We start from the raw sequence: 459,764 nt of genomic DNA, 5'->3' as shown, positions 1-459,764 counted from the left end.
TCGCGCCGAATCAGGGTGGCGCGAAGCTGGAGGTGCTGTGGATCAACCTGTCCAACGGGCGTAGCGGGACCGAGGTGCTCTACGACCATCAGGACGTCCCGGTCGACACCACGATCAGGTCTCGTCCCCTCGACACCGGCGGCGGCATGATCGTGGCCGCGGTGTACGGCAGCCTGTGGCACCGCTGGTCGGTGCCGGTGAGCGATGCCAATCCGGATGGGTTCCAGTACCAGCTCGGCACGATCTCGGTGCCGTCGTTCGGAGCCGTCTACAACTGATCGAGTCGACACTTCGGCCCCCGTGACGCTCGTCGCGGGGGCCGACGTGTCACCGGACCTCCCTCGATTGCCCTCTTGTCCGGAATTACGTAGTTCCGTAGCTTTTGGGGCGTGAGTCTGGAAGAGCGGGTTGCGCAACTCGAACGGCGGCTCAACGACATGGCCGACAGCGAGAACGAGAAAGAGGCGGCGGCCGCCGATGACCGATGGGCGGCGGTCCGTCTGCACGAGGAGTTCGTCGCGGACGACGAGCCGAACGGCGGCGTGCTGTTCGCCGGTTCGGTACGGCTACCGACCGACGAGCACTACGGGTGGCAGGCGACGTTCACCACCGGCGACCTGATCGAGGACGACTGGGCTGAGACCGCGGAATGTCTTGCCGCACTTGGTAACCCGGTGCGACTACGACTCTTGCGGGAGATCATGGGCGGCCGAAGGACCGCGGCCGAACTCGTCGGGCTCGAGGGTGTCGGCACGTCCGGGCAGGTCTATCACCACCTACGGCAGCTGGCGGCGGTCGGCTGGCTGCACACCGCCGGCCGCGGGCGTTTCGAGGTGCCCGCGGGCCGGGTGGTGCCACTACTCATCGCATTGGCCAGCGCACGACGCTGACCAGCTGACAACTCAGCAGCAGTTATCGCCGCCACAGCTGCACTGGCCGCCTGACTGGCACCCGCACTGGCAGGCCGGACCGCAGTGGCAGTCCGCCGGTACCGAAGTCGATCGAACAAGCTTGACGATCATCGTTGATTCAGCTCCATTCTCTGTTCGACTACCCCCTACCGGTATCGAACGCCCTCCGCGAGGCGCTGTCAAATAACCGTCGTCATGTGACCCCCGACACGCCGCTGCTACGGTAGTTATCTCAGTTACGCCGTTCGATATCGCTTAGGTCGAGTACCGACGCGAGTTTGCTGGTGGAGGTGTTCGACATGAAGGTGGCGCACGCGCTGGAGGCTGTCAAAGCGCTCGGAGTGCTCCGGTCCCGTGGGGTTTCCGATCCGCGCAAGCCGCTGGAAACGATTCGGACACTGAATGAATCGCAGATATTCGGCCCGCAGGCCACCTTGATCCGGCATGCCGCGCGCATCGCGCCCGAGTCCATCGGACTGGCCGACGAGCGCGGCGAACTGACCTACGGGCAGCTCGACAAGCAGTCGACCGCGATCGCGCGGGGTTTGCAGGCGGCGGGGATCACCGAGGGCACGGTCATCGGCGTGCTCGCCCGCGATCACCGCGGTCTGATCCTGTCGATGGTGGCCGCGAGCAAGCTCGGCGTGCGGGTCGCGCTGATGAACACCGGGTTCGCCAAGCCGCAGTTCGCCGAGGTCTGCCAGCGCGAGAAGGTCAAGGCGATGCTGCACGACAGCGAGTTCCTCGGCCTGCTCGACGCGCTGCCCGCCGACCTGCCGCGCTTCCTGACCTGGGTGGACGAGGGTACCGAATTGCCTTCGGGCGCACAGACTCTCGACGATCTGGTGCAGAACAACGCCAGTGCCGACCTGCCAAACCCGAGCAAGCCGGGCGGCTTCATCATCCTCACCAGCGGCACCACCGGCCTGCCGAAGGGCGCGACAAGGGTCAAGGTGTCGCCACTGGCCACCGCGCAGTTCCTCGACCGAATTCCCTTCCCGGACAAGGGTGCTCAGGTGATCGTGTCGCCGATCTTCCACAGCACCGGGTTCGGCACCTGGCTCGTCGGCATGGCCATGGGCAATAAGGTGGTGGTGCGCAGGCGATTCGACGCCGAGGCAACGCTGCGGCTGGTGGCTGAGCACAAGGCGGAGATGCTGGTCGCGGTGCCGACCATGCTGCACCGGATGACGGAACTGGATCCGGCCATCCGCGCCAAGTACGACATCTCCTCGCTGAAGTGCATCCTGCTCGCGGGCTCCGCGCTGTCGCCGGAGCTCACCATCAAGGCCACCCAGGTGTTCGGGCCCGTGCTGTACAACCTGTACGGCTCCACCGAATGCTCGGTCGCCACCGTCGCCAATCCGGAGGAACTCGCGCTGGCCCCCGGCACCGTCGGACGCGCGCCGATCACCTGCGAAGTGCGGCTCTACAACGACAACGACAAGCAGGTCAGCACGATCAATACGACCGCGCGCATCTTCATCCGCAGCGGCACACCGTTCGAGGGCTACACCGACGGCCGCAGCAAACAGATCATCGACGGCTTCATGTCCAGCGGTGATGTCGGCCACATCGACGAGCACGGACTCCTGATGGTGGACGGCCGCGACGACGACATGATCGTCTCCGGCGGCGAGAACGTCTTCCCGCAGGAGGTGGAGAACCTGCTGCTCGAGCGTCAGGACATCTTCGACGCGGCGGTCGTCGGGGTGGACGACGCCGAATTCGGCAAGCGGTTGCGCGCGTTCGTCGTTCCCGAGCCGGGCCACACCCCCGACAGCGAAGAGATCAAAGCCTTCGTCAAGAACAATCTGGCCCGCTACAAGGTGCCGCGCGAGGTGGTCTTCCTCGATGATCTGCCGCGCAACCCGACCGGCAAGCTGCTGCGCCGGGTGCTGGTGGAGTACGAGGTTCCCGCCTGATCGGGGCGGCGCGACCCCAACTGGTTACCCATCGGTAGCTAGTGTTGAGATACGTGACACACCGGGTTACAGATGGTTGCTATTGTTAGCGATAGCACTGGATCCCGAAGCTGCGGTCCGCACCACCCACCGGCTCGCACCGGGTGGGACCGCCGGAAGGTTGTTGTCGAATGGTTGTCTCCTTCCCCGCGTTGAGTGGCACTGCGCGCAAGGCCGGCGTTCTCGCCCTCGGCGTGAATGTCATGGTCAAGCGGCGGCTGTTCAATCCGCTCCGCCCTGATCACGCCGCGCGGTCCGCGTTCAACGTGCTCAAGTTCGGCCCGTTCGCCGGTGTGGTCATGCACGCCGCACAGACCAGACCCGGCGCGGGCGCCATCGTCGACGAGGGCGGTGAGCTGACCTTCGGCCAGCTGAACGAGCAGTCGAACGCGCTGGCCCGCGGCCTCGCGGCACAGGGTCTACAACCCGGTGACGTGGTGGCGGTCCTGGCCCGCGACCACCGAGGCATGGTGCTGAGCCTGCTCGCGACCGGCAAGCTCGGGGTGCGCACGGTGCTGATGAACACCGGATTCGCCAAGCCGCAGTTCGCCGACGTCGCCGCGCGCGAGCAGGTGAAGGCGGTGCTGCACGACAGCGAGTTCGTCGACCTGATGAGCGCCATCCCCGCCGAGATTCCGCGGGTGCTCACCTGGGTCGACGCGAAGGACAATGTCGATCCGTCGACCGCGACCATCGAGTCGCTGTCCGCGGGCCGGTCCACCGATCCGCTGCCAGCACCCGCGAAGCCGGGCGGCATGGTGATCCTGACCAGCGGCACCACCGGAACCCCGAAGGGCGCGCCGCGCGACCGGGTGAGCCCGTTCGCCTCCGCCCAGTTCGTCGACCGGGTGCCGCTGCCGCACAACGGCACCATGATCATGGCGGCGCCGATCTTCCACGGCACCGGGCTTTCCCAGTTCACCATCGGCCTCGCCCTCGGCAACCGGGTCGTCTTCCAGCAGCGCCGCTTCGACCCGGAGCAGACGCTGGCAAACATCGTGAAGCACCGGGCCGATTCGCTGGTGGTCGTGCCGACCATGCTGCAGCGCATCCTCGACCTCGACGACGAGGTGCTCGCCAAGTACGACCCGAGCACCATCAAGGTGATCTTCGCGGCGGGCTCGGCCATCGCGCCCGACGTGGTCACCCGCACGCTCGACTACTTCGGCGACAGCCTCTACAACCTGTACGGCTCCACCGAATGCGCCGTGATGACGGTCGCCACCCCCGAGGACCTGCGCAAAGCGCCGACCACCGCGGGCAAGGCTCCGGTCGGGATCAAGATCGTGTTGCTCGACGAGAACCGCAAGCCGATCACCCGGCCGAACGTCACCGGCACCATCTTCGTCGACAACGGCTTCGCGTTCACCGGCTACACCGACGGCCGCACCAAGGAGGTCGTCGACGGCATGATGTCAAGCGGCGACGTCGGGCACTTCGATGCCGACGGCCTGCTCTACATCGACGGCCGCGACGACGACATGATCGTCTCCGGCGGCGAGAACGTCTTCCCGCTCGAGGTGGAGAACCTGATCGCCGGGCGCGAGGACATCTTCGAGGCCGCCGTGGTCGGTGTCGACGATCGCGAGTTCGGAAAGCGGTTGCGCGCGTTCGTCGTTCCCGGCCCCGACTCCAAGCGCGACCCGCTGGAGATCAAGGACTTCGTCAAGGCGAACCTGGCCCGCTACAAGGTGCCGCGCGAGGTGATCTTCCTCGACGAGCTCCCCCGCAACGCCACCGGCAAGCTGCTCCGCAAGCCGCTCATCGAGATGGAAGTCGACGCGAGCTGACCGCTCCGGGCGCCCTGAGTCGGGCAGCTCCGATCGTCTCCGCCATAGCCGCACGCCTTCTGATTTGCCGCACCGAGAACCGCACATGCGATTTCCGGTGCGGAAGATCAAACGGCGTGCGGCTGTGATTCGCATGTGATCGCCGCGGATTCGGTTTCCGGGTGTTTTTCGGGCGTTTGCCGACAGGGTGGATGCGCGCAATTCGTCGGCTACTATCAGCGCGTGAGTATCGAGTTCGGCCGGTCCGCCGCGGGGCACCGCGGCGCCGTCGCGCGGGTGCGCGGTGGTTCGGCCGGTGCGATCTCGGGGACCATTTCCGTTGCGGCACACGGTTGGGCGTCGGGCGGCATGTCGCCGGACGGTACGACGCTGGCCCTGTTGGTCGCGGCCGCAGCGGTGATCGGCGCCTCCGTGGCCGGTCTCGCGCCACTGCGTGACACCTCCGTCGGATTGATCACCGCGCTCATCGCCGGGCAGCTGCTCGGCCATCTGACCATGGGGTTCAGTTCAGGTCACCTGCATCACGGCGATGCGCAGCTGACACCGGCGATGCTCACCGCGCATCTGCTAGCGGCCGTGGCCGCCGCCATCGTGATCCGCGGCGCGGAAGCCGCCTACCGGACGGGCACCTCGGTGCTCTTCCAGGTATTGCGGTCCCAGACGCCCGCGCCTGTCCTCGCCGACGCAGCTCCGCTGCGCATCAGCCATCGCGACCGCGTCATCCTGCGCGTCTTCACCACCGAATCACTGCGGACCCGCGGGCCACCAATCGCTGTCAGTAGCTGATCTCGCTGCGGCGCTAGAGGCACGAAATGCGTGTTCCGGCACGCACCTTGGACGTGCTCGCGAACATTGGGCAAGCCATCGCATATCGCGCAGTCGATCCACCGGCGCATCGCAGCACGAGACCGCACCGCCGACATAGGCGCAACAGTCACTGCGGCTGTCATCGCTGAAAACGTTGACGTCGCCGATCCGTTGATGTCGCTCATACGTTGCCAATCCGTTGACGTCGGAGTCTCGTTGACATCGCCGCCCCGGTCGGCCTCGTCATCCCTGTTGGCATCTCCGCCGCCGCACCGGCATCGATGCTGCCGAAGCCTTTCCCAGACGCAGCCGAACCCGCGTGTGCAAGGCCCCGAATCACGGCGATCCGACGCAGCACCCTCGACATATGTTGTGGCTCAACGCATGCCGCAGACACGTGCCGTACTTCCCCTGAGCCACAGAGTCCCGACCGCACATCGGAGACAACGCCCGCCCCCACCGGGTTCCCGAACCGCAGAAACGAAATGACCGTGAGCACAACAGAAACCATTACCCCCGACGCCGAATTACCCCCTCCCGCACCCGAGCACACCCCCGCGCGCCCGAGCACACCTGCGGCTCGAAATGGGCTGTACGCGTTGGCCATGCGCCTGCATTTCTACGCGGGCGTATTCGTCGCCCCGTTCATTCTCGTCGCCGCCGTCACCGGCGCCCTCTACGCGATCTCGCCGACCCTCGAGTCGATCGTCTCGCACGACCTGCTGACCGCCGAGGCGACCGGTACCCCGAAGCCGCTGTCCGAGCAGATCAGCGCCGCCGTCGCGACCCAGCCGAACCTCGCGTTGGCCGCGGTCGCACCCGCCCCTGGCGCGCAGGACACCACCCGCGTGCTCTTCAATGACCCGTCGCTCGGCGAGTCCGAGCGACGCGCCGTCTTCGTCAACCCGTACACGGCGCAGCCGGTGGGCGACTCCGTCGTCTACGGCAGCTCCGGCGCACTTCCGTTGCGCACCTGGATCGATCGGCTGCATCGCGATCTGCACCTCGGCGAGCCCGGCCGCCTCTACAGCGAGCTGGCCGCGTCCTGGTTGTGGGTCATCGCGCTGGCCGGTCTGGTGGTGTGGTGGCGCCGGGTGCGCACCCGGCGCAACCGGAACTCGGCGGGCTGGCTGTTCGCGCCGGACCGTTCGCAGAACAGCCGAGGCCGGACGGTGAACTGGCACGGGTCCGTCGGCATGTGGGTGCTTCCGATCATCCTGCTGCTGTCCGCGACCGGCATGACCTGGTCGACCTACGCGGGCGCGAACATCACCGAACTGCGTCAGCAGCTGAGCTGGACCACACCCACGATCACCACGGCATTGCCGGGAACCACTGCACCCGTTCATGATTCGAGCGGCGATCAGCACGGCGGCCACGAAGCAACGCCCGCTGCGGCCAACCCGAACGACCGGATCGCCCAGGTCGATCAGGTCTATGCGACCGCACGCGCCAACGGCGTGACCCAGGGCGCCGAGATCACCATCCCGGCCAAGCCGGGTCAGGCGTTCGCGGTGAAGGAACGGCGGATGCCGGGCACCTACACCGTCGACGCGGTCGCGGTCGACGGCGCCACCGGCGCGGTTACCGATCGCCTCGCGTACGCCGACTGGCCGCTGATGGCCAAGCTCACCAACTGGGGCATCCAATTCCACATGGGCCTGATGTTCGGGCTGCTCAATCAGTTGTTACTGCTCGCCGTCATGATCGGACTGATCACGGTGCTGGTGCGCGGCTACCTCATGTGGTGGCGCAGGCGGCCGACCAAGCGGGCGGGACGGCCCGCGCTCGGCCGGGCGCCGCGACGGGGCGCGTTGCGCAGGACCTCGCCGTGGTACGCGGTGCCGGTGATCGCCGCTGCGCTGCTGGTCGGCTGGTTCGTCCCGCTGGTCGGGCTGAGCCTGCTCGTGTTCCTCGCCGTCGACGTGCTGGTGGGGCTCAGGGCGAGAATGCGTGCGGCGTAAGGCGGTTCCTCTCCGGATGAGGCGGTCTGGCTACTGGCGGCCAGGCCGTCTCGACCGGAGAGGAACCCCGTGCACCCCGAGTGTGCTTGCGCTGTCGCGGAACTCGGGGTGCGGGTTCGGCGGGCCGAATGTCAAGTGTCGGCGCATGGCATCTACCTCCATTTCGAATACGCGGACTTGGTCAGCTAGCGGCTAGCTGTAGAGCCTGGCGATGAACGCCCGCACATTGGCGAGCATCCGCTCGACCTTCTCCTCGGGGTTCAGATTCTCCCGGTACCGATTGCCGAGCGCCGGGGTCTTCTTGCCGCGCGCGTACAGCGGGCAGGCGAGATCGGTGCACATGTAGGTGCCGATCGTGTTGCCTTTGCGTCCGGACGGACCCGCCTTGGCCGCCGTCAGCAGGGAGACGCCGCTGCCGGTGTGCGTGGTCAGGCAGATCGAGCACATCTGGGCTCGACCCGACCCGCCGGTTTCGTAGCGCAGCGCGACCCCGACCAGCTCGTCGTCGTCGTTCGGCATGACCAGATAGCACCGGCCCGGCAGCGACGGATCGCTCCAGCCGAGGAAGTCGAGGTCGTCCCAGGGACGATCGTCGAGATTCTGTGGCACCGGCAGCTTTTTGGCCTCGGTCTTGGAACAGTTGATGAACGACGACCTGATGTCGCGCTCAGTCACTGGTTTCATGGCGTTTCACTCCATTCCTGATTCGTTAGCTGAACAAACCGAACTAACGGTACGGTGCGCCACTTCCCTCGAACAAACGCATTTCGCTCAGGAATACCCGCTGGTCAGCTACTTGTGAACAGCATCACCGGACCGATCGGTCTGCGCTGCGCGATACGCAACGCACAACGAAGGCCCCGCCCGTGGATTGGGCAGGGCCTTCGCACGCGTTCGCTAGGGAGTGGTCGACGGCTCCTCGTCGATCTCCGCGGCAGGCGATTTCTCCGGCACGGCGATCGGACGCAGGACGACCCAGGCGATGAAGAGCAGGCCGACTATGGCCATCCCCAATCCCGCCCAGAGGTTGACGTTGATGTTGCCGGTTTTGGCTTGGTCGGCGGCGGTATTGCTGACCAACCCGGTGATGACCAGGATGACGCCGTAGCTGCCGAGCAGGGTGCCGACGATGGTGCGGATGTCGAAAAGCATTGCGGCTCCTTATCCGACGATGATGTTGAGGGCGATGACGAGCACCAGGGCGATGCCAGCGAGCAGCACCGGGCGCTGATACCAGGGCAGTGAACCCTGCTCCGGATCGGTGCGTGCTTCCTTCGGGGTTTCCGAATAGACCAGGCCGACGAGTTCGGCCACGGGTTTGGGCTTGGTCACCTGGGTGACGAGCACGCTCACCACGATGTCGACCACGAACGCGACACCAGCGGCCAAGAAGCTCGAACCCTGGCCGGACAGGTGGAACACCTTGGTCTGGTGCAGGATGAAAACCACCACGGCGGAACCGGTTCCGAAGACCAGACCCATCCAGCCCGCGGTCGGCGTCATCCGTTTCCAGAACATGCCGAGGATGAACGTCGCGAACAGCGGTGCGTTGAAGAAGCTGAACAGGGTCTGCAGATAGTCCATCATGTTGCTGAAGCTCGACGCGATGAACGCGGTGAAGATCGCCACCACGGTCGCGCCGACGGTGGCCAACCGGCCGACGGTCAGGTAGTATCCGTCCCGGCGGTCCTTGCGCACGTACTGCTGCCACAGGTCATAGCTGAACACCGTGTTGAACGCCGAGATGTTGGCCGCCATACCCGCCATGAACGCCGCGAGCAGACCGGCGATGCCGACGCCGAGCAGGCCGTTCGGCAGCACCTCCTTCATCAGATACAACAGCGCCTGGTTGTAGGTGGTGTCGCTGGTGAAGTCCGGATTCGCGACCTTCGCCGCCTTGTACTCGCTCATCTGCGGCACGAGCACCGCGCTGATCATGCCGGGAATCACCACGATCAGCGGGATGAACATCTTCGGATAGGCACCGAGGATCGGGGTGCGCCGCGCCGCCGAGATGGAGTGCGTCGCCAACGCGCGCTGCACCTCGACGAAGTTGGTTGTCCAGTAGCCGAACGAGAGCACGAACCCGAGCCCGAACACGATGCCGATCACCGAGAGGATGTTGTTGCTGAACCCGCTGAGCTCGTTACCAGGCCAGGAATCCAGTTGCGCACCGCCGCCCGGTGACGCGGTCACCTTGTCCCGCAGGCCATCCCAGCCGCCGACCTTGTGCAGGCCGACCAGGGTGAGCGGCAGCAGCGCCGCCACGATGACGAAGAACTGCAGCACCTCGTTGTAGATCGCGGCCGACAATCCGCCGAGGGTGATGTAGGAGAGCACGATCACCGCCGCGATGACCACCGACAACCACAGCGGCCAGCCGAGCAGCACGTTCAGGATGCTGCCGAGCAGATACAGGTTGACGCCAGCGATCAGTACCTGGGCGATCGCGAAGCTGAGCGCGTTCACCAAGTGCGCGCCGGTGCCGAAGCGCCTGCGCATGAACTCGGGCACACTGCGCACCTTCGAGCCGTAGTAGAACGGCATCATCACCACGCCGAGGAACAGCATGGCGGGCACCGCGCCGATCCAGAAGTAGTGGAAGGTGGGGAAGCCGTACTGGGCGCCGTTGGCCGACATGCCCATGATCTCGACGGCACCGAGATTCGCGGAGATGAACGCGAGCCCGGTCACCCAGGCGGGCAGCGACCGCCCGGACAGGAAGAAGTCGATACTGGACGAGACGCGCTGTCTGGCGAGCAGGCCGATGCCGAGTACGAACACGAAATACAAGGCGACCAGGGCGAAGTCGACGGGAGACGCGTCAAGTCGCAGAGTTGATGAAGCATCTAAATAGGTCGATGCCGTCGACCGCGGTTCGGCGGCGAGCAGCGCGGACGTCAGAACAGGTGAATCGGCAAGCGGCACAGCGTCCCTCCTGGCGGTGAAACCGGGCGTCGAGCGAGATTCTCGTGGTGCGAGAACGTGCGTCTACGGGTACTGCGTGGCGCGCGCGACTCACTCGTCGCCGACCGAATGGTGTCGGCCGACACCTACTCTGCGTGATTGTGCCTCACTCGCGGGCCACAATGGGACACAAAAACCTGGGCGCTCGATCAGTCGGCGCGGTGCGCACCGGCCGCCGGGCCGACGACGAAGGTGCGCGGCTCGGCAAAGCCCGCGTCGGCGAACCGATTCCGCACGGCGGCGACCACGGCGTCGGTGTGCTCTCGATCGACGAGCGCGATGACACTGCCGCCGAATCCACCGCCGACCATCCGCGCGCCGTGTGCTCCCGCCGCGACCGCCGCGTCGGCCGCCGCGTCCAGCGCGGGCGTCGACACCTCGAAATCGTCACGCAGCGAGGCATGTCCCTCGGTGAGGATCGGCCCGATCGCGCGTGGATCCGCACCGGACCGCAATCTTTTGGCAACTGACAACACTCTCGCGTTCTCGGTCACCACGTGGCGAGCCCGGCGACGCAACACGTCGTCGGAGATCCGGTCGAGCGCGGCCACCGAATCGACATCGCGCAGCGCGGGTACGCCGAGTTGTGCGGCGGCAGCTTCACATTGGGCGCGGCGCTCGGCGTAGCCGCCGTCGACATGTTCGTGCGGCTGGCCGGTGTCGATCACCAACAGCTCCAGCCCGAATCGCGCGAGGTCGAACGGAATCTGTTCGTGCGCAACAGCATTCGCATCGTCGCTGGCGGCGAAGCGTCGCACGTCGAGGAACAGCGCGTGCCCTGCCGTGCACATGATCGAAGCCGACTGATCCAGCAAACCGGTCGGCGCGCCGACATAGTCGTTCTCCGCGGCACGGGCGACCTCGATCAGTTCGCGGTCGGTGACGGTGGGCGCGAACAGATCCCGCAGCGCGATCGCCACCGCACAGGACAGCGCCGCGGACGACGACAGCCCGGCACCGATCGGCACCGCACCATCCAGCGCGAGGTCGACCCCACCGATCGCGTGGCCGCGCCGCACGAATTCGGCGACAACGCCGAGCGGATACCGCGACCACCCCGGCACCCGATCCCGCTGCGCCGCCAGCTCGCCCACCCCGACGAGCACCGTCTCGTCCGGCCGCTGCCGCGAGACCACCCGCACGTTCCCGTCCGCACGCACGCTCGCCGCGCACTCCACCACCAGCGGCAACGCGATCGGCAGCACATAGCCGTCGTTGTAGTCGGTGTGCTCACCAATGATGTTGACCCGCCCCGGCGCAACCCACGTCCGCACTTGCCCTCCGTTTTTGTCGTGTCCGCTTGCCCCGCCCCACGTTACGAGACACGCCGCAGGAGCATTGCTTTCGGCCGTCGAAGGTGCGCGATTCGCGTTTGTGGGGCACAGTCGAATTTGTTGCAATACCGGCCTGCAAATTGGGGTCGGGTTTTCTGGAAGAGCACTATGATTCACACCATCCCGCGCAGCGGTCTAGTAGGGCCGCATGGTCACCTCCCGCCGCGCACCTCCTTGGAACACACCGGCCGAGTGCGCGAGCCGATCCTGTGGGGTAACCACCTCTACCGCGGGTACGCCACCCGGCATGCCAATGAACCCAGCGAGACAGCGGGCATCGGCTGGGTGCAGCGCGACGATGACTTCCGGCGCAGGCCTTTTCGTCGAGCACGAGGCCGAAACCGAAGCCGTCGAAACGGTGAGGACGCTGATCCAGTCAAGCGTGGATGACATGACACGCAACCGGCCGGAAAACTTCGGCCCGGTCCCCCTGCGCACGACCGAAACTCGCTTCGCCGGCCGCGCCGACCTGCGCATCGGGGCTTGCCGCATACCATACGATCCACTGGAGTTGGCGCCAATGAACAACCTGCACCTCACCATCGAAACCAAGATCCCGGACGAGCAGATAGCCGTATTCCACCGCCTGTACGAGGAGTCGTTCGGCCCGCTACGCACCAAAACGCTTGTCAAGCAGGTGCTGGATCCCGACGAATTCCGGGCGGAAATGGTCGATCCCAGGGTGGACAAACACGTGGTATGGAATGATGCCGGAGAACCGATCGGGCTGACCACACTGACCAAACACCTCGACACGATCTCGTGGATCAGTCCGGAATATCTCACCGCTCGATTCCCGGAACACGCGACGCGCGACGCGATCTATTACGTCGGCATCACCCTTGTTGCGCCAAGTGCACGACAAGGACCCGCATTTCGTGCCATGATCGAATCAGTTGTCCAGGTTCTGGTTGCCGACCGTGCCGCGGTCGGTTGGGACATCTGCTCGTACAACAACACTCGGTCCTGGTTCACCGAACGCGTGTTGACGATGCTCGGCACAGCGAACCTCGAGGTCTCGGTGGAGGATTCACTAACCTTCTACGGGGCCTGGTTCACCGGGGATGGAGCGACCTAGGGGGGCTGATGGCAGTCGCAGAGCGACAGTCGGAGCGGCGATACCTGCTCCGAACACGATGGTACGCACTGCTTCTCGGGGGCAGCGCGGTCATCATCGGGCTCCATCTGACGGCCGGTTCCTCGCTGCTGTCGTATCTCACGATGACGGCCATCGTTGCGGGCACGCTGGCCATGATCGGCTTCGGCCTGTGGGCACACCGGCCCGCCCATCCGCTGCCGTGGTATCTGCTGTCGTGTTCGGCCGTGCTGTCCGCGACGGGGGCCGCGTTGCGCGATGCCGACAACGGCCTGAACGACGCGTTCACATTGCTCGGATACCTGACGGTCGGCCTCGCCGCCCTGATCTGGCTGCGACCGCGTCAGGTGCGCGGCAACTATGACCTGCTGCTGGACTCTGGGCTGATCGGGCTCGGCGCGCTCCTCGCGTCGTGGACTTTCCTCATCTCACCGATCCTCCAGACGCACGACACCGTGCTGCATACGATGGTGGCGGCCAGTTATCCGGTGCTCGACGCGCTGTTGCTGACGCTCGTCGCGCATTCGGTGGCCACCTCGACCCGCTCGGAAACCTCACTAGAACTGGTACATCTCGGGCTGGGCGCGGCACTGCTCGGCGATCTCGCCGACAACCTGACAGCGGCGGGCACCGTGACGATCAACCGCGACATGCAGGTAGGGCCACTACTCGCGGCGTACGCGATCGTCGGCGTCGCGGCGCTGCACCCGACGATGACGAGTCTGGGGATGCCACGGCGGATCCATCCGCATCACTCGCGTCAGCGTGCCAGCTTCATCGCGGTCGCGTTGATCGTGGCGTCGCTGGTGCCGATTGTCGGCTCCTCGCTGGACCCGTTGAATCGGGCGGTGGTGTCGTCGCTGTTCGCACTGCTGCTTATCGGGGTGCTTGTCCGCAGCGAGCGCGCCATCGTGCGCAGCTCCCGCAGCGAGCGGCGCGCGCAGTATCAGGCCGACCACGACGTGCTCACCGGGCTGTTGAACAGATCGGCGTTACTACGCGCACTGCACCGCAACACCGAGCGCTGGGCGGAGCAGCCGTTGTGTCTGCTGTTCATCGATCTCGACGGCTTCAAGATGGTCAATGACAGTTATGGGCATGCGGTGGGGGATGAGCTGATCGCTAACGCGGCCTCGCGAATTCGGCGGGTGGTGCAGCGCGATGATGTGGTCGCGCGGTATGGCGGTGACGAGTTCGTGGTGCTTTCGCCATTGGATCGGCAGGAAGCCGCGACCCTGGCCGAGCGGCTGCTCGGCGCGTTCGTCCGCCCTTTCGAGTTGAGCGCCGGCGAGATCCCGATCACCGCCAGCATCGGGATCGCCTGCGGGTGTCCGCGCAGCACCGAGTCGACCGTCTACGACCTCATCCGGGACGCGGATTCGGCCATGTACCACGCGAAGGAATACTCGCTCGGCTACGCGTTCCACGACGACGCGCGGCACGCGCCCGACTCCGTGCGGCACATGGCCAACGACCCGGCGCGGCACGCCCCGAACGAGTCGGGGCGGCGGATCTGGCGCGCGAGCACCAGATCCACCAGCACCGCGGTCTGAACTAGTCGACGAGCTCGTCGAGCAGCCGCCTTGCGGCCTCCAGCTCGGCCTGCAGCTGCTGCACCTTGGCCTCCTGCGCCTCCCGTGCCGCGTCGAGAATGCCCGCCACCACTTCGGCCACCTCGGGATGCAGAATCTTGGCGGCCTGCGCCACCGCCGAACTCGGCACCGCGAGACCACGTACGGCGCGCTTCTTGCCGCTGACCACGTCGACGGACCATTCGCCGTCGGCGGTTCCGGTGAGCGTGACGGTGACCTCTGGCGTCTTCGCCTTCGGCCGGGCCGGCGCCTTGGCGGCCTTGGTCGCGGTACCCGCCGTGGCGGGCTTGGCGGCGGGCTTGCTCGCGCCGCTGTCTTGTTCGTCCGATTCCGGGGTGCTCGCAACGGGTTTCGGGACGACCGGTGGCGGCGTGACAGAACTGGTAGTGGTTGGTGTCGCAGTGCTCGTCAAGGTCGACGGCTGGGTCACGGGTGATTCCTTCCTGGTTGTCGACTTCGGCTGGGCAGTGGAAACGGTCGCCGCCCCTCGTGGCGGCTTGGTCAACGTCACTTCTGTCGGAGAAAAGGACAGTACATCCTTCGATCCGGTGGGCCGGACCTGCAGGAAGTCTCCATCGGCCGGGTCGCCGAGGGAGATCACCTTTCCCGACCGTCCTTCCGGCACGCCCACCGCGGCGGCGGTGAACCACACCATGGGCGGGCGGCCGCCGGCGATATCCGTGGCGATCCGCTGAATCTCGCTGTCCGACAATGGCTTGGGCTTGGTTTTAGGCGACGGCATGGTGACTCCGAGCAATATTCGTGGATGGCTGCGTGCACAGATGATGCCGCACCGCACCGACAGATTTACACTCTGCTTCGAAATCGAGTCCCAGAACACGATTCCCACGCGGCCAGCGAATATCGAGCTACGCGCGAACCAGGCCCACAAATCGCCCTGTCACTCAGCCCTGTTCGACCGGCGCCCGCAGCGCGGGGAACCAAATATCGGTGAGCACCTCGGCGGCTCGCTCGGCGGAGACATGGATGGTGCCCTGGACCGCCCAGCGGGTGAAAAAGCGCTCGAGTTGGGCGACAAGCAGTTCCACGCGCAGCCGCGCCTCATCGGCGCGATCGGCGGGCCAGCGGTCGAGATAGGACGTCATCGCATTGGGCAGGGCGAGAATCCCGTTGCGGGCGATCTCGCGGAACTCCGGCTCCAGCGCGGTGGCCTCGTCCCAGGCGGGCAGCAGGTCCCGATATTCATGGAACCACTCGATGGCACGGGACACCCAGGCGACGAACTCGGCGCGAGAGCCGGTGTCGAGCACCCGATCCAGGTCCTCGTAGAAGTGCAGTGCGCTGGGGGCTGTGCTCTGTTCGGCGATCGCGCGCAGCACCTCGAGCTTGCTGGTGAAGTGCAGGTAGAAGGTGGCGCGGCTGCAGCCGACGGCGGCGGCGATGTCGTCGACCCGCACCGCCGCGTAGCCGCTGGTGCTGAACAGCTCCTTGGCACCGGCCATCAGCCGCGCCCTGGTCTGCTGCTTCTGCTCGTCCCGCAGAGTGCTGCCCGTCGGATTCGGGTTCGTACGCAACGGCTACCCCTTGTCGGTCGAAAGTTGTGCTGACGTGCGACTTTCGCTGAGCAAGTCTACTGACGCCGACGGCATCCACCGCCTTCACTAGACAATATGTCATTCACTAGACACCATGTCTAGTGAGTGCTACCTTGTTGCCTACGTCACTCCGGAAGCCGCACGGCTACGGACGGTTTCGGCGCCGCAGGCAGGTGACCGCCCCCTCCCAGCACGAGGACAAGTGAATTGACTCAACCCACTCTGCCCATGGTCTGCGTCATCGGCGCAGGCCCCTCCGGCATCACCACCGCGAAACGGCTGCGGGACTTCGGCATTCCGTTCGATCTGTTCGAGGCGTCCGACGAGGTCGGTGGCAACTGGTACTTCAAGAATCCGAACGGTATGTCGGCGTGCTACCAGTCGCTGCACATCGATACCAGCAAGTTCCGACTGGCATTCGAGGACTATCCGGCGCCCGAGGACTGGCCGGATTTCCCGCACCATTCGCAGTTGTTCCAGTACTTCAAGGATTACGTCGATCATTTCGGCTTCCGGGACAAGATCCTGTTCGACACCAAAGTCACCGCGGCCGAACGACAGACCGACGGCCGCTGGCTTGTCACCGCGAGCGACGGCCGCACCCGCGACTACGACGTGCTGATCGTCTGCAATGGTCACCACTGGGATCCGCGCACCCCCGATTACCCCGGCGAATTCGACGGCGTGCTGCTGCACAGCCACGCCTACAACGATCCGTTCGACCCGGTCGATATGCGCGGCAAGCGGGTCGTCGTGGTCGGCATGGGCAATTCCGGGCTCGACATCGCCTCGGAACTGTCGCAGCGCTTCGTCGCGGCAAAGCTCACCGTTTCCGCCCGGCGCGGCGTCTGGGTACTGCCGAAGTACGTGAACGGCAAGGTCGGTGACAAGCAGAGCGTGCCGTCCTGGATTCCGCGCAAGGTCAGCCTGAAACTCAAGCAGCGCTTCGTCCGTAAGTTCCGCGGCGACATGGAGTTCTACGGGCTGCCCAAGCCCGATCACCTGCCGTTCGAGGCGCATCCGTCGGCCAGCGAGGAGTTCCTGCACCGCGCAGGCTGCGGCGATATCGCGTTCAAGCCCGCCATCACGGCGCTGGAGGGTCCGCGGGTTCGCTTCGCCGACGGCAGCACCGAGGAGGTGGACGTGATCGTCTGTGCCACCGGCTATCACATCAGCTTCCCGTTCTTCTCGGATCCGAACCTGGTGCCGGACGAGCAGAATCGCATCCCGCTGTTCAAGCAGATGATGAAGCCGGGCGTGGACAACCTGTTCTACCTGGGCCTGGCGCAACCGCTGCCGACCCTGGTGAATTTCGCTGAGCAGCAGAGCAAGCTGGTCGCCGCCTACCTCACCGGCAAGTACCTGCCGCCTTCGGAACCGGAGATGCACGAGGCGATCCGCGCGGCGGAGCAGCGCAGGAGCGGGCGCTACTACAACTCGCCTCGACACACCATCCAGCTCGAGTTCGAGCCGTACGTGCGCGATATGAACAAGGAAATGGCAAGGGGCGCAAAGCGTGCCGCCGCGAACGGTTACGCACTACCGGTGCCAGCCAGGGCGCTCGAGAGCGCATGACCGATGACAATTTCCGGCTTCTGTACCGACCAATTCGCCGGTGTCCGAGAGGAATTGGCGAATCAGCTCGCCTCGGGCGAGGAGCTCGGCGCGGCCATCTGTGTGACGGTCGACGGCGAGCCCGTCGTCGACCTCTGGGGCGGGTACCGCGATAGCGAGCGCACCGTGCCGTGGACCGAGGACACCCTGGTCAACGTCTTCTCGATCAGCAAGACGATGACCGCGCTGTCCGCGCTGCTGCTTGTCGATCGCGGCGAGCTGGACGTACGGCAGCGGGTCGCGCACTATTGGCCGGAGTTCGCGGCGAACGGCAAGGGCGACATCGAGATTCGGCACATCCTCGGACATACCTCCGGCGTCTCCGGCTGGGCACGACCGATCGAGCTTGCCGATATCTACGACACCGAGGCGGCCAGCGCTCGGCTCGCCGCCCAACCGCCGTGGTGGGCACCGGGTACCGCGTCGGGCTATCACGCACTGAACTACGGGCACCTGGTCGGCGAGGTGATCCGCCGCATCACCGGCCGCGGCCTCGGGCAGTTCTTCGCCGAGGAACTCGCCGATCCGCTTGGCGCTGACTTCCATATCGGCACCGGTCCCGAACTCCACCACCGCATCGCGGCGCTGATCCCGCCGCCGCGGCTGGAGTTCGACATGGCTTCGCTCGATCAGACGAGCATTCTGGTCAAGACCCTCACCAGTCCACTGCTCGAGCTCGAGGAAGCCAACAGCGCCGCGTGGCGGCGGGCCGAGATCGGCGCGGTGAACGGCCACGGCAATGCCCGTTCGGTGGCCAGGATTCAGTCACTGGTTTCCGGTGGCGGTGTGCTCGACGGCCGAAGGCTGTTGTCGGAGAAAACAATCGAGCTGATCTTCGAGCAACAGTCGGACGGAACCGATTTGGCGCTGCTGGTGCCGCTTCGCTTCGGCATCGGCTACGGCCTCCCCCAGCCACAGACCGCGCCGCAGGTCCCCGACGGCCGCGTCTGCTGGTGGGCCGGACTCGGCGGCGCCATCGTCGTCAACGATCTGGATCACCGAATCACCTTCGCCTACACCATGAACAAGATGGCGCCCGGACTAATCGGCTCCGCCCGCGCCGACGCCTACTTACACTCGGTGTTCACCGCGGTAAGGGCCAACGACGAGGAAGTGCGGTAGATGACAAAGCCTTTCGACCTACAGGCCTTGGCCGCCGCGGCGGCGGCCCGACTCACCGGACCCGGTGGGCGATTCGAGATGGTGGTCGAGGATGTGCTCGGCACACCGCTTCCGGTGTTGCGGCACCGTGGCAAGTCGCTCGGCGACGTGCTTGCGGCGTCGATCACGTGGGGGGAGCGCGACTATCTCGTCACCGAGGACCGCCGGGTGTCGTTCACCGAGCATGCGGCGGCGGTCGGGGCGCTGGCCAGGGCGCTGCGCGACCGATACGGCATCGGAAAGGGTGATCGGGTCGGCATTCTGGCCGCGAACACCCCCGAATGGGTCATGACGTTCTGGGCGGCGCAATGCCTGGGCGCGATCGCGGTGGGCTACAACGCGTGGTGGACGCCGCGCGAGATCGCCTACGGCGTCGAGCACACCGGGCCCGCCGTGCTCGTCGTCGACGCGAAACGCGCGGCGCTGGTGGCGGAGTTGGATATTCGCGTGCCGGTGCTCACCATGGAGCACGACCTGCCCGCGCTGATCGCCGAATTCGGCAGCGGCGCACTCCCACTCGCGGAAGTGGCCGAGGACGACCCGGCGGCCATCCTGTACACCAGCGGTACCAGCGGACGGCCGAAGGGCGCGGTGCATTCGCATCGAAATGTGCTTGCGGTCATCGGTTATCACCTGTTCAACGACACACTGGCCGCCGAGCTCAAAGGCGCGACCGAACCGCCGAGCGGCCGCAGGTTCCTGCTGACCTCCCCGCTGTTCCACATCGCGAGCCTGCACAACCTGGTGGCGCCTCGACTGGTAACCGGCGATACGTCCGTGCTGTACCAGGGCTCGTTCGACGCGGACCGGGTGCTGCGCCTGATCGAACGCGAACGCATCACCAATTGGGGCGCCATGCCGACCATGGCCACCCGTTTGTTGGAACAAGACCTGTCCCGGTACGACCTGTCCTCGCTCGCCTCACTCTCGCTGAACTCGGCGCCGTCCTCGGCGGCACTGCAACACCAACTGCGCGAACAACTTCCGGTGGCGCGCACCGCGCTGGTCACCAGCTACGGGCTCACCGAGTGCAGTACCGCGGCAACTATCACCAGCCCCGCCGAACTCGCCGCGTTCCCGGATACGGTGGGCCGCCCCATCATCGGATCCACCGTGCAGATCCGCGACAGCGCGGGCAACCCCGTTCCCGACGGCACCGAAGGCGAGATCTGCGTGCGCAGTGTGTACGTGATGCTCGGCTACTGGAACAACGAGGCGGCGACCGCGGCCGCGATCACCGAGGACCGCTGGCTGCGCACCGGCGATATCGGCGTGCTGGCCGAGGGCAGGCTGCGATTGTCCGGTCGGCGTTCGGATCTCATCCTGCGCGGCGGCGAGAACGTGTATCCCATCGAGATCGAACAGTGCCTGGAAGAGCACCCCGCGGTCCGCGAATGCGCCGTCATCGGTGTGCCGCACCCCGACCTCGGCCAACAGGTCGCCGCACTCGTCGTCGTCGAAAACTCTTCGGCCACAACCGAAGAAGAGCTGCGCGCTTTCACTGCGGAACGGATCGCCTACTACAAGGTGCCCGCGCGCTGGCGGCTGACCACGACGGCACTACCGCGCAATGCCACGGGCAAGGTAGTGCGCACCGGCATCGAGGTGTGAGCAACAGGCCCGACAGGAACCGCCGAAGTCCCAGCTCACCACTTGACAACATCGTAAAATTGGGGCGGATCGGGTGACGTGTGCACCCGGCCGCTCGCAAGGAGTCAATGTGGACATTTTCGAGCATCGGGGCAGGGCTGTGGCCTTCGAGCGTGCCGGTAGCGGCGCGCCGGTGGTGTTCCTGCACAACGCGGGCACCCAACGCCATATCTGGGACGACCAGGTGGCAACGCTGCGCCGCGACCACGAGGTATTCGCCCTCGACCTGCCCGGTTACGGTGAATCCGACCAGCCTGCGGACGGCTACCGCCTCGCCGACTATGTGCACATGCTCGGCGCTTTTCTCGACACCCACCGTCTCACCGATGTGGTCCTGGTAGGCAACTGCCTCGGCAGCGCCACTTCGCTGAGCTACGCCATGGGCCATCCGGACCGGGTGCGGGCTCTCGTCCTGATCAACCCGCTGACCTTGGACACCGTCAGCTCCGGCCAGTCCGCCGCGCTGGCCTGGGCCGATGCGCGGCTGCCGCTGGGACCGCTGGCCCGCAGGCTCGCGCTGCCCGGCCGCGCCGTCTCGCTGATCATCGCCAACCAGCTCGGTTCCCGAGGTAAGCGGCAAAAGCTGCAGGACTCTCCCCGCCTGCGCGCCCACTGGTCCGATCGCGGCCGCCTGCTCGCCCTGCACGGCCTCGTCCAGGACTTCCCCGCCTACGCCGCCTTCGACCGGTTCGACCCGCCCGCCGACTTCCCGCCGATCTGCACCGTCTGGGGCAAGCAGAACCGCATCCTGTCAGCCCGCGCGGGCGCCCGCCTCAATCGCAAGCTGCACGTCCACACGGCGGTGGAGCTGCCAGACTGCGGCCACCTGCCGATGGTGGAGGACCCGGACAGGGTCACCTCGGTCATCACCGATTTCCTGGCGACGACGAGCAACGCGACGATCCCCAAGGCCGTCGGCGGTTCCTGAGTCACACAGCGACGCCATCGGGTACCGCCCCCGTCACGCTGTCCGAACGCACACCGCAACCGGCGCTTCTGAATCTGTTGTCCAGAGACAACAGATCTCGTTTGCACATGGGTAACTCATCGGGCACGAGCTCAATCCGCACGGACATAACCGCCGGTCGCCAACACCCACTTTCACCGCACCCTGAGTCTGGCCTGAATACACGGAGAGGCGGATAAGCTACGCCCGTTCTCTCCGCCCACCGGGTTTGATGCGACACCTTCCGGGAACCCGGTCGAATAGAGCCGTCGAGGAAAGGGATCCGTCATGTTGTTACGCCGACTTGCCCGCCCGCTTTTGGCCACTGTCTTTGTCGTGGAGGGTGTCGATACGTTGCGGCACCCGGAATCACGCGTGAAGGCGGCGACCGAGCTGGTGCAGCGAGGCCAGCGTCAGCTGCCCGAGGAATACGCGGCGAAGCTGCCGAACGATCCGGGAACTGCCGTACGGATCAATGCGGGCGCCCAGGTAGCCGGTGGTGTGCTGCTGGCGTTGGGCAAGGCGCCACGCCTGGCCGCGTTTGTCCTGGCCGCGACCGTCATCCCGGCCACGGTGACCGAACAGGACTTCTGGAACGAACCGGACCCGGCGCAGAAGGCGACCAAGCGGAACGCGTTCCTCAAGGATCTCGGGCTGCTCGGCGGGCTGATGATCGCCGCCGCCGATACCGAGGGCAAGCCTTCGCTTGGCTGGCGCGGCAAGCGGGCCGCCCGCGACGCCGCGGCAACGGTCACCGCCGCGCTGCCGTTCACCGGATCTTCCGATGGGGCGACCGGCGAGGTGCTGAAGCGTCGTGCACACGAAGTCGCCTCGGCGGCAGGCAGTTTCGGCAGTGCGGCGGCCAGCAAGGGTTCCGAGCTCGCCGATACCGTGCAGCAGCACGGCCCCGAATGGGCCGCTGCCGCAAAGGAACACGCCGCCCCGCTGGCCGAGGTGGCCAAGGAGCGCGGCGCAGAACTGGCCGATGTGGCCAAGCACCGCGGCGCGGAATGGGCCGAACTCGCGCGGGAGCGCGGACCGAAGTGGGCCGAGCTGGCCAGGGAACGCGGCGCCGAGCTGGCGGAGCTGGCCAGGGAGCGTGGCGCGGAGTTGGCCGATGTGGCCAAGCACCGCGGCGCCGAATGGGCCGAACTCGCCAAGGAACGCGGTGTCGAGTTCGCTGAGGTCGCCAAGGAACGTAGCGCCGAGCTGGCCGATACCGCACGCGAGCGCGGTCCCGAACTCGCCGACACCGCACGCAAGCGCGGCAGCCGGTACGCCGACACCGCTCGGCATCGTGTCGAAAAACGGCTGAACTGAGCCGAAAACTAAGCCGTCTCTTCGTATCCGACAGCGCCGTCGGCCAGCGCGGCGCCCAGCGACCTCACCCGATGGAAGCTGGGCGCCAAACCGGTCACCTCGAGCGCGCGATCGACACAGCGCGCCTCGGTGATCAATACCATTCGGCGCCTGGTCTTTTCGGCTTGCGTCTGCGCGTCGACCAATACCCGAAGCCCGGCGGCGCCCATGAAGGTGACCGGTGAAAGATCCAGCACGATCATGACGGATCCGGCACCGAACACCCGGCAGAGCTGATCGCGGAAGCTCGGCGCGGTACACAGATCGATCTCGCCGTCCACCAACATCATCGCGATATCTCGGCGCGGACGGCACACCGAAAAACGAAGAATGTCAGTGACTTCCACTGCCGAGCGATCCAGGGGCGGTGCGGCGAACCGCTCGTCGTCATTGAGGGACATATGCCGACTCCTCGGTCTGCCACCACACGGACAGGCCTGTCTTTCAAGAATGGCACGGCAGCTCAGGTCTGTACAGCACGCCAGCCCCCAGGGGCTCAGCTCGTCGCTTGTTTGCCCAACGCGCCCGCGAACAGCAGTCCGCCGATGACCGCGGCGGGGACACCGAGTGCGATGGTGCCGATAATCGCGCCGATCGGTGCTGCGGCGGCACCGGTTACCAGGCAGCCACCGAGGAAGCCGGGAACCGCGAGGACACCGATGGTCGGGACGGCCGCCGCCGCGCCGACCAGCGCGCCGCCCGCGACGCAGCCGATGCCGGCGCCGATGGCCGTGCCGATCAGTGTGCCTAGTGCGACGCCGAGCCCGGCGACGGTGGCGAAGTTCATCACGGCGGTGTTGAAGTCGGCGGATTGCGGGTCGATGGCGATATCGCGGAGTTCGGGCGGGGCGGGCTCGGCGGCGTCCGGGTCGGTGCTCGGCGTCAGGGTGGCCGTGTTGCCGTCGATCTTGGCTGTGATAGGCCACACTTTGCTGTCGCGTTGATAGCTGAGCGGCATCGAGACGAGCAGGCGGCCCGCGTTGTCGTTGATCAGAAACTGCCCGTCGCGTGCGGTCAGCGAGCCCGCGTCCATGGTCAGCACCACCGACTTGTCGACCATGCCTGCGGTGTAGTGGATTTCAGGCGCGGCGGCATGTGACGTGCCCGCCGAACCGACCAGCGCGGCAACCATGCACGCCGCCACCGTCACGAATGTTGTTCTACCCATGGGAATCCCTCATCTGCTCGCCGCGGCACAGTCCGGGCACGCGGTCTCAACGCGCATACTGCGCCCTGTTGAATACGAAAGTTGTTGCGAAGAAGCACTATTGGCGAGTCAGCCGAGACTGGTCGGGTCGCCTTGCGGAGCGGCACTCGGTGCCGCGGATGGACGCTAGCCCCAGACGGGCTTGCCGTGCAACAAGTCTTCGCCGACTGTCGGCTAGCTCACAGCGATCGCAATAGGCCAGACAAAACGGGCGAAATTGCCGGGAACTACCGGACGTAGTTGTCCGACTAAGTGGTCATGCAGCGAACAGCCATGCGGATCAGCCCGCAGGGAGATTTCGGTGTGGTGGTCGAGGACTTCGACCCCACATCGCACGATGACATCCGTGCGGTCAAGCGTGCCGTGTACCGCGAGCGGATCGCGGTGATCAAGGGCATCGAGCTCGATCCGCACCAATTCGTCGCGCTGGCAAGCGGTTTCGGCGACCCGGTTCGGTACTACGAGCCGATCTATCACCACCCGGAGGTGCCGGAGGTGTTCGTGTCGTCCAATGTCGACACCGGTGAGCAGCGGGTCGGTGTGCCCAAGACCGGGAAGTTCTGGCATTCGGACTACCAGTTCATGGCGCGCCCGTTCGACCTGACCTTCACCCACACCCAGGTGGTGCCGACGCACAGCCGGGGCACCTATTTCATCGACCTCGCCCGCGCCTACCAGCAGCTCAGCCCCGAGCTGCGGCGATCGGTCGCCGATACGGTGGCGACGCACAGCGTCCGCCGCTACTTCAAGATCCGGCCGAGCGACGTGTACCGACCCATTTCGGAGCTGCTGGCCGAGATCGACGGCAAGACGCCGCCGGTGACGCTGCCGACGGTCCACCCGCACCCGCACACCGGCGAGCCCGTTGTGTACGTCAGCGAGGGCCTCACCGAGTCCATCACCGCGGCGGACGGCACCGACCGCCCCGACTTGCTGCACGAATTGCTTTCCGCCACCGGACAACTCGACGACACCTTCGAGCATCCGGCGATCCGGCTGCAGACCTTCGAACGCGGCGATCTGCTCATCTGGGACAACCGCAGCCTGGTGCACCGGGCGCTGCACAACGCCACCTGCGAGCCGGCGGTGTCGCATCGGGTCACCGTGTACGACGACGAGGGCATCCCGGCATGACCGGCGAGGTGTTCCCGAACGATCCGTGGCTGCTGTCGGAGGTGCTGCGCTGCTACAAGCCGCATTGCCGCTATCTGCGCGAGCTGACGGTCCAGCCGAGGGGCGAACAGGCCACTGCCACCGCGACATTCGAGATTCCCGAGTCCTGCTACATCGATGCGACGGGACACCTGAATTCGGTCGAGGTGAACATCTGCTACAACCAGATGCTGTATCAGACCATCGCGGTGCTGGTGCGGCATCGAGCCAGCCCGCTGTTCGGCGACTGGACCATGGACGACTACTGGCGACGCCAGCTGCCCGACATCCTGATCACCCGGCTCGACAGCGAGTACCGGCGACCGATCGATCCGCGGCGGTTCTACGGCGAGTTCACCCTCGACGGCAGTCAGGAACGAATCAGCACGGCCGACGGCACCCCGTTCACCTCGCTGGACACGTCGTTCCGGTGTTGGGATGACGAGGGCGGGCAGTGCTCGGGCAACGTCCGTTTGGCCATCGTGTCCGCGGCGCGACCGCTGGGAGCGGTGCGATGAGCGAGCCCACTGTCACGTCGATCCTGGCCAAGCACGCGCGGAATCGGCCGGACACCCTCGCCATCGCCTGCGCCGGAGTGGGACTCGACTACGCGCGGCTGCGCGCGGACAGCATCCGGCTCGCCCGCGCCCTGCGTGCCGCTGGCATCGCCAAGGGCGCTCGGGTGGCGTACCTGGGCAAGGAGTCCGTCGACTACTACAGCCTGTTCTTCGCCTGCGCGCGGCTCGGCGCGGTGCTGGTGCCGATCAACTTCCGGCTGACCGCGCCTGAGGTCGAACACATCATTCGCGATTCGGGCAGCGCGCTCGTGCTCGTCGACGCCGATACCGTCGATATCGCCCGGTCCGCCGCGCCGGACGTGCGGGCGGTCGGGCTGGACGGCGACGAGTTCGCCGGATGGCTCGGTGGTGTCGCCGACCCTGATCCCGACGAACGGCCGTCCGGCCGCGACGACGCGGTGATCCAGCTCTACACCAGCGGGACCACCGGGCTGCCCAAAGGTGTTGTGCTGGCACAGCGCAGCTTCTTCGCCATCGCGGACGAACTGGCGGAGGCCGGGCTTGACTGGCTCGAATTCCGCGACGGCGACCGCAACCTCATCGGCATACCCGGCTTCCACGTCGGTGGAATCTGGTGGGCCATGCAGGGTTTCGCGGCGGGGATCACCAATGTGGCGATGCCGCGGTTCGACAGCACCACCGCGGTGGCGATCATCGAGGAGGCTCGGATCACCACGATGTGTGTCGTCCCGTCCATGCTGCGGCTCATTCTCGGCGAGCCGAGGGTGACGCCGGAGGCGGTCGGCTCGGTGCGCAAGGTCGTCTATGGCGGGTCACCGATTTCGGAGACGCTGCTGCGCGAAGCATTGGAGCTCTTCGGTGCCGAGTTCGCGCAGATCTATGGCCTGACCGAGACAGGAAACACCGCGATCTGCTTGCCGCCGAAGGAGCACGTGGCTGGCAATCCGCGCTTGGCCGCGGCGGGGCGTCCGTATCCCGGTGTGTCCGTACGGATCATCGATGCTGCGGGCACGCCGCGCGAACCCGGCGAGGTCGGCGAGATCTGCCTGCACACACCGGCCGCCATGCTCGGCTACTGGAATCTGCCGGAAGCCACGGCCGAAACACTCATCGACGGCTGGATTCACACCGGGGACGCGGGCTACGTCGATGCCGACGGCTATCTGTATATCCGAGACCGGTTGAAGGACATGATCATTGTCGGCGGCGAGAACATCTATCCCGCCGAGATCGAGAACGCCCTCGCCCGGCATCCGGCCGTGGCGGATTCGGCGGTGATCGGCGTGCCGGACGACGCCCTCGGCGAATCGGTGCACGCGTTCGTCGCGTGCCGCCCCGGCGAGCAGGTCCGGGTGCGCGAGCTGATGACGTTCTGCCGGGAACACCTGGCGTGGTTCAAGATTCCGGTGCGATTCGAGTTCGTCGAACGCATTCCGCGCAATCCGAGCGGCAAGATCCTGCGCTGGCAACTGCGCGACCGGTTCTGGGCCGACCGGGACAGACAGGTCAACTGATGGAACCACTCACCTACGACAGCGTGCGGGCCGATATCGCCGACCTGCTCTACCTGGAGCCGCACGAACTGGCCGACACCGACGATCTGTTCGCCGCCGGACTGGATTCGGTGCGGCTGATCGGCCTGATCGAGCGGTGGAAGGCACGCGGCGCCACACCGGCTTTCGTTGACCTGGCCGAGAATCCCACCGTCGCCGCGTGGTGGCCGTTGCTCGCGCCGCGGCCTGCGCCGTGAGCGTCGCGCGGCCGTTGACCGCCGCGCAGCTCGGTGTCTGGCTCGGTCAGCAGCTAGATCCGACCGCTGCGGTCTTCAATATCGCCGAGTACGTCGAGATTTCGGGGCCGGTGGCGGTGGATCTGCTGGTGGCTGCCATTCGGGTGGCGGTCGATGAGGCTGCGGCGCTGCATATTCGGTTCATCGAGGACGGTCCGCGGCAGATCGCGGAGTCACCGGACTGGGACGTCGAGGTGGTGGATGTCTCCGGCGAGCCGGATCCGCTGGGCGCCGCGCTGGCTCTGATGGATCGGGACGTCGCGCAGCCGCTCGACCTGACCGGCGACATCCTATTCGCGCACATCGTGTTCCGGCTCGATGCGCGGCGCACGCTCTGGTACCACCGGGTGCATCACATCCTACTGGATGGCTATGGCATGGCGCTGATCGCGCGTCGCGTTGCCGAGCTGTACACAGCGGCCGCGGCCGGAATCGCCGCGCCGCCTTATGCGTTCGGGTCTTGGGATGCCGTCCTGGATACGGATATCGCGTACACCGAATCCGCGGATCTCGATCGCGACCGCGAGTTCTGGCTCGACTACCTCCGCGATCGCCCCGCACCGGTGACCCTGTCCGGTGCGGCGCCGCGCTCGACATCTGTTGCGAGCCGGACACTTCGGGAGTTCACCACGCTGGACTCCGAAACTGTCGCGCTGCTACGTAGCGTCGCGGAAGCCGCCCGCGCCAATTGGACCGACGTGCTCACCGCCGCGGTCGCCGCCTACGTGCACCGGATGACCGGGGCCACCGAGGTGTGTCTCGCGCTTCCGATCATGCTGCGCACCGGCACGCCCGCGCTGCGCGTGCCGTGCATGACGCTCAATGGTGTCGCGCTGTGGACCGATTTCGCGGACGATCCGACGCTGACCGACCTCACCGGTCGGGTCGCCCGGCATCTGGTCCGCAGCCGACGCCATCAGCGCTATCGCAGCGAGCAGGTGCGCCGTGACCTGGGCCTGGTCGGCAGCGACCGCAGCATGTACGGCCCGTCGGTCAACATCATGCTGTTCGATTACGACCTGCGGTTCGGCGAACGCACCAGCGCGGTGCGCAACGTGACCGCGGGCATGATCGACGACCTGGTCTTCAACCTCTACGACCGGATGGACGGCACCGGACCCACGCTGTATCTCGACGGTCATCCGAGCGCGTACACCTCGGCTGAGCTGGCCACTCATTTGCGCCGCTTCACGACGTTCCTCCGTCGAACACTGGACCAGCCGAGTCAGCCGCTCGCCGCGGCTGACCTGTTCCTGCCCGGGGAACAAGAGTGGTTACGCGCCAACAGCCGTGGTCCTGAACGCCGTCGGCCCGACAGCACCGTGCACGACTTGCTTGCCGCCCAGGTTGCCCGCACCACGACGGCTACCGCGCTCGTCACCACCGACGGCACGAAGCGTGCTCTCACTTACGGCGAACTAGCCACGCGGACACGAGCATTGAGCGCCAGGCTGACAGCAGCGGGTACTCGCCGCGGTGACGCGGTGGCGGTGTTGCTTCCGCGCACAGGTGATGCGATCGTCTCGCTGTTCGCCGTACTCGCCTGCGGTGCAACCTATGTCCCGCTCGATCCGGGGCAGCCTGCGCCACGAGTTGCGCTACTCCTTGACGGTCTCGATGGCCACTCCGACGGGTCAGCGCTCACCGCGATCATCACCACGACCGCGTTAGCCGCACTGGTCCCCATACCGCTACGTGACCGCACCATCCTTCTCGATGAATTCGCCACTACTGCACCACAATCAACCGAAGGCACCTACCTTCCGGCCCGGCTGCACCCGGAACATCCGGCCTGGGTGATTCACACTTCGGGCACCACCGGAACACCCAAGGCCGTGGTGATTTCGCACCGATCCGTGGTGAACCTGTATCACCATCATCGCGAGCACCTCATCGAGCCCGCAGCGGCGGCGCAGGGTGGGCGGCGGATGCGGGCGGCGCTCACCGCGTCGATGACGTTCGATACCGCGTGGGAAGGGTTGCTCTGGCTGCTCGCGGGCCATGAGCTGCATCTCATCGATGACGATCTACGGCGCGATCCCGACCGTCTGGTGCGCTACATCCGAGAGCAGCGCATCGACTTCCTCGATGTCACACCGACTTTCGCGCGTGAGCTGTTGTCTGCGGGGCTGCTTGCGGGGGACCACCGTCCGTCGGTAATCGCACTCGGCGGTGAAGCGACCGATCCAGCGCTGTGGACTGCGTTGCGTGCCGAGCCGGGTGTCTCGGTCTATAACCTGTACGGCCCAACGGAATGCACGGTCGATGCCACGTGGACCACCGTGGCCGCGCATACCACGCCGTCCATCGGGGTCCCCGTCACCAATGGCCGCTGTCACGTACTGGATCAAGCCTTACGGCCGGTTCCCCCGGGGGTCGTCGGCGAGCTGTACGTCGGCGGAATGCCGGTCGGGCAGCGCTACCTCGGCCAGTCGGCGGCGACTGCCACACGATTCGTGGCCGACCCGTTCGACGCGAACGGCGGTCGCCTCTACCGCACCGGAGACGTGGCGCGGTGGCAGGCGGACGGCCACCTCGAGTATCTTGGCCGCGGCGACAGCCAGATGTCGTTGCGCGGCTATCGGATCGAGGTCGGCGAGGTTGAGGCCGCGCTCACCGCACATCCGCAGGTCGGCGCGGCCGCGGTGGGTATCCACGCGGAAGTCCTTGTCGCCTATGTGGTGCCGAGCACGGGTGAGCCCGACGCACGAGCCTTGCGCAGCCACCTGGCCGGGCGGCTGCCCGACTACATGGTTCCGTCGGTGTACGTCGTGCTGGATCGCCTGCCGCACACCAGGAACGGAAAGCTGGACCGAGCGGCGCTGCCCCCTCCCCCGGACGCCGAGTGCACCGAGCGGCCCGCGCGTACGCCCACCGAACGCGCACTGGTCCGGTTGTTCGCCGAGGCGCTCGAGCTCGAGTCGGTCGGTATCGATGACGACTTCTTCGCTCGCGGCGGCCATTCGCTACGCGCGGCGCGGGTGCTGAACGGGGTCAGGGCGGCCTTCGGGGTGCGGTGGGATCTGCGCGCCATGTTCGACACACCCACCGTCGCCGGGCTCGCCGAACGTCTCGATTCGGGTCGCGACGTCGATGAGTTGTCCTGGACGGCAGCCGATCTCGAAGCGGATATCCACCTCGATGACGCGATCCGTGCGACGGCCAAGCCGCCGGCCGCGGTGCGCGCGGTGCTGCTGACCGGTGCCACCGGATTCCTCGGTGCGTTCCTGCTCGCGGCTCTACTGGAACGCACCGACTTTCAGGTGTACTGCCTGGTCCGAGCGGACAGTGATCGCGCGGCGCTGCATCACATCCGATCCGCCTTCACCCGTTACGGTCTCGACAACGTGCTGGCCGATCACCGGGTTACCGCAGTCGCGGGCGACCTCGCCCTCCCCCAGCTCGGCCTGTCGCCTACCCGGTATCGGGAACTGGCCGACGCCATCGATGCCATCGTGCACAACGGTGCCCGAGTCCATCACTTCGAGCCGTACTCCCGGCTGCGCCCGGCGAATGTCGAAGGCACCGAACGCATTCTGCGGCTCGCGACGACCGGCACAGTCAAACCGGTGCACTTCGTGTCCTCCGTCGACACCGCGTTCGCCGTGGACGGCAATCCGCCGATCCTCACCGAAGACCGGCGAGTGGCCGCGAACTCGTTGCCGCACAACGGATATGTCGCGAGCAAGTGGGTCGCGGAGGGTCTGGTGTACGCCGCCGCCGACCGCGGCGTACCGGTCACGGTGTCGCGCCCCGGTCGTATCGGCGGACACTCGCGGACCGGGGCCTCCGGCCCGGATGACGCGTTCTGGAGCCTGATTCGCGCGATGGTCGTGCTCGAGGCCGTCCCGGACGAGATCTACGGCGCGGCCACCATCGACATGGTGCCCGTGGATTGGGTCGCCGCCGCCATCACCCACCTGGTCGCCCAACAGCCTGCAGCCCGCACCTTCCACCTGACCAGCCAACGCCCGCTGCGGTTCGCCACCATCGTCGACGCGCTACGCGAACGCGGCTACCCGGTCGCGGCCATCCCCTCCTCGACCTGGCACGCCCGGTTGACCGCCATGGCGGACCGCGCTTCCGCACAGGACGATCACGCACTGACCATTGCCCGCGCGCACACCGCACACCTGGCACCCTCTGGCGACACCATCACCTACGGACGCGACAACACCCGCGCCGCACTCATCGATTCGGCGCTCCCGCAACCGGATTCCGCCGCCGCGCTCACCGCCGGGATCGACTACCTGATCGAGACCCGATTCCTCCCGCCGCCACCAGCCGTCCCGGCCATGGCGCAACGATCGAGAAGGCAACCATGCTGACAAAACGCGCGCTGCTACTGGCACTCGCGGCGAGCACCCTCGCCGTCACCGGCTGCACGACCTCGGTGACCGACACGACGGACAACAGGCCGTCCGCGACGACCGAGGGTGTCACCAAATACCCGGTGTCCCTGGAGAATTGCGGCAAGACCTACACGTTCACCGAGGCGCCGAAGCGCGTCGTCGTGATGAACGGTGGTTCCGTCGGCGAGGTGTCCTCGCTCATCGCGCTCGGCGTCGCCGACCGCGTGGTGGCCAACGCGCAGTCCTACGGCGCCTCCGACATACCGGACCGTGCCGCCGCGATCGACGCGCTGCCGACCGGCAAGTTCACGCCGAACAGCCTGCAAGATATCCCACGTGAGGCGATGCTGAACCAGCATCCCGACCTGGTGATCTCCACCACCGGTGGTGGTTTCGCCGCCGACCAGGGTTTCGCGACCCGCGAGGAGCTGGCTGCCACCGGCGCCAATACCTATGTGCCCCGGTCGAACTGCGCCGTGACCGGAGCCGTCACCGGCACCCCGACCATCGAGGACAGCTACGCGCTGCTACGCGACCTCGGCACCATCTTCGATGTGCCGGGCCGGGCCGACCGTCTCATCGCCGACTCGCAGCGCGCGATCGCCGAAACGACGGCACTGGTCGCCGATCAACCGAAGCAGAACGTGCTGCTCGTCTTCCCCGGCATGGGCATGGGTGACTCCTCGGACTTCTCCGCGATCGCGGCGGGCGGCATCTGGAACGACGTCATCGGCAAGGCGGGCGGGGTGAACCCGTTCAACCGGGACGACGGCACCACCTTCGTGACGATCAGCAAGGAACAGCTCGCGGTGACACCGATCGACGGGCTCATCGTGGTCAACTACCGCAGCCCCGACATCGACGCCGCCGCCAAGCGGATCCTCGAGCAGTTCCCGCAGTGGAGCGCCACGAAGACCAATAACTATGCGGTGCTGTCGGATTCGATCTACCTCGGCCCGAGCAATGACGTCGCCGTGCAGCGCATCGCGAAACTGGTGCACCCCGAGCAGTTCCGATGACCCGTGGGAGCGGCGCCTGCGGAGCGACCCATCGCGGCGGCACCACCCGTGCGCCATTGGCGGCGACGCCGCTGCCGATCGCGCTCGCCGCGTCGGCGGTGGTGCTGCTCGCGGTGATGCTGCTGTCGATCGCGGCGGGCTCGGTCACCGTGTCCGTCGTCGACACCGGCCGGGTGATCCTTGCCCATTTGTCCGGCAAGACACCGGATGTCGGCTTCACCGTCGATCAGATCGTCTGGAACTACCGGCTGCCCCGGGTGATCCTGGCCGCGCTGTGCGGCTGCGGGCTCGCGGTGGCCGGCGTGATTCTGCAAGCGCTGGTGAACAATCCCCTGGCTGACCCGTACGTGCTCGGGCTGTCCTCCGGTGCGTCGCTCGGCGCGGTGATCGTGGTCGTCACCGCGGGCGGCGTGCTCGGCGGCGTCGGGGTGTCCGCCGCGGCGTTCTGCGGCGCGATCGCGACCATCGCGGTGGTGTTCCTGCTCGGGCAGCAACGCGGCACCCTTGTGCCGACCCGCTTGGTGCTGGCGGGTGTCGCGGTGGGCTATCTACTCCTCGCGGCGACGAACTACCTGCAGATGCGTGCGACGCCGAATGAGCTACGGGCGGTGATGTTCTGGACGATGGGCAGCGTCTCCGGGGCCAGTTGGAGTCGGCTCGGCCCGGTCACGGTGGTGGTGCTGGTGACCGTCGCCGTGGTGCTCGCCTTCGGTCGTCGGCTGAATGTGCTCGGCACCGGCGATGAGCAGGCCACCGCGCTCGGCGTCGACGTGCGCGCGCTCCGGATCATCCTGCTGGTGCTCGCCTCGCTGCTGACCGGTGTGCTGATCGCGGTCGCGGGCGGAATCGGCTTCGTCGGCTTGATGATTCCGCATCTGGTCCGCCTCGCGTTCGGCATGGACCACCGGCGGGTACTGCCGCTGTCCGCACTGATCGGCGCCGCGTATCTGGTTGCGGTCGACCTGCTTTCGCGCACCATCGACGCACCCAACGAGTTGCCGCTCGGCATCTTCACCGCCGCGTTCGGTGCCCCGTTCTTCCTCTGGCTGCTGCGCCGAAACGGTGGACTCACATGAGCGCCTCGGCCGAATTGTCGGTTGCCGGAGTGAGTGTCACGTTCGGCGATGCCCCCATCCTCGACAAGGTGACACTGCAGGCACCGCCGGGCACGGTCGTCGGCATCGTCGGCCCCAACGGCAGCGGCAAGACCACACTGCTGCGCACCATCTATCGATCACTGCAACCCACCGCGGGCATCGTCGCGATCGATGGCGCCGACATCGCCGCGATGTCGATCCGCAGCACGGCGCGCACCACCGCGGCCGTGCTCCAGAATGGTTCGGGCTCACCGGAACTCACGGTCGCCGAGGTGGTCGGGCTCGGCCGCAATCCGCATCACGCGCTGTTCAGCCGGGATACCGCGGCCGACCTCCAGGCCATCGACCTCGCGATGGCACGGACCGGCGTCACCGCCTACGCCGACCGCACCGTCGGCTCGCTGTCCGGCGGCGAACGCCAGCGCGTTCTGCTCGCCAGGGCACTCGCGCAACACCCGCGCCTGCTCGTGCTCGACGAACTCACCAACCACCTCGACGTCCGGGCCCGTTTCGAACTGCTCGACCTGATCCGCTCGACCGGCATCACCACCCTCGCGGTACTGCACGAACTCGATCTCGCCGTCCGCTGCTGCGACCGCCTGGTCGTCCTCGATCACGGCAGCGTCGTCGCGGCGGGCGAGGTGCTAGAGGTGATGACACCCGAGCTACTCCGAAAGGTATTCGGCGTACACGCCACCGCGACCCGCCACGACGACGGAGTCATCCGATTGCACTACGCCGCAACCCCTTTGGCTGAGTGACCCGGTTCAGGCGCGCAGTCCGCCGTCGACCCGAAGGACGGTGCCCGTCACATAGGAGGCGCGGTCGCTGAGCAACCATGCGGCGGCCTGGGCGATCTCGTCGGGGTCGGCGACGCGGCCCAGCGGGGTGAGCGCGTTGAGTCGCTCGATGACGCCGGGCGAGTCCGCTTCCCAGTCGCGGATCATCTCGGTCAGCGTGCTGCCGGGGGCGATCGCATTGACGCGGATACCTTCCGGACCGTAAGTGACAGCGGCCGATTCGGTGAGGCTGTTGACCGCCCGTTTCATCGCACCGTAGGTGGGCAGTTCCGGATTGCCCATCAAACTGCCGACGCTGGAGGTGTTGACGATGGCGCCGGTGCCCGCGGTCGCCCGGATAGCGGCGACCTCGGCGACCATGGACAGCCACGGGCCCTTGAGGTTCACGGCGTAGATGTAGTCGAGATCGGCCTCCGGCACCTGGTCCATCGGGCCGGACGGCCCCAATGCCGCCCCATTGTTGAAGGCGACGTCGAGCCGCCCGTACAGGTCGACGGCGCGGTCGACGGCGGCGCGCACGCTGGCCGGATCGCCCAGATCGCACACCACGTAGTCCGCAGTGCCGCCCGCGGCCCTGACCTCCTCGGTCACCGTCTTCAGCTGCGCCTCGGTCCGGGCCGCGAGCAACACTCGGGCACCCTCCCTGGCGAACAGCCGCGCCGCGGCGGCGCCGATGCCGCGTCCCGCACCGGTGATGAAGGCGACCTTGTCTGCCAGCAGGCCCGCCGCGGCATGAGTAGTCAGTGTGTTGTCCATGGCGTCGAGCCTCGACTCGAACGCGGAGCCGATCCAGGTACCGGCTGTACCTGGATCGGCTCCGCGACTGCCGAGCACACTGAAGGTGTGGACAGACGAGAACTAGCGGACTTCCTACGCAGCAGGCGTGCGCGGATCACCCCCGCCGACGTTGGTCTGCCCGCCGGAACACGCCGTCGTACCCCGGGGCTGCGCCGCGAGGAGGTGGCACAGCTGGCTTTCATCTCGACCGAGTACTACACGCGGCTGGAACAGGCCCGTGGCCCGCGGCCGTCGCGCGAGGTGCTGGCCGGTTTGGCTCGCGCACTGCGCCTTTCGGACGCCGAACGCGCCCACCTGCACCACCTCGCCGGTGCACCGCCAGGTCCACCGGCCGGGCCGTCGCGCGAGGTGCGGCAGAGCATCCTCGACCTGCTGCGGCGGCTGCCGCAGGCCGCCGCGATCGTGACGTCGGCGACCTGGGAGGTGATCGCCTGGAACGAGCTGGCGGCCGCGTTGATGGAGGACTTCTCCGCCTTGTCGCGACGCGACCGAAACCTGCTGCGGCGGAACTTCCTCGGGCCGCGCCTGCACGGGCGGCGGTTGTACGGGGTGTCGGACGCGGACACGTTCGCCCGTAGCGCGGCCCATGACCTGCGCGCCGCCGCCGCCCGCTACCCCGACGATCCGGAGGTGACCGAGCTGGTTGCCGAGCTGCTCGCCGGCAGCCCGGAGTTCGCCCGACTGTGGGCATCCCACGATGTGTGTGCCGAGCCCACCTTGTGCAAGACCTTCGAGCATCCGCTGGTCGGCCCGATCGCGGTCAATTGCGATGTCCTCGACATCACCGACCGGGACCAGCGAGTCGTGATCTACACCGCGACCCCTGGCTCACCGACCGAGCAAGCACTCCAGCTGCTGTCGGTCATCGGCACTCAGCGCATGGACGCCGCGCCCTGAACACTCGACTGACCTCTGGGCTGTTCGTAAGCCGGTCAGCCGTTGGCGCTGCGCCGAACGCCGAAACGCGTTGCGGCGACTAGATCTTCGCGTCCGCGAGCCACCCGGGAGCGGACGGTGCCCACCGGGCAGCCGCACACTGCGGCGGCTTCGGCGTAGGACAGACCGAGCACCTGGGTGAGTACCAGCGCCTCGCGTCGCTCCGGCGCGAGATCGTCAAGCAGCAGGTTCAGTTCGACGATCTCGGTCAGCCCGTCCCGGCGCGGCACCTGCCGGTCGGCCGCCGCCATCCAGTCGACGCCGTGCGCGATCTTCGGCCGAGCCACCGCCATGCGCACCTGATCGACGACAACCCGGCGCGCGATGGACAGCAGCCAGGTGCGCGCGCTGGCGCGGCCCTCGAAACGCTTGATGCTGCCGAGTGCCCGCAGGTAGGTCTCCTGGGTCAGGTCGTCGGCACGGCCGACCTCGGTCAGATGGGCGAGCAACCGCCACACATCCTTCTGGGTGGCCCGGATGAAACCTTCCAGTGCCCGCCGGTCGCCACGCGCCGCCGCCAGTGCCAGGCGGGTGGTCTCGTCATCCTCGGCGGGCGTCGGCATGGTGTCGACAATAACCGGCGGCCACGGCGTCAGCGGACCGGCCCGCACGAGGTAACCCACGTCACCACGGCGAGCAGTGAACGCCGCCACCAATAACAACCGCCGGGAACTTCGGCGTCCGGATAGACGACAATCTGGACGTGGAGTGCAAAGTGTGCCGGACGGCGCTGTCGGCCCGGATCGACGGCGAGCGTGAGACCGTTCCCGCCGCCAGGGTCGACGAGCACCTCGAGCAGTGCGCCGAGTGCTGCTCCTGGTACGTCGCCGCGGTGGAGACCTCGAAGCTGTTGCGCGGCGCCTCGTCATACGCGCCGGACCTGACCGACGCCATCTTCGCTGCCGCCGAATTGGAGCGGCCGCGGCCGTCGCGGCTGACCAGGCTGCTCGGCGCCGTGCCCACCGCACGCACCGCGTTGACCCGCGTCCTGCTCGGCTTGCTCGGCGTCCTGCAGTGCGTATTGGCCGTGGCCCAGCTGGCCGGGCTGGACTTCGGCATGAGTCATCAGCACGGTGCCGAGATGACCAGGCACCTGCTCAACGAGAGCACCGCGTGGAGCCTGGCGATCGGCGTCGGGTTCATCTACTGCGCGCTGCGGCCGCACGCCGCCGCGGGGGTGCTTCCGGTGCTCGGTGTGCTGGTCGCCGCGTTGAGCGCGTTCGTCGTGGCCGATCTGTACTCCGGTGTGGTGCCGCTGTCCCGGGTCCTCTCGCACGGCCTGCTGGTCGTCGCCCTGGTGCTGGTCGTGGTCGTGCATCGGACGCGACGCCCGGAAACCTCGCCGCCGACCAGCGACCGCGTCCCGGTCGACCTGGTCCTGCCGCCGGGCGCACAGCTCGGCAGGCGCACCCGCCACCTCCGCTCGACCCAAGATCCCGCCGCGTGATGAACGGACTTTCATGACCATCGAGCTCGACCCGATCGTTCGCACCGACTCGACCGCCGAAGCGAACCGCATCTCCCTCGCCGTCACCGGCATGAGCTGCGCGGCGTGCTCCACCCGGGTGGAACGCAAGCTCAACAAGATCGACGGGATCACCGCGTCGGTGAACTACGCGACCGGGATCGCGACGATCGACGCGGTCGGCGACATCAGCGCCGAGCAGTTGTGCGCCGAAGTCGACGCGACCGGCTTCGGCGCCTCGCCGATCACCGACCGCACCGAGCCGATCAGCTCCGCACCCGAGGACGCGGCGGTCAACGACCTGCTGCGCAGGTTGGTCGTCGCGCTGATGGCGTTCTTCCCGCTGGCCGACCTGTCGGTGATGTTCGCCACCATCCCCGCCACCAGGTTCACCGGCTGGCAGCTGATCCTCACCGCGCTCGCGCTGCCCGTCGTGGTCTGGTCGGCGGCGCCGTTCCACCGCAAGGCCTTTGCCAATGCCAAGGCCGGTGCGGCGAGCATGGACACGCTGGTCTCGGTCGGCGTGCTCACCGCGACACTGTGGTCGCTGGACACCATGTTCTTGCACCCCAACCGTTCCGGGCCCGCGCCCGACGGGGTCTGGGCGGCGATCTGGGCCAGCGACGCAATCTACCTCGAGGTGGCCGCAGGCGTCACCGCGTTCGTGTTGGCCGGGCGGTATTTCGAGGCGAAGGCCAAGCGTTCGGCGGGCAGCGCGTTGCGCGCGCTCGCCGCGCTCGGTGCCCGCGAGGTCACCGTGCTGACCAGGGACGACCGCGAAATGCGGGTTCCCATCGGCGAACTCGTCGAGGGGCAGCGCTTCGTGGTGCGGCCCGGCGAGACCATCGCCACCGATGGACTTGTGGTGTCCGGCGAATCGAGCGTCGACGCCAGCGCGATGACCGGCGAGTCCATCCCGGTCGACGTGACGACCGGCATGGCGGTGATCGGCGGCACCACCGCGCTCACCGGGCGGCTGATCGTGGAAGCCGCTGCGGTAGGGGCGGATACGAAGCTGTCGGGCATGATCCGATTGGTCGAACAGGCGCAGACCGGTAAGGCGCGGATGCAGCGGATCGCCGATCGGGTGTCCGCGGTGTTCGTTCCGTTCGTGTTCTTGGTGACGGCCGTGACGTTCGTGATCTGGTTGGCCACCGGCGCCGGTGCGGACCGTGCGGCAGCGGCCGCGCTCGCAGTGCTGGTCGTGGCGTGCCCGTGCGCGCTGGGGCTGGCCATTCCGACCGCGCTGATGGTGGCCTCGGGACGTGGTGCGCAGCTCGGCATTTTCATCAAGGGCCATCAGGCGTTGGAAGCCACCCGCGACGTCGACACCGTGGTGTTGGACAAGACCGGGACCGTCACCAACGGGGCGATGAGTGTTGTCGCGGTGACCGAGCACGAGTCGTTCGACACGACCGAGGTTCTTCGTCTCGCTGGTGCGGTGGAGGCGGCGTCCGAACACGCGGTGGCCGCCGCGATCACCCGGCATGCGCGCGACGTTGTCGAGGAACTGCCCTCGGTCGAATCCTTCGAAGCGCTACCGGGATTGGGTGCGCGCGGCATAGTGGACGGCCGTCGGGTCCTGGTCGGCCGGGCGCGACTGTTCGACGATCAGGGCATCGATATCCCGCAGGACATGAATCGTGCTGTGCGACAGCAGGAACGGTCCGGCCGCACCGTCGTGCTCATCGCCGTGGATGGTGCGGTCGTCGCGGTGATCGCGGTGGCCGACACCGTCAAGGAGACCGCGTCCGCCGCGATCGCCCGGCTGCACCGGCTCGGCCTTCGGGTCATGATGTTCACCGGCGACAACGCCTACGCCGCGCAGTCGGTGGCCGACGAGATCGGCATCGATGAGGTTGTCGCCGAACTACTTCCGGAGGGCAAGGTCGAGCTGATCGCCCGCATGCAGGAGCAGGGGCGTCGCGTCGTGATGGTCGGCGACGGCATCAACGACGGCGCCGCGCTGGCCACCGCCGACCTCGGCATGGCCATCGGCGCAGGCACCGATGTCGCGATCGCAGCCGCCGACGTCATCCTGGTGCGCGAGGATCTCGGCGCGGTCGCCGACGCCATCGAGCTGGCGCATGCCACGCTGCGCACCATCAAGGGAAACCTGGTGTGGGCGTTCGGCTACAACGTGATCGCCATTCCGGTGGCCGCACTCGGCTTCCTGAATCCACTGATCGCCGGTGCGGCCATGGCGTTCTCGTCGTTCTTCGTCGTCTCGAACAGCCTGCGGCTGCGGCGAGTTCGCTTCAACCGCTGAGGTCAGCGCCGCGTCTGCGCCAGCTGCTCCAGCATGGCGTTGTACGCGGCGAGGTCGGAGTCGCCGTAGTCGTCGTCCTTGCGGTCGGTGCGCACCGCGGTGCGCCGGTCCTGCGCCACCCACTGGGTGAGTAGCGCACCGACCACGAGCAGGATCGGGATTTCGCCGGAGACCCAGGCGATTCCGCCGCCGACGCGCTGATCGGCGAGCAGGTCGATATTCCACGGCAGCTGCAGGTTGGTGTAGAAACGCGAACCGATGACGGTATTCATCGACATCACCGCGACACCGAAGAAGGCGTGAAAAGGCATGACCGCGAACAGAACTCCCAGCCTGCCCAGATGCGGCAGCCGCCGAGGGCCAGGATCGATGCCGATGATGCCCCAGTAGTACAGGTAGCCGACGATCAGGAAGTGCACGTTCATCAGCACGTGCCCCCAGTGGTATCGGATCAGGTTCTCGAACAGCGGCGTGAAATACAGTCCGTAGAGCGAGACCACGAACAACGACAGCGCCGTCGCGGGGTGCGCGATCACCGCGGTCGGTCGCGAATGCAGCAGCGCGAGAACCCATTCGCGCACACCGTGCACCTGCCCGCGCTTGGCCGCCGGAACGGCGCGCAGCAGCAGGGTGACCGGTGCGCCGAGGACCAGCAGCACCGGCACGAACATGTTCAAGGCCATGTGCGTGATCATGTGCATGCTGAACATCGCGAACCCGTAGGTGCCGATGCCCGACGACGTCGCGATCAGCAGCGCGAGGCAGCCGCCGATCCACGAGAGGGTGCGCCAGCGCGACCACTCGTCCCCGCGCCGCCACAGCCGCAGCACGCCGAGCGCGTACAGCACGATCGCGGCGATCGCGGCGGTGCCGAGCACAATGTCGAAGCGCCACACCGTGATCAGCCGCAGCAGGTTCGGCCGATCGAACAGGTCGAACCCGAGGAACACCTCCTGCGCGGTGAACGATCGGTCGGCGAAGGCAGGGGCAGGCTGTACCGCCATGGCCACGGTCGCGGCGAGCGCCACCGCGGCAAGCGCTCCGCTGCAGGCGATCAGGAAGGCGGTGCGGGCGCCGGGGTCACGCTGCTTCAGTACCGCGCGCATCGTCAGCCCGAGATCGGCGCCGACGGCGACAACCACCAGCGCAAGCCGCCCGTACCCGGTGGTGAACACCTCCGACCACGGCAGCAGGATCACCAAGAGCACGAGCCCGCTGAGGGTGGCCGCGGCCAGGCACAGCAGGGCGATCGTCGCGCCGCGACGGGCCGCGGTGCGCGCGTGTGACCCGTTGCGGCGCAGGTGTTCCGCGACGCACCACAGCAGCCCGGGCAGCACCGACACCGCGAGCTGGAAGATGATCATCGCGCCGGTGCCGTAGTCGTGATTCGGCCCCTCCCCCGCATTGCCGACCATCGCGGGCGGCAGCACGCCGATGGCGGCAACCATTAACAACACCGCTGCCCCGTTCCAGGACAACAGCATTCGGGCGCCAAGCGTCACCACGGCGGCAAGCACGGCGACCACGATCCACGCCTTCGGCTTCTCGCTGGCGTCGATCAGCGCACCGAGCGCGCCGATCCGGAAGAGCCCGGAGACGGTAAGCCCACCCACATTCGCCGCGGTCACCGGGATCAGCGCCAGCGCCGACACCAGCCACACCAGGCCGGCGCGCTCGGCGAGCCGAAGACCGGAGTAGCCGTCGACGTCGAGGCGGCCTCGGCCGGTGACCGCGGTACAGCACACCGCGTAGACGAGCGCGCCGAGCGCGGTCGCGCCCGCAAGCGCGGCGGCGACACGCAGCAGCACGTAGCCGAGGACGTCGGCGAACCCCGGATAGGCGGTACCGGCGGCCCGGTAGGGCGCGTCGCCCGCTTCGACCACCGAGCCGACGACAAGGGCAAGCAGAACCGCCGCCGCGACCAGCCAGACAAGATGGACTGTCGAGCGTTTCACCTGCACGTTGACGGCCACCATCCTCGAGAACGAAAGTTTGCACCTGAACCAGGTCTCGCTGATCGGTCGGATCCGGTGCCGGGAAAGTTCCGGCACCGCGACGACTGCGACGCAGGTCACATTTTGCGGTGGTCGGGCTCGAAGTCAGACGGGGTCGGCGCTGATCCCGCCGGTTATCGTTCGGCCGGGCTGATCGGTCCACGCTGGCGTGATGTGAAGTTGCCGTTTACGTTCGTATTGTCCATAGCTACACACGAAACGTTCCGGGTCGGCGCAGCGACGAAGTGGGTGCGGTGTGCGTCGCAGCATCAGGCAGTACTCGCAGGCTGCACATCGCACAGACGCGCGGACCAGCGCGCCCACAATGGTCCCAGGGGGCCAGATGACCGATTGTGAGTACTTCGCCGTGGATCTCGACCAGCTCGTCCGACCTTTCGACACCACACCGACCGACTACGACGCGACCGTGGCCAGCTCGATCGACAGCCCTCGGCTGCGCAGGCTGGTGCATACCGCGGTCGGCCTCTCGCACGATTCCATCGATCTGCTGTCCACCATGAGCGATCGGCTGCGTGCCGTGGAGGGCATGCTCATTCGCGACCCGCTCGATTTCTGACCGGGATCAGGCGGTCCGACTAGCCGCAGGCAGTCCCGGCGCGGCCGGTATCCGTTGATAGCCACGGAGATTGACGAGCCTGCGGCGCTCGGGGGTGTCGGTGAGCCGCAGCTGGGGGAAGCGCTCATACAGCGCGGACAGCGCGACCACACCCTCCATCCTGGCCAGGCTGGCGCCGAGGCAGACGTGCACGCCGTTGCTGAACGACAGGTGCTCGCGCGCGTTGGTCCTGCTGACGTCGAAGGCGCCGGGGTCGGCGAAGACGGCGGGGTCGTGGTTGGCCGCACCGAGCAGCAGCGCCACCGTCTCGCCGCGCGCGATCGTCTGGTCGGCTATCTCCGTGTCGCACAACGCGGTTCGGAAGGTCATCTGCACGGGGCTGTCGAATCGCAGGATCTCCTCGATGGCGTTGGGCCATCGGTCCGGTTCGGCCCGCAGCAGGTCGAGTTGGTCCGGGTGCTCGTGCAGCGCCACCATGCCGTTGCCGAGCAGGTTGACGGTGGTCTCGAAACCGGCACCGGCCACCAGCGCCGCGGTCGCCTTCAGCTCGGGCATGGTCAGACTGCCGTTGACGGCCAGTTCGCTCAGGATGTTGTCGCCGGGATCGACGCGCAGCCGCGCGATATGTCCTTCGATGAACTCCTCGCTCGCCCGTAGCGCGGCGACGGCGCCGCGGAAGGTGCGCCAGGGGATTCCGACGTCGAGCAGCGGCGCGCCCGCGTGCCCGAGCTCGAGCATGAAGTCCTGCTTTTCCCTTGGCACACCAAGGATTTCGCAGATGATCGCCACCGGAAGCCGGAGGGCGAAATGCTCGATCAGGTCGGCGTTCGGTCGGGCGGCCAGGTCGGCGAGCAGTTCCCCGGTCACCTCGCCGATGCGATCGCGCAGGCGGCCGACCGCGCGCGGGGTGAATTCCTGTGCGACGAGTTTGCGGTATCGCGTGTGCTCCGGCGGATCGACCACCAGCATCGACGGGGGTTCGACCGGGCTGGCCAGTTTCAGGTCGGTGGCCCGCACCAGCCGCCGCATCGGGCCAGGCATGTTGATTCCGTCCGGCGGTGTCACGCCGAAGTTTTTGTCGCGCAGAATCTTTCGGCAGACCTCATGGTCTGCGGAGACCAGGGTGAACGGGGTACGGACCAGTCGGCCCTGCTCGCGAATGCGCGCACCCGGCGGGTAGGGGCTGCGGCCGGTGCGCGAGCTCGTCAGGATCTCGGACAACGGATCGCCATGGCGGGCCCGCGTTCTCAGATACCTGCCCGGTCCGCCGTGCAGCGCTACCCAACGAATCCAACTCTTCATTTCGGCCCCCGCCTGTCGGGTGAAGTGCCCTCACCGTACGCATCCGAGTATCGGCGCGCATCGGTCCACGGTCTCATATACCCCTGATACCCAGGGCGTATGAGTTCGGACCGACTTCGATGAGCTTACCCAGTCACAGAAGCCCAGTTGGCGGACCCTATTCGAGCTGATATGGCTAACCTTTGGCAAAGTCGATCAAGGGCTGGCGTGAGACAGTGATCACATGGTTTGGTTGATGTAGGCCGGTCGCGCCGGCCCCCCGTTGGACGGCGGTTCGGAAGGTGGCGGCGGCCGTGAGTGTGACGCAGACCGAACAACTTCAGGCGGTTCGACCGTATCCACGACGGTTGGGGCCGAAGGGTTCCTACCTCTGGAAGATGATCACGACCACCGATCCCAAGGTGCTCGGGGTCATGTACCTGGTCACGGCGATGTCGTTCTTCTTCATCGGCGGGCTGATGGCCCTGCTGATGCGCGGCGAACTAGCGCGGCCTGGGTTGCAGTTCCTGTCGACCGAACAGTTCAATCAGCTGTTCACCATGCACGGCACGATCATGCTGCTGTTCTACGCGACCCCGATCGTGTTCGGCTTCGCTAATGCGGTGCTGCCCTTGCAGATCGGGGCGCCGGACGTCGCGTTCCCGCGCCTGAACGCGTTCAGCTATTGGCTGTACCTGTTCGGCGCCACCATCGCGACCGCTGGCTTCGTCACCCCCGGCGGTGCCGCCGACTTCGGCTGGACCGGTTACACGCCGCTGAGCACCTTCGAGCACTCCCCGGGCACGGGCGCCGATATGTGGATCATGGGGCTGATCCTGTCCGGCCTCGGCACCATCCTCGGCGGTGTCAACATGATCACCACGATCATCTGCTTGCGCGCGCCAGGCATGATCATGTTCCGGATGCCGATCTTCACCTGGAACATCCTGGTCACCAGTATCCTTGTGCTGCTTGCCTTCCCGATCCTCACCGCGGCGTTGTTCGCGTTGGCGATAGACCGGCATCTCGGCGCGCACATCTACGACACGGCCAACGGCGGCGTGCTGCTATGGCAACACCTGTTCTGGTTCTTCGGGCATCCCGAGGTGTACATCGTCGCGCTGCCGTTCTTCGGCATCGTCACCGAGATCTTCCCGGTGTTCAGCCGCAAGCCGCTGTTCGGCTACAACACGCTGGTGTACGCGACGATCTCGATCGGTGCGCTGTCGGTGGCGGTGTGGGCGCATCACATGTATGCGACGGGATCGGTTCTGCTGCCGTTCTTTTCGCTGATGACGTTCCTGATCGCGGTGCCGACCGGGGTGAAGTTCTTCAACTGGATCTTCACCATGTGGCGCGGGCAGCTGACCTTCGAGACGCCGATGCTGTTCTCCCTCGGCTTCCTGACCACCTTCCTGTTCGGTGGGCTGTCCGGTGTCATCCTGGCCAGCCCGCCGCTGGACTTCCACGTCACCGACTCGTATTTCGTTGTGGCGCACTTCCATTACGTGTTGTTCGGGACCATCGTGTTCGCGACATTCGCGGGTATCTACTTCTGGTTCCCGAAGATGACCGGGCGGATGATGGACGAGCGGCTCGGTAAGTGGCACTTCTGGACCACGTTCATCGGCTTCCACACCACGTTCCTGGTGCAGCACTGGTTGGGGGCCGAAGGGATGCCGCGGCGGTACGCGGACTACCTGCCAAGCGACGGTTTCACGACGTTGAACACCATCTCGACCATCGGTGCGTTCATCCTCGGGGCCTCGATGTTGCCATTCATCTGGAACGTCTTCAAGAGTTTCCGATACGGGGAAGTGGTCACCGTGGATGACCCGTGGGGCTACGGCAACTCGCTCGAATGGGCGACGACGTGCCCGCCGCCGCGGCACAACTTCTACGAGCTGCCGCGGATCCGGTCCGAGCGTCCGGCGTTCGAGCTGCACTATCCGCACATGGTCGAGCGGATGCGGGCCGAAGCGCACGTCGGCTGGGGATCCGGGCATCGGACCGCCCTGCTCGTCGAGGATCATGCGGTCGACCAGGAGACGCCCGAATAGCTGTTGCTGAACTAGCAAAGAAGTTTGCCGGTTCAGCCTGGTCCGTGGATTGTGGTGTCCATGACCGAGACACACACCCACGACGGCGCCAGCGATACGGTGGCGTACTGGGAGAACTTCTACCAGGAGCGGGAACGCATCTGGTCCGGCTCACCCAACTTCCTGCTCGTCCGCGAATTCGATGCGGCCCCAGCCGGTTCCGCCCTCGACCTCGGCTGCGCCGAGGGCGCCGACGCGATCTGGCTTGCCCAACACGGCTGGCGGGTCACCGCGGTAGACGTCTCGGAGACCGCACTCGGCCGCGCCCGCGCCCGCGCCGCCGAACAGGGCATCACCGACATCGACTGGCAGCGCCACGATCTCGCGAACTCCTTCCCCGACGGTCGGTTCGACCTGGTCACCGCCCAGTACCTACACTCCCCCGTCGCCCAGGCCGACGAACGCGAAACGATCCTCCGCCGCGCCGCGGCCGCCGTAGCCCCCGGCGGCCAACTCCTCATCGTCGGCCACGCCGAATGGCCGAGCTGGGTCCAAGAACCACCCCGCGACATCCACTTCCCCACCACCGCCGAGGTCAACTCCGCCCTGCACCTCGCCCCCACCGAATGGACCGTCGAAGTCGACGACCTCATCGAACGCGAACAAGCAAGCCCCGAAGGACAACCCGGCACCCGCAAGGACAACATCCTCCGCATCCGCCGCCACTGAGCGGACGGTGCCCGTTCTGGACGAATGATCACGGGGAACTGGCGGCGGCATATCGCGAGAGGCCACCGCCATCAGTTCCCCCTCAGCGCGGTGACTCGAGCTTATCGATGTTGACGAGAACCTTTTCGTGCCAGTCGATTTCGGATTGGATGCGCATTCTGGCGTGGTCGACGACGAGGTCGTCGATCGTGTTCTGGTCCGGCCAGCGGCGGTCGAGTTGGTGTTCGATGCGGGAGCTTCGGGCGCGGAGCGCGGCGATGCGGTCCTCGAGGTAGCCGCGCAGGAGCTCACGGTCGAGGTCGGCACTGACGGCGAGCGCGAGATCGACTACGTCGGGCCGGATTTCGACGTCGGTGAAGGCCTCTTCGCGCAGCACGCGCAGTTCGCGGCGCCCTTCATCGGTGATCTCGTAGACGGTTCTGGCCGGTAGTCCGCCCTGCTGCTCGGTCCGCAGTGGCCGGATCAGGTTCTCGTCCTCCATCCGATGCAGGGCACCGTACAGCGAACCGGGTTTGACCCGAGACCACAGTTCGGCACGATCCAGCCGCGCGTCGCGGCGCAACTGATGACCGTGCATCGGGCCCCGCTTGGCGAGGGCGGCAAGCACGAACAACCGTGTCTCGTTCACACCTCTAGTCTGTCACGACTACTCGTATTTGAGTACTCTGTTTTGCATGACTGTTCGACCAATAGTGATCGCGGGCGACCCTCGGTTGACCTCCCCGGCAACCCCGGTCACCACCTTCGATAACGAACTCGTAGCATTCGTCGACGACCTCTTCGACACCAATACCGCCGCCAACGGGGCGGGCTTGGCCGCGAATCAAATCGGCGATGCCCGAGCGGTTTTCGTCTATGACCTGGTGGACGGCTCGGTTCGCCATCGCGGCTATGTCGTCAACCCGATCCTGGAGACCTCCGAGATTCCGGAAACCATGCCCGATCCCGACGACGACCTCGAGGGCTGCCTGTCGGTGCCTGGCGAGTGGTATCCCACGGGGCGCGCGCAATGGTCGCGGGTCACCGGTGTGGATGTGAGCGGGCGTCCGGTCGTAGTCGAAGCCACCGGATATCTGGCACGCTGCCTGCAGCACGAGGCCGACCATCTCGCGGGGCGTCTCTATCTCGAGCGGTTGATCGGGCGGAATCAGCGGGCGGCGCGCCGAATGATCAAGGCTCGGGAATGGATTCGGCCCGGACGGACATGGTTGCCGGATCGATCGGCGTCCTCCTGACGAAGCCGGTCAGGTCCTGCGGACCTTGCTGATCGGTGCGGATGCTGGGTTACGTGGCTGCACGTCGGGCACAGAACTCATACCTCGTCCAGGCGGAAGACCCGTTGGGCATTCCCTGCGAGGAACAGGTCGCGAACTTCCTTGTCCAGCTCCAGATCATCGAGTCCGGCCAGGGCGTGGTCGGGCATGATCATCGGAAAGTTGGTGCCGAACAACACTTTTCCACGGCCGTGGCCTCTCAGGTAGGTCACCAACTCGGGCGGGTAGCGGCGCACGGTGTAAGCCGAGGTGTCGATGTAGACGTTGGGGTATTTGGTGGCGACCGCGATCATTTCGGTGGTCCACGGGTAGCCGATGTGGCCGCCGACGATGGTCAGTTCCGGGAAGTCGAGGGCGACATCGTCGAGGTAAGGGATCGGGCGGCCGGTCTCCGAGGTGCGCAGTGGGCCGGTGTGGCCGACCTGGGTGCAGAACGGGATACCGAGTTCGACGCATTCGGCGTAGAGCGGGTAATAGCGGCGGTCGTTCGGGGGCAGGCCCCACAACCACGGCACTATGCGCAGCGCCTTCATCTCCAATTCGGTTACCGCGCGGCGTAATTCGTGGACCGCGGCGACCGGCTTGCGCAGATCCACCGAGGCGACGCCGACCAGCCTGCCGTCGGATTCCGCGACGAACGAGGCGACCTCGTCATTGGAGATCAGCACGCCCTCCGGCCCGTACCAGGCACTGATCAACGCGAGGTCGACACCGCCCGCGTCCATGGCCGCCACGGTGGCCGCGACCGGCGGCTGCTCGGTCGGCAGCGGCGCACCCCACCGCCGCAGCGAATCGAACATGTCGTGCTCCACCATCCGCGGCGTCGGATGCTGTGCCCACGCATCGATGATCGCCATCGCCACTCCCCACGCAGATCGGATCGGTCAACGCCGCCAACGGTAGCCAAGGCCTCGGCGCGGCCCGATGAGATTCAGCGAATTCACGCGCGCGATCGAACTCGCCGCTCACCGGGCGATCCGAACATCGTGGGGGTGATGAGCCCGCCGAATGGGTACTAGGTCTTTACGCCGTATCACCGCTGATCGGCACAAGCCAACCGGCCCGGGTGTCCGCAGCGCAACGGCGCGGTGCGGACACCCCTGGTCCGTTGCTCACAGGAGATACCCAGCTCGCTCGCAGCTCCGACAGCGGTAGCGGCGCGATCATGTGCTCATGATCGGGACACATCTCGCGCGGATCGGTGCCGGCGCGCTCGGGGTTGGTCACCTGCCGCGCGAACCACAGTCGAGCCGGGCATGAACGCGCGCGCACGACTGTCGCGCCGAGTGGCGTCCGTCCCGTTACGGATCGGGCTGGTGATCGCGCTGCTGTTGCTCACGGCGACGGCGCTCATCGCCTCGGGCGCGGCGGTGACCTCGGCGTTGAGCCAGTCGCTGACCCAGCGCACCGACGAGCAGCTCTTCGACGCGGCACGGGGCTGGGCCCAGCCGCGGCAGATGAAGCAGGTCCGCACGAACGACGGTGCCGTGCAATGGGTTCCCGCCGACGCCCCCGGTCTGCCGCCGACGCCCCGATCGGCGGCCGAACAACCGCGCCGGTTCTTCGAGCTGCACAAGAGCGCGGGCGGTCAGGTGCTCTTCGAGGTGCCCGGTGGCGGAAACGCCTCAGGTATACCGGATCTCGACGGCCAAACCGGTAGCTCCCCGGCAACGGTCAGATCCGCCGACGACTCGTCGGTGCACTGGCGCGTACTGACCACCTCGAACCAGTACGGCTCGACCACCATCGGATTGCCGCTCACCGACAATCAAGAGACGGTCTCCCGGTTGATCTTCTTCGAGATCGCCACCGGCACAATGGCATTGGTCGCACTCGGCATTGTCGGCTATCTGGTGATCCAGCGCAGCCTGCGTCCGCTGCGCGAGGTGGAGGACACCGCGGCCGCCATCGCGGGCGGCGACCTGCACCGGCGGGTCCCGGTACGCGGCGTTGACACCGAGGTCGATCATCTGGCCCGCTCGTTGAACGAGATGCTCGCCCAGATCCAGTACGGCGTAGCGGCGACCGAGGCTTCGGAGGAGGCGGCCCGGCGCTCGGAGGCCAAGATGCGCCGGTTCGTCGCCGACGCCAGCCACGAGCTGCGGACTCCGCTGACCACCATCCGCGGTTTCGCCGAGTTGTATCGGCAGGGCGCGAGCACCGACGCCACCATGGTGGTCGGCCGCATCGAGTCCGAGGCCGAGCGCATGGGGCTGCTCGTCGAGGATCTACTGCTGCTGGCGCGGCTGGACGAAAAGCGCCCCCTAGAACGCAAACCGGTGGATCTGCTTGCGTTGGCCGGCGATGCCGTGCACAACGCCCAAGCCGTGGCCGCGCGCCAAAAGCCAACGCCCACTTCGCCCGAGCGACGCATCGGCGTGGTTGTCGACGACGGGGAGGGCACGATGGACGTGATCGGCGACGAACCGCGGCTGCGACAGGTACTCGCCAACCTGCTCGGCAACGCCCTCGCGCATACCCCGCCCGAGGCCGCTGTCATGGTGCGGCTCACCCCATTTCGCGACGAGGTGCGCCTCGACGTGATCGATTCCGGGCCCGGCTTGTCGGCCGACGCCGCCGCCCGCGTCTTCGAGCGCTTCTACCGCACCGACACCTCGCGGACCCGGGCCAGCGGCGGCTCCGGACTCGGCCTCTCGATCGTGCACGCGCTGGTGGCGGCGCACGGCGGGCGCGTCACGGTGCAGAGTGAACCGGGCGAAGGCGCCGTCTTCACGGTCTCGCTGCCGCGCGGGCAAGCTGTCGACGCGACAGCGTGATCCGTATTCAGCCGCCGAGGACGAGCAGCGACAGCGCCTTTTGCAATGTGTCCAGTACGCGACCGATGGTGATCATGATATCGACGGTGCCCATCATCACAGGCCCCTTTCCTCGAGGAAGGCAAAGCCTTGATGTATCGATTCAAGACCTGGCGCCCTGGATTAGGAAGGGCATAACGCCATCTTGGCCAATATCGGTGCGCTACATGCCGACGCATTCGATGATCGGCGCCGGATAAGCGGCGGGATCGACGTTTTCGCGCCACGGCGTGTGCACCGCGGCACCGGCGATATGCGCCAGTTCGGGCAGCCAGCGGCGCACGTAGGCGCCGTCCGGGTCGTAGCGCTTGGCTTGGCGCAGCGGGTTGAGCACCCGATTGGGCCTGGTATCGGTGCCGGTGCCGGCCACCCACTGCCAGTTGAGTTGGTTGTTCGCCAGGTCCGCGTCGACGAGCCAGCGCAGGAAATGTTCGGCGCCGACGCGCCAGTCGACGCGCAGTGATTTGGCGAGGAAGCTGGCGGCAATCAGCCTGGCGCGCCCCGGCATCCAGCCTTCGGCACGTAATTGCCGCATGGCCGCGTCGATGACCGGATATCCGGTGCGGCCGTCCCGCCAGGCCGCGACGGCTTGCGGATCATCGCGCCAGGCGATCGATCGCGGCCGATAGTCCGACCACGCGGCATCCGGTCTGGCGGCGAGCAATTGGTGATGGAAGTCGCGCCAGGCCAGTTGTCTGGCGAAGGCATGGCCGCCCGGCGTCGACATGTCGACCCGGTGCACCAGCTCGACCGGGGAGACGCAACCGAAGTGCAGATACGGCGACAGGTGCGAGGTGGCGTCGGCGGCCAGGTCGTCGTTGTTGTCCTCGTAGCCGTCGATCGGCCCGGACAGCCAGTCCCGCAGCACCTTTCGCCCCGTCGTCTCGCCACCGACGGCAAGCTGTGGTGAGGTCGGGCCCGCGCAGAGTTGGTCGGCTTCCGGCAATGGATCGCTCGTCACCGATGGCATGGTGAGCTCGCGCGGCTTCCCCAACGGCTTGCGCTGATGCGCCTCGGCCCACCGCCGGAAGTACGGGGTGAAGACGGCGAAATGGTCCCGCCCGGTGGACGGGACGAGCTCGGCGGGGTCGGCGGCGGTGATCGAGGCGACGTGGCTGTACAGCAGACAACCGTGCTGCTCGAGCCGTTCCCGCAGCGCCACTTCGCGCCTGCGGCTGTAACCGCTCACGTCGGCGGCGATGTGCACGCTGTCGGCCCGCACCTGCGCCGCCACCCTGGCCACTTCCTCGACGACATCACCGCGGCGCACCACCAGCCGACCACCGATCCCCCGCAACTCCGCGTCCAACTCGCTCAGCGCGGCGGCCAGGAAGCGCGCCCGATTCGGCGAGGCGAAACGCCCCGCCGCGATGGCGTCGTCGACGACGAAAAGCGGTACCACCGCGGCACCTTCGCGATGGGCGGCGGTGAGCACCGGGTTGTCGCGCACCCGCAGGTCGCGGGTGAACAGGGCGACGGTGACGGTCATCTGCTCCTCTTCGAAGGGTGAAGTGAAACTCCTCCGGCGCCCACGAGGGTGGCGCCACGGTGTCGCGGGCGGCTCAGCCCGATACCGTCGACGCGACCCTCGCGGGCGCCGGAGGGCGAGCTCAGATCGTGCAGAGCGGGACGATGTCCGCTAGGCCACCGGTGCTCGGTGAGGTCAGGTACAGGCACGGATCTTGGCCTGCGGCAACGATTTCCGCGCGCACCCGCTGCCACTCGGCCGCGTCAAGCATCGGTGCGCGGGCGAGGACGAAGCCGGAGACGCGGCCCGGATCGGTGACGACCGCCCAGGAGTAGTCCGGGCCGAGTGCGGTCACGATGTAGTTGGTCGGCCCGTCGATCCGCTCCTGAGTGGGCACTCCTGGGAAGCTGACGTGCAACTGTGCGCCCGTCGTCCGGTCGTTGACCGTTGCGGTGCCTGCGATTTCGTTGTTCATGTTCGACCAGGTGGTGCAGGTATTGCGCACCGAGACGTTGCCCTGCGGGTCGAGCGCGTAGTTCGCCTGTGTGTCGCGAGCGCAGACGAGGTTGAAGTATTGCGGCACCGCCGCGAGCTGATTCCAGGTGCCGAGATACCGGTTCAGGTCGAGTGACGGCACAGGTGCCGGTGCGGCGACGGACATTGGGGCTGCCTGCGCACTACCCATGGCCAGTATCGAGACGGCCAGTCCGGCCATGGCTACCAGCAGGCGAACGGGATACCGCAGCATTCGAGATGTCACGCGAACTCCTCGGAAATCGACGACTTCCACCATACTAACCGATAACGATGCACAATCGATTCAAGTTGACGATTTCAAGAAGGACCCGGTGAACTTTCCCTGGCTGCCAAGGCTCGCAGGCGCGCTCACCGCGGGATATGGCGTCGCGGTCGCGGCGCGGCCCTCGGTCATGCTCGGACCGTGCGGCTGGTCGGATGACGATCCCGCCCTGCGTGCCGTGGCCAGGATGACCGCGCTGCGCGATGTCGCCTCCGGGCTCGCCATGCTGGCCGCGCCGACGCGCAACGCACTTCGGTTGGCCATCGCCGCCAGGGTCATGGCCGATATGTCCGATGCCACGATCCTCGGGATCGCGTTGCGCGGCCGACCGCAGCGCGGCAAGGCGATCGCGGTCGCGGCTGGTTGGGGCCTGCTGTGCGGCGCCACCGCGGCCAGCACCGTGCGGAGCTGATCGCCATGCCACGGGCGCCGGGCACCCCGCGCGACGCGCAACCGTCCTGGCATGGCGAATCGGGCGAACCGGAACAGGCAGAATAGGGCGATGTCCGCCGGTTCCGCTCCTACTTCCGACGCGGCCGGATACACCGTCCGCGCGGTTGCCGAGCGTCTCGGCATCCCGACGGCGACCCTGCGGAGCTGGAACCGCCGCTACAACATCGGGCCGCCACAGCATCGCCCAGGCAAGCACCGCCTCTACACCGAGGCCGACATCGCACTGCTCGCGCGGATGCTGACGCTGATTCAGGAGGGCGCGAGCCCGGCGGGCGCGGCGGCGGCGGTGCGCGGACCGGCGCCCCGGCTCGGCGACCGATTCCCGTTACTCGCCGCGGCTTTCACGCTCGAGACTCGCGCGGTGTCGAATTACCTGGAGGCGCATTTCCGCGCCTACGGCGTGGTGCAGACGTGGGATCGGTTGTGCCGCCCCGCATTCGCCGACATCGTCGCGCGTCAGGGTGCGGGCGAGCGCTGCATCGATGTGGAGCACCTGCTGTCGTGGTGCATCACCTCGGTGCTGCATCGCACCAATCCGCCACCCGACGCGCCAGCGCCGCAGCCGGTGGTGCTGGCATGCACCAGCGGCGAGACGCATGCGCTTCCGCTCGAAGTACTGCGCGCGGCGCTCGCCGAGCGGGAGGTCAGCGCGCACATGCTCGGCGCGGATGTGCCGACGGGCGCGTTGACCGACAGTCTCGCGCGGCACGATCGGTCCGCCTCGGTGGTGCTGTGGTCGCAGCAGGAATCGACCGCGCTGAGCTCGGCGGTGCGCGCGTGCCTCGACGCGGGGTCGCGGGTGTTCGTCGGCGGGCCAGGCTGGGATTCGGTGATCCTGCCCGAGGCGGCGGGGCATGTCGCCAGCCTGACCGAGGCCATCGATCACCTGAGCTGACCGAGCTGCCAGACCATATCCGCGGACGGGTCTAGGCCGATCATGGCTTGCGGCGGTCCCCGGGGCAGGCCCGCGCCGGATCCGATTTCTCAATTCCGCGAGCAATCCGCCGACAGCACCCAGGCGAAGTCCCTGCGAAGTTCGACCGCACCCGACGGGACCCACCGTGCGCTCCACGGCCGCGTAGCGATACTCGGATCTTGCCCAGCCAACGAAACGATGCATAATCGAGGCAACGGCACGGCATGGCGGACACCGTCGGCGACCCGCTCACCTGACTGCGGTGGCAACCGGTCGGCCACCCACCGCGGGCGACCGCCAAGGAGGAACGCATGGACCAGCACATCGAGCCGAGGCCGGACGGTGTCCGTCGAGTCGCCGTCGTCGGCAGCGGAGTGGCCGGACTGACTGCGGCCTGGGTGTTGTCGAGGTCCGCGGCGGTGACCCTCTACGAAGCCGACCACCGGCTCGGCGGTCACGCCGACACCCATCAGGTCGCCGCGCGCGATGGCGCGCCGGTCGGCGTTGACACCGGGTTCATCGTGCACAACGACCGCACCTACCCGACGCTGCTGCGACTGTTCGGCGAGCTCGGCATCGCGACCAAGGAATCGGATATGAGCATGTCGGTGCGCTGCGACGGCTGCGGCCTCGAATACGCGGGCGCCCGAGGTGCCGGTGGACTGTTCGCCGCGCCGCGGTCGCTGACTCGTGGACGCTATCTTCGCCTACTCGCCGAGGTACCACGGTGGCATCGGCTGGCCCGCGCCGAATTGGCCAATGATGACGAAAAGGTCTGCACGCTAGCGGAATTCGTGGTCGCGAACGGCTTCTCCGAGTACTTTGTCACGCACTTTCTCACACCGCTCGTCGCGGCGGTGTGGTCCTGCGATCCGGCCACCGCGCTGCGATATCCGGCCCGATATCTGTTCACCTTCCTCGACCATCACGGCATGTTGACGGTGTTCGACTCCCCTACCTGGCGCACCGTCGCCGGCGGCTCGGCCACCTACGTCCGCGCCGTCGCCGCGCGACTGGACACCGTGCTGGTCGGCACGCCGGTGCGGGCCGTGCACCGGTTGCCCGACGGCGTCGCGGTGCGTGACGACGCGGACGAGGTCAGGGTTTTCGACGCCGCGGTCATCGCCACCCATCCGGATCAGGCACTGCGAATGCTCGCCGAGCCGACCGCCGCTGAGTCCGAAATCCTTTCCGCCATGCCGTATTCGGTGAATCACACGGTGCTGCACACCGATGCGTCGGTGCTGCCGAGGGCACCGCGCGCACGGGCGTCCTGGAACTATCGGTTGCCGTCCTGCACGGCACAGCCGGATCGAGTGCTGGTGAGCTACGACCTGACCCGGCTGCAGCGGCTCGACGACGAGCCACGATTCCTGGTCACCCTCGGCGACGGAGACCGAGTGGATCCGGATCTGATCATCGATCGGATGGTCTATCAACATCCGCGCTACACCCCGGGTTCGGTGGCGGCACAGCGCCGACTCGGCGAGATCGGTTGCGCGCGGGTGGCATTCGCGGGCGCCTATCACGGCTGGGGATTCCACGAGGACGGTGCACTGTCCGGGCTACGCGCCGCCGAGCGACTCGGCGCCAGGTGGACAGCCAATCCCGTTGCAGCAGCGCATATCTCATGAAAGCGCAGATCGTCCGAACCCGGATCCACCATGTCCGCCGCACCCCGCTGCGCCACGAGTTCAGCTACCGCAGCTACAGCTGGCTGGTCGATCTCGACGACATGCCGAGGCTGCCGCGCTGGCTGCGCCCGCTCGCCGGGTTCCGCGCCGCCGACCATCTCGGCGACCCGAACCGCACCCTGCGCGCGAACGTCGACGGCTTCCTCGCCGAGCACGGCATCGACCTGCGCGGCGGGCGGGTGCTGATGCTCGCCAACGCGCGCGTGTTCGGCTATGTGTTCAACCCGCTGTCGCTGTTCTGGTGCCGCGACAGCGCGGGCGACCTGGTCTGTGTCATCGCGGAGGTGCACAACACCTACGGCGAGCGGCACTGCTACCTGGTACGCACCGACGACCACGGCGTCGCTACCACCGAGAAGCGCTTCTACGTCTCCCCGTTCAACGAGGTACGCGGCGAATACCGGATGCGGCTTCCCGAACCCACCGATCGCCTGCGGGTATCCATCACCCTCACCGAGCACCAGCCGATTTTCGCCGCCTCGATGACCGGACGTTGCCAATCGGCCACCGTCCGTACCATCCTGCGCGCGACAGTGGCGGTACCCCTTGCCCCACTTGTGGTCTCGGCGCTCATTCGCAGGCACGGCGTGCATCTGTGGGCGCGCGGACTGCCTCTCGTTCCCCGCCCGGCCAAGCACTCAGAGGAGTATTCGCAGTGACCATCCAATCGCACGTCACAGCATTGCCCTCGGCTTACTGGCCCGATGTCGAGCGGGTGCCGACCGGTACCCGTGCCGCGATCGCCGCGGCGGTGGCGGACCGGCTGTTCCGGCGCGCGGTGCGCAGGCTGCCGATCCGGGTCGAGTACCCGGACGGGACGGTCCTCGGCCGTGGCGCGGCGGACGCGCCGCGACTGATCCTGCACTGTCCCGCCGATTTCACCGCACGGCTCGGCGTCGGCGGGCTGATCGGCTTCGGCGAGTCCTATATGGCGGGCGACTGGTCGGCGCCCGATCCGGCTGCGACGCTCGCGGTGTTCGCCGCCAACATCGACACCCTCGTTCCCGCGCCGCTGCGCGCGCTGCGCCGACTATATGTCTCGAAACACCCCGCCGCCGAGCGCAACAGCGAGGCGAACAGCCGGGGCAATATCGCCAGGCATTACGACCTGTCGAACAATCTCTTCGAGCTGTTCCTCGACGAGACGCTGACCTATTCCAGCGCGCTGTTCCCGGCGACCGCGCCGCCGCCGCGGTGGGCCGATCTCGCCGCCGCCCAGCAGGCAAAGATCGATCGGATACTCGACCGCGCCGGTGTCGGACCAGGCACCCGGCTGCTCGAAATCGGCACCGGCTGGGGCGAATTGGCGCTGCGCGCGGCCGCCCGTGGCGCGTCGGTGCGTTCGGTGACGCTGTCGACGGAGCAGCGCGCGCTCGCGCTCGACCGCATCGCCGCCGCGGGTCTTGCCGAGCGCGTCACCATCGATCTGCTCGACTATCGCCGGGTGAGCGGCGAATTCGACGCGGTGGTCTCGGTGGAGATGATCGAGGCCGTCGGCTACGAATACCTGGACACGTTCTTCGAGACCATCGACCGGGTGCTCGCCCCGGGCGGCCGCGCGGTGATCCAGGCCATCACCATGCCGCACCACCGCATGGTCGCCACCCGCAACACCTACACCTGGGTGCAGAAATACATCTTCCCCGGCGGCTTCCTTCCGTCAACCAGGCTGCTCGCCGATGTGGCCGGACGGCGCACCGAACTCGTTGTCCGCGAACAACTGTCGATGGGCGAGCACTACGCGCACACGCTGCGGCTGTGGCAGCAGCGGTTCAACGCGCGCACCGACCGGGTCGCCGAATTGGGCTTCGATCCGATCTTCCGGCGGATGTGGCGGTTGTATCTTGCGCACGCCGAGGCCGGGTTCCGTTGCGGCTACCTCGATGTGCACCAGATTCTGCTCACCCGCTGAACTCGTGGCTCAGTGCCGGGCGCGACCGAGCAGATGACGCAGCGTCGAAGCCAGATCCGGTGTGCGGAACCGATGTCCGGCCTTGTCGAGCACGGCGGGCACGACCCGCTGACTCGCGACGGCGAGTTCGCGGGCGCCCTGCTCACCGAGCAGCAGTGCCGGGCCGAACTCGGGCACCGGGACCAGCGCGGGCCTGCGCAGCACGCCGGCCAGGATGTTGGTGTATTCGCTGTTGCGAACGGGTTGTGGGGCAACGGCATTCACCGGACCGGACAGGTCGTTGTCCCACAGCGCGCGATAGTAGATGTCAACCATGTCGTCGATGCCGATCCAGGACAGCCAGTGCTCGCCGTTACCGACCCGACCGCCGAGTCCGGTCGCGAACAGCGGCCGCAGCAGTCGCAGGGCGCCGCCGTGCGGCGACTGCACGATGCCGGTGCGCACCTTGACGACTCGGACCCCGCCGTCGGCGGCCGTATCGGCGGCACTCTCCCATGCGTCGACCACGTCGGCGAGGAAACCGTCACCGCGCGAGGCGTCTTCGAGCAACCGCTGGTCGCCGCGGTCGTAGCCGTAGTAGCCGATGGCGGACGCGCAGACGAAGGTCGGCACACCGGCGCGGGCCGCCAGCGCGGCGAGCCGCTCGGTCGGTCCGATTCTGCTGTCGAGCACGGCCTGCTTGTGCTCGTCGGTGAACCGGCTCGCGATCGAAGCGCCCGCCAGGTGCACCACCGCGTCGACCCCGTCGAGCAGGTCGGGTGCGGGATCGTCCGGGTTCCATTGCCTTTCACCGATTTTCGGCGCATGACGGACCAGGCGGAGCACGGTGTGGCCGCCGGTGGTCAGGAACGCGGTCAGTGCGGAGCCGACCAGTCCCGACGCGCCCGTCACCGCGATTGTCTTGGCCGCGAAGCCCGCTCGCGCCGCGTCGGCGTGCGCGGCCAGGTCGTCGGCCAGCTGCCGGTAGCGATAGTCGAACATCGGGCGCAGGGCGAACGCGGGCACCGGCGACTCGACCCGATCCAGCACCCTGGTGTGCGCGTCGTCGACGACCTCGAAGTCATGCGTGTGCCGCCAGCGCAGCAGCAGACCCGCCGGCAGCGAGCCGAGACCGTCGACGGCGATCCGATCGACGAACCGCTGCGGCGGATCGAAGGCGGCGGGGTCGTGCCGTGCCACCCACCGCAGCCCGCCCGGCAGGGCGAGCACCGCCTTGCCGTCGGCCAGCGAATCGGCCTCGGCGAGCACCGACACCGGCTGCCACGGCGGCGCGAGCCGCGCGAACGCGCCTGGTCGGGCATGCCACGCGAAGACCTCGGACCGGGGTGCCGCGACGACGCTCGAACACTCGATGCCCATGCCTCGACTCTAGCGAGGCGGCAGCGCAATGCAACGTTCATGCATCGCTATTGCCGGACTCTTCCGCCACACCGGAGAATTGCTCCATGACCGATGCGTCCGGCAACCCCAGCTTCTTCGACACGCTGCTCGACCGGACGATCGTGCCCGGCTACAGCCGCCTCGGCAGTCGACTCCGCCGCCGCGACTGGCCAGCGGACGACCCGCATCGCGACGCCATGCGCGGTCGAACGGCACTGGTGACCGGTTCGAATTCCGGTATCGGCAAGGCGATCGCGGCCGGACTCGCCGGGCTCGGCGGCTCGGTACTGCTCGCCGTGCGCGACCGCGAGCGCGGTGAGCAGGCGTGTCGGGAGATCCGGGCGGCCGACCCGACGGCCGATGTCGCCGTGACGGTGTGCGATGTGTCCGACCCGAATTCGGTGTCGGCTTGCGCGAACGAACTCATCGATCGACTACCGAGACTGGACGTGTTGATCCACAACGCTGGCCTGCTGCCGCCCAGCCGCACCGAGACCGCCGGCGGGCACGAGACCACGCTGGCCACACATGTGCTCGGCCCGCTGCTGCTCACCGATAGGCTCGTGCCGCTGCTCGACGCGGCCGACGAGGCCCGGGTGATCCTGGTGTCCTCGGGCGGGATGTACGCCCAGCGGCTCGCCGTCGACGACCCCGAATACCGGCACGGTCGATATTCCGGCACCACGGCGTACGCCCGCACCAAACGGATGCAGGTCGCGCTGACTCCGCTACTGGCCGAACACTATGCACCCCAGCGTATTTCGGTGCACAGCATGCATCCGGGCTGGGCCGACACGCCCGGTGTCACCACCTCGCTACCCGCCTTCCACCGACTCATGCGACCGCTGCTGCGCACTCCCGCAGAGGGTGCCGACACCGCGATCTGGCTCGCCGCCACCTCGGCCACGCTGCCGTCCGGCCGGTTCTGGCACGACCGCCGGATACGCCAGGAGCACTATCTGCGCCGCACGCACTACACCCCCGACGACCTCTGGCGACTGTGGCTGTTCTGCCGGGAAGCCGCTGGTCTCGCCGTCGGATAGGCGGATAGGGCGGCACGAATCGGATACTGCAATTGGAACTTGTTCTACCATGTGTCGAGTCATCGTCGACATCGGAGGATTTGTCATGCCGCTGGAACCCTCGGCCGCGGAACTGTTGACGGCCGTCCAGGCGTCACCGCGTGCGGTCGCCGCGCACGACAAGTCCGCGTGGGTCGATCTCTTCACCACCGACGCCGAGGTGAACGACCCGGTCGGCGCCCGCCCGCACGTCGGCCGGGCCGCCATCGAGCGCTTCTACGACACCTTCATCGGCCCCAACGACATCGCCTTCCGCGTCGAGCGCGACATCGTGCACCCGCCAACGGTGGTGCGCGATCTGACCATCGAGACCACCATGTCGACCGGAGCCAGGGTGTCGGTCCCGATGCACCTGCGCTATCAGCTCATCGAGGAAAGCGGCGACTGGAAGATCGCGCACCTGGCCGCGCACTGGGAGCTCGGCCCGATGATCCTGCAGCTGCTGCGCACCGGGCCGAGCGGGTTCGGTGCCGCGCTGCGGCTCGGACCGCAGCTGATCAGCAATCAGGGCGTCGACGGCGCGCTCGGCATGATGCGCGCGCTCGGCGGGATCGGCCGGACGGGTAAGCGCGCGGCATCGCGGCTGTTCGCGGCGGCGGGCAGCACGGATATCGTCCGAGTCCGCGGTCTGCTCGGCCACTACGCCGTGGTCGAATTACCAGCGGGCACACCGGTTTCGGTGGAGGAGTTCACCAATCGCGCGCGAAGTATGCGGTGGGGCAAGCTGATCGCCGCGGGCCGCACGGTGACGGCGTCGGTGCGTTTCGGCGATACCCGCGGCGTCGCGTTCCTCGAATTCGCCGAGGGCGCACCGACTATCGCCAGCCTCCGCTTCTTCCTCGACAACGCCTGAGATCGACTGTCGGATAGGCGAATCCGGGCGATGCGACGCACCGCCCGGCCTCCCTCAGGTGAGCTGGACCGCCTTGGTCTGCTGCTCCGGCACGACCTGCTCGGCCCAACCGGGCGGACCGAAGACGTAGCCGAGGCGGCCGCGCCAGGTGGTGGCGCCGCGCACGTCGCGGACGAGTCCGGCCAGTTCGTGGTAGTTGACCTTCAGCGGGTTGTCGGTGCCGATGTTCTTGGTGAGCCCGTAGCGAATGGGCTCGGATTCGGCGGCGAAACTGCCGAACACGCGGTCCCAGATGATGAGGATGCCGCCGTAGTTCCGGTCGATGTAGGGCTGATTCGAGCCGTGGTGGATGCGGTGGTGTGCGGGAGTGTTGAACAGGAACTCGATCGGACGGCCCAGGGTGCCGACGCGCTGGGTGTGGATCGGGAACTGGTAGAGCAGGCCGATGCTCTGCAGCAGGAAGATCATCCACACCGGGAAGCCGAGCAAAGCCGCTGGCACCCAAGCCATTCCGCGCAGGACATTGGCCACCGGATGCACCCAGGGCAGGCGGATCGCGGTGGACAGGTTGAAGTGCTCGCTGGAGTGATGCACGCTGTGCGAGGTCCACAGCAGGCGCACCCGATGGTCGGCGCGGTGCGCCCAGTAGTAGCAGAAATCGGTGACCACCAGGCCGAGCACCCAGACCCACCACACCTTCGCCGACAGGTGCAGCGGGGTGATCGCGGCGGCCGCCACCACCGCGGAGAACGGAATCAGGTACTGCGTCAGCGGTTTGGCGAGCCGACCGAGGGCGAAGGTCGCCACGTTGGACGCCGTGTCGCGCCCAGACCCGCCGTTCTTCGGGCGATCCGGATCGCGGCGATACCCGATCCACTCCACGAGCATGAACAACGCGAAGGCGGGGAGGGCATAGGTCAACAGCTCGACTCGGTCCACGTGATCTCCTTGATCGTCCGTCGTCGATTCTCGACGCTACGGGCGATGGCCTGCGCGAACATCGCGCCGCCGAGGGATTCGGCGTCCCCCGCGCGGGGGACGCGACGGCACCGGCGCACGGGCAGAGTGAGCGGGCAGGGCGGCCGATCTCGCTAGGATCGCCCGCGACGGCTCCGACGACCCGAAGGCGGTGGCGAACTGTTGGACGTGAGCAGGTCGCTGGCCCGCCAGTCGCTGGTGGTCGCGGCGGTGGCGGCGGTGATCGATGCCGTAGTACTCGGGCTGAGCGGGGTGTTCGCCGTCGCCCCATGGCAGACCGTCGCCGTGATCGCGGGCGTGGTCGTCGGTGACCTCGCGCTGGCCGCGCCGCCACGCACGGCGGGTGTGGTCGCGGTGACCCAGGTCGTGGTCCGGCTGCTTGCCGCCTTGCTGCTGCACCGGCACGGTTTCGACGGCCAATTCTCCGGGGTGGGTCTGCTGGTCGCCGGGTACCGCACCGGGGCGTGGCTCGCTGGACCGAAATCGGTGCTGACCATGCTCCTGCTGTGCGGGGGCGTCGCCTCCTCGCATCTGCTGTCTCGCGACACCTCCGGGCACGACTGGCGGCTGCTTGTCACCTCGACCGTGGCCGCGGGCTGCGTGCCGTGGCTGGTCGGCCGCTACACCGCGGCGCGCGGCGCCTACATCGCCGACCTGGAACAGCGGGAGCGGCTGCGGCGACAGGAACATCAGGTCGCGCTGGAACGCGCGGTCACCGAAGAGCGCGCGGCGATCGCGCGGGATCTGCACGATGTGATCTCCCATCACGTCAGCGCCATCGGCATCCACGCCGGCGCGGCTCGAATGGCCTTGGCGGACACCACGAATGGCGCGGCCACCCGTTCGCTGGCGGCGGTGGAGTCGAGCAGCAGAGCGGCGATGGTCGATCTGCGGCGTCAGCTCGATCTACTGCACGGCCGCGACGACGACGGACAGCGCCAGCCGGGGCTCGTCGATATCGACGGCCTGGTCGAGCATGTACGTGCCGCGGGATTGAATGTCGAAGTCGCCGTGCGTGGTTCGGTGGTGGAGCTGCCGGAGTCGTTGGATGTCACGGTGTATCGGATCGTGCAGGAGCTGCTGACCAACGCGCTGCGCCACGGCGACGGCGAGCATGCGCGGCTCGTGGTGGAGTATCGGCCGAAGCGGGTGATCATTCGGGCTACCAATCCGATTCCGCCGACCCCGGCGACCGCCGATACCGCGGTGCCGCGTGGTCTCGGCGGGATTCGCCGCCGCACCGAGCTTTTCGACGGCGAACTCGACTACGGGCCCGAGGCCGACGGAACCTCTTGGCACACCACGGTTTCCGTCCCGATCGGCGGATCATGAACGCACCGATCCTGGTCCTGATCGCCGACGACCACAGCATGTTCCGCTCCGGTCTGCGCGCGGTCGTCGACAGCCAGCCCGACTTCGACTGCGTCGCCGAGGTCAGCGACGGTCGCGCCGCCATCGCCGAAACCGCGAGGCTGCGACCGGATGTCGCGATTCTCGACGTGCGCATGCCCAAACTGGACGGGCTCGCCGCCACCGAGGCGATCGTCGCGGCGGGCGGCACCCGCGTCCTGGTGCTCACCACCTACGACAGCGACGCCAATCTCTACCGCGCGCTGCAGGCCGGGGCGAGCGGCTTCCTGTTGAAGAGCCTGCCGCCGGAGGAGCTCGTCGCCGCCATCCGCATCGCCGCCCGCGGCGACGCGCTGATCGATCCGTCGATGACCCGCCGGTTGGCCGCCCGCTTCGCCGCCACCCTCGCGCCACCGCACACGCCGCCCGAGGTCGAACACCTCACCGCCCGCGAACTGGAGGTACTGCTGCTGCTCGCCGATGCGCGCAGCAACGCCGAGATCGCCGTGCTACTCGGGGTCGGCGAGGAAACCGTGAAGACCCACGTCTCCCGCGTGCTCGCCAAACTCGGGGTACGCGATCGCATCCACGCGGTCGTCTATGCCCATCAGCACGGTCTTGTCGCCCGTACCCCGCCCGGATATCGCTGACCGCAGGGCGGCGACCAGCACGAACGCGACACGGCGCGCCCGGTCGAGATCTTCACGAATCAGACTAAATGGACGTACGGTGAATCAGACTGACTGGTCCACTTCGAGGGATGGAGCGCTATGCGTAGGGATCGCCCCCGAGTCGTCGTCATGGTCGTCGCGTGCTCGGCGCTGGTGCTGTCCGGCGTCGGTGTGGCTGGCGCTCGCGACACCGGCGGCGCGGTGCCCGGCGCCCATTCGGTCGAGAAGACCACGCAAAAAGCGCTGATCCAACAGGCGCGGCAGCGGGCGGCGAGTGCGCGTGATCGCGCCGAATCCGCGCGCGGTGCCGACACCTCCGGCACGAAAACCGATCGCAAGATGAAGACCGGCACCGGCCAGCGCGACACCATCCACACCGGGATCGACAGCGCGACGAAGGCCGCCGAGGCCGCCTCGACGGCCGCCACCGCCGCGCAAGCCGCCGCCGACGCGGCCCATGCCGCCTTGACGGCCGTGCTCGCCACCGAAGCGGCCACCAACAGTTTCCTCGGCGCTTTCGAAGCGGATCGCGCCGTTCGCGCGGCAGACCAGGCCGCGGCCGCTCCCGACAATGTCGAGCTGGCCAATGCCGCGGCGGCGGCGGAGAACCGGGCCGTCAAGATGACGACCCGGCGCACCGATGCCGCCATCGCGCCGATCAAAAAGCCGTAGCGGCCGGGTTCGGACAGACGAAGGGTCAGCGCCGAAACGCTGGCCCTTGCTTTGTCTTCCGCGGGGACTACGGCGTCGCGGGGACGATGACGCCGAACGCCTCGCCTTGCGGGCCCTGTAGCACCGCCATCCGGCCGAACGGGCTGTCGTTCGCCGCCATCAGAACCGACGCGCCCAGCTCGGCTGCTTTGGCGACCGACGCGTCGGTGTTGTCGACCTGGAACCAGGTCAGCCAGAACGACGGTGCGTCGCCTGGCGTCTTACTGGCGTCGTTGACGCCGCCGACCGGGTCGCCGTCCTGGGTGAGGGCGAAGGTGGCGTAGACGAAGTTCTCGCCGTCCCCGATTTCGGTGTAGTGCCAACCGAATACGGCCGCGTAGAACTCCTGGGACTGCTTGTACTGACCGGTGTGCAGTTCGTTCCAGCAGTAGGCGCCGTCCTCGTTGTGGATTCCGGCACCGCTGTGCGCCTTGGCTTCCCACACGCCGAAGACCGCGCCGACCGGGTCAGCGGCCACGAACATGCGGCCGACATCGAGCACGTCGAACGGCGGCATCAGCACCGAACCGCCTGCCGCCGTGATCTTTTCGGCGATCGCGTCGGCGCTGTCGGCGGCGAAGTAGGTGGTCCACGCCGACGGCATCGGCATACCGTCGGGCTTGGGTCCGATCCCCGCGGCGGGCCTGCCGTGGCGTAGCGCCATCAGATAGCCGCCCGCGTCCGGCTGACTATCCATGATTTCCCAGCCGAACAGTTCCCCGTAGAACTCGCGGGCCCGCGCGGTGTCGTCGACCTGACTGTCGATCCAGCAGGGTGTCCCCTGCGACCAGTTTCCGTCGTGTGTTGGCATATCCGTGGCCTCCAGACCTCGGTGTACTGACGTGCGGCCGGACGCGACCGGCACGCGGCCAGTCAACCACCGCGCCACTGCGCGAACAGGCGAAATAGCACTTCCGGGCGGGCGAGGGCGGCGAAGCTTCGCGAACCGGACACACCGTGGCTATCTGTTGCCGGAACAGGGCAAGATCAGGAGTATGGCGGGATGAGCACAACATCCGACGTCGGGCGGGAACGTCTGCGGCTGGACGAACTTCCGGTTCGTCCCATTCATCGCAAGCTCGTCGTTCTGGTCGGTGCCGGACTGTTCTTCGATCTGTACGAACTGTTCCTCGCCGGGACCATCACCGGTGTGCTGAAGCAACAGATGCACCTGTCCACGTTTCAGCTCAGCGGGATCCTGGCGTCGGCGTTCGCCGGGCAGTTCCTCGGCGCGCTGGTGATCGGCCGGTTGTCGGATGTGTTCGGTCGGCGCCGCATGTTCATGGTCAACATCGCGCTGTATTCCGGCTTCACCCTGCTCGGTGCGTTCAGCCCGAACATCGTCTTCCTGATGGCGACGCGATTCCTGGCCGGGCTCGGGATCGGCGCCGAGATGACCGTGTCCGATACCTACCTGTCGGAAGTTGTTCCGCCGCAGGTCCGTGGCCGCATGATCGCCTGGGCGTACACGATCGGTTTCTGCGCGGTGCCTGCCGTCGGATTCCTCGCCAAATGGCTGGTTCCGTTGCAGCCCTTCGGTATCGAGGGCTGGCGGTGGCTGTTCGTGATCGGCGGCCTCGGCGCCGCGGTGGTTGTCGTCGCGCGGCGGGACATGCCGGAGTCGCCGCACTGGATTGCCAGGCAGCAGAACAAGACCGCCGCCCTTCCGTTCAGCGCGATTGTCCGGCAACCATATCGGGCAAGGACCTCGTTATTCTCCGCCGTGATGATCCTGCAGGTCTTCGGCTACTACGGGTTCGGCACCCTGGCCGTACTCGTATTGGACCGCAAGGGATTCGAGGTGGTGACCTCGTTGAGCTACTTGGCCATCACCTATCTCGGCTATCCGCTGGGTTCGCTGCTGGCGATCCCGCTGATGGAGCGGATAGAACGCAAGTATCTCGTCATGGGGACCGCGACGCTGATGGCGCTGTTCGGCCTGACCTTCGGCTTCGCCACCAGCGTGCCGCTGATCCTGTTGTCGGGCGGGCTGTTCACCGTGGCAAGCAACGTCTTCTCCGACGCGATCCACGCCTACCTGCCGGAGTCGTTCCCCACCGCGGTGCGCGGCACCGCGTCCGGGGCGACCTATTCGCTGTCGAAGGTCAGCACCGCGCTCCTGCCGTTCCTGCTGCTTCCGCTGCTCGATCGCCCGAACGGGCCGGGTCTGGTGTTCTCGGTGATCACCGTCGCGCTGCTGGCAATGGTTGCCCTGGTTGGTGTTTGGGGTCCGATAACCGGCAGGCGCGCACTGGACGAGGTCTGACGACCTAGTGGGCGAGCGTCGGCGCGGCGTGTGACCAGTGGTGGTCGTCGAGTTCGCCGACGATGAAGCGGGCCAGGTTGACTACGGGCACTTTCCAACCGCCGCTTGGGGTTTCGCCGTCCTGAACTCGGCAGGCCGTCGGCGGGTCGTCGGTCAGGCGGGCGGGGCGAACAAAGGTCCAGTCCAGCGCGGACGCGCTGATGGTGGATTCCATCAGGCGCATGTCGCCGTAGAGCTCGTTCATCAGGGTTCGAGCCAGGAGTCGGTACCACAGTGCGTGATTCGGGTCGTCTCGGCGGACGCCGCTGGAGGTGATGGCGATCAGGCGGTCGACTCCGGTGGCCTGCATCGCCGCGACCATGGCGCGGGCGCCGTCGGAATACAGGCCGTCGGCGACGCGGCCGGCGGGGCCGATCGCGCTGATCACCGCGTCGTGGCCCGCGACGGCGGCGCGCACGCTGTCGGGGTCGCGTACGTCGGCACGCACCACCGTGCACCTTTCCTGATCGACCGTTGACAGCTTCGCCGGCGTGCGTACCGCGGCGGTGACATCGTGACCCGCGCTCAGCGCCTCCGTCACGATGACTCGACCCGCGCGCCCGGCTGCGCCGAAGACGATCACCTTCATGGCATCTCCTACATCTGATTGCGTACCGTTGTCACGATCAGTGATCGTAACGATCACTGATCGTTTAGAACGATGGTCGCTCCGAGCACTGTTTGTCAAGATAGGATTCGGCACATGCCAGGCAGCCCCCGCCCCAATCCCCGCACCAGCCCCGCGAAGGCTCCGTTGAGCCTCGACGCGATCGTGGCGGCGTCCCTCGGTCTGGTCGACGAGCTGGGCTGTGCGGCGGTGAGCATGCGTCGAGTGGCGCAGGCGCTCGACACGGGGTCGGCCTCCTTATATGTCTATGTGCACGACCGGCGAGAGCTGATGCTGCTGACGCACGACCTCGCCGTTGCCGCCGTCGAGCTGCCGACCGACGGCGACTGGCGCGCCCGCCTGGAACTACTCGTCGAACGCACCGTCGCCGCGCTCGCCACGCACCGCGACCTCGCCTCCGTCGGATTCACCGAGGCACCGACGGGTCCGCATATCCTGCGCCTCGTCGAGGAGATGCTTCGACTGCTCCGTCTCGGCGGCATCTCGGACGCCGCCAGCGCCTGGGCGGTCGATCTGCTCGCCCAGTACATCGCCTCGGCCGCCTTGGAGGACGCGGCACGGACCGGCACCGAAACCCTAAGTGCCACAACGGCTCGGCTCGACGCGGTCTACGAAGCACTGCCCGCCGAGGAATTCCCCACGATCCGCGAACTGGCCCCACTGCTCACCGGTGGCAGCCGGGCGACATGGAAACTGCGCGTCATCATCGACGGACTACTCGCCCAGCCCTGAGGGTGGCCTGTTGGAGTTGCGGCCAAGTGGCTCTCCACTCGGGTGTGCCGACCCCGCTAACGTCGCTTGTTGTGACCAAGATTCGTGAAATCAGCGCAGATCAAACGAAGTTGGGGGCGGCGACGCTGCTCGAGCTGCGACCCCGCTGGGGCACGACCGACGCGCTCGTCGAATTCGTCGACACCGACCTGCGGCCGCGCGGCTACCGACTGGCCGGGGTGTTCATCGATGGCAACGACTCGGCGGTCGCGGTGATGGGATTCCGCGAGGCATGGCACACCGCGTGGGGCCACCACCTGTATGTCGATGACCTGGTCACCGCCGCCACCGCCCGTGGCAACGGCTACGGCGATCTGCTCATGACCTGGGCGAAACACGAAGCACGGCGACTGAACTGCGAAGCCGTCCAACTCGATTCCGGCGTCGGCCCCGATCGCGCCGCAGCCCATCGTCTCTACATGCGCCACCACCTGGCGATCACCGCCCACCACTTCACGGTGCCTACCGCAAGCCACTGACGCGCCGCAATCGCACACGGTCGCAGCACCGTTGCGATAGCGGACTCGTCCAGTTGTGCACGTGGACAACCTTTCTGGCGAAATCACCGATACCCGATATAGAGAGCGCTCGCTCCCTATCGTTGAGGGTCAGGGTGGTAGCACCGCGGTGGCTCGATCGTCACGAAGGTCTGTCCAATGATGTGTAGCAATCGTCGATCTGGTATCCGACGATATGCCGTGGTCAGCGCGGTATCCGCAGCTCTCGCAATGGCATTGGGGATGGCGAGTGCCGCGGCCGCGCCGCCGCCGGTGCCGTTTCACGTGCCATGGGGTCCGGTCGACAACGTGGCCGGGATACTCCCGCACGTCGTCGATTTTCAGGGCACACCACCGGGTGCGAACGACTGGAATTGCGTGCCGAGCGCCGCGCATCCCGAGCCCGTTGTGCTGCTGTCGGGGACGAGCGCGGGCCCGGCACAGAACTATCGCTGGCTTTCGCCGTTGCTGGCCAACAACGGATATTGCGTGTTCACCCTCACCTACGGGATCGATCCGGGCACCGTGAGCGGACTGCTCGGCGGGCTGTCCCTGCCTGGCAACGCCGACGAGGCCGTCGTCGCGCGGCAACAGCTCGCGCCGTTCGTCGATCGCGTTCTCGCCGCGACCGGTGCGGCGAAGGTCGACTTCGTCGGCCACTCCCAGGGCACGGTGATGCCACGCTGGTACATCAAATTCCTCGGCGGTGACCAGAAGGTCGCGAAGTCGATCAACCTCGCCCCGCTGTGGAACGGCACCACCCTGTACGGCCTGACCTATCTCTACCAAGCCCTACAGGGAATCGGGGTGGCCCCGGCGGTGGACGCGGTCGCCGGGCTGTTCAGTCATTCGGCCCTGCAGTTCCGCCAGGGATCCGATTTTCTGAACATCCTCAACCAGGGCGAGGCGTTCGCGCCCACCGTGGACTACACCAACATCATCACCCGGTATGACGAAGCGGTGGTCCCCTACACCAGCGGTATCGCACCACCGGGGCCGAACATCACCAACATCGTGCTGCAGGACCTGTGCCCCAACGATTTCAGTGAGCATCTGTTCGTCGCCGCCGACCCGATCGTCGGCCAGCACGTCCTCAACGCGCTCGACCCCGGCGATGCCACGCCCATCGACTGCTACGGGACCCCGCGCAACAGCGGCTGAACCCGCTGCCACCACCGCCAGGTCCCCGATATGCACTGGCTGGACTACGCGGCGCCCGCGGTATCCGGTCGGCGCACGTATCCGACCTCGGTCAGCTCAGGTGAGTGCCGCGCGCAACGCGTCGGACCAGGGCAGCCAGCGCGGGTCTGGGCCGCCGGTGTCGTCGCCGATCATGTTGGTGCAGGTGTAGCCGAGGGCGACACCGGTTTCGGGGTGGGCGATGCCGATTCGGCCGCCGGCGCCGACCTGTCCGAAGGCTCCGTCGCCGAGTAGCTGGGCGGGGCGGGTGAGTTCGTAGCCGTTGGCGAAGTAGTTGCCCCTCGGCATCAGGTCAAGTGGCGCCGGGTGGCCGAGCCCCTCGGTTTGTGGTTGGCGGGCCCTGTCGACGGCTTCCGGGGTGAGCAGCCGGATGCCGTCGATCTCACCGATCGTCGCGGCGAACATCCGCGCCAGCGAGCGCGCGTTTCCGATCCCGTTGCCGGACGGCACCTCCGCCGCGTGTCCTTCGCGGGTATTGAGCAGCGCGATGCCCTCGTCCCTGGTCGCTACCGTCGCGAGCGTCGCTCGAACCAGCCGCGCGCTGACGTCGATCCCCATCCGGCTCAGCATCGCCTCGACTTCGGCGGCGCCTGGCATGTGCCGACGGGTGAACTGCGGAACGACACGATCTTCCTGGCTTTCCGGCAGGCCGATCCACAGGCTCAGTCCGAGCGGCTCGGCGATCTCGGCGGCGAGGAACTCGCCGACACTCTTGCCGCTGACCCGGCGGATCAGTTCGCCCGCCAGGTAACCCCAGGTGAGGGAGTGGTAGTAGAACGCGGTTCCCGGTTGCCACAGCGGGGTCATCGACCCAAGGGCCGACACGCACCGCGACCAGTCCGTCAGCTCCTGCGGCCCGATACCGGCTTCGGCATCGAAGCTGGACAGGCCGCCTCGGTGCGCGAGCAGGTCGGTGACCGCGACATCGGCCTTGCCGCCCGCCGCGAACTCCGGCCAGTAGTCCCGTACCGGGGCGTCGAGGTCGAGCAGACCTCGATCGGCAAGGATGTGCACGCAGGTCGCGGTCATCCCCTTCGACACCGACATGAGCACGGTCAGCGAGTCGACGTCCCAGGTCTTCCCGGATTCAGGGTCCTGTCCCGTCCACAGGTCCACCACGACGCTCCCGTGGCGGTAGACACACAGCTGCGCGGCGCCTTCGTCCTCCTCGTGGGCACGGGCGAAGCCATCTCGGACTTCTTCGAACCCGACCTCGACAAATCCTGCTACCAACGCCTCGAGCCTCCTCGACCAGACCAGCGGGTACACCTGGCGGCGAAACCCCTTCGCCCTCAAGACAATATTCGACCCGCGGCCGGTCAACGCCACCATGAAGGGGAATTCGGCGGAAACGAAGAACGGCCCCGGAACCAGTGGCTCCGGGGCCGTTCTTCTTTGTAGCGGGGACAGGATTTGAACCTGCGACCTCTGGGTTATGAGCCCAGCGAGCTACCGAGCTGCTCCACCCCGCGTCGGTAAACACAACATTACACACGGGTTCACGCTGACGCCAAATCGCCTGTTCAGAGGCACATTCACGACGTCTCGACACAGGTTACGGCGAGGGTTCCAGCGGACGGAAACCGGGGGCGGAGAGCAGGGTCACATGCCGTCGGGAGCGGCGAACCGTGCCGACGGGCACCCGATTGCGCGATACGGATGGGCCTATCACTGGCTTCGGCAACCGCTTAAACGTGACTTGGGTCACCATTTCGTAGTGATCTCGAACACATAACGTTGCTATAACAGACCGATCGGAATGCGTGTCGATGCTATTTCCGACCTGCACAAAGGGTCATATTCGGGTTATTCGCTTCATGCAATTCGAGTGTTATCAAGACGTGATCTGCCGAGATTTCTTCGTTACCGTGCGTTCACGGCCCGGATCATCCGTGAAGGGCTCGAACTCGAACCGTTCGAATACCGGCGACCCTGCCCCACGGTTCGAGGATCCCCGACAACCTGGGGGCAGGGACGCGGCAGCTGGATCGCCGAGTCGGTAGGCGCAGGGAGGGAAATGCACTTATGACTGAGAACCGGAAGTTCAACGCCCGCGCCCTCGGCTTTGCCGCTGTTACCGGCGCCCTTGTTGCCGTCCCGTTCGCACTCTCCACCGCGACCGCATCGGCCGCGCCTGCCCACAACTGGGACGGCGTCGCGCAGTGCGAGAGCGGCGGTAACTGGGGCATCGCCACCGGCAACGGCTTCTACGGCGGTCTGCAGTTCTCGCAGAGCACCTGGGCCGCCAACGGTGGCCACGGCTCCGCCAACAACGCAAGCAAGGACGAGCAGATCCGCGTCGCGGAGAACGTGCTCGCCTCGCAGGGGCAAGGCGCCTGGCCGGTGTGCGGCCAGTACCTGCGCCCCGGCACCTCGGAGCCGGAGCCCCAGGCCGTCCAGGAGCCGGAGCAGGCCGCCCCGGCGCCCGCCGCACCCGCCCTCCCTGTCCCCGGCAGCCCCAAGGCCCTGCTCGAGCAGGCCAAGGCCGTCGGCGGCGACCTGGCCAAGCAGAACGGTCTGGAATCCCAATACCAGCAGATCCTTGACCAGAACGGCTCGCTGATCGAATCGATCGCCAACCGCTAAAGCGTTACCGCACAACGAAAGTGGCGCTGCTACCCCTGGGGATAGCAGCGCCACTTCGTGTTTCGGCTCGAACCTAGCTCAGCGTCCGGCGTCCTGGTACGCCTTCGCCGCCGCGTCCAGGTCGTCCAGGGCCTTGCCGAAGTCCTGGAAGTTACCGGTGCGCATGGCATTTCGCACGGCATCGATCTTCTGGTTCAGTGCGGCCGCGGCAGCGTCCTTCGCGGCGGACGAGCCAGGCGGCGGGGTGACGGTGCCCGGTGGCGGCGTCACCGTGCCGCCCGTGTTCGGCGGCGGGGTGCTGCCCTCCACCGGCGGTGGGGCGGTGCCCGGTTTCGGCCTGATCGCCGGATCGCCACCGAACGGCGTCGCCAGCGAACCCGATCCGGGCAGCACCTGATTCAGCGCGTCCGCCAAGGTCGACGCATAGCCGACCTTCACGCTGCCCGCCGAGTCGCGATAACTCACCAGCACGCGCAACAATTGCGGGAAGGTAGAGGTATTCGGCCCCGTATTGCGTTCGTTATAGAACGGCTCCACATACAAGATGCCGCCGTCGGCAATAGGCAGCGTCAGCAGATTGCCGTACTTGATCTTGTTCGAGTTGGACAGCAATGTCCGCTCGCGCGAAACCTCCGGCGCGGTCGTCATTGTGTTCTGCGTTTGCTGCGGACCCTGCGTTTGGGTATCGGTAGGCAATCGTCGAATGGTGAACTTGCCGTAGCCATCCGGGTCCGACCGCACGGTGATATAGGCGGACAGGAATTGCCGGTTGTAGCCGACCATGGCACTGGTCAGGTTGAACATCGGCTTGTTCGTCTGCGGATCGCCGAGCAGCGCGTAGTACGGCGGCTGGTTGAACGTGCCGCCCTCGATCGTCGGATCGCTCGGCACCGACCAGAACGCGTTGTTGGTGAAGAACTCTCGCGGATCGTCCACGTGGTACTTGGTCAGCATCTCGCGCTGCACCTTGAAGAAATCCTCGGGGTAGCGGAAGTGGGCCCGCAGCTCCGGCGAGATCGCGCTCTCCGGCTTCACCGCGCCGGGGAACACGCCGCGCCACGCCTTGAGCACCGGATCGGTCGGGTCCGTCTCGTACAGGGTCACCGTGCCGTCGTAGGCGTCGACGGTGGCCTTCACCGAGTTACGGATGTAGCTGACCTCCTTGCGCGGAAGCAGCCTGCCGGTCTTCTTGTCGATGCTGTCCTCGACCGTGCTGTCCAGCGATGTCTTCTGGGCGTACGGGTAGTTGTCGAGGGTGGTGTACGCGTCGACGATCCACTGGATCCGTCCGTTGACGACCGCCGGGTAGGCGTTGCCGTCGGTGGTCAGCCACGGCGCCACCTTCTGCACCCGCTCGCGCGGCGCGCGGTTGAAGATGATCTTGGAGTCGTTGCCGATGGCCGAGGAGAACAGGATGTTGCGCTCGGCGTACTTGGCGGCGAAGGCGAGCCGGTTGAACCAGTTGCCGATCGGCACGCCGCCCTTGCCGTCGTAGGTGAATTGCGCGGTGTCGGAATCGTATTCGCGGGGGCGCTGGTTGTCCTTCGCGCCGACGATCGCGTAGTCCGGGCTGGACTGGGAGATCACCTCGCCGTAGTAGATGCGCGGCTGGTCGACCCTGATCCGCTGCTTGTCCGGCGCCGTGAACAGGTCGCTGGTTATGAAGATCGGGTAGCCGCTGTCGCTGCTGCCGCCGGTCGCGTTCGGGTCGTCGGTCTGCGGCTTGTTGACCCGGTTCGCTGGCGCGGCGACGAAACCGTTGCCGTGGGTGTAGACGGTGTGCTGGTTGATCCAGTCCTTCTGGTTACCGCTCAACGCCGCCGGGGACAACTCGCGGGCCGCGACGATGTAGTCCTGCACATCGCCGTCGAGGTTGTAGCGGTCGATATCGAGCGACTCGGGGAAGCCGTAGAAGTTCTTCAGCTGGCGCAGCTGAGTAAAGGTGGGCGACAAGATGTTCGGATCGAGCAGCCGGGCGTTGCCGATGGTCGCGGCATCGACCGGAACCTGCTGTGGGCTCTTGTCGCTCTCTCCCTTGTAGTCCTGATAGGTGATCTTGTCGTCCGTGATGCCATACGCCTGCCTGGTCGCGGCGATATTGCGTTGGATGTACTCGCTTTCCTTGTCCGCCGCGTTCGGGCGCACCGAGAACTGCTCGACCACCAGCGGCCACACCGCGCCGACCAGGATCGAGGACAGCACGAGCAACGCGGCCGCCATGGCGGGCAGCCGCAGATCGCGCAGCACGATGCCGGCGAAGAAGGCGAGCGCGCAGATCACCGCGATGGACAGCAGGATCAGTTTCGCGGGAAGCACGGCGTTGATGTCGGTGAAGGAACCACCGGTGAAGGTCGGCTCCTTACGACTGCTCATCAACAGCTCGTAGCGATCGAACCAGTACGCGATCGCCTTGAGCAGCACGAAAAGTCCCGCGAGCACGGCCAACTGGATGCGCGCGGCGCGGGTCAGCGTGCCCTCGCGACCGCTCAGCCGCAGACCGCCGAAGACATAGTGCGTCACCAGGCTGGCGAAGAACGCGATGACCACCGCGACGAACAACCAGTTCAGGATCATCCGATAGAACGGCAGCTCGAAGGCGTAGAAGCTGACATCGAGATGGAACTGCGGGTCCTGCTGATTGAACGGGCTGCTGTTCAGGAACAGCTGCACGGTGACCCAATTCGATTGCGCCACCAGGCCCGACAGCAGGCCGAGCAGCACCGGGATGCCGACACCGAACAGCCGAAGCCTGCTCATCACGGTGGTGCGGTAGCGCGCGATCGGATCGTTCGGCCCGGCCACCGGCACGAACACCGGCCTTGATCGATAGGCGAGCAGCAACGCCAGCCAGACGACCAGGCCGACGAACAGCGCGACGGCGACGAACAACAGGATCCGCGTCCGCAGCACGGTGAGATACACGTTGCGGAAACCGACTTCGCCGAACCACAACCAATTGGTATAAATGTCGGTCAGTCGTGGACCGAGCAGCAGCAGCGCCGCGAGGGCGATGGCCGCCAGCAGCAGTACGCGGCTGCGTCGGGAAAGCGAAGGTAAGCCGGTGGGGGGCCGCATGCCCACGATGCCACTCTCCAGGGTCCGGCGGCACTCGCGCCTATACGTCCGGCCGAGACGCCGCAGTCCGATGTTGCGGGTGGTCCTGTCGGACCGTCCCGGCCCACTCTACGGAATCGGACAGTTTTATTTGCCGCGCGGGCACGGCCGTTGGGCGTGTAGCTCGGGTTTGTGGAATACCCGCGTGGTCCATTTGATTGGATGTCCCCCGTGACCCCCGCAGATCTGCACGCCGAACTCGTCCTCGCCCGCTCCGTCCGCGAGGTCGCCGAATTCGTCGACGCCGAAGGATGGGGCAGACCGCCACAGATGTTCGCGCTGGTGCCGACGGCGGACCTGGTGGCGGCCCAGCCCGAGCTTGTCGATGAAGTCGACGAGGCGGCCGAGCTCACGCCCGTCGCCCAGGACCTGTTCCCGGACGACATCACCGGCGGCTCGGTGGCGCTCGACGAGTTCCTCGCGACCACCAGCTGGCCGCCCGCCGTCCAGGGCTGCGTGCTGGTGCAGGAGATCGTGGTACTGCCACCTGATGCCGAATCCACCCTGGATGAGGCGCTGGTGCCGCTGCTCGCCGATCACGAGGCGGCCGACGCCGCCGCGCGCGCCGCGGCCGAGGCACATCCGGACCGGCGCGAGGCCCGCCTGTTCGCCGCGGTGCTGCGCGAGGGCGCGTCGCTGTGCCTGCTGCAGGTGCGTCCCGAGGACGACGCCGACGAATTCGCCGACATGGACCTGCGCACCTACCCGAACCTGGCGCCCAATCTCATCGACGCGCTGCACGCCACGCTGGAGTGGGCCGGGATCGACTGACCGAGGTCGCGCCTCAGCCGCAGCTGACGGTGTCCTTGCCCGCGTTGATGTCGTTGAGCGATTGCACGGCGCCGGTGAGGTTTTCGACCTTGACCAGGCGCAGCCCGTCCGGGGTTCGCTGCTTGGCCTCGTTGCAGTTCGCGGCGGGGACCATGAAGGTCTGCGCGCCGGCGTCGCGCGCGGCCATCATCTTGTACTGGATGCCGCCGATCGGTCCGACCTTGCCGTCCTGATCGATGGTTCCGGTGCCCGCGACGAACTTCCCACCGTCCAGCTCGCCGGGGGTGAGCTTGTCGATCAGCGCGAGGCTGAACATGAGTCCGGCCGACGGGCCGCCGATATCGGCGAGGTTGAAGTCGACCTGCAGCGGCGGTCGCGCGCCCTCCCCCGGTGTCACGCCGAGGTAGCCCTTGTTCTTGTCGTCGGGTCGGGCGCCGAGAGTCACCGGCACGGTCTGCTCGGCATTGTCGCGGCGCACCTGCACGGTCAGCTTGGCGCCCGGCGGCTGCGTCGACACGGCCGTCACCACGTCCTTCGGCGCGGCGACCGGCGTGCCGTTTATGCTGATGATCTCGTCGCCCGCCTTGAGCGCGTCCTTGGCCGGGCCGTCGTCGGCCACCTTGCGCAACAGCACGACGGTCGGCATGTTCAGGTAGTGCAGCGCCGCGACCTCGGCATTGTCCTCGGAATCCTTGAAGTCCTGCTGGTTGGACTTGTCGATCTCGTCACGCGACACCCCGGGCGGGTAGACCTCCGAGCGCGGCACCAGGCCGTGCTGGTTGCTCACCCAGAAGCCGAACGCCTCGAAGATACTCAACCCGTCGCGCACCGACACGGTGGTCATATTGAGGTGGCCGGCGGTCTGGTCCAGTTCGGCGCCTCGGACGTCGACCACCTCTTTGCCGTCGACCGTGCCGAGCGTGTTGAAGGTGGGGCCGGGGCCGAGTGCGACGAACGGCACAGTGAGCACGGTGCCGAGCGCGCCGAGCACTAGCACCGGGATCAGAGCGGCCACCAGGGTGAGGATCCGACGATTCACCTGGACCACAGTAGTGATGGCCGCCGTCGAAGGACGCTAGAGGCGGACATTCGGCGTTCCCGCGCGTCCCCGGTTTCGCGCCGCGCGAACATCAACTGCCTGCACTACACGCGTAACGTGAACCATATGAGTGACGTCCCCTTCGGATTTTCGAACCGCGACGACGACGACCGCAAGCGCGGCGACGAGCCGGGCGGTCCCGATTCGAACAACCCGTTCGGAGTGGGTGGCGGCGGTTTCGATCCGTCCCAACTCGGGCAGATGTTGACCTCGCTCGGCCAGATGCTCAGCGGCATGGGTCAGCCCGGTTCGGCGCAGTCCGGCCCGGTGAACTACGACGTCGCCAAGCGACTGGCCCGCCAGCAGCTCGGTGCGAGCGTGACCCCGGTGTCGGCGAGCACCGCGAGTGCCGTCGCCGATGCCGCGCACCTTGCCGAGCTGTGGCTCGACGGCGCGACCAACCTGCCTGCGGGTGCGACCAAGACCGTCGCGTGGACCGCCAACGACTGGATCGAGGAGACGCTGTCCACCTGGCAGCGGCTGTGCGACCCGGTGGCCCAGCAGATCTCGGGCATGTGGACCGCGTCGCTGCCGGAGGAAGCCAAGGAGTTCGCGGCGCCGATGGTCGGCATGCTCGGCCAGATGGGCGGCCTCGCCTTCGGCTCGCAGCTCGGTCAGGCGCTCGGCCAGCTCGCCAAGGAGGTGCTGACCTCCACCGATATCGGTCTGCCGCTCGGCCCGAGCGGTACCGCCGCCCTGCTGCCCGCAGCGATCGCGGACTTCAGCGCGGGCCTCGAGCAGCCGGAGAGCGAGATCATGGTGTTCCTCGCCGCCCGCGAGGCCGCCCATCAGCGGCTCTTCGGTCACGTGCCGTGGCTGCGCCAGCAGGTGCTTGCCGCGGTCGAGGACTACGCGCGCGGCATCCGGATGGACTTCTCCGCGCTGGAGGAAGCCGCGCAGGGCATCGACCCGACGGCGCTGACCGATCCCGCGAAGCTCGAGGAGATCCTGTCGCAGGGCGCGTTCGAGCCGCAGACGACGCCGGAGCAGAAGCAGGCGCTCGAGCGGCTGGAAACGCTGCTCGCGTTGATCGAGGGCTGGGTGGAGGTCGTGGTCACCGATGCCGTCGGTGATCGGCTGCCCGGCGCTGGCGCGCTGGCCGAGACCCTGCGTCGGCGCCGTGCCACCGGCGGTCCCGCCGAGCAGACGTTCGCGACCCTGGTCGGGCTGGAACTGCGGCCGCGCAAGCTGCGCGAGGCCGCGGCGCTGTGGCGCAGGCTCACCAGTGACGCCGGCGTGGAAAAGCGCGACGGCGTCTGGGCGCACCCTGACCTGCTGCCCGATTCCAACGACCTCGACTCCCCCGCCGGATTCATCGACTCGGTGATCGGCGGCGGCACCACCGCTTTCGACGATCCGCTTGCTCAGCTGGCGGAGACCGAGGCGCGCGAAAAGGCCGAGCGAGACAAGTCCGACGAAGCCGCCGATCGCGGCGTGGACGGCGGCGAGTCCGGTCCTGACCTCGGCAAGGACAGCGGCTCGTCCGCTTAGTTGTCCTGTTGGTAGTGCCGAATCCCTTGTGGATAACTACGGGATTCGGCCCTGACCAAATCCGGCGCGGTCGGCATACTGCCCGGCATGACATCACTGTGTCGTGGTCCGCTGCTGCCCCCGCAGGTCACCGTGCTGGTGCGTCCGTCCGGCGTCGTGCAACTCGGTTGGCATCCCGAGACCGCGTTGCTCTTAGACGCCGCCGGGCTCGACGCCGACACCGTGCTCGCCTTCCTACGCCTATTGGACGGGACGCAGACGCGACCCCAGATCGTCTGGCGCGCCGGGGAATGCGGCATCGCGCCGGATAGCGCGATGGCGCTGCTCGACGTGCTGGACGAGGCGGGGCTGCTCGAACATCCCGAAGACCGCGGCGGGCGAATCAGGTCGGTGCGGGTGCACGGACTCGGCCCGATGTCGGACGCAATCACCGCGGGGCTGCGCAAACTCGGTGTGCGGCCGAGCCGTTCGCGCGACTACCGTCCGCACGCGGCGCCGGTGTCGAGCTGGCGGGCCGACCTGGTGGTGCTTGCCGACGTGATGGTCGCCGAGCCACGGCTCATCGACGATCTCGTGCGGCACCGGATCGCCCACCTGCCGGTGCGGATCCGCGACGGCCGCGGCATGATCGGCCCGCTCGTGCTGCCCGGCGCGACCAGCTGCCTGCGTTGCGCCGATCTGCTGCGCGCCGACAACGACGCGGATTGGCCGCATTTGGCCGCGCAGTTACTCGGCCGGGTCGGGCACGCGTCCCCGGCCAAGATCGCGGCCACCGCCGCCCTCGCGGTCAGCGAAGTGGAGGACATTCTCGCGCTGTCGACCCGCCGCAGGCTGGCAACGCTCGATGCGACACTCGAATTGGACCCGCACACCCATGTGCTCGATCGGCGGCGCTGGCCGCGCCACGCGGACTGCGGATGCCAGCGAATTCCCGCTGGGCTCACCGCATGTCGATCTCGCCAGCGCACACCGGCACGATCGAAGATCGAGTGATCGGGGTCACTACCGTCGGCGGCGCCGATTCAAGATTGCCATGGCTAAGTTGCGGTTCCTTCCGCCATGATGGGTACGTGTCTGAGATTGTGCGCCGTCGCTCGTCCCGTAACGCCAAGTTGGCCAAGATTCCGCTCGGCATCGCCGGGCGGGCCGCCGTTGGGTTCGGGAAGAAGCTGGCCGGGGGCGACCGCTCCGAGATCAACGCGCAACTGAACCAGAAGGCCGCTGAGCAGCTGTTCACCGTGCTCGGCGAGCTCAAGGGCGGCGCGATGAAGTTCGGGCAGGCACTCAGCGTGATGGAGGCCGCGGTCCCCGAGGAGTTCGGCGAGCACTACCGCGAGGCACTGACCAAGCTGCAGGCCGCCGCGCCGCCGATGCCGGCGGAGACCGTGCATCGGGTGCTCGATCAGCAACTCGGCACCCAGTGGCGGCAGCGGTTCCAGGAGTTCGACGACAGTCCCGCCGCGTCGGCCAGCATCGGCCAGGTGCACAAGGCGGTGTGGTCGGACGGGCGCGTCGTCGCGGTGAAGGTGCAGTACCCCGGTGCCGACGAGGCGTTGCGCGCGGACCTCAAGACGTTGAACCGGATGACCGGGCTGCTCGCGTCGGTCATCCCCGGCGCGGACGTGAAGCCGATCCTCGCCGAGATCACCGAGCGCACCGAGGAAGAGCTCGACTACCGCAACGAGGCGACCAACCAGCGCGCGTTCGCCAAGGGCTTCGACGGGCACCAGGAGATCGTGGTGCCCAAGGTGGTGGCAAGCGCGCCGAAGGTGATCGTCACCGAGTGGCTGGACGGCACCGCGGTGTCCTCGATCATCAAGGCGGGCGCCGAAGACCCGGAGGGCACCCGCGAGCTGCGCAACCGGGTGGCCGGCCTGATGGGCCGGTTCCACTTCTCCTCCCCCGAAACCGTCGGCCTGCTGCACGCCGACCCGCATCCCGGCAACTTCATGATGCTCGCCGACGGCAAGCTCGCCGTGATCGACTTCGGCGCCTGCGCGCCGATGCCGAACGGCTTTCCCGTCGTGCTCGGCCGGATGCTCGCGCTCGCGGTCGAGGAGCGCTTCGCCGAACTCACCGAGCTCATGTACGACAACGGCTGGGTCATCCCCGGCCGCACCGTCACCCACAAAGAGATCGCCGACTACCTACGTCCCTTCACCGACCCGATCAAGTCCGACTCGTTCCACTTCACCCGCAAGTGGATGCAGCGGGTCGCGGGCAAGGCCTCCGACATCTCCAGCCAGGAGATGAAAACCGCACGCGCCCTGCAACTCCCGGCCGAATACGTGATGATCTTCCGCGTCCTCGGTGGGTCCGTTGGCATCCTCGCCCAACTCGACGCCGAACTTCCCTTCATGGAATTGGTCCGCACCTGGATGCCGGGGTTCCGTGAGGAGCGCTCGGTCAGCTGAGCGGGCTGGTCGGTTAGACCCCGGCAAGCAGGGCGTTCGCGCCGCCGAAGGCTTCCTCGATCGACGGTTGAATCTGCTCGCGGGGCAGAATGTACCCGTTATCCCCGGTGCCGCGATGGCCTTGCCGACCGTGGCGAATTCGTCCTCGTCGGGCGTGCGGTCGTCGCCGGAACCCGGAGGGTGCAGAACCACCTGGCTATAGGACTGAAAGTCGATGGCGGCAGCGATCTTTCGAGACTCTACGAAGTCGACTACCGCCTTTGTCTCCGGTTCGCTGGCTGGGGCGTATCCCACATAGACGTCCGAGCACGCATTGGTACTGGTCGCCGCCTCGCCCCAGACGACTCGGCCCGGACGACTCCAATTGCGGGGAGCTGGGCGGTTGGTCGATTAACCTCGCCTCAGGTCGGATCGGCTCCGTCTACGAAGGGTGATGGCCATGTCGTGCACCGGTCGGGTTGTCGGTGTTTCGATCAGTGCGGCGGTGGTGTTCGGGGTTTCGGTGGCGGCGCCGGTCGGTGCCGCGGCCGGCGAGGACGCGCAGTCGGTGGTGTCGTTGTCGGTGGGGCCTGGGGTGTCGGTCGAGGTCGGCGATAAGCGGGTTGTCAGTTTGATCTGCGCGCCGACGGTGGGCGGTACGCATCCGAAGGCCAAGGAAGCCTGTAAGAACTTGACCGCCGCCAATGGCAACATCCGTCAGCTCGCGAATTTCACTGAGCCGCCGCTGTGTTCGCAGGATTTCGATCCTGTTGTCGCGACCATCGACGGGGTCTGGCAGGGGAAGCCGATCTCCGATCATGGCTTCTTTTCCAATGTGTGCGTATTGCGGGCCACGACGGTAGCGGTGTTCGACTTCTGACGCCGGGTCAGCAAAAGCGAACGGCCAGTACTGATTTCGGCTCGACGCAGTCGGGTGGCGAAGACCAGGTGCACGACCACGCCGACGATGGCGGTCATCGTTACTCCGCTGCCGAGCAGCAGGCGTAGGTCCGTGGGGAATCCGCGGTAGAGGCCGGGGATGAGAATGGGGAGCAGGCCCGCGGTCAAAGCCGCTGTGGCGGTGAGGAGTACGGGGTCGGCGGTGAGGTCGACGTCGCGGAACATGCCGAGGCCCGCGGTGATGATCATGGCGAAGGTGATGGCCGCCGTGCCGCCGATGACCGGGCCGGGCAGCGAATTGACGAGACGGCCGATGGGGGCGAGGAACGCGGCGATCACGAGTAACGCGCCGGTAATGGTGGTGACGTAGCGGCTGCGAATGTTGGTGAGCCGGATCAGGCCGATGTTCTCGCCGCTGGTAACCATGGTCGGCCCGCCGAAGAGGCCGGAGAACAGGGACGTGACGGCGTCGCCGCGAATGGTGCGGCCGACCGTGCTCGGCGTATCGATCTGCTTGTCGACGATCTTCGCGTTGAGCACGGTTTGGCCCGTCGCTTCGGCCATCGAGCCGATGCTGAACACCAGCAGCGGAACAGCGGCTAGTAGATCGAAATGCGGTGTGCCGAAAAGAAATAGGTCGGGCGCCTGGGCCAGCGTGGCACCTGATTGCAGGTGAAATTGCCCAACGCTGGCCGCTACCGCACTGCCGACCGCCATGCCGAGCAGCACGGACAGCCGCCGCCAGCCGGTGGGGAGCAGCCGATAGGCGAGCACCGTGGCGGCAATCGTGATGGCGGCCAGCACCACCGAACGCACCGGTGATCGATCATCGGGCGTGGTGATCAGAGTGCCGGCGACCTTCACCAGGTTGATGCCGATGACCACGATCATGCTGGCGATGACGACGGCGGGCAGGCGGGTGACCAGGCGCCGGGCCAGCGGGACGAGCACAATCCCGGCCAGCGCGGTGATGATGACCGCGCCGCTCGCGGTGGCCGGGCTCGACTCCTGCGCGATCTGGATGAACAGCACAACGGCCGCGCCGCCGGGCAGCATGACGAACGGCAATCCGGCGCCGAGCCCGAAGCGTCCGCTGGATTGCAGGATCGTCCCGATACCGCTGAAAAGCAAAGTGGCGCAGAGCAATGCGCGCGATTGCGAGTCGTCGAGGTGCAGGCTGCGGCTGATCAGCAGCACCGAGGTGATCGGCGTCGCGACCATCACCACCAGATGCTGCACCGCCGACGCCAGTGCCCGGCCGGGTGGCGGGATCTCGTCGACCGGATGCACCGCCGCCCGCGATTCGGTGCCGCTCATCGCGTCTCCAGCCACGGGATGTCCTGGTAGCGATAGGCGCGGAAGATGGCGTTGGAGATGCCGGGAAAGACCTGCGCGGTATCGGGATCCGGGTAGGCGGTGAACGACGGCACCACGTATTCCCAGCAGATCCGTTGCGCCGGAGTCACTTCGAAGATGCGGCCGAACGCGGCCTCGGTGATCAGCGTGTTGCCGTTGGGCAGCCGCTGCGCGCCGCCCATGAACGGGGTGAAGAACGCTTCGCGCGGCGAATCCTGATAGCTCCAGGCGATATCGCCGGTGGCACGGTCGATTTCGAGGATCCGGCTGTAGGTGACCGATTCGCCGGTGCGGAAGGTGCCGTTGTCGAACAGCAGGATATTGCCGTCACCGACCGGGGTGGCGTGATGCTGCTGGGCGACGGTTGAACGGTCGGCGATAGTCGAGACCGCGCCGGTGCGTCGATCGATGGTGATCACCGCGGAGACGCTGCGCAGGCTCGCCACGATGGTGTCCTCGTCGAGCGGATGCACGCTGTTGATCAGCGGCCAGTGCTCACGCCAGTAATGCGGCTGCAGCGCAAAGTCTTTCGGCTCGAGCCGCTCGGCCGCCCGCCACTCCCACAGCAGGCTGCCGTCCGGCGCGACCTCCCTGATGACGTCCGCCCAGACCACGCCGTCGGCTTCGGTACCGGGCACCCCGCCCTGGATGCGCGCCGCTGCCGCACCCGTCAACGGCTCGACCCCGGTGTAGAGGATGCGACCGTCGTCGTAGTGGTGCGCGTCGTGATGCTGGAAGTCGTCGCGATGCTCCGCCAGCAACGCCCCGTCCTTGTCATAGCGGCCCATCGAGCCGCCGCTGTACTTGCGCCACATCGCGAACAGCGCGGGCCGAGCCAGCGTCGCGCCGTTGTAGGCCAGCGAACCGTCGGCAAGCAGTCGCGCATGCCGGCCCGGCCGATACGGAAGATGCCACCGATGCACCACCTCGCCCGCGAGGTCGACCAGTTCGACGAGACCGCGGCCCGCCAACGGGGCGTACAGCGTGTAACCGGGCGACGACGACGCCGCATCGATACCGATCAGCCCGGTACCCCGGCGTTTGAGAGTGTTCTGCTCCACCGATCCTCCTGAATATTCAGCTCCACTGAATATTCAGTAGGCTAGGAGTCGCTGGAAGCATTCCGATCACCGTGATGTAAACACGAGGATTCAGTACCCCGCTGCTGACAATGTGCGATGCAACGAGAGAGGTTTTGAGTAAGTGCAGCAGAACGGAAGCGACGACCAGGCGCGCTGGCCCGGGCTCGGCAACGTCGTGCACGACCGCAGGCGTGCGGCACGACTGACGCTGGCTCAGCTGGCTGCGAAGACCGAGTTGTCGCAGTCGTTTCTGAGCCAACTGGAAAACGGGCGGACGAACACGAGCCTGCGCTCACTGCAACGCATCGCCGACGCGCTCGGCACCACGGCGACGGAACTACTCGCGGCCGCCGACAGCACACCGGGTTCGGTGATTGTCCGCGCGGGCGAGGGCCGTCTCGATCAGGCCGATCGGAACACCGATGGTTCGGTGCGCTCGCTGGTGCACGGCACCAGGGACCTGCGCGCGCTCGAGTTCACCGGCGGAACCGACCGGGGCGAGCGCGAATTCACCCATTCCAACGACGAATTGATCTACGTGGTCTCCGGGACCATCACCGTCGCCGCGAACGGCGAGGAGGTGACGCTGTCCACCGGAGAGTCCTACTACTGCCCGTCGGGCGTGCGCCACCGCTGGTGGGCGCACGCCGACGACACCAAAACACTGCTGCTCGCCGTTGCCGACGGGCTGACGGTCCGCCGGGCACCCCACGGGCCACGACGAACCTGATACTCGAAGACACTGCACGACAACGCAAACGAGCCGCCCACCGGGCAACGGCGGGCGGTTCGTCTGCTTTCTCGTTCGTTGGCTCGGCCCGTGTCAGGACCAACCGAATCGAGCACATCGACCGGAGGGAGGGAAGTTACTCCCGGCTTCATGCCGGGATCGCGACCTTGCGCGGGCGTCCGCGCGGACGCTTACGGGCGATGACGACCCCCTGTTCGAAGATCTCGCCACCCCAGACACCCCACGGCTCGCGCCGATCCATGGCCGCGGTCAAGCAGCCCTTGCGGATGGGGCAGCTGGCGCACAGCGCCTTGGCCTGCTCCAACTGGTTCGGGCTCTCGGCGAACCAGAGATCGGGATCTCCGGCTCGGCACGGCACGGACTTGTTGCCCTCCCGGATCCGAGTGGTCGGTGCCACGGTTCCGCATGTCACGTCAGTAGTGGCCGTTGGCCATTCCTGGGCGGTGAACACGTCGTTCTCCTTCAGCTCGTTTGCAGCGGTTCGTTGTTGTCCGCGAAACCGGTGCCGGTTGGCTGAAGAGCCGAAAAAGATTGGCCACGGTTTCGCTTCGTGCGATCCGTGGCCAGGAGGTCTGGGAGGGAGATTCCCTACCTAGGTATTCGACATCTCTGCCGAGTCCTGATCACGATCGCTTGGTGTGCGGGGCGGAGGCGTGCTGCCTGCAGATCCGCCGGCTCATAACCGGCTGCTGCGGCGACATTGACGTCTGCCGTCTCGACGACAGACGGGTGCCAACCACCCACACTGGGCTTGTCCGACGGGACGGTGCACATTGCGACGTGCGCGAGCTGCGCTTGCGTGCCGAATACACCGATTCCGGACAGACCGATCCCCTGCAAGGCGAGGATCCCCCGGGAGGTCGACATGGGTGAATGCACCGCAACGCCGATCGCATTGAAGTCTGTGTTGTTCATGTCGCCTCCCTCCTAACTCGTTGTGCCTGTTTGGACTGTGCGCGCCGGGATAACCTCCCGGGTGCGTAAAACCACCATAGGCAAGTTCGCCGAACGGTACAACCTATTTTCTACCTGCGGTTTTGGGGTCTTGCGCGCAACCGCGACGCGATGATCGCGAGCACGTCGGCGCCGTACTGTTCGAGCTTCTTCGCGCCGATTCCCGCGATCGCGGCCAGCGCGGCGTCGTCACCTGGGAGTTGTTCGGCGATCGCGGTCAACGTGGTGTCGGTGAACACCACGAATTCGCGCACCTGCAACGCCTGTGCCTTCTCCGCGCGCCACTCCTGCAGCGCGACGAGCAGCTCGGAATCGAGCTCGGCCGGGCAGCGACGACAGCGGCCAAGCATAGTCGCATAGGTGCCGATCAGTGGCTTCGCACACACTCGGCAGGTGGGCCGCATACCTTTCGCCTCGACGACCGGCGCCGCGATCCTTGACGCGGGTGAATGGTCGGGGACCAGTCCGTTGAGGAACCGAGACCGGCGCCGGGTGCGCCGCCTGCCCTCGCCGCGCGCCAGCGCCCAGGACAGCTGCAGATGTTCGCGCGCCCTGGTCACGCCGACGTAGAGCAGTCGGCGTTCCTCCTCCAGCTTCGCCTCGTCGCCGACCGAGCCGTCGTCGGCGAGCACGTGTGCGATCGGCAGCGTGCCGTCGGCCACCCCGACCAGGAAGACCGCGTCCCACTCCAGGCCCTTGGCCGCGTGCAGCGAGGCGAGCGTGACGCCCTGCACGGTCGGTGGGTGCCGTGCCTCGGTGCGGGCGGCGAGCTCGCGCAGCAGGCCGGGCAGGTCGAGCTTGTCGTCGTGCGCGACCAGTTCCTCGGTCAGGCTGACCAGCGCGACGAGCGAGGACCATTTCTCCCGCGCCTGGGCGCCGACGGGTTCGGCCGTGGTGAGACCGATCGGTGCGAGCACCGCGCGGACCAGGGTGACCAGTGCGGCGCCGCTGCGCGCCTCGTCGGGCAGGTCCTCGCGCGAGGCGGCCTGCCGCAACACCGAAACAGCTTGCCGCACCTCGGATCGCGAGAAGAACCCCTCGCCGCCGCGCACCTGATAGGCGATGCCGCGCTCGGTGAGCGCCTGCTCGTAGCTCTCCGACTGCGCGTTGATCCGGTAGAGCACGGCGATCTCGGCGGCGGGCGTGCCCGCGTCGATGAGCCGCTTGATCGACTTGGCCACCGCGGCGGCCTCGGCGGGACCGTCCTCGTATTCGGCGAAGACCGGCTCGGGACCGTCCGGCCGCTGGCCGATGAGCTGCAGCCTGGTGCCGGCGATGCGCCCGCGTGCGACGCCGATCACCCGGTTGGCCAGCGAGACCACCTGCGGGGTCGAGCGATAGTCACGTTCCAGTCTGACCACCGTCGCGTCGGGGAAGCGGCGCGAGAAGTCGAGCAGGTAGCCCGGCGTCGCCCCGGTGAACGAGTAGATCGTCTGGTTGGCGTCGCCGACCACGGTCAGGTCGTCGCGCTCGCCGAGCCAGGCGTCGAGCACCCGCTGCTGCAGCGGGGTGACGTCCTGGTATTCGTCGACGACGAAGCTGCGATAGCGGCCGCGGAACTCGTCGGCCACCGCCGGATAGTCCTCCAGCGCCGCCGCGGTGTGCAGCAACAGATCGTCGAAGTCGAGCAGCAAACCGTCCGGGGTGGCCTTGAGCTTCTCGTAGCCCGCGTACACCTCGGCCACCCGCAGCGCGTCGTACGGCGTCTCGCGGCGCTGCTTGGCCACCGCCGCCGGATAGTCCTCCGGCGCGATGAGCGAGGCCTTCGCCCATTCGATCTCGCTGAGTAGGTCGCGCACGCTGTCGGTGGCCGAGGAGAGCCCGGCCCGGTTCGCCGCCTGCGCGACGATCGGGAACTTGCCGTCGATCAGCCGCCACGGCACGTCGCCGACGATCTGCGGCCAGAAGTACTTGAGCTGCCGCAGCGCGGCCGCGTGGAAGGTGCGCGCCTGCACCTGGTTCGCGTCGCCGCCGAGGCCGAGCGCGCGCAACCGGTTGCGTAGCTCCCCCGCGGCCCGCGCGGTGAAGGTCACCGCGAGCACCTGGTCGGCCTTCACATGTCCCGCGGACACCAGGTGTGCGATGCGATGGGTGATGGTCCTGGTCTTGCCGGTGCCCGCACCCGCGAGTACACACACCGGACCCCGTGGCGCGCGCACGGCGGCGGCCTGTTCGGGGTCGAGCGAATCCAGCTCGCGACCGGTCGATGGGTGTGTACTGGTTGACGACACGGCACCCATCATGACAGTGACCGCCGACAACTCCCGCCGCCCACGCAATACTGTCGCCTCGTGGTACACGACACGCCGTCAACCGACGCTCAACCGACCGACCGGCACGCGACCTGGATGGAGCTGTTCTTCGACCTCGTCGCGGTCGCCGGCATCGGCCAGCTCACCCACCTGCTGCACCGGGGACCCTCGCTCGGCGACTTCGCCCTGTATGTGCTGCTCTACCTGGCCTTTTGGACGGCCTGGGCGTGCATGATGCTGTACGGCAACATCGCCCGCGACCACACCAGGATCTATCTGATGCTCGGCGCGATGCTCGGCCTCGGCGTGATGGCGGCGGCGGTCACCGGCATCCCTGACCGGCACGCGACCACGTTCGCGGCGGTCTACGTGCTCGTGCGCGCGGTGGCCGCGCAGATCTGGGGGCGCGGCACGCTGGTGGTCGACTGGCCGATCGCGCAGCTGTCCCTCGGCGTGCTGCCGTGGATCGTCTCGCTCTGGGTGCCCGAACCGTGGAAGTACTGGCTGTGGGCCCTCGGCCTCGTCCTTGATCTGTGGCTGATGTTCGCGGTGACCGGCGACGAGATGATGGCGGGCGCGCAAGAGGCGATCGATCGAAGAGTGCGCGGCTCGCAGCGGTTCAAGGGTACCGAGCCGCCGAAAATCAAGGCGCTGCACGCCGATTCGGTGCATCTCGGTGAACGACTCGGCCTGTACGTGATCATCGTGCTCGGCGAGGGTGTCATCGCGGTGATCGGCGCGGTGGGTGGTGTGGTGTGGCATCCGAGGGTGCTCGCCCTCGGCTTCGGCGCGTTCGTGGTGCTGGCGAGCCTGTGGGCGCTGACCCTGATGTACGGCTTCGTGCCGCGTCTGATGACGGGCGAGGACACGGACGGTTCGATGCCGAGGCAATACGTGATGGCCATGCACTGCTGGGTCACCGCCTCGATCGCCACCCTCGCGGCCGGTCTCGGGCTAGCCGTCGAACACGCGGACGGTCACGTGTCCACCGGCATCGGCTGGTCGCTGGCCGGCGGTGCGGCGGCGTACTTCTTGATCACCGGGCTCGGTGGCGCGCGCAGCGGGGCCGGGTGGCGCTGGCTGCTGTCCTGGCCGCTGCCGTGCACCGTGCTCGCGGTGGTGCTCGGCTTCTTCGGTCCGCGCATCGGCGCGCTCGGGCTGGTCTACGGCGTGGTGGCGCTGTGTGTCTGGGCCCTGTTGTGCCAGACGCACGACGCGGGCCAGTGGGGCGTCGGGTCCGGTCTCGATCGCCCGCGCTGGAAGCTGTGGCAGCGGCCGGACCACGGCCTCGGGATCGACGAGGTCCTATAGACGCCGGTCGCGCAGGCTCCGCAGGTCGGTGGTGAACTGGCCGGTTCGCGCGCCGAGCGGGCCGAAGAACTCGCGGTCGCAGGCCTCCACCGCGACCACCGCCCGATTCGCCAGTGCCGCACCGGCTTCCGTCGGCACCAGCGACTTCGCCCGCCGATCGCTCGGATGGTCGCGCCGCTCGATCAGGCCCTTCTGTTCGAGCGCGCGCAACACCTGGGAGGTCATCATCGGATCGGTGGCCGCCTGTGCGGCGAGGTCGCGCTGCATCACCGGCTCGCCGGAGATCGCCAGGTAGGTGAGGGAGGCAAGCAGCACGAACTGCACGTGGGTGAGTTCGAACGGCGCGAGCGCCGCGCGCTGTGCCGCCTGCCACCGATTGGTCACCTGCCAGAGCAGCAAACCGGGACTTTCGTCCGCATGCCCGAACTCGGTTTGTAACCCTTCATCACTCATCGGCCTCCTTCACTCGTCCGTCATCGCTTTCGCGATCACGGCATGGTCGTGTGCGGTGAGTTCTATCAGTCCGCGGCGCAAGACCATTCCCCAGTTCGGTGAGCTGGTCAGATCCAGCTCGTCGCGCAGATCATCGATCGCCGTCTCCTTGGCATCGGTCCGGTAGCTGACCGAGCGGCGCCACGGCTGGAAGCAGCCCCCGTCCGGCAGGTCGACCGGGTCGGCCTGCCAGGCCGGGCGATCGTCGATGGTGCCGATCGCGGTGAACGCGCGGATCTGCGCGCCGGAGCGGATGCCCTCGCGGGGCGAGTAGTAGATGAGCGTGTCGCCGGGTCGCATCCGTTCGACGGGGGCGCGCTTGCCGTGATTGGCCTGCGCGAAACCGAGTTCGACGCCGCGCAGCACGTGTTCCTTGGACACGACACCCAACCAGTACTTGGTCATGCCAGCACCCCTTCGGCGGCGGCGACGAGCGCGTCGAGGTCGGGGCGCACGGACTTGGCGAGGTCGCCGCCCATGATCTTGGTCCAGAGCCAGCGCAGCGGGCCCTCGATCGAGACGGTGACGCTGACGGTCGTGACGCCATCGGTCGCGGCGATCTGGTGGTCGAAGATCAGCCGGGCGCCGATCAGCTTGGAGACGTCGACGAATTCGTTGTCGTTGAGCCGCTCGACGACGAACCCCACCTTCGGTCCGCCCTTCGGCTTCAGTGTCCCCGTCGCACCCTGAACGAACGGGCCGTCGAGCCGAACCCACTCGGTGTCGTTGTTCCACTCCGACCAGGTGGCCATGTCGGCCCATTTGGCGAAGAAAGCGGAGGTGGGGGCGGTGGAGGTGGCTTGCGCGGTGGCGATGATGTTCATGAAATTAGTATGCGCGCTTACTAAAAATAACGCAAGGATCTCTGGCGAAGAGGCTGTGGAACACCGACGGCCCGGGCGGCGTTGCACCGTGGGTGACTGACGCGACTCCTGACCTGACGATGTACTCGACCACCTGGTGCGGCTATTGCCGCAGGCTGAAGAAGCAGCTGGAAGAGTCCGGTATCAGCTATATCGAGATCGACATCGAACAGGATCCGGCGTCGGCCGAGTTCGTCGGCAGCGTCAACGGTGGCAACCATGTGGTGCCGACGGTGAAGTTCGCGGACGGCTCGACCGCGACCAATCCCACCCTGGTCGCCGTCAAGCAGGCACTCGCCGCACTGGCCTGATCACTTGTCCGCGCGGGCCGCCGGTGGCCCGTCGCGGATTTTTCGTGCGCTCAGTCGAGCGCGGCCCAGGATTCCATGATGGTGCGGGCGATGGAGATCGAGCCGGGCAGCAGCAGCCGCGCGCCCGTCCCCTTCGCCGACCAGTCGCCGACGGCCAGCGCCTCGCGCACCTCCGCGCGGGTGAACCAGTGCGCCTCGGCGATCTCGCCGTCGGAGAAGACCAGCGGCTGTTCCGGATCCCCGACCGCGGCGAAACCGAGCATCAGCGACCGAGGGAACGGCCACGGCTGACTGCCGAGGTAGTTGATCTCCCGGACATCGACGCCGACCTCCTCTTTCACCTCGCGCTCGACGCACCGCTCCAGCGACTCGCCCGCCTCGACGAACCCGGCGAGCAGCGAGAACAACGTCTCCGGCCAGCTGTGCTGCCGCGCGAGCAGCACCCGGTCACCGCCGTCGTGAATCAGGCAGATGACCGCCGGATCGATGCGCGGGAACTCCTCATAACCGCTCTCGGTGACTCGGGACCAGCCGCCCTTGACCGACGTGGTCGCCGTGCCGTCGGCGCTGTTGAATCCGGCCTTGTCGTGCCAGTTCAACAGGGCGACCGCGGTGGAGAGCACACCGGCGGTGAGATCGTCGACCGTGTTCGACATGCCACGCAGGTCGGTCAGCGAGCCCTGCAGGTCCGGATCGCGCACCGCCCACAGGTGCACGCCGCCGTCGATACCGAGGAACACCGCGGCCGGGCTCGGCTCGGCCGACAGCTCGATCGCCTTGTCCAGAATGAGCGCGTCGTCTTCGTATCTGACCTGGCCGCGGGCGTTCACCCGCAGCAGCTTGGCGTCGCGCCAGCCCGCCAGTAAGGCCTGCGCGTCGGCCCGCGTCTCCTCGGCGCGATCGAGCACGGAACGGGACAGCAGCGGAACACCATTGAGCTGAAAGACCGGCACCCATCGAGACTATCGCGCCCGACGCCGGGAACCCCGGGCGCGGCCTTACTTGGCCGCGCGGCGGATGTAGAGCAGCTTGTCCCCGCCTTCGAGCGAGTCGACGTCCGGCTCGCCGACCCTGGCAAGCACGCCGGCGCGCACCACACCGAGCACGATGTCGCCGAGATGCCGCGGCGAGCCGCCGATCTCCGCTGCCTCCACCTCACGCTCGGCGATCGCGAACCCCTCCTCCGGGGTGAGCAGATCTTCCATCATCTCGACCACCGACGGCGTGGTCGTCGCGATGCCGAGCAGTCGGCCCGCGGTCTCCGAGGACACCACCACCGAGTCGGCGCCGGACTGCCGGACCAGGTGGGTGTTCTCCGCCTCGCGGATCGAGACCACGATCTTGGCGCTCTTGGTGAGCTCGCGGGCGGTGAGGGTGACCAGCACCGCGGTGTCGTCGCGGTTGGTCGCGACGATCACCGAGGCCGCGTTCTGCACACCGGCCAGCCGCTGCACGTCGGACTGGGTCGCCGAACCGTGCACCGTCACCAGGCCCGCGTTCGCGGCCGCGTCCAGCGCGATGACATCGGTGTCGACCACCACGATGTCGGCGGGCTGGACGTTGTCGCCGAGCATGGCGTCGATCGCGGTACGACCTTTCGTGCCGTATCCGACGACCACGGTGTGATTGCGCACGCTGTGCCTCCATCGCTGAATCTTGAAAGCCTGCCGGGACCGTTCCGTCAGCACGCCGAGGGTGGTTCCGACGAGAACGATGAGGAAGAGGATGCGCAGCGGCGTGATGATGACGATGTTGACCAGCCGCGCCTCGGCCGTCACCGGGGCGATATCGCCGTAACCGGTGGTGGACAGCGACACCGTCGCGTAATAGAAGGCGTCGAGGAACGACAGCGGGTCACCGGTGTTGTCGTGGTAGCCGTCGCGGCCGATGAACACCACGACCGCCGCGGCGAACAGCAACCCGAACGCGAACAGCACCCGTCTGGTCAGTGAAATCCACGGGCTGGTCTGCACTTCCGGGATGCGCAGCACGCCGACCAGGGCGAAATGCGGGCGATTCGACAGCCCGAGCGTGCGCGCGCGATCACCGAACACCGGACGCACCCGCCCTGTCTATCCTCGCGTCGGAGGTCTCCGGCATTGCTTGTCCCGCCAGCACAGCACGGGAGCCTACCCGCTGCCCGCGACACCACCCGGCCTCGACGCGAACACCCAGTGAATGTAAAGGTGCCTCATGGCAGATAACGCGCTCGCACCCGTCCGTGACTCCGGTCGACGGCCCGCATTGGCCCTCGCCACCCTGTTGTTCGGCAGTGGGGTGCTGCATTTCGTCATGCCGAAGCCCTACGACTCGACCGTGCCCCGGGTCCTGCCCGGTAAGGCACGCAACTACACGTATGCCTCGGGAGTCGTCGAGCTCGGCATCTCCGCCGCGCTGGCGATCCCCCGGACCCGCGGCCTCGGCGGGCGGCTTGCCGCGCTGCTGTTCATCGCGGTCTTCCCGGCCAACGTGCAGATGGCCGTCGACGTGGTCGGCAACAAGAAGGCGTCGCAGCTGTTCAAGATCGGAACGGTGCTGCGGCTGCCGCTGCAGATCCCGCTGATCACCCAGTCGTTGAAGGTGAGCCGGTCGGCGCGGAATTCCTGATCAGCTCGGCCAGTTCGTCGGGCCCGGCCAGCTCGGCCGGGGCGATGGTCCGTCCGGTGCGCACGTAATGAAAAGCGGCGCTGATGCGTTCGAGCATCTCCTGCTCGGGCCTGCCCGCCCTGGACGCCATCAGCCTCGCCCAGGCCAGTCGATAGACGGCGAGCTGCATGGCGACCGCGGGCTCCTCGGCGGGGGTCGGCTCGGCGCCGGTCTTCCAGTCGACCACGATCCAGCCGCCGCCCGGCTCGGCGAACACCGCGTCCATCCGGCCGCGAATCACGGTGCCCGCCAGGGAGGTTTCGAACGGGACCTCCACATCGATCGGGCTGCGGTTGGCCCACGAGGAGTTCAGGAACGCGTCCTGCATCGCGGTCAGCTCGTCGTCGACGCCCGCGTCGGCGGCGGCATTGTCGGCGGCGCCGGGGAGTTCGTCGAGGCCGAGCAGCCTGGTCGAACCGAACCAGCGCTGCACCCAGGCGTGGAACGCGGTACCGCGCCTGGCCAGCGGGCTCGGCGGGAACGGGAGCGGACGGCGCAGGCGCGCAGCGAGTTTCGCCGGATCGGCGCGCATTTCCACCAGGGCGGTCGCGGCGATCTGGCCGGGGAGTTCGACCTCTTCGGCGGCGGCCTGTTCGGATTCGAATTCGGCGAGTAGAGCGTCGACGTCGGCGGCCCAGCCGTCGGGGTCGTCGGGGTCGGGGGCTGGGCCGAGTGGGTGGTCGTCGGCGAATTCGGCTGCGGCGAAGGCCATGTCCTCGTCGGAGATGAGATCGTGCATGGGGTCGGGTGGGATCTGCGGTTCGACGGGAGGCGCAGAGCTGTCGTCCGGGGCCGGGCCGGGTGCGTCCATGGGGTCGGGTGGCAGGGCATCGAATTCGTCCGGCGGCTCGAAGGGTTCGTTGAATTCGTCTGTGGCGAAGGCATTTTCGTCGAGGAGGCGTTCGGGGGTCGCCGGGCCGAGGTCCGGTTGTCCGGCCGCGGTGTCTTTCGCGGGGATTTCTCGGGGTGTGGTCGGCTTCGCGCGGAGTTCAGCCAGGGCGGCGCGGACCAGCGCGGCACCCTGTTCGATGGGGTCGCGGCGGTTGCCGAGGGGGTCGCGCGGCCATTCCGCGGTGGCCGGATTGTCGGTGAAGGGGTTCACCGCGTCGTGCTCCGGCGGGTCGTCCCAGCGGGCGATATCGACGACGCCGTTGGCGGGGCTGTCGGCGGATTCGCTGGCGTGCTTCAGCTCGAGCAGGAAGTCGGAGGGGCCCTTGGGCGAAGTACCGGTTTCGGCCCAGTGGTGCGACGAAACAAGCAGCACGCGTTCGGTTCTGGTGAGTGCGACGTAGAACAGGCGGCGCTCTTCATCGATGCGGCGACGTTCCAGGGCTTCCTTGTGTGACTTGATGGCGCGTTCCAGGTCGGCGCGGTCGTACAGGTCGGCCAGGTCGAGGACGGGGACGCCCTCGGCCGCATCGTCCTGTTGACGGTCGCCACGCAGTTTGGTCGGGAGTTCGGCGAGAGCGCCGAGCCAGGTGCCCGACGCGGTCCCCGACGGGAACACCCCGCGCACCACGTGCGGCACCGAGACGATCTCCCACTCGAGCCCCTTCGCCGCGTGCACCGTCAACACCTGCACCCGATCCTTGGCGACCTCGACTTCGCCTGGCTCCAAGCCGTTTTCGACCGACTCGGCGGCGGCGAGGAAGGAAAGCAGCCCGCTCAGCGCCGCGCCGGAGTCGGCGGCGTACCCGGCGACCACCTCGGCGAAGGCGTCGAGGTGCTCACGCCCGGCGCCGGTGCCCGACATGGCACGACGGGCCTGCGTCTCCACCCCGACGCCGATGGTGCGCTCGACATCGGCGACCAGTTCGGTGAGCAACTGGCCGCTGCGTTCGCGCAGCGCGGCGAGCTCCCTGCTCAGTGCCTCGATGCGGACGAACCCCGACTCCGAATACTGTTCGCGCGGACCGGGATCGGCGATCGCGTCGGCCAGCCCCGCCTGTTCGGCCGGCTCCGGCGCCACCTCGCGCAATGCCGCCGCCAGCGTGCTCCCGTCGGTGATCTCCGTGGCGTCACCGCTGGTGAACCGGCTGATCGACAGCGTGCGCGCGCGACGGGCCAGCGCCGCGATGTCGGCGACCCCGATGCGCCAGCGAGCACCGGTGAGCACGCGCATCGCCGCACTACCCGACCCGGGTTCGGCGATCAGCCGCAGGGTGGCGACGATATCGGCGACCTCCGGCGTGGCGAGCAGGCCACCGAGTCCGACGATCTCCACCGGCAACCCTTGCGCGCGAAGGGCTTCGGCGAGCGGTGACGCGTCGGCATTGCGGCGCACCAGCACCGCCGAGGTGGGCGGCGGCTCCCCCGCGGCGCGCCGGACCGCCCACTCCTCGGCGATCCGCGCGGCCACCCAATCGCGTTCCTCGGCAACGGTCTCGGTCAGCGCCAGGGCGACCACACCCTGTCCCGCATCGGGTTTCGCACGCAGCGCGTCGACGGTCACGCCGCCACCCTCGATCGCCTTGCGGCGCAGCGGGTCCGCGACCAGATTCGCCAACGCCAGCGCCTCCGGCGGATTCCGCCAGCTGGTCAGCAGCGGCAGCGTCGGCGCGGGAACGCCGGGCGCCATCGGGAAGTCGGTGGCGAAGCGCGGCAGGTTCGCGGCGGAGGCACCGCGCCAGCCGTAGATCGATTGCATCGGGTCGCCGACCGCCGTAACGGCCAGGCGCTGGCTGCCGCGCGATAGGGCTTCCTGCGCAGCGGCATTCGCGGCCTTGGCGGCGCCCCGCTGCCTGCTCGATCGTTGTTGCCCCGACTCGTCACTCATGGGCCGACCGACGTGCCGCGGCTCTCGCGCACCCGCCGCCTGCACGTCACCTGACGGCGAGGTCGTGTCCGGCGACGATGCCGATTCGGCGCCCGCCGACGGTCCGGAACGCACCGGATCGGCCCCGGGCACACCGCCGAACAGGGCGGCGAGCAGGACTCGCTGGGCGTGGCCGGTGTCCTGGTATTCGTCGAGCAGGACGAGGCGGAAGCGGGTGCGTTCGGCGGCGGCCACCTCGGGGTGTTCGGCGGCGAGGCGGGCGGCAAGCGACATCTGGGCGCCGAAATCCAGTGCGCCACGGCGGCGTAACGCGTCGGCCAGTTGCTGGACGAGCGGGAGCAGGGCGATGCGTTCGCGCTGAACCTGGAGGATGCCGAGGAGGGCTTGGCTCGGCCCGCCGCGCTGGCGCGGGCCGGGCGGGAGGCTGTGCACCAGCTTTTCGAGGTCGGTGTGCGCCTCGGCCAGCTGTTCCGGCTCGACCAGATGCTCGGCGAGTTGTCCGGACAGGGCGAGGATGGCCTCGGTGACCGAGACCGGGGTGCGGTCGGTGTCGAGGTCGCCGTCCCAGGTGCGCACCACCTGGTGCGCGAGCTGCCAGAGCTGGGTCTGGGTGAGCAGCGTCGCCGAGGGTTCGACGGGCAGCAGCAGGCCGTGTTCGGTGAGCAGCCTGCCCGCGTACGAGTGATAGGTGCTGATCTCCGGCTCGGCGCCGGACAGCTGGGCCCGCAGCTGCCCGGACGGGTCGAGCTCGCGCAGCAGCGGCGCACCGGCCAACCGGGCCAGCCGGGTCCGGATGCGAGCGGTCAACTGCTGCGCGGCTTTTCGAGTGAAGGTCAGCCCGAGCACCTCGTCGGGCAGCACCAGGTGGTTGGCCACCATCCACACCACGCGCGCGGCCATCGTCTCGGTCTTGCCCGCCCCCGCACCGGCCACGACCAGCGTCGGGCCCGGCGGCGCGGCGATCACAGCCGCCTGTTCGTCGGTAGGTGGCGGCAGGCCGAGCGCGTCGGCCAGCTGATGCGGCGTTACCTGCGCGCCGGTCACGGCTGCACCTCATCGGCATCGCACACCGACGTTCCCGGCAGCGGGCCGCCGGGTCGCGCTCGACGGCCGCGCGTGGCCGCACCGCGCCGCCGCCCGACACTCGAGTGCGCCGCTGCCTCGATTGCGCGCTCGGGTATGACTGTGCAGCACAGGCATTCGGCGCCACAGATCGGCAGCGGGACGCGAAAGCGTTTCTCGCTCACGTCCCCACCCCGTTGCCGCTCGGCTCCGTCGCGCGGTATCCCTGGTCCGCTCGCTGACGCTCGGCTCCGTCGTGACCGTGCGATGCTCGGCTGTGCCCTTGGTTCGCTCGCTGACGCTCACTCACTCGTCGGTCACCTGCCTGCCGGTGTCCTGGACGGGGCAGCTGCCGGCGACCGGGCAGTGACGGCAGCCGTCATTGCGCATGGCGAGGTAGCTCGGGCCCTGGGTAGCCGCGGCGGCATCGTGAATGGTGTTGCGCCACTTGTCGAGTGCTTCGGGATCGAGCGGCGGTTGCATGCGCTGGGTGGCGCCCTCTTTGCTGCTCGGCTTGGCCACATACACCAGGCGGGCGCCACCCGGCTCGCCCAGTGCGCCGGATTCGCCTGCGGCTGAACCCGGTTCGCTCGCGTCTGCGTGCGGTTCGTCTTCGTCCGCATCCGGCTCGTCTGGGATCGCATCGTCTGCGGCCACACTCGGCACGCCCGCAGCCGCCGAATCGTCTGACGGGACAACCAGTTCGCCTTGGACAGCATCCGATTCGACGTCGGCAGAGTCTGATTCGCCCGCTTCGGCGCGTGCTTCCTCGGTGGCCGCGTCGAGCGCACCCATCGCCGCCGCCACCTGATACGTCGCCAGCTGCGCGTGATCGACCGCGGCCTGCTTGGTGACCGGCGACTTCCCGGTCTTCACATCCACGATCACGAAGCGGCCGAGCGCATCCCGTTCCAGCCGGTCCACCCGGCCGCGAATCCGCACGGCCCGTTCGTCTTCGGTGCGCGGCGGCAGCACGCAGTCGACCGGCACCTCGACTCCGGCCTGGGTGAGTTCGCCTCGGGTGTTGCGCACCCACGCCATGAAGGTTTCCAGCATGGTCTCGGTGCGGCGCAGTTCCTGCCGGGAATGCCAGCCGGACCCGGGATCGACCGACTGCCATGCCTTGTCGAGCGCGGCCCGCACCTGCGCCTCCGGCACCTTTCCGGCCAGCGCCTGCACCAGCGTGTGCACCAGGTTGCCCTTGACGGCGTGCGGGTTGTCGCCGTCGGTGCCGCCGTGCCGCTCCAGCGCCCAGCGCAGCGGGCAGGTGCGCAGCAGTTCCACGGTGGACGGCGAGAGGCCGACCGCGCTGTCGTCCTCCTCCCACAGCGTCCGCTGCGAGCTCAATTCCGCTGTGCCATACCAGTCGTCAGGGTGCGTGCCTGGCACGCCGGCACTGGCCAAGCGGGCCAACTGGTGCGCGGCGCGCTGCCTGCGGTCCGGGTCGGACTCGGGATCGCAGACGGCGCCGCGCAATTCGGCGACCAGCGAATGCATCACCAGGGCGCGACCGGGGTCGGCGATCGGCAGCGCGCCGGGTTCGCCGTCCTCGTCGTGCCCGAGCAGCTCGGCGAGGAACCGCGACGGAACCAGATCCCGTTCTCCCGACACCGATTCCACCGCGGTGACCAGCAGCGAAAACCGGGCCCGGCTGCACGCGACGAGCAGCAGCCTGCGCTCCTCGGCCAGGATCGGCGCCGCGCGGCTAACCTGTTCGCCGCCGTCGATGACACCGGCGGTCAGGTCGACCAGGTCCTCGGTGTTCAGCAGCGTGCCGCGCGCCCTCGGGTTCGGCCAAATCCCTTCCTGCACAGCGGCGACCGCAACCACATCCCACTCCCGGCCGGCGGCGGCGTGCGCGCTGACCAGCGCGACGGCCTCCTTCGGCGCGGTGCGCGGTGCCGAACCGTTCGGAATCTCCTGTTGCAGTAGGTATTCCACGAAGCCTTCGATGCTCGCGCGCGGCAGGCGATCCACGTAGCCCGCGGCGGCATCGAACAACCCGACGGCCGCATCGAGATCGCGGTCGGCCTGCATGCCGACGGCACCACCACGTTCGGACTGCCCGACCCAGCGTCGTTCCAGCCGCGACGCGGTCCACAGCGCCCACAGCACGTCCTCGAGGCCCGCCCCGCGACGACGCGCCTTGCGCGCCCGGTCCAGCGCGTCGAGCACCCGGCGCAGCGGCGCCGCCTCGACGTCGGTCAGCCGATCGAGGATTCGCGGGTCACCGGCCCCGATCAGCAGATCCCGCAGCACCTCGGCGGAGGATTGATCGATGCCATGCCGCAATTCGACGGACTCGTCGACCCCTCCTTCGGAACTCTCAGCGGGCTGACCGGAATCGTCCGCACCTTGTTGGGCGCCCGCATCGGCCACGCCGACAGTCCGTTCGGCGCTGTCGGCACCGTCCTCGGCCGGTCGTTCGGCAGCTTCATCGCGCTGTTCGGCCTCATCGACCTCACTACGCTGTTCGGCCTCGCTGCCACGCCATTCGGAGTCCTCCGGAGTCCATTCGGGCTCCACGCCATACCAATCGGCATCATCCGCCGCGCGCTCGAGACTTCCGATAGACGGCTCAGGTAGCCCCGAACTCCGTTCCGAGCTTTCGATAATCCGAGCAGGCTCGTCGGCACTGCGCTCGGAGTACTCGCTCGCCGGAGCTTCCCGCCCTGACCTCGCCCGGTTCCGCTCCGACTCCAGCACGCTGCGCCGCACACCACGCCGCAGCCGCCGCAACGTGATCTGATCGGCGCCACCGAGCGGACCCGCGAGCAGATCTAACGCGTCCTCCGGCTCGAACGCGGACCCCTTCTCCCCCGCGAGCACCGCCCGCAACGACAACAGCATCCAGGCCGCACCACGACGCCGCGCCAACGGCGTATCCAGCGCGGGCTGCTGCACCGGCACCCCGGCCGCCAGCAGCGCGCGACGCAGCGGCGGCAACGACAGCGGCACCGAACGGACGATCACCGCCATCCGTGACCACGGCACCCCGCCGGTCAGGTGCGCGCGCCGCAGGTGATCGGCGATCAGCGCGGCTTCCTTGGCCGGTGTGGCGAGTACCCGCACCCGCACCTCGGTGCCATCGTCGGCCGGTTGTTCGGCCCGTTTCGGCAGCGAAAAGCGTTGCGGCGCACTGCCAGGCAACTTGGCCGCGACCCTGGCGACCGCCAGTCGCACCGGCCCGCCAGCACGATGGTTGTCCCGCAGGACAATTCGCTGCGCGTCCGGCGCGGCCAGATCGGCGACGAACCGCGGGTCCGCGCCGCGGAAGGCGAAAATCCCCTGATCGGGGTCGCCAGCGACGACGGTGGTGTGCGCGCTGTGCCCGATCGCCCTGACCAGGATCGCGGCCTGCGGATCGAGATGTTGTGCGTCGTCGACCAGCAGGTACCGGATCCGCGCCCGTTCGGCGGCAAGCAGCTCGGCGTCACCGGCCAGCGCGTCGAGCGCGGCGCCGATCAGTTCGGCGGCATCGAGCGCGGGCGCCGTCGCCTCGGGCGCCTCGACGCCCACCGACCAGCGCAACAACATCGTCTGCTCATAACGCACCGCGAACTTGCCCGCCGCCACCCACTCCGGTTTACCGTGCTCGCGACCGAGGCGCACCAGATCCTCCGGCCCGAGACCGCGTTCGGTGGCCCGCAGCATCAGGTCACGTAACTGTTCGGCGAACCCGCCGAGCGCGAGCGCGGGCTGCAGGCGTTGCGGCCACAGCCCGTCCGCGCCCGCCGCGATGTCGGTCAGGTCGCCGCGCAGCATTTCGCGCAGCACCGCATCCTGCTCGGCACCGGTCAGCAAACGTGGCGGCGGGTTGCCGTGCGCGGTCGCGTGCCTGCGCAGCACGGAGAAGGCGTAGGAGTGCAGGGTGCGGGCCAGCGGCTCCCTGGTCGCGCCCGGTACGCCGCCCTCGGCATCGGGGCCGGCCAGCCGCGCGGTGATGGCGTCGCGGGCCGCGCTCGCCGCCTGCTTCGAATGGGCAAGGACCAGCACGGATTCGGGGTCGTCGCCCGCGGCGATGCGCTCGGCCGCGAGATCGACGAGCAGGGCGGTCTTGCCCGTGCCTGGGCCGCCGAGCACCTGCCAGGGTCGCCACCCGGGGCGCGTCGGTCCGGCCGCGGCCGCGGCATCCAACAGCGCGCGAACGTCGGCACCCCAGGCGCGCGGCCGGGGTGCCGCCACGTTCCGGCGAACAAGTCGCACCGCGCTATCCGATCGCACCACGCGGGCTATTGCAACAGACACGACCGACACGCCGACGCTCCCCTCGGGCGACTCGCCCAACGGGTGTCGGCGGCGCAGGTCAGAATGGACCGGTGCCTGCTCTGAATGTCTATCGATTCGGCCCTGCCACCGGACCTGCCGTGCTGGCCCTGCACGGGGTCACCGGCCACGGCAAACGCTGGGAACACCTGGCCACCCATCATCTCCCCGACGTCCGGATCATCGCTCCTGACCTGCGTGGACACGGACGGTCGAGCTCGTTGCCGCCGTGGACCTTCGAGGCCGTCGTCGACGACCTGGTCGAGCTGCTCGACGCGGAGACCGCAGATCCGGTGACTGTGGTCGGGCACTCGTTCGGCGGCGCGAGTGCGCTGTATCTCGCGCAGCGGCGCCCGGACCTGGTCCGGCAGCTCGTGCTGCTGGACCCGGCCATCGCGCTGGCACCCGATCTGGTCTGCGACGTCGCCGAATCGCTGCTTGCCGAGCCCGACTACGAATCCGTGGCCAGGGCCCGCGAAGACAAACTCGCCTCCGCGTGGGCCGATGCGGCACCGGACATTCTGGCTGCTGAGCTCGCCGAACACCTGGTACCGACGCCGCAGGGCCGCTTCGCCTGGCGGATGAGCCTGGCCGCGATCACCTCCTATTGGGGTCAGTTGGCCCGCCCGTTCGTGTTGCCGCCACGGGACCTGCCGACGGTGCTCGTGCAGGCGCTGAAGGTACAGCCGCCGTTCGTCACACCCGCGTTCCGCGCCGCGCTCGCCGAACACCTCGCCGACCGCCTTACCGTGCACGAGTGGGACAGCGATCACATGCTCCCGCAAGCCATGCCCGCCGAGACGGCCGCGCTGATCCGCTCGGTGCTCTGATCGCGATGGCGACCACCGACGATCAGGTCGAGCGGGTGCGCGCCCTTGTCGCGTCGATCCCGCCCGGGCGGGTGGCTACCTACGGCGACATCGCCGCGGCCGCCGGACTGTCCACGCCGCGCACGGTCGGCTGGATCATGCGCACCGACGCCGCCGACCTGCCGTGGCATCGGGTGATCGGCGCGGGCGGCAAGCCGGCCGCGCATCTGGCCGACCGGCAGCTGCGGCTGCTCGCGGCCGAGGGAGTGCCGATCCGCGAAGGGCGAGTGCACCTGCGGGCGGCGCGTTTTCCGTTTCCGTAAACGTGCACGGAGTGGGCCGAGGGACGGTTACCTTTGAATCATGTCCACCCGCCTGGCGTGTGTCGTGTTCGATGCAGACCGGCCGCGGTTCGTCGCGGATTTCTGGGCCGAGCTGCTCGGTTGGGGCGTGACCATCGACCGCCCTGATGAAGTGGATGTGGCGGCCCCCGACCCGGACGGCGCCGACCTGGCCCTCGCCTTCCTGCCCGCCGCGCGAGCCAAGCACGGCAAGAACCGCATCCACCTCGATCTGGCCAGCCGCTCGATCGATCATCAACGCTTGCAGATCGACCGCGCGCTGTCCCTGGGGGCGCGACGCGTCGACATCGGGCAGGGCACGGTGCCGTGGGCGGTGCTCGCCGATCCCGAGGGCAATGAATTCTGTGTGCTGGAGCCGCGCGAGGAATACGTGGACACCGGCGCCGTCGCGGCCATCGTGATGGACACTCGAGATCCGCTGCGGCTGGCCGAATTCTGGTCGGCGGCCTCCGGTTGGCCGCTCACGCACGGCGGCGAGCAGGTCGCCGGACTGCGTTCGGCGAACGGGCTCGGCTCGTGGCTGGAGTTCGTGCGCACGCCCGAGGTGAAGTCGGGCCGCAACCTGCTACACCTGAATCTGGCTTCGTTCGACGACCACGCCGCCGAGGTGGCGCGGCTGCGGGCCGCCGGTGCGACACCGATCGATCGCGACGGCGTGCGGCTTGCCACGGCGAGCCTCACCCTCGCCGATCCGGAGGCCAACGAGTTCTGCCTGCTGCGACCCGTGCGCGACCGCTCGGCCGTCTGAACCGTCCGCCTCCCTGGTTCGCGGCGGCGACGAATTAGCATGTCCGCCATGGTGTACCTAGCTCGAGGTTGTGCTCGGTGACCGCTGCCGACGCGATCGTGCTCGCGGGCGGACGAGCCAGCCGGATGGGCGGGGTCGACAAACCCGCGATCGTCATCGGTGGTCGCTCCATGCTCGACGCCGCCCTGACCGCCGTCGCCTCGTGTGCGCACACGGTCGTGGTCGGACCGCATCGGCCCGAGCTGGCGCCGGAGGTCGGACAGGCGCGTGAGGTGCCGCCCGGGTCCGGGCCGGTGGCGGCGATCGGTGCAGGACTGCGCGCGCTCGGCTCGGCGGCGCCGCTGGTCGTGGTGCTCGCGGCGGATCTGCCGTTCCTGTCCGCCTGGTCGGTCAGCGAATTGATCAGGTATGCCTGCGAATCCGGCGCCGACGCGGTGTTCGCTGGGGACGAGTCGGGGCGGCCGCAGTATCTGATCGGGGTGTGGCGGCGCACCGCGCTGACCGCGGCGCTCGATCACTTGGACTCGCTGATCAATCAGCCGATGAAGGCGTTGATTCCGGCCGATTCGGCGATCATCGCGCTGCCCGGTGTCGCCGACTGCGATACCGACGAGGAGGTGCGCCAGGCCCGCGCATCGGTCGCCGCCGACCCGGCACCGGCGCTCTCGCTCAACGAGGCACGGAATATCCTGCGCGACAACCTCTCCCGGCTCACAGCCTACGAGGCAGACCTGCGCTCGGTGCGTGGCGCGGCACTCGCGGCGCCCCTGGCTGCGGTCGGACCGCTGCCCCGCTTCGACGTCTCCGCGATGGACGGGTACGCGGTAGCGGGCGACGGGCCGTGGCGATTGCGCCGCGATATCGGGTTCGCTGGCGGCCAGCGACCGGTCGGGCTGCTGCCAGGCGAGGCGGTGCGCATCGCCACCGGCGCGCACGTACCGGACGGCACCACCAGTGTGGTTCGCGACGAATTCGTCCGGGTGGCAACGGATGACAGCCTGCATCGACTGCCGGACACCCCGATCCGCGACGATGTCCGCCGCCGGGGCGAAGACCGTCATCCCGGCGATCTCGTTGCGCCGCAAGGAACTCCGGTCACCGCCGCATTGATCTCCGCGGCGGCGAGCGTCGAGGTGACCGCGGCGCCGGTGCGCGGACCGGTCCGGGCCCGGATCGTGATGACCGGCGACGAGATCCGCAGCGAGGGTCCGTTACACGCGGGCCAGACCCGCGACTCGATCGGTCCGATCCTGCCGGACCTGCTGTCCTGGTACGGGATTCGCACCGCCGACCGAGTGCACCTGCGCGACACCCCGAACGGTTTCGACGAGGTCCTCACCGAGGCCCAAGGATGCGACCTGCTGGTCATCGTCGGCGCGACCGGCAGCGGCGCCGCCGACCAGCTACGCGCCGCCGTGGCCCGCACCAAGGCACGAGTACTGGTCCAGCGACTACGACTACGACCGGGCGGCTCCACGCTCGTCGCCGAACTGTCAACGGGCACCACGGTTCTCGGCCTCCCCGGCAACCCCTTCGCCGCCGTAGCCACCCTGATGGCACTGGCCCCCGCCCTGGTCGAGGGACGCACCGGCAGCCCCGCTAGCCACCCCCTCCTCGGCCCACTACACAACGCCGCCGACATATCCGGCCCGGTAGCCCGCATCGTCCCCGCCCGCCACGCCCCCCACGGCGGCTGGCTCGGCGACCCAACCATCCGCACCGCCCACCTCGGCGGCCTCGTAAACCGCGACGGCCTCGTCATAGTCCCCGCCAACGCCACCAACAGCACAACCGTCGAATTCCTCCCCCTCCCGCGCTGACACAACTCCCGATCAGTCATCGATCAACGCCCGCAGCGCGCCAACAACGACATCGGGCCGCTCTTCTTGCAGGAAATGACCGCACCGCACCGCGGCGGTGCGTAGATCGGCCGCCCACGCCGCCCACACGGCCTTCGGGTCGAACGGAAGCCGCATCTCCCCCGGGTCCTGCCACAGCGCCAGGACGGGCATCATCAGCCGGTTGCCCACGGCCCGGTCGGCTTCGTCGTGGTCGTTGTCGAGGAAAGCGCTCGCGCGGTAGTCGGCACAGACCGCCTCGATCGCTCCTGGCGCTCGCGCCGCAGCGAGGTATTCCGCCCGGATCTCCGCGGGCACGCTACTGGGATCGTGCAGCCATCCATCGAGAAAGTGCCCGAAGAACACGTCGGGGTCGGCACGAATCATGCGCGTCGGCAGATCCGATTGCTGCGCAAGGAAATACAGGTGGAACGCGAACACGCCGGCCGCACCGCGCAGCGCCGCCCACATATCCCCGGCCGGGATCACATCAAGTATCGCGAGGTGGCTGATCGCCGCCGAATGATCCAGTCCGGCGCGGAACGCGACCAGTCCACCGCGATCGTGGCCAGCCAGCGCGAACCGATCGTGGCCGAGCGCACGCAGCAGCGTCACGATGTCGGCGGCCATCGTCCGCTTGGTGTAGACCGTGCCGTCCGCATCGTCGGCCGGTTTGTCGCTGTCCCCGTATCCGCGCAGGTCCGGACATACCACGAAGTGATCGGCTGCCAGATTCGCCGCGACGTGCCGCCAGGTCAGATGAGTCTGGGGAAACCCGTGCAGCAATACAACGGGCTTCCCGGCGCCTGCCACGGCCGCGTTGAGCGTCACCGCACCCACCGGGATCCGTTCGTAGGTGAAGCCGGGAATTCTGCTGGACATACCGGGATCATCGCGCGGCCCACCGACAGGTTCCGGCTCGTCGGTGGTGCAACAAACCTGTTGCTCTGGTGGCAACTACTCGGCAACAATTGGGGGATGGGACGGAGCTTTGCGGAACTGGTGGCGGAGGCCGGGGCTGTTTCGGTGGCCGGTTGGGATTTCGGGTGGCTGGATGGGCGGGCCAGTGAGGAGCGGCCGTCGTGGGGGTATCAGCGGGTGCTTGGGGAGCGGCTGGGGAAAGTCGCTGCGGCGCTGGATATTCAGACGGGGGGCGGGGAGGTGCTTGCGGGGGCGGGAAGTCTGCCGCCGCTGATGGTGGCGACCGAGTCGTGGCCGCCGAATATCGCCAAGGCGACGCGACTGCTGCATCCGCTCGGGGTGGCGTTGGTCGCCGATCCCGATGAGCCGCCGTTGCCATTCGGGGACAATGCCTTTGATCTGGTGAGCAGTCGGCACCCGGTTACCGTGTGGTGGTCCGAGATCGCGCGGGTACTTCGGCCGTCGGGCACCTATTTGGCGCAACATGTCGGCGATGCAAGCGTTTTCGAACTCGTCGAGTATTTCATCGGCGCGCAGACCGAGGAAATTCGTAAGCGCCGCAATCCCGATGATGATCGGGCAGCGGCGAAGGCCGCCGGACTCGATATCGTCGATCTCCGATACGAACGGCTACGCGTCGAGTTCGGCGATATCGGAGCGGTCGTTTACTTCCTGCGGAAGGTGCCGTGGATGGTCCCCGACTTCACGGTGGAGCGGTACCGCGACCGCCTGCTCGCGATGCACGACGAGATCACAGAAAATGGCCCATTCGTCGCCCACTCGACCAGATTCCTTATCGAAGCACGGAAGCCTTAACCAGTGTATAAGGCGTCTACCTGCGGAAATGACCCGGATCGCCGGTGTGACAGCCTTTTTTCACTTTCCCTTCCGGAATTGCGCAATGCTCGCTATCGTGAGTGACGTTAGGCGAATATCAATCCCCGGAAAGGACCGAGTGGAGATGGCTGAAAAGTCTAAGAACGCGCCTAAGAAAACGCCGAGGCAGATGGATCGGCAGCAACAGCAGCAGCGCCAGGATCAGGACAGGAACCAAGGCATGAACCGCGGCGGCGCAAATTCAGACGCCCAGCGCATGCCGAACCAGCGCCAGTCGGACGACGACCGGCGCAATGACGATCAGCGCAGGATGGGCCAGAACTAACTGGTCTACACCGCGGCCGCCGGTTCATTGTGGAATCGGCGGCTGCGGTTGTGGTCGTTCCGATGCGTTTTACGCGCCGACGGCCACAAGCACCGAACCATCGCCGCGGCCACGCGCGACCGCCGGATCGGGCGTCGGCACCGCGTCGAGCAGCCGCCGCGTGTATTCCGCCCTCGGCCGCGCGAAAACCGCTGCGACCGGCCCGGTTTCGACCACCGACCCGGCGCGCAACACCACAACTCGATCCGCGACCTGATGCACCACCGCGAGATCGTGGCTGATGAACAGGCAGGCGAAGCCGTACTCGTCGCGCAGGTCGGCGAACAGGTCGAGCACCTGCGCCTGCACCGAAACATCCAGGGCACTGGTCGGTTCGTCGGCGACGAGCAGCCGCGGCGCCAACGCCAGCGCCCGAGCCAGGGCGACCCGCTGCCGCTGACCACCGGACAACTCGCCGGGACGGCGCGACGCGTAATCCCTGGGCAGCCGGACGGATTCGAGAAGATCACCGACCTTCGCGCGAACCAGCGAACCGGACGCGACGCGATGCACCAGCAGCGGTTCGCCGATGGCGTCCTCGATGGAACGGCGCGGGTCAAGCGATGCGGCGACATCCTGATGCACCAGCGCGACATGCTTACGCAGCGCACGTAATTCCTTGGTGGCGAGCCCGCGTAGCGAAACCCCTTGCAGCTCGACCTCTCCCGCCTGCGCGGCGACGAGGCCGAGCGCGGTGCGGCCGAGAGTGCTCTTGCCGGAACCGGATTCGCCGACCAGGCCGACCACTTCGCGCGGGGCGAGCGTAAGCGACACGTCGTGCAAGGCACGGAACTCCCCCGCACCGCCGCGGCCCTGGTAGACCACAGTCAGATCGCTGATGCGCAGTACCGGGGTCGGAGGTGGTTCGGTGACAGCCTCGGATTCGGCCCTGACCGTTGCTGCGGCTTTCCGCAGCGTCTGACCTGCATTGTCGACCGTGTGGGCGTCCACTGCGGGCTGCCCGTCGCCGCCGGGCACCACACTGTCCGCCCGAGGCAGCCGCGGCACCGCTGCCAGCAACGTCCTGGTGTACTCCGCGCGCGGCTCGGCGAACACATCGAACACCGAACCCTGCTCGACCACCTTCCCGGCCCGCAACACCACCACCCGGTCGGCGATCTCGGCGACGACACCGAGGTTATGCGTGATGAACAGGATCGCGGTGCCATGATCGCGCCGCAAGGTGCGCAGCAGCGCCAGAATCTCCGCCTGCACCGTCACATCCAGCGCGGTGGTCGGCTCGTCGGCGATCAGCAGCTCCGGTTCACCGGACAGCGCGAGCGCGATCACCACGCGTTGCTTCTGGCCGCCGGAGAGCTGGTGCGGATACCAGTCGACGCGGCGCTGCGGCTCCGGAATATCCACCATCCGAAGCAGTTCCACCGCACGCGCGCGTGCGGCACCCTTCGAGATCCGGCGATGCGCCCGCAGCGCCCGCACGATCTGGGTGCCGACCTTCTGCACCGGGTTCAGCGCGGTCTGCGGCTCCTGGAACACCATTGCCGCGCGGGTGCCGCGCAAGCCACGAAGTTCGGACTCGGGTGCGTCCACTATCTCGTTGTCGCCCAACCGGATCGATCCGGCCGCTCGCGCTCCGTCGGGCAGTAGGCCGAGCGCCGCGCGGGCGGTGAGCGACTTGCCGGAACCCGATTCACCGACCAAGGCGACGACTTCGCCGCGGTGAACAGCGAAACCGATTCCATCCACTACGGTGCGGGTGCCGAAGCGCACCACCAGATCTCGGATCTCGAGCAGCGCGTCCTCGGTCATCCGATCCTCCTGGCCCGGCCAAGCGCCTGGGCGATCAACAGAAATCCGAGGGTCAGCCCGGCGACCACGGCCAGCGGGCCGATCGCCATCGCCGGGTTGGCGTCCAGATTGCCGATGGACTCCGAAATCAGCGATCCCAGTGAGGGATCCGGCGGACGTACCCCGATGCCGATGAAGCTCATCGCGCCTTCGAGGAACACCGCGACCGACATGGACAACGCCAGCTGCACGGCCAGCGGCTCGACGGCATTGGGCAGCACATGCTTTCGCAGCGTCCACCACGGCCCCGCCCCGATCACCTCGGCGGCCTCGACGAACGGCTGCTCGCGCACCTGCAGGATCGACGTGCGGATCTGTCTGCCGAAGATCGGGATCTCCGCCGCGATGATCACCACGGCCACCGCGTGCGCACCCGGCCCGGTGATCGCGGTCAACGCGATCGCGAAGATGAGCGCGGGGAAGGCGAGGATGAGGTCGAACACCCGCTGCGCCAGCACATCCGCGACCGCGTGCAGGCTCGACAGCAGCCCGGCCAGCGCACCGATCAGCGCGCCGAGCGGGACGGCGAGGAACACGATGAGCAGGTCGATCCGGATGCCGTGCAGCACCCGCGCGAGCACATCTCGGTTCAGGTGATCGGTGCCGAGCCAGTGTGCACCGCTCGGCCCCAACAGGTTCGCGCCGGGGATCTGCGCGATCGGATCGTAGGAGGTGAGCACACCGGCGAAGATCCCCGCCGCGGCGATCACGCCGACGAGCAGCACGCCGGTCAGCCCCTGGCCGCTGCGAAAGGCGCGCAGCAGCGGGTGTGCCGAACGCTCGGAAATGTCCTCCGGCACAACGGATTCCACCACAAGCTCGGTCATGACCGGCCCCCGATCCGGATCCGCGGATCCAGGTACGCGTGCGCGATATCGGTGAGCAGCTGGATCGCCACGAACACCGAAACCGACAGCAGCAACAGCACCTGCACGACGGGATAGTCGCGTCGGCTGATGCCCTGCTCGATGAGCTGGCCGATGCCTGGCCACGCGAACGCGGCCTCGACAAGCACGGCACCACCGAGTAGCTGCCCGGTCTGTATGCCCAAGGCCGTCAACATGGTCGGCAGCGCGTTGCGTAGGGCACCGCGAGTCACTATCTGCCAGTGCGAGATTCCCAGCGACCGTGCCGTGAGCACGTACTGCTTGCCGAGCTCGGTGCGCAGCGACTCGGTGAGGAAGCGCGTCAACGCCGCCGCCACCGGCAGCGCGAGGCAGATCGACGGCAACAGCAGGTACTGCACCGCGATATCGGGGCGGGCGATGAAACCATCCGGCGGCACCCCGCCCGCGGGCAGTACCGGAACAGCCACCGCGAAGACGAGCACGAGCAGCACGCTCGTCACGAAGGTCGGCAGCGCGATCGCCACCGTATTCGCCGCGGCGACAAGGGTATTCAGCCAGCGGCTCGGCCACGTCACCGAGACGACACTGACCACGAGGCTCACCACGACCGCCAGCACCAGCGCCGACCCGGTCAGCACCACGGTATTGGTCAGCCCGCGGCCGACGAGATCGGCGATCTGCCCGCCGATGAGGTAGGAGCGGCCGAGATCGAAGCGGAGCAGGTCGCCGAGCCACGTTACGTACTGCGCCGGGATGGACCGATCCAGCCCGAGCTGATGGCGGATCGCCGCGATCGTCTGCGGCGAGGCGTCCGCACCCGCCAGGGTGGTCGCCGGATCGCCGGGCACCAACCGCAACAGCAGAAAGATCAGCACCGAGGCGCCGAACAGCACCAGGACGGCGGAGGGCAAGCGCCGCAACAGATATCGGATCATCGAGCTCAGGCCAGGAAGGCGTCGGTGAGCACGGTCTCGCGACGCTTGGTCCAGGACAGCCCGTGCACCTTGCTCGCCGTGGCGACCTGCTTGAACCTGGCGCCGATCTCGATGAGGAACAGCCCGTCCAGCAGCTGTTCGCTGAGGGCCTGGTAAGCGCGTACCGCGTCGGGCCCGGTGCCCTTGGTGACCTGCCACGCCGCGTCGGCCGCCGCGACATAGGCGGGCGACTCGTAGTGCGAGGCGTTCTTGCGTGCGTTGAACGGGTAGGCGCTGACGGTCAGCGTGGACGGCACGAACTGCGCCCACGAGTGATCGGTGATCCACAGGCCCGGGAATTGCGCGCCGACAAGCTGTTTGACGAAGGTGGCCGAATCGATCGGGTCAAGGGTGACCTCGATGCCGATCTCGGCGAGGTTCGCCTGCACGATCTGCGCGGCTGATTCGTAGTAGGGCGTGCTGGTTTCGTAGGTCAGCGGCAGCTTCGGCGGCTTCGGTAGCTGGGCCAGCAACTGCTTGGCCTTGGTGAGGTCGCGGGCGTATTTGGTGTTGCGATTCTCGTCGAAGGCGGGAGAGGTCTTGGGCCACGGCAGATTCAGCGGGTACCCGGAACCGCGGAACACCTCGGCGATGATCCGTTCCCGGTCGATCGCGTAGGCGACGACCTGGCGCAGGCGGACATCGGCCAACGCCGGATCCTGCACGTTGGCACCGACATACAGCTGCAGCTCGCCGCCCTCGTAGTTGATGGCCTTGAATCCGCCGTTCTTGGCGAGGTTTTCGGTGTCGCGGTAGTTGAGGTCGTGCGCCACCGCGATCTGACCGGACTTCAGCGCGTTCAGCAGCGCCTGACTGTCCGGAATGACCTGTACCTCAACGCGATCCAGGTACGGACGCTCAGGCACCCAGTACTGCTCGTTCTTCTCGAAGACGAGCTGGGTGTTCGGGATGCGCTGAGTCAGCTTGAACGGGCCGGTGCCGACGAACTTGTCGCCCGTCGCGAGCTGGTCGATGGATTCGCTGTCCAGGATCGGCGCGCTATCGAGCAGGTCGAACACATTGCCGAGCGGGTGGGCGAACTGGAGCACGATGCGATGCGGCGCGCTGGTGTCGAAGCCGGTGATCGCCGCGGCCGTACTCTTCAGCTGCGCGGACCATTTCGGGTCGGCGTGGGTGCGCAGCGAGAACTCGACATCCTTCGAGGTGAACGGGCGTCCGCTGTGGAACTTGACGTCGTCGCGCAGTTCGACGGCGAGGGAGAGCCCATCGGGCGCGAGATCCCACGACTTCGCCAGGCGCGGCGCGGGTTCCAGCTTGTCGTTCGGGTAGCGGGTCAGCGTCTCGTAGACCAGTCCGATCAGCGCGGGGGTCGTGCCGGTGTTGGTCAGCAGATTGCCGGGCACGATATCCACCGGGGTGCCGACCTTCAAGGTGCCGCCGCGCACCGGCGCGGCATTGTCGCCACCGGCTGACTTCTGCTCGTTCACCGCCGACGTGCAGGCCGCGAGCGCACCGGTGCCGAAGATCGCGAGTGCGGCAATTCCCGTGCCACGCAAGAAGTTACGGCGATCGAATGCGCCGGGGGTAGAGCTCATCTGATAGATCCTCGAAGACACATCGGCCGGGAGACGGGCCGACTACGGCGCCGCAGTGGCGCCGGGAAAAGGGCAAAGAGTCAGCGGTGGCGTGCGTCAGCCACGCGACGGGCGACACGAACAGCAGGGGTCCTGCGCGCACTCCGCCTGGGGTGCGCAGGGCTGATTCGAGTCCATGCCGGTGACGCTAACAGGTAGCGATCGGGCGAACACCGGTTCCGCGCAGCGTGCGCGAAATACTGGTGACCTGGTCATATTCCACTGTTTCCTGGAAGGATGCCTGTTCCCTCCCATGCGCGCGGTTACGAGTCCTTCTCCGGCACCATCGGACGCACCACCGCCGATTCGACCCCCGAGTGGACCTATCCGCCGACGGCACCGGCCGACGCACCGAACATCATCGTGGTGCTGGTCGACGATATGGGATACAGCGATATCGGCCCGTTCGGCTCCGAAATCGACACGCCGACACTGGATCGGCTCGCCGCGCGCGGTGTCCGCCTGACGAATTACCACACCACCCCGCTGTGCTCGCCGTCGCGGGCCGCGCTGCTGACCGGAATCAACTCGCACCGCGCGGGTTTCGGCTTCGTCGCCAATGCCGATCCCGGATATCCCGGCCTGCGACTGGAACTCGCCGACGATGTGCTGACGCTGCCGGAGATACTGCGCGGCAACGGATACGCGACGTACGCGGTCGGCAAATGGCATCTGGTGCGCGACGCCACGATGAACCCTGCGGCACACCGGGATTCGTGGCCGACCCAGCGCGGCTTCGACCGCTACTACGGCTCGCTGGAGGGCCTGAACTCCTTCTACTACCCGAATCAGCTGGTGTCGGACAGTTCTGTGGTCGATGTCGAGGAGTACCAGGAGGACTACTACCTCACCGACGATCTGACCGACAAGGCGATCTCCTACATCAAGGATCTGCGCGCACACGATTCGGCCAAGCCGTTCTTCCTCTACTTCGCGCACGTCGCCATGCACGGCCCGTTGCAGGCCAAGCCCGACGACCTGGCCAAGTATCGCGGCCGCTACGCCGAGGGCTGGGACAAGTTGCGGCAGAACAGGTTCGCCGCTCAGCTCGCGCAGGGCCTGTTCCCCGAGGGCACCGCGCAGAAGCCGCGCAACACCGAGCCCGGTTATGAAGCGGCGGAATGGGATTCGCTCACCGAGGCGCAGCAGCGCCGTTTCGCCAGGTACATGGAGGTGTACGCGGGCATGGTCGACAGCATCGACCAGAGCCTCGGCCGCATCCTCGACACCCTCGAACAGCTCGACGAACTCGACAACACCATCGTGGTGTTCACCTCCGACAACGGCGGCACCGCCGAGGGCGGCCCGGAGGGAACCCGCACCTACTTCGCCGAGTTCGCGCACATCGACGACCCGGATTGGGTCGGCGATGTCCCGCTCGACGAGGAGCTGATCGGCACCGCGCAACTGGGCGTGCACTACCCGCGCGGCTGGGGACAGGCGTCGAACACGCCGTTCCGCTTCTACAAGGGGCAGACCTTCGCGGGCGGTGTGCGGGTGCCGCTGCTGGTGTCCTGGCCGAAGGGGCTGCCGCGCACCGACGACGACAACGGCATCCGCCACGAATACGCCTACGTCACCGACCTGGCGCCGACCCTGCTGGAACTGGCCGGGCTCAGACGGCCCAGCGTACGTAACGGCCTGCCCGCCAAGGACTTCGACGGCGTCTCCGCCGCCGAACTGCTGCGCGACCCGAGCGCACCCACCAGGCACACCGAGCAGTACTCCGAGATGACCGGGCATCGCGGCTTCTACCGCGACGGCTGGAAGCTGCTGTCCCTGCACGAGCGCGGCGCCGATGTCGACGCGCCGAACTGGCAGCTGTTCGACGTGCGCGCCGATCCGACCGAGCTGCACGACCTTTCGGCACAGTTCCCGGACAAGGCCGCCGAGCTGGCCGCCGCCTGGGACGAATCCGCCTGGGCGAACACGGTTTTCCCGCTGCTCACCCGACAGGATCTGGCGCGCAGGCGGCCCGAGGAGCGACGCTTCAGCGAGCCGCTGCGACTGCTGCCCGGCACCCCGACGTTGGAGCGCTACCGCTCGCAGCGACTGATCGCCTACCGGGACTTCACGATCAACGCGGAGCTGGACAACTATCGACCGGGCGACGAGGGAGTCCTTGTCGCCCATGGCGATCCGCTCGGCGGCTACCTCCTCTATATCGAGGACGGCTGGTTGACGTTCGGGGTGAACAGCTACGGCAGATACCACTCGGTGTCGACGGGCCCGCTCGCGCCGGGCACCCGCCGGGTCTCGGTGTCCGCGACCGTACGCCCGCACCTGCGCTGGGACTTCACCATCGACGTCGACGGCACCAGGGTCGGCGAACTCCGCGACCAGGTGCAACTGGTCGGCATGTCGCCGTGGACCGGCATCTCCGTCGGCGTCGACGCGCGCGGCCCGGTCTCGTGGGACCTGCGGCAGCGGCGCGGCGCGTTCCGCTACACCGGCACCCTGCGCGCGATCACCTACACCCCCGGCCCGATCCGGGTACCGACGGGCACCATCGAGGCGGTGGAACGGGAGGCGGAATTCGTTGCGGAGTGAGCGGCCGACTTTCTCGGAGCCGCTTCCGTCCGATACCGTTGACCAGGCACAACACGGCTCCACGCGATAAAGGATGCGCCTGATGGACGACAGTTCCCTGATCTGGGACGACGGTGCGCTGGTCACCATCGACCAGCGCGGGCTGCCGCACGAGGTCCGCGAGCTGCGGCTCGGCACGGTCGACGCGGTCATCGACGCAATCCGGGTGCTTGCCATCCGTGGCGCGCCCGCGATCGGCATCGCCGGGGCGTTCGGGGTGGTCATAGCCACCGCCGCGCACACCGTCGACGGCGTGGTCGATGAGGTTCGGACGCAGGCCGACGCCGATCGCATCGCGGCCGCCCGGCCGACCGCGGTAAACCTCGCGTGGGCGGTTGAGCGGGTGCGCGCCAAGGTCGCGCAGGGGGCCGATGCGGTGCTCGCCGAAACCCTGGACATGCTCGCCGAGGACGGCCGGGTCAACCGGGCCGCCGCGACGCACGCCGCCGACCTGGTGCAGCGGCTCTGCCCGGACCGGCCGCTGCGGGTGCTCACCCACTGCAACACCGGACGGCTCGCGACGAGCGCGTTCGGTACCGCGATCGGCACGCTTCGGGTGCTGTCCGATCGAGGCGCGATCGAGAACGTCCTGGTCGACGAGACGCGCCCGCTGCTGCAGGGCGCGCGGCTCACCACCTGGGAGCTCGCCGAGGCCGGCATCCCGCATCGACTGACCATCGATTCCGCCGCGGCATGGGCGATGGCGACCGGGCAGGTCGACTGCGTGCTGGTCGGCGCGGATCGGGTCACCGTGAACGGCGATGTGGCGAACAAGATCGGCACGTACGCGCTCGCGCTCGCGGCTCGCCAGCACGACATTCCGTTCATCGTGGTCGCGCCGGAATCGACCCGCGATCCGAATATGGCGACCGGGCGCGACATCGTGGTGGAGGAGCGGGCCGCCACCGAGGTGATCGGATTCGGCGGTGTCGCAACGGCTCCCGAGGGGACCGAGGTGTTCAATCCGGCGTTCGATGTGACGCCAGGGGATTTGGTGACGGCGGTCGTCACGGAGTTGGGCGTGGTGCATCAGGCAGGATCGACCAGATCCGTCGATGACGCCAGCACCGGCGGTAATCCGCTGCCAGGCAAGGTAATTGCCGATATCGCGCGCGGGCTGTACCAGCGCGGCTGGATGCCGGGTACCGCAGGCAATATCTCGGTGCGGACCGGCGAGACCGCCGTGATCACCGGCAGCGGCTTGTCCAAAGGTGAACTCACCGAACACGATATGGTGACCGTCCGGGTTGCCGATTCGACGCCGGTCTCCGCCAGCAGCCGGAAACCGTCGGCGGAGACCACAATTCACACTGCCGCGTACCGAGCCACCACCGCGCAGGCGGTCGTGCACATTCATCCGCCCTACGCCACCGCGCTGGCCACCCGATCCGGCGCGTCCGATGCGGTGACCACCCTGCGTATCACCGACTACGAGCTGATCAAGGGCCTCGGCGGCACCGATCCGGCGGCCATCGATATCCCGGTGTTCCCCAACTGGTCCGATGTGCCGCGCATCGGTACCGACATCGAGCGCTATCTCACCGACCACCCCGCCGCTCCGCCGGTCCTGTTCATCGCGGGCCACGGGATCACCGCGTGGGGGGACAATATTTCTCAGGCGCGCGATCGCGCCGAATGTCTAGAGGCCCTGTGCGAGCTGGTGGCCCGCACCGGGCGTCGGCAGGCCTTCGGTGCCAGCGACGAGACTCTCGAGATTGGACTGACATGACCCTGCTCCAGGTGATGGCCGCCGACAACCCGGCCGACGTGCGGGTACGTACCACCGACGACGCGGTGATCGGCACCGAATTGGCAAAGCACGGCATCACTTTCGGCCGCTGGCCGGTGGTGGACAACGCGGCGGCGGTCGCCTCCGATGAGCTGCTCGCGCACTACACCGACCAGGTCGCCGAGCTGAACGAGTCCGGACGCTACAAGCACATCGACATCGCCCGCATCCACCCGGACGACGCCAACCCCGAGTGGCCGCAGATCGCCAAGGGCGCGCGGGAGAAGTTCCTCAACGAGCACCGGCACGCCGAGGACGAGGTCCGCTACTTCGCCGCCGGACGCGGCTGCTTCTATCTGCACCTCGGGCACGAGGTGCTGGCCGTCGTCTGCGAGGGCGGCGACCTGCTCTCGGTGCCAGCGGGCACCCTGCACTGGTTCGATATGGGCGGTCGACCCGATTTCATCGCCATCCGCTTCTTCGAGGAGGAGGACGGCTGGGTCGGCGATTTCAGCGGCGACCGGATCAGCGAAGGGTTCCCGACCCTCGACGAACTGCTCACCGCCTCATGATCACGACGGTAGTTGTCGATATCGAAGGAACAACCAGCCCAACCAGTTCGGTGCGCGAAGACCTGTACGGCTATACGCGCGAACGGCTTCCGGCGTGGTTGGCCGAAAACCGCACGGACGCGGCGGCTCCCATCATCGCCGCCGCCCGTGCGCAGGCCGGGCGGCCCGATGCCGATACCGATGAGGTCGCGGGCATTCTGCGGGGCTGGCTCGACTCCGACGTCAAAGCCGAGTCGCTGAAGGCGGCCCAAGGCCTGATCTGTGCGGAGGGCTTCCGTAGCGGCGCGCTGCACGGTGAGTTCTTCGCCGATGTGCCGCCCGCGCTACGCGCCTGGCATGCGGAGGGTCTCGCGTTGTACGTGTATTCGTCGGGATCTGTTCGTAACCAACAGGATTGGTTCACGTTCGCGCGCGGCGGTGAACTGGCCTCGCTGATCAGCGGGCACTTCGATCTGTCCACCGCGGGCGGTAAGCGTGAGCCCTCGTCGTACGAGAAGATCGCGGGCGCGATCGGTGTCCCCGGTGACCGCATCCTGTTCCTGTCCGACCATCCGGATGAGGTCGACGCGGCCGTCGCCGCGGGTTGGCATGCGATTGGACTCGCCCGGCCAGGTGAGCCCAATCCCCCACGCCCACCGCATCGTTGGGTCGACACGTTCGCCGACATCGACCCGGCGGCCGGATAAGCAAGATCAGCTCAGTGCCTCGACAACCTTCGTGATCCGCCGGGCGCGGGTCTCCGCACGCTTGGCGTCGATGACCGCCGTGACGTGTTCGCGCCGTCGCGAATAGGACAGCTTGTCGAAGGCGGCTGCTAGACCGGCGGAGCGCAATGCTGCGGCCAGGTCGTCCGGTACCTCGACGGTTCGCGCTGTGTCGTCACGCGCCACCGTGACCACGACCCGGTCACCGGGCTGCTTACCCAGCTCGGTGCGGATCGCCTTCAGCACGCCGAGGCAGGGTCCGGAACCCATGTCGGCGATGGAGCCGTGGTACTCGACGCCGTCGAAGGACGCCGTGACCGGGATCCGGCCGCCGCCGCCCAGCGCGACAACGACCTCGTCCGGCACCGCGACATACGCCCCGCCACCGGCCCCGGACTCGATCGTCGCTTCGAATTCCGCCATGAACCCGACCATAACCCCCGCGTTTACGCGTTGTCGTACGCGTCCTGGAGAGTCTTGATATCAAGCTTGGACATGCTGCGCAGTGCCGTCCCGACGGCGATGGACTTCGCGGGATCATCGCTGCCCATCAGGGTGGGCAGCGCGGCGGGCACGATCTGCCAAGACAGGCCATAGCGGTCGGTCAGCCAGCCGCACGGGCCAGGCTCGCCGCCCTCGGTCAGGGCATCCCACAGCCGGTCGATCTCCTCCTGCGTCTCGACCACAACCTGCAACGAGGCCGCGTCGGTGAACGAATGCCCCGGCCCACCGTTCATCAGCGTGACCGCATGCCCGTCGAGATCGAGCGACACGACAAATGCCGCCCCATCCGAGTTACGCGAAACGTCGGTGATCCGCGAGTTCGGCACCACCGCGGTGTACAGAGCGGCCGCTTCTTCAGCCGCACTGTCGAACCAGAGGAAAGTATTGACGGACATGATGGCTCCTTATCGATGATGTGACGTGCTGTCACCCCCTGGTCGGAGCCATCCGCACCGCTTCGACCTATCTAGCCGAATCCCTCGAAAGAAAGCTCGCTCGACTACGCCTGGTCGTCGATGAAGAGGTCAGAGATCTCGGTTGCGGTCACCGCACGATGGAGCCACGGAAGCACCACCTTCGGGTCTAGGTATGACGTGATGTGAGTACGAACATCGGGTGGGACTTCGATCTCTCGCACATGCAGGACCTCGAGAATGCATTCTTGGATTACCTGTGCTACTACTGATTCTCGCCGCAGCTCATGCACCCGCCGAGAAATCTCATCCAAGACGGACTGGTGGACATAGATCTCCGCCATTAGACCTCGAAAAGTTCAGCGACCGTGGCAACCGTCACCGATTGATCGAGCCAGCCGCGCAGCACATCAAGGTCGGTGCACGACGTGACCCGGTCTCGCACATCATCGCCAATAGCGAATCCGCGACGCTCCAGGACCCGCAGGATGCTTCCAGCAACCTCCTCGGTCCGCCCCTCGTCACGCAGGCGCTGCGAGGTTTCCGAGCGGAAGAACGACAGGTCGAGCGTCATCAGTTGCCTCCAAGTGTCGAGGGCCTGGCTGTTGCCGAGGCCGAGTTCGGTGAGTTCGGCGAAGACGTGGGCGTCCTCTTCGTCGATCTCCCGCAGTGCGGCGGCCAGCGACTTCAGTATCGCATCAATGCTGGGGTCGTTGGCGTGCGTCATTGCGGAGAGGGCGGCTAGGGGGATGTCGGCGGCCGCGGTGGCCGGGTCGGTGACGACGGGGACGTTATCGGGGCCTAGGACGAGGGGGGACATGGTGAGGCTGCCGGCCCAGAACGATGGGCCGAGCGGCACGACGCGGGCGGCCCATTCCGCAGTGCGGCGGTCATGGCAGACGACCAGCAGCACCGCGGGAAGGCGGTACTTCGCGTGGGCGTGGGCTAGGTAGTACGCCCACGCCGAGGGCTTGTCCGAGTCGGCTTCACCTTGTGCCTCGACCAAAAGCAGAAACTGGCCCGTCGGCACGGTGAACCGTAATAGGGTGTCCACTCGGCGCTCGAGCGGTCTGATCTCGGTGAGATCGGTTGGTAGCAAAGCTACTTCGCTCGGGTCGCCCAGGGGGACGTCCAACGCGCGGAACGCGCGCGCGAACATCGCTGGGTGGTGCTGGAAGATCCGGTGCAACGCTTCATGTTGGGAACCGACCATGCCGACGAAGATACCTCGAGAATCGAAAGTATGTTCGAGTCACATTTGGCGATCTAGCACCGGCTAGGCGCAGGGTGGGGCGGGGGCGTCCTCGAAGAGGGGTTTGGCGGTGGGCGGGGCGTAGACGACGTCGAGGATGAGGGGGTCGGGGCCTAGGTTGCGGCCGATGTGGACGTTCCAGGCGCCTGCGGGTTCATAGATGAAGTCACCCGCGTGATAGACGGGGGCGACGCAGTCGGGGCCAGGGTGGGTGAGGGTGCCTGCGCGGATGATGCCGAAGACGGGGCCGTCGTGATAGTGCCAACCGGTGGAACCGCCTGGGGCGATAGTGATTTCGCGGACAACGAGGTCGGTGCCCGCGACGAAAGGGAGGAGTCCGGCGGGGATCTGGGCTGCCGCGAGGGTGACGGCGGTGATGTCCGTGCCGGGAGTGGCGCTGGCGGGGGCACCAACGCAGAGGGCGGTGCCGAGGGTGATGACGGCGGCGGATCCGCGGATGAAGGGCGTCATCGCGGGAGCATATCGGGCTGGACGGCTTACCGGAACAGGTGAATCACACCTGGTGGTGGCCGAATTCCGGGATGCGAGCTGGTGACGGGAGCGTCTGCACGACCGTGCCAGGATGGACAGAGTTCACCCAGTGTTCGCACTCGGCTCGCGGTGTCGAGTTGCCGGGTGCGCTCGAGCGGTCCAACATCGGTCGTTATGGCGTCGAACCCGCTGAACCCCGTAGGCGATATTCCGGAAACCGGAATCCCAGGCGGGCTTTCCGCCGACATGACAATGGCCGAGCAGCATGCCTGGCATCGCGACTATCTGCGACGACACCCGGTGACGCGCCGCAACATCCTGCGCGGCGCCGCGGCTGCCGCGGCCGTGGCGGCGGTCGGCACGTCGCCGTTCGGTAAGCGCGCCTACGCCCAGGACGCGCAGCTCGCCGTCGGCGGCCGGCACGTCGGGTTCGGGCCAGACTCGACCAGCCAGCTGCGCTTCGCGGCCCAGCTGTCCAGGCAGCCCGCGGGCACCAAGGTGTTTCTCGATCACGGCCCGACACCGGGCCTCGGTGCGACGGTGGAGGCCGAGGTACGCAATCTGCTGACCCAGCTGCCGAGCAGCGACGGCGGAGTCCTTGCGGCCGAACAGTTTTACGCGCACGCGCCGGTGGACGGACTGCCCGGCCGGGTGCCGCACTTCTATCGTTGGCGCACCGCCGACGGGTTCACCGGTGATATCCGCGCCGCCGCCACCGCGATGCCCACCGCGCGGGCCGCGATCGTGCCGTTCCGCTTCACCATGATGGGCGACCAGGGCACCGACGAAACACCCGCGCTGCCAGCGGGTCTCGTGCCCGGCGACTACGACGACAAGTACTACAAGGCCGACAACGAGCCGAACGCACCGCACGCGACCAACGTGCTGCGCCAAATCGCCTCGGCCAAGCCGGATTTCCACATCCTGGCCGGCGATATCGCCTACGCCGATCCGTCCGGCGCAGGCAAGCCCGCCCAATTCGTTTCGCACAGTGGGCAACTCCCGGACGGCTTCGACAAGTTCAACCCGTACGTGTGGGACGTCTACTTCGGCGCCATCGAGGCCAGTGCCGCCCAGACACCGTGGATGTTCGCGACCGGCAACCACGACATGGAGGCGACCTACGGCGCCCTCGGCTATGGCGGGCATGCGGCGCGGCTCGACCTGCCCGGCAATGGGCCGTCCGGCTGTCCGTCGGCGTATTCGTTCACCTACGGCAATGTCGCGGTGCTCTCGCTCGACGCCAACGACGTCTCCTATGAGATTCGCGCCAACACCGGGTATTCCGGTGGGGCACAGACGAGTTGGGTGGAGCGCACGCTGGCCGCCTATCGCGCGAACCCCGCTATCGACTTCCTCGTCTGTTTCTTCCACCACTGCGCCTATTCGACGACCGACGCGCACGCCAGCGACGGCGGGGTGCGCGACGCCTGGGTGGCGCTGTTCGACCGCTACCAGGTGGATCTGGTGCTGCAGGGCCACAATCACGTCTTCGAACGCACTGACCCGATCCGCGGCAATGCCGCGACGAAGGTCGCCGGCGACAACTCCGTGGTCTACCCGGAGACCGACGGCACGGTGTACTACACGGTCGGCGGTGGCGGCCGTCCCCGCTACGACTTCCAGCCGGGATCGCGGGAGTCCTACCGCGGCAACGAGATACCGGACACCTCGGTACCCAACAGCTACGTGTGGTCGTCCGGTGGCGACAAGCAGGACGAGGCGGCACCGTGGTCGCGGGTGCGGTTCCGCAACTACTCGTTCCTGCGCGTCGACGTCCGGCCCGGCATCTTCGCCAGTGAGATGGACGTGACCGCCGTCGACGAGTACGGCCGCGAGTTCGACAAGGTCACCTACCGCAGGCAGGTGCGCGGCTGAGGCGAACTACTTCTTCTTTTTCGGCGGCAGCGACCGCGCGTAACCCACGCCGCGGTCAACCCACTCGCGCAGCACCGTGTCATCGTCGGCCGCCTCGGCGGTGACGCGCAGCCAGCCGGCCATGTCCCGGCCACCCATCACCATCGGCTCCACGAACTCGATGGCGAGCAGCTCGTCGCTGTCCTCCGGGTCGACCCGGACCATCAGACCGCCCTGCCTACTGGCCGCCACCGCCATATTGCCGCCGATCAGGAAGGCCAGGCCGCCGAACATCTTCCGTTCGGACAGCTCCGGCCCCGGCTTGATCAGCAGCCGGATGCGGTCGGCCAGTTCCTCGTCGTACGCCATAACGAGATTGTCGGCCATGGCACCGACATGTTCGGGCCGACGAACCCTTAAGCGCCGATCGCCGCGGCGAACAGCGGCCAGGACTGGTGCACGTCGTCCTGCCAGTAGGTCCAGGCGTGGGTGCCCGCCGGGCGCAGGTTCGCGGTGACCGGGATGCCGAGCTCGTGCAGCCGGTCAACGAACGGCCGGGTGCAGCCGCCGACGACGGTCTCCATCACGCCGCCGACCAGCAGCCGGTCGGCCAGGCGGGCCGGGTTGCCGTCGACGCCGGTGTCGCCGAGGTTGTCGTGCTCACCGGGCACGCCGTTGCCCGACGAAATGTAAAGCGCCAGGCCGCGCAGGTGTTCGGCCTGCAGCATCGGATCGTGCTCGGCCCAGGCCGGATTGTCCGGTCCGCCCCACATGTTCGACGCGTTCGCGCCGAACACCGCGAGCTGTGCCGAGACATACGCCTGCGCCACCGGATCACTGGTGCGCGGGCAGCCACTGTAGGCGCCGACCGCCTGGTAGAGGCCGGGTGCGCCGGTCGCGAGGTTCAGCGCCGAGGTCGCCGACATGGACAGTCCCGCAATGGCATTGCGGCCCGTCATCCCGAACTTCGCCGCTAACAACGGCGGCAGTTCCTTGGTCAGAAAGGTGGTCCACTGGTTGCGGCCGAGCGCCGGGTCGTCGCGCAGCCAGTCGGTGTAGTAGCTGGCCCGTCCGCCCATCGGCACGATCACGTTGACGTTCTTGTCCGCGAAGAACTGCGCGACGTCGGTGCGCCGCGTCCACGGCCCGCCGTCCTCGCCGCCGTCGACCGCGTTGAGCAGATACAGCGCGGGCGCGCCGGAGCCGGGATGCGACATCCACAGCGTGATCGGCTTGTTCATGGCCGCCGACTGCACGACGACCTCCAGTTCCCGCCCGCCGAGCGGCCGCACATCCAGGATGCGGGAATCGGGGTCCGCGGCGGCCGTCGTGACCGGGACGAGCGCGGCGACAACCGCGAGGAGAGGAACCAGGCATCGCATCAGCCGGAGCATGGCGTCGAGTATCTATCAGCGGTGCCGGGACATCCGGCATTCAGCGGGCGTGTTCGCCGAACGAATGAACGCGCAGGTCGGTGATGGCGTCGTCGGTGACATCGGATATTCGCAGTCGCTCAGCAATCGACCAGCGCAGGCGCCGAGGCAGGTCGGGTGCGACCTGGGTCAGGTACGCGTACAACCATTCCGTTCGCCCGACCAGGAAGGGGAAGTCGGTGTTCATCATCTTCCGGATCACCAGCATCGGCAGCGGGGCGTCGAGCGGGCGAAAGTCCTTGTTCCACAGGCCGGATACGCCGCAGCCCGGATAGAACTGGCCGAGCATCAACCCCTGCTCCACCACGGCGGTCTTGCCGGCCAGGTGCACGGCGTCGAGCAGTTCGTAGTGGGTGAGGTCGGGAAAGATGGTGATGGAGGCCAACATTCGGGTATCGGTGCGCAGGCCGCGGTGGATCTCGAAGGCATCGTCCACCGCCGCGGTCATGGTGTCGACGGTGACGTCGTTACCTGGAACGACAGCCGCCCACAGGCTGTGGTGCGTCATCGTGTGGCGGACAAAGGGACACACCGGGCCGTCTCGGCCCAGTCGCGGATGCGGGTGCACCAAGTGGTCGTCGATGTAGCGAATCAGGTTGGCGGCGTTCGGGTTCCGCCGCGCCCACTCCCCCGGATCGTCATACACATTGCACCACTCGAACCCGGTGCGCGCACCGACGTGCCTGCGCGCGGTGGACGCGGTCACGGTGCGCTCCGCGCCGCGGCGGGCACGGCGATGCGCTCGAGATGCCTGGCCAGGATCGGACCGATCACGCCGACGACGGCCGCGTTGGTGAGCTGGGCATGGGTGGCCGCCACCGGGTGTTCGATGAGGTCGCCGGTGACGAACGGGCGCCACAGCTCGGCGCCGAACAGTTCGGTCATGCCACGCGTTGCCGAAAAGTACAGCAAGTCACCGTCGAAGACGCCGGGGCGGTGGTTGTGCGAGAGGGCGACGCCGTTCACGTAGCCGCGGTGCAGCCGCTCGAGCTGGGTCACCGACAGGCCGGTGCCGAATGACGCACCCGCACCGGCCAATTCGGCGGCGGCCTCGGCCGCCGTCAGCTCCGGCGCGGTGTCGGCGTCGGCGGGTTCGTCACCGAGCAAGTGGGTCAACAGATCTCGCATCCGCGGCACCGGCGGCGGATCCGCGCCATCGGGGAAGACGACACTGTCCAGCATGGCGAGCGCGGCGACCGAGGCGCCGCGGGCACGCAGCCGCACGGCGATCGCGTGCGCGATCTGGCCGCCGAGGGACCAGCCGAGCAGGTGGTACGGCCCGTCCGGCTGGACGCGGAGCATCGCGTCGACGTAGCTGTCGGCGAGGTCGTCGATGGTGCCGATCGATCGATCCTGACCGGTCAGCGTCGGCGCTTGCAGGCCGTACACCGGGCGGTCGGTGATGTAGCGGGCCAGTCCCGCGTAGCACCAGGCCAGCGGGACGGCGGAGTGGACGCAGAACAGCGGTGGTCGAGTTCCCCTGCGGCGCAGCGTGAGCAGGACGCCGAGGGCGTCGTCGGCGGTGTTGTCCGCGCCGTCGTGGCCGGTGATGCGTTCCGCCAGCGCCTCGACGGTCGGCGTCGTGTAGAGCCAGCGCACCGTCACCGGCACGTCGGTCGCGGCGGTCAGCTCGGCCGAGACCGCAACGCCCAGCAGGGAATTCCCGCCGAGCTCGAAGAAGTCGTCATCGAGGCCGACGCGCGGCTGCCCCGTTGCCTTACCGATGTGCTCGGCGACAAGCCGCTGCGCCGTGGTCTCGGGTGCCCGGTAGGGACGCGGCGCCACCACTGGAGCGGGTAGGGCGGCGCGATCGAGCTTGCCGTTGCCAGACACCGGCAGTCGGTCGAGTTCGATCAGCGCGGACGGGACCAGTGCCGCGGGCAAGGTGGCGCGCAATCCGCGCAGCGTCGCTGCGGGATCTAACCGAGTTCCCGCTGCCGCAACCACATAACCGACCAGGCGGGCCTCCGGTCGCCCGGCATCGGCGACCGTCACCACCGCGTGCGCGACCCCCGGCGCCCGGCGCAATGCCGACTCGATCTCGCCCGGTTCGATGCGCCGCCCGCGCACTTCGACCTGTCCGTCCACCCGGCCGAGGAATTCGAAGGCGCCGTCCGGGCCCGCACTGACCAGATCGCCGGTGCGATACAGCCGTTGTCCGATGCCGAACGGGTCGGCGATGAACCGGACGGCGGTGCCCGCCGGATTACGGAGATAGCCGTCGGCGACGCCGAGACCGCCGAGGTACAGCTCGCCCCTGGCACCAGGCGGCACCTGAATCAACCGCGAATCGAACACCACCGCAAGCACTCCCGGCAGCGCGGCGCCGATCGTGATGGGTTCGCCGGGCACCATTGGCGCGGTTTGCGTTGCCATGACGGTGGTTTCGGTCGGCCCGTAGCCATTGAACAGGCGGACGTGCGGCGCCCACGCGCGCACCAGCTCCACCGGACAGGCCTCGCCGCCGACCACGACGGCCCGCAGGCCGGGCAGATCGGTGGGCGTCAGGGTGGCGAGAACCGCGGGCGTGGTGAGGAAATGGGTGCTGCCGCTGTCCGCGATCAGCCGCGCCAGCGTATCGCCCGCGACCACCGACGGCGGCTCGACCACCAGTCGGGCGCCCGCCGCGAAGCAGGCGAGCAGTTCGAGCAGATGCGCGTCGAACGAGGGCGCGTGCGCGTGCAGGAGGGTCGAATCCCGGTCGACCCCATAGTGTTCGGTGATGTAGTCGGTCAGCGATCCGAGCCCGCGATGGGTGACCAGCACGCCCTTCGGCGCTCCGGTGGTGCCCGAGGTGTAGATCAAGTAGGCGGGGTGATCCGGCCGCAGCGACCGCGGCCGTTCGTCGTCATCGATCGGCACGCTCGCTCGGCGATCGACTTCCGCGACCGTCCTGGCATCGTCGAGCATCAGCCAATGGATGCCGCACCTGCCCGCGGTCTTGCCGACCGCGCCGTCGGTCCGTCGCGTGGTCGCCTGCTGCCTACCGTCCCCGGCGGGGATGGGCTCGGCCTCCTGAGTCGCGAATGCGGTGTCGCACGGCAGGAGGTCCCGCACCGTGGTAACGGTAAACCCCTGTCGCGCTCCGGAATCCGCTATCACGGTGGCGATCCGATCGGCGGGGTCGTTCGGATCGACCGGCACGAAACACGCTCCGGCCTTGGCGACCGCCCACAGCGCGAGCACCGATTCGAGCGATCGCGCAATGGCGACCACAACGAACTCGCCGGGCCTTGCACCGCCCGCCATCAGTTCGCGGGCCCATCGAGACGACGCCTCGTCCAGCTCGCGATAGGTCATGGCGCGGTCGCCGTCTCGCACCGCGACGGCGTCCGGCACCAGATCCGCGCGCAGCAGGTCCGGCAGCACCCGGATCGGGCCCGCGGGATCCGCGACTACCGGCGCGGGCGGCGTGAGATCCAAAGCCGGTATCGGGCACTCGGATTCGGCGGCGAGGAAGTTGGCGAAGTAGTCGAGGAACATGCGGTGCTGCCAGGCGACCATATCGTGCCGGTAGCGGGCCGGATTGGCGTGGAAGTCGATGCTGATGGAGCGGTCGTCGGGACCGGCCTGGTAACCGTTGACCAGGATGTCCTCGACCGGGCCGAGACAGAGCAGGCGCACCTGCCCGGTCAGTGCGCCGAGGCCGAACGGCTCGGTGAAGCCGAGCACGTTGACAACCGGCCCGAAGCCGCCGCGCACCACCTGATGCTGCCCGCGATCGCGCTGCATGTCCTCGTACCGATACCGCTGATGACGCAGCGCGCCGATCACCCGCGACCGCACCTGCGCGATGGCCGCGCCGACGGTGCCGGTATCGAGGCCGGTCAGCCGCAGCGGCACCACATTCGACATCGAGCCGGCCGAGCGGCGCAGTGCCGCGGTGGGACGCGCGGTGACCGGCAAGGTCAACGTGACTTCGCCGCGGCCCGTCATCCGGGCCAGGTAGCAGGCGAATGCGGTGACGGCCAGCTCGGGGAAGGTCGCGCCGTGGCGGGCGCGGGCGGCGGCGAGCAGTTCCGCCGTCGCGGCATCCACCGTCCCGGTCACCCGGTGCGGTCGTGGCTCGGGTGCGGCGGGGCGTCCGGCCAGTCCGAGTGGTTCGGCGAGCGTTTGGAGTTGGTTGTGCCAGTAGTCGCGGTCGGTCGCGGCGCTGGGCGAATCCTGGTATGCGCGTTCGTCTTCCAGCAGCTCCGGCACCGTCAACGCCCGGATCGTCTTCGATGGGGCGACATCGGGCACTGCCACCGAATTCTGCTTGGTCGCAGTGTCATTCACCATCGTGCTGACGGCAGCCATGGTGCGGGTCGAACCCACTGCCGCACTGCCTGATTCGCTGTCGGAGAGGGAGTCCGCCGAGCGCCACAGCACCCGCGCGGTGGGGCGGCGATGGCCACTGCCCGACTCGCGGCCGACCGGCGGCGCCATGCCGATCACTTGTCCCCCAACGACTTCCGCACGGTACAGCTCGCCCGTGCGACGCAGCACCGCCGCAGCGCCAACGCCATCGACGACTATGTGATGACTGCGCAGGTACAGCAGGTGATGGTCCGGCGCCACCCGGAACACCGTCGCGACGGTGAGCTCATCGGTGAGTGGGTCGAGCGGCGAACCATAATCGCGTTCCATCTGATCCTGCGCAGCGGCGATCGGGTCCGCCTCGTCGGTCAGATCCGCGAACCGTATCGGCAGCTCCGCCGCGGCGTCGACATACTGGTGCGGATATCCGTCGACGAGGCGGAATCGCAGGTTCGGCGACTGGAGTTCACGAGCCGCGCGGCGGGCGCACCGCGACATCAGGCCGACGTCGAGCGGGCCGGACAGGTCCAGATACATCGCGACCGTGATCGGCACCGCCGGATGCAGTTGCTGGGCCACCCACCAGCGCAGCTGCGCCGTCGACAGTGGATACATCGACTGTGCCGTTGCGTCCGTGCGGTCGCCGGACACGGCATCGTCGGCTCCGGTCAACACGCCTCCCTGGTATTCGGAAGCCACCGCTGAATCGTTCTCCGGCAAACTTACGGCATTCACACTCGAACCCGCCGTTATTCCAGCACAATCGGCGCGTGCTGACGCAGCTGTCAGCGCATATAGCCGGAGCCGAGCCGATTGCTTCGACCGCACCCCGGCGAGATAAGCAGTCCGGGCATACCTCGCGCTACGTGATCAGATGCGCCTCGGCGAAGGCGTCCCTGACGTCATCCGGCACGCGGCTCGTCCGCTCAGACGACGCGCGCCCGCACCAGGTCCCGCGCGGCGGCGCGGTAGCGGTCGGCGATGAGCCGGACCACCGCGGGATGCACGCCGATCGGCTCGGCGACGCCGTCGGCACCCGCCTCGTGTAAGCGTTGCTGAAACAGGCCGTGCGCCAGAAGGTATGACGCGATGAAGACACGTTCGGAACCGGAATCACGCAGGGCAGCAACGACTTCCGAGATTCGAGGCGTTCCGGTAGCGATGCAGCCGAGGTGGACCGGGCTGCCGAGACGCTCGGTGAGCATGGCGGCGGCACGGCGAACGTCCTGGCGGGCACGGGGATCCGAGGAACCGGCGGCGGCGAAGACGACCGCGTCGCCGGGACGCCAGCCTGCGGCGCGCAGGCGCATGGTCATGATCCGCGCCAGCGCAGGGTCCGGGCCCATGGCCGGGGTGACCGCCACCGCCGAATGGCCACTGTCGGACACTTCTCGCGGGACGTCCTGGTACACGTGGTAGCCGGAGGCGAGGAACGCCGGAACCACCACGGCGGGAACGGATTCCCCCGCCGCATCGCGTAAATCGCGCAGCACCTCGGCGGGTGACGGACCGAGTACGTCGACGAAAGCGGTCCGCACGGCCGAGGTGGACGCGGTCCCGGGTAGCTCGGCATCGCGCCCCGAAATCGCGACGCCGAGCTCCCTGGCCACCGCCTCGGCCAGCGCGGCGATCAGCTGGACGCCACGGGTGCTCCTTGTACCGTGCGCCACCAGCACTAGGGCGGGATCCGTCATGACGTCCCCGTCGTCTGCACGTACCGCGTCGGCGCGACCGCCTGCGGCCCCACCGGCTCGGGTCGCGGGTTGTTGTCGATGCATTCGGCCGCGTCCAGCGCCAACCGGTAGCCGCGTTTGACCACCGTCTGGATCGCCTTCGGCGCACCGAGTCCGGCGCGCAGCCGGGCGATCGCGGTCTCGACGGCGTGCGTGTCGTCACCGCCGCCGGGCAGCGCGGCGAGCAGGTTCTCCCTGGACACGACCCGGCCCGGCTGGCGGGCCAGCGATCGCATCAGTGCCATCGGCGCGGGCGCGAGCTGGCGCACCTCGCCGTCGACCACCACGCAGCCGCCGCGCACGCTGAGTGTGTGTCCCGCGGCGTAGATCCGGTTGGCCCGCCGCGGCAGTTCCTCGGCGACGTGCCTGGCGAGCGCGCCGAGCCTGGCCCGTCCCGGCATCGACGTCGCGACACCGAGCTCCTCCAGCGGCGCCGCGGTGATCGGGCCGACGCAGGCGGCGAGCACCCGCCCGCGCAGCGCGTGCAGCACACCCTCGAGCAGTCCGGTTTCCTTGGCGCGCATCAACATCGACGCGACGGCGGGCGCGCTGGTGAATGTCACGCAGTCCAGGTTGGACGTCACGATGGCCTCGATCAGCTGGTCCATCGGACCCTGATCCTCCGGCGGCATCCACCGATACACCGGCACCGGCACGACATCCGCACCGGCACAACGCAATACCTCGCAGAAGTCGGGTACCGGCTCCCACTCGGTGGTGGCGCCGTGCAGCTGCACCGCGATCCGCACCCCCTCCACGCCCTCGGCGAGCAGGTGATCGAGGACCTCGGCCGACGATTCGGAGGCGGGTGACCATTCCTCACGCAATTCGGCGGCACGGATGGCGCCCTTGGCTTTCGGGCCGCGCGCGAGCATCCTGGTGGCCCCGAGCGTCGCGCGCAGGTCCTCCGCGACGCCCCAGCCTTCGGCCGCCTCCATCCAGCCGCGGAAGCCGATTCCGGTGGTGGCCACCGTGATTCGTGGCGGGTCGACGATGAGCTGGCGGGTCACCCGCTCCAGCTCGGTGTCGTCGGCCAGCGGGATGATGCGGATGGCCGGTGCCGAAACGATGTCGGCGCCACGGCGCAGCAGCAGCGTGGCGAACTCGTCGGCCCGTCTGGCCGCCGTGATGCCGACGGTGAAACCGGCAAGGCAGGGCGCGGCGTCCATGGTGGTCATGCGGTCATCCGTCCGAGGAAGCGGGCCCGGCAGCCACCGGCTCGTTGGAGATCGAAACGATGCCGTCGGCTACACGGACCGCATACACCGGCAGCAGCGCCGATTCGTCGTCCAGGCAGTGCCCGTCGACCAGGGAGAACGCCTGCTTCAGCAACGGCGAGGCGACGACGGGGACGCCCCCGCGATCACCGACGATGCCGCGCGACATGACCGCGGCGCGACCGATCGGATCGATATTGCCAACGGCGTAGAGCATGCCGTCGGCCAGCAGGAACAGGGCGGCCTGACGGCCACCCTTCAGCAACACCGCGACGCCACGGCCCGGGATCAGGTAGTCGAGCCTGCACGCTTGCGTCCAACCGGTGGCGGTAACCGCGGCAATGCCGGGGGTATCGATCACAGTCATGGGTGTCATCCTCCAAACGCCTTACCCATTGGTACAGGCGAGCTGTTTCTAGGGGGTTAAGCCGTCATTTCCCGTGCGTGGCGACCGGTATGTCTGGCATACCGAGCAGCACCGGCACCTTGCGTTCTCCGGTCTCGTCGAACGCGATTGTGGCGTCGGTCTCATCCGGGGCATTGACGAAGGAAACGAAGCGCGACAGCTTCTCCTCGTCTTCCAGCACCGCGGCCCACTCGTCACGGTAACCGGCGACATGCTCGGCCATCGACGCCTCCAGCTCGTCGGCGATGCCGAGGCTGTCCGCGCAGACGACCTGCTTCAGGTAGTCGATCCCGCCGTCGAGTGCCTCCTGCCACGGCGCGGTGCGCTGCAGCCGGTCGGCGGTGCGGACGTAGAACATCAGGTAGCGGTCGATGTACTTGATCAGCGTCTCGTCGTCGAGGTCACCGGCGAGCAGCACCGCGTGCTTGGGCGAAAGTCCGCCGTTACCACCGACATACAGGTTCCAGCCGTGTTCGGTGGCGATCACGCCGACGTCTTTACCGCGCGCCTCGGCGCATTCGCGGGCGCAACCGGACACCGCCAGCTTCAGCTTGTGCGGGGAACGCAGTCCGCGGTAACGCTTTTCGAGCAGCACGGCCATGGCGACCGAGTCCTGCTGGCCGTAGCGGCACCAGGTGGAGCCGACGCAGCTCTTCACCGTGCGCAGCGACTTGCCGTACGCGTGACCGGATTCCATGCCGACATCGACGAGGCGCTGCCAGATCCGCGGCAGCTGTTCCACCCGTGCGCCGAACAGGTCGATCCGCTGGCCGCCGGTGACCTTCACGTAAAGGTCGAATTCCTTGGCGATTTGGCCGATGGTGATGAGCTGGTCGGCCGTCACCTCACCGCCCGGCATCCGCGGCACCACCGAGTAGGTGCCGTTCTTCTGCAGGTTGGCCAGGAAGTGGTCGTTGGTGTCCTGCAACGCGGCCTGTTCGCCGTCGAGGATGTGTTCGCTGGAGGTCGAGGCGAGGATGGAGGCGACGGTCGGCTTGCAGATATCGCAGCCGGTTCCCTTGCCGTACTTGGTGATCAGGCCGGAGAAGGTGCGGATACCGGTGACCTGGACGATCTGGAACAGCTCGACGCGCGACTGGCCGAAGTGCTCACACAGCGCCTTGGACATCTCGACGCCGGACTGCTCGAGCAGCTTCTTGACCATGGGAACGCAACCGCCGCAGGAGGTTCCGGCCGACGTGCACTTCTTGATACCCGCGATATCACACGCGCCGTCGGCGATCGCGCCGCAGATCGCGCCCTTGGAGACGTTGTTGCAGGAGCAGATCTGCGCGTCGTCTGGCAGCGCGTCGGCGCCCAATTCCGCACCGGCGGGCGAGATCAGCGCGGCGGGCTCGGCGGGCAGCGGACGCCCGACCAGCGGGCGCAGCGCGGCGTAGGCGGTGGCGTCGCCGACCAGGATGCCGCCGAGCAGGATCCGCGCGTCATCGGAGACAACGAGTTTCGCGTAGGTGCCCTTGGCGGCGTCGTGCAGCACCACCGACAGCGCGCCCTCGGTGCTGCCGTGCGCGTCGCCGAAGCTGGCCACGTCGACACCGAGCAGCTTGAGCTTGGTCGACATATCGGCGCCGGGGAATTCGCCTGCGCCACCGAGTAATCGGTCGGCGACAATCTCGGCGGTGGTGTAGCCGGGCGCGACCAGGCCGTAGCAGGTGCCCTCGACCGCGGCGCATTCGCCGATGGCCCAGATGCTCGGATCCGAGGTCCGCAACCCGAGATCGGTGCTGATGCCGCCGCGCGGGCCGACCTCCAGGCCGCTGTCGCGGGCGATCTGGTCGCGCGGCCGAACGCCCGCGGAGAAGACGACCAGCGAGGCCTCGATCACCGAGTCGTCGGACAGGTTGACTCGAATGCCGTTGTCGGCCTGCTCGATCGAAGCGGTGCCGACGCCGGTGTGCACGTGCAGGCCGAGATCGGTGACCAGTCGTTCCAGGATCGCGCCGCCGCCCTCGTCCACCTGGGCGGGCATCAGCCGCTGGTTGAACTCGACCACGTGTGGCGTGAGACCGAGCAGCCGAAGGGCATTCGCGGCCTCGAGACCGAGCAGGCCGCCACCGACAACGACACCGACGGCACCGGGCCCGGCGGCTTCGGCGGCCGCCCTGATGCCGTCCAGATCGTCGATGGTGCGGTAAACGAAGCACTCCGGCCGGTCATGCCCGGGTACGGGGGGAACGAAGGGGTACGAGCCGGTGGCGAGCACCAGCGCGTCGTAGCCGATGGTGTCGCCCGCCGACGTGGTGACCTTGCGGGCATCCCGGTCGATCGTCTCGGCGCGATGGCCGAGCCTTAGATCGACCAGAGCGTCACCGGCGTACTCGTTGCCGGGCAGGGCCAGCGCGGTGGTGTCCCAGGCGCCCACGTAGCCGGACAGGCCAACGCGATCGTAGGCGGGCAGCCGCTCCTCGCTCAGCACGACCACCTGCCACTGCCCCGCCTCGTCCCGCGCGCGCAGCGCCTCGACGAACCGGTGCCCGACCATGCCGTGGCCGACGACGACCGCGGTCTTGCGCAGAACTGGTTCGACTCGGTGATTCGTCGACGTGCTCAAGAAGGGCCTCCCAAGATCCGGTTGGCCCCACGGTAGGAAACAGGTATTGCCGCCATGCTGCGCGCGATGACCGCAGCGTCAACGGTTGCTCACGCGGCGAACATCACCCACGTGAGCCGAGCGCAAATGTTGCGCGGCCGTGCCGCACCGATTTCCGCACGTCACCAAGAGATGGCGGGCGTCACGCGCCCTTATGTTGACGGCGTTCACATGTCCGGTTAAGTTAACGTCGTCAACATGACGGAGTGCCTGCGAGCTACACGCTCGACGAGCGGACCAAAGGACGAACGATATGCACGCCACCGCACTCCTGCGTAGCCCGAAAATCTGGGTATTCACCCTGTTCGGCGCACTGCTTGCCATCGTGCTGACCGTCGGATACCTCGGCGGCGCACTGGACACGGATACGCCGACCCAGCGGGTGCCCATCGCCTGGGCCGACACCGACCAGGGCGACGGCACTCAGCACCTGGGCGCCGCGCTGACCGAGGAGGTCCTGACCGGTCGCGCCCACGAGTCGGCGCACTGGCTGCCCGTCACCGACGAGGCGCAGGCCCGCGAGCTGCTCACCACGGGCGCGGCCTACGCCGCGGTGGTGATCCCAGCCGACTTCAGCGCTCGCGTCGGCGCACTGACCGACCCGCGAGCCAAGCCCGACGCGGTCCGCGTCACTGTGCTGACCAATCCGATCGCCGGCCCCGCGGCCAGCGGTACCGCCAACGGCATCGCCCAAGCCGTGCTCGCGGGGCTGTCCCAAGAGCTGGGTGCGCGCCTCGCCTCGGCGCACGCGGCGGATCCCTCGGCGCCGACCGGCATGCTCGCGGCAGGTGGGCTTGCGGCCGACCCGATCCGGGTCACCCTCACTCCGGTCGGACCGGTCCCGGCGCACAGCGCGGGCGGAATGGCCGCGTTCTACTACACCCTGGTGCTGATCCTCACCGGATTCCTGCTCGCTCAGCTGCTGCACTCCGGTGTCGACGGCGTACTCGGTTTCACGCCGCGAGAGTTCCTGCACAAGCGCGCCACCCACCCGCCGCTGCCGATCAACCGGGTGCACACACTGCTGGCCAAGACCGGGCTGATGGTCGGCTGCGCGGTGGTCGCGGGCACGGTGATCGAGGCCGTCGCGGTGCTCGCGTTCGGCATGCCCGCCGAACATCCGCTCGGCCTGTGGGGTCTGTCGATGCTCGCGGTCGCCACCGCCGGTGTGCTTCCGCTCGTCCTGCTTGCCGTCTTCGGCGCACCGGGCGCGCTGGTCGCCACGATTGTCCTTGTGGTGTTCGGCGTTCCGTCCTCCGGCGGCGCCTACCCACCCGAGCTGCAGCCGGAGGTGTTCCGGTGGCTCGGGCGGATCCTGCCGATGCGGCACACCACCGATGCCGCCCGCGACCTGATCTTTCCGGTCACCGGCGACGCGGTGATCGGCAGCGTCCTCGTCATCGCCCTGTGGCTGGTGGCAAGCCTCGCCGCCGGATTACTCGTCACCGCCTTCTATGACCGCACCGGCCGCCACCGCGTCAGCGTCTACGAACGCGCGCAGGCCGACCGCGCCTGACCATGCCTCGCTCATCCGAAAGACAGGACATGCCATGACATCTCCGAAGCCCATGACCGTCAACAGTTCGTGGGGTGCGGTGACCAAGACCGGCACCTGGCAGGTGCCCGCCTCGATCATCGCCACCTCTACGATGGGGTCCATCACGCTGGACTTCACCACGGCCACGTGCGCGCACGACGAGGTCGAGATCCGCGTCGACTGCCGGGCAGGCAAGATCGTGCTGATCGTGCCGGACGAATGGGCGGTGGACACCGATCGGCTCAGCGCCACCGGCGCGGGCGTCGACCTGGCTCCCGGCCGGCGACCGCAACCCGGCATGCCTCGGCTGCGGATCACCGGCCAGGTCACCTGGGGGCGCCTGGTGATCACCGGCCTGGCCGACTATCACAGCGAACGGGACGAGCGCGCCGCCCGGCGCGCGGCCCGCGACGACCGCAACGCCGAGCGGCGCGCGGCACGTCAGCAACGCCACGGATGAACCGAACAGCCTGCGGCTCAACCGATCAGCGCGTCGGTGATGAAGCGCTGGGTCCTAGTGATGGCGTTCTCTCGTTCGACCTCTCCGAGCGTGCTCAACGGACCACCGTCGAGCAGAAATTCGGCGAGGCCGTGCACCGTGACCCACACCGAGAGCTCCGCGCCGGGGCGCCGGGCGGCCGACATGCGCCCGCTGCGCACCAGTTCGTCCAGCGCCTCGGACAGCAGACGGAAGGACTCCGAGCCCGCGGCGGTCGGCGTGTGCTGATCGAACGCGGCACGGAACCAGCCCGGCTCGGTCTCGGCAAACCGCAGATACCCGCGCCCCAAGGCGTGCAGCCGGACCAGCCCCTGGTCGCCGAGCGCTGTCTCATCGACGTGGTCGGGCACCGGCTCGGCCCTCATGGCCGCGGTAAGTGCCTGCTGCGCATAGGCTTTGACCGCGGCCAGCAGATCGAGGTGGTTGGCGAAATGCCGATACGCGGAGGTCGCCGATACCCCGACTTGCCGCGCGACCTCGCGTAGCACCACCGCCTGCGGACCACCGTCCCTTGCGAGCGCAACGGCAGCCGCCACCAGGGCGTTGTGCAGGTCACCGTGGTGGTAGTGCTCCCGCCGGACCGACGAGCTCGCCATACGCAAACACCCCACTCTGCACCGTTGTTTTTCATCGAAACCACAAGTTGACACCGTCAACTTAGCACCCCGGAAAGGTCACACTCATGAGCAAGCCCACCATCGTTCTGGTGCACGGCGCCTTCGCCGATGCCACCAGCAGCTGGCGCGACGTCGCAGGCATCCTGATCGCCCGCGGCTATCCGGTGCTCGCCGCCGCGAACCCGCTGCGCGGCCTGCACCACGACGCCGAGTCCCTGCGCGCGGTCCTCGCCGCGCTGCCCGGTCCCGTTGTGCTGGTCGGCCATTCCTACGGCGGTGCCGTGATCACCAGTGCCGCTACCGAATCCGATACGGTCACCGCCCTGGTCTACGTTGCCGCGTTCGCGCCGGACCGAGGCGAGACCGCTGGCGAACTCGACGAGCGCTTCGCGGGCCAAGCCGAGCACGTCACCACGGTGCGACCGCTACCAGGCGCCGAGCAGGCCGCGGCCGATGGCCCGCCGCAGGTCGAGTTGACCATCCTGGCCGACCACTTCCACGAGGTCTTCGCACCCGATATCGACCAGGACGCCGCTGCGGTGCTGGCCGCTACCCAGCGACCCCTCGCCCTCGCCGGGATGCTAGAGCCGATGGGGGCGCCCGCATGGCAGCGCCTGCCCGCCTACTACGTCTTGGCTACTCACGATCAGATGATTCCCGTTGCGGGACAACGGCTCATGGCCGAACGGATGAAGGCAACCACCATCGAGGTCGCCACCGGCCACGCCGCCATGCTCGGCGCACCCGAGGCCATCGCCGAACTGATCATCGCCGCCGCGGATCGATGACTCGGGCGCACTGAAAGTGACTCAGCTCCAGGTGTCTTCGAGCATGCGCGGCTTGCATGCCTGCCAGGCACCTGCGAGCAACACCAGTACCGCGACACCGAGCAGTGCGAACGGCGCGACCCAGCCGTCGGTCGCCGAATGCAGCACGCCGAACAGCAGCGGTCCGACGCAGGCGACCGCGTAGCCGACGCCCTGGGTGAACCCGGAGAGGGCGGCCGAGCCACCGGGGGTGTTGGTGCGCAGGTTGATCAGGGTCAGTGCCATCGGGAAGGTGCTCGGGCCGAGGCCGAGCAGCACTACCCACAGGATGGGCACGCTCATCGGCGCGACGATCAGTCCGACGAAGGCGGCGACGAAGAAGACCGCGCAGCCGACCACGACGAGGAAGGGATTGCGGAATCGGGTGACAATCGTCGGCGCGCTGAGTGCCGCCGCCAGGCCGACCACCGCGAACAGGCCGAGCATCGAGCCGCCGAATCCAGCGCTTGCCCCGGCGTCGCTGAGGATCTTCGGCAACCAGGTGAACATCGCGTAGGTGATCAAGGACGTCATGCCGAACATGCCCGCCATGCCCCAGGCGACCGGGGAACGCCAGACGCGTCCCGCGCGCGGCGCGTCGGTCGGCAGCGCGGTGGTGTCCTGCAGGTCGCGGCCGCGCCGGTCGCGCAGCACGCCGAGCCACGGCAGCACGGCCGCGAAACCGAGCACCGACCACAGGCCAAGCGAGAAACGCCAGCCGTTCGCGTCGGCGATCGGGACCGCGACGAACGCGGGCACCACGGTGCCGAGCTGCACCATCATGATGTAGAGCGAGCTGACCACCGCGAGGCGATCCGCGAAGTACCGCTTCACCAGCGGCGGGATCACCACGTTGCCGATGCCCATACCGGCGAGCGCGAGCGCGGAGAAGATGAGGAGTTCGGCGGTGCCGGACAGCAGCACCCGGACCAGCTGGCCGGTGCCAGCCATCAACATCGCGATCAGCGCGGTGCGCTCTAGCCCGAGGCGGCGCACGAGCACCGGGGTCAGCAGGCCGGACAGCGCGAACATCGCGGTCGGGATCATGCCGAAGACGCCGACGACCGCGGTTCCATAGCCGACATCCGTACCGATGCGTTCGGCAAGTGGGCTGAACGCGGTGACCGCCACCCGGAGGGTAAGCGCGGACATAACGATGGCGGCCAGAACGAGCAGACGACCCTCCGTCAGCGCGCGCCGACGCTGCCCTACCTGCGCGGATTCCTGCGGGGTCGGGGTTTTCTGGAGGGTTGCAGTCACTGCGAAATCATAGGATGACCGGATGATAGGAGGCAACGGTTTGTGATGAGCGGTACTCTATGCAGGTGCAACCAGTCCGGCGCACCAGCCTCATCGCCCAGGTCACCGAGCAGCTGCGTGCCGAAATTCGTTCCAGCCGTTGGCCCATCGGCTCCCGCATCCCTACCGAACCGGAGCTGACCGAGCTCACCGGAACGGGTCGAAACACCGTGCGCGAGGCCGTCCAGGCCCTCGTCCACGCGGGGATGCTGGAGCGACGCCAAGGTTCGGGAACCTATGTGATCGCCTCCTCCGACCTCGGCGGCACTCTCGGCAAGTACTTCGCCGACGCCGAAGAGCGTGATGTCCTCGAACTACGCCTCGCGCTCGACACCACGGCCGCCGCGCTGGCCGCGCGCCGCCGCGACGACGCCGACATCGCGAACCTACTGCAGCTACTCGGCGATCGCGACAAGGCGTACAACAACGACAGCCCGGCCGCCATCGACTCCGACGTCGAGCTGCACCGCGCCATCGTGGTCGCCAGCCACAACGCGGTTTACCTCGAGTTCTACGACTCGCTGCTGCCGATCATCGAGCAGGTGATCCGGGCTCGGACGTTGAAGTCCGACGACTCCTACCCCGAGGCACACGCCGAATTGGTACACGCCGTGATCGACGGCGAACCCGAGCGGGCCGCCTCCGCCGCCAGCTGCTTCCTCAACACCCTCATCGCCGAATACCCCGAGGTGCTCTAACGGCGCTACCGCATCGGAAGGGAGGCCGAATACGCAACTCTCACTTACCGACCGGCGCGCATGTGAGTCGGAATTGCCTGGAACGTCACGCGAAGCCACGGAGCCGCAACAACCGGCCCCTACGTTGTGAACCGACCGTTACCAAGCAACTCGACTCCGCCGGCGGCGCCAGGCCGCGATGAGGGCCGGTCGAGTGCGAAACGAGAGGAAGCCGATGACTGCCATCGCAGCCGCCACCGGCACCGAGTCGGACACCGCGACTGACGCTCCATCGGACCCACCGCCCTTCCAACACCAGACGCGCGGACGCTGGCTGGAGCACTGGGAGCCGGACAACCAGAAATTCTGGGAGTCCGGCGGCGCGCGAACCGCGCGCAAGAACCTGATGTTCTCGGTATTCGCCGAGAACCTCGGCTTCAGCATCTGGGTCATCTGGGGCACCGTTGTCACCAGCATGGGCGCGGCCGGCTTCGGCTTCCTGGCCGGGCTCGGCAAGGGCGACCCGACCGCGGTGAGCAACGCGCTGCTGCTCTCCTCGACCCCGACGCTTGTCGGCGCCGCACTGCGCATCCCGTACACCTTCGCCATCCCGAAATTCGGCGGCCGGGCCTTCACCGTGTTCAGCGCCGGGATGCTGCTCATTCCCACGCTCGGGCTGGCGTACTTCATCAACCAGCCCGGCACGCCCATGTGGGTCTTCATGATCCTCGCCGCGCTCGCCGGTGTCGGCGGCGGCAACTTCTCCTCGTCGATGTCCAACATCAACTTCTTCTACCCGGAGGGCAAGAAGGGCGCGGCGCTCGGCATCAACGCGGCGGGCGGCAATCTCGGTGTCGCACAGACGCAACTGGTGCTGCCCCTGCTGATCACCCTCGGCACCTTCCTCACGGCCAAGGATCCGTCGGGCTACCGCTTCGGCATCACGCTGTCCATCCTGGTGTGGGTCCCGTTCATCCTCGTGGCGGCCGTCGGCGCGCTGCGCTACATGGACAGCATCGCCAGCGCCAAGTCCGACGGTAAGTCCTACCGGCTCGCGCTGACCAACCAGCACACCTGGGTGATGGCGCTGCTGTACGTCGGCACCTTCGGCTCGTTCATCGGGTTCTCCTTCGCCTTCCCGACGCTGATCAAGGCCAACTTCCCCGACCTTGCCAACATCGGCTGGATCAGCACCATCGGCAACCTCGCGTTCCTCGGCGCGTTCGTCGGTTCGTTCAGCCGTCCGTTCGGCGGCTGGGTCTCCGACAAGATCGGTGGCGCCAAGATCACGCTGTGGGTGTTCGTCGGCATGGCGGTCTCGGTCGCGCTGATCATGGCCTCGCTGGAGCTGAAAAGCTTTCCGCTGTATCTGATCTCGTTCCTGGTGCTGTTCGTGATGACCGGCATCGGCAACGGCTCGACCTACCGGATGATCCCGACCATCTTCAGCGCGATCTCCAAGAAGTACGCCGCCGAGCACGGCCTCGACATCACCGAGTCGACCGCCTCGGCCCGGCGGCAGGCCGGCGCGGCGATCGGCGTGATCGGCGCGGTCGGCGCCTCGGGCGGCTGGGTGCTGCAACAAGCGTTGCGGCTGTCCAACATTCACTATCACACGATGGCGCCCGCGTTCTGGGGCTATGCCGTGGCGTTCCTGCTGATGGGCGCGGTCACCTGGTGGTACTACCTGCGGTCCTCGTTCGCGGTCGAGCGGGTGCCGTCGCTGGCCTACGCCAAGGTGTAACCGGTACAACGCATATCGCAGGTCGGTCGTCGAGAGTCCTTGATTCACAAGGCTTTCGACGGCCGATGCTCGCGTTACAGGAGTAGGCGGACCATGTCCGCCGTGCGCGCCAACCCGGGGAATGCCTCCGGCGTCGAGCGCGGATGCAGCGCATGCACGGCGAGCCGGAACATGACCGCGCGCAACAACATCTGCGGCCACTCCGGCAGATCGCGCCAGCGCTCCAGCAGGCCGTCGTCGGCACCGCCCCAGGCCAGCGCGTCGACCACGATCACCCCGGCCGCCCACGGCGCCGGCCGCCAGTACGGCGTGATGTCGGTGAGACCCGGCGTGAAGGTCCCGGCGAACAGCACCGTCCCGAACAGGTCGCCGTGCACCAGTTGCGCGGGCGTCTGCACCGGTTTGCGCAGGGTGGCCAACTGGCCGATGAGCTCCATGCTTCGCTGGCCGTCGGGCGAGTCCGCCGAGGGCAGTGTGCCGCCCGCGCGCAGGCTGCGCAGCGGCACCGCCTCCCAGGCGGCCCGGTCGGCGGCCACGAACACGTCCACGTCGACCCACGGCGCCACCGGCGGCTGGACCAGGAATCGGGGCCGCTCTAGCTGCGTCGTCGCCTGATGCAGGCGCAGCGACACCGAAACCACTTCGTCGTGCCTCGGTTCCGGAATGCCTTCCAGGTAGGTGTCGGCACGCCAGCCGGAGACCACGTAGCGGCCGTCGGTCGCGCGCACCGGCCGGGCCAGGCGCAGCCCGTCCACCTTCAGCGTCTCGCGCACCTTCGCCGACCACGCCGCACGCGCGTGATCGGCGACCGGGCTGAGCACCACGTCCCCGAACCGCCAGCCACCTTCCCAGTCGCCCAAGGTGACCGGGGAAACTTCGCGCAGACCGAACGTGGCACGCACGTGCTCGGGGGGTTCCACAGAAGTCACGGCCGTACCGTACCGCCGGTATGGACGCCGTACAGGACGCCGCGCCGAACCGCAACCCCCGCCGCCTGGGCGGGGGTCACAGCGGACTTCGGACGATCAGTAGACCGGCAGTGACGGGTCGATCTGGCGGGCCCAGGCGATGACCCCGCCCTGCAGGTGCGTCGCGTCGGAGAAACCGGCGCGCTTGAGGGCGGCCAGCGCCTCCGCGGAACGAACACCGGTCTTGCAGTGCAACACGATCGGACGATTCTGCGGCAGCTCCGAGAGCGCCTCGCCGGACAGGATGCGGTCCTTGGGAATGAGTTTCGCGCCCTCGATGTGCACGATCTCCCACTCGACGGGCTCGCGCACGTCGATCAGCTCGATCTCCTTGCCCGCGTCGAGCAGATCCTTCAGCTCGCGCGCGGTGACCGTCGAGTCGGCCGCGGCGGCCTGGCCCTCCTCGGACACCACACCGCAGAACGCCTCGTAGTCGATCAGTTCGGTGATCGGCTGACGCTCCGGATCGCGGCGCAGCTTGATGGTCCGGTAGTTCATGTCCAGTGCGTCGTACACCATCAGACGGCCCAGCAGCGGCTCACCGATGCCGGTGATCAGCTTGATCGCCTCGGTCACCATCACCGAGCCGATGGACGCGCACAGCACGCCGAGCACGCCACCCTCGGCGCAGGACGGCACCATGCCCGGCGGCGGGGCCTCCGGGTAGAGGTCGCGGTAGTTGATGCCGCGCCCGTCCGGCGCGTCCTCCCAGAAGACCGAGACCTGGCCCTCGAAGCGGTAGATCGAGCCCCACACGTAGGGCTTACCGGCCAGCACCGCCGCGTCGTTGACGAGGTAGCGGGTGGCGAAGTTGTCGGTGCCGTCGACGATCAGGTCGTAGTCGGCGAACAGCTCGACGGCGTTGTCCGGCTCCAGCCGGATCTTGTGCAGCCGCACGTCGATACCGGAGTTGATCTCGAGGATCGAGTCGCGCGCGCTGTCGGCCTTCGGGCGGCCGATATCGGACTCGCCGTGGATGATCTGGCGCTGCAGATTCGAGGCGTCCACCTCGTCGAACTCGACGATGCCGAGCGTGCCGACACCCGCCGCGGCCAGATACAGCAGCGCCGGCGAGCCGAGCCCGCCCGCACCGATGACGAGCACCTTGGCGTTTTTCAGTCGCTTCTGCCCATCCACACCCAGATCGGGAATGATCAGGTGGCGGCTGTAGCGGGCGACCTCGTCCTTGGTCAGCTCCGCGGCCGGCTCGACCAGTGGCGGCAGGGACTTAGGTGATGACACGTCCAGGACTCCTCGAATCGAATGGGTCGATCTCGTTGTGTAACACCCGCGACCAGACCGTTCTTCCCGATCTATCGTCGCGCACCGGCTATCGCGTCAACCCCGTGGGTACGGCCATGGGTTGAAGCGGCAGCGCTTGCCGTCCATCGGGACGACGCCGTCGGGCTCGAGGGTCGCGATGTCGTTGTTCTTGGTGCCGAAGGTCTGCTGCATCATCACCGGGGCGAGACCGCCGTCGATCTCGCACGGCTGATGCTGGTGGTAGCCGATGGCGTGGCCGACCTCGTGGTTGATCTGGTACTGCCGGTAGGAACCGATATCGCCCTCGAACGCGATCGCGCCGCGCACCCAGCGGACCTCGGAGAGCACCACCCTGCCGATGTCGGCGTTGTAGCAGGAGGAGTCGATCGGGATCTCGAAACCGCAGGCCTTGCGGCTGGATTCGCGGGAGGTGAGGGAGACGCGGAAGTCGGTGTCGCCCTGGTCGACTCGGCGAAAGGCAAACTTCTGGTCGTGCGTCCAGCTTTTCGGGTTGGCCAGGGTGGTGTCGATCAGCTTCGCCACGGACTCGTCGCCGCCGAGCGCCGCGGTGTCGACGCCGTCCTCGATCTCCACGGTGTAGCGGAACACCGAATCGGTTCCGGTACCGACCTGCGGGGTCGAGCCAGGCACCACATGCCAAGTGCCCGTGCCGGTTTCGGCGAAGCTGCCGCCCTCCGGCAGTGCGCCGGTCGGCAGGTCGGTGGGAAAGTGGCCGTCCCCGGTCGGTCCGCCGATGATGCCGTTGTTCATGGTGCCGCGCGGACTCAGGTGCCCGAGACCGGGCATGCCGCTGATATTGGTCGCCGGGTCGGAGCCGCGCACCGCGTCGACGACCACCAATACCGTGACGGCGAACAGCACCGGCAGCGCGTAGGCGCGCCAACCGTAGGTGGAGACGAAACGTCCTAGGGCGCTTTGCTTTTTGACGCTGCGCTCGGGACGATCCCTGGTCCTGCCCTCGGTGCTCGCGGTGGGATCCCAGCTGGCGCGCAGCGGTTGATGGGAGCGGTCCTGCTGGTCGTATAGGCCGAGCGGGTCATAGATCTCGACGCCGTCGCGGTCACGCCGTGGTGCTGGCGAATCGGGCTTTGCTTGCGCGCCTGACGTTGCCACGGGTTCTGACCCTACGGAACCGGGCGCGCCGGAGCCAGCACGGCGGCGCGAATAGCGCCCGCCGCCGGACGTAACCGGGGGGTCGGCGTCCCGCTCCCCGGGTCGGTCGGCGCGGAAAGTCACGAACACCAGGTTCTCACAGGGGGCAAGCGCCGCCGTCGGGCACGCCACATCGGCCGAGGGGTGCGACATTTGTCACCGCGTTCCACCAGTTCTCCGGGGCCGGTCGGCGGGCGGGCAACAACCGAGTATCGTTCTTGGGATACCCGGTGCTTACCCCTTGCCGGGGAATCAACTGGGAGAGCCGAAATGACTGACCTCGTGGACCGGATGGCGTCCCGTAGATCGTCGTCCGAGCCCGCCAAACGCGGCACCCGGCTTCCGCGTGACGAGCGACGTCTGCAACTACTCGCGGCGGCCAGCGAGGTCTTCGTGCAGCGCGGATATCACGCCGCGGGGATGGACGAGATCTCGCAGTGCGCCGGAGTGAGCAAGCCGGTGCTTTATCAGCACTTCACCAGCAAGCTGGAGCTGTATCTAGCGGTGCTGCAGAACTATGTGGACATGCTGGTGTCCAGCGTCCGACAGGCACTGCGGTCGACCACCGACAACCGGCAGCGCGTGCGCGCCGCCGTGCAGGCCTACTTCGATTTCGTCGACAACGAGATGCAGGGCTTCCGACTCGTTTTCGAATCCGACCTGACCAGCGAGCCGCAGGTGCAGCGTCGGGTCGAGCAGGCCACCGAGGCCTGTGTCGACGCGGTATTCGATGTGGTGGCACACGATTCCGGCCTCGACCCGTACCGGGCGCGGATCCTCGCGGTCGGCCTGGTCGGCGCGAGCCAGTTCACGGCGCGCTACTGGCTGGAGGCCGACCGGCCCATCCCGAAGGAGGAGGCCGTCGACACGACCGTCTCCCTCGCCTGGGGTGGTCTGTCGCACGTACCGCTGCACCCGATCGACTAGGTTTCAGAACCAAGCGAGCCCCTGCATCCAATGGTTGCAGGGGCTCGTTGCTGTCGGCCCTTGGCCGAGGAAACTCACACAGTCGCGAAGCCGACGCGGCCGCTCGTCACGGTGCCGATCTCGACGTAGGCGACCTTCGAGGCCTGGATCAGGAACTTGCGACCCTTGTCGTCGGTCAGGGACACGACGCCGCCGCTGCCGTTCAGCGCACCGGACACCAGCGCCTCGACCTCTTCCGGGGTCTGCGAGCTATTGATCAAGAGCTCGCGCGGGCTATCCGAAATACCGATCTTGACCTCCACGGCCAACCTCCGAACGTAAGAGTCCTGTGCTGTCGATCCAAGGCTAGTGCAGGGCAACGCCATGATGGCAGACGCCTGCCTGCGCCCTCAGCGAACAGTGACGTCGCGGCGAACACAGCAGCGGCCCGCACACCGTTGTGCGGGCCCGCTCAGCGCGACGGTATTACTTCGGCTCGACGAGCTGGATCTCGAGCTCGATGTTCACCTTGTCGCTCAGCATGCCGGGCAGCAGGCCGCCGACGCCGAAGTCGGTGCGCTTGATGGTGCCGGTGGCGGAGAATCCGGCGTGCCGTTCTCCGGTCGCAGCGTGTTCCTGCACGCCGCCCCATTCGACGTCCAGGGTGACCGGCTTGGTGACGCCGCCGAGCGTGGCCTCACCCTCGACCTCGAAGTTCTCCGCGATCTGCGCGGGCTCGGTGGCGCGGAAGGTCAGCGTCGGGCGGTTCGCCACATCGAGGAAGTCCGCGGTGCGGATGTGCGCGTCGCGGTCGGCGTTACCGGTGTCGAACGAGTCGAGGTGGATGGTCGCGCCGAGGGTGGCGGCACCGGACTCGTCGAGCACGAATTCGGTCTCGAACCGGGTGAATCCGCCGCGCACCTTGGAGATGCCGAGATGGCGAACGGTGAAGGCCACCGACGAGTGCGCGGTGTCCAGGGTCCAGGCGCCGGGCTTGAGCGACTGAGCGGTCGTGGTGGATTCGGAAGAAGTTGTCATATCCTCAATCTTTGCCGGACCACGGTCCGTTAACCAGACCGCCGTTATCCTGGACCTGACAGGGCGAGGCTAAGCCTCCTAGGACACGGCACGATGGAACCCATGGCTCGGAACGGATTCGCGGAATTCCTCATCGCACGGCGCGCGGAACTACGGCCCGCCGATGTCGGCATGCCGGAGGGCAGGCGGCGCCGGACGCCGGGGCTACGCCGTGAGGAAGTCGCCGTCCGGGCGGGTGTGAGTGCGGATTATCTGGCCCGGCTCGAGCAGGGCCGCGACACCAATCCCTCGGTCGCGGTGATCGACGCCCTGGCCGACGCGCTGTTGCTTCGCGGCAACGAGCGCCACCACTTCAGCATGCTCGCCCTCGCCTCCGGCAACGAATCACGCTGCCCGGGAAGCGAATCCGCCGAGGAGAAGGTCGCGGACACGATCGAGTCGATCCTGCGCGCATTGCAGCCGACACCCGCGTTCGTGGTCGGCCGACGATTGAACGTGCTCGGTTGGAACGCGGCATGGGCGGACTTCGTTTCCCCGCTCGATCTGCTCGACGGCGAGGGGCAGCCGAACCTGGCCTGGTACACGTTCCGGCATCCGAGCGCGCGGACGGTGCTGCGGAATTGGTCCGAGGCCGCGGACATCTTCGCCGCCGCGCTGTCGCGGGCCAAGCTGCGCTGGCCGGGCGACAACTCGCTGCTGGAAACGATCGACGCGCTGCGCCACCACCCGGATTTCGCGGCACGCTGGAAGCCCCATCACATCGGGGCCCCGGTCTCCGGCATGCTGCATGTCGATCACCCGGTGCATGGTCTGGTGCAGGTTCCGTTCGAAACGCTCGAGGCCGACCGCGATCAGAGCATCATCGTGTGGCTCACCGACCAGACCCAGGCGCAAACTCCAGGTCTGCGACTGGTCCGGCCAGCGGCGGTCAACGAATAGGTCTTAAATCCCCAGCTTCGCCATGCGCTCGGCGTGGCTCGCCTGCATGCGCTCGAACAGCGCGGCAATGCCGTTGAGGTCGCCAGCGGCGCCGAGGACCAGTTCGGTCAGCTCGTCGCGCTGCGCCATGACGTACTGCGCCTGGGTGATCGCCTCGCCGAGCAGGCGCCTGCCCCAGAGGGTGAGCCGGTCGCGTTCGGAGCGGCTGGTCGCGACCGCGCGACGCACCTCCTCGACGACGAATTCGGAGTGGTTGGTCTCGGCGAGCACGTCGCGGACCACCTCGGCCACCTCGGGGGGCAGCGCACCGGCGATCTCGTTGTAGAAGTCCGCCGCGATGCCGTCGCCGACGTAGAACTTCACCATCGACTCGAGCCAGGTCGAGGGGTCGGTGGAGGCGTGGTAGGCGTCGAGCGCGCGCACGAACGGCGCCATCGCGTCGAAGATGTCGACGCCACGCTCGGCCAGCGCCGACTCCAGCACATTGAAATGGGCCATCTCGGCGGAGGCCATCTTCGCCACCGCGACCTTGCCGCGCAGCGTCGGCGACAGCTTGGCCTCCTCGGCCAGCCGGTAGAACGCGGAGATCTCACCGTAGGCGAGCACCGCGAACAGATCTACGACGCCGGGATGATCGGCGAGAACGGAATCGGTCGAAACACCCAGCGTGGCAGGTGACTGTGCTCCCATGGCCCCAGCCTAGTACGCCGCGGCGGTCACGCCGCTGGCGAGCGAAACTTGTCCGAATTCAGGCCGCCTCCGCCAAGAACTTGTCCAAATACGTCCACGTAGTGTTGCGCGCCTCGGGTCCGGTGAGGATGCCGAGGTGGCTACCGGGAGACGTTTCGTAGCGGACCGAAGCGGCACCGGTGAGGGTTCGGGTGCCCGCTTCGACGGCGGCGGCCGCGGTGATCGCGTCGGTGGGACCGCCGACCAGCAGGACGGGTGCGCTCACCTTGGCCAGCTCGATGCGCCGCTTGCCGAACCGCACGACGCCGCGACCGATGTCGTTGTTCAGGATGAACCTGCCCCACAACTGACCGTAGAAACGACCGGGATAGCCGGGCATATCGGCCATGAACCGGTCGATGGTTTCCATTCGAGCCAGCGTCTCGGTCCGGGTGATATTGCTGGCGACGAACCACGGGCGGGTCAGCTCGCGATCCCAGGCGGTGATCTTGTACCCGATTCGGGTCAGCGACGCAGGCACGCCTCCGACGGCGCGCACGAGTGTCGAGGTCCCTATCCCGCCGGTGAGCTTGGCGACCGCGCGCAGCTGCGGAATGCCCGTCATCTTGTCGTAGTCCAGCGGGGCACCGACCGCGGTGATCGAACGGATCGGCAGTTCGGGGTGCGCGGCGGCGGTGAGCAAGGCCAGCGTGCCGCCGATCGACCAGCCGACCAGATCGACCGGCTGACCGTCGCGGTCGGCGGAGGTGCGCAGCACGGCCTCGGGCAGGATCTCGTCGATCCAGTCCTCGAAGCCCATCCGCCGGTCGCCGAAGGTGATCTCGCCGTAGTCGACCACGTACGGCGCACGGCCGGTCTCGAGCAGGAACCCGGCCAGGCTCTGATCGGGGCGCAGGTCGAAGCAGGTGGCGGGCGCCGCAAGCGGCGGCACCAGCAACACAGCGGAATCCGTTGCGGCCGTGGCTGTTTCGGCACCACCGGGACGATGCTCGAAACGGCGCAACTGCCGATGCGGCTCGTCCCAGAGCACCGTCGACGGGGTGGGATCCGGTGCCTCGACGCCCGAACCGAAGGTCAGTGCCCACGCGTTGCGGGCGGCGGTGGTGACGGTGTCCGCGATATTCACCCCGAAAATGTCTCACATTTCGGTACCGGCGGTAACAGGCAAGTCCGCGTTGCGGCTACCGCTTGCCCATAGCGAGTGGATTCGCCGCGGGCACGATGGCGTCGTGCACTCGGTCGGCCAGCGGCGCGAGCGAGTTCGTCAATTCGGTGACGGAGTCGGCGGACAGCACCGCGAGCGCACCGTTCCATGCCGCGTCGTCCGTGCTCGCCTCGACCCGCCCGAGCAGGTCGGCACCGCTGCCGGTCAGCGCCGGGTTGACCGGCTCCCCCTCGACCACTCCCCTGGCCCGCAATTCATCGAACGCGTCCGCCCATTCCCGTTCGGACAGCCCACGCGCCCCGCGCAGCACCGATTCCATCGCCTTGCCCGCCGCCGCCTGCATGACCATCGCCTGACGCCCGGTCAGTCCGTGCGTGACCAGCGCGGCCACGTGACCATCGCCGCGATGCTCGCGCAACGAGGTGGTCAGTTGCCACAGCGCGCCCACCGGGTCCGCGGCCAGCGGCAGCGCCGCGTTCGCCGCGAAGAGCGGCCTGCCGGTCGGGTCGGCCTGTTCAAGCACCGGCGCGAGCAGCGACACCGCGCGGGCACACTCCGCCTCACCCGCGCCGAAACCACGCAGCAGCGCGGTAGACAGGTCGAGCCTGACCTCGAGGCACTGCTCGGGCGTGGCCAGCGACCAGGCCCCAGGCAGCGCTTTGCGCACCATTTCCGGATGAAAACCGGCGAAAATCGCCTGCACTGTGGCGGGAGTCACCGCACCGAGCGGCGCTGCCCGAAATGCGAAGTAAGTTTGCCAGTAACCGCGCAGTCCGATCGCGACTCCCGCCTCCTTGACGCCGGTCCCGAAATAGACCACATCATGTAGTGGCTCGAGAGTCTTCCAGATTTGCCGCGCGGGATGAATTGCCATGTCGCGCAGCGTACGTCGATGAACGGCGCGGCGAAACCGGAGTTCGGTTTCCGAATAATCGGCGGCGGCAATTCGAGCCGCGCACAATATCACGCTACAATCGCACCGGACAACGAAAAGTTTCGCTCGATGAGTTGCCAGATCTGTGCGTTCACCGCCCCGCGGTACCGACCGATCGGCATAACGAGCCGAGGTTTCGTCGTTCAGGAAAATGTGCGCGCACCAGCTCCGCATCACCAGTGCGCCGCGCCGATGTCTCCCGAGGTAGCCGCCACGCCGCGGCACCCGAAGACATCCAGAGCGTGGCCGGGTGAGTATCACAGGCGGAGACGTGGTCGTCGCGGGCCGACCGGTCCGCCCCACCTCGTGCGCGCGGGACGCGATTACGAGGAAGGCACGAACCTGAGCAAGATCACTGTCGAACAGGAACCCGGGGTAGCGGAGACGCTGTTGACCGCCGAACTGGACGCAACACATACCGCACCCACATTTGCCGAATTGGGCGTTCGCGACGAAATCGTGCGCGCGCTCAACGAGATCGGCATCGAACGTACTTTCGCCATTCAGGAACTCACCCTGCCGTTGGCGCTCGCCGGTGAAGATCTCATCGGTCAGGCCCGCACCGGCATGGGTAAGACCTTCGGCTTCGGCGTGCCGCTGCTGCATCGCATCGCCACCGCCGACACCGGCACCACGCCGTTGGACGGCACGCCGCGGGCGCTGGTCATCGTGCCGACCCGTGAGCTGTGCATCCAGGTCACCTCCGACCTGGAGAACGCGAGCAAGTACCTGACCAACCACCAGGGCCCGCTGAAGGTGGCCTCCATCTACGGTGGCCGCCCCTACGAGTCGCAGATCGCCGCGCTGCGCACCGGCGTCGACGTCGTCGTCGGCACCCCGGGTCGGCTGCTGGATCTGGCGAACCAGAACCATCTGATCCTCGGCAAGGTCGGCGTGCTGGTGCTCGACGAGGCCGACGAGATGCTCGACCTCGGCTTCCTGCCCGATATCGAGCGCATCCTGACCATGGTCCCTGACAAGCGCCAGACCATGCTCTTCTCGGCGACCATGCCGGGCCCGATCATCACCCTGGCCCGCACGTTCCTGAGCCGCCCGACCCACATCCGGGCCGAGGAAGCGCACGAGACGGCCATCCACGAGCGCACCGCGCAGTTCGTCTACCGGGCGCACGCGCTGGACAAGAGCGAACTGGTCGCCAAGATCCTGCAGGCCAAGGGCCGGGGCGCGACCATGATCTTCACCAGGACCAAGCGCACCGCGCAGAAGGTCGCCGACGATCTGGCCGAGCGCGGTTTCTCGGTCGGCGCCGTACACGGTGACCTCGGGCAGATCGCCCGCGAGAAGGCGCTCAACAAGTTCCGCAAGGGCGGCATCGACGTGCTCGTCGCGACCGACGTCGCGGCGCGTGGCATCGACATCGATGACATCACGCACGTCATCAACTACCAGTGCCCCGAGGACGAGAAGACCTACGTGCACCGGATCGGGCGCACCGGCCGGGCCGGACGCACCGGTATCGCGGTGACGCTGATCGACTGGGACGAGCTCGGCCGCTGGGCGGGCATCGACAAGGCGCTCGGCCTCGGCATCGCCGAGCCGGTGGAGACGTACTCGCGCTCGCCGCACCTGTTCGCCGAACTCGGCATCCCCGAGGGCGTGACCGGCACGGTCCGCAAGGCCAAGCCGGAGCGGGACGAGGACGCGGTCGTGGTGGAACGCCCGGCACGGGTCCCGCGTAAGCGCAACCGCAAGCGCACCGTGCGCGGCCAGCCGATCGACGAGGCGGAGACCAACGGCAACGGTGCCGCCAGCAACGGCAACGCCGACTCGGCGCACAGCAACGGCGCGCAGGCCGACGACGCAGCCACCGACGAGAACGGCGATCAGCCCGCCCGTCGCAGGCGTCGCCGTCGCAAGCCAGCGGGCGAGGCAGACAGCGGCGTGGAAACCACTGCCGCCGACTCCGCCAACGACAACGGATCCGATGACTCGGAGTCCGGTGACCAGCCCGCGCGTCGCAGGCGCCGTCGCCGCAAGCCGGTCGGCGAGAATGCGACCGAAGACAGTGGTAACGCGGTCGAGCCCGCCACGGCTTCGGTCTGACCGGCCGGATCCGCTACTCTCGCAACCGTGCTCGCACCCGAGCGGCGAACGCGCGCCGACGTCATCTCCGCTGCCGCGATCGCCGTACTCGTGGTGATCGCGGCGGTGGCGGTGTGGGTGCGTGGCGACGCGCACGGCACTGAATCGGTGACCGCGAGCTCGCCCGTGCCGACACCAACCGCGGCCGACCAGCTGCCGACCACGCTGGGTGAACTGTGGCATGCGCCCGACTCCGTGAGCAGCAGGGCGCTGACCTCCAGCGGCGTCGCCGTCACCGGTGACGACGGCACGGTGACCGGCCACGATCCGCGCACCGGCCAGGACCTGTGGCACTACAAGCGGGATATGCCGCTCTGCGGGATCGAGGGCCAGTTCAGCACCGTCGTCGCGGTCTACCGGGACGAGCGGGGCTGCAGCCAGGCCACCCTGCTCGCCGGGGACAGCGGTGCCAGGCGCACCGCGCGCAGCAGCTACATGGACGAGTCGGTGCGGCTGTCGGTCGACGGCACCTATGTACTCGCGCAGGGGCCGAAGCGGCTCGAGATGTGGCGCTCGGACCTGGTGCGCACGATCGAATACGGGTTCGTCGACGCGCCGGTGAACGTGAAAACCCAACCGCGCAAAGGCTGCACGCTGCTGTCGTCGGGATCGAGCCCGTCCCGGCTCGGCGTGCTCGAACGCTGCCCCGACGATGCCGCCGACCGGCTCACCATGCTGAATCCCGCGCCGAAGGACAACACGGTGCCCGAGGAGTTCGGCTCGCACGTATTGACCGGCGCCGGCGCGGACTCCCCTGACGCGCGGGTAGTCGCGGTGTCGGACAGCAGGATCGTGCTCTACCTGCCCGGCGCACCGGCCGCCGCCGGTGTCGAGGCGGCGGCACCGCGACTCGCCGTCTACGACGCGACCGGCAATCCGATTGTCGTGCACCAGCTTTCGGCGCCGCTGAGCGACAAGACGACAACAACCCGAATCGGTTCGGCCTACCTGGTTTTCACCGGCAACAGCGTAATCGCCTTGAACGGCAGCACCTTCGACCCGCTCTGGACCGCCGCCGGAGCACTCGGCTCCCCCGGTATGATGGCGGGCAGACTGCTCATGCCTACCGCGGGCGCGATCGCCGCCCTCGACCCCGCCTCCGGCGCCGAAGTCGCCCGCATCCCGGTGGACCGCCCCGGCTACACCGGCGCCCCCATCTCCCTCGCGGTACTCGGCACCACCGTCCTCGAACAACGCGGCCCCGAGCTCTACGCCCTCGGCTGACCCGAACTTGTCGGTGGGCTGCGGGACACTTGCGGTCATGAGTGAACCGCAGACGCCCGCAACAGATTCGGCTCGGAAGATCACCTCCTTCGACGATCCCGACGCACCGTGGAACCAAGTCTCCGAGAATGACATCGTGCACTGGAACGACGGCGTCATCGACGAATTCCGCGCGAACGACGGCAAGGTCGGTGGCTCGTATGCGGGTGCCGAACTAGTGCTGCTGACCACCACCGGCGCCAAGAGCGGCAAGAAGCACGTGGTCCCGCTCGCCGTGCTGCGCCGCGACGAGACCCTTTACCTGAGTTCGTTCATCGAGGGCAAATACCCGGCCTGGTACCACAACGTCAAGGCCGATCCACAGGTCACGCTGGAGTTCGGGAACACGACCTACCAGGGCACCGCGCGTGCCCTCGAAGGCGCGGAGTACGACGAGTTCGCCGGGTGGGCGCTGGCGCACAACCCCTTGCTCGCGGACTACCAGTCCAAGGTCGAGCGACCGCTACCGCTGGTCGTGCTGACCCTGGAACTACCAGCTGACCGGCGGTAACACCGGCCGGACGGTAGGGCTCGCCTGGCGTGCACAATGATGGATCCATGTCCGTACTCGACGATGCCCGACTAGTGCTGCTGCGACACGGCGAGACCACCTGGTCCACCCAACGCCGCCACACCGGCCGTACCGACCTGCCGCTCACCGAGCAGGGCGAGGCGCAGGCAAGGGCCGCCGGTCCGCTGCTGACCGCGCTGAAGCTGCGCGATCCGCTGGTGCTCACCAGCCCGCGCCGACGCGCGATACACACCGCGGAGCTGGCCGGGCTCACCGACAGCACCGTCGATGACGACCTGGCCGAATGGGACTACGGCGACTACGAGGGGCTGACCACCCCGGAGATCCGCGAGAGCGCGCCGGACTGGACCATCTGGACCGGTGCCGTGCCGGGCGGCGAGTCCGCCGACGCGGTGCGGGCTCGGGCCGACCGCGTGCTCGCCGCGGTGGAACCGAAGCTGCCGCAACGGGATGTCGTGCTCGTCGGGCACGGGCACTTCTCCAGGGCGTTGATCGCCCGTTGGGCCGAGTTCGATATACATGAGGGCCGCCGGTTCGCCATGTCGACCGGCGCGCTGACCGTGCTCAGCTATGAACACGACGTGCGAACCATCCTGGCGCACAACCTGGTTCCGACCGCTGATGGAGTAACACTGTGACTGTAGTACCGCGTCGCGCCACCCCCGCCGACGTACCAGGCCTGGTTGGTCTGGTCCACGACCTCGCCGAATACGAGAAGGCAAGCGGCCTGTGCACGGTCACCGCGGCACAGCTCGACACCGCCCTGTTCGGTCCGGAGCCGAAGGTCTTCGCGCACGTGGTCGAGGAAGAGGGCCAGCTGGTCGGCTGCGCGATCTGGTTCCTCAACTTCTCCACCTGGATCGGCGTGCACGGCATCTACCTCGAGGACCTCTACGTCAAGCCGGAAACGCGCGGCAAGGGCTACGGCAAGGCATTGCTCGCCACGCTGGCAAAGGAGGCCGTCGACAACGACTACGGCAGGCTCGACTGGGCCGTCCTGACCTGGAACAAACCCTCCATCGATTTCTACGAATCCCTCGGCGCCACACCACAGGACGAGTGGGTCGGCTACCGCCTCACCGGCGAACCGCTCGGCACGCTGGCCAAGGAAGCCCAGTAACACCCCGACGATGACATGGCTCGCCCCCATCGACGAAGACTCCTGGCCGACCACCCTGGACGAAGCCATGGCGATGCAGGACGAATTGCGGCCGAAAGTCGAAACAACCGGGGATAACCAGGAATTCGGCACCATCGCCGGGCTCGACTGCGCCTACGCCGACTCCGGGGAGGTCGCCGCGGCCGTTGTCGTGCTGAACGCGACCACCCTGGAAACCGTCAGTACAGCTGTCGCGCACGGTACTTCGTCCTTCCCGTACTTTCCCGGCCTGCTCGCGTTCCGCGAATTGCCAACGACCGTACGGGTATTGGCACAGCTCGATACCGCACCGGATCTACTGGTCTGTGACGCACAGGGTTTGGCACATCCACGGCGCTTCGGCTTCGCCTGCCACATCGGGGTGCTCACCGGCGTGCCGACCATCGGCGTCGCCAAATCGGTCTGGGGTGACTACGTCGAACCGGGTCTCGAGCGCGGCGCGAGCACCGACCTCACCATCGACGGCGAGGTCGTCGGCCGTGCCCTGCGCACCAGAACCGGCGTGAAACCCGTCTTCGTCTCGGTCGGCCACCGCATCGACCTCGACACCGCGTGCGCCAAGGTCCTCGCCCTCACACCGAACTACCGCCTTCCCGAAACCACCCGCCGGGCCGACTCGCTCTGCCGCGCGGCACTCCGCAGCGCCGTCACCGAATAAGGGGTCAGCACAACCGTACTCGCGCGGTCGAGTTCCGTTGATCAAGAATTCTCGGGCTCGATCGCGTAGTCCGCGGCCATCCAGCGGGTGGAGGCGGGGGCGAACAGCAGTACCAGGGTGGAGACGACGACGATGCCGAGTAGGGCGCCGAAGACCGGCTGATGCGAGTCGGTGAGCAGCGACCAGGTGACCGGCAGCAACAGCAACTGGGCGATCACCGCGATCGCCCGCCCCCACCGCTTGCCGAGCAGCAGGCCGATGCCCGCTGCGAGCACGGCGCCGCCGAGGATGCCGAACCAGGCGGCGGTGCCGTACCCGCTGGCCTTGGACTGATCGTGGCCGAGCAGCCCGCGCACGATCAACACCAGCGCGACGACGACGGCGACGGCACCTTCCAGCGTCACCAGCCCCCCGGCGCCACGCACCGTCCTCGGTGCACCCACGGAAACGTCACCCTTACGTTCAGCCACCCGCCAAGACTACGACCCGCCGTAGTGGCCGTCGCCGCGACCGTTCCGGTTCAGCGGCTTTTCGGACCGGATCCGGCGACGATTAGGCTGCGGGACGTGCGGACGCTGCTGATCGTGAATCCGAATGCCACCTCGACCACTCCGGCGACTCGGGACCTGCTGGCGCACGCGCTGGAAAGCCGCACGCAGTTGACCGTCGCGCACACCCAGCACCGCGGCCACGCCGCCGAATTGGCCCAGTGGGCAGCGACCAACGAGATGGACCTGATCGTCGTGCACGGCGGCGACGGGACGGTCAACGAGACCATCAACGGCTTCCTGCCGCTGCCCGAGCTCAACGACGGGCAGGCCTGGCTGCCCCGGCTCGGCGTGATCCCCGGCGGCTCGGCGAACGTCTTCGCGCGGGCGGTCGGCATCGCGCCGGACCCGGTGACCGCTACCAACCAGCTGATCGATTTGCTGACGCTGGACCGGGACCGCAGGATCGGGCTCGGCCTCGCCGACGATCGCTGGTTCACCTTCAGCGCGGGCGTCGGCCTCGACGCCGACGTCTGCGAGGCGATCGACGCCAGCCGCGCCGACGGCAAGACCGCCACCCCGGCCCGCTACCTTCGAACAACCGTACGACAGTTCTTCCGCGCCAAGCGTAACGAGCCGAGCGTCCGGATCGAGGTCCCCGGCCACGAGCCGGTTACCGACGTGCATTACGCCTTCGTAACGAACACAACACCCTGGACCTACCTCAACACCACCCCGGTGCACACCAACCCAGGCACAAGGTTCGAGGACGGTCTCGGCGTGTTTGCCGTGCGTTCCATGGCGGTACTGCCTACACTGCTGCTTGCCAGACAGCTCTTGGCAGTCGACGGAAACCCCAAGTCTCGCAATTTGTTTCGCGAAGACAACGTTCCGTCCGTGCGCATCGAGACAAAGGAACCCATCGGTCTGCAAATCGATGGTGACTTTATCGGGAAGCGCAACGTGGTGGATTTCACGGCCGTGCCCGCCGTCTTGGATGTCGTGGCGCCGCGACCAGAGTGATGCAGGAAACGCACGAAAAACATCGTGGTAGTGCTGCGAAAACTGGGTAGAGCGAGTACAAAGGACCGGGCAGGTTCCCCTAGCGGGGGCCGATAGAGCGTGAGCTTCCCCACGGTGCACCAGATACCTATTGACATCTACGGTGTTCGTGAAAGCATTCACAAGCAACCGTGCGGAAACATTCGAGTCGCACAAGTGAACGATCCACAAACCGTCGGCGCCATTTGCGGCGCCCAGCAAAGGAGCAGAGGAATGGACTGGCGCCACAAGGCCATCTGTCGCGACGAGGACCCCGAACTGTTTTTCCCGGTGGGTAACAGTGGTCCTGCGCTCGCGCAGATTGCCGATGCCAAGCTGGTCTGCGCTCGCTGCCCCGTTACCGCTGACTGCCTGTCCTGGGCCCTGAAGTCCGGACAGGATGCCGGCGTGTGGGGCGGTATGAGTGAAGACGAGCGCCGGGCGCTCAAGCGTCGCAACGCACGCACGCGCACCCGCACCGTCGTCTAGCAGACGATCGGATTTACCGGACCATTCAGCCCCGGTCCGGTAAACGCATTTAAGCCCGGCACCCCCGAGGTGCCGGGCTCTCTTGTGCCCCAACGCATATAACGAAACGACTTACTAACGGCCGGAACGACGCCCAAGTGGAACGCGAAGCACCGCATCGGTTCCGATGTCGGCGCCGGGGTGCAGGCCGATCGAACCACCCAGTTCCGCGGTCACCAGGGTGCGCACGATTTGCAGGCCGAGGCGATCGGAGGATTCCAGGCTGAAACCGGTGGGCAGGCCGCGACCGTCATCGCTGATGATCACGTCGAGCCAGCGCGCCGAACGCTCGGAACGGATTGTCACCGTGCCGTTCTCGCCGGAATCGAAGGCGTGCTCGATCGCGTTCTGCACCAGTTCGGTCAGCACCATCACCAGCGGCGTCGCGCGTTCGGCGGAGAACACGCCGAGCGAGCCGGCGCGGCGCACCTTGATCCGCGCGGTGTGCACGGTGGCAACGTCGGCCATGATCGGCAGCAGCCGATCGACCACCTCGTCCAGGTCGACCTCTTCGTCCACCGACATCGACAGCATCTCGTGCACCGACGCGATGGAGGTGACCCTGCGCACCGACTCGGTGAGCGCGACCTGCGCCTCCTCGTTCTCGGTGCGACGGGCCTGCAGCCGAAGCAGCGCGGCGACGGTCTGCAGGTTGTTCTTCACCCGGTGATGGATCTCCCGGATGGTGGCGTCCTTGCTCAGCAGCGCCCGGTCCCGCCGTTTGACCTCTGTGACATCGCGCACAAGTACTGCGGCACCGGCCAATTCGCCGTGCGGGCGCAGCACAAGGGTGCGCAGCAGCACGGTCGCCCCGCGCGCCTCCACCTCCATCCGGCGCCCGGTGCGCCCGGCCAGCGCGGCCTGGATGTCGCCGACCACCTCCTGGGCGTCGAACGGGTCGGTGATCAGCGAGCGGGTGAGCACCGCGAGATCCTGGCCGGCCAGATCGGCCTGCAGGCCCATCCGGTGATAGGCGGACAGCGCGTTCGGGCTGGCGTAGACGACGATGCCGTCGGTGTCGAGGCGGATGAAACCGTCACCGGCGCGCGGGCTGGAATGGGTGGCCGCGCGATCCTCGGTGGTCGGGAAGGTGCCGTCGGCGATCATCTGGCACAGGTCGTCGGCGCAAGCGACGTAAGCGATTTCGAGCGTGCTGCGGACCCTGGAGCGCTGCACGTCGGTGTCCCGGCTCAGCACCGCGATGACATCGTCGCCGCAGCGCACCGGGATGGCCTCGCGGACCGCGTGCACCGGAGTCGGGTGGTAGACGCCCGCGGTTTCCACATCACGGTCGGCGCGGACGATCTTGCCGGACATCAACGCCTCGAACACCTGCGGATGATCGGCCTGCAGGGCCAGGGTGCCGACCAGGTCCTCGTGGTGCACGGTGGACGCGGTGGTCGGACGGCATTGCGCGACACACACGATGTCGGCGCCCGCCGCGATCGGTCCCGCGCCGACCCACAGCTGCAGATCGGCGAAGGACAGATCGGCAAGCAGCTGCCAATCACCCACCACGCGCTGCAGATGGTCCACGGCGACGCCGGGTAGGTCGGTGTGTTCGGCTAATAGCTCGCTCAGCGTTGCCATGAAGATCTACCGCTATCGCTCTAGGAGATGACTGCGATGAGGTGACCGGCCTTGATGGCATCGCCCTCTTTGACGCCGATCGAGGTGACGGTGCCCGCGACCTCGGCGAGCACCGGGATCTCCATCTTCATCGACTCGAGGATCACCAGGGTGTCGCCTTCTTTGACGGCGTCACCCTGCTTGACGACGACCTGATAGACCACCGACACCAGCTCGGCGAGCACTTCCTCAGCCATGTGAAACCCCATTCGTTCGGTTGGTTCGCCGCAGCTCACTCGGCGGGTTCGAGCAGCCGGGCCGCACGGCCTGCATCCGCTGAAGGTATAGCCAACCACACGTGAAACAATGGCCTTCAATCAGAAGGGAGACTACTCATGGGTAAGCGCGGACGTAAGAAGCGTAGTCGCAAGGGCAACGCGGCCAACCACGGCAAGCGGCCAAACGCCTGAGCGAGAGCTCGGCCGAAAAACGCAGAGCGGCACGCACTTCCGCAGGGAAGGCGTGCCGCTCAGTTGTTTGCGGGGTGATCTAGGAGTCGGCGGAGTCGATCTTGGTCTCCACCACGGTCACCGTCCGGCGGATCTCGAAGGTGAGTCGCTCGCGCAGCGCGTCCGGCGCGCGGTCGCCGCCGCACTTGCGACTCAGCAGACCTTTGATCTTCTCTTCGATGCCGTAGGCCTCGATGCAAGGCGAGCAATGATCAATGTGGTGCTGCAACCGAGCACGGGTGTCGTCGTTGCACTCACCATCGAGCATCAGCCAGATATCGGTGAGTACGGCCGTGCAGTCCAAGTCCATATCGGGGTCCCGCTCGGTCACGACCGCACCTCGCTGGCGCTCGGCTCCGCCGCGACCGATGGTGCTGCGCTTGTGATTCGCTCGCTGCGCTCCCTCATGACTGCTTGACCTCCTGGCGTTCCCCCGAACGGTTGAATCCACGTTCGCGCGCCACATCGGCGAGCAAACCCTTGAGCTGCTTGCGACCACGGTGCAGCCGGGACATCACGGTACCGATGGGGGTGCCCATGATGTCGGCGATTTCCTTATATGGGAAGCCTTCGACATCGGCGTAGTACACGGCCATCCGGAATTCCTCCGGCAGCTCCTGCAACGCGGCCTTGATGTCGTCGTCCGGGAGTGCGTCCAGCGCCTCGACCTCGGCCGAACGCAGACCCTGCGAGGTGTGCTCGGCGGTGGCCGCCAGCTGCCAGTCGGTGATCTCGTCGGTCGGATACTGCGCGGGCTGGCGCTGCTTCTTGCGGTAGGAGTTGATGTAGGTATTGGTCAGGATCCGGTAGAGCCAGGCGCGCAGGTTGGTGCCCTCTTTGAAGGACTTGAACCCCTGGAACGCCTTGACGTAGGTCTCCTGCACCAGGTCCTCGGCGTCGGCCGGATTCCTGGTCATCCGCAGCGCGGCACCGTAGAGCTGGTCGAGCAGCGGGAGCGCGTCGCGCTCGAACCGCTGGGCCAGCTCGGTGTCGTCGACCGCGGCACCGACACCGTCGGTCACCGCGTCTGCGTCTGATTCGCGGCCCTCGCGGGTCCCTGCGTGGTTACGCTCCGCTGCCGCCTCCGGGCCCGTCGCTCGCGCCGCATGGTCGCTCGTCACACCTGTCCCTTCGATCGCCGTACCTGCCAAATCTACCGGCACTGGCAATCCGTCGGGGAATCCGGCTTCCGTCGGTGACGCCTTCGTCCAGATCGGACGTTCGTCGAGCAGCACGGGCACCGACATCTCCTTCACGTCATTTACTGGGCTGATCAGTGGCGACGGCGGGATATTCGGTCCCAGCCGAGCGCTATGTACTCGCTTCCAACATGCGGGACACGTCCTGTGTTCCCGCGGCGAAACACCGGCACCGCAAAACCCGTTGCGGGCCGGGCGGGTGTCGTCGTTAAGGTTTCCGCCATGGCAGGAGCCTCGACACCGGCGATCCGGACGCTGACCACGGCCAAGGTCGCCCATCGGGTGCATGCCTATAAGCACGATCCGCGCGCCGATTCCTATGGCACCGAGGCGGTGGACGCGCTCGCCGAGGAATTGGGTGTGACGGCGGCGCAGATCTTCAAGACGTTGGTGCTCGAATTGTCGAACGGCTCGCTCGCCGTTGCCGTGCTTCCGGTGCCGAATACGTTGTCGCTCAAGGCCGCAGCGGCCGCGCTCGGTGTGCCGAAGGCGAGCATGGCCGACAAGGCGAAGGCCGAACGGACGACCGGCTATGTGCTCGGCGGCATCTCCCCGCTGGGCCAGCGCAAGCCGCTGCCGACCGTGGTGGACGACTCCGCGCTGAACTGGGACCGCGTCCTGTGCAGCGCCGGCCGGCGCGGGTTGGAGATCGAGGTGGCGCCCGCCGACCTGATCCGGCTGACCTCGGCGGTGACCGCCACAGTGAGGACCGGTCAATTCACTTGATTCGACACAATCTGTGCGTCAATGGACGTGCCAGATTCGTCCGATTCGAGGATGTGATGCGAAATGCCCGCGCACCAGCGTGTACGCCCCGTGATCGTCGCCCTGCTCGGAACCGTGGCCGTCGGCGCGCTGGCGCTGTCGGCCCCGACCGCCACCGCGGCGCCGTCGACCGCGACATGGGTCGGCGTCGACGTCCCGCTCGACGGTAAGGGCATCGACGACAGCAACCCCACCAAAGACAAAAAGGCGGACAAGGCCGAGAAGCTCGGAGGCACCGTGACCGGCCAAGTCATCGACCTGGTCACCGGCATCGTCAAATGTGGGCTCAATATCGCGACCCCGGCCGTGAAGTGCGACCTCTGACGTAGTGCCACCCACGGAGCCGGGCGATCAGAGCAAGCTGATCTGCCCGGCTTCTTCGTCTTCCGACACACGCTCGAGCAGTTCCGGCCCGTTGTTCTTCACGCTGTTGACCAGCGATGGCACCGGTCGCGCCACGATCCCCGCGATCGCCGCCGCGCTCGGCGTCTCCAGCAGCGCGGCCGGTGCCGGGTGGTCCGGGTCCAGCCAGGCGTCCCAGTGCTCCTGCGGCATCGGTAGCGGCATGCGGTCGTGGATGCGGGTCAGGTCGCCGACCGCGTCGGTGGTCAGGATGGTGCAGGACAGCAGCGGCTCGCTCTCGTCGAGGGACTTGTCCCGCCACACCGACCACAGCCCGGCCATGTACAGCCGGGAGCCGTCGGCCTGTGCCATGAAGAAGGGCTTCTTGACGGCCTTGCCCTTGTCTCCCGGCTCAACGACCCACTCGTACCAGCCGTCCATCGGGACCAGGCAGCGCCGGTACTTCACCGCGTCGCGGAACGAGGGGGTGGTCGCGGCCTTGTCGGCGCGCGCGTTGAACAGCGGCTTGCCCTTCACCGGAACACCCGGCTCGGCGGCCTTGGTCCACAACGGAATCAGGCCCCAGCGCATCCGCCGCAGGCGCAGCTTGGGGTCGTCGTCCTTGTGGCCGTGCTCGTGCCGCTCCACCACGGTGAGCACCTGCGTCGTCGGCGCGACGTTGTAATTGGTGAAGGGGGCCGAGCCAGTGCTTTCGGTTTCATCGATCGCATCCAGCTCGACCGCGAGTCGGCCGGGATCTGTCGTGGTCGCATATCGTCCGCACATATCTCGATACTCCCACCCACCACCGACAGTCTCATGGACAATTGATCCATAGCTGGTGACCAGTTGAGAGTTTTGACCTACCATTCTCTCAGAGGATGGGTGGTCTCTGCGCCCGTCCGCTGACGCTTGCGCACCGACCGGCCACCGCCAGGAGCAACCGGGATCGACGTCGTCCCGAGCACCCACCCGGCAAGAGGAGAAACTCACCGTGACATCCACCGACCTCAAACCTGATACGACACTCACGTCGGTCGATCCCGCAACGGGCGAGGTGATCGGCACCCATCCGATCGCGGACGAGGACGCGGTGCGCGCGGCCGTCGCGAAGGCCCGCACGGCCGCCGCCACCTGGGGCGCGCTGAGCTACGACGAGCGCAAGGCGTACCTGTTGCGCTGGTCGAGCCAGCTGGTCAAGGATTCCGACGAGTTCTGCCAGCTGATCCACGCCGAGAACGGCAAGCCGCTCGACGACGCCTTCCTTGAACTGATGCTCGCGCTCGAGCACATCGCCTGGGCGGCCAAGAACGCCAAGAAGGTACTCGCGCCGAAGAAGGTCTCCCCCGGCGCGTTCATGTCGAACTTCGCCGCCAGGGTCGAGCAGCGCCCGCTCGGCGTCGTCGGCGTGATCGGCCCGTGGAACTACCCGGTCTACACCCCCAACGGCTCCATCGGCTACGCGCTCGCCGCGGGCAACACCGTGGTGTTCAAGCCGAGCGAATTCTCCACCGGCATCGGCAATTTCCTGGCCGCCGCGTTCGCCAAGGCCAACCCCGATCTGCCCGAGGGCGTGTTCATCACCATCAACGGCTACGGCGCGACCGGCGCCGCGCTGGTCAAGTCCGGCGTCGACAAGCTCGCGTTCACCGGCTCCACCGCGACCGGCAAGCGGATCATGGCCGCCGCCGCGGACACCCTCACCCCGGTGCTGCTCGAATGCGGCGGCAAGGACGCGGTGATCGTCGCGGGTGACGCGGACGTGAAGGCCGCCGCGGACGCGGTCGCCTGGGGCGCCACCGCCAACAGCGGCCAGACCTGCGCCGGCGTCGAGCGGGTGTACGTGGATCGGTCGGTGCGCGACGAGTTCGTCGCCGAGGTGAAGAAGATCCTGGAGAAGGTCGGGCCCGGCTCGGGCGCCGACGCCTCCTACGGTCCGATGACCATGCCGAGCCAGGTCGACATCGTGCGCCGCCACATCGAGTCCGCGCTGAAGAACGGCGGCACCGCCGTGCTCGGCGGCCCGGAATCGGTGAAGGCGCCGTTCATCGAGCCGGTGGTGCTCGTCGATGTTGACGAGAAGTCCGAGGCGGTGCAGGAGGAAACCTTCGGCCCGACGGTCACCATCCGCACCGTCGACGGCGTGGACGAGGCGGTCGAGCTGGCCAACAGCTCCAAGTACGGGCTGTCCTCGGCGGTGTACTCGAAGAAGAACGGCCTCGAGATCGCGCGCAGGCTGCACGTCGGCGCCACCTCGGTGAACTCGGTGCTCGCCTTCGCCGCCATCCCCGGCCTGCCGTTCGGCGGCGTCGGCGATTCCGGCATCGGCCGCATCCACGGCGAGCCGGGCCTGCGCGAATTCGCCCGCCCGCACTCGATCGCGGTGCAGCGCTTCGCGATTCCCGGCATGGCGCTGCTCAGCTACTCGCGCACGCAGTCAACGATGAAGCTGCTGCGCAGGTTGGTTCCGTTCATCCACGGGCGACACAAGTAGCGCGGGAAATCCGTTGCGCCCCACAGATCTTCTCGCCGCCCTACCGTGCGCGTCCGCGCGGTGAGCTTGCCGCCGGATCTGTGGGGCGACGCCACCCGGACGAATTGCGTTGCATTAAGGCGACCGCCCGCATGTTCGGTTGGGTGATGGGCGAAGATGGAACACGTGAGTTTCTGGCCAGCGCCCTATGTCGATGTCCCTGTACACGCGACCGTGACCCTGCCTGGATCGAAGTCGATCACGAACCGGGCATTGATCTTGGCCGCACTGGCCGATGGTCCGTCCACGCTGTCCGGTGCGTTGCGCAGCCGCGACACGAACCTGATGATCGCGGCGCTGCGCGCGCTCGGCACGACCATCGAGGGCGATGACGACACGTTGACCGTCACTCCGGCCCCATTGCAGGGCGCCAGCGTCGACTGTGGACTCGCAGGCACCGTGATGCGTTTTCTGCCGCCGGTGGCCGCGCTGGCCGCGGGCGACGTGGCGTTCGACGGGGACGCGCAGGCCAGGGTGCGCCCGCTCAGCACCATCCTCGACGCGTTGCGCAGCCTCGGCGCCGACATCGACGGCAACACGCTGCCGTTCACGGTGCACGGCAAGGGCGCGCTGCGCGGCGGCACGGTGACCATCGACGCCTCCGGATCCTCCCAGTTCGTTTCCGGCCTGCTGCTGTCGGCGGCGCGGTTCGACGAGGGCCTGATCGTGCATCACGACGGCAAGGCGCTGCCCTCGATGCCGCACATCGAGATGACCGTCGAGATGCTGCGCCGGGCCGATGTGCAGGTGCAGGCGCCCGAGCACAGCCGCCTGGCGCAGACCTGGCAGGTGACCCCCGGCCCGATCCGCGCGGTGGATTGGGACGTCGAGCCGGATCTGTCCAACGCGACGCCGTTCCTCGCGGCCGCCGCGGTCACCGGCGGCGAGGTCAAGATCCCGCACTGGCCCCGGCTCACCACCCAGCCCGGCGACGTGATCCGCGAGATCCTGGTGCGAATGGGCGCCGAGGCGCGCGTATTCGACGGCGTGCTGACCGTGCACGGTCCCGATCGCCTGGCCGGCATCGATATCGACCTGCACGACGTCGGCGAGCTGACACCGACGGTCGCGGCCCTGGCGGCACTTGCCGATTCCCCGTCGCACCTGCGCGGCATCGCGCACCTGCGCGGGCACGAGACCGACCGGCTCGCCGCGCTGTCCACCGAGATCAACCGGCTCGGCGGCAAGGTCACCGAGACCGAGGACGGGCTGGAGATCGTGCCCGCCGAATTGCACGGTGGCCGTTGGCATTCCTACGCCGATCACCGAATGGCAACGGCCGGAGCGATTCTCGGGCTGCGCGTGCCCGGCATCGAGATCGAGGACATCGGTACCACGGCCAAGACGCTGCCGAATTTCGTTGCGCTGTGGGAGCACATGCTCGATCCGACGGTTTCCGATCAAGGGGCGGCGCACTGAGAAAGCGCGAGTACGACGAAACCGACGTCCGGGTGCGCCCGGGCAAGAGTTCGCGTCCCCGCACGAAAACCCGTCCGCAACACAGTGATGCGGAATCCGCCATGGTGGTCTCGGTGGATCGCGGTCGCTGGGGTTGCGTGCTAGGCGGCGATCCGGATCACCACATCGTCGCCATGCGCGCCAGGGAACTCGGCCGCACCCCCATCGTGGTCGGCGACGAGGTGGACGTGGTCGGCGATCTGTCCGGCAGACCCGATTCGCTCGCCCGCATCGTGCGGGTCACCGAACGCCGAACGGTGTTGCGGCGCACCGCCGATGACACGGATCCGTTCGAGCGGATCGTCGTCGGCAATGCCGAGCAGCTGTTCATGGTTGTCGCACTTGCCGATCCGCCGCCGCGCACCGGATTCGTCGAACGCTGCATGGTCGCCGCGTACGCCGGTGGGCTGCACCCGGTGCTGTGCCTGACCAAGCACGATCTGGCCGCCGAGTCCGAATTCGCTTCCGCCTTCGAGGATCTCGACCTCACCATCGTCTACGGCGGCGTCGACGATCCGCTCGATCCGGTGCTCGAACTGCTCACCGGTCGCCTCACCGCCTTCATCGGCCACTCCGGCGTCGGCAAGTCGACCCTGGTGAATCGTCTTGTGCCAGACGCGTATCGGGCTGTCGGCGAGGTATCCGGTGTCGGCAAGGGCAAGCACACCTCCACCCAATCCGTCGCGCTGCCACTGCCCGGCGGCGGCTGGGTCATCGACACCCCCGGCATCCGTTCCTTCGGCCTGGCCCACATCACCCCCGACGACGTGGTCGCCGCCTTCAGCGACCTGGCCGCCGCGATCGAGGACTGTCCGCGCGGCTGCACCCACCTCGGCCCGCCCGCCGACCCCGAGTGCGCGCTGGACAAGCTGCCGGGCAAAGAGCGCCGGGTGGCCGCCATCCGCCTGCTGCTCACCGCGCTGAACTCCAATGACCACTGGCAGACCAACAACAGTCCACGGCCCGTCGACTAGCGGCAGATCACGGCGGTGACACAGCTGGGGACTTTCCCCAACGTCGCTCAGCCGCCGGATCGGTCCTGTCCGTCGGGCTGGCCCGGAGCGAAGGGCCACTCCTCGAACCACGTGCAGCGCCCGTCCTGATCGAAGCGCAGTACCCATAGGTCGCGCCAGCGTGCGGGCTGGTCCGGGTATTCGACCTCCGCCCGGACGACAGCGGTAAGTCCGTCCACGGCAACGACTTCCGGCTCCACCGTGAACGACTCGTCCGGCCCGTCCCGTCCGCTTTCCCAGAACTTCGCCAGCGCGGGTAGCCCCGTGAGCGGTTCCGCCCACGGAGAAACCTGATATCCGATTTCGGGGGCGAAGAGGTCGCCGAGTTTCTCGGTACCCGGCGATCGCCAGGCCCGTTCGTATTCGCCGACCCATGCCTCAACTGTGCTCCGGTCCACGACCCGAAAAGCTACGCCTCTTCCCCACGCCCCGTGCGCTTTCTCGCCCAAACGCGCGCCCGACCAGTCAGCCGCACGCTTTCTGATTTTCGGCACCGAGAATCGCATGCGAATCTCGGTGCGGGAAATCAAAAGGAGTGCGGCTGATCGGGGCGCGGAATGCGAAAGCGCCCAGGGACGGAAGTCCTTGGGCGCTTTCGCTTTTCAGTTATGGAGCGTCAGCTGCGAGCGCTCAGTGGCGACGACGCGGCTTCGCGGTGCGCTTCGTCTTGTCCTGCGCGCGGGCGGCCTCGCGGCGCTCGCGGCGGGTGGTGCCGTCGCCGTACTCCTCGGCGTCGCTGTGCACCTCGCGATGCCCGCCCTCGTCGGGGCCGGAGTAGCTGAGGCCACGCTGGTTGTTGTCGCCGATACCCTTGGCGCGCAACGCCGCCGGGGCGCTGCTGCCGTTGCCGACGGGTGCCTCGTCGGTGGGCAGCGGGCGCGGCGCGGCCATCGCACCGACCGGCGAGCGCAGGCCCTGATCGACCGAGACGCCTTCGGGCTGCGGCTGCTGCACCTCGACCTGCAGGTTGAACAGGAAGCCGACCGACTCCTCCTTCAGGCCCTCGAGCATCGCCGCGAACATGTCGAAGCCTTCACGCTGGTATTCGACCAGCGGGTCGCGCTGCGCCATGGCCCGCAGGCCGATGCCCTCCTTGAGGTAGTCCATCTCGTAGAGGTGTTCGCGCCACTTGCGGTCGAGCACCGAAAGCAGCACCTGCCGTTCGAGATTGCGCATGCTGCCCTCGCCCGCCAGGCCGTCGATCTCGGCCTCGCGCCGTTCGTAGGCCTCGTGCGCGTCGTCGAGCAGCGCCTCCAGCAGCTCCTCGCGGCTGAGGTCGCCCGCTTCGCCGACCGCGGTCTCGCCGGTCAGGTTCTTGTAGCTGAGCTTGACCGGGTACAGCGTCTTGAGCGCCGTCCACAGCTTGTCCAGATCCCAGTCCTCGACGTAGCCCTCGGCGGTCGCGCCGTTGACGTAGGCGGTGACCACATCCGTGATCATGCTCTGGACCTGGCCCTCCATGTCCTCGCCGCGCAGGATCCGGTTGCGCTCGCCGTAGATGATGGTGCGCTGCTGGTTCATCACCTCGTCGTACTTGAGCACGTTCTTGCGGATCTCGAAGTTCTGCTGCTCGACCTGGGTCTGCGCGCTCTTGATCGCCTTGGAGACCATCTTGGCCTCGATCGGCACATCGTCGGGCAGGTTGAGCCTGGTCATGATCGACTCGAGCGCGGCACCGTTGAAGCGGCGCATCAGCTCGTCACCAAGCGACAGGTAGAACCGGGACTCGCCGGGGTCACCCTGACGGCCGGAACGACCACGCAGCTGGTTGTCGATACGCCGCGACTCGTGCCGCTCGGTGCCGAGCACGTAGAGACCACCGGCATCGCGGACGACCTCCGCGTCCGCCGAGGTCTGCGCCTTGACCTGCTCCAGCGTCGGCAGCCAGGCCTGCTGGTACGCGTCCGGGGTCTCGACCGGGTCGAGGCCCTCCCTGCGCAGGATGAGGTCGGCGATGATGTCCGGGTTGCCGCCGAGCACGACGTCGGTACCACGACCGGCCATATTGGTCGCCACGGTGACCGCGCCCGGCCGACCGGCCTCGGCGATGATCTCGGCTTCCTTCTCGTGGAACTTCGCGTTCAGCACGGTGTGCGCGATGCCGCGCTTGGTGAACTGCTTGGACAGGTACTCCGAGCGCTCGACGCTGGTGGTACCGATCAGCACCGGCTGGTCGCGCTCGTGCCGCTCGGTGACGTCGTCGACCACGGCCGCGAACTTGGCCTCTTCGGTCTTGTAGATCAGGTCGGACTGGTCCGAGCGGATCATCGGCTTGTTCGTCGGGATCGGGACAACGCCGAGGCTGTAGATCTGGTGCAGCTCGGCGGCCTCGGTCTCGGCGGTACCGGTCATGCCGGACAGCGTCTCGTAGAGGCGGAAGTAGTTCTGCAGGGTGATGGTGGCCAGGGTCTGGTTCTCCGGCTGGATCTCCACCCCCTCCTTGGCCTCGATCGCCTGGTGCATGCCCTCGTTGTAGCGGCGCCCGACCAGGATGCGGCCGGTGAACTCGTCGACGATGATCACCTCGCCGTCGCGGACGATGTAGTCCTTGTCGCGCGAGTACAGCTCCTTGGCCTTGATCGCGTTGTTCACGTAGCTGACCAGCGGCGAGTTCGCGGCCTCGTAGAGGTTGTCGATGCCGAGCTGATCCTCGATGAACTCGACACCGGCCTCGTGCACGCCGATGGTGCGCTTCTTGATGTCGACCTCGTAGTGCAGGTCCTTCTTCAACAGCGGTGCGATGCGCGCGAATTCGGCGTACCACTTGCTGGAGGCGTCGGCCGGGCCGGAGATGATCAGCGGGGTACGCGCCTCATCGATCAGGATGGAGTCGACCTCATCGACCACGGCGAAGTTGTGCCCGCGCTGCACCAGATCGTCGAGCGAGTGCGTCATGTTGTCGCGCAGGTAGTCGAAGCCGAACTCGTTGTTCGTGCCGTAGGTGATGTCGGCGCCGTAGGCCACCCGCCGCTGCGCGGGCGTCATGCCGCCGAGGATCACGCCGACCTCGAGCCCGAGGAAGCGGTGCACGCGGCCCATCCACTCGGAGTCGCGCTTGGCGAGATAGTCGTTGGTGGTGACGATGTGCACGCCGTCGCCGCTGATCGCGTTGAGGTAGGCGGGCAGCACCGAGGTGAGCGTCTTGCCCTCACCGGTCTTCATCTCGGCGATGTTGCCGGTGTGCAGCGCGGCGCCGCCCATGATCTGCACCTTGTAGTGCTTCTGGTTCAGCACGCGCCAGGACGCCTCGCGCGCCACCGAGAACGCCTCGGCCATCAGCGCGCCGAGCGGATCGGCGTGACCCTCCTCGACCATGTCGGAGTAGCGCTCGCGGAACTCGTCGGTCTTGCCGCGCAACTCGTCGTCGGTGAGTAGCTCGTACTCCGACTCGAGGTCGAGAACCTGATCGGCGAAGTTGGCGAGCCGCTTGACCATGCGACCCTCACCAATCCGTAGCAACCTCGTCAGTGTCAGCGCAGGCACGGGTCTCGTCAGTCCTCTGGTCGGTGTGTCATTTCGTGTCGTCGGCGCCGGGTGCGAGGTGTGGGCTCACGGCCCGGCGTGCGGGTTCGCGCTCCGAGTGCGGAATCCGCTGCACGCCCCATGGTAATGCGGTGCCGATCGTAGGTGCCGACGAGCAGCGCCGTTCGGCCGGATCAGCGCGTGGCCGGGTCGTCCGCCCTGGTACTCACAGTACGCGGAACGCGGTCAGCTGCCAGCCCGCTCGATGCAGCGTCACGCACGCGGCGACCGCGAAGACCCGCTGCCCGCGCCGGTAGCTGCCGTACACCTCGGCGGTATTCGGGCCGGTCAGCTCGACGCCGAAGTTGGTAAGGCGGGCAGCACCGAGGCCGCGGCCCTGCGGCGCGGACCGCGCGAGCGTCTCGATGGCGGCGAACACCGACGGTGCGGCGAGCCGACGCAGCTGGATCACCGGGCGCCTGCCGTCCAGCACCTCGAGCACGAGCCGTAGCGAACTTTCCGCGAATCGACTTGCCGCGGAACCCGTTTCGCTATCGGTGCCGTACGATGTAAGTCGTCCGTCGTGCCGGGCGCGTCGCTGTGCGGCCCGCGTGGTCGGCCCGCTATGTGACGGCATGCGACGGCAGGGCAGCGCGGCTCGCGGCGACGACGCATCCGACCGCGCGCGACCCGCCCGGTCACCCTCCAACGGCGGCTCGATGTGCGGAGCGGGCGAAAGCGATGGTCGTCGACTGTGCATCCGGTGTCCCCCTGTGGTCGAATCGAGTTCCCCGAGCTCGAGTCGAACAGCTTGCCACGCCAAGCCGGGGCGGTAAAGGGGAACGCCGATTTCACCGGATACGCCACAACGGACGAGCTGAACCCTTGTGGCGACAGCACAATGGGCGTGAGGCGGCATCGAAAAAGGAGCACCTGGCAGCGTGATCACGAGACTGACGCCGCAGGACGCGTCGTTCTATCGGCTCGAATCGAGCAGCAATCCGATCCACATCGGCGCCCTCGCGATCCTCCGAAATACCGAGCAGGACAGCGGGCCCGCCGAGCCGATGCTCGACTACGACCGGCTGGTCGACCTGGTCGAGGCCAGGCTCTCGCTGGTCCCCCGTTATCGCCGCAAGGTGCGCGAGATCCCGTTCGCGCTCGGGCGCCCGGTCTGGGTGGAGGACAGCCAGTTCGACATCACCTATCACATCCGCCGCTCGGCACTGCCGACACCGGGCACCGACGAACAACTGCACGAACTGGTGGCCAGGCTGGCGTCGCGGCCGCTGGATCAGAGCAGGCCGCTGTGGGAGATGTACCTGATCGAGGGCCTGTCCGACGGCCGCTGCGCGATCTTCACCAAATCACATTCGGCCCTGGTCGACGGGGACACCGCGCTCGAGATCGGCCACGTGATCCTCGATACCGGGCCGTCGCCGCGCGAGCTCGCCGACGACGCCTGGCTCGCGCCGCGCGAACCCAACGAGGTGGAACTGCTCGTCGGCGCGCTGACCCATCTGGCCGCCCAGCCGCGCGAGGCCTTGGAGGTCGCCAGGCACGCGAGCGGGCACGCCTTCGCGGTGATCGGCGCCGCGGGCCGGGCGATGGACTCGGTGGTCGCCGCGGTGCGCGCCGCGGCCTCCGGAGCGCCGGACAGCCCGTTGAACGCGCGCACCTCGCGCAACCGCCGCTTCGACGTGGTGCGCACCGACCTCGAGGACTACCGCAAGATCCGCAAGCGCTTCGACTGCTCGATCAACGACGTCATCCTCGCGGTGGTCACCGGCGCGCTGCGCAACTGGCTGCTGTCGCGCGGCGAGGCGCTGACCGAATCGACCACGCTGCGCGCCGTGGTGCCGATGTCGGTGTATGTCGAAGGGACAGACGGGGATCAGCTGAAACCGGCGAGCGAGGTCTCCTCGTTCCTGATCGATCTGCCGGTCGGCGAACCCAATCCGGTGATGCGTCTTTCGCACATCGCGCACGCCACCGAGGCCAACGGCAGGCAGCACCGTGGCGTTCGCGCGCGCACGCTGGTGCATCTTGCCGGGTTCGCACCGGCGAGCCTGCATGCCATGAGCGTGCGTGCGGCGAGTACCTTCGCAGAGCACACGTTCAATCTGGTGATCACCAACGCACCGGGTCCGCAAACGCCGATGTACATCGGCGGCGCGCGGATGCTGGAGATGTATCCGGTGTCGCCGCTGCTGCGCAATCAGGCCTCGAGCATCGGGATCACGTCCTATGACGGACGCGTTTTCTACGGACTCAACGCCGACCGCGACGCGATGGCCGACATCGGCGTGCTTGCCGCGTCGGTGCGCGATTCCATGGAGGAGATGCTCGGTGCCTGCGTCTGATCAGGAGAAAATGCGGGTCTATATCCCCGCGACGGTGCCGTTGCTGCGCGAGCTCGTCACCAACCGGGAATTGCGCCCGATCGGCGGCACCGCGTTCGCGGTGACCCCGGCGCTGCGCGAGGCGTATGCCTCCGGCGACGACGAGGAGCTGGCCGAGGTGGCGATGGGCGAGGCCGCCCGCGCCTCGCTGCGCCTGCTCGCCGCCGAACGCGACGACGCCGACGAACCGGCCGACGACGCGGAGCCGGTGGCCGCCGGGCGGCCGGTCTATCGGCGCGCGGTGATCGCCGCGGACGTGACCGGCGCGAAGCTGCGCCCCGACCTCGACGACGCCGTCGTCAAGCTGGCCGGGCCGATCACCTACGACCAGATCGGCTGCGTGCACGTCGACCTGGCCGAGGCCGAGCCCCAGGTGGCCAAGGCCGTCGACGTGGTCGACGCCGCCGATCTCGGCGATACCGACGCCGAATTCGTGCTCGGCGACGCGGAGGACCACCAGCTCGCCTGGTATGCCGCGCAGGAATTGCCGTTCCTGCTGGAATTGCTCTGACGTTCCCTTATCGCCCGCACGGATGACGCGCAGTCGATCACGCGGGATGATTGGGGTGACGGCCACGACACTCTCGGCTAACCTACGATGCCGTAACCTGGCTGTTGCGTGGGCAGCGCATCCGACGAACAGGAAGATGAACGGCAGCGATGAGCTCGAAAACTGGGGGATTCTCCGTGCGGGGCGTGCGTGAATGGCTGGAGGCTCCGGCCGCCGCCGTCGCCGAACGCGGCGGCAGGCTGAACGTGCTGCGCGGGGCCGTGGCACGCGTCACCACCCCGCTGCTGCCGGATGACTACCTACACCTGGCCAACCCGCTGTGGTCGGCGCGCGAGCTGCGCGGCCGCATTGTCGACGTGCGCAAGGAGACGGCGGATTCGGCCACCCTGGTGATCAAGCCGGGCTGGGGCTTCGACTTCAAATACGAACCGGGTCAGTACATCGGCATCGGCGTGCTGATCGACGGCCGCTGGCACTGGCGGTCCTACTCGCTGACCTGCCCGCCGAACTGGTCGGATCCGGAGGCGGGCGGCAAGCGCGTCATCTCGATCGCGGTGAAGGCGATGCCGGAGGGCTTCCTGTCCAGTCACCTGGTGAGCGGCGTCCCGGTCGGCACCGTGGTCCGGCTCGCCGCGCCGCAGGGCGGTTTCGTGCTGCCCTACCCGCCGCCGGAGAAGGTGCTGTTCCTGACCGCGGGCAGCGGGATCACCCCGGTGCTGGCGATGCTGCGCGCGATGGACCGTCGCGGCATGGTCACCGACGTGCAGCACCTGCACTCCGCGCGCACCGCCGAGGACGTGATGTTCGGCGCCGAGCTGCGCGACCTGCACGACAGGCACCCGAGTTTCACCTCACACCTGAACCTCACCGGCGAGCACGGCAAGTTCGCGCTGGCCGGGCTCGACGAGAAGTTCCCCGACTGGCGCGAGCGGCACACCTGGGCCTGCGGCCCCGCCGCGATGCTCGACGAGATCGAACACCACTGGCGTGACGCGGGCATCGCGGACCTACTGCACGTCGAGCGGTTCGAGATCGAACGCTCCGCGGTCGGCGAGGGCGGCACCGTCACCTTCGGCAAGACCGGCCGCGAGGTCGCGGCGGACGGCGCGACCAGCCTGCTGGAGGCGGGCGAGTCGGCCGGTGTGCAGATGCCGTTCGGCTGCCGGATGGGCATCTGCCAAACCTGTGTCGTGACACTGAGTTCCGGCTACGTCCGTGACCTGCGCAACGGTGACGAGCATCGCGAGGGCGACAAGGTGCAGACCTGCATCTCCGCCGCGGCGGGCGACTGCACCCTCGACGTCTGAGCGCGCGCCGAGCCTCGGCTCGGGACGCCGCCAACGTTCTTTGGGTACCCTCAAATCAAATTGAGCAGCGAAAGGACACCCGGTGGCAATCACCGATATTCAGGCGTTCGCCCACCTGACTGCGGCAGACATCGAAACACTGGGGCAGGAGCTCGATTCGATCCGCCGCTCGGTGGAGCAGTCGCGCGGCGAGCGTGACGCGAAGTACATCCGGCGCACCATCGCCGCGCAGCGGGCCCTCGAGGTGGCCGGTCGCGCGGTGCTGTTCGGCAGCCGCAACCGCTGGGCCTGGCTCACCGGCACCGCGTTGCTGTCGGTCGCCAAGATCGTCGAGAACATGGAGCTCGGGCACAACATCAGCCACGGGCAGTGGGACTGGATGAACGATCCGGAGATCCACTCCAGCACCTGGGAGTGGGATCAGACCGGGCCGTCCTCGCAGTGGCGGCGCGCGCACAACTACTCCCACCACACCTATACCAACGTGCTCGGCAAGGACGAGGACCTCGGCTTCGGCATCCTGCGGATGACCCGCGACGAGACCTGGCGCCCGGTCCACCTGGTGCAACCGCTGGCCAACCTGGTGCTCGCCGCCACCTTCGAGTGGGGCATCGCGCTGCACGACTGGAGCATCGAGAAGGAACTGTCCGGCACGCCGAAAGGCCTGATGTCGGAGCCGAACCGCGAGTTCGGCCGCAAGATCGCCCGGCAGATGACCAAGGACTTCCTGCTCTTCCCCGCGCTCACCGGCCCCGCGTTCATGTCGACGCTGAAGGCGAACGCGACCGCCAACCTGGTGCGCAACCTGTGGTCCTACGCGGTGATCTTCTGCGGCCACTTCCCCGACGGCGCCGAGAAGTTCACCATCGAACAGCTCGAGGGCGAGACCAGCGGCGAGTGGTACCTGCGCCAGATGCTCGGTAGCGCCAACTTCAAGGCCGGGCCCGCGATGGCGTTCATGAGCGGCAACCTCTGCTACCAGATCGAGCACCACCTGTTCCCCGACCTGCCGAGCAACCGGTACTCCGAGATCGCGGTGCGGGTGCGCGAGCTGTGCGACAAGTACGACCTGCCCTACACCACCGGCTCGCTCGGCAAGCAGTACCTGCTCGCCTTCCGGACCATCCACAAGCTCGCGCTGCCGGACCGGCTGCTCAAGGCCACCGCCGACAACGCACCAGAGACCTCCTCCGAACGCAAGTTCGCCGGTATCACCCTGCCGTCGCTGCCGAGTTCGGACACCGCGAGCTGGCTCGGCGTCGACCCGGAAACCGGGCAGCGGCGCGGGCTGCGTTCGGCGATGCGCGAGGCCAAGGTGGTGCTCAAGGAGAAGGCGCGCCAGGAGAAGGAAATGCTGCGCGAGGCCAAGCGCGCGCTGCGCGAGAAGGCCGAGCACGAGAAGGAAGCGCTGCGCGAGGCCACCGTCGCGCTGCAGGACCGGGCCCGCACCGAGCAGGCCTCGCTGCGCCGTAAGGCCGTGCGGCAGCAGGCATTGCGGCGCACGCGTCGACGTCGTTGAGCTGACCGGCCGAGGGCCGGTACCCGCACGGAGTACCGGCCCCGAACCGGTCAGGCAATCACCAGCGGATCTTCAGATCGCTGACGACTGCGGCATGGTCGGAGTAGAAGACGCCCCGACCGTGACGTCGCATGCGCTGGTCGACAATGCGCGATCCGCGCGTCTCGACCTTGCCCTTCGCGAAGATGAAGTCGATCCGCTGATCGGTGAGCAGCTTCTCGGTGGGCAGCGGGCTCCACGTGCGGCCGGGTACCGCGCAGACATCCGGGTTCGCCGCGCGGAAGGTGTCGACGAAACCCGCGTCGGTGACGGCCTTGGTCGCGGTCAGCGGATAGCTCACCCCGAAGTGGTTGGGACAGTTCGCTTGGCTCGGCGTCCAGTCCGCGCCGGGCAGCGTGTTGAAGTCCCCGCCGAGCAGCGTCGGCGCGGTGTTGCCGCCGAGCATCTTCGGGATCTGGTTGTTGACGATGTCGGTGATGTATTGCGTCTGTGCCCGCTCGGCCTGCAGCACGGCGGCGACGGAGTGGCGCGGCTCGCGGCCGTCGCGGCGGTCGATCGCGTTCTCGTCGATCAGGTAGCCGTCCCACGGATCGGTGTAGGTCAGCCAGGTGGCGAACAGATTCAGCTCACCGTCGTGCGGCACCCGCACCCGCACACCGCCGAGATTGAAGTCGCTCACCGGGCCGCCCTGCGGCTTCGGATAGGTCGCGACGACGTCGTATTTGGTGAAGATCCACAGGTTGTCCGACCCGGCGGCGCGGTCGGTGATCTGCACACCGGTATAGCGGCCGTTGTGCGCGCGGCGGGTCAGCGCGTCGGTGATGGTTTCGCCGGATCCGTAGGTCTCCACGGCGAAGAACACGTCCGGCTTGATGTCGATGACCTGATCGATCAGGTCATTCAGATTGTCCGGCGTGGGCTCACGGCCACCGTGCAGGATGTTCCAGCTCAGTACGCGCACCCGCTCGTGGTCGTCGGCGTGCGCCAGCGGCGCAACCCCCACCATGGCGGTGCTCGCCAGCAGAACAGCCGTGAGCAACGCCTTGCATAATCGCATTGTCGAACTCCATTCGTCAGGGACGCTGGAAGTTAGGTGAATGTTCGGAACGGCACATTGCGGGCTGGCGAAAGTTCGGCAAAGTGGCTGGTTGGCCGGATATCCCCAGTCCGAGTGGGGATCCGATGCGCGGCCGCGCGCGCGAAAGCCGGTTCGAGTTGCGAGCGACCGCCCGGCGGTGCAGGATCTAGCCGAGTACGACGGCTTCGACACGTCGGAATTTGGTGTGGGAGAAGGCTTTACGCCGTAACGTCAGCTCTGTTGATCTAGCATCTTATGATCGTGATCGCAATGGGGGATTTACCACATTCGCGTTCAGGTCCCCGTAACCTACGCTCTCGTAACTTACGGTACTGTAGCCGGCATGGCGATCTCGGATGTCAAGGAATACGCACATCTCACCGAGGCCGACGTGGAAGCACTCGGCGCGGAATTCGACGCGATCCGGCGGGATATCGAGGCGTCGCGCGGTGCGCGCGACGCCAAGTACATCCGCAACGTGATCCGTCTGCAGCGCGCACTCGAGATCAGCGGCCGCGGCGTGCTGTTCGCCAGCTTCTTACCGCCGGCCTGGCTCGCGGGCGTTGCCCTGCTCGGCACCGCCAAGATCATCGAGAACATGGAGATCGGGCACAACGCCATGCACGGCCAGTGGGACTGGATGAACGATCCGGAGATCCACTCCAGCACCTGGGAATGGGATAACGCGGGCGCGGCCAAGCACTGGAAGCACACGCACAACTACCTGCACCACAAGTACACCAACGTGCTCGGCATGGACGACGACATCGGCTACGGCCTGCTGCGCGTCACCCGCGACCAGCGGTGGAAGCCGTTCAACCTGGGCAACCCGGTCTACAACCTGGTGCTGCAGCTGCTCTTCGAATACGGCGTCGCGATCCAGCACATGGAGCTCGGCAAATTGGCCGCAGGCCGGTTCAAGCCGGGCACCCCGGAGCGGGCCGACTTCGAGCGCAAGCGCACCGAGGCGCTCACCAAGATGGGCAAGCAGGTCGTCAAGGACTACGTGATCTTCCCGGCGCTCACCGGCCCCGCGTTCTTCTCCACCCTCACCGCCAACCTGGCGGCCAACGCGATCCGCAACGTGTGGTCCAACGCGGTGATCTTCTGCGGCCACTTCCCCGACGGCGCCGAGAAGTTCACCAAGGCCGACATCGACGGCGAGACCAAGGGCCAGTGGTACCTGCGTCAGATGTTGGGCAGCGCCAACATCTCCGGCGGCCCGCTCACCCACTTCATGACCGGCAACCTCAGCCACCAGATCGAGCACCACCTCTTCCCCGACCTGCCGAGCAACCGGTACGCCGATATCGCGGTGAAGGTCAGGGCACTGGCCGAGAAGTACGACCTGCCCTACACCACCGGCTCGCTGCCGGTGCAGTACTTCAAGGCATGGCGCACCATCCTCAAGCTGTCGCTGCCGAACAAGTACCTGCGCGACACCGCCGACGATGCCCCCGAGACCGCCTCGGAGCGCAAGTTCGCCGGTACCGCAGGCCCGGTCATCGACCCGGAGACCGGCCGGCGCCGCGGCCTGCGCACCGCACTGGCCGAAGGCAAGAAGCGCCTCACCCGCCGCCCCGCACTCGTCGGCTGACTCGGAGCCCCATCGAGGCGAGTCAAAAGGCTGCCAAAAGATCTTGAGCAGCAACCTTTCAACTCCCCTCAACGCACTCGCTCGCCGGGGGCTAGTTGAGGCGAGTCGGAAGGTTGCTGTTCAAGGTCTTTTGGCGACCATATGACTCCCGTCGACTGTGGGGCCGGGGGTGGGTGGTTGAGTGAGCGCGTGAGTGCTGACGGGTTGAGTGTTTACGACGCTATTCGGGTGCGGCGCGATGTGCGGGCGGAGTTCACCGGGCAGCTCGTGGATGACGCGACACTGTGGCGGATTCTCGAAGCCGCGCATCGGGCGCCGAGCGTCGGGAATTCGCAGCCGTGGGATTTCGTCGTGGTCCGCGATCCGAGCACGCTGCGGAAATTCGCCGACCACGTGGCGGACAAGCGAACAGAGTTCCGGGCCGCGCTGCCGCCGGAGCGAGCGGCGACCTTCGAGCCGATCAAGATCGAAGGCATTACCGAGAGCGGCACCGGCATCGTGGTCAGCTACGACCACCGCCGCGGCGGCCCGCAGGTGCTCGGCCGCGCCACCGTTCCCGAAACCGGCGTCTACTCCGCCGTTCTCGCGATCCAGAACCTCTGGCTGGCCGCCACGGCCGAGGGCATCGGCGTCGGCTGGGTCTCCTTCTACGACCCCGAATTCCTCACCGACCTCGTCGGCCTGCCCGAGGGCATCCGCCCCATCGCCTGGCTGTGCGTCGGACCGGTCCACGAATTCCAGCAGATCCCCGACCTGGAACGTTTCGGCTGGCGCACCGGACGCCCCCTCCACGACGCCGTCCACCACGAGACCTACCGCGCCTGACGCACATTTCCCGATGTCCCGACTGGAACGTTTCAGCTGGCGCACCGGACGCCTCCTGCGCGACGCCGTCCACCACGAAACGTACCGCGCCTGACGCACATTTCTCGACGTCCCGCACCCATTTTCGCCCGTGCCGCGGTGTGCGGCAGATCACGGGATGTATTTCTGCACGAGGATTCGCCGCCCGAGCGATTGGGTACGTCAAGAACGGATCCATCTCGGACAATGGATTCTTCGCGGACGCAATGTTCTTCGGGCTCAGGAGGTTTGCCATGGCCAACGTCGACGCCGTAAGGCTGTCGAACGAGCTCGGCATCGACCTCGCGTCCGCCATGCTCCGCCTGCGCCGCGAGGCCCTCCCCGGCGAAACCAACCACGACACCTGCCTGCGCATCATCGCCACCGAAGGCCGCAAACCCCAAACCGCCCGCCGCGCCTTCACCACCTACGGCGCCCGCCCCACCGCCGACGGCACCATCCCGGTCATCCCACCCGACCGCCCCCGGTAAGCAAAATCCGCACCCAGACTCGGGATCCGCACTCGGACTAGGGCCCTGAAAGCGAGTGCGGATCCCGAGTCCGGGTGCGGATTTCGGCGGGGGTTAGACGCGCTCGAGCACGGCTGAGGCACCGATGCCGCCGGCGGCGCAGATGCCGAGTAGGGCGGTGTTTTTGCCGGTGCGGGCGAGTTCGTTCGCCATCGTGGTGACCATTCGGGCGCCGGTGGCGCCGAAGGGGTGGCCGAGGGAGACCGAGCCGCCGTGCACGTTGAGGGTGTCGATGTCGATGTCGCCGACGGCGGTGTCGCGGTCGAGGCGGGACTTCGCCCATTCGGTGCTGCCGAGTGCGGCGAGCACGGACAGGGTTTGTGCGGCGAAGGCCTCGTGGATGTCGACGAAGTCGATGTCGCTCAACGACATTCCGGCCTTGTCCAGTGCGCGCGGCATGGAGATCGCGGGGCCGATGAGCACCTGGTCGGTCGGGTCGACGCTGACGTAGCTCCAGGAGCGGAACGCGGCGAGCGGCCGGTAGCCGAGTTCGAGGGCCTTCTCCTCGCTCATCAGCAGCACCGCCGAGGCACCGTCGGTGAGCGGGCTGGCATTGCCCGCGGTCACGGTGCCGTTTTCCGCGAATACAGGCTTGAGTTTCGATAGTTTTTCGATGCTGGTGTTGCCGCGGACCAGTCCGTCGCGGGCGATCTCGGTGCCATCGGGGGTGCGCACCCGCAGCACCTCGTCGTCGAATCGGCCCGAATCGATGGCCGCGGCGGCGCGATGGTGTGAGCGGGCGGCGAACTCGTCCTGATCGGCGCGGCTGATGCCGTGGATGCGGGCCATCTTCTCGGCCGACTCCCCCATCACCTCGCCGGTGGTGCGCTCGGCGATCTTCGGCCTGCTCGGCAGCAGATCGGTGAACGGCGCGAGCTGCGCGACCGCGGACAGGTAGTCCTTGGGCTTCGGCTTACCGAGCGCGAGCGGCGCTGCGGCGTGTACCACCTTCTGCGGCAGCTTGACCTCGGCATTGGAGGTGGAATCGCTGCCGCCCGCGATCATGATGTCGTACTCGCCGCGCTCGATCGCGGCCGCGGCGGAGGTCACCGCCTGCAGGCCGGACGCGCAGGCCCTGGTCACCGTGTACCCCTCGCACCCGGCGTCGAGCCGCAGGTCGAGGGCGATCTCCCTGGCGATGTTCGGCGCCGCGCTCGGCAGGATGACCCCGCCCCACACGATCGCCTGCACCTGCGCACCGGGCAGCCCGGTGCGCTCGAGCAACCCACGGACGGCGGCGTCGGCGAGCGCGATGGAATCCATCCGCGTGTATCCGGTGAACGCACGCACGAACGGCGTGCGCGCACCGGACACGATCACGGCACGGCGAGCAGCCTTGGTGGCCATGCGATTTCCTTTCGAGAGATCTATGACCACCAAACTTACTCCATAGTAAGTTCACCGTCGACCCCCTTCGCCGACGGTGATCCCGTGCGCAGCGGCGATCCCCTCCATCGTCGCTGGACCCGGCCTGTCGCGCGCCGTTGCGCAACAGACCGGAGGCGCCCGTCCCGACGAACGCCCCTGCTCGTCTCGGACCGCTCAACAAGGCCGATGTCGGGTGCGACTCGGCGCACCAGAACAGTAACAATATTGCCACTGATTTTTCAAACATTTTCTATCGATTTGCCTTTGCCCCTGGTCGCGCCTACCCTGAAACGCACTATGCATAGCCCTTCGGAGCTGTCGCGGCGCCAGAAGAGATTCGGCCGAATCATCAAGGAACGCCGGGACGAGCTCGGACTCACGCAGTTACAGATCGGCGACCTCGGGGGGCCATCGGCACCGACGATTCGCAAGATCGAGGACGGCGACGCGGCGATCAGCACGCACACGCTGAACAAACTCGACGCGCCGCTGCGCTGGCTGCCTGGCAGTGCCGCGCGGACCTACGCGGGCGGCACCCCCGCCGTCGACGAACCCGGGCGGGCCGGCCGCGCATCCGGCGAGTCCGTCGTGGCAGGACCCGACTCGATCCGCTTCGAAATCGCCGACCTCACCGGACTTCTCGCGACTGCGGGCCGCCTCAACGACGCGGTCGAGCAGGGCATAGCGACCGACCTTCAGCTCGTCGCCGCGATCAACGACCTCAACGGCGTTGTCTCCAAACTGTCCGCGCGCTACGCGACCACGATGCTGGAACGCAACGGCGGACCCGGCCGAGTACTACACCCCCTCATCGAAATGGCGTTCGCGCACCTGCTCGAGGTGCCCGCCGAAGCCAGCGACGCGACCGAACTGCAGGAACGGCGATACCGGCGCTGGCTCGCCGGACGATCGGAGGACGTGGATGCTACGACAGAAGACCAGTTCCGGGCACGGTGGCTGGCTGCCAATCTGGCCACGACCGCGAGTCGAAACGGTGGGCACTGAGATGACGGGAACGACGAACGACGCGCCGAGCAACGGGACGCTCACGCTGAGCCACAAGATCAATCGGCTCTTCGCGGTCGTACATCCCCGCTCCGCACCGGAGCGCAGCAATGCGACGGTGGCCGAGCAGGCCGGGGACTTCCTGCGCCGGGCCGTCCCGCCGAGCCAGCTGGAACGACTACGCCGCGGTGAATTCGACAGCGAAAGCGCCTACGCCACAGTCGAACTGGATGTACTCGCGGCGATCGCGCAAAGTTTCGGCGTCGCCGCCGACTACCTCACCACCTCGGGTCCGGCGGCCGCCGCCATCGACCGTGAGCTCGAGCTGCTCGCGACCATGCGCGATGCCAACGTGTCGAGCATCGCGCTGCGCGGCTCCAACGTCGACCAGTCGATTCTCGCCAGAATCATCGAGAGCACCGATCGGCCGGTACCGCCGAGTCGGTAATATCGCTACCTACTGGGGGCAACTAGCTTGCTGTAGGAGATCGATCGCATGGCCATGCAGGCCCGATTCCGGCACCTGACCCGGGACGTACCGATACCGCACCCGTGGGATCTGTCGAGCTATCTCGACGATGTCGCGCAGTATCGCGGCCGGAGCATCAGCCTGGTGCCGATCGATACCGCGCTGCTGGCAGGCACCGGATGCGGCACGGGCAGCGGGCTGTGGATCGCCAAGCAGGACAGCGATGTCATCGTCTACGGCGCGGACACCACCGAGTGGCATGCCGAGCACATCATCGTGCACGAGCTCGGCCACATGCTGCTCGGCCACGGCCCGGAACAGCCCGCCGACGGCGAGCCCGCGCAGACCGCACCCACCGTCGCCGCGGTCGCCGAACTGCTGCCATCGATTTCGCCGGAATCCATCGCACACGTCCTCGGCCGCACCGATTACGGGACCACCCGCGAGCGCGACGCCGAGACCTTCGCCGACATGGTCATGCTGCACGCTATGCGGCCGCCACGCCGAGATTCGTTGCTGCACCGGACCTTCTTCCGCGACCGCCGTCGGTGACCTGCAACGCCGCCTCGGTGACCGAGGCGGGGCCGGTAGCGAAACGCACACGGCAACAAGGGATCTGACGGAATTCGTGGCGGAGCCGAGCTTGCTGGCTAACGATCGGGTAGACCGTTGCGGGTCTCCGGGCACCCAACTCGAGCGCTGACTGCCCGGAGAGCGGAAGGGGGTGCGGACCCTGGACTATGCGAGCCGGATGAGGCCGTAGTCGAAGGCGTGCCGACGATAGACAACCGACGGTCGGTCGGATTCTCGGTCTTGGAAGAGGAAGAAGTCGTGGCCGACGAGCTCCATCTGGTAGAGGGCGTCGTCGACGGACATCGGGGTGGCGGTGTGCACCTTGGTTCGAACGATATGGCCTGGTCCGGCCGCGTACTCAGAGGTTTCCAGCAGCTCGCCCGCGCGGCGACGAGCATCGCCTTCGGGGTGGTCGTGCGCGCCGGACGATCCGTTCGGCGGGGTGAACAGCGAGTCGTCCACCAGATCGGCGGTGGCCTGGGCTACCGAGACCGGGGTCTTGTCTCCGTAGTGCACCTTGCGGCGATCCTTGGTGCGGCGCAGGCGGCTCTCCAACTTGGCCGTCACCGACTCGAGCGCGGCGTAGAAACTATCGGCGCATGCCTCGGCCCTGACAATCGGGCCCTTGCCGCGCGCGGTGATCTCGACGCGCTGACAACTCTTGCGCTGCCGTCGATTTCGCTCGTGGAACAGCTCTACGTCGAAGATGAAGATGGACGGATCGAAGCGTTCGAGCCTGGAGAGTTTCTCCGCGACATAGATTCGAAAGTGATCAGGAACTTCGACATTGCGACCCTTCACCACGACGTCCGCGCGGGGCATCTTGGCTTGGTCGGCATTGGATTGCTCGGTCACGTCCATGGTGCTCTCGTCCAGCACCACGGGGTCGGCGTCTTGCACTGAAGGTCGTGAAGAAGTCGTCACGCGTACCTCCCGAATATGGCCGCACAGACAATGTGCGTGCGGCGGGAATGAGCCGTGCCGATCGACGATCTCTCGGCACTTGATGTCCGAGGCGCCACCTCCAAACTCCCGGTTCGGGTGTGTGTTCGCGACGCTAGTACGACATCGGGGAGTGCGCCAGTGTTCACGCAAATTTCCCGGAGTCAAGCAGCACAGGTAACCAGTACGGCACGTGTCCGTAGTCCGATCCCGGCCAGCGCGCGCACCGATGCGGTGGCGGTTGCTCCGGTTGTCAGCACGTCGTCGAGCAGCACTACCTCGGCGTTTTCCGGAATCTGCGGCAGTGCCGGGCAGCCGGGTATCGTGGTGACCCTGCCGCGCAAATTGTGAGACCGCTCACCGGGTGTCAAGCCCACCGAATCACGCACACCCCACCACACTCGGAGCACGGATACCATTTGGCTATCAGGCAGCCAACTCGCGGCTACCCGTGCCGCGCGCAGCACCGGATCGCCGCCGCGCCTGCGCGCCGCGACCTTCCGGCTCGGCGCGGGCACGAGCACCAGTGGCCGCTCCGCGGTCCGCAAGCGCGCGAGACCACCCGCCAGGGCAACCCCGAGCGGCTCCGCCAGATCCCGGCGCCCTTGCTCTTTGACCGCCAACACCGCGCGCCGCCCCGGGCCCGCGTACGGCCCGAGCGCCCAACACGGCACCCCGGGATCGGTCCTCGGCCACACCCGTATCGGCGGACCAGCCAGTGCCGCCGCACATTCGGCGCACCAGCCGACACCGGGGGCGCGACAGCCCGCACACGAGGCGGGCAGGATCAGATCGAGCAACGTCCGCATCGCCCGAGTGTGCGCGCACCCACCGACACCGATGCTCGGCCCCGGCGACCTACACCGCTGATTCCATTGTGTCAGAGCAATTTACGAGGTCCGGTCAGCCGGGCAGCACGGGGACGGCGTTCGCGCCGAGCCCTGGCACCTCACGCCAGTACGGCTCGCCACCGTCGGGGTTACTGGTCAGCTCGAGCACCGCGCGGGAGTCGGCGGCGTACTGATGTTCCGGGGAGGCACTGACCTGCCGGACCGGCGCCGTCAGATTCCGGCTGGTCTGCGGCATCGGCTGGGACCCGTCGATCGACACGGTGCCGACCGGGTCGACATTGCCCTCCCTCGAGATGATCAACCGGTCATTGCCGAACCACGACAACGACACGGCCGCGGCACTCGAGTTGACGCCGACGGGCAGCGGCGAGGCAAGCGAGAACCCGCCACCCGGCTTCGGAATCACCACCGCGACATACACTTTGCCGTCCGCGATCAACGCGGCACGCACGCCGGTACGGGAGATCCGCAGCTCGGTGATGGGGCCGCGGAAGGTCGATCCAGGCCCCGCGTTGGTGAGCGCCGAGGTGTCAACATCCTGCACCGAGACGGTGTTGGTCGTCCGGTCGTTGACGGCGCGGATCACCCGATCGCCATCGATGACGGCCCACGCGGCGGTGCCGTCGACATTCCAGGACGGCCGGGTGATGGTGCCGCCAGCGGCGACCGGAATCGCGTTGCCGCCGTAGGTGCCGATCATCAGCGTGCGGGGCGGTTCGGGCGCCGGCCGTCCGGTGTCGGCGACTCCGGCGACCAGCTGACTGTCCGGCGAAAGCGCGGCGGAGAGCAGGTTGTTCACGGCACCGAAGTAACCCGGCGCCGGCGTGATGGGCGCGTTGTTCTCCGGCACCTGCACCAGCGCGCCACCGCGCAGCGCGTGCAGGCCGACCTGATTGGTGCCGACGGTCGGCTGGCTGTACTGCTGGACGTCGGCGGTCGACCAGCCGCTTGCGGCGAATCGATCGTCGAACGGTTTGCCGTCGGCGAGCAACATGTAGGGGCCGAGGATGTCCGCGCCGGCCAGGGTGAGCACCACCTGCGCGGCGAGCAACTCACGATCGTGCGGGTTGAGCGCGGAAGCACCGGCGAAGTCGATCTTCACCCCGCCTGGGAGCACGCCGACCTCGTCCGGATCGCCATTGGCCCTGGTGATGGGGCCGCGCAAGGTGATCGGCGCGGCCAGCTCGTTGCGCAGCACCGGGGCGAGCGCGGGTTGGGTGCCCTCGCCGAGCATGGCGAGCAGTCGCTGGGTCAGCTGCTCCTTCGGCACCGCGACCCAGCGCAGGTCGGGCACAACGACGCTGCTTGTCGGATCGACGAAGTAGAGCACGTAGCGCCGATACGACTTGGCGAACGCGATGGCATCCATCACGACGCCGTCGGGCAGCTCGTCGATGCGCCACTCGTCGTTGACCCTGATCATCTCGATCTTGTTCTCGAGTGGCGGGTCGGCGGTGGCGCGGTACGCGCCGTTGGCGTCGAGCTCGGCGACCTTGCGGGCGCGGATCCGATAGGTCGCCTTGTCGCCGGTTCGCGACTCGCGCAAGGTATCCGGCTTCTCCACGATGGTGGTGCCCGCCGAGTCGTCCCACTGCGCCGCGGCCGACGGGGTCATGTACTGGCGGGCCGCAAGGTGCCGGTTGGTCGGGTCGGCGGTGGCGAGCAGGAAGTCGCGCAGCAGCAGGTCGGGGTCGCGCCCCTGGATGGGCGCCGGTGGTCCCTCCGAGGTCGGCTCCCGATTGATGGTGCCGAGGGCCTGGGGCGCCGAGGATTCCGGCAGGCTCGCACACCCGGAGAGCACGATCAACGCCGCGAGAGCCGCCGCGCCGAACGCGAACAGCCGCCGCACCTTCGCAGAACCGACCCGCATCCTCATGAGACCCCTTCCCCCGGGACCGGCGCCGCCGCCGTCGGGGACGCACAGCGGATGGCTCGGGCCGGGCGCGCGCCGGGCGGGTTTCGCCATCTCATGACGGTATGTCTCCCGACTTGTGGCCTGCGTCGGCACCCGCCGGCGACTCCGCGACGGCCGAGGAACCGTTTCCGCCCGTAGCCGCCCCCGCGCCGTCGCCGGTCGACGTATCCGCTTCCGGCTCAGCCGAATTCGGCACGATCTCCAGCTCGACCTGCCGCACCACGGCCGGTTTGCGCACGGGTTCCAGCGAAAGCGGGCTTGCGCCGAGCTTCTTGCCGCGCACCAGCGGCAGCGTCAGCCGGAAGCTCGCGCCGACGCCGACCTCACCCCAGGCTTCCAGCCTGCCTTCGTGCAGGTTCGCGTCCTCGACGCTGATCGACAACCCGAGGCCGGTGCCGCCGGAGCGGCGCATCCGGGACGGATCCGAGCGCCAGAACCGGTTGAAGACCAGCTTCTCCTCGCCGGGGCGCAGGCCGACACCTTGGTCGCGCACCACCACCGAGACGGCGTTGGCGTCGAGGTCGCCGCGCATCCTGATCAGCACCGGCTTACCCTCGCTGTGATCGATGGCGTTGGCGAGCAGGTTCCGCAGCACCCGCTCGACCCGGCGCGGATCGACCTCGGCGACCAACGGCTCCTCCGGCATATCGATGACGACCTCGACCCCGGCGTCCTTGGCCAGGTGCCGCACCGTCGAGATCGCCGCCCGCGCGCACATCCGCACGTCCAGCGATTCGACCTGCAACTCGGCGACGCCGGCGTCGTGGCGGCTGATCTCGAGCAGATCGTTGAGCAGTCCCTCGAACCGGTCAAGCTCGTTCACCAACAGCTCCGCGCTGCGGGCAAGCGCGGGATCGAGATCGTCGCTGCTGCCGTGGATCAGGTCCGCGGCCATCCGCACGGTGGTCAGCGGTGTGCGCAGCTCGTGGCTGACGTCAGAGGTGAACCGGCGCTGCAGGTTTCCGAATTCCTCCAGCTGGGTGATCTGGTTGGACAGGCTCTCGGCCATCTCGTTGAACGCCTGGGCCAGCCGCGCCATATCGTCCTCGCCGCGCACCAGCATGCGTTCCTTGAGCCTGCCGTCGGCGAAGCGACCGGCGATCCGCGCCGCCGAACGAATCGGCAGCACCACCTGCCTGGTCACCAGCGCGGTGATCGCGGCAAGCAAAACGAGCAGCACGATGCCGCCGATCAGCATGGTGCCGCGCATCAGCGACAGGCTGCGCGCCTCACTGGCCAGCGGGAAGATGAGATAGATCTCCAGCGTGGGTATTTCGATGCTCGGGCTGCCGATGATCAACGCCGGTCCGTGATACCCGCTCGAGTCCGAGACGGTGGTGAACTGACGGCTGACCTGTCCGCGCCGCACGAAGTTGCGCAGCTCGTTCGGCACGTCCTGGATCGGCCCGGCGTTGACCTCCTGCTGGCTGCTGCTCACCATCACCAGCGCGACGTCGTAGCTGCCCGCGACACCGGTCTGCGGGCTGCCATCGCTGGACAACGCGTTGCGTGCCTCTTTGAGCTGGGCACCGGTGTCGTGCGTGCCGACCAACTGGCTGTGCACCGCGTTGCGGGCACGGCCCATCTCCTCGACCGCCGCGTTGATCTTGGTGTCCAACATCCGGTTGGTGATCTGATCGGTCAGCACCACACCGAGAATCGTGATCACGATCAGCGACAGCGTGATCGTGGAGACCGCGACCCGCAGTTGCAACGATCGCTGCCAGAGGTGACCGAGCACCGTGCCCAGTTCGGTGAACCGGGCAGCCACCGCGGCCAGTCGCCGCTCCAGTTGGTTTCTGGAGCGATCGATCACGGCCGCGCCTCGTCGGCGCTCGATGCCTCCGTCCGCGCGAACGCTGAAACCACGACCCGCGAACCGCGACGGATCACGGCGGTCCGGCCTTGTAGCCGACGCCACGGACGGTCAGCACGATCTCCGGATTCTCGGGATCCTTCTCGACCTTGGCGCGCAGCCGCTGCACGTGCACGTTCACCAGTCGGGTGTCGGCGGCGTGCCGGTAACCCCACACCTGTTCGAGCAGTACCTCGCGGGTGAACACCTGACGCGGCTTGCGAGCAAGCGCGACAAGCAGATCGAACTCGAGCGGCGTCAGCGAGATCTGCGCGCCGGCGCGAGTCACCTTGTGTGCGGGCACATCGATCACGATGTCGGCGATGGACAGCAGCTCGGCGGGCTCGTCCTCGGTGCGGCGCAATCGAGCGCGCACCCTCGCGACGAGTTCCTTCGGCTTGAACGGTTTGACGATGTAATCGTCGGCACCGGACTCGAGTCCGAGCACCACGTCGACCGTGTCGGTCTTCGCGGTGAGCATCACGATCGGTACTCCGGAATCGGCCCGCAGCACGCGGCATACGTCGATGCCGTTCATGCCGGGCAGCATCAGGTCCAGCAACACCAGATCGGGGCGGATCTCGCGAACCGCCGCCAGGGCATGTGTGCCGTCGCCGACCACATGCGGGTCGAACCCTTCCCCGCGCAAGACGATCGTGAGCATCTCTGCGAGTGCCATATCGTCGTCGACGACCAGAATCTTCGGCTTCATAATTACTATGTTGTCATCTCCCAGGCCAGGATCGGGCTGCCACGCCAACACTGGTGTGAACCCGCCGCACATCTAACCCTAGCGGGTTATCAAATCGGCCAATCGCGCAGCCAACGTGGCTGGATCGTCACCGGATCGGAATATCCACCACGGGCCGTACCAGTCACGTTGAGCGAGCTCACGGTACACCGCGCCGGTGCGGTGCTGCAGCCCGCCATCGCGTTCGTACGCGTCGAGCGCCCGGCTGTCGTCGAGTTCGCCGCGCCTGCGCGCCCGCTCGGCCGCGACCTCGGTCGGCACGTCGAGCAGCACCTGCAGCGCTGGCACCGGCAATTCGAACCGCCCGAACTCCAATTCCCCTACCCAGCGCACGATTTCGCCGTCGGCCGACTGTTCCAGCCTGGCCGCCGAATACGCCGCGTTGGACGCGACATAGCGGTCGAGTATCACGATGTCGTTGCCCGCCAAGAGCTTCGACAGCTCGTCGCTTGCCCCCGCCCGATCGAGTGCGAACATCAGCGCCATGCCGTTGATCGACTCGGCCAGATCGCCGTGGCCGCCGCGCAGCGCCTCGGCCGCCAGGTCGGCGTGCACGGATTGCCCATAGCGCGGAAAGGCCACTGTCCGCACGCGCAGACCGCGCGCCCGTAAGTCGACGACGGTCGCATCGATCAGCGTGCGCTTACCGGCCCCGTCGAGGCCCTCCACCGCAACCAATGCACCCATGCGCAGCAGATTAGTGGCTGGTCGCCGAGTATCGGTGCGCGGGTTCGTATGCTAGGTAACGTTTTCGCACCGAATCGCGACTCACGCACCGTCTACCTCTGAACACGATCATCTGGAGAACCATGAGCTCGTCCGTCATGTCACGCAGTTCGATCCGCATGACCCTCGCCGCCGTCGGGATCGGCGCGGCACTCGTCCTCGGCGGCGGTACCGCCACGGCAGCACCGCTCAGCAGCGAGCCCGCCGCAGCGCCGGTGGCCGCCGACTTGCCTTCCGGCGCAGCCGCTATCGCTGATAGCGGTTCGAGTTCGACCGGGTCGGCGGGTCCCGGTTCGATCATCTGCTGGCTGCTGCACCCGAGCCCGACCTGCCAGATCTGATATCGGCCGATCGGTCGAACCTGCCCTGCCGGTCCGAAAGGACCGGCAGGGCAGCGGTTTTCAGTAGCGGTAGTGCTCCGGCTTGTACGGGCCGTCGACGTCGACGCCGATGTATTCGGCCTGGTCCTTGGTGAGCTTGGTCAGCTCGCCGCCGAGCGCCTCGACGTGGATCTTGGCGACCTTCTCATCGAGGTGCTTGGGCAGGCGGTAGACCTCGTTGTCGTATTCGTCCGGCTTGGTCCACAGTTCGATCTGCGCGATCACCTGGTTGGAGAAGCTGTTGGACATGACGAACGACGGGTGGCCGGTGGCGTTGCCCAGGTTCAGCAGACGCCCCTCCGACAGCACGATGATCGACTTGCCGGACTCCTTGAACGTCCACTCGTCGACCTGCGGCTTGATGTTGATCCGGGTCGCGCCGGAGCGCTCGAGGCCCGCCATGTCGATCTCGTTGTCGAAGTGACCGATATTGCCGAGGATCGAGTGATCCTTCATCGCCTTCATGTGGTCGAGGGTGATGATGTCCTTGTTGCCGGTCGAGGTGATCACGATGTCGGCGTCGCCGATCGCGCTCGCCACGGTGACCACGTCGTAGCCGTCCATCAGCGCCTGCAGCGCGTTGATCGGGTCGATCTCGGTGACCTGCACCCTGGCGCCCTGGCCGGCCAGCGACTCCGCACAACCCTTGCCGACGTCGCCGTAGCCACAGATCAGCACCTTCTTGCCGCCGATGAGCACATCGGTGCCGCGGTTGATGCCGTCGATCAGCGAGTGGCGGGTGCCGTACTTGTTGTCGAACTTGGACTTGGTGACCGAGTCGTTGACGTTGATCGCCGGAAACACCAGCTCGCCGGCGGCGGCGAACTGGTAGAGCCGCAGCACGCCGGTGGTTGTCTCCTCGGTGACGCCCTGCACCGAATCGGCGATGGCGCTCCACTTGCCCTTGTCGGACTCGAAGCGCTCGCGCAGCAGGTTCAGGAACACCTTGTACTCGGCCGAGTGGCTCTCGTCCTCCGGCGGGATCACGCCGGCCTTCTCGAACTGCGCGCCGCGCAGCACGAGCATGGTGGCGTCACCACCGTCGTCGAGGATCATGTTGGCCGGTTCGTTCGGCCAGGTGAGCATCTGCTCGGCGGCCCACCAGTACTCCTCCAGGCTCTCGCCCTTCCAGGCGAAGACCGGGGTGCCCTTGGGCTCGTCCACGGTGCCGTTCGGGCCGATCACGATGGCGGCCGCGGCGTGGTCCTGGGTGGAGAAGATGTTGCACGAGGCCCAGCGCACCTGCGCGCCGAGCGCGACAAGGGTCTCGATCAGCACGGCGGTCTGCACGGTCATATGCAGCGAACCGGAGATGCGCGCGCCCTTGAGCGGCAGCACCTCGGCGTATTCGCGGCGCAGAGCCATCAGGCCGGGCATCTCGTGCTCGGCGAGCCGGATCTCCTTGCGGCCGAATTCGGCCAGCCCGAGATCTGCCACCTTGAAGTCGATGCCATTACGGACATCGGCGGTGAGTTCGGTTCGCGCGGGAAGTTCTGAGGTCGTCATAGCCTCTATCTGCCTCTCCTGGAAAGTCGGTACCAACACGCAAGGTTAGTCGCTGGCGCGGCGGCTGGGTACACCGTACTCACCCTTGCTAGCTTGGCGCGATGCCGAACCTCCGCGCCATCGTCACGACCGCCGTCGCCGGGTCGCTCGTCCTCGGTGTGTGTACCGCCTGCGACAGCGGATCCGACTCGTCACCGGCTACCGCACCGCGAACGGTGGAGCTGCAAGCGCACCGCGGCGGCCGCGGTCTCACCGTCGAGGAGTCGCTGCCCGGCTTCAGCAAGGCCATCGAACTCGGCGTGAGCACGCTGGAATTGGACATCGTGCTCACCAGGGACAAAATGCCGATGATCTGGCACGACCCGACCGTGCTCGCGACCAAATGCGCGGACACCGCGCCCGTGACGCCGGGCGATCCGCAGTTCCCCTACGTTGGCAAGCTGATGCACGAGCTGACCTACGCGCAGACGCAAACACTGGACTGCGGCAAGACCCTCGCCGACTTCCCGGGTCAGCAGGCGGTACCAGGCAACCGGATAGCCACGCTGCCCGCGCTGTTCGATCTGGTGAAGACCTATCGCGGCGCGCACCTGCGCTACAACATCGAAACGAAGGTGGAGGCCGAACATCCCGAGCAGTCGGCGACGCCGCAGGAGTTCGTCGACGTCATCCTCAGCACGGTCGCCGCGGCAGGCGAGACCGGCAACGTCGATATCCAAAGTTTCGACTGGAGTTCACTTCCGCTGGTGCGCACCGCGAATCCGGCGATCCCCCTGGTGGCGCTCTACGACGACACCACCTTCGTCGCGGGATCGAAGTGGCTCGGTCCCATTCGCTACGAGGACTTCGCCGGTGATCCGCTCGGCGCGGTGCAGAAGCTCGGCGCGAACGCCGCCTCCCCCGGATACTCGGTCCCGTCCGGCAAGAAGGTGGGCGAGCCCGGCTTCGGTTTGGTGGCGGACAAGGCCTATGTCGAGCGTGCGCACAAGCTGAATCTGCGGGTGATCCCGTGGACGGTGAACGACAAGGCCACCATCGCCGCGCAGCTCGACACCGGAGTGGACGGCGTAATCACCGACTACCCCGACCGCATGCGGGAGGTATTGCAGGAGAAGGGTTTGCCCCTTCCGCCTGCCTACCACCACTGAGCCGGGGTAGTCGGGGGACTATGCCGCGCCGGACTCCGGCACGTCGGACTCCGCCGAATTCTGCTGAGCCTGCGCCGAATTCGCCTGCGCCGCAGCGCTCAGCGTCGCGACGGTGCCGTACTGCTCCAGCAGGCGGCGCCGCTTACGCGGATGGATATTCGCCTTGGTGACGTCGCCGTCGTAGTGCTCGAGCACCCGATGGTCCATGATCGCCCGCCACACCGGCGGCACGATCGCGAACAGAATCATCGTCGCGTACCCGGCGGGCAACTGCGGTGCCTGCATCGAACTGCGCAGCGTCTGGTACCTGCGGCCGGGATTGGCGTGATGGTCGCTGTGCCGCTGCAGATGGAACAGGAAGATGTTGGTGACCAACCGATCGCTGTTCCAGCTGTCCCTCGGCGAGCAGCGCGCGTAATTCCCGTTGGGGCGCTTGGCCCGCAGCAAGCCGTAATGCTCGATGAAGTTCACCGTCTCCAGCAGCGACGCACCGATCACGGCCTGCAAGAACAGCCACGGCAGGATGCCGATACCGAAGATCGCGCACATGGTGCCGAACAGCACGACACTCATCGACCAGGCCTGCAGGATGTGATTGTGCACGCTGAACCAGCGCAGGCCCTTGCGCTCCAGCCGCGCCTTCTCCAGCTTGATGGCCGAGCGGAAGCTGCCGAACACACTGCGCGGCAAGAACTCCCACAGCGTCTCGCCGAGGCGGCCGCTGGCCGGGTCCTCCGGAGTCGCCACCCGCACGTGATGTCCGCGGTTGTGCTCTACGAAGAAATGGCCATAGAACGACTGCGCCAGCGCGACCTTGGCCAGCCAGCGCTCCGCGTGCTCGACCCGATGTCCGAGCTCGTGCGCGGCGTTGATGCCGATGCCGCTGACGAAGCCGAGAGTGGCCGCCAGGCCTAGCTTGTCGACGATGCTCAGCTCGTGACCCGCCCACATCGCACACGCGATGAGAAGGCCGATCAGCTGAACAGGAAGGAAAAGATAAGTGCACCACCGGTAGTACCGGTCGTTGCTCAGCAACTCGTAATCCTCATCGCGCGGGTTGGTGCCGTCCTCGCCAACAACCCAGTCGAGGACCGGGATGATGATCAACACGATGATCGGACCGATCCACCAGAACACCTTTGCGCCCGTTTGCAACACGAGTTGCGAGGGCAAGAGAGCGCTCAGTGGAGCGATCAAGCCGAAAACCCATAAGTGACGTTTGGGATCTGTAGATACCGCCGGTTTGCCAACCGTTTGCACGTTTGCCCCGCTAAATAGGAACCCTTACTCCGATGTACGAGAATAGTTCCAGACTGTACGGGTCTTACGCTGACCTTGGAGCTTGAAACGTGATGAGGGTTACATCCATGGCAGTTGGTTTTTAAGCGGGCTCACATGTGCTTGAAGGCCTGGCTTACTTAGTGCAAACAGACTGTGGTTCTTAGAGGTTCGATCAGTGATCGATCCGTGCCGCCAGAATCGCCTCGACGTACGGACTCAGCAACGCGCTCAACTCTCCCGGCGCGTCCTGTCCCGGAGACGGCGGCGTCGGGATGTAGCTCATCGCGATGCGGACGAGCGCGTGCGCGATGACGTCCGATTCGGCCGCCGTCGCCGCCACCCAGCTGTGCTGGAAAGCCAGCGACAGCCGCCGGGTCGCTTGGTCGAGCAACGGCCCAGCATCAAGAGTGATGAGCCGCAATAGATCCAATTTCACTTCACCGGCGAGCAGTGATTGCACCAGCGGGTCGGCGGCGGCGTCAACAAAGAAATTGGTCATTCCCTGACTGAACGCCGCGCGGACATCGCCGACATTGCCGGTGATGGCCGCGTCGACGTGATCGACCAGATCGTCGGCCAGCCGCAGCGCGTACGACTGCGCTAGCCCACTGCGCGAACCGAACTCGTTGTAGAGCGTCTGCCTGCTGACCCCGGCCTTGGCCGCCACGTCACCGAGGGTGATCTTGGACCAGTCCCGTTCGGTGAGCAGTTCGCGCATGGCCCCGAGGACCGAGGCGCGCAGGAGTTCACGCGCCGCCTCCTGGTAGGGGATGCGGGTTCCGGAGCGCGGCATACCGGCGACACTGTCACGGGCGGTTCCCGCAGTCAAAACCTCACGACCGCTCGATTTCGATCATGAAGAAGTCGGCCTTCGCCGCGCCGCAGTCGGGGCAGGTCCAGTCGTCGGGGATATCGTCCCAGCGAGTACCGGCGACGATCCCGTCTTCCGGCCAGCCCTTGGCCTCGTCGTATTCGAAGCCGCATTGAATACACTGAAAAAGTTTGTAATCTGTCACTTAACAGCTCCCATCGGTTCGAAGTCGATCTTTTCCCGGACACCACAGTCCGGACAGCACCAGTCGTCGGGAATTTTCGCCCACAGCGTTCCCGGGGGAAATCCCTCGTGCGGTGCGCCTTTCGCCTCGTCGTAAACGTAATCGCAGACGGGGCATCGAAAGCGATTCATGCCTGCACCTCGCCGGTCGCGACACCCCCGCGATAGCGGGCAATCACCTTGTCCCGCTTCGCCGGGTGGATGTTCGCCAGCGTGATGTCCCCGTGATAGTGCGCGAGCACCCGCTTGTCCATCACCCGGCGCCACAGCGGCGGGAAGTAGGCGAGCAGGATCATGCTGGCGTAGCCGCTCGGCAGGTTCGGCGCACCGTCCCAGCTGCGCAGCGTCTGGTAGCGCCGGGTCGGGTAGGCGTGGTGGTCGCTGTGCCGCTGCAGGTGATACAGGAAGATATTGGTCACGATGTGGTCACTGTTCCAGCTGTGCACCGGGGCGGGCCGCTCGTATCGACCCGACGAAGTGCGTTGCCGGACAAGGCCGTAGTGCTCCAGGTAGTTGACCGCCTCGAGCAGACTGAAGCCGATCACCGCCTGCAGCACGAGGTAGGGCAGCAGGGCGACGCCGAACACCGCGACGAGCACCGCGTACAGCGCCGCCGACATCAGCCACGCGCTCAGCACCTCGTTCTTCATGCTCCACGGCTTCTTGCCGAGCCGGTCGAGGCGGGCCTTCTCCAACCGCAACGATGAGGTCAGACTGCCCGATACGGTGCGCGGCCAGAATGCCCAGAAGCTCTCGCCGACACGGGAACTCGCCGGATCCTCCGGTGTCGCGACGCGCACGTGATGGCCGCGATTGTGCTCGATGTAGAAATGCCCGTAAAACGACTGCGCCAGCGCGATCCTGGACAACCAGCGCTCCAATCGCACCTTCTTGTGGCCCAATTCGTGCGCGGTGTTGATGCCGATGCCGCCGAGCATGCCGACCGTGATCGCCAGGCCGATCTTGTCGACCAGGTGCAGGCCGCCGTCGAAGCCGAGCCAGCTCACGTTGTCCGCGGTGATGAAATAGCAGGCCGTGATCAGCGACGCGTACTGGAACGGCAAATACAGATAGGTGAGATAGCGGTAGTACTTGTCGTGCTCGAGGTACGCCATCACCTCGTCCGGTGGATTGTCACCGTCGGGCCCGAAGAATATGTCCGCCAACGGAATCAGCACATACACCAGGATCGGGCCGAGCCAGAACGGCACCTGGGCCAGGTGATGCCAGCCAATGGCGTTGAGCGCCAGGATCAGTGGGATACCGATCGTGAAAAGCCCAGTGGGAGCGAACAACCCCCACAACCACAGATAGCGCTTGCGATCGCGCCAGTCGGGGGTGGTCACCGGCTGCGCGGACGTGTCGGCCGCTGTCGACATCGTTGTCTCCCATCCAAAAGCGGCACGTCACGTGTGACGTGCGTTACCTCTTAAATGGACGATAGAGATCGATTTGTCGTTTGTCTAGACAAATCGTCTGATTTGTAAAGCAAATGGGCGGGGTGAACGGCAAACACCCCGGTCGGAACGGGTGTCCGGCCGGGGTGTTGGTCGTCGAGGGGTGTTACCGCAGCAGCACATCGGCGTTCGCGGGCAACGCGTCGACCGGCCACCAGCGCAGGTCGGTGGACTCCGCGCTGCGCACCGGAACCGCAGCCTCTGGCGCGGTGATCCGGAACAGCAGATCGAGATGCCTGGTCGGCACGCCGAGCGAGCAGGTGATCGGATGTGCCTGGGCCCCATACAGTTCCGGCTCCAGCCGGAGCCCGGCGATGCCGGACTCCTCGGTGGCCTCGCGCAGCGCGGCGCCCGCCACCGTGTCATCGCTTTCCTCGCAGTGGCCGCCGAGCTGGATCCAGCGGCCGACCCGAGGGTGCAGGGTCAGCAGGACCTCGCGTTCGTCGTGCGAGAAGACCACCGCCGAGGCGGTGATGTGTCCTGGCGCGTGCTCGCGCAGGCAGCCGCGCGGTGCCGAGCCGAGGAACGCGAGCATCGCCTGCCGCAGCGACTGGTCGGGACCCTCAGCGGGAGACCAGGTTTCGAGCAATTCCGTCGCGGAGGCGTGCAGCGAATCCGCGCTCACAATTCGACAAGCCCGAAACCGGAGCCGGGCGTCGGGCGCGGGGTGAGCTCTTCGAGCGGATGACCGATGGCGATGGCGCCCAACGGGTTCCAGTCGTCATCGAGACCCAGCACGGCGCGGGTGACCTCCGGCGCGAAGATGGTCGAGCCGATCCAGCAGCTGCCGAGGCCCTCGGTGGCCAGCGCGACCAGCAGACCCTGCACCGCCGCGCCGACCGCGACGGTGAACATGGTGCGTTCGTTCGCGCGGCGTCGCTCGTCCGGATAGTCGTGCGCGCCGTCCGGAACGCAGAACGGGATGATCACCTCGGGAGCGTCGAAAAGGATTCGGCCACGGGCGATTCGGCGTTCCACCCGGTCCGGCGCCAGCCCGTCGGCGGTGAGATCGGCACGCCACTTCTCGGTCATCGCGTCGAGCAGCCGAGCCCGCAGGCCCGGCTCGCGCAGCCACACGAACCGCACCGGACGGGTGTGGTGCGGCGCCGGCGCGGTCAAGGCCACCGCGACCGCGGCGCGGACGCGTTCGGGATCGACCGGCGCGTCGGCGAACTGACGGATCGAGCGACGCAGCAGCACCGCCTCGCGGCGCCCCTGTTCGATCGCCTCGGCGGTGCCGAGCCAGAACAGATCGTCGGTGCCGCCGCGCAGCAGATCCACCGCGCTCGACCCGTCGTCGACGATCGGCAGCCCGCGCACCACCGCGACCGGAACGCCGCCGAGCTTGCCCTTCACCAGATCCGCCGCGGCGGCCAGCTCGTCCGCGATCGCCACCTGCGTGACGTGCAGTTCATTGCCCTGTCCGTCGACCGCACCCGCGTAGTCGTGCAGCACCCGAAGGCCGGACGCGCCGATCGCGGTGTCGGTCTGGCCGTTGCGCCAGGCCCGGCCCATGGTGTCGGTGATGACCACGGCGACCCGCACGCCGAGCCGCTCGGCCAGCGCCGAGCGCAAGGCCTTCGCGCTGGCGTCGGGATCGGCGGGCAGCAACACCAATTCGCCCTGTTCGACATTGGAACCGTCGATGCCGGACGCGGCCTGCACGATGCCGAGCTTGTTCTCGGTGATCAAGGTGCGGCCCTTGCGCGCGAGTATCCGGACCGCCTCCTGCTCGACCAGGTCGCGGCGCATCGCGTCGCGCTCCTCCGGATCCAGCGGCGCCTCGACGATGCGCCCCTCGACCTTGGCGACGATCTTGCTCGTCACCACGAGCACGTCACCGTCGGCCAGCCACGGCGCCTGGTCGGCGATGTGTCCGGCGAGGTCGTCGCCGGGCCGGAACTCGGGCAGGCCGGTGATCGGCAGGATGCGCAGCTCGCCCGCCGCGTGATCGATGGTCATCAGGGTTTCACTCCCGCGAGGTCAAGGGCCTCCCGCACCATCTCGGCGGTGGTCGGCGGATCGGTCATCAGCAGCGGCACGCTGCGTACTTCGACACCGGGCACGTCCGCGGTGTCGGTGGTGTGGATCAGCCAGCCGTCCAAAATGCCGGTGGCCGAGCGGGCGCCGTAGTAGCGGCCGATCGCCTCGGCGGTCGTCTCGACCCCGATCACCGACAGGCATTCGTCGGCCATGCCGCGCAGCGGTTTCCCGTCGATCACCCCGGACACGCCGATCACCTTGGCGTCGGTGGTGCGCAGCGCGCCGCGGATACCGGGCACCGCGAGGATGGCGCCGATGCTCACCACGGGGTTGGAGGGAGCGAGCAAGACCACATCCGCGGACTCTATGATCTCGATCACATTTGGGGCTGGTTTGGCGTCCTCTGCCCCAATTGTGGCGAATCCATGGGTCTCGATGTTCGCGCGATAGCGAACCCACCACTCTTGAAAATGGATCGCGCGACGTTCGCCAGGGTTGTCGGGGTCGCTCACAACCACATGCGTTTCACACCGATCGTCGGTTGCCGGGATCAGTTTCACGCCCGGCTGCCATCGGTTGCAGAGCGCCTCGGTCACCGCGGACAGCGGGTACCCGGCGCGCAACATTTCGCTCCGAACCAAATGCGTGGCGAGGTCGCGATCGCCGAGACCGAACCAGTCCGGTTGCGCGTTGTACTTGGCCAGCTCTTCCTTGGCGTGCCAGGTCTCGGCGGGCCTGCCCCAACCGCGCTCGGTATCGATGCCGCCACCAAGGGTGTACATGCAGGTATCAAGGTCAGGACAGATCCGGAGGCCATGCATCCAGACGTCGTCACCGACGTTCACGATCGCGGAGACATCGGCATCGGGCAGCAGTTCCCGGACGCCCTGGAGAAAGCGAGCGCCGCCGACACCCCCGACCAGGACGGCAATCCGTGGCCCGCCGACGGGTTCGGTGTCCGCTTGAAGGGAAGTCACATCCGCACAGCCTATGCGCTGCCGGACCGGGCGATGTTCATGCCATAGTTGCTGGTCATTTGCCCTACTCCGACTCAAGATCATCTTCGAAAGCGTTCGCGGATAGTAACGGAATAGCGACGGCCGCTTGACCATCGACACGTCCGGCGTGTCTAATCACAGTCATGTCATTTCGGGTTCGCGCGAGAGTGCAAGGCGCGAACGGCTTTTCGAACAGATGTTCGCATCGAGATGACGAGCTCGGGGACGTCCGCGGGACAACGTCGCGGGGTATGGCCGTCGGTAAGCGTGTTGGTCCGACGGATCGAATCATTCTGCGCTAACACACAGTGAGGAGGCGGAGCGATGGCCAACGAGATGGTCTCGCCGACCGATTCCACAGCAGGCGCAGCACGTGGCGTCTGCGCAAACAACGGCTGGATCGATCGTGAGGGGGGTGACGAAGTCCCGATGGTTCAGCCTGACATGGGCGACGAAGCGTCAGCGCCCCGGCTCAGCCTGGTCGTCACGGGCTTCGACGAGATGTTCGAATCCATCGAAGAACAGTGGCAAGAGCGCGCCCTGTGCGCGCAGACCGATCCGGAGGCGTTCTTCCCAGAGAAGGGCGGCTCGACTCGCGAGGCGAAACGGATCTGCATGGGCTGCGAGGTGCGTGACGAGTGCCTGGAATACGCACTCGCCCACGATGAGCGCTTCGGCATCTGGGGCGGTCTCTCCGAACGGGAGCGTCGCCGCCTCAAGCGCGGCATCGGCTAGCAGACTTGGGTTGGCCCCCGAGTTATCCGCGATCGCGACAACTCGCTACGGCGACAACAGTTCTCGCGAACACGCGGGTAGCTCCGGGGGTACGCCCCTGCCCCGCTCGAACACCGTCGGCCAGCACGACGCGGCGACTTGGACAGCACTGGGTGCGCGGGTACCGGGCGGGCTGACTAGGTTTTAACCCATGGCACGTTCCCGTAATCGTCGTCCGCCGACCGCACGGTCGGTGATCCGCCGTGGTCGCGGCGTGCGTGGGCCGATGTTGCCGCCAACGGTGCCGGCCTGGCGCACCAGGGGACAGAAGTTCGATCGGCTGGTGCTCGAGGCGTTCGCGCCGCTGGACACGCGCTGGCACGACCGGCTCACCAAACTCGATATCGCGGTCGACGATGTGCCGAAAATCCGTCCGCTGCATCCGGATTCGGTCACCTGGCCGGACGAGGTCGTCGCCGACGGCCCGGTGCCGCTGTCGCGGCTCATCCCGGCGGGCGTCGACCGGCACGGCACCGCGACCCGCGCCAGGGTGGTGCTGTTCCGCAAGCCACTCGAGCTGCGCGCGAGCGATCCAGACGACCTGGTCGACCTGCTGCGCGAGGTGCTCGTCCAGCAGATCGCCACCTACCTCGGCGTCGATCCGGACATCATCGACCCCGAACCCGAGTAAAAACGCACCAAGCCGCGCGCACCTCGGTAACGAATGTTGTTGCGAGCAGCGATAACTGATAACCAACACACGGTGCGCGGCCCGCAGACCGCGCACCGACACGACCTCGGGTGCGACCGCACGGCCCGAGGCCCTTCGCCCGCCAGCGGCAGCCGCCGCGTAACGGGAGTTTTTGCCCGAATCATGAGCGTGTCTATCCACATCGGCACGCCGAGCGGGTTACTCTCATCGGCGTGATCCCCATGCGTCGTTGCTGCCGTCCAGGTTGCAAGAATCCGGCCGTCGCGACGCTCACCTATGTGTACTCGGACTCGACCGCCGTTGTCGGACCACTCGCGACCGTCGCCGAACCACACTCCTGGGATCTCTGCGAAACACACGGCTCCCGCATCACCGCGCCGAAGGGCTGGGAAATGGTCCGCCACGAAGGCGGATTCTCCTCCAGCACACCGGATGACGACGACCTGACCGCGCTCGCCGAAGCGGTCCGCGAGGCCGGGCTGCGCCGCCGCCCGCCGGAACACGACCAGCGCGGCTACCGCGACTACACGCCACCGCCGCAGCGCACCACCCGCACCGGCCGCCGTGGCCATCTGCGCGTACTGCCCGACCCGCCCTCCTGAACAAGCCGAGGACCGGGTCAAACCCAAGCGGCGCAACCACTGCGCTCAACCCACCCCGTCGGCTTCGCCGACTGCCATCCCCTAGGGTGGTGGGCATGACAGTCGCCCGCTCTGCCGAATTCGTAAACGCGGTGATCAAGGCTTACGACGTTCGCGGTGTGGTCGGTGAACAGCTCGACGCCGAATTCGTCACCGATATCGGTGCGTCGTTCGCCAGGCTGATGCGCGCGGAAGGCGCGACGCGGGCCGTCATCGGACACGACATGCGCGACTCCTCCCCCGAGCTGTCGGCGGCCTTCGCCGACGGTGTGCTGGCGCAGGGCCTCGACGTGGTGCACATCGGGCTCGCGTCCACCGATCAGCTCTACTTCGCCTCGGGCAGCCTGAACTGCCCCGGCGCCATGTTCACCGCGAGCCACAACCCGGCCCGCTACAACGGCATCAAGATGTGCCGCGCCAAAGCCATTCCGGTAGGCCAAGACACGGGCCTGGCCACCATCAAGAGCGAAGTCGCCGAGGGCGTCCCCGGCTACGACGGCGCGCACGGCACCGCGACCAAGGTCGACCTGCTCGCCGACTACGCGAGCTTCCTGCGCGGCCTCGTCGATCTCAGCGCGGTCCGCCCGCTCACCATCGCGGTGGACGCGGGCAACGGCATGGGCGGCCACACCGTGCCCGCCGTGTTCGACGCGCTGCCACAGGTCACCATCGTGCCGCTGTACTTCGAACTCGACGGCACCTTCCCGAACCACGAGGCCAACCCGCTCGATCCGAAGAACCTGGTCGATCTGCAGGACCTGGTGGTCAAGTCGGGCGCCGATATCGGACTCGCCTTCGACGGCGACGCCGACCGCTGCTTCGTGGTGGACGAGAAGGGCGACCCGGTGTCCCCGTCCACCATCACCGCGCTGGTCGCCGAGCGCGAACTGGTCAAGGAACCTGGCGCGGTCATCATCCACAACCTGATCACCTCGCACGCGGTGCCCGAGCTCGTCACCGCGCTCGGCGGCACCCCGGTGCGCACCAGGGTCGGCCACTCGTTCATCAAGCAGCAGATGGCCTCCACCGGCGCGGTGTTCGGCGGCGAGCACTCCGCGCACTACTACTTCCGCGACTTCTGGGGCGCCGACTCCGGCATGCTCGCCGCGCTGCACGTGCTCGCCGCGCTCGGCGAGAAGGACCGGCCGGTGTCGGAGCTGATGGCGGCATATGAAACATATGCGGCCTCCGGAGAGATCAATTCCACAGTGCCGGACGCGAAGGAGCGGACATTGGCTGTGGTGGAGGCATTCGGGGATCGGACGATCTCGGTGGATAGGCTGGACGGCGTGACCATCCAGCTCGCCGACGACGCCTGGTTCAATCTGCGCGCGTCGAATACCGAACCGCTGCTCAGGCTCAACGTCGAAGCCCGATCGCCGGAAGAAGTAGACGTACTCGTAACCGAGATTCTGAGCATCGTCCGCTCCTGACTGGAATAGTGGAATCACAGGCCTTGGATTCGTCCACCTCGAGCCCGGCGTGGCAGCTGACCCGGGAGCGAGCGAGGGCGGAAACGACTCAGCGCGATGAGGGGAGGTGGGACGCCCGATGATCGCTGGAACACCGGTGCTCGACCTCGATGACGCCGCTTCGCTCGAGGCGGCCGATACCGGCGGCGCCCTGCGCTCGGCCGCCTCGGGCGGCGCTCAAGTCCGTGCCACCGCGGCAGCCGTCGGTGAGGACGCGCTCGCGCGCCTGGACGGCCTGCGACCGCGCAGCGTGGTACTCGTCTCCGGCTCTGGCCGAGCCGCACGGGCCGCGAGCCTGCTCGTCGCCGCGCTCGGCGACCGCGCCGGGCTGCCCGTCGTACCCGTCACCGCGCTGCCGCCCTGGGTCGGCCCGCTCGATGTCGTGCTTGTCGCCGGTGACGACGCCGGCGACCCGCGCCTGACCGACGCGGTAGATCGTGCGCTGCGCCGCGGCGCCGAGGTGGTCGTCGCCGCACCCATCGAAGGACCGATGCGCGCCGTCGCGGCGGGCCGGGCCGCCGTGCTCGCGCCTCGGGTCCAGGTGCTCGATCACAATCGCCTGCTGCGCTTCCTTGCCGCCGGGATCGCCGTCCTGCGCGCGGTCGACCCGCAACGCAGCGGATCGTTCGTGCCAGACCTCACCGAGCTTGCCGACGTGCTCGACGCGGAGGCGTTGCGCGCCGGGCCGACCAACGAGGTCTTCCGCAACCCGGCCAAAACACTCGCCTCGCGGATGCATCAGCGCGGTGTGGTGTTCGCGGGCGACTCCCCCGCCGCGGCCGAGCTGGCCGAGCACGGCGCCGAGGTGCTGCTGCAGTCGGCGGGCCGGGTCGCCACCGCCGTCGATTTGGCCGAGGCGGTGGCCGCCAAGTCCCGAATGGTCGAGGCCGCAGGCGAATCCGCGCCCGGCTTCGATCCGCTGTTCCACGACGAGGAACTCGACGGGCCGGTCCAGGTGGAACGCATCCGGGTGTTCGTGCTCAGCGCCGACCCCGACCAGTCCGCCGCGCGGCGCCGGATCGCCGTGTTCGGCGGCACCGGCTCCAGCCTGGTCGACGCCGACCTGGTGGCCGCCGAGCTCGATCTGCTGCACACCGGTCTCATCGACCCGTCCGTGCCTGCCCCGCCGCGCCCCGAGGAGCCGGCTCCCGGAACCGGCGGTGAACTCGAACAGCTCGCTGTGCTCGCGGTGCGGCTGGAAATGGCCGCCGCCTACCTACGGCTGATCGGCACCCGAGGCACCGCGACCGACGACCAAGGGCAGTTCGGGGGAAGTTACTAGTGCACGAACTCGTTGGTGCGCTGCGCTCGTATGCCTGGGGCTCGCGCACCGCGCTCGCTCAGCTGTGCGGCCGACCCGTTCCGTCCGCGCATCCGGAGGCCGAACTGTGGTTCGGCGCGCATCCCGCCGACCCGGCGCACGTCCTGATCGATGGCGACAGCCGGTCGCTGCTCGATTATGTCGCCGAGGATCCGAAACGCGAATTGGGCCCCGCCGCCCAGGAATTCGGCGGCAAGCTGCCGTTCCTGCTGAAGATCCTGGCCGCCGAGGAGCCGCTGTCGCTGCAGGCGCACCCGAGCACCGCGCAGGCACGCGCGGGATTCGAACGGGAGAACCGCACCAATGTCGCGTTGGACTCGCCGATGCGCAACTACCGCGACGACAACCACAAGCCGGAACTCGTTGTGGCACTGGACCGATTCGAGGCGCTGGCCGGCTTCCGCGATCCGAACCGCACCGTCGAACTGCTGCGCGCGCTTCAGGTCGACGGCCTCACCTCGTTCGCCAACCTGCTTGCCGCGCAACCGGATTCCGACGGCCTGCGCACCCTGTTCACCACCTGGATCACGCTGCCGCAGCACGTGCTCGCGACGCTGCTGCCCGAGGTGCTCGACGGCTGCGTGCGCTACCTGTCCGGAAAAGGCAAGCGCGAGTTCACCCCTGAGGCGCGCACCACCCTCGAACTCGCCGAGGCCTACCCCGGCGACGCCGGTGTACTCGCGGCCCTGCTGCTGAACCGGCTGACCCTGGAACCCGGCCAGGGACTGTTCCTCGCGGCCGGTAATCTGCACGCCTACCTGCGCGGACTCGGCGTGGAGATCATGGCCAACTCCGACAATGTGCTGCGCGGCGGTCTCACCCCCAAACACGTCGATGTGCCGGAACTGTTGCGGGTGCTCGACTTCGAACCGATCAACCTCCCCGTCGTGCTGCCGGAACCGGCAGGCGACGGCTCGGTCCGCTACCGCACCCCAGCACCGGAATTCGAACTGCGCCGCTTCGACCTCACCGAAGGCTCGGCGCAGGTCCCGCTCACCGCGGCGGGTCCCGGCATCGTGCTGTGCACGGCGGGGTCGGTGCGACTGCTGCACGGCGAGGCCGAGTTGACGCTCGAGCGCGGCGCCGCCGCGTGGATCTCGGCCGCCGACACCGACATTCGCGCCCGCGCGCTGGACGGCGCCGCCCAGCTCTTCTGTGCCTGCGTCGGCAACGTGTGATTCGCCGCTGCGGCGGTGATCGGTCAGGCCTCGGGTATCCGGCGGCCCGCACACGCTAAGTTAGCCAGGATCGGACAATTCGGAGAGAGGACGTCCAGGGCATGTCGGCTGGTGGTGGCAAGAAGGCGATTCTCGCCGCGTTGTCGGCGAACGCGGGGATCGCCGTCGCGAAGTTCGTCGGCGCGCTGATCACCGGTTCCGGCTCGATGCTCGCCGAGGCGGTGCACTCGGTCGCCGACACCGGCAACCAGGCCCTGCTGCTGCTCGGTCAGCAGCGCGCCGCGCAGGAGGCCGACGCGCTGCACCCGTTCGGATACGCGCGCAATCGCTACTTCTACTCGTTCATCGTCGCGCTGGTGCTATTCACCCTCGGCTCCGGTTACGCGCTCTACGAGGGCGTGCACAAGGTCCAGCATCCGGAGGAACTGAGCTCGCCGATCGTGGCGATCGTCATCCTGTTCATCGCGATCACGCTGGAGTCCTACAGCTTCCGGACAGCGATGCGCGAATCCGCGCCGCTCAAGGGCAATTCGAGCTGGTGGCGGTTCATTCGTAACTCGCGCAGCCCGGAACTGCCGGTGGTGCTGCTCGAGGACACCGGCGCGCTGATCGGTCTGGTGTTCGCCTTCGCCGGCGTCGGACTGACCATGCTCACCGGCGACGCGGTGTGGGACGGTGTCGGCACCCTCGCCATCGGCGTCCTGCTCGGCGTCATCGCCATCGTGCTGATCGTGGAGATGCAGAGCCTGCTCATCGGCGAAGGCGCTACCCCCGCCGAGGACCGGCTCATTCGCGAGAACCTGGTCGACGGTGACCGCATCGACCGCGTGATCCACCTCAAGACCCAATACCTCGGCCCCGACGAGCTTTTGGTGGCCGCCAAGATCGGCGCGGTGCCCGGCCTCGATGTCGCGCAGCTCGCCACGGCCATCGATGACGCCGAAGCACGCGTCCGCGCCGCCGTGCCAGCGGCCCGCGTGATGTATCTCGAACCGGATCTCTACCGTTCCGAGTCCGTCTAGCTAAGGGTTGCGGAGCAGGGCCAGCGGGTCGGTCGTGATGCCGAAGCGCTGGCGCAGCACGCTGCGGGCGGCGTGCAGGCCGGACATGCCGTGCACGCCGGGCCCGGGTGGGGTCGACGAGGAGCACAGGTACACGCCGGGAAGCGGTGTGGCGTAAGGGTTCCAGCTCGGGGTGGGACGGAAGGCGAACTGGCGCAGGGTCATCGCGCCCGCCGAGATGTCGCCGCCGATGTAATTGGCGTTGTGCGCGGGCATTTCGGCCGCGGTGTAGACATGCTTGGCGAGGATCAGGTCGCGGAAGCCGGGGGCGAAGCGCTCGACCTGGGCGATGACCGTCTCGCTGACGTCACGGGTCGAGCCGTTCGGCACGTGCGCGTAGGTGTAGAACGTCTGCTTGCCTGCCGGAGCGCGAGTTGGATCGACCACACCGGGCTGGATGGACAGCACGTACGGCCGCTCCGCGTGCTGCCCCGCGGCGCCCGCGCGTTCGGCGGCCATGGCCTCGGCTCGGGTGCCGATCAGGTGCACGGTTCCGGCGCGATCGAGGCCATCGGCCTGCCATGGCACCGGGCCGGCGAGTGCGAAATCGACCTTGCACGCGGCGCCGCCGTAGCGGAAATGCCTGAGCCGCTTGACGTATCGGTCCGGGAACCGATGGCCCGCGATGCGAAGCATTTCCGCGGGCGCGAGATCGAGCACGACCGCGCGTGCGTCGTCGAACTGCCCTAGGGAGTCGACGCGGTGGCCGGTGTGCACCCGGCCGCCGAGGCGTTCGAGCTCGGCGATCAGCGCGTTCGGGATCGCCTGGCTGCCACCCCGTGGGATCACCCAGCCGCCCGCGTGCGCCAGCGTGCCGAGCAGGAGTCCGGCGCCCGCGGCGGGCACGCGGCGCGGCGGGGTGATCGCGTGGGTGGCGACACCGGTCAGCAGGGCGGGGGCGGCGTCGTCTTGAAACCTGGTGTTCCACAACGGTGATCCCTGCTCGAGCGTCCGCAGGCCGAACCGCAGCGCGGTAAGCAGGTCCCTGGGTGGGCGGCGCAGGTCCGACATCGCGAAGTCGACCACCGCCGCCCAGTTCCGCACCAGCGGTTCGAACAGCGAACGCCAGGTGGCACCGTCGCGGCCGAGACCATCGACGGTCCGCTCCAGATCACGCCAGGCAATCCCCGCCGTGCCGCCGTCAAGCGGATGACCGTAGGACGCCTCCGGCGTAAGTAGCTCGACGCCGTGCGCCGCGAGATCGAACGCGCGAAAGAACGGGGACGCCAACGCCATCGGATGCGCACCGGCACACACGTCGTGCTGAAATCCGGGCAGCGTCAGTTCGGCCGTGCGCGACCCGCCGCCCGCCGTGAACTCGGCCTCGTACACCTCCACCGAGAGCCCGGCCTTCGCCAGAATCACCGCGGCGGCGAGACCGTTCGGCCCGGAACCGACGACCACAACATCAGGCATGTCTTCACGCTACCGATCGGCACACCTCGGCCCGCGAAATGCGCGCCCAATCACACCCGGCCTGCCGGATCGGGACGAAGGCGTCGCCCAGCACCGCAGACCGAGGTCGATTCGGTCCGCGGGAACGGGATTCGCTCACGGTATGCGGCTAGGCGGGATCCGCGCCGACCGCGGCCAGCCATTCGGCGACCAGAATGTCGAGGCGCTGTTCGCGCAGGTCCGGCCGGAGGCGGCCGTGCGCGTCGAGGGTCGCGAGGCCGTGCAGCGCGCTCCAGGCCACCTCGGTGCGGGCGCCGAGGTCCGCCTCGGCGACGAACGGGCGGAACAAGGCCTCCAGTTCCGCGAAGCAGTCGCGCAGCGGCTGCGGCGCGTCCAGGCCCCAGACGAGGTCGACGTTCATCATGAACATCGCCTCGTAGCGGGCCGGGTTGGCGGCGGCGAAATCCAGATAGGCGCGGCTGACGCGGGACAGCGCGTCAGCCGGGCCCGCCGCCTCATCATGGGCCTTGCGCAGCACGACGGCCAGGTCCGCGACGCCCTGCAGGGCCACCGCCGTCACGATCGCCGACTTGCCCGCGAAGTGGCTGTACAGGACGGGCTGGCTGTACTCGATGAGCTCGGCAAGCCTGCGCACGGTCACCGCCTCCCAGCCCTGCGATTCCGCCAGCTCACGCGCGGTATCGATGATCCGCTGATGACGTTCGGCTCGTTCACGTTCCTTGCGGGCCTGGGGACTCATGACTAAATACTAGCAGTGCTAGACAAACTACCGAAGCTCCGTTATGGTTGCTCTCGAACCTAGCGACGCTAGGCAGATGAGCAAGACCGCACTAAGAGCACCGCCCTTACCCAACACCACCTCAACCCCGAGAATTGGGCGTCCTGACACTGGCTGCCGACCGTATCGGGATCGGCCAGTCGCTCAGTAGACTCAGAGCATGACCGCAGCACACGAGTACGAAGAGGTCCATCGCCTGGTGGATCATCTGTCGACCACTCAGGTTCGGCGGCTGCGGTTGCTCGTCGCCGAAGATCCCGAGCTCGGCAAGATCGCTGGCGAGCTTGCCGAAGCCCACGATGCGGGCAAAGGATCCGACGCTGTCGATATGCCGCGTCGCCGATCCTTGGGTTTCATCGGCACTCTCGAAGCGGAACCCGATCTAGCCGAGCGGTCGGCCGAGGTAGTCAGAGAGGGCCTGGGCGGCACCGAGTGATCATCCTGGACACCGGGCCGATCGTCGCCGCCATCAACAGTCGCGACAATCGGCACAAGGAGTGCGCCGATCTACTCGAGACAGCGGAGGGCCCACTGATAGTGCCCGCACCGGTGCTCACCGAGGTCTGTTACCTACTGGAGCAACGCAGCGGTACGCATGCAGAGGCAATGTTCATCGCCGCCCTACTGGATGGCGGCCTCGAGCTGGAGCCACTGACTCACCACGACCTACGGCGTGTTCACGAATTGATCCTGAAGTATGCGGATCTTCCGCTCGGGTCGGTTGACGCATCGGTCATCGCCGTTGCCGAACGCTTGGGCGCGCTGAATGTGGCGACGCTTGACCTCAAGCATTTCCGCTTGGTTCGCCCTCGCCACCTGTCGGCATTCAACCTGCTGCCTTGACTCCGGACAGCGCGAAGGGCCCGCAGATCCTGCGGGCCCTTCGTGTTTCACAGAGCAGCTAGGCCGGAACCAGGTCTTTGGTGTCGGGCTCCTGCTGCGGCTGCGCGCCGTGGTCGTTATCGACCATGGTTTGTTCGTCGAAGGGAAGTTTGCGGTTGAGCACGTCGCGGGTGCGCTCGATGTCGATGGTTTTGGTCCAGGTGCCGATGAGCACGGTGGCGACGGCGTTGCCGGAGAAGTTGGTGAGGGCGCGGGCCTCGGACATGAAGCGGTCGATGCCGACGATCAGGCCGACGCCGTCGAGCAATTCGGGGCGGTGACTCTCCAGGCCACCGGCCAGCGTGGCAAGGCCGGCACCGGTGACACCGGCCGCGCCCTTGGACGCCACGATCATGAACAGCAGCAGGCCGACCTGCTCGCCGATGTTGAGCGGTTTACCCATCGCATCGGCGATGAACAACGACGCCATTGTCAGGTAAATTGCAGTCCCGTCCAGATTGAACGAATATCCGGTCGGCACAACCACACCCACGGTCGTCCGCTCGACGCCCATGTGCTCCATCTTCGCGATCAACCGAGGCAACGCCGACTCCGACGACGAGGTCGCGAGGATCAGCAGATACTCACGGGCCAGATAGCGGACCAGCTTCAGCACCGACACCCGAGCGATGGCCCACATCATCACCCCGAGCACGCCGAACACGAATATCAAGCAAGTCAGGTAGAACGCGATCATCAACGTCCCCAACTTCACCACGGCGTCCAGTCCACTCTTGCCGACCAGATTCGCGATCGCGCCGAACGCACCGATCGGCGCGAGCCACAGAATCATCACCAGCACGCGGAAAACGAGCTTCTGCACAATCGCGACACCGCGCACGATCGGCTCACCCGTCTTACCCATCGCCTGCACCGCGAACCCGACGAGCAGCGCGATGAACAGGGCCTGCAGCGTGCTGCCCGAGGTCAGCGAGGAAAACATGGTCGTCGGGACGATGCTGGTGAGGAAGTCCCAGGTGCCGCCGGCGCTGTGTGCGGTCTTCGCGAGATCCTTGCCGGCACCGACGGTCTTGCCGATATTCAATCCGGTGCCCGGCGAAATCACATTGCCGACAACGAGCCCGATGACCAGCGCGACGGTCGACATGACCATGAAGTACGCGATGGTCAGCCCGCCGACCTTGCCGACGGTCGCCGCCGACCGGATCGAACCGATGCCGAGCACGATGGTGCAGAAGATGACCGGCGCGATCATCATCTTGATCAGATTGACGAAAATGGTGCCGAGCGGAGCAACCGACTGCCCGAACCCTGGCGCGAGCCAACCCACGAGAATGCCCGCGATCACCGCGAGAATGACGGCCAGATACAGCCAGTGGGTGCGGTCACGCTTGCGTGGTTGTGCCTCCGGTGTTGCTTCGCTCATAAGTGGTGATGTCCTCCGAGGTGGTGCCGACGTGAGGTGCCTCACGCCCTCCAGGCAGAATGATGACGGTCCGGGTGACGCCGGTCACGGTTTGGTGCATTACGTTCAGCGGAGGAAAGCAGCTAGTGAGACGCGGTCGGCTATCCCTGGCCGGTCAGGCCTTCGCACTACAGCTGATCGTGCTGACCCTGATGGTCGCCGTCGGCGCGGTGCTCGCGGTGCTCGACGCCCGCCATCACAGCGACGTGACGACCACCCGCGAGGTGCGAGATGTCGCGGTGAGTGTGGCTGAGGCTCGGTCCACCCTGAGTGCCGTCTACGCCCCCGACCCCACCGCACTGCTGCAACCGGTGACCGAGCGTATCCGCACCGCGACCGGCATGGACTTCATCGTCGTCATGGCGCCGGACCGCACCCGCTACACCCACACCAACACGGCCATGATCGGACAGCCGTTCAGCGGGAACATCGACCGCGCGCTGGCCGGGGAGACGTTCACCGAGACGTTCACCGGCACCCTCGGCCCGTCCATCCGCGCGGTGACGCCGGTCTACGACGGCGGGCGCGTTGTCGCGCTGGTGTCGGCCGGGGTGACCCGCGCCAAGATCGGCGACCAGGTCGCCACGCAGCTGCCGCTGATCCTCGGCGTCGCCGCGGCGGGTCTCGCGGTCTCTGGCAGCGGGTCGTTTCTGCTGAGCCGTCGGCTGCGCAGGCAGACGCACGGCCTTGCGCCCGACGAGTTGCGCGCCATGTATGAACAGCACGACGCCGTCCTGCATTCGATCCACGAGGGACTCGTGGTCTTCGGCATGGCGGGCGAGCTGGCCGAGGTGGTCAACGACGAGGCGCGCAGGCTGCTCGAACTGCCCGACGGCGAGGTGCGCCGCGGCGACCTGCCGACCTCGATGCAGCAGATGAGCTGGGGCGTTGTCCGCGACGAGATGCACGTGACCGGCGACCGCATCCTGCTCATCAACCAGGACATCGTCACCTGGGAGGGACGGCCGATCGGCACCGTCATGACGATCCGCGACCACACCGAATTGCGGGCGGTGATGGGCGAACTCGACTCGGTGCGCAGTTTCGCCGAATCGCTGCACGCGCAGGCGCACGAATCGGCCAACCGGCTGCACACCGTGGTCACCATGGTCGAGTTGGGCCGCTATCAGGACGCGGTGGAGTTCGCGACCTCGGAACTCCAACTGTCCCAAGCGCTTATCGATCGACTGCTGGACGCGGTCGGCTCGCCCGCGCTGGCCGCGCTGCTGCTCGGCAAGGTGAATCAGGCGGCCGAGCGCAGCATCGAGTTGACCATCACCGAGGAGACCGCGCTCGACTCGATCGAGCCGCTCTCCCCGCAGGAAACGGTGACGCTGGTCGGCAACCTGATCGACAACGCCATCGACGCCGCCGCCGACAGCCCGTCGGGCTGGGTGGAGGTCACCGTTGGACACCGCGGCGATGCGACCGGCGAAAATACCGACGGCGTTTCGGCAGAACAGGATTCAGCGTTGTATGTGCGCGTCGCCGACAGCGGGCCCGGCATGTCGGAGCAGACATTCGCGCGGGCCTCGCAGCGCGGCTATTCGACAAAGGCCGACCATCACGGGCTCGGCCTCGCGCTGGTCCACCGCCTGGTGGCCCGGCACGGGGGAACCATTCGTACCGAACTAGATCCGGAAAGCGCGGTAACCGTGACGATTCCGCGAAAGGACGCACAGTGATCCGAGTGCTGATCGTCGAGGACGAACCACTCATCGCCGAGGCACACCGCGCCTATGTGGACCGCATCGAGGGCTTTACGCCCGTCGGGGTGGCGCACACCGGTCGCGAGGCGATGCGCGCGGCCGCCGACGCCGCGGCCGAGGGCACGCCGATCGACCTGGTGCTCATGGATATCGGGCTGCCCGATGCCAGCGGCCTCGATGTCGCGGCGGCACTGACCGGCCTCGCTCCCCGACCCGACGTCATCGCCATCACCTCGGCCCGCGACCTCGCCATGGTGCGCACCGCCGTCTCGCACGGCGTTGTCCTCTATCTCTTGAAGCCGTTCACCTTCGCCGCTTTTCGCGACAAACTCGACCGCTACCGCGAATTCCGCACCGCCCTGCCCGCGGGCGAGACGGCGGTCTCCCAGCACGACATCGACCGCGCACTCAGCGCGCTACGCACCCCCGACCAGCGGGCGACGACCCCCAAAGGTGTTGCGCCACAGACCCTCGACGAAATCTCGCGCACCGTGCGGGCGGCGCCCGATGGCATCACCGCCGCCGACACCGCGACCACCATCGGCGTCTCCCGCATTACCGCGTGGCGTTACCTGGAGAAGCTGGCCGACGACGGATTGGTCACTCGCCGTTCGGATTACGGTCGCGCGGGCCGTCCGAAGACCCGTTACGTCTGGAAAACCAAAGCGTGACCGAAGCCTTCGCGCAGGCAACTCGAAAGAGGGCCTGCGCGAAGATCTTCCGATCAGACGTCGGTGGAGAAGCGAATTCCGCCGTCGGGGATCTCGACGCCGGGCCAGACTCGCGCGCCGCGTAGTAGTTCGCAGCGGGCACCGACCTGCGCGCCGTCACCGATGACGCCGTCGCGCACGAGGGCGCGGGGGCCGATGCGGGCGCCGAAACCGATGATGGAGCGTTCGACCGTGGCACCCGCCTCGATGATGGCGCCGTCGAAGATGACCGCGCCGTCGAGGCGAGCCCCCGCGCCGACCTCGGCACCGCGACCGACGACCGTGCCGCCGATGAGGAGCGCGCCGGGCGCGACACCCGCGCCGGGGTGGACCAGAGATTCGCCGCGCTGGCCAGGCAACGCGGGCGAAGGCGCGATACCGCGAACCAAGTCGGCGGAGCCGCGCACGAAGTCCTCTGGAGTGCCCATATCGCGCCAGTACGAGGTGTCGACGTGGCCTTGGACGCGAGCACCCTCGGCAAGCAGCTGCGGGAACACCTCGCGCTCCACCGAGACCGGACGTCCTGCCGGGATCTTCTCGATGTACTCGCGGCGGAAGACATAGCAGCCCGCGTTGATCTGATCGGTCGGCGGATCCTGGGTCTTCTCCAGGAACGCGGTGACCCGCCCGTTCTCGTCGGTGGGCACGCAACCGAAGGCACGCGGATCGCTCACCCGGACCAGGTGCAACGTCACGTCGGCATTGGTCGACTCGTGCGTGTCGAGCACCGCGCCGAGTTCGGTGCCGCCGAGCACGTCACCGTTGAACACCATCACGGTGTCGGCGCGCAGCTTGGGCAGCACATTGCGGATGCCGCCGCCGGTGCCGAGCGGCTCGGTCTCGGTGACGTACTCCAGCTCGAGACCGAGCTCGGAACCGTCGCCGAAGTGCTCCTCGAACACCTCCGCCTTGAACGAGGTGCCAAGCACGACGTGCGTGATCCCGGCCTCGGCGATGCGGGCGAGCAGATGCGTGAGGAACGGCAGCCCGGCCGTCGGCAGCATCGGCTTTGGTGCCGAAAGGGTGAGCGGGCGCAGTCGTGTGCCCTGCCCGCCCACCAGGATCACGGCGTCGGTGCCTGCATTTCCGGCCATTCAAGGTCCCCTGTTCACAGTGGATCGATTGTTGCTCGCGCGCCGATCGACGCACGGCTCGCGCCAGTTCACTCCGGGCCGCGCCCGTATCCGTGCGGGCCCGTCGCCCATTGTCGCCCAGCCGCGTGGTTACTGGCCCGCTTCTCGGGCTTGTTGACCTGCACCCTGCGCTTGTTGACTTGCGCCCTGCGCCTATTTACCCGTGTCCTGCGCCTGTTGACTCGCGTCCTGCGCCTGTTGACGCAGCGCCGATCGAACCGCAATCCGGGAGCGCACCGCAAGTCCGGCCCGCAACGCGAGCCGCAACGGCAGCTGCCACCAGTGCGGATGCCGGTCGGCCTGGAATCGGTACGCGCTCGCGTGGTGGGCGGGCAGCATCACCTCGGGGTGCCGCCCCGCGGCGTGCCCCTTCGCGTGGGTGACCTCGGCGGACGGCACGAACACGTTGTGCCAGCCCGCCTTGCCCATCCGGTCGCCGAAGTCGACGTCCTCCATGTACATGAAGTAGCGCGAGTCGAAGCCGTCGATCGAGTCGAAGGCCGCGCGCCGCACCAGCAGGCACGAGCCGGACAGCCAGCCGACGACGCGCTCGGAGATCTGCTCGTTCTCCTGGCGGTAGCGGCGGGTCCACGGGTTCGTCTTCCACACCGTGCCGAGGATCGCGTGACCGGCGCCGTCGAGCAGGCCGGGCACTTGGCGGGCCGAGGGGTAGACGCTGCCGTCCGGTTCCAGCACCAGCGGGCCGAGCGCACCGGCGCGCGGCCAGCGCTGCGCGGCTTCGAGCAGCTTGTCGATGGAATCGGTGCCCCAGCGGATGTCCGGGTTGGCGATCACTACGAACTCGATGTCCGGATCGATCTCCGCGACGGCCCGGTTGATCGCGCCGCCGTAGCCGATATTGCCGCCGGTGCGCAGCAGCCGCACGTGCGAGTTGGCCTCGGCGATCAGCTCGGGCACCCCGTCGGTCGACCCGTTGTCGGCGAGAATCACCTGCGGTTTCTCGGTGGTGGCGTCAGCCAGCGTGGTGATGAAGTGCTCGAGGTGCTCGCCCGGTGAATAGGTCACCGTGACGACGGCCAGGCCTTGATGGACGGAATCCGAGCCTATGGTTCGCTCGCTGCGCTCACTCACGAGCGCACAGCCTAGTCGGACAACCGCGAGAGCGCGTCTTCCAGTGCCACCCGCCACGGACGCAACGGAGTCAACCCGGCGTCATCCCAGGCACGGTGCGACAACACCGAATATGCCGGGCGCCGTGCGGGTCTCGGAAATGCGGACGAATCACACGGCCGGACCCGCGCCGGATCGGCGCCGACCCCCTCGAATACCGCCCGCGCGAGGTCGAACCAGGTGGCCTCCCCGGCATTGGTGGCATGCAGCACGCGCGGGGCATCCGGACGACCCGCGAGTTCCAGCAGACCGGCCGCGAGATCCGCGGCATAGGTGGGCGCCCCGAGCTGATCGTCAACCACGTTGACGGTGTCGCGTTCACGTTCCAGCCGCACCATGGTGGCGACGAAATCGCTTCCGCGCCCGGCATATACCCACGCGGTCCGCACTACATGCGCATCCGGCGCGAGCTTCAGCACCGCCTGCTCGCCAGCGAGTTTGGACTGCCCGTAGACACTGACCGGGCCGGTCGGATCGATGGTCTCGTACGGGCGGTCATGCACGCCCGCGAACACATAGTCGGTGGACAGTTGAATCAGCCTGGCACCGACGCGTGCACAGGCTGCGGCAAGCACGGCGGGCCCTGTCTCGTTGCCCGCGAAAGCCGCCGCTACCTCGGACTCGGCCCGGTCGACCGCGGTGAAGGCGGCGCAGTTGATCACCACATCCCCCGGTTCGATAGCCGCAGCGACCGCGGCCGCGTCGGTGATATCGAGGTCGCGGCGGCCGAGGGCATGCGCATCGGGTGCGCGGCGGAGCAGTTCCTGCCCGAGCTGCCCACCCGCTCCGGTCACCACGAGGCGCGCGGGCCGGACGGTGCCGGACGATGTCGAAGCTGTCACACGGTCGAGTCTGGCACGCCGCCACACCTGCGGATTGCGGGTGGCCGCGCCGCCATTCGTTAGCCTTCAGTCAGTTGCCCTCGGGCGGCACCCGCCGCGAACAAGGGTTTGCCGAATGGGTGCGGGGGGATACGGAAAGGTGGGGTGGTCGCGCAGACCGTGCTGTCGAATGAGGCCCCGAGCGTGTCGAAAGGATATCGAGTTGTCGAGAGGACACAAAGTAGCTGCGGCGCAGGAGGTCCCGGGTGACCCGACCGCGCAGCGCTGAATCGCTGCTGTTACCCGCGGGTGGTCCGCTGCGTGCCTTCGCCGCGGTCATCGCCGTTGTGGTGCTCGTCATCACCGGCTTCGCCTGGCACAGCGTCGACAGCCTGATCTCCAATATCGAACGCATCGGCGGCCTCGGTCTCGGCGGCGGCCGCGACGGCGCCGTCGACATCCTGCTCGTCGGCGTCGACAGCCGCACCGACGCGCACGGCAACCCGCTCTCGGACCGGGAACGCGCGCTGCTGCACGCGGGCGACGAGGTCGGCACCAACACCGACACCATCGTGCTGGTCCGGGTGCCGAACGACGGCCGGTCCGCGACCGCGATCTCCATCCCCCGCGACTCCTACGTCGACATTCCCGACCTGGGCAAGGGCAAAATCAACTCGGCCTACGGCGCGACCAAGGAGACACAGCGGCTGAAGCTGATGAAACAGGGTGTCTCCGAGGCCGACGCGGACAAGCAGTCCACCCTGGCGGGCCGCCAGGCGCTGATCAAGTCCGTCGCCAATCTGACCGGCATCAGCGTCGATCACTACGCCGAGGTGAGCCTGCTCGGCTTCGTACTGCTCACCGACGCGGTCGGCGGGGTCGACGTGTGCCTGAACGCTCCGGTCGATGAATGGATGTCCGGCGCCGACTTTCCGGCCGGACGCCAGCGCCTCGACGGCCCGGCCGCCTTGAGCTTCGTGCGCCAGCGCCATGATCTGCCGCGCGGTGATCTCGATCGCATCGTGCGCCAGCAGGTGTTCATGGCGCAGCTGGTCGGGCAGGTGCTCAACGCCAAGACCCTCAGCAATCCCGGGAAGATGAAACAGCTCAGCGACGCGGTCGGGCGCACGGTCGTGCTCGACGACGACTGGGATGTGCTCGCGTTTCTGCAACAGCTGCAGGACCTTTCGGGCGGGCAGGTGAAATTCGAGACCATTCCGGTCACCGATCTGAATTACATGACGACCAGCGGCGAATCCGTGGTGAAGGTCGACCCCAAGGCGGTGAAGTCCTATGTCGGCTCGCTGGTCGACGGGAAGGCCGCCGACTCGGACGATCCCGCGGTGGATCCGGCGACGGTGGCCGTCAGCGTGTACAACGCCAGCGGTGTCGGCGGCCTGGCCGGTCAGGTCGCGCAGGCGTTGAGCGGTAAGGGTTTCCGCGAGGGTCTGGTCGGCAACTACACCGGCCCCAGCGTCACCAGCAGCCGGGTGCTCGCCGCGAACACCTCCGACGCCAAAGCCAAGGCCGTGGCCAAGGCACTCGGTGGGCTGCCGGTGCTGGCGGATACGACGCTGTCGCCGGATTCGGTGAGCGTGGTGTTGGCGAGCGACTATTCTGGTCCGGGCTCGGCAGCCGGGGGCATGTTCGACTTCTCCGGAACGTCGAGCGCCACCGCGACGCCAGTCCCGCCAGCCCCACCGATCGACGCAGGCCAGAACGGACCGAAATGCGTGAACTAGACCATGCGTGAATTCGACAAGGCGCTCACCCTCACCGAGAAGGTGCTCGATCCGATTCTCGCGCGCGAACCAGCGGGTCCGCGTATCACCTACTACGACGACGCCACCGGCGCCAGGATCGAGCTGTCCGGGCTGACCCTGGCGAACTGGGCGGCCAAGACCGCCAACCTGATTCGCGACGAGTTCGGCCTCAGCCCCGGCGCCAGGATCGCGGTGCTGCTGCCCGCGCACTGGCAAACGGCCGCCGTGCTGCTCGGCTGCTGGTGGGCGGGCACCGAGGTGGTGCTTCGCCCCGACGAGCACGCCGAGCTGGCCCTGGTGACACCCGACCGTATCGACGACGTCGACAACATCCCCGAGGTCGCGGCGCTTTCCTTGGACGCGATGGGCGCACCGGTGCGTGACCTGCCGGTCGGCGTGACCGACTTCGCGACCTCCGTTCGGGTGCACGGTGACCAGTTCCTGCCTGGCGGCGCCGGTGCCGCGCTGGACGGCATGCCGGTCGCGGAGGTGCTCGCCGAAGCGAAGAAATCGGCCATCCGCCAAGGGTTTTCCGAGGGCGACCGGGTGCTGTCGAGCACCCCGTGGGACACCCCCGCCGAACTCATCGACGGCTTCATCGCGGTCCTCGCCGCAGGCGCCTCGCTGGTCCAGGTGGTCAACCCCGATCCAGCCCTGCGCGAGCGCCGCATCGAAACCGAACGCGTCACCGCCCAACGCGCTTAACCGCCAGCGGAACTGCTCGAATCGAACCGCGAGGACGGCTCGGGGCAGTAGCTTGGTGGTAGGGGTGAGTTGATCGCGAACCTTGGTGGGCTGCTCCTACCACGGTATAGCAGGAAGTCCGACTAGAGGACGTTCCACACCCTGGCCGGGTTCCGTACGGTGGAGATATCGCACAACGACGGAGTTGGTGAATGATGAAGCCGCAGTATTGGTTCCGCTGGTTGTCCGTTCAAGGCGCGCCCCGGCTCGTGCTGCGCTTACAAGCTCGGCGCGGTGATCCGTTCGCCGAGCTGATGGGCGGGCCAACCGGGTTCGCCGATCCGTATCCGCTCATCGAGCAACTACGCGGCCAGGGCAGGCTGATCCGCACCCCCATCTCCTGGGCGTCCGTCGATCACGAGGTGTGCCGGTCCATCCTGCGCGACAATCGATTCGGCGTGCGCACCACCGAAAGCTTCGACGTCCCCGGCCCGATCCAGAAGCTGGCCAAGTACTTCCCGCTGCCGGCGAACCCGGTGGAACCGCCGTCGATGCTGGTGATCGACCCGCCCGAGCACACCAAGATGCGCAAGCCGGTCGCCTCCGCGTTCACCCCACGCGCCATCGGCAGGCTGCGCGAGCGCGTCGAGACGGTCACCGAGGAACTCCTGGACGCGCTGCCGTCCGGCGGCTCCGCCGACCTGGTCACCGCCTTCGCCGCCCAGGTCCCGATCGCGATCATCTCCGAGATGCTCGGCTTCCCCGACGAGGACAAGGAACGGTTCCTGCACTGGGGCGACCGGATGACCCCGCTGCTCGACGTCGGCATCTCCTGGCGCGCGCACCGGCAGGCGCTGCAGGCCATGGAGGTGATGAACGACTACCTGGACGAGCACATCGCGCGACTGCGCCGCACCCCGGGCGACGATATCCTCAGCACCCTGGCCACCGCGGGCGAGCTGGATATGTTCGCGCTCAAGGCATCAGCGAGCCTGCTGATGGGCGCGGGCTTCGAGACCACCGTCAACCTGATCGGCAACGGCGTTGTCCAGTTGGTCAACCACCCGGAGCAGCTCGAGCGGCTGCGCACCGAGCCCGAGCTGTGGCCGAACGCCGTCGAAGAGGTGCTTCGCTTCGACTCGCCGGTCCAGACGACGGCGCGAACCGCGTTGTGCGACGTGGAAATCGACGGCGTGCGGCTACGCGCCGGCGACACCGTCGTGTTGTCGCTGGCCGGTGCCAACCGCGATCCCGCGGTGTTCGCCGAGCCGAACCGCTTCGACATCGGCCGCTCGAATGCCAAGGAGCACTTGTCGTTCAGCAACGGCATCCACGTCTGCCTCGGCGCCAGCCTGGCCAGAATGGAAGGCGTCTACGCACTGCAGGCCCTGTTCGACCGCTTCCCCGACCTGCAACTGGACGGTCCGCCGCGGCGGCGAAAGTTGTTCACGCTGCACGGATATGAGCAGCTGCCGGTCCGCCTCGGCCGCCGCGCTCCCGCGCCCGAACCGACAACCGTCAGCTGAAGCCGACGGCCTGCTCACCCCAGGCGGTGTGCAGGTCGGCGTCGGGATCGTCGACTACCCGGTCGACGGTATCGATGACCAACGTGGTGCGCGTGTCCGGGCGGTACGGCGGCCAGTGCTTCGAGCCGTCGAGCGCGGCGGGTACCCCGTGCGTGGCAAAGGCCAACCAGCGCCGCATCATTCGGCCCGACACCTCCATGGCGACCTTGCGACCGCCGAGCCAGAACGTCGGATCATGGTTGAACGAGCCGAAATTGCCGAATACATAAGGCAGTTCGGTGGCATGCCCCGCGCCGACCCTGGCCGCGCGCAGCATCGGCGTCGCATGGTCGAAGCGATACATCCAGGTCGGCGAGTGCTGTGCGTGCGCGTCGGCCACCCAGTGCGCAGGCATCCGGAACGCGGCATCACCGGACATCGCCAGCGCGCCGCGCGTCTTGTCCAAATCCGGGTACGCGGAGGTGATTTCGGCGATGCGCTCGTGCGACAGCTCCGGGTGGCTGGCCGCCACATCGCTGAGCATCGCGTTCACCGCGTCCGGGGTCACCGGCATGATCGGCGAGCGGAACACCCGGAACAGCGACGCCTCGTCCTTGTTGGTGCCGATCATCAACGGCACCCGATGCGAGCGCCCGTGCTGGAACCGATCCATCGGATAGGTCGGCAGCAGATCGCCGTCGACCACCGGCGCCGCCGCAAGCCTGCCCGGCTCCTTCAACGGGACCTCGTCCAGCAGGATGCCCGCGACCTCGACGATCTTCTCGATCGGCCAGTCGAGCAGTTCGATGGCCCGATGCGCTGGCAGCTCGAGTAGCTCGAGGAATCGCCGGGCCACAGCCGCCGCTCGCTCCTGGCCGAACACCGTGGTCGCGGGCGGACTCTCCGCGATGGCCTTGTGGAACAGCCCGGCCGCGCGCGGCGAGGTCAGCAGCGCGGTGACGCACCCGGCGCCCGAGGATTCGCCGAACAACGTGACATTGCCAGGGTCGCCGCCGAACGCGGCGATATTGTCGCGCACCCATTCCAGCGCGGCGATCTGGTCGTGCAGCCCGAGATTCGGGGTGAACGGCCCCGGCAGCGAGGACAGATCGAGGAAGCCGAGCGCACCGAGCCGGTAGTTCACCGTGACGATCACGACGTCACCGGTTTCGGCCAGCTTGCGCCCGTCGTAGATGCCCTGCGCCGCGGTGCCGAGGCAGTAGGCGCCGCCGTGCAACCAGACAAGCACCGGGCGCGGTTCGCCGGTGTCGAAGGCGTGCGCCACGTCGCCGAGGTCGCGCCGGGGTGACCAGACGTTCAGCCAGAGGCAGTCTTCGCCCATCCGCAGGTCGGAGTCGACCGGGACCATGTTGCCCATGGTCTGCGGCGCGATATCGCCGAAGGTGGCGCAGTCGCGGGTCCCGTCCCATTCGGGCGCGGGCAGCGGCGGAAGGAATCGGTTGGCTCCGCTCGGCGCCGCCGCGTAGGGGATGCTGCGCCACACGGCCACCGGACCGTCCCAGCGGCCGCGTACGTCGCCCGAGGTAGTGGTGGCGATCGGCTCGGCGCCGCCCACTTCCCAGCCCGTTTCCGTCTCCAACTGAGCACTCATGGTTCGCACCTCCTGCAAGGGACCCCCTCGGTGTGCTGCCGGTTTGCTCCAGCGGGCCCCGCACCTCGTGATCTCTTCTTCGAGAGTACGTCCATGCTGAGGACCTGGGAACGCGACGCACCATTATGCGACAACCGGCGGTACGCTTGACCGATGCCGAGTTACAGCTATCGGTGCCGCGGTTGCGGGGACACGTTCGAGATGAACCGCCCGATGGCGGAGTCGTCGGATCCGGCGTCCTGCCCGAGCGGCCACACCGACACGGTCAAGCTGCTGACCACGTTTGCCACGGTCAGCCGGGGTGGCACCGCACCAGCACCGAGCCAGGCCGCGCGTCCGACCGGTGGCGGCTGCTGCGGCGGGGGCTGTTGCAGCTGAAGCTCGGCCTTCGGCGACCGAGTTGCGCGGCCGCCCGGTTCAGTCGCGGCGATCGGCGTGGCCGAGATCACGGTCCGGCGCGACCCGATCACGCACCCGTTGTTTCAGCACCGCGATATCGGGAAAACCGCCGTCGGCCTTGCGTTCCCACACCTGCTCGTCGTCGACGGTGATCCGGAAAACGCCGCCCGTTCCCGGAATCAGCGCCACCTCACCGAGTTCGGTGGCGAAGGTGCTCAACAGTTCCTGCGCCATCCAGCTCGCGCGCAGCAGCCAGCGGCACTGGGTGCAGTACTCGATCGCGACACGGCACATAGTGGGTGAGGTTACTCAGGCTTCGATTTCACCGTCGAGGTAGACCCACGCACCGTCGGCGCGCAGGAACCTGCTGACCTCGTGCACCGATCCGCGAGAACCGGCCGCGCGATAGTGCGCGACGAACTCGACCAAGCCGGTCTCGTCGAACAACCCGCCGTCCGCGGTGCGCAGTATTTCCAGGAACAACCACCGCTGGCCGGGATCGAGCTCCAACTCGGCGGGCCTGGTCCTCGGATGCCACGATCGGCGTAGATAGTCGGTGTCGCCGACCGCGAAAGCGCTGTAGCGCGAACGCATCAACGCCTCGGCGGTCGCCGCCGCACGCTTCCCATTCAGCACCGGCCCGCAGCAGTCATCGAAGGCCTCGCCCCGGCCACACGGACACATCCGGGTCCCACTCATCCCCCGATTCTCGCGCGCCGCCCGCGGTGTGGGTCAGGCCGGGTAGGCGTAGCGCTCAGCGGGGCTCGACGGCGGACAGTGCCTTGGCGATCGCGACGGTCTGTTCGCGCCAGCGGCGCAGGTCGGTGACGCTGGGCGCGAGTTCGTAGTCGTGGTGGTGGGCGGCCCTGGACAGCGCGGCCCACAGGGCGGCGACCTGGGCCGCGGCCTCGGGTCCGGCGAAGGTGCGCAGTGCGATCAGCTGTGCCCGCATCGGGCAGCGCATCAGCGGGGGCGCCAGTCGCGCCCACAGCTCATCTACGGACTGCTCCAACGCGATTCGCAGAATCCACGCGGTGGCACGCGACCACAGTCCGCCCGCATCGGTGACCGAACCCGCCAGCAACCGATCAACGGTGTCGAGTCGCTCGGCCACCGACGGCCGCGGCCGCCTCGGGCCTTTCGCCGGTCCGCGCTTGGTCCCGGGTCCGGCACCGGCCGGTCCGCGACGCGGTCCGCGCTGGCCGCTCATGACGCCGCCTCGGTGTTCGGTTCCGTCAGGTGCGGCGCGCCACGCTCGCTCACCGCGCGAGCCATGCGACGAATCGTTCGGTCTCTGTGATCAATTCGCGCATGCTGCGGCCGATCGGCACGTGCGCGCCTGCGGTGGCGTCGCGGAGCGCCTCGACCACCCACTTCCCTTCGCGCGCAACAAGATGCTTGTTGAGATCGTCGACCTTGCCGCCGACCCCCATCACCGCGAGGGCGACCTTCGCCCTGGTCGATTGGGCGCCATCGATGTGCCGCTCCACCTCACGGTGGTTCATGCCGTTCGCGAGCAAGGTGCGTCTGGCGCGGCCGAGACTCGCGGCTTCCACCGCGGAACGGCAACAGGTGGCGACGAGTTCGTCGGCGATGGCCTGCGGCAACTGCGGGGTGCGCACGAGTGCGCGTGCATCATCGAGATAGCGGCGGACCGGGTCGCTGGACACTCTGACCTCGACCACCGATCGGTCGCGGCGCTGCACCTCGAGCACGGTGGCGTCGAGTTGCATCCGGCGCACCGCCTCGGCGAGGCGCTCGTCATGGGTGAAGACGACCACCTGCCGCGTCCACGCGACCGCCGCGAGCACCCTGGCCAGTCCGTCCACCTTCGCCGGGTCCATCGCCTGCACCGGGTCGTCGATCATGACGAAGCGGAACGGGCTCTCCTCCACCGTTGCCCTCGGCAGGAACAGCGACAGACCGAGCGCGTGCAGCTCACCCTGGCTCATCACGCCGAGCGCGGCGCCGTCTACATCGTCGACAGTGACGTCGAGGAGCACCCGGCGGGCCGTTCCGGCGTTGCCCTGCAAGGTGATCGAGCCGAGTTCCACGTTGCTCTGCTGGCGCAGTGTCTGCCAGACCCAGCGCGCCGTGGTCTCCAGCGGAGTCATGCGTTCGCCGCGCAGGCCGGCGGTGGCGGACTTGAGCCAGTCCTCGGCCTTCTTCACGGTGCGCAGTTCGGCCGCATGCGCGGCGACCTCGCGCGCGCCCTCCAGCCAGCTGACGATGCGCGGGACCAGCGGGGTCCACACCTCGTCGAGGCGGTCGAGTTCCTTGCGGGTGCCCTGCTGCACCAGATCGAGTTCGTCGACCAGCCGCGCGTGCGCGCCGCGCAGCCGGTCCGGCAGGTCGGCGGTGTAGTCGGCGGAGGTGAGCGCGGCCCAGTCGGCCCAGGCGCGGCGGACGGCGGAGGTGTCCACCGAGGGCGGGTTGCGCGAGTCGAAATCCAGTTCCGGCGGAATGAGATCCGGTAGGGACCGTGCCGCGCGCAGTGCCTGGCCGAGTTCGGTGCGTGCGGTGGTGAGCGCGTCGACCCGCGCGGCGAGGGTGTTGATCGAGGCGTCCGCCTCGCGGGCCCACGCGTCGTCGAGATCGCCGCGACCGCAGACCGGGCACGGGCAGGTGCCGCTTGCCGCGTGGTGCTCGCGTGCCCGGCGCAACAGCCCGAGCACGCGCAGGTCCGCCTCGGCGTCGGCGGTGGTGCCGAGGGTCAGCGCGGTGCCGCATTCCGCGAGTCTGGTGGCCACCTCGGCCACCTCCGCCGCGGTCGGCAGGGTGAGCCGCACGATCGCGCGCAGACCCGCAGGGCCGTCCGGATCGTCGAAGGTGCCGATCACCTCGCGCCCGACCGCGGCGAGGTCCGGTTGGGCGGGGCGGAGCAGGCCGTTCACCCGCACGGCGCGGTCGTCGGCCACCGTCTCGAGCGCGTCGAGCAGTTCGAGGCGTTCCTGGCGCGAATCGCGAACGGCGCGTTCCAGTTCCAGGCGGCGCATCCGAATTCGCTCCTGCGCCAAGGTCAATTCGTCGAGGCCGAGCAGTTGGTGCAGCGCGTCGAACAGGTCGCTCGGTTTGCCGTCGACCAGCGCGCCGAGTTCGCTGTAGGACAGGAACGGGCGGTACAGCTCCAGCCTGCCCGCCCAGCGGTCCATGTCGAATTCCGTTGGCGCGGTGGGCGGATGCTGTTCGGTCCAGGTCGCGTCGGGCAGGTCGGCGTCGGCGGACCATTCCTTGGCGATGGTCAGCTGCGGCTTGTTTCCGGTGGTGAGCAGCTCGACCTCGATGCGGGCCGTGCCGCCGTCGTGCAGGTTGCGCCAGCCCTCACGCCAGGCTGCGGATCGACCGTCCCAGCGGCGATTTCCGCCGGTGAAGACCAGCTCGGCGGCCTCGGCGAAGCTGGATTTGCCGCTGCCGTTGCGGCCGACGACCAGGGTCAGGCCGGGGCCGGGCGGCAGTTGTAGCTCGGCTTCCTGGCCGATGCCGCGGAAGCCGCGGACTCGGATGGCGCGCAGGAAGATCCCGCCGTCGTCGAATTCGGTTGCCTGATCATCGGTCTCGTTACTGCCGAGGGCACGGAGCACGGTTCGCGCGACCGAGGGTGTCACCGAGGGGTCCGCGGCGAGCCGACGGGTCACCACCTCGGTTAATCGTGGTACCGGATCGGCTTCGGGACGCATCTGGTTGGGACCCCCTCCACCACCGAGCCGCTACACGTCCTCCGATCCCGTGCGCGGCGCCACTGTCGAAGCTGTGCGAAACGCTACCCGATCGCGTCGGATTCGCCCACCGGAGGTGAGACCTCCGGCCCTCGATGCGAATCTGCCCGCGGGGATGGATATGGCCATCGAAACGGCTGGGGCCGCGCCTCGATGTCCACCCCTCGCCAGCCCCGGCGGGCAGCTCGTCGGTGTATCACCCGATTTGGATGGTTCGGTCGAGCCGAACAGGACAGAATGCCAGAGAACACCCATGTGCGCAAGAGGTTTTCGGCATCGAAACCTGTGACGGCGCAGTAATTTCCGGGCGATACACACCGGCCGGGTCGGCACTTGTCGGTGGCCTGGGGTAGAAATCCGGTCAACCGAGGAACGGGGGAAGACATGACGCGCTGGAGCGAGGACCAGGTCACGGCGCTCGCGCCGGACGCGAGCTCGCTGTCGGCCGCGCGGAAACTCGCGAGCCGCTGGCGCGGTGCCGGGCGGCACGACACCGCGCTGTGGGGGTTGTGCCAGGGCAGCGGCGCCAAGCCGTATCAGACGATCATCGATCTGTCCGGGCCCGCCTACAAGTGTTCCTGTCCGAGCCGCAAGTTCCCGTGCAAGCACGCGCTGTCGCTGTTGCTCGAATGGGCGGCGGGCCGGGTCGAGGACGCGCCCGCGATCGCCGATTTCGCGGCCAGCTGGATCGACGGCCGGCTCGCGCGAGCCGCCAAGCCCGCGGCGGAGGCCGCAACCCGTACCGCGAATCCGGCGACCGCTGAGCAGCGGCGGGTGCGGGTCACCGCGGGGCTCGCCGAACTCGACGTCTGGCTCGGCGATCAGGTGCGCACCGGTCTCGCGCAGACCGATCGATCGTTCCGGGCGTTCGAGGCGATCGCCGCCAGGATGGTCGACGCGCAGGCCCCCGGCGTCGCCTCGGCGCTGCGTCAGCTGCCGACCGCCGTTGTCACCAGGGCTGATTGGCCGGAGCTCGTGCTGCGCGAGTACGCGCGGCTGCACCTGCTCATCGCCGCGCATCGGCGGCTCGACGAGCTGGCACCCGAGCTGGGCGCCAGCATTCGAACGCACGTCGGTTATCCGAATCCCGCCGAGGCGGTGCGCACCGAGCCCGCGGTGCGGGATCGGTGGATGGTGCTCGGCGTGCGGATCACCGAGGAGGAACGCCTCTACACCCGGCGAATGTGGTTGTACGGGCGCGAATCTCGGCGCTGGGCGCTGGTGGTCGACCATTCGTTCGGGTCGCCGGGCTTCCCCGCGGACGTGCCGACCCTCGGCTTGCTCGCCGAGGCTGACCTGCACTACTACCCCGGTGCCGCACCGCTGCGGGCGCTGTGGGGTGAACGTCACGGCGCGGCAGAGCCTTTCACGACGCTGCCGACCGATCAGGACCGGCCAGGCACGGTGGCCGCCGCGCTCGCCGACCATGCCGCGGCGCTCGGCGCCGATCCGTGGCTGCGCGGGTGGCCGGTGCTGCTCGTCGATGTCGTGCCGGTGTCCACCGAAAGTGGTTGGTACATCGCCGAATCCGATGGCACCGCACTGCCGGTGGCGTCGACGGAGCAGCCGTGGCGGCTACTCGGGGTGTCCGGCGGTCATCCGGTGACCATTGCCGCAGAATGGACCATCGAGGGACTGGTGCCGATCTCGGTGTTCAGTGCCGGTGAGGTGATCGATCTGGCCAGGCTCGATCCGGTCGGCCGGAGTGCGCCGACTACCAGGACGACACAACCATCGAACTCGGCGGACCTGACCTCCGTCGCGCTGCTCGGCACCGCACGCCGAGCACCGGATCTCGCCCGGCTCGCCGCGCCCGTGGCGGACGCGGCCGACCGACTTCCCGCCGATCCGGCGCTTCGCCTGCTCGAATCCGCCGCGCTACAAGACGTTTTCGCGCGCGGCGGGGTGCGCGCGACCACCGCGACCGCTCCCGAACCCGCCGAGGACGACACCCGACGACTGCTGCCACCTGCCGCTTCCGGCCGTCTCGCACGCATGCTGCGGGAGCGGTCTGCGTTCCTGCCCGAATGGTTCGCCGCGGCCACGCCGTACGACTACCGCGCGCCGGACGCGCTGTGCGGGCAGCTGCTCGACCAAGCGAAGAGCAATGCCGAGCTGCGCGAGCCGCTGCTGCGACTGGCGGGCACGCGTGGCCGGTGGCTGGCAGGCCAGCATCCGGAATGGCGAAACCTGGTGCGCCAGCAGCCCGCCGCGGCGCTGACGGAAGACGTCTGGCAGTTCGGGCAGCCGCCGGAACGCCGAGCGTGGCTGGCCGAACTACGCCGTCGGGATGCCGACGCGGCACGCGAAACGCTCGCCGTGGCGTGGCCGAAGGAATCCGGGCCGCTCAAGGCGGAGTTGCTCGCGCTACTCGCCGAAGGGATTTCGCGGGCCGACGAACCGTTGCTGGAAGCCGGGTTGGACGATCGGCGCTCCGATGTCCGGCGCACCGCCGCCGGTCTGCTGACGCTGCTGCCCGACTCGGCGCTCGGCCACCGCATGACGCGGCGGGCGAGCGACTGGCTCCGTGTCGAGCACCGGATGCTGCACGCCGAACTCGTTGTCGCCCTGCCCGATACGCTGGACCCGCCCGCACATCGCGACGGCATCACCGACCGCAGCGTCGAGTTCACCTATCGCTGGGGCGGCGCACCCGACGTCACCGCGGGCAGGCTCCGCCAGCTGGTCGCGGCGACGCCGCTCAGCCACTGGGCAACCACACTCGGCGCGCCCGACAAGGCGGTCAAGACCACCATCGACGACCGCTTCCGGCAGCCGGTTTTCGACGGCTGGGTGGATGCCGCACTGGCACAGCATGATTCGGAGTGGGCGCGGGCGCTGTTCGACGCGGGCGTGCCGACCGACGTCGCCATGCTGCGCCGACGCGAGCTGTTCGCGCTGCTGCCGTCAGCCGACCGCACCCGCCACCTGCTCGACCTGGACGGCTCTTGGCTCTCCGAGATCGAGGCGCTGCTGCCCGCGATGGGGCATCCGTGGCCGGAACCGCTGGCCCAGCACCTGATTCTGCTGCTGTTCGAACGTGCCCGCGCGGCGGCCCGGCGCCCGGAGGCACACGGCAATACCCCGAACGCACACCGCTCGCTACTCGCCGCGGCGTCGGTACACCTACCCGTTGTCGCCGCGGGCGCCGCCGCCACGGTCGCGCGCCGATGTGGCGATCCCACCTGGGAGCGAGCCTTCGATCAGCTCGCACACGACCTCAACCACCGCTCGATGATGCTCGAGGAGTTGCAGTGACCACTACCGACGTGACGCCCGACCTGCTGCGTCCGCACGCCGAACAGGCCTACGCCGAGGAGCTGAGCGCCCTCGTCGCCGCCGATGAGCGCCCACACCCGCCGTCCTGGCGGCTCTCACCGTGGGCGGTGGTGACCTACCTGCTCGGCGGCACCCTCGACGACGGCACCATGATCAGCCCGAAGTACGTCGGCCCGCGCAGGCTGATGGAGGTGGCGGTCGCGACGCTCGCCACCGACCGGGCACTGTTGCTGCTCGGCGTACCCGGCACCGCCAAAACCTGGGTGTCGGAACATCTTTCGGCCGCTATCTGCGGGGAATCGACGCTGCTCGTGCAGGGCACGTCGGGGACGGCGGAGGAGGCGATCCGCTACGGCTGGAACTACGCGCGGCTGCTCGCCGAAGGACCGAGCGAGGGCGCGTTGGTGCCGTCGCCGGTGATGACCGCGATGCGCGCCGGCTCGATCGCCAGGATCGAGGAACTCACCCGCATCCCGTCCGACGTGCAGGACGCGTTGATCACCGTGCTGTCCGAGAAGACGCTGCCCGTGCCGGAGCTCGGCATGGAGGTGCAGGCGACCAAGGGCTTCAATGTCATTGCCACCGCCAACGATCGCGACCGCGGCGTGAACGAGCTGTCCTCCGCGCTGCGCCGCCGGTTCAACACGGTGGTGCTGCCGCTGCCCGCCAGCGAGGACGAAGAGGTCGCGATCGTCAGCCGCCGCGTCGAACAGCTCGGCGCCTCGCTGGAACTGCCCAAAGTGCCCGCCGCGGCCGAGGAGGTGCGCCGGGTGGTGCGCGTGTTCCGCGAATTGCGCTCCGGCATCACCGCCGACGGCCGCACCAAGCTCAAATCGCCGTCGGGCACCCTCTCCACCGCCGAGGCCATCTCGGTGATCACCAACGGGATCGCCCTGTCCGTCCATTTCGGCGACGGCGTGCTGCGCGCCGCTGACATCGCGGGCGCCGTGCTCGGTTCCGTGATCAAGGACCCGGTCGCCGACGCGGTCGTGTGGACCGAATACCTGGAAGCTGTTGTCCGCGAACGCCCGGAGTGGTCCGACTTCTACCGGGCTTGCCGTGAGGTCTCCGGGTGAGCGACGAAGTCAGCAGGCAGACGAGCAGGGGGTGACACCATGACGCAGGCGCAGAACGGCTCGGCGACCGACAGTTCGACTGCCTCGATGTCCGGCGGCGCGCAGACTCGGGTGTTCGGCATCCGTCACCACGGTCCGGGTTCGGCGCGGTCGCTTCGGTTGGCGCTGGAGGCATTTCAGCCCGACACCATCCTGATCGAGGGGCCCGCGGATGCCGATCCGCTGGTCGGGTATGTCGCGGCCGACGGGATGGCGCCGCCGGTCGCGCTGCTCGCCTATGTGCCGGACGCACCGGCGAAGGCGGCGTTCTGGCCGTACGCGGTGTTCTCGCCGGAGTGGCAGGCGCTGCGGTATGCCGCCGAACACGGTGTGCCCGTTCGGTTCTGCGATCTGCCAGCGACCATGGTGCTCGCCGCCGAGGAGGAGCCGGGCGATCGGTTCGACCCGCTGACCGAGCTCGCCGCGGCGGGCGGTTACGACGACGCCGAGCGCTGGTGGGACGCGGTCGTCGAATCCGCCCCCGACGCCACCGCTTTCGACGCGATCACCGAGGCGATGGGTGCGCTGCGCGAATCCGCCGAACAGGACTCGACCGAGTTGGACCCAGCCGCACTGGACTTCCGCGATATCACGGTCGAACACGATGCCGCCGAACATGATTCAGAAGGGCCGACGGTCGACCTGCGGCCCGACGAGGATGTATCGGCGGGAGCCAACTCGGTCGCCGAGGCAACCTCCGACATCGCGCTGGAACCGATCCGGCTCGAACCCGTCCGCATCGACGCGCACACACTGCGGCGCGAGGCCTACATGCGGCAGACGATGCGCAAGGCGCTGAAGGACGGGGCGGTCCGCCTCGCGGTGGTGTGCGGCGCCTGGCACGCGCCCGCGCTCGCGGGCAAACTCGGGCCCGCCGCCGCGGATACCAGGCTGCTGAAGGGACTTCCGAAGACGAAGGCCACGCTGACCTGGGTGCCGTGGACCCATTCGCGGCTGTCCACGATCTCCGGATACGGCGCGGGGATCACCTCACCCGGCTGGTATCACCACCTGTTCACCGAGACCGAGCGGCCGATCGTGCGCTGGCTCACCAAGGTGGCCGGGGTGCTGCGGGCACACGATCTGCCGGTGTCGAGCGCGCACATCATCGAGGCCGTCCGCCTCGCCGACGCGCTCGCCGCCATGCGTGACCGCCCGCTGGCCGGGCTGTCCGAGGTCACCGAGGCCACCCGCGCGGTGATGTGCGCTGGCGACGAGACGATGCTGCGACTGGTCGTCAACGAACTCGTCATCGGCGAGGCGCTCGGCACCGTGCCCGAGGGCACGCCGACCGTCCCGCTCGATGCCGACCTGCGCGCCAGGATCCGCACGCTGCGGATGAAGCAGGAGGCGCTATCCCGGGTTCTCGATCTCGACCTGCGCAAGGAACGCGAGGTCGAGCGTTCCCGGCTGCTGCATCGACTGCGCGTGCTCGAAATACCCTGGGGCACTTTGACAACCAGCGAGGTACGCAGCACAGGCACCTTCCGGGAGACTTGGACGCTGGAATGGCGGCCGGAGTACGCCATCTCGATCATCGAGGCCTCCCGGTGGGGCACCACCATTCACACGGCCGCCGAGGCGAAGATCGTCGACACGGCCGGCCGCGAGGACAGCACCGTCGGCGACCTCTCCGCCGCACTGGAGGTCGCGCTGCTCGCCGACCTCGGCGGGGCCACCGACGGATTGATCACGCGGCTCGCCTCGGCCGCCGCGCTCGATCACGACATCACCCACCTGCTCGCCGCGCTGCCCGGCCTGATCAGGACGCTGCGCTACGGCGATGTCCGAGGCACCGACACCAAGGCTCTCGCGCACGTCGCCGACGGCCTGCTCGTTCGCGTCTGCGCGGGCCTACCCGGCGCCGTCACCGGCCTCGACACCGACGCGGCCACCGAATTGCGCAGCATGCTCGACGCGGCGCACACCGCCATCAACACCCGCGACGACGGCTGGGCCACCGGCGAATGGCTCGGTGCGCTCGGCAAGCTCGCCGACCGTGACGACGTGCACGGCGCCCTCGTCGGCCGCGCCGTCCGGCTGCTCTGCGACGCGGGCATCATCGACGAGATCGATTCCGCCCGTCGGCTTTCCGCAGCGCTTTCGGTCGGCAATACCGCCGCCGCGAAGGCCGCGTGGGTGGACGGCTTCCTCGGCGGCCGCGGGCTACTGCTGGTGCACGACCGAGAGTTGTTGCATCTCATCGACGATTGGCTGCGCGAACTGCGCGAAGACCAGTTCGTCGAGACGCTCCCCTTGTTGCGCAGGACATTCGGCGCGTTCGAGTCGGGTGAGCGCCGCGCGATCGGCCGAGCGGTGCGCGACGGCGGCGCGGCGGCCATCCGCGCCGGGGACGATGACGGAAGTCTCGACGTCGCACGCGGCAGCGTCGCGATGCGCTCCGCCGCAGAGATTCTGGGGGTCTTGGTATGAACGCGCCGCCACTGTTCGTGGAGCACGCCGGAGAACGTCTCGGCAGGTTGAAGCGAAGACTCCGATCCGGATCGCCGACGCGGTGCATCGACTCGACCGCCGCTCATACCAAGGAGACGCGATGAACGCTGTCGATGAAACACAGGCGCGGCGTTGGCGTTTGGTGCTCGGCACCGCCGCCGAAGAGGGACTCGGCGGGCTCGGCGCGGCCGACGACGTCGCGATGGACCGGGCGTTGTCGGCGCTGTACAACGATGACGAGCGAGCCTCCGGCAAGCGCTCGGGCGGGCTGGAGGGCTCGGCACCCCGGGTGGCGCGCTGGCTCGGCGACATTCGCAACTACTTCCCCTCGACCGTCGTCGAGGTGATGCAGCGCGACGCGGTGCAGCGGCTGAACCTGACCCAGTTGCTGCTGGAGCCGGAGTTGCTCGAGGCGGTGGAGCCCGACGTGCACCTGGTCGGCACCCTGCTGAGCCTGAACCGGGTGATGCCCGAAACCACCAAGGCCACCGCGCGTCTGGTGGTGCAGAAGGTGGTGCGCGAGATCGAACAGCGCATCGCCGCGCACACCGTCGCCGCCGTCTCCGGCGCGTTGAACCGGGCCGCGCGCGTCTCCCGCCCCCGGCTGCGCGATATCGACTGGGACCGCACCATCCGCAAGAACCTGGCCAACTACCTGCCCGAGCACCGCACCGTCGTGCCGGAACGGCTGGTCGGCTACGGCCGCAAAGCCCAAGCGGTACAACGCGATGTCGTGCTCGCCATCGACCAATCCGGCTCGATGGCCGCCAGCGTGGTCTACGCCTCCGTCTTCGGCGCGGTCCTCGCCTCCATGCGCTCACTGAAGACCTCCCTTGTCGTCTTCGACACCGAAATCGTCGACCTCACCGACAAACTCGACGACCCCGTCGACGTCCTCTTCGGCACCCAGCTCGGCGGCGGCACCGACATCAACCGCGCCATCGCCTACGCGCAAACCCTCATCACCCGCCCCACCGATTCCCTGTTCGTCCTCATCTCCGACCTCTACGAGGGCGGCGTCCGCGACGAAATGCTGCGCCGCGTCAACGCCATGAAGGAATCCGGCGTCCAGGTCGTCGTCCTACTAGCCCTCTCCGACGAAGGCGCCCCCGCCTTCGACCACGACAACGCCGCCGCCCTGGCCGCCCTCGGCATCCCCGCCTTCGCCTGCACCCCCGACAAGTTCCCCGCCCTACTCGCCGTAGCCCTCGACCGCGGCGACCTCCAAGCCTGGGCCAACGCCAACACGAGCCATAGCTGACACAACAAGACCTACACAGTTCATACTATAAAAATTAGATCTGTTGCATCTATTGGATCGAAGTTAGTATGAGTCCATGAGTGCAGCACATGCCAAGGTGACCGGAAACGGTCAGATCTCGCTCCCCGCGGATCTACGCCACCGATGGGGCGCTTCATCGGTACTGGTCATCGACCGCGGCGACTACGCGATCGTGCGGCCGATACCCGACGATCCGATCACCGCGTTGATGGGCGCCCACGCAGGTCCGGGGCCTGACAGCGAGGATGCCCGCGCAGCAGAACGCGCCGCCGAGCCAACGAGCAGGCCACGATGACCGTCCTCGATGCCTACGCGGTTATCGCATATTTTCGAGCCGAGCCATCGGCCCGCGAAGTCGCCGGCCTACTCGCCGAGCCGAGCGTTATGTCCACCGCGAATGCCGCAGAGGTGATGGACCAGCTGGCCCGCGTCTACGGCCGCCATCCAGACGACGTCGAGGCGGACATCGCCCTGCTCTCCACGATCGGCATGCGACTCGCTCCGGTGACCGCCCAATTAGGGCTGTTCGCTGGACGTTTGCGAACTCGGTACTACCATCGCGAGCGGATGGCCGTAAGTCTGGCGGATTGCGTCGCCGCAGCCACCGCACTGTCCGAGCAACTTCCCCTCGCGACGGCGGATCCCGCGCTTGCCGAAGTGGTGCGATTGGAAGGAGGCAAGGTCTATCCGCTTCCCGACAGCAAGGGCCGACTGCCCTGATCTATACCGACTCACCCCGACAGGCTGGAGATGGCCGCGACCAGGCTGATCAACTGCGAGGCGATGCTGAGCAGGGTGGAGAGCGTGGTGAGGAATTCCATCGGGCTCCTATCTGAACGGGTTAACCGGACAGCTCAGGAGATCGTACGACAGAGCATGCGGGCGCGAGCCGGGTTCGACAGAGCGCCGCACGACAAGTTTTCAGCTGGTCATAAGGGGTTTCGCCGCCACAGGGCCCATGATGCCCCACGCGGTCGCCGAGGTCGGGACGAGCTTGGGGTGCAGCAGGGCGGCCACGGCCAGCAAACCGATCGCAACGTAGACGTCGAGCCAGTAGTGGTTACCGGTGCCGACGACGATCAAGGTGGTCAGGGTCGGGTGGGCCAGGGCAAGCCAGCGCCACCGTGTGCGGGTCGCCGCGACCACCGCGACGGCGAGCAGCAGCGCCCAGCCGACGTGCAGCGAGGGCATGGCGGCGAATTGGTTGGACAGGCCACCGGATTCGGCTGAGCCATAGACGGATTGGCCGTGCACGGCGGCCAGATCGACGAACCCGTGGTCCGGCAGCATGCGCGGCGGCGCGAGCGGGACCAGCACGTGCACCACCAGCGCGGCGGCGGTCAACGCGGCCATCAGGTTTCGGGTCCACCGATAATGTTCGGGACGAAACATCCACAGCCACAACAGGACCGCCACCGCGACGGTGAAATGCGCGGTGGCGTAATAGAAGTTGGCGGGTACCGCGAAGGAATCGTGCCGCACGAAGACCGACTGCAGCGCCGTCTCGTCGGGCAGCCAGAGCCGGTCCTCCAGGCCGAGCATGCGATGCGCGTTGCCGAACGCGCGCACCGTGTCGTCGGCGGTGACCATCCGGCCGACGCGATAGCCGAGATAGAGCACGGTGATCAGCGCGAGCTGCCCGATCGCCTCACCGCCGCGGCCGTGCACCGTCGCCCGCACCCGCTCGACGATGCCGCCCGGCGCCGCCTCGGCACCGGACCCGCCAAGACCAACAGCCACCATTGCCCGCGGCCTCCTTCCTCATCGCACCAGGCCGATCACGGCAATTAAGTGGAGTTACATCCTCCGTTTAACCTAGCATCGTCTTCCGGCCAACTTCATCGGGGTGCGACAAGACAGACAGGGCGCGCCCATGCCAGCCCCTGACCTGCTGCGGGCCAGTCGATTCCACAACAGAGCTGCGAAAACAGCACAGCGGGCCCTGGAAAACCAGGGCCCGCCGGACAGCGCTGCGCTACAGGTCGGCGATGGCCGCCAAGGGTGGGGTTCGGGCCGCACGGACCGCGGGCCAGAGGGCGGCCAGTACCCCGACCACCCCCGAGCTCACCAAGACCAGGACCAGTTGGGACCACGGGATGGCGATCTGATCGAGGCCGAGATCACGCAGGGTCCGCAGGAACCCCACGCCGAGACCCAGTCCGAGCAGCATGCCGATAATGGCGCCGAACACGGCGATGAGCATGGATTCCAGATAGATGGTTCGGCGCACTTGGGCGCGTTGCATGCCGACCGCGCGCAGCATGCCGATCTCGCGGCGCCGCTCCACCACGGACAGCGCGAGGGTGTTGACGATGCCGAGGATCGCGATCACCACCGCGAGCGCGAGCAGGCCGTAGAGGATGGCGAGCAGGGTATTGATCTGTTTACCTTGCGCGCCTTTGAATTCCTCCCGGTCCTGCACCTGGACCACCGGGAACGGTTCGACCGCCTTCTCCAGATCGCTGCGCATCTCGGTCAGGTTCGCGCCGGGCTTGGCGGTGACCAGTACGACGACATTGCTCTGGAAGTTGACCGGCACCACCTCCTTGTACACAACCGGCGACACCACAAGCGCGCCGAGCAGCGGCGTCTTGCGGTAGATGCCGGTGACGGTGAGCGGAACCTTCTTGCCGTCGAAGCTGACCGGCGAGACCTGCTGGCCGACCCGCCAGCCGCGCTTGTCGGCTTCGTCCTCGGATACCAGCATGTCCCGATCGCCGAGAGCCGCACCGCCACGCAGGATTTCGTAGTTGAGTGCCTGATCGAGGTTGCCGTCCGGCGACGTGCCGCCGATCTGGTCGTCGCCGATCTTGAAGCCGACACCGCGAATCCCGACCACATCGGCTACCCCGGGCACCGACTTGCGGACCGCGTCGGCGGCGCCGAACGGCACCCCGACGAACTGCTGTCCGGCCAGCACGTATTCCGACTTCACCCCCTTGTCGACCAGCACCCCGACACTCGCCTTCGCCGAGGCGCCGAGCATGCCGATCGCGGTGACCAGCATCAGCCCGAGGGTGAGCGCGAAAGCCGTTGCGGCCGTGCGGCGCGGGTTCCTGGCGGCATTGTTGCGCGCCATCCGCCCGATCGGCCCGAACGGGCGGGTCAGCATGCCGAGCCCGCCGACCACCGGCCGCGAAAGCGCCGGCGCGGCAAGCAGAACCGCGAGGATCAGCGCCAACGCTCCGGCACCGACGGTCAACGCCGCGTCGCCACCGGTGGATTGCGCCCCGACATAGACGAGCACCGCACCCGCCACCGCGAGCACCGCGCCGACCAGCGTGCGCACCCGCAAAGAGTCACCGGCGGAAGCGAATTCCTCGCGCATCGCCTCGACGGGCGGGATCTTCGCCGCCCGGCGGGCAGGCGCGTAGGCGCTGAGCACCGTCACGGCGAGGCCGACGAGCAACCCGACCACGATGGTGCGCGGCAAAACCGCCAACGACCCGGTGGGCAACCCGAGATCGAACGCGTTGAGCACCGCGGACAACCCGAACGCCAACCCGACGCCACCGGCCAATCCCAGTGCGCTGCCGACCAATCCGATGACGAACGCCTCCGCAACCACGGACCGGCCGACCTGTTGTCGGCTGGCCCCGACGGCTCGGAGCAACGCGAGTTCACGCAGCCGCTGCGCGACGATCATCGAGAAGGTGTTGTAGATGATGAACGTCCCGACGATCAGCGCGATCGCGCCGAACGCGAGCAGGAAGTAGTTGATGAAGTTGAGCGCGTTGGAGACTTCCTTCTTCAGGTCCGCGCGCACCTGATCGCCATTCTGCACCTTGTAGTTCGGCAGCGCCTTGGCGAGATTGTCGCGCAGTTGGTCGCCGGGTATGCCGGTGGCCGCGATGTCGACGTAGGCCACGTGCAAGCCGTCGGTGAACAGCTTGCGCGCCTGAGCGTCGTCGAACAGCACGCCGATGAAACCACCGGTGTCCGAAGGCACTTGGTAGATGCCGGTGAGCGTGACATCGATCGGATTGCCCTGCGATGGAATCATCACCTTGGTGTGATCGCCGACCTTGAGCCCGGCCCGTTCCGCGCCGCCGGTGTTGATCGCGATCTCACCCGTTTTCGTTGGCGGCACGCCCTGGACGAACTTGTTCGGCTCGGCGACAGCCTGTTCCGGCGGCAGGTACGACTGGCCGACGGTGGGCGCGCCACCGGTCTGGATCGCTTTCTTCCCATCCGGCGTCAGCAGGACCAGGACGCCGTTCACGCTCGGCGCGATCGTGCGCACCCCGGGATACTTCTGCAGTTGATCGACGATGTTGTTCGGAACACCTTGCGCCTGACGCTCTTTGGGACTTACTCGAACATCGACACCTTTCGCCTGCCCGGCGAAGATTCCGTCGAACGTGCGCTGCAGCGTGTCGGTGAACACGAACGAACCCGCGATGAACGCGGTGCCGAGCACCACCGACAACAACGTGAGCGCGAGACGCACCTTATGTGCGGATAGGTTGCGCAGCGCGACCTTCCGCATCGGACTACCGGCCATCACGCTTGCTCCAGCGCCTTCATCCGATCGAGGACAGTATCGGAGGTGGGATCACGCATTTCGTTGACGATCCGGCCGTCGGCGAGGAACACCACCCGGTCGGCGAACCCGGCGGCATGCGGCTCGTGTGTGACGATCACCACGGTCTGCCGGAACTCGTCCACCGCGGCCCGCAGGATCGACAGCACCTCCTCGGAGGCCTTCGAGTCGAGGTTGCCGGTCGGCTCGTCGCCGAAGATGATCTCCGGCTTGCCCGCGAGCGCCCGCGCGCAGGCCACCCGCTGCTGCTGCCCGCCGGACAACTCGCTCGGTCGATGGGTGAGCCGATCGTTGAGGCCGAGCCGCTCGAGCACGGTATCGAGCCAGGCCTGATCCGGCTTGCGCCCGGCGATGTCGAGCGGCAGCGTGATGTTCTCCAAGGCCGTCAGCGTCGGCACCAGGTTGAACGCCTGGAAGACGAACCCGATCCGGTCCCGCCGCAGCCGGGTCATCTGCTTGTCCGAGAGGCCGGCCAGGTCGGTGTCGCCGATCCGGACGGTGCCGGTGCTCGCGCTGTCCAGCCCGGCCAGGCAGTGCATCAAGGTCGACTTGCCGGAGCCGGAGGGCCCCATGATCGCCGTGAATTCCCCCTTCGCGAACTCGGCCGACACCCCGTCCAACGCCCGGACCTGGGTATCTCCGGACCCGTAGACCTTGACCAGGTCGATAGCGCGGGCCGCGATATCGGTCGGAACCGCCACGTCAGGGGTGTCGGCATCCAAAGCTTGCGAAGTCATGCACACCAGTCTTACCGCGTTCGCGCCCACGCGCCATCAGGGAATTCCCCGACTCGCCGAGTATCGATGCGCGGGCGCGGGTTACGTGGTAACGGGTTCGGCCTGCAGTCGGACGACCAACCCCGCGAGCGACTTGGCCAATCGACCATTACCCGCGGCGAGCACGTCAAGGCCGCTCGCGCCGACGGCGCTGTTCATCGACTGGTAGGCGAGCAGCCCGCGGCGGGTCGGGAACACCAGCACCCGGCGGCGATCGGTGTCGTCGACTTTGCGGTGCACCAGATTGTCGGCGATCATCCCGTCGATCAGCCGGGTCAGGTTTGCCCCGGTGAGCAGGGTCGCCTCCGCGAGGTGCGACATCGGGTGGCCGACGCCGTCCACCACCGCCGCGAGGGCGTGCCAGCGCGTGACGGAACCGTCGCCGAGGCTGGTCGCGATGGCCCGGTCGAGTTCCTGCGACGCCCTGCGCACAAGCCTGGCCAATTCCTCCAGCGCGGCGGGAGCGGTGCTATTGTCCACCCAAGTACTATATCCAACCCCGTATGGTTAATATTCAAATGGAAATATACGGTGGTGATTCCGTTGCCGCGCTACGGTTTTCGTCGCTCCACGGTTGATATCGCACTCGTGGTGCCAAGGAGTGGATCCGCGGGTTTGTTCGGGCCGTCCTGTGAGGCCTGCGCGTCACTGGCCGTCGCGGATATCAACGCCGCGGGCGGCATCCTCGATCGGCCGGTCCGGCTGCACCCCGTCGACGCGGGCGCGCCGCTGCCCGTCCTTGCCGCGACGATCGGCCGGATGGTCGACACCGGCATGGTCGACGGCGTCGTCGGATGGCATCTGTCCAACGCGCGCAAGGTGATCACGCCGCACACGGCGGGCCGGGTGCCCTACGTCTACACCACCTTCTACGAGGGCGGCGAGGACTCCGACGGCGTCTACATGGTCGGCGAGACACCGGAGCAGCAGCTGTTCCCCGCGCTGCGCTGGCTGCGCGCCGAGCACGGCATCCGCCGCTGGTTCGTTGTCGGCAACGACTATGTGTGGCCGCGGGAAACCGCGAGGGCCACCAGGGAATTCGTGTGCGACACCGATATCGAGATCGTCGGGGAGTCCTTCGTGCCGCTCGGCGGACGTGACTTCCGGCAGGCACTAGAGCTGATCCACCGCACACCGGCGCAGGGCGTACTGCTGTTCATGGTCGGCGCGGATTGCGCCGCGTTCAACCTCGCCTTCGCCGAGGCGGGCCTCGATGACGGCAGGCTGCGGCTGAGCATGATGATCGGCGAGGACGTGCTGTACGCGGGCGGCGCCGACAGCACCCGCGGATTGTTCACCGCCAGCGGCTATTTCGAGAGTGTCGTGTCACCGGCCGGGATGGATTTCGGCGCGCGCTATCTGCGCGAGTTCGGCCCGGCCGCGCCCGCGCTCAACAACATCGGCGAATCCTGCTACGAGGGACTGCTGCTGTTCGCCTCGCTGGCCGAGTCCGCGCGCAGCCTCGACCTGCGCGCCATCGAACGCAACGCGCCGAGGGTCAGCTACGGCGGCCCGCGTGGCGAGGTGCGGGTCCGCGGCGCGCACACGACCCAGCCGGTCTATCTGGCCGACGCCGACGCGCTCGAATTCAGCGTGCTCGCCGAACTCAACTCCTGAACTCGTAACACGAACTTCACCGTCCGGTTTCGCTGCGGCGATCTGCCGGGCTTTGTATCGTCGTCATACGAAACATATTCAAATGAAACTAATGAGGTCACCGTGCCCCTCTACAGGTTCCACTGCCGCGCCTGCGGCGGCTTCGATCTCGCCTTCGCGATGGCCGAGGTGCCCACCGCCGCGCCGTGCCCGGATTGCGCGTCGAGCAGCAAACGGCAGTTCGGTGTCGCGGCGCTGATCCGGCCGGGCTCGGCCGCCACCCGACTCATCGATGCGACCGAACGCACGGCGAGCGAGCCGTCGGTCGTCGCAGCGCCGCCGCGACGCCGGTCGCTGCCTGTGACGCGAAACCCATTGCACCGCAAGCTTCCCCGCCCCTGACACCGAAGGACATACGATGCCAGAGCTACTGTTCCCACTCGATTCCGGCAAGCGGTTCACCGAGCAGGCGTTCGTCGGCCACAACCGGTGGCATCCCGACATTCCCGCCGCGGTGACCGTCAAGCCCGGCGCCGAGTTCCGGGTGCATGTGCGCGAGTGGTTCGACGGCGCGATCCGCAACGACGACTCCGCCGAGGACGTGTTGAACGCGCCGCTCAGCACGGTGCACTGCCTGTCGGGTCCGTTCGCGATCGAGGGCGCGCAACCCGGCGACCTGCTCATCGTCGACATTCTGGACATCGGCCCCATCCCGCAGGAGGATTCGGGTCCGCTCGCCGGTCAGGGCTGGGGTTACACCGGCATCTTCGCCACCGACAACGGCGGCGGCTTCCTCACCGAACACTTCCCCGACGCGTACAAGGCGATCTGGGATTTCAGCGGGCAGACCACCACCTCGCGCCACATTCCCGGGGTGAAGTTCACCGGAATGACCCATCCGGGCCTGATGGGTACCGCGCCGTCGGCCGCGCTGCTTTCCCAGTGGAACGCCCGCGAGGGGGCGCTCATAGCGACCGACCCACATCGGGTGCCGCCGCTGGCGCTGCCGCCCGAACCGCGCGACGCCATCCTCGGCTCGCTCTCCGGTGCCGAGTTCGACCGGGTCGCCGCCGATGCCGCGCGCACCGCGCCGCCGCGCGAGAACGGCGGCAATCAGGACATCAAGAACTTCACCCGCGGCAGCCGGGTGTTCTATCCGGTGTTCGTCGACGGCGCCCACCTCTCCGTCGGCGATCTGCACTTCTCCCAGGGCGACGGCGAGATCACCTTCTGCGGCGCGATCGAGATGGGCGGATTCATCGACCTGCGGGTCGATCTCATCAAGAACGGCATGGAGCTCTACGGCGTCAGCGAGAACGCCATCTTCGTCCCGGGCAACTCCGGCCCCAATTACGCTGAGTACCTGGCCTTTTCGGGCACCTCGGTCACCCTCGACGGCGAACAGCGCTACCTCGACTCGCAGCTGTCCTTCGAACGCGCCTGCCTGCACGCCATCGACTACCTCACCAAGTTCGGCTACACCCCCGAACAGGCCTACCTCCTGCTCGGCGCCGCCCCCATCGAGGGCCGCTTCTCCGGCGTTGTAGACATCCCCAATTCCTGTGCCACCGTCTACATCCCCACCGCCATCTTCGACTTCCCCATCGTCCCAACAGCATCCGGCCCAACCCGCATCGACCCCGGCCCCGGCGCCCCCCGCGCCACCCGCTGAGGTTCAGCTACGAAAGTTCTTGGGCCCGTCGGCGAAGCATCGCTTCCAGCATGGCGGTGTGCTTGTCGGCGAATCCGATGGTGGATACTCGCTCGACGCCATCCGAGACCCCGGCGACGATCCGGTCGAGAGCCCGGTCCATTGCTCGCCGGGGCACCGAGAGTCGTTCGGCGGCTTGGATCATGACTGCCCGGGTGAGCTTCTGTCTTCATCCGGTACTTCTCCGCAGGATAGAGCCCGAGCACCTGACAGGCACACCACACTCCCGCGCCAGGTTCATGAAGAAGTTCTCGTTTTCGACCAGCTGCGGAAAACCGTCCCGGGGAGCAAGCTCGAGGATCGCCGACCCGGACGTGGTGCCGATGGGCACGCTGAATTCGAGGGCCGAGACTTTGGCCTGGACACCGGGTGAGGAGAATGCCATTAGCCGGCAACCCTTACACCTGAACGTGTCGTCAGTATGAGGTCACAGCCGAGGGCGGCGGCGATCTCCTGAACCAGCGACAACCGAACCGACGCCTGACCGGCCTCGAGCGCCTGCACGCTCGACCGCGAAACACCCGCAAGATCGGCAAGGTCAGCCTGCGTCAGGCGCAACTCATGTCTGCGTGCGATGAACGCATCCGCGACGCTGCCCGTCGAGGGGCGCTTAACACGACGAGGGACTGCCATCTCCCGATGTACCGCGCGTCGCAGATCTGACGCGACCGTCAGATGACTTTGATTGCTGCACCATTGCGGCTGCTCGCGTATAGCGAGGTTGCAATCCTGTTGGCGGCGAACGTCAGCGGACAAATTAGTGGTCATCCGTCAAGTTACTGAATATGGCCCTGGCCCGATGCCACGGTGGTTCAATCGATCTGCGTGTGCTCTGAAGTAGCTGTTGTTGGCGAAAGGAGTTCCATGGCCGCAACCGTCGCCGAACGGATTCGCCTGCGCGTCGACAGATTCCATTCGGACAGGCTTGCCGGGCAATGGGGTGGGCGGCACATGCTGCATGGCCGGGCGCCCAGATATGGTGACATCGTTGTCAGCGGTAACGATTACCTGGCGTTGACCGCCGATCCGCGGATCACCCATGCGATCAGGACGGCGCTGCGGTCTACCTATGTTGGCAGATTCGCGTCGGGTGCTTATCTGCCCGGAAATCATCCGCAGGTCGTGCTGGAACGGGCACTCGCCGAACATATGCGGGCGCCCGCCGGAATTCTGTGCCAATCCGGATGGGACGCGAAGGTCGGGCTGATGCAGTCGATCGCGGACCCCGCAACGCCGGTCTACATCGATCAATTCGCGCACATGTCGCTCTGGGACGGCGCGAAAGTGACCGGGGCGCCGATATATTCGTTCCGGCACAACTTTCCCGGGCACCTACGCGAGCAGATTCGGGCGCACGGGCCGGGGATCATCGCGGTGGACGCGATCTACGGCAGCAACGGAAGTCGCAGTCCGCTGACCCAGATCTGTGATGTCGCGGACGAAACCGACAGCGTGCTCGTCGTCGACGAATCGCACGCGCTCGGCACCGACGGGCCGGCCGGCGCGGGCATGGTCGCGGCACTGGGCCTGACCGAACGGGTGCCGTACCGAATCGCCAGTCTGGCCAAGGCATTTGGTGGCCGCGCCGGGTTCATCGGCGCGAACACCGTCGATTTCGTCGACTACTTCAAGCTGGAGTCGCATCCCGCGGTCTTCTCCTCGACGCTGCTGCCACACGACATCGCGGGCCTCGCCGCGACACTCGACGTGATCCGCCTCGACAACTGGCGGCGGCAGCGACTACGCGAGCTGTCGACCATGGTGCGCCGGGCGCTGACCACGCTCGAATTCGATCTGGAGGGTTCGGCGAGCCACATCGTCGCGCTGCAGGGCGGACCCGACGCGCGGGCCATGGCCATCCGAGACTTCTTGGAGGCGCGCGGCATCTTCGGCGCACTGTTGTGTCCGCCGGCCACCGCACGCGACCACACGCTGATCCGCTTCGGCCTGCACGCTGGCCTGTCCGAGCAGCACGTCGACCGAATCATCAGCGCCTGCAGCGAAATTCGCACGCACTTCGGCGCGACCCCGCCGGTGGAGCCGCTCTCCCGGCCCAAACACGCCCAACCGACCCACGCCACCTCGTCGAGTGGCACCTGAGGGCGGGAAACACCGGGGCGTGATACACGAGTGCTCTGCCCCGCCGTGGCGGGGCAGAGCACCGGTGGTGAAATTAGGCGGGCACGCCGGGGCAGCCCTTGACCGGGCTGGCGCACATCGCGCCGCTGCCCGAGCTCAGGATCTTGGCGAGGCCAGCGGTCAGCGCGGCCGAGCCGGTCAGCGGGGGTTCGGCGATCTGCTGGGTCTCGGAGACGACCTGGGTGTCGACGACCTCGGCCGACGCGAGGCCGGAGCCCCCGAGCACGATGGCGGTCGCGCCGACGAGCAGGACACCGAACATACGGAACTTCTTCAAAGACTTTCCCTTCAGAGAACAGCGGTGGGCACTCCCTCGGTGCCGACCCGATAGAGATATCACGGGGCAGGATCACCGCAGAACGATTCTTGGACATGCGTCCACCATTTGAGTAACTGGAGATTCACACCGCGAGCGGATGTCACCCAGCGGAAAGCAGGCCGGTCCTTGTCTCACAACCGGTTCAACACCGGCCTGTTCAGCGGATGTTTGACGCCATGTCATCCGACTTGCACAGTAGCGAACTTGTGGCAACTTTGAGATATAGCTCACAGATGGCACAATCTGGACGCACCGAGACCTGGTCAGCGTTGCAAGACACAATCGGTCCACCGAAACATGAGCGCGCGCAACCCGATCCCGCAACATTCGAGATGCAGGCTTCACTACGCAAGCTTCACCTCGAGGTTTGCCGGTCGGAGCCTCGCGGAGCAATAGATGTCTGAATGTTTACCCGCAGCCGGTCGAGGTGTGCGATGCCGATGGGTATCGCACACCTCGACGCATCAGACTACTTCGGGCAGCCCGCGCCACCCGGGCAGAACGGGCTGCTGCCGCTGCTCAGCAGCTTGGCGAGGCCGGTGACCAGAGCCGAGGAGCCGGTCGCGGAACCGGAACTCGGCGTAGTGGTACCTTCGTCGGCCATCGCCAGTCCAGACCCGGCCATCACGAGGGAGGCCGCGGTGACACACACGAAACCGAACGTACGGAACTTCTTCAAAGACTTTCCCTTTCAGAGCGTATTCGACACAGCCCTCGGTGCCGACCCGATAGAGGTAGCACGGCGCCGCGACCGCTGGAATACACCAATCATGGGGGCACGAGCCGAAATGTGTACGCGCACAACATGACAGGCCAAACAGCGCCCGGAGTATCCGAGATGAAAGAAAAAATCATTGCCGGATAACTACCGCATGATCGCTTTCTCGGAGCGCGTTATCGGCGGATGTCCGAGGGTTTACCAGCGGACGGTTGGCTGACCCATTCGAACGCATCGGCTTTCGAGCGCGCACCCTCGGCGGTACGGGAGCGATTGGGCTCACCCAGGTCCGCGAGTATGTCCTCGGACAGGTCGACCAGCGCCGCGAGAGTGGCCGGGGTGAACCAGGCGGGACGTGTCGCGAACAGAATGTCCTCGGTGGCGGTGTTACCACTGGCGCCGGGCGCGAACGGGCATCCGCCGAGGCCGCCGAGCGAACCGTCGACCATGGTCGCACCCGACTGGAGCGCGGCCAGGGTGTTGGCGACGCCCATCCCCCAGGTGTCGTGACCGTGGAAGACGATGCGACGCTGCGGAGTTCGGGTACGAACGGCGGAGATCAGCGCGGCGACCTGTGCGGGATGGGCCTGGCCGAGGGTGTCGGCGATCACGATATCGTCGGCGCCTGCGGTGCGCGGATCGTTGGCGATGGCCAGGATCCGTTCCGGATCGACCGGGCCATCGAACGGGCAGGTGAAGCTGGTAGCCAGGCACAACTGGATCGAACCACCGGCGGCCGCGGCGAGGCGGACCGCGTCGGGCATGGCGGCGACGCTGTCCTCGGTACTACGGCCGATATTGGCCTTGTTGTGCGCGTCGGAAACCGAGAAGCAGTACTGGAAATTGCGCACCCCCGCCGCGGCCGCCTTCTCGACGTGCCGCGGCGTCGCCACCCACACCCAACAGCGTTGCAGCTCTTCGGGACTCAACGCGGCGATGAGTTCCATGGTGTTCGCCATCGGCGGCACCAGGTCCGGCCGCGCCATCGAGCCGATCTCCAGTGCGGGCACGCCGAGCCCGAGCAGCCGCCGGACGATGTCGACCTTGCGCTCGACCGGCAGCATCTTTCCGGTGAGCTGCAAGCCATCTCGCAGGGTGACATCGCGCAGGACCGCCTCGGTCACCGCTCGTCTCGCTCCTGCCGCGGCGCACACATCACGCCGCCCCACGGCTTTTCGTGCACACCCGCCGGGTTCGGATGCACCGTCGGCCTGGTGAATCCCGGTGAACGGATATCGCGTGAACCGCGCCCTGGTGGACGCCTGCGGTCTTCCCTCATTTCGCCTCCAAGGCGTCGATCTCGCTGTCGCTCATGCCGAGTAGCCCGGACAACACCTCGTGCGTGTGTTCACCTAGGTCGGGGCCGATATTGCGGATGGGCAGGGACTGCTCGCCGATCACCGGGACGATGCCGGGAAAGCCGACCGTCTTCGGTTCCGCCGCACCGACATCCACCGAGAACGGCTGAATCATATTGCGCGCCTTGTACTGCTCGTCGGCGACGATATCGGCGGCGGTGTAGATGGGACCGCACGGGATGCCTGCGGCCTCGAGGATCTTCAGCGCGTCGGCGCGGGTGTGCTGAATGGTCCACTCGGTGATCGCCGTGTCGAGGCGGTCGTGCTGGCGCCAGCGGCCGGCGTTGTCGTGTAGTTTCGGGTCGGCTGCCAGGTCGGGACGGCCGATCACCTGCATGTAGCGCTGGAAGATGGCGTCGCCATTGCCGCCGATGATGATGCTGACCCCGTCGCTGCACGGGTAGGCGTTGCTGGGGGCGATGCCCTCGACAAGGCCGCCGACACGGCTGCGGTTGATGCCGTAGGCGAGGTAGTCGGGGACGAGGGATTCCATCACCGAGAGGATCGTTTCGTTGAGCGCGACGTCAATAATACGCTCGCGCAACGGAATCGGCGTGTCGTCCGGCTTGCGTTCGCGCTGGAACAGCGCCATCACGGTGCCGAAGGCGGCATAGACGCCCGCGATCGAATCACCGATGGAGACGCCGGTGCGCACCGGCGGCCGGTCTGGTTCGCCCATCAGCTCGCGCAGGCCGCCGACCGCCTCGGCGACGGCGGCGAAGCCGGGCCGCGACGCGTGTGGACCGGTCTGCCCGTAACCGGAGATTCTGGTGATCACCAGGTTGGGGTTCACCTCGTTGAGCACCTCGGGGCCGAGTCCCCATTTCTCCAGCATTCCTGGGCGGAAGTTCTCCAGCAGTACATCGCTCTTGCGGATCAGGTCCAGCACGATGGCGCGGCCCGCTTCGCTGTGCAGATCCAGCGTGATCGACTTCTTGTTGCGGTTGACGGTGCGGTAGAGCATGGAGGTGTCGCCGCCGTAGAGCCGCCAGTTGCGCAACTCGTCACCGGCCTTCGGCCGCTCCACCTTGATGACCTCGGCGCCGAAGTCGCCGAGGATGCGCCCCGCGGTCGGCGCGGCGATGTAATTGCCCAGCTCCAGGACGCGAACACCGTCCAACGGCCGAATACTCATCGCACTAGTGTCTCAGGGGCCCGAGCGGCGGCCTACGACGACACCTCGCTGCGACCGAACAAGATCATGCGCCCCGGCAGTGGCGCATGATCGATGCCCGTGGATTCGCCGACGTGGGTCGGCCGCGGCGTGCGGCACCGCGGCGCCGGTCAGGAGGCCAGCAGCTGGGTGTCCTCGACGATCGAGTAGTGCTCGGCGTTGCCGGTGATGCTGGTGCTCGCGGTGCCGTCGACGCCGACCGGGATGTCGCCGGCCAGGGTGATGCGGGTGAGCTTGCGGGGCTGGTCGTCGTAGTCGTCGATGGCGTAGTGCTGGGTGGCGCGGTTGTCCCAGATCGCGACGTCGCCGGGTGCCCAGTTCCAGCGGGTGGTGTTCTCCAGGCGGGTAACCCGGTCTTGGAAAAGCCGGTACAGGGTTTGTGATTCGGCGCTGGACAGGCCGACGAAGTGCTTGACGAAGTGGCCGAGCAGCAGTGCCCGCTCACCGGTCTCCGGGTGCACCCGGACCACCGGGTGCTCGGTCTCGAAGTAGCTCGACTCGAACTCGGCGCGGTAGGCCTGAGTGTTCGGGCGCAGGGGTTCCACGTTGCGGGCCGCGTAGTCGTAGACGTTGGTGTGCACGGCGCGCAGGTTCTCCGCGAGCAGCTTGAGCGACGCGGGCAGCGACGCGTAGGCGGCGACGGTGGAGGCCCAGGTGGTCGATCCGCCGTAGGTCGGCAGGTGCACCGCGCGCAGGATCGACGCCTTCGGGATGCGGTCGACGAAGGTGACATCGGTGTGCCAGCTGTTCGCGCGGCCGTGCTCGGAGTCGATGGCGAGGCTCTTCACGCCGTGCGAGGTGACCGTCGGGTGCGGCGTGGTCGGGCTGCCGAGCAGCTGCGCGAATTCGTACTGCCCGTCCTCGTCCAGGTGGTCCTGGCCGCGGAAGAAGATCACCTTGTGCTCGTGCAGCGCACGACGGATCGCCTCGACAGTTCCCGCGTCCAGGTCACCACCGAGCCGAACATTGTCGACCTTGGCGCCGATGCGGGCGCCGAGCTTGGTCACCGAGGCAGTGGAGGGGGCGTGTGCGACCGTCATGAGATCACCTTCGCAGTCGAGATCCGATCAATACGTTCTCGAGCACATCACCGAAACCACCCCTACCACCAGGGTTTTCGTCGCCCTGATCCCAAGCCGCACGCCAGGCCCCGTACCAAGGGCGGTTAGCCGAGGTGTTCGCGGAGGTAGGCCAGGTCGTCGGCGACACCCTCGGCGGGCGTCTCCAGGATGACCGGGGCGGCCGCGGTTTTGCAGACCTCGGCGAGCAGTTCCGGATCGATCGTCCCGTCGGAGAAGTTGGCGTGCCGGTCGGCGCCGGAGTTGAAGTCGTCGCGCGAGGAGTTCAAGTGCACCAGGTCGATTCGGCCGGTGATCGCCTTGATGCGGTCGACGACGCCGATCAGTTCCTCGCCGCCCGCCCACGCGTGGCAGGTGTCGAGGCAGAAGCCAGCGTCGAAATCGCCGACGGCGTCCCACAATCGGGCGATCGAGTCGAAATGCCGTGCCATGGCGTGATTGCCGCCCGCGGTGTTCTCGATCAGGATCGGCACCGCGAAGCCGCCCTTGTCCTGCTGGCGCTCGAACAGCTTGCGCCAGTTGTCGATTCCGGTGTCAAGTTCGGCGTCGGAGCGCACATGGCCGCCGTGCACGACGAGGCCGAACGCGCCGAGGTCGGCGGCGGCCTTGGCCTGCTGGGCCACCGCGTTGCGCGACGGCATCCGCAGCCGATTGTTCAGACTCGCCACATTGATCTGATAGGACGAGTGCACCACCACGTTGATCGGGCTTGCCAGGATCTCCTCGGTCCGCGGATGCGGGGTCGGCTTGTCCCAGCTCTGCGGGTCGACAACGAACATCTGGATGACGTCGGCGCCTAGTTTCTCGCCGAAACCGATCGGGTCGCCGTCCTGCCTGACGTGTGCTCCAATCTCCATGGGGCCAGCTTAACGACCACCACCGACAGCAATCCAAGGATGCCGAACGGGGTTTGTTGCATCGTGTCGGCCCCGCGAGATACATCGGTAGTATCCGCGCGCTCGACCCGAAGACGGGGGTGAACACCATGTTGCGGACCGGCAACGCGCCCTATCCCGGCGTGCATCCGGCGTCCGTCCTCAACAGTCATCTGTACGCGCCGGTTCCGCCACCGACCTTTCTGCCGCCGCGTGGAACCGTCCGACCCGGCACGATCGAGCTGCCGGATCTGCCTAGGCGTCCCGGCTCGGCACCCCAAACGGCAGCAGCCACCACCGGACGCACGGCCTCCGCCAATAGCTGTTCGCTATCGAATGTCGCTGGCATTACCCCGCTTTCGCTGGGCGGCCGTCGGTGCAGGGACAACTGCTATGGTTTCGATGTTTTCCGTGGTCCGGCCCGTGCCTGATCGCGCGTACTTATGCTGTACGCCAGTTCGTCGGTGGGTCCCGGCGGGCGGCGGGAAGTGGAGCAGACATGCTGGCCAGCGGTGACGTTTTCGCCGGTTATGTCATCGAGCGGCAACTGGGTCGCGGTGGCATGGGTTCGGTCTACCTGGCGAAACATCCTCGGCTGCCGCGGCTGACCGCGTTGAAGCTGCTGAACAGGGAGATGTTCTTCGACAAGGAGGTGCGGGCGCGGTTCGAACGGGAGGCGGATCTGGTCGCCCAACTCGATCACCCGAATATCGTCACGGTCTACGACCGTGGGCTCGACGACGAGCAGCTGTGGATCTCCATGCAGTACATCGACGGTATCGACGCCGCGTCGGTGCAACCGCAGGCGCTGCCGCCCGAGCGCGCCGTGCAGATCATCAAGGAAACCGGGGACGCCCTCGACTACGCGCACGACATCGGCGTGCTGCATCGCGACGTGAAGCCAGCCAACATCCTGCTTGCCCGCTCCGGCGGTGGCCGCGGCGAACGGGTGTACCTCACCGACTTCGGCATCGCCCGCTTCCGGGACGACACCGGCCATCTCACGCAGACCGGAACCTTCACCGCCACACTGGCTTACGCGTCGCCCGAACAGCTCACCGGCTCGTCCCTCGACCATCGGTCCGATCAGTATTCGCTGGCATGCTCGCTGTTCTGGTTGTTCACCGGCTCCGGTCCTTTTCCCGCGACCAACCCCGCGGCGGTGATCCAAGGTCATTTGCAGGGCGCGCCGCCCGCATTGAGCAGCCACCGCCAGGGCCTGCCGTACGCGCTGGACAGCGTGCTGGCAAGGGCGATGGCGAAGCGACCCGACGACAGGTATCCCAGCTGCGCCGATTTCGCCGAGGCCGCCAGGCACGCGCTCACCAATCGCAGCGTGCCGTCGATGCCGGTGGTCGGCGGGCCTCGGCCGTTCACCGCGCCGCCGACGCCGGTGTCCGGACCACGGCCGAACACCGGACCGAGGCCGAACACCGGACCGCCAACCCCGGCCGGTGCGCCCTATCCAGCGCAGCAGGGTCGGGGTCAGCCGAGCAGTGGTCCGAATTACCTTGCGGGATCGGGATTCCCGACGCCGGCATCGGTGGCGCAACAGCCGCGCGGGACCGGGCCGACCACTCCGTACTCGGGCCCACACTCCGGCTACAACTCGGGGCCGCAGTCCGGATACAACAACTTCGCCCCACCGCCGATCGGCGGCACCGCTCGACCGCCCAAGAAATCGCACGTCGGCCTCATCATCGGCATCTGTGTGGCGGTGGTGGTGCTGATCCTGGTGACGCTGGCCATCATCGGCGCGGTGAGCGATTCTGGCTCCTCGTCCTCGGGCAGCACGACAACCACCTCGTCCCGGCCCGGGTCCGGCGCCGCCGTTGCCGCGACCGCGGACTCGATCAGTGCCGAATTCCCGCGCATGGTGCCCGCGACCAAGTCCGACCAGGTCGGCTACAACGGCGCGAAATGCTGGGACACCGACCCCAGCTACACGCCGACGCCGAGCTCCGGCGAACCGGATTTCGGCGCATGGGGCTGGCAGTGGCGCTGCTATGGCGGCGGCGACAACGCCGATCCGCTCTACCGCATCTACGTCTACAAGACCGCCGCCGACGCGCAGGCGGCACTGAAGACGCTGCCCGCCAACACCAAATCCACGGACTCCAACGGCGGAAAGTCCTACACCAACTACAAATTCGATGCCGGCGGCCCGAAGATCGTCACCGCCTTCACCGGTGATCCGGACCGCGCCCAGTACCTGATGTACACCGACGGGTCCGGCTCCAGCGACCAGACCCTGCGCTGGTGGCGCTCGGCACCGCTGAACTGAGTTGTCGCGGCCGGAATACGCCTAACCGAAGGCGTGGTGCACGAATTCGTGGGTCGGGTGGAAGCCGATGGCCTGGTAGATCTTGCCGGTGGTGCGGTTGGCGTTGTCGGCGAACAGGCACACGTCCAGGCCGTCCGCGCGCAGGACTTGCGCGAGGTGGGCGGTGATGGCGCTGGCGTAGCCGTGGCCGCGCACCTGCGGCGGTGTGTAGACGAGGCCGATGCGGGACCAGCCGTGTACCGGGATCTGGTGGGCGGCAAAGCTTGTCGGACGACCGTCGCGCTCCCAGAACCACATGTGGCCCGCCGCGACCCGGTTGCGGATGGCCGGAAGTCCGGACTGCGCGATCCCGGCCTCGCCGCGCATCGCCTCGGCGAATTCGACACACAGCGCGAGGTCGGATTCCGTTGCCTGGCGGGCTTTCCCGGGCACATCGGGGGCACGCAACGCGCCGAGCCGGTACAGCCGGGTGGTGTAGGACGGCCGATAGCCGACGCCGAAACGATCGCTCCAGCGCTCGGCGAACGCGGTGGCGTCGGCCATGATCCCTTCCACCCCGGTGCTTTCCGGGGCCACCTCGGCCAGCGCGTCGGCCACCGCGCCCGCGCTGTCGTCGGGCAGCTCACCGAGGTACATGTCCCGGCCCGGCACTCGCATGCCGACGCCGACCACGGACGCGTCGTCGGCGTGTAGCGATAAGAATCGCGCGGATCCGTCGGGGGTCTGGATGTCCTCGACATGATTGGCGATGCTCGTGGTGATCACGGTGTGCCGCAACGGATCACGGAGCAGGAAAGACTCGGTGCGCGAGCGGAACTCGGCCGCGTCCGTGGTGATCTCGATCCTCATGATCATCACGGTAGGCGGCTGAAACGTTGCGCGCCCGAGTTTTTCAGTGACCAGCCACGATCACTCGGCGACCGACCGACCAGTAGTGGTTTCGGCCAATGGCGTCAGTTGGGTTCGGCGTCAATCCGTTTCGTTGCCGCCGCTGCCACCTGTGCGGAGTTTGAGCAGGATCAGCCCTGCGGTGCACGCGAGAATCAGTCCGGCGACGGTGATTTCGACGTGTAAGCCGGCAATGCCGAGGACAGCCCCGACGATTCCACCGACGAAGAAAAGCCAGGCGAAGGTCCGCGACATGATCGTGGACAGCGAGCGCGCTGACTTGTTCGACACGAGATGCTGCGAAGTAGCCGACACCGCATCCTTGGCGGCTGCGGACGACTCCCGCTGCGACGCTGTCGAGTAAGCTCCCATCATCTACTCCTCGATGACGCCGATCAGAGAACCAATGCCGCGTTCATCACACAACGCTTCTCTCATCTGGGTACAGGCGTCTCACGCGTAACTTTGCTCACACGCTACGACCATGCCCGGCCGTATGACAGCGACACGTGCCCACGACACGCCGAAGAGATCAATTCGATATCTGAATTGCGGATATTTTAAACGCGCCTGATCGACGCACCGCTGGCGACCGCTTCGCCTGGCCCGGTGGACCGCGCTCGAGTAAGGTGATGCCGACTCGAACCGCAGCAGGAGTGATCACCGATGGAGAGCACCAGGACCAAGATCGCAGGTCCGGCGATCGCCGCAGGCGCGATCTCCGTTGGGCTCGTCCTCATCGGCGCCTGCGGACTCGGCAAGCACGACACCTACGTCGCGCCCCCGCCGTTGCAGTCGGACCCGTACGTCGCGCCGGTCGCGCAGCACGAGGGAGCGAGCGTGACGGCGCCGAAGGTGTCGATCCCGCCGTCGCCGACCTGGCAGATCGCGCCCTATCAGGCGCCACAGGCGACGCCGTTCACCGGATTCAGCACCACCACACCGGGCGAGACGCCGCCGCCGGAAGAGACACCGGCAATCCCGCCGCACGGGAATCCGCCGCACGAAGGCCCCTCCGAGGACGTCAGGCCACCGGCAACCACGACGGAATCACCCACGACCGAGCCTTCGACGACGCGGCCGACCACCACCCGCCCGACGACCAGGCCGAGGCCGACAACGACGACACCGGACGATCCGTCAACGCACCCGTACGGCAGCCCGTCCTCGGGGCTGGCCACCGACGACGAGTAGCCCGCGGTGGTGCGTGGATCACGCACCACCGCAAGGGGTTACAGCTCGGGCAGCGCGTACTCGCCGACCTTCGCACTGAGCACCCGCAGGTGCTCCAGCCCGCCGCCCAGGGTCCGCTCGATCGCGGTCAGCCTGGCCACGTAGTGCCCGACCGGATACTCGGCGGTGACACCGATGCCGCCGTGCATCTGGATGGCTTCCTGACCGATGTGCCGCGCCGAGCGGCCGACCTGGAGCCGGGCCCTCGACGCGATATGCGGATCGACGGCACCGTCGGCGACGGCCGCGGTGGCGTAGAGGCTCATGCTGCGCGCCAGTTCCAGCGAGACGTACATGTCGGCGGCCCGGTGCGTGAGCGCCTGGAACTTCGACAGGGTGACCCCGAACTGCTTGCGCTGCTTCAGATAATCGGTGGTCAACCGCAGCGCCTCCGCCATCGCGCCGACGGATTCCGCGCACAGGCTCGCCTGCGCCTGCACCAGCGCGGACCGAATCGCCTCGGCCGCATCGACATCGCCGCCGAGTAGTTCGGCCGCGGCCCGTTCGAATTCGAGCTGCGCGCCACGCTGGCCATCCACCGTGCGGTAGGACTTGCGGGTCACGCCCTCGGCATCGGCGGCGACCAGGAACAGCCCGGTCCCGCCGCCGGGCAGCTGCGCGCTGACCACGAGTTCATCGGCACAGTCGCCGTGCACGACCGGGTTCTTGATGCCGGTCAGCGCGTACGAATCACCCTGCGGCACAGCGGTGGTGGCGAGTTCGGTGGACGGCCAGCGCACCCCGGGCTCGGTATGGGCGAAGGCGAGCAGCTTGGTGCCCGCCGCGACCTCGGGCAGCACCCGCCGGCGCTGTTCGGTGCTGCCGGCCAGGGTGATCAGCGCGCCGGGTACCAGCACCGCGTCCAGGATCGGCTCCGGTGCCAGCCTGCGCCCCACCTCCTCCAGCACGACCATCGTCTCCACCGGACCGGCGCCGACGCCGCCGTCCTCCTCGGTGAAAGTCAGTCCGAGCACGCCGAGTTCGGCGAGCTGCTGCCACACCTCGCGGCTCCAGCCGAGTTCGGTGTCGGTCACCTTCAACCTGGTCTCGGGGTCGTAATTGCGGGCGAGCAGGTCACGAACCGTGTCCCGCAGCATTTCCTGTTCATCGGTGAGATCGAAATCCATGGCGGCGCCTCACAATCCGAGGATCGTGGAGGCGATGATGGTGCGCTGCACCTCGCTGGAGCCTCCGTAGATGGTTGTCTTGCGGTAGTTCAGGTAGCCGGGGCCGCTGCGCTGCGCCCAACCGGGCGAAGCGATCTCGTCGGCGCCGACCGGCAGCGCGTCCTGGCCCGCGATATCCACGAGCAGCTCGGTGGCGGCCTGCTGCAACTCCGAGCCACGCAACTTCAGCACCGAGGACGCCGGATTCGGCTTGCCGTCGGTGGAATTGGAGACCACGCGCAGCTGGGTGAGTTCCAGCGCGAGCAGCTCGTTCTCCAGTTCGGCGACCCGCGCCGCGAACAGCGGATCGGTCAGCAGCGTGCCGTCACCCGATTTCGTCTGCGCCGCAAACTCTTTCGCGATGCCGAGCTTGACCTTGGTGCGGCCGACACCGGTGATGCCGGTGCGCTCGTTGCCGAGCAGGAACTTGGCGTAGGTCCAGCCCATGTTCTCCTCGCCGACCAGCTGATCGGCGGGGACGCGGACGTTTTCGAAGAACACCTCGTTCACCTCGTAGCCGCCGTCGATCAGCTTGATCGGGCGGATGGTGACGCCGGGCGACTTCACGTCGAACAGCAGGAACGAGATGCCCGCCTGCTTCTTCGCCGCGCTCGGATCGGTGCGCACCAGGCAGAAGATCCAGTCCGCGTACTGGGCAAGGGTGGTCCAGATCTTCTGGCCGTTGACGATGTAGGAGTCGCCGTCGCGCACCGCGGTGGTGCGCAGCGAGGCAAGGTCGGACCCCGCGTCGGGCTCGGAAAAGCCTTGGCACCACCAGATGTCGAGCGCGGCGGTGGGCGGCAGGAAGCGCTGCTTGAGCTCCTGGGAGCCGAAGTGCGCGATCACCGGGCCGACCATCTGCGCGTTGAACGTGAGCGGCTCGGGCACCGAGGCCAGCTGCATCTCGTCCTGCCAGATGTGGCGCTGCATCGGGGTCCAGTCCTTGCCACCCCACTCGACGGGCCAGTTCGGCACCGCGAGACCGTGCGCGTTGAGGGTCTGATGCGAGGTGACGTAGTCGGCGCGGGACAGCTCGTGGCCGTACTTCGCGCGCTCGCGGATGTCAGCGGGGATCTCGGTCCGATAGATGTTTCGCAGTTCGTCGCGAAACGCGACTTCATCGGGGGACAGGCTTATTTTCATACGCAGCTCCGTCTGTGTCTCGTACGTCCGAGTCCAACCTACCCTCCGGTAATCCTCTACTGTCGAGTGCGTCACACAGTTAGGACACGCTCGCGGGCGGCAACTCTGGGTGAACAGCGGCGCTACCTGGGCGATATTCCAGGCGAACTGGTACGTTGCTGCACGTGGGTTGGGGACCCCGAGACTTTGCGTATCGAGGAGTTCGAGTGAACGGCAGGACCATCGCACGCGCCACTTCGGCCGTGACAGCTCTCGGCATCGGCGTTGCGCTGACTCTGGGTGGCACGGCGGCCGCCGATCCCGAACCGTCACCGCTGGACACCGGGCTCGCGCACCTCACCGAGACCGCGGGTGCCGACCCGACCGTGCAGGCGGGTGTCGGCGCGCTGACCGACTACACCAAGCTCGCCGACGTGGCCGGACTGCGCCACGTCACCAGCGCGTTCACCCCGTTCGCTTACGCCGCACCGACTTTCGGCTGCGGCAGCATCGGGCCGATCACCACGATCATCGCGGCCGCGACCACCGACGGGGTCGGCGAGAACCAGGACCTCAATGTCGCGCCGGGCACGCTGCGGTTCAGCGCGGCCCCCGCGCACACCGGCACGCCGCTGGCCTCTGGCCTCGTCGTGGCCTGGGTGAACATCAACAACGGTGCCAGCGGGATCGATTCGCTCGACGACATGACCGAGTACGGGCTTCCGTCGCTGTCCAAGACGGTGAACAGCGGGCCGGGCACGGTGATCGCCTCGATGTGGGGCATCATCGACTACCCGTTCGCGCACTGCTTGATGACGCCGACCGTCGGCACGTTCATGGTGCCGGACCAGCCGGTCAATCAGCCGAAGCCGTCGAACACCAATGCCCCGGGGCTGGTCGCGCCTGGACCCAATGGGACGGAGATCGGCCCGGCGCCGCAGCCGCCCGCCGAGAAGCCCGCGCCCGCCCCGGCACCCGCGGCTCCGGCACCCGTAGCACCCGTCGCTCCCCCTGCACCCGAGCCCGCTCCGGCGCCGGCCCCCGCGCCGTCGACGCCGAGCGCCCCCAGCGCACCCGCAGGTGCGGCCGTGCACGGCGAGTTCACCAAGCCGACACCCTGATTCGACGGCACCGCCACGGATGACGGTGCCGTACAGCCTGATTCAGCCGATCTTGGCGAAGAAAGCACGAATGTCGGCCACGTGCGGCCGCGGACGTTCCATCGGCACGAAGTGATTGCCGGTGTTGCCCGTCGGCCAGTGCACGATGTCGTTGTCGCGCTTGGCAAGTCGCAGCATCAGCGCCGAACCACCGCTGTAAACGCCCGTTGGAACCAGCTTTTGCCCCTTGGGCCAGGCGAATCCGTTGTCGCCGAGGCCGTTGTACATCGGCCACGATGAGGTGGCCGCCGTATTGGTGAACCAGTACAGGCTGATGTTGGTCAGCAGGTGGTCACGGTCGATGACGTCCTCGGCTCGGTCCGCGAGCGGGGCGAATTCGTCGAACTTGTGCATCAGCCAACCGAGCAGGCCGACCGGGGAGTCGGTCCACCCGTACGCGAAGGTCTGCGGGGCGGCGTGCAACAGCGTGTGGTGGTTCACGCCGGTCATCCACTTCTGCATCTGATCCCATTCGGCGCGCTCGTCCGGTGTCATGGTCGGCACGTCGGCCGCGCTCGGCATGCCGATGCCGCCGTCGATGTGCACGCCGAGCACGCGATCCGGTGCCGCGATGGCCATTTCGGGCGCGACGTAGGCACCGAGATCGCCGCCCTGGGCGCCGAATCGGTGGTAGCCGAGCCGTTCCATCAGCACGAGCCACATCTCGGCGACGCGACGCGGCGTCATCCCCCTCTCGTGCGGCGCCTCCGAGAACGCGAAGCCGGGCACCGACGGCACGACGACGTGGAAGGCCTGCGCCGGGTCGAGACCGTGCGTGCGTGGATCGGCGAGCAGGCCGATGGTTTTGCTGAATTCGACGAAGGTGTTCGGCCAGCCGTGGGTCAGGATCAGCGGCACCGCGTCCGGCTCCGGCGAGCGCACATGTACGAAATGCACGTCGAGGCCGTCGATTTCGGTGCGAAACTGCGGGAACTCGTTCAGCGCCGCTTCCTGTGCGCGCCAGTCGAATTCGGTCCGCCAGTACGCGGCGAGCTCGCGCAGGTAGTCGACCGGGACGCCGCGGTCCCGAGCCGGACCCGGCAGTTGCGGCGACCAGCGGGTGCGGCGCAACCGGTCGTGCAGGTCATCGAGGTCCGCCTGCGCGATGTCGATGCGGAACGGGCGAACGGCGGTGCGGTTGTCGGTCATCGTGACTCCTTCGGGTCGGACTTTCGATCTGCGCACCACGTTAGGAACCATCTAGGACCATCTATGTCCTAGTTATCTGTAATTCTGACAATCATGAACGACACCCCCGCCCGGCTGCTGCGACTGCTGTCCCTGCTGCAGACTCCGCGCGAATGGCCGGGCAGCGAACTGGCCGAACGACTCGGCGTCACCGACCGCACGGTGCGCCGCGATATCGATCGGCTGCGCGAACTCGGCTATCCGGTCGAGGCGACGATGGGGGCGGCGGGCGGCTATCGGCTGGTAGCCGGGTCCGCGATGCCGCCGCTGCTGGTCGAGGACGACGAGGCGGTCGCCATCGCGGTGGGCCTGCGTGCCGCGGCGGGCTACGCGGTCGCTGGCATCGAGGAGGCATCGGTGCGCGCGCTCACCAAGGTGGAGCAGGTGCTGCCCGCGAAGCTGCGCAGAAGGGTACGTGTGCTCGGTACCGCGCTCGCGCTGCCCACCGATACGGGTCCGCTGGTCGATCCGGAGGTGCTGACGGCGCTGGCCGCCGCCGTAACCAACAGGGAGCGAGTGCGTTTCACGTATCGAGACGGTGGTGGCGCGGAATCCCGTCGGCATGCCGAACCCGTCGGGCTCACGCCGTCCCGACACCGCTGGTATCTCGTCGGCTACGACGTAGATCGCACCGACTGGCGCGTCTACCGGGTCGATCGCATCGCACGTCCGCAGCCGACCGCCGCCCGCTTCACCCCGCGCGAACTACCCGCCGCCGATCCTGCCGCGTATGTGGCCGGACGCCGAACCGACTGGGGAACACCGACTTTCCGGCTCTCCGTCACGATTCACGCATCGGCGAAACGGATCGCCGGTCGGCTCGGCGACGAACCAGGCGACCTCGTCGCGATCGATGAAAACACCTGCCGCCTTGACACTCTCCGCGACGACTCGCCGGAGTGGTTGGCGCACCGGCTGATTGCCCTCGGTGTCGATTTCGAGGTGCACGAACCGCCGGAACTGCTCCGCCAGCTGCGTACGGTGTCCACCCGCGTCGCGCGCGCCGTCGGCGGTCCGGAAGCTCAGCGGGGCAACTGAACTCGCAGGACGTCGCCGCTCTCGGTACCGGCAAGCAGCTCGTTCGGTCGTCCCGGTGTGGCGACGACCGACGTCAACGGCTGACCGGTCAGCACCGCGCAGGCGCCACCGGTGGCCGGATCGACGCGGACGAGCTGGCCCGAAAGCGTAGTCACGTACAGGATGCCGTCGGCATCGATGAGCAGATCGTCGGCGAAATCCGGCACGCCGGGCAGGACCGAGGAGAGATCCGCGACCACCGTCTGCTGGCTCGGGTTATCGATCGCGATACGGAGGATCCGGCCGAACGGGATGCCGTTCGCGGTCACGTAAAGCGAATCACCGTGCGCGACTATGCCATTGGCGCCGGTCTTGGCCGCCTGTTCGGTCCAGGCGGTGTCGATGCTGCCGTCCGTCCGCACCCGGATCACGCCGGACATCGCGGCGACGTAGAGCGTGCCGCTCGCATCGAAGGCGGCGCCATTGGGCATCGCGAAGCCGGAGACGAAGACCTCGGGCTTCGGGTCCTCGGCCGCCGGATCGAAGCGGACGACGCCGCCGGGTCGTACCGCGCTGGTGGGTGAATCGCCGTACACGACATAGAGCAGCCCGTCCGGTCCACTACGGACGGCGCCGGGGAACTCGACAGGAACGGTCGCGGTCAGCGCGCCCGAACGGTCGTAGCGCTGCACCACGTTGCGGTAGATCCGGGACACCCACAGGTTGCCCTGCGCGTCGTAGCCGACGTTCTCCGACCAGTCGAGCACCGGTATTCCGGCGGGTACCGCGGTACCGACGAGCGCGGGCGCACACGCGGCGATCGGCGACGCGGCGGTGACCGAGTCGGCGGCGGCAACGGGTGCGGTGCACGCCAGGACGACGAGTGCGGCGGGCCACAGCAAGGAGCCTGGGCGAAGGAGTCTTCTCAACGGGCACCTCGAGGTCTCGGCAAGCCGGTACTGCAATCGGCTGGCAGTCTAGCCACCTAGACAGAAGTAGTCCGTCCGCACACCGACCAGGGCCGGGGCGAAGACGGTGCCGCGGCTGGCCGGACACCTCGTGAAGCCCCCTGAGCGACAAAATCTTTGGCAAGATCAGGACATGCCCTTTTTCGACGGCGCGCGGGGCCGGATGCACTATCGGCGGTGGCCGGTCGAAAACAGCGTCGCGACAGTGCTTCTGCTACCGGGGATGGGTCAGCACAGCGGCCACTATCACCGCTTCGCCAGGACGATGAAGGCCGCCGACATCGAGACGTGGGCGCTCGACACCTCGGGGCAGGGGCTCAGCGAGGGCGATCATCGCAACCCCGGCACCCTGGCCGAGTTGGTCGCGGACGCGCTGATGCTGTTCGACATCGCACCGCAACCGCCGCTGATCCTGATGGGCCATTCGCTCGGCGCGGTCACCGCGCTCAGCATGTTCGGCGCGGCGGAACCGGAATCGGGCGATGGGCCATCGGATGCCACCGCTCTGGCACGTTCCTACCCGCTGCGGCCCGCCATTGCGGCGGACGCGCTGACCGGCATGGTGCTGTCCGGCGTACCGAAGCGGGCACTCGGCGGGGGCACGCCGAACGCCGCCGGAACACCACTGCCGCGTAACCTTCCGATCCTCGCGGTGCATGGCGTCGAGGACCGGCGCGCACCGATTGATGCGGTGAGGGTATGGACTCAGCGCCACGAATCGGTAGATTTACGCGAGTACGCCGATGCCGGGCACGATCTACTGCACGAGCCGGTGCACGCGCGGGTCGCTGCCGACATCGCGGATTGGATGCAGGGTGTCGTCGTGGGGTTGGCACGGCGCCCGTGAACTGAGCATCGCTCAGAGATGAGGAAGGGGGACGTCGAGGTGCCAGCAAACGAGAACGCCAACGGGGTCGCGAGCCCGGATCTGTCGGATTTCACCGCACCCGGTGTCAGCGCCGCCGCGCTGCACACCGCGGTCAGCGATGGCGAGCTGTGGATCGACCGCGTGCTGGTGGCCGGCGGGGTGCACGAACGATGCGCGCGCCGCTACGAGCAGCTGGCCAATCAGATCGAGGATCAGATCCGCTCGCTCAACGCCGCCTCCTCGCTACCTGGGTTCGGCGGATTCGCCTCCGGTGACGCGCTGCGCGCCGGCTTCGAGACCAAGGCACACGGCGCGCTCACCCGGCTCTGGGAATACGCCGAAGCCGCCAGGGAACTCGCCCTCACCTTCCGGGCCGCCGGGTCGGCGTACCGGCGCGCCGATCACGTGCTGGCGTCGGCCGTCGGCCGGATCGACGCGGACGGAGCGGGCCATGCGTAAATTGCCGCACACGCCGGGACGGACGCGGCAACGGCGCAACGACCCGCCGTACGCGCCGACCGTCGAGGTCTTCGACAACATGAACCACCAGGAGATCCACGACAAGGTCCAGCTGCTGCAGCCCGCCGTGCTCACCGGCGGGCAGCAGGCCTGGGGCGACGCGGCGGCCGGGCTCGCCGACGCGGTCTCCCAGGCGCACATCGAGATTCGCGCCGCCATCGCCGACGGCTGGCGTGGCAGCGCGGCACAGCGCGCGGCCGACGTTGTGCAGGCGTTCGAGCAGACCGGGCAGGACCTCGCCGACGTGCTCGCGGTCGTCTCGCAACGACTCGGTCAGGCGGGCGACGCGGCGGAGGCGCTGCGGACGGCGGTGTCCGCGCCGTCCGGGAAGACCCCAGACCTCGGTGCCGCGCTGCTGGATCCGACACAGGCCACCAGCAATGTCGCCGACCAGAAGTCGACCGAGCACACCCGCCAGGACATCGTGCGCACGATGAACGACGTCTACACCGGTGTGTTCATCCCGACCGGTACCGACGTGCCCGCATTCCTGGACGAGCAGTTCGGCGACGCGCCGACCACTCCTGACGGAACACCGGTCAGCAAGGTTGCCGGACCCGGCCCGGACGCGGGAACGCCCGTCGCGCAAGCGGTTCCCCCGCAGACGCTCTCGACCGCGGCGCAGCCCGTCGACGCACCTGCTGCCGACGCACCTGCTGCCGACACACCGGCCGAGGAACAGGTCGCCGACAAGCAGCACGACGAAACCGCACCCGCCACGGTTGCCGCGGCGAGCGGGGTCGCCGATGCGAGCGCCGGAAGTCCCTCGGCACCGCCACCATCGCGGGTCACCACGGCCGCGGTGGATTCTCCGCTGTCATTGGCAACGGCCGCGGCCCAACCGCAGCACACCGCGCCCGCCTCGACCGCGGCAACCGCACCGAGTACCACGACCGCTGCGGCGGCACAGCAGATCGTGCCGACCACACCGGGCACCGCGAGCGCGGCCGCACCCGAGGAGCCGCGCAAGCGCGACGATCGCCGCAAGGACAGCGGCGGCGACGCGGCCACCGGGCTCGGCGCGGGCGCGATGGGCGGCCTGATGGGCGGGGCGATGGCCGTCGGCGACACACCGCGGCAAGGCTCGAGCGTCGCCGCCAACGCGGCGACCGCCCGCGCACCGCGTTTCGAGGACGACGAGGACGAGGACGACTTCCACTTCGACGACATGCCGACCTACCTCGAACCGGCCGACGACAACGGCGAGCTGATCGGTGCCATCGATCCGACCACGCCGCCGGTGCTCGGCGAGTGGACCGAGCTGGAGTGAATTGGACGCTGACCCCGGACCAGTTCGCGCTGGCGTGGGCGCGCACGGACGGCGATCGGATCCCGTATCCGCTTGCCGTCCGATTGTCCGCGCGCGACACCGATGAGCGGGACACGCAACTACCGGCATTGCACAGTTGGTGCGACCGGGTGCTCGACGCCGACTTGGAGGCCGCGCTGCGCGTGCTCGGCGCGCCGGAGCTGCGGATCGAGGTGTACGGCGAGCGCGACAGTGCGCCGGACGCGGTCCGGCCGGTGCGGGTGCTCGGCGCCGCCGCGGGCAATGTCGCGGTGGTCGCCGCGCAGCGACCAGGCGCGACCGCGGATCGCGGCGGTGACATCCGGCTGTTCGTCGGCAGTGTGAAAAGCCTGACGGCGCGGGTCGTTTCGATGCTGCCGGAGCGGGCACCTGGGACAACGCCCCGGCTGACCGCGCCGCTGGCCAAGGTCGGCGAGGACAGCCGCGACCTGGTCACCGTTCCGGTCGCCGGGCCGACGGTACCCGCCCGCATCCGCAGACTGCTGCGGCAGCCGAGGGACGGCATCGGCCAGATCGTGGTGTCCGCCCGCCGCGGCGATGGCGACCTGCGCCCGTTCGGGGTGCTCTGCTGGATCGACGTGCTCGACGACGGCCGCTATTCGGTGCGCACCGGCACCGATGTCGACATCGTTCCGGTGACCGCCCACGGTTTCATCGCGCAGCTGCGCCCGATGGTCACTGCGGCCGAGCGCACCAGTTCCTACGCCGACCGCTGGTAGTCGCGCCCGCTCGCGAGGAGCGGTCGCGCCGATCTCGAACCACCGTGCGGCGTTACGGTGTACGAATGCCCCTCTATGAATTCGAAGGCAAACGGCCGCAAGTCGATCCGACCGCGTTCATCGCGCCGACCGCGACCCTGATCGGCGACGTGCGGGTCGAAGCGGGCGCCTCGATCTGGTACGGCGCGGTGCTGCGCGCGGACCTGGCACCGATCACCATTCGCGAACGCGCCAACATCCAGGACAACGCGGTGCTGCACGTGCCGCCGGGTGTGCCGATGGAGATCGGGCCCGGCGCGACCATCGCGCACAGCGTGGTGTTCCACGGCGCGTCGGTCGGCGCGGAAGCCATTGTCGGCAACGGAACCACGGTGCTCGACATGGCGAAGATCGGTGCGGGCACGATGGTCGCCGCGCACTCGCTGGTCCAGCCGGGCACCGAAATCCCCGACGGTGTGCTCGCCGCTGGCTCCCCCGCCGTGGTGAAGCGCCCCATCGAAGGCACGCAGGCCCAGCAGTGGATCCAGCTCAACCCCGGCTTCTATGCCGAACTCGCGCAACGCCACCGCAAAGGCATCACCGAGGTCTGACAAACTTTCTGATGTCTCGCACCGGGATTCGCATGCGATTCCAAGTGCGGGAAGTCGGCAGGCGTGCGGCCGGTTAGGCGAGGAGGGTGGTGACCTCGTCGTCTGCCAGCTGGTGGAAGTCTTCATAGGCGGTGCCGACCCCGCCGAGGGTGCGCGGGATCAGCGGGCAGACGACCTGGTCGGCCTCGGCGGCGACCCTGCGCAACGCTTCGGCGGAGGAGACGGGCACGGCGACCACGATCCGGATCGGCTGGTGCAGGCGGGCGACGCGGCAGGCGACCACGACCGTCGCGCCGGTCGCCATTCCGTCGTCCACGATCACCACGGTGCGCCCGTCCAACGGAATCGGTTTCGCGTCGCCGCGCCACACCATCCGGCGCCGGTCGAGCTCGACCCGCTCGACGTCTTCGATCTCGGCGAACTCCTGCGGGGTTATCCCGATGTGCGACAACACATCCGAGTTGAGCACCCGCACACCGTCCTCGCCGATGGCACCCATCGCCAGCTCCGGCTGCCACGGCACGCCGAGCTTGCGGACCAGCAGGATGTCGAGGTCACCGCCGATGATCTCGCGCACCCCGGCGGCCACCGGAACCCCGCCGCGCGGTAGGCCGAGCAGCACCGGATGTGTCGCGCGCAGGTCCGTCAAATGCGTGGCGAGCGCGCGCCCGGCCGATGTCCGATCGGTGTAGATCATCCATCAAAACGCTACGCCTGATCGCTTCGTGCCGCGCTGGCTATGCCCGCTCGGCGATCTCGAATCGCCGCAACGCGAGGCTCGGATTGGTGCGGCGCACCTCGGCCAGCTGCGCGAGGTCGATTCCGGCGGTGAGCACGCCTGGTTCATCGCCGAGTTCGGCGAGCACGGCACCGGTCGGATCGATGATCATCGACGCGCCGGCCCCGCGCGGCGCGGCCTGGTCGGCGGCAGCCACATAAACGGTGTTCTCGATGGCGCGGGCGCGCAGCAGTGTCGTCCACTGATCGACCTTGGCCGGGCCGGGAATCCACTGGGCCGGCAACACCAGCACCTGGGCGCCCGCGGCGGCCACTCGACGGATGCCCTCCGGGAAGCGCAGATCGAAGCAGGTCTGTAAACCGAATGTCACGTCCGCCACAGTGAAGGTGGCCGCCGGCTCGATCACGCCCGCCGCGACAACCTCCGATTCGAGGAAGCCGAAGGCGTCGTAGAGGTGCACCTTCCGATACACCGTGACGAGGTTCCCGTCCGGCCCGAGGACGACGAGCGTGTTGTGGATCCGGTCACCCCCCGAGGCAACCCGCTCCACGATTCCGGCGACCAGATACACGCCGAATTCGCGGGCGATCGCGCCGAGTCCGGTGACGAACGGCCCGGTCAGCGGTTCGGCGACGGCGACGACGCGCTCGTCGAGCCGGGTGACGGCAAACATCGAGTATTCCGGCGCGACGACCACGCGCGCGCCGCGATCACGCGCGCTACGCACGTGCTCGCGCAGCGCGGAAAGGTTGGCCGTCGGATCGGTTCCCGGGGCGAACTGAACGACCGCCACGTCCAGCTCGTCGGGTGCTGGGGTCTGATTCGTTTCGGAGCTATCCAGTTGCATACGTCTCACCGTATTGGGGCGGTGGCCGAGCAGACCAGCACGAGGCAGTAAACTCCTGGTCAATGAGTACCAATCAGGTCGACAGCGTTCCTGGCGACAACGACAGGGACAACGACGGCCCGACCTTCGCCGATCTCGGGATCGATGACCGCATCCTCGCGGCCATCGCCGATGTGGGCTATGAGTCGCCGTCGCCGATCCAGGCCGCGACGATTCCGCCACTGCTCAGCGGCGCCGATGTGGTCGGCCTCGCGCAGACCGGCACCGGCAAGACCGCGGCGTTCGCGATCCCGATCCTGATGGGTCTGGAGACCTCCGGCAAACTCCCGCAGGCCCTGGTGCTCGCGCCGACCCGCGAGCTCGCGATCCAGGTGGCCGAGGCGTTCGGTCGCTACGCCACGCATATCCCCGGGCTGCACGTGCTGCCGATCTACGGCGGCCAGGCCTACGGCGTGCAGCTGTCCGGCCTTCGCCGCGGCGCGCACGTGGTGGTCGGCACGCCGGGCCGGGTGATCGATCACCTGGAGAAGGGCACGCTCGACCTGTCGCAGCTGAAGTATCTGGTGCTGGACGAGGCCGACGAGATGCTGAAGATGGGCTTCCAGGAGGACGTCGAGCGCATCCTCAAGGACACCCCGTCCACCAAGCAGGTCGCGCTGTTCTCGGCGACCATGCCCGCGGTGATCCGCAAGATCTCCAAGCAGTACCTGAACAATCCGGTCGAGATCACGGTCAAGTCGAAGACCTCCACCGCGACCAACATCACCCAGCGCTGGGTGCAGGTCTCGCATCAGCGCAAGCTTGACGCGCTGACCAGAGTGCTCGAGGTCGAGTCGTTCGAGGCGATGATCATCTTCGTTCGCACCAAGCAGGCGACCGAGGAGCTGGCCGAAAAGCTGCGCGCCAGGGGCTTTTCCGCGGCGGCCATCAACGGCGACATCGCGCAGAACCAGCGTGAGCGCACCATCGGACAGCTCAAGTCCGGCGCGCTCGACATCCTGGTCGCCACCGACGTCGCCGCGCGCGGCCTCGACGTCGACCGCATCTCGCATGTGGTCAACTACGACATTCCGCACGACACCGAGTCCTACGTGCACCGCATCGGCCGCACCGGCCGGGCCGGGCGCAGCGGTGAGGCGCTGCTGTTCGTCGCGCCGCGCGAACGCCACCTGCTCAAGTCGATCGAGCGGGCCACCAGGCATCCCCTGGAAGAGATGCAGCTGCCGAGCGTCGACGACGTCAACGCGCAGCGCGTCGCCAAGTTCGGCGACGACATCACCGAGAGCCTGACCTCGTCGAACCTGGCGCTGTTCCGCAGGCTCATCGAGGATTACGAACGCGAGCACGACATTCCGCTCGTCGACATCGCGGCCGCGCTGGCCGTGCTCTCGCGCGACGGCGACAACTTCCTGATGCAGCCCGAACCGCCGGAGCCGGTGCGCGAACGCCGCGAGCGTCCGGATCGCCCGCGCCGGTTCGAGGGCGACGATGATCGGAGCGGTTTCGGTCAGCACAGTCGCGCCAACGGCACCGAGCTGGCCACCTACCGGATCAGCGTCGGCAAGCGGCACCGCGTTGTGCCCGGCGCGATCGTCGGCGCCATCGCCAACGAGGGCGGCCTGCGCCGCAGCGACTTCGGGCACATCAGCATCCGGCCCGACCACAGCCTGGTCGAACTGCCAGCGGACCTACCCCCGGAGACGCTGGAAGCGTTGCGGCGCACCAGGATCAGCGGCGTGCTCATCCAGCTGACACCGGACCAGGGTCCGCCGGGACAGCGCTCGTTCACTCGCGGCCCGCGCCGCGAGGGCGCTCCGGCGAAGCGGCCGGAGCGGCGTAAACCGCGCTCCTGAACCGGGGAGGGTACTCCGAGGTCAGCGGGGCACTAGCTACAGTGTTGCCGTCCGTGCGTAATTAGTGCTGACGGCAGCGGGTGTCCCGCGAAAACTCGAGACGTGATGAGCGACAATGGCGCAGCCTGCTCATCGATGCCGAATGGGTGCGGGTGTCCCGCAGCGACCCGGGGCGTCGATAGGCGACAATGGCGCAGCCCGTTCGTCGTCGCCGATCGGGTGCGGGTGTCCCGCAAGACACAGGAGGGCCGCGTTTGTTCGTGTTCGGTGATCGTGTCGTCTGCTCCGCCGTCGACCTCGTGCGCGCGGCGCGCTGTGAATTCGCGCTGCTTCGCGCCCTCGATACCGAACTCGGCACCGTCACAGCGGATCCGGAGACCACCGCCGAATGGGCGCCGCGGCCGCGCACCTGGTTCGACGACTCGCGCGATCGCCGGATCAGCGACTTTCGCGACCGGTTCGGCAGCTCGATGGTGGAGATCCAACGGCCGCAGCACAAGTCGGACAGCCCAGAGGCGCTGATCGCCGCGCTGACGGCCGCGCACGCGGAGACCGTCGCGGCGCTGCGGGCCGGGGCGCACGTGATCCACGGCGCCACCTTCTTCGACGGCGCGTTCGACTGCTCCTGCGATTTCCTGGTGCGTGCTGGTCATCGGGTGCGCTACACCGTGCACGGCACCGCGCACAGCAAGCCCGACCGGGTCGGCACCGCACTGGAACTCGCCGCCTGCGCCGACGCGGTGGACCACAGCGGATCGCTGACCGGTCCGCTGATCCGGCTGCATCTCGGCGCGGACAACACCGCGTTCGCGCTGAGCGATCTGATCCCGGTGTACCGGGCGCGCAGGCGCAGAGTCGAACGCATCCTGGACGAGAAGCTGAGCGAGCTGCTACCCGTGCAGTGGGGCGATCCGCGCTATCTCGCCTGCGGGCGCTGCGGTACCTGCACGACGGCGTCGGCGGCCGCGCGTGATCTGCTGCTCGTCGCCGGCATGCCGACCACCACCAGGGCCAGGCTCCGCGAGGCGGGCGTGAGCACCATCGACCGACTGGCCAGCACCGAGAGCACCGTGCGTGGCGTGCCGCCACGGACCTTCACCGCGCTGCGCCGCCAAGCCGAAATCCAGCTGCGCCGGGAGGATTCCGGCCTGCCGACGCACACCCTGATCGACCCGATCGCACTCGGCGCACTGCCGCCACCCTCCCCCGGCGACCTCTCGCTCACCGTTGATGGTGGCGGGCGCACCCCGCTAGCCGTCGACGTCGGCGGACCGGGCACCGTGCACCTGACCTTCCGCGGACCGTTCGGCACCGACGGCGAGCCGGGCAGCGAGGCGGCCGGGCAGCGGCGCGCGCTGGAGGAGGTGCTCGACTATCTCGCGCAGCGGCGACGGATGTATCCGGATATGCACGTCTACCACTACACCGCCGCGGTGCGCAGCGCGCTGCTGCACTGCACCGGCAGCACCGGCGTCGGCGAGGAGATCGTGGACGAGCTGCTGTGCGACGGCGTGCTGGTCGATCTGTATCCGATCGTGCGCAACGCGTTGATCGTCGGCGAACGCTCCTACCGGTTGAACCGGCTGGCGCGGCTGCTGCCAGGCGCTGCGCATTCGCCTGCCGCCGAACGGGATTGCCTGACCGTGCTGCGATTGCGGGACTGGCTGCTCGACCGGGCCGCCGAGCAGCGCATCGACCCGCAGGCGGTCACCCTGGAACGGGCCGGATCCTGGTGTCAGGTGACCGGTCCCGACGAACTGGAGCCCATCCCGCCCTCGCGGCCGTCCTCGTTCGAGGCGGCGCTCGCCGAATACGCGGCGGCACAGGACGAACCGCGCCACGCCGCCGCCATGATGGCCGCGGCGCTCGGCTATCACCGGCGCGAACGGCAGCCGCTGTGGTGGGCGCATGTCGATCGGCTCAGTCATCCGGTCGACGAATGGGCCGACGCGCCAGGGGTTCTGGTCGCCGAATGGGGCACCGTCGACACCAAGTGGCATCGCAGTCCGGACCGCCCGACCATGCGCCGCTATCTCACACTGACCGGCCGGATCGGTTCGAGTTGGAGTGCTGGCGGGCCCGGACCCGCCACCGTGCTCACACCGGGCGCCACCGTCTACACCTTCTACGATCGGCCCGCGGCGGCGGGAATGGTCACCGCCGTCGGGCGGCGCGCCACCGCGATCGCCACCGTGCTCGGCTGCTCGGTGGACACCGAATTCGACGATGCGGTCCGTCTGGAAGAACTGCTGCCGGACGGCTGCGAGCCCTACGACGAGCTACCGACCGCGATCGCACCCGGCCTACCCGCCTGGGACTGGAATGCCGAGACCGCGGTCGAATTCGCCGCCCAGCAGCTGCTTGTCGCGCTCCCGGAGATCCCGAGGGGCGCCGTGTTCGACCTGCTCGCCCGCCGCCCGCCCCGGCTGCGCACCGGTGCCGCGCTGCCCGAGGTGCACGGCGACCACGCCGCCGCGATCACCGCCGCGATGCGCGAACTCGACCACTCCTACCTCGCCGTGCAGGGCCCGTCGGGCACCGGCAAGACCTCCACCGCGGCACGGGTGCTCGAGCGCCTGGTCACCAGGCACAAGTGGCGGATCGGCATTGTCGGACAGACGCATTCGACCGTGGAGAACCTGCTCGACGCGGTCGTGCGGGTCGGCGTGCTGCCGGAGCTTGTCGCGAAGAAGGATGTCGAGTCGGTGGCGCCGGAATGGGTCGTCATCGATGCCTCCCGGTACGCGCGTTTCCTGGACAACGCCATCAGCGGGTGTGTACTCGGCGGCACCCCAACGGATTTCGCGAACGAGGAAATGGTGGCGCGGGAGGGGCTCGATCTGCTGGTGATCGCCGACGCCGGCCGGTTCCCGCTGGCCGACGCCGTGGCGGTCGGGGTCAGCGCGCGAAACCTGTTGCTGCTCGGCGATCCCGTGCCACCGGCCACGCACAGCGCGCATCCGGAGCCGGTCGGCGAATCGGTGCTCGGCTGGCTCGCCGAGGGGCGGCACACGCTGCCCGGCGAACGCGGCTACTTCCTGGACCGGACCTGGCGGATGCATCCGAGTGTCTGCGATCCGATCTCCCGGCTGTATTACGACGGACGGCTGCGTGCCAATGAAACAGTCACGCTCGCAAGGGAACTCGACGGCGAACCAGCTGGCGTGAGTACCGTTCTGGTCCCCCATCACGGCAATGCCACCGAATCCACCGCCGAGGCACGCGAAGTGGTCCGCCGGGTGCGCGCGCTGCTCGCCATGAACTGGACCATCGGCGCGATGACCCGTCGGCTACATCCGCACGACATCTTCGTGGTCGCGCCATACGCGGCGCAGGTCGGCCAGATTCGAACACTGCTGGCCCGAGCCAAGATCGAGGACGTGCTCGTCGGCACCCCGGACCGATTCCGCGGCCGAGAGGCCGCCGTTGTCCTGCTGTCGATGACCACATCCAGCCCCGCCGACGCCCCCTACGGAATGCCATTCCTGTTGTCCCGAGCACTGATTCACGCGGCCCTGTGCCGCGCCATGTGGAAGGCGATCATCATCCGCTCACCCCTACTGAGCGAATACCTCCCCCCGTCTCCAGACGAGATGCCCGACCTGGCCGGCTTCTTGCGGCTGTCCACTTCTCCACGTATATAGCCAGTACTCGGGCTCGAAACCAGGAAGAACAATCTCCCCGTCGACGCCAGCGCACTTCTGATCTAAGTTAGATCATATCTAACTTAGATCAAATCTATGTTTAAATAGGGAGGCGAGATGGAGTTCACGGGCAGAGCAATCGACCTCGATCTGCTGGGCCGACAGCTGGCACTGACCGTCGACCAGAAGGGGGCCACGCGAGGTCGCGCGGTGATCGTGACCGGGCGGCGGCGAGTCGGGAAATCACGGTTGGTCCAGGAGTTCTGCGATCGGTCCGGTCGACCATACGTCGTATTCCAGGCCACTCGTGGACGCAACCCCATGGCCGAGCGCGACGATTTCATCGCCACTATCGCTCATTCGGCGTTGAGCGAAGCGGAGCTGGTAGCCGGGTTACACGCTTCGGACTGGAATCAGGCGCTGCGCGCGTTGGCGATCGCCCTGCCCAACGACACGCCTACCGTCGTCGTCATCGACGAGGTCCCTTGGCTGACCGAACAAGACGCCGAGTTCGAAGGCGCACTGCAGACGGTATGGGACCGCCAACTGTCCGCAAAGCCGGTCCTGTTGGTGCTGGTCGGCAGCGACATCTCGGTCATGGAAGCGCTGCAGTCCCGCGATCGCCCATTCTTCGGCAGAGCAACAAAGATGACCGTCGAACCGCTGCACCTGGCCGACGTGGCGGCCATGACCGATCTCGACGCCGCCGCTGCCGTGGACGCGCTGCTGATCACCGGCGGCTTTCCCGAGATCGTCCAGTCGTGGGAGCAGGGAATGAGCAGAATCGAGTTCCTGCAAGCATCCACCGCCAACCCGCTCTCACCGCTGCTGGTAGCAGGCGAGCTGTCGCTACTCGGCGAGTTTCCCGAAGCATCACGCTCGCGCGCGGTACTCGAAGCCGTCGGCAGTGGCGAACGCACCTTCAGCACGATCGCCGCACAAGCGGGCAGCTCCGGCGCCCTGCCTGCGGGAACCCTCACCCCGCTACTGAACACCCTGCAAGCCAAACGAATCGTCGCCGCGGACCTGCCGCTATCCACCAAGGCCGACACCAAGAACAAGCGCTATCGCATAGCCGATTCCTACGTACGCTTCTGGCTGGCGTTCTTGCAGCGAGGCATTCCGCTCATCGAACGCGGCCGCGGCGATCTCGCCTTGGCCCGCATCGAACGATCCTGGCCTTCATGGCGTGGACGCGCCGTCGAACCACTCATCCGGCAATCACTGCTGCGCCTGCTGCCCAACGACCGATGGCCCGAAACAGAAGCGATCGGTAGCTGGTGGAACCGTCAGAACAACCCTGAAATCGACCTCGTCGGCACCGACCGCGAACCGGTCGCCACCGCCATCCAGTTCATCGGCTCCATCAAATGGCAAGACGACCGCAGCTTCGACCGCCACGACTACGACGCCCTCACCCGAACGATCCTGTCAGTGCCGGGCACCGACATCGACACTCCACTGATTGCCGTATCCCGTTGCGGCGTCGCACCCGACCTACCACTGGCAACCCACTGGGGCCCTGAAGATCTCGTCGACGCCTGGCACTGACATACGACCCCGGCGAGCCGTTGCGGTGCTACCGCTCAGCCGAAGCAGTTTCCTTCGCCGCGGTAGGTGGGGACCGGGGTTCTGGTGCCGTCCGAGTCGACCAGGTGCACCTTGTCGAAGCGTTCGCATAGTTCGCCTGCCTTGGCGTGGCGGAACCATACTCGGTCGCCGATGCGTAGTTCGGCCGCGCCGGTGAGCGGGGTTTGTACCTCGCCGGTGCCTTCGGTGCCGATCAGGCGTAAACCGGTGGGCCATACCGGTTTCGGTACGCGGGAGGGGCCGGTGGGACCGGAGGCGATGTAGCCGCCCGCGAAAACCGTTGCGATGGAAGGGGTTGGGCGGCGGAGTACGGAGGTGGCGAAGAACAAAGCTGGTCTTGGCGTGAAGGACCGGTAGTGGTCGAACAGTGTCGGCACGTACAGGCCGGAACCCGCGGTTACCTCGGTGACGTCCGGGTCGGCGATGCTGACCTCGATCGATCCGGTGCCGCCGCTGTTGACGATCTCCAGCTTGCCGGTCACCGAGCGGACCGCGTCGAGAACACGCTTGCGGCGCTTGGTGATTTCCGCCGCAGAGGCCCGTTTCATCAGGCGCAGTGCGACATTGCTGTCGGGCATGCCGGCGATCTGCGCCTCGTAGGTCATCACGCCGACCACCTCGAACTTGCGGCGCAGCGCTTCGCTGGCGAGGGTGGCGGCCTGTTCGGGGGTGCGCACCGGCGAACGGCGCACGCCGAGGTGGATCGGGCCGATTCGGAGGGAGGCGTCGACATCGAGGCACACCCGCGGGCGCACCAGGTCCGTGCCGATGGCGGCGCGGATGAGTTCCAGCTGGGCGACATCGTCGATCATCAGCGTGATGGAACGGAGCAGCGTCTCCTCGCCCGCGAGTTCGGCAAGGGCGGCGCGATCGACGGTCGGGTAGCCGAGCAGAATGTCGCGGGCGCCGCGACGGGCCAGCCAGATGGCCTCGGCCAAAGAGTAGGACATGATGCCAGCGAAGCCGCCCGCGGCGGTGAGCTCATCGCCGAGCACTTCTTCGAGGACGGCGCGGCAGCGCACGGATTTGCTGGCGACGCGCACCGGGACACCGTTCGCGCGGCGCACCAGGTCGGCGGCGTTCGCGCGCAATGCGGTCAGGTCGAGGGCGGCCAGCGGGGGGTCGAGTTCGGCGGTGGCGGCGTGCAGCCCCGCAATGGGAGACGTTTCCAGCACGACCCCAACTCAACCATCAAACTGGTCAAACGTCCAGCATTTGCGGCTTCCCCATTTCCCGAGGTCGCCGCGCTAGCCGGGCGGCTAGATCTCGGCGGCCCTGGTGGCCAGGCTGCTCACCAGATCGTCGAGCACCACCAGCATTGTCTCGTCATTGCAGTCGGCAAGCCAGCGCAACACGGTGCCTTGCAGCACCGAGACCGCGTAGGCCGCGATGGCGTCCACCGGTTCCAGCCACTGGGCGCCCGAGCGGTCGGCGCACAGCTGAAGGAACGCGGCGACCTCGGTGTCCATCTCCCGGTAGGCCGCCGTCGCGGTCGGGTCGGCGATGCAGTCGGTCTGCGCTGCCCAACGCTGACGCAATGCCCGCAGTGTCGCCTCGTAGGCCTGCACCTGCTTGGCCGGTGCGGCCTTGACCAACGGCCAGTAGGCGCTGACACCGGCATGCAGTAGCACCCGCAGTGCGCGCACACCTCCGTGGTCTAGTGACGCGGCCGCCTTTTCGACGGCCTCGCAGATGGTCGGCCGCAGCCGAACCACTGCGGTGTCTCCTCGTACGCTCAACGACGACTCCCTCGGCGAAAAGATCTCGCGCACCCTCGTCGGCGCGACTCGTCGAACATGGCGGGCAATTCGCTGGAAATCCCAGGCTGCCCGGTCCAACGTTCATCAATGGTAGAGGGTTTTCGGGGTTTAAGAACAGGTTCAGTGGGTAATTCCAGACTGAAAGAATGTTTTGTTACCCAAACGGAATAGTGGGGGTCCCGCTCCGCCCTGCCCGGATTTCCCTCCCTCGAGGTCACTCTCAGCCCTGCCCGGCTGGAAAGCAGACCGTTGTCCACTCTACGGGCGGGTACGAACGTGCCCCGAATCCTGTGGCCGATCACACAGGTGAACCGCGCAAATCGGTCACCTGCGCGTGCGTGGTTCGATCCGGGAACGACACCCGCTCGATGCCAACGGCCGGATAGCCTTGGTCGGTGACTCTCTCGCCGCCAGCCGACCAGTACTTCATCTCCGGCACCTTCAACTTCCGCGACCTGGGTGGACTGCGCACCGTCGACGGCGCGAAGATCCGCCCCGGCGTGCTGCTGCGCTCGGCGCAGCTGACCGGGCTCGACGACGCGGGGCTGGCCGCCCTGCGCGCACTGCGCGTCAGCGACGTGCACGACCTGCGCGGCGAGCGCGAGATCGACCACATCGGCCACGATCGGCTGCCCGAGGGCGTCCGGCTGAACGTCACGCCGTTCGACGCGCGGATGGCCGAGGCGCCGCCGCATCACACCGACGCGCAGGGCGCGTTCACGCACATGCTCGAGGTCTACCGGATGTTCCCCGCGCTGCCCGAGGCGCACGCGGCGATCGCCGCCCTTGCCCAATCGATCGCGCGCGGCGAGGGCGCGGTGCTCGTGCACTGCGCGGCGGGCAAGGACCGCACCGGCTGGGCCATCGCCACGCTGCTGCGCGCGGTCGGGGTGACCGAGGCCGACGTGCGGGCCGACTACCTGGAGAGCAATGGCGCCGTCCCGGCTCTTCGCGCCATGATGACGACGAAACTGCTTGGTGGCGAGGAACTCTCGGTCGACCTGCTCGGCGTGCGCGAGGAATACCTCAGCACCGCTACCGCTTCGATGCACGAGTTGCACGGTGACGTTGACACCTACCTGACGGCCGCTGGGATCACCCCGGACCTGAAGGCTCGGCTGCGCGAACGAATGCTGGAGTGACGCAGCATCATTCGTCTGAATCCTGGCCGCGGCGCACCAGTCCGTCGGCGTCGATGGTGACCTGATCGCCGGTGTGGAACCAGGTTCCGGTGAAGCGGGCCGCGGTCGTGGTCGGGTCGTTCCAGTAGCGCGGTGAGACGTTCGGGCCTCGGCACAGCAGTTCGCCGTGGCCCGCCTGCGCGCGCGGGCCGCACAGCGCCAATTCCGTACCGCCGAAGGGGAATCCGAGCACGGCGTCGGCATCGGCGACCGACTCCGCGTCGTCGACGGCGAGGCCGATGCCGCTGGTCTCGGTGGCGCCCCAGATCGACCATTGCCGCGCGGCGGGAAGCAGCTCGCGCAGTTCGGCGGCCAGGTCGGCCGGGGTGGCCGGCGCCGAGGCCCGCTCGCCACGATGCCCGGCCTTGCTGATCCGGACGATGCCATCGGTGCACACGCCGTCCGCGCGTAACGCGGTGAGCTCGGGCAGCAGGCCAGCGAAGATCCGAGGTGTCGCCGACACCATGTCGATCCGTTCGGCCACAATGGCTTCCGCGAGCCCGCGGGTATCCCTGGCCAGCACAACGGTGCCGCCGACGGCGAAGGTCGGTAACAGCTGATCGACGCAGCCGCTGGCATGGGCGAGCGGCAGCAATACCAGGTTGCGCAGGCCGTCGGTGGGCAGATCGAGCGCGGCGACCACCGAACGTATTGCCGAGAGCAGGTTTTCGTTGGTCAGCTCAACACCCTTCGGCGCGGTGGTCGCGCTGAGCGGCGTGCCACTGGTGTAGCTGAGCAGCGCCAGATCACCCAGTGCCGCACCGTCATCGATGAACGCGGCACCGTCGGGCAATTCGGCGCCGCGGGCGATCTCGCGGCCGAGCACGAAATCCGCACTGCTGTCGGCGATCACCCGCTCGGCCACCGCGTCCGGCAGGCCGTCGTGCACGAGCACCGGTACCGCGCCGCTGAGCAGCGCGCCGAGAAACGCCTGCACCCAGCGGACTCCGGCGGGCATGTGCACGGCGACTCGATCGCCGTAGCCGATGCCGTGCTCCTGCAACCCGCCCGCGATGCGCGAGGCGGAGTGCCACAGCTCCCGGTAGGTCAGCCGAGGGCCACCGACCTCGACCACGGCCTCGCGGGTGGAGAACGCGTGCACCTGTAGGTCGAGCAGCTCGGTGAGCGCCGGGGTGAGGTTGCCGTAGCGCAGCACACCGTCGGCCCCGCGCGCCAGCGGGTTAGCGCAGGCGTACGGGCGGGTCAGGGGGTATTCGACGAGCAACTGCGACATCCGTCCTCCGTGCGCCTCGACTCAGCAGGCACCCCGACTATATGACGCGAGTCACATTTTCGCGGGCGAGGCGACGAACGTGTCCTAGCTGTCACCGCCCGGTGTAGGTGGCCTTCCCTGGTCCGACCTCGAGGAAACTGCGCACCGCGCCCTTGAGATCGGCGGTGTCGAACAGCGCGCCGGACACCTCCGGCGTCACCGAATCCGCGTGCGCGACACCGCCGGAGCGCCACGCCTCGATGATCTTCTTGGTCGCGGCGTGCGCCACCGTCGGGCCATCGGCCAGCCGGTGCGTCAATTCCCTTGCGGCAGTGTCGACATCGTCGTGCACGGCGTTCACCACGCCCCACTCCGCCATGGTCGCCGCGTCGTACAGGCCGCCGGTCATCACGAACTCGCGCGCCCGGCCGGAGCCCGCCCGTTCGGCCAGCCGCTGCGGGCCGCCCATCGACGGCGTCAACCCGACCACGATCTCCACCAAGCCGAACTTCGCCTTCGGCGCGGCCAGAATGATGTCGCAGGCCAACGCGATCTCGAAGGCGGCGGTCAGGGTCAGCCCGTGCGCGGCGAACACCACGGGGCACGGCAGCGCCTCGACCGGATGAACGATCTGCGCGAACAGGGTCCGCCACAGTTCGGCGCCCTGCTCGATGGACAAGCCGTCGAAGACGTGCACGTCGACGCCGCCGGACACCAGCTTGCCTTCGGCGCGCAGCAGCACCGCGCGTGGCGGGTTCGCCGACAGCTCGGCGACGTCCTCGATGAGCGCGTCGAGCATCGCCCGGTCGAACAGGTTCAGGGGCGGGTGAGCCAGCGTCAGGGTCGCCACCTCCGCGCCGCCGTCGGTGATTTCACGTTCCAGGCGGGTGGCCTTCGATTCACTCATGCGGCCAGACTAGGTCCTCCATCTGCGAGACTGTCCAGGTGACCAAGTCGGTGGAAAGCGGCTCCTACGTCGAGCCCGGCGAGTTCAAGCGGGATACGAACTACATCACCACGCGGATCACCGCCGACGGCCGCGACGGTTACCCCGTCGAGCCAGGCCGGTACCGGTTGGTGGCGGCGCGGGCCTGCCCGTGGGCGAACCGCACCCTCATCGTGCGCCGCCTGCTCGGGCTGGAGAGCGTGCTCTCGCTCGGGCTGTGCGGGCCGACGCACGACAAGTTCAGCTGGACCTTCGATCTCGATCCCGGCGGGGTCGACCCGGTGCTCGGCATTCCCCGGCTGCGCGACGCGTATCTGGCGCGGTTCCCGGACTATCCGCGCGGCATCACGGTGCCCGCGGTCGTCGACGTGCCGACCGGGCAGGTGGTCACCAACGACTACGCGCAGATGACCCTCGACTTCGATACCGAGTGGACCGAGTTCCACCGGCCGGGTGCGCCGCGGTTGTATCCCGAAGCGCTGCGCGCCGAGATCGACGAGGTGAACCTCGCGGTGTTCCGCGACGTCAACAACGGCGTCTACCGCTGTGGCTTCGCCGGCTCGCAGGACGCCTATGAGACCGCCTACGATCGACTCTTCAACCGACTGGATTGGCTCTCGGAACGGCTTGCGGCGCAACGTTATCTGGTCGGCGACACGATCACCGAGGCCGACGTGCGGCTGTTCACCACGCTGGCTCGGTTCGACCCGGTGTATCACGGCCACTTCAAGTGCAACCGCGCCAAACTGAGCGAGATGCCGGTGCTGTGGGCGTACGCGCGCGACCTCTATCAGACCCCCGGTTTCGGCGACACCACCGACTTCGCGCAGATCAAGAAGCATTACTACGTGGTGCACCGCGATATCAATCCGACCGGGATCGTGCCGAAGGGTCCTGACCTGGCGAACTGGCTGACCCCGCACGGCCGGGAATCGTTGGGCGGGCGCCCGTTCGGCGACGGCACTCCCCCGCCGCCGCCCGTCATGGCCGAGCGTGTGCCGGCACTCCGGCAACCGGTTTGATGGAACCGATCAGATCGGGTACATCGTTGTCATGACGAGCTTGTGGTCGGTGGTGTCATCCGACGTCCGCCGGGCACTCCGTGGTTACGCAGGCTGCCGCCTCCGTGCCCGGCTATCGCCGGTGCCATAGAGTTCAGGCAGCAGACCGGAAGAGGAGGGTGCCGCCGATGTTCCAAGGCGCGTTCGAGAAGACGGTGGTCCAGCTACTCGATACGGGGTCTCGCCTGCAGGCACCCGCGGTCGCCAAGTACGTCGACCGGATCCGGCGCTCCCACCCGTCGGAAAATCCCGCCCAGATCGTCGAGCGACTGGAGAACCAGTACCTGCTCGCGGTGACCGGTAGCGGCGGCGCGGTCGGCGCGACGGCCGCGGTGCCCGGTGTCGGCACGGTCGCGGCGATCGCGGCGGTCAGCGCGGAGACCACCTTCTTCATGGAGGCCTCGGCCGTGTTCACCCTCGCGGTGGCGGCGGTGCACGGCATCTCGCCGGACAACAAGGAGCAGCGCAGGGCACTGGTGCTGGCCGTCGTGCTCGGCGAGGGCGGCATGGACATCGTGCAGAAGGCCGTCGGCACCGAGGCGAAGAACTGGGGCACGGTGTTCGCCAATCGGATTCCCGGGCTCTCGTCGATGAACGACTCGCTGCTCAAGCGGTTCGTCGTCCGCTTCATCACCCGCCGCGCCGCGTTGATGGCAGGCAAGATCGTGCCCGCCGGCATCGGCGCGGTGATCGGCGGCGTCGGCAACCGGGCGATGGGCAAGACCACGATCAAGAACGCACGCCAGGCATTCGGACCGGCACCGGTGGTCTGGCCCGCCGACCGGCACCTCATCGTCGACGCCGATCCGCTCACCGCGATCGACCCGACGAAGCCGCAATCGCCGACCAAGCCGCAGTGACCGCGGTGCCTTCACTCGCCTTCTCCGTCCGCGGCCTGACCAAGCGCTACGGTCTGGCTTCCGCCGTCGAGAACGTAAGTTTCACCGTCGCGTCCGGCACCACCGCCGCCCTGGTCGGGCCGCACGGCGCGGGCAAGACCACCATCGCGCGGACCCTGCTCGGGCTGCTCGAACCGACCTCGGGATCAGCGGCGGTCGGCGGGCCAGGGTCGAATCGGGCGCACAGCGACGCCGACCGCGCGACCAGCTCGGCCCGCGTCGTCGGCGGGGTGCTCGCACCGCGCGGACTGCATCCCGGCCGGACCGCGCGCGACCATCTTCGGGTGTACGCGGCGGCGGTCGGCGTGCCGGACGGGCGCGTCGAGGAGGTGCTCGAGGCCGTCGGGCTCGCCGAGGTGGCCGGATCGAAGGCCCGCGCGCTCTCGGCCGGGCAGCAGACTCGGCTGGCGCTGGCGACCGCCGTGCTCGGCGACCCGCCGCTGCTTGTGCTCGACGAGCCGATGGAGGGCCTCGATGCCGCCGAACGTGGCTGGCTGCAAGACTTTCTGCGCAGGCACGCCAAGCGCGGCGGTAGCGCGCTTGTGACCAGTGAGAGCTTGGCCGCGGTGCTGCCGGGGGCGGACAGCGTGATCGTGCTGAGCGAGGGCGCGGTGGTGTATCAGGGCAGTCCGGCTCGGTTGCGCCGCGGTCACCCCGATCGGCTCGTCGTCGCGGCGTCCACCCCGATCGCGCTGGCCACCACGCTGGCCGCGCGCGGGTTCATCGACGCGGTGATCCGTCCGGACGGTCGGCTCGCGGTGGCCGAGGCGACCGAGGCCGACATCACCGCCGCCGCGGCGGCGGCGCAGGTGCGGCTGGACAGCATCATCCCCGACCTGATCCATCCCGACCGGGTGCTCGCCTCGCTGACCAAACCCCCGACTCCGGCGGTCTCGCCCTATCCCGGCCTGGCCGGGGCCGCTCATCATCCGTCGCCGACGCCCTACGGAATCCCACGATGATCACGATTGTGCCCCCTGACCTCGTGCCGTCGGTCAACTCCGAGGTTCGCAAGGTCACCACGCTGCCGACGAGCCGGTTCTTCGGCACGGTGCCGCTCGTGGTCGCGCTGCTCGCGAGCATCGCCAGCGCGCTCATGGCAGGCAAGCCCGATCCCAAGGGTGAACCCGCCACCGGCGCCGCGACGATCGGCCTCTACGTCGCCCTCGCCGTGGTGGTCGTGGCGGCGGCCGTGTTCGGCGCGATCGGCAGCGGTGCCGAGTACCGGCACCAGACCATGCCGGTGACCGCGCTGTTCACCGCGGACCGCGACCGGCTCGCCGCCGCGAAGGTCTTGGTCACCGGCGGGTTCGCGCTGGCCGCCGCGCTTGCCGTGGAAGTGGTCTCCGTGGTGGCGCTATTCGCTTTCGGCCGAGGCAAATTCGACTTCGGCATGGACCTGGCGGCCGTGCTCGGCGGCGGACTGCTCGCCGCGGTCTGCTGGTCGGTGATCGGCACGGGTCTCGGGCTGCTGCTCCGGTCGTCGTCGACCGCGGTCGTTGTCGTGCTCGGCTGGCTCGTCGTCGTCGAGCCGCTGCTCTGGCTGATCGCCAACGGCGTCGGCGCCACCGGCTTCGTCACCCTCTTCCCCGGCTCCGCCACCATCAGCACCGTCGCCGTCGGCTCCTTCACCGACAGCGACTTCCTCGCCCCCACTCCCGCCGCCGTGGTCGTCCTGGTGCTGTGGACGATCGGCATCGGGGGCGCTGGCTGGTGGAATCTGCGCCGCCTCGACCTCTGAACCGGCACGCTGCGGGAACAAAGACCTGTCGGTGAGCGTCATTACCGTGGATGGTTATGGGCGGGGTTGTCGAAGCGAGCACACACACCGAGTCGGCTGAGCGCGACCCGGGCGGTCCCGGCTGGATTCGTCGGCTGTGGGACGAAAGCCGGACACACAAAGGCACCCTGACCGGTCTCGGGGCGGCCATTCTCGCCGGGGCGGTGGTGGAGATCGCTGGGCCGCTGCTGACAAAGCGAGCCGTCGACGCCGCGGGGACCGGCCACACCGCGGTGATCGGGGTGGTCGCCGGGCTGCTGCTGTTGCTTGCGCTCGGCCGATTCGCGGCGGGATTCGGGCGGCGGTTGCTCGCGGGCAAGTTGTCGCTGGATGTGCAGCATTCGCTGCGGGTGGATCTGCTCGGGTCGCTGCAACGGCTGGACGGGGTCGGCCAGGACGCGATCCGGACCGGTCAGGTGGTGTCGCGGTCGATCACCGATCTCCAGTTGGTGCAGGGGCTGCTCGCGATGGTGCCGCTGTCGAGCATGGCGGTGCTGCAGTTCTTGCTCGCCGCGGTGGTGATGATGTGGTTGTCGCCGCCGCTCGCGGTGCTCGCGCTGCTTGTCGTGCCCGCGATCGCGGTGGTGGTCTATCGGATTCGGCCTCGGCTCTATGCCGCCACTTGGTCGGCGCAGCAGCGCGCCGCCGATGTCGCCCAGCACGTCGAGGAGACGGTCACCGGCGTCCGGGTGGTGAAGGGATTCGGGCAGGAGGCCCGGATGGTGGACGTGCTCGAAAAGCACAGTCGCACGCTGTATTCCGAACGCATGCGCGCCGCCGCGGTCGACTCCAGATTCGCGCCGACGGTGTCGGCCATTCCGCAGCTCGGCATGGTCGGGGTCATCGTGCTCGGCGGCCTGCTCGCGGTGCACGGGACGATCGGGATCGGCACCTTCGTCGCGTTCGCCGCCTATGTCGCGACGATGACCGGGACGGCGCGGATCATGGCGGGCGCGCTGGTCCTCGCCCAGCTGACCCGTGCCGCGGCCGAACGCGTCTACCAGGTGATCGATACCGCGCCGGTGGTCGTCGATCCGCCCGAACCGGCACAGCTGCCGACGGGTCCGCTCGGCATCGAAATCGACACCGTGACTTTCGGATTCGATCCGGAACAGCCGGTGCTGCGTGAGCTGGATCTGACCGTGCGCCCCGGCGAGACGGTCGCGATCATCGGGCCGGCCGGTTCCGGGAAAACCACACTCTCCCTGCTGCTGCCCCGGTTCTACGCCCCCGACGCTGGCAGCATTCGCCTGTTCGGCACAGACCACACCGACCCGGTCGATATCGCGGATCTGCGCGCCGCCGACCTGCGCGGCGCGATCGGCGTGGTGTTCGACGATCCGTTCCTGTTCTCCGACACCATCGCGGCCAATATCGCCATCGGCCGTCCGGAGGCCACCGACGCCGAGATCAGGCAGGCCGCGAAATCCGCTGCGGCCGACGACTTCATCGCCGAACTCCCCGACGGCTACGACACGGTCGTCGGCGAACGCGGCCTGACCCTGTCCGGCGGGCAACGGCAGCGCATCGCACTGGCCCGAGCCCTGCTTGCGCGGCCGCGCATTCTCGTGCTCGACGACGCCACCTCCGCGGTCGACGCGATCACCGAGGCCGCGATCTTCGGCACGCTGCCCGATCAGGGCGATCGCACCACCCTGATCCTGGCGCACCGCGAATCGACGCTCGCGCACGCCGATCGGGTGATCCGGCTGCCCGCGCCACTGGGTGCGCACCTGCCTGGGCACGGCGGACCTGTCGCGATCCCCGATACCGTCACCAACGGCAGCGCGGGCCGCACCTTCGCCGCGGCGGCCGCCGACCTCGCCGAAACTCCCGAGGTGCGCCGCAATCTCGCGCTGCTACCGCCTGCCACCGAACAGCCGCAGCTGGATGATCAGCGGCTACGTCAGCCCGATCCGGCGTTCCGGCTGACCAGGTTGTTGCGGCCGGTTCGCGCGCTGGTGTTCGCCACGATCGCCCTGCTGATGCTGAACGCGGTGATCGATGTCGCGTTCCCGCCGATCGTGCGGTTCGCGATCGATACCGGCGTCGGTCACGACGATGCCGATGCGCTCGGCCTTGCCGCCGGGCTCGGTCTGCTGTTGGTCGCCGTCGGCTGGGTGGTCGGCGCGGCGAACACGCTGATCACCGCGCGGACCGGCGAACGGGTGCTGTACAGCCTGCGCATCCGCAGTTACGCGCACCTGCAGCGGCTCGGGCTCGACTACTACGAGCGGGAACTGTCCGGTCGGATCATGACGCGGATGACGACCGACCTCGACTCGTTGTCCACGTTCATGCAGACCGGGCTGGCCACCACCTTGATCGGCGGGCTGACCTTCGTCGGCATCGCGGTGGCGCTGTTGCTGATCGACGCGTCGCTGGCCTTGGTCGTGCTGGCCACGCTGCCGCCGCTGTTCGTGGCGACGGTCCTGTTCCGCCGCTACGCGTCCACCGCGTACACCGTCTCCCGGGAAAACGTGTCGACGGTGAACGCCGACTTCCAGGAGAACGTCGCCGGACTGCGTGCGGTACAGGCCAATCGGCACGAGCCGGTCGCGGCCCGTCGTTACGCCGAGTACTCCGATCGATACCGGCGCAGCCGGATGCGCGCCCAGGCCTCGATCGCGCTGTACTTCCCGTTCGTCACCGCATGGTCGGGCGTCTCGCTGGCCGCGGTGATCTTCGTCGGCGCGCGCGAGGTGGCGGCCGGCACGACGACGGCGGGCACCCTGGTCGCCTTCGTGCTCTATCTTGATCTGCTGTTCGCGCCGGTACTCGCGCTGTCTCAGGTGTTCGACGGATATCAGCAGGCGCGCGTCGGGCTGCGCCGGATCGGCGAGCTGCTGCGCACCCCGTCGGCGATCGCGAGCGATCGAGCGGACGCGGTGCCGATCGAACAGCGGCTGCGCGGCGAGGTCGTCCTCGACGACGTGCGCTTCCACTACCCCGGTGTCGAGAAGCTCGCCCTCGACGACGTCTCGCTCACGATTCCCGCGGGCAGCACCCTCGCCCTCGTCGGGCCGACCGGCGCGGGCAAGTCGACCATCGTCAAGTTGCTGGCCCGGCTGTACGACCTCCCCGCCGACGGCACCGGCGCGATCCTGGTCGACGACACCGATATCCGTGATTACCGTCTCACCGAGTACCGCGCCCGCCTCGGCATCGTCCCGCAGGAGGCACACCTGTTCAGCGGCGACGTCGCCAGCAATATCGCCTTCGGAAAACCCACCGCGACCGACGCCGATATCGCCGAAGCCGCAGCTGCGGTCGGTGCGAGCGAGATGATCGCCGCGCTTCCGCACGGCATGAGACAGCCGGTCGGCGAACGCGGCCGCGGCCTGTCCGCGGGTCAACGACAGCTGATCGCGCTGGCCCGCGCCGAGCTGGTGCGCCCCGACCTGCTGCTGCTCGACGAGGCCACCGCTACCCTCGACCCGGACGCCGAGGCATCGGTGCTTGCCGCGAGTCGCTCGCTGACGCGTGGCCGGACCACCGTCCTCGTCGCACACCGGCTCGGTACCGCGGCGCGAGCCGATCGGATCGCCGTCGTCGAGCACGGCCGGATCGCCGAAATCGGCACCCACGTCGAACTGCTCGCCGCGGGCGGACCGTATTCAAGACTGTGGTCAGCGGCACGTGAAACCGGGGGAATATTCTCGGTGACGGACAAGTCGTCTTTTATGAGGTGAGGTTTGTCGGGTGGTCAGTCGCTCCGTCGGTTTGCTGCTGGGCCTATCCTCAGATAGGGCGCATCGGCGCGCATCCGCTGATGCAGGCCCCTCGAGCGACCTGCAAGCAGTCGCTACGCAGTGCCGGGCACGTCACAACGTCGCAGCGCGAAGAACGAAATGAGGCGAACACCTGCTGTGAGCAGCTCAACTTCCCAGTTCGGACAGAACCAGTGGCTAGTCGATGAGATGTATCAGAAGTTCAAGCAAGATCCATCCTCGGTCGATGAGAGTTGGCACGAGTTCCTCGCCGATTACACGCCCGAAGCCACGGGTGATTCCGGTAACAGCTCGGCCGCCCCGGCCGCGGCCGCTCCCGCGCAGGCGCCTACCCCGGCTCCGGCACCCGCGTCGGTGAACTCGGCTCCCAAGGCGAACTCGACCGCCAAGGCGAACTCGGCCGCCAAGGCGAACTCGGCCGCCAAGGCCGCGCCCGCACCGGCCAAGGCCGCGGCCCCCGCGCAGGCCCCGGCGAAGGCCACCGCGCGCGCACCGCAGACCACCCCGGCCCCGGCTTCCAACGCGGCGCCCACCTCCGGCGCCCCGAAGACCGAGACCGTGGCCGACGAGGCCAAGGTGCTGCGTGGTGCCGCTGCGGCGGTCGCCAAGAACATGGCCGCGTCGCTGAGCATCCCGACCGCGACCAGCGTTCGCGCCATCCCGGCGAAGCTGATGATCGACAACCGGCTGGTCATCAACAACCACCTGGCCCGTACCCGCGGTGGCAAGATCTCGTTCACCCACCTGCTCGGCTACGCGATCGTGAAGGCCGTCAACGCGTTCCCGAACATGAACCGGCACTTCGCCGAGATCGACGGGAAGCCGAACGCGATCACCCCCGCGCACACCAACCTCGGCCTCGCCATCGACCTGCCAGGCAAAGACGGCAGCCGTTCGCTGGTCGTCGCGGCCATCAAGGGCACCGAGGAGATGACCTTCGGTCAGTTCCACACCGCCTACGAGGACGTCGTCCGACGTGCCCGCGACGCTAAGCTGACCGCTGCCGACTTCGCCGGCGTCACCATCTCGCTCACCAACCCGGGCACCATCGGCACCGTGCACTCGGTGCCCCGCCTCATGCCGGGTCAGGGCGCCATCATCGGCGCGGGCGCGATGGAGTACCCGGCCGAGTTCCAGGGCATGAGCGACGAGCGGATCGCCGATATCGGCGTCGGCAAGCTGATGACGCTCACCTCCACCTACGACCACCGCATCATCCAGGGCGCGGAGTCCGGTGACTTCCTGCGCACCATCCACCAGATGCTGATCTCCGACGAGTTCTACGACGAGATCTTCCACGGCCTCGGCGTGCCGTACGAGCCGGTGCGCTGGCGCAAGGACATTCGCGAACGCGGCGTCGACAAGAGCACCCGCGTGCTCGAGATGATCGCGGCCTACCGCAACCGCGGCCACCTGATGGCGGACACCGATCCGCTGCGGCTGGTCAAGGACAAGTTCCGCAGCCACCCCGACCTCGACGTCACCCAGCACGGGCTGACGCTGTGGGACCTGGACCGCACGTTCAACGTCGGCGGTTTCCACGGCCAGGAGCAGATGAAGCTGCGCGAGGTCCTCTCGGTCCTGCGCGATGCCTACTGCAGGCACGTCGGTGTGGAGTACACCCACATCCTGGAGACCGAGCAGCTGCAGTGGATCCAGGAGCGGGTCGAGCAGAAGCACGTCAAACCGACTGTCGCGCAACAGAAGTACATCCTGAACCGGCTGAACGCGGCGGAGGCCTTCGAGACCTTCCTGCAGACCAAGTACGTCGGGCAGAAGCGCTTCTCGCTCGAGGGCGCCGAGGCCGTCATCCCGATGATGGACGCGACCATCGACCAGTGCGCCGAGCACTCGCTCGACGAGGTCATCATCGGCATGCCGCACCGCGGCAGGCTGAACGTGCTCGCCAACATCGTCGGCAAGCCGTACTCGAAGATCTTCACCGAGTTCGAAGGCAACATGAACCCGGCCGGCGCGCACGGCTCCGGCGACGTGAAGTACCACCTCGGCGCGCACGGCACCTACCTGCAGATGTTCGGCGACAACGAGATCGAGGTCTCGCTCACCGCCAACCCCTCGCATCTGGAGGCGGTCGACCCGGTCCTCGAGGGCCTGGTTCGGGCCAAGCAGGACCTGCTCGACAAGGGCGACGGCCCGGAGGGTTACTCCGTCATGCCGTTGATGCTGCACGGTGACGCCGCGTTCGCGGGTCAGGGTGTTGTCGCCGAGACGCTGAACCTGTCCGGTCTGCGCGGCTACCGCGTCGGCGGCACCATCCACATCGTGGTGAACAACCAGATCGGCTTCACCACGGCGCCGGAGAACAGCCGCTCCACCGAATACTCCACCGATATCGCGAAGTTCATCGGCGCGCCGATCTTCCACGTCAACGGTGACGACCCGGAGGCCTGCGACTGGGTGGCCCGCCTCGCGGTCGACTTCCGGCAGAAGTTCCGCAAGGACGTCGTCATCGACATGGTCTGCTACCGGCGCCGTGGCCACAACGAGGGCGACGACCCGTCGATGACCCAGCCCGCCATGTACGACGTCATCGACACCAAGCGCTCGGTGCGTAAGGCGTACACCGAGAGCCTGATCGGCCGTGGCGATATCTCGCTGAAAGAGGCCGAGGACGCGCTGCGCGACTACCAGGGTCAGCTGGAGCGGGTGTTCAACGAGGTCCGCGAGCTGGAGAAGTACACGCCGGAGCCGAGTGAGTCCGTCGAGGACGACCAGAAGGTGCCGACGACCGTGCAGACGGCCGTGGACAAGACCGTCCTGCAGCGCATCGGCGACGCGTTCCTGCATGTGCCCGATGGCTTCAACGTGCACCCGCGCGTCAAGCCGGTGCTGGAGAAGCGTCGCGAGATGGCCTACGAGGGCAAGGTCGACTGGGCCTTCGCCGAGCTGATGGCCTTCGGCACGCTGATCGACGAGGGCCGCGCGGTGCGCCTGACCGGTCAGGACTCCCGGCGCGGCACGTTCACCCAGCGGCACTCGGTGATCATCGACCGCAAGTCGGGCGAGGAGTACACCCCGCTGCACAACATCGGCAGCACCGACCCGGGTTGGTTCGCGGTGCACGACTCGGCGCTGAGCGAATACGCCGCCGTCGGTTTCGAATACGGCTACTCGCTTGGCAACCCGAACGCACTTGTGTTGTGGGAGGCGCAGTTCGGCGACTTCGTCAACGGCGCGCAGTCCATCATCGACGAGTTCATCTCCTCCGGTGAGGCCAAGTGGGGTCAGCTCTCCGACGTCGTGCTGCTGCTGCCGCACGGCCACGAGGGTCAGGGTCCGGACCACACCTCCGGGCGCATCGAGCGGTTCCTGCAGCTGTGTGCCGAGGGCTCGATGACGGTCGCCGTGCCGTCCACCCCGGCGAACTACTTCCACCTGCTGCGCCGCCACGCGCTGGACGGCATCCGCCGCCCGATGATCGTCTTCACGCCGAAGTCGATGCTGCGCAACAAGGCCGTCGTGTCGGATCTGAAGGACTTCACCGAGAGCAAGTTCCGCTCGGTGTTCGACGAGCCCGCCTACGAGCAGGGCATCGGCGACCGCAGCAAGGTCAAGCGGATCCTGATGACCAGCGGCAAGCTCTACTACGAGCTGGCCGCCGAGAAGGCGAAGCAGAAGCGCGAGGACGTCGCGATCGTGCGGATCGAGCAGCTCTACCCGCTGCCAACCTACCGCCTGAACGAGTCGCTCGACCGCTACCCCAACGCGACCGATATCGCGTGGGTCCAGGAGGAACCGGCCAACCAGGGCGCCTGGCCCTTCTTCGGCCTCAACCTCCCCGAGCTGCTCCCCGACCGCCTCGGCAAACTCCGCCGTATCTCCCGCCGCGCCATGTCGGCCCCCTCCTCGGGGTCGAGCAAGGTGCACGCGGTGGAGCAGGCGGAGATCGTCGCTGAAGCCTTCGAGCCGACGAGCTAGTAGGTAGCCCCACCCTGATCGAAAAAGGGCCCGCCACACCGGAACCGGTGCGGCGGGCCTTTTGTTGTCGAATTCGAAATGAAACCCTCACTTCGGCGGCCTGCGCAATGGCATAACCAAGTGGAAGCAACCATTTCTCGGCTTTGCCACCCCAGAAATAGGGGCCTATTACTGAGGCCCATGTGGCACTCATCACATTATTCCGGTTTTCGGAGGTTTGTCGGATATGAATATCCCTGTCGATCAATATCAACGCTTCGATTCGTCTGGGGGACAAGGCGTTCCATAGCGATCGGGGGCGGGAGAGAAAGCCTAAATGTTCCGTAAGACTGTCATGCGCGCAGGCCGCAAGGCCCTCCTCGTAGTTCTGCCGTTCGCGGTAGTGGCCAGCCTCGCCGATGCGGGCACCGCGTCCGCGACCGACTACGCCGCGCAGCAGGCGCGGTGGGCCGACAGCCTGGTGGCGTCGGGTAACGAGCAGGGCGTCGAATACAAGACCACCACGTCGCCGGACCTGAAGTCCATCTCCACTGTGCTGAACAGTGGCAAGTTCACCCTGACCGCGGATTCGTCGGCCGTGCAGGTGGAATCGGCCACCGGTGCGAAGGTCACCGAGTTCCCGATGTCCATGAAGACGGTCAAGGGCAACACGATCGCGCTGGCTCCGCAGATTTCCCAGGACGGGAAGACCCTGGTCGTCACCCCGCAGGTGACCCCCGAGGTCGCTACTGAGCTGAACAACGTCGCCGCCACCGGTGACCTGAAGCCCATCGCGACCAACCCGGACGCACAGAATCACGACCCGGTTGCCAACGGTCTCGCCGCAGGCGCTCTCACCGGCCTCGGCATCGCCGCGATCCTGTGCATCCCCGCACTGATCGTCTTCATCGTCGGCTACTTCGCCTGCATCATTGCCAGCGGCATCAGCTACGTCGTGTTCGCCGCGGTGATCGGTGCGATCCTCGGCGCGACGGCCCCGCAGGTGATCCCGCAGGTCCTGCAGTAAAGATCAGCTGACCGGGCGATTCGCCCGGTCAACAAGAGCCCGCCCACACCGAAACCGGTGCGGGCGGGCTCTTTTCGTCATACCGGTCAGCCGCGCAGTGCCGCGGCGAGCGCCGGACTCAACGCGAGCGCCGGTAGCGATTCCACCAGCAGGTCGATAAGTTGCTCACGCGGAATGGGCTTTTCGCTCATCCAGGTGAGAATCGTTTCCTCCACGAAGGCAATCCACCCACGAAGGGCGAGCGTCATCCGGGGCAGGTCGGGATCGTCCGGCGGAATCGGCAGCTCGGTGAGCACGAGTTCAGCAATGGCACTGCGAGATTCGTTTACATAGGTGACCATGCCGGGGTTGTAACTGGAAGGTCCGCGCAGTATCGCGTGGTAGGCGGCGCGGTTCTCTTCGACGTAGCCGACATAGCGTTCGACCGAGTCGCGCAGCATGTCGAACAGACCGAGGCTGCGGTCCGGCGCGGTCGCGGTCAGGAACTCGGCGCTGACGTGCCGCGCAATAGCCTCGTGGAATTCGTTCACCGAGGCGAAGTAGTGGAACAGCAAGCCGCGGGAGATGCCCGCCTCTTTGGCGATGTCGTCGACGGAGATGTCTTGCAGCGCGCGCTCGGCGAGCATCTCGGCGCCGAGGGTGATCAGTTGCAGGCGGCGTTCGTCCGGACTGAGCCGGACACGCTTGGTCTCTCCCGAACCGGAACGACGGATGCTCACACCCACATACTACTGAACGTGATTCAATACTGTTGACTGCTGCTCAATAAGCATCTACGCTCGAATATATGAGTCGCAAGGTTACAGACAAAGCTGTCGGCGACCGGCCCATCCGCCGCGTCAAGACGATCATCATCGGCGGCGGGTTCTCGGGGCTCGGCCTAGCCATTCGGCTCAGCCAGCAGGGACGCGACGACTTCCTGGTACTGGAACGCGGCGGCGATGTCGGCGGCACCTGGCGCGACAACACCTACCCCGGCGCCGCCTGCGATGTGCCCTCGCACCTGTACTCGTACTCTTTCGCGCTCAATCCGAACTGGTCGCGCTCGTTCTCCCGGCAAGGCGAGATCCAGCAGTACATCCAGGGCGTCGCGAAGAAATACCAGGTGCGCGACAAGCACGTCTTCGACTGCGACGTGACCAGCGCACGCTGGAACAACGACACCGCCGAGTGGGAAATCGAGTCGTCCAAGGGCCGCTTCGTCGCCGACACCGTCGTCTCCGCGATCGGCGCGCTGTGCGAGCCCGCGCTACCGGATATCAAGGGCATCAACGACTTCCAGGGCGAGATCTTTCACTCCGCCCGCTGGAACCACGACGCCGACCTGACCGGCAAGCGGGTCGCGATCATCGGCACCGGCGCCTCATCCATCCAGATCGTGCCCGCCATCGCGGACAAGGTCGCCCACCTCGACGTGTACCAGCGCACCGCGCCGTGGCTGCTGCCCAGGATGGACCGCCCGTACACCAAGGCCGAACGGCTCGCCTTCAAATACGTGCCCGGCTTCCAGCGCCTGTCCCGTGCCGCCATCTACGCGGCGCGCGAGACCCAGGTCGTCGGCCTCGCCAAGTTCCCGCCGCTGATGCAGGCGTTCGAGCTGGTCGCCAAGGCCAAGCTGCAGTACGAGGTGCGCGATCCCGAACTGCGCGCCAAGGTGACCCCGAACTTCCGGATCGGCTGCAAACGCATGCTGATCTCGAACAACTACTACCCGGCACTCAGCCGCGACAACGTCGACGTGATCACCGACGGCATCGCCGAGGTGCGGGCGAACTCGATCGTCACCAATGACGGCACCGAGCGCGAGATCGACGCGCTCATCGTGGCGACCGGCTTCCACGTCACCGATTCGCCGACCTACGACACCATCGCGGGCCGCGACGGGCGTACGCTCAGCGAGGTTTTCGACGAGGTCGGCCAGCAGGCCTACAAGGGCGCGACCATCGCCAACTTCCCCAACCTGTTCTTCCTGCTCGGCCCGAACGTCGGCCTCGGCCACACCTCGATGGTGTACATGATCGAGTCGCAGCTCAACTACGTCGCCGACGCGCTCGCCACGGTCGACCGGCTCGGCCTGCAGACGGTCGAGGTGCGCAGGCAGGCGCAGGACGAGTTCAACGCGGACCTGCAACGCAAACTGGGCAAGAGCGTCTGGCTAAACGGCGGCTGCGCCAGCTGGTATCTGGACAAGCACGGCAACAACACCACACTGTGGCCCGACTTCACCTTCGAATTCCGCAGGCTCACCAAGTCATTCGACGTGGACGCCTACGACATCACCACCGCCCGACCCGAGCTGAAAGTAGGGGCAGCACAGTGAGCAGTGACGCTTACTTCAATGACAAAGTCTGTGTGATCACCGGAGCCGGCTCCGGCATCGGTCGCGCACTCGCCGAGAACCTGGCCAAGCGTGGCGCGAAGCTCGCGCTGTCCGACATCGACACCGAGGGTCTCGCCGAGACCGTGCTCCGCTGCGAAAACCTCGGCGCCGAGGTCAAATCCGATCGGATCAACGTCGCCGAGCGCGAGGCCGTGCTGCTCTACGCCGACGCGGTGAACGCGCACTTCGGCACGGTGCACCAGATCTACAACAACGCCGGCATCGCCTACTACGGTGACGTGATGAAGTCCGAGTTCAAGGACATCGAGCGCATCATGGACGTCGACTTCTGGGGCGTCGTCAACGGCACCAAGGCGTTCCTGCCCTACATCATCGACTCCGGCGACGGGCACGTGATCAACGTGTCGAGCCTGTTCGGCCTGATCGCGGTCCCCGGCCAAAGTGCCTACAACGCGGCCAAATTCGCGGTGCGCGGGTTCACCGAGTCGCTGCGCCAGGAGATGCTGGTCGGCAGGCACAAGGTCAAGGTCACCTGTGTGCACCCCGGCGGCATCAAGACCGCCGTCGCGCGCAGTGCCACCTGGGCCGAGGGCATCGACGGCAAGAAGGCCGCCTCGATGTTCGACGCGAAGCTAGCCATGCACACACCGGAGATGGCCGCGCAGACCATCACCGAGGGCGTGCGCAAGGGACACGGGCGGGTGCTGATCGGCTGGGAGGCCAAGCTGATCGACGCGTTCGTCCGGGTCACCGCCTCCGGCTACCAGCGCATCGCCACCGTTGTCAACCGTCAACTCCTCCCCTGATTCGAGTCCGAAACCCATGCGGGACATCAATCTTCCGCTGCCCGTCGCACGAGCGGTGCTGCGTCCGATCTTCCGCGTCACGCTGAACAAGCGGGCGCCGTGGCGGATGCAGCGCCTGCTGCTCGAAGTGGGCTCGGTAGCGCAACTGGTGCCTGCGGGCACCACCATCGATCGGATTCGGCTCGGCGGCAGGCCCACCGAGCGGCTCACCGCCACCCCGACGCCGAACGGGGCGGTGCTCTATCTGCACGGCGGCGGGTACGCGGTCGGCTCACCGGCCACCCACCGGTCGCTTGCCGCGCGGTTGGCTCACGAAACCGGTTGCACCGTCTACGTTCCCGACTATCGACTGGCCCCGGAGCACCCGTTCCCCGCCGCGCTCGACGACGCCGAGGCCGCGTTCCTCGAACTGGTGGACAACGCGGGCTACCGGCCCGACCAGATCGCGCTCTCCGGCGATTCGGCGGGCGGCGGTTTGTCGCTGGCCACCGCGCAGCGGTTGATCGCGCGGCACGGGCACACCCCCGCCGCGCTCGGCCTGATCGCGCCGTGGACCGATCCGAATCAGATCCCGGAACGCGACAGCGACCTGGTGATCAACCGGCTGTGGTCGCGCGCCTGCGCCGCCGCCTACCTCGGCGACGGGGATTCGAGTGATCCTGGTTACGCGCCACTCACCGGCGAATTGGTCGGCCTGCCGCCGACCTATGTCCAGGTCGACACCGGCGAGCTGCTGCACGGGCAATGCGGAGATCTGGTTGCCGCGCTGCGCACAGCGGGCGTGCACGTCCGATTCACCGAGAGCACGGGCCTGTGGCACGTCGCGCAACTGCAAGCCGCGCTGGTCGCCCCCGCCGCCGCGGCACTCAGCGAACTGGCCGCGTTCCTGCGCGAAGCGATTCAGCCGGTCGATATCCGCGACTTAGGATAAGTACGGAGCGGGTCCGTACTCGGGTGTTACGCACGGATCCGTTTCTGGTGGTCGACCTCACGGCCCTGACACAGGTGTCGTAGATTACTGGCGAGTAAACCCACGTGGAAGGGCACTGATGCGAGAGTTCGAAGTCCCGGCTTCCTACACCATTCCGGAAGACGCGAACAATTCCGACAACGTCTTCCGGCATGCCGAGCAGTCGCCCGGCGCGGTGCTGTTCAACGTGCCGAACGGCAGTGGTGGCTTCACGGACGTGACGGCCGCGGAGTTCGCGAAGACCGTCACCGGCGTCGCCAAGGGACTGATCGCCTCGGGCATCGAACTGGGCGACCGCGTCGCCATCATGGCCCCCACCCGCTACGAGTGGGCCGTGCTCGACTTCGCCATCTGGGCAAGCGGCGGCTGCACCGTCGCCATCTACGACAGTTCCGCCGCCGAGCAGGCCAAGTGGATCCTGCAGGACTCCGCCACCAAGCTGCTGTTCGTCGACAGCGACAAGCACCGCGCGATCATCGATGAGATCGAGCCGGGCGCGCTGTCGGATCTGAAGGAGACCCTGCAGATCGACAAGGGTGTTGTCGACGAGCTGCTCGGCCGCGGCGCCGACCTGGACGACCAGGCCGTGCACGACCGGCGCAAGCAGGTCAACGCCGCCTCGCCGGCCACCCTGATCTACACCTCCGGCACCACCGGGCGGCCCAAGGGCGTCATGCTCTCGCACGCCAACCTGTACGCCGAGTCCCAGTCGGACCGGATCGCCCTCGGCAAGTTCATCAAGCCGGGCAAGAAGACGCTGATGTTCCTGCCGCTGGCGCACGTCTTCGCGCGCGCCGTCGCGCTGGCCGCGTTCGACGCCAAGGTGATCGTCGCGCACACCTCCGACTGGTCCACGCTGGTCGACCAGTTCGGCAGCTACCGGCCGCACTTCATCCTCTCGGTGCCCAGGGTGTTCGAGAAGGTGTTCAACAGCGCCAAGCAGAAGGCGCACGACGGCGGCAAGGGCAAGATCTTCGACGCGGCCGCGGACACCGCCATTGCCTGGAGCGAGTCGATCGACAACGGCGGGGCCGGGCTGGTGCTCAAGCTCAAGCACGCGCTGTTCGACAAGCTGGTCTACAGCAAGCTGCGGACCGCGCTCGGCGGCCAGTGCGAGGCAGCGGTCTCCGGCGGTGGCCCGCTCGGCGCACGCCTCGGTCACTTCTTCCGCGGCGTCGGCGTCACCATCTACGAGGGCTACGGGCTCACCGAGACCACCGCGGCCATCACCGTGAACACCCCGGACGACATCCGGGTCGGCTCGGTCGGCAAGCCGATCGAGGGCCACGGCGCCAAGATCGCCGAGGACGGCGAGCTGCTGCTGCGCGGCTCGGTGGTATTCGACGGCTACTGGGGCAACGACGAGGCCACCAAGGACGCCTTCGTCGACGGCTGGTTCAAGACCGGCGACCTCGGCGCCATCGACGCGGACGGGTTCGTCACCATCACCGGCCGCAAGAAGGAGCTCATCGTCACCGCGGGCGGCAAGAACGTATCCCCCGCGCTGCTCGAGGATTCGCTGCGGGCCGACCCGCTGATCAGCCAGGTGATGGTGGTCGGCGACGGCCGACCGTACATCGCCGCGCTGATCACCCTCGACCCGGAGGCGCTGCCCGGCTGGCAGAAGAACCACAACGTGCCAGAGGACACCCCGATCGAGAAGCTGATCGAGAACCCGGACCTGGTCGCCGAGGTCGAAGCCGCGGTCGCCGAGACCAACAAGAAGGTCTCCCATGCCGAGGGGATCAAGAAGATTCGCATCCTGCCGATCGACTGGACGCAGGAGACGGGCGAGCTGACGCCGAAGTTGTCGCTCAAACGTGCGGTTGTGATGAAGCAGCACGCGGACGACATCGCGAAGATCTATAGCTAGCGGTTACACATCCGAGGCGTCGTCCGCGAGTGTCGTTCGCGGGCGGCGCCTTTCGGGTTTCGCAGACGTGCGGTCATGGTTCGCGTTTCAATGGGGCGACACCGTTGCGGACCGGGAGCGTGCTGAGATGACTGATGGCGCAAGGAAATTGCTCGAGGAGATCCAGGCGGAGTTGGCGCCTCGGGACGCGGACAATCGGCTCGTTCCGCTGATCACGACGGGTAAGGCGGCGCGGGCGGTGTTCGCCGCGATCGCGACCGAGGAGTGGCGGATCACGGGCAGCGATTGGCGCAGTTTTCATGCGCTGGCGGCGCGGGCGGACGAGCCGCAGGCCCGCACGTTCTTCGGCATGCTCGCGCCGGGTGAGCAGCAGGCGCAGGCCATGCTGCACGCGCTGGTCGTCGCGGCGGGGCCGGACCCAGGCACCGAACTGCCTCGGGCCGGATGCCAGGCGTACCCGGCCTACCTGGCCTGGCTGGCGCTGAACGGTGAATCGTCCGCGGCCGTCGCGGGCATCTTCGCGAATTTCGCCACCTTCGGCCGTTATTGCGGCGCCGTCGCCGCGGGCATGCGCGAGCACTACGGCTTCGACGACGCGGCCTGCGCGTTCTTCGACTACTTCGCCGCGGACGTGCCCGAGATCGAACAGCAGGCCATCCGCGCGATCCAAGCCGGACTCGACTCAGGACGGCTGGACCGCACCGAAGCCCGCCTATACGCCCGCCTCTTCCAAAGCTACGAACTCATGTTCTGGAACACCCTGGCCGACGAGTTCGCCGGATAGCAAGGCTCCGGGCCGTCACCGAATGGTCACATTCCGTGGGCCTACCCGGCAGTACGCTCGAATTCATGGCCGATCTGCGATTGCGGGTGGCGGCCGGGATCGTCTCGGCAGCTGTGACGCTCGGCGTCGCGGAGCTGCTCGCGGCGTTTTTCGGCGCCGACAGCGCACCACTCAACGCCCTCGGCGCGACCGTGATCGACCACACGCCCGACGGTTTTCGCGAATGGGCCATCACCACCTTCGGCACCAGCGACAAGACCGCGTTGTACCTCTGCATGGGTGTGGTCACGGTGCTGGTCGCCGGGCTGGCGGGTGCGATCGAACGCACCTCGCGGGCGGCGGGTTCGACGCTGCTCGCGGTCTTCGGTGTCGTCGCCACCGTCGTTGTGGTCGGGCGTACCAGCGCGTCCGGTGCGCTACCGACCATCGTCGGTGTCGCGGTCGGGATCTATGCGCTGCGAGTCCTTACCCGCCGAATCGATGAGGCTGTCGAGGTATTCGACCAAGCAGCCGCCCGTGCTGACGCAGAAAGCTCGCCACCCACGGTATCGCCACCGAGCAGTGCCGGAGTTCCGAACGAGATACGGGGCGCCGCAACAGCATCCGCACCGGCCGGGGCCGCCGAGCGCACGGCCCCCGCCGACAGCACCATCGACCTGCCGTCCACGGAACACGCGACTCCCATCGACCCGGTCAGTGCCGGGCGGGCAGCGGCGGCACCGGAACGGCGCCGAGTGCTGCAAGGTCTGCTGGTGGTGGGCGGTCTTGCCATTGTCACCGAGGTCGGCGGTCGCCTGCTCGGAACGCGGCGGCGGGATGTGTCGGGTGAGCGGGCGACGGTGGAGTTGCCGCAGCCGACCGCGCCGGAGGTGCCGATCGCACCGGGAGCCGATCTTCGGGTACCGGGGCTCACGCCCTATCTCACCGCCAACGAGGACTTCTATCGCATCGACACCGCGCTGATCGTGCCGCAGGTGTCCAAGAACGACTGGTCGTTGCGCATTCACGGCATGGTGGATCGCGAAATCCAGCTCTCCTGGGCGGATTTGGCGAATCGTCCGGTGATGGAGCGGCTGGTGACGCTGGCCTGCGTATCGAATGAGGTCGGCGGCGACCTGATCGGCAATGCGCGCTGGCTCGGCTACCGGCTCGATGAACTGCTCGCCGAGGCGGGCCCGCACCCCGACGCGGACATGATGCTCTCGCACAGCATCGACGGATTCACCGCGGGCACACCGCTATCCGTTCTCACCGACGGCCGCGACGCTATGCTCGCCGTCGGCATGAACGGCGAACCACTGCCCGTCGAGCACGGTTATCCCGCCCGGCTGGTGGTCCCCGGCCTCTACGGTTACGTCTCCGCCACCAAGTGGGTGACCGAACTGGAGATCACCCGCTTCGACCGCGCCACCGCCTACTGGACCCGCCGCGGCTGGTCCGCCATGGGCCCGATCAAAACCGGCACCCGCATCGATACCCCGCGCGCCCGCGGCCGAATCACCAAGGGCCGCACCACCATCGCCGGTGTCGCCTGGGCCCAGCATCGCGGCATCCGCACCGTCGAGGTGCAAATCGACAACGGCAACTGGCAACCCGCCCGCCTTGCCGACGAACAATCCATCGACACCTGGCGCCAATGGACCTACGACTGGGACGCCACCCCCGGCCCGCACACCGTCCGCGCCCGCACCACCGACGGCACCGGCACCCCCCAAACCGCCGACCGCGCCGACGTAGTCCCCGACGGCGCCACCGGCTACCCCTCCCTCACCATCCAGGTCGGCTGAATTACCGCACAGCACTGCGCCCCGCGAACGAATGTTCGTGGGGCGCAGTGGGTTTCGGGTCAGCCGGCCAGGGATTCGGCCTTGGCGAGCTTGTCTTCTTGTCCGGACACGGCGGGTTTGCCGTGGCGGATGAAGAGGGCGGAGGCCACTACGCCGATGAGCAGGATGCCTGCGGGGAGCAGGACGGATTGGCTCAGGGCGGTGCTGAAGGCGTCCTTGACGAACTCGGGGATGGGGCCTTGGCCCGCACCACCTTCGGCGACCTTGCCGCCGCCGAGCCCGTTGGCGGACATGCGGGCCGCGATCAGGGCGCTGATCGCGGCGCTGCCGAGGACCGAACCCACCTGGCGGGTGGTGTTGTAGACACCGGCGCCCGCGCCTGCCTGCTGCACCGGCAGGTTGTGCGTGGCGGTCGACGCCAGCGGAGCCCAGATGCAGGCGTTGGCGAAGCCGGCCAACCCGGCGGACACCAGGAACCAGCCGATGGACGAGTCCGGGGTCATCAGCGCGGAGAACCAGAAGATCGAGACCGCAAACAGCGCGAATCCGACGGTCGGCACGATCCTCGGGTGCAGCCGGTCGGCGAACTTGCCGATGAACGGCGCGAAGATGCCGGTGATGATGGCCATCGGCGCGAACACCAGCGCCGACTTGGTCGGCGACAGCTCACGCACCGCCTGCAGGTAGAAGTACGACGGCACCATGAACGCGGTGACCGTGGCACCCATCGACGCGATGGCGGTGTTGGACAGCGCGAAGTTGCGGTCCTTGAACAACTTCAGCGGCAGCAACGGCTCGCCGGTATTGCGTGCCTGATTCACCGCGAACAGCGCGAGTACCACCAGACCGGCGCCGATCACCAGCCAGATCCGCAGCGACCAGTCGTAGCTGTTGCCCTCCTGGATGCCGAAGACCACCAGGAACATGCCGACACCGCTGAGCAGCACGCCGGGGATATCGAACTTGTGCCGATTGGTCGGCAGCGCGGGCACCAACCAGACGCACAGCGCGAAGGCGATGATGCCGACCGGGACGTTGACGAAGAAGATCCACTTCCAGCTGAGGCCGTCGACGAGCACGCCGCCGAGGATCGGTCCGACCAGCGTGGCAAGACCGGCAACGCCACCCCACAGGCCCATGGCCGCGCCACGCTTGTCCGGCGGGAAGGTGCGGGTGATCACCGCCATGGTCTGCGGCGTCATCAGCGCGGCGCCGATGCCTTGGGCGGCGCGCGCGGCGATCAGCATGCCGATGGTGCCGGACAGGCCGCACCACAGCGACGCCGCGGTGAACACGGCAAGACCGATCAGGTAGATGTTCTTGGGGCCGAAGCGATCACCGAGCCTGCCGGTGACGAGCAGCGGCACCGCGTAGGTGAGCAGATAGGCGCTGGTCACCCAGATCACCTTCGAGATGTCGGCGTGCAAGTCCGTCATGATGGCCGGGTTGGCGACCGCGACGATGGTCATATCCAAGAGGATCATGAAGAAGCCGACAACGAGCGCGGTGAGCGCTAGCCACGGATTGCGTTGAGTGGTCATGGGTTTCGGTGTTCCTATCTCGGATTTTCCCGATGCGCGGGAAGAACGGTTGATGCGCGCCGGGGTGCGCTGTCACGGTGGCGAGTCAGCCGCTCGAGATGCGGCGTCGGTGGCGGTTCGAGATGGTTGTCGCTGGCCCACACGTGGTGGTGTGGATTCTTGGCGATCCGGTCGCCGGTATCGGGATCGAAGTCATCCCATTCCAGTTCCCCGCCCTCCAGTTCGGCGAGGAAGCCGTTGACCCAGACGACCTCGGCGCCGAGCATGGCCTGCAGATACGGGAGAACGAGGATGTAGCGGCGCGGCACCTTACGTTCGCCGGCCCAGCCGATCAGCATCCCGATCTCGGCGAGTTCGCCCTCCAGGTGCGCGAGCCGCTCGCGCAGCAGCGCGAGCACGTCGGCTTTGGGCAGGTTGTGCGACTCGGCCAGCCCGATGGGGAACACCGGGTACTCGGGCGCGGGGAACCGAAGGATCTCGGCGATCCTGGTGCGTAGCGCCGCCCGGCCTCGCTCAGTGATCCGATAGGTGGTGCGCTCGGGCCGGTTGCCCGCCCGGTCGACCCCTTCGGCCTGCACCAATTCCTGCTCGGCCAGCCGCGCCACCGTGTGGTACAGCGAGCCGGGGCGCACCTTGACCAGCGCGTCCTCCCGGCGCGCGATCAGCAGCTGAAACATCTCGTACGGATGCATCGGCTGCTCTTCGAGCAGCGCGAGCACAGCGATCGCCAGTGGCGTCACCGCCTGACGCGCCAGCTGCGCCATATCCGTCACCTCCCGCACATCGCCCGCGCATATCAGCACGAGCCGGAGCCATCGACCTACGAGGCGAACGTTAGCCCCGCGCTCCGACATGCTCCACGCTTAATATTCCTAGTGGAATATACGACGCGGAACAATCAGGCCGCAAGATCGGTCGATCGAGCAGAAAGGTGATCACAGGCACAGCGAACCGGCCCCGACATCAGTCGGGGCCGGGCTCGAAATGGATCTAGCGGCCGCTCAGTCGGCGGAACGAACGCTGAGGTCAGGGGCCGCCGGCAGGGCGTTGGCGCGCCGGAGCCGACCGGTGCCGGGGGTACTGGCCCAGACCGTGAGGGCGAGCAGCCCGTCGAGTGCCATGGCCAGCACGGCGACCAGCAGCGCGCCGACCAGGACGCGGTCGTACCGATAGAGGCTGATGCCGTCGAAGATGTAGCGGCCGAGCCCGCCGAGGTTGACGTAGGCCGCGATGGTCGCGGTCGCGATGACCTGCAGGGTGGCACCGCGCAGGCCGGTCAGCAGGATGGGCAGGGCGTTGGGCACCTCGACCCGGAACAGGATCTGGGTCTCGGTCATGCCCATGGCACGCGAGGCGTCGACGACATCGGCTGGGACATTGGCGATTCCGGCGTAGGCACCGGCAAGCAGCGGCGGAATGCCAACTGTCACAAGGGCGAGCAGCGGCGGGATCAGTCCGAGACCGAGACCGAGCACCAGAAAGGTGAGCAGGCCGAGCGTCGGCAGCGCCCGCATGGCGTTGGCGAAACCGACGAGCACGGCGGCGCCGCGCTTGGTGTGACCGATCACCAGACCGAGTGGCACCGCGACGGCGGCCGAAAGGACAATGGTGAGGAAGCTGTACCACAGGTGTTCGGCGATGCGGTGTTCGATGCCCGCGGGCCCGTTCCAGTTGGCGCCGTCGGTGAGATAGTGCCAAGCATCGATGAAAAGGTTCACGACGCACCACCTTTCGCCTTCGCGGACCTGGCGTCGGCGCGCACCCACGGCGTCGACCAGCGGCCGAGCGCGTACACGAGACGGTCGAAGATCAAGGCGAGCGCCAGGATCACGATGATGCCCGCGATGATCTCGTCCGGATAGTCACGCTGATAGCCCTGGGTGAACAGCTTGCCGACACCGCCGACCCCGATCAGCGCGCCGACCGAGACCATGGCGATATTGGTCACCACCACCACCCGCAGGCTGGACACGAAAACCGGGATGGCCAAGGGCATGTCGACGGTGAGCGTGCGCCGCAGCGAGCTGAATCCGACCGCGTCGGCGGCGTCGATCACCTCGGCGGACACCGAATCCAGTGCCGCTGGCACCGCGATCACCAGCAGCGCGGTCGAATACAGCGTCAGCGCGATGATCACGTTCAACGGGTCGATCGTCGAAATCCCGACCAGCGGCGGGATGATCACGAACAGCGCGAGCGACGGAATGGTGTAGGCCAGGCTCGCCGTGCTCACCGTCACCCGGCGCAGCCAGGAGACGCGACGAACCAACGCGCCCACCGGAATCGCGATCACCAGCCCGAGCGCCAGCGGCACCAGCGCAAGGTACAGATGGGTCTTGGTGAAACCCATGATCTCGGCGAAGTTGTCGATCAGGTACTTCACGTCGGCCCTCCGCCGCTCACTTCCTGTTCGAAGAAGTGTCTGTTGCGTTCGGCGTCCTCGACGGCCCGCTGGTCGGCGAGCTGTTGCAGTATCTCGGTGGCCAGTACACCGCCTCGAACAGCACCCGAATCATCAACGGCGACACCGACTCCTGAGGGCGAGGAGATCGCGGCGTCCAGCGCCTGACGCAGGTCACCGGTCGGCGTGAACAGCGACCCACCCGCGGAAGTGCTGTCCGCCAGCGAACGTCCACCGCGCACCGCCTCCACCCCGGTGACGTCGACCCAGCCGTGCGGCTTGCCATCCGCGTCGACGATCAGCACCCAGTCGCCACGATCCAACCGCAGCGCCGCAACCGCCTCGGCGGTGGCGGTCTGAATCTCGTGCAGCGGAACATCTTTCGCCGTTCGGAAGGACAGTCCGCGATAGCCGCGGTCCCGCCCGACGAAATCGGCGACGAAATCGGTGGCCGGTTGGGACAGCACGTGATCCGGTGCGTCGTACTGCTGCAGCACTCCACCCCGCCCGAACACCGCGACCCGATCGCCGAGGGTGATCGCCTCGTCGATGTCGTGCGTCACGAACACGATGGTCTTCCGCAATTCGGCTTGCAGCCTTTGCATTTCGCTCTGCAGTTCGGCCCGCACCACCGGGTCGACGGCGCTGAACGGTTCGTCCATCAGCAGTACCGGCGGGTCGGCGGCCAGCGCCCGCGCCACCCCGACGCGCTGTTGCTGCCCGCCGGACAGCTGGGCCGGATACCGGCTGGCCAGCGCCCGATCCAGGCCGACCCGATCGAGCACCTCCAGCGCCGCGGCGCGGGCGGCTTTGCGTGAATCACCGCGCAGCACCGGCACGGTCGCCACATTGTCGACGACCGTGCGGTGCGGCAGCAGTCCACCGCTCTGGATCACGTAACCGATACCGAGCCGCAGCTTTACCGGGTCGACCGTCGAAATGTCCTGTCCGGCAATGGTGATCGAGCCGGAACTGGGCGTGATCATTCGGTTGATCATCCGCATCGAGGTCGTCTTGCCGCAGCCGGACGGGCCGACGAACACGGTGAACGACCCGGAGTCGATGCGCAGATCGAGGTCGGTGACGGCGCGGGTGCCGTCCGGGTAGGTCTTACTGATACCGCGGAATTCGATATCGGACAACGGTTTTCTCCTACCCGGTCGGGGTGTTCAGCCCCTGCGCGGCCACCCAGGCCGCGGCCGCGGCCTTGGGCTCGGTCTTGCTGCTACCGGACACGGCCTCGTTCAGTTTGATCAGCTCCGCGGTGGTCAGCTTGGCCGAGGCGGCGTTGAGCACGTTCAGCGCCTTGTCGGTCTTCTTGGCCGCGTTGAACAGCGGGATCACGTTCTGCGCCGGGAAGTTGTGCTTCGGATCCGCCAGCACCACCAGGTTGTTCTGCGTGATGGCGGGCGAGGTGGTGAAGATGTCGGCCGCGGTCACCTGGCCCTCGACCAGCGCACGCACGGTGGCCGGCCCGCCGCCGTCGGCGATCGGCACGAAGTTGTTCGCGGCGATATCGAGGTTGTAGTTCGTCTTCAGGCCGGGCAGACCGCCGACGCGCTCCTGGAATTCCGCGGGCGCACCGAATTTCACCTCGGCGGAGTGCGCGGCCAGGTCCGCGATGGAGTGCAGATTCCAGCGCTCGGCGGTGGCCTTGGTGACCACGACGGCGTCGGAATCCTCGCCGGGCGCGGCGGTGCCGACGGCGAGATCGGAACCGAGTGCCTTGGTGAGCGCGCTGTCGACATCGGCGGCGCTGGTCGCGGTCGCGGTCTTGTCCAGGTACTGCAGCAGGTTGCCGTTGTATTCGGGGATCACCGAGATCGCGCACTGACGCACGGCCGGGACGTAGGCCTCCCTGCTGCCGATGTTCAGCTTGGTGTCGACCTTGAATCCGTTGACGCGCAACACCTCCGCGTATACCTCGGCGACGGTCTCGGACTCAGGGAAGTTCGCCGAGCCGACGGTGAGCCCGTCGCCGCTGCAGCTGCCCTTGCTGGCCAGTGGGTCGGAATTGCCGCACGCGGACAGGATCATGGCGACAGCCAATGCCGCGGCCGCGGCGATGAATCGGGTGGCGCGCAGCGCGAGCCGCAGCGCCGACCGACCGTGCCGCGCGGCATCGGGGGTGATCGAGGATTTCACTGGAGGTCCTTCCGGCATGACGGGCAGTGCGAGGTCCCGGGGCAACACAGCCACCGGTACATTCTGGGTGTCCATACTGCCCGCTTCAGGGTGTTCCTGTTAGCTCTGTCGGTCTCTCGGAGAGTTGGTGTCGCCGGATGGTGTTGCCCGCGTCGCTGCGGATGCTGGCTCGAGTACTGGTCGTCGCGACCGCCGCACTAGCCGTATCCTGCGGTAACGGTGATCAAGGCGCGCGGATCACGGTCGGCGCCGGCGATTCGACCGAGTCGGCGGTGCTCGCCGAAATATATGCGGGCGCGCTGGCGAGAATCGGCACGCGCACCTCGGTCGAGCCCCATTTGGGTGACCGCGCCGGCTATCTGGCCGCGCTCGACGCGGGCCGGGCCGACCTGATCGGTGAGCACAACGGCGCGCTGCTCGCCTACCTCGACAGCAAGGCCGCGGACCGCACACCGGACGACGTCCGCAAGGCGCTGAGCAAATCGCTGCCCGAGGGATTGGTTGTCACCGATGCCGCCGACGGCACCGACCTGCGGCCGAGGGTCGTGCTCAGCACCGAGGCCGCGACCCGCGACAACGTCAACGCCGTCGGCGATCTCACACCGCGCTGCGGCACGCTCACGCTCGGCGTCGCGCCCGTGCCGAACCTGATCGCCCTGCCGCCGACGCTGGAACGGGTGACGGACTGCGCCTTCGCCGCGACGGTGCCGTTCCCCGACGCCGCCGCATTGCGAAAGGCCCTGCTGGACGGGCAGGTTCAAGCGGGACTGCTGACCGGCCCACCCGCTGTCGTCCCCGGCTCGACCGACGGCCTGACGATCCTGTCCGACGACACCTACGCGGTGCGCGCCGAGAACGTGCTGCCCCTGTTCCGCAAGGGTGTGCTCGATGACCGTCAGATCAAGAAGCTGAATTACGTTGCGGGCGAACTGACCACCGACGATCTCGCCGCCATGATCCGCGATGTCAGGGACAACGGCGCCAAGCCTGCCGAGCTGGCCCGCAAGTGGCTCGATGATCACTCGCTGTGAACATCGCACCCATGGCACCGGATCTGGCTAACGTCTGAGCCGTGAGTATCAGATTCATCGGCGGCTACGTGGCGCTCGTGGCGATATTGCTGTTCGTCTGGGCGTCGCACCCGGACAAGAATCCCTTGTTCGTGGTGGCTCTGGTCTTCGCGCTGTGCGCGATGGTCGCCATGAACATCTGGATCCACGTATCGGCGCGCAAGCAGACCGATACGCGAAAGGCGCCAAGCCCCGGTCGGGACAAGACGCCTTCCAACGAGTGAACTAGCTTGTTACGCAACGCCTTCGGCGCGCGCTGCGGCCGCGACGGCTTCGGCGACCGCCGGGGCGACCCTCGGGTCGAGCGGGCTCGGCACGATCTTCTCCGGGCCGAGTTCATCGGCGACAACGCTGAGGATCGCGTCGGCGGCGGCGATCTTCATGCCCTCGGTGATGCGGCGCGCGCCCGCGTCGAGCGCGCCCTTGAACACGCCGGGGAAGGCGAGCACATTGTTGATCTGGTTCGGGAAGTCGCTGCGGCCGGTGGCGACGATCGCGGCGTACTTGCTCGCGACCTCGGGGTGGATCTCCGGGTCCGGGTTCGACATGGCGAACACGATCGACTCCGGCGCCATCGAGGCGATGAGCTCCTCGGCGATCAGGCCCGCGGACAGGCCGAGGAAGACGTCGGCGCCGTTGAGTGCCTCTGCCGCACCACCATTGAGCCCGCGCGGGTTGGTCCGGGTGGCCAGTTCGGCCTTCACGTCGTTGAGGTCGCTGCGCTCGCGGCTGATGATGCCCTTCGAGTCGAGCACGGTGACGTCCCGAACACCCGCGGCCAGCAGGATATTCGTGCACGCGACACCGGCCGCGCCCGCGCCGGACACCACGATCTTCATATTGTCGATGGCGCGACCCTGCACCTTGGCCGCGCCGTTGAGGGCGGCGAGCACCACGATGGCGGTGCCGTGCTGGTCGTCGTGCATGACCGGGCAGTCGAGCGCCTCGATGAGTCGCTTCTCCACCTCGAAGCAGCGCGGCGCCGAGATGTCCTCCAGGTTCACCGCGCCGAAGCTCGGGCGCAGCCGGATGATCGTCTCGACGATCTCGTCGACGTCCTTGGTGTCCAACACAATCGGGATCGAGTTGAGCCCGGCGAACTTCTTGAACAGCGCCGCCTTGCCCTCCATCACCGGCAGCGAGGCGCGCGGGCCGATATCGCCGAGGCCGAGCACCGCGGTGCCGTCGCTGACCACGACGACGAGTCGGTCGGTCCAGGTGTAGCGCTTGCAGAGCTCGGCGTCTTGCGCGATCGCGCGGCTCACCTGAGCGACGCCGGGGGTGTACGCGATCGACAGGTCGCGCTGGGTCTCCAGCGGCGAGCTGAGTTCTACCGAGAGCTTGCCTCCGAGATGTCCCGCGAAAATCTCGTCGTGGGTGATTTCGGAAAGACTTGCAGTGGCATTCGGTGCTTCAGTCACAGGTGACACGATTTCACTCCTGCTCGGGCCGGACAAACCGGGGGACGGTTACCGCCGGGTATATAGGTATAAGTGTTTATGGTCGCTGCACAGGCTCCGCTCCTGTGGATTCATTACGCTCATCGAGTGCGCTGACCGGTACGTTTCGCTGTTACGGCGGGTTACGAATACTCGTAGCCGATTTCGCTGACGTGGCGCGGCACTGATCCGCGGAGCGGGAGCCGGACGGGTGGGTCCGGACAGAACATGCGGCGTGATCCTCGGGTCGCGACGGTGCGTCGCGAGGCGGAGATCTCCGTAACTCCAGTACCCGGCGGTGGCTTAGGTAAGGAATCCGACACATTCTGCCAGCATGGTCCGCGACTTGCCAAACCGGTCGGATTCCGGCCGTGTCGCGCGTCGGTCGCCGGCCGAGTGCGGCCTCGCGCATTCGCGGCTCGCAAGCGTCTAAGCGACGGAATTACCGGGCGGTAAGGGAAAACTCGCACGTGGCAACGGCCGAGCGGTGAGTTGTCACAACGCGATCGGGTCGGCCGGTGTGAGCTGCTCGCCCGCCTCGTCCGCCGACCGGATCTCCGGCGCGTCCGGGATCGCCGCCGACCGTGCGCTCAACACCCCGGCCTCGCGGGAGTGCGGGACGGCCGGACCGCGTGCGTCGAGCACGAGGGTCTCGCGCCTGCCGCGCGGGAACGGCTCATGGACGGGCGCCACCGTTATCTCCGTGGCACCGACAACGCCCGCGTCGAGCGCCGCGATCTCCCGCGCGTCCGGGCGCACCCACACGTTGTCCAGTCCCCCCGACATCAACCGCACCCGCCAGTCCGCCTCGGCCCCAGGATGATCGGTGCGCCGATGCATGCCGCGACTCTCGGTGCGCGCCAGCGCGCTGTATTTGGTCCACCGCGCCACCGCGAGCAGGGCCGCCGCCTGCCTGGCCCGCAACCGGTCCAATCCGGTGCCGCCGAGGTCGAATTCGGCGCCTGGCCACATCGCGTCGAGTTCGCCGATGCTGTCGACCAGGCTGCCCGCGCTGCGCCAGTAGCTGCGCCGCAGCGGCAGCGTGTGTTCCTGCACGAGTCCGACCACCGCCCGGGGGTCGATCCGCGCCACCTCGCTGAGCCCAGCGCCGGGCACCTCACGCACCGGGCTGCGCCGGTCGGCCTTGCGCGCGTATCTGGCCGCGCCCGTGCCCGCCCACACGCCGGAGGCGATGGCCCACGCGCCGCCCTGACCGCCGAAGCCGCTGACCGCGCCGGTGATCGGTTCCCTGGTGGTCACATCGCCCGCGCCGAACAGCCCGCCGACTGTTGTCGCGCAGTCCGGGCCCGCGATGCGCAGGCCGCCGGTGCCGCGCACGGTGCCCTCGAGCACCGCCCGCAGCGGCACCCGCCTGGTGCGGTGATCGACCAGGCCCTGCTCGGCCAGCCAGCCGCGCATCGCGACGGGCACGTCATCGAGGGCAGCGAACACCCTGCGGCCGTCCGCGATCGCGGCGAACGCGGCGGCACGATGGCCTTCCAAGACCATGCCCGACTCGTCGTAGAGGGTGGCGAAGTGCAGTCCGAGGCCGGGCGTGGAGTGCGGCCGCACGGTCGGGCACGGACCGTTCACCACGGGTGTCAGGCCGTACGCGCTGGAGAACTCCATGCCCGACAGCTGGGCACCGGCCTCCGCGGCGAACAGCAGTCCATCGCCGGTGTCCACGTCGGTGCCTGCCCCGCCGGACAGGAACGCGCAGCCACCGGTGGCCACCACCACCGCGCCCGCGCGAATGGTCCAGGCCTGGAACTGGTTGTGCTGCTGTACCCCGGTCGCCCCGGCGACCTTGCCGTCGCGATCGATGAGCAGTTGCAGCGCCGGATGGTGATCGAGGATGTGCACACCCGCGTTGAGCACGCTGCGCCGCATCCTGCGCAGATAGCTGGCACCGTCCAGATACACCCGCAGCGAGGTGCCGTGGCCGGCGCCGGGGAATCGATAGCCCCAGCGGGCCAGCTGCTCGACGCGCAGGTGCGTCTCCTCCAGCACCCGATGCATCCAGTCCGGGTCGCCGAGTCCGCCGCCGTGCGTGTACCCGCGGTGCACTGCCTCGTCCCTGGCCGATCCGGGCGGGATGTTCCACAACGAGGTGGTGCCGTGGGCCGTTGGGCCGCTGGTGCCGCATCTGGCCTTGTCGGCGAGCACGACCCTGGCGCCGGTGGCGGCGGCGGATACGGCTGCCCAGGTTCCGGCGGGGCCACCGCCCAAAACCAGTACGTCCGTCTCGAGTTCCGCCACAAAGAGAAATGTTCGGCCACAATTCACAGAACCGCAACCATTAACGGAATATTTATCTGTGCCGTATTCGATCCGTTGTCAGCCGGGTGCCGACAATCAGCTCCACCACTGGGTCCACAGCAATAATCCGGCGACGACAAAAACAACCGCACATCCGGAAAAAGCGGCTAAACCCCGACGCTTATCCGAATAAATCTGTGCCGCAACGGCAATCACCGCGGACGCTACGTGCCACGTCACCGACGCACTGCCCGGACCGGGAAAGTCCCGCCGGGCCGCGACGACCGCGGTGCCGACGACGACGAGCATCAGCGCGACGGTTCCCGCTGCGATCATGCCACTCAGGCCACGCAGCACTTTCACGCGGCGATCACCGGCACGCCGGTCGCCTTGCCGACGAGGACCTCGAATTGCGCGGGGTCGGTGGTGAACTGACCGAGGTGGATGGTCTTGTTGCTGCCGTGGTAGTCCGACGAGCCGGTGGTGAGCAGGCCGAGTTCGGCGGCCAGGTCGGCGAGCACCGCACGGTCCTGCGCGGAATGGTCCGGGTGGTCGAGCTCGAGTCCGCCGAGCCCGAGCGCTGCCAGCTCCCTGATGTCGTCCAGGGCGAGCAGCCTGCCGCGCTTACGGGCCCGCGCGTGCGCGACCACGCTGACCCCGCCCGCGGTGGCGATCATCTCGACCGCGCGACGCAGCGGCGTGTCGGCCTTCTCCGCGTAGTACGGGCCGTGCGGTGCGAGCAGTTCCTCGAACGCCGCGTCGACGCTCGGCACCACGCCCGCCGCGACCAGTGCCCTGGCCAAGTGCGGACGGCCCGCGGACGGCCCGGCCGAGGCGAGCACGGCATCGGGATCGATCGGCAGCCCGTCGGCCACCATCCGCTCGGCCATCGCGCGCACCCGCTCGATCCGCTCGCCACGCAGCCGCTCGCGTTCGTCGGCGAAACTGCGGTCGGTCGGGTCGAACAGATAGGCAAGCAGATGCACCGGCACCGGCCAGCCGTCCTCGCCGAGGCCGACACACGACATCTCCATGCCGCGGACCAGGGTCAGGCCCGTCGGCAGCGCGTCGACGGCCTCGGTCCAGCCGGACGTCGTGTCGTGGTCGGTGATCGCGATGACGTCCAATCCGGCCGCCGCAGCGTTCCGTACCAGTTCGGCCGGGCTGTCGGTGCCGTCGGACGCGGTCGAATGGGTATGCAAGTCGATGCGCACGCCCTCAGTCTTACAGTGCGGACGGCGAGGGCCGCGCACGCAGGCGACGTAGCATCATGGCGTGCCAACGATTCCGCCGCTACCGTCGTTCCGCGGTGCCGGCCGCCAGGTCCGCGCGCTGCCGCGGATCCCGATCCCGACCGCACGGGCGATCGTCGACTGCGGCGTCTATGTCGAAGGACGGCGACTGCCAGGCAGATTCACGCACAAGGACGCGATGGCCGAGGTACAGAACCGAGGCACCGGGTTCGTCTGGGTCGGCCTGCACGATCCGGACGAGGCCCAAATGGCCGATATCGCCGCCACATTCGGCCTGCACGCGCTCGCGGCCGAAGACGCCGTCACGGCGCATCAACGCCCCAAGCTGGAACGCTACGACGACACGCTGGTGCTGGTGATGCGCACGGTCGCCTACGTCCCGCACGAATTGCACAGCATCAGCGAGATCGTGGAGACCGGCGAGATCATGGTCTTCACCGCGCCCGACTTCGTGGTGACCGTGCGGCACGGCGAGCACTCCGAACTGGCCTCGCTGCGCAAGGAACTGGAGGCCGATCCCGCGAAGATGATGTTCGGCACCGGCGCGGTGCTGCACGCGATCGCCGACCACGTGGTGGATTCGTATATCGGAGTGGCGCAATCGGTCGAGCTCGATATCGACGCGATGGAGGAAGAGGTCTTCACCCCGCGCAGCCAGGTCGCGATCGAGTCGATCTATCAGCTCAAGCGCGAGGTCGTCGAACTCCGCCGGGCGGTGAACCCACTCGCGGTCCCGCTCCAGTTGCTCGGCCACAAGCCGGATATCCCGCTGCCCAAGGAGATTCGGCGTTATATGCGGGACGTGGCCGACCACCACGCCGGTGTCGCCGAACGCATCAGCGACTTCGACGAGGCGTTGAGCGCGCTGATCAGTGCCGCACTCGCCAAGATCGGCGTGCAACAGAACACCGATATGCGCAAGATCTCGGCCTGGGTCGCGATCGCCGCGGTACCGACGATGATCGCTGGCATCTACGGCATGAACTTCACGCACATGCCAGGACTCGAAGTGACATGGGGCTTTTGGGCCGTGATCGTGGTCACCCTTGTCATCTGCTTCGGGCTGTTCGCCACCTTCCGGCACAACCACTGGCTGTAACGGGCCGAATTACAGGCTGGCAGCGCCTCTTTCGGGGTCACGCACGTCGATTCCCGCCTCGGCCCACGCATCTCGCAACGCCTGCGCCCCGCGCACCCGCACCCACGCCGCCTCGGTGGCGGTCACCGGCGTCACCGCGAAGTACCGCACCGGCTCGGCGGGCGCGGGCAGCACGACCTCGGGAATCTCGCTGTCCCCCAGTAACACCGCGCTGAACGGCGCGCCATGCCACATCGGCTCGCCCAGGTCCATCAGCGCATCGGCTTGCAGCACAACGCCTTCCACCGCGGGTGCGGCGGCGAGCACGCCGAGCGCCTTTGCCAGTCCCGAGCTCGCGCCCGCCGAGCCGCGCAGCGTGAGCACCAGCTCGGCCCTCGGCCCCTGCACCGGATCGGCAAGCAGCGCAGTGGGATCGCCCATCGGATGACGGGATCCGCCCACCGTGGCGTAGTGCACCAGCTCGCCGTCGACGATCCGCAGGATCTCGATCGGCTCCAACCCGAGGAACGTCACCGACGCCGAATCGACGCCGCTGGCCCGCACACCGAAATGGTCGAGCACACCGGTGCGGACCGTCGACACCACCTCCATGCGTCAGATGGCCAGCCGCGCAAGCATGTCCCGCGCCTGTTCCGCGGACTTCGGGTCGCACAGCACGTCATAGCGCCCGGCCACCAACTGCATGGTGGAGGCGAAGTCGCGCTGCCCCTTGGTCGCCGCGTACGGGATCGAGGTGGAGATCACGCCGAAGATGATGCCGCCGACCAGGCCGACCAGCAGCGGGCCGAACGCGCCGCTGGTGGTGAACAGGCTCAGCAGCAGGCCGAGGAACAGGCCGAGCCAGGCTCCGCTCACCACACCGCCACCGATGACCTTGCCCCACGTCAGCCGGTAGAGGACGCGCTCGACCTGCATGAGGTCGACGCCGACGATGGTCACGTCCTGCACCGGGAACTGCCCGTCGGCCAGGTAGTCGACGGCCTTCTGCGCCTCGGCATAGGTCGGATAGGAGCCGACCGGCCAGCCGGACGGCGGCGTCGGCAGGGCCTGCCTGGCGCGATTCGAGTTCCCCAAGGGATTCGTCATGTCTCTATTCTGCTATTTCTACCGGTTTTCCGGGGGTGTGAAACGCGTGGTCCGCGTCATTGTGGCGGCCCGGCCCTTCTCCGCGATCACCTTGGCCATCTTCGCACTCGCCTCATCGATCATCTCGTCGCCGAGCATGACCGCACCGCGGGCACCGCCCTCGGCCGAGGTGTGGAAGGCGTACGCGTCCAGAATCAGCTCGGCGCGGTCGTAGTCGGACTGACGCGGGCTGAAGATCTCGTTGGCGGCCTCGATCTGGCCGGGATGCAGCACCCACTTGCCGTCGAAACCGAGCGCCGCGGTGCGCGCGGCGGCCCGCTTGAAGCCGTCCGCGTCCCGAATCTGCAGGTACGGGCCGTCGATCGCCTGCAGGCCGTGCGCGCGGGCGGTGAGCAGGATCGTCATCAGGATGTGGTGATAAGCGTCACCGGTGTCGTAGCCCTCCGGCTGTTCGCCGACCACCAGGGTGCGCATGTTGATGCTCGCCATGAAGTCGGCCGGGCCGAACACCAGCGCCTGCACCCGCGGGCTCGCGGTGGCGATCTCGTCGATATTGCGCAGCCCCAACGCATTCTCGAGCTGTGGCTCGATGCCGATGCGGCCGACCTCGAGTCCGGTCGCCTTCTCCAGTTGGGTGAGCAACAGATCCAGCGCGCGCACGTGTCCGGCGTCGGTCACCTTCGGCAGCAGGATGGCGTCCAGCGCGGTGCCTGCGCCCTCTACGATGGTGATCACGTCCGTGTAGGTCCACTGGGTGGTCCAGTCGTTCACGCGGACCACCCGCAATTGTGATCCCCAGTCGGAATCGTTGAGCGCCGCCACGATATTCGCCCGCGCCTCGGCCTTCGCGGACGGTGCGACGGCGTCCTCCAGGTCGAGAAACACCTCGTCGACGGGCAGACCCTTGGCCTTCTCGATCATCTTTGTGCTGCTGCCAGGACAGGCGAGCACGGAACGGCGCGGCTTCAAGATCACTCCCGTCGATCGTGGTGTGGTACTTACACCCGCTCCCGAACCTCTAGCCTGGCAAGCATGGCAGCTACCAGGGTGTACGTCGCCAGGCTTGCCGGCCTGGTGGTGTTGGGGCCGGACGGCGAGTCTATCGGCCGGGTCCGCGATGTCGTCGTGGCCATCCGGTACGACCGCCAACAGCCCCGAATCCACGGCCTCGTCGTCGAATTGCCCACCCGGCGGCGCATTTTCGTGCCGATCCTGCGGGTCACCGCGATCGAGCCCGGCGTGGTGACGCTCAACACAGGGACGGTGAGTCTTCGTCGATTCCATCAGCGACCCGGCGAGATGCTCGCACTCGCGCAGATCGTGGATTCCTCGGTGCGCGTGGAGGATCCGGACCTGCCCGACCTCGCCGACGTGGATGTCGTCGTGGTCGATCTCGGCATGGAACAGGCCCGCACCAGGGATTGGCGGGTGACCAGGGTCGCCGTGCGCGGACATCGGCGGATCGGGCGCCGCCGCACCGTGCACGTGGTGGATTGGATCCATGTCTCCGGGCTGACCCCGAGGGATATCGACCGGCCTGGCCAAGAGGTCACCCAGCTGCTCGAGCAGTTCGAGGGCTTGCGCGCCGCCGACGTCGCACACCTGCTGCGCGAGCTACCGGAGAAACGCCGCCTCGAGGTGGCGGTCGCGCTCGATGACGAGCGACTCGCCGATGTGGTGCAGGAGCTGCCCGACGACGAGCAGGTCGACCTGCTCGGTCATCTCGAGGTACGGCGCGCCGCCGACGTGCTCGAGGCGATGGATCCCGACGACGCCGCCGACTTGCTCGGCGAGCTGCCGGTCAGCGAGGCCGAATCGCTGCTCGCGCTGATGGACCCGGAGGAGTCCGAACCGGTCCGCAGGCTGCTCGAGCATTCCCCGTACAGCGCGGGCGGCCTGATGACGCCGAAGCCGGTGATCCTCACGCCGTCCACCACGGTCGCCGAGGCGCTGGCGCGGGTGCGCAATCCCGATCTGACGCCGGCGCTGGCCTCCATGGTGTTCGTGGTCCGGCCGCCGACCTCGACACCCACCGGCCGATATCTCGGGTCGGTGCACATCCAGCGGCTGCTGCGGGAGCCGCCGGCCCATCTGGTCGGCGGCATCCTCGACGCGGGTCTGGCCCCGCTGCGTGCCGACGTCCCGCTTGCCGCGGTGACCCGCTATTTCGCGACCTACAACCTGGTCTGCGGCCCGGTGGTCGACGAGGAGAACCATCTGCTCGGCGCGGTCAGCGTCGACGACGTGCTCGATCATTTGCTACCCGATGACTGGCGCGACCAGGAAGAGCTACACGAAGGGATAGCCGGACATGATTGACAAGGTCGGCGGCGCGCGGCAGCGGCTGGAGACGCCGGTCGAGTCCCGGTTCCGCATCGATTGGGACGCGGACGCGCTCGCGCGCAGCAGCGAACGCGTCGCCCGCTTCCTCGGCACCGGCCGCTACCTGGCCATTCAGACGATCATCGTGATCGTTTGGATCGCGTTAAATGTGGGCGTCATCGCGTTGCGCTGGGATCCATATCCGTTCATTCTGTTGAATCTGGCGTTCTCTACCCAGGCCGCCTATGCCGCGCCACTGATCCTGCTCGCGCAGAACCGGCAGGACAACCGCGACCGGGTCGCGCTGGAAGAGGACCGGATGCGGGCCGCCCAGACAAAGGCGGACACCGAGTTCCTCGCCCGCGAACTCGCAGCATTGCGGATCGCGGTCGGCGAAGTCGCGACTCGCGACTATTTGCGCAGGGAATTGGAGGAGATGAAGGAGATACTCGAACGGATCGAGGGCACCAAGACACAGCGCAAGAAGAACTCCGGCCGAAAGCAGGCGCCAGCCCCGGTTTCACCGCCTGTAGCTGACGATTGACCGGAAATACCGAACAACTACCTGACTGGTGGGTAACCTGGACAGCGTTGTCCCGAGCGGCGCCGGGAAGGGGATGTCCCAGATAGCCGCTCACACGACGTAGAGGATTGGTGTGGCTGAATGCGTATATCTGCTCCGATAACCGTCTCGGCCCTGGTCGTAGCGGGTCTTGTCGCCACTGGCTCAGCCTCCGATCCCACAACGTCCACCGGCGCGCCCAAGGCACCAGAGGCTTTGCTGGCCGCTGCCACCAATCCCGCCGGATCGACAGATGCCGCGGGTAAGTCGAGCGAGACCGGACTGTCTAAGACAGTTGGACTACTCCCGGTGACCCAGGAGTCCCCCCGCAAACTTCGGGCAATGACTCCGTCCGACGGTTCGGCGCCATTCGCCGGGCGGGTGCCGCTGCAGGAGATCTCGCTGCCGCTGATCGGCGGCGCGCTCGGTATCCCGGAGATCGTGCTCGCCGCGTACCGCAACGCCGAACTCGCGCTGGAGTCCTCCGCGCCCGACTGCGGGTTGTCCTGGAGCTTGCTGGCGGGCATCGGCCGGATCGAATCGGGCCATGCCGGCGGCGGGCGCACCGACGCCGCGGGCACCACCGTCTCCCCCATCTACGGCCCCGCGCTGGACGGCACACTGCCGGGCAACGAGGTCATCAAGGCCGCGAGCGGCGGCTACGTGCGCGCGGTCGGGCCGATGCAGTTCCTGCCCGGCACCTGGGCCCAGTGGGCCGCCGACGGTAACGGCGACGGCGTCGCCGATCCGAACAATGTCTTCGACGCCGCGCTCGCCGCGGGCAAGTACCTGTGCTCGGGCGGGCTGAACCTGCGCGATCAGGGGCAAGAACTACAGGCCGTGCTGCGCTACAACAACTCGGCGGCCTACGCGGCCAACGTGCTCAGCTGGGCCGCGGCCTACCGCACCGGCGGCGCGCCGACCCAGGTGACCATCTCACCCGACCTGATCCCGCCGGGCAGCGCGCCCACCCAGATCCCGGACATGACAGCGGTCACCTACACGAACTCGACGCCGACCACGACGGCACCCTCGGCGCCGCAGACCACCACGACGACGCCGACGCCGACCGAGGTGATGATCACCATCCCCGGCCTGCCCCCGATCCCGTGCGGCATCTTCTGCCCGCCGCCGCCGAAGCCGCTCAATCCCTGTGAGCCCGCGCTGATTCCGGCCCCCATGCCGCGCCCTGGCGAGCAAGCTGAGCCCGCCGTCGTGCCGGGTGCACCCGCGCAGACCTTCGGCGCCGGAACGGCCGCACCGAAGGATCCCGCGCATCCGGACCAGCAGCCCGTCGCGCCGGTGTGCACGCCGCCGGATGCCGCCAAGCAGCAGGCGCAGCCACCACAGGCGCCCGCTCCCGCTCCCGCGCCCGACCAGCAGGCCGTGCAGACGCCCCAAACGCCGCCTACAGTCACAGTCGAGCCGACGCCATCCGCACCCTCCGCAGAAGTGACGCCGACCCCGCAGCCGGGCATCACATTGCCCTTCGGCATCGTGATTCCGCTGCCGCCTGCCCCGCAAGGCTGACGCCACACTCGAAGCAGGTCACGAAGCAGTAACAAAAAGGTCTCGAATGCGGTAGTCTCCTCTTCGTCAGATCACGAAGGGCTCATATCGAGCCGTTGGAGGGTCACCGCACAGTGGGGCGTCACCGAAAGCAACCAGCTGTCACCGTTAAGCGCAGCTCGGTTATCGCATTGACCGGATTGGTTCCCGCTGGACTGATGGCGTGCACCGCCGCGTCCAATGTGGGAAATGGGAGTCAGGCCGCAGCAGCGGTGGAACAGCACCTTCCGGGGGACGATCAGGACGAGCTGGGGGCCAAACCCGCGGCACTGATGACGGACCCGGGCGCAACGACCGAGTTCGCGGCCAACAAGATGGCCAAGCCGAGCGGTCCGCCGGTGGTGAAAAGCGTTGCGCTGGCGGAAGGTCGGCAGCTCGCGTCGCTGCCCGCCGGACCGATGGGCATGCCAGGCATCGCACTCGCGGCCTACCAGAACGCCGAACGCATCCTCGCCGAGGAGAACCCTGGCTGCGCCATGCCGTGGTCGATGCTCGCCGGGATCGGCCGCGTCGAATCCACGCACGCCTACGGCAAGGCCGACGCCGACGGCAATCCGCTCACCCCGGTCTACGGCCCGGTGCTCGACGGAAGCCTCTACGGCAACAACGTCGTTCGGGATACCGACGGCGGCGAGCTGGACGGCCTGGCCGGTTACGACCGCGCCATCGGCCCGATGCAGTTCCTGCCGCAGACCTGGAAGCGCTACGCCGCCGACGGCAACGGCGACGGCATCGCCGATCCACAGAACCTGTTCGACGCGGCACTGACCGCCGGAAAGTACCTGTGCGACGGCGGTTTGAACATGCGCGACCTCGCCCAGCAGTCCAAGGCGATCCTGCGCTACAACAACTCGATGGCCTACGTCGCCAACGTCATGGCGTGGGAAACCTCCTACGCCAATGGCGTCGCACCACGGGCCGGGGACCTGCCCCGAATTTGACACGCCTAAAATTCCTGCCATGCCAGTAGTTACGGAATCGGATGTGCGGGGCGCTCTCGCCAAGGTCGACGATCCGGAGATCCGCAAGCCGATCACCGAACTGGGCATGGTGAAGAGCATTGCGATCAATGCGGACAGCAATGTCCACATCGAGGTCTACCTGACAACGGCGGGCTGCCCGCTGCGCACCGAGATCATCCAGCGGGTCACCAAGGCCGTCGCCGACGTGTCCGGCGTCGGCGCGGTCACCGTCGACCTCGACGTGATGAACGACGAGCAGCGCACCAACCTGCGCAAGCAGCTGCGCGGCGACTCGGCCGACCCGGTCATCCCGTTCGCCCAGCCCGGCTCGCTGACCCGCGTGTACGCGGTCGCGTCCGGCAAGGGCGGCGTCGGAAAGTCCAGCGTCACAGTCAATCTCGCCGCCGCCATGGCCGCGCGCGGCCTCTCGGTCGGCATCCTGGACGCCGACATCTACGGCCACTCGATCCCGCGCATGCTCGGCACCGACGCCCGGCCGACCCAGGTCGAGAAGATGATCATGCCGCCGCAGGCGCACGGCGTGAAGATGATCTCGATCGCGCAGTTCACCCAGGGCAATACGCCCGTGGTGTGGCGCGGCCCGATGCTGCACCGGGCACTGCAGCAGTTCCTCGCCGACGTGTTCTGGGGCGATCTGGACGTGCTGCTGCTCGACCTGCCGCCCGGCACCGGCGATATCGCCATCTCGATCGCCCAGCTCATCCCCGGCGCGGAGATCCTCGTCGTCACCACCCCGCAGATCGCCGCCGCCGAGGTGGCCGAGCGCGCGGGCGCCATCGCGCTGCAGACCCGGCAGCGGATCGCGGGCGTGGTGGAGAACATGTCCTGGCTCGACCTGCCCGACGGCAGCCGGATGGAGCTCTACGGTTCCGGCGGCGGTCAGGTGGTCGCCGACCGTCTCACCCGCGCCGTCGGCGCCGACGTGCCACTGCTCGGGCAGGTGCCGATCGAACAGGCCGTGCGCGAGGCGGGCGACGACGGCACGCCGATCGTGCTGCGCGACCCCGACTCCCCCGCCGCCAAGGCGCTGCTCTCGGTCGCCGACAAACTCGCCGTCCGCCGCCGCGGCCTGGCGGGCATGTCGCTGAACATCGACACGACACGCCACGGGTAGTCGGAACTCGACGACCGATTTCCGCGTGGAGGTTGTTCGCTAGCTGTCGGTGGGTGGCAATAAGCTCGGGGCATGCTCACGTTGCTGCTGTACGTGCTGATCGTCGGTCTCGTCGCCGCGGTGCTGTTCCTGCTCGCCAGTGCGGTATTCGGGCGGGCCGAGGAGCTCGGCCCGCTACCGGAGGGGACAACGGCGACCGTGCTGCCCGCCGAGGCGATCTCCGGCGCCGACGTCAGGGCGCTGCGATTCCAGCAGGTGGTGCGCGGCTACAAGGCGGCGGAGGTGGATTGGACGCTGGCCAGGCTCGCCGCCAGGATCGACGAGCTACAACATCAACTGGCCGAGGCGCAGGCCGCGCGCTGGCAGACCCCGGTCGCACCGGAACCGAAATGAGCCGGGCCGACATGACGGTCGCCGAGGACGACGGCCGGATCCGTTGTCCATGGCCGCTGGAGACCAAGCTGTACCGCGACTATCACGACTTCGAGTGGGGCAAGCCATTACACGGCGACGACGCGCTCTTCGAGCGACTGTGCCTCGAGGCATTCCAGTCGGGGCTGTCGTGGATCACCATCCTGCGCAAGCGGCCCGCGTTCCGGGCCGCGTTTGCCGGATTCTCGATCGAGCGCGTCGCCGAGTTCGGCGAGGCCGATGCGGCGCGCCTGCTCGCCGACACGGGCATCGTGCGCAACCGGCTGAAAATCGAGGCCGCGATCAGCAACGCCCGGGTTGCCCGCGATCTCGATATCGGACTGGACACGCTGCTCTGGTCGTTCGCGCCCGCGCAACGACCGCGCCCGGAAACCGGTGCGGACGTGCCCGCCAGCACACCCGAATCCATAGCTCTTGCAAAAGAATTGAAGCGGCGCGGGTTTCGGTTCGTTGGTCCGACAACGGCCTACGCCTTGATGCAGGCGACCGGGATGGTAGACGATCACCTGGCCGATTGCTGGGTCGGTAGTGACGTGTCCGACACAGTCCGACCGGTCACTTTTTGAACTCAGGTATCCGTCCACATCCGCGATAGGGAAGAATGGGACAGGTGTAGCTCGCCAAATGCCGGCGAGCTCGCTGGTTGGTGACAACTGGAGTTCCAAGAAAGTGCGCAGCATATCGCGCAGATCTGGAGGGAGCAGAGGATGGCGGCCATGAAGCCCCGTACCGGGGACGGTCCCCTCGAGGCAACCAAGGAAGGGCGTGGAATCGTCATGCGGGTTCCACTCGAGGGTGGCGGGCGTTTGGTCGTCGAACTCACGCCGGACGAGGCCGCGGCGCTCGGCGACGAACTGAAGAGTGTCACCAGCTGATACCTCAGCGCTGGCCGCTGTGGCCGGTCTGCTGGCTTGCCCGGAATGCGCGCTCGAACTCGAGCCGCGTGATCGGGTGCTGCGGTGTGGACACGGGCACAGTTTCGACATCGCCAAGCAGGGCTATGTCAGCCTGCTGACCGGCGCGTCGACCAAAATGACCGGTGATACCGCGGCCATGCTGGACGCGCGTGCCGCCTTTCAAGGTGGGGGACATTTCGCACCGATCGCCGCCGCGACAGCAGAGGCGGTCGGGCCGGACGAGCATGCGTCCGGCACAGTGCTGGAGGTGGGCGCGGGCACCGGCTACTACCTGGCCGGTGCGCTCGACGCCGCACCTTCGACCCGTGGCATCGCGCTGGACGTGGCCAAACCGGCCGCCAAGCGCTGTGCCCGCGCTCATCCACGGGCCGCCTCGGTACTCGCCGACGCCTGGCGCGGGCTGCCCGTGCGCGACGGCACCCTGCGCGCCGTGCTGTCGGTGTTCGCGCCGCGCAATCCGGCCGAGGTCGCCCGCGTGCTCGTCGAGGACGGCAGGTTCGTCGTCGCCACCCCCACCGAACGCCACCTGCGCGAATTGATCGGCCCGCTCGGCATGGTGACGGTCGACCCCGACAAGGATCGCCGACTCGACACGGCCATGTCCGGCCACTTCACCGCGGTCGACCGCGTACTGGTCGAGTATCCGATGAAACTCACGAGAACCGACGTCGCGAACGTCGTCGGCATGGGCCCCTCCGCCCACCACGCGGCCACCGAGGACCCGCGCATCGCCGCCCTCCCCGACACCACCGAGGTCACCGCCTCGGTCCTGGTCTCCACCTACCTGAAAACCCATCGAGGCGAGTCATATGGTCGCTAAACGATCTTCATCAGCGACCATATGACTCGCCTCGATGGGTGGGCTCGGCAGCGGCCCGGGTCAGAGTTTGCGGACCTGGTCGTAGACGCCGACGGTCTGGGCGGCGATCTGGGACCAGTCGAATTCGGCGATGGCGCGGGCTCGTCCGGCGGCGCCGAACTCGGCGGCCAGCGCGGGGTCTCCGGCGACCTCGTTGATGGCCGAGGCCAAGGCCCGCTCGTACTCCTCGGGCGCGTTCGGGTCGTAGTGCACCAGGCGGCCGGTGCTGCCGTCGACGACCACCTCGGGGATGCCGCCGACGTCAGAGGCGACCACCGCGGTCGCGCACGCCATCGCCTCCAGGTTCACGATGCCGAGCGGCTCGTACACCGACGGGCAGACGAACACCGTCGCGGCGGCCAGGATCTGCCGGATCTGCTCGGTGGGCAGCATCTCGCGCACCCAGAACACATTGCCTCGACCGCGCTGCAATTCCTCGACCGCGGCGGCCGTCTCCGCTTCCAGCTCCTTGGTGTCCGGCGCGCCCGCGCACAGCACCAGTTGGATGTCCTTGTCGAAGTCGCGGGCCGCGGCGAGTAGATGCCCGACGCCCTTCTGCCGGGTGATCCGCCCGACGAACGCCACCATCGGCCGGTCCGTCCGCACGCCTAGGACGGCGAGCACGGGCCGCGCGCCCGCCGCGACCGGTCCCGGGTACCACATGCCGGCGTCGATGCCGTTGTGCACGACGTGCACCCGGTCCGGGTCGACGGCGGGATAGGCGTCGAGCACGTCGTGGCGCATACCCTCGCTCACCGCGATGATCGCGTCCGCGTGCTCGACCGCGTTGCGTTCCGACCAGGAGGAGAGCCGATAGCCGCCGCCGAGCTGTTCGGCCTTCCACGGCCGTCGTGGTTCCAGCGAATGCGCGGTCAGCACGTGCGGTATGCCGTAGAGCGTGGCCGCGAGGTGCCCGGCCAGGCCGGTGTACCAGGTGTGTGAATGCACGACGTCGACCTGCCCGGCGGCATCGGCCATGCGCAGCTGTGCGGACATCATCTGCAGGGCAGCGTTGGCGGCGTAGAGCTGCGGATCCGGTTGGTGCACCACGGCATCGGTGCGCGCGACACCCATGCAATGCACGGTGATCTCACACAGTCGGCGCAGCTGCGCGGTCAACTGCGTCACGTGTACCCCGGCTCCGCCGTATACCTCGGGTGGGTACTCGCGGGTCAGCATCGCGACCCGAAGCCGGTCCCGCGGGCCGGAATCCGCCGTCGAGCGCCCGGTGTCCGTGCCGAAACTCACCAGGTTCAAAGTAGACGTTCACCTCCGCTGGGGCCACTCGCGCGGCGGTTACCCGGTAGTTTGGCAGTGTGAGGAGCCAGCCGCACGTACTCGGGATCGTGCTCGCCGGTGGCGAGGGCAAGCGACTCTTTCCACTCACGGCGGACCGCGCCAAACCGGCGGTGCCCTTCGGTGGCGCGTACCGACTGATCGATTTCGTCCTCAGTAACCTGGTCAACGCGGGTTTCCTGCGCTTGTGCGTGCTCACCCAGTACAAGTCGCATTCGCTGGACCGGCACATCTCGCAGACCTGGCGGCTGTCCGGTTTCGGGGGCGAATACATCACTCCGGTGCCCGCGCAGCAGCGGCTCGGGCCGCGCTGGTACACCGGAAGCGCCGACGCGATCATGCAGTCGCTGAACCTGATCTATGACGAAGACCCCGACTACATCGTGGTTTTCGGCGCCGATCACGTGTACCGGATGGATCCGGAGCAGATGGTCAACCATCACATCGAGTCCGGTGCCGGTGTCACTGTCGCCGGTATCCGGGTGCCGCGCAGCGAGGCGAGCGCGTTCGGCTGCATCGACTCCGACGAGTCCGGCTTGATCACCCAGTTCCTGGAGAAGCCCGCGCACCCGCCCGGCACGCCCGATGATCCCAATGTCACTTTTGCGTCAATGGGCAACTACGTCTTCACCACCAAGGTGCTGGTGGATTCGATCAAGGCCGACGCGGACAACTCCGATTCCGATCACGACATGGGCGGCGACATCATCCCGTCGCTGGTCGCCGCAGGCCAGGCCGGGGTATACGACTTCGCCGACAACGACGTGCCAGGCGCGACCGAACGCGACCGCGGCTACTGGCGCGACGTCGGCACCATCGACGCCTTCTACGATGCGCACATGGACCTGGTCTCCGTGCACCCCGTCTTCAATCTGTACAACCGGCACTGGCCGATCCGCGGCGCCGCCGAGAACCTGCCGCCCGCCAAGTTCGCCCAGGGCGGCCTCGCGCAGGAATGCATCGTCGGCGCGGGCAGCATCCTGTCGGCGGCCACGGTGCGCAACTCGGTACTCAGCTCCAACGTGGTGATCGATGACGGCGCGACCGTCGAGGGCAGCGTGCTCATGCCGGGTGTGCGAGTCGGCCGCGGCGCGGTGGTGCGCCGGGCCATCCTGGACAAGAACGTGGTCGTCGGCGAGGGCGAGATCATCGGCGTCGACCTGGCGCGCGACCGCGAGCGGTTCGCCGTGAGCAATGGCGGGGTCGTCACTGTCGGCAAGGGCGTTTGGGTGTAGCGAAACGTTGGACAGCGGGCCGCCCGGCCCGGAAGATAGGTCCTATGATCAGGCGCGCACAGTCCGATCCCGCGCTGAAACAGGTTCGCGCACTGACTGCTTCGCTCGATATGCCGCGGCCGTGGCGGCTGCAGACCTTCGTCGATCATGTCGCGACGTCGCTCGGCAAGCCGATCATCCTGTTCCCGCAACCCGATCTGACGGCCGAGGGTTTTCCGTGCGGGGTGGTCATCGAGCGCCCGGACAGTTTCGTTGTCGCCTATGACGCGGCGAGCTCCGGCTATCACACCGATCACATCGTGCTGCACGAAATCGCGCACCTGCTGCTCGACCACGCGGGCTATGTCTCCCCGGCGTCTCGTCATCGAACGCTGAAGCAGTTGTTCACCGAGATCGACACGGACGTGGTGCTTCGCGTGCTGGCGCGCACCGACTACGACGACATCCTGGAGAGCCAGGCGGAACTGTTCGCGTCCCTGGTGATGTCCGAAACCGATGCTCCCCGTTCGGGTTCCGTGCTCGGCCGGGCGATCTTTCAACGTTAGCGGCGTGCGCTGATGCTGCCGGGTACCGTGACGCTGCCGATCACGTTGGCCTCCTGGCTGTTGCTGACGATCCGCCTGCTTCGATTCCGCACCACGCTGGTCGACCGTCGAATCAACATGATGCTCGCCCTGCTGACCGAGATCCTCACCACGCACGAACCGACGCTGCGTGACCAGCTCAGCGCGCGCACCGGCGGGCGGCTGAGCCCTGGATTGATCTACCAGTTCGGCGCCGTCGGGTTCATGCTCACCGCCGCGGCGAGCATGCTGCTCACGGCCGCGATGCTGGGCCGCACGCCGTCGGCCGTCGCCATCTATGGGCTCGCGGGCGCGTCCTGTGCGGTGGCGCTGCTCTGTAGCGGACCGGCGCAGGGGCCGAGCCCGGAGACCATGTATCAGCAACCGGGGTGGGGACAGTTCGGCTTCTGGCTTGCGCTGGCGCCGATGTCCTACTGGATGGTCTTCTACAGCGGCGGTGTGTGCGTGGCCGAGATGCGCAAGCAGCACGATCGCCGCGAACGCACCTTGCACGCCATGTTCCTCGGGGCCACGTTCACCGTGTTCCTGATGTTCAGCCTGACCCTGGTCTGCACGGGCCTGCGGTCGTTCGGGCACGAGAGTTGGCTGACGAACGCGCAAATCGTCATCGATCGCAATGCCGTGTTCGCCCAGGTGCTGCCGTTCCTCGCTATCGGCGTGGTCTCCGTCGTATTCAGGCTCATCGACCGGATCGGGCTCGATACCTGGTCGCGGCGCCGAAAGCGGCTGCTGCCGTTGTGGTTCGACCTCACGGCGGCGTGCCCCGAGATCGTTCATCGCATCTCGACACCGGTCGCCGCGCACCGGAGCCGGTATTTCCTGCACCGCACCGTCATCGAGATCCGGGACAGCGTGCTCATTCTGGCCAGGTACGCCACTGCGACGCCGGCGCACCTGCGGGAAGAGATCGCGAAGGCCACCCGCCCCGGCCCGGACCGCGAAACATTGGATCTAGCGGTGCGCCTCGTGCGCGCCTGCACCGCCAAGACCCGTGGCGAAGCACCGGCGGGCACCGGCTTGTTGCAGCACTGCGCCGGTGCCAATCTGGTCGAAGAAGCCGCCGAGCTCACCGCCATCGCCGCGCAGTGGTCGCGCGCTCGCGCCCTGGTCGACAGCGCGGCGGTCAGAACCGCGGCGCGGGCGTGGCCGGACAGAACGGCGCGCAGGGGCCGGGCGTGCGCGGCACGGTCGACCGCGATGGTTGGCCGAAGTCGGCGGTGCTGACCAGGTAGACCACCGTCACCGCGGCGACAAGGACGAGCCCGAAGGCGATCAGCGCACCGCCCCAATGGATCTGCGGGCGCCCGTCGTCATTGTTGTTGCTGTTGTTCAAGATGTAGTAGATCACTCAGCTCGCACCTCTTCCGTATGCCCAGCGCAGGGCATCACCTTCTGGTCCCGGACGTGCTCTGAGCAGCATGCTCCTCGAATCGCCGCGCTGTTGCCGCATTCGCCGACTCGGCCGTAACGGCGCTGGCGACCGGCCCACCCCTCCGGGGACGGTCACCAGCGATCCGGCAAGCCTTCGCGCGCGTTCGGTTCGGCCTCCCCTCCTCGAACGCGACCTGTCGAAGGCGAACCGACCATCGTACATCCGTTGCGAGCCTTCGCATTCCGTGACTTGTCACCCATCGAGCCGCGCGATATACGGCACGCCAAGCGAATTCGCGGACAGCGCGAAACCACGCGTCACCTGTTGGTGCGCGTGGTTCGGACGGGTTGACTACTGGCCGGGCGCCGGTGGCGCGGGCGGTGCCGTGCAGAACGGTTCGCAGGACCCGTGCGTCGGCGGGACTTTCGCCGGGTCGGAGTGGAAGTTGGCGTTACTCACCACCACCATCGCGATCACCGCGACGACAATGGTCAAGCCGAGGAAGAACAGCACTGGTCGCAGCCAATTCGCTCGATGTTCCATGACGGTGTGGCCGATGTGACCGAGTTCGAAGAGCTCGTGATTTTCCATTGCTGTACCTCCGCCACCCGGATACCCGGTGCAGGACAAGGAAACCGCGATGTCGGTACGAATGTCCAGTGCGGGAACCGAGCAGGTGCGGCGCGATAACCGCGCGGAGACTAACCGCGCGAGGCGCAGAGCAACCCGTCGCCGACCGGAATCAGCACACTGGTGAGTTCCGGGTCCTCGGCGATCGCGCGGGTAGCCGCACGCACCGCCTGGGTCGCCGGATCACGTTGTGCCGCATCGGGAACCCGCCCACCGAGCAACGCGTTGTGCAGCAGAATCGCGCCGCCAGCACGCAGCAGCCGGACGGCTTGCGTGACGTACTGCGGGTGTTCGAGCGGCGCGGCATCGATGAAAACCAGGTCGTAGGCACCATCGGCGAGACGGGGTAGCACGTCTAGCGCGCGGCCGTTGATCAGCCGGGTGCGCGCGGGCGGAATCTCCGCGGCGCGGAAAGCCTCCTTGGCAGCGCGCTGGTGCTCCGGCTCGGAGTCGATGGTGGTCAGCGTGCCGTCCTCGCGCATCCCGTCGAGCAGCCACAGCCCGCTGATTCCCGCGCCGGTACCCACCTCGACCACGGCTTTCGCATCGAGCAGCTGCGCGTACATGCTCAGCAGCGCCCCCACCGACGGTGGCACCGGCACCGCACCGAGTTCGGTGGACCGTTCACGCGCGCTGACGAGGATCTCGTCTTCTACGACGGATTCCTCCACGTAGGCGAGATTTCGCTCCAAATTCGATGCCACGCCTATGAGGTTAATGCTGGGCGGGTTGTATCCGCGTTTCGAACAACACGCCCCGCCGAGCAATCTCCCCGCCAGTTTTCTCAGGTGTCCCTCAGCATCTCCATATCCAGGCCATATCAGGCTAGGAAAGAGTAGGGGCAACGCAAGACCAACAGACCGGCAGACGCGGAACGCGGGAACAACGACGGACAGGTTGTCGGTTGTATCCGAACGTAACGGTTTCAGGTCCGAAAGAGATTTCGGATCGGAGCCAGTTCCGAGTTTACGGTCCCTAGTAGGAGGTAGCCCCATCCACATGGTCGATGCGGCGCGTGAGCACGCCACCCTGCCCGAGCAGATTCTGCCGATCGAGTCCGACGCCGCCGAAGAGGCCGTCGATCTGACCGGTACCGCTGCTTTCGATGCCACCGGCGACCGGGCGGCCATGCCGTCATGGGACGACCTGGTCCGCGAACACGCCGACCGCGTCTACCGCTTGGCCTACCGTCTTTCCGGCGACGCACAGGACGCCGAGGATCTCACGCAGGACACCTTCATCCGGGTGTTCCGCTCGCTTTCCAGCTACCAGCCGGGCACCTTCGAGGGCTGGTTGCACCGCATCACCACGAACCTGTTCCTCGACATGGTCCGCCGCCGCAATCGCATCCGGATGGAGGCGCTGCCGGAGGACTACGACCGGGTCCCGTCCGAGGGCCCCGATCCGGAGCAGGCCTATCACGACGCCCGCCTCGACCCGGACCTGCAACGCGCGCTGGATTCGCTCGCGCCGGAATTCCGCGCCGCGGTCGTGCTGTGTGACATCGAGGGACTCTCCTACGAGGAGATCGGCGCTACGCTCGGCGTGAAACTCGGCACCGTGCGCAGCCGGATTCATCGTGGGCGACAGGCACTGCGCGACTACCTTGCGCATAATGGAAGTGAGCAGCGTTTCGCTGCTGAAGCAAGTATCGGGTGAGCTGGACGAAGCCGGCATCGCCCTACGGTTCGGATGATGTCGGTTGGAAGGGTGAGCACCGAATGAGTGGCGACTCCAGCACGCCCGGTCGTCGTCCGCCTCGATTCCGTCCCACCGAGCATCTGGCCAGCGAGGCTATCGCGGCCTATGTGGACGGCGAGTTGCGGATGAACGCCTATCTGCGTGCCGCCCAACATCTTTCTCTGTGCCCGGAATGCGCGGCCGAGGTCGACGCACAGCAGCAGGCGCGTATCGCGCTGCGCCAGTCGGGCCCGATCTCGATTCCGCACGGCCTGCACGACAGCCTGACCCGAATTCCGCTCGCCGATCTTCCCGGCGCCGCGTCGAGCCAAACGTCGAACACCGACGGGACTCCGCGCAACGAGGCGGTTTTCGGCTTTCTGACCGATTCATTCGCCGCGACTCGGTGGACTACGTGGTGGCGCAAGTAGAGTTTGCCGAGTGACTGAGCGCAGCGAGGGAACCATAAGCACAGCACGGCCCGGCGGCGCGACGGAGCCGAGCGCCAGCGAGGCGGAGTCGTGACGACGGAATCGACGAATACCGGATCGGCCGAGTCCCCGGATCGAGTCCAGGGCAGGCCCACGGATTCGGTGGCCAACAGGGGAAACCTGAGGCCGCCGGACGCGCCCGTCCTTGGGCCGCGCCCGGTCTATCGACCCCATGTCGACAACCACACCGCGCACGCCTTCCGCAGGCCGGCGGGCCAGGCCGGGTCGTTCGCCGAGCCGCTGCCGCGTGGTCCGCTGCAGGCGGCGAGCCAGGACGTGCAGAACCGCCCGCCGGACACCGTGCTCGCCGAGGCGTTCGGTCGCCCGGCGGGTTCCACCGAACTGCTGCAGCGTGACCCCGAGGCGGCCAACGACGCGGCACCGGTCGCCGGGCCCGTCGATCCGTGGCGTGATCCGGACTCCGCCGCCCGGCTCGGCGCCCCCGCGGTGCCGACCCCGAAGGCCGCGCCGCTGCCACAGGCGCAGCGCCTCAGCGCGCGCGAGGTCCTCTTCGGCTCCAGGGTCGCCCCCAAGGCGCTTGCCCTGCTCGCGCTCGTCGCGCTCGCCGTCGGCGTGCTCGGCGGTCTGGTCGGCCGGATGACGGCCGAACAGGCCTCGACCCTCACCTCGCGCAAGGTGACGCTGGAGCAGAGCGCCGACACCGAGCAGCCGCACAGCCAGATCGCCAAGGTCGCCAACGCGGTACTGCCCGCCGTCGTGTCCATCCGGGTCACCGTCGGCGACAACGGCGCGACCGGCTCCGGCGTGGTGATCGACGGCAAGGGCTACATCGCGACGAACAATCACGTGGTCTCGATGGCCGCCCAGGACAAGACCAACCGGGCCGCCATCCAGGTCCAGTTCTCCGACGGCACCAAGGTGCCGGCGAACATCGTCGGGCGCGACCCGAAATCCGACCTGGCCGTGATCAAGGTCGATGTGAAGAACCTCACCGTGGCCAACCTCGGCAAGTCCGGCGACGTCCAGGTCGGCGACGAGGTGATCGCCATCGGCTCACCGCTCGGCCTGAGCAAGACGGTCACCTCCGGCATCGTCAGCGCGCAGCACCGCCCAGTGAAACTGCAGGGCGAGGGCAGCGACACCAACGCGGTGATCGACGCGGTGCAGACCGACGCCTCGATCAACCCCGGTAACTCCGGCGGCGCGCTGGTGGACATGGAGGGCCGGGTCATCGGCATCAACACCGCGATCCGCAGCGAGTCCGGCGGCTCGGTCGGCCTCGGCTTCGCGATCCCGGTGGACCGGGTGACCGAGGTGGCGCAGATCCTGATCAAGGACGGCTCGATCCACCACCCGACCATCGGCGCAAGCCTGCGCAGCAAGGTGGTTGCCAACGAGCAGATGAGCGGTGCCGAGGTCGCCGACGTCACGCCGGGCGGTCCGGCGGCCAAGGCCGGGATCGTAGAGAAGGACGTCATCGTGAAGGTCGGCGATCGCGAGGTGACCGGTCCGGACGAACTCGTCGTCGCGGTGCAGGCGCGCAATATCGGCGACACGGTGAACGTGGTATTGATCCGCGACGGCAGGCAGGTCGACGTGCCCGTCACCCTGGAATCCGACTGAGTTCACCCACCCCGGCCGACTCCGTCGGCCTGCCGTCCCACTGGGCCGCTGGTCGAATAGCCGGGTAGCCTGAAGACGTGTTCAGCAATATCGGCTGGAGCGAGATGATGATCCTGCTCGTCGCCGCCCTAGTGATCCTCGGACCGGAGCGACTGCCCGGCGCCGTTCGCTGGACCACGCGCAGCCTGCGTCAGGTGCGCGACTACGCCAGCGGCGCGACCTCGCAGCTGCGCGACGAGCTCGGTCCCGAGTTCGAGGACCTCCGCAAGCCGCTTGCCGACCTGAACGAGCTGCGCGGCATGACCCCGCGCTCGATGGTGACCAAACACCTTCTCAACGGCGATGATTCGATCTTCCGCAACATGGAGGACGCGCTGCCGGACAAGAAGGACTTCCTCGGCACCAACAGCGGCATGCCGGACTATCCGATGCCCAAGCTGGAAAAGCCGTTGGAGCGCAACGAACGTCCACCGATCGACACCGACGCCACGTAAGTTGGCGCGAACACGTCACGAGATGGGTGCAGTGTCAATAGTTCTAGACACTTTGGCCTGTCCAGCTGTCTAGACTTCCCACATGTCGGCCGATGACGTGGCGCGCGTTTTCGCGATCGAGGACAAGGTCGAGCGACTGAAGGCGGCCACCGATGGTGTGGCTGCGGCCCAGCAGACCATCAACGAGCTCACCAGGATTCGTCGTGCGGTGATCAGGGAGCTACACGCCGACGGCTGGACTTTCGCCAGAATCGGTGCGGCAGCCGGGCTTTCCCGCGCGCGCATCCATCAGGTGAGCACGCAGGGCCCCGCACCGGAGGGTCTGTTCTTCGGGCACGGGACGCTCACGGTGCTGGTGCCGGAGGTGCGGGCGGGCCGGGTGATCGGCGCACCGGATCCCGCCGCACCGCATCGGCTCGTCGAGCTGCTGCGCGAGCTCGGCTTCACCGCCTCGATCGAACACTTCCTACCCGGGCGACCGGTCGACCTGAACCGGGACGGCCTCGTCGTGCTCGGCGGGCCGGAACTCTCGCCGAGCCTGCGGCAGTTACTCGCCGCCGATCCACGGCTGCGGCGGGCGGTGGCCAGGGCGGGCGACGCCAGGCGCGGCATCGAGGACCGGGCCGCGCGGCGGGTCTATCGGCCCGGCGGGCCCGATCCGCACGACATCGCCTATCTGGCGCGACTGCCGCGGCCGGACGGGCGTGGCACCGTGCTGATGATCGACGGCATGCATCCGCCTGGCTCGCTCGGTGCCATCCGCTTGCTCGCCACCCGGCTTGCCACATTGCACGAGCGGGCGGGCACACACCTGTTCTCGGTGCTCGTCGCCTGCCGGTTCGACCGGGCGACCGGCGAACCGCTGGAGGCCGAGCTGCTCACGCCGGTCTATCGGCACGACCCCGAAACCCGTTTGCCCGCACCGGGTATTCGTCGCTGAAAGTCGCGCGCGGCCCACGCGGAGCCGGCCGCCGACGATGATCGCGAAACCCGAATTGTGTCTCAGGTCACGCAACTCTTCCATTCGGGAAATCTCAGTGCAATGCTTGAGTAGCTAGAAGATAACTATGCGTGATAGGTGAGCTCCGATGAGTGTTGAACGTTCGATGGCGGCCAGTTCCGCGCCCACGGTGCGTACGGTGCGGCCGAAGCCGGCACAGTCCGCGCCCGCCGATACGGCGGAACCGATCATCACGACCCATCGGGTCACCTACAGCGACCGGCTGACTTTGTTCATCGGCGCCGGCGAAACCATCGACAACTTTCTGCGCCCGCTGCGCAGGCTGGACGGCTACCACCGCTATTCGGTCCAGCTGACCCGCCTGCCCGCGCCCATGCGTCCCGCCGACATCAGCCCCGCGGTCAGCTCCGCCCCCGGGCAGAACTATCTGCGGTGCACCGGATCAGCGGACGCGCTCTTTCTCGAACTCCGCACCGTCATCGACGGCGTAGCGCGCCGGTGCGTCGTCGGCCGCGCCGGGCATCGCGACGGCGCGCCCGACTGCTCGGTCCAGGTTCCGGAGAGCATGCCCGCGCCGTGGATCTACCCGGACGAGGTCTGCACGGCCGACGACGCGGCCGAGATCTTCGCCGGCTACTTCCGCACCGGCACGGTCCCACCCGACTACACGCTGCGGCTCATCGCCGACTGATGCGTGCCATGAGGAGGCAGTGATGAATCCGCTCGTCATCGTCGGCGGCGCGTTGCTCGCGCTCGGCCTGCTCATCCTGATTGTCACCGTGCTGCGGCGGCCAACCGCCTCGACGCGGCCCCTCACCGTCGCCGCACTCCAGGCGCGACTCGCCGAGGAACACGCGCCCGCGCCCGAGGAGGCCGCGGAACGCCTCGTCGACCACGGCGCGAACCAGCAACCGGGCTGAATAGCTTTCGGATAGCTAGGCTGAGGGGAGCCGGTCTACTCCGGTGCGCCTGCTCGAGAGAGGAACCGTGCTGGTGCGCGCAATGCTCGAGCAATTGATAACGCTGGCGAAGCAGGGTCCGGTGGCCTTGGCGCGCGTCGTGGATACGACCGGTCCAGGCCCGCGTGAGCAGGGTGCCGCGATGATCGTCACCGAATCGGGCGAGGTCTTCGGGTCGCTGTCCGGTGGCTGCGTGGAGGCCGCGGTCGTCGAGTCGGCGCATCAGGTGCTTGCCACCGGCCATGCGGTGACCGATCGATTCGGTTATGCCGACGGCGACGGTATCGCGGTGGGGCTGACCTGCGGCGGCGAGATCGAGGTCTTCGTCGAACGGGTCGGACCGGAGAGCGTCGCGACGCTGACGCAGTTGCGGCAGCAGATCGCGGACGGGCGCCCGGTCGCGCTGGCCACCAGGCTGGATACCACCGCGGAGTGGAAGCTGTTGCGGACCGATTCGGCCGAGACCTGGCACGACGTCGATCGCGACGCCCTCGCGCTGCTCACCGCGGGCCGCAGCGGCGTGGTCGGCGCCGACGAGTGCGAGGCCGACGCCTCCCCGCGCCCCCGGGTTTTCGTGCAGGTCTTCGGTGCTCCGGCACGGATGATCCTGGCGGGCGCGAACGATTTCGTGCGCGCGCTGAGCCGCACCGGCCGTCAACTCGGTTACCGGGTCACCGTGGTCGATGCCCGCGAAACCTTCGCAACCTCGGCACGTTTCCCGTCCGCGCACGAGGTGGTGGTGGATTGGCCGCACCGGTATCTGCGCACCGAACACGAGGCGGGACGGATCGATGCCCGCACCGTGGTCTGCGTGCTCACCCACGACACCAAGTTCGACGTGCCGACCATCGCGACGGCCTTGAGCATCGATGAGATCGCCTTCGTCGGCGCCCTCGGTTCCCGCCGCACGCACGCCGAGCGCACCGAACGGCTGCGCGCCGCGGGCGTCACCGAAAGCAGGCTGGCGCGGCTGAAAAGCCCACTGGGCCTTGATCTCAACGCGCGCACACCCGACGAGACCGCGATCTCCATCGCCGCCCAGATCCTCGCCGAGCGCGGCAACGCCTCGGCCCGCCCGCTCGATCGGATCAACGGCCCCATCCACCGCTGACCCGCCAGGTCACAGCAGGTGTTCGAGGCGGAGCGGGATATCGCGGAAGCGGCGGCCGGTGGCGTGATGCACCGCGTTGACGATGGCGGCGGCGGCACCGATCATGCCGAGTTCACCGATTCCCTTGACGCCCAACGGGTTAACCACGGTGTCATCGACCGCGACGAACGAGATGTCGACCTCGGGGGCGTCCGCGTTGACCGGCAGCAGGTATTCCAGCAAAGACGCATTGGCCCAGCGGCCGTCGCGGGTATCGGGCAGCGAGGCCTCCATCAGTGCTTGGGACAGACCCCAATTCATGCCGCCGAGCACCTGGCTGCGCGCCAGCTTGGCATTGAGCACGCGGCCGGGCGCGAAGGCGCCGACCATCCGGCGGACCCGGATCAGCCCCAGTTCCGGGTCGACGGCGACCTCCGCGAACTGGGCGCCGAAGCTCATCTTCCCGTACGGCGCCGGAGTCGTCGCAGGACGCCAACTGCCGGTCGTCTCGATATCCGAAAGATGGTTCCGCTCCAGCACATCCGCGTACGCGTCCCGCACCGACGGATCTTCGATCAGCCGCAGTATGCCCTCGACGCCTTCGATCTCATCGGGCGTGCGACCGCGCAGCGGCGATTCGATATCGGCGACCGCGATCTCGATGAGCTGGGCGAGCAGCTGGGCGCATGTGGTGTGCACCGCGGCGCTGACGACGGCCGCGCCGATCGATCCGACGGTGGCCGCGATATTCGGGTAGTCGGTATTGCCGATCTCGAAGCGGATGCGGTCGAACGGCATGCCCATCGCGTCGCAGGCGACCTGCGACATCGCGGTCGCCACCCCGGTGCCGAACTCCTGGGTGCCGGTCTGGACGACGAGCGAGCCGTCCGAACGCAGCCGGGCGTGGGCTCGCTGCGGCTGGCCCGGCTCGTACACCGGGTAGCCGGCGGTACCGACGCCCCAGCCGATGAGCCAGTTGCCGTCGGTGTGTGATCCCGGGGTCTGGATACGGCCATCCCAGCCGAAGCGCTCGGCCGCCAGCCGCAGGCAGTCGAGGTAACCGTCTGAGCTCCACGGGTTTCCGCTCTCCGGGTCGACGGCGGCATGGTTGCGCAGCCGCAGCTGCACCGGGTCGGTGCCGAGCTGTTCGGCGAGTTCGTCGATGGCGCATTCGAGCGCGACCATGCCGGAGGCCTCGCCTGGCCCGCGCATGAACGTCGGCGTCATCGTATTGCCCTTGATCAGCCGATACTGGCCCTCCCAGTGGGGGATGCCGTACGCCTTGCTCGCCACCTCCAACGACGGCTCGGCCCAGTCGTCGAAATGCGAAGTGACGGAGAGCTTATGGTGCCGCAACCCGGTGAACCGGCCGTCGGCGTCGCAGACGAGGGTGACGCGCTGCTCCTGCTCTTCCCGTAATCCGGTGCCGTAGAACATCTGTTCACGATTCAGGATCACCCGGACCGGCCTGCCGAGTTCCCGCGCGATCAGCGGGGCGAGCGTAACGTGCGGCCACATCATGGCTTTGGCGCCGAACCCGCCGCCGACGTAGTCGGTGACCACCCGCACCTTGCTCGGCGAGATGCCGAGGTGGGCCGCGATGGTCAGCTGGCTGGCCACGATGCCCTGGGTGGCGTCGTAGACGGTGACCGAATCACCGTTCCACATCGCGGCGGTGACCGAGCATTCGATCGGATTGTGGTGATTGGCGGCGAAGCGGAACGTCACGTCGACGGTGTGCGCGGCGGCCGCGCTCGCCTTCGCGAAGTCGCCGCGCGATTGGGACGCGGGGATCTGGCCCGCGAAGATGCTGTCGGGCAGGTACTGCTCGTCGCGTCCGTCATCGAGGCGAACCAGCGCGGGCTGCTTGTCGTAGCTGGCCTCGACCAGGCGAGCGGCCTGCTGGGCGACCTCGAAGGTGTCCGCGACCACGACGGCGATCGGCTGACCGAAGTAGTGAATCGTGGTGTCCTGCATGGGAAAGAAGCTCTGCCCCGGCGCGGGCTGACCGAACAGCGACGGCAGCAACGGCACCGAAGCGACGCGCGGCAAGTTCTCGTGCGTGAGCACAGCGACCGCACCGGCGCGCAACGCCTGGTCGACGTCGATGGATGTCACGGTGCCGTTGCCGATCTCGGCGCCGACGAGCACCCCGTACGCCGCGTTCGGCATCGGGATCTCGGCGGTGTAGCGCGCTGCCCCGGTGACTTTGGCGTGGCCGTCGATGCGGTCGAGGCCCTGGCCGACGAGCTTGGGTGCGGTAGGTGCACTCATTTCCGGCCTCCCCGCTGCGCGATCCGTTCGGTGACGATCTCCAGGGTGCGCACCATGGTGCGTTGTGCCAGTTCGATTTTGAACCGATTCATCGGATAGCTGCCGTCGGCGGCCGCCAGTTCGGTGGCCGCCGCGGCCGCGAAGTTCTCCTTCGTCGCCGGCTTACCGATCAGCACCGCCTCGGCCATCTTGGCGCGCCACGGCTTGGTCGCCACGCCGCCGAGGCCGATGCGCACGTCGCGCACCTGCCCGTCCGCCAGCTCCAGCGCCACCGCGGCGGAAGCGGCGGCGAATTCATAGGATTCGCGGTCACGCACCTTCAGATAGTGCGAGTTCGCCGCGAACGGCAACGGCGGCACGTCGATTCGCACGATGAGTTCATCGGCGGTGATCGGATGTTCCAGATGCGGTGTGTCGCCCGGTAATAGGAAGAAGTCGTCGAAGGCGATGGCACGGGTGCCGCGCGGTCCCTGCACGTGTACTACCGCGTCTAGTGCGATGAGCGGGATCGCCATATCGGAGGGGTGCATGGCGAAACAGTGCTCACTGGTGCCCAATACGGCATTGCCGCGATGCAACCCCTCCCGTGCGTCGCACCCGCTGCCCGGCGCACGCTTGTTGCAGGCGAACGCGACATCACGGAACTGCGGGCAGCGCACCCGCTGCATCAGGTTGCCGCCCATCGAGGCCATATTGCGGATCTGCGCGGACGCGCCCTTCCACAGCGCGATGGACAGGAACGGAAAGCGTTCGACCACACCGGGATCGGCGGCCACCTCGCCCATCCGGACCATCGCGCCGATCCGCAGGCCACCGTCCGGGCGGTGCTCCAGGTCGGTGAGTGGTAGCCGATTGATGTCGACGACGTTGTCCGGCTCCATCGCGCCGATGCGCAGCATGTCCACCAAAGTGGTACCGCCAGCGAGGAATACGGTATTCGGGCGGGCGGTCACGGCGGCGAGCGCCTGGTCGACCGTCTCGGCGCGGGCAAAGGCGATGGGCTTCATCGGGTCTCACCCATCTCCGCGTGCGCGGTCTTTATCGCGTCCCTGATGTTCTGGTAGGCGGCGCAGCGGCAGATATTGCCGCTCATCCATTCGGCGATCTCTTCGTCGCTGCCGGTGTGGCCCTCTTCGATGCATTTGATCGCCGACATGATCTGTCCCGGTGTGCAATACCCGCATTGGAAGCCGTCGCAGCTGATGAACGCGCGCTGCACCGGGTGCAGCTCCTCCCCCGCCGCGACACCCTCGATCGTGGTGATCTCGCGCCCCTCGACGCTCAAAGCCAAGGTGAGGCAGGACAATTCGCGTTTACCGTCGACCCATACCGTGCACGCGCCGCACGCGCCCTGGTCGCACCCCTTCTTGGTGCCGGTGAGCCGTAGGTATTCGCGAAGGGCGTCGAGCAGGCTGACCCTCGGTTCCAGCGCGACCGGGAAAACGTGACCGTTCACCCGCAGCGTCGCCAGCGTGTAGTCGGGACCGGCAAACTCTGGCTGCCGCGTGTCCTGCTTGGGTAGCTCACCAATAGTCATAGACGTATCTCCTGCTCATGAGCGTGCGATGGCTGCAACATCTCGGAGTACAGAATGCGAACGTAAGACCTGGAAAACACTGTAGCGTCCATCTAGCAAACATGCTCGTCAACCGGTGATCATCGGTTGTCGGCCCATGGCTTTCGGCAAACAGCAACGAACCCGGGCACCGTAGGCACCCGGGTTCGCGTGTCAGAGGTTGCTCAGGCGGCCGCCCACTCGGGGCGCAGCGTATTCATCGGCGGCCGATCGGCCAGCGACACCTCGGTGCTCTGCGCGGTGAACGCGTCGCCGACCAGCGGGAACTGGGTGAGCGCCGCGCCGGAGTCCTGCACGCCACTTCGGCCGAGCACGGTGCCGAGGATCTGCCTGCTCATCACGCCGAGATCGGCGAGCGGGCGGTTGCGGTGCGTGCGCACCCCCAGGTTCACCTGCCCGATCGCGGATAGGCCGAGCTGGTCGTAGGTATCGAGCAGCAACCCGATCTCCACGCCGTAACCCGGCGCGAACGGGACCGAGGTGAGCAGCTCGCGGGTGCCCGCGTATTCGCCGCCGAGCGGTTGCAGCACCTGGGAGAGCTCGGGCCGCAGCGCGGCGAGCAGCGGGCGGGCGACGAGTTCGGTGACCCGGCCGCCGCCGTGCGCGTCCACCGCGCCGCCCTGCCGCAGCGGCCTGCGGTAGTAGGCCTTGACCAGGTGCATTTCGTCCACGGTGAGCAGCGGGCCGAGCAGTTTCGGCACGAATTCGGGGTCGGGGTCGATGAGGTCGGAGTCGACGAAGGCGATCAGATCGCCGCTGGTGACGGCGAGCGAGCGCCACAGCACCTCGCCCTTGCCAGGCACCGGATCCAGCTCCGGCACCGCCTGCTCGCGCGAGATCACCTCGGCGCCCGCGGCACGGGCCCGTTCGGCGGTGGCGTCGGTCGAGCCGGAATCGAGCACGACCAGCTCATCGACCAGGGTGCCGAGCAGCGGCATGATGCTGGCAACCACGTCGGCGACGGTGTTTTCTTCGTTCAGCGCGGGCAACACCACCGAAACGGTGCGGCCTTCTTTGGCGGCGACGAGTTCGTCGACCGACCAGTGGGGGCTGTCCCAGGTATTTGTCGTCGCCCACGCGGGGCGGTCTTCGCGGCTGTGGGGGTGGTGGAATTTCATACCAAACCTCGCAGGGTGCGTGCTGGGGGCCGGATGCCTTGGATCGCGGCGATCATGTCCACCACCCGCCGGGTCGCGGCGACTTCGTGGACTCGGAAGACTCGGGCGCCGGCGGCGGCCGACCATGCTGTTGCTGCCAATGTGCCCTCCAACCGTTCGGAAAGATCGACACCTAGAGTCTCCCCGATAAAGTCCTTGTTGCTCAGTGCCATCAGGACAGGCCACCCGGTATTTACAAGAACGTCCACTCCGCGCAACAACTCGAGCCCGTGATAAGTGTTCTTGCCGAAATCATGGGTCGGATCGATCAAAATCGAATCCGCGCGCACGCCGGCGGCGACCGCGTTTTCGGCGGCGCGCACCACGGTATCGGTCACTTCGGCCACGATGTCGGCATAGCGGACCCGGTGCGGACGGGTGCGCGGGACCGCACCGCCGGTGTGACTGCACACGATTCCGACACCGTTTTCCGCAGCCACCCGCACCAGATCCGGATCGGCGCCCGACCAGGTGTCATTGATCAGATCCGCGCCAGCCCGCACCGCGGCAAGCGCGACATCGGCACGCCAGGTATCAATGCTGATCAATAGCTCCGGGTACTTCGCGCGAATGGCCGCGACGAACGGGATCACCCGCCGCGATTCCTCCGCAGCGTCGACCAGCGAGCCGGGCCCCGCCTTCACCCCGCCGATATCGACCAGATCCGCGCCCTCGTCCACCGCGCGGGCCACTGCGTCCATCGCCGCCGCGTCGGTGAAGGTCGCGCCTTTGTCATAGAACGAATCGGGGGTGCGATTGACGATCGCCATCACTAGCGCCCGATCGGTCGCCACCGGCTTGCCGCACAAGGTCGAAAGCGGCGTTGCGGTGGTACCAGACATTCTTTGACTGTAGCTAGCGGTCCCGCCTCCCCCGGCAATCAGGCCGGACCTAGGTGCCATGACAGTGGCGGGCTAGTTCTTCGGGGCGCGGCCCGCGGCCACCTCGGCGGGGTAGTCGTCGTTGGACGGGATGTAGCCGTCGGCGCGGCCCGCGAGGACGTAGAGGGCGCCGTCGCCGTCGGGGGTGTAGCCCTGTTTGCGGAGTTCGACCTTGCGGCTCTTGAAGGTGGAGGTCTGCTCCAGTTCCCCGACGACGCGGATGAACAGCGGGACGGCGTAGCCGGGCAGCTGCTCGTAGGCCAGCTTCGCGACCGCCTTGCCGTCGAACTCCGTGTCCGGGCGCAGCGTGATCGCGGCCATGCCCGCCTTGCCGTCGGTGCCTGGGATATCTACTCCGTAGACGACCGCCTGCGAGATCTCGTCCGACTGCGTCAGCGCGCCCTCGACCTGGGTGGTCGCGACGTTCTCGCCCTTCCAGCGGAAGGTGTCGCCGAGCCGGTCGACGAACGCGATGTGATGCCAGCCCTGGTTACGAACCAGATCGCCGGTGTCGAACCAGAGGTCGCCCCGTTTGAAGCCGTCGCGGACCAGCTTCGCCTCGGAGGCCTCCTTATCGGTGTAGCCGTCGAACGGCGAGCTGCTTGTGACCTTGGCGAGCAACAGCCCGACGCCGCCGGTGCCGACCCGGTGCAGCCGACCGTTCTTGTCGCGCTTGGCTTTTCCGGTCGCCTCGTCGTAGTCGACCACCGCGTACGGCAGCGGCCCGAAGCCCGCGGTGCGGTCGACGCTGAACGCGTTGACGAAGGCGATATTGGCCTCGCTGGCACCGTAGAACTCGACGATCCGGTTGATGCCGAACCGCTGCTTGAACTTGTCCCACAGTTCCGGGCGCAGCCCGTTGCCGACGGCGAGCCGGACCCTGTGCTGCCGATCCGTCGGCTTGACGGGCTGGTTGAGCAGGTATCGGCACAGTTCACCGATGTAGATGAATGCCGTTGCGTCCTCACGGATTACCTCGTCCCAGAAGCGGGACACCGAGAACTGCCTGCCGAGCGCGAAGGTTGAGCCGGAGCACAGCACCGTCGACAGCGCGACGGTCAGCGCGTTGTTGTGGTAGAGCGGCAGGCAGCAGTACAGGGTGTCGTTGCCGCGCAGGCGAATTCCGAGACCGCCGAGGCCGACCATGCTCTTGGTCCAGCGCAGGTGCGTCATCACGCTTGCCTTCGGCAGACCCGTTGTGCCGGAGGTGAAAATCAGGAAGGCGCGTTCCTTGGCGGTGATCTGCGCGCACACCGCAGGGTCGCTGGCGTCCGCGTGCTGAGCGTCGGCCCGCAAATCGTTGGCGGACAACACATTCGCGAGCGGCTGGGGCAGCGAGTCCAGCACCTGCTCGCATTCCTCGCCGATCACGTTGAGCACGCTGTTCAGCAGGCCGAAGCTGTGCGCGAGCACCTGATCGCGCTGATGATGGTTGAGCAGGCCGACGGTCGCGCCGAGTTTCACCGAAGCCAGTACGGTGAACAGGGTTTCGGGCCGATTGGTCATCAGCACGCCGACCACATCGCCGCGCCGCACGCCGCGCGCGGCCAGCACCGTTGCGTAGCGGTTCACCTCGGCATTGGCCGCGCCGTAGGTGTAGGCGGTGCCCTCGAAGCGCAGGAACGGGCGATCCGGATGGCGGTGCGCGGTGCGCTGAAAGTACAGCCCGACAGAGGATTTGTCGTCCGGCCGCACCAGCATGCCGACCGCGTTGCGCAGCATGCCCGGTGCGTCGAGCGCCATCGCGGGCAGGCTTTTGGCCAGGTCGAATAAGCTCACCGTCGAGCGGCCGTCTGAACTCACTGCTACGTGCTCCTCATCAGGAAGGTGTGTTGCTCACGCCTCCAATGCCGCGAAGGCGGACGAAAGATCGGTGACCACGGTGATGCGGTCCATGGCGGGTTGGGGCACGAACTTACGGTCGTGGAGTTCGTCGAGCCACCGGAACAGACCTTGATAGAAGCCATCCGGGTCCAACAGCACCACGGGCTTATTGTGCTGTCCCAGATAGCCTCCGGTCCAGGTTTCGAAGAACTCCTCGAGCGTGCCGATGCCGCCGGGCAGGGTGAGGAAGGCGTCGGCGCGGTCCTCCATGATCTGTTTGCGCTGGCGCATGGTGTCGGTGACGATCAGCTCGTCGGCATCGACATCGGCGACTTCGCGGTGCACCAGATGCTTCGGGATCACCCCGATGGTGTTCGCGCCACCGGCCCGCGCCGCAGTCGCCACCTCGCCCATCATCGAGACGTTGCCGCCGCCAGACACCAATTGCCAACCGCGCCGGGCGATCTCGGTGCCGACCTGGGCGGCCAGCGCAAGGTAGGCCGGATCGGCGGTGCTTGCGGAACAGTAGACACAGACGGCGTAGGGCTGGTCGGTCACCACTGATCCTCCGTGCCGAGCGCGTCCTCCGCGACGCCGGCCTCCGCGTTGGCGAGGATGATCTGCACGACCTCCTCGACGCTGTCGGTCACATGGATCAGGCCGAGGTCACCGGGTGAGATCTTGCCGGAGCCGCCGAGCGAATCACGCAGCCAATCGACCAGACCGGACCAATATCTGCTGCCGAACAGGATGATCGGGAAGCGGGTGATCTTGCGGGTCTGCACCAGGGTGAGCGCCTCGAACAGTTCGTCGAGGGTGCCGAAGCCGCCGGGCAGGCAGATGAACGCCTCCGAGTACTTCACGAACATCGTCTTGCGGACGAAGAAGTAGCGGAAGTTGATGCCGAGATCGACCCAGTCGTTGAGGCTCTGCTCGAACGGCAGCTCGATACCGAGGCCGATCGAATAGCCGCCCGCCTCGCACGCGCCGCGGTTGGCGGCCTCCATCGCGCCGGGGCCGCCGCCGGTGATCACCGCGAAACCGGCCTTGGCCAGCGCCGCGCCGATGGCCCGGCCCGCCTGATACTCGGGATGGTCCTCGCCGGTGCGTGCCGAACCGAAGACGGTGACCGCGCGCGGCACCTCGGCGAGCGCGCCGAAACCCTCGACGAACTCGGCTTGGATGCGCAGCACGCGCCACGGGTCGGTGTGTACCCAATCGGTGTCGCCGCGTCGATCCAGCAGGTTCCGGTCGGCAGTGCCGGTGCCTTCGATTCGGTCGCGACGGAACATGACGGGCCCGCGGAACTTGGCTGTCGACTTCGGCTTGTTGGCAACCTCGCGGTCAGCGGCGTCGGTGGACATGCGACCCACGCTAGCTCATCCGCCTCTCCGCGTATTCAGGCCAGATTTGTGTGCCACACCGGTGGCGTCGGCGACCGGTGGTTATGTGATGGACGGGTCAGCCCGTACCCGATGAGTTACCCATGTGTTCACGAAATCAGTCGATCAGTCCCGGACCTCAGGCGGCCGAGCCGGTCAGGTAGTTGCGGAGCATCGCGGTGACGGCGGTGATCTGGTCGACGGGGACATGTTCGTCGCGTTTGTGGGCGAGGTTGGGGTCGCCGGGGCCGAAGTTCACGGCGGGGATGCCGCGGGCGGCGAAGCGGGAGACGTCGGTCCAGCCGTACTTGGCGCGCACTCCGCCGCCGCCGTGGCCGTTCACCGAGGCGACCAGGTCCTTGGCGGCCGGGGCGGTCAGGCCCGGCAATGCGCCGGGTGCGGAGTCGGTCACCTCGAAGGTCAGCTCCAGGCCGGCGAACACCTCGCGGACATGTTCGGTGGCCTGCTCGACCGTGCGATCCGGGGCGAAGCGGAAGTTCACCTCCACCTCGCCGACGTCGGGCACCACATTGCCTGCCACCCCACCGGAGACGCGCACCGCGGACAGCCCCTCGCGGTAGCCGCAGCCGTCGATGTCGACCTCGCGGGCCCGATAGTCGGCCAGCCGCTGCAGGATCGGGGCCAGGCGGTGAATCGCGTTGTCGCCCAACCAGGCTCGCGCCGAATGCGAGCGAACACCGGCGGTGGACAACCGAACCCGCAGTGTCCCTTGGCAACCCGCCTCGATCCAGCCGCCGGACGGTTCGCCGAGTACCGCCAGATCACCCGCGAGCCACTCCGGCAGGTCGCGTTCGATACTGCCGAGGCCGTTGAACTCCGACGCGATTTCCTCGCAGTCGTAGAAGATCAACGTCAGGTCGTGCACCGGTTCGGCGACCGTCGCGGCAAGGTGCAGGAACACCGCATCGCCGGACTTCATATCGACCGTCCCGCACCCGTACAGCACCCGCTCCCCCGCCGCGTTCACCGTGAAATGCCCCGGCACGTTGTCGGCGATCGGCACGGTATCCAGATGCCCGGCAAGCACCACCCGTGTCGGCAACCCCCGATTCGTCCGCGCCAGCACCACATTCCCGTGCCGCAACACCTCGAACCCGCTCGTCTGTTCCCGCAACGCCCGCTCGACGAGATCGGTAATCGCCCCCTCGTCCCGAGAAACACTCGGAATATCGACAAGAGCAGCAGTCAACGTAATCGGGTCAGCACGCAGGTCGATGGTCACGCACCCACCCTACGACCGTCGAAACACCGCCGCGCACATCGTTGGCCCGCCGCGCATCAAGCAGTCAGCAATATCGTGTGCGCGACACAGATAACTGCACGGCACATCTGCAGACCGTGTGGTGGGGCACATCGGCGGGGAGCGGGCTCACCACTGGTCACGATGGGTCGGTAACCTCTTGTGACGTGAGCATTCAGGGAGCAGCAGCAGTCGGTATCGCCAATGTGACCGCGGACGGAACCGTCCTGGACACCTGGTACCCGAGCCCGGAGCTGGGCGAGTTCGCCGAGACAGGGACCAAGCGGCTCGATGACGCGCCTGCGGAGTACGCGGCGCTGCTCGGCTTCGATGAGGCGCGGGGGGTCGAGGTGGTCACGGTGCGCACGACGATCGCCGACCTGTCCGCCGCCCCGGTCGACGCGCACGATGTCTACCTGCGGCTGCATCTGCTCTCGCATCGGCTGGTCCGGCCGCACGGGGTGAACCTGGACGGTCAGTTCGGGCTGCTGAGCAATGTGGTGTGGACCAACCACGGCCCGGCGGCGGTGGAGGGCTTCGAGACCACCCGCGCCAAGCTGCGCGCCCGCGGTCCGGTGACCGTGTACAGCATCGACAAGTTCCCGCGGATGGTCGACTACGTCATCCCGTCCGGTGTGCGCATCGGCGACGCCGACCGGGTTCGCCTCGGCGCGCACCTCGCCTCCGGCACCACCGTTATGCACGAGGGCTTCGTGAACTTCAACGCGGGCACCCTCGGCAACTCGATGGTCGAGGGCCGCATCTCGGCCGGTGTCGTGGTCGGCGACGGCTCCGACGTCGGCGGCGGCGCCTCCATCATGGGCACCCTCTCCGGCGGCGGCACCACCGTCATCTCCGTCGGCGAGCGCTCGCTGCTCGGCGCCAACGCGGGCGTCGGCATCCCCCTCGGCGACGACTGCGTCGTCGAAGCGGGCCTCTACCTCACCGCGGGCACCAAGGTCAGCACCCCCGACGGCACCGTCGCCAAGGCCGCCGAATTCAGCGGCAAGAACAACCTCCTGTTCCGCCGCAACTCCCTCACCGGCGCGGTAGAGGTTGTCCCCCGCAAGGGAACCGGCATCGAACTCAACGCCGCCCTGCACGCCAACGACTAACCCCACCGCACGCAAGCTGGCTCGCCGCGCACGAAATCGCTAGCGGATTCAGGCGCGGCAGGCAGATTCGCGCCCGACAGGCGCAGGTTAGGTGAGGCGTTTCTTTTGAACCTTGCCCATGGCGTTGCGGGGCAGGGCGTCGACAGCGCGGATTTCGCGGGGGCGTTTGTGGGTTGAGAGTTGTTCGGCCACATGGGTGATCAGGTCTTTTTCGATGGAAGCTGGTGGGGTGCCGCGTAATACGACGAAGGCGACTATGCGTTGGCCGAGGTCGGGGTCGGGGAGGCCTACTACGGCGGCCTCGGCGACGGCGGGGTGGCCGAGGAGCGCGGTCTCCACTTCGCCCGCGCCGATGCGGTAGCCGCCGGATTTGATGAGGTCGACGGATTCGCGGCCGACGATGCGGTGGAAGCCGTCCTCGTCGATCGCGGCGACGTCGCCGGTTTTGAACCAGCCGTCCTCGGTCCAGCTTTCGGCCGTGGCCTCCGGGCGGTTGAGGTAGCCGTCGAAGAGCATCGGACCGGAAACCTGGAGTCCGCCGATGCTTTCGCCGTCGTGCGCGACGTCGGCGCCGGATTCGTCGCGCAGCCGGGTCTGCACGCCGCGCACCGGCGTGCCCACCCACCCTGGACGGCGTTCACCGTCGGCGCGGGTGGACAGGGTGATCATGGTTTCGCTCATGCCGTAGCGCTCGATCGGCGCGTGGCCGGTGAGCTCACGCAACCGCTCGAAGACCGGAACGGGCAGCGGCGCGCTGCCGGACACGAGCAGCCTGGCATCGGCCAATTGCTTTGCGGCTTCGGGATCTTCGACGACCCGCGACCACACGGTCGGCACCCCGAAGTACAGCGTGCCGCGCGCGGCGGCATACGCCTGCGGGGTCGGCTTGCCGGTGTGCACCAGCGGGCTACCCACCCGCAGCGGGCCGAGCACGCCGAGAATCAGGCCGTGCACGTGGAAAAGCGGAAGCCCGTGCACCAGAACATCATTCGCGGTCCAAGCCCAGGCGTCGGCGAGCGCGTCCAACCCGGCGGCGATCGCACCGCGGTTCAGCACAACACCTTTCGGCAATCCGGTCGTCCCGGACGTGTAGAGCACGAAAGCCGTTGTGGCAGCGTCCGGTTCGGGATAGGTGTGCCATGACCTGGCATGCACCCGCACCGGAACCACCGGCAGCTCACTACCCTCCGGCGCCTCACCGAGCCAGGCTTGCGCCCCGGAATCGGCCAGGATGTGCGCGAGTTCCGCGGTGCCCGAATCCGGCGGCACCGGAACCACGGTCACACCGGCGATCAGGCAGCCGACCACCGCGAGCACCGTGCTCACGGTCGGCTTGGCCAGCACCGCGACCCGCCCCGCCCTGGCGACCCGCTCGGCGACGGAGGTCGCGGCACCGAGCAGATCGCTGCGCGAGAGCGTGACCCCGTCGATGGTGACGGCATCGGGGATATCCGCACCGCCTGCGACGGCGAGCGGATTCAAGGAACTGAGCAGCAACGGCGGACCGAACGACATGCGCCCAAACTACTTCGCCGCACCCATCGCGCCCCCGATACCTCACCCGATCACGGGTGAATGAACCTCCGATGTGACCGTTGACACACACGATGAGGCGGTGAGACCGTTTATGCATAGCCTTCTCAATGAGACAGGGGTCAACGATGACCAGGCCACTTCGCGCAACGACGCACGAGACCGAGCCGCCCGACGATCTCGACATCACCCAGTTCATCGACGGCATCGCGGGCCTGCTCGGCGGCGCGGCGAACGTCATCATGCAGCTCAGCGCCCTGCCCGTCGGCTACGGCGTGCTGAAGAGCACCGTCGACAGCGGCAAAGTCACGCTGCATCCTGTCAAGCGATTGCGCACCACGGTCACCTATCTCGCCGTCGCGATGCTCGGCACGGACGCGGAGCGCGCCGACTACCGCGACGCCGTCAACCGCTCGCATCGCCCGGTGCATTCGACCGCGTCGAGCCCGGTGCACTACAACGCGTTCGACCCGAACCTCCAATTATGGGTTGCCGCTTGCCTTTACTGGGGCGCGAAGGACCTCTACGAGCGCATGCACGGCCCGATGGACGAGCCGACCGCCGACGCCTTCTACCGATACAGCGCCCGCCTCGGCACCACCCTGCAGGTGCGCAAGGACATGTGGCCCGTCGACCGGCAGGCCTTCGCCGCGTATTGGGACGAGCACCTGGCCAGCACCACGATCGACCCGCCCATCCGTGACTACTTCAACGACCTGATCGATCTGAAGATGCTGCCCCGCCCGGTCCAGCTCGTCTTCGGTCGCCCGCACCGCTTCGTCGTCGCGGGTCTGCTCCCCGAGCACCTCCGCGAGCTGATGGGCTTCGCCTGGACCGCGCGCGACGACCGCGCCCTGCGCCGCATCCTGCGCACGCTCGGCATCACCCAGGCCTGGCTGCCTCGCCAGGCGCGCCTGTTCCCGATCAACGCCTACCTGCTCGACCTGCGCGTCCGCCGCCGCCTCGGCCTGCGCCTCGTTTGACTGAGCAATCGGTCAGCAACCGCGTGTCGCGAGCACCTTTCCGCTGCTGAGCGGTGTTATCTCGAAGGGCACACGGGGGGCCGAGCCAGGAGGAAACGATGGGCTATCGGACCGTCGCGCTCGCCGCCGCGGCAACCTACTGCGCACTCATCTCGCCGACCGCCTGCGCGGAACCACTCGATTCCGACGTGGTCCCGCCGCGCACCGCCATCTCCATCCGCTCCACCCTCGGCGCCCGCTGGAGCACCCCGAACGAACACGAGTCACGCACCAGCCTGTCCTTGACCAAGCTCTACCTCGCCGACTACGCGCTGCACCACGGCGACGGCTCCCGCGCGGACCGCGACCTCGCCGAGCGAATGATCCGCTACTCCGACGACGGCGCGGCGACCACGATGGAGAACAAGTACCCGCAGGCGCTCAAATCCATTGCGGCGGAATACCATTTGGCCGACACCCATTCCGCTGGCAGCTGGGGCGCCGCCTACACCAGCACCGCGGACCTGGCCGACTTCCTCGACGCCAAGATGCGCACCGACCCCAACTCGCCGATCTTCGAATGGATGGCCGCCGCGGGCGAGAACGCCACCGACGGCACCGAACAGGATTGGGGCACCGCCCGTTTGCCGTTCGTCCTCGGCACCAAGTGGGGCTGGTCGGATTTCGGCGAACAAGACGTCGCCTCAGCCTCCTACGGCCCCGGCTTCGCGGTCGCTGCGCATACGCACGGCACGGCCACCGAGCAGACCCTCGACATCCTCGCCGCGCTGCCGGTGGTCGGCCTGCAACTCCTCACCGGCCACTAAGGCCCGGTCAGGGCACCCGGAACGACACAACGATGTGATCGCGCGCGAACTGCCGGATCGCCACGTCGTCGCTGAGCGGAATGACCGTCTGCGGCGTCAGCGCCAGCGACAACGCGGTGCGCGCGATCATCTCCGCGAGCGGCGCCGGGTCGTACGCGGGCAGCTTGCCCTCCTGTTGCAGCCGGGCGATGAACTCGGCCAGATAGTCCCGGCCGAGCTCGAGCACCGGCGCGCCCTTGATGGTGAGATACGGCAGCACCAGCTCGGGCTCGGTCGCCAGCAGCCGGTGCACGAGCTTGTTGTCCCGCAGCCCCGTGATGAACGCGGCGAACAGCTCGACGATCTGCTCCTGCGCACTCGCGTCCCGATCGACCTGCCGCTGCAACGCGGCGTCGACCTGTTCGACGAACTCGCGGGTCTGCCGCAGCCCGACCGCCTCGATCAGCTCGGATTTGCTGGCGAAGCGCCGGTACAGCGTGGCGAGCGAGAGTCCGCAGCGCCGGGCCACCTCGACCATGCTGGTGCGCTTGATGCCGAAGTCCAGAAACGCCAGCAGCGCGGCGTCGAGCACGCGCGTCTGATTGCCGTCTTCCGGACCGGTGCTGCGCACCAACGGCAGCAGTCTGCTCAGCCTCGCCATGCTTGCCAGCCTATCCGGGTCGCCGAAACGATGACACAAGGAGCATTGCAGAGCATCATTGACACAGCACTGAGGCGATGAGAAGGTGAGTCAAGAACCTTCTCACCGTTCGATCGTCCGGGCCGCTCCGGATACAGAAAGTCGAGGTCAACGATGACCGCACCGCTGCGCGCCGTCGCGTCCGAGTCGGATCCGAACCGGGCCGAGCCGTCCGTCGAAGCCCTCACGCCGGAAAGCGTCGAGCAGTACATGGACGGCATCGCGGCCTTCCTCGGCGGCACCGCCAATGTGATCATGCAGCTGAGCCTGCGCCCGGTCGGGCGCGGCGTGCTGGAGAGCACCGTGGACAGCGGCAAGGTCACCTTGCATCCGGTCAAACGGTTGCGCACCACGCTGACCTACATCGCCGTCGCCATGATGGGCTCCGACGACGAACGCGCGGCCTATCGCGAGGCGGTCAATCGCTCGCACCGCCCGGTCCACTCCGGCCCGCGGAGCCCGGTCAAATACAACGCCTTCGATCCGAAGCTGCAACTGTGGGTGGCGGCCACCATCTACTGGGGCATCGACGACCTCTACACCCGCATGCACGGACCCCTGGATCCGGCGACAGCCGAGGCGCTCTACCAGTACAGCGCGCGGCTCGGCACCACATTGCAGATGCGCAAGGAGATGTGGCCCGCCGACCGCGCGGAGTTCTTTCCGTGGTGGGAGGAGAACCTCACGCAGTATCGGATCGAGCCCGCCCTGCGCGAGTACTTCGACGGCATCATCGACCTCGAAATGATGCCTCGCCCAGTGCGATTCGCCTTCGCTCGGTTTCAGCGATTCATCGTCGCCGGACTGCTGCCCCAGCATGTGCGCGATGAGATGCGGATGACCTGGACCGAACGGGACCAGCGCCGATTCGACCGGGTGCTGCGCGGTATCTCCGTCGTGCACGCCCGGATGCCGAAGCAGGCGCGGATGTTTCCGTTGAACATCTATCTGTTCGACCTGCGCAGGCGGATGCGACTGGGAAAGCCGCTGGTGTAGGGACTTTCAGGACTTGCTGACCAGAGCACGCAGGAAGAACATGAGATTGGCGGGTCGCTCCGCCAGCCGCCGGGTGAGATAGCCGTACCACTGGCTGCCATAGGGCACGTAGACGCGCACCGCCTTGCCCGCCGCGGCCAAACGCAGCTGCTCGGCGTCGCGGATGCCGTACAGCATCTGATGCTCGAATCGACCAGGGCCACGGCCGGTTTCGAGGACGAGCTGCTCGGCGGCGATGATCGGCACCGGGTCGTGCGAGGCCACCATGGGGTAGCCGTCGCCGTGCATCAGCACCTCCAGGCAGCGCAGGTAGGCGTCGGTCACCTCGGACGCGCGCTGGAAGGCGACCTCGTGCGGCTCGCGATAAGCGCCCTTGCACAACCGGATTCGCGATCCAGACCCGGACAGCTCGCGACAGTCCGCCTCGGCGCGATGCAGGTACGCCTGCACAACCGCACCGAGCCAAGGGAATTCACCGCGCAGCTCGCGAACCGTCGCCAGCGTGGCATCGGTCGTGGTGTGGTCTTCGGCGTCGACAGTCACCCATACATCGGCCTGCGCCGCCTTGGTGCACAGGATGCGCAGGTTCTCGGTGGCGATCGCGGGTCCGTCCACCGGCAAGGCCTGGCCGAGCGCGGACAGCTTCACCGACACCTCGACGGGCGGGGCGTCGATCTCCGGCAGCACCGGACGGTCCAGCGCGGCAAGGTCGTTGATCAGCGAAAGGTATTCGGCCACTGTGGCATCGGCCTGGTCACGGTCGGTGGTGTTCTCCCCGAGAAAGTCCACGCTGACCATCCGCCCGCTGTGCAGCAGTGCCTGCGCCACCTCGATCAGGTCGTCGCGGGTCTCCCCCGCCACGAACCGCCGCACGATATCGGCGGTGACCGGAATGCCGGTGAGCGCGCGCTTCAACCGCGGCGACTCGGCCGCCGCGAGAATGAGGGGACGCAGCGGATGCACGGGTCACCCCTCCTGGTGCGGGTAGCGGTATCCGGTAGGCGGGACGAAGGTTTCCTTGATCGTGCGCGCGGACACCCAGCGCAGCAGGTTCAGCGGCGAACCCGCCTTGTCGTCGGTGCCGGACGCGCGGGCACCGCCGAACGGCTGCTGGCCGACCACCGCGCCGGTCGGCTTGTCATTGACGTAGAAGTTGCCCGCCGCGAATCGCAGTGCGGCGCCTGCCTGTTCGACCGCCTGACGATCCTGCGCGAACACCGCGCCGGTCAGCGCATACGGCGACGTGGCGTCGACCTCGGCCAATATCGAGGCGTAGGAACCGGGTTCGGCATCGTCGTAGACGTGCACCGAAAGGATCGGCCCGAAATACTCGGTGGCGAAGGACTCGTCGTGCGGATCGTCGGCCAGCAACACCGTCGGCCGGACGAAGTACCCTTCGCTGTCGTCGTAGGTGCCGCCGACCGGAATGGTGAGCCCGGCATTCCTGGCCCGGTCGATCGCCGCGGCATTCTTGTCGAACGCACGCCGATCGATCACCGCCCCACCGAAATTGGCCAGGTCGGCCACATCGCCGTAGGTCAGCTCATCGGCGTGGTGCAGGAACTCGTCGCCCATCGTGCGCCACACCGAACGCGCGATGTAGGCGCGCGAGGCCGCCGAGCACTTCTGCCCCTGATACTCGTAGGCACCACGAATCAGCGCGGCCCGCAACGCATTCGGATCGGCCGATGGGTGCGCGACGATGAAGTCCTTACCGCCCGTCTCACCGACCAGGCGCGGATAACTATGGTACCGCCCGATATTCGCGCCGACCTGCTGCCACAGATACTGAAATGTCTTGGTAGAGCCGGTGAAATGGATCCCGGCCAGCCGGGGATCGGCCAGTGCCACCGCCGAGAGGTCGACGCCGTCGCCGGTCACCATGTTGATCACACCGGGCGGCAACCCGGCCGACTCCAGCAGCCGCATGGTGTAGAACGCGGACAGCGTCTGCGTCGGCGACGGCTTCCACACCACCGTGTTCCCCATCAGCGCGGGTGCGGTCGGCAGGTTCCCGGCGATCGCGGTGAAGTTGAACGGCGTGATCGCGTAGACGAACCCTTCCAGCGGCCGATAGTCCAGCCGGTTCCACACCCCCGCGCTCGACTCCGGCTGCTGCGCCAGGATCTGCCGCGCGAACGCCACATTGAACCGCCAGAAGTCGACCAGCTCGCACGGCGCGTCGATCTCGGCCTGCTGCGCCGATTTCGACTGCCCGAGCATCGTCGCCGCGGCGACCGTCTCCCGCCACGGCCCGGCCAGCAGATCGGCGGCCCGCAGGAACACCGCGGCCCGCTCGTCGAACGGCAACGTCCGCCACCCCGGCGCCGCCGCCATCGCCGCGTCGATCGCCCCCTGCGCTTCGGAATGGGTGGTATCGGTATAGGTCCCCAGCACCTGGCTGTGCCGATGCGGCGCGACGATCTCGTGCCGCTCGCCGATCCCCGGCCGATGTTTACCGCCGATCACCAGCGGCACCTCGACGTTCTCCGCCGCGATCTCGGCAAGCTTGGCGACCAACAGGTCCCGCTCGCGACTGCCCGGCGCGTAGGAATGCACCGGCTCGTTGCTGGGAGTAGGAACAACCGTGACAGCGTCCATACTTCAGGCTAACGCCAGCCGGTGTCCGGTGCCGGTGGCCACCGTGCGCGCGACGCGTGTCGTCGCGGAACGCCCGTCCGCGTTACGGCCAGCCGAGCGCGTCGAACACCGCGACGGGGTCGAGGTAGTCGCGCCAGTGCGTGACCTTGCGGTCGGTGATCGTGAGTACCGAGATGTACCGGTTGGTGTACGGGGCCCCGGTCGCGACGACTCGCCCTGCGGAGGCGTACTCGAGCACTACCACGCCGGTCTCGCGATCGTGATGGACCGCGAGGTCGTGGCAGCGGTCAAGGACGATCGCGGTGCCGTACGGGCGGTACAGCTCAGCGACGGCCTCGCGACCCTCGACGTGCCTCGGGTAGCCGGGAATCGTGATGATGTAGTCGAAGACCACATCATCGGCGAGCAGGTCGAAGAAGTGCGCACCGTCGGCAATGCCGTCGAGGCCCTGCTCGATGATGCGGAAGAACGGGTCGAGCGCCTTGAAGTCGTCGAGATCGGTGATCGTCGTCATGATGGCTCCCGGTCGGCGAGTTCGACTTTCGGCAGTGGGCTAGGCGGCCAATCGTTCGGCGGCGGCGGCGATGCGCTCATCGGTGGCCGTCAGCGCGATGCGGACGTGTTCGGTACCGGTGGGCCCGTAGAAGTCGCCGGGGGCGGCGAGGATGCCGCGATCGGCGAGCCAGTCGAGGGTGGTCCGGCACGGTTCGCCGCGGGTCGACCAGAGGTACAGGCCCGCCTCGGAGTGATCGATCCGGAAACCGGCTTGCTCCAACGCCTTTCGCAGTACCTCACGCCGCACCCGGTAACGCTCACGCTGTTGCGCCTCGTGGGTGTCGTCGGTGAGAGCGGCGGTCATCGCGGCCTGGATGGGGTACGGCATCATCATTCCGGCGTGCTTGCGCACTTCCAGGAGTTCGGCGACCAGGGCCTGGTCACCCGCGACGAAACCGGCGCGGTAGCTGGCCAGGTTGGAGGTCTTCGAAAGGGAGTGCACGGCAAGCAGATTCGTGTGGTCGCCATCGGAAACCTCGGGGTCGAGGATGGAAACGGCGCGGCCTTCCCAGGTGAGACCGAGGTAACACTCGTCGGAGGCGACGATGACGTCGCGTTCACGGGCGAATTCGACGACCTTGCGCAGATGGTCGACGCCGAGCACGCGCCCCGTCGGATTCGACGGCGAGTTCACGAACATCACAGCGGGCGTTCGCGGTCCGAGCTGGGTCAGCCCATCGGCGCGCGCGACCTGCGCCCCCGCGAGCAGTGCGCCGACCTCGTAGGTCGGGTAGGCGACCTCGGGGATGACGACCAGGTCGTCGGTGCCGAGGCCGAGCAACCTCGGCAGTCCGGCGATCAGCTCCTTGGTGCCGATCGCGGGCAGCACCGCCGCCGGGTCGAGACCGGTGATCCCGTAACGCCGCTTCAGCGCGTCGACCGCGGCCGCGCGGAGCTCCGGGGTGCCGTGCGTGGCCGGGTAGCCTGGCACCGCGGCCGCCGCGCTCAAGGCCGCGCGGATGAGCGGATCGACCGGGTCCACCGGGGTGCCGACCGACAGGTCGACGATCCCGCCGGGATGCGTCGCCGCCTTCGCCTTCACCGAAGCGATGGTGTCCCAGGGAAAATCGGGGAGCAGACTGCTGACCCGGCCACGTACCGACACGACCGGGCTACTCGCTCGCCATCGGCGGCAGTTCCTTGATGAACGGCGGGTCGTGGTCGACCTGACCGACCTTGGTCGCGCCGCCGGGCGAGCCGAGTTCGTTGAAGAAGTCGACGTTGGCGTTCACGTACCCGCTCCACTGGTCCGGTGTGTCGTCTTCGTAGAAGATCGCCTCCACCGGGCACACCGGTTCACATGCACCACAGTCCACGCACTCGTCGGGATGGATATACAGCATGCGACCACCCTCGTAGATGCAGTCAACGGGGCATTCCTCGATGCATGCCTTGTCCTTCACGTCAACGCACGGTTCAGCGATGATGTACGGCACTGCCGTTCTCCTAGTCTGTCCTCACCTTGCGGGGATAGTCCGCCCAGCGAACCCTATCCGGACACCCCCACGCTACTCCGGGTCAGCCTTGCCTAACTTCTGATGTTTCGCACGCCACTATCGGAGTGCGAAACCGCCGTCAGGCGCAGGCTGTTGAGCGCTACCGGAAGCCTACGCCGCTAACCGACCGTGAGCGGTAGCGCCGAAACCTTGTGCTGTGGAATGCCGTACGTGGTGGTCCGCTCGCGCGCCGGGCGGCCGATGCCTGCGGCGATCTCGACCAGCTCCGCGACGGTCTTCGCCGAGCCGTGCTGGGATCCGGCCATCCGGGAGATGGTCTCCTCCATCAACGTGCCGCCGACGTCGTTGGCGCCGCTGGTGAGCATCACCCTGGTGCCGACGGTGCCGAGCTTCACCCAGCTGGTCTGGATGTTATCGATCCGGCCGTGCAGCATGATCCGCGACAGCGCGTGCGCGGCCCGGTTGTCCCGGTTCGTCGGTCCGGGCCTTGCCGCGCCGGCCAGGTATAGCGGCGCGCTCTGATGCACGAACGGCAGCAGCACGAATTCGGTGAAACCGCCTGTCTCGTCCTGGATTCCGCGCAGCACCCGCAGGTGCCCGACCCAGTGCTTCGGGTTGTCCACGTGGCCGTACATCATGGTCGAGCTGGAACGAAGGCCGATCTGATGCGCGGTGGTGATCACCTCGATCCACGCGGAGGTCGGCAGCTTGCCCTTGGTGAGCACCCAGCGCACCTCGTCGTCGAGGATCTCGGCGGCGGTGCCAGGAATGGTGTCGAGACCGGCCTCCTTCAGCGCGACCAGCCAGTCGCGAATGCTCTGCCCGCCGCGCGAGGCGCCGTTGACGATCTCCATCGGGCTGAAGGCGTGCACGTGCATGGACGGCACCCGCTGCTTCACCGCGCGCACGATGTCGGCATACCCGGTGACCGGCAGGTCGGGGTCGATGCCGCCCTGCATGCAGACCTCGGTGGCGCCGTCGACGTGCGCCTCCCAGGCCCGGTCGGCGACCTCGTCCATGCTCAGCGTGAACGCGTCGGCATCGCCCTTGCGCTGAGCGAACGCGCAGAACCGGCAGCCGGTGTAGCAGATGTTGGTGAAGTTGATGTTCCGGTTCACCACGTAGGTGACGTCGTCGCCGACGGTGTCGCGACGCAGTTGATCGGCCAGCGCGGCGACGGCCTCGAGGTTCGCGCCGTCGGCCGTGGCCAACGCCAGGTATTCGGCGTCGGAGAGGGCGGCCGGGTCGCGCTCGGCCGCCTTCAGCGCGGCGAGCACCTCGGAGTCGAGGCGTTCCGGCGCGACGACCGCGAGATCGCGGGCCTGTTCGCGGACGGTGTCCCAATCGCCGAAGGCGCCGACCACATCCTGGCCGAGCGCGGAATCGCTGCGGCTCTCGGTATTGCGGCCCTCGGTGTCGATGGCGGTGTTGAGGTCGACTCGTCCGGCGGATTCCCAGGACTGGTCCGGTTCCTGCCAGGGCAGGCCGACCGGCATCGCGTCCGGGTTCGCCAGGCCGGTGACCGGATCGCTGAGCGCGGCGACGTGCACGCCGATCCTCGGGTCGATCCATGGGCTGCCGGCGCGCACATACTTCGGATGCGCGGAGGTCCGCTCGACCAGCTGGTATCCGGCCTTCTCGGTGATCTCACGCAACGTGTCCAGGTTCGGCCACGGGCGTTCCGGGTTCACGTGGTCCACCGTCACCGGCGACACGCCACCCCAATCGTCGATGCCTGCGTCGATCAGCGCGAGGCAGTCCTCGTGCGACACCAGGTTCGGCGGCGCCTGCACCGGCACGTCCGGGCCGAGCAGCAGCCTGGTCACCGCGATGGTGGCAAGGAACTCCTCGATGCCCGCGTCGGGAACATCGCGCATTGCGGTGTCGTCCTTGGCACGGAAGTTCTGGATGATCACTTCCTGGATATGCCCGAAAGCCTTGTGCTGCTTGCGAATCGCCATGATCGACTCGGCGCGCTCGGTCAGCGTCTCACCGATGCCGACCAGCAGGCCGGTGGTGTAGGGCACCGAGAGGCGGCCCGCGTCGGTGATCGCGCGCAGCCGGATCGCCGGGTCCTTGTCCGGGCTGCCGTAGTGGCAGGCGCCCTTCTCGGTGAACAGCCGGGTCGCGGTGGTCTCCAGCATCATGCCCATCGACTGCGCGACCGGCTTGAGCCGCGAGATCTCCTCCCACGACATCACACCCGGATTCAGGTGCGGCAGCAGGCCGGTCTCCTCGAGCACCATGATCGAGACGGCGCGCAGGTAGTCCAGGGTGGAGTCGTAGCCGCGCTCGTCGAGCCACTGCGCGGCCTCTGGCCAGCGATCCTCGGGCCGGTCGCCGAGCGTGAACAGGGCCTCCTTGCAGCCGAGCGCGGCGCCGCGGCGGGCGATGTCGAGCACCTCGTCCGGCTCGAGGAACATGCCCTTGCCCTCGGCGCGCAGCTTGCCCGGCACCGTGACGAAGGTGCAGTAGTGGCACTTGTCACGACAGAGGCGGGTCAGCGGGATGAAGACATTGCGCGAGTAGCTGATGGTCTTCGGCCGACCCGCCGACTCCAGGCCCGCGTCGCGCACTCTGGCGGCGCTGTGACTCAGATCTTTGAGATCGTCGCCGGTCGCGTGCAGCAACACCGCGGCCTCGTCCACGTTCAACGTGACCCCGTCCCGGGCTCGTCGCAACGCCCGGCGCATGGCCGATGGAGAGGGAGGTGCAGTAGGAACGCTCGGGTTCGGCAATTCGGTCACGTCCTCGATCATGCGCTAACCATCCGGACCTGTCTCCTTCCGATGCTGATGAGTGAGCGTAGCGACCAGACCCACCGGGCGCGGGACGCCGCGTTCACCACGGAACCCTGTGACAGCGAGGCACCATGTGAGCGTTGACAACTGCGCGAAGCTCGGGCCTATTCCATCGGCACCCCGCCGACATTCCCGGCGCGCCGGTGTGCACGGTCACCCGTGCCGCCGCGCCGCAGGTGATCGGCGGCCCCCGAGGCCGAACTTCATGGAACCATGGCAGGCATGTCTCAGCCGCGCACGATCATGGCCAGTCCGGCCTGGCGTCCAAGTCCGAAGGCCAAACTCTTGTGGACCGTGCAGGCCGCGTTGGTCTGGGTGGTTCCGTTCGCGGCGCAGCTCGTCTGGGCGATCCTCGACTCCGGCAATCGGGGGTGGCAGCTGACGGTGTTCCTGGTGACGCTGCTGCTCGCGGTGCTGAACATCCTGGTGGTGCCGTGGTGGCGGTATGCGGTGCACCGGTGGGAGGTCACCGAGGAGGCCGTGTACACCAGGGTCGGCTGGCTCACCCAGGAGAGCAGGGTCGCGCCGATCTCGCGGGTGCAGACCGTCGACACCGAACGCGGGCCGCTGGCGCGGCTGTTCGGGCTGGCCACGGTGACGGTGACCACCGCATCGTCCGCGGGCGCGGTGCAGATCTCCGAGCTCGACCTGCCGGTCGCCGAGGAGACGGTGACCCGGCTGACCAGGATCGCGGCGCAGCATCGGGGGGACGCGACGTGAGTTCTATGGAGGCGCTCGCGCCGGAGACCGATCAGCCGTGGTCGCGGCTGGACAAGCGAATGCTGTTGGTACACCCGGTCACTGAAGTGGTGAAGTTCATTCCGGTGCTGATCGGGTCGGTGATCCTCGGCACCAGCAGCGGAAATCATGTGTGGAGCTTCATACCGCTGGCGTTGATCGTCGGATTCGCGCTCACCCGCTGGTTCACCACCACCTATCGGGTCGGGCCGACCCATGTCGAGCTGCGTACCGGGCTGCTGCAACGCAAGAAGCTCGCGGTGCCGAGGTCGCGGATCCGGTCGGTGGACATCGAGGCGGATCTGCTGCACCGGATACTCGGTCTCGCGGTGCTCGCCATCGGCACCGGGCAGCAGGCGGACAAGGGTGACAAGTTCAAGTTGGACGCGCTCGACGCGCGTTTGGTACCCGAGCTGCGTACCGCGCTGCTCGCGCACACCGGCGGTGCGCCGCACAGTGTTGCCGGACAATCGCTTCCGAGTGCCGACCCGACCGTCGCCGAGCCTTCGGACGGACAGTCCGGGCGCGAGATCGCGCATTGGAATCCGAGCTGGGTCCGTTACGCGCCACTGTCGTTGACGGGTTTCGCGTTCATCGCGCCGATCGTCGGTGTGGCGTTCCAGTACGGCGTCGGCCAGGTGCTGTTCCGTTCGGACGCGGTGCACCGGGTGCAGACCGGCGGCGCCGCGCTCATCGCCATCGGCACCGTTGTCCTGATCGCGGTGATCGTGCTCGTGGTCAGCCTCGCCGCCTGCGCCCGTTATCTGACAACGTATTTCGGCCTGCGCGTCCTCGATGACGGCCGGACGCTGCACCTGCGGCACGGCCTGTTCACCACCCGCCAGATCACCCTGGATCTGGCCCGCTTCCGCGGCGCGACGGTGAACGAACCGCTGCTGCTGCGGTTGGCCGGTGCCGCCGAGCTCGAGGCCATCATGGTCGGTGCGAGCCCGCGCCAGAAGATCCTGCCGCAGGCGCCGCGCACCGCTGTCGAGCACACGCTGAGTCACCTGCTCGCGCCGAATGAGTTCCAGGACAAGGTGATTGCCGCGCCGACCGAGGGGCCGACGCCGGGCAGCGCACCGCTGATCGCGCACGGGCCGATCGCGCGTCGCAGGCGGTATATCCGCACGCTGGCTCCGATCGCCGTCGCCGCGCTCGTCATGGCGGCGTTTTCGGTTGCGGGCGCGGACTTTTCGCCATGGTGGTTGGCACTGCCCGCGCTGTTGGTTCCGGTCGCGATCGCGCTGGCGGAAGACCGTTATCGCGGTCTTGGCCACGCCGTTCTCCCAGGAACGGCTACCAGACCGACCTGGTTGATCACTCGCTCCGGTTCACTCGGCCGTGACCGTGACTGTCTCGAAGCGCCCGGCGTGATCGGCTGGACCGTGCGGCAGTCGTTCTTCCAGCGCCGTGCCGGGGTCGCCACCGTTGTCGCGGCCTCCGCCGCGGGCAAGAAGCGCTATCACGTGCTCGATATCCCGCTCGATGAGGCCTTCGCCTTCATCGACGCGGTCACCCCCGGCCAGCTCGGCACCCGCTAACGCCTGCTGAACAATCCGGAATTGACGCGAATGTAGATGTACACCAGCGGCGGCACCAGGCCGCAGAACAGTAAAAGCACTGTGCGCCAGTCGCTGGCGAGCATGATGTCCCCGCCGGGGCCGGTGCTCGCGCAGACGAGGAACCCGAAGGTCCACGCGGCCAACGGCAGGAACATCGCCGCCGTCCGCTGCGAAACCGACCGCGCGCCGAGTACCAGGAGGATGTTCACCGGACCGGCAAGCACACCGGACAGCGGAAACCCGGTACTGCCGAAATAGGTGGGCAGGTACAGCACTTCCAGCGCGAGCGTGATGAACGCATCGATCACCAGAATCGCGAGGATGAGCGGCGCCAACCAGGCCGCGGCGGCGGACGGCTCGCCGTTCGTCACAGACGCGTTGCCGTCGACGGTCGCCCTCACGGCACCGGCGGGAAGCCGAGCAGGGTCAGCAGGTGACTCTGCATATCGACGAACCCGTACAGCACCGTCAGGTACAGGTCGTGTTGGGCCTGCCAGTTGGGCTTCATAGTGTCGACGAACGCGGCGATCGCGTCCTGGACCGACCAGTTGTACATGGGAGCGAGTCTATTCCGGCGTCGCCGCGGCCGGGGTCAGCATGATCACTTCTCGCCGTCGACCGGGATGTTGGCGACCACCGGGAACTCGCCGGTGTACCCCTGCCGCTCCTCGGCGATGGACAGCACCCGCTTGCGGGCCACCAGCCAGCCGACGATCAGCATCGGGATGATCAGCACCAGCGAGGCGACGGTCCAGGTGCCCACCGGATAGTCGAAGCCGGTCAGCACCACCACGAAGAACAGGAACACCAGCGTGAGCAGTCCGGTATAGGGCGCGCCGAACATGCGGAACGACGGCCGCTCCGCCTTGCCCTGTTTGCTCCACCGCCACAGCTGCAGCTGGCACAGCACGATGGTGGCCCAGGAGGCGACGATGCCGAGCGAGGCCAGGTTCAGCACGATCTCGAAGGCGCGGTCGGGCACCACGCCGTTCAGTGCGATGCCGACCAGCGCGATCAGGCTGGTCAGCAGGATGCCGCCGTAGGGAACGCCGTTGCGCCCCATCACGCCGGTGAACTTCGGCGCGCTGCCGTTCATCGACATGGACCGCAGGATGCGCCCGGTCGAGTACAGCCCGGCGTTGAGGCTGGAGAACGCGGCGGTGAGCACCACGAGGTTCATCACGCTGCCGATACCTGGCACGCCGAGCATGGTGAAGAAGGTGACGAACGGGCTTTCCTTGGCGGTGTAGGCCGTGTACGGCAGCAGCAGGCCGAGCAGCACCAGCGAGCCGACGTAGAAGATCGCGATGCGGGCGATCACCGAGTTGATCGCGCGCGGCATGATCTTGGCGGGGTTCTCCGTCTCGCCCGCCGCCGTGCCGACCAATTCGACCGCGGCGTAGGCGAACACGACACCGGAGACCACCACGACCAGCGGAAGCACCCCGGTCGGGAACAGGCCGCCGTGGTCCGCGATCACGCTCGGCCCGGTTGGCTTGCCCTGCACGGTGAATCGGCCGATGAGGAAGATGGTGCCGACGATGAGGAAGGCGCTCAGCGCGAACACCTTCACCAGCGCGGCCCAGAACTCCATCTCGCCGAACCACTTCACCGAGATCAGGTTGATGCTGAGCACCAGGACCAGCGCGATGAGCGCGAGCAGCCACTGCGGGATGCTGCTGAACGCGGTCCAGTAGTGGAAGTACTGTGCGATCGCGGTGGTGTCGGCGATGCCGGTCATCGACCAGTTGAGAAAGTACATCCACCCGGCGACGAACGCAGCCCTCTCGCCGAAGAACTCGCGGGCGTAGGAGACGAACGACCCGGATGACGGCCGGTGCAACACGAGTTCACCGAGCGCGCGCAGAATGAGGAACGCGAAGAATCCGCAGACGCCGTAGACGAGGAACAGTCCGGGTCCCGCATTGGCGAGCCTGCCGCCCGCGCCGAGGAACAGCCCGGTGCCGATGGCGCCGCCGATGGCGATCATCTGCAGCTGCCGCGGTTTGAGACTCTTGTGGTAACCCTCGTCCTCGATACTGAGGTGAGCCTTGTCGCCGACCGCCGTCATGAACCGCTTCGCCTCCACATCGCTGAATTCGAGATCACGGGAACGGTACCCGGCCAAGGTTATCGAAGTGACAGCAACCCTCAGGCAATGGATATCCGCAGCTCAGCCGGTACGCAGGGAAGCATTCGAAGATTACGCCGGATTGCCACAGGAACTGCGGAGGACCAGGCGCGCCGTCGATAGAAGTTCGTTATTCAAGGCCCGCTAAAAGATCACGTTCGCGGCCATCCGGACCGACCGGTCCCCTTCTACCGCGCACCAGGACGTAGCACTCCTCCGGCAGTACCGGCTGAGCAACATTGTTGGACAGTGCGAATTCGCGGCCGGACGGTGCCAGCGTGAGCTGGGTGGCGTGTGCGCGCAGCGCGGCGCGTTTGGCGGCGAGCGCGTCGGACACGTCGATGGTGGTCGTCACGGTGCGACTCGGCACGCTCGCGAGTTCGCCATCGGTGGGTAGTCGCCAGCCCGGCGGCAACCGGCCGGGTAGTCCGTCGACGGTGCGCTTGGCCAGCGCGGCCGTGTGCTGGCGCAGCATGTCGGCGTCGGTGACGGTCCAGTAGAACTTCGGCGTGTCCCAGCCGCGCTCGGCCGCGGAATGCACTGCGGCCGTGGTGATCTGGTGGGCGCGAATGTGGTCGGGGTGGCCGTAGCCGCCGTTCGGGTCGTAGCTGATCATGACCTGCGGCCGCAGTTCCAGGATCACCTCGAGCAACGCGTCGACGGCCGCGCCGCCCGACCGCACGAACACCCGAGGCTTCGCCGCCGCCGGGGTCCCGGCCATGCCGGAATCGCGCCAGTGGCCCGCGCCGCCGAGGAACCGCGGCGGCGCGGCGTCCATGGCCCGCAATGCCCGGGTCAGTTCGAGGATGCGATAGCCGCCGAGTTGATCGGCGCGGTCGGCGGTCAACTGCGCCCACTCGTCCCCGATGACCTCGCCCTCCTCACCGAGGGTGCAGGTCAGCACGGTCACCGGCACGCCGCGGCGGCGGTAGTGCGCGATAGTGCCACCGGTGGTGATGGATTCGTCGTCGGGGTGCGCGTGCACCAGCAGCAGACCGCCGGTCATTGGATCTTGCGCCACTGTCCGGCGTCGCCGAAGATGCCGACCTGGATGCTGCCGCTCAGCGAGGCACCGTCTACTCGCGGACCGGCCGCGGCGACGACGTTGTCCTGCACGATCGGCAGCACCGTGGCCAACTCCCACAGCTTGGGCTCGGCGTCGCCGAGTACCCGGCCCGTGTCGATGCCGCGCAACGCGTCGTCGATCGGTTGTTGCAGGCTTGGGTCACATACACCGGACAGGTTGGCCGGAGCGCGGCGCGCCGGGTCCGTGCTCGGCTGCGTGGTAGCGGCGGTACCGGTGGCCGTGCCGGGTTCCGGTGGCGGGCAACCATATCGGGAGGCGAGCGTGGTGGCCGGGTCGGAACCCGCGCGCTCCCAGCCGACGATCGCGTCGATCGTCCCTTCGACGAGCTCGCGCCCGTACAGCTGATCGGCGGAGACGCTGCGCACCGTGGCATCTATTCCGGCACTGCGCAATTGGTCGGCCGCGGTGTTGGCGACGGCGATGGCGGTGCTGTCGCCCTCGACCGCGCCGATCCGAATCGTCAGGGATTTACCGTTTTTCGCGACCGGTCGCGGCGTCGGCGCTGGCGAGGTCGGCGAGTTGACCGGCGGCGGCTCCGGCGCGCGGCCATAGCCCGCCTCCGCGAGCAACGCGAAGGATTCCTCAGCGGGCGGCCGGGGTGGCGAGGTCGGCGCGTAGCCGGGGTCGGACGGCGAAAGTATCTGTGCGCGAGCCGGTTCCACCCAACCGCCGGTCTGCGCGCCGACCGTCGCGAGCAGCGCGGGATCGAGCAGTGCGAGCACCGCGCGGCGCACCCGGATATCGCTGACCGGCCCGGTCCGGCCGTTGAGCGCGAGCTGTAGCTCCCGCGACTGCGGCATGATCGCGGTGCGCACCGACGGAATGGCGGCCAGCTGGGCCTGGGTCGCGACACCGCCGTGCACCAGCGTCATCTGAGCGTCGTTGGTCCGCAACGATTCCGCCAGCTCCGCGGGGGTGCCACCGCGCCGCAACTGGATCTCGTCCGGTGCGGCCGGGGTGCCCCAGAAGCGGGCGTTGCGCTCGAGCAGGATCTCCTCGCGGCCTCGGTCGATGTTCTTGATAGCGAATTGCGCGCCGGAGACCCGGATGCTCTTCACCCAGCCGTCCTGGAACCCGCCGGGCGAATCCTTCATCAGGTGCGAGGGCAGCAGGTTCGTGAACAGCTGCCGCCACGCCGGGAAGGGCTGTCGCAGCGTCACGGTCACGACCTTGCCGCCGCCGGCGGAACCGATGTCGGTGATCAACCGGTACCCGGCCGAGTCGACAACGCCGGGCTGCGAAATCATCTGCTGCCACAGGAATTGGAAGTCCTCGGCGGCGATCGGCGCGCCGTCGGACCAGTTCGCCTCGTTGCGCAGCGTGTAGGTGATGGTGAACGGATCCTGCGGGGTGGCGGCCTCGGGCGGAGTGGTGTCGGCCGTGGCGATCAGCGAGGTGTCGGGCACCCAGTCGGTGGCGCCGGGCGCCACCGGGCTCGGCACCGGGCGGAACGGGCTCGGCAGCACCATCGAACTCAAGGCGGCGGTGGCCGGCGATTGATCCGCGCGCAGATGCGGATTGAAGCCGATGCCGATGGTGTCGATCGCGACGACCACGGTGCTCTTGCCCGGCTTGGCCGGGGTGGTCTTCGGGCTGTCGGTGCTCTCGATCGGCGGCGGCGGGTTCGCGGTGCACCCGGCGAACACCGTCAGCGACGCCGCGAGGATCAGCACCAGGACCCGCCAGGTGGCGCCCCGGCTCGACCGCGGGCTCACGCTGCGCACGCTACCGCGTCGATCGACGGCGGTATCGCCACAGCGGGCGCCGACGTCGGCCGTGCCATGCCATTCCCTGCGCCCACTTTCACGGTTGCGGACTCTACCGCACCCACCTGACGGAATCCTGCCCATGTTGAGGGGGTCTCGACACCGCAATGCGAGCCGGGACGATGCGCGCAAATTGTGTGAACACAGCGCTCGGCAAACGGTCGGCATTCTCGCCGAAAAAGCGGCTCGACGATCGCGTCAGCGCCTGGGCGTTGTCCAGAACGCTTGCCTATCACCGGCATTCGGCACTGAGGACGACCAGCTGATCAGCGCGGGAATCAAGCGAAATCTTCAACGCCGACGCGTGCGCTATTCACCTATGCCGACCTCCAAAATTCCCGATGAATTCAATCCCGGTTTTGCGGCGGCCGGAATTCCAACGGCAAACGGGATCCCAGCGTCGGAAACGCCGGAATCCCGTTGCGGTGGAAACGATCAGAGTGCGGCGCGGTCCCGTGCCTTGCGGCGCGACAGTTCGCGACCACGCTCGGTGGCGCCGAGGATCACCTTGCGCACCCGGACCACCTCCGGCGTGACCTCGACGCACTCGTCGTCGGCACAGAACTCCATCGCGGCTTCCAGGTCGAGGTGCAGCGGCTTGGCCAGCGTCTCGAACACGTCGGCGGTCGCGCTGCGCATGTTGGTCAGCTTCTTCTCGCGCGTCACGTTGATGTCGAGATCCTCGGCGCGCGGGTTGATCCCGACAACCATGCCCTCGTAGGTGTCCGCGCCCGGCTCGACGAAGAACTGGCCGCGATCGGAGAGCTGGATCATCGCGAACGGCGTCACCGAGCCCGCCCGGTCGGAGACCAGCGCGCCGGTGTGCCTGGCCCGGATCTCGCCCGCCCACGGCGCGTAGCCGTGCGAGACGGCGTTGGCGATACCGGTGCCTCGGGTGTCGGTGAGGAAGTCGGTACGGAAACCGATCAGGCCGCGCGAGGGGACGATGAACTCGATGCGCACCCAGCCCGCGCTGTGGTTGGCCATCTGGACCATCTTGCCCTTGCGGGCGGCCAGCAGCTGCGTGACGGCGCCAAGGTATTCGTCAGGGCAGTCGATGGTCAGCTCTTCGTACGGCTCGTGCACCTTGCCGTCGACCAGCCTGGTGACCACCTGCGGCTTGCCGACGGTCAGCTCGAAGCCTTCGCGGCGCATCTGCTCGACCAGAATGGCCAGCGCCAGCTCACCGCGGCCCTGCACCTCCCAGGCGTCCGGGCGGCCGATGTCGAGCACGCGCAGCGAGACGTTGCCGACCAGCTCCTGGTCCAGACGCGACTTCACCATGCGCGCGGTCAGCTTGTGGCCCTTGACCCGGCCGACCAGCGGCGAGGTGTTGGTGCCGATGGTCACCGAGATCGCGGGCTGATCGACCGTGATGTGCGGCAGCGCGACCGGGTGCTCCACATCGGCGAGGGTGTCGCCGATCATGATGTCCGGGATACCGGCGATCGCGACGATATCGCCCGCGATCGCGATCTCGCCTGGCTGGCGCTCGACGCCGATGGTCTGCAGCAGCTCGGTGATCTTGACGGTCTTGACGCCGTCGGCGTGCATCCAGGCGACGTTCTGGCCCTTGCGCAGCTCGCCCGCGTAGATGCGGACCAGCGCGAGGCGGCCGAGGAAGGCCGAGGCGTCGAGGTTGGTGACGTGTGCCTGCAGCGGCGCGTCCCGGTTGCTCTTGGGGGCCGGGATGCTTTCCATCAGCACCTCGAACAGCGCGTCCAGGTTCTCCGCGTCCGGCTCGTGCCCGTTCTCGGGACGCTCCTTGGACGCCTTGCCCGCGCGGCCCGAGGCGTAGAGCACCGGCAGGTCGAGCGCGAGCTCGGCGGCCTCGGCGGCGGAGTCGTCCAGATCGGAGGCCAGGTCGAGCAGCAGGTCGTGGCTTTCCTCGACGACCTCCTCGATCCTGGCGTCGGGGCGGTCGGTCTTGTTGACGACCAGGATCACCGGCAGCGACGCGGCGAGTGCCTTACGCAGCACGAACCGGGTCTGCGGCAGCGGGCCCTCGGAGGCGTCGACCAGCAGCACGACGCCGTCGACCATGGAGAGGCCGCGTTCGACCTCACCACCGAAGTCGGCGTGGCCCGGTGTGTCGATCACGTTGATGACGGTGACGGAACCATCCGGGTGGTGCTTATGCACCGCGGTGTTCTTCGCGAGAATGGTGATGCCCTTCTCGCGCTCCAGGTCGCCAGAGTCCATCACCCGGTCGACGAGCTCGGCTCGCTCGGCGAATGCGCCGGATTGGCGGAGCATGGCGTCGACCAGCGTCGTCTTACCGTGGTCGACGTGGGCCACGATGGCGACGTTGCGAAAATCGCGCGCAGACGACACGCTGAATCCTCCTGCTGTTAGGTGTAGGTACCGGCCGACCCCTGCAAACAGGTGGAGAATCGAAACTCACCGGGCATTGCGGCCATATACACCCTACCTGTGTTCGGGTCACCCCTCCGCTTCAGGCGTGTTACTAAGGGTATGCTAACCGACATGGGCAAGGTCAAGGCTAAGCAGGTTTCGAGTCTGAAACCGAAGAAGAAGTGCTGTCGCAAAAAGACGCGCTGCGTGAAATGCCCTGTGGTCATTATGCGTATGAAGAAGTGCGAAGCCGCAGGCATCTGCGGCAAAGACCTGAAGAAGGCGCTCAAGCAGGCGCGCGCCGCCTGAGGTTTTCGACCCCGTCCGAGGGTCCGCGGACCCCGCTGCGCGCGACCGTTCCGGTAATGACGGACATCACTCCCGGCACAGGAGTAGAACCGGGTTATGAGCGCCCCGTTGCTGACCGAAACCGAACTCACCGAGTCACTGACCGACCTGCCCGACTGGACCAGGGACGGCGACGTCCTGTCCCGCACCGTCCAAGCGCCGAGCTTCCTCGCCGGCATCGAACTCGTCCGGCAGGTCGCCGAGGCGGCCGAGGCCGCCAACCATCATCCCGACATAGACATCCGCTGGCGCAAGATCAGCTTCGCGCTGTCCACCCATGATTCCGGCGGTCTCACCGCGCTGGACGTCGAGCTGGCACGCACGATCGATCGGCTCGCGCAGTTCAGCTGAAACCTAGGATCTAGGCGGCGCGCGCTTGGCCCTCGGTGGCCGCGCGCGCCGCTTCGGTCTCGTCCTGCTTCGCGCGGCGGCCGAACTTGATCACCCAGACGAAGAAGACCAGCGACCCGATCACGTCCACCGTGCCGAGCCAGGCCAGCACCGCCGGTCGTGGGATGGTCCAGATGGAGTCCTGGAAGAACGACAGGATCCACGGCACCCCGATCAGCGTGTTCACCAGCCAGTAGCCCGCGACGATCTTGGCGCCGGGTGCCCGCCGCAGCGGTCCGTAGAGCAGCCACAGCACCGTCGGCAGCAGCCAAACCCAGTGGTGCGACCAGGAAATGGGCGAGACGAGCAGCCCGAACAGCTGCACCATGATCAGCGTGCCCATCCGGTCGTCCGGCTCGAGCACCCGCCAGGCCAGCACCGCGAGCACCGCGACAACCAGCACGCCGGCGATCCACCACGGGCCCGATTGCACGTCGTGGCCGAGGATTCGGCTCAGCGCGCCGCGCAGCGACTGGTTCCACACCGAGCCGACCGGGCCGATCCGGTCAGCGTCACCGATCAGCGTGCCGAAGTACCGCCGCGCCTCGTGCGGGTTGATCAAAAAACTGATCCCGACCGTCGCGCCGAACACCAGCGCCGACCACACCACGGTCTCCCAGCGCCGCCTGGCGACGAAGTACAGACCGGTGATCGCCGGTGTCAGTTTGATGCCTGCGATGACACCGACCAGCCCGCCGGACAGCCACCATCGCGAACTGCGCACCGCGATCATCGCGCCGAGCACGAGGAAGACATTGACCTGGCCGTAATCGATGGTGGTCCGCACCGGCTCCATCCACATGCCGAGCGCGGTCCAGCCGACCGTCGCGGCCTGCCAGCCCGGCTCGCGCATCCGCTCCGCGCCGAGGATCAACTCCAGCGCGATGCGCACGACGCCATAGAGCGCGGCGACGGTGGCAAGCAGCCAGCCGACAGCGACGGCCGTGAACGGCAGATAGTGCAGTGGGAAGAACACCAGCGCGGCGAACGGTGGATAGGTGAACGGCAGCGGGAAGTCCGGGGTCTTCTCCGCGTAGGTGAAGTCGTAGAGCCGGTCGGTGAGCAGCGACGCGGATCCATCCACATACACGTGCAGGTCGACGACGTTGATCCCGTTCTTGTTCAAGAACATCCAGAGCAGCCGTGCCAGCACGGACAGACCGAGTGCCGAGACAGCCCATCGGAGTTGACGGTTCAAATCGCAGGCTTTCGACTCGGGTGCGGTGCGTCGGCCAGGCACCCGGCGATGCGAGTGTTCGGCGACAAGAGTGGACGGCTCCGACTACATTAACCGCAGCGACGATCTAGATCGTCGCGCCCTCGTATCATGAGATCCCTCCCGAATCACTGATAACATTTGCATCACCTTTCACACCAGTAACACCTGTTTCACGCTACCGTCTGATAACACTGATCGTCCGCACCACCTGTAGGGGCACCGCAGCTGTACACATAGCCGCGATATCCCTAGAGTGACCCCCGAAACGATGGATTTTCAGCATCGGCCCCAGATGTAACCGAGGTAAGGACGGCTAGACCAGTGCTTCGCACCCGAGGATCGCGGATTGCATTGTCCGCGCTCGCCATCGCGGCGAGTGCCACGCTTGCCGCGCCGACGATGGCAGTCGCGGCGCCCGCGCCCGCGCCCGCTGCGACCCCGAACACCGTGCCGATGGTCCCGGAGGGTGTCCCGATCGACGCCCTCGCCGCCCTGGCCCCCGCGATCGTCGGCTCGATCGCCGGTCCCGCCGATATCGGTGCGGGCCCGCAGTCGGCCATCCTCGATCAGGCCCGCAAGCTGCTCGCGACGCTGAACCTGCCGCCGCAGATCAAGTCGACACTGGAAAAGGTCATCACCTTCCTCGATGGCAGCGGTGGCGGTGGCCCCGAGCTGCCGCAGGAGGGCCCGGTCATCGCCCAGTTCCTCTACCCGACCATCGGTAAGGGCTGCATCGGCCCGACCGCCGACTCGGTCGGCACCGCGCTCGCCGTATCGGGCCCGGCCCAGCTGCCGCCGCCCGGACCCGCGGCCGGTCAGGCCGGGTTCGTTTTCACCGCGCTCGGCACCAAAGCGCCTACGGCGGTACAGAATCCGCCGATGTCGGTGCAGTGGATGAACCTGGACACCCGCCAGTCCGGCAACCTGCCGCTGACCGACGAGGCCAAGATCAACCCGGGCGGCCCGGCCACCCTGTCCGCGATCGCCGACACCGGTTCCGGCCGGATCGTCGCGGTCATCTCCGGCTCGCTGACCACCAAGGCCGACGACGCCGACCCGAGGACCTGCTCGTTCCTGCCGACGCTCGGTTTCTTCACCGTCGCGTGATTCTCGACTGAAGGCGGCGCCCCTACTCCGGGTCGCCGCCTTGTCGTCGCTACGTGCGAATCGCCGCGATGACGCGTGCGTGGGTGGCGATTGTGGTAAACCGCTAACTATGGCGATCGAACATTCGATACGGCCCGGCCACTGCATCCGCAGCAAGCGTTCGCATCGATCGATACTGTCCTTCCGATCCGAGGGCTCGATCCTGTCCATCGGCTCCGCCTACTCGATCCTCTCGATCGGCAGCGTGGGCTCGGTGTTGTCGATCGGCTCGGTCGGTTCGTTCGGGTCGGCCATCTCCTCGTTCTCGTTCACCAGCCTCGGCTCGGCGTTCTCCGGCCTGTCCCGCTGGTCGCTGCTCTCCTGGCTCGGCGATCACGAGGCACCGGACTCCCGCCCGACCCTGCGGGTCGTACCCGACGACGAGCCCGACCTGCGCGTAGCACCGCTCAGCCACTCGCAAACCTAGGTCCGGCGGCTCACCACTGCCCGTACTCGGCGGCCAGCGCGCGGTTGAGGTCGACCCCGATACCGTCGATCGAGCGCTTGTCGATTTCGAACTGGTGCAGATGCGCGGCGGGGTGCACGACCCCGTTGGAGCCCCAATTGTGTTGCCAGTACCAGGAACCAAGTCCGGCGGCGCGGGCGAGCTCGATGGTGGGTGCGTTGGCGTACATGCCGGTGTTCTCCTTGCCGAGCACCGACTGCCAGCCGAGCAGGTAGGGCGCGATCATGGTGGCGAAGTCGACCGGGGTCGGGTTGTCGTCGATGGCGGCGTAGATCGGCACGTCATCGGGTCCGCCTGCGGCGCGATGCAGGTCGAGCCCGCGCTGGGCGTGCTTCTTGCCCGCTTCCAGTCCGCCGCGCCAGTCCGCGGTCGGCCCCTTGCCGAACTGGTAGCAGGACACGATCCGCAGATCCGCCGCGTGCAACTCGTCGACTTCGTTGGCGCGCAGCGGTTTTCCTTCCATCCATTCCGCGCCTGGCCGCCGGTCGGAGACGTACCTGATCACGCCGCGATGCCCGGCGTCCTTGATCGATTCGGCCGACGGCACCCCGCCCGCGTAATCGATCAAGGTGCCGAAATCGGCGGCGGCGGCGGGTTTCGCGGTAGCGGTGAGGCCGATCGCGGCAGCGGCGGCGGCGTACCCGAATAGCTCACGCCGGGATACAGAAATGGAACGCATCGCAGGACTCCTTCGCGCGACCCCAACCATAGACGGCAGCGTGCCCGGCGCACCTTCCCCAAACATTCAACGCGCGCCGGGAGCCTTCGAACGTGTACTCATTTCACCATATTCACATGTGAACCGCTAGACCCACGGGACATACCCTTTCACACTGGTCACACGAGATAACAGCAATATGCTCGCCGGATGCTGATATAGACGCCTAACCAATGCCGTCGATGCGGGCGGCCACGTCGATGGTTCGGCCGGAGCTGTCCGCAAGCTCTTTGCCGACGACCCCCGCGACCTGGGCGATCACCTGTTTCTTGATGCCGGCCAGCGCGCCGAGCGTCGCCGCGCGCACGCCGTGCGCCTTGAACTCCAGTCGGATGTCGTCGGGGTCGGGCGGCGGCACGTCGATGACGACGAGCAGCGGGTCGGCGGCGCGTGCGGTCAATACCAGCGGCACCTCGACGTCGGCCCGATAGCGGTTGGCCTTCAGCACGTCGACGGTGATGTCCAGGCTGACCGGCAGCGTCATGTCGAAAGCCCGTGGCGTGTCCGTCTTGTCGTCCAGTTGCGGCACTCGAACGCTGCCCCGAACGGTGACGGTCGCCGATTTGCCAGGCCCGGTCTTGAGCGGGCCGACCTCGATCGGCCGTCCCGCCATCTTCTCCACCACGTCGAACACCCGGTCCCGCGTCACGATCCGCGAGAAGAACCGGTGCCCGAATTCGTCGTAGCCGATCCAGTCGAACTCCGCCTGCTCCCGATGCTCCGACCGGGTGCCGCTCACGATGGCCTCGATATCGAAGACTCGGCTGCGGCGCGCCTGCGGATCGGCGAGCATGCCGTTCACCCGGGCGGCGACCTCGCGCTGTACCAGCCCGGCGATCGGGTCGAGCAACCATTCCCACGCCGAGTCCACCGCCTGCGCGCGCAGCACGAAGCTGACGTCGCGCTGGGTGATCGGCGGGATGTCGATGACGATCAGCAGCGGGTCGGCGGTGCGCGCGTGCAAGGTCAGGTCGATTTCGACGCGTGCCTCCAGGCGCAATTTCTTGCCGCCGAGCATCACCTTCAGTGCCAACGACACCGGAACGGTGACCTCGAACGTGACGTGCGGGCCGCTGTGCAACACCTCCGGCTTGCCGACCTTGCCCTCGGCGACAAAGCCCGCGAGACCGGCCGGGCCGAGGGAGAACGGGCCGATCGACAAGCCGCGGCCGGTCATCCCGGACACCGCGGCCTCGATCCGGTCCTTCGTCACCGCGTGCGTGACGAAGCGCTCGCCGAAGTCGGCGTAGTCGATCCAGGCGGGATCGCTGCTCGTTTCGTCGGTCGGCTGCATCAGATGTTCCGGAACCCTCACCTCTCGATGGACAACCGACACGGTACGCGACCGACATTGCCCAGAACTTGCGCGAGGCTGACATGATCGGGTCAAGCGCGGACGCGGTTGCGCACAGTAACCACGCAGCGCTCCCGATCATGTCGACAAGGACACTGAACCCGAGATCCCCGTCCTGCCGATGAGGGGGAGGCAGGGCGGGGACCGGTGACGGCGCTGCCGGGCGCCGTCACTATCCATCGTAGGGCTATCACGCGCGCCTATCGGCCGCGCGCACCAACCAGCCACCGCCGTTGGCAGGCAATACTTCTCACAATCGCCCGAATCCGACGATCCCCGGCACCTCGGCCAGCGCGAATGTGTGAACGCTGACCTGCCCGAACTCGTTGCCGCCGATGGTCGTCACCACCCCGGCGCCGGATGTCAGCACAATGTTCGTGTGCTGGCCGAACGGGCTGGTGTCGCCGTACATCAGCACGTCACCTGTGCGCGGCTGGTAGCTGCCGATCGGGGCGAATCGTCCGGTGCTCGCGTAGTACTCCTGCAACGTGTAGACGCCGGGGATCCGCCACGAACCCGAATTCGGGTTCGCCAGCGGCACACCGGATTCCCGCATCACCCAGCTCACGAAGTCCGCGCACCAGGGTTCGCTCGCCCCTTCGGCGTACTTGCCGCCCGAACCCGGACTACGAAACTCCCGCGCCGTCACCGCGACCACCTTGGCCTGCGTCTGGTCGAGGGTCGAGGTGTCGATCGCGGGGAACGTGGTGCTGCGCTGGCCGACGATCGCCGCCGGGTTCGCATGGTCCTGCCACCAACGGACCCCAACCACTCCGGCGGCCGCGAGCGCGATCACCACCAAACCCACCACGAGCCACAGACCCGGCCGCCGACCCGAACGGCCGTGCCGGGCACCTTCGCTGCGGGGTCGCAGCCGATGCGAGCCTCTGACCTGCTGTTCCGACATCTCTCCCCCGGTTCGTCATGAGCGTGGGCCGGTCTCGACCCTTGCTGACTTGGACGAACGAGGAGCCCGAACGGTTCCCTCGAAAAAACCATTTCCGCCAACGATGTAGCTCAGGTATAGTCTCTACCACCCCAGTCCAGAAGGGTAGAACCTATGGGCCTGAATATAAAAAACGAGAGAGTGCACGGCTTGGTGCGTGAAGCAGCGGAGCGGATGGGGATGTCGCAAACCGGCGTTATCGAGGAGGCACTGAAACGCATGTTGAAAGAACTGGATGCCGAGCACGAGGCGGCACAACAGTCGCGCAAGGCGCGACTCTGGGAAATCGTTGCGGATATCGACGCCAGGATGACCCCGGAGACACGAACATTACTGACCACCGATGATCTCTACGACGATCAGGGGATGCCCGCATGATCGTCGACGCATCAGCCCTGCTCGCCATCATCAACCGGGAACCAGAGCGCGGCAGCTTCATCGACGCACTCGATTCGGCCGAGAGCCGATCGATGTCGGTGGTCAACCACTTCGAAGTGGCGATCAAGGTGGATCGCAATCCGGACCCGATCATCGCGCGGCGCTTCGCGGAGTTGATCGACGACGGAGACATCGAACTCGCTCCGGTCTCGCTGGAGCAGGCCGCCATAGCCCGGGCCGCGTATCGCGATTTCGGCAAGGGCAGCGGACATAAGGCACAGCTCAACCTCGGCGACTGCTTCGCCTACGCACTCGCCACCGTTAAAAAGAAGCCACTGCTCTACAAGGGCAACGACTTCGTGCACACCGATATCCGATCCGCGGTCTGACCTCGGAGCTCGAGTAAGGACGGTATTCCGGGCGGCGCACCGTCGGAATACCGTCCGGCCGAACGAAATCCGCGCTACCCTCCCAGAACACCGGGCGACGGGGAGGTACGACGCTGGACACGCTGTGGACTTTCGTAGTACACCGGCGACAGCAGCTGCTCATCGACTCCTACTTGCATGTGTCGGCGGTGCTGCAGTCGGTGCTGATCGCGACCATCGTCGCGGTGCTGATCGGCATACTGGTGCACCGCAGCCCGCTCGGCTCCTCGATCGCGACGGCGGTCACGAGCGCCATCCTCACGGTGCCCTCGTTCGCGCTGCTCGGCCTGCTGATTCCGGTGCTCGGCCTCGGCGTCGCCCCGACCGTCACCGCGCTGGTGGTCTACGCCCTGCTGCCGATCCTGCGCAACACGATCATCGGCCTTTCCTCGGTGGATCCCGCGGTGACCGACGCGGCCCGCGGTGTCGGCATGAACAGACTGCGGATACTCACCGCCATCGAACTCCCCCTCGCCTGGCCCGCCATCCTGGCCGGAATACGGGTCAGCACCCAGCTGCTCATGGGCATTCTCGCCATCGCCGCGTACGCCAAGGGACCTGGGCTCGGCAACCTCATCTTCTCCGGCCTTGCCCGCCTCGGCAGCCCGAACGCAGTGCCACAGGCCCTGGTCGGCACAGTGCTGATCGTCGTACTCGCGCTCGTGCTTGACGCGATCTACGTCCTCGTCGGACGTCTCACCACCCCGAGGGGAATCCGTGACTGACACCGAAACCCGTTCCGGCGGCATCGAATCGGCGGTGTCCGGCGAGGAGATCGTGCTCGACGCCGTCACCAAACGGTATCCGGGCCAACGCGATCCGGCCGTCGACGAGGTGTCGATGACCATCCCGGCGGGCGAAATCGTCGTGCTCGTCGGGCCTTCCGGCTGCGGCAAGACCACCACCATGCGGATGATCAACCGGTTGATCGAGCCGACCTCGGGCACCATCACCATCGGCGGCCGCGACGCCGCGTCGATGAATCCCGACGAGCTGCGCCGCGGCATCGGCTACTCCATCCAGCAGGCCGGACTGTTCCCGCACATGACGGTCGCCAAGAACGTCGCGACGGTGCCCGGCCTGATCGGCTGGAACCGCAAGAAGATCGCCGCACGCACCGACGAGATGCTCGACCTGGTCGGCCTCGACCCCGACACCTATCGCCACCGCTACCCCCGCCAGCTCTCCGGCGGCCAGCAGCAGCGCGTCGGGGTCGCCCGCGCGCTCGCCGCCGACCCGCCGGTGCTGCTGATGGACGAGCCGTTCGGCGCGGTCGATCCGATCACCCGCGGCCTGCTGCAGGACGAATTGCTGCGGCTGCAAGGCGAATTGGGCAAAACCATCGTCTTCGTCACGCACGACTTCACCGAGGCGGTCAAGCTCGGCGACCGAATCGCGGTGCTCGGCAACCAGTCCCGCATCCTGCAGTACGACACCCCGGCGGCGATCCTCGCCGATCCGGCGGACGAGACCGTCGCTGGCTTCGTCGGCGCGGACGCCTCGCTCAAACAGCTCACGCTCACCCGGGTGAGCGATGTCGAACTGGGGCAATGCCCGACCGCCGTCGAGGACGAGCCGGTCGAGGTGTTGCGGACCGCGCTTGCCGAGCAGGACTGGCCGTGGGCGCTGGTGCTCGACAAGCAGCGGCGGCCGCTGCGCTGGGTATCCGCCGATCACCTTGCGCACGCGAACTCGTTGCGCGGCATCGGATCACCGATCGGCGAACCGCTGTCGCTGCGGTCAACGCTGCAGGACGCACTGGAGGCCTTGCTCGCCGACCAGACGGCGAACGCGGTCGTCACCGGCAAGCGCGGTGAGTACGTCGGGCTGATCACCATCGACACGCTGGTCGCGCACCTGTCGGCGATGCGCGCCGAACACGGATCCGGCCGTACCGCGGCGGGTGACGCGCCGTGACGGCGGCCATCGGAACACCGCCGGCGACCGCCGCGCCCGCCGCCCAGCGCCGGGCCGAGCGGATCCGGCTGATCGCCCAGCCGGTGATCGTGCTGCTGCTCACCGCGGGCGTGCTGGTGTGGGCGTTCGATCGGGACCTGACCACCACCCAGCAGGCCAGTCTCAACGCCCGCAATATCGTGTCCGTCACCTGGCAGCACATCCTGATCTCGGCGACCGTCGTCCTGATCGTCATCGCCGTCGCGGTGCCGCTCGGCACGGTGCTCACCCGGCCCGGATACCGCCGTCTCGCACCGGTTTTCGTCGGCATCGCCAATATCGGCGCGGCCGCACCGGCCATCGGCCTGATCGTGCTGTGCTACCTCGCCACCCGCACCACCGGCTTCTGGATCGGTGTCGCGCCGATCGCGTTCTATTCGCTGCTTCCGGTGCTGCGCAACACCATCCTCGGCTACCAGCAGGTGGATCAGACGCTCACCGACGCCGGGCGCGGACAGGGCATGTCGGCGGTAACGGTGTTGCGACGCATCGAGTTTCCCCTTGCCGTGCCCTACATCCTGGCCGGCTTGCGTACCTCGCTTGTGCTCGCGGTCGGCACCGCGACGCTGTCTTTCCTGGTGAGCGCGGGCGGTCTCGGCATCCTGATCGACACCGGCTACAAGCTGCGCGACAATGTCACACTCGTGGTCGGCGCTGTTCTCGCGGTCGCGCTCGCCCTGCTTGTCGACTGGCTCGGCGCGCTGGCCGAGCAGTTCCTCGGGCCGAGGGGGCTGAAGTGAAGCGGTGGCGTGGTCTGGCGCTGGCGGCCGGGCTGGTGCTGGTAGCGGCCTGCGGCCTGGAATCCGGTGGTGCGGTGCCCCTTTCGGTGGGTCCGGGCAGCATCGGTCCGGTCCCTGAGCTCAACGGCGTCCGAATCATCGTGGGGTCCAAGGACTTCACCGAGCAGAACATCCTCGGTTACCTCATCGAGTTCGCCATGTCGGCGGCGGGCGCGCAGGTGCGGGACCTGACGAACATCCAGGGCTCCAACAGTCTTCGCGACGCCCAGCTGCACGGCCAGATCGACGTCGCCTACGACTACACCGGCACCGGCTGGGTCAACTACCTCGGCAAGGAAACCCCCGTCCCGGACGAGGTCGGCCAATTCGATGCCGTCCGCGACGCCGACCTCGCCGCACACGGCATGGTGTGGGCCGACATGGCGCCGATGAACAACACCTACGCGCTGGTGATGAGCCCGGCCACCGCGCAGGAGACCGGCGTGCGGACGCTGTCGGACTACGCCGCGCTGATCGCGAAGGACCCGGGCGCCGCGACCACCTGCGTCGGCACCGAATTCAATGTGCGCCAAGACGGATACCCCGGCATGGCCCGCAAATACAACATCGATGTCAGCAAGGTGCACAAGCAGATCGTCCAGGATGCCGTGGTCTATCAGGCCACCGCCGACGCCAAGCAGTGCAAGTTCGGCTCCGTCGCCACCACCGACGGACGTATCCCCGCCCTGAATCTCGTTCTGCTGCAAGATGATCAGCGCTTCTTCCCTAAATACAATGCGGCAGTGGTGATGCGCAAGTCCTTCGCCGACGCACACCCGCAGGTCGCCACCATCCTGGCGCCGATCTCGCAGCGGCTCACCAACGAGGCCATCACCGGGCTGAATCGCCTGGTCGACCTCGAGGGCAAGGAGCCCGCCGACGTCGCCCGCGACTGGATGGTCGCCCAGGGATTCGTCACCGCCCGATGACGGTTTTGGTTGCGGTACCTCTGCGCCAGCCCCGTCGGTTGCGCACCGATCAAAGTTCCCGGCCGCCGGCAACTTCGGCTGTATCACTTCTCACGTCGCTACTCGACGTCGAATCTCCTACGCTCACAGGCAGTTTCCTGTCCAGTTTGCGTGCATCGACTCTCACTTCGAGGTCTGGTGTGAGAGAGGTCGGCTATGACCAGCGAGACAACGACGGCGCTTGCGTTGCCACAGACGCCGCTTGCCAAGGGCGTGCTCGAGCTGGCGCTGCGGGTGGAGTCACCGGCGGTCGCCAATCACAGCATCCGCAGCTTCCTGTTCGCGCAGCTCTACGCCGAGCACGCGGGGGCGAAGCCCGCTGCCGACTACGACACCGACCTACTGTTCGCCGCGTGCGTGCTGCATGACATCGGCCTCAGCGACGCGGCCAACGGCGACCTGCGCTTCGAGGTCGACGGGGCGGACAAGGCCGCGGAGTTCCTGACCGAGCGGGGCCTCGGCGCGGCCGCCGTCGACTCGGTCTGGGAGGCGATCGCGTTGCACACCTCCGAGCACATCGCCGATCGCCGCGGCACGCTGTGCCTGCTCACCAAGAATGGGATCTCACTCGACTTCGGCAGGGGCACGGAGTTCATCAGCGACGAAGTCGGCGCCGCGATCCACGACCGCTATCCGCGCCACTCGATGGCCACCTCGCTGGTGAACATCATCGTCGAGCAGGCGACGGCACGACCGGGCAAGGCACCGCTGTTCTCCCCCGCCGCCGAATTACTGCGCATACGAACACAACCGGGCGAGGCGACCGTGCTCGAGCATGCCGCCAACCACGGTCGCTGGGGCAACTGACCCTGGAAACAGCAGAGCCGACCCGGACGAATCCGGGTCGGCTCCAACAGTTCTCAGATCAGGCGTGGCCAGCGATCGGCGCCGCGTCGGGCGCCTTGCGCATCGGGATCAGCGAGGTCAGCACGATCGCGATAACGGCAGCCGCCGTGGCGATCAAGAACGTGGTGTGGAATCCGTCGCGCGACGGGAACACGTGCACGCCGAGCTGCATGGTCATGTGCGCGAGCACCACGCTCATCACGGCCGACGAGGTCGACGTGCCGACCGACCGCATGAGCGAGTTGAGCCCGTTGGCCGCGGCGGTCTCGGTGATCGGCACCGCGCCCATGATCAGGGCGGGCATCGCGGCGTAGGCGAGGCCGACACCGGCGGCGACGATCATCGACGCGACCATGATTTCCCAGACGCTGTTCATCAGCACCACCGCGCACAGGTAGCCCGCCGCGATCACCGCGGAGCCGAGCGCAAGCGTGATCTTCGGACCACGCGCCGCCGACAGCTTCGCCGACACCGGCGAGAGCAGGATCATCACGAATCCTGTTGGCGCCAGCGCCAATCCGGCGTTGACCATGGTCAGGCCGAAGCCGTAACCGGTCTGCTCGGGCGCCATCAGCAGCTGCGGGAAGGTCAGCGACATGCCGTAGAGCGCGAAGCCGACCGCGACGGAGGCGATATTGGTGAACAGCACCCGCGGCCGCGCCGAGACCCGAAGGTCGACCAGCGGCGAACGCTGCCGCAGCTCGTAGGCGCCCCAGCCGAGGAACACCACCAGCGACACCGCGAACAGGATCAGGGTCGTCGGGCTCGCCCAGCCCCAGTCCGCGCCCTTGGTGATCGGTATGAGCAAGGCCAACAGCGCGATCGAAAGACCAAGCGCGCCACCGAAATCGAACCGTGCGGGGGTGCGCACCGGCGACTCCGGCACGAAGACGAAAACCAGTGCGGCACAGATGAGGCCGAGTCCGGCGGCGGTCCAGAACAGCATGTGCCAGTCCGCGTTCTGCGCGATCGCGGCGGCGAGCGGCAGGCCGAGGGCGCCGCCGACGCCGAGCGTCGCGCTCATGATCGCCATCGCCGAGCCCACCTTCTCGGCGGGCAGCTCGTCGCGCATGATGCTGATGCCCAACGGAATAGCGCCGACCGCGGCACCCTGCAGCGAGCGCCCGACGATCTCGGGGATCAGCGAGGTGAAGGTCGCGCAGACGACCGAACCGGCGACCAGCGAGAGCAGGTTGACGAACAGCACCCGGCGCTTGCCGAACATGTCGCCGAGGCGACCGCTGATCGGGGTGAACACCGCACCCGCGAGCAGCGTGGCGGTCACCACCCAGGAGGCGTTGGACGCCGAGGTGCTCAGCAGGTCGGGCAGGGTCGGGATAATCGGGATGACCAGCGTCTGCATCAGCGAGACGACGACACCGACCATGCCGAGGGTCGCGATGAGGACGGCCGGCGATGGACGCCTTCGGTCGTCGGTATCGGAGACGGTCGAAGACGCGTCGGCAGCAACACTCACAAATGTGCACGCTACACACGTTGTGTATCGTGCACAATTGATATAGCCGTGATGAACACGACATAGTGAGGCCCATGTCCGAGAACGGTCCCGACGCCAACGCAGCGCTCACCCGCCTGGTCTTCGAGCTGACCTTGCTCGCCAGGCACTTCCCCGCGTCGCTGCTGCGCCGTCCTGGTTTCCAGCTCGACCGCTCGGCCTTCCTCATCCTGACCAGGCTCGAGTTCAGCGACGCGCTGAGCCTGCGTGAGCTGTCCGAGGCGTTCCAGCTCGATATCTCCACGATCAACCGCCAGGTCGGCGCGATGCTCAAGCAGGGGCTCGTCGACCGCGTCCCCGACCCCGATGGCGGCATCGCCCGCAAGATCCAGGCCACCGTCAAGGGCCTCGATGTGCTGGCCGCGGATCGCCTGCAGAGCCGCGAGGGCATCGGCTCGGTGGTCGCGGACTGGGCTGATACCGATGTCGATCAGCTGAGCAGGCTGATCGCGCGGTTCAACCAGTCCGTCGAGCACATCGAAGAGAACCCGTGGCCGCGGCCGCCTGAGGTGCGGTAACTAGCGACCGCCCGGCGCGGACTTCAGGCCGGAGACGGTCCGGCCGCCCGCCTTCACCGTCGCGAGGACCGGTGCGGTCTCGAGCGTCCGGATCGCCTCGAGGGTGCCGAGGCGGCCGGTGAGGTAGCGGTGCAGGGCGGCGGGGTCCTGGCACATGGCCTGGGCGACGAGGTTGGCCGAGCCGGTGGTCGCGACGACGAAGGCGAGTTCTTCGTGCCCGGCCAGTGTGGTGGCGACCGCATTGAGGTTGGCCGGGGCGACCGACATCCACAGCAGTGCCTGGATGCTCGCGCCGAAGAGCGCGTCATCGAATTCGACGTCGAAGAAGATCGCGCCGGTCGTCCGCAGGTCGGTCAGCCGTCGGGTGACCGTCGCCGGTGACCAGCCGGTCGCCGCGGCGAGCTCGGCGAGGGTGGTACGGCCGTCGCGGCTCAGCGCGTCGAGCAGGGCCGTCTCGGCGCTGGCGAGTGTCCTCGGTTGCGGGGTACCGGCGTTGACCTGAAGTTGTTGCCGCTGAGCGGCATTCAGTGCGTTGACATGACCGTGCCATACCCCGGGCCCGCCGTGGTAGGTGTGCAGCACCAGATGCGCGGACACTCCGGTGATGCCCGCCGTGCGCGGAATGTCGTGCAGCAGTAGCGATCGCGAGGTCTGTGCGCCGAGCGGCACATCGACGATGAGCAGGATCTCGGTGCCGCCCGACATCAGCTTGACCCAGGAGGTGTCGGGTCGGCGAGCCAGGGAGTTGGCGAGGTTCTGCGCGGACGCCGTTGTGGTGGTGAGCCGAACCAGCCACTGCGCCTTGCCGATTCCGCCCGCGTCCGGGAGCGCGACGACGCGCAGGCCCGCCTCGGTACGCAGTCGGCGGTACCGGCGGGCGATGGTCTGGGTCGAGACGCCGAGGACCTGGCCGATCTGACTGAACGGCGCCCTGCCGTCGATGTGCAGCGCGTGGATCAGGCCGCGGTCCACCTCGTCCAGTGTGGTCATTCCTTTCATATCACCACGCCGCATGGAAACTTTCCACTGTTTGCGAGCGGCAGGTGGATCAGTTGCCGGTTCTGGTCGCATTCTTGTTTCAGGCAGCGGGCGCTCGACAGGAACGCCCGCACCATCGAAAGAGGAAGCGACACCATGATTCTCGTAACCGGTGCCACCGGAACCGTCGGCCGCGCTGTCATCGACCAGTTGCGCGCCGCGGGCGCACAAGTTCGCGCGACCAGCCGACACCCGGCGGCCGCGCAACTGCCCGCTGACGTCGAAGTAGTCCAGGCCGACCTCGGCGACCCCACCCGAATGGCCGCCGCCATGCGCGACGCGGACCGGGTATTCCTGTTGTCCACCGGGCCCGCGATTCCCGAACACGACGCCGTCGTTGCCCGCGCGGCCGCCGAGGCGGGCATCGCGCGCCTGGTGAAGCTGTCGTCGGGCCGCACCGGCGACGACACCGCCACCGATCCCATCCCCACGTGGCATCGCGCGGGCGAACAGTCGGTGCGCGCCGCCGGTGCGCCGTGGACCATCGTGCGCCCCTTGGGATTCATGTCCAACGCGCTGCACTGGGCGGGCACGATCCGCGCGCACGGCGCCGTGTACGCGCCCTATGGCCAGGGGCGTATAGCCGTCATCGATCCGCGCGATATCGCGGCGGTCGTGACCGTCGCCCTCACCACCGATGGGCACGACGGTCAGGTGTACACACTGAGCGGACCGCAGGCGCTCTCGCCCGGTGAGCAGACCGATATCCTCGGCGACGTCCTCGGTCGTCGGCTCGAATTCGTCGAAATCGCACCGGAACAGGCACGCCAGGCGATTCTCGACCACGGCGTTCCCGCCGAGCTGGCCGACGCGATCATGGCGCTGCGGGCCACCGCGCTGGAGACGTTCACCTCCGTCGTGCACGACACCGTCGAGCGGCTCACCGGCGTGCCGCCACGCACCTTCCGGCAGTGGGTCGCCGACCATGTCGCCGAGTTCCCTTCTGCCGCAGCCTGACTCGGCCTGGACAGCGCGGTGTCGGCAACCACCGTACGATCAGGGCGTGCGGCTGGGAGTTGGGTTATTGGCCGTGTCCGTCCTCGCGGCCGGATGCGACGCAGGCGAGAGCGAGTGGTCCGACTGGACCGTCACGGTGTACTACACCGCCGTCGAGTCCTACCACGACGGACCCCGCGAAGAGGTACACGGCTGCACCGCCCTCGACTGCGTCGATTACGATGCCCAACTCGGCGACCTGCCAAGCGATTTCGTCGACGCCGTCCGCGACGAGGGCACCGGCCGAATCACCAGCGGCACCAACGCCGGCGCCTACCTGAACTGGTCCTACGACAGCGGCTTCTGGCTCGACTCGCACCCCCGCGACGCCGCCGGCGAAATCCTGGAACCCTTCCGCAGCGCCGCCGCCGACGACCTGGACCACGGCACCCTGCTTCGCCTCACCGACTGCGGCATCATCGATCCCGAAACCACCCCGACCTGCGCCAAATTCCAAGCCGCCGAATGGTCCATCGGTGACGAATTCATCCCCGGCGCGGGCGGCCCCCACCACCTCGACGTCTACGTAGGCGAAGAAACCTCCCAGGACTTCACCGAAACCCCCGACTTCGTCCTCTTCGCCGGTGCCACGGTAGAACCACTCGCCCAAGCGCCGAACGAGACATGAGGGCGGAGCTACTCGCGAACCACCTGTCTCGTTCCGTGCACGGAAGCGCCGGGCGGGCAATGTGATCCGGGGTTTGCCGGTAGCGGGGGTGCGGGCGGGGCTAGGCTCTGCGGCTGGGTCGGATCCGACGTCTTGGGAGGCGCTTCGATTCACACGAAACAACACCCATGGTGGGACAACTATCTCGTCGCGCTGATCGGGCTCGTCCTCGCGGCGGGGTTCGCGTTCGCCGCGATGACCGCGGCCGCCGGCGGGGCCTATCCGTTGGCAATTGCGCTGACGGTGCTGGCGGTTCCGTTCGCGATTCCCACCATCGTTCAAATACTCGGCGAATTGCTCATCTACTTGATGATTCCGGTCGTGCTGGTCGGATTCGTACTGTTTCTCCCGGTTCTCGCCGTCAGTCCGACGGCTCGGAAGTGGGCGCGACGGCGGTGGCACAACCGCTGAGCACCGACTGACGAAGATCACATAGATCGTTCGTTAGCCGTCCGTAGAGTTGTCGGCATCGAGCTGTGTGCCGCGTAACCGATGGACGGAGGCTCCGGTGTGACCAGCAAGGCTCGGACCTGGGACGTACGTGGAATCGCGTGGTGGCTGCCCGGGCTTGTCGTGATCGTGTCGGGTGTGTTGCTGTACTCGCCGTTCGGCGTCTCGCTGATCGAGGGACGGGTTGTCGTCACGGTCGCGATGCTGGTGCTTGCGGCGTCGGCCGCTGCTCGGTGGTGGTTGGCGCGGAGCGCGGGCTCGCCAGCTTCCGAGCCTGATCAGCTGTCGAGTCAGGAGCCGGCCCGGATCGTGCGCGCTCGACGGTTGCTGGGCGTCGAGGCTGTGCTCGCGGTCGGGTTCGGCGTCTTCGGTATCGCCGGGCTGACCATGTCGGTGTCGACGGCACTGGTGTGGGTCGGGGCATGCTGGATAGCACTCGGCAGCTGCGGGCTGGCGGCCGGGGCGCGGCGCGATGATGTCGTCGTCGCGTCGGTGGCGCTCGCGGGCTGGCAGGTGCTCGCCGGCGTGATCCTCGCGACGCTGCCGTTTCGCACGGGCCTGGATTTCACCGCGTGGACCGTCATCACGCTGGTGATCACCGGGGTGGCGATGGTGGTCCGCGGTGTCCGGCTGACCGTCCCGTTGCCGCGCGCGAGCGCGTTGCGCTGGTGGCGGCCGGCGGCGGCGACCGTGCAGCTGATCGTGCTCGCCGTGACGGTCGGCTGGTATGGGACGGTCGTCACGCAGGCCGCCCGCCAGGACGCGGAGCAAACCCGGCTGGCCGCCTTCTACGAAGTGCCACAAGGTATTTCACCCGCGGCACCGGGCACCGTGATCCGCTCGGCACCGATGTCGCTGCCCGGGGTGAACGGCCACGGCTGGCGCATCCTGTACTGGTCAGAGGACCGCCATGGCACCCCGGCGGTGTCGTCCGGCATGATCTGGACTCCGCTCACCGAGGGCACCAACCGGCCCATTCTGAACTTCGCCCACGGCACCGTCAGCCTCGGTGCCGAATGCGCGCCGAGCAGGCAGTCGCGGATCGCCGCGTCCATGCCCTGGCTCAACGACGCGCTCGGCCGCGGCTGGGTGGTCGCCGCCAGTGACTACGCGGGCGCCGCGGGCACCGGCGACGGCGAGCACTACCTCGTCGCCGCCGACCAGGGCCGCGACACCGTGAACGCCGCCCGTGCCGCCCGCAACCTGCCTGGCACCAACGCGGGCACCGACATGCTGATCTACGGCATCTCCCAGGGCGGGCTCATCTCGCTGGCCGCCGCCGCCCAAACACCCACCTACGCACCGGAACTGCACCTCGTCGCCGACGCCGCCACCGCACCGGCCTCCGATATCGCGGGCATCCTGCGCGAGCGCCCACCCCAACTCCTCAACGGCTGGGCCGTCACCCCCTTCCTCACCACCGAATACGCCAAGGTCTACCCCCACCTGGACCCCAACGCCCTGCTCACCCCCGAAGCCGCCCTGCGCAACCACGAAATCGCCGCGGCCGGTTGCGCCGCAACACCTTTCGCCGCCCTGTTCCCCCGCCTCACCGTCCTGCCCGGCATGGGCGACTACTTCAACGGCGACCCCCTCGCCGACCCCGCCTGGCGCCAGGCCTTCGAGGAAAACCGCGCCCCCGACATGCCCTCCGGTATCCCGGTCTATCTGGCCCAGGGCCTGGAAGACAAACTCGTCCCCCCGAAATTCACCGCCGCCCTCGTCAACCGCTACTGCGCCGCGGGTACCCCGGTGACCACCCAGTGGAACCCCGACGTCGGCCACGACAACGACAACGACAAAGCCGTGGCCCCCCGCGTAATCCAATGGTTCGCCGACCACCTCACCAACACCCCCACCCCCAACAACTGCGGCCAACCACTCCCCACCGGACTCACCGACGGCCACTAGCCCAACCAGCTCGTTGCAAATCTACCTAGTTCTAGGTAGATTTGCAGGATGAAGTCTGTTCGAGTGCCCATCACCACCGCATCCCGCAAAGGCGTGTCCGGGCTGGTCGCCGCGAGCGAGGAACAGCGGGTCGTGCTGACCAGCCACGGCCGACCGGTGGCCGTGGTCGATTCGGCCGACCGAATCGATGAGGACATGCGCAAGATTCGCGAAGCGAAGCTCGCAATCCTCGATGCCGCAGCCGATCTCGCATCGAAGCGGACGCGGAAGTTCGACCTCGCCGAAGTGTGCGTCCGACTGGATGTCGATGAGTCCAGGGTGCGGGCGCTGGCGGCTGAGCGAGTCGCGAATCGGTGAGGAAGGGCGAATCGTTCCCCTGCGACCAGGCAGAGATCGAATTCTCCGATGCGTTCGTCGAATACCTGGAGGATCTGCCGCCCGGCGACTGCGAATCCGTCCTCGTGGATCTGCTGACGCTGTGCGGTAATCCAGCCGGTACCCATCCGCTCAGCAATCGAGGTCCCGGGGATCGGCTGGCCGGCTGGAACACCCTCGATGTGCTCGGCAGACAGCATCGCGTCATATTTTCCAGCAGAATCGTCGATGGCGTCGGCGTCATCGAGATTCTCTGCGCCGGCCCACGCCGGGCAGACGCTGCCTATGACATGGCGAATGCCTTGATCCAGAGCGGGCAACTCACCCTCGATGAAGCCACCGAGCTGTGGCAAGCGCTGATTCTGCTCGACGTACTGACCGAAGACATCGGCCTGGACGGCTGGGACTATCGACCCGGACCAGCACCAGAAGGTCTCATCCGTACCGCCGTCGCCGCCGGGTTGCTCGATGAAACCATCGCAAGAGTGCTGTCGAAGGACGAGATCAATGCGGCAATGGCGCACGGCTGGGGTCCCGACGGTCCCGACCCCAGGGGTGCCCTACGCGCCGCATTGGCGCGCGCCCGCGCCGGCGTTGACGCCGGCGATCTGCACCGCATCGTCGTCGGCCGAGGCGAACCACGATGTGGCGCAGCGCTTCCCCGCGCCGGTGCCGCCTGCATCCGCCGCAAAGATCATCCAGGGCCGCACCGCGCCACGCCATGACGGCGCGGTACTGGGTGCTGGTTGGCTAGGCCTCAACCCTGCTGGCCGCTGCCGGGGACCCAGCCGCGGCCGACTCCGAAGGGGGTTCCACCGAGTCGGCCGCGGTCGATCTCGACGGCGGGGCGGCGACGGTATTCGGCATCGAGGATGGGTTCGACCTCTCGATCCTCGTGGACGGCCAGGCAGGGCGCGGTGAATGCGCACGCCGAGCAGTTCGCCGGTGTCGGGTTCGGGTAGAGGTGGATGTCGGAGCGGAACATATCCGACATCTCTTCGACCAATTGGGCTCCAGCAGCGTGGATTTCGGCGGGCGTGCGTCTTATGGCGGTGCGGCGGAGTCCGTCGCCTTCGGACTGGCCGATGCGGTCGGTGGTCTCCGCTGGTCGGCCCTTCACATAGATGCGGCGGGGTGACGAGACGCCGCGGCCACCGCCGCTTGGCTCATGCTGGGGTATGCCGCCGCGGCGACGCTCGGATGGCACCGGCTTTCGCTCACCACCCTGTGTCGAAAGTTCGTTGTATATCGTTCCCGCTACCTGCATTCCGTCATAGAAACGACCCCATGCCCAGCACGCCATCAACGAATCCTCTTCCAGCACAAGCTGTTCCGTTGCCGGGAAGGGCTCGTCGGTCACTCGGTGTCGGACGACCCAGTATCTGTCGTACTCATCGATGGCCAACAGGTCGATCCGCCCGGTGTAGTGGATTCCCCCACCGCTAGGACCGATCAGCCCGCGTTCGGGGTCGGCGGGATCGGGCACGATCGCGTCGAAGTCGGTCTCCACTCGAATCGGCGAGAAGCGGTCGACGGTCGGCGCCCAGGCGAAGTAGCGCTCCAGGAGCAGGTGCGCGCGATCGAGTGTCGCCTGCCAGTCGGGCTTGTCGCCGCCGATCGTTTCGCGCTGGCGGCCGAGCGAGTCATCCAACGCCTTGATCACCAGCGGCAAAACGATATTCGCGTCCCAATCCCACATTCCGGGGAAGTAGTAGACAGCGAGGGCATCGCGCACCGCCCGATCCAGATCATATGTCGTGCGCCGAAGCGGACTCAGGCACCGACGCATGGTCGCGGCAAAATCCCACTGCCGACGACACCGCTTGAATGCGGTGCGATCCACGGCACTGACCAGGTACTCCACCGCCCCGACCTCACCCCGTCCGCCGCCAAGGCCCGCCGATCAGCCACCGACGGCGACCCACATCGACATAGGCTCCCGACCGCGGCTCAGCAGTCAGGATGACGTGCAGTCCCGCGCGATCCACAGCCACCTCACAAGGGTTTTCCGGCATGGTGATTTTACCAACCATCCGTGCGTCAACGCGGCTACAGCACATCATCTGTGCCACAACCACATACCGCCGCTGCGGATAGGGAGGACGCAGGGGCTCGCGTTGTTCGATGCATCTGGGCTACCACGGGAAGAAGAGTTCGCTGTGCGTGATGACGAATTGCGGGGGCGCTGCTACGGCATTGGGCGACTTCTGATGCCAATTACGTTGTGCTGCCGAGGCATTCACCGCTTGATTGTTCGTAGGCCGACGCTTGGAGGGCGTAGAGCTCGGCGTACAGGCCGTCGGCGGCCATCAGGTCCCGGTGGGCGCCGTGCTCGACTACCTGCCCTTTGTCCAGCACGTAGATGCGGTCGGCGTAGCGGACGCTGGCCAGGCGGTGGGTGATCAGCAGCACGGTGCTCTCGGTGGAGTGGGTGCGCACGGTCTCGAACAGGGCGTGTTCGGCGCGGGGATCCAGGGCGGCGGTCGGTTCGTCGCAGATCAGTAGCGAGGCGTCCCGGTAGAAGCCGCGGGCGATGGCGATCCGCTGCCACTGCCCGCCGGACAGCTCGGCGCCGTGCCGGAAGCGCCGGTCCAACTGGGTGTCGTAACCATTGCCGAGCCGGTCGACGACCCGGTCGACGCCCGCCGCTTCGGCGGCTTCGGCCAGCCGCCCGCCGTCGACAGCCCGGCCCATCGTGATGTTGTCGCGGGCGCTCATCGGCCAACGGGTGTAGTCCTGCATGATCACCGCGATTCGCTCGCGCAGCTTGCCGGGGTCGATCTCGCTGACCGACGTGTCGTCCCACCGCACGGTGCCCTCGTCGGGGTTGTAGAGCCCCGCGAGAATCTTCGCCAGAGTGGTTTTCCCCGAACCGTTCTCGCCGACGAGCGCAACCACCTCACCCCGGTGGATCTCCACCGACACCGACCGCAACGCGGGAACGACCGTGCCGGGATAGGTGAACCCGATGTCGGACGCGGTGATCGAGTGGAAGTCCACCGGCCCGGCGCGCTCGCTCGACGGCGGAACACGCCGCTCGGCCTCGGCGCAGAAGTCGAGGTAGTCGCCGAAATACAGCCCGGACTCGAAGCATTGGTTGACCGCGTACAGCAATCCGTAGAGCGAGGACTGCCCGGAACGGATGGCCAACATCGCGGTGCCCGCCACCGCAAGTGGCATGGCGCCGTAGTAGAGCAACAGCCCGAGCGCCAAGTAGACAAGCCCGAGACCGAGGCCACCGACGACGTCGCCGCCGACGGTCATCATCGTCTGCCGACGAGCCAATGCCAGTTGTACGGCTCGCACGTGGCTGGCGAGCTGGTCGTAGGCGTCCAGCAGAAAGCCACCCATGTTGAACGCCCGGATCTCGGCGGCCGAACGCCGGTCGGCCATCAGGTCGGTGAGGATCCACTTGCGGCGTCGGCTCGCCGAAAGCTGGTAAGTGACTTGGTATCTGGTCTTGGCGATGCGCAGCGCGATCAGCCCGTCGGGTATCGCCGCGACCAATAGCAGCGGCAGCAGGATCGGGTTCAGCAGCCCGAGCACCGTTGCCGCGGAGACGAATCCGATGATCGAGGTGAGCACGGCGGTGACGGTGGTGACCAACCGATACGCCTCGGTCAGGCCTCGGTCGCGAGCCCGGCTCAGGGTAGCGTGGAACAGTGGATCGTCGAAGGCGACCAGCTCGACCCGGGTGGTGACCTCGAACAGCCGACGCTCGACAACGTTCTCCACCAACGGTTTCAGTCGCGCCTCCGACCAACTCGACCCGACCGTGAGCCCGACGCGCAGGACCCCGATGCCGCCGACAAGCAACAGGGACGGCATCGCCGCCATCAAGCGCGAGGGTGTCGGCCCGTCCAGGAACAACGCGCTGAGCACCCGGTTGGTCGCCAACAGCCCGAAGGCACCGAGCGCACCGGCGACCACGTCGAGCAGCAAGGTCACCGTGGTGTCCACTCGGCTTGCCGCCCAGCACAACCGGGCTACCTGGACGACAAGCCTCGGCAACTTGCGCAGCACCGCGCCGAACCGCACCGAGCTGAGATCGGCGTCGTAGCTCTCCGACTCTCGATCGTTGAGTTCGTCCGTGCTGGACTTCTCAGCAGTGGAAGTGGCTTTGGATCTGTTCCGAGACATCGGAATTCGCATCGTGCAAACCATCCAACCGATTGACTGCGGTTTTGATCGTGTCCTCGACGGTGGTCGCGAGCATCCCTTCGATGGCTCGGTGTTCGGCGAGCATGTCCTGTGCCTGCGTGAGCTTCTCGTAGACGAGCAGCACCGGTTCGTCGGGTGCCGCCATCGAGAGGGCCGTCGTGAAGGCGTCTTCCATGCCGGTGCAGGGGACGGCTTTGATGCTCGGGTCGGCCGCACACAGCGCCGCGGTGATCAGCTTGGTCATCTCGCCGGGCTCACGGTCGCGCAGGTCGATGTCCTCGTAGACGGCCACCCGGTCGGTCAGGCAGCCGACCGCGTAGGCGGCGTCGGACACCAGCTCGTCGGACCTGTCGCCGGGCAGGGTGAGCGCGACGACCGGGCTGCTGCCCCAGCGTCGCCGCAGCAGTCCGCCGATCGCGGTGAGGGCCGCCGTGTTGTGCGCGTAGTCGACCACGACCGGCCGCTCGCCTATGTGGTAGACGGCGCTGCGTCCGGCATTGTGCAGGCTGCCGTCGAAGGTGACGAGCGCGTCCCGCAATGCGCGGCGTGGCACGTCGAGCGCCCGGCATGCCGCAACGACGGCCAGCGTGTTGGCGACGTTGAACGCGGCCAGGCCGCCGAAGGTCAACGCGACGTCGGCCACGTTCAGCAGCGGTGTTCGCCGCGGGCCCTCGGCCTCGATCAGCCAGCCGTCGTCGAGCAGGTATCCGGTGCCGCCCTGGCGCACGTGCCGTAGCAGCACCGGGTTGGCCGGATCGAGGCTGAACAGCAGCACGTTGGGGTCGCGGCTGGCGACCGCGGGCGAGGTGGCCAGTCCGACGCAGTGCGGGTCGTCAGCGTTGAGTACCAGGCTGCCTCGGTCGGCGATCTCCTCGGCGACCAGTGCCTTCACCCGCACCAGATCCTCGATGTCCTCGATGCCGTCGACCCCGAGATGGTCGGCGGTGATATTGGTGACGACGGCGACATCGGCGCGGTCGTAGCCGAGACCCTTGCCGAGGATGCCGCCGCGCGCGGTCTCCAGCACGGCGGCTTGCACGGTGGGGTCGTCGAGCACCATCTCGGCCGACCTGGCTCCCGAGGAGTCGCCGGGATAGACAAGCGCGTGGTCGACGAACACACCGTCGGTACTTGTCATGCCGACACGTAAGCCGGTGGCGCGCAGCACATGCGCGATCATCCGCACGGTCGTGGTCTTGCCGTTCGTACCGGTCACCGAGACGATCGGCACCCGTGACGGCGTGCCGGTCGGGTACATGTGGTCGATGATCGCGCCTGCCACATCCCGCTGCTCGCCCTTGGTCGGCGACAGGTGCATGCGCAACCCGGGTGACGCGTTGACCTCGAGGACAACGCCCGAGCCGTCCCCCGGCGCCCATGGGCCGCTGATATCGGCCAGTCGCAGATCGATGCCGCAGACATCGAGCCCGACCGCTGCCGCCGTCCGCTGGCACAGCCGGGTCACGTCAGGGTGCACCAGGTCGGTCACGTCGCGGCCGGTGCCGCCGGTGGACATGTTGGCGGTGCGCCGCAACCACACGACCTCGTCCGCCGCCGGAACCTTGTCGGGTCGGAACCCCTGCACGGCCAGGTACGCCGTGACGGCCTCGTCCAGCGTGATCCTGGTCAGCGGGCGGTCATGTCCCTCCCCTCGGCGCGGGTCGTCGTTGGCCAGCTCGACCAGGGCGGCGATATCGGACTCGCCGTCGCCGACCACGTGCGCCGCGGTCAGCTGTGTCGCCGCGACCAGCCGACCGCCGACCATCAGCACCCGATAGTCGGTGCCGGGGACATAGACCTCGACAAGGGCGCCCGCGTGCCGCTGGCTGATCTCCCGGTAGGCCGTGGCGACCGCGTCCGGCGCCCGCAGCTCCAAATGGACGTCCTGGCCGTGGTGTCCGGCCACCGGTTTGACCACGACCGGACCGCCGAGTTCCTCGAACGCCGCGACGGCCTCCTGCTCGCTGTACGCCGCGATCCCGTCGGCCACCGGAATACCGGCGGTATCGAGCAGCCGCTTGGTGATCTCCTTGTCGCTGGCGACATCGACGCCGATCGCCGAGGTGTGCTCGTCCATCGCGGCCCACACCCGGCGGCGATGCTGGCCATGGCCCAACTGCAGCAGGGCGGCGTCGGACAACCGGCGGACCGGGATACCGCGCGCCCGGGCGGCGTCGGCCAGCGCCTGGCTGCTCACGCCGAGCCGCGAACGTTCATAGTCAGCGGTCAGCTCGGCCAACTCGGCGCGGATGTCCAGAGTCCGTCCGCCAGCCAGCTCGGCGACCACGCGGACCGCAAGCCGAAACAGCCGTTCCGGGATCGGATCCCGGTCCCACTCGTCGACCGGGCACTCCATGATCACCCGGTAGAGCCCGGCGCGACCGGCATCGACCGTGCGACCGAAATGCACCTCCCTGCCGATGAGATGCGACAGTTCCAGAGCGACATGCTCGGCGACATGGCCCGCGTAGGTGCCCCGCCGCATCTTGTCCACCAGCCCGTTGGGCCGACCGGCCCCGCAATGATGCTCGGCCAGCCCGGGTAACGCGCGCAGCAGGCATTCGGTGAAGTCCGGCCATTCGCTGGTCTCTTGCCTGGTCAACTCTTCCAAGTCCACCAAGGCGACCGCGACCGGCCACGACACGTACTGGTTGGGTCCGCGTAGCCGTCTGACATGGATGATTCGCATGCTGTCCTCACTCGACGGGGGCACTCAGGTGAAAGTTCGGCCGGGGTGACGGCGTGCTGAGCCGAACAGTCCAGGCCGTGGCGACATTGCCGCGCCTTAGCGGCAAGGTCACCGCGCCGTAGCGGTAAAAGGGTGTTGTTCGGCCAGGACGGAGCCGACGATGCGGTGCGGTCTGGAGATGCCGATGACGTCGATTGGCTGCGGATCTCCTTGTTCAACCGTTCCTGTGATCCTATGAATCATTGGAACAGATATTGCGCCAGAACGGATTTGGGGAACTGATTGGGGAACGCGAGCAGCTCTACGCGGCCATCGGCACAGCTGCGTCAAGGAGCTGGCGGAGGCGAAATCCGCGATACCGCAGTAGTTTCCGCTGAACTGTGCGTCGGATCAGACGTCGGAGCGGAACTCGGCCCCACCGGCAAGGTCGACGGAGTCGGCCAGTGCGTTGTACATCCAGTGATGGGCTTGTCCCACAGTGATACGAGTGCCGAGCAACTGCCCTGTCAACGCCCAATAGCGGTGAATCCGGCGGTCGGTGTCGGCCGCGTTGCTCAGCAATCGCTCACGGAAACGCGGAGAGTCGCGTTCCCCTCGGGCGCTGGCGTGGGCGTTGACGAATCGATCGAGTTCGCTGCCACCGTACGGGCGCACGTCTTTCGATACGAGTGCCGCCACGTCCGCCATGACATCGCCGACGGCGACGTATATTCCGCGCCCGTCCCCGATCAGCTCCGGCTGGCTCCGCCAAAGTTGCTGTCGCACAGTACTGTTCATTTCTGGGACCGCAACGAGAGCAGCCAGCTCGGCATACGCGACGACTTCGTCGACGGACGGATCAGCAGGCGGCTCAGGGACATTCCAGCCCACAAAGATGTCGATGTCGCGCCGGGGTACCGGTGCGAGGACGCGCCGCCAGAACCGTACGAGGCGATCGTGTGCCGCACCACCGTCCTGTGCGGCGGCCAGCAGCGCGAGTCGCTCGGCCCGCTGGGTCGGGGTAGCCGCATCGACTGCCCGCAGTGACGCCCGCCGCCAGGCCAGTGACCTGAATTCGATGTCGAGACGCGCACTTTCGGCGGCGATGGCCTCGGCGATCGAGCGCTCACCGTGCAGCACGTCGGCGATCGAGTCGAGCCCGAGACCGAGCGCGCGCAACCGCCGCACCAGCAGCAGTCGTTCGGTGGCGCTGTCGGCGTCGAACATTCGATGCCCGCCCGGACTGCGGCGGGATTCCAGAATGCCCTCGTCGCAATAGAACCGGATTGTTCGCACCGCGAGCCCGGTGCGACGTGCCAACTCCCCAATGCTCACCAGCACGCTGGACCCTGTGTTGTCCGTCACAACCTCTTGAACCTCCACCCCGGTGGAGCTCTTAGCCTACTGGCACTGCTGCTCGCCCAAGCGAGCTGGCGGATACGTGATTACACCGAGAAAGGGAGTTGTGTGGCTACCACGCAGGAAGAAATCGTCGCGGGCATCGCGGAGATCGTCGAGGAAGTGACCGGAATCGAGGTGTCGGAGGTGCAGCTCGAAAGGTCCTTCGTCGACGATCTGGAGATCGACTCGCTGTCGCTGGTGGAGATCGCCGTGCAACTCGAGGACAAGTACAGCGTCAAGATCCCCGACGAGGACCTGGCGAGCCTGCGCACCGTCGGCGACGCGGTCGCCTACGTCCAGAAGATGGAGGCCGAGCAGCCGCAACTCGCCGCGGAGATGGCGGCGAAATTCAAGGAAGGCCAGGAGAATTGAGCCAAGACCGCAGCGGTCCCGCACTCTCGCCGAGGCGGTGCTTCGATGATCGCTGATACACAGTTGAATCCCGCCGCAGTCGAGCTCGGCAGCTTCTTCCCACAGCCGCCGGACACAGTCTGGCACGCGTTGACCGACCCGGATCTACTGGAGCGCTGGCTGCTTCGACCGACCGGATTCGCCGCCTCGGTCGGAACCCGCTTCCGATTCACCATCCCAGCCGCATCGATCAACGAGGTCGTGTGTGAGGTACTGGCAGCCCAGCCATGTAAACAGTTGACCTACAGCTGGTTTCATCCACAGGCCGAACACCCTGCCCGGCGGATCGTCGACTGGACACTGCGACCACAAGGCCGAGGCACCCGACTCCTGTTGACACAGACAGGTTTTGACATCGAAGACCGTCAACAGAAGATGGTCCGCAACGCCACCGAACGAAGCTGGAAGCGTCTCGTCCTGCCACGACTCGGCGAGGTGATCCACCACTGACCTGCTCGACGGCCCGCCGGGGAGAACGCGTCTTGACAGCGCAGGGGCGGCGAGCCACCGTTGAAGCTGAATCAGTTTGAGCAAGAAGACGATCTACCGTCATTCCCCGAACAAGCGCAGCCTGCTGACGGCTGATGAGCGGGAGGTGGAACTGTGACCGGCACAACCGGCAGGGTGGCATTGGTGACCGGGGCCAGCAGCGGAATCGGTGCGGCCACTGCGCGTCTACTGTCCAAGCGAGGGATGCGCGTGGTGGTCAATTACCTGCACAGCGGTGCGGCAGCCGAGGAGGTCGTCGCCGACATCGAGGCCGCGGGCGGGCAGGCCATGGCCGTTCAGGCCGACGTGCGCGAGACAGCGGCGGTCGAGACCATGATCGAGCAGGTCAAGGCGAGGTGGGGCGGCATCGACGTGCTCGTGCACAACGCGCTCACCCCGTACGCGATCAAGTCGTTCCAGGACATGACGTGGAAAGAGCTGGGCGGCAAGCTCGATGACGAGATGCGTGCGGCGTTCACGGTCACCAAAGCCGTCCTGCCCGCCATGACCGAACAACAGTGGGGACGCGTCATCTACCTCGGCACCGGTCTCAGTCGGCGGCCCCGCGAAGGCATGATCGCATTGGGCACGGCCAAAGCCGCACTCGCACAGTTCGCCCGGTATCTCGCACAGGAGCTCGGCCCGCGCGGCATCACGGTCAACGTCGTCGAGCCCGGCCCGGTCGAGGACACCCGCATCGCGGGCGTCCTCGATGACGAGCTCAAACAGCGACAGGTGGCCGCGACCCCCTTGGGTCGCTTGGCACACACGAGCGACGTCGCCCAGGCGGTCGCCTTCTACGCCAGCGAAGACAACACCTTCATGACCGGCACCACCGCCGCGGTCAACGGCGGGATGGCCATGTACTGAAGGGGGGAACGTTCATGGACACCATCGATCTCGCTTACGTCGGGCGGGGATTACACGAGGAATTGGTCGCCTACATCGCCGACCAGCAGGGCTACTACGCCGACGAGAACGTGCACGTCTCGCTGCGCGACGGTTGTGCCTGGGACGAGGACCGATTGCGCCGCGGCGCCACCATCGGGCTCGGCCGGGCACTCGTGTCCCGACTGGCCGACGGCGTTCCCTGGGTCGGGCTCACCGTCAACACGCACCGCCCGCTGTTCTGGTTCCTTGCCCGCTCCGGCCTGACCTCCTTGGCCGACCTGGCAGGTCAACGGCTTGCGGTGCACGCCACGCACACCGCGCCCGGGTGCTTCGCCCGGATCGTGCTGCGCCGAGCCGGTCTCGACCCGGACCGCGACATCAACACCCTCGTCCGTTCGCCCGGCGATTACGGCATGGACCTACGCTGGCTGCACGACAACAAGATCGATGCCGCCCTGGTCGGCAGCACCATGGCGCCGGAGGCGATCGCCGCCGAGCACGGCTGGCAGGTGCTGGCCTGGGTCGGCGACCATTTCCACATCCCCACCGTCGGCGTGGCCGTCGACCCCACGTACCTCCACCCGGACGACCCCACGGTCCAAGCCGTCGTACGAGCTCACCGACGCGCGCTTCAGGTGGTCCGCACCGACCCCGACACCACCGTGCGCTACCTCCAGACGTTCCTCGGCCGACACACAGCGGACGAAATCCGAACCCACTACACGATGTTCATCGCACCGTATTTCACCGACAACGGCCAAGCCGACCTCGCCGTCGCCGACACCGCGATCACCGCGGTCGCCGCCGAACTCGGTGTTCCGGCCACCATCACCGCAGCCGAGTTCTATCGCACCACACGCTAGGCGCCGCGCGGCCAACGCTGCCGAAGTTCAAGTACCGTGAGGCTGCCAGACCCTCGCATACGTTCAATCGGCCACGATGTTCAACCATATTGAACATCACCAGAGATTGAACAGCCGAAAACCTATACGTTGAAGCGGAATTCGACTACGTCGCCGTCGTGCATGACGTAGTCCTTGCCTTCCATGCGGACCTTGCCCGCGGACTTGGCGGCGGCCATGGAGCCTGCGTCGACGAGGTCGGTGAAGGCTACTACTTCGGCCTTGATGAAGCCGCGTTCGAAGTCGGTGTGGATGACGCCGGCGGCCTTGGGGGCGGTGTCGCCCTGATGGATTGTCCAGGCGCGGGACTCTTTCGGGCCCGCGGTGAGGTAGGTCTGCAGGCCGAGGGTGTGGAAACCGGCGCGGGCGAGGGCGTGCAGGCCCGGCTCGGTCTGGCCGATGGATTCGAGGAGTTCGAGGGCGGACTCGTCGTCGAGTTCGAGGAGTTCGGCCTCGACCTTGGCGTCGAGGAAGACCGCGTCCGCCGGTGCCACCGAGGCCTTCAGCTCGGCGACCTTCGCCTCGTCGGTGAGCACCGACTCGTCGGCGTTGAAGACATAGAGGAAGGGCTTGGTGGTGAGCAGCGAAAGTTCTTTCAGCAGTTCGGAATCCACCTTGTTGCCCGCCGCGAACAGGGTGGTGCCGTTGTTCAGCAGTTCCTGCGCGGCCTTGGCGGCATCGGCGACCGGCTTGCGGTCCTTCTTGATCTTGGCTTCCTTCTCCAACCGCACGACCGCCTTCTCCAAGGTCTGCAGGTCGGCGAGGATGAGCTCGGTCTCGATCACCTCGATGTCGGCGGCGGGGTCGACCCTGCCGTCGACGTGCACCACGTCGTCATCGGCGAACACGCGCACCACCTGGCAGATAGCGTCGGCCTCGCGAATGTTGGCGAGGAACTTGTTGCCGAGACCGGCCCCCTCGGAGGCGCCCTTCACAATGCCGGCGATGTCGACGAACGACACCACGGCGGGCACGATGCGCTCGGAAGAGAAGATCTCGGCGAGGGTGTTCAGCCGCGGATCGGGCAGCGGGACCACGCCGACATTCGGCTCGATGGTCGCGAACGGGTAGTTCGCGGCCAGCACGTCGTTCTTGGTCAGCGCGTTGAAAAGCGTCGACTTTCCGACGTTGGGCAGGCCGACGATTCCAAGGGTGAGACTCACGAGAAGAGGAGTCTACGCGGCAGGCGCGGTGCCCCGACCCGCGCCTGCCCTACCGGTGATCAGGGAATAAGCACGACCTTGCCCAGATTGCCACGGTCCTCGATCACCGCGTGCGCCTCGGCGGCGGCGTCGAGCGCGAATTCCGCGTGCACCACGGGACGAAGCTGATCCGACGCGACGTACTGCCACAGCTCCTGACGCCACTGGTCGAACAGCTCCGGCTGCCCCTTAGCGATGCGAGCAACCTGGAACCCGATCACCGACTTGGCGCCGACGAGCAGGTCGTAAGCCTGGATGGTGCCGCCGCCGGAGCTGTAGTAGACCAGCCGTCCGCCGGGGCCCACCGCGGCGAGAGCAGGTCCGAGCAGATCGCCACCGACCGCGTCCAGCGCGTAGTCGACCGGCTCGCCCCACGATTCCTGCCCGTACTCGATCACCTCGTCGGCACCGAGCCCGCGCACGAACTCGGCCTTCGACTGATCCGAGACCGCGCCGACCACCCGAGATGCGCCACGCACCCTGGCAAGCTGAACTGCGAGATGCCCGACCCCACTGGCCGCCGCCGTGACGAGCGCCGACTCACCTTCGAGTGGATTCGCCGCCTCGAGCGCACCCAATGCGACCAAACCACTGCGCACCAGCGCGACCGCGTCGACGGCCGACGCACCGTCCGGAATCGGCGACGCCATCGCCACCGAGAGGAGCGCGTAGTCGGCATACCCGTGCCCGAACACCAGCCCGGTCACCCGGTACCCCGGCGCGTATCCGGTGACACCCTCACCGACCGCGACTACCTCGCCCGCGACCTCACCGTTCAGCGCGATCGGCTCGCGCTGCTCGCGCACCTTCCGCACCGTCGGCAGGGTCACCCCGATCGCCTCGACCCGGACAAGGAGTTCGCCAGGCCCCGGCGTCGGCACCTCGGCCGACACGACCTCGAGCACCTCAGGACCACCGCTGCGCTCGTATTGGACCCGCCGCATCACACCTCCAGAAATCGTTAGAAGACGACACGGTAACCAGACTCCGCTGTGCGCTCATACTCAATTTCGCCGCCGAGTGCGCCATCTCACCGCGGTTGCGGTCGCCGGTGGGCGGCGTAGCGTGACCTGCATGGAGCCGAGCACCGAACGGGTGACGGCGCGACCGGCGTCCGTGCTCGCGCCGTTCATCGATCAGTACGTCGGGTACCGCATGACGGGGTATCCGGCGGGGCTGCATCGCGGACTGCCGTCGGCACACATGACGTTCATCGTCAGCATCGGCGCACCCATCGACGTTGTCGCACAACCGGATCCGAGCCAGTCCCCGCAGGATTACCGGTGTTCGGTCGGCGGCTTGCAGGCGAGTTCGGCGATCATCGCGCACGACGGCTATCAGGAGGGCATCTCGATCGCGTTGACGCCGCTCGGCAGCCGGGCGCTGTTCGGCGTGCCCGCCGCCGCGCTCTGGGACACGTCGGTGGAATTCGACGATGTGGTCGGCCCGGTTGGTCGCGAACTGTGGGAGCGGTTGCAGGAACCGCTCGGCTGGCCGGAACGCTTCGCCGCCGTCGATCAGATCCTGACCAGAATGGCCTATCCGGATCGGGTGGTCGCGCCCGAGCTGACCTGGGCATGGCGCGCCGTCGTCGGCTCCGGCGGTACCTTGCCAGTCAGCTCGCTTGTCGACGAGATCGGTTGGAGCAGACAGCATCTCGCGCGCCGGTTCAGCAACGAATTCGGCCTGAGCCCGAAGCTCGCTGCCCGGATCACCCGCTTCGAACGGGCCAGGCGGATGCTCGAACACACCCCGTCCTACATCACCATCGCGCAGGTGGCGGCCAGCTGCGGCTATTACGACCAGGCCCACCTGAATCGCGACTTCGCCGAGCTGGCCGGGACCAGCCCGACGCTCTGGCTGAGCGAGGAGATTCCATCCGTCCAAGACACCGACCGGTCCGCCGGACGACGCTGAGGGCATGACGAATCCAACAACTCCCGAAATCAGTACCCGCACCGCGGTCTGGCCAGCCCTGACCTTCCAGGACGCCCGAGCGATGGCCGTCTTCCTTGCCGAGGCCTTCGGCTTCGAGGAGACCGCGATGTACACACGCGAGGACGACCCGACGATCGTCGAGCACGCCGAAATGCGCTGGCCGCTCGGCGGTGGCGTGATGTTCGGCTCCGCGTGCAAGGACGAAAGCGAGTTCGGCAAGCGCATCTCCGGCAACGACTCGACCTACGTCGTCTGTGACGACCCGGACGCGCTGTTCGAGCGTGCCACCGCCGCCGGAGCCGAGGTGCTGCGCGGCGTGCGCGACGAAGACTATGGTTCGCGCGGCTTCACCGTGCGCGATCCCGAGGGCAACCTCTGGAGCTTTGGCACCTACTGGGGCGAATAGCCCGGAACATCGCGCAAGTTGACTTGGGGTCTACGGCCTGACGGCGACGAGCGTCGTTGGGCCGCTAGTCCGTTGACGTTCAGCGGCCACCGAGGCCAGACATGGCCATGCCGCGGATGAACGCGCGCTGGGCGATCGCGTACACCGCGAGCAGCGGCAGCAGGATGATCATCGAGGCGGCCATGAGAATCGGCCACTGAGTGTAATACTGACCCTGCAGGCGCACCAATCCCATTGTGACAGTGGCGATCTCATTGCGTTGGATCATCACGAGCGGCCACAGGAAGTCGTTCCAGACGGTGATCCAGGTGAGCACGCCGAGCACCATCAGGGCAGGTCGGGTGTGCGGCAGCAGAACTCGCCAATAGACCTGCCACGTCGAGCAACCATCGAGGATCGCCGCCTCCTCCAATTCCATGGGCAGGGTGTAGAAGAACTGGCGCATCAGGTAGGTACCGAAGGCGCTGCCGAACAGGCCGGGCACGATCATCGCCCATGGCGTATCCACCCAGCCGAACGCGCGCATCAACAGGAACTGCGGGATCACCGTAACGGTCAGCGGCACCATGAGCGTGCCGAGATAGGCGACGAACAGCACGTCACGGCCGCGAAACCGCAAGCGCGCGAACGCATACCCGGCCAGCGAGCAGAAGAACACCTGCCCCGCGGTGACGCACACCGCGTACACCGTGGTGTTGAGCAGCATCCGCCCGAGCGGCAACAGCTCGAAGACCTTGCCGTAGTTGGACCACTGCGGGCTCGCCGGGAGCAGGGTCCGTTCGGCGATCTCCCCCTCCCGCTTCAACGACCCTGATACTGCCCACAGGATCGGCGCCAGCGCACACCACGCGATGCCGATCAGCACGGCGTAGATACCGACCCCGCGCAGCATCCGGCGCACGATCGCTCGCTCCGCCCTGGAACGAGGCCGCACGACGGCATGCCAAGTGTTCACAGATCCACGGCCTCCCGCCGGGCAAACCGCAACTGCGCCAGCGTGAGTACCAGCAGAATCGCGAAGATCACCCACGCCAACGCCGACGCGTATCCGACCTCGTAGAACCCGAAGGCGTTCTGGAACAACATGATTCCCAGCAGATAGGTGCCGGTCTCCGGTCCCCCATTGCTTCCGGTGAGCGCGTACACCTGATCGAAGGCCTGCATCGAGTTGATGACGGTGATCACGAAGACGAACGACAGCGGCCCGCGGATCAGCGGCAGCGTGATCGCCGAAAACCGCCGCAGCGCACCGGCTCCGTCGATCTTCGCCGCCTCGTAGAGCGGCTCCGGCACGCCTTGCATCGCGGCAAGCAGGATGACCGTCGCGAACGGCACGCTCTTCCACACGGTGACCACGCTCAGCGAGACCAACGCCAGGTCGGGGTCGGTCAACCAGGGCACCGGACCCAAGCCGACCCAGCCGAGCCCGATATCGAGCATCCCGTCCTCGGTGAAGATGAACCGCCACACCACCGCCATCGCCACCGTCGACGCGACGAGCGGCAGAAACGCCAACGTCCGAAAGAGCCCGATACCGGCCAACTTCCGATTCAGCGCGGCCGCGATCCCCAGCCCGATCAGCACCGTCGGCACCAGCGTGAGCACGGTGAACACCGCGCTGTTGCGTAATGCGATGAGAAACAACGGATCCGCCCCGAACAACCGCCCATAGTTGTCCAGCCCGACGAATCGCATCGGCCGAAACAGATCCCATGAGTGAAAGCTCAGATACAGCGAAAACCCCAACGGAAACAACAAGAACACCGCCACCGCGCCCACATTGGGCGCCACGAAGGCCCATCCGGCCCGCTCTCGCTTCCGAGCCAGCACACCATGGCCTGTCTGCCCACTCACGGGGACTCCAGCAGGGCGTCCAGATCGGCGACGAACTGTCCGTCCAGGGAGGCGGCGGTGGCTGCACCGCGCAGGACGCGGTTGGCACCGCGTTCGAGCAGCGCGGAGACCTTGCCCCAGGCGGGGGTCACCGGCAGCGGGCGGGAGTTGTCCGGGCCCTCGGTGAAGACCGCGAGGTTGCGGGTATCGCGGTGTGCGGCAGCGAAACCGGGCGAATTCATCGCGGATTTCAACACCGGGACGAATAGTCCGGAAGCGGCGATGATGGCCTGCCCCACCGGACCGGTAGCGAATTTGACGAATTCCCAGGCTTGTTCGATGCGCGGACTGTCCGCCGCGATGGACAACCCGGTGCTGCCGACATCGGTGATCGCGCCGGGCCCACCGTGCGGCCCGACCGGCAATACGGTGACATCGATCGAAAGCCCATCCCGCCCGGCGAATTCGGAGTAGAGCCAATGCCCACCGAGCACCATCGCCGCCCGACCGGCCCGAAATAGGTCCGGCGCCGAAATCGACAGCTGGTCGGCGACTTTCGGCGCTACCCGGTGCCGCACCGCGAGATCGGCGTAGAACTGGAACCCTTCGGCGAAGCGGGGATCACCGAGGTTGGCCCTGGTCGGCGCCACCGACGGCGTGAACCATTCCGCGCCGTTATTCATGCCGAAGCAGGCGGCCGAGTAGTACGGCACCCAGGCGTCGGCGAAGCCCCACTGCCGGTTTCGGGTGAGTGTGCGTGCGGCGTCCAGGAATTCGTCGAACGACCAGGCATCACGCCAGCGCGCGGGCGGCGTCAGCCCGGCCGCGGCGAACAGTTCCCGGTTGTAATAGAGGAACACCCCGGACCACTGCTCGGGCAACGCGTACTGCCCACCGGCATAGGTGAAGGTGTCGTACAGCGCCGGATAACTATCCCCGCGCAACGTTTCCGCGTACTCGGGTTCCCGCTCGAGCAGCGTGCGCAGATCGAGCAGCACGCCACGCTCGGCGAGCCCGGAGTAGAGCAGTTCCCACGCCATGATGACGTCGGGGCATTTGCCGCCCGCACAGTAGGTGAGCAGCTGCTGCTGCGGATCGGGGCCGGACATGATGGTGCGAATCCTGATGTCCGGGTGCCGCTTCCGGAATTCGTCGATGATCGTCATACGCATCCGCGCCTCCTCCGGCCTGGCCTGGAAGAAGAAGGTCAGCGCGTCGTCCGCGGATCCGCAGCCGGTCGCGGCCAGCAGCGGCGCGGCCAGCGCCGAGCCGAGGAAGGTGCGACGTCGAACCGGTGACACGAGCTCCTCCACGGCGGCGGGCGGATGGATACGTGAATCTCGGCAATGTGAAAAGGCAATACCTAGGACCGGCAGGCTGATGCCGGAGCCAGCATGGCAGCATACGGATGGCAACATCGCCGGGCGAGGGACACGCCCACGCGCACCGGCGAACACCCGGAGACCGTGAACAACGGCCGATCCGGGGCAGCTGACGCCTCGCGGGCCACCCGTACCCGCCCCCGTTTGTAGAAACACACGGTACGAGTCGTCGCCGCGATCGCGATCAGCGTCGCAATGTTCAGACTTCCTCAAGTCTGGCTCATCGGCGCTTCAACTCAGCTACGTTGTGAACGTTTCAGCAAGTCCAGCTCGATTTCACGGGAGAGTAGTTCGCATGGCGACCATCGAATACCTCCGAACAGATCCCGACCTACCTCCCGTTGGTGTCGTGGACAGTTCGCCTATCACCCCCATCAAGAAGGGTATTTTCGCGGCAATCGCGATTGTCGGCGCGATCGCCTGGGCGGTCCTTGCCATCTCGCGCGGCGAGTCGGTCAACGCGGTCTGGATCGTGATCGCGGCCGTGGCCACCTACGTGCTCGCCTACCAGTTCTATTCAAGGCTCATCGAATACAAGATCGTCAAACCGCGCGACGACCAGGCCACCCCCGCCGAGATCCTGGAAAACGGCAAGGACTACATGCCGATGGACCGGCGGGTGCTGTTCGGGCACCACTTCGCCGCCATCGCGGGCGCTGGCCCACTGGTCGGACCGGTCCTCGCGGCGCAGATGGGCTATCTGCCCGGCACGCTGTGGATCGTGATCGGCGTCGTCTTCGCCGGTGCGGTGCAGGACTACCTGGTGCTGTGGGCATCCACCCGCCGCCGCGGGCGCAGCCTCGGGCAGATGGCCCGCGACGAGCTCGGCGCGGTCGGCGGCGTCGCGGCGATCATCGCCGTGCTGGTGATCATGATGATCCTGCTCGCGGTGCTCGGCATCGTCGTGGTGAACGCGCTTGCCGCGACGCCGGGCAAGGACGGGACGCTGCAGGGCGGCAGCCCGTGGGGCGTGTTCTCCATCTCGATGACCATCCCGATCGCCCTGTTCATGGGCGTGTACTTGCGTTTCTTCCGGCCGGGCAAGGTCGGCGAGGTCTCGCTGATCGGCTTCGCGCTGCTGCTGCTCGCCATCCTGTCCGGCAACTGGGTCGCCGGATCCGGTTGGGGCCAGGACCTGTTCACGCTGTCGGGCACCACCATCGCGTGGTTCCTCATCGGCTACGGCTTCATCGCCTCGGTACTGCCGGTGTGGCTGCTGCTCGCGCCGCGCGACTACCTGTCCACCTTCATGAAGATCGGCACCATCGTGCTGCTCGCGGTCGGCGTGCTGATCACCATGCCGGTGCTGAAGGCACCCGCCGTCTCGGAGTTCGCGAGTTCGGGCAAGGGTCCGTCGTTCGCGGGCAGCCTGTTCCCGTTCCTGTTCATCACCATCGCCTGCGGCGCGCTGTCCGGCTTCCACTCGCTGGTCTCCTCCGGCACCACGCCGAAGCTGCTGGAGAAGCAGTCGCAGGCCAGGATGATCGGCTACGCGGGCATGTTGATGGAGTCGTTCGTCGCCGTCATGGCGATCATCACCGCGAGCATCATCGACCAGCACCTGTACTTCGCGATGAACGCGAGCGCAGGGCTCACCGGTGGCAGCGCGGAGAAAGCCGCGACCTACACCAACAGCATTGGCCTGAGCGGGAATCCGATCACCGCCGCCGACCTGAACCAGGCGGCCAAGGACGTCGGCGAGACCAGCATCATCTCGCGAACCGGTGGCGCGCCGACGCTCGCCGTCGGCATGGCCGAGGTGCTGCACAAGTTCCTCGGCGGCAGCGGCCTCAAGTCGTTCTGGTACCACTTCGCGATCATGTTCGAGGCGCTGTTCATCCTCACCACGATCGACGCCGGTACCAGGGTCGCGCGCTTCATGCTGTCGGACTCGCTCGGCAACCTCGGCGGCCCGGCCAAGAAGTTCAAGGATCCGTCCTGGCGCCCTGGTGCCTGGGTGTGCTCGGCGATCGTGGTCGCCGCGTGGGGTTCGGTGCTGCTGATGGGTGTCACCGATCCGCTCGGCGGCATCTACACGCTGTATCCGCTGTTCGGCATCTCCAACCAGTTGCTCGCCGCGATCGCGCTCACCGTGGTTCTGACCATCGTGATCAAGAAGGGCCTGGTCAAGTGGGCCTGGATTCCGGCGATCCCGCTGATCTGGGATCTGATCGTGACGATGTCGGCGTCCTGGCAGAAGATCTTCTCGGCCGACCCGAACATCGGCTACTGGAAGCAGCACAGCGTCTACGTCGCCGCGGTCGACGCGGGGAAGGTCCTCGCGCCCGCCAAGACGGCCGCCGATATGGACAAGGTCGTGCGCAACACCTTCATCCAGGGCAGCCTGTCGATCATCTTCGCGGTGCTTGTGCTGATCGTGGCGATCGTCGGCCTCGTGGTCTGTGTGCGTGCCTGGCGAGCCGGTGGCGGACCGAGCACCGAATCGCCGGACGAGCCGTCGAAGATCTTCGCACCGACGTCCTTCCTCGCCACCTCGGAGGAGAAGGAGGTGCAACGGAAATGGGACGCCCTGATCAAATCGGGGAAGGTCCGCAGGCCGGGCACCGCGCCGGGGAAAGCGACGCCTTGACCATGCGGGGCGTGCGTGCCGCTGGAAGTGCCTGTGCGACAACGGTTCGCACGGTCGGCTGGTGGTTCAACTCGATCCTCGGCGGCCAGGACTACCAGCGCTACGTCGACCATCTTGCGCGCAGCCATCCCGGTTGCGTGGTGCCGACCGAACGCGAGTACTGGCGCGCGCGGCACGCGGACGCGGACAATAACCCGACGAACCGCTGCTGCTGAGGCATGGCGGGGCGGCGCGATGAGGGCGTCGCCCCGCCTGCCGAAGTAGCGGCTGAACTGCGCGTTCACCGCTCGGCCAGACAACGCCTCAGCGCGGATCGGGGGTGATGGCAGATTTCCGCTAGCGGAGTATCTCCGCAGCTGACATTGTGGTTGGCGTGACGATCACGGCGTTTGATTTCGAGCGGTGCTACCGAGCGGTTTCGACCAGAGACTCCCGCTTCGACGGGCAGTTCTTCACGGCGGTGCGGACCACTGGAATCTATTGTCGCCCTTCGTGTCCGGCGATCACGCCGAAGCGGGTCAATGTGTCGTTCCTGCCGACCGCGGCCGCGGCGCAGCAGGCAGGCTACCGAGCCTGCCGCCGGTGCCTGCCCGACGCGGCCCCCGGATCACCCCTCTGGAACACCCGCGCCGACCTGGCCGCCCGCGCGATGCGACTGATCGGCGACGGAGTGATCGAACGCGGCGGCGTGCCCGCGCTGGCCGCCACGCTCGGCTATTCGCAGCGGCAGCTGACCCGCGTGCTCACCACCGAACTCGGTGCGGGCCCGCTGGCACTGGCCCGCGCCCATCGGGCGCACACCGCCCGACTACTGATCCAGACGACGGCAATGCCCATGTCCGACATCGCCTTTGCGGCCGGGTTCGCCAGCATCCGCCAGTTCAACGACACGGTGCGCGAGGTGTTCGCGGTCAGCCCGACCATCATGCGATCCGAGGCGCACCGGGCGAAATCCACGTCGAACGGGCGTCCGGCACCCGCCGTCAACGGTTCGCTCAGCCTGCGGCTGCCCTACCGCGAGCCCCTGGACAAGGCCTGGCTGGAGTGGTTCCTCTCCTCGCATGTGGCACCGGGCATGGAACTGTGGGAAAACCGCACCTACACCAGGAACCTGCGCACCCCGCACGGCCATGCGACGACCAGGCTAAGCTTCCAGCGCGACCACATGCGGGCCGAGCTGGCCCTGCACGATATGCGGGATCTGGCACCGACAGTCGCGCGGCTGCGCCATCTACTCGACCTCGACGCCGACCCGGTCGGCATCGACGAGGCGCTCGGTGTCACTCCGGGACAACGGATTTCGACACCGGAGCTGGCCGACCCGGACACCACTCGACTGCCGGACGCCGGTGCCGGATCACCACCGGACGCCGAGACCGCCCTCGCCACCGACGAAGCCCGACGGCCGGTCTTCTCGCCAGGCATTCGAGTGCCGGGCTGCCTCGACGGGCCGGAGTTGTTGCTGCGCACCATGATCGGGCAGCAGATCTCCGTGTCGGCGGCGGCGACGCACACCGCGCGGCTGGTCGAAGCGCTCGGTGACCGGGTCGACGGGCCGATTCCGCTGCTGTTCCCCACCCCGGCGGTGATCGCCGAACGCGGTGCCGAGGTGCTCACCGGCCCGACCCGGCGGATTCGCTCGATCATCGGCGCGGCCGAGGCGCTTGCCAGCGGCGAGCTCGCGCTGCATCAGGGCCGTACCGCCGCCGACCTGCGGCGCGACCTGCTCGCGTTGGACGGTGTCGGCCCGTGGACGGCCGATTACGTGACCATGCGGCTGCTCGCCGACCCGGACGTGCTGCTGAACACCGACCTGGTGGTCCGGCAGGGCGCCGCGGTGCTCGGCATCGACCTCACCGATACCGCACGCTGGGCGCCGTGGCGCTCCTACCTGTCCATGCACCTGTGGAAGGCCGCGCTGACCGACCGCGCCGACCGATCCAAGTCCGCCGCGGCCAAGTCCGCCTCCTCGAAAGCGAGCGCCGAAGCATGAACGCCACCACCGCTGTTCGCGCGACCAAGCGCCACATCGGCACCGCCACCGCGGATTTCGCAACGGTCGACACACCGATCGGCCCGTTCACCTCGGTGGTCGACGCCGACGGTGCCGTGCTGGCCGCCGGCTGGACCGCCGATGTGGATTACCTGTGCACCGTGGTCCACCCGACGTTGCGTCCGGCCGAACTGCGCCAACGGGATTCGCTCGGCGAGCTCACCCGGGTCATCACCGCCTATCACGACGGCGACCTCGCCGCGATCGACACGGTCCCGGTGCGTCAGCAATCCGGCGAATTCCTCATGCACGCTTGGGAAGTGCTGCGCAAGGTCCCCGCTGGTGCACCGATCACCTATACCGAATACGCCGCCATTTCCGGTCGTCCCGATGCCACCCGTGCCGCGGCCAATGCCTGCGCGCGTAATGCGGCGGCCCTGTTCGTTCCCTGCCACCGCATCTACCGCATCGGTGGGGCCCTCGGCGGCTTCCGCTGGGGACTGCCGATCAAGCGCTGGCTGCTCGATCACGAGGCGTGACGCACAGCCAGCTCCTGCGCCGCGTTCTCCATCACCCCATCATTCGACCTCGGTACCGCGTCGAGTTCGACACTGCGCCTCAGGCGACGGTGGCTTCCAGGTGGGAGCCGGTGCGGCCGCGGCGGACGTGCAGGCGGCTCGGGATGCGCTGACGCATTTCGTCGACGTGGCTGACGACGCCGACCACGCGGCCGCCCGCGCGGAGTTCGTCGAGGACGCCCATCACCGCGTCGAGGGTGTCGGCGTCGAGGCCGCCGAAGCCCTCATCGATGAAGAGGGTGTCCAGTACAAGGCCGCCGGATTCGGCGGCGACGGTGTCGGCCAGGCCGAGCGCCAAAGACAGTGAGGCCATGAAGGTTTCGCCGCCGGATAGGGTTTTGGCCGGACGAATGGCGCCGGTGTAGTCGTCACGGATGTCCAAGCCGAGTCCGCCGCGACGGCCGCGGGGGCCTGCCTTGTCGGAGTGCACGAATTCGTAACGGCCACCTGACATTCGGCGCAGGCGCAGGGAACCCGCCTGGGCCACTTCTTCCAGGCGTGCGGCGAGAACGTATGAGCGCAGCGACATCCGGCGGTTGTTCTCGCCGCGACCCGCGACCACCTCGGCGAGTCCGGCGAGTTCGTCGTGGGTGCGCTGCAGCGGGGCGATTCGATCCACGGCCGCCCACAGCTGGCCGCCGAGGTCCTCCAGCAGGGCGACCCGCCTGTTCGCCTCGGCGTGCACGGCGACGGCGGTGTTCAGCCGCGTCTGTGCGGCGGCGACGGCGGACTCCAGCTCGGTCAGGTCGCCGGGTTCGGTTGACGCGGCCGCTTGGATTTCCGGTTCTGCGAGAACAGCTTCCGCGTGTGCGCGGGTGCGGTCGGCGTTGGTCAGTTCGGCTTCGATGTCGGACTGCCGTTGCGGGGTGCGGCTCGCCGCGGTGACCACACGCGCATACGCGGTCAGTCGCGCCACAACGTCCTGGGATGCCTCGACCACGGCTGCCTGAGGTGCAGGTTCGGTGGCCGAGCCGTTGGCGGTCGCCGCACCGTCAGCGCGTGCTGTGGTCGCATCGCCGCTCGGCGCAGTGGCCGGATCGCTCGATTCATCGGTCGCTGCGCCTGCCGCATAGTGCACTGCCTGCGCACCGGTCGTTGCCTCGGCTCGCCGATGTTTGTCTTCCTGCTCTGGCACGAAACCTGCGGCACGGGCGAGGTTTTCGACGCGGTCGGCGATGACGGCCACCTGTTCGCGGGCCGCGACGGCGTCAGTGCGTGCGTCACGGAGGGTGGTGGCGTCGGTCACCAGCGCGGTGAGACGGGCGTAGCGGCGGTCGATGGTTTCGTCGGCGCCCGCGGCGACGCGGAGGCGGTCGTTGAGTTCGGTGAGACGAGTGGTCGCGGTGGCGACGTTCGCGGCGACGGTGCTTCGGCGCGAATCGGATTCGCGGAGTTCGTCGTGCAGGCGGGTCTCGTCGGTGCGCAAGCGGGTGAGTTCGGCGGTGAGGCCGTCGGCGAGGGCGGCCAGTTCGGCGGTGTCCTCGTAGCGGTCGGTGGCGGCGCGCAGGGCGGCGGCCAGCTCGACCCGATCGGCGTCGCCGCCGCGGGCGGTGAGCGCCTCGATCTCGCGTTCCAGGGCGGTGATTCGGGCAAGCACGCGGTCGCGGGCGTCTTCGGCGGCGCGTTCGGCCGTCACGGCGGACTGTTCGGCGTCCTTGGAGACGGCGGTGTCGGTGGGGCGGGCGGGCGCGGGGTGGTCGGCGGAACCGCACACCGTGCACGGCTGGCCGTCGGTGAGACCACCGGCGAGTTCGGCAGCCATGCCCGCCAGTCTGCGCTCACGGAGGTCGAGGACCCGTTCCTTGGCGTCGTTGTGGGCGGCGCGGGCCGACTCGAACTCGACGCGGGCATGGTCCAAACCTGTTTTGCGGGAGGCGAGTTCGACCGCGGCCGCGGCGGCGGTCTGTAGCCGCTCGCATTCGGCCGTCAGGGTCGGCAGCGTGGCGGCCGCGGTGGTTGCCTCGCGCAGGCGCGCCTCGAGGGTGGCTAGCGAGCCGGGGAGTTGTTCGCGCAGCCTGGTCAGTTTGGTCACCTGGGTGTTGAGGGCCGCGTCCTCGTCGCGTAGCCCCGCCAGCTCCCTGGTAAGCCGAGTGGCCGCCGTCGCGTCGGCCCTGACCTCGTCGAGCCCGCCGAGCAGCGCGCTCCAGCGCCGAATCGCGGCGTCGATGTCGGCGTCGTCCCTGATGACCGCCTGGTCCGCGCGATTCGACTCGGTGCAACGACGATCCGCGCGTAGCGGCCGACTATCTCGCTGCGCCGAGTCGCCGCGGTCCGGTGCCCTACCACCCGGCTCCGCATCATCGCCATCCGTGCCGGTGGGCTCCAGCCGGATCAACTCGACGCCGCCGAGGTCGGCACCGCCGGGCTCGCGCAGGCGGGCCGCTAATTGCCTACTTGCGCTGAGCTTTTCGGTATCGCGGCGACGCATCAGCATGACGGCGTCGCGCGCCTCGTCGATAGCCGCCGCGACCGGCTCGGCCCGGCGGGCCAGTTCGAGTTCGGCCTGCAGCGCGGCGCGCTGGTCCGCCGTGGCGGCGTAGTCGTCGAGTTGCTTGCGCGCAGCCGACATTCGACGGCGTAGCTCGTGCAAGCGGCGTTGTTCCTCGGCGAGTGTCCGCACCCGCCCCGACTCCTGTTGGCAGCGTTGCGATTCCGTGGTCGCGGTGGTCAGATCGGTTCGCGCGATGGCGAGCAGCTCCTGCGACCAGCCGACGGACTCCAGCGGGCTGACGGTCTCGGCCGGGCCAGCCCCCGCCGCGACGCCGACCTGCGCGATCAGCCGGTCGATGCCTTGCTTGCGTGCGTCGAGATCGGCGGTGGAGGCGCGGCGCCTGTCCGCGAGCCACTGTTCGGCGCTGCCGAATCGTTCGGTGTCGAAGAGCTTTTCGAGCAGCTTCTCGCGATCTTCGTTGTCCGCCCGCAGGAATCGCGCGAAGTCGCCCTGCGGCAGCAGCACCACCTGGAAGAACTGGTCGGCGCTCATGCCGAGCAGCCGGATGATCTCCTCGCCGATATCCGGTATCCGGGAGAGGTTTTCGCCGCGTCCGTCCAGCCAGGCCAGTGTCGCCTTGGCGGGGTCGGTGCGCATGCCGGTGCCGCGCAGCTTCGGGCGGTCGAATTCGGGGATGCGGGTCAGTCGCACCCGTCGCCCGCCGAGGGTCGCCTCCAGGATCACTTGCGGCGGTGTCTGTTCCGGCGCGTGATCGGAGTGCAGCCGCTTGCTTTCCCCGCGCGCGCCGGGGACCCTGCCGTAGAGGGCGAACGCGATCGCGTCGAGCACGGTGGTCTTGCCGGCGCCGGTCTGCCCGTGCAGCAGGAACAGACCGTCGGCGCCGAGTGCGTCGAAGTCGACGACCGTGGTTTCGGCGAACGGGCCGAAGGCGGTCATCTCCAGCTTGTGCAGCCTCATGCGGCCGCACCACCGGAAATCGTTGCGTGGCAGCTGTTCAGCGGCAGGTGACCCGCCGCTCGGTAAGCGCTCACGCCGACAGTTCCGCTGCCGATTCGGCCGTCAGCACCCGATCCGGTTCCGCGACGGCGGCGGCGAGTGCCCGCTCCAGCCAAGCCATTTCGCCCTCGCTCGGCACGCCGCGGACGTCGGTGAGGAAGCTCTGCGCTACTTCGGTGTCGCGGCGGCCGTGCACCCGCTCACGGTAGCGCAACTCCGGGTTGCCCTCCGGCCGAACCCACTCGACGTGCACCGCGTGCGGGAACCGTTCGCGCAGTTTGCGCATGGCATCGACGGGGCGGGTCGAGTCGGTGAGCACCGCGGAAACGTAGTGCTCCTCGGCGGCTGCGTTGCTCGCGTCGGTGAGCAACTCGTCGAGCGTGCCGGTGAGCTTGCTCAGCCCGCGGACCAGGGGGAGGTCGCGGCGCTCGACCGAGTGCAGTCCGGCGGCATCGAGTTCAATGATCCACACGGCCTTGCGATGTGAGCTCTCCGCGAACGAATACGGCAGCGGGGAGCCGCAATAGCGCACGGACTCCGACAGCGTCTGCGGGGAATGCAGGTGGCCGAGGGCGACATAGTCGATGCCGTCGAAGGCCGACATCGGCACCGTCTCCACGCCGCCGACCGAGATCGAGCGCTCCGAACCCGTCGCCTCGCCGCCGACGACGAAGGCGTGCGCGAGCACCACCGTGCGCGTCCCGGCCCGCTGTGCGATGTCGGCGCGGATCAGGCCCATGGCCGCGTCCAGGATGTCGGCGTGCGAACGCGCTTGCGGCACACCGAGTTCCGCGCGGGTGATGTCCGGCTCCAGGTACGGGATGCCGTAGAACGCCACCTGGCCGTGCTCGTCGTCGAGCAGTACCGGCCGGTCGGCATCGGCGACGGTGGTGCGTAGATACAGCCCACCGGCCGCCGCGAAGCTCGCGCCCGCGCCAAGCCGCGCTGGCGAATCGTGGTTGCCCGAGGTGGCGACGATGCGGGCACCGGCGGCGCGGATGGCCTCGAAGCCGCGGTTACACACCGCGATCGCGTCGGCACTCGGAATGGAGCGGTCGTACACGTCGCCGGGCAGCACGACCACGTCGACGGACTCCTCGGCCACCAGCTCCGCGATCGTGGCCAGTGCACGAGCCTGGTCGGCAAGCAGATCGACCCCGTGGAACGTGCGCCCGATGTGCCAGTCCGAGGTGTGCAGCATCCGCATCCGCGAAACCGTAGGCCACCGCACCGACACAATTCAATTGCCGAGGCCCTTGTGTCGGATAGCCGCTCTTTCGTTCGGCGTGTCAGCGGTGATTCGTCCGGCACTCCGATGGCTATTTCGCGGCGTACGCGGGCACTGTGCGGCCGATCCGCAGTCGTTCGGTCGCCGGGCTCATAGTCCAACCGCGAGTGTGGTTTTCGATCCAGCGCAGTGCATCACGCCGTCGCGCACTATGCCTGGTCGATCGCCGCCGAGCGACGCGGGTCACGAATTCGGTTGCCTCGTCATGACTGACGGCGGCGCGCCGCCACGTATGTACGGCTTGACCACCGCGTTTGCCGACACGGCGCTGCGTAATTGCCGACCCGCACGTTCTTGTCGGTGGGGTACGGCACTATCGGCGCTATGACCGCACCGATGCTCGTCGCACTGATGCTGGTGTTCGCCGCCGGGGTAGGGCTCGGCTGGCTCGGCCATGCCGCGCGCGCCGGGCAGCGGGCCGCACAGGCGGAGGCGAGACTCGCTGCGGCCACCGACAACGAGCACCTGCTGCGGCAGTCGCTCACCGCGGCGAACGAGGATGCGGCGCGCAGGCATTCGCAGGCGATCGGGGCCATGGTCGACCCGCTGCGCGACGCGGTCGGCGCGTTGAACCAGCACATCCAACAGGTCGAACACCATCGGATCAACGCGTATTCGAGCCTGCGTGAACAGGTCGCCGGCATGCAGCGCACCTCGCTGCAGCTCACCAGCCAGACCAGCCAGCTGGTCGCCGCGCTGCGGGCACCGCAGGTGCGCGGGCGGTGGGGCGAGATCCAGCTGGAGCGGGTGGTCGAGCTGGCCGGGATGACACGGCATGTCGACTTCGACACTCAGGTGACCCGCGCGGCCCGTGGCGACGGCGATGGCGACCGGACCGGCAACGTCCGGCCCGACCTGGTGGTGAATCTGTCCGGCGGCAGGCACATCGTGGTCGACGCCAAGGTGCCGTTCAGTGCCTATCTCGACGCGAGCATGGTCGACGATCCCGATATGCGCGCCGAGCATCTGACCAGGCACGCGAAACACCTGCGCGGGCACATCGACCAGCTGGCCGACAAGGCGTACTGGGCCGCGTTCGATCCGGCGCCGGAATTCGTCGTGCTGTTCGTGCCCGGCGATCCGTTCCTCGATGCCGCGCTGACCACCGACTCGGGGTTGCTGGAGTACGCGTTCGGCCGCAACGTGATCCTCGCGACGCCGACCACGCTGATCGCGTTGCTGCGCACGGTCGCGTTCGGCTGGCGGCAGGAGGCGCTGTCCCGCGATATGGCAACCGTTCAGCAATTAGGGAAGGAGTTGTATGCGCGATTGGGCATGACCGGCAGGCATCTGGACCGGCTCGGCGCGCAACTCGGCAAGGCCGTCGACGCTTTCAACTACACCGTGGCGTCGGTGGAATCGCGGGTCATGGTCACCGCGCGCAAACTGCATGACCTGGAAATAGCGGAGCAGGAGGTGCCAGCAATCCAGCGGGTTGATTCGTGGCCACGTGCGGTGGGCTTCGCCGACGCCGACGATTAGCCGGGACAACCGCCGTGCCATAACGCCGTCCGGGGCGGCGAAGGTTAGTGTTCATAATGTGGCTGCTTCCCAACGTGTGCGAACCCGGGTGCCCGCGCCGCATCGCTCGATACTGCCGACTGTCCCCGGTCTCCCGGTGGGCGCGGCAGTCCTGATCGCGGTTGCCTGCACGTTTCTGGGTTTCTTGATCGATGCGAACGGCGACAGTACCGATCTGACCGGTACCTTCGCCGCGCTATACATCGTCGGTTGTGTCGCAGCCGTACTGACAGTCCGCTACCGCGGCCTGTTCACCACCATGGTGCTTCCGCCGCTGCTGCTGTTCATCGCGGTTCCGCTGGCCTACAAGCAGCTGACCGGCGTTGCCATGAGCTCGATCACCGAGATCCTGCTGAAGCTGGCCGTCCCACTGGTCGAGCGCTTCCCCACCATGTTCCTCGCCACCGCGCTCGTGCTGCTGATCGGCGGTGCCCGCATCATGCTGCAGCGCCGCAGCGAGCCCGCGGACGGCGCGAAGGGGTCCAAGCGCGGCGAAAGCTGGGGTCGTCCCGGAACCAAGCGCCCGCGCTCCGGCAAGGCAGGCGCCGCGGGACTCAGCGACTCGGCCCGACGCCGCACCCGCCGCCCCAAGCCGGAACCCGACGATCTCGACCCTGTCGAAGACACCCCCCGTCCGTCCCGCCGCCCCGTCGCCGACACCCCACCGCGCGTCGCCGGACCCGCCCGCCCGCGCGAGGGCCGTCCTGCCCCGCGCACCGGCGCCCGTCCCGCCGCGGCAATGCCGCGCACGGAGACCGACCCGCCGCGCGGCAATCCCGCACGCCGGCGCAGCGAAATGCCCCCACCCCACCCCCAACCCAATGTCCGCTACCGCGAACGTGATTCGAGCCGCACCGACCGCCGCAGACCCGAAAACCTGTAGGTCGTCAGTTACCAAGGCCACCAGCAAACGGCATCGTTCGCCAGTTCTCGATGGCCGGCTTCAACGCCTCGGCGAGCATGGGCAGCTGCGGCACCAGCGCCAGGCACGCCACCGTCCTCGACGTGCCGACGGCGTTGATGAAACGCATCACGCGCTCGTCCAGCTGACGCAGTCCTCGGCGCTTGGCCTCGGCGTTGTAGGCGGCCTCGCACTCGGGGCCGAGGAACGCCAGATCCCATTCGACCGGACCGAACGTGGCCAGCTCGAAGTCGGCATACAACGCGCCACCCGAGGTGGGGACGATGTTGACCGCGGGAGAGTCTCCGTGGATCGGCTGTAGGTCGACGCCGGGAAACGCGGCCTCGAACTCCGCGCGCGACCGGACGATCGGTGCCAAGATCGCCCATTCCCGCCGCGCGCGGTCGAGATCGTCGGGGTCGATGAGGTCGGGGCGGGCGACGAGGGCGGCAAACCCGTCGGTGACCATCGCCGGTTCGGCCGAGGACAGGAACGGCAGCTCGCCCGGGTAGTCGCGCAGCGCGGCATGCAGGTCGACGACCAGGCGGGAGTTGTGCACGTAGTCGGGCTCGACACTCTGGTCCTGTTCGACGAACTGCCAGAACGTCATCGAGAAACCGTTGCGCCGCACGGGTTCCCGCGGCACCAGTGGACTGGGCGGGATCACCGGGTAGCCCTGTTCGGCGAGCCACGCCACTACGTCGAGCTCCACCCGCTGGCGTGCCGCCTGAGCGTCGAGGTCGACGTGCGCGGGCAGGACAGTGGGTACCCGGACCACCACCGGTGCCGGAGCGAGGTGCACGACCACGGAGAAGACATCGTGCAGGATCTTCGCGTCGGTCACCGTCAGCCCGAGGTCACGGCCCGCGGCGATGGCCGCGTCGAGGGCTCGTGAGGTGCGGGCGGTGAGTTGGTCGGATGTCATGACTGCTGGCATTCGGCCGATGGTGCCAGGCCAGGCGGTCGCGACGCGACGGATTTACCGCGCGCGGGTGGTGCGCAGTTCTCGGGGCAGCGAGAAGACGAGGGTTTCGTTGGCGGTGGTAACCGGCTGCACGTCGGCGTAGCCGTGCTCCTCGAGCATGTCCAGGACACCGCGAACGAGGATCTCGGGGACCGAGGCGCCGGAGGTGATGCCGATGGTGCGGACGCCGGTGAGCCAGGCCGGGTCTACCTCACGGGCGTAGTCGACCAGGTAGGAGGCCTTGGCGCCCGCGTTGAGGGCGACCTCGACCAGGCGGACCGAGTTGGAGGAGTTGCGCGAGCCGACGACGATCACCAGATCGCATTCGGGCGCCATCGCCTTGACCGCGACCTGACGGTTCTGGGTCGCGTAGCAGATATCGTCGCTCGGCGGATCCTGCAGCGCGGGGAAACGCTCGCGCAGCCGCTGCACCGTCTCCATCGTCTCGTCGACGCTGAGCGTGGTTTGTGAGAGCCAAATCACCTTCGACTCATCGCGAACGGTGACCTTGTCGACCGAGGCAGGGCCGTCCACCAACTGCACGTGGTCGGGCGCCTCGCCCGCCGTGCCCTCGACCTCCTCGTGGCCCTCGTGGCCGATCAGCAGGATGTCGTAGTCGTCGCGGGCGAAGCGCTTCGCCTCCTGGTGCACCTTCGTGACCAGCGGGCAGGTCGCGTCGATGGTGTGCAGGTTGCGCGCGGCGGCGGAGGTGTGCACCGCGGGTGAGACGCCGTGCGCGGAGAACACGACCACCGAGCCCTCCGGCACCTCGTCGGTCTCGTCGACGAAGATGACGCCCTGCTCACGCAGCGTTTCCACGACGTGGCGGTTGTGCACGATCTCCTTGCGCACGTAGATCGGCGCACCGTGCTTTTCCAGGGTCTTCTCCACGGTTTCCACCGCTCGGTCCACACCGGCGCAGTACCCACGCGGCTCCGCGAGCAGCACCCGCTTGCCGCCGACGGGATCGGCGGTTCCGGCACCCGCTGAGCGGGCGATTCCGACGTTCAAGGGTATGGCCGTGGACATGCCGACAGCTTACGTGCGTGCACCGACTATGCGCTGTCCGGGCATTGTGCTGTGCGCTGTCCGGCATCGCGCCCGCGAACTGTCCGCGCGGCGGCGAGGCGTGCGCCGCGCACGCCGTTCCATGCGCCAGAATCACTCCCGTGAGCCCCGACCTTTGCATAGCACACCATTTCGGGCAGGCTAGGACCATGTTTCGACCACCGTTCCTGGCCAGGGTAGCCGCCGGGGCCGCCGTATACGCCATAGAGGAAACTCGCCGGCTACCAACGGCCGCAATGAATTTGCCGATCACCGCCATCAGCCAGATGCTGCAGACGACGATGCACGTCCAGCAGTTCGTGACCAGCCTCGCGCTCAAGGGCGACGCGGTCTTCGATCGTCTCGGCAACAATCCGGAGGAACAGCCGGAGTGGGCCACCTTCGACGAGGACCTCGATACCGAGCAAACCCCGAGCGGCGCAACGGCGCGCACCAGCCGTTTCGACCTGTACGCCGCCGACGAACCCGAATCGCCGACCTTCACCACCCGCGAGGCACTGTCCGACGAAGCCGCCGTCCGCGCGACCGAGCGCAACGGCCACACCGCCTCGGTCGAGACCGTCGCCGAGCCGGAAACCGCTGAGCCGGAACCGGAACCAGCGCCGGAGATCGCTCCCGCGCCGGAGATCACCGAGCCGGAGGTAGCCACCCGCTACGACTACCTCAACATGACCCTGGCGCAGCTGCGCGCCCGCCTGCGCATGCTGACCGTCGAAGACCTCGCCGCGCTGCTGGATTACGAGCAGCAGACCCAGGCCAGGGCGCCGTTCGTGACCATGCTGACGAATCGGATCGCCACCGTGCGGGCCCAGTGACCGAACCTCAGACCTCCGCGTCGACGGCTGGCCGGGACAACCCCGGCCCGCCGCGCACACCTGCCCCAGGCATCCAGGACGGCGCCCCCGCCGCTCCGGCGAACTCCGCCGAACAGCCGTACCCGGTCCGCTCCGTCGCGATCAAGGTCGCGCAGTGGATCGACCGGCTCGGCAGCATCTGGGTCGAGGGCCAGATCACCCAGATCAACCTGCGGCCAGGCACCCGCACCGCGTTCCTGGTGCTGCGTGACACGTCCGCGGACATGTCGCTCTCGGTGACCTGCGATCCGGACCTCATCCGCAAGTCCCCGATCCCGCTGCAGGAAGGCAGCCGGGTCGTGGTCTACGGCAAGCTGTCGTTCTTCACCGGCCGCGGCACACTGTCCTTGCGGGTCATCGAGATTCGCCCGGTCGGCATCGGCGAGCTGCTTGCCCGGATCGAGCGGCTCAAGGCACTGCTTGCCGCCGAGGGACTCTTCGATGCTCGGCTCAAGCGGCCGATCCCGTTCCTGCCCACGACCATCGGGCTGATCACCGGCCGCGCGAGCGCCGCCGAGCGCGATGTCCTGACCGTGGCCAGAAATCGCTGGCCCGCAGTGCGTTTCGAGATCCGCAACACCGCGGTGCAGGGACCGACCGCGGTATCGCAGATGCTCGAGGCGCTCGCGCAGCTCGACCGCGACCCGGCCGTCGACGTGATCGTGCTCGCCCGCGGCGGCGGCAGCGTCGAGGACCTGCTGCCCTTCTCCGACGAGGCGCTGTGCCGCGCGATCGTCGCCGCGACCACCCCGATCGTGAGCGCGATCGGCCACGAGCCGGACAACCCGCTCAGCGATCTGGTCGCCGACCTGCGCGCCGCGACCCCCACCGACGCCGCCAAACGCGTTGTCCCCGACGCCGCCGCGGAACTGGCCGGTGTGCGCGATATGCGCGCCCGCTCCGCCGCCGCGTTGCGCGGCTGGGTCGACCGCGAGACCCGCGCGCTGACCCAGTTGCGTTCCCGTCCCGTGCTGGCCGACCCGCTGCGCGAAATCGACCGCCGCCGTGAGGAAGTCGAACGCCTGCGCGCGTCGGCCCGGCGCAACGCCGAACAGTTCATCCGCACCGAGGCCACCGCGACCAGGCACCTGCGCGAGAAGCTGACCGCGGTGGGCCCGGCCGCCACCCTGGCCCGTGGCTACGCTGTCGTGCAGCGCGTCGCGGGGACCGAGCGGCACGTGGTGCGCACGATCGAGGACGCGCCCGCGGGCAGCCAGCTGCGCATCAGGGTCGCCGACGGCGCCGTCGCCGCGGCCGCGCTCGGCACCAAGTCGCTAGGCGCGCAACGACCCACCGAAGACACCGAAACAAGGAGGAGCTGACCTTGGCCGAGCCCGAGACCGAACTGGCTGAGATCGCCACCTTCGGCTACGAGCGCGCCCGCGACGAACTGGTCAATGTCGTGAAGATGCTCGAGCAGGGCGGTCTCGACCTGGACGAGTCGCTCGCCCTGTGGGAGCGTGGTGAAGCGCTGGCCAACCGCTGCGAGGAACACCTCGCCGGTGCCAGAAAGCGCGTCGAGGACGCGCTGTCACGCACCGATCTCGAGGACGACAAATGACGATCCGCCGGGCTACGCCGGACATCCGCACCACCGACATCGAGCGCAGCCGCGACTTCTACAAGTTGCTCGGCTTCGAAGAAGCGATGGACCTCGGCTGGGTCGTCACCATGGTCTCCCCGGCCAACCCCACCGCCCAGGTGCTGCTCGTCGGCCCCGACGCGGAAAAGCTGCAGCCGAACATGAGCGTCGAGGTCGACGACGTGGACGCGGTACACGCAACGATGACCGCCGAAGGCGCCGACATCGTCTACCCGCTGACCGACGAAGAGTGGGGCGTGCGCCGCTTCTTCGTCCGCGATCCGAGCGGCACCATCGTCAACGTGGTCAGCCACCGCTGAGCGAGGCAGCACGCATGTGGCACTTATTTGTGGCACAATTAGTTCATGACCGCTATACCCATCCGTGAACTCTCGCATCACACAGCTCGATGCCTGGCTCTGGTCAAAGCGGGCGAAACGGTAGAGATCACCGAACGCGGCAAGATCATCGGCCGGATTGTCCCGGTAGACGCCGAGCACGATGTCCGGGCACGGATGTTGGCCGAGGGGAGAATGCGACCGGCAACCAGGAGTCGAACCGACCTGCTTGCCGACGTGCGCCGCCGCCTTGCCGGGGAATCTATCGACGCCGAGGGCCAGGCGAGCGCGGCCTTGCAGACGATGCGCGACGACGAGCGTTACTGATGCTGTATCTGGACACCAGTGCGCTGGTGAAGCTCGTCCATCTGGAGGCCGAATCCGCCGCGCTGATGCGCTGGCTCGATGATCGGCCAGATGCGCCGTGGGTGGCCTCCGCCCTCGTCGAGGTCGAGCTGGTTCGGGCGGTGCGTGCCGCCGCGCCAGCCGATCTGATCCATGTTCCAGGGGTCCTTGCTCGCGTTGATCGACTCGACATGGATGGGATCGTGCGCTCGAACGCCGCAGCGATATCACCCGCCACGGTCCGGAGCCTCGACGCGCTGCACCTCGCGACAGCCATAGAACTGGCGGCCGACCTCACGGCATTGGTGACCTACGACAAGCGGCTCGGGGAAGCAACAGAAGCAGCGGGGTTGACGTGGGTCGCACCCTGCTGACTCAGGGCTTGAGCGGCTGTGCCCCGGTGATGGCCTGGGCCAGCGTGACGAACGAGTCGCGCTGGCCCGCACCGGTGATGAGCACGCGCGACTGGCCGAGGTCGGCGATCCAGGCCGGTTCCGAGCCTGGCTCGGAGTAGACGATCCACTTCTGGTCGCCGATCTGCTCGGTGCCGCTGGCGTAGCGGGAGCCGAGGACGAAACGCGACATCGATTCCTCGGTCGCGTTGCTCTGGCTGAAGCGCATGTAGGCGCCGTGGTCAGTGATATAGCCGACAGTGCTGATCGGGCCGCCGCCGGTGCCGCTGATGTTCTCGCGGCTGCCGGAGTTGGGGGTCCAGGCACTGGGGACGGCCGGGTTCCGAATGGGGAATGGCAGGCTGTGCGCGTCCGAAGTCAGCGCCGCCTGCACATCGAAGTGGGGAATCTGTCCCTGCGTCGGACCCTTTGCGGCAAAGCTACATTGGCTCGCCAGGCCCGCGAAAACCACGGCGATCAACACGAGCGGGATCAACGACCAGAACAGATCCCGGTAGTCGTTCATGATGCGTGGCTTTTGTGGGGACACGCACTCAGTATCCACTCGCGCGTCCGGTGGCCCTTCTCGCACCCCGAACCGGCGAGCAGGGTGTACGCCCGTCTCAGTTCGAGTGAGACAATCGTCCGGACCGACGCGCGCGGTCAGGCAGCTTGCGTGACCACGAAGGACCCCGCGCGCGGCGCATGGATTTTGTACCGACGCACAGGAGGCACCCCGCAATGACGGCATCTTCCCCGACACCGAGCCGCCGCGAGGCGCCGGACCGCAACCTCGCGCTCGAGCTGGTCCGCGTCACCGAGGCCGGTGCGATGGCCGCGGGCCGGTGGGTCGGCCGCGGCGACAAAGAGGGGGGCGACGGCGCCGCCGTCGACGCGATGCGGCAGCTGGTGAACTCGGTGTCCATGCGCGGCGTCGTTGTCATCGGCGAGGGCGAGAAGGACGAAGCGCCCATGCTGTTCAACGGCGAGCTGGTCGGTGACGGCACCGGTCCCGAGGTCGACTTCGCGGTCGACCCGGTCGACGGCACCACGCTGATGTCGAAGGGCTCGCCCGGCGCCATCGCGGTGCTCGCGGTCGCCCAGCGTGGCGCGATGTTCGACCCGTCCGCGGTGTTCTACATGAGCAAGATCGCGGTCGGCCCCGACGCCGCCGACGTGATCGATATCTCCGTCCCGATCGGCGAGAACATCCGCAGGGTCGCCAAGGCCAAGAGCCTGTCCAAGTCGGACCTGACCGTCTGCATCCTGGACCGGCCCCGGCACGCCGGACTGATCCAGGAGGTCCGCGACGCCGGCGCGCGCATCCGGCTGATCTCCGACGGTGACGTGGCGGGCGCCATCGCCGCGGCCCGGCCCGACTCCGGCACCGACATCCTGGTCGGCGTCGGCGGCACCCCCGAGGGCATCATCGCCGCCGCCGCGATGCGCTGTATGGGTGGCGAACTGCAGGGCATGCTGGCCCCCACCGACGACGACGAGCGGCAGAAGGCGATCGACGCAGGCCATGACCTGGACCGCGTGCTCACCACCGAGGACCTGGTGGCCGGCGACAACGTCTTCTTCTGCGCCACCGGCGTCACCGACGGCGACCTGCTGCGCGGCGTGCGCTACTACGGCGGCGGCGCGTCGACCCAGTCGATCGTGATGCGCTCCAAGTCCGGCACGGTCCGCATGATCGACGCCTACCACCGCCTGACCAAGCTGCGCGAGTACTCCTCGGTCGATTTCATCGGCGACGAGCACGCGGTCCCGCCGCTGCCCTGATCCCGGCACCGACTCCGGAAAGACGCGCAGGCATACCGCCTGCGCGTCTTTTCTTATTCCACCGTCCGCGTGTGCGAATCACTACAGGCGTGGCAGCCCCATGGCCGTCTGGTGCGGCATAGGGTCGAAATCATGACCGAGGAGACGCAGCAGTATCGGATCGAGCACGACACGATGGGCGAAGTTCGGGTTCCGGTGGACGCCCTGTGGCGGGCGCAGACCCAGCGGGCCGTGGAGAACTTCCCGATCAGCGGACGCGGCCTCGAGCGTGCGCAGATCCGCGCGCTCGGCCTGCTGAAGGCCGCCTGCGCCAAGGTGAATCGGGATCTCGGACTGCTCGACCCGGCCAAGGCCGACGCCATCATCGCCGCGGCCACTGAGATCGCTGAGGGTAAGCACGACGACCAGTTCCCGATCGATGTGTTCCAGACCGGTTCCGGCACCAGTTCGAACATGAACGCCAACGAGGTCATCGCCTCGATCGCCAAGGCGAACGGCGTCACCGTGCACCCGAACGACGACGTGAACATGTCGCAGTCGTCCAACGACACCTTCCCCACCGCCGTGCATCTTGCCGCCACCGAGGCGGTCATCACCGACCTGGTTCCGGCACTGGATCATCTGCGGCTCGCCCTGCTCGACAAGTCGACCGAGTGGCGCACCGTGGTCAAGTCGGGCCGCACCCATCTGATGGACGCGGTGCCGGTGACGCTCGGTCAGGAGTTCGGCGGCTACACCAGGCAGATCGCCGCGAGCATCGAACGCCTCCTCGCGACGCTGCCGCGCCTCGGCGAGCTGCCCATCGGCGGCACCGCCGTCGGCACCGGCCTCAACGCGCCCGATGGTTTCGGCGGGAAGGTCGTCGCGGAACTGGTCCGCTCGACCGGTCTGGACGCGCTGCGCGAGGCGTCGGATCACTTCGAGGCGCAGGCGGCAAGGGACGGGCTGGTCGAGGCGTCTGGCGCGGTGCGCACCGTGGCGGTCAGTCTTACCAAGATCGCCAACGATATTCGCTGGATGGGTTCGGGCCCGCTGACCGGACTCGGCGAACTCCAGCTGCCCGATCTGCAGCCAGGCAGTTCGATCATGCCGGGCAAGGTCAATCCCGTGCTGCCGGAGGCGGTTACCCAGGTCGCGGCGCAGGTGATCGGTAATGACGCCGCTGTCGCGTTCGGCGGCGCGAACGGCGCGTTCGAACTGAATGTCTATATCCCGGTGATGGCGCGCAATCTGCTCGAGTCGATTCGCTTGCTCGCCAACGTTTCCCGGCTCTTCGCCGACAGGTGTGTGCGCGGGCTGGTCGCCAATGTCGACCACCTCCGGACTTTGGCGGAATCCTCACCGTCGATCGTGACGCCGTTGAATTCGGCAATCGGTTACGAGGAAGCGGCGGCGGTCGCCAAGGAAGCATTGAAGCAGAAGAAGACAATTCGCCAGACGGTTATCGATCGCGGTCTGCTCGATGAGAAGCTCACCGAGGAAGAACTCGACCGGCGATTGGACGTGCTGTCGATGGCGAAGGTCGAAGACGGTAAGTAGCAATAACTTTCGACGCTACGTCGAGCGTCACGTTGAACACCCTCATGGTCCAACGTGACGCTCGAGCGAGCGTGTGCGCGGGTACATCAGCCGAAGTCGACGTACCCACGCTTGGCATCACAAAAAGATGCCGAGTGCGGCGAGGAACGCAGAGGCGCCGACGCCGAATAGTGCGACGAGGCCACCAACAATTGCTGCAATCATGATTCTTTCCTTTCTTGCTTCCGCACAATGCGGATGTACACAGCTAATCGCTGGCAACGCGACGTGCGTTTCATCACATTTTCGCGAAGCAAGAAAAAGAATCCGGTCGGCGCGGTAAATCAACGCGCCGACCAGGGGTGATTCAGCGCAGGTGCGAAAGTTCGGCGCGGGCCTTTTCGCCCGCTTCGCCGAGATCGGTCCGCGTGAAAACGTTCCACCGCTGCAGCAGCGGCTTGAAGACCAGCTCGTCCTCGTCGGCCCGGTCGTAGATCCCGGCCGCGGCGAGCACGTCGTCGCTGTTGCGGCCGTCGGCCAGCGTCACCGAGGGCACCCGGAAGGCGGCCACCTGGTCGGCGATGGCACGCAGCGCCTGATCCGGCGCCACGTTCAGGCCAGCCTCGACCAGCTCGGCGAAGACGACCGCCTGCAGCTCGTCATCGAGCGCGATGCGCTCGGCGATCGCGGTGACCATCGGGTTCTCGCCGAGTGCCGCGATGTTGCGATGCCGGATCGCGGCGGCGACCTCTTCGAACGCGCACGCGGCGAGCACGTCGAGCAGGTGCAGGCCGGGACGGCGGAAACCGGTGGTCATGTGCGTCATCCGCATCCGCTCCAGCTCGACCGGGTCCACCGACCTGGTCGTCATGAGGAAGTTGCGGATCATGATCTCGTGGCGGTTCTCCTCGGCGGTCCACCGGCCGACCCAGCGCCACCACGCGCCGGTGCGCAGGTACTTGCCGAGCTCGCGGTGATACGAGGGCAGGTTGTCCGCGATCAGCACGCTGACGGTCAGGGCAAGCTTGGCGACCTCGCTGAGCTCGGACTGCTCCGGCGCCCAGTCGGTCCCGCTGAGGAACGCGAAGTTGCGGCCGTCGTCCCACGGCACGTAGTCGTGCGGCTGCCATCCGTCGGCGGCGTCGATGTGACGACGCAGAATGGATTCCACGTCCAGCGCGAGGGATTCGAGCAACTCGCGATCGGTCAAGAGAGTTTGCACCTAGACAACCTAGCGGCTGAGCCCGTGATACGGGGATTTCGAATGAGACTGGACGGGCGTCCGGGACCGGCTCGGCCGTCCCGGACGCCGAACCGACTACTGCTTCGGCATGACGGTGGTCTTACCGTCGACCCAGGTGATGGTGCCACCGGAGAAGTCGCTCTCCTTGCCGCCCGCGATGTCCTTCTCGTCGCTGGTCGGGTAGCCGAGCTTGCCGGTGGCGCCGCCGTTGTCCTCCCACGCCTTGCGGATCTCGCCCCAGACGATGTGCGCCTCGCCGTCCTTGGCCATGTAGACCGTGCCGCCGACGAAGTCCTGGTACTTGCCGTCCTCGGGGCCGGACTCCTGCGCCTCCAGCGGAGCGCCGAGCGCACCGGCCGGGCCGCCCGAGGCCACGTACTTGTCGAAGATCGCACCCGAGACGGTGAGGTCACCGCGCTGCGTGGCGATCTTGGTCTCCTCCGCCGCACCGGAGGCGTGCTCGTCACCGTGCTGCATCGCGGCCGCGGTGGTCGTGATCGACGCCGCCGCGTTGTTGTCGTTCTTGTTGTCGTCCTTGCTGCATCCGGTCACGATCAGTCCGGCGGCGGCGAGCAGAGCAGTGTATCCAGCCGTTCGTCGAGCGAAGTGGTGCATTTCCATCCTCTCGAAAGTGGCTACCGAGGACGCCGCCGACTCGGTGACGCCGCTGGCAGCCTAGGCCGATGTTCAGCAATGACCCGGCGAATCACCTAGGGACACGCCGGGTCATGCCGAACAGCTATCGCCGGAATATTACCCGGCAATTGTGAGGGGAAACACACCACCCAACTCAGGCGTTGGGGCCGTACTCCTCCAGCATCTCGGTCACCAGTGCCGCGATCGGCGAGCGCTCACTGCGGGTCAGCGTGATGTGGGCGAACAACGGATGACCCTTGAGCTTTTCGATCACCGCGGCAACGCCGTCGTGCCTGCCGACGCGCAGGTTGTCCCGCTGGGCCACGTCGTGGGTGAGCACGACCCGCGAGCCGGTGCCGAGCCGGCTGAGCACCGTGAGCAGCACATTGCGTTCCAGCGACTGTGCCTCGTCGACGATCACGAACGAGTCGTGCAGCGACCGGCCGCGAATGTGAGTGAGCGGCAGCACCTCCAGCATGTCGCGGGCGAGCACCTCCTCCATCACCTCGCGACTGGCCAGCCCGTCGAGCGTGTCGAAGACCGCCTGGGCCCACGGGCCCATCTTCTCGCTCTCGCTACCAGGCAGGTAGCCGAGTTCCTGACCGCCGACCGCGTAGAGCGGACGGAAGACAACCACCTTTCGCTGAGTTCGCCGCTCCAGCACCGCCTCCAGGCCCGCGGTCAACGCGAGCGCGGATTTGCCGGTGCCTGCCCGGCCGCCGAGCGAGACGATGCCGATGCTCTCGTCCAGCAGCAGATCCAGCGCGATGCGCTGCTCGGCGGAACGGCCGTGCAGGCCGAACGCCTCGCGTTCACGCACCAGCTGGACCCGCTTGTCCGGGGTGACCCGGCCGAGCGCGCTGGAGCTACTGCCCAACAACCGGATTCCGGTGTGGCATGGCAGTTCCCGAGCGTCATCGATATCGAGGACGGAATCGGAGTAGAGCTGATCGATCTGCGCCGTGCTGACGTCGAGTTCCACCATGCCGGACCAGCCGGAGGTGACGACGTCCTGTGCGTGGTATTCGTCGGCTTGTAAGCCCACCGCACTCGCTTTGACCCGTAGCGGAATGTCCTTGGACACCAGCACCACCTGGCGGCCCTCGGCCGCCAGATTCAGTGCACAGGCCAGGATTCGGGAATCATTGGTGTCGGTGCGGAATCCGACCGGAAGGACCGCGGGATCGGTGTGGTTCAGTTCCACCTGCAGCGTTCCACCCTCGGTGCCGATCGGCACCTGCTGATCGAGCCTGCCGTGCTGCAGGCGAAGATCGTCCAGGTTGCGCAGGGCTTCCCGCGCGAACCAGCCCAATTCATGGTGATGCCGTTTGCCTTCGAGTTCGCTGATGACCACCAGCGGTAGCACGACGTCGTGTTCGCCGAACCGGGTGAACGCCCAGGGATCGGACAAAAGGACCGAAGTGTCGATGACAAAGGTATCGGCCGGGGAATGCGAGGGGTGTGCCCCCTTCGCGGCGGTTCCGCCTTTCGCGGAACGGGATTGCGCCGAGGGAGCGGGAACGGAGCGTGAAGCAGTCACGGTGGGCTCCTCTTTGTCCGCGCGGCACCCGCACGAACGATCTCGCTGGACCGGTCCGTCCTGATGGGATCTGGCGTTACCGTCAGAAGCCACGAGGGCCGGGTGCCGGCCCCCTCGAACTGATTAGCTCAGTCACGGTCAGGACCTCCCGTACGAGCCACACCGCCGCGGCCCGCACCATCGACGCTACCGTCGAACTACGGTTCCCCGCTCCCGCACAGGTAGGCGTGTCCGTGAATTTGCGGTAAACCTCACTTCGTCGCTGCTCGGCACCCCGGTCGGCGCGAGACGCTCGGCGGTGATCTCGAGCGGTTCGGCGCGACGCGTGGCCGCGGGCAGACTCCGCCTTGCCGCGCCCGTTAGAGTCGCTGCTATGGCCGGTAACGAGGACCTGGAGAAGCTGTCGTCGAAGGAACTGCACGATCGCGCGGTGAAGGTGGCCGTGCGGCACGGGGACGTCAAGTTCCTGTGGCGGTTGCTCACCTCGATTCCGGCCGCCGAGGCCGCCGCGGGGAACCTCGGCGAGAGCGAAGCCGACATCAAGTACGTGCTGCCGATGATCGATGACTACTTCCACGCGGGCGACGGCGAGATCGCCGAGGTGCTGCGGCCGTTCTATCTGGAGTACCTGAACGAGCACAGCTGAGCTACCAGGTGACCGGGAGCCGGTGCACGCCATAGATGTCCGAGTCGTGCCGCAGCGGGACGTCCTGCGCGGCGACGGCGAGGCGCAGGGTGGGAAAGCGATTCAGCAAGGCGGGCAATGCGACCCGCATCTCGACGCGGGCGAGTTGCTGACCAAGACATTGATGCACGCCGTGCCCGAAGCCGAGATGCCCGACCGCGCTGCGCCGGATGTCGAAGGTGTCCGGCTCGTCGAACTTGGCCGGGTCGCGATTGGCCGCCTGGATCGACAGCGCGACCGTCTCCCCCGGCTTGATCACCTGCCCGTCGAGCTCGACTTCCGCGAGCGCCGTCCGCGACGTGGTGTGCACGATGCTCAGATAGCGCATGAGTTCCTCGACGGTCTGGTCGGCGAGTTCGGGTCTGGCGCGTAGCTCGGCGAGCTGGCCCGGCCGCGACAGCAGCGCGAAAGTGCCGAGCGCCAGCATGTTCGCCGTGGTGTCGAGGCCGGCGCCGAGCAGCAGCGTGCCGAGACCGGCGAGCTCGTCGTCGTCGAGGTCGCTGCCGGTGAGATCGCTGAGCAGGTCGTCGGTCGGTTCGGCGCGTTTGGCGAGCACCAGTTCGTGGATGTACCGCTCGCCCGCCGCGTAGACCGCTATCCGCTCGTCCATGGTCAAGGTGAAGTCGTTGCTCGCGGCGACGTAGTCACGGAAGGTATCGCGATCGACAGCGGGAACACCGAGCAGCTCGCACACGGTCAGCGCGGGGACGGGGAAGGCGAACGCCTCGATCAGATCGACCGGCCCGCCGTCGCGTGCCATAGCGTCCAGGTGATCGGTCGTGATCTCCTCGACGCGCTCGGTGAGCATGGTCATCCGGCGCACGGTGAACTTGCCAGCCAACAGCTTTCGGTAGCGGGTGTGTTCCGGCGGGTCGACACCGAGCATGTCGCCCGGCGGCGCGGGCGGCGCCGCGCCTAAATCGGCGGTCGGGTTGTGGCCCAGCTCGTAGCGCACGCTGAAACGGGGGTCGGCGAGGACCGCGCGGACGGTCGCGTGACTGGTGGCGAGCCAGCCGCGATGGCCGTCGGGGAAGTTCATCCGGACCAGCGAGGGCAGGGCGGCCAGTTCGGCGGGCGGGTCGAAGGGGCAGCCGGGCGGGCGAGTGGTGGGGAGTTCGATGGCCTCGGCGGCTGGTTGATTCACCATGATTCCTACTTCGATCGTGTTTTGGCTACATCCAAACGCTACGTTGCGTTCAGTAGATAGCCAACGATCCAAGCACGCTATATCGCCATTTAAGCTGGTAGATTCCAAATCTGAATTGCAATGATTATGCCGATGAATGCGCATGATCAGCTTCGGTATTGCAATGATGTGCCACTGAGCGCAATACTGGATCCGCGTGCTCGATCGATATTCAGGAGGCGAGCCCATGCCGGGTGGCAGGCTGACCCAACACGATCGCGGGCAGATCGCGGACGGCCTCGCGGAAGGTCTCGGATACGCCGAGATCGCCAGACAACTGGGCAGACCGACCTCCACCGTCAGCCGCGAGGTCATCCGCAACGGTGGCCCGAGTCGCTACCACCCTGGACGCGCGCACAAGGCGACCGAGCAACGCGCCCGCAGGCATCGGTCGCACACGGCGGCCGTCACTCCCCCAGCCGCGGGCGACGCGGCGGTCGACGAATTCCTCGCCCGGTTCACCGCACAGATCACCAGGACCGGTCTGCCACGGACCGCGGCAGCCGCCTTGGCCTGCCTGTACACCACCGACAGCGGCAGCCTCACCGCCGCCGAACTGGCGCAACGACTCCGGGTCAGCCCGGCCACCATCTCCTCGGCCGTCGGCATCCTCGAAGCGCAGGGGCTGATCCAGCGCGAACGCGATGCGCGCAGTCGGCGGGATCGCTACGTCGTCGACGAAAACGTTTGGGTCCGTGCGACATTGGTCAGCGCGCAACAGGTGAACGATCTGGCCGAGGTGGCCAGGCTCGGTGCCGAGGCATTCGGCAGCACACCGGCCGGGGCCCGCGCGCGTAACACCAGCCGGTACCTCGACTTCATCGGCCGCGACATCCTCGAGTCCGCCGAGCGCTGGCGAAAAGTGCTCGAGCAGCAGCCGACTCAGGACTGAGCCCGGCCGCGTGGGTTCAGCCGCGCGACAGTGCGGCGCGGAACACCCCGACGGCCGTACCGCGCAGGAAGTTCTCCCAGCTGAAGTGGTCGTGCCACAGGATGATTCGGCCGTCGCGCAGTTCGAACGTGCCGGTCACCCAGAACGCGATCCGCACCGGGCCGAAGCGCAGAATGTCGGTGCGGTCGGTGAGCACGATGTTGCCGTCGGCGGCAATGTGGTGGATCTCGACCGCGAAACCGAACGCGTCCCGATCCAGGCCCTGCAGGATCTTGCGCGCCGCACCGCCGGCGAGGTCGGGCAGCGAGGTGTTCTTCCACACGATGTCCGCGTGCAGCAACTCCAACGCCTCCGCGACGGCGCCGACTTCGAGCGCGGTGAGGAACTTCCGCACGGTGGTGATCGCGTCCTGCTGAACTTCGAGGTCCTGAGTCATGGTCCGACGATAGGCCGAGGACGGTCCGTCCGGCAGCCCCGCGAACGTCGACCGTGCCGATTCACCCGCCCGCCCGGCGGGCTATCAGGACGGCCAGACCGTCGAGGACGCGTTCGATGCCGAAGTTCAGCGCGTCATTCGAGCTGCCTGAGCCCGCAGCCGCATCCTCGGCGAAAGCGGCGGCGACGGCCGGGTAGCGATCGCCCGCCGCGGTCATCATCTCGGCGAGCTGGTCGGCCAACTCCAGCGTCGGGTCAGCACCAAGGGATTGAAGCTGCTGAGCCAGGCTGCGGACGTGGCCGTTGACCAACACGATGGTGTCGAGCCGTTCCGGGCCGGTGAGGCCGGTGCCGTCGAGCGCGACGAGCGCGTTTTCCGTCCATGCCATCTCGTTGGGGCCGAACGGTCGCGCGCCGAGCGTGAGTTCGATCGCCCACGGATGCGCACAGTAACGCTCGTAAATCGACTCGGCCCATAGCCGCAGCCCGGCGCGCCACGTTTCGCTATCCCCCTGCGCCGCAGTGTTATCCGGCGGCGTGCCCATGGCGGCGTCGAGCATCAGCGCGGTCAACTGCTCTTTGCCTGGCACGTACCGGTACAGCGACATCTTGGTGAAGCCGAGGCGCTCGGCCAATCGCTGCATGGACAGCTGCGCCAGCCCCTCGGCATCGGCGAGGGCGATCGCCTCGGCCACGATCCCCTCCAGTGACAGAGCGGGCTTCGGCCCGCGCTTGGACCGCGGCTGAGTGCCCCACAGCAGCTGAACGGTGGTCGGTGTCGGCATGACCAGATCCTTCCGGAGAACGTCTTGACTCGAAACTGTGTCTACCATACGCTCATTCGTGTCCCACGGAAACAGATTCCATCGGACGCAGATAAAGGCCACAGGAGTAATCATGCGTAACAAGACCGTCCTCATCTCCGGCGCCAGCATCGCGGGACCGGCTCTCGCCTACTGGCTGCACCGCTACGGCTTCGACGTCACCGTGGTCGAACGTGCCGCCAGCCTTCGCCCAGGCGGCCAGGCCGTCGACTTCAAGGGCAAGACCCACTTCACCGTGCTCGAGCGCATGGGCATCCTCGATGACATCAAGGAGCGGCGGACCGGCACCACCGACACGGTGTACGTCGACGACAACGGCGAGCGGCTCGCCGTCATGTCCGGCGACTTCACCGGCGGCGACGTGGAAATCCTGCGCGGCGACCTCGCGGAGATCATGTACAAACGCACCGCCGAGCACTGCCAATACCTGTTCGGCGATTCGATCAGCGCGCTCACCGAATTCACCGACGGCGTGCACGTCGATTTCGAGCACGGCCCGACCCGCACCTTCGACCTGGTCTTCGGCGCCGACGGCATCCACTCCCGGGTGCGCAAGCTCGCCTTCGGACCGGAAGAGGACTTCGTCACCTACCTCGGTTACTACTACTGCGTCGCCGGTGCCAACCCATGGCACAAGGACAGCAGCGGACCGCGCGAACGCATGACCGGCTATGCGCACAACGCGCCGGGCAAGCTCGCGGTCACCGGTGGCGCGAAAGCCCAGCAGCTGTACATGTTCGCCTCCCCCGAGCTCGACTACTCCCGCGACGACACCGAGGCGCAGCGCCGCATCGTCGAGGAGGTCTACGCCGATGTGTCGTGGGAGGTGAGCCGCATGCTCGACGACATGGCCGACTTCGACGACTTCTACCTCGACTCGATCAGCCAGGCGAAGCTGAAGGGCAGCTACACCAAGGGACGGGTGGCGCTGGTCGGCGATTCGGCATACGGAAACACGTTGGGCGGCTTCGGTACCGGGCTCGCGGTGGTCGGCGCCTATGTGATCGCTGGCGAACTCGCCCTTGCCGACGGCGATTACGCGATCGCCTTCACCCGCTACAACGAGATCATGAAGCGCTACGCCAAGATCGCGGGCAACAGCAACGCGGGCAGGTTCCTCGCGCCGAAGACCGCGCGCGGCATCACGATGCGCAACTGGTTCCTCGGATCGCGGATGTTCACGCTGATGATGAAGTACGCCGACAGGGCCGCCAACGACATCGACCTGCGGGACTACCCGGCCATGGTCGGCGCCACCGAGATCAACTGAAACCGTTGGCCGCGCGGAAGTTTCGGCCCGCGCACCGGTACCAGGCCGACCGGTATGCGCTGGCCGATCCGCCGATGTGCTGACACCGGAGAATTGGCTGTGTTTCGATGGAACCGAACCGGGGTGGGGCGCGTCTATAGGGTCAGAGGCACTCATGAAAGGGGACGGTGATGGCGGTGGACAGCCCGTTTCCCGGGTACATCGAGGATGCGAAAACCGGGGCGCTGAAGGTGCGGATGGATCCGCAAGGGTTCGTCGATATCGACAAGGCATGTCAGGACTTGATCGACTCGCTGGTCGGGGTGCAAACCGACGCGCGGGCACTCGGTGAGCAATCGTATTGGGGCCTAGGCGAAGCCAATCCTCGATTGTCCTCCGCCATCGAACTGGTCACCATGTTCCGCGAGAAAGCATTCGGCGGCCCGAACAACGCCTACGACACCCTCACCGACTACATCGCGGTAGCCCAGGAGATCCAGGCCATGTTCGCGGCCATCCGCGACACCTACGTCCGCACCGACGCGGCGTTCGCCGCCAAGCTGCGGGAGCTCAACGTATGAACCTCGGCTCCCGTGCAACAGCCACTGCCCGAACCGGTTTCGCGGCAGCGGCGGCCGGACTACTGCTGCTGACCGGCTGCACCGATGACAAGGCGGCAGGCACACCACCACCGGCGACCTCGTCCGCGACCACCCCTGCCACCTCGGCAGAAGCCAACCCTGCCAACGCTTTCGACCCGTGCACCGCACTGACACCGCAGTTCTTGGCCCAACATCAATGGAACGCGAAACTGCCGGAACCGAAGCAGAACAGTGCGGGCGCGATCACCTGGAAGGGCTGCGGTTACGTCGCGAAGGCGAGCTACGGCTTCCTCATCGAGACGACCAACGGCACCATCCCCCAGGTGCGGGAGAAGTTCCCGACCGCCGTCGAGATCCCGACGGGCGCACGGCAGGCGGTGCGCTACGAGGCTCAGCCCAACGTCCCCGGCGGGTGTTCGATCAACATCGAGATGCGCACCGGCTCGCTCTACATCGTGACCAACATTCCGCCGACACCGGCGAACAAGAACCTCGTCGCCTGCGATATCGCCACCGACATCGCCCAAGCAGTCGCACCATTGCTGCCCGCGGGCAGCTGAACAACCCCACGGGGGAGCGATCATGAAACAAACCGATGGCCGCGCGATCACCAATCCGGAGAACGCGCAAAGCTTTACCCACGCCGAGATCAAGCAGGCCGCCGACCAGATGAACCCGGGCGGGCTCGACAGCGTGTTCGACGCGTGGTCGAAGATCTCGACGGCGGTAAAGGACGCCGGTCACCAATTCGAGACCGCCATCAAGCAGGCGGTCGAACAGCATTGGGAGGGTGCGGCGGCCGATAACGCGGTGCGCGGCATCCGCGACTACGCGACCCAGGTCGGCGACTTCGGCGACACACTGAACGCGCAGACCACACCGTTGTCGCAGGCGGCGAGCGCGGCCGCGAAGTTCAAGATATCGGTGCCCGACGTAGTGGAGACCTCGACAAATCCACGCGGGCCCGAGCTGCGGAACGCCGCGGAGGAACAGGCCCGCGACGACATGACCACCCAGTACATCCAGCCGTACGGCACCACCGCGCCAGCCATTCCGACGCTGCCGCCGCCGATCAACCCGGTCTCCGCGCTACCGCCCGGCGGGGACAGCAGCATCGATACGGGCACGATCCCCGGCCCGGTGCAGAGTCCCGACAACAACAACGGTTCTGGCACTGGGGATTCCAGTAAACAGGCACCCAGCGACAAAACCGACCAGTCGACGAACAAGGCCGACGAGCCGACGAACACCGGCACGCCCGAATCCGATAAAACCCCGGAAAAGGATGCCCCGCAGTCTGTTTCGCCGGATCAGACCAACGGCACATCGACCACCCCGGCCGCGACGACAACGGCGGCGACCACCCCGGCCTCTCCGGCCACCACCCCGGCCATCTCGGCGAACCCGATCACGACGGCGCTCCCCACCACGACACTGCCCTCGACACCGACGACCGTCACGCCCGCCTCGTTCAACGCGACACCGAGCACGTCGGCTACCCCGAACAGATCGGGCGCACCGAGCGTCGGCGATCGCCCGAGCACCCCGGCGAGTCCGGTCCGCGAAGCAGGTGGCCCAGGCACCTCCCGGCCGCCGCTGCCCGCCACCCAACCGGTCGCGGCGGGCGCTCAGCCCACCGTCACTCCCGGCCGACCCGGCGCACCGGGAACGTCGGGCTATCCCGGCATGTTTCCGCACGGCGGCCGCACCAGGGGTGAGGACGACGGCGAACACAAGACCGCGGGCTACCTGCGCACCGAAGAGCACGCCAAGGAACTGCTCGGCGAGGTGGAAAAGACTGTGCCGCCGGTGATCGGGGAGAAATGACGGCGCAGTGGTCGCTGTCGGCAGAGCAGTTCGCGGCCGCCTGGTTCGGTACCGGTCTCGATCGCCTGCCCTTTCCGTTCCGCTTCACCAGCCGCTTCCCCGGTCTGCGCGAATACCAGGCCTACCAACAGGATTTCCGCGACGAGCTGGCCCGCACGGAGCGCATCCCGCTGTCCCGCGCCATCACCGTGCTCGCCCAACCCGACTGGCGCATCGAGCTGTTCGGCTACGACAACACCCGCGACGGCATCGAGATGCGCGCGATCGGCTGTGCCACGCGCGGCGGCGCCGGTGTGATCGCGCAGCAGACGCCCGCATCGACCGGCGGCCGAGTCCAGTTGCGCCGATGCCGCGTCGACCAGCTCGCGACCGAACTTGTCCGATTGTTGCCGGAGACCGCCGCGGGCACCACGGGCGAAAAGTCTTTCCTGCTGGACGATCTCAACGATGAACGCCCCGACCACTTCGGTAGCGCACCCGCCAGCGAGGTCAAGGAGCGCTACCGCCGCTTCTGGCGCCAACCCTGCGTCACCCGCGGCGTCGCCGCCGTCCTGCTCGGCCCGCGCAACGCCGAACCGCTGCGCACCGGCCGCCTCCGCTGGATCGACACCCCCGACGGCCGTTACTACGAGGTCCCCGCCAACCGCGCCCTGATGATCCGTCCAGGCACCAGCGCCGACCTGACTCGCTACCTGGACGAGGCGATCGCGCGCGCCAGAGCCAGGATGGATTCGGCGTGAACCGTATTGGTGTCCGCCGAAGGCGCCGCACTCACCGACGGCTACTACCAGCATCTGCTGGGCCGCGATGACGAGGGCATCGAATTCCCCCCGAACTGAAACCGATTGCCGCCCAAGGCGACGGTGCCGTCGATCGGCGAACCTTGCGGGCGATCAGGTGGTCCCTCGGATCGCTTCGGTGAGCATTCGCGCCTCGTATTGATGCCCAACGGCGTTGGCGTGCAAGGGTTGTGCGGGCGAGTTCGGGACGACGCCTTCGGTCCAGCGGAGGTCCTCCGGCGCGCAGGCATCGTGGCCGACGCTCGCCGGGTAGACATCGACGAAGGTGGCGCCGTTGGCCGCGGCCTGGTCGGCCAGCACCGCGTTGACGGCTTCGACACCGGCGTAGATCTGGTCGGCCTGGGTCGGCAGCAGTGGCACCGTCGGGAAGCAGCCGCCCGCACGCAGCCGCTGGATCTTGCCCATCACGAAGATTCTGGCCTGCGGCGCGCGGGCGCGGATATCGCCGAGCAGCGCGGCGAGTTTCGGCACCAGCGCGGTGGCCGTCCAGCCGTCGTCGGCGTAGTCGTTGATGCCGAAATCCACCGACACGATCGACGCGTCCGTAGTCACCGCGTCCAGCTGGGGGAGGTTCGTGCCGCCGAGCGGCAATGACTGTGCCACATACATATTCGCGATCTTCGCCCCGGAACACGCCGGATCGCGCAACGTCAGCCCCAGCGCGTCGGCGGTCAGGTGCGCGTAGTTGTGATCGGAGCGAAAACAGTCGAGCGGGTAGATCTGCTCCGCGATGAAAGGTCCCGCCGCACTCGACTCGCCGACGGACACATAGACATCCGACGGCGCCGCGGCCGCCGCCGACGACACACCTGCGGCGAGCACCACGAGCGTGCAGACCACCGGGACCACACGCCTGCCGACCACCAGGTTGCCTCCGCGTCGAGTCGAGTCACCTACCTGCACAATCAGCGTCCCGCGCCCGACGGACAAGCGAGGGCGATCCGCGAAAACACTAGTGCGATCGCGCCACCGCACCGCTCGGCGACACGCACTCTGACCAGCTCGCCGACCACATCCGCATACGCCCGCCTCCGGATGAACGACGGTCCCGGGCAGTCGGGCCGATAAGCATGTCCAACGGGACATGACGGCGGCATTGCGCGAGTATCGCCGCCATCATGTCCCGTTGATCATGATGAGCCGGGCTCGTCCACCTAGGACACCTCGCGTTGGCGCTGATCGACGTCCACATACGACGCGGGCTCGCACATCCGGTGATCTACCGAATATGCGAGCCCGTCGAGCGGATTCGTGGAACGTCAGCCCAGCAGGCGCCAGTCCTCGAGACCGTCGTAGAGCGGGATGCTCTGCGCCAGCTTGGTGACGCGCCCGCGCAGGGTCTCGACATCGGAGGTGCCGGCGAGGGTGGTGGCGATGATGTCGGCGACCTCGCTGAACTCGGTGTCGCCGAAGCCGCGGGTGGCCAGAGCGGCGGTGCCGATGCGCAGGCCGGAGGTGACCATCGGCGGGCGCGGGTCGAACGGAACGGCGTTGCGGTTCACCGTGATTCCGACCTCGTGCAGCAGATCCTCGCCCTGCTGACCGTCGAGCTCGGAGTTGCGCAGGTCGACGAGCACCAGGTGCACGTCGGTGCCGCCGGTGAGTACGCTGACACCCTTGCCCTTGACATCGTCGGCGGTGAGCCGCTCCGCCAGGATCTTGGCGCCGGACAGGGTGCGCTCCTGACGGTCCTTGAACTCACCACCCGCGGCGATCTTGAAGGCGACGGCCTTGGCGGCGATGGCATGCATGAGCGGGCCGCCCTGCTGGCCGGGGAACACCGCGCTGTTGAGCTTCTTGGCGAATTCCTGCTTGGCCAGGATCAGGCCGGAGCGCGGACCGCCGAGGGTCTTGTGCACGGTGGAGGAGACAACGTGCGCGTGCGGCACGGGCGAGGGATGCAGACCGGCGGCGACCAGACCGGCGAAGTGCGCCATGTCCACCCACAGGTAGGCGTCGACCTCGTCGGCGATCGCGCGGAACGCGGCGAAGTCCTGCTGCCGCGGGTAAGCCGACCAGCCTGCGACGATCACCTTCGGACGAGCCTCGAGCGCGATCTTGCGCACCTCGTCCATGTCGATGCGGTGGTCTTCCTTGCTGACACCGTAGAAGTGCGTCTCGTACAGCTTGCCGGAGAAGTTCAGCCGCATGCCGTGGGTCAGGTGACCGCCGTGCGCGAGGTCGAGGCCGAGCAGCTTGTCGCCGGGGTTCATCAGCGCCATCAGCACCGCGGCGTTCGCCTGCGCGCCGGAATGCGGCTGCACGTTGGCGAATTCGGCGCCGAAGAGTTCCTTGGCGCGGTCGCGGGCGAGGGTCTCGACGACGTCGACGTGCTCGCAACCGCCGTAGTAGCGGCGGCCGGGGTAGCCCTCGGCGTACTTGTTGGTGAGCACGCTGCCCTGCGCCTGCAGCACCGCGCGCGGCACGAAGTTCTCCGAGGCGATCATCTCGAGGGTGTCTCGTTCGCGGGCGAGCTCACCCGCCATCGCGGCGGCGAGCTCCGGGTCGAGCTCACCGAGAGACTGAGTATTGACCGAGGCCGTCGTCTGCGTCACCGTCACAGTCTATGGGCCGCCACTGTGCTGTTCGGCACGGGGTTCGTCGCATGTCTCGAACCCGTCAGCGGTCGCTGACGGGTGGCAGGTAGCGGTCGAGCAGGACCGAAAGGTGCTGCTGCGCGTCGGTCAGCGGCTTGGTGGATTTCACCGCGCGCGACTGCACGATGGCGCCCTCCATCGCACTGATCACGAAGCTGGCGAAGGAACTCGCGTCTTCGGCGGACATGCCGGCCTCGGCGAAGCCGGTGCCGAGTTTCTCGTGCCAGTCGGCGAATACCGCACCGGCCGAGGCTTGTACGTCCGGCTCGGATTCGGCGAGCGCGGCGCCGACGATCGGGCAGCCGGTGCGGAATGAACTCGCGGGCAGCACGGCGACCCACCAGCCGAACAGTGCGTCGAACCACCGATCGGGCGGACGCGACACGGTGATCTTCTCCATCACCGCCGTGAGGCGCGCGCCGGCGATGGTGGTGGCCGTCGCGATGAGCTCGCTCTTGCCGGACGGGAAATGCTGGTACAGCGAATTGCGCGAAGTCTTGCTGCGTTCGAGCAGTGTGGCCAGACCCGCGGCGGCCACGCCTTGCTCGCAGACCAGTTCGATCGCGCTATCGATCAGTCGAGCGCGTGGGCCTGTGGTCATCCGCCACCCCCTGTCCGATGGAAGTTGCCGGTAGGACGGGCGCCATTGTGACTCATACCACTGCGCGGCGGTCGACCAGAGATCCCGCCCGCTATCGGCGGCGCGGGTGCGGCATGAACGTCTCGCACGCGACCCGCCTCCTCCAGCGCTATTGCATGAACCGATCGGTCCATGCTCCAATCATGACAGATGTGGACCGATCGGTTCACCGAAAGGATGAATTCATGTCGGAAGCCACGATCGACCTCGCGCAACTGACGGGCCTGGAAATGCTCCGCCTCGGGATGACGATGAAGGACCGCCCGCCGTTCATCGGCGATCTGCTCGGCATGGAGGCGGACCTGCTCGAGCAGGGCAAGGTGGTGTTCTCGCTGCGGACCCGCCCCGACTTCGCCAACCCGCTCGGCACCACGCACGGCGGCATCTGCGCCACTCTGCTCGACTCGGTCATGGGCTGCGCGGTGCACTCCACCCTCGACGCGGGCGTCAGCTACTCCACGCTGGAACTGAAGGTCAACTACATCCGCGCCGTCCCCACCGACGGCCAGAAACTCACCGCCACCGGCACCACCATCCACGTCGGGCGCAGCACCGCGACCGCCGAGGGCCGGGTCGTCGACGAACAGGGCAGGCTGGTCGCGCACGCCACAACCACCTGCGTCATCCTTCGCGGAAACCGCTGAGCGACAGGGAGTCTCGCCATGAGTGATCGCAGCACCAGCGCCGCCGTCCGCAAGTTCCGCCGCGAACGCCTCATCGGCCGCTACCTGGCCAACCCTGCCGTCGGCCTGCTCGACCGCATCGGCATCCGCTCGGCCCTGCTCGCCGAATTGGAGACCACCGGCGCGAAAACCGGTCAGCCACGCCGGGTTCCGGTCACCGTGTCGGTGGACGACCAAGGCGCGTGGCTCATTTCGCAGCACGGCCGCCGTTCCGGCTGGGCCCGCAATATTGTGGCCGACCCGAAAGTCCGCCTGCGCCAAGGCAAACGCTGGTACACCGGCACCGCCGCCTTCGTCCCCGACGACGACGTGATCGCCCGCGCCCGCAGCTTCGCCAAGGGCCGCGTCCCCGAATCCGCCGCGGAGTGGACCATGAAAGCGCTGGAGAGCGACCCCATCTCGGTGCGCATCACCTTCACCAACGCCTGACCATCCGCTGCCCCCGCCACTCGGGGCACACACATTCGGGGCGCTGCGAGACGTAACGAGACGACCCGATTCCACCGGTTTACAGGTGGAATCAGCTACACCCTGTCTCGAGGGAGCCCCATGTTCACCCTGGTCTCGCTACCGACCAACCCGATCGAAGGACTACTCCGCCAGCTGTCCCTGATCAGCTGCACCCGCTCCGCCGGCCAGAACCGCGCGGTCATCCAGTAGCGCACCGAATTTCGCCGGCCACAGCGTCGGCGAGTTCGCAGTCGCGGCTGTCGGACCGCCCGGCACGGACCGGAGGGGATCGCACCGTGCGGCACGACGCCCGAATGCGGCATTCATGATCAACGGGACGTGGTGGCGGCATCACCCCGCCCCATGTCCCGTTGGATCATTCGCTATGAGCGGCTGGCTTGGCGCAGCGCGCCCGGCGTGAGCGGCTCGTCCAGCAGGCGACGGAAGCGGTCGGCACGCTCGTCCACATCGACGGCGCGATCCAGCCAACCACCGAGCAGGCGATAACCCTCCACGTACGTGGAGATATAGGCGCGCCATAGTGGCGAGGACAGGAAGCGCAGGGACTGGCGGGCGCGTTCCGGGGTGGCCAGGCTCCAGGTCTGCAGGAACTCCGCGACCTCGTCTTCGCTGCGATGCCGGTCGTGCAGCAGCAGTGCCGCATCCTGACGGACGCTGAGCAGCTTCGCCGACGCGGTCGAAAGTCGTTCCGCCCGTTCACCATCGAAGCGCAGGCCGAGGTCGGCGTAGATCTCCTTGGCCCACTTGCCCCAGCCGGGACCAACGATGGCGCGCAGGGCCAGGTCGGCGAGGCCCTCGGCCATCAGGCACTGCGGGGTGTTCACCAGGAACAGGGTCTGTTCGGCCTGGCCCGCGGCGACCAGTCCGGCTTCCTTGCGGCAGTGCTCGGTGTGGTGGCCGGGGTAGGACTCGTGTGCGATCAGCGACGGCAGGTGCGCCATGTGCTGCTTGAGGTCGGAGTTGATCGCGACGCGGGAGTGATAGTCGCCGAGGTAGTAGTTGAAGCCGGACCATGGCTTGTCGCCGACGACCGCATAGGTGACGTGCTCGTGGTCGGGCAGCGGATAACGGTCACGAACCAGCTCACGCAGGGCACCGGAGAACGCTTCGACACAGGCGGACAACCGCTCCGGCGGGATCTCGTCGGCCTTGCGGTGGGCGGCCACCCGCTCGGCCAGCGGGCCGACACCGGCGAGCACCTCGTCCATCTGCCGGTGCGCGTCGCGATAGTCCTCGACGTCGCCCGGCGCGATGTCCACGTCGAAGTAGGCACGCACCTCGTCGACGAAACCGATGTCATCCCCGGCGAACTTGCGGCCGGAACATTCCAGCGCGCGCAGGTGCACGTCGAGGAATTCGGTGCGCTCCGCGCCGAGCCCCGCATCGGGCAATCCGGCACGCAGCTCGGCCGCCCGGCGGGCCAGCTGCCGTGGTTCCGGCGCCGGTGCGTTCGCCACTTCGCGGCGCAGGGCCGGATTCCCGGTGAACGCGTCCACGAACCCGTCTTCGAGCCGGTCGAATGCCAACCCGAGCCGCAGGTACTCGGTCACCAGTGGATGCGCTTGCATCCCGCCGACATTAGCCGCTCACCAGGAGACCTTGCGCGGCACAATCGCGCGACGCCGACATGGGGTGAGCCCGGCGAAATGCACTCAGCTTCGACCCGGTTACCCCCGTATCGGTACCCCGCTTTTCCCACGCTGTTGACGCAGAGCAGAATTCGGTTATGCGGGCAGAGTTAGACCGAATCGCACGGAGCCGACACGGTATGTGTACGCGTTTGCCGAACGGGAGCGTCGGGTAAGTGGGACGAATGAGCGAGCCCAGTCCGTATGTGGAATTCGACCGGAAACAGTGGCGCACACTGCGTAAGTCGACTCCGCTGGTGCTCACCGAGGAAGAACTGCGCGGCCTGCGCGGTCTCGGCGAACAGATCGACCTCGAAGAAGTAGCGGAGGTCTATCTGCCGCTCGCTCGACTCATCCACCTCCAGGTGGCCGCGCGCCAGCGGCTGTTCGCGGCGACCGCGACCTTCCTCGGCGAGACGCACCCCGATCAGCAGGTGCCCTTCGTGATCGGTGTCGCGGGCAGCGTCGCCGTCGGCAAGTCGACCACCGCCCGCGTGCTGCAGGCGCTGCTCGCCCGCTGGGACCACCATCCGAGGGTGGATCTGGTCACCACCGACGGATTCCTCTATCCCACCGCCGAACTCACTCGCCGCGGCATCATGCACCGCAAGGGTTTCCCGGAGAGCTACGACCGCCGCAAGCTGCTGCGATTCGTCACCGAGGTGAAGTCGGGCGCGGCCGAGGTGTGCGCGCCGGTGTACTCGCACATCTCCTACGACATCGTGCCAGGCAAGTTCCACTGCGTGCACCAGCCCGACATTCTCATCGTCGAGGGCCTGAACGTGCTGCAGACCGGGCCGCGGCTGATGGTCTCTGACCTGTTCGACTTCTCGATCTACGTCGACGCCCGCATCGAGGACATCGAGAAGTGGTATGTGCAAAGGTTTCTCGCGCTGCGCGAGACCGCCTTCGCGAACCCGAACGCGCATTTCCACCACTACGCCGGATTCACCGACGAGCAGGCGACCCATGCCGCGCAGGAGATCTGGAACAACACCAACCGCCCGAATCTGGTAGAGAACATTCTGCCGACCCGCCCGCGCGCAACTCTGGTGTTGCGCAAGGACGCCGACCACGCCATCAATAGACTGCGACTGCGCAAATTGTGATCCCGCTTACAATTTCCACGCATCGTCGAGGCGTTTGGCCACATTGATATCGCGGGCCGCGGCAATGTGCGGTTTGTCGATCTCCTTGGCGATATAGCGGGCGACGAATCGCCGGATCTCCTGATCGACGCTGGCAAGGATACGTAGCAGGTTCCCGCGAATGGTGTCGGTGGCCACATTGATGCGGACATCGCTCGACCGCGGCGTCGCGATGTCGATGACCACGCGCAGCGGCTCGGCGGCCCGCACAACCAGGTGCAGATGAATGTGGCCGTCCACCTCGAATCGATGTTTGTCCAGCGCGAGATCGATGAGCATGTCGACGCTCAGCGGGATCTTCAGCGCGAACGAGATCACGTCGTCTATATCGCGACGCACCACCGCCTGACCGAGCTGCACCTGCGCGCTCGCCTTCGCCAACCGACCCGGCCCGACCCCGATCGGGCCGAAATCGAAGGCGGCACCGGTCAACTGGTCGAACGCGCCGAGGATGCGCTGCTCGGTGGCGGCGTATTCGAGGAACTTCCGCCCGAACTCCTCGTAGCTGATGTACGGCACAGGCTCTGTCGCCTTGGATGGCGCGTCCTGGTGTCCGCCGGAGCGGCTGTCGAGGTCACTCATGCCAGACCGCGCAATGCTGATGCCGCAGGGCGGGTGTCAGAGGCCGAAGCGCCGGTGCCGTGCCGCGAAGTCGCGCAGTGCCCGCAGGAAGTCCACGCGCCGGAATTCCGGCCAGTATGCCTCGGTGAACCATATCTCCGAGTATGCGCTCTGCCACAGCAGGAAACCGGAGAGTCGCTGCTCCCCCGAGGTTCGGATGACCAGATCCGGGTCCGGCTGTCCGGAGGTATAGAGGTGCTGGCCGATGGCGTTCACGGTGATCGACTGCACGAGATCCTCGCCGGTCTCGCCCGCCGCGATCTCCTGACGGACGAGTGAGCGCACCGCGTCGGTGATCTCCTGCCTGCCGCCGTAGCCGACCGCGACGTTCACGTGCACGCCGTCGCGTCCCTCGGTGCGTTCGGCGGCCGTGCGCAGGCGCTTGGCGATCAGCTCGGGGAACCCGTCGAGCGAGCCGACGATCCGCACGCCCCAATTCTGTTCCGGCGCCGACAGTTCCTCGAGCACGTCGGTGATCACCTCGAACAGCGTCTCCAGCTCGTCGGGGTCGCGCTGCAGGTTCTCGGTGGAGAGCAGATAGACGGTGACCATCTCGATGCCCTCGGCCTGACACCAGCCGACGAGTTCGGCGATCTTCACCGCGCCGACCCGATGACCGTGGCTCACGTCGGTGAAACCGTTCTCGCGCGCCCACCGGCGATTACCATCGCACATCACCGCGACGTGGCGGGGATGTTGTTTGCCGGCCAGCTGCTTCATGAGCCGGGCCTCGTAGATGCGATACGGCAAACCCCGCACCTGAACCGGAAGCTCCACGCGGCCACCCTACGCCCCACGGGCGAGATCCTGGCAGCGACCGGGTCTCCCGGTACAGTGGCGGAGGGGCAAAACCTACGGTTCCGTAGGTTACCGGTGAGTTCAACCAGGAGGTAGCTCGTGTCCGAATCGGTCGGCGCCGCAGACACCGAAGTGGTCGACGGCTCGGGGTCGGAGTCGCTGGTCGAGGCGCTCGGCAAACCCCGGATGCGCGGCTGGATCCACACCTGGGCGGTCGGCATCGCGGCCATCGCCGCCATCGTGCTCGTCGCCAAGGCGGCCACCATCTCGGCGACCGCGGGCTGGTCCACCGCGGTCTACGGGCTGACGGTGTGCGGACTGTTCGGCATCAGCGCGGTCTATCACCGGGTGACCTGGCCGACCCCGCGGGCCCGCATCCGGATGAAGCGGGCGGACCATTCGATGATCTTCCTGTTCATCGCGGGCAGCTACACCCCGTTCGCCCTGCTCGGTCTGCCCGGGCGCACCGGGCAGACGCTGCTCATCGTGGTGTGGGCGGGCGCGCTGGCCGGTGTCGCGCTGAAACTGTTGTGGCCCACCGCCCCTCGCTGGGTCGGCGTGCCGCTCTATCTGCTGCTCGGCTGGGCCATCGTGCCGGTCGCCGGGCAGCTCAACAGCCAGATCGGCATCGCGCCGCTGATCCTGCTGCTGGTCGGCGGGCTGTTCTACAGCGGAGGTGCGATTCTCTACGCCACCAAATGGCCCAACCCGTGGCCGACCGTCTTCGGCCATCACGAATTCTTCCACGCCGCGACGGTGCTCGCCGCGCTCACTCACTACGTGGCGGTCTGGCTCGTCGTGCTCCGTTGACCAGCACAGACGGCTAAGCTGCTCGTTCGTGTTCCTAGTCACTGTCGTTCGCGGCGTCGGGCAGACCGGCGTGAATGTGCGAACGCCATGATCGCCAAGCTGGTCATCTGGGCGCTCAAAGCCCGCGCGGGTCTCGCGGCGGTGGTGATCACCGCCAATCTCAGCGGCCTTGCCGTCATCATCACCGAGCTGTGGCTCAGCGGGTCGCTCAGCAGGCTCGGCTCGGACTGGATACGACACATCGCACTGGCAGGCATCTATCCGACGCTCGGCTTCCTGGCCGGGGTCGTGCTCGCGGTCCGGGATCGGTCCCACCATTTCGGCTGGCTCGATCAGGGACGTAAACCGACCGAGGAGGAAGCGCGGCAACTACTGCGACTGCCGATCAGCATCACCATGCGCGCGTCCGCGGTGTGGATCACCGGCGTCATCGTGGCCACCGTGTCGCTCATGCGCTTGGCACCGGGCAACGACCCGGCGGTGCTGGCGTCATTGTTCACCTTCGGTGGGATCGAATCGGTGGGGCTGACCTTCCTCATCGTTGACCGGCTGATCCGGCCGACCATTCCGATCGTCGCCGCGGTGCTCGGGCCGACCATGCACTGGAGTTCCTCGGTGCTGGTCCGGGTCGTGGTGAGCTGGGCGGTGGCCGCGGCGTTGCCGCTATTGATGCTGATCGTGGTGCTCGGCAATCCGGTGGCGGACCCGAGCGATCGCGTGCGAACCGCGATCCTGCTCTCGGTGGTCGGTCTCGGCGTCGGCGCACTCGCCACCGCCTTCCTGGCCCGCGCGGTGGCCACGCCGATGCGCACGTTGCGCCGAGCGCTGGATCGGATCACCGGCGGCGATCTCGACGTGCACGTCGCGGTGGGCAGCACCAGCGAGATCGGGCGGTTGGAGAACTCGGTCAACGAGCTGGTGGCGAATCTGCTTGAGCGCCAACGGATGCGGGATGTGTTCGGCAGGCACGTCGGCACCGAGGTGGCCGAGCGCGCGCTGGCCGGTGGGCTCGACCTGACCGGTGACGTGCGGATGGTGACCGCGCTGTTCGTCGACGTGACCGGGTCGGTCGAGCTGTCCACCGGGCTGGCGCCCGAGGAGTTCGTCGCCAAGCTGAACCGGCTGCTGGCAACCGTCGTCGCCGCCACCGAGGAGAACAACGGCCTGGTCAACAAGTTCGAGGGCGACGCGGCGCTGTGCATCTTCGGCGCACCGATCGCCTTGCGCGACAACGCGACTCCCGCCCTGCGCGCGGCCCGCCGGATCCGCGACGAAGTGGTCGCGGCGGGTGAACTCGACATCGGCATCGGTGTCGCGCACGGCCCGGTCTTCGCGGGCGATATCGGCTCCGACACCCGGCTCGAGTACACCGTCATCGGCGACGCCGTCAACGAGGCAGCCCGCCTCACCACCGAGGCCAAAGAGGTCCCGCGCCGAATCCTGGTGAGCGGCTCCGCCATCGAAGACTCGGCACCGCACGAACGCGCGAAATGGACGCTCTACCAAACGATCCTGCTGCGCGGCATGAAGAAACCGACGGCCTGCTGGACCGACCTCGACGAGCGCGCGGCCGACCCGAGCGCGAACGGTGCGCAAATCGCCGCACCGAGCGGCACCGCCGATCCGACGACAGACCGCAGCGGTGTAGCCGAACTCCGCACCGCCGCAACGGAAACCGACTGATGGCCCTCCCCTCGCCCAGAACAGCGCCAGCTATCGCCGCTCCGAGGCTGCTCAGCCGTGGTCGCTTATCGGTAGCGGGGTGCGGCGGCGGGCTCACCACGAAGCAGCGCCTAGATGCGCTCCAAGGCCGCGCACAGCTCGGCCGTAGTCAAGGCCGCGCACAGCTCGGCCGTAGTCGCCACCGGCAAGTCACAGACCGAGCCGCCGCAGACGTAGGCGGCGGGCGGCCCCGCCCTGGCCGCGTCACAGACTGGCGGCTGTGGACTCGGGAGCGGCGCAGGACCAACCGTGCCTGGACGCACGCCGCGGACTTGCAACGCGGCTGCGCCTACGTCCGCTCCAAGGCTGCGCGCAGCTCGGCCGTAGTCGCTACCGGAAGATCACAGACCGAGCCGCGGCAGACGTAGGCGGCGGGCTCGCCGCCCAGTAGTGGGCGGTCGGCAAGCAGGGGAACCGAGTTCGGTGGGGCGGCGAGGATTACCGAGCCGCCGGGGGCGGTGGCACGGGCGGTGGCGAGCAGTTCGGTTGCCCTGCTGGGTGATTCGGTGGCGATGGCGATCTGGAGGGGGCCGCGCAGGGCTGCCTCGGCGACCGTGAGCCACTGGCCCGCGGAGCGCGGGGCGCGAGCCAGGACGACCGCGCCGCGCTGGAGGGTCTGTTCGGCCAGTGCGAAGTAGGGGACGGCGCGGTCGGGGTCGCTGGCGGCCGCCGCGGTGAGCAGTGCCTCGGCGAGGGAGGACGCACCGGCGGGGGTGGCGCCGTCGACGGGATCACGGGGGCGAGTGACCAGGGTTTCGGCGTCGTCGGCGGTGTCGTACCAGCTGCCGGGAATGCCGGGGTCGGCGAAGTGCTGAATCGAGGTGTCCAGCAAGCGTTGTGCGTCGTCGAGCCAGCTGAGTTCGCCGGTGGCCTGATGCAGGGCGAGCAGGCCGGTGACGAGCCAGGCATAGTCCTCGAGCACGCCGGGTGACGTTCCCGCCGTGCCGTTCAGCGAGGCGCGGCGCACGCGGCCGTCGATCACGTGCTCGGACAACAGGAATCGCGCGCAGCGCACCGCGGCCGATATCCAGTCGTCTTCACCGAGCGCGGCTCCCGCCTCGGCCAATGCCGTGATCGCCATGCCGTTCCACGCGGTGACCACCTTGTCGTCGCGGTCCGGTTGCGGTCGCCCGTCGCGAGTCTTGCGCAGGGCAGCGCGGATTCGTTCGAGCCGATCGCTGTCGGCGGGTGCGGGGTCGGCGTATCGGGTGAGCACCGAGGTGCCCTGTTCGAAGTTCCCACCGGTCGTCACACCGAAAAACTCTGCGGCCCAAGCACCGTCGATCGGCCCGAGTTCGCCGACCAGCTCGGCAGGGGTCCAGACATAGGTCGCACCCTCCACCCCCGGCTCACCTGGTTCGAGATGGGTGTCCGCGTCGAGGGCCGAGGCGAAGCCGCCCTGCTCGGTACCCAGATCGTCGAGCAGGAACTGAACGGTCTCACGAGTCACCCTGTGCGCCAGCGATTCCGGCTGATCCGCTGCCGCGCGCCGCGCCAAATGCCCATAGGCGCGCAGCAATTGGGCGTTGTCATAGAGCATCTTCTCGAAATGCGGTATCACCCAGGCGGGATCGACGGAGTAACGCGCGAAACCGCCACGCAACTGGTCATAGATCCCGCCACGCGCCATCGCCTCGGTCGTCCGCGTCACCGCCGCGAGCACGGCCGAATCGCCGGTACGCTCCCAACTGCGCAGCAGCCCCTCCAACAGCGCCGACGGCGGAAACTTCGGCGCCCCACCAAATCCCGCGTGCTCGGGATCCTCATCCCGCAACACCGCGGCGACCGCATGGTCGAGCAGTTCCACACCGATCACCAGATCCGAGTCAGGCAGCCCCGCCGCTTGAGCCTGCAACGCCTCGGTCACCTGCGCGGACGCCTTGTGCACCTCATCGCGCCGCTGCTGCCACGTCTCGGTGATCGCGGTGAGCAACTGCGTAAACGACGGCATCCCCCCACGCGGCAACTTCGGATAGTAGGTCCCGCAGTAAAACGGCTCCCCCGCCGGAGTAAGAAAGCAGGTCATCGGCCACCCACCCTGCCCCGTCATCGCAACGGTGGCATTCATATACACCGCATCCAGATCAGGCCGCTCCTGCCGATCCACCTTCACACAAACAAAGTTCGCGTTCATCAACTCCGCAGTCGCCACATCCTCGAACGACTCATGCGCCATCACATGACACCAGTGGCAGCTCGCGTACCCCACCGACAGCAGTATCGGCACATCCCGCTCCCGCGCCTCCGCCAAAGCCTGCCCATCCCACTCCTGCCAGTGCACCGGATTCTCCGCATGCTGCCGCAGGTAGGGCGAGGTCGCGTTCCCGAGCCGATTCATCCCTCCACGGTCTCACAATCCGAATCCGCGGGTCTGCAGGCGATCGACGGTGACGAACTCGCCGACGACTTCGACCTGGGGCGTCGAGGTCCCGCCGTCACCGACCGACAACTACGACCTCGACGACGCCGTAGCCGAAAAGAACCTGGTGCCGCCCCTTGTCGTAGACGTGCCGTTGAAGTTCCAGCGATCCGGCATCAAGTACGACGAGCTCTCCGACGAGGAGCAGGAGCAGTGGGAGGCGGCGGACTGGTCCGCCGACGACGACGGCGTCCCCGACGAGGTCGCCGCCGACGACCTCAACAAGTTCCTGTTCAACGCCGACACTGTCGACAAGATGCTGGAAGCCGTGATGACCGAAGGTCTCAAGGTCGACACCGGCGAGCACATCGGCAAGACGATCGTCTTCGCGCGCAACACACTGCGCGCCAAGCTCATCGCCGAACGCTTCGATTTGAATTACCCACACTATCGCGGCACGTTCGCGAGCATCATCACCAGCCAGGCCGACAATGCGCAGAGCCTCATCGACAAGTTCGAAATGCCAGGCAGCGCACCGTATCTCGCCATCTCAGTTGACATGCTGGATACCGGTCTGGACGTGCCCGCCGTGGTGAACCTGGTGTTCGCCAAGATGGTCCGCTCCAAGACCAAGTTCTGGCAGATGCTCGGCCGCGGCACCCGGCGCTGCGATAATCTATATGGCCCAGGGGAGAACAAGACCGGATTCGTAGTGTTCGACCTGTGCCAGAACGTCGAATACTTCAACCAGAACCTGCCCACCGCCGAGGGACGCGCCACGATCTCGCTACGCGAGAAGCTGTTCCAACGACGCGCGGACCTGCTGCTGGAGCTGGACCGGCTACAGGACCCCGGCGAAACTCCGGCCGAGATCCCCGACGGCGAACCGCAGAGCGTCTGCGATGTCCGCTGGCAAGTCGCGCAGACCTTGCATCAGCAGGTCGCGGGAATGAATCCGAACGGCATTGAAGTCGGACGCAAGCTGCGGCAAGTCGAGGCATTCACCGACACCGCCGCCTGGCAGCGCATCACACCCGAGATGCGCACCGAACTCGACCAGATCGCCGGGCTGCCCACCGAATTCATCGAGGACGGCAACAGCCCGCAGGCCAAGCGCTTCGACTACCTGCTGCTGCGCCTGCAATACGCGAGCCTTACCGGCGAGCCCGGCTTTCCGGCATTGAAAACCAGGTGCAAGAGGTCGCAGCCGAGCTGCTCAGCCCGAGCTTGCAAAATATTCCAGCCGTCGCAAGACACCACGCCCTGCTGGAAGACGTCTGCTCCGACGCCTGGTGGGAAGACGTCACTCTCCCCATGCTGGAGACGCTGCGCCGGCGCCTGCGCACCCTTGTCTCCAACATCACCCCGGCCCGACGCAGCCCCGTTTACACCGACTTCGAGGACGAGCTCGGCCAGCTGCGTATTCAGGAACTCACCGCGCTCACCGGGATTCGCGGCAAGGCACGATTCGAAGCCAAGGTCCGCGCCTACCTGACCGAGCACTACGACCAGATCGCCGTACAGAAGATCCGGCGTAACAGGCAGATCACCACGATGGACGTGGCCTTCCTGGAGAGGATCTTCATCGCGGAAGGATGCGGCACCGTCGAGGACGTGGAACTCGCCAAATCGGAGCATGATGGTCAGCTGGGGCTGTTCCTGCGGGCGGTTGCGGGTCTCGATGAAGAGGCAGCTGTGGCCGCCTTCGACGAATTTCAGTCGGGCCGTACACTTTCGGCGAACCAGCTGGACTTCTTACGGCTGTTGGTCAAGGTGATCAGCAAGAACGGCGTGGTCGACGTCGGAGCACTCTACGATCCCCCATTCAGTGGCCTGGCACCACGTGGTCCCGAGGAGCTGTTCTCCCAGAGCGACCTCGACGCGATGGAAGAGGTACTGACCCACCTGCGTGGCACGGCGATCCCGCTCGACACGCAGACCGCCTGATCTATCCGCCAGCTCCCAAGAACCAACCGATACATCTGCCACCGACCGGTCAGATGATGGCTCCGCAGTCGCAACCTGCGGTCATGGCCGCAGGTTGCGAACCTGTACGTCAGTTATTCCGAACGCTTCTCGATCTCACGCTGCACGGCCTCGAGGACCTCGACGTCGTCAGCCTCGTCCTCGATCTGTCGACGGCGCAGGTCGAACTCCTCGTAGCGTTCCGCGGAGATTCGCTTAGCCTCCTCGGCCGAGATGACACCCGCGTTCCGCAGCACGCCGCGCTCGTAGAACTGGAGGAAGCGGTCGGTCTGCGTCACCCAGTCCGCCATTGTGATCTGCTCGCGCCGCGCGGCTCGATCCTCGGCGAAGTCGAGGAACATTGTGGTGAGCCGGTTGAGGTCCCCGATTTCCTTCTCCGCCAAGTAGTTCTTCGCGATGTCCACGTCACCCTTGCGGACGATGCTGCCCTTCCAACTGGTCAGACCCATGTTCGGCTCGTTTACGTCGCAGCGGTTCACGATAACTTCCGCCGCTGTGTGGCCGGACACCGCGAACAGCAGCTTGTTCTGGATCGTCTTGAAGAACGTCTGCGCGACAGCGACTTTCGGGTCGTAATCGACGCTGGACGCAGAGAAGACCTCTTTCACCTTCTGGTAGAACCGCTTCTCCGAGGCGCGGATGTCCCGGATCCGGGCAAGCAGTTCGTCGAAATAGTCCACGCCCTGCGGATCCTTCAGCCGGGCGTCGTTCATCGCGAAACCCTTGATCAGGTACTCGCGCAGCACGGTCGTGGCCCAGCGCCGGAACTGCACGCCCCGCGGCGAACGAACACGGTAGCCGACGGCGAGGATGACATCGAGGTTGTAGTGCTCGATCTCGCGCTCGACCTCGCGCTCGCCTTCCGAACGAACTATTCGGAATTTCCGAATAGTTGCCTCCATCACACACTCGCCGTCGGCATAGATGGTCTTGATGTGCTCATTGATGGTCGGCACACTCTTGTCGAACAGATCCGACATCGCGCGCTGCGTCAGCCACACAGTGCTGTCGACAGTACGGAGCTGAACTTCGGTGCGGCCGTCCTCGGTGTTGTACACGACGAACTCACCCGGGACGACAGCGGCAATCCGAGCATCCGGGTCCCCCGTAGCGCCTGCATCGGCGTCGAAGTCTTCTTCCATCCTGATATTTCTCCTGCTTTCGGAAGGCAGATACACCGAGAGAGCTGCCAACAGGAGAAACCCGACAGACCCACAACCTGAACACTGAACTCGTCAGTAGGTTGTCGTAGCATGTGGGGACAATCAGAAACGTCCGCCAAGACAAATCCGAAGCCCTGCTGGAGTCCACCTCTGGCAGGGCCTCGGCGTATCCGGGGACCGGCATTCGCGGTCCC

The 459,764-nt window shown here is 67.5% G+C and carries 426 protein-coding genes, 1 tRNA gene and 1 pseudogene (1 of these 428 only partly in view); 229 read left to right on the top strand and 199 right to left on the bottom strand.

All coding sequences use genetic code 11. The features are described from left to right. From OG203_RS34240 to OG203_RS34215, 6 genes are all read left to right on the top strand, one after another. A protein-coding gene (locus OG203_RS34240; protein WP_405161353.1) for a hypothetical protein crosses the window boundary here: on the top strand, window positions 1-278 show its 3' end. The gene continues 355 nt to the left of window position 1, outside the view; 278 of the gene's 633 nt are visible here — the last part of the coding sequence; its start codon lies beyond the left edge, outside the window; its stop codon occupies window positions 276-278. Between the two features lie 111 nt (window positions 279-389). Then, window positions 390-890, top strand: a complete 501-nt coding sequence (locus OG203_RS34235; RefSeq protein ID WP_405161352.1) for an ArsR/SmtB family transcription factor — start codon at window positions 390-392, stop codon at window positions 888-890. 320 nt (window positions 891-1,210) lie between these two features. Further along, window positions 1,211-2,836 carry an acyl-CoA synthetase gene (locus OG203_RS34230; RefSeq protein WP_405161351.1) on the top strand — a complete coding sequence of 542 codons (1,626 nt, stop codon included), beginning with the start codon at window positions 1,211-1,213 and terminating at the stop codon, window positions 2,834-2,836. 170 nt (window positions 2,837-3,006) lie between these two features. Beyond that, window positions 3,007-4,665: an acyl-CoA synthetase gene (locus OG203_RS34225; protein ID WP_405161350.1), complete on the top strand. Its 1,659-nt coding sequence runs from the start codon at window positions 3,007-3,009 to the stop codon at window positions 4,663-4,665. 222 nt (window positions 4,666-4,887) lie between these two features. Continuing rightward, entirely contained in the window at window positions 4,888-5,451 is a 564-nt protein-coding gene (locus OG203_RS34220; protein ID WP_405161349.1) for a hypothetical protein, read from the top strand. Window positions 5,452-5,957: 506 nt separating this feature from the next. Continuing rightward, window positions 5,958-7,436, top strand: coding sequence for a PepSY-associated TM helix domain-containing protein (locus OG203_RS34215; RefSeq protein WP_405161348.1), 1,479 nt, complete (start codon window positions 5,958-5,960; stop codon window positions 7,434-7,436). Between the two features lie 192 nt (window positions 7,437-7,628). Here the strand turns inward: OG203_RS34215 and OG203_RS34210 are convergent, their stop codons facing one another. From OG203_RS34210 to OG203_RS34190, 5 genes are all read right to left on the bottom strand, one after another. Continuing rightward, on the bottom strand, window positions 7,629-8,120 hold the full coding sequence (locus OG203_RS34210; protein ID WP_405161347.1) for an FBP domain-containing protein: 492 nt from the start codon (window positions 8,118-8,120) through the stop codon (window positions 7,629-7,631). A 213-nt stretch (window positions 8,121-8,333) separates the two neighbouring features. After that, the gene (locus tag OG203_RS34205; protein WP_405161346.1) at window positions 8,334-8,588 is read right to left on the bottom strand and encodes a hypothetical protein; all 255 of its coding nucleotides are present in this window, start codon (window positions 8,586-8,588) and stop codon (window positions 8,334-8,336) included. 9 nt (window positions 8,589-8,597) lie between these two features. Next, complete coding sequence (locus OG203_RS34200) at window positions 8,598-10,328, bottom strand: sodium:solute symporter family protein (protein ID WP_405168100.1); 1,731 nt, start codon at window positions 10,326-10,328, stop codon at window positions 8,598-8,600. A gap of 224 nt (window positions 10,329-10,552) precedes the next feature. Beyond that, window positions 10,553-11,677, bottom strand: a complete 1,125-nt coding sequence (gene galK / locus OG203_RS34195) for a galactokinase (RefSeq protein WP_405161345.1) — start codon at window positions 11,675-11,677, stop codon at window positions 10,553-10,555. Window positions 11,678-11,872: 195 nt separating this feature from the next. Continuing rightward, window positions 11,873-12,130: a hypothetical protein gene (locus OG203_RS34190; RefSeq protein WP_405161344.1), complete on the bottom strand. Its 258-nt coding sequence runs from the start codon at window positions 12,128-12,130 to the stop codon at window positions 11,873-11,875. Here OG203_RS34190 and OG203_RS34185 point away from each other — a divergent pair. Further along, entirely contained in the window at window positions 12,129-12,815 is a 687-nt protein-coding gene (locus OG203_RS34185; RefSeq protein WP_405161343.1) for a hypothetical protein, read from the top strand. The two genes, OG203_RS34190 and OG203_RS34185, sit on opposite strands and share 2 nt — an antisense overlap. Window positions 12,816-12,823: 8 nt before the next feature. Beyond that, a complete protein-coding gene (locus OG203_RS34180) occupies window positions 12,824-14,386 on the top strand; it encodes a diguanylate cyclase domain-containing protein (protein WP_405161342.1) in 1,563 nt (520 codons plus the stop codon). A gap of 1 nt (window position 14,387) precedes the next feature. On the opposite strand, the gene OG203_RS34175 is transcribed toward OG203_RS34180, so the two are convergent. Further along, complete coding sequence (locus OG203_RS34175) at window positions 14,388-15,167, bottom strand: DUF6319 family protein (RefSeq protein WP_405161341.1); 780 nt, start codon at window positions 15,165-15,167, stop codon at window positions 14,388-14,390. A gap of 163 nt (window positions 15,168-15,330) precedes the next feature. Next, window positions 15,331-15,960 (bottom strand): TetR/AcrR family transcriptional regulator, encoded by a 630-nt coding sequence (locus OG203_RS34170; RefSeq protein ID WP_405161340.1) that lies wholly within the window; start codon window positions 15,958-15,960, stop codon window positions 15,331-15,333. Between the two features lie 249 nt (window positions 15,961-16,209). On the opposite strand from OG203_RS34170, the gene OG203_RS34165 reads away from it, so the two are divergent. The 5 genes from OG203_RS34165 (at window position 16,210) to OG203_RS34145 (ending at window position 22,672) form a co-directional block, all read left to right on the top strand. Further along, on the top strand, window positions 16,210-17,556 hold the full coding sequence (locus OG203_RS34165) for a flavin-containing monooxygenase (RefSeq protein ID WP_405168099.1): 1,347 nt from the start codon (window positions 16,210-16,212) through the stop codon (window positions 17,554-17,556). Between the two features lie 3 nt (window positions 17,557-17,559). Then, on the top strand, window positions 17,560-18,717 hold the full coding sequence (locus tag OG203_RS34160; protein WP_405161339.1) for a serine hydrolase domain-containing protein: 1,158 nt from the start codon (window positions 17,560-17,562) through the stop codon (window positions 18,715-18,717). After that, complete coding sequence (locus tag OG203_RS34155) at window positions 18,718-20,367, top strand: class I adenylate-forming enzyme family protein (RefSeq protein WP_405161338.1); 1,650 nt, start codon at window positions 18,718-18,720, stop codon at window positions 20,365-20,367. Between the two features lie 109 nt (window positions 20,368-20,476). Continuing rightward, entirely contained in the window at window positions 20,477-21,334 is an 858-nt protein-coding gene (locus tag OG203_RS34150; RefSeq protein ID WP_405161337.1) for an alpha/beta fold hydrolase, read from the top strand. Window positions 21,335-21,640: 306 nt separating this feature from the next. After that, window positions 21,641-22,672 carry a DoxX family protein gene (locus tag OG203_RS34145; RefSeq protein ID WP_405161336.1) on the top strand — a complete coding sequence of 344 codons (1,032 nt, stop codon included), beginning with the start codon at window positions 21,641-21,643 and terminating at the stop codon, window positions 22,670-22,672. A gap of 8 nt (window positions 22,673-22,680) precedes the next feature. Here OG203_RS34145 and OG203_RS34140 read toward each other — a convergent pair whose 3' ends face one another. Together OG203_RS34140 and OG203_RS34135 are read right to left on the bottom strand one after the other, a co-directional pair. Beyond that, window positions 22,681-23,112 (bottom strand): STAS domain-containing protein, encoded by a 432-nt coding sequence (locus OG203_RS34140; RefSeq protein ID WP_405161335.1) that lies wholly within the window; start codon window positions 23,110-23,112, stop codon window positions 22,681-22,683. 95 nt (window positions 23,113-23,207) lie between these two features. Then, complete coding sequence (locus OG203_RS34135) at window positions 23,208-23,879, bottom strand: hypothetical protein (RefSeq protein WP_405161334.1); 672 nt, start codon at window positions 23,877-23,879, stop codon at window positions 23,208-23,210. A gap of 297 nt (window positions 23,880-24,176) precedes the next feature. Between OG203_RS34135 and OG203_RS34130 the strand changes: the two genes are divergently transcribed. The 8 genes from OG203_RS34130 to OG203_RS34095 are packed head-to-tail and all read left to right on the top strand — an operon-like array spanning window position 24,177 to window position 34,627. Beyond that, window positions 24,177-25,052, top strand: coding sequence for a TauD/TfdA dioxygenase family protein (locus OG203_RS34130; protein WP_405161333.1), 876 nt, complete (start codon window positions 24,177-24,179; stop codon window positions 25,050-25,052). Next, window positions 25,049-25,588, top strand: a complete 540-nt coding sequence (locus tag OG203_RS34125; RefSeq protein ID WP_405161332.1) for an FcoT family thioesterase — start codon at window positions 25,049-25,051, stop codon at window positions 25,586-25,588. The genes OG203_RS34130 and OG203_RS34125 overlap by 4 nt, the downstream gene beginning before the upstream one ends. Continuing rightward, complete coding sequence (locus OG203_RS34120) at window positions 25,585-27,123, top strand: long-chain-fatty-acid--CoA ligase (protein WP_405161331.1); 1,539 nt, start codon at window positions 25,585-25,587, stop codon at window positions 27,121-27,123. The genes OG203_RS34125 and OG203_RS34120 overlap by 4 nt, the downstream gene beginning before the upstream one ends. After that, on the top strand, window positions 27,123-27,359 hold the full coding sequence (locus OG203_RS34115; RefSeq protein ID WP_405161330.1) for a phosphopantetheine-binding protein: 237 nt from the start codon (window positions 27,123-27,125) through the stop codon (window positions 27,357-27,359). The genes OG203_RS34120 and OG203_RS34115 overlap by 1 nt, the downstream gene beginning before the upstream one ends. Beyond that, on the top strand, window positions 27,323-31,726 hold the full coding sequence (locus OG203_RS34110) for an amino acid adenylation domain-containing protein (RefSeq protein ID WP_405161329.1): 4,404 nt from the start codon (window positions 27,323-27,325) through the stop codon (window positions 31,724-31,726). The genes OG203_RS34115 and OG203_RS34110 overlap by 37 nt, the downstream gene beginning before the upstream one ends. After that, window positions 31,720-32,769 (top strand): ABC transporter substrate-binding protein, encoded by a 1,050-nt coding sequence (locus tag OG203_RS34105; RefSeq protein ID WP_405161328.1) that lies wholly within the window; start codon window positions 31,720-31,722, stop codon window positions 32,767-32,769. The genes OG203_RS34110 and OG203_RS34105 overlap by 7 nt, the downstream gene beginning before the upstream one ends. Further along, a complete protein-coding gene (locus OG203_RS34100; RefSeq protein WP_405161327.1) occupies window positions 32,766-33,845 on the top strand; it encodes a FecCD family ABC transporter permease in 1,080 nt (359 codons plus the stop codon). The genes OG203_RS34105 and OG203_RS34100 overlap by 4 nt, the downstream gene beginning before the upstream one ends. After that, window positions 33,842-34,627 carry an ABC transporter ATP-binding protein gene (locus OG203_RS34095; RefSeq protein WP_405161326.1) on the top strand — a complete coding sequence of 262 codons (786 nt, stop codon included), beginning with the start codon at window positions 33,842-33,844 and terminating at the stop codon, window positions 34,625-34,627. The genes OG203_RS34100 and OG203_RS34095 overlap by 4 nt, the downstream gene beginning before the upstream one ends. A 6-nt stretch (window positions 34,628-34,633) precedes the next feature. On the opposite strand, the gene OG203_RS34090 is transcribed toward OG203_RS34095, so the two are convergent. After that, on the bottom strand, window positions 34,634-35,422 hold the full coding sequence (locus tag OG203_RS34090) for an SDR family NAD(P)-dependent oxidoreductase (protein WP_405161325.1): 789 nt from the start codon (window positions 35,420-35,422) through the stop codon (window positions 34,634-34,636). 87 nt (window positions 35,423-35,509) lie between these two features. Here OG203_RS34090 and OG203_RS34085 point away from each other — a divergent pair, with 87 nt between their 5' ends. Further along, complete coding sequence (locus tag OG203_RS34085; RefSeq protein ID WP_405161324.1) at window positions 35,510-36,361, top strand: helix-turn-helix transcriptional regulator; 852 nt, start codon at window positions 35,510-35,512, stop codon at window positions 36,359-36,361. A gap of 35 nt (window positions 36,362-36,396) precedes the next feature. Here the strand turns inward: OG203_RS34085 and sigC are convergent, their stop codons facing one another. Further along, the gene (gene sigC / locus OG203_RS34080) at window positions 36,397-36,963 is read right to left on the bottom strand and encodes an RNA polymerase sigma factor SigC (RefSeq protein ID WP_405168098.1); all 567 of its coding nucleotides are present in this window, start codon (window positions 36,961-36,963) and stop codon (window positions 36,397-36,399) included. A 140-nt stretch (window positions 36,964-37,103) separates the two neighbouring features. On the opposite strand from sigC, the gene OG203_RS34075 reads away from it, so the two are divergent. Together OG203_RS34075 and OG203_RS34070 are read left to right on the top strand one after the other, a co-directional pair. Then, window positions 37,104-37,847, top strand: coding sequence for a zf-HC2 domain-containing protein (locus tag OG203_RS34075; RefSeq protein WP_405161323.1), 744 nt, complete (start codon window positions 37,104-37,106; stop codon window positions 37,845-37,847). 13 nt (window positions 37,848-37,860) lie between these two features. Beyond that, the gene (locus OG203_RS34070; RefSeq protein ID WP_405161322.1) at window positions 37,861-40,134 is read left to right on the top strand and encodes a heavy metal translocating P-type ATPase; all 2,274 of its coding nucleotides are present in this window, start codon (window positions 37,861-37,863) and stop codon (window positions 40,132-40,134) included. A gap of 2 nt (window positions 40,135-40,136) precedes the next feature. On the opposite strand, the gene OG203_RS34065 is transcribed toward OG203_RS34070, so the two are convergent. Beyond that, window positions 40,137-42,110, bottom strand: a complete 1,974-nt coding sequence (locus OG203_RS34065) for a cytochrome c oxidase assembly protein (protein WP_405161321.1) — start codon at window positions 42,108-42,110, stop codon at window positions 40,137-40,139. Between the two features lie 361 nt (window positions 42,111-42,471). Between OG203_RS34065 and OG203_RS34060 the strand changes: the two genes are divergently transcribed. Continuing rightward, a complete protein-coding gene (locus OG203_RS34060) occupies window positions 42,472-42,705 on the top strand; it encodes a hypothetical protein (RefSeq protein WP_405161320.1) in 234 nt (77 codons plus the stop codon). A gap of 6 nt (window positions 42,706-42,711) precedes the next feature. Here the strand turns inward: OG203_RS34060 and OG203_RS34055 are convergent, their stop codons facing one another. Next, window positions 42,712-44,007: a cytochrome P450 gene (locus tag OG203_RS34055; protein ID WP_405161319.1), complete on the bottom strand. Its 1,296-nt coding sequence runs from the start codon at window positions 44,005-44,007 to the stop codon at window positions 42,712-42,714. 293 nt (window positions 44,008-44,300) lie between these two features. Between OG203_RS34055 and ctaD the strand changes: the two genes are divergently transcribed. Both ctaD and OG203_RS34045 read left to right on the top strand, forming a co-directional pair. Beyond that, entirely contained in the window at window positions 44,301-46,046 is a 1,746-nt protein-coding gene (gene ctaD, locus OG203_RS34050; protein ID WP_405161318.1) for a cytochrome c oxidase subunit I, read from the top strand. Window positions 46,047-46,106: 60 nt separating this feature from the next. Beyond that, window positions 46,107-46,754: a class I SAM-dependent methyltransferase gene (locus OG203_RS34045; protein WP_405161317.1), complete on the top strand. Its 648-nt coding sequence runs from the start codon at window positions 46,107-46,109 to the stop codon at window positions 46,752-46,754. Window positions 46,755-46,836: 82 nt separating this feature from the next. Here OG203_RS34045 and OG203_RS34040 read toward each other — a convergent pair whose 3' ends face one another. Further along, window positions 46,837-47,382 (bottom strand): PadR family transcriptional regulator, encoded by a 546-nt coding sequence (locus tag OG203_RS34040; protein WP_405161316.1) that lies wholly within the window; start codon window positions 47,380-47,382, stop codon window positions 46,837-46,839. Window positions 47,383-47,428: 46 nt separating this feature from the next. Between OG203_RS34040 and OG203_RS34035 the strand changes: the two genes are divergently transcribed. Beyond that, window positions 47,429-47,989 (top strand): peptide deformylase, encoded by a 561-nt coding sequence (locus OG203_RS34035; RefSeq protein WP_405161315.1) that lies wholly within the window; start codon window positions 47,429-47,431, stop codon window positions 47,987-47,989. Window positions 47,990-48,066: 77 nt separating this feature from the next. Here the strand turns inward: OG203_RS34035 and OG203_RS34030 are convergent, their stop codons facing one another. Continuing rightward, window positions 48,067-48,885, bottom strand: coding sequence for an amidohydrolase family protein (locus OG203_RS34030; RefSeq protein WP_405161314.1), 819 nt, complete (start codon window positions 48,883-48,885; stop codon window positions 48,067-48,069). Between the two features lie 399 nt (window positions 48,886-49,284). Here OG203_RS34030 and OG203_RS34025 point away from each other — a divergent pair, with 399 nt between their 5' ends. Beyond that, window positions 49,285-50,805: a sensor histidine kinase gene (locus tag OG203_RS34025; RefSeq protein ID WP_405161313.1), complete on the top strand. Its 1,521-nt coding sequence runs from the start codon at window positions 49,285-49,287 to the stop codon at window positions 50,803-50,805. A gap of 202 nt (window positions 50,806-51,007) precedes the next feature. Here OG203_RS34025 and OG203_RS34020 read toward each other — a convergent pair whose 3' ends face one another. Continuing rightward, window positions 51,008-52,333 (bottom strand): cryptochrome/photolyase family protein, encoded by a 1,326-nt coding sequence (locus OG203_RS34020; protein WP_405161312.1) that lies wholly within the window; start codon window positions 52,331-52,333, stop codon window positions 51,008-51,010. Between the two features lie 121 nt (window positions 52,334-52,454). Next, window positions 52,455-52,997 (bottom strand): lipocalin family protein, encoded by a 543-nt coding sequence (locus tag OG203_RS34015; protein WP_405168097.1) that lies wholly within the window; start codon window positions 52,995-52,997, stop codon window positions 52,455-52,457. A 163-nt stretch (window positions 52,998-53,160) separates the two neighbouring features. On the opposite strand from OG203_RS34015, the gene OG203_RS34010 reads away from it, so the two are divergent. From OG203_RS34010 to OG203_RS33990, 5 genes are all read left to right on the top strand, one after another. Further along, window positions 53,161-53,523, top strand: coding sequence for a hypothetical protein (locus OG203_RS34010; RefSeq protein WP_405161311.1), 363 nt, complete (start codon window positions 53,161-53,163; stop codon window positions 53,521-53,523). A 90-nt stretch (window positions 53,524-53,613) separates the two neighbouring features. After that, window positions 53,614-54,459 carry a MerR family transcriptional regulator gene (locus OG203_RS34005; protein WP_405161310.1) on the top strand — a complete coding sequence of 282 codons (846 nt, stop codon included), beginning with the start codon at window positions 53,614-53,616 and terminating at the stop codon, window positions 54,457-54,459. Between the two features lie 332 nt (window positions 54,460-54,791). Next, window positions 54,792-56,114, top strand: a complete 1,323-nt coding sequence (locus OG203_RS34000; protein ID WP_405161309.1) for an NAD(P)/FAD-dependent oxidoreductase — start codon at window positions 54,792-54,794, stop codon at window positions 56,112-56,114. Next, on the top strand, window positions 56,111-56,833 hold the full coding sequence (locus OG203_RS33995) for a DUF1365 domain-containing protein (RefSeq protein ID WP_405161308.1): 723 nt from the start codon (window positions 56,111-56,113) through the stop codon (window positions 56,831-56,833). The genes OG203_RS34000 and OG203_RS33995 overlap by 4 nt, the downstream gene beginning before the upstream one ends. Then, entirely contained in the window at window positions 56,830-58,086 is a 1,257-nt protein-coding gene (locus OG203_RS33990) for a class I SAM-dependent methyltransferase (protein ID WP_405161307.1), read from the top strand. The genes OG203_RS33995 and OG203_RS33990 overlap by 4 nt, the downstream gene beginning before the upstream one ends. Window positions 58,087-58,095: 9 nt before the next feature. Here the strand turns inward: OG203_RS33990 and OG203_RS33985 are convergent, their stop codons facing one another. Next, window positions 58,096-59,445, bottom strand: a complete 1,350-nt coding sequence (locus tag OG203_RS33985; RefSeq protein ID WP_405161306.1) for a TIGR01777 family oxidoreductase — start codon at window positions 59,443-59,445, stop codon at window positions 58,096-58,098. 86 nt (window positions 59,446-59,531) lie between these two features. Between OG203_RS33985 and OG203_RS33980 the strand changes: the two genes are divergently transcribed. Together OG203_RS33980 and OG203_RS33975 are read left to right on the top strand one after the other, a co-directional pair. Next, a complete protein-coding gene (locus OG203_RS33980; RefSeq protein ID WP_405161305.1) occupies window positions 59,532-60,509 on the top strand; it encodes an SDR family NAD(P)-dependent oxidoreductase in 978 nt (325 codons plus the stop codon). 85 nt (window positions 60,510-60,594) lie between these two features. After that, entirely contained in the window at window positions 60,595-61,401 is an 807-nt protein-coding gene (locus OG203_RS33975) for a nuclear transport factor 2 family protein (protein WP_405161304.1), read from the top strand. 54 nt (window positions 61,402-61,455) lie between these two features. Here OG203_RS33975 and OG203_RS33970 read toward each other — a convergent pair whose 3' ends face one another. Continuing rightward, window positions 61,456-62,340, bottom strand: a complete 885-nt coding sequence (locus OG203_RS33970) for a sterol desaturase family protein (RefSeq protein ID WP_405161303.1) — start codon at window positions 62,338-62,340, stop codon at window positions 61,456-61,458. Between the two features lie 207 nt (window positions 62,341-62,547). Here OG203_RS33970 and OG203_RS33965 point away from each other — a divergent pair, with 207 nt between their 5' ends. The 3 genes from OG203_RS33965 to OG203_RS33955 all read left to right on the top strand — a co-directional run bounded on the left by OG203_RS33965 (window position 62,548) and on the right by OG203_RS33955 (window position 65,072). Next, window positions 62,548-63,711 carry a sensor histidine kinase gene (locus OG203_RS33965; RefSeq protein ID WP_405161302.1) on the top strand — a complete coding sequence of 388 codons (1,164 nt, stop codon included), beginning with the start codon at window positions 62,548-62,550 and terminating at the stop codon, window positions 63,709-63,711. Beyond that, entirely contained in the window at window positions 63,708-64,379 is a 672-nt protein-coding gene (locus OG203_RS33960; protein WP_405161301.1) for a response regulator, read from the top strand. Before OG203_RS33965 ends, OG203_RS33960 begins: the two co-directional genes overlap by 4 nt. A gap of 120 nt (window positions 64,380-64,499) precedes the next feature. After that, window positions 64,500-65,072: a hypothetical protein gene (locus OG203_RS33955; protein ID WP_405161300.1), complete on the top strand. Its 573-nt coding sequence runs from the start codon at window positions 64,500-64,502 to the stop codon at window positions 65,070-65,072. Between the two features lie 67 nt (window positions 65,073-65,139). On the opposite strand, the gene OG203_RS33950 is transcribed toward OG203_RS33955, so the two are convergent. Continuing rightward, complete coding sequence (locus OG203_RS33950; protein WP_405161299.1) at window positions 65,140-65,922, bottom strand: VOC family protein; 783 nt, start codon at window positions 65,920-65,922, stop codon at window positions 65,140-65,142. Window positions 65,923-66,114: 192 nt separating this feature from the next. On the opposite strand from OG203_RS33950, the gene OG203_RS33945 reads away from it, so the two are divergent. Then, a complete protein-coding gene (locus OG203_RS33945; protein WP_405161298.1) occupies window positions 66,115-67,377 on the top strand; it encodes an MFS transporter in 1,263 nt (420 codons plus the stop codon). Between the two features lie 4 nt (window positions 67,378-67,381). Here OG203_RS33945 and OG203_RS33940 read toward each other — a convergent pair whose 3' ends face one another. Further along, on the bottom strand, window positions 67,382-68,005 hold the full coding sequence (locus OG203_RS33940) for an NAD(P)-dependent oxidoreductase (protein ID WP_405161297.1): 624 nt from the start codon (window positions 68,003-68,005) through the stop codon (window positions 67,382-67,384). A gap of 114 nt (window positions 68,006-68,119) precedes the next feature. On the opposite strand from OG203_RS33940, the gene OG203_RS33935 reads away from it, so the two are divergent. The 3 genes from OG203_RS33935 (at window position 68,120) to OG203_RS33925 (ending at window position 70,473) form a co-directional block, all read left to right on the top strand. Then, window positions 68,120-68,776 (top strand): TetR/AcrR family transcriptional regulator, encoded by a 657-nt coding sequence (locus OG203_RS33935; protein WP_405161296.1) that lies wholly within the window; start codon window positions 68,120-68,122, stop codon window positions 68,774-68,776. A 71-nt stretch (window positions 68,777-68,847) separates the two neighbouring features. After that, on the top strand, window positions 68,848-69,294 hold the full coding sequence (locus OG203_RS33930; protein ID WP_405161295.1) for a GNAT family N-acetyltransferase: 447 nt from the start codon (window positions 68,848-68,850) through the stop codon (window positions 69,292-69,294). 261 nt (window positions 69,295-69,555) lie between these two features. Further along, window positions 69,556-70,473, top strand: coding sequence for an esterase/lipase family protein (locus tag OG203_RS33925; RefSeq protein WP_405161294.1), 918 nt, complete (start codon window positions 69,556-69,558; stop codon window positions 70,471-70,473). A 96-nt stretch (window positions 70,474-70,569) separates the two neighbouring features. Here the strand turns inward: OG203_RS33925 and OG203_RS33920 are convergent, their stop codons facing one another. Further along, window positions 70,570-71,808: a serine hydrolase domain-containing protein gene (locus tag OG203_RS33920; RefSeq protein WP_405161293.1), complete on the bottom strand. Its 1,239-nt coding sequence runs from the start codon at window positions 71,806-71,808 to the stop codon at window positions 70,570-70,572. 102 nt (window positions 71,809-71,910) lie between these two features. Then, window positions 71,911-71,984, bottom strand: a tRNA-Met gene (locus OG203_RS33915). A gap of 553 nt (window positions 71,985-72,537) precedes the next feature. Between OG203_RS33915 and OG203_RS33910 the strand changes: the two genes are divergently transcribed. Beyond that, window positions 72,538-73,098: a transglycosylase family protein gene (locus OG203_RS33910; protein ID WP_405161292.1), complete on the top strand. Its 561-nt coding sequence runs from the start codon at window positions 72,538-72,540 to the stop codon at window positions 73,096-73,098. Between the two features lie 78 nt (window positions 73,099-73,176). Here the strand turns inward: OG203_RS33910 and OG203_RS33905 are convergent, their stop codons facing one another. After that, the gene (locus OG203_RS33905; protein ID WP_405161291.1) at window positions 73,177-76,179 is read right to left on the bottom strand and encodes a UPF0182 family protein; all 3,003 of its coding nucleotides are present in this window, start codon (window positions 76,177-76,179) and stop codon (window positions 73,177-73,179) included. Window positions 76,180-76,374: 195 nt separating this feature from the next. Between OG203_RS33905 and OG203_RS33900 the strand changes: the two genes are divergently transcribed. Then, window positions 76,375-76,983: a PPA1309 family protein gene (locus tag OG203_RS33900; RefSeq protein ID WP_405161290.1), complete on the top strand. Its 609-nt coding sequence runs from the start codon at window positions 76,375-76,377 to the stop codon at window positions 76,981-76,983. A gap of 13 nt (window positions 76,984-76,996) precedes the next feature. Here the strand turns inward: OG203_RS33900 and OG203_RS33895 are convergent, their stop codons facing one another. After that, window positions 76,997-78,022 carry a PDZ domain-containing protein gene (locus OG203_RS33895; protein WP_405161289.1) on the bottom strand — a complete coding sequence of 342 codons (1,026 nt, stop codon included), beginning with the start codon at window positions 78,020-78,022 and terminating at the stop codon, window positions 76,997-76,999. Between the two features lie 126 nt (window positions 78,023-78,148). Here OG203_RS33895 and OG203_RS33890 point away from each other — a divergent pair, with 126 nt between their 5' ends. The 3 genes from OG203_RS33890 to OG203_RS33880 all read left to right on the top strand — a co-directional run bounded on the left by OG203_RS33890 (window position 78,149) and on the right by OG203_RS33880 (window position 81,987). Next, window positions 78,149-79,573 carry a zinc-dependent metalloprotease gene (locus OG203_RS33890; RefSeq protein ID WP_405161288.1) on the top strand — a complete coding sequence of 475 codons (1,425 nt, stop codon included), beginning with the start codon at window positions 78,149-78,151 and terminating at the stop codon, window positions 79,571-79,573. An 87-nt stretch (window positions 79,574-79,660) separates the two neighbouring features. Next, the gene (locus OG203_RS33885; protein ID WP_405161287.1) at window positions 79,661-80,566 is read left to right on the top strand and encodes a TOMM precursor leader peptide-binding protein; all 906 of its coding nucleotides are present in this window, start codon (window positions 79,661-79,663) and stop codon (window positions 80,564-80,566) included. 77 nt (window positions 80,567-80,643) lie between these two features. Next, window positions 80,644-81,987, top strand: a complete 1,344-nt coding sequence (locus tag OG203_RS33880) for an ABC1 kinase family protein (protein WP_405161286.1) — start codon at window positions 80,644-80,646, stop codon at window positions 81,985-81,987. A 123-nt stretch (window positions 81,988-82,110) separates the two neighbouring features. Here OG203_RS33880 and OG203_RS33875 read toward each other — a convergent pair. Beyond that, window positions 82,111-82,344 (bottom strand): annotated as a pseudogene (locus OG203_RS33875) (M14 family zinc carboxypeptidase); the annotation flags it as partial. 145 nt (window positions 82,345-82,489) lie between these two features. On the opposite strand from OG203_RS33875, the gene OG203_RS33870 reads away from it, so the two are divergent. After that, complete coding sequence (locus tag OG203_RS33870) at window positions 82,490-82,846, top strand: SSI family serine proteinase inhibitor (RefSeq protein WP_405161285.1); 357 nt, start codon at window positions 82,490-82,492, stop codon at window positions 82,844-82,846. On the opposite strand, the gene OG203_RS33865 is transcribed toward OG203_RS33870, so the two are convergent. Then, window positions 82,783-84,183 (bottom strand): uracil-xanthine permease family protein, encoded by a 1,401-nt coding sequence (locus OG203_RS33865; protein WP_405161284.1) that lies wholly within the window; start codon window positions 84,181-84,183, stop codon window positions 82,783-82,785. The two genes, OG203_RS33870 and OG203_RS33865, sit on opposite strands and share 64 nt — an antisense overlap. Beyond that, entirely contained in the window at window positions 84,180-85,283 is a 1,104-nt protein-coding gene (locus tag OG203_RS33860; protein WP_405161283.1) for an aryl-sulfate sulfotransferase, read from the bottom strand. Before OG203_RS33860 ends, OG203_RS33865 begins: the two co-directional genes overlap by 4 nt. Before the next feature lie 142 nt (window positions 85,284-85,425). On the opposite strand from OG203_RS33860, the gene OG203_RS33855 reads away from it, so the two are divergent. Then, window positions 85,426-86,034, top strand: a complete 609-nt coding sequence (locus OG203_RS33855) for a helix-turn-helix domain-containing protein (protein ID WP_405161282.1) — start codon at window positions 85,426-85,428, stop codon at window positions 86,032-86,034. Between the two features lie 148 nt (window positions 86,035-86,182). On the opposite strand, the gene OG203_RS33850 is transcribed toward OG203_RS33855, so the two are convergent. Together OG203_RS33850 and OG203_RS33845 are read right to left on the bottom strand one after the other, a co-directional pair. Further along, window positions 86,183-86,506 (bottom strand): WhiB family transcriptional regulator, encoded by a 324-nt coding sequence (locus OG203_RS33850; RefSeq protein ID WP_405161281.1) that lies wholly within the window; start codon window positions 86,504-86,506, stop codon window positions 86,183-86,185. A 574-nt stretch (window positions 86,507-87,080) separates the two neighbouring features. Continuing rightward, a complete protein-coding gene (locus OG203_RS33845; protein WP_405161280.1) occupies window positions 87,081-89,252 on the bottom strand; it encodes an ATP-dependent DNA helicase UvrD2 in 2,172 nt (723 codons plus the stop codon). Window positions 89,253-89,300: 48 nt separating this feature from the next. Between OG203_RS33845 and OG203_RS33840 the strand changes: the two genes are divergently transcribed. Beyond that, on the top strand, window positions 89,301-90,572 hold the full coding sequence (locus OG203_RS33840; RefSeq protein ID WP_405161279.1) for a low temperature requirement protein A: 1,272 nt from the start codon (window positions 89,301-89,303) through the stop codon (window positions 90,570-90,572). Here OG203_RS33840 and OG203_RS33835 read toward each other — a convergent pair. Genes OG203_RS33835 through OG203_RS33825 form a run of 3 tightly spaced genes read right to left on the bottom strand, consistent with a single transcriptional unit; the run spans window position 90,567 to window position 91,888 of the window. Continuing rightward, window positions 90,567-91,025: a MarR family winged helix-turn-helix transcriptional regulator gene (locus OG203_RS33835; RefSeq protein ID WP_405161278.1), complete on the bottom strand. Its 459-nt coding sequence runs from the start codon at window positions 91,023-91,025 to the stop codon at window positions 90,567-90,569. The two genes, OG203_RS33840 and OG203_RS33835, sit on opposite strands and share 6 nt — an antisense overlap. Window positions 91,026-91,034: 9 nt before the next feature. Then, window positions 91,035-91,469, bottom strand: a complete 435-nt coding sequence (locus OG203_RS33830; protein ID WP_405161277.1) for an EVE domain-containing protein — start codon at window positions 91,467-91,469, stop codon at window positions 91,035-91,037. Further along, window positions 91,466-91,888 carry a hypothetical protein gene (locus OG203_RS33825; protein WP_405161276.1) on the bottom strand — a complete coding sequence of 141 codons (423 nt, stop codon included), beginning with the start codon at window positions 91,886-91,888 and terminating at the stop codon, window positions 91,466-91,468. The genes OG203_RS33830 and OG203_RS33825 overlap by 4 nt, the downstream gene beginning before the upstream one ends. 119 nt (window positions 91,889-92,007) lie before the next feature. On the opposite strand from OG203_RS33825, the gene OG203_RS33820 reads away from it, so the two are divergent. After that, window positions 92,008-92,238 carry a mycoredoxin gene (locus OG203_RS33820; RefSeq protein WP_405168096.1) on the top strand — a complete coding sequence of 77 codons (231 nt, stop codon included), beginning with the start codon at window positions 92,008-92,010 and terminating at the stop codon, window positions 92,236-92,238. Between the two features lie 50 nt (window positions 92,239-92,288). Here OG203_RS33820 and nudC read toward each other — a convergent pair whose 3' ends face one another. Next, a complete protein-coding gene (gene nudC / locus OG203_RS33815; RefSeq protein WP_405161275.1) occupies window positions 92,289-93,191 on the bottom strand; it encodes an NAD(+) diphosphatase in 903 nt (300 codons plus the stop codon). Between the two features lie 45 nt (window positions 93,192-93,236). Then, window positions 93,237-94,292 carry a potassium channel family protein gene (locus tag OG203_RS33810; RefSeq protein WP_405161274.1) on the bottom strand — a complete coding sequence of 352 codons (1,056 nt, stop codon included), beginning with the start codon at window positions 94,290-94,292 and terminating at the stop codon, window positions 93,237-93,239. Between the two features lie 139 nt (window positions 94,293-94,431). On the opposite strand from OG203_RS33810, the gene OG203_RS33805 reads away from it, so the two are divergent. Continuing rightward, complete coding sequence (locus OG203_RS33805; RefSeq protein ID WP_405161273.1) at window positions 94,432-94,845, top strand: hypothetical protein; 414 nt, start codon at window positions 94,432-94,434, stop codon at window positions 94,843-94,845. On the opposite strand, the gene OG203_RS33800 is transcribed toward OG203_RS33805, so the two are convergent. Continuing rightward, window positions 94,802-98,704 (bottom strand): ATP-dependent helicase, encoded by a 3,903-nt coding sequence (locus tag OG203_RS33800; RefSeq protein ID WP_405161272.1) that lies wholly within the window; start codon window positions 98,702-98,704, stop codon window positions 94,802-94,804. The genes OG203_RS33805 and OG203_RS33800 overlap by 44 nt on opposite strands. Before the next feature lie 324 nt (window positions 98,705-99,028). Then, window positions 99,029-102,928, bottom strand: coding sequence for a PD-(D/E)XK nuclease family protein (locus tag OG203_RS33795; RefSeq protein ID WP_405161271.1), 3,900 nt, complete (start codon window positions 102,926-102,928; stop codon window positions 99,029-99,031). 113 nt (window positions 102,929-103,041) lie between these two features. On the opposite strand from OG203_RS33795, the gene OG203_RS33790 reads away from it, so the two are divergent. The 4 genes from OG203_RS33790 (at window position 103,042) to OG203_RS33775 (ending at window position 106,727) form a co-directional block, all read left to right on the top strand. Then, complete coding sequence (locus OG203_RS33790; RefSeq protein ID WP_405161270.1) at window positions 103,042-103,818, top strand: alpha/beta fold hydrolase; 777 nt, start codon at window positions 103,042-103,044, stop codon at window positions 103,816-103,818. Between the two features lie 5 nt (window positions 103,819-103,823). Then, window positions 103,824-104,120, top strand: a complete 297-nt coding sequence (locus OG203_RS33785; RefSeq protein WP_405161269.1) for an MGMT family protein — start codon at window positions 103,824-103,826, stop codon at window positions 104,118-104,120. A 40-nt stretch (window positions 104,121-104,160) separates the two neighbouring features. Next, window positions 104,161-104,907 (top strand): VOC family protein, encoded by a 747-nt coding sequence (locus tag OG203_RS33780; RefSeq protein WP_405161268.1) that lies wholly within the window; start codon window positions 104,161-104,163, stop codon window positions 104,905-104,907. A 77-nt stretch (window positions 104,908-104,984) separates the two neighbouring features. Continuing rightward, window positions 104,985-106,727, top strand: coding sequence for an NTP transferase domain-containing protein (locus tag OG203_RS33775; RefSeq protein ID WP_405161267.1), 1,743 nt, complete (start codon window positions 104,985-104,987; stop codon window positions 106,725-106,727). Between the two features lie 12 nt (window positions 106,728-106,739). Here the strand turns inward: OG203_RS33775 and OG203_RS33770 are convergent, their stop codons facing one another. Beyond that, window positions 106,740-107,627 (bottom strand): alpha/beta fold hydrolase, encoded by an 888-nt coding sequence (locus OG203_RS33770; protein ID WP_405161266.1) that lies wholly within the window; start codon window positions 107,625-107,627, stop codon window positions 106,740-106,742. 96 nt (window positions 107,628-107,723) lie between these two features. On the opposite strand from OG203_RS33770, the gene OG203_RS33765 reads away from it, so the two are divergent. Both OG203_RS33765 and OG203_RS33760 read left to right on the top strand, forming a co-directional pair. Then, window positions 107,724-108,482: a methyltransferase domain-containing protein gene (locus OG203_RS33765; protein ID WP_405161265.1), complete on the top strand. Its 759-nt coding sequence runs from the start codon at window positions 107,724-107,726 to the stop codon at window positions 108,480-108,482. Between the two features lie 145 nt (window positions 108,483-108,627). Further along, complete coding sequence (locus OG203_RS33760) at window positions 108,628-108,828, top strand: hypothetical protein (protein WP_405161264.1); 201 nt, start codon at window positions 108,628-108,630, stop codon at window positions 108,826-108,828. Window positions 108,829-108,897: 69 nt separating this feature from the next. Here the strand turns inward: OG203_RS33760 and OG203_RS33755 are convergent, their stop codons facing one another. From OG203_RS33755 to OG203_RS33740, 4 genes are read right to left on the bottom strand one after another with little or no spacing between them, the layout of a single operon-like run. Beyond that, window positions 108,898-110,637 carry a dipeptide ABC transporter ATP-binding protein gene (locus tag OG203_RS33755; protein ID WP_405161263.1) on the bottom strand — a complete coding sequence of 580 codons (1,740 nt, stop codon included), beginning with the start codon at window positions 110,635-110,637 and terminating at the stop codon, window positions 108,898-108,900. After that, window positions 110,634-111,503: an ABC transporter permease gene (locus tag OG203_RS33750; RefSeq protein WP_405161262.1), complete on the bottom strand. Its 870-nt coding sequence runs from the start codon at window positions 111,501-111,503 to the stop codon at window positions 110,634-110,636. The genes OG203_RS33755 and OG203_RS33750 overlap by 4 nt, the downstream gene beginning before the upstream one ends. Further along, on the bottom strand, window positions 111,500-112,459 hold the full coding sequence (locus tag OG203_RS33745; RefSeq protein ID WP_405161261.1) for an ABC transporter permease: 960 nt from the start codon (window positions 112,457-112,459) through the stop codon (window positions 111,500-111,502). The genes OG203_RS33750 and OG203_RS33745 overlap by 4 nt, the downstream gene beginning before the upstream one ends. Window positions 112,460-112,464: 5 nt before the next feature. Further along, window positions 112,465-114,054: an ABC transporter substrate-binding protein gene (locus tag OG203_RS33740; RefSeq protein WP_405161260.1), complete on the bottom strand. Its 1,590-nt coding sequence runs from the start codon at window positions 114,052-114,054 to the stop codon at window positions 112,465-112,467. A 276-nt stretch (window positions 114,055-114,330) separates the two neighbouring features. On the opposite strand from OG203_RS33740, the gene OG203_RS33735 reads away from it, so the two are divergent. The 4 genes from OG203_RS33735 (at window position 114,331) to mtnC (ending at window position 119,669) form a co-directional block, all read left to right on the top strand. Next, window positions 114,331-116,643: an arylsulfatase gene (locus OG203_RS33735; protein WP_405161259.1), complete on the top strand. Its 2,313-nt coding sequence runs from the start codon at window positions 114,331-114,333 to the stop codon at window positions 116,641-116,643. A gap of 82 nt (window positions 116,644-116,725) precedes the next feature. After that, window positions 116,726-118,411, top strand: a complete 1,686-nt coding sequence (gene mtnA / locus OG203_RS33730; protein WP_405161258.1) for an S-methyl-5-thioribose-1-phosphate isomerase — start codon at window positions 116,726-116,728, stop codon at window positions 118,409-118,411. Then, window positions 118,408-118,983, top strand: coding sequence for a 1,2-dihydroxy-3-keto-5-methylthiopentene dioxygenase (locus OG203_RS33725; protein ID WP_405161257.1), 576 nt, complete (start codon window positions 118,408-118,410; stop codon window positions 118,981-118,983). Before mtnA ends, OG203_RS33725 begins: the two co-directional genes overlap by 4 nt. Continuing rightward, complete coding sequence (gene mtnC, locus OG203_RS33720) at window positions 118,980-119,669, top strand: acireductone synthase (RefSeq protein WP_405161256.1); 690 nt, start codon at window positions 118,980-118,982, stop codon at window positions 119,667-119,669. The genes OG203_RS33725 and mtnC overlap by 4 nt, the downstream gene beginning before the upstream one ends. A gap of 6 nt (window positions 119,670-119,675) precedes the next feature. On the opposite strand, the gene OG203_RS33715 is transcribed toward mtnC, so the two are convergent. From OG203_RS33715 to OG203_RS33700, 4 genes are all read right to left on the bottom strand, one after another. Beyond that, window positions 119,676-120,110, bottom strand: coding sequence for a YdeI/OmpD-associated family protein (locus tag OG203_RS33715; protein WP_405161255.1), 435 nt, complete (start codon window positions 120,108-120,110; stop codon window positions 119,676-119,678). A 23-nt stretch (window positions 120,111-120,133) separates the two neighbouring features. Continuing rightward, on the bottom strand, window positions 120,134-120,586 hold the full coding sequence (locus tag OG203_RS33710; RefSeq protein ID WP_405161254.1) for a VOC family protein: 453 nt from the start codon (window positions 120,584-120,586) through the stop codon (window positions 120,134-120,136). Window positions 120,587-120,947: 361 nt separating this feature from the next. Next, window positions 120,948-121,763, bottom strand: a complete 816-nt coding sequence (locus OG203_RS33705; RefSeq protein ID WP_405161253.1) for a hypothetical protein — start codon at window positions 121,761-121,763, stop codon at window positions 120,948-120,950. Window positions 121,764-121,880: 117 nt separating this feature from the next. Continuing rightward, window positions 121,881-122,327, bottom strand: coding sequence for a cupin domain-containing protein (locus OG203_RS33700; RefSeq protein ID WP_405161252.1), 447 nt, complete (start codon window positions 122,325-122,327; stop codon window positions 121,881-121,883). A gap of 195 nt (window positions 122,328-122,522) precedes the next feature. Here OG203_RS33700 and OG203_RS33695 point away from each other — a divergent pair, with 195 nt between their 5' ends. After that, window positions 122,523-124,226: a metallophosphoesterase gene (locus OG203_RS33695; protein WP_405161251.1), complete on the top strand. Its 1,704-nt coding sequence runs from the start codon at window positions 122,523-122,525 to the stop codon at window positions 124,224-124,226. A gap of 6 nt (window positions 124,227-124,232) precedes the next feature. Here the strand turns inward: OG203_RS33695 and OG203_RS33690 are convergent, their stop codons facing one another. From OG203_RS33690 to nirB, 8 genes are all read right to left on the bottom strand, one after another. Then, window positions 124,233-124,574 (bottom strand): TfoX/Sxy family protein, encoded by a 342-nt coding sequence (locus OG203_RS33690; protein ID WP_405161250.1) that lies wholly within the window; start codon window positions 124,572-124,574, stop codon window positions 124,233-124,235. Between the two features lie 47 nt (window positions 124,575-124,621). Then, window positions 124,622-125,599 (bottom strand): alpha/beta hydrolase, encoded by a 978-nt coding sequence (locus OG203_RS33685; protein WP_405161249.1) that lies wholly within the window; start codon window positions 125,597-125,599, stop codon window positions 124,622-124,624. 40 nt (window positions 125,600-125,639) lie between these two features. Beyond that, window positions 125,640-126,344 (bottom strand): DUF6875 domain-containing protein, encoded by a 705-nt coding sequence (locus OG203_RS33680; RefSeq protein WP_405161248.1) that lies wholly within the window; start codon window positions 126,342-126,344, stop codon window positions 125,640-125,642. Continuing rightward, window positions 126,341-130,636 carry an amino acid adenylation domain-containing protein gene (locus OG203_RS33675; RefSeq protein WP_405161247.1) on the bottom strand — a complete coding sequence of 1,432 codons (4,296 nt, stop codon included), beginning with the start codon at window positions 130,634-130,636 and terminating at the stop codon, window positions 126,341-126,343. Before OG203_RS33675 ends, OG203_RS33680 begins: the two co-directional genes overlap by 4 nt. Before the next feature lie 227 nt (window positions 130,637-130,863). After that, window positions 130,864-131,631, bottom strand: coding sequence for a sirohydrochlorin chelatase (locus tag OG203_RS33670; RefSeq protein ID WP_405161246.1), 768 nt, complete (start codon window positions 131,629-131,631; stop codon window positions 130,864-130,866). Then, complete coding sequence (locus OG203_RS33665) at window positions 131,628-132,848, bottom strand: uroporphyrinogen-III synthase (protein WP_405161245.1); 1,221 nt, start codon at window positions 132,846-132,848, stop codon at window positions 131,628-131,630. Before OG203_RS33665 ends, OG203_RS33670 begins: the two co-directional genes overlap by 4 nt. A 4-nt stretch (window positions 132,849-132,852) precedes the next feature. After that, window positions 132,853-133,254, bottom strand: coding sequence for a nitrite reductase small subunit NirD (gene nirD, locus OG203_RS33660; protein WP_405161244.1), 402 nt, complete (start codon window positions 133,252-133,254; stop codon window positions 132,853-132,855). Between the two features lie 64 nt (window positions 133,255-133,318). Next, on the bottom strand, window positions 133,319-135,829 hold the full coding sequence (gene nirB / locus OG203_RS33655; protein ID WP_405168095.1) for a nitrite reductase large subunit NirB: 2,511 nt from the start codon (window positions 135,827-135,829) through the stop codon (window positions 133,319-133,321). Between the two features lie 328 nt (window positions 135,830-136,157). Between nirB and OG203_RS33650 the strand changes: the two genes are divergently transcribed. Continuing rightward, on the top strand, window positions 136,158-137,420 hold the full coding sequence (locus OG203_RS33650; protein WP_405161243.1) for a YhgE/Pip domain-containing protein: 1,263 nt from the start codon (window positions 136,158-136,160) through the stop codon (window positions 137,418-137,420). Window positions 137,421-137,454: 34 nt separating this feature from the next. Continuing rightward, a complete protein-coding gene (locus tag OG203_RS33645; RefSeq protein WP_405161242.1) occupies window positions 137,455-137,901 on the top strand; it encodes a hypothetical protein in 447 nt (148 codons plus the stop codon). Between the two features lie 17 nt (window positions 137,902-137,918). Here OG203_RS33645 and OG203_RS33640 read toward each other — a convergent pair whose 3' ends face one another. Further along, window positions 137,919-138,536: a WHG domain-containing protein gene (locus OG203_RS33640; RefSeq protein ID WP_405161241.1), complete on the bottom strand. Its 618-nt coding sequence runs from the start codon at window positions 138,534-138,536 to the stop codon at window positions 137,919-137,921. 86 nt (window positions 138,537-138,622) lie between these two features. On the opposite strand from OG203_RS33640, the gene OG203_RS33635 reads away from it, so the two are divergent. Continuing rightward, complete coding sequence (locus OG203_RS33635; protein WP_405161240.1) at window positions 138,623-139,345, top strand: alpha/beta fold hydrolase; 723 nt, start codon at window positions 138,623-138,625, stop codon at window positions 139,343-139,345. A 21-nt stretch (window positions 139,346-139,366) separates the two neighbouring features. Here the strand turns inward: OG203_RS33635 and OG203_RS33630 are convergent, their stop codons facing one another. Continuing rightward, window positions 139,367-140,623, bottom strand: coding sequence for a CynX/NimT family MFS transporter (locus tag OG203_RS33630; RefSeq protein WP_405161239.1), 1,257 nt, complete (start codon window positions 140,621-140,623; stop codon window positions 139,367-139,369). 65 nt (window positions 140,624-140,688) lie between these two features. Between OG203_RS33630 and OG203_RS33625 the strand changes: the two genes are divergently transcribed. Together OG203_RS33625 and OG203_RS33620 are read left to right on the top strand one after the other, a co-directional pair. Next, complete coding sequence (locus tag OG203_RS33625; protein WP_405168094.1) at window positions 140,689-141,360, top strand: FadR/GntR family transcriptional regulator; 672 nt, start codon at window positions 140,689-140,691, stop codon at window positions 141,358-141,360. Between the two features lie 214 nt (window positions 141,361-141,574). Further along, a complete protein-coding gene (locus OG203_RS33620) occupies window positions 141,575-143,083 on the top strand; it encodes an MFS transporter (protein ID WP_405161238.1) in 1,509 nt (502 codons plus the stop codon). A gap of 74 nt (window positions 143,084-143,157) precedes the next feature. Here the strand turns inward: OG203_RS33620 and OG203_RS33615 are convergent, their stop codons facing one another. The 3 genes from OG203_RS33615 to OG203_RS33605 all read right to left on the bottom strand — a co-directional run bounded on the left by OG203_RS33615 (window position 143,158) and on the right by OG203_RS33605 (window position 146,448). After that, complete coding sequence (locus tag OG203_RS33615; protein ID WP_405161237.1) at window positions 143,158-144,012, bottom strand: TIGR02569 family protein; 855 nt, start codon at window positions 144,010-144,012, stop codon at window positions 143,158-143,160. A 96-nt stretch (window positions 144,013-144,108) separates the two neighbouring features. Beyond that, entirely contained in the window at window positions 144,109-145,293 is a 1,185-nt protein-coding gene (moeZ, locus tag OG203_RS33610) for an adenylyltransferase/sulfurtransferase MoeZ (protein WP_405161236.1), read from the bottom strand. A 96-nt stretch (window positions 145,294-145,389) separates the two neighbouring features. Beyond that, window positions 145,390-146,448, bottom strand: coding sequence for a DUF3152 domain-containing protein (locus tag OG203_RS33605; protein WP_405161235.1), 1,059 nt, complete (start codon window positions 146,446-146,448; stop codon window positions 145,390-145,392). 309 nt (window positions 146,449-146,757) lie between these two features. Between OG203_RS33605 and OG203_RS33600 the strand changes: the two genes are divergently transcribed. Beyond that, complete coding sequence (locus OG203_RS33600) at window positions 146,758-147,414, top strand: TetR/AcrR family transcriptional regulator (protein ID WP_040738234.1); 657 nt, start codon at window positions 146,758-146,760, stop codon at window positions 147,412-147,414. Between the two features lie 74 nt (window positions 147,415-147,488). On the opposite strand, the gene OG203_RS33595 is transcribed toward OG203_RS33600, so the two are convergent. Next, entirely contained in the window at window positions 147,489-147,716 is a 228-nt protein-coding gene (locus OG203_RS33595) for a DUF3107 domain-containing protein (RefSeq protein WP_040738278.1), read from the bottom strand. A gap of 163 nt (window positions 147,717-147,879) precedes the next feature. Beyond that, window positions 147,880-148,431, bottom strand: coding sequence for a YceI family protein (locus OG203_RS33590; RefSeq protein WP_405161234.1), 552 nt, complete (start codon window positions 148,429-148,431; stop codon window positions 147,880-147,882). A gap of 102 nt (window positions 148,432-148,533) precedes the next feature. On the opposite strand from OG203_RS33590, the gene OG203_RS33585 reads away from it, so the two are divergent. Further along, window positions 148,534-149,370, top strand: coding sequence for a helix-turn-helix transcriptional regulator (locus OG203_RS33585; protein ID WP_405161233.1), 837 nt, complete (start codon window positions 148,534-148,536; stop codon window positions 149,368-149,370). A gap of 3 nt (window positions 149,371-149,373) precedes the next feature. Here OG203_RS33585 and OG203_RS33580 read toward each other — a convergent pair whose 3' ends face one another. Genes OG203_RS33580 through OG203_RS33570 form a run of 3 tightly spaced genes read right to left on the bottom strand, consistent with a single transcriptional unit; the run spans window position 149,374 to window position 152,099 of the window. Beyond that, window positions 149,374-150,060, bottom strand: coding sequence for a ferritin-like fold-containing protein (locus OG203_RS33580; RefSeq protein WP_405161232.1), 687 nt, complete (start codon window positions 150,058-150,060; stop codon window positions 149,374-149,376). Between the two features lie 58 nt (window positions 150,061-150,118). Next, on the bottom strand, window positions 150,119-151,186 hold the full coding sequence (locus tag OG203_RS33575) for an alpha/beta fold hydrolase (protein WP_405161231.1): 1,068 nt from the start codon (window positions 151,184-151,186) through the stop codon (window positions 150,119-150,121). A 55-nt stretch (window positions 151,187-151,241) separates the two neighbouring features. Next, window positions 151,242-152,099 (bottom strand): SCO6745 family protein, encoded by an 858-nt coding sequence (locus tag OG203_RS33570; protein WP_405161230.1) that lies wholly within the window; start codon window positions 152,097-152,099, stop codon window positions 151,242-151,244. 402 nt (window positions 152,100-152,501) lie between these two features. Here OG203_RS33570 and OG203_RS33565 point away from each other — a divergent pair, with 402 nt between their 5' ends. The 6 genes from OG203_RS33565 to OG203_RS33540 are packed head-to-tail and all read left to right on the top strand — an operon-like array spanning window position 152,502 to window position 157,874. Further along, window positions 152,502-154,223 (top strand): DEAD/DEAH box helicase, encoded by a 1,722-nt coding sequence (locus OG203_RS33565; protein WP_405168093.1) that lies wholly within the window; start codon window positions 152,502-152,504, stop codon window positions 154,221-154,223. A gap of 27 nt (window positions 154,224-154,250) precedes the next feature. Further along, window positions 154,251-155,486, top strand: coding sequence for a PQQ-binding-like beta-propeller repeat protein (locus OG203_RS33560; protein ID WP_405161229.1), 1,236 nt, complete (start codon window positions 154,251-154,253; stop codon window positions 155,484-155,486). Window positions 155,487-155,523: 37 nt separating this feature from the next. Beyond that, window positions 155,524-156,036 carry a nitroreductase/quinone reductase family protein gene (locus OG203_RS33555; RefSeq protein ID WP_405161228.1) on the top strand — a complete coding sequence of 171 codons (513 nt, stop codon included), beginning with the start codon at window positions 155,524-155,526 and terminating at the stop codon, window positions 156,034-156,036. A 47-nt stretch (window positions 156,037-156,083) separates the two neighbouring features. Continuing rightward, entirely contained in the window at window positions 156,084-156,695 is a 612-nt protein-coding gene (locus tag OG203_RS33550) for an acid phosphatase (protein ID WP_405161227.1), read from the top strand. After that, window positions 156,692-157,177, top strand: coding sequence for a GNAT family N-acetyltransferase (locus OG203_RS33545; RefSeq protein WP_405161226.1), 486 nt, complete (start codon window positions 156,692-156,694; stop codon window positions 157,175-157,177). The genes OG203_RS33550 and OG203_RS33545 overlap by 4 nt, the downstream gene beginning before the upstream one ends. Before the next feature lie 10 nt (window positions 157,178-157,187). After that, window positions 157,188-157,874, top strand: coding sequence for an endonuclease V (locus OG203_RS33540; protein WP_405161225.1), 687 nt, complete (start codon window positions 157,188-157,190; stop codon window positions 157,872-157,874). Between the two features lie 41 nt (window positions 157,875-157,915). On the opposite strand, the gene OG203_RS33535 is transcribed toward OG203_RS33540, so the two are convergent. Continuing rightward, window positions 157,916-158,344 (bottom strand): hypothetical protein, encoded by a 429-nt coding sequence (locus OG203_RS33535; protein ID WP_405161224.1) that lies wholly within the window; start codon window positions 158,342-158,344, stop codon window positions 157,916-157,918. 96 nt (window positions 158,345-158,440) lie between these two features. Here OG203_RS33535 and OG203_RS33530 point away from each other — a divergent pair, with 96 nt between their 5' ends. Further along, complete coding sequence (locus OG203_RS33530) at window positions 158,441-159,385, top strand: diacylglycerol/lipid kinase family protein (RefSeq protein ID WP_405161223.1); 945 nt, start codon at window positions 158,441-158,443, stop codon at window positions 159,383-159,385. 252 nt (window positions 159,386-159,637) lie between these two features. Further along, entirely contained in the window at window positions 159,638-159,892 is a 255-nt protein-coding gene (locus OG203_RS33525) for a WhiB family transcriptional regulator (RefSeq protein ID WP_011211115.1), read from the top strand. Window positions 159,893-160,006: 114 nt separating this feature from the next. On the opposite strand, the gene OG203_RS33520 is transcribed toward OG203_RS33525, so the two are convergent. Continuing rightward, window positions 160,007-161,521, bottom strand: a complete 1,515-nt coding sequence (locus tag OG203_RS33520) for a sensor histidine kinase (RefSeq protein WP_405161222.1) — start codon at window positions 161,519-161,521, stop codon at window positions 160,007-160,009. A gap of 20 nt (window positions 161,522-161,541) precedes the next feature. Then, the gene (locus OG203_RS33515) at window positions 161,542-161,757 is read right to left on the bottom strand and encodes a biotin/lipoyl-binding carrier protein (protein WP_405161221.1); all 216 of its coding nucleotides are present in this window, start codon (window positions 161,755-161,757) and stop codon (window positions 161,542-161,544) included. A gap of 138 nt (window positions 161,758-161,895) precedes the next feature. Here OG203_RS33515 and OG203_RS33510 point away from each other — a divergent pair, with 138 nt between their 5' ends. Continuing rightward, on the top strand, window positions 161,896-161,970 hold the full coding sequence (locus OG203_RS33510; RefSeq protein WP_022597109.1) for a 50S ribosomal protein bL37: 75 nt from the start codon (window positions 161,896-161,898) through the stop codon (window positions 161,968-161,970). 79 nt (window positions 161,971-162,049) lie between these two features. On the opposite strand, the gene rsrA is transcribed toward OG203_RS33510, so the two are convergent. Both rsrA and OG203_RS33500 read right to left on the bottom strand, forming a co-directional pair. Next, window positions 162,050-162,340, bottom strand: a complete 291-nt coding sequence (gene rsrA / locus OG203_RS33505) for a mycothiol system anti-sigma-R factor (RefSeq protein WP_405161220.1) — start codon at window positions 162,338-162,340, stop codon at window positions 162,050-162,052. Window positions 162,341-162,413: 73 nt separating this feature from the next. Beyond that, window positions 162,414-163,256, bottom strand: coding sequence for a sigma-70 family RNA polymerase sigma factor (locus OG203_RS33500; RefSeq protein WP_405168092.1), 843 nt, complete (start codon window positions 163,254-163,256; stop codon window positions 162,414-162,416). A gap of 174 nt (window positions 163,257-163,430) precedes the next feature. Here OG203_RS33500 and ybaK point away from each other — a divergent pair, with 174 nt between their 5' ends. Both ybaK and OG203_RS33490 read left to right on the top strand, forming a co-directional pair. Then, complete coding sequence (gene ybaK / locus OG203_RS33495; protein WP_405161219.1) at window positions 163,431-163,934, top strand: Cys-tRNA(Pro) deacylase; 504 nt, start codon at window positions 163,431-163,433, stop codon at window positions 163,932-163,934. Window positions 163,935-163,997: 63 nt separating this feature from the next. After that, complete coding sequence (locus tag OG203_RS33490) at window positions 163,998-164,297, top strand: hypothetical protein (RefSeq protein ID WP_405161218.1); 300 nt, start codon at window positions 163,998-164,000, stop codon at window positions 164,295-164,297. A gap of 27 nt (window positions 164,298-164,324) precedes the next feature. Here OG203_RS33490 and OG203_RS33485 read toward each other — a convergent pair whose 3' ends face one another. After that, window positions 164,325-165,101 (bottom strand): SOS response-associated peptidase, encoded by a 777-nt coding sequence (locus OG203_RS33485; RefSeq protein ID WP_405161217.1) that lies wholly within the window; start codon window positions 165,099-165,101, stop codon window positions 164,325-164,327. Window positions 165,102-165,309: 208 nt separating this feature from the next. Between OG203_RS33485 and OG203_RS33480 the strand changes: the two genes are divergently transcribed. From OG203_RS33480 to rsgA, 3 genes are all read left to right on the top strand, one after another. Then, entirely contained in the window at window positions 165,310-166,809 is a 1,500-nt protein-coding gene (locus OG203_RS33480) for an aldehyde dehydrogenase family protein (RefSeq protein WP_405161216.1), read from the top strand. Window positions 166,810-166,965: 156 nt separating this feature from the next. Continuing rightward, complete coding sequence (gene aroA, locus OG203_RS33475; protein WP_405161215.1) at window positions 166,966-168,267, top strand: 3-phosphoshikimate 1-carboxyvinyltransferase; 1,302 nt, start codon at window positions 166,966-166,968, stop codon at window positions 168,265-168,267. After that, window positions 168,264-169,280: a ribosome small subunit-dependent GTPase A gene (gene rsgA / locus OG203_RS33470; RefSeq protein WP_405168091.1), complete on the top strand. Its 1,017-nt coding sequence runs from the start codon at window positions 168,264-168,266 to the stop codon at window positions 169,278-169,280. Before aroA ends, rsgA begins: the two co-directional genes overlap by 4 nt. A 47-nt stretch (window positions 169,281-169,327) precedes the next feature. Here the strand turns inward: rsgA and OG203_RS33465 are convergent, their stop codons facing one another. The 3 genes from OG203_RS33465 to OG203_RS33455 all read right to left on the bottom strand — a co-directional run bounded on the left by OG203_RS33465 (window position 169,328) and on the right by OG203_RS33455 (window position 173,418). Next, entirely contained in the window at window positions 169,328-169,717 is a 390-nt protein-coding gene (locus tag OG203_RS33465) for a YybH family protein (RefSeq protein ID WP_405161214.1), read from the bottom strand. Window positions 169,718-169,949: 232 nt separating this feature from the next. After that, complete coding sequence (gene secA / locus OG203_RS33460) at window positions 169,950-172,754, bottom strand: preprotein translocase subunit SecA (RefSeq protein ID WP_405161213.1); 2,805 nt, start codon at window positions 172,752-172,754, stop codon at window positions 169,950-169,952. Between the two features lie 253 nt (window positions 172,755-173,007). Next, on the bottom strand, window positions 173,008-173,418 hold the full coding sequence (locus OG203_RS33455; protein ID WP_405161212.1) for an Rv3235 family protein: 411 nt from the start codon (window positions 173,416-173,418) through the stop codon (window positions 173,008-173,010). A 304-nt stretch (window positions 173,419-173,722) separates the two neighbouring features. Here OG203_RS33455 and OG203_RS33450 point away from each other — a divergent pair, with 304 nt between their 5' ends. From OG203_RS33450 to OG203_RS33435, 4 genes are all read left to right on the top strand, one after another. Then, entirely contained in the window at window positions 173,723-175,144 is a 1,422-nt protein-coding gene (locus tag OG203_RS33450) for a WS/DGAT/MGAT family O-acyltransferase (protein ID WP_405161211.1), read from the top strand. Window positions 175,145-175,154: 10 nt separating this feature from the next. Beyond that, complete coding sequence (locus tag OG203_RS33445) at window positions 175,155-175,694, top strand: DUF6912 family protein (RefSeq protein WP_405168090.1); 540 nt, start codon at window positions 175,155-175,157, stop codon at window positions 175,692-175,694. Between the two features lie 149 nt (window positions 175,695-175,843). Next, window positions 175,844-177,001 carry a ferredoxin reductase gene (locus OG203_RS33440; RefSeq protein ID WP_405161210.1) on the top strand — a complete coding sequence of 386 codons (1,158 nt, stop codon included), beginning with the start codon at window positions 175,844-175,846 and terminating at the stop codon, window positions 176,999-177,001. Window positions 177,002-177,083: 82 nt separating this feature from the next. Further along, window positions 177,084-178,520, top strand: a complete 1,437-nt coding sequence (locus OG203_RS33435; RefSeq protein ID WP_405161209.1) for a fatty acid desaturase family protein — start codon at window positions 177,084-177,086, stop codon at window positions 178,518-178,520. 58 nt (window positions 178,521-178,578) lie between these two features. Here the strand turns inward: OG203_RS33435 and OG203_RS33430 are convergent, their stop codons facing one another. Then, the gene (locus OG203_RS33430; RefSeq protein WP_405161208.1) at window positions 178,579-179,577 is read right to left on the bottom strand and encodes an endonuclease/exonuclease/phosphatase family protein; all 999 of its coding nucleotides are present in this window, start codon (window positions 179,575-179,577) and stop codon (window positions 178,579-178,581) included. Window positions 179,578-179,941: 364 nt separating this feature from the next. Between OG203_RS33430 and OG203_RS33425 the strand changes: the two genes are divergently transcribed. The 3 genes from OG203_RS33425 (at window position 179,942) to OG203_RS33415 (ending at window position 182,529) form a co-directional block, all read left to right on the top strand. Beyond that, window positions 179,942-181,195 carry a fatty acid desaturase family protein gene (locus OG203_RS33425; protein WP_405161207.1) on the top strand — a complete coding sequence of 418 codons (1,254 nt, stop codon included), beginning with the start codon at window positions 179,942-179,944 and terminating at the stop codon, window positions 181,193-181,195. A gap of 204 nt (window positions 181,196-181,399) precedes the next feature. Continuing rightward, window positions 181,400-182,020, top strand: coding sequence for a 5,6-dimethylbenzimidazole synthase (gene bluB, locus OG203_RS33420; RefSeq protein ID WP_405168089.1), 621 nt, complete (start codon window positions 181,400-181,402; stop codon window positions 182,018-182,020). A 272-nt stretch (window positions 182,021-182,292) separates the two neighbouring features. Then, window positions 182,293-182,529, top strand: coding sequence for a hypothetical protein (locus tag OG203_RS33415; RefSeq protein ID WP_405161206.1), 237 nt, complete (start codon window positions 182,293-182,295; stop codon window positions 182,527-182,529). Window positions 182,530-182,622: 93 nt separating this feature from the next. Here the strand turns inward: OG203_RS33415 and OG203_RS33410 are convergent, their stop codons facing one another. Beyond that, on the bottom strand, window positions 182,623-183,915 hold the full coding sequence (locus OG203_RS33410; protein ID WP_405161205.1) for an acetyl-CoA C-acyltransferase: 1,293 nt from the start codon (window positions 183,913-183,915) through the stop codon (window positions 182,623-182,625). Between the two features lie 318 nt (window positions 183,916-184,233). Between OG203_RS33410 and OG203_RS33405 the strand changes: the two genes are divergently transcribed. The 3 genes from OG203_RS33405 to OG203_RS33395 are packed head-to-tail and all read left to right on the top strand — an operon-like array spanning window position 184,234 to window position 185,962. Next, window positions 184,234-184,941 (top strand): helix-turn-helix domain-containing protein, encoded by a 708-nt coding sequence (locus OG203_RS33405; RefSeq protein ID WP_405161204.1) that lies wholly within the window; start codon window positions 184,234-184,236, stop codon window positions 184,939-184,941. A gap of 1 nt (window position 184,942) precedes the next feature. Next, on the top strand, window positions 184,943-185,389 hold the full coding sequence (locus tag OG203_RS33400; protein WP_405161203.1) for a hypothetical protein: 447 nt from the start codon (window positions 184,943-184,945) through the stop codon (window positions 185,387-185,389). A gap of 48 nt (window positions 185,390-185,437) precedes the next feature. Further along, the gene (locus OG203_RS33395) at window positions 185,438-185,962 is read left to right on the top strand and encodes a hypothetical protein (protein WP_405161202.1); all 525 of its coding nucleotides are present in this window, start codon (window positions 185,438-185,440) and stop codon (window positions 185,960-185,962) included. A 186-nt stretch (window positions 185,963-186,148) separates the two neighbouring features. Here the strand turns inward: OG203_RS33395 and hpf are convergent, their stop codons facing one another. The 6 genes from hpf to OG203_RS33365 form a co-directional block, all read right to left on the bottom strand. Continuing rightward, complete coding sequence (gene hpf, locus OG203_RS33390) at window positions 186,149-186,844, bottom strand: ribosome hibernation-promoting factor, HPF/YfiA family (RefSeq protein WP_405168088.1); 696 nt, start codon at window positions 186,842-186,844, stop codon at window positions 186,149-186,151. Between the two features lie 245 nt (window positions 186,845-187,089). Beyond that, window positions 187,090-187,734: a ComF family protein gene (locus OG203_RS33385; protein WP_405161201.1), complete on the bottom strand. Its 645-nt coding sequence runs from the start codon at window positions 187,732-187,734 to the stop codon at window positions 187,090-187,092. A 94-nt stretch (window positions 187,735-187,828) separates the two neighbouring features. Next, the gene (gene lpqB / locus OG203_RS33380) at window positions 187,829-189,652 is read right to left on the bottom strand and encodes an MtrAB system accessory lipoprotein LpqB (protein ID WP_405168087.1); all 1,824 of its coding nucleotides are present in this window, start codon (window positions 189,650-189,652) and stop codon (window positions 187,829-187,831) included. Between the two features lie 91 nt (window positions 189,653-189,743). Next, window positions 189,744-191,462, bottom strand: coding sequence for an MtrAB system histidine kinase MtrB (mtrB, locus tag OG203_RS33375; protein WP_405168086.1), 1,719 nt, complete (start codon window positions 191,460-191,462; stop codon window positions 189,744-189,746). 118 nt (window positions 191,463-191,580) lie between these two features. Next, on the bottom strand, window positions 191,581-192,258 hold the full coding sequence (mtrA, locus tag OG203_RS33370) for an MtrAB system response regulator MtrA (protein ID WP_405161200.1): 678 nt from the start codon (window positions 192,256-192,258) through the stop codon (window positions 191,581-191,583). A 78-nt stretch (window positions 192,259-192,336) separates the two neighbouring features. Beyond that, a complete protein-coding gene (locus OG203_RS33365; RefSeq protein WP_405161199.1) occupies window positions 192,337-192,984 on the bottom strand; it encodes a dTMP kinase in 648 nt (215 codons plus the stop codon). 137 nt (window positions 192,985-193,121) lie between these two features. Here OG203_RS33365 and OG203_RS33360 point away from each other — a divergent pair, with 137 nt between their 5' ends. Continuing rightward, the gene (locus OG203_RS33360; RefSeq protein WP_405161198.1) at window positions 193,122-193,364 is read left to right on the top strand and encodes a hypothetical protein; all 243 of its coding nucleotides are present in this window, start codon (window positions 193,122-193,124) and stop codon (window positions 193,362-193,364) included. 60 nt (window positions 193,365-193,424) lie between these two features. Here the strand turns inward: OG203_RS33360 and ahcY are convergent, their stop codons facing one another. Next, window positions 193,425-194,909 carry an adenosylhomocysteinase gene (ahcY, locus tag OG203_RS33355; protein WP_405161197.1) on the bottom strand — a complete coding sequence of 495 codons (1,485 nt, stop codon included), beginning with the start codon at window positions 194,907-194,909 and terminating at the stop codon, window positions 193,425-193,427. 101 nt (window positions 194,910-195,010) lie between these two features. Between ahcY and OG203_RS33350 the strand changes: the two genes are divergently transcribed. Continuing rightward, window positions 195,011-196,057: a glycerophosphodiester phosphodiesterase family protein gene (locus OG203_RS33350; RefSeq protein WP_405161196.1), complete on the top strand. Its 1,047-nt coding sequence runs from the start codon at window positions 195,011-195,013 to the stop codon at window positions 196,055-196,057. A gap of 18 nt (window positions 196,058-196,075) precedes the next feature. Here OG203_RS33350 and OG203_RS33345 read toward each other — a convergent pair whose 3' ends face one another. The 8 genes from OG203_RS33345 to cofD all read right to left on the bottom strand — a co-directional run bounded on the left by OG203_RS33345 (window position 196,076) and on the right by cofD (window position 202,809). Further along, window positions 196,076-197,215 (bottom strand): alkane 1-monooxygenase, encoded by a 1,140-nt coding sequence (locus OG203_RS33345; protein ID WP_405161195.1) that lies wholly within the window; start codon window positions 197,213-197,215, stop codon window positions 196,076-196,078. A gap of 295 nt (window positions 197,216-197,510) precedes the next feature. Further along, entirely contained in the window at window positions 197,511-198,131 is a 621-nt protein-coding gene (locus tag OG203_RS33340; RefSeq protein WP_405161194.1) for a TetR/AcrR family transcriptional regulator, read from the bottom strand. Window positions 198,132-198,171: 40 nt separating this feature from the next. Continuing rightward, the gene (locus tag OG203_RS33335; RefSeq protein ID WP_405161193.1) at window positions 198,172-198,354 is read right to left on the bottom strand and encodes a rubredoxin; all 183 of its coding nucleotides are present in this window, start codon (window positions 198,352-198,354) and stop codon (window positions 198,172-198,174) included. Further along, the gene (locus OG203_RS33330; protein WP_405161192.1) at window positions 198,351-198,524 is read right to left on the bottom strand and encodes a rubredoxin; all 174 of its coding nucleotides are present in this window, start codon (window positions 198,522-198,524) and stop codon (window positions 198,351-198,353) included. Before OG203_RS33330 ends, OG203_RS33335 begins: the two co-directional genes overlap by 4 nt. Beyond that, window positions 198,521-199,771, bottom strand: a complete 1,251-nt coding sequence (locus OG203_RS33325; RefSeq protein WP_405161191.1) for an alkane 1-monooxygenase — start codon at window positions 199,769-199,771, stop codon at window positions 198,521-198,523. Before OG203_RS33325 ends, OG203_RS33330 begins: the two co-directional genes overlap by 4 nt. Before the next feature lie 184 nt (window positions 199,772-199,955). Continuing rightward, window positions 199,956-200,474 carry an NUDIX hydrolase gene (locus tag OG203_RS33320; RefSeq protein ID WP_405161190.1) on the bottom strand — a complete coding sequence of 173 codons (519 nt, stop codon included), beginning with the start codon at window positions 200,472-200,474 and terminating at the stop codon, window positions 199,956-199,958. Further along, entirely contained in the window at window positions 200,471-201,811 is a 1,341-nt protein-coding gene (locus OG203_RS33315) for a coenzyme F420-0:L-glutamate ligase (protein ID WP_405161189.1), read from the bottom strand. Before OG203_RS33315 ends, OG203_RS33320 begins: the two co-directional genes overlap by 4 nt. Further along, a complete protein-coding gene (cofD, locus tag OG203_RS33310; protein WP_405161188.1) occupies window positions 201,811-202,809 on the bottom strand; it encodes a 2-phospho-L-lactate transferase in 999 nt (332 codons plus the stop codon). Before cofD ends, OG203_RS33315 begins: the two co-directional genes overlap by 1 nt. A 522-nt stretch (window positions 202,810-203,331) precedes the next feature. Here cofD and OG203_RS33305 point away from each other — a divergent pair. The 7 genes from OG203_RS33305 to OG203_RS33275 all read left to right on the top strand — a co-directional run bounded on the left by OG203_RS33305 (window position 203,332) and on the right by OG203_RS33275 (window position 209,890). Continuing rightward, on the top strand, window positions 203,332-203,565 hold the full coding sequence (locus tag OG203_RS33305) for a WhiB family transcriptional regulator (protein ID WP_029901515.1): 234 nt from the start codon (window positions 203,332-203,334) through the stop codon (window positions 203,563-203,565). 190 nt (window positions 203,566-203,755) lie between these two features. Continuing rightward, window positions 203,756-204,235, top strand: coding sequence for a metallopeptidase family protein (locus OG203_RS33300; protein WP_167768837.1), 480 nt, complete (start codon window positions 203,756-203,758; stop codon window positions 204,233-204,235). A 242-nt stretch (window positions 204,236-204,477) separates the two neighbouring features. Next, a complete protein-coding gene (locus tag OG203_RS33295) occupies window positions 204,478-204,858 on the top strand; it encodes a DUF3499 domain-containing protein (protein WP_405168085.1) in 381 nt (126 codons plus the stop codon). Window positions 204,859-204,953: 95 nt separating this feature from the next. After that, on the top strand, window positions 204,954-206,330 hold the full coding sequence (locus OG203_RS33290) for a phosphomannomutase/phosphoglucomutase (RefSeq protein WP_405161187.1): 1,377 nt from the start codon (window positions 204,954-204,956) through the stop codon (window positions 206,328-206,330). Window positions 206,331-206,448: 118 nt separating this feature from the next. Then, on the top strand, window positions 206,449-207,651 hold the full coding sequence (locus OG203_RS33285) for a tobH protein (protein ID WP_405161186.1): 1,203 nt from the start codon (window positions 206,449-206,451) through the stop codon (window positions 207,649-207,651). Beyond that, on the top strand, window positions 207,651-208,868 hold the full coding sequence (manA, locus tag OG203_RS33280; RefSeq protein ID WP_405161185.1) for a mannose-6-phosphate isomerase, class I: 1,218 nt from the start codon (window positions 207,651-207,653) through the stop codon (window positions 208,866-208,868). Before OG203_RS33285 ends, manA begins: the two co-directional genes overlap by 1 nt. A 101-nt stretch (window positions 208,869-208,969) precedes the next feature. Further along, the gene (locus OG203_RS33275; RefSeq protein ID WP_405161184.1) at window positions 208,970-209,890 is read left to right on the top strand and encodes a cation diffusion facilitator family transporter; all 921 of its coding nucleotides are present in this window, start codon (window positions 208,970-208,972) and stop codon (window positions 209,888-209,890) included. Here the strand turns inward: OG203_RS33275 and OG203_RS33270 are convergent, their stop codons facing one another. Beyond that, window positions 209,891-211,345 (bottom strand): phytoene desaturase family protein, encoded by a 1,455-nt coding sequence (locus OG203_RS33270; RefSeq protein WP_405161183.1) that lies wholly within the window; start codon window positions 211,343-211,345, stop codon window positions 209,891-209,893. A gap of 148 nt (window positions 211,346-211,493) precedes the next feature. After that, window positions 211,494-212,084, bottom strand: a complete 591-nt coding sequence (locus OG203_RS33265; protein WP_405161182.1) for a TetR/AcrR family transcriptional regulator — start codon at window positions 212,082-212,084, stop codon at window positions 211,494-211,496. Between the two features lie 199 nt (window positions 212,085-212,283). On the opposite strand from OG203_RS33265, the gene OG203_RS33260 reads away from it, so the two are divergent. Both OG203_RS33260 and OG203_RS33255 read left to right on the top strand, forming a co-directional pair. After that, window positions 212,284-212,559 (top strand): hypothetical protein, encoded by a 276-nt coding sequence (locus OG203_RS33260; RefSeq protein ID WP_405161181.1) that lies wholly within the window; start codon window positions 212,284-212,286, stop codon window positions 212,557-212,559. After that, window positions 212,556-212,966, top strand: coding sequence for a type II toxin-antitoxin system VapC family toxin (locus OG203_RS33255; protein WP_405161180.1), 411 nt, complete (start codon window positions 212,556-212,558; stop codon window positions 212,964-212,966). Before OG203_RS33260 ends, OG203_RS33255 begins: the two co-directional genes overlap by 4 nt. A 58-nt stretch (window positions 212,967-213,024) precedes the next feature. On the opposite strand, the gene OG203_RS33250 is transcribed toward OG203_RS33255, so the two are convergent. Then, window positions 213,025-214,392, bottom strand: a complete 1,368-nt coding sequence (locus OG203_RS33250) for a cation:dicarboxylate symporter family transporter (protein ID WP_405161179.1) — start codon at window positions 214,390-214,392, stop codon at window positions 213,025-213,027. A gap of 191 nt (window positions 214,393-214,583) precedes the next feature. On the opposite strand from OG203_RS33250, the gene OG203_RS33245 reads away from it, so the two are divergent. Both OG203_RS33245 and OG203_RS33240 read left to right on the top strand, forming a co-directional pair. Next, on the top strand, window positions 214,584-216,116 hold the full coding sequence (locus OG203_RS33245) for an ATP-binding protein (protein ID WP_405168084.1): 1,533 nt from the start codon (window positions 214,584-214,586) through the stop codon (window positions 216,114-216,116). Further along, complete coding sequence (locus tag OG203_RS33240; RefSeq protein ID WP_405161178.1) at window positions 216,113-216,811, top strand: response regulator; 699 nt, start codon at window positions 216,113-216,115, stop codon at window positions 216,809-216,811. The genes OG203_RS33245 and OG203_RS33240 overlap by 4 nt, the downstream gene beginning before the upstream one ends. A 53-nt stretch (window positions 216,812-216,864) precedes the next feature. On the opposite strand, the gene OG203_RS33235 is transcribed toward OG203_RS33240, so the two are convergent. The 3 genes from OG203_RS33235 to rfbD all read right to left on the bottom strand — a co-directional run bounded on the left by OG203_RS33235 (window position 216,865) and on the right by rfbD (window position 219,956). Next, window positions 216,865-217,944, bottom strand: a complete 1,080-nt coding sequence (locus OG203_RS33235) for a sugar phosphate nucleotidyltransferase (RefSeq protein ID WP_405161177.1) — start codon at window positions 217,942-217,944, stop codon at window positions 216,865-216,867. Between the two features lie 192 nt (window positions 217,945-218,136). Continuing rightward, complete coding sequence (locus OG203_RS33230) at window positions 218,137-219,075, bottom strand: glycosyltransferase family 2 protein (RefSeq protein WP_405161176.1); 939 nt, start codon at window positions 219,073-219,075, stop codon at window positions 218,137-218,139. Between the two features lie 11 nt (window positions 219,076-219,086). Continuing rightward, complete coding sequence (rfbD, locus tag OG203_RS33225) at window positions 219,087-219,956, bottom strand: dTDP-4-dehydrorhamnose reductase (RefSeq protein WP_405161175.1); 870 nt, start codon at window positions 219,954-219,956, stop codon at window positions 219,087-219,089. 296 nt (window positions 219,957-220,252) lie between these two features. Here rfbD and OG203_RS33220 point away from each other — a divergent pair, with 296 nt between their 5' ends. The 3 genes from OG203_RS33220 (at window position 220,253) to OG203_RS33210 (ending at window position 223,908) form a co-directional block, all read left to right on the top strand. Beyond that, the gene (locus tag OG203_RS33220) at window positions 220,253-221,677 is read left to right on the top strand and encodes an LCP family protein (protein WP_405168083.1); all 1,425 of its coding nucleotides are present in this window, start codon (window positions 220,253-220,255) and stop codon (window positions 221,675-221,677) included. A gap of 3 nt (window positions 221,678-221,680) precedes the next feature. Next, complete coding sequence (locus OG203_RS33215) at window positions 221,681-222,403, top strand: TIGR03089 family protein (RefSeq protein ID WP_405161174.1); 723 nt, start codon at window positions 221,681-221,683, stop codon at window positions 222,401-222,403. A gap of 194 nt (window positions 222,404-222,597) precedes the next feature. Further along, entirely contained in the window at window positions 222,598-223,908 is a 1,311-nt protein-coding gene (locus OG203_RS33210) for a cytochrome P450 (RefSeq protein WP_405168082.1), read from the top strand. Here OG203_RS33210 and OG203_RS33205 read toward each other — a convergent pair. Then, window positions 223,901-225,499 carry a carboxylesterase/lipase family protein gene (locus tag OG203_RS33205; protein WP_405161173.1) on the bottom strand — a complete coding sequence of 533 codons (1,599 nt, stop codon included), beginning with the start codon at window positions 225,497-225,499 and terminating at the stop codon, window positions 223,901-223,903. The two genes, OG203_RS33210 and OG203_RS33205, sit on opposite strands and share 8 nt — an antisense overlap. Window positions 225,500-225,652: 153 nt before the next feature. On the opposite strand from OG203_RS33205, the gene OG203_RS33200 reads away from it, so the two are divergent. After that, complete coding sequence (locus OG203_RS33200; RefSeq protein ID WP_405161172.1) at window positions 225,653-225,877, top strand: zinc ribbon domain-containing protein; 225 nt, start codon at window positions 225,653-225,655, stop codon at window positions 225,875-225,877. Window positions 225,878-225,916: 39 nt separating this feature from the next. Here the strand turns inward: OG203_RS33200 and OG203_RS33195 are convergent, their stop codons facing one another. Genes OG203_RS33195 through OG203_RS33180 form a run of 4 tightly spaced genes read right to left on the bottom strand, consistent with a single transcriptional unit; the run spans window position 225,917 to window position 229,575 of the window. Next, the gene (locus tag OG203_RS33195) at window positions 225,917-226,192 is read right to left on the bottom strand and encodes a SelT/SelW/SelH family protein (protein ID WP_405161171.1); all 276 of its coding nucleotides are present in this window, start codon (window positions 226,190-226,192) and stop codon (window positions 225,917-225,919) included. Between the two features lie 15 nt (window positions 226,193-226,207). Beyond that, window positions 226,208-226,597, bottom strand: coding sequence for a YchJ family protein (locus OG203_RS33190; protein WP_405161170.1), 390 nt, complete (start codon window positions 226,595-226,597; stop codon window positions 226,208-226,210). Between the two features lie 55 nt (window positions 226,598-226,652). Further along, window positions 226,653-227,108: a hypothetical protein gene (locus OG203_RS33185; RefSeq protein WP_405161169.1), complete on the bottom strand. Its 456-nt coding sequence runs from the start codon at window positions 227,106-227,108 to the stop codon at window positions 226,653-226,655. A 49-nt stretch (window positions 227,109-227,157) separates the two neighbouring features. Next, the gene (locus OG203_RS33180; RefSeq protein ID WP_405161168.1) at window positions 227,158-229,575 is read right to left on the bottom strand and encodes an AAA family ATPase; all 2,418 of its coding nucleotides are present in this window, start codon (window positions 229,573-229,575) and stop codon (window positions 227,158-227,160) included. 423 nt (window positions 229,576-229,998) lie between these two features. On the opposite strand from OG203_RS33180, the gene OG203_RS33175 reads away from it, so the two are divergent. From OG203_RS33175 to OG203_RS33150, 6 genes are all read left to right on the top strand, one after another. Continuing rightward, a complete protein-coding gene (locus OG203_RS33175) occupies window positions 229,999-232,872 on the top strand; it encodes an SWIM zinc finger family protein (RefSeq protein WP_405161167.1) in 2,874 nt (957 codons plus the stop codon). After that, window positions 232,869-233,969 carry an AAA family ATPase gene (locus OG203_RS33170; protein WP_405161166.1) on the top strand — a complete coding sequence of 367 codons (1,101 nt, stop codon included), beginning with the start codon at window positions 232,869-232,871 and terminating at the stop codon, window positions 233,967-233,969. The genes OG203_RS33175 and OG203_RS33170 overlap by 4 nt, the downstream gene beginning before the upstream one ends. A gap of 39 nt (window positions 233,970-234,008) precedes the next feature. Further along, window positions 234,009-236,441 (top strand): DUF5682 family protein, encoded by a 2,433-nt coding sequence (locus tag OG203_RS33165; RefSeq protein WP_405161165.1) that lies wholly within the window; start codon window positions 234,009-234,011, stop codon window positions 236,439-236,441. Between the two features lie 121 nt (window positions 236,442-236,562). Continuing rightward, window positions 236,563-237,723, top strand: a complete 1,161-nt coding sequence (locus tag OG203_RS33160; protein WP_405161164.1) for a VWA domain-containing protein — start codon at window positions 236,563-236,565, stop codon at window positions 237,721-237,723. Window positions 237,724-237,799: 76 nt separating this feature from the next. Further along, on the top strand, window positions 237,800-238,039 hold the full coding sequence (locus OG203_RS33155) for an AbrB/MazE/SpoVT family DNA-binding domain-containing protein (RefSeq protein ID WP_405161163.1): 240 nt from the start codon (window positions 237,800-237,802) through the stop codon (window positions 238,037-238,039). After that, window positions 238,036-238,464 (top strand): PIN domain-containing protein, encoded by a 429-nt coding sequence (locus OG203_RS33150; RefSeq protein ID WP_405161162.1) that lies wholly within the window; start codon window positions 238,036-238,038, stop codon window positions 238,462-238,464. The genes OG203_RS33155 and OG203_RS33150 overlap by 4 nt, the downstream gene beginning before the upstream one ends. 201 nt (window positions 238,465-238,665) lie before the next feature. On the opposite strand, the gene OG203_RS33145 is transcribed toward OG203_RS33150, so the two are convergent. From OG203_RS33145 to OG203_RS33130, 4 genes are all read right to left on the bottom strand, one after another. Further along, window positions 238,666-239,487, bottom strand: coding sequence for a phosphatase PAP2 family protein (locus OG203_RS33145; RefSeq protein WP_405161161.1), 822 nt, complete (start codon window positions 239,485-239,487; stop codon window positions 238,666-238,668). Between the two features lie 232 nt (window positions 239,488-239,719). Further along, a complete protein-coding gene (locus OG203_RS33140; protein WP_405168081.1) occupies window positions 239,720-242,248 on the bottom strand; it encodes an ABC transporter permease in 2,529 nt (842 codons plus the stop codon). Continuing rightward, the gene (locus OG203_RS33135; RefSeq protein ID WP_405161160.1) at window positions 242,248-243,024 is read right to left on the bottom strand and encodes an ABC transporter ATP-binding protein; all 777 of its coding nucleotides are present in this window, start codon (window positions 243,022-243,024) and stop codon (window positions 242,248-242,250) included. The genes OG203_RS33140 and OG203_RS33135 overlap by 1 nt, the downstream gene beginning before the upstream one ends. Window positions 243,025-243,105: 81 nt before the next feature. Further along, window positions 243,106-243,543, bottom strand: a complete 438-nt coding sequence (locus tag OG203_RS33130; RefSeq protein ID WP_405161159.1) for a MarR family winged helix-turn-helix transcriptional regulator — start codon at window positions 243,541-243,543, stop codon at window positions 243,106-243,108. Between the two features lie 51 nt (window positions 243,544-243,594). On the opposite strand from OG203_RS33130, the gene OG203_RS33125 reads away from it, so the two are divergent. The 3 genes from OG203_RS33125 to fmdA all read left to right on the top strand — a co-directional run bounded on the left by OG203_RS33125 (window position 243,595) and on the right by fmdA (window position 246,331). Beyond that, window positions 243,595-244,680: a substrate-binding domain-containing protein gene (locus OG203_RS33125; protein ID WP_405161158.1), complete on the top strand. Its 1,086-nt coding sequence runs from the start codon at window positions 243,595-243,597 to the stop codon at window positions 244,678-244,680. 159 nt (window positions 244,681-244,839) lie between these two features. Continuing rightward, the gene (locus tag OG203_RS33120; RefSeq protein ID WP_405168080.1) at window positions 244,840-245,061 is read left to right on the top strand and encodes a zinc ribbon domain-containing protein; all 222 of its coding nucleotides are present in this window, start codon (window positions 244,840-244,842) and stop codon (window positions 245,059-245,061) included. A 16-nt stretch (window positions 245,062-245,077) separates the two neighbouring features. Further along, window positions 245,078-246,331, top strand: coding sequence for a formamidase (gene fmdA, locus OG203_RS33115; RefSeq protein ID WP_405161157.1), 1,254 nt, complete (start codon window positions 245,078-245,080; stop codon window positions 246,329-246,331). Between the two features lie 7 nt (window positions 246,332-246,338). Here the strand turns inward: fmdA and OG203_RS33110 are convergent, their stop codons facing one another. After that, the gene (locus OG203_RS33110; protein ID WP_405161156.1) at window positions 246,339-246,515 is read right to left on the bottom strand and encodes a hypothetical protein; all 177 of its coding nucleotides are present in this window, start codon (window positions 246,513-246,515) and stop codon (window positions 246,339-246,341) included. Window positions 246,516-246,754: 239 nt separating this feature from the next. Continuing rightward, window positions 246,755-247,138, bottom strand: a complete 384-nt coding sequence (locus OG203_RS33105; protein ID WP_405161155.1) for a helix-turn-helix transcriptional regulator — start codon at window positions 247,136-247,138, stop codon at window positions 246,755-246,757. Window positions 247,139-247,234: 96 nt separating this feature from the next. On the opposite strand from OG203_RS33105, the gene cqsA reads away from it, so the two are divergent. Beyond that, the gene (gene cqsA / locus OG203_RS33100; RefSeq protein WP_405161154.1) at window positions 247,235-248,470 is read left to right on the top strand and encodes an alpha-hydroxyketone-type quorum-sensing autoinducer synthase; all 1,236 of its coding nucleotides are present in this window, start codon (window positions 247,235-247,237) and stop codon (window positions 248,468-248,470) included. A gap of 73 nt (window positions 248,471-248,543) precedes the next feature. On the opposite strand, the gene OG203_RS33095 is transcribed toward cqsA, so the two are convergent. The 6 genes from OG203_RS33095 to OG203_RS33070 form a co-directional block, all read right to left on the bottom strand. Continuing rightward, window positions 248,544-248,786, bottom strand: a complete 243-nt coding sequence (locus tag OG203_RS33095; protein WP_405161153.1) for a hypothetical protein — start codon at window positions 248,784-248,786, stop codon at window positions 248,544-248,546. Window positions 248,787-249,297: 511 nt separating this feature from the next. Next, window positions 249,298-249,507, bottom strand: coding sequence for a hypothetical protein (locus OG203_RS33090; protein WP_405161152.1), 210 nt, complete (start codon window positions 249,505-249,507; stop codon window positions 249,298-249,300). Window positions 249,508-249,722: 215 nt separating this feature from the next. Further along, complete coding sequence (locus tag OG203_RS33085; RefSeq protein WP_405161151.1) at window positions 249,723-250,670, bottom strand: hydroxymethylglutaryl-CoA lyase; 948 nt, start codon at window positions 250,668-250,670, stop codon at window positions 249,723-249,725. 151 nt (window positions 250,671-250,821) lie between these two features. Next, on the bottom strand, window positions 250,822-252,039 hold the full coding sequence (locus OG203_RS33080) for a CaiB/BaiF CoA transferase family protein (protein WP_405161150.1): 1,218 nt from the start codon (window positions 252,037-252,039) through the stop codon (window positions 250,822-250,824). Between the two features lie 149 nt (window positions 252,040-252,188). Continuing rightward, a complete protein-coding gene (locus OG203_RS33075) occupies window positions 252,189-253,118 on the bottom strand; it encodes a TauD/TfdA dioxygenase family protein (RefSeq protein WP_405161149.1) in 930 nt (309 codons plus the stop codon). A gap of 125 nt (window positions 253,119-253,243) precedes the next feature. Continuing rightward, window positions 253,244-254,014 (bottom strand): deoxyribonuclease IV, encoded by a 771-nt coding sequence (locus OG203_RS33070; protein ID WP_405161148.1) that lies wholly within the window; start codon window positions 254,012-254,014, stop codon window positions 253,244-253,246. A 517-nt stretch (window positions 254,015-254,531) separates the two neighbouring features. On the opposite strand from OG203_RS33070, the gene OG203_RS33065 reads away from it, so the two are divergent. Then, window positions 254,532-256,316 carry a protein kinase domain-containing protein gene (locus OG203_RS33065; RefSeq protein ID WP_405161147.1) on the top strand — a complete coding sequence of 595 codons (1,785 nt, stop codon included), beginning with the start codon at window positions 254,532-254,534 and terminating at the stop codon, window positions 256,314-256,316. A 21-nt stretch (window positions 256,317-256,337) separates the two neighbouring features. Here OG203_RS33065 and OG203_RS33060 read toward each other — a convergent pair whose 3' ends face one another. Together OG203_RS33060 and OG203_RS33055 are read right to left on the bottom strand one after the other, a co-directional pair. Continuing rightward, window positions 256,338-257,165 (bottom strand): GNAT family N-acetyltransferase, encoded by an 828-nt coding sequence (locus OG203_RS33060; protein ID WP_405161146.1) that lies wholly within the window; start codon window positions 257,163-257,165, stop codon window positions 256,338-256,340. Between the two features lie 120 nt (window positions 257,166-257,285). Next, window positions 257,286-257,576 (bottom strand): hypothetical protein, encoded by a 291-nt coding sequence (locus OG203_RS33055; protein ID WP_405161145.1) that lies wholly within the window; start codon window positions 257,574-257,576, stop codon window positions 257,286-257,288. A 294-nt stretch (window positions 257,577-257,870) separates the two neighbouring features. Here OG203_RS33055 and OG203_RS33050 point away from each other — a divergent pair, with 294 nt between their 5' ends. Further along, window positions 257,871-258,398 (top strand): hypothetical protein, encoded by a 528-nt coding sequence (locus OG203_RS33050; RefSeq protein WP_405161144.1) that lies wholly within the window; start codon window positions 257,871-257,873, stop codon window positions 258,396-258,398. 38 nt (window positions 258,399-258,436) lie between these two features. Here the strand turns inward: OG203_RS33050 and OG203_RS33045 are convergent, their stop codons facing one another. Further along, entirely contained in the window at window positions 258,437-259,564 is a 1,128-nt protein-coding gene (locus OG203_RS33045) for an acyl-CoA dehydrogenase family protein (protein WP_405161143.1), read from the bottom strand. A gap of 9 nt (window positions 259,565-259,573) precedes the next feature. Next, window positions 259,574-260,746, bottom strand: a complete 1,173-nt coding sequence (locus OG203_RS33040) for an acyl-CoA dehydrogenase family protein (RefSeq protein ID WP_405161142.1) — start codon at window positions 260,744-260,746, stop codon at window positions 259,574-259,576. Window positions 260,747-260,952: 206 nt separating this feature from the next. On the opposite strand from OG203_RS33040, the gene OG203_RS33035 reads away from it, so the two are divergent. Next, entirely contained in the window at window positions 260,953-261,846 is an 894-nt protein-coding gene (locus tag OG203_RS33035; protein WP_405161141.1) for a hypothetical protein, read from the top strand. Between the two features lie 42 nt (window positions 261,847-261,888). On the opposite strand, the gene OG203_RS33030 is transcribed toward OG203_RS33035, so the two are convergent. Next, a complete protein-coding gene (locus OG203_RS33030; RefSeq protein ID WP_405161140.1) occupies window positions 261,889-263,034 on the bottom strand; it encodes an epoxide hydrolase family protein in 1,146 nt (381 codons plus the stop codon). 93 nt (window positions 263,035-263,127) lie between these two features. Here OG203_RS33030 and OG203_RS33025 point away from each other — a divergent pair, with 93 nt between their 5' ends. Next, window positions 263,128-264,111, top strand: a complete 984-nt coding sequence (locus OG203_RS33025; protein ID WP_405161139.1) for a helix-turn-helix transcriptional regulator — start codon at window positions 263,128-263,130, stop codon at window positions 264,109-264,111. Here the strand turns inward: OG203_RS33025 and OG203_RS33020 are convergent. Next, a complete protein-coding gene (locus OG203_RS33020) occupies window positions 264,096-265,019 on the bottom strand; it encodes an SMP-30/gluconolactonase/LRE family protein (protein WP_405161138.1) in 924 nt (307 codons plus the stop codon). The two genes, OG203_RS33025 and OG203_RS33020, sit on opposite strands and share 16 nt — an antisense overlap. Before the next feature lie 172 nt (window positions 265,020-265,191). Here OG203_RS33020 and OG203_RS33015 point away from each other — a divergent pair, with 172 nt between their 5' ends. From OG203_RS33015 to OG203_RS32995, 5 genes are all read left to right on the top strand, one after another. Continuing rightward, window positions 265,192-265,905 carry an alpha/beta hydrolase gene (locus OG203_RS33015; protein WP_405161137.1) on the top strand — a complete coding sequence of 238 codons (714 nt, stop codon included), beginning with the start codon at window positions 265,192-265,194 and terminating at the stop codon, window positions 265,903-265,905. An 18-nt stretch (window positions 265,906-265,923) separates the two neighbouring features. Then, complete coding sequence (locus tag OG203_RS33010) at window positions 265,924-266,385, top strand: hypothetical protein (RefSeq protein ID WP_405161136.1); 462 nt, start codon at window positions 265,924-265,926, stop codon at window positions 266,383-266,385. Then, on the top strand, window positions 266,378-267,715 hold the full coding sequence (locus OG203_RS33005) for a WXG100 family type VII secretion target (protein WP_405161135.1): 1,338 nt from the start codon (window positions 266,378-266,380) through the stop codon (window positions 267,713-267,715). Before OG203_RS33010 ends, OG203_RS33005 begins: the two co-directional genes overlap by 8 nt. Continuing rightward, window positions 267,712-268,473, top strand: a complete 762-nt coding sequence (locus tag OG203_RS33000) for an ESX secretion-associated protein EspG (RefSeq protein WP_405161134.1) — start codon at window positions 267,712-267,714, stop codon at window positions 268,471-268,473. The genes OG203_RS33005 and OG203_RS33000 overlap by 4 nt, the downstream gene beginning before the upstream one ends. 65 nt (window positions 268,474-268,538) lie before the next feature. Then, window positions 268,539-269,063 carry a gamma carbonic anhydrase family protein gene (locus OG203_RS32995; protein WP_405161133.1) on the top strand — a complete coding sequence of 175 codons (525 nt, stop codon included), beginning with the start codon at window positions 268,539-268,541 and terminating at the stop codon, window positions 269,061-269,063. Window positions 269,064-269,136: 73 nt separating this feature from the next. Here OG203_RS32995 and OG203_RS32990 read toward each other — a convergent pair whose 3' ends face one another. Beyond that, the gene (locus OG203_RS32990; RefSeq protein ID WP_405161132.1) at window positions 269,137-269,760 is read right to left on the bottom strand and encodes a phosphoribosyltransferase; all 624 of its coding nucleotides are present in this window, start codon (window positions 269,758-269,760) and stop codon (window positions 269,137-269,139) included. Between the two features lie 40 nt (window positions 269,761-269,800). Further along, complete coding sequence (locus tag OG203_RS32985; RefSeq protein WP_405161131.1) at window positions 269,801-270,649, bottom strand: carbon-nitrogen hydrolase family protein; 849 nt, start codon at window positions 270,647-270,649, stop codon at window positions 269,801-269,803. Between the two features lie 62 nt (window positions 270,650-270,711). Between OG203_RS32985 and OG203_RS32980 the strand changes: the two genes are divergently transcribed. From OG203_RS32980 to OG203_RS32970, 3 genes are all read left to right on the top strand, one after another. Next, a complete protein-coding gene (locus OG203_RS32980) occupies window positions 270,712-272,502 on the top strand; it encodes a DEAD/DEAH box helicase (RefSeq protein WP_405161130.1) in 1,791 nt (596 codons plus the stop codon). Between the two features lie 260 nt (window positions 272,503-272,762). Beyond that, complete coding sequence (locus OG203_RS32975) at window positions 272,763-276,146, top strand: AAA domain-containing protein (RefSeq protein WP_405161129.1); 3,384 nt, start codon at window positions 272,763-272,765, stop codon at window positions 276,144-276,146. A gap of 117 nt (window positions 276,147-276,263) precedes the next feature. Beyond that, window positions 276,264-277,697, top strand: coding sequence for an ATP-binding protein (locus OG203_RS32970; protein ID WP_405161128.1), 1,434 nt, complete (start codon window positions 276,264-276,266; stop codon window positions 277,695-277,697). A 35-nt stretch (window positions 277,698-277,732) separates the two neighbouring features. Here OG203_RS32970 and OG203_RS32965 read toward each other — a convergent pair whose 3' ends face one another. Both OG203_RS32965 and OG203_RS32960 read right to left on the bottom strand, forming a co-directional pair. Then, a complete protein-coding gene (locus tag OG203_RS32965) occupies window positions 277,733-278,911 on the bottom strand; it encodes an amino acid deaminase/aldolase (protein WP_405161127.1) in 1,179 nt (392 codons plus the stop codon). Window positions 278,912-278,995: 84 nt separating this feature from the next. Next, window positions 278,996-279,475 (bottom strand): TetR family transcriptional regulator, encoded by a 480-nt coding sequence (locus OG203_RS32960; protein ID WP_405161126.1) that lies wholly within the window; start codon window positions 279,473-279,475, stop codon window positions 278,996-278,998. A gap of 416 nt (window positions 279,476-279,891) precedes the next feature. Here OG203_RS32960 and OG203_RS32955 point away from each other — a divergent pair, with 416 nt between their 5' ends. Next, the gene (locus OG203_RS32955) at window positions 279,892-280,638 is read left to right on the top strand and encodes a tyrosine-protein phosphatase (protein WP_405161125.1); all 747 of its coding nucleotides are present in this window, start codon (window positions 279,892-279,894) and stop codon (window positions 280,636-280,638) included. A 7-nt stretch (window positions 280,639-280,645) separates the two neighbouring features. Here the strand turns inward: OG203_RS32955 and OG203_RS32950 are convergent, their stop codons facing one another. Then, entirely contained in the window at window positions 280,646-281,911 is a 1,266-nt protein-coding gene (locus OG203_RS32950) for a class I adenylate-forming enzyme family protein (protein ID WP_405161124.1), read from the bottom strand. Between the two features lie 91 nt (window positions 281,912-282,002). Next, window positions 282,003-282,797: an enoyl-CoA hydratase/isomerase family protein gene (locus OG203_RS32945; protein WP_405161123.1), complete on the bottom strand. Its 795-nt coding sequence runs from the start codon at window positions 282,795-282,797 to the stop codon at window positions 282,003-282,005. 38 nt (window positions 282,798-282,835) lie between these two features. Between OG203_RS32945 and OG203_RS32940 the strand changes: the two genes are divergently transcribed. The 7 genes from OG203_RS32940 (at window position 282,836) to OG203_RS32910 (ending at window position 295,252) form a co-directional block, all read left to right on the top strand. Beyond that, on the top strand, window positions 282,836-283,858 hold the full coding sequence (locus OG203_RS32940; RefSeq protein WP_405161122.1) for a glutathione S-transferase family protein: 1,023 nt from the start codon (window positions 282,836-282,838) through the stop codon (window positions 283,856-283,858). Between the two features lie 167 nt (window positions 283,859-284,025). Beyond that, window positions 284,026-284,757, top strand: coding sequence for a hypothetical protein (locus OG203_RS32935; protein WP_405161121.1), 732 nt, complete (start codon window positions 284,026-284,028; stop codon window positions 284,755-284,757). Beyond that, on the top strand, window positions 284,754-285,758 hold the full coding sequence (locus OG203_RS32930) for an ABC transporter ATP-binding protein (protein ID WP_405161120.1): 1,005 nt from the start codon (window positions 284,754-284,756) through the stop codon (window positions 285,756-285,758). Before OG203_RS32935 ends, OG203_RS32930 begins: the two co-directional genes overlap by 4 nt. Then, complete coding sequence (locus tag OG203_RS32925) at window positions 285,755-286,537, top strand: ABC transporter permease (protein ID WP_405161119.1); 783 nt, start codon at window positions 285,755-285,757, stop codon at window positions 286,535-286,537. Before OG203_RS32930 ends, OG203_RS32925 begins: the two co-directional genes overlap by 4 nt. Window positions 286,538-286,593: 56 nt before the next feature. Further along, complete coding sequence (locus tag OG203_RS32920) at window positions 286,594-290,268, top strand: ABC transporter ATP-binding protein (protein ID WP_405161118.1); 3,675 nt, start codon at window positions 286,594-286,596, stop codon at window positions 290,266-290,268. Window positions 290,269-290,427: 159 nt separating this feature from the next. After that, window positions 290,428-294,246: a multifunctional oxoglutarate decarboxylase/oxoglutarate dehydrogenase thiamine pyrophosphate-binding subunit/dihydrolipoyllysine-residue succinyltransferase subunit gene (locus OG203_RS32915; protein WP_405161117.1), complete on the top strand. Its 3,819-nt coding sequence runs from the start codon at window positions 290,428-290,430 to the stop codon at window positions 294,244-294,246. A gap of 316 nt (window positions 294,247-294,562) precedes the next feature. Further along, a complete protein-coding gene (locus OG203_RS32910; protein WP_405161116.1) occupies window positions 294,563-295,252 on the top strand; it encodes a hypothetical protein in 690 nt (229 codons plus the stop codon). Between the two features lie 86 nt (window positions 295,253-295,338). Here OG203_RS32910 and OG203_RS32905 read toward each other — a convergent pair whose 3' ends face one another. Next, complete coding sequence (locus tag OG203_RS32905) at window positions 295,339-295,965, bottom strand: TetR/AcrR family transcriptional regulator (protein ID WP_405168079.1); 627 nt, start codon at window positions 295,963-295,965, stop codon at window positions 295,339-295,341. A 74-nt stretch (window positions 295,966-296,039) separates the two neighbouring features. Between OG203_RS32905 and OG203_RS32900 the strand changes: the two genes are divergently transcribed. The 6 genes from OG203_RS32900 (at window position 296,040) to OG203_RS32875 (ending at window position 303,813) form a co-directional block, all read left to right on the top strand. Continuing rightward, window positions 296,040-297,572, top strand: a complete 1,533-nt coding sequence (locus tag OG203_RS32900) for a flavin-containing monooxygenase (RefSeq protein WP_405161115.1) — start codon at window positions 296,040-296,042, stop codon at window positions 297,570-297,572. After that, on the top strand, window positions 297,569-298,399 hold the full coding sequence (locus OG203_RS32895; RefSeq protein ID WP_405161114.1) for an SDR family NAD(P)-dependent oxidoreductase: 831 nt from the start codon (window positions 297,569-297,571) through the stop codon (window positions 298,397-298,399). The genes OG203_RS32900 and OG203_RS32895 overlap by 4 nt, the downstream gene beginning before the upstream one ends. A gap of 16 nt (window positions 298,400-298,415) precedes the next feature. Then, window positions 298,416-299,330 (top strand): alpha/beta hydrolase, encoded by a 915-nt coding sequence (locus tag OG203_RS32890; protein ID WP_405161113.1) that lies wholly within the window; start codon window positions 298,416-298,418, stop codon window positions 299,328-299,330. 118 nt (window positions 299,331-299,448) lie between these two features. Continuing rightward, on the top strand, window positions 299,449-301,242 hold the full coding sequence (locus tag OG203_RS32885) for an AMP-dependent synthetase/ligase (RefSeq protein ID WP_405161112.1): 1,794 nt from the start codon (window positions 299,449-299,451) through the stop codon (window positions 301,240-301,242). 127 nt (window positions 301,243-301,369) lie between these two features. Beyond that, a complete protein-coding gene (locus OG203_RS32880; RefSeq protein ID WP_405161111.1) occupies window positions 301,370-302,026 on the top strand; it encodes a hypothetical protein in 657 nt (218 codons plus the stop codon). A 65-nt stretch (window positions 302,027-302,091) separates the two neighbouring features. Continuing rightward, window positions 302,092-303,813 (top strand): molybdopterin-dependent oxidoreductase, encoded by a 1,722-nt coding sequence (locus OG203_RS32875; protein WP_405161110.1) that lies wholly within the window; start codon window positions 302,092-302,094, stop codon window positions 303,811-303,813. A gap of 59 nt (window positions 303,814-303,872) precedes the next feature. Here the strand turns inward: OG203_RS32875 and OG203_RS32870 are convergent, their stop codons facing one another. The 6 genes from OG203_RS32870 to OG203_RS32845 form a co-directional block, all read right to left on the bottom strand. Next, complete coding sequence (locus OG203_RS32870) at window positions 303,873-305,354, bottom strand: DHA2 family efflux MFS transporter permease subunit (protein ID WP_405161109.1); 1,482 nt, start codon at window positions 305,352-305,354, stop codon at window positions 303,873-303,875. Between the two features lie 14 nt (window positions 305,355-305,368). Continuing rightward, on the bottom strand, window positions 305,369-306,118 hold the full coding sequence (locus OG203_RS32865) for a PadR family transcriptional regulator (protein WP_405161108.1): 750 nt from the start codon (window positions 306,116-306,118) through the stop codon (window positions 305,369-305,371). 237 nt (window positions 306,119-306,355) lie between these two features. Beyond that, a complete protein-coding gene (locus OG203_RS32860) occupies window positions 306,356-307,072 on the bottom strand; it encodes an ABC transporter permease (RefSeq protein WP_405161107.1) in 717 nt (238 codons plus the stop codon). Continuing rightward, entirely contained in the window at window positions 307,069-307,737 is a 669-nt protein-coding gene (locus tag OG203_RS32855) for an ABC transporter permease (RefSeq protein WP_405161106.1), read from the bottom strand. Before OG203_RS32855 ends, OG203_RS32860 begins: the two co-directional genes overlap by 4 nt. Continuing rightward, window positions 307,734-308,897, bottom strand: a complete 1,164-nt coding sequence (locus tag OG203_RS32850) for an ABC transporter ATP-binding protein (RefSeq protein WP_405161105.1) — start codon at window positions 308,895-308,897, stop codon at window positions 307,734-307,736. The genes OG203_RS32855 and OG203_RS32850 overlap by 4 nt, the downstream gene beginning before the upstream one ends. Before the next feature lie 10 nt (window positions 308,898-308,907). After that, window positions 308,908-309,792, bottom strand: a complete 885-nt coding sequence (locus tag OG203_RS32845; protein WP_405168078.1) for an ABC transporter substrate-binding protein — start codon at window positions 309,790-309,792, stop codon at window positions 308,908-308,910. Between the two features lie 245 nt (window positions 309,793-310,037). On the opposite strand from OG203_RS32845, the gene OG203_RS32840 reads away from it, so the two are divergent. Both OG203_RS32840 and OG203_RS32835 read left to right on the top strand, forming a co-directional pair. Continuing rightward, window positions 310,038-310,931, top strand: coding sequence for an ABC transporter substrate-binding protein (locus tag OG203_RS32840; RefSeq protein WP_405161104.1), 894 nt, complete (start codon window positions 310,038-310,040; stop codon window positions 310,929-310,931). Window positions 310,932-310,972: 41 nt separating this feature from the next. After that, window positions 310,973-311,194: a hypothetical protein gene (locus tag OG203_RS32835; protein ID WP_405161103.1), complete on the top strand. Its 222-nt coding sequence runs from the start codon at window positions 310,973-310,975 to the stop codon at window positions 311,192-311,194. Window positions 311,195-311,203: 9 nt separating this feature from the next. Here the strand turns inward: OG203_RS32835 and OG203_RS32830 are convergent, their stop codons facing one another. From OG203_RS32830 to OG203_RS32815, 4 genes are all read right to left on the bottom strand, one after another. After that, window positions 311,204-312,400: an NADP-dependent malic enzyme gene (locus tag OG203_RS32830; RefSeq protein WP_405161102.1), complete on the bottom strand. Its 1,197-nt coding sequence runs from the start codon at window positions 312,398-312,400 to the stop codon at window positions 311,204-311,206. 504 nt (window positions 312,401-312,904) lie between these two features. Next, window positions 312,905-314,668 (bottom strand): FAD-binding protein, encoded by a 1,764-nt coding sequence (locus tag OG203_RS32825; protein ID WP_405161101.1) that lies wholly within the window; start codon window positions 314,666-314,668, stop codon window positions 312,905-312,907. Window positions 314,669-314,764: 96 nt separating this feature from the next. Continuing rightward, window positions 314,765-315,031, bottom strand: coding sequence for a hypothetical protein (locus OG203_RS32820; protein ID WP_405161100.1), 267 nt, complete (start codon window positions 315,029-315,031; stop codon window positions 314,765-314,767). Further along, complete coding sequence (locus OG203_RS32815; RefSeq protein ID WP_405161099.1) at window positions 315,028-315,882, bottom strand: PHP domain-containing protein; 855 nt, start codon at window positions 315,880-315,882, stop codon at window positions 315,028-315,030. Before OG203_RS32815 ends, OG203_RS32820 begins: the two co-directional genes overlap by 4 nt. Window positions 315,883-315,943: 61 nt before the next feature. On the opposite strand from OG203_RS32815, the gene OG203_RS32810 reads away from it, so the two are divergent. Beyond that, window positions 315,944-317,020, top strand: coding sequence for a magnesium and cobalt transport protein CorA (locus OG203_RS32810; RefSeq protein ID WP_405161098.1), 1,077 nt, complete (start codon window positions 315,944-315,946; stop codon window positions 317,018-317,020). A gap of 9 nt (window positions 317,021-317,029) precedes the next feature. On the opposite strand, the gene OG203_RS32805 is transcribed toward OG203_RS32810, so the two are convergent. Genes OG203_RS32805 through OG203_RS32795 form a run of 3 tightly spaced genes read right to left on the bottom strand, consistent with a single transcriptional unit; the run spans window position 317,030 to window position 319,075 of the window. Continuing rightward, window positions 317,030-317,611, bottom strand: coding sequence for a suppressor of fused domain protein (locus OG203_RS32805; RefSeq protein WP_405161097.1), 582 nt, complete (start codon window positions 317,609-317,611; stop codon window positions 317,030-317,032). 3 nt (window positions 317,612-317,614) lie between these two features. Next, entirely contained in the window at window positions 317,615-318,106 is a 492-nt protein-coding gene (locus tag OG203_RS32800) for a general stress protein (protein WP_405161096.1), read from the bottom strand. An 18-nt stretch (window positions 318,107-318,124) separates the two neighbouring features. Next, entirely contained in the window at window positions 318,125-319,075 is a 951-nt protein-coding gene (locus tag OG203_RS32795; protein WP_405161095.1) for an HpcH/HpaI aldolase/citrate lyase family protein, read from the bottom strand. Window positions 319,076-319,138: 63 nt separating this feature from the next. Here OG203_RS32795 and OG203_RS32790 point away from each other — a divergent pair, with 63 nt between their 5' ends. From OG203_RS32790 to OG203_RS32750, 9 genes are all read left to right on the top strand, one after another. Beyond that, window positions 319,139-320,425 carry a magnesium transporter MgtE N-terminal domain-containing protein gene (locus OG203_RS32790; RefSeq protein WP_405161094.1) on the top strand — a complete coding sequence of 429 codons (1,287 nt, stop codon included), beginning with the start codon at window positions 319,139-319,141 and terminating at the stop codon, window positions 320,423-320,425. Next, entirely contained in the window at window positions 320,418-320,972 is a 555-nt protein-coding gene (locus tag OG203_RS32785; protein WP_405161093.1) for a DUF1003 domain-containing protein, read from the top strand. Before OG203_RS32790 ends, OG203_RS32785 begins: the two co-directional genes overlap by 8 nt. 360 nt (window positions 320,973-321,332) lie before the next feature. Beyond that, a complete protein-coding gene (locus OG203_RS32780) occupies window positions 321,333-322,520 on the top strand; it encodes a lytic murein transglycosylase (protein ID WP_405161092.1) in 1,188 nt (395 codons plus the stop codon). 113 nt (window positions 322,521-322,633) lie between these two features. Continuing rightward, a complete protein-coding gene (locus OG203_RS32775) occupies window positions 322,634-323,500 on the top strand; it encodes a lytic transglycosylase domain-containing protein (RefSeq protein ID WP_405161091.1) in 867 nt (288 codons plus the stop codon). A gap of 19 nt (window positions 323,501-323,519) precedes the next feature. Then, window positions 323,520-324,656, top strand: coding sequence for an Mrp/NBP35 family ATP-binding protein (locus OG203_RS32770; protein WP_405161090.1), 1,137 nt, complete (start codon window positions 323,520-323,522; stop codon window positions 324,654-324,656). 72 nt (window positions 324,657-324,728) lie between these two features. Beyond that, entirely contained in the window at window positions 324,729-325,049 is a 321-nt protein-coding gene (locus OG203_RS32765) for a DivIVA domain-containing protein (RefSeq protein WP_405161089.1), read from the top strand. Between the two features lie 11 nt (window positions 325,050-325,060). Continuing rightward, complete coding sequence (locus tag OG203_RS32760; RefSeq protein WP_405168077.1) at window positions 325,061-325,654, top strand: DNA-3-methyladenine glycosylase I; 594 nt, start codon at window positions 325,061-325,063, stop codon at window positions 325,652-325,654. Window positions 325,655-325,795: 141 nt separating this feature from the next. After that, window positions 325,796-325,963 carry a DUF3117 domain-containing protein gene (locus OG203_RS32755; RefSeq protein ID WP_011211259.1) on the top strand — a complete coding sequence of 56 codons (168 nt, stop codon included), beginning with the start codon at window positions 325,796-325,798 and terminating at the stop codon, window positions 325,961-325,963. Continuing rightward, on the top strand, window positions 325,950-326,825 hold the full coding sequence (locus OG203_RS32750; RefSeq protein WP_405161088.1) for a putative RNA methyltransferase: 876 nt from the start codon (window positions 325,950-325,952) through the stop codon (window positions 326,823-326,825). Before OG203_RS32755 ends, OG203_RS32750 begins: the two co-directional genes overlap by 14 nt. 60 nt (window positions 326,826-326,885) lie before the next feature. Here the strand turns inward: OG203_RS32750 and glgA are convergent, their stop codons facing one another. Beyond that, a complete protein-coding gene (glgA, locus tag OG203_RS32745) occupies window positions 326,886-328,043 on the bottom strand; it encodes a glycogen synthase (protein ID WP_405168076.1) in 1,158 nt (385 codons plus the stop codon). Window positions 328,044-328,180: 137 nt separating this feature from the next. On the opposite strand from glgA, the gene glgC reads away from it, so the two are divergent. From glgC to OG203_RS32730, 3 genes are read left to right on the top strand one after another with little or no spacing between them, the layout of a single operon-like run. After that, the gene (gene glgC / locus OG203_RS32740; RefSeq protein WP_405161087.1) at window positions 328,181-329,395 is read left to right on the top strand and encodes a glucose-1-phosphate adenylyltransferase; all 1,215 of its coding nucleotides are present in this window, start codon (window positions 328,181-328,183) and stop codon (window positions 329,393-329,395) included. Between the two features lie 44 nt (window positions 329,396-329,439). After that, window positions 329,440-329,940, top strand: a complete 501-nt coding sequence (locus tag OG203_RS32735) for a hypothetical protein (protein WP_405161086.1) — start codon at window positions 329,440-329,442, stop codon at window positions 329,938-329,940. Window positions 329,941-329,952: 12 nt separating this feature from the next. Further along, entirely contained in the window at window positions 329,953-331,203 is a 1,251-nt protein-coding gene (locus OG203_RS32730) for a DUF6545 domain-containing protein (RefSeq protein WP_405161085.1), read from the top strand. 499 nt (window positions 331,204-331,702) lie between these two features. On the opposite strand, the gene OG203_RS32725 is transcribed toward OG203_RS32730, so the two are convergent. Both OG203_RS32725 and OG203_RS32720 read right to left on the bottom strand, forming a co-directional pair. Then, window positions 331,703-331,942 (bottom strand): hypothetical protein, encoded by a 240-nt coding sequence (locus OG203_RS32725; protein ID WP_405161084.1) that lies wholly within the window; start codon window positions 331,940-331,942, stop codon window positions 331,703-331,705. A gap of 110 nt (window positions 331,943-332,052) precedes the next feature. Then, complete coding sequence (locus tag OG203_RS32720; RefSeq protein ID WP_379280751.1) at window positions 332,053-332,685, bottom strand: O-methyltransferase; 633 nt, start codon at window positions 332,683-332,685, stop codon at window positions 332,053-332,055. Between the two features lie 295 nt (window positions 332,686-332,980). Between OG203_RS32720 and sigE the strand changes: the two genes are divergently transcribed. From sigE to OG203_RS32680, 8 genes are all read left to right on the top strand, one after another. Then, window positions 332,981-333,640 carry an RNA polymerase sigma factor SigE gene (sigE, locus tag OG203_RS32715; RefSeq protein ID WP_357381035.1) on the top strand — a complete coding sequence of 220 codons (660 nt, stop codon included), beginning with the start codon at window positions 332,981-332,983 and terminating at the stop codon, window positions 333,638-333,640. Between the two features lie 62 nt (window positions 333,641-333,702). Beyond that, window positions 333,703-334,092, top strand: coding sequence for a hypothetical protein (locus OG203_RS32710; protein ID WP_405161083.1), 390 nt, complete (start codon window positions 333,703-333,705; stop codon window positions 334,090-334,092). 90 nt (window positions 334,093-334,182) lie between these two features. Next, a complete protein-coding gene (locus OG203_RS32705) occupies window positions 334,183-335,736 on the top strand; it encodes a trypsin-like peptidase domain-containing protein (RefSeq protein WP_405161082.1) in 1,554 nt (517 codons plus the stop codon). A 77-nt stretch (window positions 335,737-335,813) separates the two neighbouring features. Beyond that, complete coding sequence (gene tatB / locus OG203_RS32700) at window positions 335,814-336,230, top strand: Sec-independent protein translocase protein TatB (RefSeq protein WP_405161081.1); 417 nt, start codon at window positions 335,814-335,816, stop codon at window positions 336,228-336,230. Between the two features lie 82 nt (window positions 336,231-336,312). Next, entirely contained in the window at window positions 336,313-337,170 is an 858-nt protein-coding gene (locus OG203_RS32695) for a hypothetical protein (RefSeq protein ID WP_405161080.1), read from the top strand. A gap of 148 nt (window positions 337,171-337,318) precedes the next feature. Continuing rightward, a complete protein-coding gene (locus tag OG203_RS32690) occupies window positions 337,319-337,882 on the top strand; it encodes a hypothetical protein (protein ID WP_405161079.1) in 564 nt (187 codons plus the stop codon). A 22-nt stretch (window positions 337,883-337,904) separates the two neighbouring features. Continuing rightward, window positions 337,905-338,111 carry a hypothetical protein gene (locus OG203_RS32685; RefSeq protein ID WP_405161078.1) on the top strand — a complete coding sequence of 69 codons (207 nt, stop codon included), beginning with the start codon at window positions 337,905-337,907 and terminating at the stop codon, window positions 338,109-338,111. A gap of 73 nt (window positions 338,112-338,184) precedes the next feature. After that, window positions 338,185-339,261 (top strand): XdhC family protein, encoded by a 1,077-nt coding sequence (locus OG203_RS32680; RefSeq protein WP_405161077.1) that lies wholly within the window; start codon window positions 338,185-338,187, stop codon window positions 339,259-339,261. 9 nt (window positions 339,262-339,270) lie between these two features. On the opposite strand, the gene OG203_RS32675 is transcribed toward OG203_RS32680, so the two are convergent. The 9 genes from OG203_RS32675 to dapE form a co-directional block, all read right to left on the bottom strand. Next, complete coding sequence (locus OG203_RS32675) at window positions 339,271-341,514, bottom strand: xanthine dehydrogenase family protein molybdopterin-binding subunit (RefSeq protein WP_405161076.1); 2,244 nt, start codon at window positions 341,512-341,514, stop codon at window positions 339,271-339,273. Then, window positions 341,511-342,521 carry an FAD binding domain-containing protein gene (locus OG203_RS32670; protein WP_405161075.1) on the bottom strand — a complete coding sequence of 337 codons (1,011 nt, stop codon included), beginning with the start codon at window positions 342,519-342,521 and terminating at the stop codon, window positions 341,511-341,513. The genes OG203_RS32675 and OG203_RS32670 overlap by 4 nt, the downstream gene beginning before the upstream one ends. After that, window positions 342,518-343,051, bottom strand: coding sequence for a (2Fe-2S)-binding protein (locus OG203_RS32665; protein WP_405161074.1), 534 nt, complete (start codon window positions 343,049-343,051; stop codon window positions 342,518-342,520). The genes OG203_RS32670 and OG203_RS32665 overlap by 4 nt, the downstream gene beginning before the upstream one ends. A gap of 203 nt (window positions 343,052-343,254) precedes the next feature. After that, window positions 343,255-344,208: a glucosyl-3-phosphoglycerate synthase gene (locus OG203_RS32660; RefSeq protein WP_405161073.1), complete on the bottom strand. Its 954-nt coding sequence runs from the start codon at window positions 344,206-344,208 to the stop codon at window positions 343,255-343,257. Then, window positions 344,205-345,089: a dihydropteroate synthase gene (gene folP, locus OG203_RS32655; RefSeq protein ID WP_405161072.1), complete on the bottom strand. Its 885-nt coding sequence runs from the start codon at window positions 345,087-345,089 to the stop codon at window positions 344,205-344,207. Before folP ends, OG203_RS32660 begins: the two co-directional genes overlap by 4 nt. Window positions 345,090-345,161: 72 nt before the next feature. Beyond that, entirely contained in the window at window positions 345,162-346,931 is a 1,770-nt protein-coding gene (locus OG203_RS32650; protein ID WP_405161071.1) for a long-chain-acyl-CoA synthetase, read from the bottom strand. 33 nt (window positions 346,932-346,964) lie between these two features. Next, window positions 346,965-347,513 carry a TIGR00730 family Rossman fold protein gene (locus OG203_RS32645; RefSeq protein ID WP_405161070.1) on the bottom strand — a complete coding sequence of 183 codons (549 nt, stop codon included), beginning with the start codon at window positions 347,511-347,513 and terminating at the stop codon, window positions 346,965-346,967. Beyond that, window positions 347,507-348,316 carry a TIGR00730 family Rossman fold protein gene (locus tag OG203_RS32640; protein ID WP_405161069.1) on the bottom strand — a complete coding sequence of 270 codons (810 nt, stop codon included), beginning with the start codon at window positions 348,314-348,316 and terminating at the stop codon, window positions 347,507-347,509. Before OG203_RS32640 ends, OG203_RS32645 begins: the two co-directional genes overlap by 7 nt. Window positions 348,317-348,473: 157 nt before the next feature. Next, window positions 348,474-349,577, bottom strand: a complete 1,104-nt coding sequence (dapE, locus tag OG203_RS32635; protein ID WP_405161068.1) for a succinyl-diaminopimelate desuccinylase — start codon at window positions 349,575-349,577, stop codon at window positions 348,474-348,476. A 185-nt stretch (window positions 349,578-349,762) separates the two neighbouring features. Here dapE and dapD point away from each other — a divergent pair, with 185 nt between their 5' ends. Then, window positions 349,763-350,710: a 2,3,4,5-tetrahydropyridine-2,6-dicarboxylate N-succinyltransferase gene (gene dapD / locus OG203_RS32630; RefSeq protein ID WP_405161067.1), complete on the top strand. Its 948-nt coding sequence runs from the start codon at window positions 349,763-349,765 to the stop codon at window positions 350,708-350,710. An 87-nt stretch (window positions 350,711-350,797) separates the two neighbouring features. Here the strand turns inward: dapD and OG203_RS32625 are convergent, their stop codons facing one another. Further along, complete coding sequence (locus OG203_RS32625; RefSeq protein ID WP_405161066.1) at window positions 350,798-352,225, bottom strand: acyl-CoA synthetase; 1,428 nt, start codon at window positions 352,223-352,225, stop codon at window positions 350,798-350,800. Between the two features lie 146 nt (window positions 352,226-352,371). On the opposite strand from OG203_RS32625, the gene OG203_RS32620 reads away from it, so the two are divergent. Both OG203_RS32620 and OG203_RS32615 read left to right on the top strand, forming a co-directional pair. Then, window positions 352,372-353,226 carry an oxygenase MpaB family protein gene (locus OG203_RS32620; RefSeq protein ID WP_405161065.1) on the top strand — a complete coding sequence of 285 codons (855 nt, stop codon included), beginning with the start codon at window positions 352,372-352,374 and terminating at the stop codon, window positions 353,224-353,226. 98 nt (window positions 353,227-353,324) lie between these two features. Then, complete coding sequence (locus OG203_RS32615) at window positions 353,325-354,032, top strand: hypothetical protein (protein ID WP_405161064.1); 708 nt, start codon at window positions 353,325-353,327, stop codon at window positions 354,030-354,032. Between the two features lie 7 nt (window positions 354,033-354,039). On the opposite strand, the gene OG203_RS32610 is transcribed toward OG203_RS32615, so the two are convergent. Next, complete coding sequence (locus tag OG203_RS32610) at window positions 354,040-354,672, bottom strand: TetR/AcrR family transcriptional regulator (RefSeq protein WP_405161063.1); 633 nt, start codon at window positions 354,670-354,672, stop codon at window positions 354,040-354,042. Between the two features lie 153 nt (window positions 354,673-354,825). Between OG203_RS32610 and OG203_RS32605 the strand changes: the two genes are divergently transcribed. Next, on the top strand, window positions 354,826-355,707 hold the full coding sequence (locus OG203_RS32605) for an oxygenase MpaB family protein (protein ID WP_405161062.1): 882 nt from the start codon (window positions 354,826-354,828) through the stop codon (window positions 355,705-355,707). 6 nt (window positions 355,708-355,713) lie between these two features. On the opposite strand, the gene OG203_RS32600 is transcribed toward OG203_RS32605, so the two are convergent. The 6 genes from OG203_RS32600 to OG203_RS32575 form a co-directional block, all read right to left on the bottom strand. Beyond that, window positions 355,714-356,670, bottom strand: a complete 957-nt coding sequence (locus OG203_RS32600; RefSeq protein ID WP_405161061.1) for a proline dehydrogenase family protein — start codon at window positions 356,668-356,670, stop codon at window positions 355,714-355,716. Window positions 356,671-356,673: 3 nt separating this feature from the next. Continuing rightward, window positions 356,674-358,308: an L-glutamate gamma-semialdehyde dehydrogenase gene (gene pruA, locus OG203_RS32595; protein WP_405161060.1), complete on the bottom strand. Its 1,635-nt coding sequence runs from the start codon at window positions 358,306-358,308 to the stop codon at window positions 356,674-356,676. Window positions 358,309-358,390: 82 nt separating this feature from the next. After that, the gene (locus tag OG203_RS32590) at window positions 358,391-358,822 is read right to left on the bottom strand and encodes a nuclear transport factor 2 family protein (RefSeq protein WP_405161059.1); all 432 of its coding nucleotides are present in this window, start codon (window positions 358,820-358,822) and stop codon (window positions 358,391-358,393) included. Window positions 358,823-358,861: 39 nt separating this feature from the next. Beyond that, entirely contained in the window at window positions 358,862-359,968 is a 1,107-nt protein-coding gene (dapC, locus tag OG203_RS32585) for a succinyldiaminopimelate transaminase (RefSeq protein ID WP_405161058.1), read from the bottom strand. A 7-nt stretch (window positions 359,969-359,975) separates the two neighbouring features. Next, window positions 359,976-360,299 carry a ferredoxin gene (fdxA, locus tag OG203_RS32580; RefSeq protein WP_107659126.1) on the bottom strand — a complete coding sequence of 108 codons (324 nt, stop codon included), beginning with the start codon at window positions 360,297-360,299 and terminating at the stop codon, window positions 359,976-359,978. 179 nt (window positions 360,300-360,478) lie between these two features. Continuing rightward, window positions 360,479-363,079: a bifunctional FO biosynthesis protein CofGH gene (locus tag OG203_RS32575; RefSeq protein ID WP_405161057.1), complete on the bottom strand. Its 2,601-nt coding sequence runs from the start codon at window positions 363,077-363,079 to the stop codon at window positions 360,479-360,481. Between the two features lie 264 nt (window positions 363,080-363,343). Between OG203_RS32575 and OG203_RS32570 the strand changes: the two genes are divergently transcribed. Further along, window positions 363,344-363,841 carry a PH domain-containing protein gene (locus OG203_RS32570; RefSeq protein WP_405161056.1) on the top strand — a complete coding sequence of 166 codons (498 nt, stop codon included), beginning with the start codon at window positions 363,344-363,346 and terminating at the stop codon, window positions 363,839-363,841. 5 nt (window positions 363,842-363,846) lie between these two features. Then, entirely contained in the window at window positions 363,847-365,403 is a 1,557-nt protein-coding gene (locus OG203_RS32565; RefSeq protein ID WP_405168075.1) for a PH domain-containing protein, read from the top strand. On the opposite strand, the gene OG203_RS32560 is transcribed toward OG203_RS32565, so the two are convergent. The 6 genes from OG203_RS32560 to typA all read right to left on the bottom strand — a co-directional run bounded on the left by OG203_RS32560 (window position 365,400) and on the right by typA (window position 372,742). Beyond that, window positions 365,400-365,825 (bottom strand): hypothetical protein, encoded by a 426-nt coding sequence (locus OG203_RS32560; RefSeq protein WP_405161055.1) that lies wholly within the window; start codon window positions 365,823-365,825, stop codon window positions 365,400-365,402. The genes OG203_RS32565 and OG203_RS32560 overlap by 4 nt on opposite strands. Continuing rightward, window positions 365,822-365,980, bottom strand: coding sequence for a hypothetical protein (locus tag OG203_RS32555; protein ID WP_405161054.1), 159 nt, complete (start codon window positions 365,978-365,980; stop codon window positions 365,822-365,824). Before OG203_RS32555 ends, OG203_RS32560 begins: the two co-directional genes overlap by 4 nt. 45 nt (window positions 365,981-366,025) lie before the next feature. Then, window positions 366,026-367,495 (bottom strand): amino acid permease, encoded by a 1,470-nt coding sequence (locus OG203_RS32550; protein WP_405161053.1) that lies wholly within the window; start codon window positions 367,493-367,495, stop codon window positions 366,026-366,028. Between the two features lie 190 nt (window positions 367,496-367,685). Then, window positions 367,686-368,561, bottom strand: coding sequence for an N-acetyl-1-D-myo-inositol-2-amino-2-deoxy-alpha-D-glucopyranoside deacetylase (mshB, locus tag OG203_RS32545; RefSeq protein WP_405161052.1), 876 nt, complete (start codon window positions 368,559-368,561; stop codon window positions 367,686-367,688). Continuing rightward, complete coding sequence (locus tag OG203_RS32540; protein ID WP_405161051.1) at window positions 368,558-370,357, bottom strand: ABC transporter family substrate-binding protein; 1,800 nt, start codon at window positions 370,355-370,357, stop codon at window positions 368,558-368,560. Before OG203_RS32540 ends, mshB begins: the two co-directional genes overlap by 4 nt. A 486-nt stretch (window positions 370,358-370,843) precedes the next feature. After that, window positions 370,844-372,742, bottom strand: coding sequence for a translational GTPase TypA (typA, locus tag OG203_RS32535; protein ID WP_405161050.1), 1,899 nt, complete (start codon window positions 372,740-372,742; stop codon window positions 370,844-370,846). Between the two features lie 153 nt (window positions 372,743-372,895). Between typA and OG203_RS32530 the strand changes: the two genes are divergently transcribed. Both OG203_RS32530 and OG203_RS32525 read left to right on the top strand, forming a co-directional pair. After that, window positions 372,896-373,072 carry a hypothetical protein gene (locus OG203_RS32530; RefSeq protein ID WP_167489963.1) on the top strand — a complete coding sequence of 59 codons (177 nt, stop codon included), beginning with the start codon at window positions 372,896-372,898 and terminating at the stop codon, window positions 373,070-373,072. A gap of 96 nt (window positions 373,073-373,168) precedes the next feature. Beyond that, on the top strand, window positions 373,169-373,462 hold the full coding sequence (locus OG203_RS32525; RefSeq protein WP_405161049.1) for a 4a-hydroxytetrahydrobiopterin dehydratase: 294 nt from the start codon (window positions 373,169-373,171) through the stop codon (window positions 373,460-373,462). A gap of 10 nt (window positions 373,463-373,472) precedes the next feature. Here OG203_RS32525 and OG203_RS32520 read toward each other — a convergent pair whose 3' ends face one another. Then, window positions 373,473-374,741 (bottom strand): mannosyltransferase, encoded by a 1,269-nt coding sequence (locus OG203_RS32520; protein WP_405161048.1) that lies wholly within the window; start codon window positions 374,739-374,741, stop codon window positions 373,473-373,475. 300 nt (window positions 374,742-375,041) lie between these two features. On the opposite strand from OG203_RS32520, the gene OG203_RS32515 reads away from it, so the two are divergent. Continuing rightward, window positions 375,042-375,827 carry a hypothetical protein gene (locus OG203_RS32515; RefSeq protein ID WP_405161047.1) on the top strand — a complete coding sequence of 262 codons (786 nt, stop codon included), beginning with the start codon at window positions 375,042-375,044 and terminating at the stop codon, window positions 375,825-375,827. Window positions 375,828-375,936: 109 nt separating this feature from the next. After that, window positions 375,937-376,293, top strand: a complete 357-nt coding sequence (locus OG203_RS32510; protein WP_405161046.1) for a hypothetical protein — start codon at window positions 375,937-375,939, stop codon at window positions 376,291-376,293. Window positions 376,294-376,303: 10 nt separating this feature from the next. On the opposite strand, the gene OG203_RS32505 is transcribed toward OG203_RS32510, so the two are convergent. From OG203_RS32505 to OG203_RS32495, 3 genes are all read right to left on the bottom strand, one after another. Beyond that, window positions 376,304-377,011, bottom strand: a complete 708-nt coding sequence (locus OG203_RS32505; protein WP_405161045.1) for a DUF1906 domain-containing protein — start codon at window positions 377,009-377,011, stop codon at window positions 376,304-376,306. Window positions 377,012-377,216: 205 nt separating this feature from the next. Further along, window positions 377,217-378,344, bottom strand: a complete 1,128-nt coding sequence (locus OG203_RS32500) for a hypothetical protein (protein ID WP_405161044.1) — start codon at window positions 378,342-378,344, stop codon at window positions 377,217-377,219. Window positions 378,345-378,654: 310 nt separating this feature from the next. Continuing rightward, on the bottom strand, window positions 378,655-379,311 hold the full coding sequence (locus OG203_RS32495; RefSeq protein ID WP_405161043.1) for a CHAP domain-containing protein: 657 nt from the start codon (window positions 379,309-379,311) through the stop codon (window positions 378,655-378,657). A 153-nt stretch (window positions 379,312-379,464) separates the two neighbouring features. Between OG203_RS32495 and OG203_RS32490 the strand changes: the two genes are divergently transcribed. The 7 genes from OG203_RS32490 (at window position 379,465) to OG203_RS32460 (ending at window position 384,666) form a co-directional block, all read left to right on the top strand. Further along, window positions 379,465-379,728, top strand: coding sequence for a type II toxin-antitoxin system VapB family antitoxin (locus OG203_RS32490; RefSeq protein ID WP_405161042.1), 264 nt, complete (start codon window positions 379,465-379,467; stop codon window positions 379,726-379,728). Further along, entirely contained in the window at window positions 379,725-380,117 is a 393-nt protein-coding gene (locus tag OG203_RS32485) for a type II toxin-antitoxin system VapC family toxin (RefSeq protein ID WP_405161041.1), read from the top strand. Before OG203_RS32490 ends, OG203_RS32485 begins: the two co-directional genes overlap by 4 nt. Before the next feature lie 113 nt (window positions 380,118-380,230). Further along, window positions 380,231-380,881 (top strand): ABC transporter permease, encoded by a 651-nt coding sequence (locus OG203_RS32480; RefSeq protein WP_405168074.1) that lies wholly within the window; start codon window positions 380,231-380,233, stop codon window positions 380,879-380,881. Continuing rightward, on the top strand, window positions 380,874-382,073 hold the full coding sequence (locus OG203_RS32475) for an ABC transporter ATP-binding protein (RefSeq protein ID WP_405161040.1): 1,200 nt from the start codon (window positions 380,874-380,876) through the stop codon (window positions 382,071-382,073). The genes OG203_RS32480 and OG203_RS32475 overlap by 8 nt, the downstream gene beginning before the upstream one ends. Next, the gene (locus OG203_RS32470) at window positions 382,070-382,852 is read left to right on the top strand and encodes an ABC transporter permease (protein WP_405161039.1); all 783 of its coding nucleotides are present in this window, start codon (window positions 382,070-382,072) and stop codon (window positions 382,850-382,852) included. Before OG203_RS32475 ends, OG203_RS32470 begins: the two co-directional genes overlap by 4 nt. Further along, on the top strand, window positions 382,849-383,820 hold the full coding sequence (locus OG203_RS32465) for a glycine betaine ABC transporter substrate-binding protein (RefSeq protein WP_405161038.1): 972 nt from the start codon (window positions 382,849-382,851) through the stop codon (window positions 383,818-383,820). The genes OG203_RS32470 and OG203_RS32465 overlap by 4 nt, the downstream gene beginning before the upstream one ends. Before the next feature lie 195 nt (window positions 383,821-384,015). Further along, entirely contained in the window at window positions 384,016-384,666 is a 651-nt protein-coding gene (locus OG203_RS32460) for an HD domain-containing protein (RefSeq protein ID WP_405161037.1), read from the top strand. 58 nt (window positions 384,667-384,724) lie between these two features. Here OG203_RS32460 and OG203_RS32455 read toward each other — a convergent pair whose 3' ends face one another. Continuing rightward, the gene (locus tag OG203_RS32455; protein ID WP_405161036.1) at window positions 384,725-386,182 is read right to left on the bottom strand and encodes an MFS transporter; all 1,458 of its coding nucleotides are present in this window, start codon (window positions 386,180-386,182) and stop codon (window positions 384,725-384,727) included. Window positions 386,183-386,256: 74 nt separating this feature from the next. On the opposite strand from OG203_RS32455, the gene OG203_RS32450 reads away from it, so the two are divergent. Beyond that, window positions 386,257-386,739, top strand: coding sequence for a MarR family winged helix-turn-helix transcriptional regulator (locus OG203_RS32450; protein WP_405161035.1), 483 nt, complete (start codon window positions 386,257-386,259; stop codon window positions 386,737-386,739). Here the strand turns inward: OG203_RS32450 and OG203_RS32445 are convergent, their stop codons facing one another. Then, entirely contained in the window at window positions 386,740-387,729 is a 990-nt protein-coding gene (locus OG203_RS32445; protein WP_405161034.1) for an Lrp/AsnC family transcriptional regulator, read from the bottom strand. It abuts the gene before it with no gap. Between the two features lie 144 nt (window positions 387,730-387,873). Here OG203_RS32445 and OG203_RS32440 point away from each other — a divergent pair, with 144 nt between their 5' ends. The 6 genes from OG203_RS32440 (at window position 387,874) to OG203_RS32415 (ending at window position 392,901) form a co-directional block, all read left to right on the top strand. Beyond that, on the top strand, window positions 387,874-388,734 hold the full coding sequence (locus OG203_RS32440) for an NAD(P)H-binding protein (protein WP_405161033.1): 861 nt from the start codon (window positions 387,874-387,876) through the stop codon (window positions 388,732-388,734). Between the two features lie 46 nt (window positions 388,735-388,780). Beyond that, on the top strand, window positions 388,781-389,401 hold the full coding sequence (locus tag OG203_RS32435; protein ID WP_405161032.1) for a hypothetical protein: 621 nt from the start codon (window positions 388,781-388,783) through the stop codon (window positions 389,399-389,401). 132 nt (window positions 389,402-389,533) lie between these two features. Beyond that, window positions 389,534-389,851, top strand: coding sequence for a hypothetical protein (locus tag OG203_RS32430; RefSeq protein ID WP_405161031.1), 318 nt, complete (start codon window positions 389,534-389,536; stop codon window positions 389,849-389,851). A 99-nt stretch (window positions 389,852-389,950) separates the two neighbouring features. Further along, a complete protein-coding gene (locus tag OG203_RS32425; RefSeq protein WP_405161030.1) occupies window positions 389,951-391,801 on the top strand; it encodes a lipase family protein in 1,851 nt (616 codons plus the stop codon). Window positions 391,802-391,849: 48 nt separating this feature from the next. Then, complete coding sequence (locus tag OG203_RS32420; protein ID WP_405161029.1) at window positions 391,850-392,158, top strand: type II toxin-antitoxin system prevent-host-death family antitoxin; 309 nt, start codon at window positions 391,850-391,852, stop codon at window positions 392,156-392,158. Then, a complete protein-coding gene (locus OG203_RS32415) occupies window positions 392,155-392,901 on the top strand; it encodes a type II toxin-antitoxin system RelE/ParE family toxin (RefSeq protein WP_405161028.1) in 747 nt (248 codons plus the stop codon). Before OG203_RS32420 ends, OG203_RS32415 begins: the two co-directional genes overlap by 4 nt. Before the next feature lie 32 nt (window positions 392,902-392,933). Here the strand turns inward: OG203_RS32415 and OG203_RS32410 are convergent, their stop codons facing one another. The 4 genes from OG203_RS32410 to OG203_RS32395 form a co-directional block, all read right to left on the bottom strand. Further along, window positions 392,934-393,911, bottom strand: coding sequence for a hypothetical protein (locus tag OG203_RS32410; RefSeq protein WP_405161027.1), 978 nt, complete (start codon window positions 393,909-393,911; stop codon window positions 392,934-392,936). A 482-nt stretch (window positions 393,912-394,393) separates the two neighbouring features. Continuing rightward, window positions 394,394-396,316: an ABC transporter ATP-binding protein gene (locus OG203_RS32405; RefSeq protein ID WP_405161026.1), complete on the bottom strand. Its 1,923-nt coding sequence runs from the start codon at window positions 396,314-396,316 to the stop codon at window positions 394,394-394,396. Further along, the gene (cphA, locus tag OG203_RS32400; protein WP_405161025.1) at window positions 396,279-399,026 is read right to left on the bottom strand and encodes a cyanophycin synthetase; all 2,748 of its coding nucleotides are present in this window, start codon (window positions 399,024-399,026) and stop codon (window positions 396,279-396,281) included. The genes OG203_RS32405 and cphA overlap by 38 nt, the downstream gene beginning before the upstream one ends. A gap of 390 nt (window positions 399,027-399,416) precedes the next feature. Beyond that, window positions 399,417-400,370 carry a MerR family transcriptional regulator gene (locus OG203_RS32395; RefSeq protein ID WP_405161024.1) on the bottom strand — a complete coding sequence of 318 codons (954 nt, stop codon included), beginning with the start codon at window positions 400,368-400,370 and terminating at the stop codon, window positions 399,417-399,419. A 102-nt stretch (window positions 400,371-400,472) separates the two neighbouring features. Between OG203_RS32395 and acpM the strand changes: the two genes are divergently transcribed. The 4 genes from acpM to OG203_RS32375 all read left to right on the top strand — a co-directional run bounded on the left by acpM (window position 400,473) and on the right by OG203_RS32375 (window position 403,060). After that, window positions 400,473-400,778, top strand: coding sequence for a meromycolate extension acyl carrier protein AcpM (gene acpM, locus OG203_RS32390; RefSeq protein ID WP_405161023.1), 306 nt, complete (start codon window positions 400,473-400,475; stop codon window positions 400,776-400,778). A gap of 45 nt (window positions 400,779-400,823) precedes the next feature. Continuing rightward, window positions 400,824-401,267 (top strand): SRPBCC domain-containing protein, encoded by a 444-nt coding sequence (locus tag OG203_RS32385; RefSeq protein ID WP_405161022.1) that lies wholly within the window; start codon window positions 400,824-400,826, stop codon window positions 401,265-401,267. 153 nt (window positions 401,268-401,420) lie between these two features. After that, entirely contained in the window at window positions 401,421-402,176 is a 756-nt protein-coding gene (locus OG203_RS32380; RefSeq protein ID WP_405161021.1) for an SDR family NAD(P)-dependent oxidoreductase, read from the top strand. A 14-nt stretch (window positions 402,177-402,190) separates the two neighbouring features. Beyond that, complete coding sequence (locus OG203_RS32375; protein WP_405161020.1) at window positions 402,191-403,060, top strand: ABC transporter substrate-binding protein; 870 nt, start codon at window positions 402,191-402,193, stop codon at window positions 403,058-403,060. 122 nt (window positions 403,061-403,182) lie between these two features. Here the strand turns inward: OG203_RS32375 and ychF are convergent, their stop codons facing one another. Together ychF and OG203_RS32365 are read right to left on the bottom strand one after the other, a co-directional pair. Next, the gene (ychF, locus tag OG203_RS32370; RefSeq protein WP_405161019.1) at window positions 403,183-404,262 is read right to left on the bottom strand and encodes a redox-regulated ATPase YchF; all 1,080 of its coding nucleotides are present in this window, start codon (window positions 404,260-404,262) and stop codon (window positions 403,183-403,185) included. A gap of 59 nt (window positions 404,263-404,321) precedes the next feature. Further along, window positions 404,322-405,245 carry a zinc-binding alcohol dehydrogenase family protein gene (locus OG203_RS32365; RefSeq protein ID WP_405161018.1) on the bottom strand — a complete coding sequence of 308 codons (924 nt, stop codon included), beginning with the start codon at window positions 405,243-405,245 and terminating at the stop codon, window positions 404,322-404,324. A gap of 130 nt (window positions 405,246-405,375) precedes the next feature. Here OG203_RS32365 and OG203_RS32360 point away from each other — a divergent pair, with 130 nt between their 5' ends. Together OG203_RS32360 and OG203_RS32355 are read left to right on the top strand one after the other, a co-directional pair. Further along, entirely contained in the window at window positions 405,376-406,218 is an 843-nt protein-coding gene (locus OG203_RS32360) for a helix-turn-helix domain-containing protein (RefSeq protein WP_405161017.1), read from the top strand. Between the two features lie 4 nt (window positions 406,219-406,222). Then, complete coding sequence (locus OG203_RS32355; protein ID WP_405161016.1) at window positions 406,223-406,645, top strand: VOC family protein; 423 nt, start codon at window positions 406,223-406,225, stop codon at window positions 406,643-406,645. A gap of 79 nt (window positions 406,646-406,724) precedes the next feature. Here the strand turns inward: OG203_RS32355 and OG203_RS32350 are convergent, their stop codons facing one another. From OG203_RS32350 to OG203_RS32340, 3 genes are read right to left on the bottom strand one after another with little or no spacing between them, the layout of a single operon-like run. Further along, the gene (locus OG203_RS32350) at window positions 406,725-407,537 is read right to left on the bottom strand and encodes a carbohydrate ABC transporter permease (RefSeq protein ID WP_405168073.1); all 813 of its coding nucleotides are present in this window, start codon (window positions 407,535-407,537) and stop codon (window positions 406,725-406,727) included. Between the two features lie 59 nt (window positions 407,538-407,596). Further along, complete coding sequence (locus OG203_RS32345) at window positions 407,597-408,472, bottom strand: carbohydrate ABC transporter permease (protein WP_405168072.1); 876 nt, start codon at window positions 408,470-408,472, stop codon at window positions 407,597-407,599. Window positions 408,473-408,495: 23 nt separating this feature from the next. Further along, the gene (locus OG203_RS32340; RefSeq protein ID WP_405161015.1) at window positions 408,496-409,779 is read right to left on the bottom strand and encodes an ABC transporter substrate-binding protein; all 1,284 of its coding nucleotides are present in this window, start codon (window positions 409,777-409,779) and stop codon (window positions 408,496-408,498) included. Between the two features lie 376 nt (window positions 409,780-410,155). Here OG203_RS32340 and OG203_RS32335 point away from each other — a divergent pair, with 376 nt between their 5' ends. From OG203_RS32335 to OG203_RS32320, 4 genes are all read left to right on the top strand, one after another. Continuing rightward, window positions 410,156-412,450: a carbon starvation CstA family protein gene (locus OG203_RS32335; protein WP_405161014.1), complete on the top strand. Its 2,295-nt coding sequence runs from the start codon at window positions 410,156-410,158 to the stop codon at window positions 412,448-412,450. Window positions 412,451-412,461: 11 nt separating this feature from the next. Next, a complete protein-coding gene (locus tag OG203_RS32330; RefSeq protein ID WP_405161013.1) occupies window positions 412,462-412,665 on the top strand; it encodes a YbdD/YjiX family protein in 204 nt (67 codons plus the stop codon). Between the two features lie 158 nt (window positions 412,666-412,823). After that, window positions 412,824-414,443: a DNA-3-methyladenine glycosylase 2 family protein gene (locus OG203_RS32325; protein WP_405161012.1), complete on the top strand. Its 1,620-nt coding sequence runs from the start codon at window positions 412,824-412,826 to the stop codon at window positions 414,441-414,443. Further along, window positions 414,440-414,982, top strand: coding sequence for a methylated-DNA--[protein]-cysteine S-methyltransferase (locus tag OG203_RS32320; RefSeq protein ID WP_405161011.1), 543 nt, complete (start codon window positions 414,440-414,442; stop codon window positions 414,980-414,982). Before OG203_RS32325 ends, OG203_RS32320 begins: the two co-directional genes overlap by 4 nt. A gap of 79 nt (window positions 414,983-415,061) precedes the next feature. On the opposite strand, the gene OG203_RS32315 is transcribed toward OG203_RS32320, so the two are convergent. Next, a complete protein-coding gene (locus tag OG203_RS32315) occupies window positions 415,062-418,430 on the bottom strand; it encodes an AAA family ATPase (protein WP_405161010.1) in 3,369 nt (1,122 codons plus the stop codon). Window positions 418,431-418,500: 70 nt separating this feature from the next. Further along, the gene (locus OG203_RS32310) at window positions 418,501-419,676 is read right to left on the bottom strand and encodes an exonuclease SbcCD subunit D (protein ID WP_405161009.1); all 1,176 of its coding nucleotides are present in this window, start codon (window positions 419,674-419,676) and stop codon (window positions 418,501-418,503) included. Window positions 419,677-420,081: 405 nt separating this feature from the next. On the opposite strand from OG203_RS32310, the gene OG203_RS32305 reads away from it, so the two are divergent. After that, window positions 420,082-421,239, top strand: a complete 1,158-nt coding sequence (locus OG203_RS32305; RefSeq protein WP_405161008.1) for a DNA recombination protein RmuC — start codon at window positions 420,082-420,084, stop codon at window positions 421,237-421,239. Window positions 421,240-421,375: 136 nt separating this feature from the next. Further along, window positions 421,376-422,161: a DUF6542 domain-containing protein gene (locus tag OG203_RS32300; RefSeq protein WP_405161007.1), complete on the top strand. Its 786-nt coding sequence runs from the start codon at window positions 421,376-421,378 to the stop codon at window positions 422,159-422,161. A 4-nt stretch (window positions 422,162-422,165) separates the two neighbouring features. On the opposite strand, the gene OG203_RS32295 is transcribed toward OG203_RS32300, so the two are convergent. Together OG203_RS32295 and OG203_RS32290 are read right to left on the bottom strand one after the other, a co-directional pair. Continuing rightward, window positions 422,166-423,116, bottom strand: coding sequence for an aminoglycoside phosphotransferase family protein (locus OG203_RS32295; RefSeq protein ID WP_405161006.1), 951 nt, complete (start codon window positions 423,114-423,116; stop codon window positions 422,166-422,168). Between the two features lie 42 nt (window positions 423,117-423,158). Continuing rightward, window positions 423,159-424,172, bottom strand: coding sequence for a 4-hydroxy-3-methylbut-2-enyl diphosphate reductase (locus tag OG203_RS32290; RefSeq protein ID WP_405161005.1), 1,014 nt, complete (start codon window positions 424,170-424,172; stop codon window positions 423,159-423,161). A gap of 188 nt (window positions 424,173-424,360) precedes the next feature. Here OG203_RS32290 and OG203_RS32285 point away from each other — a divergent pair, with 188 nt between their 5' ends. The 6 genes from OG203_RS32285 (at window position 424,361) to OG203_RS32260 (ending at window position 427,704) form a co-directional block, all read left to right on the top strand. After that, window positions 424,361-425,026, top strand: a complete 666-nt coding sequence (locus tag OG203_RS32285; RefSeq protein ID WP_405161004.1) for a lipid droplet-associated protein — start codon at window positions 424,361-424,363, stop codon at window positions 425,024-425,026. 71 nt (window positions 425,027-425,097) lie between these two features. Further along, complete coding sequence (gene xseA, locus OG203_RS32280; protein WP_405168071.1) at window positions 425,098-426,387, top strand: exodeoxyribonuclease VII large subunit; 1,290 nt, start codon at window positions 425,098-425,100, stop codon at window positions 426,385-426,387. Between the two features lie 2 nt (window positions 426,388-426,389). Then, window positions 426,390-426,626, top strand: coding sequence for an exodeoxyribonuclease VII small subunit (locus tag OG203_RS32275; RefSeq protein WP_405161003.1), 237 nt, complete (start codon window positions 426,390-426,392; stop codon window positions 426,624-426,626). Continuing rightward, complete coding sequence (locus tag OG203_RS32270; RefSeq protein WP_405161002.1) at window positions 426,623-426,967, top strand: VOC family protein; 345 nt, start codon at window positions 426,623-426,625, stop codon at window positions 426,965-426,967. The genes OG203_RS32275 and OG203_RS32270 overlap by 4 nt, the downstream gene beginning before the upstream one ends. 45 nt (window positions 426,968-427,012) lie before the next feature. After that, window positions 427,013-427,312, top strand: a complete 300-nt coding sequence (locus OG203_RS32265; protein ID WP_405161001.1) for a type II toxin-antitoxin system Phd/YefM family antitoxin — start codon at window positions 427,013-427,015, stop codon at window positions 427,310-427,312. Beyond that, on the top strand, window positions 427,312-427,704 hold the full coding sequence (locus tag OG203_RS32260; RefSeq protein WP_405161000.1) for a type II toxin-antitoxin system VapC family toxin: 393 nt from the start codon (window positions 427,312-427,314) through the stop codon (window positions 427,702-427,704). Before OG203_RS32265 ends, OG203_RS32260 begins: the two co-directional genes overlap by 1 nt. Window position 427,705: 1 nt before the next feature. Here the strand turns inward: OG203_RS32260 and OG203_RS32255 are convergent, their stop codons facing one another. Beyond that, window positions 427,706-428,272 (bottom strand): DUF4245 domain-containing protein, encoded by a 567-nt coding sequence (locus tag OG203_RS32255; protein WP_405160999.1) that lies wholly within the window; start codon window positions 428,270-428,272, stop codon window positions 427,706-427,708. Window positions 428,273-428,463: 191 nt separating this feature from the next. Between OG203_RS32255 and glpX the strand changes: the two genes are divergently transcribed. Together glpX and OG203_RS32245 are read left to right on the top strand one after the other, a co-directional pair. After that, window positions 428,464-429,507, top strand: coding sequence for a class II fructose-bisphosphatase (gene glpX / locus OG203_RS32250; protein WP_396973834.1), 1,044 nt, complete (start codon window positions 428,464-428,466; stop codon window positions 429,505-429,507). A gap of 132 nt (window positions 429,508-429,639) precedes the next feature. Further along, the gene (locus tag OG203_RS32245; protein WP_405160998.1) at window positions 429,640-431,046 is read left to right on the top strand and encodes a class II fumarate hydratase; all 1,407 of its coding nucleotides are present in this window, start codon (window positions 429,640-429,642) and stop codon (window positions 431,044-431,046) included. 346 nt (window positions 431,047-431,392) lie between these two features. Here the strand turns inward: OG203_RS32245 and OG203_RS32240 are convergent, their stop codons facing one another. From OG203_RS32240 to OG203_RS32230, 3 genes are all read right to left on the bottom strand, one after another. Continuing rightward, complete coding sequence (locus tag OG203_RS32240; RefSeq protein ID WP_405160997.1) at window positions 431,393-432,247, bottom strand: acyl-ACP desaturase; 855 nt, start codon at window positions 432,245-432,247, stop codon at window positions 431,393-431,395. Between the two features lie 96 nt (window positions 432,248-432,343). After that, complete coding sequence (locus tag OG203_RS32235) at window positions 432,344-432,883, bottom strand: LGFP repeat-containing protein (protein ID WP_405160996.1); 540 nt, start codon at window positions 432,881-432,883, stop codon at window positions 432,344-432,346. A 175-nt stretch (window positions 432,884-433,058) separates the two neighbouring features. Further along, on the bottom strand, window positions 433,059-434,444 hold the full coding sequence (locus tag OG203_RS32230; protein ID WP_150402248.1) for a PhoH family protein: 1,386 nt from the start codon (window positions 434,442-434,444) through the stop codon (window positions 433,059-433,061). A gap of 373 nt (window positions 434,445-434,817) precedes the next feature. On the opposite strand from OG203_RS32230, the gene OG203_RS32225 reads away from it, so the two are divergent. Then, a complete protein-coding gene (locus OG203_RS32225) occupies window positions 434,818-435,090 on the top strand; it encodes a hypothetical protein (protein WP_405160995.1) in 273 nt (90 codons plus the stop codon). Between the two features lies 1 nt (window position 435,091). Here the strand turns inward: OG203_RS32225 and OG203_RS32220 are convergent, their stop codons facing one another. Next, window positions 435,092-436,276 (bottom strand): cytochrome P450, encoded by a 1,185-nt coding sequence (locus OG203_RS32220; RefSeq protein WP_405160994.1) that lies wholly within the window; start codon window positions 436,274-436,276, stop codon window positions 435,092-435,094. A gap of 226 nt (window positions 436,277-436,502) precedes the next feature. On the opposite strand from OG203_RS32220, the gene OG203_RS32215 reads away from it, so the two are divergent. Next, a complete protein-coding gene (locus OG203_RS32215; protein ID WP_405160993.1) occupies window positions 436,503-437,207 on the top strand; it encodes a helix-turn-helix domain-containing protein in 705 nt (234 codons plus the stop codon). Window positions 437,208-437,223: 16 nt separating this feature from the next. Here the strand turns inward: OG203_RS32215 and OG203_RS32210 are convergent, their stop codons facing one another. Together OG203_RS32210 and OG203_RS32205 are read right to left on the bottom strand one after the other, a co-directional pair. Continuing rightward, window positions 437,224-437,643, bottom strand: coding sequence for a limonene-1,2-epoxide hydrolase family protein (locus tag OG203_RS32210; protein ID WP_405160992.1), 420 nt, complete (start codon window positions 437,641-437,643; stop codon window positions 437,224-437,226). Window positions 437,644-437,704: 61 nt separating this feature from the next. Further along, on the bottom strand, window positions 437,705-438,427 hold the full coding sequence (locus OG203_RS32205) for a TetR/AcrR family transcriptional regulator (protein ID WP_405160991.1): 723 nt from the start codon (window positions 438,425-438,427) through the stop codon (window positions 437,705-437,707). A gap of 112 nt (window positions 438,428-438,539) precedes the next feature. On the opposite strand from OG203_RS32205, the gene OG203_RS32200 reads away from it, so the two are divergent. From OG203_RS32200 to OG203_RS32180, 5 genes are all read left to right on the top strand, one after another. Further along, window positions 438,540-439,736, top strand: a complete 1,197-nt coding sequence (locus OG203_RS32200) for an FAD-dependent monooxygenase (protein ID WP_405160990.1) — start codon at window positions 438,540-438,542, stop codon at window positions 439,734-439,736. Window positions 439,737-439,906: 170 nt separating this feature from the next. Continuing rightward, window positions 439,907-440,296, top strand: coding sequence for a hypothetical protein (locus OG203_RS32195; RefSeq protein WP_405160989.1), 390 nt, complete (start codon window positions 439,907-439,909; stop codon window positions 440,294-440,296). Next, window positions 440,293-440,877 (top strand): DUF3558 domain-containing protein, encoded by a 585-nt coding sequence (locus OG203_RS32190; protein ID WP_405160988.1) that lies wholly within the window; start codon window positions 440,293-440,295, stop codon window positions 440,875-440,877. Before OG203_RS32195 ends, OG203_RS32190 begins: the two co-directional genes overlap by 4 nt. Window positions 440,878-440,899: 22 nt before the next feature. Beyond that, window positions 440,900-442,144: a hypothetical protein gene (locus tag OG203_RS32185; protein ID WP_405160987.1), complete on the top strand. Its 1,245-nt coding sequence runs from the start codon at window positions 440,900-440,902 to the stop codon at window positions 442,142-442,144. Beyond that, on the top strand, window positions 442,141-442,884 hold the full coding sequence (locus tag OG203_RS32180) for an ESX secretion-associated protein EspG (protein WP_405160986.1): 744 nt from the start codon (window positions 442,141-442,143) through the stop codon (window positions 442,882-442,884). The genes OG203_RS32185 and OG203_RS32180 overlap by 4 nt, the downstream gene beginning before the upstream one ends. 153 nt (window positions 442,885-443,037) lie before the next feature. On the opposite strand, the gene OG203_RS32175 is transcribed toward OG203_RS32180, so the two are convergent. The 3 genes from OG203_RS32175 to OG203_RS32165 all read right to left on the bottom strand — a co-directional run bounded on the left by OG203_RS32175 (window position 443,038) and on the right by OG203_RS32165 (window position 446,142). After that, a complete protein-coding gene (locus OG203_RS32175; RefSeq protein ID WP_405160985.1) occupies window positions 443,038-444,030 on the bottom strand; it encodes an SGNH/GDSL hydrolase family protein in 993 nt (330 codons plus the stop codon). A 173-nt stretch (window positions 444,031-444,203) separates the two neighbouring features. Beyond that, entirely contained in the window at window positions 444,204-445,499 is a 1,296-nt protein-coding gene (glyA, locus tag OG203_RS32170) for a serine hydroxymethyltransferase (protein WP_405160984.1), read from the bottom strand. A 64-nt stretch (window positions 445,500-445,563) separates the two neighbouring features. Further along, window positions 445,564-446,142: a TetR/AcrR family transcriptional regulator gene (locus tag OG203_RS32165; RefSeq protein ID WP_405160983.1), complete on the bottom strand. Its 579-nt coding sequence runs from the start codon at window positions 446,140-446,142 to the stop codon at window positions 445,564-445,566. 224 nt (window positions 446,143-446,366) lie between these two features. On the opposite strand from OG203_RS32165, the gene OG203_RS32160 reads away from it, so the two are divergent. Both OG203_RS32160 and OG203_RS32155 read left to right on the top strand, forming a co-directional pair. Beyond that, a complete protein-coding gene (locus tag OG203_RS32160) occupies window positions 446,367-446,825 on the top strand; it encodes a PaaI family thioesterase (protein WP_405160982.1) in 459 nt (152 codons plus the stop codon). Window positions 446,826-446,843: 18 nt separating this feature from the next. Beyond that, window positions 446,844-447,293, top strand: a complete 450-nt coding sequence (locus OG203_RS32155) for a nitroreductase family deazaflavin-dependent oxidoreductase (RefSeq protein WP_405160981.1) — start codon at window positions 446,844-446,846, stop codon at window positions 447,291-447,293. Between the two features lie 404 nt (window positions 447,294-447,697). Here OG203_RS32155 and OG203_RS32150 read toward each other — a convergent pair whose 3' ends face one another. Next, entirely contained in the window at window positions 447,698-448,903 is a 1,206-nt protein-coding gene (locus OG203_RS32150; protein ID WP_405160980.1) for a DUF885 domain-containing protein, read from the bottom strand. 236 nt (window positions 448,904-449,139) lie between these two features. Between OG203_RS32150 and coaA the strand changes: the two genes are divergently transcribed. After that, window positions 449,140-450,072 carry a type I pantothenate kinase gene (gene coaA / locus OG203_RS32145; RefSeq protein ID WP_405160979.1) on the top strand — a complete coding sequence of 311 codons (933 nt, stop codon included), beginning with the start codon at window positions 449,140-449,142 and terminating at the stop codon, window positions 450,070-450,072. Between the two features lie 6 nt (window positions 450,073-450,078). On the opposite strand, the gene OG203_RS32140 is transcribed toward coaA, so the two are convergent. Continuing rightward, window positions 450,079-450,693, bottom strand: a complete 615-nt coding sequence (locus tag OG203_RS32140) for a hypothetical protein (RefSeq protein WP_405160978.1) — start codon at window positions 450,691-450,693, stop codon at window positions 450,079-450,081. A 36-nt stretch (window positions 450,694-450,729) separates the two neighbouring features. Then, window positions 450,730-451,509, bottom strand: a complete 780-nt coding sequence (locus OG203_RS32135) for an isoprenyl transferase (RefSeq protein ID WP_357381248.1) — start codon at window positions 451,507-451,509, stop codon at window positions 450,730-450,732. 207 nt (window positions 451,510-451,716) lie between these two features. Between OG203_RS32135 and OG203_RS32130 the strand changes: the two genes are divergently transcribed. Both OG203_RS32130 and OG203_RS32125 read left to right on the top strand, forming a co-directional pair. Then, window positions 451,717-452,340 carry a hemolysin III family protein gene (locus tag OG203_RS32130; protein WP_405168070.1) on the top strand — a complete coding sequence of 208 codons (624 nt, stop codon included), beginning with the start codon at window positions 451,717-451,719 and terminating at the stop codon, window positions 452,338-452,340. 87 nt (window positions 452,341-452,427) lie between these two features. Further along, window positions 452,428-454,023 carry an adenylate/guanylate cyclase domain-containing protein gene (locus OG203_RS32125; RefSeq protein ID WP_405160977.1) on the top strand — a complete coding sequence of 532 codons (1,596 nt, stop codon included), beginning with the start codon at window positions 452,428-452,430 and terminating at the stop codon, window positions 454,021-454,023. A 328-nt stretch (window positions 454,024-454,351) separates the two neighbouring features. Here the strand turns inward: OG203_RS32125 and OG203_RS32120 are convergent, their stop codons facing one another. Further along, a complete protein-coding gene (locus OG203_RS32120; protein WP_405160976.1) occupies window positions 454,352-456,400 on the bottom strand; it encodes a thioredoxin domain-containing protein in 2,049 nt (682 codons plus the stop codon). Between the two features lie 49 nt (window positions 456,401-456,449). On the opposite strand from OG203_RS32120, the gene OG203_RS32115 reads away from it, so the two are divergent. Next, window positions 456,450-457,916: a helicase-related protein gene (locus OG203_RS32115; protein WP_405160975.1), complete on the top strand. Its 1,467-nt coding sequence runs from the start codon at window positions 456,450-456,452 to the stop codon at window positions 457,914-457,916. Beyond that, a complete protein-coding gene (locus OG203_RS32110) occupies window positions 457,838-458,368 on the top strand; it encodes a type I restriction-modification enzyme R subunit C-terminal domain-containing protein (RefSeq protein ID WP_405168069.1) in 531 nt (176 codons plus the stop codon). The genes OG203_RS32115 and OG203_RS32110 overlap by 79 nt, the downstream gene beginning before the upstream one ends. Before the next feature lie 113 nt (window positions 458,369-458,481). On the opposite strand, the gene OG203_RS32105 is transcribed toward OG203_RS32110, so the two are convergent. Further along, window positions 458,482-459,549, bottom strand: a complete 1,068-nt coding sequence (locus tag OG203_RS32105; protein WP_405160974.1) for a virulence RhuM family protein — start codon at window positions 459,547-459,549, stop codon at window positions 458,482-458,484. Between the last annotated feature and the right edge of the window lie 215 nt (window positions 459,550-459,764).

This window comes from Nocardia sp. NBC_01499, assembly GCF_045040275.1.
Lineage (GTDB): Bacteria > Actinomycetota > Actinomycetes > Mycobacteriales > Mycobacteriaceae > Nocardia.
The sequence above is the reverse complement of the archived record's forward strand: the minus strand, read 5'-3'. Positions and strand labels throughout refer to the sequence as shown.

What these genes read in the sequence shown, in the direction of transcription:
- OG203_RS33690 (WP_405161250.1), bottom strand. Translation starts at nt 124,574, where the DNA reads ATGGCGTACGACGAGGAACTGGCCGACCGCATCCGGCTGCTGATCAAG.
- OG203_RS33150 (WP_405161162.1), top strand. Translation starts at nt 238,036, where the DNA reads ATGACCGTCCTCGATGCCTACGCGGTTATCGCATATTTTCGAGCCGAG.
- OG203_RS33140 (WP_405168081.1), bottom strand. Translation starts at nt 242,248, where the DNA reads ATGGCCGGTAGTCCGATGCGGAAGGTCGCGCTGCGCAACCTATCCGCA.
- OG203_RS33700 (WP_405161252.1), bottom strand. Translation starts at nt 122,327, where the DNA reads ATGACGCCCTTCATCCGCGGATCCGCCGCCGTCATCACCCTCGGCACC.
- OG203_RS33365 (WP_405161199.1), bottom strand. Translation starts at nt 192,984, where the DNA reads ATGGGTGCATTGGTTGCGGTGGAGGGCCTCGACGGGGCCGGTAAGCGC.
- OG203_RS32875 (WP_405161110.1), top strand. Translation starts at nt 302,092, where the DNA reads ATGGCCGATCTGCGATTGCGGGTGGCGGCCGGGATCGTCTCGGCAGCT.
- ahcY (WP_405161197.1), bottom strand. Translation starts at nt 194,909, where the DNA reads ATGACGACCTCAGAACTTCCCGCGCGAACCGAACTCACCGCCGATGTC.
- OG203_RS33425 (WP_405161207.1), top strand. Translation starts at nt 179,942, where the DNA reads ATGGCGATCTCGGATGTCAAGGAATACGCACATCTCACCGAGGCCGAC.
- OG203_RS33070 (WP_405161148.1), bottom strand. Translation starts at nt 254,014, where the DNA reads ATGGAGATTGGAGCACACGTCAGGCAGGACGGCGACCCGATCGGTTTC.
- OG203_RS32200 (WP_405160990.1), top strand. Translation starts at nt 438,540, where the DNA reads ATGCGTAACAAGACCGTCCTCATCTCCGGCGCCAGCATCGCGGGACCG.
- OG203_RS34125 (WP_405161332.1), top strand. Translation starts at nt 25,049, where the DNA reads ATGACCGGCGAGGTGTTCCCGAACGATCCGTGGCTGCTGTCGGAGGTG.
- OG203_RS33745 (WP_405161261.1), bottom strand. Translation starts at nt 112,459, where the DNA reads ATGATCCGATATCTGTTGCGGCGCTTGCCCTCCGCCGTCCTGGTGCTG.
- OG203_RS33695 (WP_405161251.1), top strand. Translation starts at nt 122,523, where the DNA reads ATGGCGTCGAACCCGCTGAACCCCGTAGGCGATATTCCGGAAACCGGA.
- nirD (WP_405161244.1), bottom strand. Translation starts at nt 133,254, where the DNA reads ATGACTGTGATCGATACCCCCGGCATTGCCGCGGTTACCGCCACCGGT.
- OG203_RS33715 (WP_405161255.1), bottom strand. Translation starts at nt 120,110, where the DNA reads ATGGCGGAATTCGAAGCGACGATCGAGTCCGGGGCCGGTGGCGGGGCG.
- OG203_RS32270 (WP_405161002.1), top strand. Translation starts at nt 426,623, where the DNA reads ATGACGATCCGCCGGGCTACGCCGGACATCCGCACCACCGACATCGAG.
- OG203_RS33105 (WP_405161155.1), bottom strand. Translation starts at nt 247,138, where the DNA reads ATGACCACTAATTTGTCCGCTGACGTTCGCCGCCAACAGGATTGCAAC.
- OG203_RS33305 (WP_029901515.1), top strand. Translation starts at nt 203,332, where the DNA reads ATGTTCGAATCCATCGAAGAACAGTGGCAAGAGCGCGCCCTGTGCGCG.
- OG203_RS32350 (WP_405168073.1), bottom strand. Translation starts at nt 407,537, where the DNA reads ATGCTGCGCGGGGTCGGTATCTACGCCGTGCTGATCGGCATCGCGTGG.
- OG203_RS32550 (WP_405161053.1), bottom strand. Translation starts at nt 367,495, where the DNA reads ATGACGGCGGTCGGCGACAAGGCTCACCTCAGTATCGAGGACGAGGGT.
- fmdA (WP_405161157.1), top strand. Translation starts at nt 245,078, where the DNA reads ATGCCAGAGCTACTGTTCCCACTCGATTCCGGCAAGCGGTTCACCGAG.
- OG203_RS33215 (WP_405161174.1), top strand. Translation starts at nt 221,681, where the DNA reads ATGCGTGAATTCGACAAGGCGCTCACCCTCACCGAGAAGGTGCTCGAT.
- OG203_RS33585 (WP_405161233.1), top strand. Translation starts at nt 148,534, where the DNA reads ATGGCTCGGAACGGATTCGCGGAATTCCTCATCGCACGGCGCGCGGAA.
- OG203_RS32995 (WP_405161133.1), top strand. Translation starts at nt 268,539, where the DNA reads ATGCCCCTCTATGAATTCGAAGGCAAACGGCCGCAAGTCGATCCGACC.
- OG203_RS33650 (WP_405161243.1), top strand. Translation starts at nt 136,158, where the DNA reads ATGCACGCCACCGCACTCCTGCGTAGCCCGAAAATCTGGGTATTCACC.
- OG203_RS32935 (WP_405161121.1), top strand. Translation starts at nt 284,026, where the DNA reads ATGTTCCAAGGCGCGTTCGAGAAGACGGTGGTCCAGCTACTCGATACG.
- OG203_RS32890 (WP_405161113.1), top strand. Translation starts at nt 298,416, where the DNA reads ATGCGGGACATCAATCTTCCGCTGCCCGTCGCACGAGCGGTGCTGCGT.
- pruA (WP_405161060.1), bottom strand. Translation starts at nt 358,308, where the DNA reads ATGGACGCTGTCACGGTTGTTCCTACTCCCAGCAACGAGCCGGTGCAT.
- OG203_RS33780 (WP_405161268.1), top strand. Translation starts at nt 104,161, where the DNA reads ATGTCCACCCGCCTGGCGTGTGTCGTGTTCGATGCAGACCGGCCGCGG.
- OG203_RS32165 (WP_405160983.1), bottom strand. Translation starts at nt 446,142, where the DNA reads ATGACCACAGGCCCACGCGCTCGACTGATCGATAGCGCGATCGAACTG.
- mtnA (WP_405161258.1), top strand. Translation starts at nt 116,726, where the DNA reads ATGGACGACAGTTCCCTGATCTGGGACGACGGTGCGCTGGTCACCATC.
- OG203_RS33670 (WP_405161246.1), bottom strand. Translation starts at nt 131,631, where the DNA reads ATGACGGATCCCGCCCTAGTGCTGGTGGCGCACGGTACAAGGAGCACC.
- OG203_RS32765 (WP_405161089.1), top strand. Translation starts at nt 324,729, where the DNA reads ATGCTCACGTTGCTGCTGTACGTGCTGATCGTCGGTCTCGTCGCCGCG.
- OG203_RS32285 (WP_405161004.1), top strand. Translation starts at nt 424,361, where the DNA reads ATGTTTCGACCACCGTTCCTGGCCAGGGTAGCCGCCGGGGCCGCCGTA.
- OG203_RS32485 (WP_405161041.1), top strand. Translation starts at nt 379,725, where the DNA reads ATGATCGTCGACGCATCAGCCCTGCTCGCCATCATCAACCGGGAACCA.
- OG203_RS34160 (WP_405161339.1), top strand. Translation starts at nt 17,560, where the DNA reads ATGACAATTTCCGGCTTCTGTACCGACCAATTCGCCGGTGTCCGAGAG.
- OG203_RS34190 (WP_405161344.1), bottom strand. Translation starts at nt 12,130, where the DNA reads ATGTCATCCACGCTTGACTGGATCAGCGTCCTCACCGTTTCGACGGCT.
- OG203_RS32695 (WP_405161080.1), top strand. Translation starts at nt 336,313, where the DNA reads ATGTCGGCCGATGACGTGGCGCGCGTTTTCGCGATCGAGGACAAGGTC.
- OG203_RS33995 (WP_405161308.1), top strand. Translation starts at nt 56,111, where the DNA reads ATGAAAGCGCAGATCGTCCGAACCCGGATCCACCATGTCCGCCGCACC.
- OG203_RS32990 (WP_405161132.1), bottom strand. Translation starts at nt 269,760, where the DNA reads ATGATCTACACCGATCGGACATCGGCCGGGCGCGCGCTCGCCACGCAT.
- OG203_RS34105 (WP_405161328.1), top strand. Translation starts at nt 31,720, where the DNA reads ATGCTGACAAAACGCGCGCTGCTACTGGCACTCGCGGCGAGCACCCTC.
- OG203_RS34095 (WP_405161326.1), top strand. Translation starts at nt 33,842, where the DNA reads ATGAGCGCCTCGGCCGAATTGTCGGTTGCCGGAGTGAGTGTCACGTTC.
- OG203_RS32205 (WP_405160991.1), bottom strand. Translation starts at nt 438,427, where the DNA reads ATGCCGACACCGACCACCGTTCAGCTGCTGTGGGGCACTCAGCCGCGG.
- OG203_RS32870 (WP_405161109.1), bottom strand. Translation starts at nt 305,354, where the DNA reads ATGACCACTCAACGCAATCCGTGGCTAGCGCTCACCGCGCTCGTTGTC.
- OG203_RS33805 (WP_405161273.1), top strand. Translation starts at nt 94,432, where the DNA reads ATGGCAGATAACGCGCTCGCACCCGTCCGTGACTCCGGTCGACGGCCC.
- OG203_RS34025 (WP_405161313.1), top strand. Translation starts at nt 49,285, where the DNA reads ATGAACGCGCGCGCACGACTGTCGCGCCGAGTGGCGTCCGTCCCGTTA.
- OG203_RS34005 (WP_405161310.1), top strand. Translation starts at nt 53,614, where the DNA reads ATGTCCGCCGGTTCCGCTCCTACTTCCGACGCGGCCGGATACACCGTC.
- OG203_RS33265 (WP_405161182.1), bottom strand. Translation starts at nt 212,084, where the DNA reads ATGAGTCCCCAGGCCCGCAAGGAACGTGAACGAGCCGAACGTCATCAG.
- OG203_RS34165 (WP_405168099.1), top strand. Translation starts at nt 16,210, where the DNA reads ATGGTCTGCGTCATCGGCGCAGGCCCCTCCGGCATCACCACCGCGAAA.
- OG203_RS33550 (WP_405161227.1), top strand. Translation starts at nt 156,084, where the DNA reads ATGTCCGTACTCGACGATGCCCGACTAGTGCTGCTGCGACACGGCGAG.
- OG203_RS33500 (WP_405168092.1), bottom strand. Translation starts at nt 163,256, where the DNA reads ATGTCGGTGCCCGTGCTGCTCGACGAACGTCCGATCTGGACGAAGGCG.
- OG203_RS32530 (WP_167489963.1), top strand. Translation starts at nt 372,896, where the DNA reads ATGGGCAAGGTCAAGGCTAAGCAGGTTTCGAGTCTGAAACCGAAGAAG.
- OG203_RS32615 (WP_405161064.1), top strand. Translation starts at nt 353,325, where the DNA reads ATGGGCTATCGGACCGTCGCGCTCGCCGCCGCGGCAACCTACTGCGCA.
- OG203_RS32900 (WP_405161115.1), top strand. Translation starts at nt 296,040, where the DNA reads ATGAGTCGCAAGGTTACAGACAAAGCTGTCGGCGACCGGCCCATCCGC.
- OG203_RS33750 (WP_405161262.1), bottom strand. Translation starts at nt 111,503, where the DNA reads ATGACCGAGCTTGTGGTGGAATCCGTTGTGCCGGAGGACATTTCCGAG.
- OG203_RS33445 (WP_405168090.1), top strand. Translation starts at nt 175,155, where the DNA reads ATGCGGGTCTATATCCCCGCGACGGTGCCGTTGCTGCGCGAGCTCGTC.
- OG203_RS32660 (WP_405161073.1), bottom strand. Translation starts at nt 344,208, where the DNA reads ATGAAATTCCACCACCCCCACAGCCGCGAAGACCGCCCCGCGTGGGCG.
- OG203_RS33195 (WP_405161171.1), bottom strand. Translation starts at nt 226,192, where the DNA reads ATGTGCCGTGTCGCGATCGAGTACTGCACCCAGTGCCGCTGGCTGCTG.
- OG203_RS33645 (WP_405161242.1), top strand. Translation starts at nt 137,455, where the DNA reads ATGACATCTCCGAAGCCCATGACCGTCAACAGTTCGTGGGGTGCGGTG.
- OG203_RS33725 (WP_405161257.1), top strand. Translation starts at nt 118,408, where the DNA reads ATGACCCTGCTCCAGGTGATGGCCGCCGACAACCCGGCCGACGTGCGG.
- OG203_RS34000 (WP_405161309.1), top strand. Translation starts at nt 54,792, where the DNA reads ATGGACCAGCACATCGAGCCGAGGCCGGACGGTGTCCGTCGAGTCGCC.
- OG203_RS32500 (WP_405161044.1), bottom strand. Translation starts at nt 378,344, where the DNA reads ATGCAGCCGACCGACGAAACGAGCAGCGATCCCGCCTGGATCGACTAC.
- OG203_RS33160 (WP_405161164.1), top strand. Translation starts at nt 236,563, where the DNA reads ATGAACGCTGTCGATGAAACACAGGCGCGGCGTTGGCGTTTGGTGCTC.
- OG203_RS32175 (WP_405160985.1), bottom strand. Translation starts at nt 444,030, where the DNA reads ATGTCCCGTTGGACATGCTTATCGGCCCGACTGCCCGGGACCGTCGTT.
- OG203_RS32450 (WP_405161035.1), top strand. Translation starts at nt 386,257, where the DNA reads ATGTCCGAGAACGGTCCCGACGCCAACGCAGCGCTCACCCGCCTGGTC.
- OG203_RS32220 (WP_405160994.1), bottom strand. Translation starts at nt 436,276, where the DNA reads ATGGTGAATCAACCAGCCGCCGAGGCCATCGAACTCCCCACCACTCGC.
- OG203_RS34035 (WP_405161315.1), top strand. Translation starts at nt 47,429, where the DNA reads ATGACTGTTCGACCAATAGTGATCGCGGGCGACCCTCGGTTGACCTCC.
- OG203_RS33405 (WP_405161204.1), top strand. Translation starts at nt 184,234, where the DNA reads ATGCATAGCCCTTCGGAGCTGTCGCGGCGCCAGAAGAGATTCGGCCGA.
- OG203_RS32925 (WP_405161119.1), top strand. Translation starts at nt 285,755, where the DNA reads ATGATCACGATTGTGCCCCCTGACCTCGTGCCGTCGGTCAACTCCGAG.
- OG203_RS34115 (WP_405161330.1), top strand. Translation starts at nt 27,123, where the DNA reads ATGGAACCACTCACCTACGACAGCGTGCGGGCCGATATCGCCGACCTG.
- OG203_RS33600 (WP_040738234.1), top strand. Translation starts at nt 146,758, where the DNA reads ATGACTGACCTCGTGGACCGGATGGCGTCCCGTAGATCGTCGTCCGAG.
- OG203_RS32385 (WP_405161022.1), top strand. Translation starts at nt 400,824, where the DNA reads ATGATCGCTGATACACAGTTGAATCCCGCCGCAGTCGAGCTCGGCAGC.
- OG203_RS32980 (WP_405161130.1), top strand. Translation starts at nt 270,712, where the DNA reads ATGAGTACCAATCAGGTCGACAGCGTTCCTGGCGACAACGACAGGGAC.
- OG203_RS33260 (WP_405161181.1), top strand. Translation starts at nt 212,284, where the DNA reads ATGACCGCAGCACACGAGTACGAAGAGGTCCATCGCCTGGTGGATCAT.
- OG203_RS32670 (WP_405161075.1), bottom strand. Translation starts at nt 342,521, where the DNA reads ATGAAGCCCATCGCCTTTGCCCGCGCCGAGACGGTCGACCAGGCGCTC.
- OG203_RS32105 (WP_405160974.1), bottom strand. Translation starts at nt 459,549, where the DNA reads ATGGAAGAAGACTTCGACGCCGATGCAGGCGCTACGGGGGACCCGGAT.
- OG203_RS34055 (WP_405161319.1), bottom strand. Translation starts at nt 44,007, where the DNA reads ATGAAGAGTTGGATTCGTTGGGTAGCGCTGCACGGCGGACCGGGCAGG.
- OG203_RS32225 (WP_405160995.1), top strand. Translation starts at nt 434,818, where the DNA reads ATGGCCGGTAACGAGGACCTGGAGAAGCTGTCGTCGAAGGAACTGCAC.
- OG203_RS32290 (WP_405161005.1), bottom strand. Translation starts at nt 424,172, where the DNA reads ATGTCCACGGCCATACCCTTGAACGTCGGAATCGCCCGCTCAGCGGGT.
- OG203_RS33330 (WP_405161192.1), bottom strand. Translation starts at nt 198,524, where the DNA reads ATGAATCGCTTTCGATGCCCCGTCTGCGATTACGTTTACGACGAGGCG.
- OG203_RS33210 (WP_405168082.1), top strand. Translation starts at nt 222,598, where the DNA reads ATGAAGCCGCAGTATTGGTTCCGCTGGTTGTCCGTTCAAGGCGCGCCC.
- OG203_RS33955 (WP_405161300.1), top strand. Translation starts at nt 64,500, where the DNA reads ATGCGTAGGGATCGCCCCCGAGTCGTCGTCATGGTCGTCGCGTGCTCG.
- OG203_RS33910 (WP_405161292.1), top strand. Translation starts at nt 72,538, where the DNA reads ATGACTGAGAACCGGAAGTTCAACGCCCGCGCCCTCGGCTTTGCCGCT.
- OG203_RS32495 (WP_405161043.1), bottom strand. Translation starts at nt 379,311, where the DNA reads ATGTCGGAACAGCAGGTCAGAGGCTCGCATCGGCTGCGACCCCGCAGC.
- OG203_RS33410 (WP_405161205.1), bottom strand. Translation starts at nt 183,915, where the DNA reads ATGGCCACCAAGGCTGCTCGCCGTGCCGTGATCGTGTCCGGTGCGCGC.
- OG203_RS32460 (WP_405161037.1), top strand. Translation starts at nt 384,016, where the DNA reads ATGACCAGCGAGACAACGACGGCGCTTGCGTTGCCACAGACGCCGCTT.
- OG203_RS34175 (WP_405161341.1), bottom strand. Translation starts at nt 15,167, where the DNA reads ATGCCGTCGCCTAAAACCAAGCCCAAGCCATTGTCGGACAGCGAGATT.
- OG203_RS33540 (WP_405161225.1), top strand. Translation starts at nt 157,188, where the DNA reads ATGACATGGCTCGCCCCCATCGACGAAGACTCCTGGCCGACCACCCTG.
- OG203_RS34215 (WP_405161348.1), top strand. Translation starts at nt 5,958, where the DNA reads ATGACCGTGAGCACAACAGAAACCATTACCCCCGACGCCGAATTACCC.
- OG203_RS33935 (WP_405161296.1), top strand. Translation starts at nt 68,120, where the DNA reads ATGCCAGGCAGCCCCCGCCCCAATCCCCGCACCAGCCCCGCGAAGGCT.
- OG203_RS33250 (WP_405161179.1), bottom strand. Translation starts at nt 214,392, where the DNA reads ATGAGCGAAGCAACACCGGAGGCACAACCACGCAAGCGTGACCGCACC.
- OG203_RS33950 (WP_405161299.1), bottom strand. Translation starts at nt 65,922, where the DNA reads ATGCCAACACACGACGGAAACTGGTCGCAGGGGACACCCTGCTGGATC.
- OG203_RS34090 (WP_405161325.1), bottom strand. Translation starts at nt 35,422, where the DNA reads ATGGACAACACACTGACTACTCATGCCGCGGCGGGCCTGCTGGCAGAC.
- OG203_RS34230 (WP_405161351.1), top strand. Translation starts at nt 1,211, where the DNA reads ATGAAGGTGGCGCACGCGCTGGAGGCTGTCAAAGCGCTCGGAGTGCTC.
- OG203_RS32910 (WP_405161116.1), top strand. Translation starts at nt 294,563, where the DNA reads ATGTTCCGTAAGACTGTCATGCGCGCAGGCCGCAAGGCCCTCCTCGTA.
- hpf (WP_405168088.1), bottom strand. Translation starts at nt 186,844, where the DNA reads ATGGACGTGACCGAGCAATCCAATGCCGACCAAGCCAAGATGCCCCGC.
- OG203_RS33110 (WP_405161156.1), bottom strand. Translation starts at nt 246,515, where the DNA reads ATGATCCAAGCCGCCGAACGACTCTCGGTGCCCCGGCGAGCAATGGAC.
- OG203_RS32155 (WP_405160981.1), top strand. Translation starts at nt 446,844, where the DNA reads ATGAGTGATCGCAGCACCAGCGCCGCCGTCCGCAAGTTCCGCCGCGAA.
- OG203_RS34180 (WP_405161342.1), top strand. Translation starts at nt 12,824, where the DNA reads ATGGCAGTCGCAGAGCGACAGTCGGAGCGGCGATACCTGCTCCGAACA.
- OG203_RS32640 (WP_405161069.1), bottom strand. Translation starts at nt 348,316, where the DNA reads ATGTCCACCGACGCCGCTGACCGCGAGGTTGCCAACAAGCCGAAGTCG.
- OG203_RS33075 (WP_405161149.1), bottom strand. Translation starts at nt 253,118, where the DNA reads ATGACGGTCGCACACGCCCCCTCCACTGCCTCGGTGACCAAGCTCGGC.
- OG203_RS32675 (WP_405161076.1), bottom strand. Translation starts at nt 341,514, where the DNA reads ATGAGTGCACCTACCGCACCCAAGCTCGTCGGCCAGGGCCTCGACCGC.
- OG203_RS32140 (WP_405160978.1), bottom strand. Translation starts at nt 450,693, where the DNA reads ATGAGTGACCTCGACAGCCGCTCCGGCGGACACCAGGACGCGCCATCC.
- OG203_RS33015 (WP_405161137.1), top strand. Translation starts at nt 265,192, where the DNA reads ATGCCCTTTTTCGACGGCGCGCGGGGCCGGATGCACTATCGGCGGTGG.
- OG203_RS33400 (WP_405161203.1), top strand. Translation starts at nt 184,943, where the DNA reads ATGACGGGAACGACGAACGACGCGCCGAGCAACGGGACGCTCACGCTG.
- OG203_RS32310 (WP_405161009.1), bottom strand. Translation starts at nt 419,676, where the DNA reads ATGCGGATGCTGCACACCTCGGACTGGCACATCGGGCGCACGTTCCAC.
- OG203_RS32780 (WP_405161092.1), top strand. Translation starts at nt 321,333, where the DNA reads ATGACTCCGTCCGACGGTTCGGCGCCATTCGCCGGGCGGGTGCCGCTG.
- OG203_RS32125 (WP_405160977.1), top strand. Translation starts at nt 452,428, where the DNA reads ATGATCGCCAAGCTGGTCATCTGGGCGCTCAAAGCCCGCGCGGGTCTC.
- OG203_RS32800 (WP_405161096.1), bottom strand. Translation starts at nt 318,106, where the DNA reads ATGACGAATCCCTTGGGGAACTCGAATCGCGCCAGGCAGGCCCTGCCG.
- OG203_RS33245 (WP_405168084.1), top strand. Translation starts at nt 214,584, where the DNA reads ATGGTCGCCGTCGGCGCGGTGCTCGCGGTGCTCGACGCCCGCCATCAC.
- OG203_RS33385 (WP_405161201.1), bottom strand. Translation starts at nt 187,734, where the DNA reads ATGCGGACGTTGCTCGATCTGATCCTGCCCGCCTCGTGTGCGGGCTGT.
- OG203_RS34020 (WP_405161312.1), bottom strand. Translation starts at nt 52,333, where the DNA reads ATGACCGTCACCGTCGCCCTGTTCACCCGCGACCTGCGGGTGCGCGAC.
- OG203_RS33820 (WP_405168096.1), top strand. Translation starts at nt 92,008, where the DNA reads ATGTACTCGACCACCTGGTGCGGCTATTGCCGCAGGCTGAAGAAGCAG.
- OG203_RS32375 (WP_405161020.1), top strand. Translation starts at nt 402,191, where the DNA reads ATGGACACCATCGATCTCGCTTACGTCGGGCGGGGATTACACGAGGAA.
- OG203_RS32490 (WP_405161042.1), top strand. Translation starts at nt 379,465, where the DNA reads ATGGGCCTGAATATAAAAAACGAGAGAGTGCACGGCTTGGTGCGTGAA.
- OG203_RS32565 (WP_405168075.1), top strand. Translation starts at nt 363,847, where the DNA reads ATGGAGGCGCTCGCGCCGGAGACCGATCAGCCGTGGTCGCGGCTGGAC.
- OG203_RS32405 (WP_405161026.1), bottom strand. Translation starts at nt 396,316, where the DNA reads ATGTCTCGGAACAGATCCAAAGCCACTTCCACTGCTGAGAAGTCCAGC.
- OG203_RS33010 (WP_405161136.1), top strand. Translation starts at nt 265,924, where the DNA reads ATGAGGAAGGGGGACGTCGAGGTGCCAGCAAACGAGAACGCCAACGGG.
- OG203_RS32180 (WP_405160986.1), top strand. Translation starts at nt 442,141, where the DNA reads ATGACGGCGCAGTGGTCGCTGTCGGCAGAGCAGTTCGCGGCCGCCTGG.
- OG203_RS33200 (WP_405161172.1), top strand. Translation starts at nt 225,653, where the DNA reads ATGCCGAGTTACAGCTATCGGTGCCGCGGTTGCGGGGACACGTTCGAG.
- OG203_RS33760 (WP_405161264.1), top strand. Translation starts at nt 108,628, where the DNA reads ATGGCTGAAAAGTCTAAGAACGCGCCTAAGAAAACGCCGAGGCAGATG.
- OG203_RS33165 (WP_405161165.1), top strand. Translation starts at nt 234,009, where the DNA reads ATGACGCAGGCGCAGAACGGCTCGGCGACCGACAGTTCGACTGCCTCG.
- OG203_RS32555 (WP_405161054.1), bottom strand. Translation starts at nt 365,980, where the DNA reads ATGTACAACTGGTCGGTCCAGGACGCGATCGCCGCGTTCGTCGACACT.
- OG203_RS32505 (WP_405161045.1), bottom strand. Translation starts at nt 377,011, where the DNA reads ATGCGTTCCATTTCTGTATCCCGGCGTGAGCTATTCGGGTACGCCGCC.
- OG203_RS33640 (WP_405161241.1), bottom strand. Translation starts at nt 138,536, where the DNA reads ATGGCGAGCTCGTCGGTCCGGCGGGAGCACTACCACCACGGTGACCTG.
- OG203_RS33685 (WP_405161249.1), bottom strand. Translation starts at nt 125,599, where the DNA reads ATGCTCCGGCTGATGCGATGCCTGGTTCCTCTCCTCGCGGTTGTCGCC.
- OG203_RS32725 (WP_405161084.1), bottom strand. Translation starts at nt 331,942, where the DNA reads ATGGAAAATCACGAGCTCTTCGAACTCGGTCACATCGGCCACACCGTC.
- folP (WP_405161072.1), bottom strand. Translation starts at nt 345,089, where the DNA reads ATGTCTGGTACCACCGCAACGCCGCTTTCGACCTTGTGCGGCAAGCCG.
- OG203_RS34130 (WP_405161333.1), top strand. Translation starts at nt 24,177, where the DNA reads ATGCAGCGAACAGCCATGCGGATCAGCCCGCAGGGAGATTTCGGTGTG.
- OG203_RS34045 (WP_405161317.1), top strand. Translation starts at nt 46,107, where the DNA reads ATGACCGAGACACACACCCACGACGGCGCCAGCGATACGGTGGCGTAC.
- mtnC (WP_405161256.1), top strand. Translation starts at nt 118,980, where the DNA reads ATGATCACGACGGTAGTTGTCGATATCGAAGGAACAACCAGCCCAACC.
- OG203_RS32195 (WP_405160989.1), top strand. Translation starts at nt 439,907, where the DNA reads ATGGCGGTGGACAGCCCGTTTCCCGGGTACATCGAGGATGCGAAAACC.
- OG203_RS33080 (WP_405161150.1), bottom strand. Translation starts at nt 252,039, where the DNA reads ATGAGTATTCGGCCGTTGGACGGTGTTCGCGTCCTGGAGCTGGGCAAT.
- OG203_RS33945 (WP_405161298.1), top strand. Translation starts at nt 66,115, where the DNA reads ATGAGCACAACATCCGACGTCGGGCGGGAACGTCTGCGGCTGGACGAA.
- mshB (WP_405161052.1), bottom strand. Translation starts at nt 368,561, where the DNA reads ATGACCGGCGGTCTGCTGCTGGTGCACGCGCACCCCGACGACGAATCC.
- OG203_RS33885 (WP_405161287.1), top strand. Translation starts at nt 79,661, where the DNA reads ATGACATCACTGTGTCGTGGTCCGCTGCTGCCCCCGCAGGTCACCGTG.
- secA (WP_405161213.1), bottom strand. Translation starts at nt 172,754, where the DNA reads ATGGTCAAGCGGCTCGCCAACTTCGCCGATCAGGTTCTCGACCTCGAG.
- OG203_RS33180 (WP_405161168.1), bottom strand. Translation starts at nt 229,575, where the DNA reads ATGCGTCCCGAAGCCGATCCGGTACCACGATTAACCGAGGTGGTGACC.
- OG203_RS32245 (WP_405160998.1), top strand. Translation starts at nt 429,640, where the DNA reads ATGACCGAGGAGACGCAGCAGTATCGGATCGAGCACGACACGATGGGC.
- OG203_RS33295 (WP_405168085.1), top strand. Translation starts at nt 204,478, where the DNA reads ATGCGTCGTTGCTGCCGTCCAGGTTGCAAGAATCCGGCCGTCGCGACG.
- OG203_RS34065 (WP_405161321.1), bottom strand. Translation starts at nt 42,110, where the DNA reads ATGGTGGCCGTCAACGTGCAGGTGAAACGCTCGACAGTCCATCTTGTC.
- OG203_RS33065 (WP_405161147.1), top strand. Translation starts at nt 254,532, where the DNA reads ATGCTGGCCAGCGGTGACGTTTTCGCCGGTTATGTCATCGAGCGGCAA.
- OG203_RS33300 (WP_167768837.1), top strand. Translation starts at nt 203,756, where the DNA reads ATGGCACGTTCCCGTAATCGTCGTCCGCCGACCGCACGGTCGGTGATC.
- OG203_RS34140 (WP_405161335.1), bottom strand. Translation starts at nt 23,112, where the DNA reads ATGTCCCTCAATGACGACGAGCGGTTCGCCGCACCGCCCCTGGATCGC.
- OG203_RS33765 (WP_405161265.1), top strand. Translation starts at nt 107,724, where the DNA reads ATGGGACGGAGCTTTGCGGAACTGGTGGCGGAGGCCGGGGCTGTTTCG.
- OG203_RS33525 (WP_011211115.1), top strand. Translation starts at nt 159,638, where the DNA reads ATGGACTGGCGCCACAAGGCCATCTGTCGCGACGAGGACCCCGAACTG.
- OG203_RS34100 (WP_405161327.1), top strand. Translation starts at nt 32,766, where the DNA reads ATGACCCGTGGGAGCGGCGCCTGCGGAGCGACCCATCGCGGCGGCACC.
- OG203_RS32510 (WP_405161046.1), top strand. Translation starts at nt 375,937, where the DNA reads ATGGCGATCGAACATTCGATACGGCCCGGCCACTGCATCCGCAGCAAG.
- OG203_RS32985 (WP_405161131.1), bottom strand. Translation starts at nt 270,649, where the DNA reads ATGCAACTGGATAGCTCCGAAACGAATCAGACCCCAGCACCCGACGAG.
- OG203_RS33960 (WP_405161301.1), top strand. Translation starts at nt 63,708, where the DNA reads ATGAACGCACCGATCCTGGTCCTGATCGCCGACGACCACAGCATGTTC.
- OG203_RS32610 (WP_405161063.1), bottom strand. Translation starts at nt 354,672, where the DNA reads ATGGCGAGGCTGAGCAGACTGCTGCCGTTGGTGCGCAGCACCGGTCCG.
- OG203_RS33975 (WP_405161304.1), top strand. Translation starts at nt 60,595, where the DNA reads ATGCCGCTGGAACCCTCGGCCGCGGAACTGTTGACGGCCGTCCAGGCG.
- OG203_RS32605 (WP_405161062.1), top strand. Translation starts at nt 354,826, where the DNA reads ATGACCGCACCGCTGCGCGCCGTCGCGTCCGAGTCGGATCCGAACCGG.
- OG203_RS33890 (WP_405161288.1), top strand. Translation starts at nt 78,149, where the DNA reads ATGAGTGACGTCCCCTTCGGATTTTCGAACCGCGACGACGACGACCGC.
- OG203_RS33620 (WP_405161238.1), top strand. Translation starts at nt 141,575, where the DNA reads ATGACTGCCATCGCAGCCGCCACCGGCACCGAGTCGGACACCGCGACT.
- OG203_RS33030 (WP_405161140.1), bottom strand. Translation starts at nt 263,034, where the DNA reads ATGACCGACAACCGCACCGCCGTTCGCCCGTTCCGCATCGACATCGCG.
- OG203_RS32305 (WP_405161008.1), top strand. Translation starts at nt 420,082, where the DNA reads ATGACCGCACCGATGCTCGTCGCACTGATGCTGGTGTTCGCCGCCGGG.
- OG203_RS33785 (WP_405161269.1), top strand. Translation starts at nt 103,824, where the DNA reads ATGGCGACCACCGACGATCAGGTCGAGCGGGTGCGCGCCCTTGTCGCG.
- OG203_RS34120 (WP_405161331.1), top strand. Translation starts at nt 25,585, where the DNA reads ATGAGCGAGCCCACTGTCACGTCGATCCTGGCCAAGCACGCGCGGAAT.
- OG203_RS33415 (WP_405161206.1), top strand. Translation starts at nt 182,293, where the DNA reads ATGGCCAACGTCGACGCCGTAAGGCTGTCGAACGAGCTCGGCATCGAC.
- OG203_RS33770 (WP_405161266.1), bottom strand. Translation starts at nt 107,627, where the DNA reads ATGTCCAGCAGAATTCCCGGCTTCACCTACGAACGGATCCCGGTGGGT.
- OG203_RS32590 (WP_405161059.1), bottom strand. Translation starts at nt 358,822, where the DNA reads ATGACGACGATCACCGATCTCGACGACTTCAAGGCGCTCGACCCGTTC.
- aroA (WP_405161215.1), top strand. Translation starts at nt 166,966, where the DNA reads ATGGAACACGTGAGTTTCTGGCCAGCGCCCTATGTCGATGTCCCTGTA.
- OG203_RS32160 (WP_405160982.1), top strand. Translation starts at nt 446,367, where the DNA reads ATGTCGGAAGCCACGATCGACCTCGCGCAACTGACGGGCCTGGAAATG.
- OG203_RS34225 (WP_405161350.1), top strand. Translation starts at nt 3,007, where the DNA reads ATGGTTGTCTCCTTCCCCGCGTTGAGTGGCACTGCGCGCAAGGCCGGC.
- sigC (WP_405168098.1), bottom strand. Translation starts at nt 36,963, where the DNA reads ATGCCGACGCCCGCCGAGGATGACGAGACCACCCGCCTGGCACTGGCG.
- ybaK (WP_405161219.1), top strand. Translation starts at nt 163,431, where the DNA reads ATGGCAGGAGCCTCGACACCGGCGATCCGGACGCTGACCACGGCCAAG.
- OG203_RS32335 (WP_405161014.1), top strand. Translation starts at nt 410,156, where the DNA reads ATGGCGACCATCGAATACCTCCGAACAGATCCCGACCTACCTCCCGTT.
- OG203_RS32710 (WP_405161083.1), top strand. Translation starts at nt 333,703, where the DNA reads ATGAGTGGCGACTCCAGCACGCCCGGTCGTCGTCCGCCTCGATTCCGT.
- OG203_RS33190 (WP_405161170.1), bottom strand. Translation starts at nt 226,597, where the DNA reads ATGAGTGGGACCCGGATGTGTCCGTGTGGCCGGGGCGAGGCCTTCGAT.
- OG203_RS32215 (WP_405160993.1), top strand. Translation starts at nt 436,503, where the DNA reads ATGCCGGGTGGCAGGCTGACCCAACACGATCGCGGGCAGATCGCGGAC.
- OG203_RS32315 (WP_405161010.1), bottom strand. Translation starts at nt 418,430, where the DNA reads ATGAGGCTGCACAAGCTGGAGATGACCGCCTTCGGCCCGTTCGCCGAA.
- OG203_RS32665 (WP_405161074.1), bottom strand. Translation starts at nt 343,051, where the DNA reads ATGACTATTGGTGAGCTACCCAAGCAGGACACGCGGCAGCCAGAGTTT.
- OG203_RS32525 (WP_405161049.1), top strand. Translation starts at nt 373,169, where the DNA reads ATGAGCGCCCCGTTGCTGACCGAAACCGAACTCACCGAGTCACTGACC.
- OG203_RS32185 (WP_405160987.1), top strand. Translation starts at nt 440,900, where the DNA reads ATGAAACAAACCGATGGCCGCGCGATCACCAATCCGGAGAACGCGCAA.
- OG203_RS32420 (WP_405161029.1), top strand. Translation starts at nt 391,850, where the DNA reads ATGAAGTCTGTTCGAGTGCCCATCACCACCGCATCCCGCAAAGGCGTG.
- OG203_RS32970 (WP_405161128.1), top strand. Translation starts at nt 276,264, where the DNA reads ATGGAGTTCACGGGCAGAGCAATCGACCTCGATCTGCTGGGCCGACAG.
- OG203_RS33830 (WP_405161277.1), bottom strand. Translation starts at nt 91,469, where the DNA reads ATGACCAAGTACTGGTTGGGTGTCGTGTCCAAGGAACACGTGCTGCGC.
- OG203_RS32120 (WP_405160976.1), bottom strand. Translation starts at nt 456,400, where the DNA reads ATGAATCGGCTCGGGAACGCGACCTCGCCCTACCTGCGGCAGCATGCG.
- OG203_RS32915 (WP_405161117.1), top strand. Translation starts at nt 290,428, where the DNA reads ATGAGGCGAACACCTGCTGTGAGCAGCTCAACTTCCCAGTTCGGACAG.
- OG203_RS33755 (WP_405161263.1), bottom strand. Translation starts at nt 110,637, where the DNA reads ATGACCGAGGACGCGCTGCTCGAGATCCGAGATCTGGTGGTGCGCTTC.
- mtrA (WP_405161200.1), bottom strand. Translation starts at nt 192,258, where the DNA reads ATGAAGCCGAAGATTCTGGTCGTCGACGACGATATGGCACTCGCAGAG.
- OG203_RS33025 (WP_405161139.1), top strand. Translation starts at nt 263,128, where the DNA reads ATGAACGACACCCCCGCCCGGCTGCTGCGACTGCTGTCCCTGCTGCAG.
- OG203_RS33315 (WP_405161189.1), bottom strand. Translation starts at nt 201,811, where the DNA reads ATGACCATCGATCACGCGGCGGGCGAGCTGCGCATCCTGCCGATCACC.
- OG203_RS33590 (WP_405161234.1), bottom strand. Translation starts at nt 148,431, where the DNA reads ATGACAACTTCTTCCGAATCCACCACGACCGCTCAGTCGCTCAAGCCC.
- OG203_RS33045 (WP_405161143.1), bottom strand. Translation starts at nt 259,564, where the DNA reads ATGGATTTCGATCTCACCGATGAACAGGAAATGCTGCGGGACACGGTT.
- OG203_RS32755 (WP_011211259.1), top strand. Translation starts at nt 325,796, where the DNA reads ATGGCGGCCATGAAGCCCCGTACCGGGGACGGTCCCCTCGAGGCAACC.
- OG203_RS33520 (WP_405161222.1), bottom strand. Translation starts at nt 161,521, where the DNA reads ATGGCAACGCTGAGCGAGCTATTAGCCGAACACACCGACCTACCCGGC.
- OG203_RS32840 (WP_405161104.1), top strand. Translation starts at nt 310,038, where the DNA reads ATGGTGTTGCCCGCGTCGCTGCGGATGCTGGCTCGAGTACTGGTCGTC.
- OG203_RS32845 (WP_405168078.1), bottom strand. Translation starts at nt 309,792, where the DNA reads ATGATCCTGTCCGCGTGCGGCAATTCCGACCCACTGGCCAGCAAGGGC.
- OG203_RS32295 (WP_405161006.1), bottom strand. Translation starts at nt 423,116, where the DNA reads ATGCCAGCAGTCATGACATCCGACCAACTCACCGCCCGCACCTCACGA.
- OG203_RS33455 (WP_405161212.1), bottom strand. Translation starts at nt 173,418, where the DNA reads ATGCCGTCACATAGCGGGCCGACCACGCGGGCCGCACAGCGACGCGCC.
- OG203_RS33515 (WP_405161221.1), bottom strand. Translation starts at nt 161,757, where the DNA reads ATGGCTGAGGAAGTGCTCGCCGAGCTGGTGTCGGTGGTCTATCAGGTC.
- OG203_RS33900 (WP_405161290.1), top strand. Translation starts at nt 76,375, where the DNA reads ATGTCCCCCGTGACCCCCGCAGATCTGCACGCCGAACTCGTCCTCGCC.
- OG203_RS32620 (WP_405161065.1), top strand. Translation starts at nt 352,372, where the DNA reads ATGACCAGGCCACTTCGCGCAACGACGCACGAGACCGAGCCGCCCGAC.
- OG203_RS32360 (WP_405161017.1), top strand. Translation starts at nt 405,376, where the DNA reads ATGGAGCCGAGCACCGAACGGGTGACGGCGCGACCGGCGTCCGTGCTC.
- OG203_RS33360 (WP_405161198.1), top strand. Translation starts at nt 193,122, where the DNA reads ATGTCACGCAGTTCGATCCGCATGACCCTCGCCGCCGTCGGGATCGGC.
- OG203_RS34155 (WP_405161338.1), top strand. Translation starts at nt 18,718, where the DNA reads ATGACAAAGCCTTTCGACCTACAGGCCTTGGCCGCCGCGGCGGCGGCC.
- OG203_RS33825 (WP_405161276.1), bottom strand. Translation starts at nt 91,888, where the DNA reads ATGAACATCATCGCCACCGCGCAAGCCACCTCCACCGCCCCCACCTCC.
- OG203_RS33325 (WP_405161191.1), bottom strand. Translation starts at nt 199,771, where the DNA reads ATGTCGACAGCGGCCGACACGTCCGCGCAGCCGGTGACCACCCCCGAC.
- OG203_RS34210 (WP_405161347.1), bottom strand. Translation starts at nt 8,120, where the DNA reads ATGAAACCAGTGACTGAGCGCGACATCAGGTCGTCGTTCATCAACTGT.
- OG203_RS33185 (WP_405161169.1), bottom strand. Translation starts at nt 227,108, where the DNA reads ATGAGCGGCCAGCGCGGACCGCGTCGCGGACCGGCCGGTGCCGGACCC.
- OG203_RS34015 (WP_405168097.1), bottom strand. Translation starts at nt 52,997, where the DNA reads ATGGGTAGTGCGCAGGCAGCCCCAATGTCCGTCGCCGCACCGGCACCT.
- OG203_RS33665 (WP_405161245.1), bottom strand. Translation starts at nt 132,848, where the DNA reads ATGACCACCATGGACGCCGCGCCCTGCCTTGCCGGTTTCACCGTCGGC.
- OG203_RS33285 (WP_405161186.1), top strand. Translation starts at nt 206,449, where the DNA reads ATGATCGCTGGAACACCGGTGCTCGACCTCGATGACGCCGCTTCGCTC.
- OG203_RS32945 (WP_405161123.1), bottom strand. Translation starts at nt 282,797, where the DNA reads ATGAGTGAATCGAAGGCCACCCGCCTGGAACGTGAAATCACCGACGGC.
- glgA (WP_405168076.1), bottom strand. Translation starts at nt 328,043, where the DNA reads ATGCTGACCCGCGAGTACCCACCCGAGGTATACGGCGGAGCCGGGGTA.
- OG203_RS33040 (WP_405161142.1), bottom strand. Translation starts at nt 260,746, where the DNA reads ATGAAAATAAGCCTGTCCCCCGATGAAGTCGCGTTTCGCGACGAACTG.
- OG203_RS32445 (WP_405161034.1), bottom strand. Translation starts at nt 387,729, where the DNA reads ATGACCACACTGGACGAGGTGGACCGCGGCCTGATCCACGCGCTGCAC.
- OG203_RS33980 (WP_405161305.1), top strand. Translation starts at nt 59,532, where the DNA reads ATGACCGATGCGTCCGGCAACCCCAGCTTCTTCGACACGCTGCTCGAC.
- OG203_RS32790 (WP_405161094.1), top strand. Translation starts at nt 319,139, where the DNA reads ATGGCAGCTACCAGGGTGTACGTCGCCAGGCTTGCCGGCCTGGTGGTG.
- OG203_RS33145 (WP_405161161.1), bottom strand. Translation starts at nt 239,487, where the DNA reads ATGGTGGCTGTTGGTCTTGGCGGGTCCGGTGCCGAGGCGGCGCCGGGC.
- OG203_RS33120 (WP_405168080.1), top strand. Translation starts at nt 244,840, where the DNA reads ATGGCCGAGGTGCCCACCGCCGCGCCGTGCCCGGATTGCGCGTCGAGC.
- OG203_RS32260 (WP_405161000.1), top strand. Translation starts at nt 427,312, where the DNA reads ATGCTGTATCTGGACACCAGTGCGCTGGTGAAGCTCGTCCATCTGGAG.
- OG203_RS32265 (WP_405161001.1), top strand. Translation starts at nt 427,013, where the DNA reads ATGACCGCTATACCCATCCGTGAACTCTCGCATCACACAGCTCGATGC.
- OG203_RS33205 (WP_405161173.1), bottom strand. Translation starts at nt 225,499, where the DNA reads ATGAGTGCTCAGTTGGAGACGGAAACGGGCTGGGAAGTGGGCGGCGCC.
- sigE (WP_357381035.1), top strand. Translation starts at nt 332,981, where the DNA reads ATGGTCGATGCGGCGCGTGAGCACGCCACCCTGCCCGAGCAGATTCTG.
- OG203_RS33135 (WP_405161160.1), bottom strand. Translation starts at nt 243,024, where the DNA reads ATGACTTCGCAAGCTTTGGATGCCGACACCCCTGACGTGGCGGTTCCG.
- OG203_RS33350 (WP_405161196.1), top strand. Translation starts at nt 195,011, where the DNA reads ATGCCGAACCTCCGCGCCATCGTCACGACCGCCGTCGCCGGGTCGCTC.
- OG203_RS32570 (WP_405161056.1), top strand. Translation starts at nt 363,344, where the DNA reads ATGTCTCAGCCGCGCACGATCATGGCCAGTCCGGCCTGGCGTCCAAGT.
- OG203_RS33440 (WP_405161210.1), top strand. Translation starts at nt 175,844, where the DNA reads ATGAGCTCGAAAACTGGGGGATTCTCCGTGCGGGGCGTGCGTGAATGG.
- OG203_RS32805 (WP_405161097.1), bottom strand. Translation starts at nt 317,611, where the DNA reads ATGGAGGTGGTGTCGACGGTCCGCACCGGTGTGCTCGACCATTTCGGT.
- OG203_RS33925 (WP_405161294.1), top strand. Translation starts at nt 69,556, where the DNA reads ATGGCGAGTGCCGCGGCCGCGCCGCCGCCGGTGCCGTTTCACGTGCCA.
- OG203_RS33835 (WP_405161278.1), bottom strand. Translation starts at nt 91,025, where the DNA reads ATGAGTGATGAAGGGTTACAAACCGAGTTCGGGCATGCGGACGAAAGT.
- OG203_RS32235 (WP_405160996.1), bottom strand. Translation starts at nt 432,883, where the DNA reads ATGCACCACTTCGCTCGACGAACGGCTGGATACACTGCTCTGCTCGCC.
- OG203_RS33710 (WP_405161254.1), bottom strand. Translation starts at nt 120,586, where the DNA reads ATGTCCGTCAATACTTTCCTCTGGTTCGACAGTGCGGCTGAAGAAGCG.
- OG203_RS32785 (WP_405161093.1), top strand. Translation starts at nt 320,418, where the DNA reads ATGATTGACAAGGTCGGCGGCGCGCGGCAGCGGCTGGAGACGCCGGTC.
- OG203_RS33270 (WP_405161183.1), bottom strand. Translation starts at nt 211,345, where the DNA reads ATGCCTGATGTTGTGGTCGTCGGTTCCGGGCCGAACGGTCTCGCCGCC.
- lpqB (WP_405168087.1), bottom strand. Translation starts at nt 189,652, where the DNA reads ATGAGGATGCGGGTCGGTTCTGCGAAGGTGCGGCGGCTGTTCGCGTTC.
- OG203_RS33290 (WP_405161187.1), top strand. Translation starts at nt 204,954, where the DNA reads ATGACAGTCGCCCGCTCTGCCGAATTCGTAAACGCGGTGATCAAGGCT.
- OG203_RS34070 (WP_405161322.1), top strand. Translation starts at nt 37,861, where the DNA reads ATGACCATCGAGCTCGACCCGATCGTTCGCACCGACTCGACCGCCGAA.
- OG203_RS32355 (WP_405161016.1), top strand. Translation starts at nt 406,223, where the DNA reads ATGACGAATCCAACAACTCCCGAAATCAGTACCCGCACCGCGGTCTGG.
- OG203_RS32210 (WP_405160992.1), bottom strand. Translation starts at nt 437,643, where the DNA reads ATGACTCAGGACCTCGAAGTTCAGCAGGACGCGATCACCACCGTGCGG.
- OG203_RS32920 (WP_405161118.1), top strand. Translation starts at nt 286,594, where the DNA reads ATGGGCGGGGTTGTCGAAGCGAGCACACACACCGAGTCGGCTGAGCGC.
- OG203_RS34185 (WP_405161343.1), top strand. Translation starts at nt 12,129, where the DNA reads ATGACACGCAACCGGCCGGAAAACTTCGGCCCGGTCCCCCTGCGCACG.
- OG203_RS33845 (WP_405161280.1), bottom strand. Translation starts at nt 89,252, where the DNA reads ATGATGGGTGCCGTGTCGTCAACCAGTACACACCCATCGACCGGTCGC.
- OG203_RS32575 (WP_405161057.1), bottom strand. Translation starts at nt 363,079, where the DNA reads ATGATCGAGGACGTGACCGAATTGCCGAACCCGAGCGTTCCTACTGCA.
- OG203_RS33490 (WP_405161218.1), top strand. Translation starts at nt 163,998, where the DNA reads ATGCCCGCGCACCAGCGTGTACGCCCCGTGATCGTCGCCCTGCTCGGA.
- OG203_RS33940 (WP_405161297.1), bottom strand. Translation starts at nt 68,005, where the DNA reads ATGAAGGTGATCGTCTTCGGCGCAGCCGGGCGCGCGGGTCGAGTCATC.
- OG203_RS33555 (WP_405161228.1), top strand. Translation starts at nt 155,524, where the DNA reads ATGAGTGAACCGCAGACGCCCGCAACAGATTCGGCTCGGAAGATCACC.
- OG203_RS32735 (WP_405161086.1), top strand. Translation starts at nt 329,440, where the DNA reads ATGATCAGGCGCGCACAGTCCGATCCCGCGCTGAAACAGGTTCGCGCA.
- cphA (WP_405161025.1), bottom strand. Translation starts at nt 399,026, where the DNA reads ATGCGAATCATCCATGTCAGACGGCTACGCGGACCCAACCAGTACGTG.
- OG203_RS33275 (WP_405161184.1), top strand. Translation starts at nt 208,970, where the DNA reads ATGTCGGCTGGTGGTGGCAAGAAGGCGATTCTCGCCGCGTTGTCGGCG.
- OG203_RS33430 (WP_405161208.1), bottom strand. Translation starts at nt 179,577, where the DNA reads ATGCGATTATGCAAGGCGTTGCTCACGGCTGTTCTGCTGGCGAGCACC.
- OG203_RS32625 (WP_405161066.1), bottom strand. Translation starts at nt 352,225, where the DNA reads ATGTCGTTCGGTCCGCCGTTGCTGCTCAGTTCCTTGAATCCGCTCGCC.
- OG203_RS33005 (WP_405161135.1), top strand. Translation starts at nt 266,378, where the DNA reads ATGCGTAAATTGCCGCACACGCCGGGACGGACGCGGCAACGGCGCAAC.
- OG203_RS33635 (WP_405161240.1), top strand. Translation starts at nt 138,623, where the DNA reads ATGAGCAAGCCCACCATCGTTCTGGTGCACGGCGCCTTCGCCGATGCC.
- OG203_RS33740 (WP_405161260.1), bottom strand. Translation starts at nt 114,054, where the DNA reads ATGAGCTCTACCCCCGGCGCATTCGATCGCCGTAACTTCTTGCGTGGC.
- OG203_RS32365 (WP_405161018.1), bottom strand. Translation starts at nt 405,245, where the DNA reads ATGCGGCGGGTCCAATACGAGCGCAGCGGTGGTCCTGAGGTGCTCGAG.
- OG203_RS32190 (WP_405160988.1), top strand. Translation starts at nt 440,293, where the DNA reads ATGAACCTCGGCTCCCGTGCAACAGCCACTGCCCGAACCGGTTTCGCG.
- OG203_RS33985 (WP_405161306.1), bottom strand. Translation starts at nt 59,445, where the DNA reads ATGGGCATCGAGTGTTCGAGCGTCGTCGCGGCACCCCGGTCCGAGGTC.
- OG203_RS33235 (WP_405161177.1), bottom strand. Translation starts at nt 217,944, where the DNA reads ATGGCCGGAAATGCAGGCACCGACGCCGTGATCCTGGTGGGCGGGCAG.
- OG203_RS32130 (WP_405168070.1), top strand. Translation starts at nt 451,717, where the DNA reads ATGCGCGGCTGGATCCACACCTGGGCGGTCGGCATCGCGGCCATCGCC.
- OG203_RS34135 (WP_405161334.1), bottom strand. Translation starts at nt 23,879, where the DNA reads ATGGGTAGAACAACATTCGTGACGGTGGCGGCGTGCATGGTTGCCGCG.
- OG203_RS32730 (WP_405161085.1), top strand. Translation starts at nt 329,953, where the DNA reads ATGCTGCCGGGTACCGTGACGCTGCCGATCACGTTGGCCTCCTGGCTG.
- OG203_RS33155 (WP_405161163.1), top strand. Translation starts at nt 237,800, where the DNA reads ATGAGTGCAGCACATGCCAAGGTGACCGGAAACGGTCAGATCTCGCTC.
- OG203_RS33060 (WP_405161146.1), bottom strand. Translation starts at nt 257,165, where the DNA reads ATGAGGATCGAGATCACCACGGACGCGGCCGAGTTCCGCTCGCGCACC.
- OG203_RS32150 (WP_405160980.1), bottom strand. Translation starts at nt 448,903, where the DNA reads ATGCAAGCGCATCCACTGGTGACCGAGTACCTGCGGCTCGGGTTGGCA.
- OG203_RS34145 (WP_405161336.1), top strand. Translation starts at nt 21,641, where the DNA reads ATGTTGTTACGCCGACTTGCCCGCCCGCTTTTGGCCACTGTCTTTGTC.
- glpX (WP_396973834.1), top strand. Translation starts at nt 428,464, where the DNA reads ATGACGGCATCTTCCCCGACACCGAGCCGCCGCGAGGCGCCGGACCGC.
- OG203_RS32690 (WP_405161079.1), top strand. Translation starts at nt 337,319, where the DNA reads ATGAGTGTTGAACGTTCGATGGCGGCCAGTTCCGCGCCCACGGTGCGT.
- OG203_RS33395 (WP_405161202.1), top strand. Translation starts at nt 185,438, where the DNA reads ATGGCCATGCAGGCCCGATTCCGGCACCTGACCCGGGACGTACCGATA.
- OG203_RS33340 (WP_405161194.1), bottom strand. Translation starts at nt 198,131, where the DNA reads ATGCCGCGCTCCGGAACCCGCATCCCCTACCAGGAGGCGGCGCGTGAA.
- OG203_RS32865 (WP_405161108.1), bottom strand. Translation starts at nt 306,118, where the DNA reads ATGGCGCAGCTGGCGCGTCAGGCGGTGACGCCACTGGCGATCGCTGTG.
- cqsA (WP_405161154.1), top strand. Translation starts at nt 247,235, where the DNA reads ATGGCCGCAACCGTCGCCGAACGGATTCGCCTGCGCGTCGACAGATTC.
- OG203_RS33735 (WP_405161259.1), top strand. Translation starts at nt 114,331, where the DNA reads ATGCCTGTTCCCTCCCATGCGCGCGGTTACGAGTCCTTCTCCGGCACC.
- OG203_RS32885 (WP_405161112.1), top strand. Translation starts at nt 299,449, where the DNA reads ATGCGAGAGTTCGAAGTCCCGGCTTCCTACACCATTCCGGAAGACGCG.
- OG203_RS33865 (WP_405161284.1), bottom strand. Translation starts at nt 84,183, where the DNA reads ATGAGCGGCACCGAATCGCGGGCGGCGGTGCATCCGGTCGACGAGATC.
- OG203_RS32950 (WP_405161124.1), bottom strand. Translation starts at nt 281,911, where the DNA reads ATGTCGCAGTTGCTCGTCGAATACCCCCTGACCCGCCCGTACGCCTGC.
- OG203_RS34060 (WP_405161320.1), top strand. Translation starts at nt 42,472, where the DNA reads ATGACCGATTGTGAGTACTTCGCCGTGGATCTCGACCAGCTCGTCCGA.
- OG203_RS32770 (WP_405161090.1), top strand. Translation starts at nt 323,520, where the DNA reads ATGCCAGTAGTTACGGAATCGGATGTGCGGGGCGCTCTCGCCAAGGTC.
- OG203_RS32320 (WP_405161011.1), top strand. Translation starts at nt 414,440, where the DNA reads ATGAACGCCACCACCGCTGTTCGCGCGACCAAGCGCCACATCGGCACC.
- OG203_RS33175 (WP_405161167.1), top strand. Translation starts at nt 229,999, where the DNA reads ATGACGCGCTGGAGCGAGGACCAGGTCACGGCGCTCGCGCCGGACGCG.
- OG203_RS33580 (WP_405161232.1), bottom strand. Translation starts at nt 150,060, where the DNA reads ATGGGAGCACAGTCACCTGCCACGCTGGGTGTTTCGACCGATTCCGTT.
- OG203_RS32685 (WP_405161078.1), top strand. Translation starts at nt 337,905, where the DNA reads ATGAATCCGCTCGTCATCGTCGGCGGCGCGTTGCTCGCGCTCGGCCTG.
- OG203_RS33055 (WP_405161145.1), bottom strand. Translation starts at nt 257,576, where the DNA reads ATGGGAGCTTACTCGACAGCGTCGCAGCGGGAGTCGTCCGCAGCCGCC.
- OG203_RS33705 (WP_405161253.1), bottom strand. Translation starts at nt 121,763, where the DNA reads ATGTTCGCGCGCGCGTTCCGCGCGTTGGACGTCCCCCTGGGCGACCCG.
- OG203_RS33485 (WP_405161217.1), bottom strand. Translation starts at nt 165,101, where the DNA reads ATGTGCGGACGATATGCGACCACGACAGATCCCGGCCGACTCGCGGTC.
- OG203_RS33570 (WP_405161230.1), bottom strand. Translation starts at nt 152,099, where the DNA reads ATGGCAATTCATCCCGCGCGGCAAATCTGGAAGACTCTCGAGCCACTA.
- OG203_RS33050 (WP_405161144.1), top strand. Translation starts at nt 257,871, where the DNA reads ATGGAGAGCACCAGGACCAAGATCGCAGGTCCGGCGATCGCCGCAGGC.
- OG203_RS34030 (WP_405161314.1), bottom strand. Translation starts at nt 48,885, where the DNA reads ATGGCGATCATCGATGCGTGGGCACAGCATCCGACGCCGCGGATGGTG.
- OG203_RS32440 (WP_405161033.1), top strand. Translation starts at nt 387,874, where the DNA reads ATGATTCTCGTAACCGGTGCCACCGGAACCGTCGGCCGCGCTGTCATC.
- OG203_RS32760 (WP_405168077.1), top strand. Translation starts at nt 325,061, where the DNA reads ATGACGGTCGCCGAGGACGACGGCCGGATCCGTTGTCCATGGCCGCTG.
- OG203_RS32880 (WP_405161111.1), top strand. Translation starts at nt 301,370, where the DNA reads ATGACTGATGGCGCAAGGAAATTGCTCGAGGAGATCCAGGCGGAGTTG.
- OG203_RS34205 (WP_405161346.1), bottom strand. Translation starts at nt 8,588, where the DNA reads ATGCTTTTCGACATCCGCACCATCGTCGGCACCCTGCTCGGCAGCTAC.